This is a genomic window from Paramesorhizobium endophyticum (assembly GCF_014640615.1).
Lineage (GTDB): Bacteria > Pseudomonadota > Alphaproteobacteria > Rhizobiales > Rhizobiaceae > Paramesorhizobium > Paramesorhizobium endophyticum.
Window position 1 is genome coordinate 55,073 of record NZ_BMHH01000002.1, and the last position, 338,526, is coordinate 393,598.

Below are 338,526 nucleotides of genomic sequence, written 5' to 3' on the forward strand. Positions count from 1 at the left end.
AATTTTGCCTGCCCTCGCGTTTCTTTCGGATGGCGCTGAAAAAACGGATGGAATTGCGCCATGCGACCCGGCAGGATGAACGAGCCGGTCATTGCCCGGCGCGCATTATGCCTCGTCTCGCGCGCACTAAGCGGCGCGAAACTGGGCAAAAGATAGGCAATATGCAAAACGAATAGTCATGGAGTGCCCCGATGCACGCGCTTTTGACCCCGCAGGAAATGGCAGAGGCCGACCGGCTGACGATGAACGAGGGCCCGCTTGACGGCTACGGCCTGATGAAAAACGCCGGCGCGGCCATTGCAGGTGCCGTGCTGAAGCGGTTTCCGGATGCCGGTCGCATCGCCGTGCTTTGCGGACCGGGAAATAATGGCGGGGATGGTTATGTGGCGGCCCGGCTGTTGCGGGAGGCCGGGCTCTCCGTTCGCTGCTACCGAAGCGCGGCGCCGCGCGAGGGCAGCGACGCATTCCTCGCCGCGCGCGATTATTTGGGGCCGGTGCATCCTCTAGAGGATTTCGCTGTGGGCAATTGCGATCTCGTCATCGACGCGCTCTATGGCGCCGGGCTGTCACGTCCGGTGGAAGGGATAGAGCGGTCGATCATCGAGGCTGTGAACGATGCCCGCCTGCCGGTGGTGGCGGTGGATCTGCCGAGCGGCGTTTCCGGGGAGGGCGGGGCGATATTGGGCGCGGGCTTCAATGCCATGCTCACGGTCACCTTCTTCCGCAAGAAGCCCGGCCACCTGCTGCTGCCGGGGCGCGAGCGCTGTGGCGAGGTGTTGGTCGCCGATATCGGCATCAAGGATAGCGTGCTTGAGAAAATCGCGCCGCGCTGCTTTGAGAACACGCCCGATCTCTGGCGCGGGGATTTTCCGAAATTGGCCGACGCCACGCACAAATACCGGCGCGGGCATGTGGCCGTGTTTTCAGGCGGCCTTACGGCAACAGGCGCGGCGCGGCTTTCGGCGCGGGCAGCGGCGCGCATTGGGGCAGGGGCGGTCACGCTTCTCTCTCCGCCGGATGCGCTCATCGTCAACGCCGCGCACCTGACCAGCATCATGCTGCGCAAGATGGAAGGCGATCCGGCTGACCTCTCCTTCATCCGCGAGCGCAAGGTTGCCGCCGCCGTGCTGGGACCCGGTTTCGGCGACATGGCGCACATTCGCACCCTAGCGCCAAGCCTGCTTGACAAGCGCCAGACGGGCGATGGCTTCCGCGGACTGGTGCTGGATGCCGATGGGTTGACCGCATTCGAGGGCGATCCCGATCTTCTGTTCCACGCTTCAGCCGCAACGGATGCCAATGCGCTGGTGCTGACGCCGCATGAAGGCGAGTTCCGCCGCCTGTTACCCGACATCGCCGATGACACGGCATTCTCGAAACTGGAAAAGGCGAGGGCGGCGGCAAAACGCGCCAATGCGGTGGTAATCTACAAAGGCCCCGACACCGTCATCGCCTCACCCGATGGCCGCGCGGCGATCAACATCAACGGCACGCCGCTGCTGGCGACGGCAGGATCGGGCGACGTGCTGGCAGGCATGATTGCCGGCCTCGTCGCGCAAGCCATGCCAGCCTTTGAGGCCGCCACCGCCGCCGTCTGGCTCCACTCCGCCTCGGCCAGACGCTTCGGCCCGGGGCTGATCGCGGAGGATTTGCCGGAGATGTTGGTGGGGGTGTTGGGGACGTTGAAGGTGATGTGAATAACGGCAGAAAGCTCTATGAGATAGCGCTGTTCCGCAGAACTGGATAGGCTCGCGCCTCCTTCCCCCTTGCGGGGAAGGTGCCCGCGTCAGCGGGCGGATGGGGGTGGTGACGTTTGCGCTTGCTTCGAAGACCGTGGCGCAAACGTCACCACCCCCACCCGACCCTTCGGGCCACCCTCCCCGCAAGGGGGAGGGAAGGTGCGAACCCGCCAGCGGCTTCGCTAAAATTCGTATTTCCGTATAAAAACAATCACTTACTTAAATTCACTGAATCAATCCGCCAACAACCTTCATTGTAACCTCATCCAGCCTTCTCAACCCGCTCCATGAACGCCCGCGCCGCATTGGGCGCCCGTATCTTCCCCTCATGGATGAAATACACGAACACATCGCGCGGCTCGGCGGGCGCTTTGCTCTGCGGATCGGCACAGGCCAAATCATCCGGCGCGCCGCCCTTCGCCCAGAGTTCCGCGCGCTCCATCCAGCGGTCGAGCGCGGAGGGCGAATAGGCGGTGGGGATATTGTCGTCGCCCTTTTGCAGCCGGGCATAGACGAAATCGGCGGTGACGTCGGCGATTTCAGGATAGTCGAAATGCTCCGCGCAGGTGACCGCCACATTATATTTGCGGGCGAGCGCGACGAACTCCGGCACGGCGAAAGAGGGATGGCGCACCTCCACCGTATGGCGCAGCTTCAGCCCGTCCTGCTTTTCCGGCAACAACTTCAGGAACGCCTCGAAATCTGCCTCATCGAACTTTTTCGTCGGCGCGAATTGCCAGAGGATCGGCCCGAGATGCGGCCCAAGCTCGGTAACGCCCTGGGTCAGGAAGCGCTCCACCGACTCCCCGGCTTCCGCCAGCACGCGCCGGTTGGTGACGAAGCGATTGCCCTTGAGCGAAAAGACGAATCCATCAGGAACCTCGCTCGCCCATTTGGCGAAGGTCTCCGGTTTCTGCGAACCGTAATAGGTGCCGTTGATCTCGATGGTGGCGAGCTGCCGGCTGGCATATTCCAGTTGCTTTTTCTTGGGCAGATCGTCCGGATAGAACGTCCCCTCCCATGGCTCGAAGGTCCACCCGCCAATGCCTGCCCTGATCGTGCCTTTGGTTGCCATGGCCTTTGCTCCTGTTCAGAGGATTCTAAGAAATGCCGACGGGACAGAACCCCCCTCTGTCCTGCCGGACATCTCCCCCACAAGGGGGGAGATTGGCCTTCATTCGATGACGACGCTTTATTCTGCAACATCAGCGATTGGCGAAAGCGGACCTCTCAGCCGATCTCCCCCCTTGTGGGGGAGATGCCCGGCAGGGCAGAGGGGGGTGCTGCGCAGCACGATCCACTACTCCGCCGCTTCCGCCTTGCGCTTCGGTCGCCGTTCCAGCAACTCCTTCAGGAAGTGCCCGGTATAGGACCGCGGCTCCTTCACGATGTCCTCCGGCCTGCCGACGGCCACGATCTCGCCGCCGCCGTCACCACCCTCGGGACCGAGGTCGATCACCCAGTCGGCGGTCTTGATGACTTCGAGATTATGCTCGATCACCACCACCGTGTTGCCCTGGTTGACCAGCTCGTGCAGCATTTCCAGGAGCTTCGCCACGTCGTGGAAGTGCAGGCCGGTGGTTGGCTCGTCGAGGATATAGAGCGTACGGCCGGTCGAGCGCTTCGACAATTCCTTGGCGAGCTTGACGCGCTGCGCCTCGCCGCCCGAAAGTGTCGTCGCCTGCTGGCCGACCTTGATATAGCCGAGGCCGACATCAAGCAGCGCCTGCAGCTTGTCGCGTACGGCGGGCACGGCGGAGAAGAACTCGACGCCTTCCTCCACCGTCATGTCGAGCACATCGGCGATCGACTTGCTCTTGAAGGTCACTTCCAGCGTCTCGCGATTGTAGCGCTTGCCATGGCAGACATCGCAGGTGACATAGACATCGGGCAGGAAGTGCATCTCGATCTTGATGACGCCGTCGCCCTGGCAGGCCTCGCAGCGCCCGCCCTTGACGTTGAAGGAGAAGCGGCCCGGCTGATAGCCGCGCGCCTTCGCCTCCGGCAGCCCGGCGAACCAGTCGCGGATCGGCGTGAACGCGCCGGTGTAGGTGGCGGGGTTGGAGCGCGGAGTGCGTCCGATGGGCGACTGGTCGATATCGATCACCTTGTCGAGATGCTCGAACCCGTCTATGCGGTCATGCTCCGCCGGGTGCTCGCGCGATCCCATGATACGCCGCGACGCTGCCTTGTACAGCGTCTCGATGAGGAAGGTAGACTTGCCGCCGCCCGAGACGCCCGACACTGCGGTGAAGGTGCCAAGCGGGATTTCGGCGGAAACGTTCTTCAGATTGTTGCCGCGGGCACCGATCACCTTGATGCGCTTCGTCTTGGAGATGGGCCGCCGCTCGCCCGGCACCGCCACTTCGCGCGCGCCGGAGAGATATTGCCCGGTCAGCGATTTCGGGCTCGCCATAATCTCCTCGGGCGTGCCTTGCGCGATGATCTGGCCGCCATGGACGCCCGCCGCCGGGCCGATATCGACCACATAATCGGCAGTCAGGATCGCGTCTTCATCATGCTCGACCACGATAACCGTATTGCCCAAGTCGCGCAAATGCCGGAGCGTGTCGAGGAGCCGCGCATTGTCACGCTGGTGCAGGCCGATGGAGGGCTCATCCAAGACATAGAGCACGCCTGTCAGCCCCGAGCCGATCTGCGACGCCAGCCGGATGCGCTGGCTCTCTCCGCCTGAAAGCGTGCCGGAATTGCGCGACAGCGTCAGATAATCGAGGCCGACATCGTTGAGAAAACGCAGCCGCTCCCGGATTTCCTTGAGAATGCGCGCCGCGATCTCCCGCTGCTTCTCATTGAAGGTCCCGTCGATATCGCGGAACCAGGCATCCGCCTTGCGGATCGACATTTCCGTGATCCCGCCGATATGGAGCTTGCCGATCTTCACCGCCAGCGCCTCCGGCTTGAGCCGGTAGCCATTGCAGGCGGGGCAGGGGCTGGAGGCCATGTAACGCTCGATCTCCTCGCGCGACCAGGCCGAATCCGTCTCCTTCCAGCGCCGCTCCAGATTGGGGATCACGCCTTCGAAAGTCTTGGTGGTCTGGTAGGACCTGAGCCCGTCATCATATTGAAAGGTGATCTCGCGGCCCTTGGTGCCGTAGAGGATCGCCTGCTGCGCCTCTTCCGGAAGATCGCGCCAGCGCGCGCCAAGCTTGAAGCCATAGGCTTTGCCGAGCGCCTCCAGCGTCTGGTTGTAATAGGGGGACGAGGACTTCGCCCATGGCGCAATCGCGCCGTTCTTCAGCACTGCGTTTTCGTCGGGCACGATCAGGTTCGGGTCGATGGCCTGCTGCGAGCCGAGCCCGTCGCAGGTCGGGCAGGCGCCGAACGGATTGTTGAACGAGAACAGCCGCGGCTCGATCTCGGGAATGGTGAAGCCGGACACGGGGCAGGCGAATTTCTCCGAGAAGAGAATGCGCTCATGCGTCTCGTTGGCCGATTTATTGGCAGAGCCGCCTTCGGATGTCTCTTCCGGGGGGAGGGGCTTGTCGGCGAATTCCGCAATCGCCAGCCCGTCCGCCAGCCTCAGGCAGGTCTCGAGACTGTCGGCGAGGCGCGAGGCGAGATCATCGCGCACCACCACGCGGTCCACCACCACATCGATGTCGTGCTTGTATTTTTTGTCAAGCGCCGGCACGTCGGCAATCTCATAGAAAGTGCCGTCCACCTTGACGCGCTGGAAGCCCTTCTTCTGCAGCTCCGCCAGCTCTTTTTTATATTCACCCTTGCGCCCGCGCACCATTGGCGCGGTGATGTAGAGCCGCGTGCCCTCCGGCAGTGCCATGACGCGGTCCACCATCTGGCTCACCGTCTGGCTCTCGATCGGCAGGCCCGTGGCCGGTGAATAGGGCACGCCGACGCGCGCGAAGAGCAGGCGCATATAATCGTAGATTTCGGTGACGGTGCCGACCGTGGAGCGCGGGTTGCGGCTCGTCGTCTTCTGCTCGATGGAGATGGCGGGAGAAAGCCCGTCGATCTGGTCGACATCGGGCTTCTGCATCATTTCGAGGAACTGGCGCGCATAGGCCGAAAGGCTCTCGACATAGCGCCGCTGTCCCTCGGCATAAATCGTGTCGAAGGCGAGCGACGACTTGCCGGAGCCGGAAAGGCCGGTCATCACGATGAGCTTGTCGCGAGGCAGGTCGAGATCGACATTTTTCAGATTATGCTCGCGCGCACCGCGTATGGAGATGAATTTCTGATCGCTCATTCGCGCCCCTGCCAATCCTGTCATTCGCGAAATTCAGTGGATGCCGGAATGTTCCTTATCACCGGAACAAATATCGAACAACCGTCACCTGACATAAGCCACGCAAAATGTGATGACAAGATCGTTGACGAAAGCTCCTGACAGGCACACTATCCAATGGTGATCGAAGGCAGGCAATGATGGCCGGATGGACGAGCCGCCATCGCGAAATTCCACCTTCGGTCGGGAAGGGAATTGACAGGAGGAAGAGGCATGAGTCCACCTGATAGTTCATCCAAGGCTTGAGCCGCCCATAGGCGACGCGTTCAAGCCGGCTACTGAAAAATTCGGACATTTGATAAAGGAAACGGACGTTTCCTTGAGAGTTTGCTGGTGAATCACTACCGGCAAAAAGGGTGATCCCCAATCCGGCCCCGCGCGCGAACGGACAGAAGCGGCGGGGCCAATTTTGTAAATGAACGCAAATTGGTCGATGGTGGGAGGCGGGTTTGGATCGCCATTTTCACCGATGACCCTTGCATTTTTCGCCGAAATTACCTAGAACAAATATAGAACAATAACTCTGTGGATAGTCACGGGCGAATTGCCATACGGATGCGCGCCCTGCGCCTCGCTCCTGTATGGTGCGGGGAAACACAAAAGTTGGAGTGGGTTTTATGGCAGGTAGCGTCAACAAGGTCATCCTCGTCGGTAATCTCGGAGCGGATCCGGAAATCCGGCGCCTGAATTCCGGTGATATGGTCGCCAATCTGCGCATCGCGACGTCGGAGACCTGGCGCGACAAGCAGTCGGGCGAGCGCAAGGAAAAGACCGAGTGGCACAGCGTCGTCATCTTCAATGACAATCTCGCCAAGGTGGCCGAGCAATATCTGAAGAAGGGCGCGAAGGTCTATATCGAGGGCTCGCTTCAGACCCGCAAATGGCAGGACCAGAACGGCAACGACCGCTACTCGACGGAAGTGGTGCTGCAGAAATTCCGCGGCGAGCTGCAGATGCTCGACACCCGCGGGGAGGGTGGCTCCGCCGGCGGCGGACGCTTCGAAGGCGGCAGCCGCGGCGGCCAGATGAACGATTATTCCGACCAGGGCGGCTCGGATTTCGGCCGCTCCAGCCCGTCGCAGGGCGGCGGTGGCGGCGGCTTCTCGCGCGATCTGGATGATGAAATTCCGTTCTGAGTCGCCGTCTATGGTCGCGTGGATTGCCTTTCGAAATGAGAAGACCCGTGGTCTAGAAGGCATGTCCATTTTTTCGATTGTTGCCTGGAGCAACTAAAAGGGGGCGGCTTGATCGCCCCTCGCATCATGGTGCCGCTGGAGTAGCAATGAATATGGTATCTTAGGCTGCTCTTTTTTCGTGTACTTCAAGATCAATCACTCGTCCGAGCGCTGCGAAAGCGGCTTCAAGCTGTTCGAGCCTGGATTTGTGATCGAGCCTGAACAATCTATCGACAGATTCTCTTTTCCATTCGAGCCGTCGCGCCAGTTCAGCGCGCGTTATTCCCGCAGCTCGAAGCGCCCAGTAAAGATTAACCTTGAGCGCTGTGAGCAATGGCAGGGCAATCCATTCTCCCTCCGCTTCTTCGGGCACGGGTATATCTTCACCATCGTCGATCATGCTTGCGAGCGCCGTTTCGATGGCGTCAACGGCGTGTGCGCGGGCCTGCTCGATGGTTTCACCAAAAGTTGCGACGATGGGTAGCTGGGGGCAGAGCACAAGGAATGTGCCGTTATCGTCGGGCGTGAGTTCAATTCGATAGCCTAGCATCATTTTAGTCCTAACTGCTTTTTGATCGCATTGACCAAGCCGGTGCCGAGTTCCTTGCCGCCGCCGTGCATCGGCAATTCCGATTTTTTATCCTTGTAGCGGACGATCAAATGGCCAGACCCGCCCTTCTTGGCCTCGAAGGTGCAGCCCTGGGCGGCGAGCCATTTCTTGAACTCTTTGCTGTTCATAAAAATAGTATATTCCACATAAATGTTGAAGTCCACATTTATGTGGAATCCAAGCTAAGTCAGGCACTACGGGCTCACCCCACCACCAGCGCCTTCACGCCATCCGCGACGAACTGCACCGCCAGCGCGGCGAGGATGACGCCGAGGAGCCTTGTCAGGATCGATCGGCCGGTTTCTCCGAGGAAACGGTCGATCCGCTCGCCGAGCAGAAGCACCAGATAGGTGAGCACGATACAGGCGAGGAGGATCAGCACCAGGATCAGCCGCGAGCCCGTATCGTGAAACGAGCCGCCGAGCAGGATGGTCGCCGAAATCGCGCCGGGGCCGGCTATGAGCGGGATCGCCAGCGGGAAGGCCGCGATGTTGCGGATGTGATCCTTGGTGATTGCCACCTCAGCGCTCTTTTCCTTCCGCTCCTGGCGCCGCTCGAAGATCATGTCGAAGGCGATCCAGAAAAGGAGCAAGCCGCCCGCGACGCGGAACGCGCCGATGGTGATGCCAAACACGCCCAATATCTGCGCCCCGGCGACGGCGAAGAGCGCCAGCACGCAGAATGCGATGATGCTCGCCCGCAGCGCCACCTGTCCGCGCGCCTTGCGGTCCATGCCCGTGGTCAGCGCCAGGAACAGCGGCGCCAGCCCCGGAGGGTCGATGGTGACCAGCAGCGTGACGAAGGCGCTCAGGATTGTGTCATAGACCATCGGATGCTTTCCGCTGAAAAATGGAGCAGGGCAGTATGAGAATAGGCGGGCGGGATAATATGTCCGCGTAAAACATATTCCCTTGCGCCCCAAGACAAGCCCGATCATGGCCCGATTGTGGCAGGTGATTCTCACACCTTCGTATATCCGTTTCTATCGCATTGAAATATAAGGCCAATTATCCCCCGTGAAAAGGCCTGTTTATTGGTGTTTCCGGGCGATTTCCGCTATAAGGGCTGGATCGATTCTCGCATGAAAGACCTTTGAACAGTGTCAGATCAAACTCCGCCGCCTGGTCCGCAAGATCCCAACGGCATTGAGCCGATTTCCATTGTCGAGGAGATGCAGACCTCCTACCTCGCTTACGCGATGAGCGTGATCGTGAGCCGCGCTCTGCCCGATGCGCGCGACGGGCTGAAGCCTGTCCATCGGCGCATTCTCTACGCCATGAACGAGATGGGGCTGGACTGGAACCGCCCCTACCGCAAGTCCGCCGGTGTGGTCGGCGAGGTGATGGGTAAATACCATCCCCATGGCGACGCCTCGATCTACGACGCGCTGGTGCGCATGGCGCAGGATTTCTCTCTGCGCGATCCGCTGATCGACGGGCAGGGCAATTTCGGCTCCGTCGATGGCGATCCCCCGGCGGCTATGCGTTATACCGAATGCCGCCTCGAGAAGCTTACCGAGACGCTGCTTGCCGATATCGACAAGGAAACGGTCGATTTCCAGGATAATTATGACGGCCGCGAGCACGAGCCGACCGTTCTTCCGGCGCGCTTCCCCAATCTGCTGGTCAACGGCTCGGGCGGCATCGCCGTCGGCATGGCGACGAACATTCCGCCGCACAATCTCACCGAGATCATCAATGGCTGCATCGCGCTCATCGATAATCCGGAGATCGACCTGCCGGAGCTGATGGAGATCATTCCGGGGCCGGATTTCCCCACCGGCGGCATCATCCTGGGCCGCGCGGGCATCCATTCGGCCTACAGCACCGGGCGCGGCTCCGTCATCATGCGCGGGCGCGTGCATGTCGAGCCCATGCGCGGCGACCGCGAGGCCATCGTCATCACCGAGATTCCCTATCAGGTGAACAAGGCGACGATGATCGAGAAGATGGCCGAGCTGGTGCGTGACAAGCGCATCGAGGGCATTTCCGATCTGCGCGACGAATCCGACCGCGAGGGCTATCGCGTCGTGATCGAGCTGAAGCGCGACGCCGTGGCCGATGTCGTGCTGAACCAGCTTTACCGCTATACGCCGCTGCAAAGCTCGTTCGGCGTCAACATGGTGGCGCTCAATGGCGGCAAGCCGGAGCAGATGACGCTGCTCGACCTGCTGCGCGCCTTCGTCTCCTTCCGCGAGGAAGTGGTCAGCCGCCGCACCAAATATCTTCTGCGCAAGGCGCGCGACCGGGCGCATGTCTTGGTCGGTCTCGCCATCGCCGTCGCCAATATCGATGAGGTCATCAATCTGATCCGCCGCGCGCCCGATCCTTCGACCGCGCGCGAGCAGTTGATGGAGCGCCGCTGGCCGGCCATGGATGTGGCGCCGCTGATCGCGCTCATCGACGATCCACGCCACAAGCTGAACGATGACGACACCTATTTCCTCTCCGAGGAGCAGGCGCGCGCCATTCTCGAGCTGCGGCTGGCGCGCCTGACCGGGCTGGGCCGTGATGAAATCGCCGATGAACTCAACACCATCGGCGAGGAAATCCGCGATTACCTGGATATCCTCGGGTCCCGCATTCGCATCATGAATATCGTCAAGGACGAGCTTGTCGCGCTTCGCGACGAGTTCGGCACGCCGCGCCGCACCGAACTGGGCGAGGGCGGCCCCGAGATGGACGATGAGGATCTGATCGCCCGCGAGGACATGGTCGTCACCGTCAGCCATGCCGGCTATATCAAGCGCGTACCGCTCGCCACCTATCGCGCGCAGCGCCGCGGCGGCAAGGGCCGCTCGGGCATGGCGACGCGGGAGGAGGATTTCGTCACCCGCCTGTTCGTGGCGAGCACCCACACGCCGGTGCTGTTCTTCTCCTCGCGGGGCATTGTCTATAAGGAAAAGGTCTGGCGCCTGCCCATCGGCACGCCGCAATCGCGCGGCAAGGCGCTCATCAACATGCTGCCGCTGGAGCAGGGCGAGCGCATCACCACCATCATGCCGCTGCCCGAGGATGAGGATAGCTGGGCGAACCTCGACGTCATGTTCGCGACGACGCGCGGCACGGTGCGGCGCAACAAGCTCTCCGACTTCGTTCAGGTCAACCGCAACGGCAAGATCGCGATGAAGCTGGAGGAGGAGGGCGACGAAATCCTCTCCGTCGATACCTGCACCGAGTTCGACGATGTGCTACTGACGGCGGCGGGCGGCCAGTGCATCCGCTTCCCTGTCACCGATGTGCGCGTCTTCGCGGGCCGCAATTCCATCGGCGTGCGCGGCATCAACCTGGCCGAAGGCGACAAGGTTATCTCCATGGCCATCCTCCACCATGTCGATGCGACGCCGGCCGAGCGCTCCGCCTATCTCAAGCGCTCGATCGCCGAGCGCCGGGCGCTGGGTGCGGAGGACGCGGAAGATATCGTGGTGGTGGGCGAGGATGTCGGCACCGATGCCGAGCTTTCCGAAGAGCGCTATCAGGAACTGAAAGCGCGTGAGGAAACCGTCCTGACCATCAGCGAATATGGCTATGGCAAGCGCTCGTCATCCTATGAGTTCCGCATCTCGGGTCGCGGCGGCAAGGGCATCCGCGCCACCGATACTTCGAAGACGGACGAAATCGGCAAGCTCGTCGCGCTCTTTCCCGTCGAGGCGAAGGACCAGATACTTCTGGTGTCGAACGGCGGCACCCTGATCCGCGTCCCCGTGGACGGCATCCGCCTCGCCGGCCGCTCCACCAAGGGCGTCACCATCTTCAAGCCCGCCGATGGCGACCGGGTGGTCTCCGTCGAGCGCATCTCGGAATCCGAAGGCGACGATGTCGAGGAGATCGAGAGCGAGACCGGCGAAGACGGCGGAGAGGCTTAGAGTGGTTCATGTTTTGATGGAATCGCGTGAATTCCGTTTTGGGACCGTTGTTGTGATGGAGACGTAAAGGAATGGATCCCAGTGACAAGCACTGGGATGACGGGTTGCTTTGCTGTTGGCAAGCCAAACCTTCGGCTTTCCCGCTTGGCAGAAGCATATCCGGTAGCGGAAAAACATCTCCCACTCGTCATCCCAGTGCTTGTCACTGGGATCCATTCCTCTACGGTGGCGTGGCCGCAACGTCAAAAGGATGAGCCAACCGTTTCGATCCAAGGTAAAAGGCTTCAAGAATCAAGAAAGGCGACGCTTGGGGGAAGCGCCGCCTTTCTCGTTTTGGCTGGAGGGCCAGGTAAACTTGTTATTTGCGCCCGCGAGGCAGGCGGCGCATGGTGCTGATGTCGAAGACCGGCTCTGCGATGCGCGAGCGCGCGGCGTTTTCCTCGAGCAGCAGGATGATTGCCGCAACGGTCATCGAGATCATCATGGACAGCGAGAGCAGAAATATCAGCATCGGACTTTCCTTTCGCAACCACTACGCTTTAACACGAAAAAAGTTGCATAATCGTTGTCCCATATTGTCAAATGCATCTGAATTGCGCGTGAAACTCCTGTTCATCTTGAATTCATAATTTGTTGAGGCCCGTTTCTTTTTGTATGGGAGGCGTGGATCGAAACATTGAAACCCGTTTCCAAACGCGTTACGCCAGTCTCATGACCATCGCCATCTATGCCGGATCGTTCGATCCCGTGACCAACGGCCATCTGGATGTCCTCAAGGGTGCGCTGCGCCTTGCGGATGAGATTGTCATGGCCATTGGCATCCATCCGGGCAAGAAGCCGCTCTTTTCCTTCGATGAGCGCGAGAAGCTGATCGGCGAGGCGGCGAGGGCTCTTCTTGGATCGGACGCTAAGCGAATTCGCGTGGTTTCGTTCGATGGGCTTGTTATCGATGCCGCCAAAAAACATGGCGCGGCGCTGATGGTTCGCGGTCTGCGCGACGGCACGGATTTCGACTATGAAATGCAGATGGCCGGCATGAACGGCGCGATGGCGCCAGATATCCAGACCGTCTTCCTCCCGGCAAGCCCGGGATCGCGCGCCATCACCGGCACTCTCGTGCGCCAGATCGCCTCGATGGGCGGCAATGTCGGGCCATTTGTCCCCAAAGCCGCGGAGCGGGCGCTCAAATCCAAATTCCAATCCTGAATGGAGAAGACTTCCATGAAACTGTTCCGTTTGAGCATGGCTGCTATCGCCATGGTCGCGTTCACGCTGGTGGCGTCCCTGTCCGCCCGTGCCGCCGACCCGGAAAACACGCTGGTCCTCACCCTGAAATATGGAGATGTGGCGATCGCGCTGCGCCCGGACCTCGCGCCCAAGCATGTCGCGCAGATCAAGAAACTGGTGCGCGAAGGCGCCTATGATCACGTCGCCTTCCACCGCGTCATCCCCGGCTTCATGGCGCAGACCGGCGACGTGGAATTCGGCAATACCCAGAAGGGCTTCGATGCCGCGCACGTCGGCACCGGCGGCTCCAAGCTGCCTGATCTGCCGGCCGAGTTCTCGAAGGAGCCCTTCGTGCGCGGCACGGTCGGCATGGCTCGCTCGGCCAACCCGAATTCCGCTAACTCGCAATTCTTCATCATGTTCGGTGACGGCTCCTTCCTCAACGGCCAGTACACCGTCATCGGCAATGTCGTCAGCGGCATGGACGCCGTCGACAAGATCAAGAAGGGTGACGAAGCCAATAATGGCGCGGTCAAGGACCCTGATGAGATCATCAAGGCCGTCATTCAGGCGGATGTGAAGAAGTAAAAAAGCGTCAGCGCCGAAGCGGAAGCTCTGGCGTTGTATCACGCGGCCACCTAAATGCGTTTGCGAGCCAGGCCTGGTGCCTGGCTCGCACAATGCGATTAACACCAAGAGCCGATTTCCAACTGACCAAAGGAGACTGAAATGGCTTACAAAGATTCCGAGAATACGCTCGTCCTGGAAACCACCAAGGGCAATGTCGTCATCGAGCTTTATCCCGATCTGGCGCCCGGCCATGTCGAGCGCATCAAGGAACTGGCGCGCGAAGGCGCCTATGACGGCGTAGTCTTCCACCGCGTCATCGACGGCTTCATGGCGCAGACCGGCGACGTGCGCTTCGGCAAGACCGGCGGCGCGAACTTCAATCCGGCCCGCGCCGGTATGGGCGGCTCCGACAAGCCGGACCTGAAGGCGGAATTCACCAACGTCAACCACAAGCGCGGCACCTGCTCCATGGCCCGCAGCCAGAGCCCGAACTCGGCCAACTCGCAGTTCTTCATCTGCTTTACGGATGCACCGTGGCTCGATCGTCAGTATTCGGTCTGGGGCCAGGTGATCGAAGGCATGGACAATGTCGACAAGATCAAGAAGGGCGAGCCGGTGAGCGAGCCGGACTCGATCGTGACGGCGCGGATCGCGGCTGATATAGCAGCTTAAATGAAAAGGCTGGCGGGACAGCGCCCCCCTCTGTCCCGCCAACATTTCCAACTGAGCAAGCCATGCGCGTAGACCTGTTCGATTTCAATCTGCCGGAAGAGCGGATCGCGCTTCGCCCGACGGAGCCGCGTGATTCCGCGCGCCTTCTGCATGTCAGGCCTGGCGAACTCCTCGCGGATTTGCACGTTCATGACCTGCCCGACCTGCTCCAGCCCGGCGATGCGCTGGTATTCAATGATACAAAGGTCATTCCAGCCCAGCTCGAAGGCATCCGCGAGCGCGAAGGCACGGTGGCGCAGATCAGCGCTACCTTGCATATGCGCGTCGGGCCGGATCGCTGGAAGGCGTTCCTGCGCCCCGGCAAGCGTGTGAAGGAAGGCGAGCGGATACGCTTCGGCCATGGCGGGGCGAGTTGCTATCTCGGTACGCTCGATGCGATCGTCGCGGAAAAAGGCGAGGCGGGCGAGGCGCTGCTGGTCTTCGACCTGAGCGGCGCTATGCTGGACGAGGCGATTGCCACGGTGGGGCACATCCCGCTGCCGCCTTATATCGCCTCCAAGCGCCCTGAGGACCAGCGCGACCGCACGGATTACCAGACCGTCTATGCGCGGGAAGAAGGAGCGGTCGCCGCACCGACCGCCGGGCTGCATTTCACGCCGCAACTGCTCGAAAGGCTGAGGGAGCGCGGTGTCGAGGAACATTTCGTCACGCTCCATGTCGGAGCGGGGACGTTCCTGCCGGTGAAGGCCGACGATACCGACGACCACAAGATGCATTCCGAAATCGGCCATGTCTCCGAGGCCACCGCCGATGCGCTCAATCGCGTGCGAACCAATGGCGGGCGAATCGTCTGTGTCGGCACTACTTCGCTCAGACTTCTCGAAAGCGCTGCGGACGAGAATGGCGCTATGCGGCCATGGTCGGGCGCGACGGATATTTTCATCACCCCCGGCTACCGCTTCCGCGCGGTCGATGGTCTGATGACGAACTTCCACCTGCCGCGCTCGACGCTGTTCATGCTCGTCTCGGCTTTTTCCGGACTTGAGACGATGCGCGCGGCTTATGAGCACGCGATCCGGGAAAACTATCGCTTCTATTCCTATGGCGACGCAAGTCTTTTGATGCGCAGCATTTAATGCAACGTCAGGTGATTTCACCTGACTGCAAAATGCTGTATGGCCTGCGTCATCATGATGACCAAAGACTTCCAGTTCAAGCTTCTTGCCACCGATGGCGCGGCGCGGCGCGGTGAAATCACCATGCCGCGCGGCACCGTCCGCACCCCTGCCTTCATGCCTGTCGGCACCGGCGGCACCGTCAAGGCCATGTATATGGACCAGGTGCGCGACCTCGGCGCTGACATCATCCTTGGCAACACCTATCATCTGATGCTGCGCCCCGGCGCGGAGCGTGTCGCGCGCCTTGGCGGTCTGCACGAGTTCGCCCGCTGGCCCGGGCCGATCCTGACCGATTCCGGCGGCTTTCAGGTCATGTCGCTGGCGCAGTTGCGCAAGCTGAACGAACATGGAGTCACCTTCCAGTCGCATATCGATGGCCGCGCCTACGAGATGACGCCCGAGCGCTCCATCGAAATTCAGGGCCTGCTCGATTCGGATATCCAGATGCAGCTCGACGAATGCGTCGCGCTGCCGGCATCCGAAAAGGACATCGAGCGGGCGATGGAGCTTTCGCTGCGCTGGGCGGAGCGCTGCAAGACGGCCTTCGGCGAGCAGCCGGGCAAGGCAATGTTCGGCATCGTGCAGGGCGGCGACAATGCGCGCTTGCGCGAGCGTTCGGCGACTGCGTTGAAGGCGATGGATTTGAAGGGCTATTCGGTCGGCGGTCTTGCGGTGGGCGAGCCGCAGGCAGTGATGCTCGACATGCTGGATGTTGTCTGCCCGATCCTGCCTTCGGAAAAGCCGCGCTATCTCATGGGCGTCGGCACGCCGGACGACATATTGAAATCGGTCGCGCGCGGTATCGACATGTTCGACTGCGTCATGCCGACCCGCGCCGGCCGCCACGGTCTAGCCTTCACGCGCTACGGCAAGATCAACTTACGCAATGCCCGTCATGCGGAGGATCATCGTCCGCTGGACGAGCAATCCGATTGCCCCGCCACGCGCGACTATAGCCGCGCCTACCTGCACCATCTCATCAAGTCGAACGAGTTCCTGGGCGCCATGCTGCTCACCTGGAACAATCTCGCCTATTACCAGAAGCTGATGCAAGGCTGCCGAGACGCCATCGAGGCGGGACGTTACGCGGATTATGTTGCGGAAACCCAGGCGGGATGGGAGCGGGGAGATATCGCGGCGCTGTAGGCGTCCGTGCCCCCGTGCCCTGATAATCGGTCCTCTGGCCTAAGCCTTCTCACGCCCCAACAACCCCGTCAGCCGCTCAATTACCAGCTCCCGCTCCGCATCGGTCAGGATATCGCAGTCGAAAAGCTGCATGGAGCGCATGCCTTCGACGGCAAGGAAGGTAATGAGGGCCACGGCCAGGTCGCTCGAACGCGACTGCATCCGGTCGAGCAATTGCCTGTTGTAGCGGCGGATGGGGTGAATGAAATCCGGATTCTCTGCCAGCGCCGCCAGAACGCCCGAGGGCGGCGGCTCCTTGTGGCATTGTTCTATGCGGAAGACTTCGAGATAGGCTTCCGCGACGCCATTGGGCGCATTTTGCCGCTTTTCGTCCTCGGCGTTGAGCGCCGCCTCGTGCTCTCTCAGATGCTCCTCGACCACCGCCTCAAGCAGTTTTGCCTTGGTCGGAAAATGATAGAGGAGGCCACCCTTGGAAAGACCCGCGCGGGCGGCGGCGGCATCAAGCGAGAGATGCGCTGGCCCCACTTCCTTGGCCAGGGCCGTGGCAGCCTGCAGGATTCTCTCGCGCGCCGACAATTTTTTACCGTACATCTAGAACTTTCAGCGTACACATCCGGTTGACAATACCGTCCAGACGGTACAGTAATCCGCGCTTGGAATTCAACTTAAAACGATTGCCCTCGCCATGACGTGATTGGCGTGCAGGCATTCCGAAGTCATGCCCGCTCTGGAGCCTCCCACCGATGCGTCGCCTTCTTCCCTTTTTGCTTCTCCTGCTCGTCCTGGCCGTTTGCGGCGGGCTTGTCTGGTTCAACCTGATCTTCAAGCCTGAGATGGTCGCGAGCTATTTCGCGAACATGAAGCAGCCGCCGCAGACGGTTTCCACCATCACGGTCAAGCCGGAGAAATGGGACCCTTATATCGAGGCGATCGGCACTGTGAACGCTTCCGAGGGCGTGAACCTGACCGTTCAGGTCGCCGGGATCATCAAGCAGATCAATTTCAAGGCCAATCAGCGCGTCAAGCAGGGCGATCTTCTCGTCCAGCTCGATGACAGCATCGAGCAGGCCGATATGGCTTCGGCGCAGGCCGACGCCGCCTTGAAGGATATCAACCTGCGGCGCGCCCAGACGCTGGCTTCTCAGCGTGTCGGCTCCGTCTCGGATGTCGATACCGCGCGGGCTCAGGCCGAGTCGGCGCAGGCGACCGTGGCGAAGCTCCAGGCGACGGTCGACCAGAAGCGTCTGGTTGCGCCGTTCTCCGGCACGATCGGCATTCCGCAGATTGATGTCGGCCAGTATCTGCAGCCAGGGACCACGGTTGCCACGCTGCAGAACCTCGACACGATGCGGGTGGATTTCACCGTTCCCGAACAGTCGCTCGGACAGCTGAAGATCGGCCAGTCGGTCAGCGTCAACCTTTCCGACGACAACAAGGCCATCAGCGGCAAGATCACCGGCATCGACCCGCGCATCGATCCCTCGACCCGCCTCGTTTCCGTGCGCGCCCAGGTGGAAAACTCCGGACGCAAGCTGACGCCCGGTCAATTCGTGCATGTCCAGGTGAAGCTGCCGGAAGAGAACAACATCATCGCCCTGCCGCAGACGGCGGTGACGACCAGCCTCTACGGCGATTACGTCTTCGCCGTGCGCGAGGCTGAGGCCAAGGACGGAAAGCCGGCGGAAAAGGGAGCGGACGGCAAGCCGGCCCAGGTGCTGGCGCAGGTCTTCGTCAAGCTCGGGCGCCAGTCCCATGGCCGGGTGGAAGTCACGAGCGGCCTGAAGGACGGCGACATCATCGTCGACGCCGGCCAGAACCGCCTGAGCGCGGGCCAGCATGTGGTCATCGACAACACCGTCAATCCCTCTGACGCGCTGAAACAGCAATAGGGCGACGCCATGAGCTTTTCGGACATATTCATTCGCCGTCCCGTGCTTGCCACGGTCGTCGCCCTGATGATCATTCTTCTGGGCGCGCTGGGCATCTCCAACCTCTCGGTTCGCGAATACCCGAAGGTGGATGAGACGGTTATCACCATCACCACGTCCTATCCGGGCGCCAATGCGGACCTGATCCAGGGCTTCATCTCCTCGCCCATCGCGCAGGCCGTGGCGACAACCGAGAACATCGACTATGTGACGTCCTCGAGCGCGGCTTCGACGAGCACCGTCAGCGTGCATATGCGCCTTGGCGCCAATCCTGACGCGGCGCTGACCGAGGTTATCTCCAAGGTCAACCAGGTGCGCGGAGAACTGCCGGAGGAAGCCAAGGATCCCGTCATCCTCAAGGGGACGGGCCAGAGCTTCGCGACCATGTATCTGGCCGCGCAGAACCCCAACATGACCAACGAGCAGATCACCGAATATCTCGACCGGGTGATCAAGCCGCGCCTTTCCACGGTTCCCGGCGTGGCCGAGGCGCAGATCCTCGGCGGGCAGACCTATTCGATGCGCGTCTGGCTCGACCCCATCCAGCTCGCCGCCCGCAATATCACCGCGGCCGAAGTGCTGGGCGCGATCAACGCCTCGAACTTCCTGTCGGCTCCCGGCAAGACCAAGAACCAGTTCGTCAGCACCTCGATCCTGCTGAAGTCCACGCTGCAGACGCCGGAAGCGTTCGGCAACATGGTGGTCAAGTCCGATGGCGACAGCATCGTGCGGCTGCGCGATGTCGCCAAGGTCGAGCTTGCGGCGGAGAGCACCGACACCATCGTCCGGTTCAACGGCAAGGACGGCACCTTCCTCGGCATCATGCCGACCCCCGGCGCCAACCCCATCGACGTGGCATCCGCGGTCCGCAAGGAATTGCCCAACATCCAGGCGTCGCTGCCTGAGGGCATGTCGCTCGTCATCGTCTATGACGCGACCGAACAGATCAGCTCGTCGATCCACGAGGTGTTCACCACCATCGGCGAAGCTGTCGCCATCGTCGTCATCGTCATCATCCTGTTCCTGGGCTCGTTCCGCTCGGTCATCATTCCGATCGTGACGATCCCGATCTCGCTCATCGGCGTGTGCTTCTTCCTCTACGTGCTGGGCTATTCGATCAACCTGCTCTCGCTTCTTGCGATGGTGCTGGCCATCGGCCTCGTCGTCGACGACGCCATCGTGGTGCTGGAGAATATCCACCGGCACATTGAAGAGGGCCTCAAGCCCATCGACGCGGCGTTGAAGGGCATGCGGGAAATCACCGGGCCGATCATCGCCATGACGATCACGCTCGCGGCCGTGTTCGCGCCGCTTGGCTTCACCGGCGGCCTGACGGGCTCGCTCTTCCGTGAGTTCGCCTTCACGCTCGCCGGCGCGGTCATCATCTCCGGTATCGCCGCGTTGACGATCTCGCCGATGATGTGCGCGCGCATGCTGTCGCATGGCAACGCCTCGCGCTTCCAGCAGTTCATCGACGGTACCTTCGGGCGCTTCGAGAATTGGTATGCCCGCCGGGTTGAGGGTTCGCTGAACTATCGCCCCATCACGCTGCTGATGGTTCTCGCGCTGGTGGGGGTGACGGGCCTCCTGTTCATGCACACCAGCACGGAGCTTGCGCCGGAAGAGGATTCGGGCGCGCTCTTCGCGCAGATCCAGGGTCCGAAATACGCGACCTCGCAATATATGAAGCTCTATTCCGACCAGATGGACAATATCACCAAGGATATTCCGGAGCTTCGGGCGCGCTTCCAGATCGTTGGCATGGATGGCGGCACCAATTCCGGTATCGCGCTCTGGGCGTTCAAGGATTGGTCGCAGCGCACCAAGTCGCAGAAGCAATTGCAGGAGGAAATCACCCAGCGCCTCTCGAAGCTGGCGGGCGTGCAGGCTTTCGCCTTCGCGCTGCCTTCGCTGCCGGGCGCCGGCGGCGGCCTGCCCATCTCCGTCGTCATCCAGTCCACCGGCCCCGCCGACCAGGTCTATGAGATGGCGGAGAAGATCAAGAACGAGGCGCAGGCTTCCGGCCAGTTCATCATCGTGCAGAACTCGCTGTCCTATGACTCGCCGCAGACGACGGTCACTATCGACCGCGACCGCGCGGCGGCGCTGGGCGTCAAGGTCAGCGACATCGGCCAGACGCTGGGTCTGCTGACCGGCGGCGCGTCGGTCGCCAAGTTCGACCGAGACTCCAACAGCTATGACATCATCACGCAGGTGCCGGACTCGTACCGCGCCAATCCGGACAGCCTGGGGGCATTTTATGTGCGCAGCGCCTCGGGCGGGATGATTCCGCTGAACTCGGTGATCAAGATTTCCGAGACTGCGGCGCCGGCGGCGATCGAGCAGTTCAACCAATTGAACTCCGCCACGATCTCCGCCCTGCCGATGCCGAGCGTGACGTCGGGGCAGGGGCTGCAGACAATTGTCGACATAGCCCGGAAGAACCTGCCGGAAGGCTACTTCATCGACTATTCCGGCCAGTCGCGGCTTGAGGCCACGCAGGGCAATACGATCCTCATCGCCTTCATCCTGGCTGTCGTGGTCATTTATCTGGTGCTGGCGGCACAGTTCGAGAGCTTCCGCGATCCCTTCATCATCATGATGTCGGTGCCGCTGTCGATCTTCGGCGCCATCGTTCCGCTGAACTTGGGGCTCGGTACGCTCAACATTTATACGCAGGTGGGGCTCATCACGCTCGTAGGCCTGATCACCAAGCACGGTATCCTCATGGTCGAGTTTGCCAACCAGCAGCGAGAGTTGCACGGCATGACACGGCGTGAGGCGATTGTCGAAGCTGCCAAGACCCGTCTGCGCCCGATCCTGATGACCACGGCGGCGATGGCCCTCGGCGTCGTGCCGTTGATCATCGCTACCGGCGCGGGCGCCGCGGCGCGCTACTCCATGGGCCTCGTGATCTTCACCGGCATCCTGGTTGGAACGATCTTCACCCTCTTCGTGGTGCCGATGTTCTACACCTATATCTCCAAGAAGGAGGGGCTGGCCGAGGAAATGGGCGAGCCGGAGCCTGCGCATCACTGAGCATGATCCCGAAAAGTCGCAGACTTCCAGGTAAGATCATGCGGCTCTAGGACGACAGTTCACCGAAACTTGCATTTACGAAAATGGGCGACGCCGGTTATCTCTGATAACCGGCGTTTTCTTTTGAGCATGATCTCGAAAAGTTGCAGACTTTTTGGATAAGATCATGCGGCTTGGAGATTATTTTTTCTAAATGCATGGGAGTTTTTCCCGTGTGAGGGGATATCATGAGCAGCATACCGTTATCGGTTCTCGATCTGTCGCCCGTTCCAGAGGGAGGCGATGTGGGGGAATCCCTGCGCAATTCGCTCGATCTGGCCCGTAATGCCGAACGTTTTGGCTATCGGCGCATCTGGTTCGCCGAGCATCACGGCATGCCGGGCATCGCCAGCGCGGCGACTTCGGTGGTAATAGGCTATGTGGCAGGAGGCACCTCGACCATCCGCGTCGGCGCGGGCGGCATCATGCTGCCCAATCACGCGCCGCTGTTGATTGCCGAACAGTTCGGCACGCTCGCCGCGCTTTATCCGGGCCGAATCGATCTCGGTCTCGGGCGTGCGCCGGGCACCGACCAGTTGACGGCAAGGGCGTTGCGCCGCAATTTGAGCGGCGATGCGGACTCTTTTCCGCAGGATGTTCAGGAGCTCCTGTTTTATTTCGATCCGGCTGAAGAAGGCCAGCGCATACGCGCCGTGCCGGGCGAGGGGCTGGAGGTCCCGGTCTGGATTCTGGGATCGAGCCTTTTCGGCGCTCAACTCGCCGCGATACTTGGCCTGCCTTACGCCTTCGCCTCGCACTTTGCGCCCGCCGAGATGGAGCACGCGATAGAGCTCTACCGCGCCCAGTTCCGGCCGTCGCGATATCTCGACAAGCCCTATCTGATGCTGGGCGTGAACGTCTTCGCCGCTGAAACGGATGCCGAGGCGAAGCTGCTCTTCAGCTCGCTGCAGCAGGCCTTTGTGAACCTGCGCATGGGCCGCCCCGGACTGCTTCCTGCGCCTGTCGAGAACTACGAGGAGGGGTTGGACCAGACGGCGCGCGCGTTGCTTCGCCATGCGCTGTCCTGCTCTTTCGTCGGCGCGCCGCAAACCGTCAAGCAGGACCTCGACGCTTTCATCGCTCGCACCCGTCCCGATGAACTTATGGTCACGGCGCAGATTTTCGACCACGCCGCTCGCATCCGTTCGTTCGAGATATTGGCGGATGTGATGGGTTTGTGACAGGAGCCGGCCTTACCACGCAGAAATCGCTCCCGATTTTCGTGTGGCACGGCGCAGAATGCTGTTGACCCGCGCGGCTCACGCCCTTATGTTCCGCGCGACTTCCCGGGGACACCCCGTCCTCTAGGGAGCGCGTAGCTCAGCCGGTAGAGCAACTGACTTTTAATCAGTAGGTCCAGGGTTCGAATCCCTGCGCGCTCACCAAAAACACCAAGAAAATCAATCATTTAGAAATCTCCACCTACTGATTGTTTTGAGGGTTTGCGGTTTGGGCACTGTATGGGTACCGGTTTACTTGGGTACGCAATCTGGCAGTGAGTCGAGGTCGCATATACCGAGTTCTGCGGGGTCGAGTTCACGCTCGTCGTCGTCCTCGCTGTCATCCTCGAAATCAGGGTCGCCGTCGATTTGGTCGAGAAGGGCGATAGCCTCCTCAATCCAGCGTTCAAGCATGAGGCGGCGAAGACGATAAACAGCGCGGGTCATTCATCACCACCTTTCCGGCGTGGCAGTGTCCAGATGGATAGCAATGTCAGACCGCGAGCGATGCGAAGGAGAAGGAAGGCAAGGAATATGCGGATGGTAGTCATGACCGCACCTCATCCGGTATGCCCTTGATGAAGATAAATCCGAGGTCGTGATTGATAAGCAGATCGAACCGCATGCCGTGGATTTCCTGCATGAGCGCTGCAAGGCGGTCGGCAACAATCTGGACTTCCGCCGCCTTGATCTGCGCGTTCAGAAGGGTTTCCGAGAATGGAGAGGTTGCCAGCATCATTCGGCCCTCCCTGCTTCCTCGAGCACCGTATCGCGCTCCTGCATCAAGTTCAGGAGTTTCTCCGCTTGATCGGCATATTCCGGCCACTCCCGTTCAAACAGTTCGAATGCCGCGAACTTCTGCCCTTCGTCCAACTTAGACAGCGCCGCCAAGATTTTGATGTTAAGCACATCGTCAGCGGAAAGAGCCATTATGCGTCCTCCGCCGGTTCAAGCCGATCCAGCTTGGCGATGAACTGCCACTTCTCAGCTTCGGTCAGCGTCCGCCATTTGGCGAGGAATTTCGCAATGCGCTGCGTTTCGGTCAGAGACTTCATCACGCTTCCCTCCCCGGAAAGGTGGAGTTCGACAGAAGCGGGACGCCCAATTCAAGGGCGAGGCTCTCCGCGCGAACCCAACCGACAGGCTTGCATTTGGTAGTGTCGCGAATTGTCCACGTGTCGTCACCGTTCAGCGTCTCTATGGCGTAGAGCATCCAGCCGCCCTCTTGCGGGTAAGCTGATAACTGGACGGCGACAGGGCCGCGCGGGCTTCTGAACTGGATTACCTCGCTCATTGCCCGTCCTCCCCATCGCCATCAGACAATGCCGCCGCGCGGCGGGGCAGCAAGTGCGGAAACCGCTCTGCGAGAAGGTTAAGAGCTTCTTCCTTCTCCTCTGGGGTATAACCGGCCCAGATGGTCAGAATTTCAACTTCTGTATCGGAAAGGGCGCGACCGAATTCAGCTGTCATCCTGCCTATCAGAGCGGCGGAATTCTCCGTGCTCCTGGTGTCTTTGGGCAAGCCTTCGGCGGCTGCCGGAATGAGTGTGTTCGGCATTTCGTGGCTCCAATTGGTATAGTAACTATGTTATTTGGTTTGTTAACCATAAACGCAGTGCGCGATTGCCGTCAACACTAATTTGTGTATGATACCAAAATTAATGGAAATGGAGCACAAATGCCTATCACTGGTAATCAGATAAGAGCCGCTCGTTCTTTGGCTGGCATGGAGCAAATAGCTCTTGCTGAGAAGGCAGGCGTGAGCGCGAACACGATCCGAAACATGGAGGCCGCGGGGGCTGACCGAGTTCGTGTTCGCACCGATACGCTGGACGCTGTCACTGACGCCTTAAAGGCGGCTGGCGTCATTTTTCTTGATGAAGGGGAGAATTCAGTCGGCGGTCCCGGTGTCCGTCTTAAAGCGTCTGAAACGTCTTAATCAGACGCTTGACTCCATCCCGTCCCCTTGCCAATTTGCGCGGAACAGGGGGGCTTCATGAAACGCAGTATTTTAATCGCGGCGGCGCTCTCTGCAATGCCGGCCCTTGCTGCGCCCGGCGATACCCAGGCGGACAAGGACGCGGCTTGCAAATCGTGGGGTGATTTGGCCGCCGTCATCATGAAGCTCCGCCAGACTGAAGCTCCGATGAGTGAAGCCATCAAGGGAACGGGCGACGATAGCAGCCGCCGCCTTATCATTGAGGCTTACAAAGAGCCTGCCTATTTATCCGAGGACGGCCAAGCGCGGGCAGTCGATAGGTTCCGAAACGAGATTGAGTTGGCGTGCTTCCAATCGCAATGAGCGACAAATTCCCGACGCCGCCACGATAAATCGCCACGGTCAACGCAGAAGGCGTTCTCACTGGAAATATTTCCAGTGAGGCGGAAGGGAAACTAGACAAATTTGTCCAGTTTCGTTCCCAAGCTTCGTAACTACCGAAATCCCGGTAGTTTGCCTCTCCAACTCGGCGGCGAGGCAACAGGCCCAACTGACCCGATAACATCGTGTCTGTTCCATATCCCGAGGTGTCGCAGTTTTGCGTCAAGTTGACGCAAAACCCCGTTACGGGAAATTCCCGCAGCGGATCAAGCCTTTGAAATCCTTGATGGCTCCAATTGGAGCCATGTCCCAGGTGGTGCCTTCGGAAACTATGCAAATCTGCATAGTTTCGCCCTCAAGTAAAACCGCGGTGATTGTAACCCCTTGTTATTATTAGGCTTGGATCGTATTTCGGCCTGTTTTTCCTGCGATTTCTCAGAGTTTCCAGCTCGATAATCGCGCGTTTATTTCCGAGGGAGACAAGATCTACCCGAAGGAAATTCAAGTGGCAAACTCTGCCACTCCAACTTTCGCGGAACGCAGAACCTCGCCCAAAGTGAAGTCGAAAAGTCTCTGAACCGCATTCAAACTGCACATGAAAACGGTTCAAACGGTGACCGACCGCCGCTAAAAGCTCAGCAAAATCAACAAATCCAGAAACCAAACGGTATTGGGAGATGAGGTCGCAATGGCCAGCGTCGGCAAGCCGGTAAATGTTCCCGATGGGAACAATAAGAAGGCGACCTGTGGGACACATTATAAAAACTCAACGCGGCGTAAGTCGCCAAGTTGGCGACACACAAGAGCGCGTGGCCGTGCAGTGGACAAGTTGTCCTTTGCATAACCTGCCCGGCAGTCAGGTTATAGGGGTTTGCGCCCGACAAGTTGGCGGACGCACCTACGCCGCTATCTCCGTCGTCACCCGTAGGCCCTGCTCCCGGAATATGAAATCGAGAACGGGCGGCGAGAGGCGCTTGGGGTATACGCCTTTCTTTGCCTTCCGAACGGTCGTAGAACAAGTGTGGCTGCAAAAATTCGTATGGTGCCTTTTGGACATGAATCGATCCCCGCACCATTGGCATGTTCGCTCAAACGATAAAACATGGCGATGTGCGAGGGCGCAGCGGGCGCTACAGAACTTACCCTGATCGGGGCGTCTGCCCTTGTGCGCCATGAATGATATTCCACAGTGGAGGCATGGCAGTTCCTCCAAGGCTCGATCTCGGTGCTTCTTGTAGCATGAGGGTGAGCAAAATTTCTCATCGCCTTTGTGGGGCTTGAACCGGACGCCACATTCTCGGCATGAGATAGCTGGATGTTTTGCGCGCCTGATTGTCTTCCACGCCGCATGGAAAGCTTCGGAAGCGTCACGAACGGTTTCCGCGTCCCGCCGGGTAATAAAGGCTTTCGCGCATTCCTCGGAGCAAAAGCGGGAGCTTCTCATGCCGCTGCCAAATTCGGTATCGACCGCACCGCCGCACCATTTGCAATTCTCTGCCGGCGTCGTGTAGTCTGGCTGTCCTTGCTCCCAAGTGGGACGGCTGTATCCAAGCTTCATTATCGCTGAGGATACCAGATTGGCAGCTTCGCGGTTGGCTCGATCCCATGAATAGCCTTTGAGGCACAAGGCTGAACGGATACCGGAAAGCACCGGGCCTTCCTTTTCAAACTGGCTGAACCGCCAGTCGGAAAGAAGGTCCATGATTTTGTTGATGATGTGCTTTCGCTGATCGCCCTTATAAACGGGGTCGTGAGCTTGCGGCTTGGTCTTGCCTGGGCCGCGTCGATAGGCGTCATATCCTCCCCAGTAGCTCATCCGAACACCGCATCGAATAACTCGGTGGTGAGTTCGCCAGTGGGCTGTGGAACGGCGCTATCGGATTTTCCGACATTGGCCTGCCGCGCATAGAAATGCTCAATATAGGCCGCGTCCATGGCGCGGATGATGGCGACGTGGTGCGGCTGGATGCTCCAGCGGTTAATATGGGAATATCCCATAATTTCCGTGTAGCTGATCGGGTTCGGCCCATTCATGTGCCATGTGCGCGTGGCGCTCAGGTCCATGAACCATTCCCAGAAGAGTGCGCCGCCGGGCGATATTATGACGGGCCTGTTCGATGCCAGCGTTTGCTCGAGCGCGGCAACCATTGTCTTTTCGAGACGGTCTATGGCGCTCATCAGATCACCCCCCAGGTCTTCGCCTTCTGGCTGTCCCGCTTAAGGCGCATAGGTCCTGTCTTGTCATACGCCTTGACGGCTTTGCCCGCCGCGCGCGTGCCTTCGCGCTGAGCGATATTCGTCACGAATGCCTCAAAGGTTCCATCGTTGTTGAAGTTGACCTCAACGCCCACATCGACTGCCTGCTTACCGGTCCCGCTTCCGCCCTGTCCCAGCATATGGTTCGGCGTGACCTGTGAACCTCGCGGGAGATTGACGAGCTCGGGCCCTTGCTCTCCAACAATGGCAGCCCCACCAGGAGCGAATGTCGTGCCTCTGGCGTATAGACCAAGGCCGCCGCCGCCGAACCCCGCCGCAAGCTGACCGCTGTTGGCAAAGGGCGAGGAACCACCGCCGAATATGCCGCTGAACATGCTTCCGAACCCGCCGCCGCCGAAAAGGGCGTCAAGGCCGCTGTTGATGAGCCGGTCAGCAAGCCGCCCGAGTGCATCGGCTAATACGTCGCTCGCCTTCGCACCGTTTAGCAGCCCCGAAACCAGCGTACCGGCAAATTCGCGGCCCGCATCGTTCAGTTCCTCAAGCTGCTCCTGCGTTTTCTCGTAGGCCTCGTTCTGCCGGTAGGTGCTTTCGACAAGCGCCTCTATCTTGTCCCGCTCATCTTGCGTGGCAGCAGCTCCAGCATTGCGAAGGGCGGTCAACTTTTCCTTCTCGACCGCACTCTTGCCAACAAGCGAGGCTTCGAACTCCAGTTCCGCGATTAGGTCTTTGACGGCCTTTCGCTCGCGCTCCGCCTCACGGGCAGCCTTCTCGCGCTCACGATCCGCTGACGTGCGGCCCCCGCCCCCCTTGCCGGTGCTGGGCGGCACGTAAGGCGTGACAGGCGGCTTGTCCGGGATAGGAGGAGTGTCAATCATCGCCTTGTCCCGGCGAGCCAGTTCCTCCTTAATTTTCGCAATCTCGGCATTGTTCTTTTCGATGGTTTTGCGGGCGGGTGCGTCGAACCAGCCGCCAAGCTTTCCCGCCGCCGCATCGTTTTCCCGCTGCAACAGGTTCATCTGCGATTTGAGATGTTCCGTGTTCCGGTTTTCGAACTTCTGAAAAATTGAGATGAACTGAGCCAGCGCTTCATAAGCCTCAACAATGGCACCCTTCAGCGCAGAACCAACCGTTGTTGATACCTGGTTGAACTTCTTATCAATCTCGGCTGCTTTAACGATAAATTTCTCATCGAATACCGCGCCCATCTTGTCGGCTTCGTTTATGGTGTCGGTGATCCCCTCGCGGCCCTGCTCGATGAGGCGGACGAACTGTTCGCCGCCCTGGCCTCCTAGAAGCTCATCGAATATCCGCACCCCGGCCGCGGTATCCTTGAGCCGCTTCGTCCGGTCGATAAGCTCCAGCATCAGGGCAGACGGGTCTTTGATCCGCTCCTTCACTTCCGCTGGCGACATACCAAGGCGCTGGAAGCTCTCTGCGGCGCTGCCCTTGCCGGTCTGGATATATTCGTCGGCGCGAAGGTTCAGTTCCTTGAAGCCGTCAATCAACGCGTCGATGCCGATTTTGTTCTGATCCGCGACGTAGCGCCAGCGCTGGAAATCCTCGACATTGATCCCAGCGGTTTTCGCCTCGCGGCCAAGTTCCGCAAAGGATGCGGTCATATCCTTGACCGCCCCGGCGATGCCCATCACGCCGCCCGCAGCAATGCCACCGATGATCCCGCCGGCAAACGCCTTGCCGAAATTCCCCACCTTGGTGCCGACCGTCGCAAGAGACTGATTGATCCGGTTGGTAGACAGCGCCGCGTCCCGCTCCATGTCTCGAAGCGCGGAACGACTGTTCTTCTTCATCCCGGCATAGGCGGCATTGGCAACGCCCTGCGCCTTCTTCATCCCCTTTTCGAGTTCGCTGATACGGGCCTCGATAGAGACCATGAGAACTTCTTCGTTTGCCATCAGGCCACGCTCCATTCGTCTATGTCGCCGGTGAAAGTGTCGTAGGAGGAAACCCCGCTATCGCCTGTTGCGGCGCGGCCCACGGCCATGGCGCAAGCCACGGCTCCGTCAATGCGGTCCCGGCTCTTGCCCTTGTGGAATGACCTGTTCCCGGCCTTGTCCGTCTCGACGGCGATATTGTCGAAGTGCCAGCGAAGGATAGGATGGCCCCCATGGGTGAAGCGACCGCCGATAATGGCGCGCTCCAGTTCCTTGACGGCTGGTGCCATCGTTACCCACCCCTGCCGCATTTCGACGGCGGGGAGGCCGTCTTCCAAGAGGTTGTTCAGCATGTTCCGGGCGAGGTGAGGGTCGAAGGCGATTTCGCGGACATTGTAGGTCGCGCATATTTCCCGGATCGTGTCTTCCACGATGCGGAAATCCACCACGTTCCCCGGCGTGGGGATGATCAAGCCGTCCTCGGCCCATTGCGGATAGGGAACTCCGTCCTTGTCGGCCCGGCGGCGAAGACTGTCTTCCGGGCAGAAGAACCATGGATGGACGCTATAGCCGCTCTCAGGATCGCCCCACGCGGCCACGACGGCGGTTAGGTCGGAATTGCTGGAAAGGTCCACGCCAAGCCAGCACGGCGTTTGCTCGGCCTCGAAGTGGGAAATTCCCACTTCGGCCCGGCCTTGATCGTAGATCGACATATCCACGAACGGCGATGCCGAATGGTCGAGCCACACATTGAGATTGTATTGCAGGAAGCTATCTCGGTCGGACGGCGAATTGATCGCTTTTCGCGCCTTGTCGCGGTAGCTCTCAAGGTCGGGATAACCGTGCTTCATGCCTGGATTGATGGCGAACCATAGGGCTTCGTCCTTCCAGTCGTCATCCTTCTCGGCCATGAAGATGACTGGGAGCGTTGCAGGATCGTCGATTTCGCCCTTCTGCACCTTGATTGCGTATTCGACGGTTTTCCATGCAAGGTTTTCTTGCCCGCGCCCTGATGTGGTGGCGACGATCAGGAGTGTGCCGGGAACCTTCACCAGCGCGCTGTCGAGGGCTTCCCATTGCTTTTGTCCGGCGCGGCCCTCCCAGGCGTGAACCTCATCGGCAATCACCACGTTCGGCGTCTTGCCGTGCTGCACCTTGCCATCGGAAGCCACGGCGATATAGCGCGAGCGCTCCTTCCGGAAGCTGATGGTCGAGGTGTATTCTCGGACGCTCAAATGCTTCGACATGCGCGGATCGCTCTGCACGATCATCGCGGCTTCGTTGAAAAGCTCCAGCGCCTGGACATGGGCAGATGCCGCCGACACTGTAAGGCCGCCGGGCAGGCGCTCAGGCCCCATGAGGTGCAGAAGCGTGATTGCCGCGCATAGGCTTGTCTTTCGGTTTCCACGCGGCAGCAACAGCACGACGCGGCGCACTACCCGCGAGCCGTCAGGATGGCGCGGGCCATAGATGCGGCGGATCACCTTCTCCTGCCAATCGTCAAGCTGGAAAGGATGGCCAGGAGCCGGGTTCTTTGGATGCTTCAGCCTGCGCAGCCATTGAACGGCGCGCTCCCCGTGGCCGTGCGGATCGTCGATTTCTTCGGGCCGGTCAATCCAGGAGGGAGTCATCATCTTCGTCACCTCGGATCGATGGGCGGGAACGGGATACGGGCGTCAGGCCAAGTTCGGCAGCCAGCAGGCGGGCGGATTGCATGGCCTTGTCCTGAACGCGGAACAGCTTCACCATGAGTTCGGGGTCGTCACAGCCCTGCATTTGGGCCTCGACCTCGCGGACGCGGCCAATGGAAATGCAATAGTTCTCCAGCGAGCCAAGGTCGCCACGGGTCAGAATGCGGCGCTCGACAAGTTCGGGCATGACGCGCCGCCATTCGGCCTTGGCGTCCTTGGAGAGCCAGGAGGGTGCCGCCGGGACGCGCTTGAGGCCGGAATTATCCACGACAAGGTGAGGCTTCGTTCCCTTCATGCCTGCCTCACACAGCGGATTTCCAGCCCCACGCGACGGCCGATTTCTTTCAGTTCCTTGACATTGAACGGCTCGCCCTGGAACACCACACGGTGGGATGTAGCCACGCCATCGATGTAGTGAGTACGGAAAATGATGATGGTCTCGTCCAGTGCGCCATAGGCCCGGATGAATTCTTCCGTGGACGCCTGCACGATCTGGGCTCGCAAGTCCGCGAACTTCGACCAGACGAAGGTAACGCCGCCATGGCCGTCGATGACTTCCTTGCCCTCCTCGATGGTAATCAGGCGGTCCAGCTTGCCGGCTCTCATGCTACCTCCTGAACGATGATCCTCACGGTCACGACGCCGTGGCTTGTTTCGCCGTCTGGATCGCGCAGAATGCGGGTGCTGGTGACGTGGTTGTCCACACAATGGAAGCGGCTGTCAGCCGTATCCAAACGCCACCTCAGCGCCGCTCGGACTGCCCCGGCGATGGCCTTACAGCCCACCGTGCTAGGCTCGCGCTTCCACACATGCAGATCGAACCAGATATGGTTCAGCGTCCGGGCGATGCTGTCGCCCTGATCGACGGTTTGCGCCTCGCCTATGAGAATGCACGGATCGACAATCGGCCTCTGGTTCTTGTCTAGGATATGCGAGGCTGGGACCAGCGCGGTCACAATGGGCTCAGAAATGAGCCGGTCGCGGATGGCCTTCTGGGCTGCGAGGTCAGCGCTCATTTGCCCCAATCCTTTTTCACGGCGCGGGTGATGGCGCTCTTGATGGCGCGCTCGGCCTTCGGGCGGCGCTCGCGGAAGGTCGGCCAAAAGAACGGCTGGGCCGGACCTATGCCGGATGGTTCGCCCGTAGTCTTAACCGTCCGCTCTTTCGTGCCGTATTCGACCAGATGAGCATAGCGCACGTCCTTGTTGCCAGCCGTTATCGCCGCTGTGGTTTCAGGGATGACCATTTCGCCGCCTGGCTGCGAATAGGGAGGCGTGTTGGAATTGGGCGGCGTAACAACGATGCTGTCACGAAGCGCCCCGCTATCGACGGGGACTTTCTTCTTCATCTGCTTCGCCATCAGTTCAGCCTGGCGCACCACTGCTTTCACTGCGGCCTCCTTCACCCGTCCGGGGATAGCCGAAAGCCGGTTAGTAAGCCGCTGCAAACCGCCATCGTCAGCCATCAGAAGCTCCAATCTCGGTATTCGTTGACGATCTGGCGCACGCCGAACGGCACCTCCTGAGCGTTCACGCCGACGATGGACGCTTCCCGGTTCTCATACCAATGCGCGGCAAGCTGATAGATGGCCTCGATGAGCGACGGCGGAACGGGCTGTTGCTCGGGAGCGCCGTAGGTTTCATCGATCCGAAACCCAAGCAGGCGCTCGACGTGATCCAGCGCGGCGGCAAGTTTCCGCTCAAGCAGTGCGTCGTCATTCACGCCCATGTCGGGGGTGAAATTCAGTTGCGCCTTCAGCCCTTCAAGCGTTATGGTGTCGACCATTCCTTGAAAACTCCAATTTCCGCAAATCTTGCGCTGTTGCCCCCCCGCCGGTCCCCTGTGAGGCTGGAAAGTCTGAACCCGCCCCCGGTCATGCCGTCCTCACGATGTTGGATTGCATCAGGAGGCCGAACGACCAGCACACCACGCTATTGGCCTCATCCATCACTTGGCTTGCCGATACGATATGGGCGATGAACTGCCGCTCTGATCCATCAGCAAGCGTGAGCATGAAGGCATAGGGATCAACGGCGCTCTCTGCGGTGAGCATGACTGCCTGTCCCGTATCCTGGCTATCCTGCGCCACCACCACCTCCATGGTGTAGGCAGGGCGAACCGCTTTCTCATGGTTCGGGATAGGTGGATTGTCCGGGTCGGTCGTATTGGGCAGTGTGGTATCGATGGTCTGCCATTCGCCACTGGTGCGGCCAAGGCTGGATAGGCCATTGACCTGCACCCATGCCTCGCCCGCGAAGGCAGACGCATCGACCTGCTGGGCTAACCAGCCTGACCGAACCGCCCCTATGAACAGGGTCGTGCCTGACGTGGCGAAGAACATGGTTTACGATCCCGCCACGACTGGGTTCTGTCTGACGATGTTGCTGTTGATGCCAAGCGTAGCATTCAGCTTCGCCACGTTGTTGGCTGTGTCGAGATGCTCGGCAGCGCTCATCACCTTGGCGATGAAGTAGCGTTCCGATGGTGATCCCCCAACAGGAGCATCATTGAAGACGACACGGAACGCATAATCGTGAATGGTCCTCTCCGCTGCGATGAGCGCAATCTGGCCATCGTCGGCGTAGTCGATGCCAAGCACCATCTCTAGGTTTCCAGCGTTTCGTGTTCCCTTTAACTTCTGGGTTCGGTTGCGGCCTATGTCGTCAAAGGTGATCTCGGTTGCAGTGTCGCCAAAGGTGCCGACGCTCTCAAGATTGTTGATCTGGGTCCATGTCTGGCCTGCGAAGTCTTCGGCAACGAAATCGGTGGGCTTGGCCTCAAGCACCTCACCGATGTAGACCTTCGCGCCAGCGGTTGCGAAAATGGGCATGGGTTAACTCTTTCTCAGATTGCGCCGCTCTTCCGATTGCTTGGCGCTGGAATGACAAGGCGTGCATAGGGGCTGCCAGTTGGCGCGGTTCCAGAACAGCGCCTGGTTCCCCTTATGCGGCTGGATATGATCGACCAGCGTGGCCGGAGCGCCGCAACGGCGGCATGATGGATAGGTGGCGAGGAAAGCTTTGCTCTCCCGCTCCCATTCGGCGGTGTAGCCACGCTGGCGGGCTGTCGGTCGCTTCTTGTCGAAGCGGGCTTTGCGCTCCCTCTCGCGCGCGGCGATATAGGCGCACTGCTCACCCGTCAGATGAGCCTTGCCGCAATATCCGCAGACTGAGGGAGCGCGAACCGGCATTACGAACCGGCTCCCGCCGACTTGAGGAGAACCGTGGCCTCGGGCAACACCACGCCACCCCCAACACGGCGGCGGGCCCGGATTTTAACGATGCCGTTATCGGCACCGGTAAACGGGTCAATCATGATCTCCGTCGCGATGCGGTCTACAATTTGGTAGGTCTTGGCGATGTCACCGAATACCGCCTGAACGCCTGTCGTGGATGGACCTCCCGCCACGTCCAGTTCGTCCGCATCATAGACAGGCCGTCCCAAAAGGGTCGCCGGCTGACCATTGGCGAGGCTGTCGCTCCAGATGGTGCCGCGAGACGTGGAAGCGTCGGCAGCCTTGCGGATCGCGCCTTGAGTGCGGCGGTTGAGCATCCATGCGCCGTTGCGGGCGTATGCGGCGGGAAGCCTATAAAAGAGGTCGATAATGTCCTCTATCAGATTGCCCCCGGCGGCAATGCCGTCGAAGGCGTCAACATCGTCCAGCAGGCCAACGGGCTTCCCATTGCCGTCCCCAGTAAGAAATGCCGTGGCCTCGCCGCCTGCGAACTGCGTGGATATTTGCGCCGAAAGATAGCTGTTCAGGTCAATGAAGCTGTCATCAAGCAGTTGCTGGCTGACGGGAACAACAACGGAATATTCGTGGACGCCAATCTTCTGCTGCTCGAAGGTCGGCTCGCTCGAAGGCCGCGAGCCTGTCTCCGTAACCCAGTTTCCCTGGAGGCGAGTACCAAGTTTCGGCAGCCAGATTTCAGTGGTGCCAATCGCGACACTCGATGCAAGCTGGCGCATCGGGTTGATTTCAACGAGCTTTTCAATGATCTGCGTCGAAATCGTCGGCGCGGTGACATAACCACCAGCCGAACCAGCGCCAAGATTGAGGGTTTTCCTGTCCTCGTTGTCGAGGGCGTGAACGCCTCCACGCAGATATGTGCGGAGCGCCTTCTCCTCGGCTTTGGCGTCGGCAGTCTCATCGTCGGCCTTACCGCTCGGGCGATTGAGCTTCGCCTCGATGCCGTCGATACGGTCGCCAAGCTTGGCGAGCGTTGTCACCGAATTCTCTAGGTTGCTCATTTTGGTTGTGATGACCGCAAGCGCGGCTTCGTGCTCTTCGGGCATGTTGCCCTCCTTTCCGGCCTGCGCGGCCTTTGCGGACGTAATCCGCGCGCCGGGATGGCACGGGACCGCCACAATCGAGATTTCCATCAAATCGACTTCGGAGATGGTGCGACCGCCGCCCCTACGTGCTACGGCCTTCCGAGTGGCGAAACCGATGCTTAGGCCGGTGACTGCCTTCTCGCGGACCATGGCCCGGACCTCCGCCGCCCGCGCTACATCGTTGACGAGAAGACGGCCCCGGACCTCCAAGCCCTTGGCGGTTTCGGTGATGCTGTCCCACACCCCAACGGTTTCGCGCTGATCGTGTCCGAACAGCATGGGTATGGGAGCGGACGCACTCTTGAAAGCATGGGGTAGGATTTCGTCGCCTACCATGTCGGGCGAGCCGAACGGCCAAGCGATGCCGGTGACCTCTCCCGCGTCCGATACGGTGAAGGAAGATTTGAATTCAAGCCGGTCCATCACTCAGCCCCCAGAAACGCCGCGGTGACTTGGGAAGTCATCACAATGCCGCCTTGGATTGCCGCCGCGGCCATGAGAAGCATGACAAGCAAGCCGAACGCGCCAATGAGAAATTGCTTGAAGCTCATTGCGCGCTCCCCGAACGGAAGGCGCTGCGGTCGGCGGCAAAGGCGTCCACCTGGGCCTGTATCCACGTCCCGGCGGACAGGACGCGCACCACGTTGCGGTGATTGAACGGAACTGGCTGGCCGTTTTCCAATATCTCCCAGCGCTGCACGAGGCGGGCGAGGCAGCCGATCCGGGCGCGCTCACGGTCTCCCGCTGAAACCGTGCCGTCCGAGCGGGTGCGATCGATAAGCTCCTCGCTCATGGCAATGCGCGCGTCGTGCGCCGTCTTGCTGTCCGGCCCGACGATCCATAATTTGATGCCGGTCGGCTTGCCCGTCACGGGATCGACAAGCTCAAGCTCTCGGCCACGGTCCTGGTCGGCAATGTTGGAGAGGATGTCACTCAGATCCATTATCGTGCTCCGTTGTGCTCCCCAATTTTGGGGGCCGCAAATCATCTGGGTTTTTTCCGGTTTCGGAATTTTCCTCGGCGCTGGGGGAGCCCGGCTGACTCGCCCCGGTATTCGGGTTGGCGAAGGTGTCACCCTCCGCGTAGGGCGGCAGGCCCTCCCACTCGCGGGCTTCGTTCGGATTGATCACGCGCGCGGAAATCAGCGAGGAATACGCGGTGGCACGCTGCGCAAGGTCGGCGCGGGTCAGGTCGTCCCTGTCGAACTCGACCTTCCAGTTCTTCCGCTCTTCCTTGCTGAACAAGGCGCGGTTGAGCGCCGCCTCAAGTGCGCGTATCCACGGTTCAAGGGTGTAGGAAAGAAATTCCTTCGCCTTCTGCTCGCTGTTCGACCAGGTGGCGCGGGTCAGGTCGCCAATCATCGGCGCGGGGATATTGAAGGCTCGCGCTATCTCTTCGATCTGGAAACGACGAAGCTCCAGAAACTGGGCGTCGGTCGATGTGAGGGTGATGGGCGACCAGTCCGTCTCATCGTACAAAACTGCCGTGCCGCCGCTCTTTCCGCCGCCTTCGTGAGCTTTCTTCCATCCGGCAATCATCCTTTTGACGCCTTCATCCCCCAGCGGCTTCTTCGTCTTCAGGATGCCGGACGGCCTCGCGCCATTGGCGAACAGATTGACGGCGTAGCTCTCCATGACATGGGCGGCGGTGATGGCCTGCCGGGCGAGCGTGAGCGGGCTGCGGCTGAATGCCCCGCGAAGGTGGATCACATCATCGGATTTGATCACCCGGCTATTGAGCCGGTATGTCGGCTCGCCCGTTCCCTGCGGGCTATACTGAACGCCGATATTGCCGGGATCGTAATGGATGATCTCGAACGGCCTGCCGCCGACGCGATTTACCCAGGCGAAGCCGCCAGCGTCATGGCACAGCGCTTCCGCCACCAGATCGCGGATGAGATCGAAGCCGGAAAGCCAGTCATTTGCTTGCCCGGAGAGAAGCGCATAGGCCGGATGGCTTGTGTCGGCTTCTTCCTTGCCGTCCGCGCCGACATGCACCACCTTGATTTCCAGCGTGGCGACCGCCTCAGAGATGACGCGGATGGCGGCGCTGACAGCGGGAACGGTCAGAGCGGTGGCGGCGGAAACGAGTGGGATACCGGCAATCGATCCGGTGAATAGCTCGCTCAACCAGTCCTCCGGAACGGCGGTCCCGGATTTCTTTTCAACTGGTGTAGAACGTGAAAAGGGCCATAGCTTCATGACCTCGAAGATGAGCGGGAATGGTGCTAAAATCCATTCCCTGAAATGCAGTTATTCTTTTTAAAATCAATTAGTTGTTCTATTTGGTCCGTGGCCGCGCGAGCCACACGACGATTTCGGTTTTCGTAGCATAGAGCCGCCCGCCGCGTCTACGGGCCGGGAATGTCGGGTCGCTCTTTTCGAGCTTGCACACGAAGCTGCTGGACGTTCCCATGAAGCGACCGATGGCCGATGGCCCCCACAGGCTTTCACGCGCAAGGGAACTTCCTGCATTGCAGGGTGTCGTTATCTGGTCGAACTTTGCCGGGGTGAGTTCCGTCAACGCGATGCCCCCGCTTTGATGAGATGGCTTTCCTTGATGGCTTTGACCGCCTCGACGGGCGAAAGGCCGAATTGCTTCCTGAGATATGGGATAACAGGGCGAGGTTTAGCGGTATCCGGCGTCGTCGCCAGCCAGATTGCCGCCTGGTTCACTGGCTCAGTCATGGCGTCCCTCCGCGATTTTCCGGGGAAGTATCCCCCGGGTAAAAGGCAACAAAAACAACATAAAACTTCAACGGATGTTCAACGGACGTTCAACCATATTGCTGCCGGTGAGATTTGGCCTGCGTTACCGGTAACGGGGGTAACGTTACCGGTAACGTCACGCGTGACGAGCGTGACTGTCACGTGACAGGCCGTGACGTCACGTGAATTTCCTGCACCTAGGCGGCTCAATCTCATGCTGCGCCTCCCGTTCCGTATCCGCTGTAGCTGAGGCGGATCATTTCGTGCTGCACAGCCTCCCAGAACGCGCCCAATTGCTCATCCTGCTCTTTTTCGGGGATGCCAGCCCGTTCCAGGCTGCGGATCACGCTGTCCGTGACTTGGCTGCGGTAATGAACGGCGGCGCGCTCGGTGGGCTTGTCCAGCATCTTTGCTGCCACCTCACGAATGCGACCGACACGCTTCACCATCGGGAAAACAATGACCTGTCGGGGAGGCTGCCACGAGAACAGCGGGAGGTTATCGGTCGGCATGGCTGCTGCTCCGCTTACTGCTGCGCGCTGTAGGGGTATGGTAGAATAAGGATGTCACGAAAACCGTGACGAACTTATTTGATGAATGGGCGATTTCGTCACGGTTTTTAGGACAGCGCGTCACGGTTTTCATGACAGGGCCTCCATATTCGTCACGGTTTTTAGGACAGGGACGTCACGGAAAGCGTGACGGGGTTTCGTTTTTTGGCCGTTGCTCCCGCGTGGGTTGTTAGAGGGTGCCATCTGCACGGGGAAGTCATTTCCGGGACGCCAATCCCGGTATAGCTTTCGACCGTCGCGCTCGGCACCTGGCATTTTCAATTCCGTGATTTCGTAGGCCGGGGCTTTTGCTGCGCCCTCTACCCCGAGGTGGGCGTGTTCGGTTTGGACGATAAATCCCTTGCGCTGAAGTTCGCGGAATGCCTCCGCAGCGGTGTCGGGGCGCACCCCTAACTTCGCCGCCGCCTGCCGAACACTCAGTCTGATCTTGCCATTATTGTTGGCGTCGGCCCCGCGCCATTCCAGCTTAAGCCACGGATAAAGAGCCTGCGCGGTTGAGGTGAGTGCGCGCCACGCCGGTTCCTCCATGGTGTTGCGGATAAGCTTCGTCCAATGCTCGTTGCCGGAAGCGCCGGGCGAACGGCCTTTGCTATCTCTCTTCGCCATCGTCAGTGAACTCCCGCCTGGTCCCGCAGTGAAATGCGGCCCTCGATCCAAGCTTGAACTTCGTCGGCAATGAAGGCTTTCCGAATGCCGTCATCGCTAAGGGAGATTGGCTTTGGAAATTCGCCCTTCTTGACCTTGAGCCATAGGGTGCTGCGGGAAAGCGAGGTGAGGGAACACACATCGCGGATACTGATTAACTGCTTAAACGAACTCAGAGATTTCGACATAGCTTCTCCGTTCAAGGGCGATCTATTAACTGGCGTTAATATAGCCCAAGTTGATTCGCACGATAAGGTTCCACCCTGTCTAAAAGGGTATTTTAGCGCATATTCTGTGGATAAGTTTCGGTTCCGTTCGGCTAATGTTCCAGTATGTTCCGGGTTAGATAGTCGGCCCAGTTATCCAGCGCTTTGCGCTTCTCCGGCTCATAGGTTGCGCGGTTATAGACGCCTGCCACACCAGCCTTAAAGCCGCTGATATGGTTCAAGCAGGCCTCAATGACGTGGGGGAGAGTGCCGATATCGGCCATGCCGGTGGCGACCGTCCGGCGAATGTCGTGGGGGGTCCATCGCTCCTTCGTGACCTGGAGCTTAAGCCGTACGGCCTTCGCCACGGCGTTGCTTTCGATGGGGTCTTCCACGCGGCTGAACAGGGGAGGGTTGTCGGCCTCAGGGTCGGTTGCGGCTATTGCTTCCTCCAAGATCGCTATCGCCGGCTTCGACAATGGGACCACATGCGTAAGCCCGTTCTTCACGCGATTGGCGGGGATCGTCCATGTGGCATTCTCAAGGTCTATCTCGCCCCGCAGAATGCCGCAGACCTCACCGGATCGCTGCCCGGTCATGAACAGGAGCTTGATTATTCTGACCGTATGCGGGCTTAGAGCGGCGTCAGGCAGCGCGGCCCATATTTCTTTGATCTCGGCTATGGAGAGCACCCGGTCGCGGCGGACGGGCTTTGCGCGGGGCTTAATACCCGACGCGGGCGAGGCTTCGAGATAATCGTTATCGACCGCCCAATTGAACATCTTGCGTATGACAGCGAGGAGGTTGTTGGACTGAGCGCCTTTTCCTTCCTCGGCCTTCGCTTCGATGATATCAAGCAAATCACGCTTCTTGACCGCCAGCGCCTTCATGCGTCCGATTTCCGGGTAGACCTCGGATTTCAGTAGTTGCTCATCCTGCTTCCAGGTCTTCTTGTTCCGCTTGGCGTGTTTTTCGAGGTAGAGTTCGCCCACCTCCTGGACCGTCATAGCGTCCCGGCGGGCGCGTTTGTCTGATGCCGGGTCTTTCCCCTCTGAAACGCCGCCCATGGCTTTCAGGGCCTTCGAGCGAGCCGTTTCCAGATCGATGGCAGGATATCGGCCCAGCTTCACCCGCTGCTTCGTGCCGTCGCTCTCACGGGTATAGAGAAGGTTCCATGTCTTGGTGCCGCTGGGTGAAATTCGAAGCGATAGCCCCTGAACCAGCGTGTCGTGATAGTCGGTGCGAACGTCGATTTTGATGCTGTCGATGAACCGAGTTGTGAGCCGTACCTTCGCCATGTTGGACCTACTGATGAAAACCTGTTGATTTTCATTTGGGTACCGTATGGGTACGTAAATGTCAAAACTCGCTGAAACGCCTCTGGACAATATGAAACCATTTTTACCAATGATTTCAGCTATTTCCGTTGTTCGATTTTGTTTATTGTGTTCTAAATTGTTCGGCTGATACGCGCTTTAATCAGTAGGTCCAGGGTTCGAATCCCTGCGCGCTCACCAACAGTCAAATCAATTCTTTATCCAAATGGTTCCGTAACTTCGAGCGTTGCGGTAGGTCCTTGGCATCCTGCGAGCATCGTCTCATCGCCTTGCCGTTGAAAATTCAACTTGCCGGTTCGATATCATTCTGATTGGATTCAGATGGAATTGGAGGTCTCAACATGCACAAGAGATATCTTGTCACTGCACAATGGGACGAAGATGCGGGCGTTTGGGTCGCCCATAGCGATGATATTCCCGGTCTGGTAACTGAGTCTTCTGACCTCGATACGCTAATGAAGCGCATTGTTGCGGTTGCGCCGGAGCTTCTGAGAGATAATGCCCACTTGCTGGATGATCAAGCTCATCCCGGTGAATTGCTGGATGTGTGCATTATATCGCAATTCCGTATGGCCGATACTCACGCAAACTGATGGTGAAGGGCTTTTATTCGCAAATAATCGAGGCCCTCAAGGCCAATGGTTGCACTTTCGTCCGCTATGGCAAGGGCGATCATGAGATATGGCATAGCCCGATAAGCAACCGAAATTTCACGGTCGATAAGGGATCGTTATCCGGCCACACCGCCAACGCCATTATGAAACAGGCAGGGATCGAAAAGAAGTTTTAGGGCGGCAATTTTTGCCGACGGAAGGCTATCTCAATCCGTCTTCACGCCATCTCCCGCCTGCCCACCGGCCCGCTCCTGCAATTCCTTCAGCAGCGCCTCGGCAATCGGCTCATAATTATCGTCGAAATGGTGGCCGCCGGGCTGTTTCATTTTCTCCATGGCGGAGAGCGTGGGCTCGGTGCAGACGGTGTCGTCCTCCTCCTCGCCATAGACGCAGATGACCTTGTCCAGCGGCAGGGTCGCGATGGCCGGAGCGGTCTTGTGCGTACCTTCCATTCCGAGCCAGCCCTCGATGGTGACCTGGAAGGTGGTGGTCGTCGAAGCGCCCAGCAGGGCGATCATCCGGGTCCGGTTCTGGAGCGCCGGATCGAGATATTGCCAGGCGAAGGGAAAAGTGTCCGCGCCGAAGGAATAGCCGAAGATGGCAATGGGCAGTTTGCCGGAAGGATCCGCTTTGCGGAGAATGGCATCGGTGTCCTCGGCGATTTCCTGCGGCGTGCGCTCCGTCCAGAAATAGCGCAGCGAATCGACCCCCACCACATGGACGCCGTGATTGCTGAGCCAGTCGCCGATGGATTTGTCGATATCGCGCCAGCCGCCATCGCCGGAGAAGAACACGGCGACGTAATCCGCCTTGCCCTTGGCCGGAATATCGACAATGGGCAGCGCCTCATTGGCTGCGTCCTTGGTCGCCATCGCCGCCGCCGCATCTGCCGCCATGCTGAGCCGTACCGTCGGGTTCTCTGCCTTTTGCAGAACGGCAATGTGCCGCTTCTTTGCCTCCGCCGGGTCGTTCACCGGGCCTGACTGGCTCACAAGCGTCACCGGTGTCGGCAATATGGCGTCAAGCGCGTATGTATAGCCGCCGCTGGGCGCAGCCGTCGCCTTCGCCCCCTCGCAGGAGGGGAGGCGGGTCTTCAGCGCATCCGCCGGGTCGAGTCCAACAGCGCCCGCCAGTGTTGCATCAGGCGCATCGGCGGCGGCGGCATAGGCGAGCGTCGCACCTTGCCCGATGCCCGCGACGACCGGATGGAAATAGACGTCGAGATCCAACGCCCGCAGCGCCTCCTTGGCGATGCCTTCGAAATCCGAATCGAGATAGATGCACTCGCCGTCATCCTTGTCGAGCTCGGCGCGCCATGTGTCGAGATCGACCGGCAGCACGATGAGGTTGCGGGCGAGCAGCGCATCGGCAAAGGCACGATCCCTGGCATTCATCCCGCCCGCATCGGAAACGAGGACGGCAAGGCCGATGGGATCGTCAGGAGGCATCATGACCGGAATATCCTTGAGCCGCTCGGCGCTCACATGGGTGGCGATATCCTCCGCGCCGGTGAGCCTGGCCCAATAGTGCGGAAGTTTGCCGGTATATCCGAGATAGCCGGCAGTTGCGGCAACCAGCACCAGCGCGGCCATCGCGGCGGCAAGGAGGGAGTGTTTCCTCATTTGCGGATGAACTCCAGCGGGTTCCCATTGATGAGCGTCGTCACATCCACCAGCACGCGGGGCGTATCGAGGCCGCCCGGGCAGACGAGATAATGCGGCGACCAGACGGGATCGAACTTTTCCTTGAAAGCTTTCAGCCCGTCGAAATGATAGAGATCCGCGCCGCGCCGGTAGAGGAAGGAGCCGAAGCGGTTCCACCGCGAGGCAAGCGGGCTGCCGGAAAGGCCGGAGAGGGGAGCCGCGCCGAGATTGAACCAGCGATAGCCTTCCGCCTTGGCCTGCATCAGCAGCTTGGCGAACAATGCGTCCATCATGATCTTCGATATGTTGGGCAGATAGCGCATCATATCAACAGTGTATTCGTTCTTGTCCGCGCTGCGCCAGATATTGGCGAAGGCGACGATGGCGCTGTCCTTCTTCATGACCGCCACATCGAAGCGCGACAGGAACTCCGGATTGAAGAAACCCAGCGAAAAGCGCTTCTCGCTGCCTGCTTTGTGGGCAAGCCACGCGTCGGAAACGCGCCGTAATTCCGGCATCAGCGCCGGAACCTCCGCCGCCGGGATGACTTCGAGTACGAGGCCATCCCGCGTCGCCTTGCGGTCGGCATAGCGGAAGGGCTGGCGCGACGGGCCTTCCAGCGAAAAATCACGCAAATCGACGCGTGCGACTTCGCCGAGCTTCAACGCGACAAGCCCCATGTCGAGAAAGAGCGGCAGGCTTTGCGGCCCGACGCCGTAGAAAACGGTGCGCAGCGCCATCCGGTCCGCCAGCGCGTGGAAGGACCAGGCGAGCTCTTCGGCAATTTGCTTGTCACCAACCGGCTCGCCGAGCGCTATAAGGCTGCCGCCGGACTGCGCATACATGACGAAGCCGCGATTTTCCGCATCCATCAGGAATTGCTTGTCGCCGAGCAGCGCCAGCGCCGCCTCCGCATTGGGCGACGTCGTAACGAGCGTTGGCACGGCCTCGGGGATGGCGAAATCCGCCTTCGACCGCCGCACGCCGCGGCGGTTGACGGCGGTGTTGAGGCAGACGACGAAAACCACCGCGAGCACGAGCACGGTCGCCCGCAGGAAGCGCGGCGCACTGCCGTTCCAGGCAAAATCCCACCATAGGCTGTTGGAATATTCGACATGCCGGTAGACGAAGAAGCCGAGCCATGTGGCGACCAGCACCGTGGTGCCGACGCTGGCGATCCAGTTCCAGGTGAGTTCGAACGGCCCGGTGATCGGACGGCGGTAGAAGGAATCGCGGAACACCCAGAGGATTCCTGCAAAGGCGCAGAGAATGAGCGCTTCCTCCCAGTCGAGGCCTTTGACCAGCGAAAAAACCGCACCCGCAAGGAAGAGGACCATGGTTGTGACCCAGGCGCGCGCCAGCCGCCGCGCCAGCCCGCGCGCGACGATGAGCAGGGCCACGCCGACAAAGCTCGCCGCCAGATGCGACATCTCGACGAAGAACAGGGGCAGGATGTCCGACAGGATTTCCAGCCGGTAATGCATCGCCGGGATGACGCCCGAGACAAGCAGGACGATACCGCCAAGGAACGTCACGCTGGCGGCTAGGCCCGGAATGATCGGCTCGATGATGCGCGCGGCGAACCGCGCCCGCTTGGTCAGTTGCTGGCGGCGGCGGAGGGCCTCCCAGATGAGAAGGCCGGCGACGGCTGTAAGCAGCGGCACGACGGTATAGATCAGCCGGTATACGACGAGGGCGGCGATGGCTTGCGGGTTTGCGCCAAGGCCGAGGCCGGCGATGATGGTCGCCTCGAAGGCGCCAAGGCCGCCCGGCGCGTGGCTGGCGACGCCGATGATAACTGCGATGACGTAGACAAGCGCGAAGATGGCGAAGCTGGGAACCACCCCCTCCGGCATCAATACGTAAAGCGTGGCCGCTGCCGCCGTGACATCGACGAGGCCGGCGGCGACCTGGATGAGCGCGCCGCGCGAGGTGGGAAGCTTCAGCGTAAACTGGCCGATCTGCAGCGAGCGGTCGCCCTTCGACAGCCAGTAGATGAGCCAGCCGATACCGCCCAGCAGAAGCACACCGGCGAGAATATCGATGCGCGGATCGATGGCCGAAAGCCATGGGATATCCGCCGGGTCGATCAGCATGGCCGCGCCGATGAGAATGATGAAGGCAAACCAGATGGCGAACCATGAGGTGCCGACGATCCGCCCTATATCGAAAAGGCTTATGCCCTCCGCCGCATAGATCCGGTAGCGCAGCGCGCCGCCCGTCAGCAACGAGAAGCCGAGCGCGTTGGAAATCGCATAGCCCGCCGCGCCCGCTATGCCGGAAAGCCAATGCGGTATGCGCCCCGGCGCGATGGTATCGACCGCCACCACATCATAGAGCGCCACCGCCATATAGCTGAGGCAAGTGAAAAACAGTGCGAGCCCGATGGCGTGGAGCGATGTGTTTTCGATCGCCGCCAGCGTCTGCGCCTTCGATGTATGCCGCAGCATGTCTTCAAGCACGAAGAGCGCCAGAAGCGCGATGGCGATGCCCGCAATAGGCAAGGCGATGGGCTGGAATCGCTTGAGCTTGCGCCAAAAGCTTAAGCCAGGGGTGGATGACTGCGAGCCATCGGTTGGGTTCATCGGCGCTACCTTAGAGCATGATCCCTAAAAAATGCAACTTTCCGGATAGGCCATGCGGCTGACAGGAATTCGGGGCAAAGCTGATCCTCCGCTCGCTTGGTCTCGATTCTAGGCAAACTTGTGGTGAAAATGGGCGGACCAAAAATTCTCCGCGTCCCTTCGACCTGCGTCAACGATAGCACGGATTTTACTTGGGATTGCTGCAGGGTGAGATTAAGGCTTTAACGTTGCCACGGGAACGTTGGCTGTGACCATCCCTTCACCCCCGCCCTTCGAGGCTCGCTTCGCGAGCACCTCAGGATGAGGGTGAAGGGGCGTCGGCGCTTCCTATAGGGTACGGACGGCGGCGCTTCAGTAGCCCTCATGGTGAGGTGCGAATGGAGCGCAGCGGAATGAGCCTCGAACCACGAGGGCGCTTGGCGCTGATTTCGCCGAAACGTAAAATGCTGTAGCAAATGACGAAACCGGAAAGCACTGAGGGGAAAACATGGCGCTCGACGTCTCCTATGTAACGGCGGTTGGTGCGGGTGCGCTGTCGTTCCTGTCGCCCTGCGTGCTGCCGCTCGTCCCGCCCTATCTGTGCTATATGGCGGGCGTTTCCGTCGAGGATTTCCGGGCCGATGGGGCTGCTGCTGCCGATGCCTCGCGGAGATGGGCACTGTTCGCCGCATCCTTCGCCTTTGTGCTGGGCTTCACCACGGTGTTTGTTGCGCTGGGTGCAGGGGCTTCGTCGATCGGCGCATTTCTGCGGGCATGGCAGCAGGAGATCGCCATTATCGCCGGCCTTGCCATCATCGTGATGGGCCTCAACTTCCTCGGTCTCTTCCGCCTGTCGATCCTCTCCCGCGAGGCCCGCTTCCAGGCGCGGAGCGCTCCGGCCAACCCGGTCGGCGCCTATGTGATGGGCCTCGCCTTCGCCTTCGGCTGGACGCCCTGCATCGGCCCAGCGCTGGGGCTGATCTTGAAGCTGGCGGAAGCAAGAGATACGGTTGGCGAGGGTGCGGCGCTTCTGGCCATATATTCGCTGGGGCTGGGTATCCCCTTCATCGTTGCTGCGTTGTTTTCCGGCGCGTTCATGCGCTTTTTGACAAAATTTCGGGTACATCTCGGCAAGGTCGAAAAGATCATGGGCGTTCTATTGATCGTCTCAGGCGTGCTTTTCCTGACCGGGGGGATGCAGTCCTTCGCCTTCTGGCTCATGGAAACATTTCCTGCGCTAGGCCAACTCGGGTAAGCCTATTTATAGGCTTTGCCGATTAGGGTAGGGGCCTTATAAAGCCACCGCTCTGTTCCCTCATCAGGTACTTATCCCATGACCAGCCGAACCTGTCTTTCGATCATCCTTGCCGCCGGCGAAGGGACGCGGATGAAATCCGATCTGCCCAAGGTACTGCACAAGGTTGCCGGTCTGCCGCTCGTCTGCCATGTGGCCAAGGCGATCAAAGGTGCGGGCGGCAGCGACATTGCGCTCGTGGTCGGACGCGGCGCGGATGAGGTGAGGGCGGCGGTGGAGCAGGTTTCGCCTAACGTCTCGGCCTATGAGCAGAAGGAGCGTCTCGGCACCGCCCATGCGGTGTTGGCGGCGCGCGAGGCCATCGCGCGGGGCTATGACGATCTTCTCATCGTCTTCGGCGACACGCCGCTTATAGAGGATCGCGCCTTGCTCGAAGCCCGCGAAAAGCTGGCTGAAGGCTTCGATATCGTGGTGATGGGCTTCCGCCCGGCGAACCCCTCGGGCTATGGCCGGCTGATCGAAGAGAACGGCAATCTGGTTGCGATACGCGAGGAAAAGGACGCAACCGATTCTGAGAAAAGCATAAATTTCTGCAATGGGGGGTTGATGGCCCTGCGCGGGGAACATGCGCTCGCGCTGCTCGACCAGGTGCGCAACGACAATGCCAAGGGCGAGTTCTATCTCACTGATATCGTTGAAATTGCGCATCATGGCGGACTGCGGGTGACGGCCATCGAAGTGCCGGTGGACAATGTCATCGGCATCAACACGCGCGTCGAACTCGCCGAAGCCGAAGCCATCTGGCAGGCCCGCCGCCGCCGCGCGATCATGCTTTCGGGCGTCACGCTGATTGCGCCGGAAACCGTGTTCTTCGCCCATGATACAGTCATCGAGGCGGATGTGATCATCGAGCCAAACGTCTTTTTCGGCCCCGGTGTGCATGTTGCCTCCGGCGCGATGATCCATGCCTTCAGTCATCTGGAAGGCGCGCATGTCGGCGCAAACGGTGAAATCGGCCCCTTCGCGCGGCTGCGCCCAGGCGCAAACCTCAGCGAAAATGCGAAGGTCGGCAATTTCTGCGAGGTGAAGAACGCGGATGTCGGCAAGGGCGCTAAGATCAACCATCTCTCCTATATCGGAGATGCCTCGGTCGGCGCAGGGGCCAATATCGGAGCGGGGACGATCACCTGCAATTATGACGGCTACAACAAATGGCGCACCGAGATCGGCGAGGGAACGTTCATCGGCTCCAACAGCTCGCTGGTCGCGCCGGTTTCTGTTGGCCACAATGCCTATGTCGCCTCCGGCAGCGTCATCACCGAAAACGTACCCGCCGATGCGCTCGCCTTCGGGCGGGCAAGGCAGGAGGTCAAGGAAGGCCGCGCCACCGCCCTGCGCGAGAAATACGCGTCCATCAAGGCGGCGAAGAAGGCCGGAAAATAGTCGTTAAAATATGAAACCCATTGTGACTATCCGTGCGGATAGCCACGCTTTAAGCAGGTTTCGAAATCTGGAATTTTAAGCGGAAGGAAACGCTTGCATGTGTGGCATTATCGGGATCGTCGGCGAGAAACCTGCGGCACCGCGTCTGGTCGATGCGTTGAAGCGGCTCGAATATCGCGGCTATGATTCGGCTGGCGTCGCCACGCTGGAAGGCGGCGCGCTCGACCGCCGCCGCGCCGAGGGCAAGCTCGTCAATCTGGAAAAGCGCCTTGCCGACGATCCGCTTGACGGCACCATCGGCATCGGCCACACCCGCTGGGCGACTCACGGCGCGCCCACCGAGCGCAACGCCCATCCCCACACCACCCCGAAGCTCGCCATCGTCCACAACGGCATTATCGAGAATTTCGCCGAATTGCGCGCCGATCTCGAAGCCGATGGTTATGAGTTCCAGACCGACACCGACACCGAGGCCGTGGCGCATCTGGTGACGCGCGAGCTCGACCGCGGCAAGACGCCGGTAGACGCCGTGCGCGAGAGCCTGCCGAAGCTCAAGGGCGCTTTCTCGCTGGCCTTCCTCTTTGTGGGCGAGAACGATCTCCTGATCGGCGCGCGTCGCGGCTCCCCGCTCGCGGTCGGCTACGGCGAAGGCGAAATGTTCTTCGGCTCCGACGCCATCGCGCTGGCTCCCTTCACCGACACGGTCAGCTATCTGGAAGAGGGTGACTGGGCGGTCCTGACGCGTAACAGCGCCGTCATCTATGACGAAACCGGCAAGGAAGTGTCCCGCCCGGTCAGGAAAACTGCGGGCAGCGCCTTTCTCGTCAGCAAGGGCAACCACCGCCATTTCATGGAAAAGGAAATCCACGAGCAGCCGGAAGTCATCTCCCATACGCTCGCCCATTATCTCGATTTCACCAATGGCCGGGTGCGGCTGGAGAATATTCCGGTCGATTTCTCGAAGATCAACCGGCTGGCGATTTCCGCTTGCGGCACTGCCTTCTATGCCGCGTCCATCGGCAAATACTGGTTCGAGCAGATCGCGCGCATGCCTGTTGATATCGATATCGCCTCCGAGTTCCGTTACCGCGAAATGCCGCTGTCGAAGGACACGCTGGCGCTCTTCGTCTCGCAGTCGGGCGAAACCGCCGACACGCTGGCGAGCTTGCGCTATTGCAGGGCTGAGGGCCTCAAGATCGCATCCATCGTCAATGTGAAGGAATCGACGATTGCACGGGAATCGGACGTCACCTTCCCGACCCTGGCCGGCCCGGAAGTGGGGGTTGCCTCCACGAAAGCCTTCACCTGCCAGCTTTCCGTCCTCGCCGCGCTCGCCATCGCAGCGGGCAGGGCGCGCGGAACGATCGACGAGCAGGAAGAGGCGCGATTTGTCCGCTATCTGTCGGAAGTGCCGCGTTTCGCAAACGATGTTCTAAAGCTCTCGCCGCAAGTCGAGGCGGTCTGCCGCGAGCTGATGCTGGTCAAGCACGCGCTTTATTTGGGACGCGGCACGAGCTTCCCCCTCGCGATGGAAGGCGCGCTGAAGCTGAAGGAGATCTCCTACATCCACGCCGAAGGCTACGCGGCGGGTGAGCTCAAGCACGGCCCCATCGCTCTCATCGACGACACCATGCCCGTCATCGTCATCGCGCCGCATGACAAGCTCTATGAAAAGACCGTTTCCAACATGCAGGAAGTGGCGGCGCGCGGCGGTCGGATCATCCTGATTACCAATGCCAAGGGCGCCGCAGAAACGGGCATAAAGACACTCGACACCATCATCCTGCCCGACATGCCGGACCTGATCGCGCCGCTGATCTACGCCCTGCCGGTGCAGATGCTCGCCTACCACACTGCCGTCTTCATGGGCACGGATGTGGACCAGCCGCGCAATCTGGCGAAGTCGGTGACGGTGGAGTAAGGGCATTGAGAAGGAGTGGTAATTCCTGTGTCTCGATGATAGGCTTTATCCTCTGGAAATAGGTGCTCCCATGCGTACAACCCTTGCATTGGACGACGCCTTGGTTGCCAAGGCACAAGCCATAACCGGCCTGGAAGAAAAATCGGCGCTTGTTGAAGAAGCGCTGAAGGCATTGATCGAGCGGGAAAGCGCGCGGCAGCTCGCCAGGCTTGGGGGCACCGAGCCGGATATGGCCGTTCCGCCGCGCCGTCGCTTTACGCCTCAATAGTTCGCCATGCTTCTGGTGGACACGTCGGTCTGGATAGATCATTTCCGCAAGGAAGATGCTGGCCTGCTTCGTCATTTGACGAATTGGAACGTATGCGCGCATCCCTTTGTCATCGGCGAATTGGCTTTGGGACACTTGCGCCAGCGCACAGTAATCCTTGATCGTCTTCGTGGTCTGCCCAAGATTGCGGCGGCCCCCGATGAAAAAGTTTCGCAAATGATTGAGGATCAATCCCTTCAAGGGCTTGGCATAGGTTATGTGGATGCCCATTTGCTGACCGCCGCGAAGCTATCGCCGGGCACGCTGATCTGGACACGCGACAAGCGGTTGGCAGCGGTCGCTTCGAAATTGCAACTGAACGCTAACCCGCCATAGCGCCTTCACCCCGCCCGTAGCAACCGAACCGCCTCATCGCGCCCGAACAGATAGAGCAGCAGCCGTAGCGCCGCGCCGCGTTCGCTTGCCAAGTCGGGATCACGTTCCAGAATAAGCCGGGCGTCCTTGCGGGCGATTTCCAATAGGTCGCCATGCACTTCGATGGAGGCGAGGCGGAAGCCGGGGGTGCCTGATTGCCGCGTGCCCAGCAGTTCGCCTTCGCCGCGCAGCTTCAAATCTTCTTCCGCGATGCGAAAGCCGTCTTCCGTCTCACGCATGACCTGAAGCCTCGCGCGGGAAACTTCCCCGAGCGGGCCTTTATAAAGCAGCAGGCAGGTGGAAGGCTTGTCGCCGCGCCCCACGCGCCCGCGCAATTGGTGCAATTGCGCGAGGCCGAAGCGCTCGGCGTGTTCTATGACGATGACGGTGGCATCAGGCACATCCACGCCCACCTCGATGACGGTGGTGGCGATGAGAATGCGCGTTTCGCCCTGCTTGAAGGCGCGCATCGCCTCGTCCTTTTCTGCGCCGCTCATCCGTCCATGGATGAGGCCGATCCGATTGCCGAAAATGGGTTGCAGCGACTGGAAGCGTTCTTCGGCGGAGGTGAGTTCGACAACCTCCGATTCCTCCACCAGCGGGCAGATCCAGTAAATCTTTTGCCCATCCGCGATGGCCGCGCGCATCCGCTCGACCAACTCGTCCATCCGCTCCATGGGTATGGTGGCGGTGGTGATGGGACGCCGCCCGGCCGGCTTTTCGGTGAGCTTGGAGACATCCATGTCGCCGAACGCCGTCAACACCAGCGTGCGCGGAATAGGCGTGGCCGTCATGACAAGCATGTCCGGCGCAGTACCCTTCGCCGTCAATTGCAGGCGCTGGTGAACCCCGAATCGGTGCTGCTCATCGATGATGGTCAGCACCAGGTCGTGATACTCGACCTTCTCCTGAAAAAGCGCGTGCGTGCCGATGATGATGTCGATCTCGCCGCTTTTGAGGTTATCGAGAATATGCTGGCGCTCGCGCCCTTTCTCGCGGCCCGTCAGCAATGCGGCCCTCAGCCCCGCCCTTTCCGCAATAGGTGCGATGGTGGCGTAGTGCTGCCGCGCCAGCACCTCCGTCGGGGCCATCAGCGCCGATTGGCCGCCAGCTTCCGCTGCATGGGCCATGGCGAGGAGGCCCACTACAGTCTTGCCCGATCCGACATCGCCCTGCAGCAGGCGCAGCATCCGTTCGGGTTTCTTGAGATCGGCAATGATATCCTCGACGGCCTTCTTCTGGCTGCTGGTCAGCGAATAGGGCAGGGCCTCCAGCACTTGCTCCACCAGTTTCCCATCCCCGCTGAGCGTCCTGCCGGAGAGTTTTCGCGTTTTCAGCCGCACCAGCGCCAGCGCAAGCTGCCCGGCGAGAAATTCGTCATAGGCAAGCCGCCGACGCGCCGGGCTTGTCTGATCGATATCGGCGGGATCTTCCGGCTGATGCAGGATGTTGAGTGCCTCGACATGGCCGGGAAGCTGCTCGCGCACAAGTAGGGCCGGGTCGATCCATTCGGGGAAGGGCGGAACGCGCGTCAACGCCTCCCTGATGGCGCGCGTCAGCGTCTTGGGGGATAGCCCTGCGGTCAGCGGATAGACCGGCTCGACCAACGGCAGCGCCGCTGCATCCGCAACGCTGGCGATATGGTCCGGATGCACCATCGAGGCGCGGCCATTGAACCATTCCATCCGGCCCGAGACGATGATCGTCTCGCCCACCGGCATGGTCTTCTCCAGCCATGGCATTTGCGCATGAAAAAAGACGAGCCCGATTTCGCCCGTCTCGTCATGACAGAAGACGCGATGCGGAACATTGTTCCGCCCCTTTGGCGCAGGCTGGTGGCGGTCGACCCGCACCTCCAGCGTCACGATCGCTCCCTCTTGCGCGAACGCAATGCCGGGCCGGTTGCGACGGTCGATGATGCTGTGCGGCGGCAGGAAGAGAAGCTGGCCGATGCGCGGCTCGGTGCTCAGCCCCTCCGTTCCCAAAAGCTTCGCCAAAAGCGCGGTCACTTTCGGCCCGACGCCGGAAAGCGATTGGACGGAGGCAAAGAGCGGATCGAGCAGAGACGGGCGCATAAGTTGACCTTTACCGCGTTCGTTATGCCTTGCAAGGCTGACAGAACCGTCATCCCGCGCTATATGCACGGCAACCCCTTTCCCGCTTATGATTTTGAGCGGCAATCAAGAGAGACAAGACTATGACGGGCAGCACGTTGCAAAGCGCTGATCTCGACCCACGGCGGCGCAAGCTTCTATTCCGCTCCTGGCATCGGGGCATGCGCGAGACGGATCTGATCCTGGGCCAATATGCCGATGCGCATATCGCGGGAATGTCCGACCCAACGCTCGATGAATATGAGCGGCTGCTGGAAGTGCTCGACCGCGACATCCTGAAATGGGTGACGGGCGAGGACGCGACGCCGCCTGAATACGACACGCCGCTTTTCCGCGACATCATCGCCTTCCGTCAAAGAATGCAGTTTTAAGACTGAGAATCATGCCTGTTTTCTCGAAACTCGGACTGAAACTCGGCTCTGCGCGCCATATCGTCATCGATGGCGTGGCGGATGGGTATGAAGCATTCGCCCTTGCGCGCATCGTCGAGGAATTGGGTGAGGGCGGCCCGGTCCTCTTCATCGTGCGCGATAGTCAGCGCGCCGCAGACATTGAGCAGGTGCTCGGCTTCGTCAGGCCTGAGCTTCCGGTGCTGAACTTCCCCGCCTGGGATTGCCTGCCCTATGACCGCGTTTCGCCGGGGGCCGATGCGGCCGCCCGCCGCCTGACCGCCATGGCCGGCATGGCGGCGCTGGTGGCGAAGAAGCACCCGGGCGTGATTCTCGCCACCGCCAATGCCGCCTTGCAGAAGCTGCCGCCGCGCGAGGCCATTGCGGAGCAGGTCTTCGTCGCACGCCCCGGCAACCGCGTCGATATGAACGAGCTGGCGCAGCGGCTGGAGCGCAACGGCTTCGAGCGCGTCTCTACCGTGCGCGATGTCGGCGAGTTTGCTGTGCGCGGCGGTATTCTCGATCTCTATGCGCCGGGCGCGGAGGAACCGCTCCGCCTCGATTTCTTCGGCGACACGCTGGAAACGATTCGCGCCTTCGACCCCGCCTCGCAGCGCACCACCGGCACCCGCACGGAATTCTCGCTCCAGCCGATGAGCGAGGTGACGCTGTTGCCCGATGCGATCAGCCGCTTCCGTACCAACTATATCCAGTCCTTCGGCGCGCCCTCGCGCGACGACGCGCTCTATCAGGCAATCACCGAAGGCCGCCGCTTCGCCGGTATGGAGCATTGGCTGCCGCTCTTTTATGATAAGCTCGAAACGGTCTTCGACCATGCAGGCAACATGCCTGTTGTCTTCGACCATCTGGCCCATGAGGCGATGGCTGAGCGGCACAAGATGGTGCTTGACCATTACGAGGCGCGTAAGCGGCAGGCGGAAGGCAAGGAGCCGGGCGACGCCGTGCCCTATAAGCCGGTTGCACCGTCGACGCTGTATCTCTCGCCCGAGGCGGTGGAGCGTGCCGCTGCAGGCGCCGGTGTCCGCATCGATCTGACGCCCTTCGAGCAGCCCGATATGCCGGGGCGGCTTCTCATCCACGCCAACGCTCATAAGGGCCGCAATTTCGCCGAGGAGCGCGCCCAGCAGGACGTCAACCTCTTCGAGCGCGTGGTGGATTATCTTGGCAAGCTGCGTGCGGACGGCAAAAAAGTCCTGCTCGCCGCCTGGAGCGAGGGCTCGCTTGACCGCCTGATGCAGGTGCTGGCCGAGCATGGGCTCGAAAAGATCGAGACGGTGCAGAACCTCTCCACCGTCAAGGCGCTGTCGCGCGACAAGATCACCGCCACGGTGCTCTTCATCGAAAGCGGCTTCGACGCGGGCGACCTCGTGGTGGTCGCCGAGCAGGACATTCTGGGCGACCGACTTGTGCGCCACTCCAAGCGCCGCAAGCGCGACCGCGATTTCATCAGCGAGGCCGGGTCGTTGGCGGCGGGCGATATCGTCGTGCATGTCGATCATGGCATCGGCCGTTTCGTCGGGCTCAAGACCATCACAGCGGCGGGTGCGCCGCATGATTGTCTGGAAATCCACTATGCAGGCGATGACCGCCTGTTCCTGCCGGTGGAGAATATCGAGCTTCTGTCCCGCTATGGCTCGGAAGGCTCGGACGCCGTACTGGACAAGCTTGGCGGCGGTGCATGGCAGGCGCGCAAGGCCAAGCTCAAGAAGCAGCTTCTGGCCATTGCCGGTCATCTCATTCGTATTGCGGCCGAGCGGCAGATGCGCGGCGCGCCGGTGTTGACCCCGCCCGATGGCGTCTATGGCGAGTTCGCCGCGCGCTTCCCCTATGACGAGACCGACGACCAGCTTTCAGCCATCGAAGCGGTGTTCGACGATCTAGCAGAGGGCAAGCCGATGGACCGCTTGATCTGCGGCGATGTCGGCTTCGGCAAGACGGAAGTGGCGCTGCGCGCGGCTTTCGTCGCGGCGCTGAACGGCTATCAGGTGGCGGTGGTGGTGCCGACCACCCTCTTGTCGCGCCAGCATTTCAAGACCTTTTCCAACCGCTTCCATGGGTTGCCCATCAATGTCGCCCATGCCTCGCGCCTCGTGAACGCCAAGGAACTTGCCCAGACCAAGAAGGACGTGGCCGAAGGCAAGGTCGATATCGTCGTCGGCACCCATGCGCTGCTGGGGCAGGGGATCAAGTTCAACAATCTGGGTCTGCTTATCATCGATGAGGAGCAGCATTTCGGCGTCAAGCACAAGGAGCGGCTGAAAGAGCTGAAGTCGGATATCCATGTGCTGACGCTTTCGGCGACTCCCATTCCGCGCACCCTGCAACTGGCGCTGACCGGCGTGCGCGAGCTTTCGCTCATCACCACCCCGCCGGTGGACCGCATGGCGGTGCGCACCTTCGTCTCGCCCTTCGACCCGCTGGTTATTCGCGAAACGCTGCTGCGCGAGCGCTATCGCGGCGGGCATAGCTTCTATGTCGTCCCGCGCATCGCCGATCTGGCGGAAGTGAAGGAATTCCTCGACAGTCATGTGCCGGAGCTGAAGGTCGCCGTTGCCCATGGCCAGATGCCGCCGGGTGAACTCGACGACATCATGAATGCCTTCTACGACGGCCAGTACGACGTGCTGCTCTCGACGACAATCGTCGAATCCGGCCTCGATATCCCCACGGCCAACACGCTCATCATCCACCGCGCCGATATGTTCGGCCTGTCGCAGCTATACCAGCTGCGTGGACGCGTGGGACGTTCGAAGGTGCGCGCCTTCGCGCTCTTCACCCTGCCCCCGAACAAGATGCTGACGCCCAATGCCGAGCGCCGCCTGAAAGTGCTGCAATCGCTCGACACGCTGGGCGCGGGCTTCCAGCTTGCCAGCCATGACATGGACATTCGCGGCGCGGGCAATCTTCTGGGCGAAGAACAATCCGGCCACATCAAGGAAGTCGGCTTCGAGCTTTACCAGCAGATGCTGGAAGAGGCCGTGGCTGAATTGAAAGGCACTGGCGAAGTGGAAGACGCGCACTGGTCGCCACAGATTTCCATTGGTACGGCGGTGATGATCCCCGAATCCTACGTGCCGGATCTGCAATTGCGGCTTGGCCTCTACCGCCGCCTCGCTGATCTGGAGCAGCCGCAGGAGATTGACGGCTTCGGCGCGGAACTCATCGACCGCTTCGGCCCGCTGCCGGAGGAAGTGCAGCATCTGCTCAAGATCGTCTTCATCAAGGCGCTCTGCCGCAAGGCCAATGTCGAGAAGCTCGACGCCGGGCCGAAGGGCGCAGTCATCCAGTTCCGCAACAAGACCTTCCCGAACCCGGCGGCGCTGGTGAAAATGATCGGCGAGCAGGGCTCCATGGCGAAGATCCGTCCGGATCAGGGCATTGTCTTCATCCGCGACTGGCCGACGCCGGAGAAGCGGTTGAACGGAGCGGCAGTGATCATGACACAACTGGCGAAGATTGCGGTGGGATGAAGGGGAATTTGACTGCACCCGATATTGAAGCGTCCGGCAGAATTTTACCCGCAGTGATTGATAAATTTAATTTATCAATGTTGACGTGTATGTATCATTTAGCTATTCTAATGATGCAAATGATCCATCGTGAAATGTATTTTTTAATTTGGAGTGGGAGTATGTTGAAAGAATATGCATCTGCCCGCTGGGCAAGCTGCCTAGCTTGTATTGGAGTCCTTTTCGTTGCGGCGGACGGACCAGTAGCGGACGCTGCCGACCTGACAGTTACACAGACTCAGGCACATAGCATCACAGCGTCCCGGTCTCGCGTAATTTGGGGGCAACCCGTAATATTGACCGCCAATCTTCACAAAAGCGAGGTAAGAGGTTCTGATGTTGGATTCTATGTTGGGTGCAGCCCCGGCGAGCGTTATCTTGGTTTAGGACAATTTGTGAATGATGGCGTGCAAATCAATATCCATGCAAATCAATTGAGTCTCGGCTCGAACACAATAGGAGTCGAATATTATACTAAAGATGGGGATTTCACATACTTTTGCACCGAAAATGTAGTCACAGTTCTTCCTGTAACTCAATAACTGGCCCAACTGTGCAAAGGGGAGATGAGATCTCCCCCTAACGATCCTCCGCCAACCCCGGCTCAAAACCATCCGCAGCCTGCGCGATGGCATCGGCCAGCACTTCCGCCGTCTGTGCGCCCATCACGGCATATTTCTGGTCGATGATGAAGCAGGGCACGCCGCGCACGCCGATGCGGTGGGCGGTTTCGATTTCTTGTTTCACGCTTTCGCGGTCTGCGTCGGTGGCAAGCAGGCTCGCTACGATCTGGCCGTCCATGCCGCAGGCCGAAGCTGCATCCACCAGCACCTCATGGTCGCCGATATTGAGGCCTTGCTCGAAATAGAACGAGAAGAGCTTGCCGACCACCTGATCCTGTGTGTCCGGGCCGGCCTGCGAGGCCCACTGGATGACGCGGTGCGCGTCAAGCGTGTTCGGCATGACCTCGATGGCGTCGAAATCGAATTCGATGCCGTCTTCCTCGCCAAGCTTGATCAGCTGGTCGTGGATTTCGTCGATGCGCGACTGGCTTGTGAACTTGTCCTTCATATAGGCCTTGCGGTCCTTGCCGGCGGGCGGAATGCTCGGGTCGAGCTGGAAAGGCCGCCAGCGCACGGCCACGTCCACATCCGGCAGAAGCTCCAGCGCCCGCTCCAGCCGCTTGCGGCCCAGATAACACCAGGGGCATACCACGTCGGACACGACATCGATGGTGATCTGCCTGTTCATTATGCCGGTCTCCGATGTTGTTGCTGATTCCGGCTTTTCCGGAACGGTTTATGTGGGATCATGCCACCATGTCGACAACTGGAACCCATACAGGGAAGTCCTTTCCGGATGCTTTATCCGCTGCCAGTGCGCGACCCATTGCGCGGGCGGATGATAGAGCGGCACATAATAATAGCCCGAGATCAGCACCCGATCGAGCGCGCGAACAGCGCTGACGAAATCTTCCTCTCCGCGCGCCGCAAGCAGCGCCGTAATCATCGCGTCCACGGCGGGGTCGGCGACGCCGGCATAGTTGAAGCTGCCTTGCGCGTCGCGCGAAATCGAGCCCCAGCGTCCCCACTGCTCCTCGCCCGGTGACAGCGTTCCGCTGAGCGCGCCCAGAATCATGTCGTAATCGAAGGTCTGCAGTCGCTGCTGATATTGTGCGTCGTCCACCGTGCGCACATTGACCGTGATGCCGAGACGCCGGAGCGTGCGCGCATAGGCGAGGCTGATCTTTTCCTCGTCCGGCCCGCGCGTCATGATCTCGAAGGTGAAAGGCTGGCCGGAAGGGTCGAATGCCTGCTCGTCGTGGAAAGTATATCCAGCCTGAAGCAGAAGATCATAGGCCCGCTTCGCCGCGGCGCGGTCGCGTCCGCTGCCGTCAGTTACAGGTGCGCGCCATGTCCCGGCCATCACATCGGGTTCCACGGCGTTGGGGAAGGGGGCGAAAAGCGCCTTTTCCCGCGCATCCGCCGGGCGCCCGACCGAGGAGAGCATTGAGCCGTCCCAATACCCTTCGGTACGCTCATAGAGCCCGGCATAGAGCGCACGGTTCGCCCATTCGAAATCGAAGAGGTCCGTCAGAGCCTTCCGCACCCGCTTGTCGGCGAATTTCTCCCGGCGGGTGTTGAAGACGAAGCCCAGCATGTTGTTGGGCGTGCCCTTCTTGAAGTTGTCCTTGACGACAAGTCCCTGGGTGACCGCCGGAAAATTATATTCCGTGCTCCAGCGGGTGGGGTTGCCCTCGACGAGCACATCGACGATGCCCTTCTTGAACGCCTCGAACTGCGCGGTATCGTTGCGGAAATATTCGATGATGATCTGGTCGTAATTGTTGAAACCGCGCCGGGAGGGCACGTCCTTCCCCCAATAGTCGGGGTTACGCTTGTAGACGATGCGCGTGCCCGGCTGCACCTGGTCTATGATATAGGGGCCGCTCCCGACCGGCGGTTTCAGCGAGGCGTTGCCGAAGGTGTTCGGGTCGATGGCGTGTTTCGGCAGTACCGGCATGGCGTTGGCGATGAGCATTGGCAACTCGCGATCCGCCTTGTCGTTGAAGGTGAAGCGGACGCTTCGCTCGCCGGTTTTCTCTATGCTGGCAATCCTGTTCACACGGCTCGAGAAGGGCGGACGCCCCTTCTCCCCAAGCATTTTGTAGGTGAAGATGACGTCGTCCACCGTTATCGGCTGGCCATCCGACCATTTTGCCTTCGGGTTCAGCGTAAACTCGATCCACTTGCGGTCATCGGGCATCTCCACCTTTTCGGCGATCATCCCGTATAGGGAGAACGGTTCGTCGCCGGAGCGCTGCATCAATGGCTCGAAGACCAGATTGCCGAATTCCGCGTCGAGGAAGAGCCCGCGCGCCGTCGTGCGCATGCTTTGCAACACGAAGGGGTTGAGGCTGTCGAACGTGCCGATGACCCCATAATGGATGCTGCCACCCTTCGGGGCGTTGGGGTCGGCATAGGGAAAGTGCGTGTAATCGGGCGGAAGATCAGGCTCGCCATGCATGGCGAGGCCGTAGGTCGGCTCCGCTTGAGCCGGATGGGGGTGGGAGAGGCCCAGACCCACGACGGCCAGGAGGATGGTTATAATGTATTTGCCGAGCATTCCGATTCCGATCGACCGAGCTTAACGCTGATTCGCAGTCAAAGGTTTCATGTTGGTTAAATGCACCAATTGGTGGGTTTTTGTGAACGTGTGGCTTTTCGGCGCTGGATTTGACATGGCAAGCAGTGTAACACGCCTCTCGAACATGAGGTCACCACGCTGTTGCCGTATTCGCACATCACTGACAAGTCGGACGTGACCGCCAAATGGATCAGACCGCTAAAAGGAACCTGTTGACTATGTCCATGACGAAGACTTTCGCTGCCGCCTCCGCTGTTGCTGGCGCGTTCGCTTTGTTTGCAACCGCGACCTTCCCGGCTTTTGCGCAGCAGCCTCCGCAGGGCTGGTTCAAGGTCTGCTCCAAGCAAGAAGATAATGATATCTGCAACACGCAGAATATCGTCACCGCTGATTCCGGCCAGCTGCTGACCGCCGTTAATCTCATCGAGATCAAGGGAAAGATCAACCGCAAGATCTTCCAGGTATCGGTTCCCACCGGCCGCCTGATCCAGGCGGGCGTCGGCATGCAGATCGACACGAACAAGCCGCAGAAGGTCGAATACGGCATCTGCTTCCCCGACCGCTGTATCGCCGAGGTCGTGCTGTCGGACGACCTGCTGAAGGCGCTCCAGAAGGGCAGCAAGATGACGCTGACCTCGGTGAACTTCCAGAACAAGCCGAACCCGATCAACGTTTCGCTTTCCGGCTTCTCGCAGGCGCTGACCGGCCCCGGCCTCCAGCAGCCCGAGCTGGAAGCGCGCCAGAAGGAACTGCAGGAAGCAGTCCAGAAGCGCCAGAAGGAATTCGAGGCCAAGATGAAGGCCGAACAGGAAAAGGCCAAGGCCGGCAAATAATCCGCCATCAGCCTTTTGGAATGAAAAAGGACGCCTTCGGGCGTCCTTTTTGTTATGGTTGCCTTGGCGGAATGGCTCTCTTCAGGACACCTCCCAAGGAAACAACTGTGCGCCCTTCACCCCCGTGGTTCGAGGCGAATTCCGCTGCGCTCCATTCGCACCTCACCATGAGGGTGAAGGACTGCAACGCTGCAATAGCCCTCCTCCTGAGTGCGTAGCGAAGCGGAGCCTCGAAGGGCGAGGGCGCTCTTGGCGATTCCGTCAGAACATGGTCCGCACTAATTCGCGTGCTGCACCTTCACCTTGTAAATCCCATCCTCCACGCGGTCGAAGATGTCGGCTATCTGCGGATGGCGCAGCGGCTCCCCGCTTAAATCGGGCACAAGGTTCTGCTCCGAGACATAGGCGATATATTCGCTCTCCGCGTTCTCGGCGAGCAGGTGATAGAACGGCTGGTCGCGGCGCGGACGCACGGCCTCGGGGATGGACTGATACCATTCTTCCGTATTCGCGAATTCCAGATCGACGTCGAAGACGACACCCCGGAACGGGAAAAGCCGATGCTTGACAACCTGTCCGATCTGGAACTTCGCGTGTTTTATCTGAGTTATGCCCATCGTCCTTGTCGCATCATTGCATTCTCTGATGCCTATTTGGCGCTGCCGGGCCGGAATTTCCAGTCACTAACCGGGGAGAATAGATTGGCGAAGCCGCTGCCGGGCTTGAGCCCCTCCCGCATGAAGAAGCCGCGCAGCGGGGCGAAGGAGCGAAGAAGCTCGAGCCCGACGCCGCGCGCCAGCTGCGCAGGGAGGAGCCCGGAGAGGAGCGAGCGGTTGAGCGCATCGACCGAGCCCGTGCGCGCCAGCACATCGGGCCTCCGCATCCGGTCATAGGCGCGAGTGACGCGGTCGGATCCCACATCGGCAGGATCCGCTTTCAGCGCCTTCACCAGCGTCTCGACATCGCGGACGCCGAGATTGAGGCCCTGCGCGCCGATGGGCGGGAAGACGTGCGCGGCTTCCCCGGCAAGCACCGTGCGGTTGCGGGCGAAGGAAGTGGGCACCAGCCCGGAGAGTGGCCATGCCTGTTGCTTCGTCTCGGTAGTGACCTTGCCGAGCATCGAATACATCCGGGTCTCTACCTCCGCCGCAAGCGCCTCCGCGTCCAGGTCTATCAGCCGGCCCGCGAGGGCGGGATTGGCAACCCAGACGAGGCTGGAGCGGCGGCCCGGGAGGGGAACCTGCGTGAACGGGCCGTCCTCGGTGTGGAATTCGGTCGAGATATTCTCATGATCGAGCGCATGGGCAAAGGAGAGCACCACCGCCGTCTGCGGATAGTTCCAGCGCTTCACACCGATTCCCGCCGCTTCCCGCGCAGGGGAGCCGCGCCCGTCGCAGGCAACGAGCAGCCGCGCCGCGACCTCGCCTTCATCGGTTGTGACCGCGACATGATCCGCCATATGCCGGTAGCCGGTGACTGGCGCGAGGATGCGGGTGATCCGCCGGTCGCCGTCCACAGCGTCGAAAAGCACCTTGTTCAAGGCCGTGTTCGGCATGTTGTAGCCGAAGGCCGATTCGCCGATTTCCCCGGCCCGGAAAGTGACGGCAGGGCTGCGGACGAGGCGGCGCGTGGCGTCGATGATGCGCATGGTCGCGAGCGGTGCGGCCTGCGGCTCTACGGCCTCCCACACGCAGAGTTCACTCAGAAAGCCGATGGCCGGCATCATCAGTGCGGTGGTGCGCTGGTCGTTTTCGCTTGGGGAAGGGCCGATCAGCGCGACCTCATGGCCTTGGCCCGCCAGAGCGAGCGCCGCGATCATGCCCGCCGGGCCGCTGCCCGCAATAGCGATCTGCTTCTCGATTGTAACGGCCATGGCTTATTCCCTTTCGAAACGGCATCCACCTTCATGATCATCTAGGACTGAGACGAAGGAAAGGCACGGGAAAAATCGTCACAAGCGCGGGTCTCGCGCGTTTTCCCTTGCTCTTTAAGCTTAATTTGCGAAAAGGTCTCCCCATCGAGCGACCAACAAAAAAGACTGGCAAGGCGCGTGAAAGAAAAATTGTCCGAGACATTTAAGCCCAAGCGGGTGACCATGCCGCAGGTCCGGGCTTTTTCTGTGCACCTGCTGACGGCGTCCGGCTCCTTCTTGGCTTTTCTTTCCCTCGTTGCCGCTAGCGAGGAGCGTTGGACGGCCATGTTCTGGTGGCTGGGGCTCGCCCTGCTCGTCGATGGCATCGATGGGCCAATCGCCCGCAAGCTGGACGTGAAATATGTCCTGCCCACCTGGTCCGGCGAACTCCTCGACAATATCATCGATTATGTCACTTATGTGCTGATCCCCGCCTTCGCGCTTTACCAAAGCGGCTTCATGGGCGAGGGGCTGTCCTTCCTCTCCGGCGCGATCATCGTCATTTCGAGCGCGATTTATTATGCCGACACGAGCATGAAGACGAAGGAGAATTTCTTCAAGGGCTTCCCCGTAGTGTGGAACATGGTGGTCTTCACGCTGTTCATCGTCAAGCCGGGAGAATGGATTGCATTTGCCACAGTCGTCGTCTCGGCGATCCTGTCGTTCGTGCCGATCCACTTTCTGCATCCCGTGCGGGTCGTCCGCCTGCGCCCGCTCAACCTCACCGTCTTTCTCGTCTGGTGCGCGCTGGGCGCGGTGGCGATCTGCTATGCGCTTGAGGCTCCGCTCTGGGTGCGCATTGGTATTTCCATCACGGGCCTCTATCTTTATTGCATCGGCGCCGTGATGCAGTTCTTCCCTCGGTTGGGGGCTTCACGCGTTTAACCAAAACGGAGTGTAGCGATGACCCATGCCATCCGTGTTCATAAGCTCGGCGGACCGGACGTGCTCGCCTACGAAACGGTGAAGGTAGGCGAGCCTGGATCGGGCGAGGCCAAAATCCGGCAGGAAGCCATCGGCCTCAATTTCATTGACGTTTACTTCCGCACGGGCCTCTATAAAGCTCCCGCGCTCCCCTTTACGCCCGGCAATGAAGGTGCAGGAATCGTCGTTTCCGTCGGCCCCGGCGTCACAAACGTTAAGCCCGGAGACCGCGTCGCCTATGTCGCGACGCTCGGCGCTTATGCCGGGGAGCGCATTGTCCCCGCTGACCGGCTGGTGATCGTTCCAGACGGTATCGATCTCAAGACTGCCGCATCGGTGATGCTGAAAGGCATGACCGCGCAATATCTCCTGCGCCGTACCTTTCCGGCGAAAAAGGGCGATACGATCCTGTTTCATGCCGCAGCGGGCGGCGTCGGGCTTATTGCCGGGCAATGGGCGAAGCATCTGGGTGCGACTGTCATCGGCACCGCAAGTTCCCCCGAAAAGATCGAACTCGCAAAGGCCCATGGCTACGATCATGTTATCAATTACCGCACCGATAATTTCGTCGAGCGCGTCAAGGAACTGACCGGCGGGCAGGGGGTGGATGTGGTTTATGACTCGGTCGGAAACGACACATTCCCGGCCTCGCTCGACGTACTGAAGCCTTTCGGCATGTTCGTAAGCTTCGGCCAGTCCTCCGGCTCTATCCCGCCCTTTGACATCGCCATCCTTCAGCAGAAGGGTTCGCTCTTCGCCACCCGCCCATCGCTCAATCAGTACACCGCCAAACGGCAAGACCTCGAAGCAGCGGCGAAGGATCTCTTCTCTGTCATCGAAAGCGGCGCCGTCTCGGTTAAGATTAACCAGACCTATCCGCTTCAAAATGCAGCCCAGGCGCACGACGATCTTGAGGGGCGAAAGACGACGGGCACAACAGTGCTTATTCCCTAGGCTCCGCCTCTTCTCGAACATTGATGTGCAAAAAATGCTCGCGCTGTCCGTTCCGGTGCGCTGCGCATTGGCATCCGGGTCACCGGCACCTATCTTTACCGGCACCTATCTTTATTGCATCGTCGGCGTGAGGGGCTTCACGCGTTAACCGGAACGGAGTGCAGCAATGACCCATGCCATCCGCGTTCATAAGCTCGGCGGACCCGAGGTGCTTACTTACGAAAAGGTTGAACTCGGCGAACCCGGCCCGGGAGAAGCCAAAATCCGGCAGGAAGCCATCGGTCTCAATTTCCTCGATACCTTGTTCCGCACAGGCACAGGTGTATACAAGGCATCCTCGATGCCCTTCACGCCGGGCAATGAAGGCGCGGGGGTAGTCCTCTCCATCGGGCCGGGCGTGACGAACGTCAAACCCGGCGACCGCGTCGCCTATGTCGTGACGCTGGGCGCTTATGCGGAGGAGCGCATCGTCCGCGCCGACCGGCTTGTACTCGTCCCTGATGGTATCGATCTCAAAACCGCCGCCTCGGTGATGCTGAAAGGCATGACGGTGCAATATCTTCTGCGGCGCACCTTTCCGGTTAAAAAAGGCGACACGATTCTGTTCCACGCCGCAGCGGGCGGCGTCGGCCTCATCGCCGGGCAATGGGCAAAACATCTTGGCGCGACTGTCATCGGCACAGCCAGCTCGCCCGAAAAGATAGAACTCGCCAAGGCCAACGGCTACGATCACGTCATCAACTACCGCACCGAGAATTTCGTCGAGCGTGTGAAGGCGTTGACCGGCGGGCAGGGGGTCGAGGTGGTTTATGACTCGGTTGGCAAGGATACCTTCCCCGGCTCGCTCGATGTCCTGAAGCCGCTCGGCATGTTCGTGAGCTTCGGTCTCTCCTCCGGCCCCATTCCTCCTTTTGATATTTCCCTCCTCCAGCAGAAGGGATCGCTCTTCGCCACGCGGCCAACGCTCAATACCTACATCGCCAGCCAAGAAGATCTCCAGGCCACGGCGAAGGATTTGTTCTCGATCATCGAAAGCGGTGTGGTGTCGGTGCACATCAACCAGACCTATCCGCTGAAAGATGCCGCGCAGGCGCATAGCGATCTTGAAAGCCGCAAGACGACCGGCACGACGGTGCTTATTCCCTAGGCTAACGCTTTTGGTGCATCATCGATGTGCAAAACTTCACTGGTGCGCCTTTTTTGCACTTCCCAATATTAGGGGTGCTGTCATAAGAACGCCCTGAGCAGGGCCCGGCCGTCCGGCCAGGCTCTCATTAGCTTTTGGGGGACTTGTGTCAGCTGTATCCGCCAACCCGCCGCTTCTGGACGTGCGCCGGATCACCAAGGTTTTTGGCAATCTGGTGGCGTGCGACGCGGTTGACCTCGTCATCGAGCCGGGGGAAATCCACGCGCTGCTGGGCGAGAACGGCGCGGGCAAGTCCACCCTCGTGAAGATGCTGTTCGGCTCGCTCCAGCCCGCTTCGGGCGAAATCCTTTGGAAGGGCCGCCCCGTCACCATTTCCAGCCCCGCAATGGCGCGAAGGCTGGGCATTGGCATGGTGTTCCAGCATTTCTCGCTGTTCGACTCCCTGACATCGGCCGAGAACATTGCGCTGTCGCTCGATAAGACCACGCCGCTCAAGACGACCGCCGCCAAGGCGCGCGAAATCGGCGAGGCTTACGGCCTGCCGCTCGATCCCGATAGCGTGGTCGGCGACCTCTCCGTGGGCGAGCGCCAGCGCATCGAGATCATCCGCTGCCTGCTCCAGGAACCGGATTTGATCATTCTCGACGAGCCAACATCGGTCCTGACGCCGCAGGAGGCCGACCGCCTGTTCGAGACGCTGGAGCGGCTGCGCGCCGAGGGCAAGTCGATCCTTTATATCAGCCACCGGCTCGAGGAGGTGAAGCGCCTCTGCGACCGCGCCACGGTCCTGCGCCACGGCAAGGTGGTTGGCCATTGCGACCCGAGGCAGCAGACCGCCGCATCGCTCGCCCGCATGATGGTGGGGAGCGATATCAAGACGGTGGTTCGACAGGCTCACCATGAGGGTGACGCAAAACCGCTTCTGCAAATCGTCGGCCTGAGCCAGCCGCCGCGCGGGCCGTTCTCCACCCCGCTTCACGATATGAACCTCTCGGTTCACGCGGGTGAGATCGTAGGCATTGCCGGCGTGGCGGGCAATGGGCAGGGCGAGTTCTTCGAGGCGGTGTCCGGCGAGGCGTTGCAGGCAAATGCCGGAATGGTGCTTATCGATGGGAATCCCGCCGGGCGCGCGGATATTATGAAGCGCAGACGCCTCGGCGCGGCCTTCGTGCCGGAGGAGCGGCTGGGCCATGGGGCGGTGCCCGATTTGCCGTTGACCGACAATCTCCTCCTTTCGCGCCACGCCACCGACGGCAAGACCTTTCTCAAGGGCGGTCCGCTGAAAATCCTGCGCCATCGCGGCCTCCAATCCGCCGTGAACGCAATCGTCAAGGCGATGGATGTGCGCAAGAGCGGCGAAAACCCCGATGCCGCCGCGCTTTCAGGCGGAAATCTGCAGAAATTCATCATCGGGCGTGAGTTGGCCCGCAAGCCCTCCGTGCTCGTCGTAAATCAGCCCACTTGGGGCGTTGACGCGGGTGCGGCGGCGCATATCCGTCAGGCGCTGGTCGATCTTGCCAGGGGCGGCTCCGCTGTCGTCGTCATCAGCCAGGACCTGGATGAGCTTCTCGAAATCTGCGATCGCATCGCTGTGATGAACCATGGCAGGCTGTCCGAGGCGCTTCCGACAAGCGAAGTGACGCTCGAAAAGATCGGCCTGATGATGGGCGGGGCCGATGCAGAGCGCAAGATGACGGGCAAGGCCGCATGATGCGCATCGAACTTACCCGCCGCCCGCAGCATTCGGTTCTGTTCAGCGCGCTTTCGCCGTTGATCGCGCTGACTCTGACGCTCATTGCCGGAGCCATTTTCTTCGCGCTCATGGGCAAAGAGCCGCTCCACGCTCTCTATGTCTATTTCGTCGAGCCGCTGACCGAGACCTGGTCGCTGCATGAGCTTCTCGTCAAGGCCGCGCCGCTGATCCTGATCGCGGCCGGCCTTTCGCTTTGCTACCGCGCCAATGTCTGGAACATCGGCGCGGAAGGCCAGTTCATCGCCGGGGCCATTGCCGGGTCGGTGCTGCCGGTGATGTTCCCGGATTTCCAGTCCTGGGTCGTGTTGCCGATAATGCTGCTCATGGGAATGGCAGGCGGCGCGGCCTATGCCTCCATCCCCGCCTTCCTCAAGGTGCGCTTCAACACCAATGAGATCCTGACCAGCCTGATGCTGGTTTATATCGCGCAATATTTCCTCGACTGGATCGTGCGCGGCCCGTGGCGCAATCCGGAAGGCTATAATTTCCCCGAGACGCGGCAGTTCAACGCCTCCGCCGTCCTGCCGGAAGTATGGTCCGCATCCGGCCGCGCCCATTGGGGCATCGTGCTGGCGCTGGTGGCGGCCATCGTCCTCTGGTTCGTGCTGGCGCGCACCATGAAGGGCTTCGAGGTGCGGGTGCTGGGCGGCAGCCCGCGGGCAGGGCGTTTCGCCGGGTTCAGCGCCGGGAAGATGACCTTCTTCGTCTTCCTCGTCTCGGGCGCGTGTGCTGGTCTGGCGGGCATTGCCGAAGTCTCCGGCGCCATCGGCCAGCTTCGTCCCAGCATTTCGCCGGGCTACGGCTTCACCGCCATCATCGTGGCGTTTCTGGGACGGCTCAATCCGCTCGGCATCGTCGCTGCCGGGTTCGTCCTGGCTTTGTCCTATCTGGGCGGCGAGGCGGCACAGGTCGCCATCGGCATTTCGGAAAAATCCGCCCGCATCTTTCAGGGCATGATCCTGTTCTTCGTGCTGGCAAGCGACACGCTCATTCATTACCGCATCCGGCTCGTCTCGTCGAAGCCGGTGAAAAAGGAGGGCTGACGATGGAAATGACCGAGGCCATCCTCCTGACCGTCGCCACCGCCGCCACACCGCTGCTCATCGCCGCCATCGGCGAGCTGGTGGTGGAGCGCTCCGGCGTCCTCAATCTCGGCGTCGAAGGCATGATGATCATGGGCGCGGTCACGGCCTTTGCCGTCGCGCAGATGACCGGATCGGCTTGGCTCGGCATGTTCGCCGCCATCCTCGCGGGCGCGGCCTTCTCGGCGCTGTTCGGCTTCCTCACCCTGACGCTGGTGACCAATCAGGTGGCGAGCGGCCTCGCGCTTACCATTCTCGGCCTCGGCGTCTCCGCCATGATCGGCGAGAGCTTCGTCGGCCTGCCCGGCGTGCGCATGGAAGCGATCCACATTCCTTACCTCAGCGAACTGCCGCTTATCGGTAAATTCCTCTTCGGGCAGGACCCGATTTTCTATCTCTCGATCCTGCTCGTCATCGGCGTCCACTGGTTCCTGTTCCGCAGCCGCGCTGGGCTGACGCTGCGCGCCATCGGCGACAATCACAAATCGGCCCATGCGCTCGGTGTCCATGTGGTGCGCACGCGCTATCTCGCCGTGCTCTTCGGCGGCGCCTGCGCCGGGCTCGCGGGCGCGCAGCTCTCGCTCGTCTATGTGCCGCAGTGGGTGGAGAACATGACCGCCGGTCGGGGCTGGATCGCGCTGGCGCTCGTCGTCTTCGCCTCCTGGCGGCCATGGCGCGTGCTGGCGGGCGCCTATCTCTTCGGCGCGGTGACCATCGGGCAGTTGCACACGCAGGCGCTGGGCTTCGGCCTGCCGTCGCAGTTCCTGTCCGCCTTGCCCTATCTGGCGACGATCCTCGTTCTCGTCCTCATCTCGCGGAACCGTCGTGCGACCATGATCAATACCCCGGCTTCGCTTGGGAAACCCTTCGTGCCGGACCGGTAACAAGACACACTAAAAAACAGGAGAGCAGTCAACATGAGGAAAATGCTTCTGGCGCTTGCCGCTGCGGCGAGTGTCGCATTTGTGGGCGCAGCGAATGCGCAGGACAAGCTGAAGGTCGGCTTTATCTATATCGGACCGCCCGGCGATTTCGGCTGGACCTATCAGCACGATCAGGGCCGCAAGGCGCTGGAAGCCGCGCTGGGCGACAAGATCGAGACCACCTATTTGGAAAACGTACCCGAGGGTTCGGATGCCGAACGCTCCATCGAGCGTCTGGCGCGCTCGGGCGCGAAGCTGATCTTTACGACCTCCTTCGGCTATATGGACGCCACGATCAAGGTCGCCAAGAAATTCCCGGACGTGAAGTTCGAGCACGCGACCGGCTACAAGACCGCCGATAATGTCGCTGTCTACAATTCGCGCTTCTATGAAGGCCGCTATGTGCAGGGCCAGATCGCCGCGAAAATGTCGAAGGCGGGCGTCGCCGGCTACATCGCCTCGGTTCCGGTGCCCGAAGTGGTGCAGGGCATCAATTCCTTCATGCTGGGCGCGCAGTCGGTTAACCCGAACTTCAAGGTCAAGGTCATCTGGGTCAATTCCTGGTTCGATCCGGGCAAGGAAGCCGACGCCGCAAAGGCGCTGATCGACCAGGGCGTCGACATCATCACCCAGCACACCGATTCCACCGCAGCCATGCAGGTGGCGGCGGAGCGCGGCATCAAGGCCTTCGGCCAGGCATCCGACATGATCAAATTCGGGCCGCAGACGCAGCTGACCTCCATCGTCGACAATTGGGCGCCCTACTATATCGAGCGCACTAAGGCGGTGCTCGACGGCACGTGGAAATCCCAGAACATCTTCCACGGCATGCATGACGGCTTCGTCGTGATGGCGCCCTACACCAACATGCCCGACGACGTGAAGAAGATGGCCGAGGAAACGCAAGCCAAGATCACCTCCGGCGAGCTGAAACCCTTCACCGGCCCGATCAAAAAGCAGGACGGCTCGGTCTGGCTGAAAGAAGGCGAAACCGCTGACGACGCCACCATCCTCGGCATGAACTTCTACGTCGCCGGCATCGACGACAAACTGCCGCAGTAAGACGATTTGAGACGCAGGATTCAGGAGCGCCGGGAAACCGGCGCTCTTTTTTATGGCGGAAGGGAGCAAGGTTTGATCGTCTCTCAGGTTTCGCCAGCGCGCTCAAGAACGGCGTGGGCGATATTGTTCGCAAGGAAATAGCCCGCCTCGCGCCACTGATCGAGTATTGGTGCGATGGCTGGAATGAGGCCTCGCTGTTTGGCCGCGAGCAGCAGTCCGGCGCTGCCAATGACCGTCAGCCCCTGACGCCGTGCCGTCTGCCGGCCGAGGCGTTCATCCATAAGGACTGGGCATTGCAGTGCGACCGCCATATGAATTGCCGCGATTTCACCCGCGTCGAGAACAGCCAGATTAACACCAGGGATGCCTGGCACGACGATGTCGGCTCGCACATGAATTTGCCCGGTTTCGGCAGCTATGCGAATGACACGCGCTCCAGGCATGGCGACGTCGGCAACACACTCTGCATATACAGTCTCCGGCACAATGACTTCGTCGATCATGCCGGTCAGCAATGGGATAAGATTGCTCTTTGCGAATATGATGAGCGGCGAAGCGTCGGAGGCGACCAGCTTCACGAATGTGTTCCGAGCGCGGCCAGTTCCTCCTCGAGTTCCTCCGCCGGATAATCGATTGCAGGGACGCCCATCGCGCCGAGTTGCGCTATAAATGCTTCGACGGACAGATCCGCAAGCTTTGCGGCCTTGCCAAGGCCGATGGCTTTGTCCGCGAAGAGCCGCACGGCCATCGCAACTGCCACCCCTTCTTTCAAAAGATGCTCATCCAGGGGCACCGCGACGAAAAGCGGGCGACCGTGCTTGGCGATGAGAGATAAATGACCGGCCTCCGCCTGCCGTACCAGATCGCCTGTCCTTTCGCGAAGGTCACGAACTGAAAATGTCTCCATGGCAGGTCTCCAATTGTGCCGCAATTTGATAGCACAATTTTGCCAAGCAAGCCATATTAAAACTCCACCACCCCCGACAGCGCCTCCTCCAGCATCCGCTCATAGCGTTTGCGCGGCACTTCGATCGCGCCGAAGCGTTCCAGGTGCTGGGTGGTGAATTGGGTGTCGAGCAGGGTGAAGCCTCGGGCGTTGAGGTGCTCGATGAGATGGACGAGGCAGACCTTGGAGGCGTCGGTTTCGCGCGAGAACATGCTTTCGCCGAAGAAGGCCTTGCCCAGCGTCACGCCATAGAGCCCGCCGACGAGCTGCCCCTCGCGCCAGGCCTCGACGGTGTGGCAATGGCCGCGCTTGAAGAGGGCGGTATAGACCTCGCGGATCGGCTGGTTGATCCAGGTGCGGGCGCGCTTGCCCGTGCCGGAGGCGCAGCCGTCGATAACGCCTTCGAAATCCGTGTCAAGCCGGATCTCGAAGCGCCCTTGACGGATAACCTTCTGCAGGCTCTTCGGAACGTGGAAATTGTCGAGGGGAATGATGCCGCGCTTTTGCGGCCGGACCCAGAACACCTCCGGGTCGTCGGCGTCCTCCGCCATGGGGAAGACGCCCGAGGCATAGGCGCGCAGAAGGAGGTCAGGCGAAATACGATGATCGTTCGCCTGCCTCCCCACTGCCATGCCGGTTACTCGCCCTTGGGCTCAGTGGACTGGCGGGCGAGATACTTCTCCAGCCAGTGGATGTCGTAATCGCCATTGGCGATGTCAGGATTGCTGATCAGATCCTGGAATAGCGGCAACGTCGTCTTGATGCCGTCAACCACGAACTCGTCGAGCGCCCGGCGCAGCCGCATCATGCATTCCACGCGATTGCGCCCATGCACGATCAGCTTGCCGATCAGGCTGTCGTAATAGGGCGGGATCTTGTAGCCGCTATAGACGCCCGAATCCACGCGAATGCCAAGACCACCGGGCGTATGGAAATGGGTGATGATGCCGGGCGAGGGGGTGAAGGTGCGCGGGTCCTCGGCATTGATGCGGCACTCGATGGCGTGGCCCTGGAAGCGGATATCTTCCTGGTGGACCGACAAGCCGCCGCCGGAGGCGACGCGGATCTGCTCATGCACCAGGTCGATGCCGGTGATCGCCTCGGTGACGGGATGCTCCACCTGCAGCCGGGTGTTCATTTCGATGAAATAGAACTCGCCATTTTCGTAGAGAAACTCGATCGTGCCCGCGCCGCGATATCTAAGCTTCTTCATCGCGTCGGCGCAGATCTCGCCGATCTTCATGCGCTGCTCGGCATTGAGGGCAGGGGAGTTCGCCTCTTCCCAGACCTTCTGATGGCGGCGCTGCAGCGAGCAATCACGCTCGCCCAGATGCACCGCATTGCCTTCGCCATCACCGAACACCTGGATTTCGATGTGGCGCGGCTTTTCCAGATATTTTTCCATATAGACGGCATCATTGCCGAAAGCCGCCGCCGCTTCGGTGCGGGCCGTGGTCCAGGCTTCGATGAGGTCCGCCTCGGTCTTGGCGACCTTCATGCCGCGTCCGCCACCGCCGGCCGTCGCCTTGATCAGCACCGGATATCCAATGGCCGCCGCGGTCTTCAGCGCGTCCGCCTCGGTCTTGATCTCGCCATCCGAGCCCGGAACGACGGGAATGCCGAGTTCCTGCGCGGTGGTCTTGGCGGTGATCTTGTCGCCCATCAGGCGGATGTGCTCCGCCGTCGGGCCGATGAAGGTGATGCCGTGCGCCTCAAGGATCTCGGCGAACTTGGCGTTCTCCGACAGGAAGCCGTAGCCCGGATGGACGGCATCCGCGCCTGTTATTTCGCAGGCGGCAACGATCTGGTGGATGTTCAGATAGCTTTCGCGCGAGGGCGGGGGGCCAATGCATACGCTTTCGTCGGCAAGGCGGACATGCATGGCGTCGGCGTCGGCGGTGGAGTGCACAGCCACCGTGCTGATGCCGAGCTCCTTGCACGCCCTGAGCACCCGAAGTGCGATTTCGCCGCGATTGGCGATGAGGATTTTCTGAAACATCGTGTCTCGCCCGTCCTTATTCGACAACGATCAGCGGCTCGCCATATTCGACGGGCTGGGCATCATCGACAAGGATGGCCGTCACGGTTCCCGCGCGGGGCGAAGGGATCTGGTTCATCGTCTTCATCGCCTCGATGATCATCAGGGTCTGGCCTTCCTTGACCTTCTGGCCAACCTCGATGAAGGGCTTCGCGCCGGGGGCCGGGGCGAGATAGACCGTGCCGACCATGGGCGAGGGAACGGCGTTCTTCGATACGTCGGCGGGCTTCGGCGCTTCCACGGTGGCGACCGGCGCGGCAGCGGGGGCCGGCGCATAGACTGGCGCTTGCTGCGGCACGGTCGCATTGATCGTCACCTGCCGCGAAACGCGGATGCGCAGGTCGCCTTGCTCGATTTCGATGTCGGTCAGGTCCGTCTGGTTCAGGATCTCCGCGAGATCGCGGATGATCTCCTTGTCGATGCCTGCGCTTCTGTTTGCCATTGCCTGGCCCTTTCCCACTATTCCCGTTCTTCTTTTACCGCGTGATCTTACCCGAAAGGCCTGCAACTTTTGCTACGCTGACCGTCGGTTCGGGATCATGCTTTGTTTTCGGCAGCGAATGCCGCCAGCGCGCGCAAGCCCATCACATAGCCATCCGCGCCGAAGCCGCAAAGGACGCCTTTTGCGACCGGCGAGACGAATGAATGGTGCCGGAAGGCTTCCCGCGCATGGATGTTTGATAGATGCACCTCGACGACCGTAACCTTCGCCGCGCGGATCGCATCCTGCAGCGCAATCGATGTGTGCGTATAGGCAGCCGGATTGATTAGCACCGACGCGCCTTTTTCCCCGGCTTCCTGGATCCAGTCGACGAGGTCGCCCTCATGGTTCGACTGGCGGAACTCGATCTCGACGCCAAGGGCCTTCGCCTCGCGCCTGCAGGCAGCCTCAATGTCGGCGAGCGTCGCGGCGCCATAGATTCCCGGCTCACGCTTTCCCAGCATGTTGAGATTGGGACCGTTGAGAACAAGAATTGTCTGGGCCATATCCGGTTACTGCTACTGACCTTTGGAACTGCCGGTACTTCAAGACATCGGTATTTCAAGACGACAACGCGGATGCGCATCCCATATAGAAGGGATGCGCGCAAGGTAAAAGCCTGAAAATGGCGGAAAACGATAGGTTCCTCGTGTTTTCTCCACCAATTTTTCAGCTTGCAGGGCTGTCCTAGCCATTGCCCTTGCGTTCTTCCGCGATCTTCTGGGCAAGGCCTTCAAGGCCGATGGCGCCCGGAACGACTTCATTGCCGATGATATAGGACGGCGTACCGGTGATGTTGAGCGCATTGGCGAGCTGGTAATTGGTCTGGAAGACTTCCGTGATCTCGGGCGACTTCATCTTCTCGCGCAGCTTTGCTTCATCCGCGCCCAGCTTCACCGCCAGGGCGATCGTGGAATCCTCCGTGGCGCGGCCCTGGTTGCCCAGAAGCGCGCGGTGGAACTCCAGATATTTCTCCGGCATCAGCGCCTTGAACGCCTGCGCCACGATATGCGCCTTCACCGAATCCGGCCCGAGGATCGGAAATTCCTTCATCACGAAGCGTATGTTCGGGTCGCTCTTGATCAGCGCGTCCATGTCGGGAAGGGCGTGCTTGCAATAGCCGCAATTGTAATCGAAGAACTCGACCACCGTGATGTCGCCCTTGGGATTACCGAATACCGCGTCGCCGGAAGCTTTGAACAGCTTGTCCGCATTGGCGGCGATCACCTCGCGCTGGCCGTCGCGCGCCGCAGCCGCCTGCTTGGCCTCGAGCGCGCTCTGTACTTCGAGCATCACTTCCGGGTTCTTGATGAGATATTCCCGCACGATCTGCTCCACTGCCGCGCGATCAAGCGGAGCAGCTTCCGTCGAAGCGGCGACAGCCTCCGGCGCGAGGCGCACATGCCCCGCCTGCACGGCCACGAACAGGGCGGCGAGCCCGGCAAGGCCGCTGGCGAGAGTGATGGTGATTGCTTTTTTCATGCGCTTCGTCCCGATTCCCGGATTTGAATTCTGACACTATCTGTATTGAGCAAAGAAATGCCGCGCCAGTCCCGCTGGTTACGAGCGTTTCTTTTTGCTGCTTTTGCTGTTGATGATATCCTGCGCCCGCACCCAGTCCGGCGAACCGCGCTTCAGCTTCTGTTGCGCCCGTAGCGCAAAGATTTTCGCTTCCTGGATGTTGCCGGAATAATAGTGCATGTCGGCGGTGGCGAGTTCCGCCTGGCCGATATCACCCATCTGCCCATAGGCCTGCGCAAGATATTGATAGCCCTGCGCGAATTCCGGATCGCGCGCAATCCCGGCCTTGAGCTCACGCACTGCCGTGGGCATTTCGCTCTTCGATCCCGTGAGCATGAGAGCGCGGCCGTGATTCATGCGGATCAGGCTTGATTTGCGCGGATCGAGCGCGGCGGCGCGCTGGAAAGCCTTGGCCGCGCCCGCGGCATCGTTGGCTTTCAGCAGGATTTCGCCGCGTATCTCGTGGAAATAGGGGTTCTTCGGCTGCTCCTTGATGAGCGCGTCGATCTTGGGCAACGCGCCCCTGGGGGAACTGTTCAGATAGGTGGAGATGGCATCGGCATAGCGCACGGCGAGGCCGCGCGGGTCCTTGCGCGACAGGCCCGAAATGGCTCGTGGGTTGGAGGTGTAGGCCGCGATTTTCGCCCGCATCATATCGTGCCGCTGCTGCAGTGATTCCGGGTCTTTTTTGTCGAAGTTGGGGCTTGCGCGGGCGAGCGTCTCCAGATTGGCGATGCGCTCGCGCGGCAATGGATGGCTGATGCGGTAGGGATCGACCCGCGCGCCGGTCAGCGCCAGCGCATTGGCGAAGCGCTCGAATGTGGTGAGCATCCCCTTTGCGGACTGGCCGGTCTTGTCGAGATAGGTGATGGCGGAGCGGTCGGCGGTCATCTCCTCCGTGCGCTGGTAGCTGAGCAGATTGCGCATCGCCATCTCCGTGCCGCCCAGCGCAAGCCCGCCGCCGGCCCCGGCGACCGAACTGTTGCCCGCCGCAGCGCCTGCCGCCGTCGCGCCCATGCCGAGCAGCATGCCGATGACGGCCATGGTTTGCGCCCGCTCCAACTGCTCGCGCAGGCGCTGCTGGTGCGCGCCCGCGAGGTGGCCGGATTCATGGGCGATGACGCCAATCACCTCATTGGGCGTTTCGGCTTGCAGCAATGTGCCGGTGTTGATGAAGATGCGCCGCCCATCGACAAAGGCGTTGAAGCTGTTGTTGTTGACGAGGATGATGCGAATGCCGCGGCTGTTGAGCCCTGCTGCCTTGAGGATCGGCGCCGCATAATCGGAAACCAGCGCCTCGATCTCCGCGTCGCGCACGATAGGCACCGGGCGGGATTGCGCAAATGCCTCGCCCAGCGGCAGAAAGCCGACCGCCGCGCCGGTCAGGGCGGCAGCGACTTTTCGCGGCAACGTCACGATCGGGGAAAAGGGGCGGGGAAGAAATGCGGCAAGGCCCATGGGATTTCCGGTCACTGGAGCTTTCGTGATCAGCCATCTTATAACGCGAATGTTGTGTAGCCTATAGCAATCAGGCAATTGTGCGGCAGGGATTCCCCAGGCCAAAAAGTGTAATCAGGAGGATGAGTTGACCGTTTTCTCGCGCCGTGGCGATGTGGAGCCGTTTCATGCGATGGATGTGCTGGCGGAGGCGAATCGCCGGCGCGCGGCGGGGCATCCGGTCATCTCCATGGCGGTGGGGCAGCCCGCCGATCGGCGCCCCGAGCCGTCCGAGCGGCTGCCGAGCGCGCCCTGCGGGATGGCCGCATCGGGTATACGGACGCGCTGGGGCTCATTGCCTTGCGCGAGGCCATCGCCGCCCACTACCGCGACCATTACGGGGTCAATGTCGAGCCGGAGCGCATCGCCGTCACGACAGGCTCGTCGGCGGCATTCAACCTGGCTTTCCTGAGCTTCTTCGATGCCGGCGACCGTGTGGCGATCACTCGTCCGGGCTATCCGGCCTATCGTAATATCCTGCGCGCGCTTGGGCTGGAAGTCGTGGAGATCCCCGGTGATCTGACGGGCGAGGCCTTGCGTGCGGCGCATGCGGAAAAGCCGCTGAACGGCGTGCTCTTCGCCAGCCCTGCCAATCCCACGGGCGCGATCATCGCCGCCAATGATCTGCGTGATATCATCGAGACGGCGAGGGAGCTTGGGATCCGGGTCATCTCGGACGAGATTTACCATCGTCTTTCCTATGAAGGGGGGGATGTAACCGCGCTCTCGCTTGGCGATGACGTCACGGTCATCAATTCCTTCTCCAAATATTATTGTATGACTGGATGGCGCATCGGCTGGATGGTTTTGCCCCGGGATGCGGTGCGTCCTGTCGAAAGGCTGGCGCAGAGCCTTTATATCTCGGCCCCAGAACTGTCCCAGATTGCGGCGATCGAGGCCTTCGGTGCGACTGAGGAGCTGGAGGCGGTCAAATCCCGCTACCGGCTCAATCGGGAAATATTGCTGCGCGGCCTGCCTGAGATCGGCTTTCACCTTGCCGCCCCCATGGACGGCGCGTTTTACGCCTATTGCGATGTCTCGCGCTTCACCAATGACAGCATGGACTTCGCCCGCCGCATGATTGCGGAAGCCAATGTTGCGGCAACGCCCGGCCATGATTTCGACCCTGTCGAGGGCCACCGCACCATGCGATTCTCCTATGCCGGCGCGCGGGAGGATATGGAAGAGGCGGTCAAAAGGCTGGCGAACTGGCTGGCATAAGGCAATGCGGGACAGCGGAGGGAACGATTTGGGCGGATGGCCGTTGTTGGGGTTCAAATCCGTGAGGGCGTTTCTATCCCGGAAGGAGAATTCCCATGGCCCGGTGCGATCAATGCGGCAATGATTACGACAAGCCCTTTCAGGTCAATATGGGTGAGACGACCTACACATTCGACAGTTTCGAATGCGCGATCCAGAAACTCGCGCCTGTTTGCCTCAATTGCCATGTCCGCATCGTCGGACATGGCGTGGAACAGGACGACGTCATTTACTGCTGCGTCCATTGCGCAGAAAAGAAAGGCGCGGATGCGCTTGTCGATCGCGCATCCTGAGCCATTCAGGCTGTTCGGTCGTACAACCGGCGAAGCTCGCTCTTTGCTTCCTCAAGCACCGTTTCACGCTCCGCCGGCAGATTCCTGCCGGCGCGGTTAATGTAGAAGTCCAGCATCGACATGGCAGAGCGGTAGGGATCGGCGTCGCCCTTTTCCTCCGCCGAGCGCTGAAGCATGGCCGCGATTTCCTGGGCATCGCCCCGCGCAAAAACGCCCGTTTTCAAATCGAGGGGATTGTCATGCTCGGTCACGTCTTTCGACCATTTGTTCATATTCTGGACCATTGCCTTGTCCTTTCGTCGGAATGGCCAACCGCGATGACACGGCTGCGTCATACCTAACGCGCAATAAAGGCGTTTCGATCCAATGCTCCCGATTATGTGTTCCGGCGCGGAGCCGGCCTTCGCGCGGCCATCAATGAAGGGTTTGCGAATGCTGCCCGCCGCGTTGGGAAATGCCCTTCAACGCTTCGCCCGTCTCCTTCGGCTCACCCTTCTCCTTGGCCAGGTCGCCAAGGGAAACAATGCCGACGAGGCGTTTTTCCCGATTTAGAACTGGCAATCGGCGGACCTGCAAATGGCTCATATTCTCGAGAACATGGCCGACATCTTCATCTTCGAAGCAATATTTGACGTCCGCGCTCATGACGTCACGGACCTTGGTGTCCGGGCCTTTGCCCGCCGCCACGCCCCTGATCGCGATATCGCGGTCGGTAATCATCCCGACCAACCGGTCGTTTTCACCCACGGGCATCGCTCCGGCATCGAGCTTTTCCATTATCTGCGCGACTTCGCGGATCGGCTGGTCCGGACTTACGATCCTGACCTCTTTTGTCATGCAGTTTCCGACTTTCATGGCAATCTCTCCTTAAGCTGTGGATACCCCGCCGCCGGATCGATATTGGTCGGGAACGAGTAGCTGCCGGTGATGTTCCCCCCGCATGGGAATTGTGAACCGCCAAAGAAAAAACCGGCGTTTCCGCCGGTTTTTTTGAAGTTTCTGAAGCTCTCTCAGAAGAACCCCTTCTTCTGCCACCAACCGGCGCGTTTCGGCTTCGAATCCTCATCGGAAGCGCTGGATGTCACGACCGGCTCGCTTGCCGGAGGCGGGGCGATCGGCGGAACCACCGGGGCAGGGGCCTCCTGCGGCGCAGACTCGCTCTTTTCTTCGACGGCAGGTGTCTCCGCCGCAGGTTCGCTCTGCGCGCCTCCATCGGCGGCCTCGGCAGCTTCCGTCACGGGTGCGGCCTTCTTCCGGCTTTTGCGGGCAGGCTTGGCAGGCTTCTCCTCCACCGGTGCGGCATCGAGATCCTGGGCAGCCGTCACCACTGCTTCCTCAACCGGCTTCGCCTTGGCCGAACGGCGGCGTGCAGGCTTCTTGGGCTGCTCGGTGCCCTCGACGCTGGCTGCGGCCTCGGCATCTTCCACGGGAACCGATACGGTTTCGGCCTCGACCGGCGCGACAACGACCGGCGCTTCCTCCACGGGAGCCTCGACCTTCGCTGCTTCCACGGCGGCGGCGATGGACGCGGCGCGCGCCGCTTCCAGTGCGGCGACGTCTCCCACCGGTTCGGCGGGCGATACCGGCGCCGATTTCACGCTGCCAATCGCCTCTTCGCCTTCGCGACGGTTCCGGCGTCCGCCACGGCGTCCACGGCGGCGCTTCTTGCCGCGCGCGTCGTCCGAGGCGTCGGCGGAAGCCGGAGCGTCCTCGCCATCCTCATCTTCGTCCTCATCACCCGGCTCGCCCGCGCCGGACTGGGCGTCGGCGGCGCCATTCTCCTGGCCGTCGCGGTCCCGTCCGCCACGGCGGCGGCGACGGCGGCGGCGCTTGCGGCCGTTTTCATCGGCGCGATCATCCCGGGCGGCTACAGACTCGCCAGCCTCTTCTTCTTCCTCCTCCTCGACAAGGATTTCCGGCTCATCGACCTCATCCTCGACAGGCTCGGGATAGGAAGCAGCCATCGGCGCCGGAGAAACGGGGCCAAGCGCCGGGGTGCCCCGGTCGATGACGAGATGCTGCTGCGAGCCGAGGCTGTCATCCGCCTCGATATCGATGGTCAGGCCGAAGCGGGCTTCGAGATCGGCCAGGTTCCTGCGCTTGTGGTTGAGCACATAAAGCGCGGTAGAAACCGGCGTGCGCACGATGATGTTGTGCGTCGAGTGACGCAGCAGATATTCCTCGATCGAGCGCATCACATGCAGCCCCACCGAAGAGGCGGAACGGATGAAGCCCGTTCCCGCGCAGTGAGCGCAGACCTGCATGGTACTTTCCAGCACGGAGGCGCGGATACGCTGGCGCGACATTTCCAGAAGGCCGAAATGCGAGATGCGGCCGACCTGGATGCGCGCGCGGTCATCCTTGAGGCAATCCTTCAGCCGCTTTTCCACGGCCCGGTTGTTGCGCTTCTCTTCCATGTCGATGAAATCGATGACGACGAGGCCCGCAAGGTCGCGTAGGCGCAATTGCCGCGCCACTTCCTCCGCCGCTTCCAGATTGGTCTGGAGCGCGGTGTCCTCGATGGAATGCTCGCGCGTGGAGCGCCCGGAATTGACGTCGATGGAGACGAGCGCTTCCGTCTGGTTGATGATGAGATAGCCGCCGGATTTCAGCGTCACCTGCGGCTGCAGCATCCGGTCGAGTTGCGCCTCGATGCCGTTGCGGGCGAAGATCGGCACCGGATCGCGATAGGGCTGCACCACCTTGGCGTGGCTCGGCATCAGCATCCGCATGAAATCCTTGGCCTCGCGATAGCCTTCTTCGCCGGCCACGAGGATTTCGCTGATATCCTTGTTGTAGAGATCGCGGATCGAGCGCTTGATCAGGCTGCCTTCCTCATAGACGAGGCTAGGGGCCGTCGATTGCAGCGTCAGGGCGCGGACATTTTCCCACAGCCGCATCAGATATTCATAGTCGCGCTTGACCTCCGCCTTGGTGCGGTTTGCCCCGGCGGTACGCAGGATCACGCCCATGCCTTTCGGGACTTCCAGCTCGGTGACGATTTCCTTCAGCCGCTTGCGGTCCGGCAGGCTGGTGATCTTGCGCGAAATGCCGCCGCCGCGTGCCGTGTTCGGCATCAGCACAGAGTAGCGCCCGGCGAGCGACAGATAGGTCGTCAGCGCCGCGCCCTTGTTGCCGCGCTCTTCCTTGACCACCTGCACCAGCAGGATCTGGCGGCGCTTGATCACTTCCTGGATTTTGTACTGGCGGCGCTGGAAGCGCTGGTGCGTCGGCACTTCCTCCATCGCATCCTCTGCGCCGACCGACTCCACCACGTCGTTCTCGTCGTGGTCTTCGTCGGAGGCTTCCTTGCGGCGACGCCTGGACGAGGGGCGCTTTTCGTCCTCACCCGACGAACCGAAGGCGTCGGCTTCGTCCTCGTCGCCGTCCTGCGAAAGCGCCTCGGAAATCACGTCGCCTTCGACTGCGGCGGCGATGGTGGTGTTGCCCGCTTCGTCGCTCCCGTCATCCGTCGACGTCTCGCTCTCAGCCGCTTCGTCCTCGTCAGCTTCGGCCTTTACGGCTGCATCTTCGGGGCGGCGGCGCTTGTCCCTGCGCTTGCGGCGGGACTTGTCCTCGCGCCCGCCATTGCCTTCGTCATCCTCATCTTCCTCGCTGGCGGCTTTTGCCTCCGCTTCGAGAAGGGCCTGACGGTCGGCGACGGGGATCTGGTAATAATCCGGATGGATTTCGCTGAAGGCGAGGAAGCCGTGGCGGTTGCCGCCATATTCGACGAAAGCGGCCTGGAGCGAGGGCTCCACGCGTGTCACCCGCGCCAGGTAGATATTACCCTTGAGCTGCTTCTTGTGCTCGGATTCGAAGTCGAATTCTTCAATCCGGTTGCCGCGAACCACGACAACGCGGGTCTCCTCCTGGTGGGAGGCGTCTATTAGCATCTTGTTCGACATTATTGTTTTTCCTACCGGCGCGCATGCGCGGAACGAGCGAGACGAGCAACGCCTGGTAGGCGTTCGTCCTCCTGTTCACGCGCGTGCCGGATAATCTTGGGTTCGCTGGGGCAGATTGAGCGGCCCGCACACGCAACTGCCTTGCGGCGATCACGGTATTCAGGCTGGCACTGGTCAATTCCATATGACCCATTATCTGTTCCGAACGAAACGACCTCATACATGGCCCGGAATGCCGGACCGACCTTTTATGCTCGCTTGGAGCCGGTAAAGCCGCCGGGAGACGCGCTTCACCTCTTTGTTTAAGCGGAAAGGACACACTCCCGTCGCTTCCCGCAAATTCCGTGCCGGTTACCCAGCGTTTGCCCCGCCTTTGCCGTTCCCCGCAATCCCGCCACAACCTGGCGCTATCGCAACATTGCCGGAATTGATTCCGACGGCAAATTTGTAACCCGACTTGCTTTTATGACCTCATATGGTCGATGACAAGACCGAATGTCAGGGGCAAGGCTTCGTTAACCATAACGAATTACTCCTCGTTTACGAATAGACATGATGACGAAGGGGCCCATGCCGCCATTGTTCTTGAAATGGGAGAAGAGCGATATTTTCCGTCACTTCGCGAAAGTGCCCGGAACCGTCCTCCTGTTTCTTCTCGCCCTGATGGGTGCGGCCAAGGCCGATGGCGCGCTCGCCGCGCTCACATTCCGGGCCGCCGGCGACGAACTGCGCACCCGCGTCGTGGTGATGTTCGACCGCGAGCCGGCGGTGTCCACGCTTCTTCTCGCGCATCCGCACCGGCTGGTGATCGACCTGCCCAAGGCGAATTTCGGCTTCGACCAGAAATCGCTGGAACCGCGCGGCCTCATCACCCATGTGCGCTACGGTCTGGTCGGCACTGACCGTTCGCGGATGATTCTCACCCTCAAGGGCCCTTTCAAGGTGGAGGGCGTGCGCGTCGTGAAAAACGAGAACGCACCGGGCTACCGCCTGATGGCCGATATCGTGGCTACGTCTGACCGCGAATTCGCGCAGGCGCTCGAAACGCAGAATGCGAGCACCGGCGCGATGCGCGCGGCCCGCAAGGGCGACCGCATCGGCACGACTCCCGACCCCGTGCCGCCGCATGTCTTCACCGTCATGATCGATCCCGGCCATGGCGGTATCGACGCGGGCGCGGAAAGCCTGCACGGCGTGAAGGAAAAGGACGTGACGCTCGCATTCGCGCGGGAGTTCCGCGATCTTCTCGCAAAGAGTGGCGATATGCGAGTGCTGATGACGCGCGAAGACGACACATTCCTGCGCCTTTCCGAGCGGGTGCGCATCGCCCGCCAGCATGAGGCCGATCTCTTCATTTCCATCCATGCCGATACGATCAACCAGCACGATATAAGGGGCGCGACGGTCTACACCCTCTCGGACAAGGCGTCCGACGCCATGGCGCGCGCCATGGCGGAACGCGAAAACAAATCGGACGCCGCCGCCGGCGTGACCCATGAGGAGCCGCCCGAAGTCTCCGATATTCTGGCGGATCTTATGCGCCGGGAAACCCATGCCTTTTCATGGAGTTTCGCGGGCAAGGTGGTCAATGCTCTCCAGAACCAGACCCATCTCATCAATAATCCGCACCGTGCCGCCGGTTTCCAGGTGCTGCGCGCGCCTGACGTGCCGTCCGTGCTGGTGGAAATCGGCTATCTCTCAAATGCCGAGGATGAAAAGCTGATGACCGACCCGGCCTGGCGCACCCGTGTGGCGACCGGGCTGGCGGAAGCGGTCAAGGCATTTGCCGCATTGAAGAACGGTCAGGCGGTCACCAGGAGTGGGGAGTGAGGTTCCCTTGCAACAGGTTTCCAGCATTTCGCATGGCGAATCTAAAGCGCGCGTGGTTAAGTTCTGAATTACGGCAACGCGTCCTTGTCTTTGTCGCATTTGACGGCCAGTACCCTTGAGCTTGCGTATGAGGCGTTTTCGTGAGGTGGCCTGCGCCCCTGGCGGTCACAGGTAATTCTGAGGGCAGGAATCCGGATACATATGGTAAGACTCATCGGATATTTCTTCGGGATAGGCGCGGTGGCCTTCCTGCTGGTGGCAGGCGGCGTCGCCCTCTATGTCGGCAATGTGAGCAAGGACCTGCCGAACTATGAGGTGCTCGCGCAGTATGAGCCCCCGGTGACGACCCGAATCCACGCCGTCGACGGCAGCCTGATGGCCGAGTTTGCCCGCGAACGGCGTCTCTATTTGCCGATTCAGGTCATCCCCGACCGCGTCAAGGCGGCGTTCATTTCTGCCGAGGACAAGAATTTCTACCAGCATCCGGGTGTCGATGTCAGCGGCATCGCCCGCGCGGTGGTGGCCAATATCAAGAATGTCGGCTCCGGCCGCCGTCCGGTCGGCGCATCCACCATCACGCAACAGGTGGCGAAGAACTTCCTGCTCACCTCCAAGCAGACCTATGACCGCAAGATCAAGGAAGCGATCCTGGCGCTGCGCATCGAGCAGGCCTATTCGAAGGACCGCATTCTCGAACTTTACCTCAACGAGATTTTCTTCGGCCTCGGCTCCTATGGCGTCGCCGGCGCGGCGCTCACCTATTTCGACAAGTCGGTCAACGACCTCTCCATCGCCGAGGCGGCCTATCTCGCCGCTCTGCCCAAGGGGCCGGCGAACTATCATCCCTTTCGCCAGGCCGAGCGCGCCATCGAACGCCGCAACTGGGTCATCGACCGCATGGTGGAGAACGGCTATGTGACGCCGGAGGAAGGCACCGCGGCCAAGGCGGAACCTCTGGGCGTCAAGCCGCGCACCAATGGCGCCAATCTCTTCGCGTCCGAATATTTCACCGAGGAAGTGCGCCGTCAGATCATCAACAAATATGGCGTGAACGCGCTCTATGAGGGTGGCCTGTCGGTACGTACCACGCTCGATCCGAAAACGCAGGTGATGGCGCGCGCCGCGCTCCATCGGGCGCTCATCAAATATGACGAGGGCAGGGGCTATCGCGGCCCGTTCAAGCACATCGACCTCGGGTCCGACTGGGGCGTTCCGCTGGGCGAGATCGAGGCGTTCGCCGACGTTCCCGAATGGCAGCTCGCCGTCGTTCTCGACGTGAGCAAGGAAGGCGCGGAAATCGGCATCCAGCCGCCGCGCGACATTTCCGGCGCCCGCACCAAGGACCGCAAGACCGGCTTCATCGCCGCCGCCGACATGAAATGGGCCTATCGCCGTATCGTCAATGGCGAGCGCACCTCGGTGAAGTCGCCCGAGGGCGTGCTGAAGCCGGGCGATGTCGTGTTCGTCGAGAAGAAGGCCGGCAGCGAGAACGATTACATGCTGCGCCAGCCGCCGAAGATACAGGGCGCGATGGTGGCGATGGACCCGCATACGGGCCGTGTGCTGGCGCTGATCGGCGGCTTCTCCTATTCCGAATCCGAGTTCAACCGCGCCACGCAGGCGATGCGCCAGCCCGGCTCGTCCTTCAAGCCCTTCGTCTATGCCGCCGCGCTGGACAATGGCTACACCCCTGCCTCCGTGGTGCTTGACGCGCCGATCGAGGTGGATCAGGGCGGCGAGCTCGGCATCTGGGCGCCCAAGAACTATTCGGGCAAGTTCGCCGGCCCCTCGACGCTGCGCTACGGCATCGAGCAGTCGCGTAACCTGATGACCGTGCGCCTTGCCAAGGACATGGGCATGAATCTCGTCGCCGAATATGCCGAACGCTTCGGCATCTACGACAAGATGCTGCCTGTGCTCGCCATGTCGCTGGGCGCGGGTGAGACGACAGTGCTGCGCATGGTCACCGCCTATTCGATCATCGCCAATGGCGGGCGCAGCATCGTGCCTTCCATGATCGACCGCATCCAGGACCGCTACGGCAAGACGATCTTCAAGCACGACCAGCGCAAATGCGACGGCTGCACCGCTACCGCTTGGGTCAACCAACCGGAGCCTGAACTGATCGATGAGCGCGACCAGGTGCTCGATCCGATGACCGCCTACCAGATCACCTCCATGATGGAGGGCGTGGTTCAGCGCGGCACGGCGACGATTCTCGCCAGCCTCGACCGTCCGCTCGCCGGCAAGACCGGCACCACCAATGACGAAAAAGATGCATGGTTCGTCGGTTACACCCCCGATCTCGTCGTCGGCGTTTATCTGGGCTACGACACGCCGACGCCGCTCGGCCATGGCGCGACCGGCAGCGGCCTTGCCGCGCCCGTCTTCAAGGATTTCATGGAGCAGGCGCTCGCCGGCAAGCCGAAGGTGGATTTCCGCGTCCCCGAGGGCATGAAGCTGATCGCCATCAACCGCCGCAGCGGCATGGAAGCCGCCCCCGGCGCAACCGGTCCTGATATCATCATGGAGGCTTTCAAGCCGGGAACCGGTCCCGCCAATGTCTACTCGGTCATCGGCATGGATAGTTTCCAGGAGGGCACACCGGTCGTGCCGCAATCGCCGCAGGCCAACCGCGCGATTACTTCCGGCTCGGGCGGTCTCTACTGACAAGGCAGGCAGAAGCCTTTACACGCGGCGGAGCTATCACTATGTTCCGCCGCGATTTCAATCTGCTAATAAACAACAAGGAACTGATACGCGAATGCGAGCCGAAATCGAGTCGTTGGTCGACGAAATCCAGCAGGGCGTAGGCCTGCTGAGGAGGCATCTTTGACTGGGATCAGTCACTGAAAAGGCTGGAATATCTCAATCACAAGGCCGAGGATCCGACGCTTTGGAACGATGCGCAGGAAGCCCAGAAGCTGATGCGCGAGCGCCAGCAGCTTGAGGATGCCATAGCCGAAATCCGCCGCCTCAATCAATCATTGCAGGACAGCATCGAACTCATCGCCATGGGCGAGGAGGAGGGCGACAAGTCGATCGTCGCGGAGGCGGAAGAAATCATCCGCCAGTTGAAGCGCGACATTGACAAGCGCCAGATCGAGACGCTGCTCTCGGGCGAGGCCGACGGCAACGACACCTATCTTGAAGTGCACGCCGGGGCCGGCGGCACGGAGAGCCAGGACTGGGCCTCGATGCTCCTGCGCATGTATACGCGCTGGGCCGAGCGCAGCGGCAACAAAGTTGAAGTGCTGGAAGTGCATGACGGGGAAGAGGCGGGCATCAAGTCCGCCACCATCCTCGTCAAGGGGCACAATGGCTATGGCATGCTCAAGACCGAATCGGGCGTCCACCGGCTGGTGCGCATCTCGCCCTATGATTCGAACGCGCGGCGACATACCTCCTTTGCCAGCGTCTGGGTCTATCCTGTGGTCGATGACTCGATCAATATCGAAGTCAATGAAAGCGACTGCCGCATCGATACCTATCGCTCGTCGGGCGCGGGCGGCCAGCACGTCAACACGACCGACTCGGCCGTGCGCATCACGCACTTGCCCACCGGCATCGCGGTTGCCTGCCAGCAGGAGCGCTCCCAGCACAAGAACCGCGCCAAGGCGTGGGAAATGCTGCGCGCGCGCCTCTATGAGCTGGAATTGAAGAAGCGCGAAGAGGCGGCGAATGCCGAAGCGGCCTCGAAGACCGATATCGGCTGGGGCCATCAGATCCGCTCCTATGTGCTTCAGCCCTATCAGTTGGTGAAGGACCTGCGCACAGGCGTTGAAAGCACCAGCCCGCAGGACGTGCTCGACGGCGCGCTCGACCCCTTCATGGAAGCCGCGCTTGCCCACCGCATAAAGGGCGGCACCAGCGAACCGGTCGAGGATATTGCGTGATTATAGGAGAGCCCGGCGATTTGTTTGCCGGGCTCTCAATTCAGGGATTTGATCTTTTCGATCAGTCGCACGCCCGGCAATCCTTTGAAGTGGGCATCGCAGGTGATGAGATCGGCACCGTAGACGCGGGCCGTAGCAAATATAATGGCATCAGCCGTTGCCAACCCATGTGTTCTGCAAGCTTCGGCTGCTGCTAACGCAATTTCAGTGTCGAGTGGCGCTATAAGGCGCACTTGGGTGGAAGCGATGATAGCGTCCGCCTTATCTTCGCCGAGTGCTCGTGCGGCCCATTTTGCTAGTTCCAATTGCACGATCGTCGGAACGAGCCATTCGATTCGTTCCGGAAGCTGCTGCGCGATTAACTTTCCCGTAGGAGAGTCTATTAGCCACTCGATCCATGCCGACGTGTCGACAAGCCGCATTAGTAGCGATCCGACCGGTCGCGATATTCAGTTGGCGAAGCGCCTTTCGCAATACCGGCAAGCTCCTCGTCCGTAGGGACCGGCATTAGAAGGACCCCCGCTCCCTTGGGAATAAACGCAAAGATCTGACCTGCCTCCCAATGCTGGGCGTCACGGATCGCCTTGGGAATGGATATCTGAAATTTTGAAGAAAGGGTCGCCGTCTTGCTCATGATCGTACTCTATCCCCATCGATAAGCGTAACGTAAGACAATATTTTGGTTGGTTCAAGCATCAGGCGTTATAATAACTGCTCGATCTGCCGTCCTGTCTTCAGAAAATTCGCCGGGTTGATCGCCGTGCCGTTGCGGCGGATTTCATAGTGCAGATGGGTGCCGGTCGAGCGTCCGGTATTGCCGGCTTCGCCGATCAAGGCACCGAAGGGTACCCGCTGGTTCTCTTGCACCAGCACGCGGCTCAAATGCGCATAGCGGCTGGAAAAGCCGTTGCCATGGTCGATCTCCACCATATTGCCGTAACCGCCGTTACGCCCGGCCTTGGTGACGATGCCGGCGGCTGTCGCCTTCACCTGCTGTCCGCTTTGCGCGCGAAAATCGATGCCGGCGTGGAAGGCGGGTGTTCCGATGAGAGGATCGCGCCGGACGCCGAAGAGGCTCGTCACCGGCATGCCGGGCGCGGGATTGGCGAGAGGCAGGGTGCGGACAGTCTTCTTCAGCCGGTCGAGCCGGTCGAGCGCGGTATCGAGGTCTTGTAGCTGAAGGTCGAAATTCGCGACGCTTTCCGCCGGGGATTCGAGTGCGATGAGCGGGCCGCCCATGCCGTTCTTCTCATCCTGGCCTTCGATCTTCAGTCCGGCGGCGTTGAGGGTCTCGGCGATATTATCGGCGGTCTCGAAGGCGCTCTCGGTCAGGTTGCGCACCTTGTAAATCTGTTCCGTTTCGATCTGCCGGAGCGAGCGGTTGACGGTCCGCAGGATTTCCTCGGCCTTCTCGGCCGTCGACTCCCCCGCGAGGCCCTCCGAAGGGCGCAGCATGTCGCTCTTTTGGGGTCCTCCTTCCTTGGGAACCGGGCCGGTGATGATGGGGTCGATGCCCAGGAACACCGCATCGGCGGGATCATTATTCTCCGGCAGAAGCTGCGTGTGCTGTTCCGGCGCCGTCTCGGGCTTTTCCGGCAGGGCGACATCGCTTGCGCGCTTCAGTAGCGGAGCGAGCCTTCCATCGCGGAGGCTCAAGGTCTTCTGCCGCTCGATCAACTCGGCGACCTTTTCCTCCATCATCCTCTGGTCGAGCAATTGCCGGCTGGTGACCCGGTCCACCTGCACGCGCAGTGCAGATATCCGGTCCTCATAAAGTTGCTGCATGCGTGCGTGGCGGGCGATGTTCGCGCCGATGAGATCGTCCCGCATGACCAAGTAGAAGGTCGCCAGCAGATAACCGATCGCGACGAGCGCGCACACAGAGCCGCCCGCAAGCAGCATCCAAGGGCGGATGGAGAAATGGCTGATGCTCTGCCCACGCGCTATGATGATCGTGTGCGGCTCTTTTCGCTTTCCGAAAATGGGGAGGCGCTGATCGGTCACGGGCTCGGCCCTGCTTTTCATTGAGAAGGAACGAGCCCATTACACTTCATTATGGTTAATGAAGGCTTAGCCAACATTCGATGCGAGGGCTTCCGCCGCTTTCAGCACTTCGGCCGCATGGCCGGGCACCTTCACCTTGCGCCACACCTTCCTGATCTTGCCATCGGGCCCGATCAGGAAGGTGGTGCGCTCGACGCCCATATATTTGCGTCCATACATGCTCTTTTCCACCCACACCCCGTAGGTTTCGAGGACATTCTTGTCCTCGTCGGAAACGAGCTCGACATCAAGCTCGTGCTTCGTCTTGAATTTGTCGTGCTTCTTCACGCTATCCGGCGACATGCCGATGACGCGCACGCCGATCTTGTCGAAATCGCCTTTTAGGCGGGAGAATTCTATGGCTTCCTGCGTGCAGCCGCTGGTATCGTCCTTGGGATAAAAATAAAGGACGACCGGCTTGCCCCGCAGCGTGGAGAGCGTGATGGATTCGCCGCCATCGCGAGGGAGGGAAAAATCGGGCGCGATGTCGCCAATGTCGGGGGCAGCCATATCAATGCCTTTCTTTGTGTGGATGTGCTGAGCCAGATGGATTCGGCGTTGCGGCGCCGGTGGCCTATCTTCCAGAGAAGAGCAATATAAGATCCTTGCGGGAATCGTCTATGGGCATTCCAGGGCGAAGGTGACTCTAACCATCAGCGTGGGAACTTGACTGCGAAGCCCGAAAAAATCCGCTTTCGAAAGCGCGAGATAAAGGACCTGCATCTTTATCCTTCGGCCTGCGAGCAGGGGGCGCCACCAGTGCCCGGGGCTCGCAAGCGGCGCTCGCTCGTCTGGCTCGCCTGCCGCGCTGTGCTTTCGGTGCTGTTTCTTTTCTGTGTCGTCGCGGTGGCGGGCTTCTTCCTGCTGCGATCAGGGGTGAGCAACGACACGCTGACGCGCGAAGCCCGTGCGGCGCTCCAGTCGGTGGCGGGCAGCGAGGCGGCCACGTCGCTCGCCAGCGCCAGCATCTCGATCGACCGGAAATACCATCTCGCGCTGGAAGCCAATGACGTCGCCGTCTCGAACCCCGCAGACGGCGTTTCCGTGGAGGGCATCCGCTCGGTGCGGCTGGGGCTCGCGCCGCTTGCGCTTTTGGCGGGAAAGCTGCGTATCGCCCAGGTCGAGGTGGAAGGTGCCGATATAAGGGTGCCGGATAGCGGGCAGGGGGGAGGCATTCTCGCCGCACTGCCGCGCGATTCCCATGGGCTCATCGATTTCGACGCGGTTTCGCGTGCGCTGTTCGAGGAAATCGCGCTGCGCGTGAAATTGCTGGACCAGCGCTCGACGCGGTCGATCCTCATTCTCAATACAGCCGTCCATTTCCGCCTGCTTGGCGAGGAAAAGACGCTGCAGATCGAAAAAGCCAGCCTCACGGAAAAGAACGGTGTGGTTGCGCTGGACGGCACCTTCATCTGGGATGGCAAGACGATCACGTTGGCGGGCGGCGTCGGGCATGACGGGCAGGGCGCCATCACCGCTTTCCATATGAATATCAATGATATAGCGGTAAATCTGGATTCTCCTCCAGAAGTTGCGGAAGCGGTTGCCGGCGGTGCGCCAAACCCGGCGCATTTCCGCTTTCAGGGTGAGGCGGACCTGGAGTTGCGCGGCAATGCCGCTGCCGGCGGCAAGCCCATGGAACTCGACGGACAGTTGAAGATCACCGGCGGCAGCATGGATCTGGGCCGCGAGAGCGGCATTCCCGTCGCCGCCGCCTTGAATTTCCGGCAGATGGGCGGCAGCGGAACGGTCGAACTGACGCCCTCAAGTCTGGCGCTGGGTGGGCTGGACATGCAGTTCAGCGGCATTGTCGGTCCCGAGCAGGCGGGTGAGGCTGGCGCACCGCAAGAGTCTGCCTATCGCTTCAAGATCGCCACCAGTTCCGCGGTTTCCGCACCTCGCGATTCGTCCGAGCAACCGCTGCCCTTCACCCTGCGCATTGCAGGCCGTTATCTCAATGACCGCAGCCAGCTCGATTTCGATCAATTGAGCATCAAGCCTGCGACTGGCGGCGAACTCTACGGCCAGGGCCGCATGACCTTCGGCAAAGGGACGCCGGAGATGATTTTCCTGCTGCGCATTCCGGAAATGCCTGTCGCGGCGGCCAAGCAACTCTGGCCCATCGATGTGGCGGATGGCGCGCGCCGCTGGGTGCTCGATAATCTCTATGGCGGCAAGCTGGCGAACAGCCAGATCGATATTGCCTTCCCCGCCGGACGCTTCAACGGTCCGGGCAAGCCCGCGCCTTTGACCAAGGACGAGATAAAGGCCGATTTCTTCGTTTCCGACACGCGGTTCGACGTGGTGGGCGACCTGCCGCCGGTACGCGACGCCACCGGCGCGGTCACGATTCGCGGGTCGCACACCACCATCAGTCTGGAGAAGGGCACCGCCTATACGCCCAGCAACCGCCAGGTGGACGTTTCCAAGGGGACGCTGGTGATTCCCTGGGGTCCGCAGCGGCCCGTTCTGGCCGATCTCGACCTCACGGTAAGCGGCAGTGCCGCGGCGGTCGCCGAAATCACCGGCTACAAGCCCATCGACGCGCTGAAACATGCGCCTTTCAAACCGGAGGACGTGTCCGGCGATGTCTCGTCGCGCATTTTCGTGACCTTTCCGGTAACGCGGGATGCGCCCGAGGGCAGCCTCAAATGGAATGCCGATATCGATTTCTCGAATCTGGATATTCTGAAGCCGGTCGGCGGCCAGCATGTGACGGATGCGAAAGGCACGCTCAAGATCACGCAGGCCGCCGCACAGATCGAGGCAAACGCGAAGCTCAACGGCATCCCAGCGACCGTAGACATGGTCGAGCCCATCGAGGATTCGACCGTCAAGCGCCAGCAGACGGTCAAGCTCGTGATGGATGACAAGGTGCGGGCTAAGGAGCTGCCGGGTCTCGGAGGTATCCTGAAAGGCCCGATGGAAGTCGACCTGTCGGCGGCGACAGGCAATGAACGCCCTGTCAGCATCGACCTGACGAAGACGGAAATCAACATCCCCTGGATTGGCTGGAAGAAGGGCGCAGGCGTGCCCGCCAAGGCGACGATGACGCTCGTCGGCAACGGGCTCGATGACAAGGATGTGCAGATCAAGAACCTCGTGCTTTCGGGCGATGCATTCCGCCTCGAAGGCGATCTCTCGCTCGCCAATGGCGCCCTGCGCGCCGCGAACTTCAAGCAGATCCGCTTAAACCGCACCGACGACATGGCGGTGAGGATCAGCCGGATCGATGGCGGCTACCGCGCCGATGTCACGGGACAATCCTTCGATGCGCGGGCACTGCTGAAGCAAATTACGTCGGGCGGAAGCGACGGAGAGCAGGAGGTCGGCGGAAGCAGCAGCAAGACGCGCCTTGTCGTGAATGCGCAGCTGGATCAGGTCACCGGCTTCAATTCCGAGTCGCTGCACAATGTGGCAGTGTCCTATGAAGGCGTCGGCCCGGCGGTATCCGGCCTGTCGATCAACGCGAAGACCGCCTCGGGCAAGGCCTTTACTGCCACCAACAATGTGCAGAACGGCGCAAAATCCGTCTCGCTGCAATCATCGGATGCGGGCGCGGTGCTGCGCTTCTTCGATTATTACGACAAGATGCAGGGCGGCACGATCAATATCAACCTGACGGCCCAGGGGGGCGGTCCGTTGAAGGGGCAGGTAGACGCCAGGAATTTCACCATTGTCGACGAGCCGCGTCTTTCAAAGATCGTCTCCACCCCGCCGCAGAGTGGAGGCGCCAGCCTAAGCGAGGCGGTGAAGCGGGATATTGATGTCAGCCGGGTTTATTTCGACCGTGGATATTCGCAGATAGAGAAGGGAGCGGGCTATGTCACGCTGCAGCGCGGTATTGTGCGCGGGCCGCTGATCGGGACAACGTTTCAGGGGATTCTCTACGATCGCAAGGGCAATATGTCGATAACCGGCACCTTCATGCCCGCCTATGGGCTGAACCGCCTTTTCGGCGAACTGCCGATTTTAGGCGCTCTTTTGGGCAATGGCCGCGACCGGGGCCTCATCGGCATCACCTACAAGCTCTCCGGCAACGCCAAGCAGCCTCAGATTATCGTCAATCCGATTTCAGTGATGGCGCCGGGGATATTCCGGTCGATATTTGAGTTTCAGTGATTGGTTGGCTGAACGGAGAGGTTTGCGGGACAGCGCCCCCCTCTGCCCTGCCGGGCATCTCCCCCGCAAGGGGGGAGATTATGCCTTCATCGGCGCTGGTATCAATGCATACGTGGAAAGTGCGCGGCATTACGCCGTATCAGCCATTCTCCCCCCTTGCGGGGGAGATGTCCGGCAGGACAGAGGGGGGCGCTGTCCCGCCAGCGGCGCTTGTAAGGGTGCTTAAACCGCCCGCACCAGAATATGCTTCTTGCGCCCCAGCGACAGCTTGATCACGCCATCGGCGGTGAGCTGATCGCTTCCCACCGTCGCGCGTTCGTCCTTCACTGGCTCGTCATTGACGCGCACCGCGCCGCCCTGGATGTAGCGGCGGGCTTCGCCGTTGGAGCCGGCAAGACCGGCGGTGACCAGCAGCGCCTGCACGCCGATGCCGGCGTGGAGCGTGTCGCGCGCGATTTCCACGGACGGGAGATTTTCTGCAAGCGCGCCTTCCTCGAAGGTCTTGCGCGCCGTCTCTGCCGCTTCCTCCGCCGCCTGGCGTCCGTGGAGCATCGCGGTCACTTCCGTGGCGAGGATCTTCTTCGTCTCGTTGATCTCCGAGCCGCCAAGGCTTGCCAGCCGCGCGATCTCGTCGAGGGGCACGGTGGTGTAAAGCTTCAGGAAGCGCTCGACATCCGCATCCTCGGTGTTGCGCCAGTACTGCCAGAAATCATAGGGGCTGAGCAGATCGGCATTGAGCCACACCGCGCCTGACAGCGACTTGCCCATCTTGGCGCCTGAGGCCGTGGTCAGCAGCGGCGAGGTCAGCGCATAGAATTGGGTGTCCAGCATGCGATGACCAAGATCGACGCCGTTGATGATATTGCCCCACTGGTCCGAGCCGCCCATCTGCAATTTCGCGCCATGGCGCTTGTTGAGCTCCACGAAATCATAGGCTTGCAGGATCATGTAGTTGAATTCGAGGAAAGACAGCGACTGCTCGCGATCGAGCCGGAGCTTGACCGAATCGAAGGACAGCATCCGGTTGACCGAGAAATGCCGGCCGACATCGCGCAGGAATTCCAGGTAGTTGAGGTCGCGCAGCCAGTCGGCGTTGTCGACCATGACCGCATCGGTCTTGCCTTCGCCGAAGGTCAGGTAATTGCTGAAGACCTTTTTGATGCCCTGGATGTTGGCGGCGATGGTGTCCACCGTCATCAGCTTGCGGGCCTCGTCCTTGAAGGAGGGATCGCCGACCATGCCGGTGCCGCCGCCCATCAGCGCGATGGGCTTGTGGCCGGTCTGCTGCATCCAGTGCAGCATCATGATCTGGATGAGACCGCCCGCATGCAGGCTCGGCGCTGTGGGATCGAAGCCGATATACCCCGCCACGATCTCCTTCTGGAACAGCGTGTCGAGCCCGGTTTCATCGGATATCTGATGGATGAAACCGCGCTCGGAAAGCGTGCGAAGAAAATCGGATTTGAAGCCGGACATCGTCCCTTTTCCTGTTGTTTAGAGTACTGGCAATTCCCGCCGTCATCCTCGGGCTAGTCCCGAGGATCTACAGCGTATAATCTGTCAGTACGGTAACCGCTATTCTTTTTCTCGTCGCAGATCCTCGGGACAAGCCCGAGGATGACGACTGAGAGCTTACCTCAGCCGCTTCTGCTTCGATTCCACCAGCTCGCCGTTGAGGCGCCGGTCGAGATAGTCGGCGCATTCGCCGATCAGCTCTTCCACCTTGCCGGAGAAGAAGTGGTTTGCGCCGGAAAGGGTCTTCTGCGTGATGGTGATGCCTTTCTGGGTCTTGAGCTTGTCCACCAGCCCTTGCACATCTTTCGGGGGCGCCACCTTGTCCTGGTCGCCATGAATGATGAGTCCGGAGGAAGGGCAGGGCGCGAGGAAGGAGAAATCATAGGTATTGGGCTGCGGCGCGACCGAAATGAAGCCCTCGATCTCCGGACGGCGCATCAAGAGCTGCATGCCGATCCACGAGCCGAAGGAATAGCCGGCGACCCAGCAGGTCTTGGAATCGGGGTGAAGCGACTGCACCCAGTCGAGCGCGCCCGCAGCATCCGACAATTCGCCCGAGCCATGGTCGAATTCGCCCTGGCTGCGGCCGATGCCGCGGAAATTGAAGCGCAGGGTGGTGAAGCCGCGCTGCTGGAACATGTAGAACAGGTCGTACACGATCTTGTTGTTCATCGTGCCGCCGAACTGCGGATGTGGGTGGAGGATCATCGCGATCGGCGCGTTCTTTTCCTTCGACGGCTGATAGCGGCCCTCGAGGCGTCCGGCTGGTCCATTGAAAATGACTTCAGGCATGTGTACTCCACTCGTTGCCGGGGCTGGCTGAACAAGTCTGCCATTTCGGCGATGCTGCCTTGACGGACCGGCGCATCGCTCATAAAAGTAGACTTTAGAACTCTTCAAAACTGGACATCATCCAGCAGGAGCGGTTTAATAGGCTGTTCCGGGGCCAAATTTCAAGAAAATTGCGCTATTACCAGCGTATAGACGGAAACAAGGAAGAAAGAGCGCGGGATATGAGCGCCAGCCGCATCTATCTTGACTACAACGCCAGCGCGCCGCTTATGGCGGAAGCGCGGGAGGCGGTTGTGGCTGCGCTCGATTTCCCGGGCAATCCGTCCTCCGTTCACCGGGAGGGCAGGGCCGCCCGGGCGCTGGTGGAAGCCGCCCGCCGCGATGTCGCCGCGCTCGTCAACGCCAGGTCCGACCATGTGGTCTTCACTTCAGGCGCGACCGAGGCCGCATCGACGCTACTCACCCCGCATTATATGATGGGCCGTGCCGCCTTACGCCTTTCGCGCCTTTATGTCGGCGCGACGGAACACCCTTGCGTGCTCGCGGGCGGGCAGTTTGCGCCGGAGCAGGTCGAGATTGTTCCTGTCCACGCCGATGGGCTTATCGACGTGGCCTCGCTCAAGGCGCTGCTGGCCGCGCACGACAAGTCAGAAGGCCTGCCGCTTGTCGCCGTGCAGGCGGCGAACAACGAGACGGGCGTGATCCAGCCGACCGCCGAGATTGCTGATATCGTCAAGGAAGCGGGCGGCCTTTTAGTGGTGGACGCCGTACAGGTGGCCGGGCGAATTCCGCTCGATATAACAAATGCTTGCGGCGATTATCTGATTCTATCTTCGCACAAGATCGGCGGCCCGAAGGGCGTCGGCGCCATCGTCGCGCTTTCCGATTTGATCATGCCGCGCGCGCTCGTCCGGGGCGGCGGGCAGGAGAAGGGGCATCGCGCTGGCACCGAATCGCTCCCCCTCATCGCCGGTTTCGGCGTGGCGGCGAAAGTTGCGCGTATGCGCCTCGATAGTACTGGCTGGTCCACCGATATAAGGGATATGATCGAGGCGGGCATTCGCCGCATCGCCCCTGATGCGATCATCCATGGTGCGGATGTGGCGCGACTGCCCAACACCACCTTCTTCTCGCTTCCGGGCATGAAGGCGGAAACGGCGCAGATCGCCTTCGACTTGGCTGGTGTCGCTCTTTCCGCCGGTTCCGCCTGCTCGTCGGGCAAGGTGGGGCCAAGCCATGTGCTGACCGCCATGGGATATGATGAAAACATTGGCGCGCTCAGGATTTCCACCTCCCCGGACACGGATGCGAGCGTGGCCGATCACTTCCGCGACCTCCTTGCGGCTATCGTGGAGCGGAAAAAGCAGCGGGAGGTTGCTTGAATTTCCGGCATCGCCGGTTTTAAACGCGCGCAAGCGCTATTACATAGAGGCAGTAACAACTGCCTTGACGTTTTGAACTGTCGGGCCTTGACCCCGACCTGGATGGAGAACGCCAATGCCTGCCGTGCAGGAAACGATTGAGCAGGTCCGCAATATCGATGTGGACCAGTATAAATACGGTTTTGAAACGCATATCGAGACCGACAAGGCCCCGAAGGGCCTCAACGAAGACATCATCCGCTTCATCTCGGCGAAGAAGAGCGAGCCGGAATGGATGCTGGAATGGCGGCTGGAGGCGTTCCGCCGCTGGCTGACCATGGAAGAGCCCAACTGGGCGCGTGTGGAATATCCCAAGATCGACTTCCAGGATCTCTATTATTACGCCGCGCCGAAGAACCAGACCGGCCCGAAATCGCTTGACGAGGTCGATCCGGAACTGCTTCGGACCTATGAGAAGCTCGGCATTCCGCTGAAGGAACAGGAGATTCTCGCCGGCGTCCGCAAGATGGGCGAGCCAAGCCCCTCGGGCGAAGAGGAGCCTTCGGACAATGTCTATAGCTCGGGCCGCGTCGCCGTCGATGCGGTGTTCGACAGCGTGTCCGTGGTCACCACCTTCAAGAAGGAACTGGCCAAGGCGGGCGTGATCTTCTGCTCGATTTCGGAAGCCATCCGCGAGCATCCGGAACTGGTGAAGAAATATCTGGGCTCGGTGGTCCCTACCTCGGACAATTTCTACGCCACCCTCAATTCGGCGGTCTTCACCGACGGCTCGTTCGTTTACGTGCCGAAGGGCGTACGCTGCCCGATGGAGCTTTCCACCTATTTCCGCATCAATGAGAAGAACACCGGCCAGTTCGAGCGCACGCTGATCATTGCCGAGGAGGGAGCCTACGTCTCCTATCTCGAAGGCTGCACCGCGCCGCAGCGCGACGAAAACCAGCTGCACGCTGCGGTGGTCGAACTCGTCGCGCTCGATGACGCCGAGATCAAATATTCGACGGTCCAGAACTGGTATCCCGGCGACAAGGACGGCAAGGGCGGCATCTACAACTTCGTGACCAAGCGCGGCGATTGCCGTGGCAAGAACTCGAAGATTTCGTGGACACAGGTCGAGACTGGTTCCGCCATCACCTGGAAATACCCGTCCTGCATCCTGCGCGGCGACAATTCGCGCGGCGAGTTCTATTCGATCGCCGTCTCGAACGGCCACCAGCAGATCGACTCTGGCACCAAGATGATCCATCTGGGCAAGAACACGTCGAGCCGCATCATCTCCAAGGGTATCTCGGCGGGCAATTCGAACAACACCTATCGCGGGCAGGTTTCGGTTCACCGCAAGGCCGCCAATGCGCGCAATTTCACCAATTGCGACTCGCTGCTGATCGGCAATGACTGCGGCGCGCATACCGTGCCCTATATCGAGGCGAAGAACTCGACAGCCCAGATCGAGCACGAGGCGACCACCTCCAAAATCTCGGACGACGCGAAGTTCTACGTCATGCAGCGCGGCATTCCCGAGGAGGAAGCCATTGCGCTCATCGTCAACGGCTTCGTCAAGGAAGTCATCCAGGAACTGCCGATGGAATTCGCCGTCGAGGCCCAGAAGCTGATCAACATCAGCCTTGAGGGGAGTGTTGGATGACGGACTATTGGTTCAGACCCAAGCGCTTCGGCTACGGCGCTACCCCGACCAACTGGAAAGGCTGGGCTTTCATCGGCGCTTTCGTGGCGGTGAATGTGCTCGCAATCGCGGCGCTGATCGCCTTGGAAGGACCAGTATGGCTTGTGGTGCCCATTACGTTGGCACTCACCGCGGCAATTATCCCGTTCACCAAGGCCAAGACGGACGGCGAATGGCGCTGGCGCTGGAACTGAGTTGAACGAACCCTTTTAGATCGGATTTTAAAAAATGCTTGAAATCAAGAACCTGCACGCCCGTATCGCCGAAGACGGCACCGAGATCATCCGTGGATTGAACCTCACCGTGAAGGATGGCGAGGTCGCCGCTATCATGGGGCCGAACGGCTCGGGCAAGTCCACGCTCTCCTACATCCTCGCCGGGCGCGAGGACTACGAAGTGACCGAAGGCGATATTCTCTATAATGGCGAGTCGATCCTCGACCTCGATCCGGCGGAGCGCGCGGCGAAGGGTATTTTCCTCGCCTTCCAGTATCCGATGGAGATACCGGGCGTCGCCACGATGGAATTCCTGAAAGTCGCCATGAACTCGCAGCGCAAGGCGCGCGGCGAGGAAGAGCTGAAAATCCCGGAATTCATGAAGCGCGTGAAGGAAGCAGCCAACCTGCTGTCGATGGACCCGGCGATGCTGAAGCGCCCGCTCAATGTCGGCTTTTCAGGCGGCGAGAAGAAGCGCGCCGAAATCCTGCAGATGAAGCTGCTGGAGCCGAGCCTCTGCGTGCTGGATGAGACCGATTCCGGCCTCGATATCGATGCGCTGAAGATCGTCTCGGAAGGTGTCAACGCGCTGCGCTCTCCCGACCGCTCAATCATCGTCATCACCCACTATCAGCGCCTGCTCGACTATATCGTGCCCGATAGCGTGCACGTGCTCTACAAGGGCCGGGTGATCAAGTCGGGCGACAAGATGCTGGCGCGGCAGCTTGAAGAAAACGGTTATGCCGACGTTATCGGCGAAGCGGCTTGAGGTGGAGGCATGACCATTCATACTCCACAGACAAGGACTCCGGCGGAGACGGCATTGATCGATGCGTTCAGCGAGCGCGTCGGGGAACTGCCCGGCAATGCAGATGTAGCCGTCGCCCGCGACACGGCGCTCGAAGCCCTGAAGATCAAGGGCCTGCCGTCGCGCCGCGTCGAAAGCTGGCACTATACCGACCTGCGCACGCTTCTGCGCTCCGTCGCGCCCTTCGATCCTGCCGCAGGCTCGCAAGCCATCGCGCCGCTGATCGCGCGCTCGACGGTCGCCGCCGTCTCCAATGGCGTGGCGCTGACGGCGGGCGAGGCTGAAGGCGTCACTTTCGAGCGCTTGAGCGAGAAGCTGGCGGACGGCACCTTCGCTCCCGCCCTCGATACACGCGGGCCGGATGACGCGATCGGCGAGATCAATGCCGCCTATGTCACCGATGGCTGGCATGTCGAGATTGCCGAGGGCGCGGAGATCGAAGCACCGATCGAATTGCAGAACGTCCAGAAGTCGGGGCAGGGCCATGTGCGCTTCCCCGTCCGCGTCGGCAGACAGGCCAAGGCAACCATCATCGAGCGTCAGTTCGGCGGCGATGGCGAGTCTTTCTCCTCCTCCATCAGCAATCTGACGGTTGGCGACGGCGCTGAGGTGACGTGGGTTCTCCTGCGCCAGCGTGGCGACAAATCCACCGATTTCGGGCAGTTCAACGCCTGGCTCGGCAAGGACGCCAAGCTGACCCTCTATATCGTCAATGCCGGCGGCAAGCTGGTGCGGCAGGAGGTGCATCTGCTCGTCAAGGGCGAAGGCTCGGATTTCCAGCTGCGCGGCATCAATCTGCTGGGCGGCGAGAGCCATACCGATGTCACCATGACGGTCGGCCATCTGGTGGAAAACACCACTTCCACCGAGATCGTGCGCAATGTCGTCACCGGCCGCGCGCGCGGTGTCTTCCAGGGCATGATCCGCGTTGCCAGGATCGCGCAGAAGACCGACGCGCGCATGGCCTGCAACTCGCTGCTGCTTTCCGACGACGCCGAGTTCGACGCCAAGCCGGAACTCGAAATCTTCGCCGACGACGTCGCCTGCGGCCATGGCGCGACGGTGGCGCAGATCGACCCGGCCCATCTCTTCTACTTGATGGCGCGCGGCATCCCCGAAAAGACGGCGCGCGGGCTTCTGGTGAAGGCGTTCGTCGCCGAGATCATCGAGGAACTCGACGACGAGCCGCTGGTCGAGGCGCTGGAGAACATACTGGAAGAGTGGCTCGCCGCGCACGGGTGATTGCACGGCCCCTTACCCTCCCCCTTGCGGGGAGGGTGGCCCGAAGGGCCGGGTGGGGGTGGTGACGTTTGCGTCTTTGCAGAAGAACGTGGCGCAAACGTCACCACCCCCATCCGCCCGCTAACGCGGGCACCTTCCCCGCAAGGGGGAAGGAGGGCGGCAGTGCTGGCATTGGTTGGGAAACATGGACCAGAAAACACATACGGCTCCGGCCTTCGACGTCGAAGCGATCCGCCGCGACTTCCCGATTCTGTCGCGGGAAGTGCATGGCAAGCCGCTCGTCTATCTCGACAATGGCGCGTCGGCGCAGAAGCCGCAGGCGGTCATCGACACCATCACGCATGCCTATCTGAACGAATACGCCAACGTCCATCGCGGCCTGCATTTCCTTTCGAATGCCGCAACCGACGCCTACGAAAAGGCCCGCGAGACCGTCCGCCGCTTCATCAACGCTGGTTCCGTGGACGAAATCGTCTTCACCAAATCTGCGACGGAGGCCATCAACACGGTCGCCTATGGCTATGGCATGCCCAATATCGGCGAGGGCGACGAGATCGTGCTCTCCGTCATGGAGCACCATTCCAACATCGTGCCCTGGCATTTCATCCGCGAGCGGCAGGGGGCGAAGCTCGTCTTCGTGCCTGTTGACGATGAAGGCGTGTTCCACATCGAGGAATTCGAGAAGCGGCTGACCGAGCGCACCAAGCTCGTCGCCATCACCCATATGTCGAATGTGCTGGGCACGGTGGCGCCTATCAAGCGAATCGTCGAGATCGCCCATGCGCGCGGCATTCCGGTGATGGTCGATGGCAGCCAGGGCGCGGTGCATCTGCCGGTGGATGTCCAGGAACTGGGCTGCGACTGGTATGTCTTCACCGGCCACAAGGTCTATGGTCCCTCGGGCATTGGCGTTCTCTATGGCCGGGCCGAGATGCTGGAGAAGATGCGCCCGTTCCAGGGCGGCGGCGAGATGATCGAGGAGGTGACGGAGGAAAACGTCACCTACAATCACCCGCCGCACCGCTTCGAGGCGGGCACGCCGCCCATCGTGCAGGCCATCGGCCTCGGCGCGGCGCTGGAATATATGGAACGGGTCGGGCGGCAGGCGATGTTCGCCCATGAAGAGGCCTTGCGCGATTACGCCCATGAACAGCTCGGCCAGATCAACTCGCTACGCATCTTCGGCAACGCGCCGGACAAGGGCGCCATCGTCTCCTTCACGCTCGAAGGCATCCATGCCCATGACGTGTCGATGGTGATCGACCGGGCAGGGGTCGCCGTACGCGCCGGTACGCATTGCGCCCAGCCGCTGCTAAAACGGTTCGGCGTCACCTCGACATGCCGCGCCTCCTTCGCCATGTATAATACCAGGGCCGAGATCGACGTGCTGGCGGAAGCGCTGGAAAAGGCCAGGAAATTTTTCGGATGACCATGATGGACAACAAGCCTGAGACGACAGAGCCTGAAACCCTCCCGGATGCGGCAGGCGCCGCGGACACGGTTTTCTCCGCCTCCGCGATCCCGCAAGACGAGTTGGCGCGGATGACCGACGACATCATCGCCGCACTGAAGACAGTCTACGATCCGGAAATCCCCGCCGACATCTATGAACTCGGCCTCATCTACAAAATCGACATCGAGGACGACCGCACGGTCAAGATCGACATGACCCTGACCGCCCCCGGCTGTCCCGTCGCCGGCGAGATGCCTGGCTGGGTGCAGAATGCGGTCGGCACCGTTGAGGGCGTGTCGCATGTGGAGGTCAACATGACCTTCGACCCGCCCTGGACCCCGGACCGCATGTCCGAAGAGGCGCAGGTCGCGGTGGGGTGGTATTGAGAGTAGTGAGTAGGGAATAGTGAGGTAGTGAGATAGAAAGGGTTCTCCTCACTATCTCACTGTTCACTATCTCACTACTCACTAACATGGTGAACCGTCCGTAAACTTTTTCCCGCTACACCTGTTCGCGGGGTAGTTGGGTTGCGGGCGGGTGTAATGATTATCCGGCATTTTCTGAAGTGGATGGGCGAGGCGTCCGTGGCGCAGCGCCGCGCGGCGGCAAGCGCATTGGCGCGGGCCTATCTCCAGTCCACCCTTCCATCCGGTGAGAGGCAGGCGGCGGAAGCAGCATTGACGTTGCTCCTCGACGACCCCTCGCCAAAGGTGCGCGCCGCGCTGGCCGAAGCACTTTCCCTGAGCCGTGACGCGCCATTGCCAATCGTGTTGGCGCTCGCGAATGAGCAGGTGGAAATCTCCGGTTTTATCCTCGCGCGCTCGCCGCTTCTGCGCGACATCGACCTCATCGACCGCGTAGCGATGGGAGACGAACCGGCGCAGCGCCTCATCGCCATGCGTCCTGAAGTGTCCTTCGCTCTGTCAGCAGCGATAGCCGAAGTCGCAGCGCCCGCAGCCTGCGTCGATCTCCTGCGCAACAGCACCGCCCAGATTGCGCCTTCGACCTTCCGCCGCATGGCGGCGCGGCTGGGAAGCCACGCCGATGTCCGCGAAGCCCTGCGGGAGCGCGCGGAACTGCCCGCCGATTCCCGCCATCTGCTGGCGGTGCGCATCGGCGAGGCGTTGGCGGACATGCCTCTGGTCACCGCGACGATGGGCAAGGGCAGGGCGGAGCGGGTCGCGCGTGAAGCCTGCGCAAAAGTCTCGCTGGATATTGCCGGCCAATGTCCCCATGCGGACCATGCAGAATTAGTCGAGCATCTGCAGGCGAGGGGCATTCTCACCACTGCCTTCATCGTCCGCACCGTCGCTCATGGCAAAATCGATTTCTTCGGTGCGGTCCTCGTCTCCCTGTCCGGCCAGCCGGGCCACCGCGTCGGCGCGATCCTGGGCCAAGGCCGCGATGCCGCGCTTGCTGCGCTGTTCCGCAGCGCGGGCCTGGCGGAAGGAACCCACCGCCCGCTCATCTCCGCTCTTCATGCGTGGCGAAAAGTGGCGGACGGAAAGCTCATCGCCGGCCCGCGGGAAATCTCACAGATCATGCTCTCCGCCGCTCACAAGGACGACGAGCCCCGCTTCAGCGCCGCAAACAGCGATCTGGAAGCCCTGCTGCGCAGCATCCATCTCGACGCCATCAGAGAAACCGCCCGCAATCAGGCCCTGGCGCTGGCGGCGGCTTAAAACAGGCACTTCTTCAGAAAATGAACCACCGTGTCGTTGCGGCGAATAGTGAGGCGCGGGAGGCCGAAGGGATCATCATCCGGCTTCGCCTTGCGCCTTTCCGTTGTCAGCGCGTGGGTAAACCCGGCTTCCCGCACCGCCTCGCGCAATTGCGCATTCTCGTCGCCATAAGGGTAGGCGAAAGAGGTGATGGGCTCCCCCAGAATATCCTGCAATGCCTCGCGCGAGCCTGATATCTGCCGCTTCGCTTCGTCAAACGGAACGTCCCGGAGATGCACATGGTCGAGCGTATGCGCGCCGACCTCATGCCCGAGCGCCGCCCATTCGCGCAATTGCGCCGCCGACATGCAAGGGGCCGGTGCGACGCCTATGGGGATGTCCCATTCGTTGCGCCCGCCGATCTGGTTCGAAACGAAGAAATTCGTGGCGGTGAAGCCCAGTTCCTGCAGTACCGGCAGGGCGTTCTCATAGACATTGCGGAAGCCGTCGTCGAAAGTGATGACCGCGACCTTGCCGCGCTCGTGTCCCTCGATATAGGGCAGGGCATCGCGCAGCGACAGACCCTTGTAGCCCAGCCGCTTCAGCCATCGCATCTGGCGGCGGAAGCGGTCGGGATGCACGGTCATGCTGCGAAAGGGCGCCTTCCGCTTAAGGGGAATGTCGATCTGGTGATAGAGCAGGATGGGGACGCTCATGACCGCTCCTGCCTATGGGAGAGCGATTTTATACGCATTCGGTAGATGGGACGAAAAATCTCGCGCGAGAGCCGGTGCGTGAGGGAGCGCTTCTGCTTGATCGTACTGCCGCCGATATGGGCCGAAACCTCTTCCACGCCGCCGGGATGGACCGAGAGCGGCTTTATCCCCGTTGCCCATGTCATCTGCATCATTGTATCCACCGGGCGATCGAACTGCTCGGTAAAGGCCAGCAATCGACTTGCGGCATCGCGGCCGATCAATTGCGCTACCATGCCAAGGCCCACCGGCACCGGCTGGATGATGCGCGCATTTTCCGTGCGAAAAAGCTCTGCGCCGCTTTCCTTGCCGGGGCGGAAGGGGAGGCGGATGAAGCGGTCGGGTGCAAGAAAGTCGCGCGCGGCGGCGAAGGCGGCGGGGAAATCTCCGTTCAGCGCCACATCGTCCTCCAGCACCAAGCCCCCGGCGAGCCCCTGATCGACAATCGCCTGCCATGCCTTGCGATGCGACAGGAAACAGGCGATCTCGTTGACGCTGAGTCGGAAGGGATAATGCGGCTTGTGCATATGGCGGCGATAGAAGCGGTCGATCTGCGTTTGTGGCAGCGCGCGCCCATCCACCGCATCGATAATCTCAGCAGGCACGGGCAGTTCGCGAACGAGCGTTTCCACCTGCGCGCGGCGGTCCGTGGCGCGGGGGAGGTGGATAATGAAGGCTTTGATGGCGTTCGTCTGCATATTTGCGCCGTATAGCTGTCAGGGCGCACGGATAAGGCGCCGGGCAAGCGAGCCAAGGCTGACGCCGATAAACCCGCCCGCCGCCTTGACGACGAAATCGGTAGCCTCGCCATGCCGGCCCGGCGCAATGCGTTGCAGAATTTCGAACAGCGCCGCCGATCCCACAACTAGAACTAGGACCGAAAGCCAATGCTTCGGATAGGCGAGGGCAAAGAGCGCGCCGACGATGAAGAAAGCGAAGAAACGTTCCAGATCGACCGGCTCACCGGTCACGGGGCGCAAGCGGATCGGCCCCACCGTCACGACCAGTATGGCAATCAGCACAAGCCAGGCGAGGCAGCGCAAATAGAAGTTCATGCCGTTTCACTCTTCGGTCGCGTCGACATTGGGATCGCCGCAAGGAACATACAGTATATAGGTCAAAGCGCCCTTCAGCGAATTGCCGAACGCGAGCTTCTCCTCGGCGATCGCATCGACTCCCATGCACCAGCGGACCATGCGCGGCGAATGCCCGAACTCGGTGCCCAGATAATCGGAAGCATAGGCCATTCCTTCCTCGCAGGTCTCTGTCTTGCAGAACCCGCCTTCCTTGGCAAGCGCATGCAACGCCTTTTGCCCCTTCGCCATCGTCCACTGGCCGAGGGCAAGGAAGAAGGCGAGGACGGCAAATGCTGCGGCAAGGGCGATTTTCTTCTGGCGGCTCATGGCCGGGATCATTGCGTTTGCGCTCCCTATAACGCAAGCTATCCAGCAAAAATTATCGTGAAAGCGTTTTCAATTTCGGGAGCATGCAAATGAGGCCTTGCCTTGAAGTGTAGCGCTTGGTGTTATATATGAGGCTAGGCAGTGATAAGAATTTTCAAGAACGCCTGGTTTGAGCGCTTCGCGCGAAAGCAGCGCATCGCGGACACTGCCTTGAGGGACGCGGTGCGGCGCGCCGAACGCGGCCTGATCGACGCCGATCTTGGCGGTGGTGTTATCAAGCAGCGGGTTGCGCGGGACGGGCAGGGGAAATCGGGCGGATACCGCACGATCATTCTCTACAGGCAGGCACACCGGGCATTTTTCGTATTCGGCTTCGCAAAGAGCGGTCAGGATAATATTATCAGGGAAGAGGAAGTCTTGTTCAAGAAGATGGCAAAGGAGGTCCTCGCCTTATCCGATGAACAGATAGCGACATTGATCGAGAAGGAACGTTTCTCGGAGGTTTCAGATGGCGAAGAATTATAAAAGCGAGGCGATGGCGGCGATCCATGAAACCATGGAGGGGCTGTACGAGAGCGGCGCGATCGACAAGCAGACGATGCGTGATTTCGACGAAGCCTGCCTTACCACGTTGCAGCCTCTCGCACCGGAAGAAATCCGCGCGATTCGTGAACGCGAGCATCTCTCGCAGCCCGTATTTGCCCGCTATCTGAACGTTAGCAAGGGCCTCGTATCGGATTGGGAGCGCGGCGTAAAAAAGCCGGGCGGCCCCGCATTGAAGCTTTTGACAGTCATTCAGAAAAAAGGCGTCCGTGCTATTGCCTAATTTCCGGCGATAAAGCAGGTGGTGCGTTGCGCCGCGCACCATAGAGGTCGGTTCGGTAAGGGTGCCAATTGCCTTGTACCCGGTCGACGCGGCTGCCCATTCTGAACGGAAATCCGATGGTCGATATCGAGACAAAAGACAGGCATGAGGCGGCGCAGAGCCATGAGACCGACATCTATGGCGATGATGGCGCGGTGCGCTCTTCCTTTCTCGCCCGTGTCGGCGCGGCCATTGCCGACCGGGACGTGCTGTTCCTGCGTTCGGATGTCGGCACGCTTCACGCCTCCGAGCTCGGCCATGTGCTGCAGGCCTTGCAGCCGGAGCAGCGTCAGGCGCTGGTCCAGCTTCTGGGCGACGAATTCAATTTCGAGGCGCTCACCGAAGTGGACGAGGCGGTTCGTCTCGAAATCGTCGATGCGCTGCCCAATGAGCAAATCGCCGAGGGCGTGCAGGAACTCGATTCCGACGACGCGGTCTATATTCTCGAAGACCTCGACGCGGAAGACCAGGAAGACATCCTCGCCAAGCTGCCTTTCATCGAGCGCGTAAAACTCCGCCGCTCGCTCGAATATCCCGAGGAAAGCGCCGGCCGGCGCATGCAGACGGAATTCGTCGCCGTGCCGCCCTTCTGGACCATCGGTCAGACCATCGACTACATGCGCGAGGACAACGACCTGCCGGACCGTTTCTCGCAGGTCTTCGTCATCGACCCGACCTTCCGCCTGCTGGGCGCTATCGATCTCGACCGCATCCTGCGCTCAGGCCGCGCCACCAAGGTCGAGGACGTCATGCAGGAGACGCGCCACGCCATTCCGGCGACGATGGACCAGGAAGAGGCCGCGCAGATATTCGAGCAGTACGACCTTCTCTCCGCCGCCGTGGTGGACGAGAACGAGCGTCTGGTCGGCGTCCTCACCATCGACGACGTGGTCGATGTCATCAAGGCCGAGGCGGAAGAGGACATTCTGCGCCTTGGCGGCGTCGGCGATGAAGAGTTGTCGGACAAGGTGTTCCACATTTCCCGCTCGCGCGTGCCCTGGCTGCTCGTCAATCTCCTGACCGCCTTCCTTTCCGCCTCCGTCATCGGCCTGTTCGAGGCGACCATTCAGGAAATGGTGGCGCTCGCCGTCCTGATGCCCATCGTCGCGTCGATGGGCGGCAACGCGGCGACGCAGACCATGACGGTGACCGTGCGCGCCATCGCGACGCGCGACATCGACATCTACAATGCCAGTCGCATCATCCGTCGCGAGGCGGTCATAGGCATTCTGAACGGCGTCATCTTCGCGGTTCTGATCGGCCTCGTCGCGGGTGGATGGTTCCACAGCCTGCAATTAGGCGGGATCATCGCGGCCGCCATGGTCATCAACATGCTAGCCGCGGCCCTCGGCGGCATCCTTATCCCGCTGCTCCTTCACCGAGTGGGCGCGGACCCGGCCATCGCCTCCTCGGTTTTCGTGACGATGGTGACCGACGTGACCGGATTCTTCGCCTTTCTCGGTCTCGCCAGCTGGTGGTTCGGTCTGTATCCCTAGAGAACGCCTCCGTGAAATGAGGGCTTTCGATAAGATTTACAGCTTGCCGCAACGATAAAGATGTTCTTGGCCCTTTACCGCCCCCGCTGGAACAGAGCCCCATAAATATGTGTAATCCTCGACCGGAAGAGCCATATGGCGACGATGGCGAGGGCGGAGACGAGGCTGAGTGTAACCTGGGAGCGGGTGCTTGGCTCCCACAGCATCATCACGATCACCGATACCATTCCGGCTATGGTGGCGAGCGTCAGCCAGGGGTAGAGCCACATTTTCACCCGCAGCCGTTTCGGCGGCGTGCGCCGGCGCAGCACCAGTTGCGAGACGGCGATGAACAGGTAGACGAAGAGAATGATCGCGCCGGATGAATTGAGCAGGAACAGGAATACCCTCTCGGGCGAAAGCCATGCGGCTATGACGCAGAGATAGCCGACCCCGGTCGAGGCGAGGATCGCGCCCATCGGGACGCCGTTGGCCGTGGTTTTGGCGAGCCCGGCGGGCGCTTCGCCGCGCCTGGCAAGCACGAACAGCATGCGCGAGGCGGTGTAGAGGCCGGAATTGAGGCAGGAGAGGACGGCGGTCAGCACCACCACATTCATCACATCTCCGGCGCCGGGAATGCCCATCTTGTCGAGTGCGTCGACGAAGGGGGACGTGTTGGGCGGGAGGCTGTTCCAGGGCAGGATCGTCGTGAGCAGCAATATGCAGCCCACATAGAAGACGAGGATGCGAAGGATCACGGAGCGGGTGGCCTTGAGCACCGCCTGCTCGGGGTCCTTGGCTTCCGCCGCGGCGACCGTGGCGATCTCCGCTCCCACCATCGAAAACACGACCACCGCGATGCCGGTAAAGACCGCGCTCACCCCATGCGGCAGGAAGCCCTCGGCGGGGTGAAGGTTCGAGAAGTCCGCGGATTTTCCGGGCCAGAGCCCGGACACATAGGCCGTGCCCAGCGCGAGGAACGCGATGATGGCCGCGACCTTGATGCTGGCGAACCAATATTCGAACTCGCCATAGGAGCGGACCGAATAAAGGTTGGTGGCGGTCATCAGCACGATGAGGCCGAGCGAGGCCGCCCAGAGCGGCAGGTCGGGCAGCCATTTCTGCAGGATGCCGGCACCCGCCACAGCCTCAGCGCCGACGACGATCACCCAGAAATACCAGTAGAGCCATGCGACGGTGAAGCCCGCCCAGTCGCCCAGCGCCAGCCGGGCATACTGGGAAAAGGAGCCTTGCACGGAATTGGCGATCGCCATCTCCCCCAGCATTCGCATGACCATGATGATCATGAGCCCTGTGAGCGCATAGGAGAGGAAGGCGGCGGGGCCGACGCTTCCGATGACCGCGCCGGAGCCGACGAAGAGGCCGGCGCCGATCACGCCTCCCATGGCGATCATCGTGATATGCCGCGGTTTTAACCCCCGCTGGAGCCCTTTTTGTTGCTCGGTGCGTTCGTTTTTCGGCTCTGATGATGTCTTCTTCATGGCTTTTCCGGAGTGCTCCGTGACGCAAGCATGGCAGTTTGCGACCGGAAATATGTCCAAGCATTAAATGCGGATGCGTTTCTTTGGTTGCAGGCTTCGTTTCGGGGTGATTAGATCCGCTGCATCGTCTTATGGTTTACGATTTGATAATTCTGTGAGTTGGCTTCCCCGGATGTCTCTCGGGGATTCTCAAACCCGGTTTCGTCCGGTACCTTAAGTCCATGGATTCGCCTGCAGGCGGCAGGACCAAATCAGCACAAGGCGGAATATGGCACAGACATCGAGCGCGGCGCGTGAGCCCTCCATGGAAGAGATTCTGGCTTCCATTCGTCGGATCATTGAGGACAGTGATGTGGTGCGGCAGAGCGTGCCGCCCAAGCCGGAGCGTCCCACTGTGGCGCCCGTGCGCGGTGAGATCGCCGAATTCCGCCGTGACCCCGAACCGGTGCTGCGGCCCGTCCAGGCCGCGCCGCGTCCTGTAGAGGCGGAGGAGAAGCGCGAGGACCGGCGCACGCAGGAGACGGATGAAGCGATGAACGCCCTTGCCGCCCGCATCGGCCTGCGCGGCACGCTGGACGCGCGCGGCGCCTCCATAGCGCCAGCGCCGGTGCAGCCATCTTACCCGATGGTGGACGAGGAGGAGGAACCCGTTCTCGACCCCGTCAATGACGACCGCCCCGTAAAAGCGGCGATACCTGAAGCGCCGATGGCCTTGAAGCCCGCGCCCGCCGTCGCGCCGCCAAAGCGTGTGGAGCCGGTGGAGCAGAAGCGCGTGGAGCCGATGGAGCCCCGCCCCACGATCACGAAAGCGCCTGAACCTGTCCAGCTGGCGCAGCCCGCGCCGGAACCTGCCGAGCCCGCTTTCGAGGAAGCGCCTGCACCCTATGTCGCAAGCGAGGCGTCTTCGATCATCTCGCCGACAACGGGACGGCAGGTAGCCGCCGCCTTCGAGGATCTCACCACTGCAATGCGCGTCGAGCAGCGCCGCTCCTTCGACGAGATGGCGGAGAAGATGCTGCGCCCCATGCTGCAGGAATGGCTCGACAACAACCTGCCTTCACTGGTCGAGCGCCTGGTGCGCGAGGAGATCGAGCGGGTGGTCCGCGGCATGCGGGGGTAACTATTTCTGGACCCCTTCACCCTCGTGGTTCGAGGCTCCGGTCACCCTTCCACTTTTCAACCGTTCGCCAAGCTTACACTTCCCGAGCCGTGGAAGGGTGACCTCGCACCTCACCATGAGGGTGAAGGGGCGTCGGCGCTTCAGTAGCCCTCACCCTGAGGTGCGAGCCTGACCTTACCGTGAGCTTGTCGAACGGTTGGTCAGGGGAGCCTCGAAGGACGAGGGCGCTTGGCACGACGGATTTATCTTTCTGATGTCTTTCCCCTTTCATAATCCCTCCAAAAGTGATTTTAGAACCTACACGTGAACCCCATTCCCGCTTGAATTAGCCCCGACGGACATTTTCCATGCTTGAGAAGACATACGACGCCACGGCCATCGAGCCGAAGATCGCCGAACTCTGGGAGAAGGTGGGGGCCTTCAAGGCCGGGGCGGGCGCGAAGCCGGGCGCGGATCCGTTTTCCATCGTCATCCCGCCGCCCAATGTCACCGGCTCGCTGCATATGGGCCATGCGCTCAATAACACGATTCAGGACATTCTCGTCCGCTTCGAGCGCATGCGGGGCAAGAATGTCGTCTGGCAGCCGGGCATGGACCATGCCGGCATCGCCACGCAAATGGTGGTCGAGCGCCAGCTGATGGAGCGGCAGGAGCCGAACCGGCATGTGATGGGCCGCGAGAAATTCATCGAGCGTATCTGGCAATGGAAAGCCGAATCCGGCGGCATGATCGCCAACCAGCTGCGCCGCCTGGGCGCGTCCTGCGACTGGTCGCGCGAGCGCTTCACCATGGATGAGGGCCTGTCCAAGGCGGTGCTCGAAGTCTTCGTCGCGCTTTACAAGCAGGGCCTGATCTACAAGGACAAGCGCCTTGTGAACTGGGATCCGAAGCTGCTGACGGCGATCTCCGATATCGAGGTGGAGTCGCGCGAAGTGAAAGGCCATCTCTGGCACTTCCGCTATCCCCTGGAGAACGTGCCGTTCGATCCTGAGAATCCGCACACCTATATCGTCGTCGCCACCACGCGTCCCGAGACGATGCTCGGCGACACGGGCGTTGCGGTCAACGGGCAAGACCCGCGCTATCACGCGCTCATCGGCAACAATGTCGTGCTCCCGCTGGTCGGCAGGCTTATCCCCATCGTTGCCGATGACTATGCCGATCCGGAAGCGGGGTCCGGCGCGGTCAAGATAACGCCGGCCCATGATTTCAACGATTTTGAGGTGGGCAAGCGCAACGGCCTTCGTCAGATCAACGTCTTCACCGTCGAAGCGGCGATTACGCTCAAGAACAACAATGATTTCCTCGAAGGGCTGGAGGCATCGAGCCATCTCGACAAGCTGATCCATGATCTCGACGGACTCGACCGTTTCGCTGCGCGCAAGCGCATCGTCGAGATGATGGAGGAGGGCGGCTACCTCGAGAAGATCGAGGACCACACCCATGCGGTGCCCCATGGCGATCGCGGCGGCGTGCCGATCGAGCCGTTCCTGACCGACCAGTGGTATGTTAACGCGGCGGAGTTGGCGAAGCCCGCGATTGCATCGGTGCGCGAGGGGCGGACGAAGATCATCCCCGCCAATTGGGAAAAGACCTATTTCGACTGGATGGAGAATATCCAGCCCTGGTGCGTCTCGCGCCAGCTCTGGTGGGGCCATCAGATCCCTGCCTGGTACGGGCCGGACGGCACCTATTTCGTCGAGCGAACCGAGGGCGAGGCGAAGGCGGCGGCGCGCGCGCATTATGGCGAGGACGTTGCCCTGACGCGCGATTCCGATGTGCTCGACACTTGGTTCTCTTCCGCGCTCTGGCCGTTCTCGACCTTCGGCTGGCCGGAAAAGACGCCGGAGCTTGCCGCCTATTACCCGACGAGCGTTCTCGTCACCGGCTTCGACATCATCTTCTTCTGGGTTGCCCGGATGATGATGATGGGGCTCCATTTCATGGAGGAGGAGCCGTTCCATACGATCTATCTCCACGCGCTGGTGCGCGACAAGAACGGCGCCAAGATGTCGAAGTCGAAGGGCAATGTCCTCGACCCGCTCGACCTCATCGGTGAATATGGCGCGGATGCGCTGCGCTTCACGCTCGCCATCATGGCGGCGCAGGGGCGTGACGTGAAGCTCGATCCGGCGCGCATCGCCGGCTATCGCAATTTCGGCACCAAGCTCTGGAACGCCACCCGCTTTGCCGAGATGAACGGCGTAGCGCGTGACGAGAGCTTCGACCCGGCTGAGGCCAAGCTCGCCGTCAATCGCTGGATTCTCACCGAGCTGACGCGGGCCGCTCGCGCCGTGACCGAAGGCATCGCGGCCTACAAATTCAACGAGGCGGCAGGCGCGGCCTATAGATTCGTCTGGAACCAGTTCTGCGACTGGTATCTGGAACTGCTGAAGCCGATCTTCATGGGCGAGGACGAGGCGGCCAAGAAGGAAGCGCAAGCCTGCGCCGCCTACTGCCTCGATGAGATTTACAAGCTGCTCCACCCCTTCATGCCATTCATGACGGAGGAGCTTTGGGCGCATACGGCGGGCGAGGGCAAGACGCGCCCGACCTTGCTTGCGCATGCCGAGTGGCCCGTGCTCGACTTCGAGGACGATACGGCGGCGGCGGACCTCAACTGGCTGATCGAGCTTGTCTCCGGCATCCGCTCGGTGCGGGCGGAGATGAACGTTCCGCCTTCCGCGCTCGCCCCGCTCGTCGTGCTCGGCGCGAACGACCTGACCCGCGATCGGCTCGAGCGTCACGACGCGGCGATCAAGCGGCTGGCGCGCGTGGAATCGATTGGCTTTGCCAACGACGCGCCGAAGGCTTCGGCACAGATTGTCATCGGCGAGGCGACAGCCTGCCTGCCGCTCGGCAGCCTCATCGACCTCAATGCGGAAGGCGCGCGCCTCGCCAAGGAAGAAGGCAAGATCGCCGCCGAAATCGAGCGCATCGAGAAGAAGCTCTCCAACGAGAAATTCGTCGCCAATGCGAAGGAAGAAGTCGTCGAGGCCGAGCGTGAAAAGCTTGCCGAACTGCGCGAAGCGGCGAAGAAGATCGCCACCGCGCGCCAGCGGATCGGCGGCTAGCGCATTTCACATCTAGACGGAAAGAACTTTGCGCCCTTCACCTCGTGGTTCGAGGCTCATTCTGCTGCGCTCCATTTACACCTCACCATGAGGTGAAGGGTTGCAACGCCGTAGTAGCCCTCATCCTGAGGTGCGTAGTGAAGCGCAGCGGAACGAAGCCTCGAAGGGCGAGGGCGCTTGGCGTTTCCATCAAACAAGACTCGTTCACCCCGCAAGAAGGGGATGAATAGAACGCTTTGATTCGACCCCATCATCGCGGCTCGGCACCTCCGGAAATCGGGTGTCGGGCCGCCGCTTTTTGCCATGATTTGAACAATATGCGGTCATTGTTGCTGCTTGGCAACAGAGGTGCTGGATCAGCCAAAAATCCCTAAAAACCGGTTATTTATCGCGTATTTAAACGCAGAATCTCTTTATTAGCGGCACGTCGAAGCGGAAAATGCAGGCTTTTTACGAAGGTGCATTGTTCGCGGGAAGACAGGGTGTTTCGCGGCCTCTTGCCGGGCATCACTTTCATGTTACGTTTTCGTCAAAATTGATTGCGGTCAATGATCCGGGGAGGGACATTCATGAGCAGGGGTAGCACAAAGATCATCAGCGCGGTGCTGATCGCGGCAGGCACGGCCGCCACGGCGCATGCGGGCGGCATGGAACGCAGCTCACAGGATTTCGACATCCTGTTCGAGCCGGGTACGCGCATCGAGTCCGGCGTGACTTATGTGAAGCCGGAGCGGAAGCTGAAGAATATTCGTGGTTCGGCAGTAGGCGCGGCGACCCGCGGCATCAATCCGACGACTGGCCGACCTTATGAGACAAGCACCGGCGAATCCCGGGGCTATGCGGTGCCGAAATTCTCAGCCAAGGTCGATCTGACGGATGATCTCGCCTGCGCCGCGCAATATCGTGAGCCGATCGGCATCCACTCCGATGTCGGCACGGACACGGTGGAGATGTACACGGCCATCGAGCAGGAAATCACCTCGCGCGATTACGGCCTCAACTGCTCCTACCGCTTCGCTGCGGGCGAGAAGGGTTTTATCCGTATCCTCGGCGGCGTTTCCTATCAGGAAATCGAGGGCTACCAGTCTCGCTATCTGCCGGCCGGTTTCCCAACGCCCTTCGGTGCGTCGCTGCCGTTCCGTACCGGCTATCTCAATGTTGAAGACAAGAGCTGGGGCTGGCGTCTCGGCGCGGCCTACGAGATCCCGGAATATGCGCTTCGCGCTTCGCTGGTCTACCAGTCGAAGGTGAAATACGATATGGAAGGCACGGTCACCGGCCTGTTCCCCATCACGATCCCTGTCGTGGGCGAGGCGGAAGTGCCTGATTCAGTCGAGTTCAAGTTCCAGACTGGCATCGCGCCGAACTGGCTGGCGTTTGGCTCGGTCAAGTGGACCCACTGGTCGAATCAGGATGTCATCAATTTCGTGAACACGAGCGGAAGCCTTCCGGGTCCCTTCGCTGCAATCCCCGCAGGCGCGCGGATCACCGGCCTGGACCTTTACTACCGCGATGGCTGGACTGTTACCGGCGGTGTCGGGCACAAGCTCAACGACCAATGGTCAGTGGCGTCGAGCCTCACTTGGGATCGCGGCACGTCAACGGGCCTGCAATCGCAGACGGATACTTGGACCCTCGGCCTCGGCACGACCTATTCGCCGAACGAGCGGTTCGAGGTTCGCCTCGCTGGTGCTGTCGGCTTGCTCACATCCGGCACCAAGGACAACACCTACATCGATGGTGTACGCAACCTCACGGGTTCCATCGCCGATTTCGACGATGATTTCGTCGGCGCGCTTTCGGTTTCAGCGAAGCTGAAGTTCTGAGCCGATGTTTTAGCGTAAACTATTGAGAAAGCCCGGTTTTCGCCGGGCTTTCTTTTAATGAAAGTCAAGGAAAAATGGTGTCCGAGGGGCTAAACGACATGTTCTTCCAGTTCATCGCGCGTAGTGGCCACGCCGGCCTCTCTCCCAATTTCGTGTCGATTCAGCAACAGTCGCTTCACCATGAAAGTGCATGACCCGGGCGGCTTGGCCCTTCGCCAATTTCCCGCCACAAACCCGGAGCACCCGGAAAGGGCGAGACATGTTGTCCGCTTATGTTCAAGAGAAATGCATTGATGCGCGCCGTTAAGCACTTCACATATCCGGTGTTCGGAATTGCACTGACACTCGCCGTCTCCTGCGGATATGCTCGCGCTTTCGATGTCACCGATAGCCAGCCGGAAAAGAGCAGCAATCCCTTCGAATTGTTCAAGTTCGGCTTCTCGGCCTACAAGAGCGGCCATAAGGACGAGGCGCTGAAGGCGCTGCGCTATGCCGCCGATATGGGTCACCAGGGTGCCAAATGGAAGCTCGCCCGCATGTATGCCGAAGGCGACGGCGTCAAGGAAAACGATTACGAGGCCTACCAGATCTTCGAAAAGATCGTGCGCGACGGGGCCGAGCCCGGCTCGCAGAATGAGCCTTACGTCGCCGACGCGCTGGTCGCTCTGGCCGGTTATGTGCGGCGCGGCATCCCGGATTCGCCCGTGGAGGCCAATCCGAGCATTGCCCGCGAGCTCTACATCCAGGCTGCTTCCAATTTCGGCGACCCGGCTGCGCAGTACGAACTGGGCCGGATGCTGCTGAAGGGCGAGGGCGGCGCGCGCAATCCCGTGCAGGCCGCCCGCTGGTTCCGCCTCGCAGCGCAGAAGGGCAATGTGAAAGCCCAGGCCATGCTCGGCAACATGCTGTTCCAGGCAGGCAAGACCGTGCGCGGCCTCGCCATGCTCACCGCCGCCTTCGAGCGTTGCAAGTCCAAGGATTGCGACTGGATCCGCAACATGCAGGAGCAGGCCTTCTCCGTCGCCGGCGAGGCCGACCGCCGCACCGCGATTTCGCTCGCGGGGGATATTGTGAAGACTGGAGACTTTTGAGGGAGGGGAGTGAATTTGGGAGTATGGCCGATAACCTACTCGCCCCACCCCTTATTCCTTTTCTGGCGCGATGCTTCAAAGTCCACTATATTGAGGGGACTTTGAGAGAGGTTCGCCATGTTGCACTTATCCGAAGAAACAGAACGCCTTGCCCGTCTTGTCTCCGTCCTTAGTGGGCGCGAGCCGGAGGATTTGATCCGCTCTGCGTTGGAACGGGAGGCGGAAGCGTTGGGAATTTCTGAAGAGGCCACGCTCCAACGCCGTCGCCCGACGGTGGCAGCAGAGATTCTCGAATTCGGTAAGAGGGCCGCTAAACGGCCAATTCTTGATCCCCGTAGCCCCAAGGAAATCTCCGACGATCTGAACGAGCTATAATCGTCATCGATTCATCGGCTGTCGTAGCAATTTTCGAGAACGAACCCGAAGAGGTGGTCTTCTCGGAGGTAATTGCCTCCACGAGTGGATTGGTCATGTCGGCTGTCAATGTTCATGAGACTGCAACGGTTCTGCGTGCCCGGCGTGGCCGGGAACATGAAGAGGATTTCTGGCGGTTCCTTAAGGTGAGCACTATCAAGGTTGCCGCGTTTAAGGAGAAACAGGCGCGCCTGGCGGGAGAAGCCTTCAACCGCTACGGCAAGGGTATCCATTCGAAAGCCCGGCTCAATCTTTGTGACTGCGCGGCCTATGCGCTCGCCAAGAGCCTGTCGGTCCCGCTTCTATTCAACGGCGACGATTTCATCCACGCGGATGTAGAACGCTGGCGCTGATCTACCCGAATTACACTTTCAGTTTCACCACGACCGGCACATGGTCGGAAGGCTTGTCCCAGGCGCGGACGTGCTTTTCGATATCGGCGTAGACGAGGCGGTCGGCGGCTTCCGGCGAGAGCAGGAGGTGGTCGATGCGGATGCCATTGTCCCTGCGCCACGCACCCGCCTGATAATCCCAGAACGTATAGAGGTCTGCCGCGTCGCTGGTAAGCCGTACCGCATCGGCGAGGCCGAGATTTTCCAGCCTCCGAAAGGCCTTCCGCGTCTCAGGCAGGAACAGAGCATCGTTCAACCATTGTTCGGGATGCTTCGCGTCCTCCGCCTGCGGGATCACATTGTAATCGCCCGCCAGCACCAGCGGCTCCGCAAGCTTGAGACGGCTTTCCGCCCAGCGCTCGAGCCTCTTCATCCAGCCAAGCTTGTAGGTGTATTTTTCCGTATGCGCAGGATTGCCATTGGGCAAATAAAGCGAGGCAACGCGGAGGACGCCGCCGCCCTCGCGCGAGAACACCGCCTCGATAAAGCGCGCCTGCTCGTCGGTGTCATCGCCCGGAAGGCCGCGCACTACCTCATCCGGCGATTTCTTCGAGAGAATGGCAACGCCGTTGAAACCCTTTTGGCCGTGGGTCTCGACATGGTAGCCAAGCGCCTCGATCTCCAGCCGCGGAAATTGCTCGTCGACGGATTTGATTTCCTGCAGGCAGGCAATGTCCGGCGCCGACTCCTTCAGCCAGCGCAGGAGGTTGTCGATGCGCGCCTTGACGCCGTTGATGTTCCAGGTGGCTATCTTCATGGTTTCAGGCTTAAGCCGCCAGGCGATTCCGGACAAGAGCTCCTCGACGTTTTCCCGGCCTCTGTGAGCCGGGAAAACCATGAGCGGCATTCAAAACATAAGCGAGCGGTGGGCAGCGGTTCCGGCCATCGCGCCGTCACCGACGGCGAGGGAGACATTGCCCGCGCCGCGCGCGGCGTCGCCGCAGGCAAAGACGCCAGGAACGGAGGTTTCCTTCATGCCGTCAGTGTGGATGAAGGGGCCGAGCGGGCCTTCCTCCATCGCGCAGCCCAGCTGTTCGGCCAGCGGGCTCGAGGGCCGGGTAGCGGGGGCGGTGAAGACACCGGCGAGGGGGATGATACGGCCATCGGCGAGGTTGAGGTCCGCATGCCCGGTGATTTCGGTGACGGGTGTCGGCTCGACACTTGCGCCGCGGCTTGCCATTTGCGCCAGCTGTTCGGCGTCGGGCGAGAAGACATTGTTGGTGAAGAAGGTCGTCTTGCCCCAGTCCGGCAGCATCAGCGCCTGATGGATCGACGCCGGCCCCACGGCGAGCACGCCGATATCTCCCTCATTCAACTCATAGCCGTGGCAATAGGGGCAGTGGAAGACACTCTTTCCCCAGCGCTCCCGAAGGCCGGGGAGGGCGGGCAGTACATCTTCGACGCCGACCGCGAGGACCAGCTTTTTCGTGTCATAGGCCTGCCCGGCCTCGGTCGTTACGCGAAAACCCACTTTGGCGCGGTCGGCGCTCGAAACCTTGCCCTCTACCCATTCGAGGGTGCGATAAGCGAGGAGCTGCTGTTTTGCCTCTTCCGCGATGGCGCCCGGTGCGTGGCCGTCGCGGCCAAGGAAGCCGTGCGAACTTGAAGCGAAGCGGTTGCGGCGCACGCCTGCGTCGATCACCATGATCCGTCGCCGCGCCCGCGCCAATTGCAGCGCTGCCGCCATGCCGGCATAGCTGCCGCCGATAATGATCACGTCATACTGCATTCCGGTTTCCTTTTTTGGCAGCATGATCTCATCCAAAAAGTCTGCAACTTTTTGGGATCATGCTCTGTTCTGTTTGTGTGCGGCGAGGCGCTTGGTGAAGTCCTCGGCCAGTTCCGCCAGCGTGAGGCGGCTGAACCGCTCCATCAGCAAGGCTTCGATATGGTTGAATGTGTCGTCCAGCGCGGCATTCACCGCCTGTTCGACGAGGCATTGCGGGTTTTCATGGCGGTTGCCGATGGCGAAGACCGCCGGTTCCCCCAGCGCCAGGTGAATATCGCGCAGCGTCACGCTTTCGAGGTCTCGTGCGAGCGTCCAGCCGCCATTGTGCCCCTTTTCGGAGCGCACCAGCCCCGCCTCGCGCAGGCCCGCCATGGTGCGGCGGACGACCACGGGATTGGTGCGCATGCATTGCGCCAGCACCTCCGACGTCATGGGGCCATCATGGGCGGCCATGTGGAGGAGGGCGTGGAGGACGGAGGAAAGGCGGCTGTCGTGTTTCATGTAACTTTATATATTACATGAAATTGGATCACGCAAGCCGCCCGATAAGAAGTTGCAAACCTATTTCAGGGATGCTTGAATCCTCGCTGGGTGAAGACGGCCACGCCGTGCTATAGTCTTCGCCCCAGAGCATGATCCCGAAAAGTTGCAGACTTTTCGGATAAGATTATGCGGTAAAAACAGATGAATCGTGCGCAGCGGGCGTATGATGACCCGAAGATCAAACGGATGATCTTCAAGCAAAGGAGAGACATTCATGAAGAAGACATGGACAAAGCCGACCATGTGCCAGGTCGCCGCCGGAATGGAAATGTCCCGTTATCTTTCCGCCGAACTGAAGGCAAAGAAGTAATCCTTTTTCCGCCCCGCGTGGAATCCCGCGCGGGGCGGTCGTTTATCTGGAATATGCCCCAGAGGCGGTAAGGGCGCGGAATGCTTTTGAAGATCATCGGTTCCGCGGCGGGCGGCGGTTTCCCTCAATGGAACTGCAATTACGCCCTGAGCCGCGCGGCGCGAGCAGGGGAGCCGGGCTTCCAGCCGCGCACGCAGTCGAGCCTTGCCGTCAGCGCCGACGGAACGGACTGGGTGCTGTTCAACGCCTCCCCCGATATCCGCCAGCAGATCGCCGCGACGCCGCAATTGCAGCCGCCAGCCGATGGTCCGCTGCGGGCGACGCCGATCCGCGCGGTGGTGCTGACCAATGCCGATGTCGACCACATCGCCGGGCTGTTGAGCCTGCGCGAGCGCCAGCCCTTCGCCATTTACGCGACCGACCGGGTGCTGCAGGTGCTCGAAACCAATTCGATCTTCAACGTGCTCGACCGGGCGATTGTCCCGCGGCGCAGGCTCGTCCTGAATGAGCGCACGGAGATACTGGGCGCCGAGGAAAAGCCGACTGGCATTACCGTGGAAGCCTTCGCCGTGCCGGGGAAGGTGGCGCTGTTTCTGGAGGATGAGGCGCAAGAGGGATTTGGGACGGAGGAAGGCGATACGGTTGGCGTGCAGATTGAGGCGGTGGCGGAATGCCCCTCATCCCCCTGCCGGGACCTTCTCCCCGTGAAGAACGGGGAGAAGGAGGAGGCGGCAACGTCTGCGCCCCCCTCGCCCCGCTTGCGGGGAGAGGGTAAGGGCGAGGGGCAAATTCTCTACATCCCCGGCTGCGCGCGTATCGACGAACCCTTGAAAACCCGTATTGCAGAGGCCTCATGCCTTCTTTTCGACGGCACCGTCTATCATGATGACGAGATGATCCGCGCCGGCGTCGGCTCCAAGACCGGGGCGCGCATGGGGCATTTGCACATTGCGGGCGAGGTGGGATCGATGAGCCAGCTTGCGGATGTGCCTGCAGCGCGGCGCATCTATGTGCATATCAACAACAGCAATCCCATTCTCGACGAGAACTCTGCCGAACATGCGGCAGTGCGTGCGGCAGGATGGGAAGTGGCCTATGACGGAATGGAGATCGCGCTTTGACGGATTTTGCCAATGCCGCGAAGGACGGCCTGACACCCTCCCAGCTTGAAGAAATGCTGCGGGCGGTGGGCGCGGCGCGCTATCACAATCTGCACCCCTTCCACCATCAGATGGTGAGCGGCGCGCTGACCAAGGGGCAAATGCAGGCCTGGGCGCTTAACCGCTATTGCTACCAGGCCGTCATTCCTCGCAAGGATGCGGCGATCCTGACGAAGGCGGAGGACCCCGCCTTCCGCGCCGAATGGCGCAAGCGCATCGAGGATCACGATGGTAACGACGGCTGGAGCGGCGGCATCGCCCGCTGGCTGAAGCTTGCGACGGGCTTGGGGCTCGACGCGGATATGGTCAAGAGCGAAAGGCTGGCCCTGCCCGCGACGCGCTTCGCGGTCGGGGCCTATTTGAATTTTTGCAGGGAGCGCAGCCTGCTGGAAGCGGTAGCATCCTCGCTCACGGAACTGTTCTCACCGGTCATCATCAGCGAGCGGGTTCCGGCGATGCTGGCGAAATATGATTATGTCACCGAGGATATCATGGCTTACTTCAAGCCGCGACCGGTCCAGGCTTCGCGCGACGCGGATTTCGCGCTCGCCTATGTCATGCAGCACGCCACCACGCCGGAAAAGCAGCAGGCGGTCATCGACGCGCTCGTCTTCAAATGCGATATTCTCTGGGCGATGCTCGACGCGCTCGATTATGCCTTTGGCAAAGGCCATGTGCCGCCCGGTGCGTTCAGGCCAGAGGAGATCTAGCGCTTATGTCTATGGTAGAATGTGCCCCTCACCCTAACCCTCTCCCCGTGAAGAACGGGGAGAGGGGGGCATCGACGTTGCCGCCTTTTCCTTCTCCCCGTCCTTCACGGGGAGAAGGTGCCGGCAGGCGGATGAGGGGCAGATGACGCAAACCGCCCGCGCCATCGTCTCGATGCAATCGCGCCCGAAACTGAAGCGCCATGCGCGGCTGCAATATGATCCGGTGCGCGGGGCCTGGGCGCTGCTCTCGCCCGAGCGCATCTTCTGGCCGAACGAGGTGAGCCTCGATATTCTGCGGCTGTGCGATGGCTCGCGCGATGTGAGCGGGATGATCGCGGTTCTTGCCGAACAGTATGGCGCGGACGAAGCTGACATCGCTGATGACGTCACGGCCTTCCTGCAGGAATGGTCGGACAAGCTTTTGGTGACATTATGAGCGATGCCATCCTGCCCCCCATTGCCATGCTGGCGGAGTTGACGCATCGCTGCCCGCTGCAATGCGCCTATTGCTCCAATCCGGTGGCGCTTCTGAAGGCCAACCGGGAAATGCCTCGAGAGCAATGGCTGGCGCTGTTCGAGGAGGCGGCGGATCTGGGCGTGCTGCAGGTGCATCTCTCGGGCGGCGAGCCGACATTGCGTAGCGACCTCCCCGAACTCATCGCCTGCCTGGCGCGGCGCGGGGTCTATACGAATCTCATCACCGCGGGGGTCGGCATTGCGGAAGGGCGGATCGAGGCTTTTGCGGAAGCGGGGCTCGACCATGTGCAATTGAGCTTCCAGGGCGCGCATCCGGAGACCACCGCGAAGATCGGCAACCACGCGGACGCGCATCGGAAAAAGATCGAGACGGCGCGGCGGGTGCGGCAAGCAGCCCTGCCGCTGACGATCAACGCGCCGATCCATCGCCACAACATCCACGAGGTGCCCGATTTCATCGAGATGGCGCTTGAACTGGGCGCGGAGAGGCTGGAAATCGCCAATGTGCAATATGCGGGCTGGGCGCTGCTCAACCGCGACCAGCTGATGCCCGACCGGGAAGCTGTGGAGCGTGAGGTGCGGATTGTCGAGGAGGCGCAGGCGCGACTCACCGGCATCATGACCATCGATTTCGTCGCGCCGGATTATTTCGCGCTGTATCCCAAGCCCTGCATGGGCGGCTGGGCGCGGGATGCCTTCGTGGTGACGCCCGATGGCACCGTGCTGCCCTGCCACGCGGCGCAGACCATCAAGACGCTGTCCTTCGAGCGGTTCGGCGAGCGCAGCCTGACCGAGATCTGGCTCGATTCCCCTGCCTTCAACACCTTCCGCGGCACGGGCTGGATGGCCGAGCCATGCCGCACCTGCGACCGGCGCGAACTCGACTGGGGCGGCTGCCGCTGCCAGGCAATGGCGATTGCCGGGGACGCCGCCGCCACCGACCCCGCCTGTATCCGCTCGCCCCTGCATGAGCGAATGGGGGCGCTGATCGCCGAAGCGGCGCGGGCGGACGGTGGGTTCCAGTATCGGCGGATCGGCAAGGTCGCTGAGCCCACCTGAACGCCTCACCCGAACCATTTGTCGTAAACCGCCTTGTAGGCGCCGCTTCCCTTCGATTGATGCAGCCATTGATCGACGAAGGCTTTCAGATAGGGATCGCGCTGCATCCAATAGGCTTTTTCGGCGAAATTGAACGGCTTGTCGGGATGCACCGCGCATAGCACCCCCGGGTGCAGCTTCTGCTGATAGACCGTTTCCGGCGCGTCGGTAATCATCACATCCGCCTTGCCGGCCGCGATCTCATCGAAAATTCGGGTGTTGTCGTCAAAGACGGTTATCTTCGCTCGTTTCAGGTGGGTTCGTGCAAATTTTTCATTGGTGCCACCAGGATTTACGATCACGGTCACATCCGGCTTATCGATTTCGGCCACTGTCTGGAACTTGTCCTTGTCCGCGCAACGCGCGATCGGCGTCTTGCCCGCCTCCATATAGGGCGTCGAGAATAGGCCCATCTTCTGCCGGTCGAGCGTGATGGCGACGCCGCCCATTGCGATATCGAATTTATGCGCCTCGAAATCACGCGTGAGCTTCGGCCATGACGTCGGCACGATCTCAAGCTTCACCCCCAACGCATCCGCAAGGCGCTTGGCCTGATCGATGTCGAAGCCGGAGAACTTGCCCGATTCCGGATCCCGGTAGGTGAACGGCTTGTAATCACCGGTCGAGCCGACCCTCAAAACACCAGCCTTGATGATTGCGTCAAGTCCAGTCGCGGGCTGTGTATCGCGGGCGAAGGAGGGGAGGGTGCTAAAGAGCAGGAATAGGAAAACAACGAGGGTGCGCAAGGGTTAAATCCTCTTGTTTCAACATTATTATATATTTCCATTGCGCGGTTGACTTCAATAAATTCACGAACAAGTTATTCTTGGTTTTAAATATATTACTATTTACTCCATGTGGTGCATGCCATCGCGCCGGACGCGGCACCACTCCGACGGTAGCGATCTATCTGGCTTCTTGATTATCATTCGCCGTCATGCTCTTGCGTGGTTCACAAATTTCCATTTAGCCGCATGATCCCGTTCGAAAGCCTGCAATTTTCGGAATCGTGCTGCCAGAGGGCTGCTTTATGACGAAGATGCTGGTGAGCGTGCGGAACCGCGAAGAAGCCCAAACCGCGTTGAAGAGCGGGGCGGACATCGTTGACCTCGCGAGCGGCAAGGCGGGAGGCCTTCCCGTTGATACAGTCACGGAAGTGGCCAAACTCGCTGCGGACGGCGGTGGGGTGAGCGCGGCCTGTTACGATCCCGACATGGAGCCGCACACAATCCTGCACGAGGCGGAGAAAATAGCGGCGGCAGGGGCGGATTATATCAGGATCGGACTGTTCCCATCCGAGCGGCTTCCCGGCTGCGTCACTGCGCTGAGCAAGCTTGCCGGAACTGCGAAGCTGATCGGCGTGCTCTATGCCGGGCAGGACTATCCCGACGAACTGCCGGCATCCCTCGCCAGAGCCGGCTTCCACGGCATCATGCTGGACACGGCAGAAACCGGCGAGCGGCTGCTCGACCGGTCAAGCCTTGACCTGATCGGCGCTATCATCGCCACTGCCCATGAGCACTCGCTTATTGCCGGAGTTGCGGGGGGACTGGAAGCACCTGATATCCCGCGGCTTCTCGTCCATCGCCCGGATTTCCTGGGGTTCCACGGTCTTGATGCGGACGAATTGACGACCATCCGGGCGCTTATCCCGGAGATGGAGATACGCGCTATGGAACCTCATTTCTCCAAGCCGGAACAGGGAGATCTCGGGACCTATAAGATTTTTGTCCGCGATTTCGCGCTGCCGGTCCATATCGGCGCTTACAGCTTCGAGCATGGAAAGCCTCAGCAAGTACGCTTCGACGTGACGGCTGAAGTGCGCCGCGTGGTGCGCATACCGGTTGAAATGCGCCACGTCGTCTCCTACGATCTAATAATGGACGGCATCAGGAGCATCGTCGCGCGCGGGCACGTTGAGCTTTCCGAAACGCTGGCCGAGGAAATCGCGAGCCTCGTCCTGGCTCACCCCCGCGTCATCCATGTGGTGGTCAGGGTCGAGAAGCTCGAACTCGGGCCGGGCGGCGTCGGTGTCGAGATCGAGCGTTCGCGGCGGGTCTAGAGCATGATCCCAAAAAGTTGCAGACTTTTTGGGATCATGCTGAAAAAACAAATGGTTAGAGCGCGATGTCCGATTCCACTTAATTTCATCTCGCTCTAACGCAAGCAGCGGCTATGCGCGGCTTTATACGTGCCGCGTAATCCCCCCATCCACGCGGATGTTCTGCCCCGTGATATAGCTCGCGTCGTCCGACAGCAGGAACGCCGCCGTCGCTGCGATTTCCTCCACGGTGCCGATGCGCTTCATCGGCACGGCGGCCAATGTTTCCGGCGTCTGGTCATAGCTGTCGATATAGCCGGGCAGGAGGGCGTTCATGCGGATATTGTCGGCGGCGTAGCGGTCGGCATAGAGCTTGGTGTATGCCCCGACTGCGGCGCGATAGGCGCAGGAGACCGGGAATTTCAGCGTCGGCTCGAAGGCGGCGAAGGTGGTGATGTTCACCCATGCGCCCTTGCCCTGCTGGAGCATGAAGGGCGTCACCAGCCGCGCCATGCGCACCACATTCAGCACCATCATCTCATTGCCGAGCGCCCAGCCATCGTCGGTGATATCGAGAAGGTCGCCCTTCGGCGGATGGCCGGTATGGTTGACCACGGCATCGATGCGGCCATAGCGGCTTGCTGCTGCGTCGACCAGCGCTTCGAGATCGGCAAGCTTTTCGGCCACACCCTTGATGCCCACGCCGCCCAGTTCTTCCGCCAGCTCGACGGCGCTGCCCGAGGGCGACATGAGAGCCAGCCTGTAACCGCGTTCGTGGAGTTTCCGCGCAATCGCCGCGCCCATGCCGCGACCGCCGCCCGTTATCACCGCCACTGGCTTTTCATTCGTTGCCATTCGCTTTCTCCTCGATTTGACCTTGCCGCCGCAACTTGACTATGAAGGCAATATCGTTAACCAAGTTCCACCTTCTCGCCGCAATCGCCTCTATGATCGCGGCACCGCATACAAATCCGGGGACGATTCTGTCATGATCAAGAAGCTTACCATTACCGCCGTCGCGGTGACGACCTTACTCGCCGGCTGCACGACCGATCCCTATACGGGCGAGCAGAAGATGTCGAAGACAGCGGGCGGCGCGGCGCTGGGCGCGGCTGTTGGCGCGCTGGGCGGCCTCGCGGTCGGCGGATCGAGCCGCGCGCAGCGCAATGCCGTGCTGATCGGCGCGGGCATCGGTGCGCTGACCGGCGGCGCCATCGGCAATTACATGGACCGGCAGGAAGCCGAACTCAGGGCCCAGCTTCAGGGCACGGGCGTTTCGGTCACCCGCAATGGCGACAGCATCATCCTCAACATGCCGTCGAACATAACCTTTGACACGGACCGGGACCAGGTGAAGAGCCAGTTCTACCCGACGCTCAATTCCGTCGCCATCGTGCTGCGCAAGTTCAATCAGTCGCTGGTCGATATCTACGGCCATACCGATTCGACCGGCAGCCCGTCCTACAATCAGCAGCTCTCGCAGCGCCGCGCACAATCCGTGGCAAGCTATCTGGGCGCGCAAGGCATTGACCAGCGCCGCTTCGCCGTTACCGGCTTCGGCGATACGCGTCCCATCGCCTCCAACGCCTCGGAATCGGGTCGCGCGCAGAACCGCCGCGTCGAAATCCAGATATCACCGCTTGCCGAAGGCGGGCAGGGCGGCGGCGGTGGCTACGGCCAGGGTGGCGGCTACGGCGCGCCGGGCGGTGGCTACGGCGGGTATTGATCCGTACCGCTTGCATCAACTTCATCAAAGCGCGGTCCTTCGGGGCCGCGTTTTTGTTTGCGACGAATCGTCAAATCGGAGCGGAGCGGATCAAAATCGTTCCGGGTCCAAATTTTTATTAACAGGGCCGGCTACATATAAGAAAGAACGTATATGGAACATTTTTATAATAAATTGAATTCTCAATGGCTTGCCCTGCTTGCCAAGCGGGAACAAAACGAATACAAATAGTTTACCAAGAACGGGCTGTCCGGGCTTCATCCACCACAGGGGGCTAGTGTAACATGTCTCAGAATTCATTGCGGCTTGTTGAGGAAAAATCAGTGGACAAGACTAAAGCTCTGGACGCGGCGCTGTCTCAGATCGAGCGGGCGTTCGGCAAGGGATCGATCATGCGGCTCGGCAGCAACGAGCAGGCGGTCGAGATCGAGACGATATCGACCGGATCGCTTTCTCTGGATATCGCGCTCGGCGTCGGCGGACTGCCCAAGGGACGTATCGTCGAAATCTATGGTCCGGAAAGCTCGGGCAAGACGACGCTGGCGCTGCACACCATCGCCGAAGCCCAGAAGAAGGGCGGCATCTGCGCCTTCGTCGACGCGGAGCACGCGCTCGATCCCGTCTATGCCCGCAAGCTCGGCGTCGATCTGGAAAATCTGCTGATTTCGCAGCCCGACACGGGCGAGCAGGCGCTGGAGATCACCGATACGCTGGTGCGTTCGGGCGCCATCGACGTGCTGGTGGTCGACTCCGTCGCTGCCTTGACGCCGCGCGCGGAAATCGAGGGCGAAATGGGCGATTCCCTGCCGGGCATGCAGGCTCGCCTGATGAGCCAGGCGCTGCGCAAGCTTACCGCCTCCATTTCCCGCTCCAAATGCATGGTCATCTTCATCAACCAGATCCGCATGAAGATCGGTGTCATGTTCGGCTCGCCCGAGACGACGACGGGCGGCAACGCCTTGAAATTCTATGCGTCGGTTCGTCTCGATATCCGCCGCATCGGCGCTCTCAAGGAGCGGGATGAGGTGGTCGGCAACCAGACCCGCGTGAAAGTGGTGAAAAACAAGCTGGCGCCTCCCTTCAAGCAGGTGGAATTCGATATTCTCTACGGCGCGGGCGTTTCCAAGGTGGGCGAACTGGTCGATCTGGGCGTCAAGGCCGGTGTGGTCGAGAAATCCGGCGCGTGGTTCTCCTATAATTCGCAGCGCCTGGGGCAGGGGCGTGAGAACGCCAAGGTGTTCCTCAGGGACAATCCCGAAGTGGCGCGCGAGATCGAACTGACCCTCCGCCAGAATGCCGGTCTCATCGCCGAGCAGCTTCTCGAAAACGGCCCCGGCGACGGGGATGGTGACGCCGACGCCGGGGATATGTGAGCCCTCTAATAGGCTTTGTTTCTCTGACAGCCCGCCTCTCTCATGAATGAGGGGGGCGGGCTTCTGTTTATCGTGGGGTATTCCGGGCGCATTTACCTCGCTGTCTTTCCCTTTTCGGATTGTCTGGACACGATCCGGCAGCATCGCTAAAAGCGCCGGAAGGAGCATTTCAAGAAGGCGAAGCCTGTCGTGCAAGAGCACAGGTCAAAGCCCCCAAAGGTTGGAACATGAGCGGCGTCAACGAGATACGGTCGACATTCCTCGAATATTTCAAGAAGAACGGGCATGAGATCGTGCCGTCGAGTCCGCTCGTGCCGCGCAACGATCCGACATTGATGTTCACCAATGCCGGCATGGTGCAGTTCAAGAACGTCTTCACGGGCCTCGAGCAGCGCCCTTACAGCCGGGCCACGACCTCGCAGAAATGCGTGCGCGCCGGCGGCAAGCACAACGACCTCGACAATGTCGGCTACACCGCGCGTCACCACACCTTCTTCGAGATGCTCGGCAATTTCTCCTTCGGCGACTATTTCAAGGAGGAGGCGATCGGCCTCGCCTGGAATCTGATCACCAAGGAATTCGGCCTGCCGAAGGACAAGCTCCTCGTCACCGTCTACCACACCGACGATGACGCGGCGAATTACTGGAAGAAGATTGCGGGCCTGTCCGACGACCGCATCATCCGCATTGCCACCAGTGATAATTTCTGGGCGATGGGCGATACCGGCCCCTGCGGCCCGTGCTCGGAGATCTTTTTCGACCATGGCGACCATATCTGGGGCGGCCCTCCGGGAAGCGCGGAAGAGGATGGCGACCGGTTCATCGAAATCTGGAACCTGGTCTTCATGCAGTTCGAGCAGCTGACGAAGGAGGAGCGCGTGGCGCTGCCGCGTCCGTCGATCGACACCGGCATGGGCCTCGAGCGCGTCGCCGCGGTGCTGCAGGGCGTGCATGACAATTACGACATCGACCTCTTCAAGGCGCTGATCCGCGCATCGGAAGAGGCGACTGGCGTGAAGGCCGAAGGCAGCGCCCGCGCCAGCCATCGTGTCATCGCCGATCATCTGCGCGCGTCGAGCTTCCTCATCGCCGATGGCGTGCTGCCGTCGAATGAGGGGCGCGGCTATGTGCTGCGCCGTATCATGCGCCGCGCGATGCGCCATGCGGAGCTTCTGGGCGCGCGCGATCCCTTGATGTGGCGTCTTCTCCCCACGCTCGTCCGCGAGATGGGGCAGGCTTATCCGGAATTGGTCCGCGCCGAGGCGCTTATCTCCGAAACGCTGAAGCTCGAGGAAACCCGCTTCCGCAAGACGCTGGAGCGTGGGCTCGGCCTGCTCGGTGAGGCGACCGAGAGTTTGAGCGAAGGTGCGCAGCTCGACGGCGACACCGCCTTCAAGCTCTACGACACCTACGGCTTCCCGCTCGATCTGACGCAGGATGCGCTGCGCCAGCGTGGCATCGGCGTCGATGTCGAAGGCTTCAACGTGGCCATGGAGCGCCAGAAGGCCGAGGCGCGCGCCAACTGGACCGGCTCCGGCGATGCGGCGACGGAAACCGTGTGGTTCTCCGTGCGAGACAAGGCAGGCGCGACGGAATTCCTCGGTTATGAGACCGAAAAGGCCGAGGGCGTCATCACGGCGCTCGTCAAGGACGGCGCGGTTATCGACAGCGCCGGGGAGGGCGAGACGGTTGCCGTTATCGTCAACCAGACGCCGTTTTATGGCGAATCCGGTGGCCAGGTCGGCGACACCGGCACGATTTCGGGCGAAGGCTTTACCATCGAAATCACCGACACGCAGAAGAAGGGCGACGGCGTCTTTGTCCATCTGGGTCGCGTGACGAAGGGCACCGCTGCGACCGGCGCGGCGGTGGAACTCGCCGTCGATTCGGCGCGCCGCACCCGCATTCGCTCCAACCATTCGGCGACCCATCTCCTGCATGAGGCGCTGCGCGGCACGCTCGGCACCCATGTGGCGCAGAAGGGCTCGCTCGTCGCGCCCGAGCGGCTGCGCTTCGACTTCTCGCATCCCAAGCCGATCAGCCCTGAGGAATTGAAGCGGATCGAGGATATCGCCAATACCATCGTGCTGCAGAATTCGCCCGTGACCACGCGGCTGATGGCGGTCGATGACGCGATTGCCGAGGGCGCAATGGCTCTCTTCGGCGAAAAATACGGCGATGAAGTCCGTGTCGTGTCGATGGGCTTGTCGGAGGACGGCCCGAAGGCGGGCAAGGCCTGGTCGACCGAGCTCTGCGGCGGCACCCATGTGCGCCGCACCGGCGATATCGGCCTGATCCGGATCGTGTCCGAAGGCGCGGTCGCGGCAGGCGTGCGCCGCATAGAGGCGCTGACCGGCGAGGGGGCCCGCCGCTATCTCGAGGAGCAGGACGAGCGGGTAAAGGCTCTTGCTTCCGCGCTGAAGACGACCCCCGCCGAAACCCTTGACCGCGTCAACGTTTTGATCGAGGAGCGCCGCAAGCTTGAGCGGGAACTCACCGAAGCCCGCAAGAAGCTCGCGCTTGGCGGTGCGTCTTCCACCGGCGGCAATGGCGCGGAAACCGTCAACGGCGTCAATTTCCTCGGCAAGGTGGTGACCGGCGTTTCGCCGCGCGACCTGAAGCCGCTTGCGGATGAAGGCAAGAAGCAGATCGGCTCCGGCGTGGTTCTGTTCATCGGCGTCGGCGAGGATGGCAAGGCGAGCGCCGTGGCAGGCGTGACGGAAGATATGGTCGGCCGCTTCAGCGCCGTCGACCTCGTCCGCGCCGCCTCCGCCGCTCTCGGTGGTGCGGGCGGCGGAGGCCGTCCCGACATGGCCCAGGCGGGCGGCCCGGACGGCGCAAAGGCAGATGCCGCCGTCGAGGCGGTGAGGGCTGTGCTGGCGGGATAGAGGGAAGGTTGGGGGACGGGCTGTTTCTGGCGCGGTTTTCAGTTGGATGACACCGTCGGTTCTGCCCGGCGCTTCTCCCGCATGGGGATCGCGAATACTGGCCGAGGCGAATTCTAAAGCGCGTTGCGTTTAATCGCACCGTGCAACGCGCTTTACGCTTTTGTTTTTTAAGCATGTCTTTGCCCAAAACCGGTTCTCACTTTTGGGATATATGCTTTATCGCAGTGATTTCGTCTTAGTCCGGCTGCGCAGCACGGAACCGTGAGGCTTTGGGATTTCTCTCAGCGATCGGCATTCCCGAGCATACGTTATGTAAATGCGCGCGCGGGGAGGTCTGCTATCGCCTCTGTAGGGCCGCGGAAAGAACCCGCCGCTTGATGATTCTATATAACTCCCATCCAGCGAGGGTTGCCGCTTCAGGAAGTGACGGCGGCTGACGCATCGGTCGACCCGAACTCCCTCCCAAGATAGGGATTGCGCCTACAGCCCAGTGCAACAGCCGATATTAACCCGCGGGAAATATTAAAGCGCTTCGCACTCTGTCAATCCTGGAAGGCGCTTGCACCTTCTCTCGCCTGGAGTTAAGCACATTTTTGGATGCAAACCTGAGGTAGTGATAAATTTTGGCCCTAGCAGGAGCGAGATGCTTCCAGATAAGCCAACATAGGCCTTCCAAAAAGGAGTTGGAGGAAGGCTTAATTGCTGAAATCATTGAACAATGTCATCTTTGAAAGAAAGTGGCTCCCCGAGACAGACGAATCCGCGAATTACGAATACGATATTCCCCTCCATTCTACGCCACAACCCGCCGTCAAGATGCGCAAGCGCGATCGGGCGGAGAAGATTAGGCTGGCCGGTGAGCCTAAAGCATGTCTCCCAAAAGTGGGAACCGGTTTTGGGGTAAAGACATGCGCAAAAACAAAAACTTAAAGCGTGTTCCATGAATGCGATAAAATGCAACACTTAAGCCCACGTTAAGAGCGCGCGCGATAGCCCTTTGCCTAGGAAAAGGGAGAGGTCCGGACAAAGGATCTTACCGATATCGGGGTGCACCGGTGCTACCTTACCCGGATGGTTGACGAGGGCCTGCTCGTGAAAGTGGGCTACGGTCGGTATCGCGCGGCGGTACATAAAGCGGCTTAAGGGGCCGTCAGCGCATCTGCCGCGAGACGGAGTTCGCTATGGCCATCAGATGCTTCAATGCTGGGTTGGAGTTGGTCGGGGACCATACGGTGCTGACCGGGAGGTCGCCCTCGGGGCAGACATTTGTTTGAACACGACCCCAGGCCACTCGATGTCAAGGGTCGATTCGCTTGAGAGGGTCAAGCCGTAGCCCATCGCTACGAGGCTCATTAAACTGTCTCGGCCGACATCGTGAATGTCGATTGTACGGCTGGTCTGCCGGTGACGCGCTCCACGTCGCTGGTCACGACTTCGGCCCAGCCCTCGCGGACGGGGTAGTGAATGATCGAGCAGCGCATGAATGCGCGATAGCTGTAGCGGCCATAATCTTGACCAGCGCTTCTACATCGGCATTCAGACGCCGCTCGTTGGTATCATCCTTTGGTGGACGAGACTGGTCGAGCGGCGTCGCGACCCAGCATACGGCTGGCCCGTCGCTCCGAATATCTGCCGCGCACCAAGGGCCTGCTTAATTGACTAACGGAGACGGGAGTAACGCGGACGCCAGCCACGTTGCATGAATGGGTGAAGAAGACCGAGGTCGACACCGGCAAACGAGCAGGTTTGCCGAGTGATGTGGCCGAGAAGATGAAGGCTCTTGAGCGGGAGCACCGTGAGCTTCGTCAGGCCAACGAGATTCTGCGCAAGGCGTCCGCCTATTTCGCGATGGCGGAGCTCGACCGCCCCTTCAAACGATGATCTCGTTCATCGACGAACACCGAGGCGTGTTCGGGGTCGAGCCGATCTGCAGGCTGCTGCCGATTGCCCCATCCACCTATTACGCGAATGCCGCCGAACGTGAGAACGTGAGCCGCCTGTCGGTCCGCGCCCGCAGCGATATCGCCTTGAAGATCGAGATACGTCGTGTCTTTGAACAGAACTTCCGAGTCTATGGCGTTCGCAAGGGCTGGCGGCAATTAAAGCGGGAAGGCTTCGACGTCGCCCGCTGCACTGTTGCCCGGCTGATGAGGTCGATGAGCCTGCAGGGTATCATTCGCGGAAAGCCGATCCGCACCACGATCAGCGACAAGGGAGCGCCATGCCCGCTCGACCGGGTGAACCGCCAGTTCAAAGCCCCGGCACCCAACAGGCTGTGGGTTTCGGATATCTTCTACAGTGCGCCTCGTCCCGGATGGTCCGGGGTGCATATGACTGGAATGCGTTGAGAAAGGAGGATTTGAGGAATGCCCTGCTCCCTGCTGTGAGGGGGGCAAGAGCCCAAGCGGCGGTGACCTGTCGTCAACTGGCAGGGTGACGTAGCCCGCAGGTAAAGGGAATTGAGGCGAAGCCGTTACGCCGAGATGGTTCCCGAGGCTGTAGCACTGGAAGGTTGAGGAACACGAAGGTTAATCCGCATCCGAGGGCGGAAATGTCGCCTTCGCTTACACGGCTTAACAGGCGGAATGCTGATGAGGTCGCCGGAGACGTATGTCGGCGGCATCCGAATGTGGGCGGACATGTAGGTCGCCTGCAGGGAGCCATGGGGAGAACACAGCCAGACCATGGCAGCGGCATCGACTTGCGGGACGCAAGGGACAAGGACTGCGACCGGCAGCCTCACCAATACGCTGACGTCCAGTATATAACGAGGGAAGGCATGATGGAATGCCAACGAAGTATTGCTTTGCAAGGGAGTTGACTCTGATGTCCATCATGCTGGCGGAGTTCCCGTAGTAGTCCCCGCGAGACCTACATCGGGAAGCACCGCTTCAACGTGTCTAGCTGGCGGAAGGGCGTAGAGAAGCCGGCGGACGAAGTCGTCGAGGTCGAGGTCGAGCCGATCATTACCGTAGAAGAGTTCGAAGAGGTCCAAGCGATCATGCGCTCGCGCAGCCCGCAACTCCGGGCGCCCCGTTTCGTAAGCGGCCCGACCTTGCTCGGCGGCGTGGCGTTCTGCGCCGATTGCTGTGGCGCTATGACGCTTCGAACGTCCGGAAAGGGAACTGAATACCGCTACTACACCTGCTGCACGGCTGCGCGGCAGGGCCCGAAGGGCTGCAAGGGCCGATCCATCCCGATGGACGAGCTGAACGACCTGGTCGTCAACAGCGTCGTTGATCGGCTCCTCAGCCCGCATTTCCTCGAAGAGGCGCTCAGCGCGCTTCTGAAACGCCGGGATGAGGCGGCGGAACGCGAGACGGGAAGGATCGTCGCGCTCAAGCGGAACGCCTTGGACGCAGAAAAGAAGCTGACGCGTCTCTACGAGGCCATCGAGGCGGGCTTGGCCGATCTGACGGATTCGAACCTCAAGGGGCGCATCGCGGAACTTAAGAGGATTCGGGATTCGGCCCAGGCGGATGTGGAGCGGGCAGAAGGTCGGCGAGGGGAGAGAATCGAAATTACCCCACAGGCCCTTCGGACGTTCGCTGCCGCAGCAAAGGACCGGATGCGGGGCGAAGATGGTTCTTTCCGGCGGAACTACATCCAGCAGCTTATGCAGCGAGCCGAGGTGGGAACCGACGAAATTCGGATAGTGGGATCGAGGGTCCGGCTCCTCCAAACGCCCGTAGCGTCTGGAAGAAAGCCTGGAGTGGAAACTGCGGCGCACGGCGTTCGCAGTTTCGATCTGAAATGGCTCCCCGGGCCGGATTCGAACCAGCGACCAACCGGTTAACAGCCGGTTGCTCTACCGCTGAGCTACCGGGGAACGGGCGCTCATTCATCAGCGATGACGGGCCTATAGCAAAAGCATTTCGTATTTGCCAAGGGGCCTTCTGCGTTTTTTTCATCTTTTTAGCCGAAACATAACAATTATATAGGTTCGAGGGACCTTGAGACCGGAACAAAGAGGAACGAATGGACCAGCCGCACCCTCCCAATCGCCCCGGAAGCGCCCTAAATGCGCTGGGATGGCGTATTCCGATTCCCCGATCGCGTCTTGCGCGGCGGATTCTGGGCGGGCTGCTCGTTTGCGGCGGCCTGCTTGGCTTTCTTCCCGTGCTCGGCTTCTGGATGATTCCCCTGGGGCTCCTGGTGCTGTCACATGATTCTGCAGTCATCCGCCGCTGGCGACGTAAGCTCGAGGTGCGCTACGGGCGGAAATGGCGAAAGAAATGAAATTTTTGCTTTGCCCGCAGCATCTTGGCTGGATCATGCTTGACGGGCCGAAAGTCATCACCTATTGAGCCTCACAACGCTTGTGCGGAAGGCCTCGTGGCGGAGTGGTTACGCAGAGGACTGCAAATCCTTGCACCCCGGTTCGATTCCGGGCGAGGCCTCCAACTTAGCGTTCGCGGGTGTCCATATTATCCAGCGCGCCCTGATCCCGCGTTATTCGCGCGTGAAAAGGAAAGCCTTCGGACGATGACCGCCAATTTCCAAGATCTGCGCACCAAAATGGTCGACAACCAGATCCGCACCACGGATGTGACGGATGTCGCGGTTCTCGACGCCTTCCTGAGCGTGCCGCGCGAGAAATTCGTGCCGGCTGCCTGGCGTGACCTCGCTTACATCGATGAGGACGTCTTGCTGAAGTCTGCGACAGCCGCCGGAGAGCCCGCGCGCTATCTCATGGAGCCTTCGCCCTTCGCCAAGCTCGTGCAGCTTGCCTCCATCAATCCCCGGGAGCGCGTTCTGGCGATCGGAACCGGAACCGGATACTCGGCAGCCATCCTGTCTCAACTTGCAGAGGCGGTCGTCGGTCTGGAAAGCGATTCCGATCTGGCTGCCGAAGCCACGGCGAAAGTGGCCGAACTCGGGTTTAACAATGTCGTGATCGCAAACGCGCCGCTGCCGGAAGGCGACGCCGCCCGCGCGCCTTATGACGTCATACTTCTTGAGGGAGCCGTGGATTTCGTTCCCGATGCGCTCTTCGCCCAACTGGCCAATGGCGGACGTCTCATTGCCGTCGAAGGGCACGGAAACGCTGGAGTCGCAAGGCTTTACGTCAAGGATGACGGCATCGTCTCCGGGCGCGCGGTTTTCAACCTGGCGGTCAAGCCGCTTCCCGGTTTCGCCCGCACGCCGGAATTCCAATTCTGATATTTCGCATATGGTAACATATCTGCAACGCCGCTTAAATTGTTCGGGGGGTGGATTGGCAAAAGGGAATTTTACCGGTTATTAAGGCTTGCCCGAACCGCCCGGTTCGGTTGGCGGATTCGACATGATTCATATGAGGTTCACTGTGTTCAAAGTACGCAAGGGATGGTTGGCTGCGGTATTACTTTCGGGCACGGTTCTGACGAGCAACGCAGCCTTGGCCGAAACGCTCACGGGCGCGTTGGCCAAAGCCTACCAGTTCAATTCATCGCTCAATTCGACGCGCGCCGGCCTCCGCGCGACCGATGAGGATGTGGCGATCGCCAAGTCCGGCTATCGCCCGACCATTCAGGGCACGGGGCAATTCGCCCGCAGCCGCAACGGGCAGACCAATGCCAATGCGACGGTGGGCAGCGTCGGCATTGAGCTGAACCAGACGCTGTTCGATGGGTTTCAGACCAAGAATAACGTTGCCGCGGCGGAAACGAATGTCTTCGCCCAGCGCGAGAACCTCCGCAACACGGAATTGAACACACTGTTCGATGCGGTTGAGGCCTATATGAACCTTTATCAGGCCCGCCAGATCGCCGTTTTGCGCGAGCGCAATCTCGCGGCGTTGAATGAGCAGGTGCGCGCCGCCAGGGCCCGTCTCGATGTCGGCGAGAACACCCGCACTGATGTGGCGCAGGCGGAAGCCTCCCGCGCCACGGCGATCGCGGATCTCAACCAGGCGCGCGCCGACGTCAAAACGGCCGAAGCGACCTATCGCCAGATCGTCGGCGCCGATCCCGGCACGCTGAAGGCTGCGCCCGTTGCGCCGAAACTGCCGCGCTCGGTAAGCCAGGCCTTCCAGATTGCCGCTGCGTCCCACCCGGCGATACTCGCCACGAAATATGCCGTCGATTCCGCTGGCTATAATGTGAAGGCGAAGGAGGGGGCGCTGCTGCCGACCCTCGGCCTCAATGCCGAGGCCAGCAAATCCGAGACATTCGCTGGTGAGGAAAGCTTCGGCGATGGCAATTCGGCCTCCATTGGTGTGCAGGTGACCATTCCGATCTATTCGGGCGGACGGACCTCCGCCCAGGTCCGCCAATCCAAGGAAGTATTGGGTCAACGCCGCATTGAGGTCGATGTGACGCGAGACCAGGTGCGCCAGGCGGTTGCCTCGGCCTGGTCGCAGTATGAGGGTGCCCGTGCGTCCGTTGCCGCCCAGCGCGAGGCGGTCGACGCGGCCAAGCTGGCCCTGCAGGGCGTCGTCGAAGAGCGCAATGTCGGCCAGCGCACGACGCTCGACGTGTTGAATGCGCAGAACGAAGTGGTGACGGCGCAGATCGCGCTCGCCCAGTCGGAGCGCGACATGGTGGTAGCGAGTTACGCGATTCTGCAGGCGGTCGGTCGTCTGACGGTTGGCCAGATGGGCCTGAAGGTCGCCGAGCACAGGCCGGAAGAGCATTACGAGGCCGTGAAGGACAAGTGGATCGGCCTGCGCACGCCTGACGGTCGGTAAGAGCAGGGCATTTCCCTTTTGCTACGAGAGCGGCGCCGCTGGGCGCCGTTTTTTGTTGGGTCAGTGCTCGTGAAGTTGCGCGTCCCCGCAAAATCCCGCACGGCAACATAGAGGATACCGGCTGTGTATCCGGTAAATCGGTGTAAGGAATCTCCGGTGGTTTGGAGGTCCGATGAGCAGAGTTGCGGCTCGCTTTTGGCGTATTTCACAATTATGCGGAATCGACTGTGCACCCTGCACCCTCTTGGCTATCGCGCCCTTCGACAGGCTTGGGGTCGCGCCTCACACCACGAGGCGTGAAGGGTTGCAACGGTCGCAGAGCCCTCATCCTTGGGTGCGTAGTGGAGCGAAGCCCCGAAGTGAGGCCGCTTTTGGCACTCCATCAAAACAAAAAGCTCTCCAAGCCTTGTCCGATCCGAGCGGCGCAACATAAGCATCCATCCGTCTATCCTGTTTGGCTTGGCTAAAGGTTACCTTTATAACTTTCTCGTGGGCATGGCGGCTCATAACACAGAAGTCAAACGCTGGCTCCCCGGCAAGTCGGGAAGATCACTCTGCGCGGTTTCCGCAAGGACCCGTGCTCGCAACAGGCAGCATATCCGGACTGATTTCGACCGGCCGCGCGGTTCAGATTCTGTGCAAACAAAAAGCCGTACAGGTCCGAGGCACCCGCACGGCTTTAATGTCTAGACATCACGGTTATCTAGGTAGAGGAGGACAAACTATGCTGCCCTCCTCAACAAACCGCCTCAACTTGATCAGCTGCAGCCGCTTGTGGCGCCGCAGGTGTCGCATTTGAGGCAGGTGCCGTTGCGGACCATGGTGAAGTTCTGGCACTCCGAGCAACTGTCGCCGGTATAGCCCTGCATGATCGACTTGATGCGCCGGTCGGCCTCGACCTTCTTGGCCGAAGTCTGCGCTTCCGTCTTGGCGCTTGCGGCTTCGGCGGCAGCCTGGTCGGAGAAGAGCTCCGTTGCGTCCGCTTCCTCGGCGAAGCCCTGGGTGGCATTCTCTGCCGATTCCTCATAGTCGCGCTTGAAGGCGGTGGCGCCGTCGGTGACGAGGCCGAGGGCAGGGCGGGCAGCGGTGACTGACGCCTTGGTGGGGGATTTCAATTCCGTCACATTGGAGGCTTTGGCGGGCGTGCTCTTTCCAGCCGGGGCCGCTGCCAATCCCTTGGGTTCACCGACCAGCGCGGGCTTGTAGCCACGGGTCCAGCCAGTGGAGAGGAGATTGGTCTTGCCTTCCTGGATGCCCTTGCCGACCGCCGTATTGGAGAAATCGGTGGTGTCGACATGGGCGAGGTCGTGACGGCCGAGATAGGAGACGGCCAGTTCGCGGAACACATAGTCGAGGATCGACGTCGCGTTCTTGATCGCGTCATTGCCGATGACGATGCCCGCCGGCTCGAATTTGGTGAAGGTGAAGGCCTCCACATATTCCTCCAGCGGCACGCCATATTGCAGGCCGAGCGAGATGGCGATGGCAAAATTGTTCATCATCGCGCGGAAGGCGGCGCCTTCCTTGTGCATGTCGATGAAGATTTCGCCGAGGCGCCCGTCGCCGAACTCGCCGGTACGCAAATAGACCTTGTGGCCGCCGACCACCGCCTTCTGGGTATAGCCCTGGCGGCGATTGGGGAGCTTCTCGCGCTCGCGCACTATCTTCTCGACGATCCGCTCGACGATCTTTTCGGTGACCTGCACGGCGCGGGCCGCGGCGGGAGCCTCGATCAGCGCCTCGACCGCATCGTCCTCGTCTTCCTCATCGTCGGCGATGAGGGCGCTGTTCAGCGGCTGCGACAGCTTCGAGCCGTCGCGATAGAGCGCGTTGGCCTTGAGTGCCAGCTTCCAGGACAGCATATAGGCGTTCTTGCAATCCTCGACGGTCGCCTCGTTCGGCATGTTGATCGTCTTGGAGATCGCGCCGGAGATGAAAGGCTGCGCCGCAGCCATCATGCGGATGTGGCTTTCAACCGAGAGATAGCGCTTGCCGATCTTGCCGCACGGATTGGCGCAATCGAACACCGGATAGTGCTCTTCCTTCAGGAACGGTGCGCCCTCCAGCGTCATCGCGCCGCAGACATGGATGTTCGCGGCCTCGATGTCCTTCTTGGAGAAGCCGAGGGCGGGGAGAAGCTCGAAGGAGAAATCGTCGAGCTGTTCCTGCGTGAAGCCGAACTGCTCCTTCAGCCAGTCGGCGCCGAGCGTCCACTGGTTGAAGACGAACTTGATGTCGAAGGCTGATTTCAGCGCGCCGTTCAGCGCCTCGATCTTCTCATCGGTGAAACCCTTGGCCTTGAGCGTGCCGGGATTGATGGCCGGGGCCTGGTTCAAATTGCCATGGCCGACCGCATAGGCCTCGATCTCGGCGATCTGGCTTTCGGTGTAGCCGAGGGTACGCAGCGCTTCCGGCACGGCGCGGTTGATGATCTTGAAATAGCCGCCGCCGGCGAGCTTCTTGAACTTCACCAGCGCGAAATCGGGTTCGATGCCTGTCGTGTCGCAATCCATGACGAGGCCGATGGTGCCGGTCGGCGCGATGACCGAAACCTGCGCATTGCGATAGCCGTGCTTCTCACCCAGCGTGAGCGCCTTGTCCCAGGCGGCGCGGGCGTGCTCGATCAGCTTCTGGTCCGGGCATTCCGTGGCCTTGAGCGGCACGGGGTTGACGGAGAGGCCTTCATAGCCTTGGCTTTCGCCATGGGCGGCGCGGCGGTGGTTGCGGATGACGCGCAGCATGTTGGCGGCGTTCGGCTCGTAGCCGGGGAAGGTGCCGAGTTCGCCTGCCATTTCGGCTGACGTCGCATAGGAAACGCCGGTCATGACAGCGGTGAGCGCGCCGCCGATGGCGCGGCCTTCATCCGAATCGTAGGGAATGCCCGAAATCATGAGCAGACCGCCAATATTGGCATAGCCGAGACCCAGCGTGCGATATTCATAGGAGAGGCGGGCGATTTCCTTCGACGGGAATTGCGCCATCATCACGGAGATTTCGAGCACGATCGTCCAGAGCCGCACGGTGTGCTCATAGGCTTCGATGTCGAAGGTGCCGTCCGCCTTGCGATAGGTCAGAAGATTGATGGAGGCGAGATTGCAGGCCGTGTCGTCGAGGAACATATATTCCGAGCACGGGTTCGACGCGCGGATGGGGCCGGCGGCGGGGCAGGTGTGCCAGTCGTTCATCGTGGTGTTGAAGTGCAGGCCGGGATCGGCGGACGCCCAGGCGGCATAGCCGATCTTCTCCCAGAGGTCGCGGGCTTTCAGCGTCTTCAGCACCTTGCCGTCCTTGCGGGCGGTGAGATTCCACGTGCCGTCATTCTCCACGGCGCGCAGGAACTCGTCTTTCAGCGAGACGGAGTTGTTGGAGTTCTGGCCGGAGACGGTGAGATAGGCTTCCGAATCCCAATCCGTGTCATAGGTGCGGAACTGGATGTCGGTATAGCCCTGCTTTGCGAACTGGATGACGCGCTTGATGTAGTTTTCCGGAACCTGGTTCCGTTTTGCGGCTTTGATCTCTCGCTTGAGCGCAGGGTTCCTGGTCGGCTCATAGCAATCGCCCCAAGACTCTTCAGAGCCGGCCTCGCAATTGACGCAGGCCTTCATGATGGCGGTCAGGTGCTGCTTGACGATCTTGGAGCCGGTGACGAGGGCGGCGACCTTCTGCTCCTCCTTCACCTTCCAGTCGATATATTCCTCGATATCGGGATGGTCGATATCGACAACCACCATTTTGGCGGCGCGGCGCGTGGTGCCGCCCGACTTGATGGCGCCCGCCGCGCGGTCGCCGATCTTGAGGAAGGACATGAGGCCCGACGACTTGCCGCCGCCCGAGAGCTTTTCGCCTTCGCCGCGCAAATGCGAGAAATTGGAGCCGGTGCCGGAGCCATATTTGAAGAGGCGCGCCTCGCGCACCCAGAGGTCCATGATGCCGCCTTCATTGACGAGGTCGTCCTGGACGGACTGGATGAAGCAGGCATGCGGCTGCGGATGCTCGTAAGCGGATTTGGACTTGGTCAGCTTGCCGGTCTGCCAGTCGACATAATAATGGCCCTGGCCGGGGCCGTCGATGCCATAGGCCCAATGCAGGCCGGTGTTAAACCATTGCGGCGAGTTGGGCGCGACGCGCTGGGTGGCGAGCATATAGGCAAGCTCGTCGCGGAAGGCGAGGGCGTCGGCTTCCGAATCGAAATAGCCGCCCTTCCAGCCCCAATAGGTCCAGGTGCCGGCGAGGCGATCGAAGACCTGCCGCGCGTCCATTTCCGAGCCGTAGCGCTCATCCTCGGGGAGGGCGGCGAGCGCCTCTTCATCGGCCACGGAGCGCCAGAGCCAGGAAGGAATGGCGTTCTCTTCAACCTTCTTGAGGCGCGCGGGGACGCCGGCCTTGCGGAAATATTTCTGCGCCAGCACGTCGGTCGCGACCTGGCTGAACTGGGCGGGCACGTCGATGCCTTCCAGGCGGAACACAACGGAACCGTCGGGATTCCTGATCTCACTCGTAGCCTTGCGGAAAGGGATATCCGCATAGGCCGACTGGTTTTCCTTCGTAAAACGCCGTTCGATCTTCATTGGTCCGATCCATCCTCGTATATATGGCGACTGGCCCGCGTCATTTCACCTGACGCCCGGGACAGCAGCCGCGCGCCGCCGCATTCCGGCCTTGCGTTGCCGCAAAACCAAGCCCCCTTACCGCAAGCCTCAGCCGGCCCTTCCGGGCTTGCTAAACGACTTGCCGCATGATCCCGTTCGAAAAGTCCGCGACTTTCCGGGTCATGCTCTATTTGTCCGCCACCTGATTGTTTTTTGATCCCGCAACCGGGGAGTAATTACTTTATCTGGTGCCTATTGTGAATGCAAACACTAAATCTTGTGTTAACGCACCATCTCCCACCTCTTTAACGGCGGCCTTGGGAAGCCGCCAACCCGCCAGAAACCCGACATGAGAACCCGAACGCAAAATGCGGGAATTTCCACGCATCTTCCGTCGAAAAAGGCTCTGATGTCGGTGAAAAGCCGGCCTTCCACACGCACGGCCACGCCACAACGCAACGCTTGAAAGGCATAAAATGTGACTCGACCCTGTGCGTCAAGGGCTGGTCTGTTTCAAATTTATGAACGCAATATCTTGTGTGTCGCGCGTGTGGATAATGGGGAGAAGGGATGGAAAAAGGGCCTTGTGGCTTGCCTGAAGCGCGAAGGCAACGCGGGGGAAAAGCCCGTTGGTTATTGATTTAGGTTAAACACAGAGTAGGGGGGACGGCCCCATTTTTTGTCCGCCGTCATTCTCGGGCTTGTCCCGAGAATCTGCCATAGGAAAACGGATATGCGATCACTGTCCCGACACAGTAGACCACGGTAGATTCTCGGGACGAGCCCGAGAATGACGCCGAGAGAAACCGTTTCAAGTTCGTTTCTGGCGAACTGCCAGCGAACAGGAAGCGTGCTATTCTGCCGCCATCTGGCTAGACATGCCAAAGCCGCGCAGGATGGTCTTCAGCTCCGGCTCGTCGACGCGTGCCGCCGCCTCCTCGGGGCTCATCCATTCAGCCCGCCGCTCGCCGTATTCGGGATAATCCTGTTCCTGATGCGAGAAGTGGACAGGGAATACATCGACTATAAAGGCGCTATCGGTGTCGTGGGGGATGTCGCTCTTTTCATAGGGGTAACTGCCCACGGTCCGGGTGGCGACGGTGCCGCGTACGCCGGCCTCTTCATAAGCCTCGCGCAATGCGGCCTGCGGCAGCGTCTTGCCCACTTGTGGCCAGCCCTTCGGGATGATCCAGCGGCCCGTGCCCCGGCTGGTGATCAGCAGAACTTCTAGCCGCCCGCTATTGTCACGCCAGACGAGCGCCCCCACTTGCAGCCAGCGGCCGGTAGGCGTTCTCATCCGTTTGTCCGTCGCGACGGTGGTGGCAAGGTCGAAGTGCATGGGAAGTGTCTTTCCATTCATCTCCCCAAGATGGGTCGATTCGCTACGATAGCAACGTGCGAAATGAAAAAACTGCTAAGATTTCGTCGAAAACCCGCTTGTTTGCGGCAAAATACGCAAATTATCCCCGGTGCGACTTGGCGATTGGCTCCTGATAGGTGAATCCCATGTCCCATGGGAAGTAAATCCAAGTATCCTGCGAGACTTCAGTAACGAAAGTGTCGATAAGCGGCCGGCCCAGCGGCTTGGCGTAGACTGTGGCGAAATGCGCCTTCGGCATCATCTCGCGCACCATGGCGGCCGTTTTGCCGGTGTCGGTAAGATCGTCCACTACGAGCACACCTTCGCCGCCATTTTCGAGCAAATTTCCGCCGATGCCCTTCAGAATCTGGAGCTTACCCTGCTCGGAATAGTCGTGGTAGGAGGCGATGCAGACGGTTTCGATGAGACGGATGCCGAGTTCACGGCAAATGATGGCCGCAGGCACCAGCCCGCCGCGAGTGATCGCGACCATGGCGCGCCATTCGCGCTGGATGCCAGAAATGCGCCAAGCGAGCGCGCGCGCGTCGCGGTGAAACTGATCCCAGGAAACGGGAAAGGCTTTTTCGGGCAGGGACATCGGCGCGCACTCCAATTCAGCCGCATGGTCGGGTTGAGAGCGTCCGCATTCTCCCGGCCATGCTTTTTAAGGATGCGCTGCTGTTAAGCGGAAAAAGCCACTCGTTGCAAGCGTCCGCTGCCCGAAACGCCGGGATGTCAACGGGAAACCAGCGTCATCATCGGCATGTCGCTGAGGATGGACCGGGTCACGCCGCCGAAGACGAGCTCCCGCAACCGCGAATGGCTGTAGGCCCCCATGACGAGAAGGTCGATGCCGCTGCCCATCACATATTGCCGGATGGTTTCCTGCACCGATAATCCTTGCGAGCTCAATTGCTTGACCTCCACCTTCGCGCCGTGACGGTCGAGCGCCTCGGCAAGGGCGGTTCCGGCCACCGCATTGATCTTCTGGCTGGAGGCTTCCGGCGGATCGACCCAGATGATCTCGACCGACTTGACGGCGACGAGCAGGGGCAGGGCGTCGAATGCGGCGCGGGCCGCCTCGCGCTTGCCGTTGAAGGCGACGGCGATACGGGAAATCTCCGATGGCGCCGAAAAGGCATAGGGAACGAGAAGCACAGGCCGTCCGCTGTCAAAAACCAGCGTTTCGCTGGTATCATTCGATAGCTCCGGATCGTTGGGGTCAGGCTGACCGGCGATGATAAGGTCGGCGCGGAATGCGCTTTGCAGAATGCCATCCGAACCGTCGCTGCTATTGGCATGGACGATGCGGAATTCATGCGGCAGGTCGTACTGGCGCATTTCGACATCGAACAATTCCTGAAGCTTTTCAGCGTTTTCCTTATGGCGCGCCTCGTGGACCTCGAACATCGTTGCATCGACGAAGCCATTCGGGTCAGCGTAGACGACTGGGGAGGGGATGGCATAGATGCCAATAATATGCGCGCGGTCACTTTTTGCCGCCACAAGGGCTGCCGCGGCGACGATCCGCTTCATCTCGGCGGCGTTGCGCACATAGGCGATAAGCGTCCGGTATCCCATAACGAGCCTCCTTCCGGTCTCCTGCTGCGCATTATGCTGCGTAGACGGGTCCGTCTGGCTGCAAAATGCTTATGGTCCGTTCCGTATAACGCGCAGAAGCCTGCTGCGTTGCACCCAGTCTAGCCCACACCTCGCTTCGTCAGCCTTGAGCCAGCGCAAAGCTGGCGCGTCAGGCGGCCTGCTGGGCTTTCAGCTGTTCGACCATGGCCTCCACGGCGGCAACCGCTGCGGCAAGCTTTTGCTCGTCGCGTGAGCGCACCACCAGTTCGGTAGAGAACCGGCCTTCCTCATAGCGCGGATAAGATCCGATGACCGTATCGGGATGGGCGTGCTGAATGGCGCGCAGCGGCTCGCCGATGACGCCCTCGCCAAAGGGGCATGCGACCGCCCGCGAGATGAGCTTGCTGCCGGTGCGAAGCGTGGGCACCACATTATCAAGCATGGCCTGGAAAATGGAAGGGACGCCGGCCATCACATAGACATTGCCGATGGTGAAACCCGGCGCAACCGAAATGGAATTATCGATATGCTGTGCGCCGCGCGGCATCCGGGCCATGCGCATGCGCGATTCGGTGAACTCGATGTTGCGCGCGGCGTAATGGGCGCCGAGAATCTGCATCGCCATTTGGTCATGCTCGCAGGGAACTCCGAAGGCCTTCGCCACCGCATCGGCCGTGATGTCGTCATGAGTCGGGCCTATGCCGCCGGAGGTGAAGACGTAGTCATAGGTGTTGCGCAGCGCGTTCAGCGCGTCGACAATGCTATCCTCCTCGTCGGGGACGATGCGAACCTCCTTCAGATCGATGCCGATGGTGGTCATGATATCGGCGAGATGGCCGATATTCTTGTCCTTGGTGCGGCCCGACAGAAGCTCGTCGCCTATGGCGAGCATGGCCGCGGTTATCGGCTTTTCCTGATGTCCATCCGACATGGTCTCATTCTCCGTTATCTTTGAAATATGTAAGCCGAAAATGCACCGGTGAACAGTCCGTCACCGATTGAGGCGGTTCCATTCTTTTCCAATTGCGGCACATAAAGAGGGGCCGCGACGGGCCGGCGATTTCGACCGATACGGAGATTTGAGATGGCGAAGATACTCGTGCTTTATTACTCGTCCTGGGGGCATATGGAAGCGATGGCCAAGGCCGCCGCGGAAGGCGCGCGCGAGGCCGGCGCGGACGTGACGATCAAGCGCGTGCCGGAACTTGTGCCGGAAGAGGTGGCGAAAAAGGCTCACTACAAGCTCGACCAGGAAGCGCCTGTGGCCGACCCGCTGGAGCTTGCCGATTATGACGGCATCATTTTTGGCCTTTCGACGCGCTATGGCATGATGCCGGCGCAGATGAAGAATTTCCTCGACCAGACCGGTCCGCTCTGGGTCGAAGGCAAGCTGATCGACAAGACGGCGAGCGTGATGGCTTCGAGCGCGACGCAGCATGGCGGCGCAGAACTGGCGCTCGCTTCGGCTCAAATGTCACTGCAGCACCACGGCATGATCATCGTGCCGCTTTCCTATGCCTATCAGGAGCAGATGGGCAATGATGTGGTGCGGGGCGGCTCGCCCTATGGCATGACCACGACCACCAATGGCGACGGCTCGCGCTTGCCCTCCGAGCAGGAACTGGCGGGCGCGAAATTCCAGGGCAAGCGCTTTGCCGGGATCACCGCAAGGCTGCACGGGTGATAGCACCACTGCGCGCGTCGTTGTGAACACGGCGCGCGCAGCCTGGCCTACTTTCCGATGATGTTTGCCGCCGGGTTAGCGTGCGTATGTTCGAGACTCGCCGCGGGTGCCTGCGGATCGACGTAATAGAGGTTCAGAAACAGGAAGAAACCGACGCCGGCGACAAACAGCAGGATAATTGCAATAATGAAGATACGCATCGCTTGGCCTTTCTGCGCCAGCGCGGGGTAGCGGTGCGGCGGAGGCGGTTGGGAACGAGGGATGAAAACGCTTGTTCCAGCCGTTTGTTCCGCATCGCTTGGATCGCAACCGCACTGCCAGGCCCGCAATGGCCGATAAAAGCGTTGCTATGAACCGAACTGCTCGATCACTTCAGCAAGATCGACATGGCCTTTGCAGGATCCGTTGCCCGGCTGCATCTCTCCATTCTCCTGCGTGAGCGCATGGATGACGGCGGGGTCGGCCTCGATCCGCGCCCGCAGCGCGTGGAGCTTCGGCCAGCGTTGCTGGTCGGCGACTTCGTGGAAATCCAGCCAGCGCGCGACGCCAATGAGGATACCGTCTGCAAGCGTGGGACGATCCGCGACGATGAATTTCGTATCGCCGATCATTTCCTCCAGCCGGTCGTGGCGCTCGATCACCCGCTCGCAGCCCCACTCGCGCAGCATCGCCTGCATGGCGGGGTTGGGCGGGGTCATTTCCAGCGCAAACCAGAGCGGGTAGAACGCGCCCGTGAAGCCGGTGTTGATGAAAGCCATCAACTGATGCATCCGGTCCGCCTCGCGCGATAGCGGGTCGAAGCTGATCCGCCGCTCCGTATCACGCGCTTCAAGCCAGGCGGCTATTGCCATGGTCTCGGTCACGACATCGCCCTTGTCGGTAATGAGGGCGGGCGTTTCGACGCGCGGATTGATCCGCCTGTAGGATGGCTCGCGCATCTCGCCGAGCATATCGACCCGGCAGAGCCGGTAAGGCTGCCCCAGCCATTCCATTGCTGCGACAAGTCCCATGGAGCTTCCCGCCGGGAAGCCATATATAAGGATAGGGTCCATTGATTTGGTTCTCCGTGAGTTTTGAACATCACGCTGCGCAGCGGGGCGGACATTAGCGGCCCGGACGCCCAAGTAAATTACGCACCTTTTTGTTACCATGGAGCGGCTTATGAAAGACCTCGTCTCCCGTTGCCCGATCGAGGAAGTGATGCAGATACTGAACGGCCGCTGGCCGACGCTGCTGATCTATTATCTGCAGGAGGGGCCGAAGCGTTTCAGCGATCTGCGGAGGGATAATCCGACGATTTCGCACAAGATGCTGACGCTCGAACTGCGCAAGCTGGAGGAGGCGGGCATTGTCCGGCGCGCCGAGTTCGATGGCTATCCGCTGCGTGTGGAATATGATCTGACGCCCGCCGGAGAAAGGCTGGTGCCGTTGCTCAACGCTCTGGGCGACTGGTGGGAGGAGACCGATGGCGAGGAGCGGCAAGCAACCTTTACCACGCACGAGCGTGACGCCAACACAGAACACGCCGCGTCGATCGCGGGCGAGTAATCGCGCTCCCGATTGACAGTGCGGCGGCCTTTTTCGCGCTGAGAAAACGCGACAGAGTGTCAAACGCAACCCGCCGGCCTCGCGCTTCGGCTTCTCGACGGAGCATTCGATCTTCATGGCCCCGCGCCAGCCGGGTTGGATCAGGGATGAGCAAGGGCGCAAGAGCTGGCCGGTGGACAATACAAGATGGAAGGACCTCGCCGGACGAACTGGCTGGCGGATGGCGTGCTGAAATATCCATCGCACGGTCGGCACGACGTTGAATCGGCTCATCCGCAACGGTTTCACCATCGGGCATGTTGAGGAGTTCGGCCCGAGTGAAGCCCAGATCGCCGCGCAGCCGGAACTCGCAGAAGAGCGGGAGCAGCCCATGTTCCTGCTCGTTGCGGCGGAACGGGCCTGAAGCAGGCCTTAATCTGAAGCAGAAGGGGAAATGAGCCGTTTCGCATAACAGAGAAGGGTGGTCACGCTCATCCGACGACACGCCAAAACCTGCGGAACCGCCAACTACCCGTTGCGTTCACCTCTGACCAAGACGGAGAGAAATCATGGGAAAAAAACGCAAAGCGATTCCGAAGCGGATAGGTGGGTTTAAAGTGCCGAAGGCCCTGCGGCGTTCGAAAATGCTGCGCGCCCTGCTTGGCACTTCAACGGGCCGCAACCTGCTGGCCAGTGCCCTGACTGCGGGTGCCGCTGCCGCTGCCGCCGCCCTTGTGGAGGAACGGCATGAAATTGCCAAGGCCGGCAAAAAGGGACTGAAAAAGAGCGGCAAGTCGATGGCCATTGCTACGAAGGCCATACAGAGCGCAGCGGATGCTGCTATCGAGGTAATAGGCAACACCGCTCACTCGCTGCTGCCCGAGGAGGCGTCCAAAGAAAAAAAGCTCGACGCCGGCGGGGCCGTGATAAGGCATTAAGCCTTGAGCGCACGGATTCTTTGCCGGAAACGAGGAGCGGTCTTCCCGATCTCCTGGAGAAAAGCCTCGTCAGCGATACAGGCAATTCAGCCTTCGCCCGCATGAAGGCGGCGGGCAAGTTACGCGCCATCGGAGTGCTTGTGCGGAAGCATCCGAGGGCCGTGTTCGATGCGCTCTCGGCAGGTATCTGGCAAGCCGGCCGTGTCGGGGTGGACGAATTGCTCTCCGCCGTGGTTTCCAACCGTCGCCAGACAGAGCGCCAGCCGGATCCGATAGATGGTGCGGACGGCGGGGGTCGAACCCGCACGGGCAAGCCCGAGGGATTTTAAGTCCCTTGCGTCTACCAGTTTCGCCACGTCCGCGTATCTTTTCAATCAAGCACTTAAGCGAGACAGTCAAGAGATTGTTTTGCAGCTTCACCTTGCATTCTACAAAGCGTTCTTAATCTCCAGAGCCCACTGGGGAGAGTTCAATCCTCCACGAAAATCTCCTCGCGCTTGCGGTTGATGCTGGGCAGGAGCACGACGATCAGAACGATAAGCGCCAGCAGGAGCAGGCCTGCGCTGATGGGCCTCGTGATGAAGATCGTGGGGTCACCGCGCGAGATGATCATGGCGCGGCGCAAATGCTCCTCGATCAGCGGCCCCAGCACGAAGCCGAGCAGCAGCGGGGCCGGCTCGCAATGTAGCTTCACAAGGACGTAGCCGATGAGTCCGAAGAAGGCGACCGTATAGAGGTCGAACACGTTGGAATTGACGCTGTAGACCCCGATGGACGAGAAGGCGAGGATGATCGGGAACAGCACGTAATAGGGGATCGTCAGCAGCTTCACCCAGAGGCCGATGAGCGGCAGGTTCAATACGATCAGCATCAGATTGCCGATCCACATCGAGGCGATGATGCCCCAGAACAGCGCGGGTTGCTCGGTTGCCACGTTGGGGCCGGGTACGATGCCCTGGATGATCATCGCCCCGATCATGAGGGCCATGACGGGATTTGCGGGAATGCCCAGGGTCAGCATGGGGATAAAGGAGGTCTGCGCACCCGCATTGTTGGCCGATTCCGGCCCCGCGACCCCCTCGATCGCCCCCTTGCCGAAGGTTTGGGGGGTCTTCGAGACGCGCTTTTCCACCGTATAGGAGGCGAAGGAAGCGAGGATCGCGCCGCCGCCGGGGAGAATGCCGAGGGCTGAGCCAAGCACCGTGCCGCGCAGGATCGGCGCGAACATGCGCTTGAAATCCTCCTTGGTCGGCATCAGGCCGGTGACTCTCTTGACCATCACCGAGCGCTCATGCTCGTTTTCGAGATTGCGCAGGATTTCGGCGACGCCGAAGACGCCCACCGCCACGGCGACGAAATTGAGGCCGTCGGAGAGGTCGCGCATGCCGAGGATGAAGCGGGGCGTGCCGGTATAAATGTCGGTGCCGACGAGGCCGAGCAGGAGGCCCAGCACGACCATGGCCAGCGCCTTGATGACAGAGCCATGGGCGAGCGCGATGGACATGATGAGGCCGACGACCATTAACGAGAAATATTCCGCCGAGCCGAATTCGAGCGCGACAGCGGTCAGTGGCGGGGCGAAGATGGCGACGAGGAAGGTCGAGACGGTGCCGGCGAAGAAGGAGCCGATGGCGGCGGTGGCGAGCGCTACCCCGGCCCGTCCGTTGCGGGCCATCTGATAGCCGTCGATAGCGGTGACGGCGGAGGAGGATTCGCCCGGCATGTTGATGAGGATCGCCGTGGTCGAGCCGCCATATTGCGCGCCGTAATAGATGCCCGCCAGCATGATGAGCGCCGATACCGGCTCCAGCTGGAAGGTGATCGGCAGCAGCATGGCGATGGTCGCCGTCGCCCCGATGCCTGGAAGCACGCCGATGAGCGTACCGAGCAGTACGCCGATCAGGCAGAAGAGCAGGTTCCACGGCGTGGCGGCGGTGGCGAAGCCGAGGGCGAGGTTGTGGAAGAGTTCCATGCGTATTTAACCACTGATCCACGGGCCGAAACGGCGGAAGGGCAGGCCCAGCGCATAGCTGAACACGATGACGGAAAAGAGCGTTAGGCCTGCAACGAGAATGAGGGCGAAGCCCGGCTTCATCCGGCTGGAGGCGAAGGCGGCGATGAGCCCGGTCAGGAACACGGCGGGCACGAAGCCAAGGCCACGGATCGTCAAGCCGAAAATGATGGGAGCGGGGAGGATGAACAGCATCCCGCGCCAGGCGATAGGCCCGATGGGCTCGGCCTTATATCGCGTCGCCTGCACGAGGATGACGAGGCCAAGGACGATCAGCAGCCCCGACAGGACCAGCGGGAAATAGCCCGGGCCCATCCGGAACGCTGTTCCGAGTTCCAGCCCCAGCGCCTGCATGGCAAAAAAGGCGCCCAGCGCGATGAAGATCGCGGCGCACAGACCGTCACGGGCGTTGATGGCGATCGGTTTCATACTTGGCCTCATTAGCTCGACACTTCCCTCCCCCTTGCGGGGAGGGTGGCCCGAAGGGTCGGGTGGGGGTGGTGACGTTTACACCATGGTCTCCAGCAGAGGCGCAAACGTCACCACCCCCATCCGCCCGCTGACGCGGGCACCTTCCCCACAAGGGGGAAGGAGGGCGTTGGTGCTAATCCGCGTACTGCCCCGCGCCGTCGATCACCGGCTTCCACCGAGCGACTTCGGTTTCCAGCTTGGCTTTCAGCCCCTCCGGCGTCGCCTCCGCTTCTGTGGCGGGGAGGGTGCCGAGTTCGGCGAAGCGGGCGACGACGTTCTGGTCCTTCAGCGCCTTCTGCAGCGAGACGGAAAGCTTCTTCGTCACGTCATCAGGGGTGCCCTTCGGCGCGTAGATGCCGTGCCAGATGCCGACCGTGAAATCGGGAAGGCCGGCTTCCGACGCGGGCGGCAGATCGGGCAGCACGTCGAGCTTCTTAGGCGAAGTGACGGCATAGGCCTTGATGGTGCCGGCCTGGATCTGCTTCGTCGTGTTGGTGGTCTGGTCGCACATCATGTCGACCTGCCCGCCGAGAAGGTCCGTCATCGCCGGGCCGGTGCCCTTGTAGGGAACGGTGACGAGCTGCGTCTTGATCGCGTTCATGAACATCATGCCGCACAGATGCGAGGCCGCGCCGATACCGGCATTGGCGAGCGTCACCTTGTCGGCGTTGGCCTTCACATAGTCGATGAGGCCCTTCAAATCCTTTGGCTCGAAATCCTTCTTCGCGACGATGGTCATCGGCACGTCGGTGACAAGGCCGACATAATCGAAGGCGTTGAGCGTGTCATAGGGCAGCTTGCGATAGAGTGTGGCGCTGGTCGCCATGCCGATGTGGTGAAGCAGCAGGGTGTAGCCGTCGGGGTCGGCCTTGGCCACGCGCGCCGCACCGAGCGTACCGCCCGCGCCGCCGACATTCTCCACGATGATCTGCCGGCCGAGATCCTTCGACATGGCCTCGGCGACAAGCCGCGTCACAGTGTCCGTGGGGCCGCCCGCCGAGAACGGCACCACCATGGTGATGTTGCGCTGCGGATAATCCTGCGCGCCCGCTGCCGATGCGGCGACGGTGAAAGCCGCGGCTGCCGCCACGGCTGTGAATAGATTCTTCATGCTGTCCTCCCCAGATAAGCCTGGGCCTTGGCGATTCTCCTCCCGCCAAAAGCTCAGGCACATGGGTTGATATCGAACGGGAGAGGGCGGCAAGTGTCAAGGGGAAACGCCACCGGCATTTTCTTTCTTTCCACCATAGTATAAGCCCGATCCTTTATTATTCGTCGGATTTGGCGAAGTTCCGCACCATAGGAGGCACCCTTGCCCGCAGCCAGCAAAACGTCCGCCGCGACGACGAGACAGCAGCCGAAACCATGGGTCGAGGCGGCGCCGCTGCTTGTTGACGTGGCGATGGGGCGCAAGCATGCCGATCTCGTTGTGCGCAACGGGCGCCTGGTCAGTGTCTACTCGGGCGAGATCGTCGCCGGCATCGACATTGCCATCGCCGCGGGGCGCTTCGCCTATGTCGGCCATGACGCGGCGCATTGCATCGGCCCGACGACCAAGGTGGTGGATGCCGAGGGGCGCTATCTCGTGCCGGGGCTTTGCGATGCGCATATGCATGTGGAAAGCGGAATGGTGACGGTGACCGAATTCACCCGCGCCGTCATCCCGCACGGCACTACTTCCATGTTCATCGATCCGCATGAGATCGCCAATGTGCTGGGGCTTGAGGGCGTGCGGCTGATGCATGACGAGGCGCTGGCCATGCCGATCAACGTCAAGGTGCAGATGCCGAGCTGCGTTCCCTCCGCGCCGGGGCTGGAAAATGCCGGGGCGTCCATCGGGGCGGCGGAAGTCGCGGAGGCGATGACATGGCCCAACATCATTGGGCTCGGCGAGGTGATGAATTTCCCCGGCGTTGCGGGAAATGACCCGACCATGCGCGGCGTGATCGATGCGACCGCCAGCGCGGGCAAGACCGTGGGCGGGCACTATGCCTCGCCGGAGCTTGGCCGCGCCTTCCATGGCTATGTCGCCGGCGGGCCGGAGGACGATCACGAAGGCACGCGGGTGGAGGACGCCATTGCGCGCGTCCGGCAGGGCATGCGGGCGATGCTGCGGCTCGGCTCGGCCTGGTATGACGTGGCGAGCCAGATCAAGGCGATTACGGAGCAGGGGCTCGATCCGCGCAATTTCATCCTGTGCACCGACGACAGCCATTCCGGCACGCTGGTTAATGAGGGGCATATGGACCGGGTGGTGCGCCACGCGATCCGGCAAGGGATGAAGCCAGTGACGGCGATCCAGATGGCGACACTCAACACCGCCCAGCATTTCCGCATGGAGCGGGAGATCGGATCGATCACGCCGGGACGGCTGGCGGATTTCCTCATCGTCTCCGATTTGCCGGCGCTCACCATCGAGCGGGTCTATGGGCGCGGCGTGCTGCTGGCTGAGAAGGGCAAGCTTCTGGCGAATATTCCGGCCTATGACTATCCGGCAAAGGCCAAGAACACGGTGAAGCTCGGGCGCAAGCTTTCTGCGGAGGATTTCGATATCGCCGCGCCCAAGCCAGGCAAAACAGTCACGGCGCGCGTTATAGGCGTCATCGAGAATCAAGCGCCGACGCGGGCGCTCGAGGCGGAGCTTCCCGTCATGGACGGGATCGTGCAGATGGACCGGCGCAACGATGTCTGCCAGATCGCGCTGGTCGAGCGGCATCGGGGAACGGGCGCGGTCGTCAACGGCTTCGTTTCGGGCTTCGGCTATACGCTCGACTGCGCTCTCGCCTCGACCGTGGCGCATGACAGCCATCACATGATCGTCGTCGGCACCAACAAGGACGACATGGCCAAGGCCGCCAACCGGCTGGGTGAGGTGGGCGGCGGGGTCGTGCTCTTCTCCAAGGGCCGCGAATTGGCGCTGGTGGAGATGCCGATCGCGGGCTTGATGTCGGATGAGCGGGCCGAGAAGGTGGCCGCCAAGGCCGACAAGCTCGTCAACGCCATGCGGGCGATGGGCTGCACGCTCAACAACGCCTATATGCAGCATTCGCTGCTGGCGCTGGTGGTGATACCGGAATTGCGCATATCGGATATCGGCCTTATCGATGTCCGCACCTTCGAGAAAGTAGACCTCTTCCCATGACCGGTTTCACCAAAAGCGTAGAGCGCGCCACGGCGAAAATGCGCGCGCTGTTCCCCGAGACGCCGCTGCAAATCAACGATTACCTCTCCCGCAAATATGGCGCGGAAATCTGGCTGAAGCGCGAGGATCTCTCGCCCGTGCGCTCCTACAAGATCCGCGGCGCGTTCAATTTCATTTCCGCCGCGATCGAGGATTGCCCTGACGACACGGTCTTCGTTTGCGCCTCCGCCGGTAATCATGCGCAGGGCTTCGCCTTCGTCTGCCGCCATTTCGGACGGCGCGGCGTGGTGTTCATGCCGGTGACGACACCGCAGCAGAAGATCGACAAGACGCGCGCCTTCGGCGGCGATTTCATCGAAATCCGGCTGTTCGGCGATATTTTCGATGCCTGCTATGTCGCCGCGCAGGCCCATGTCGCCGAAACCGGCGCAATGATGGTGCCGCCATTCGATCATGCCGAAATCATCGAGGGGCAGGCGACGGTGGCGCATGAGATTCGCAATCAATTGCCCGATGGCAAGGAGCCGGATTTGATGATCCTGCCGGTGGGCGGCGGCGGGCTTTCGGCGGGCGTCACGCGCTATCTTGACGATCTCGGCTGGAAGACGCGCTTCCGCTTCGTGGAGCCGAAGGGCGCGCCGAGCCTCAGGCAAAGTCTGGAAGCCGGCAAGCGCGTGAAGCTTGCCCGCGTCGATAATTTTGTCGATGGCGCGGCGGTGGCCGAAATCGGCAAGGAAAATTTCAGGCTTCTCAAAGGGTTCGATCCGGAATCTGTGATTTTGATTCCGGAAAACCGCCTCTGCGGCACCATTGTCGAGATGCTGAATATCGAGGGCGTGGTGCTGGAGCCGGCGGGCGCGCTCGCCATCGACGCGCTCAAGGATTTCAAAAAGAGCGAGCTCAAGGGCAAGCGCATCGTCCTGGTGGTTTCGGGCGGCAATTTCGATTTCGAGCGCCTGCCTGACGTAAAGGAGAGGGCGCTGCGCCACGAGGGGCTGAAGAAATATTTCATCTTCCGCTTTCCCCAGCGGCCCGGCGCGCTGCGCTCCTTCCTCGACCTCCTGGGCCCCGACGACGACATCGCCCGCTTCGAGTACTTAAAGAAATCGGCGCGCAATTTCGGTTCGGTGCTCATTGGCATCGAAACGAAGGACCCTAATAATTTCAGCATTCTCAACCAGCGCTTCGAGGAGGCCGGCTGGTCCTATCAGGACGTGACGGAGGACGAAGTGCTGGCGGATTTCATTATTTGAGTAAGATAGTGAGTAGTGGGGTAGAACCTCTCTATCTCACTACTCACTATTCCCTACTCACTATTATTCATTTGCATTTCCCGTCGAATACCTCCATATGACGAAGTAGGCGCTTGGGCCGGATCATCCGGCTTTCCCATAGCATGGACTTGGTTGCGTCGAAAAAGGTTCTGGAGCGTGCGGCTCTGGACACGGCAGCGCAAGTCGCGTGCGGGCATTATGCTCCAGCGCTTCGTCGTTTACCGAAAAGAAAAATAGCCTGCAGGTTGCGCCTGTTGGCTGGAATTTTGCGGGACCGGAAGCCGGTGCCCGCTCGAAAGAGATTGAGTTTGGAAAACACTATCGAAAATAGCGGCTTTGCCGCATTGGGCATCACGGGCGTCCTGCTGAAGGCTGTCGAGAGCGCCGGCATGAGCGCGCCGAAGCCGATTCAGGAACAGTCGATCCCGGCGCAGATTGAAGGCCGCGACATTCTCGGCATTGCGCAGACCGGTTCCGGCAAGACGGCGGCATTCAGCCTGCCGATCCTCGTCAAGATCATCGGCTTGGGCGACAAGCGCAAAGGCAAGACCGCGCGCGCGCTGATCCTCGCCCCGACGCGCGAACTGGCCGTGCAGATCGAAGAGACGATCCGCACGCTGTCGAAGGGCTCGCATGTCTCCACGGCGCTTATACTCGGCGGCGTGTCGCGCCTTTCGCAGATCAGGCGGATGCAACCGGGCGTCGATGTGCTCATCGCCACGCCGGGCCGGTTGACCGATCTGGTGCGCGAGAATGCCGTCGACCTCTCCGAAACGCGCTGGCTGGTGCTCGACGAGGCCGACCGGATGCTGGACATGGGCTTCATCAATGATGTGAAGCGCATCGCCAAGGCAACGCATAAGGACCGCCAGACGGCGCTGTTCTCGGCCACCATGCCGCAGGAAATCGCGTCGCTCGCAGCGAGCCTGCTGCGGGAACCGGTTCGCGTCGAGGTTGCGCCGCAGGGCACGACCGCGTCAGAAATCACGCAGGTTCTGCATCCCGTGCAGACCAAGGACAAGAAGCGCGTGCTTTCGGGCATGCTGACGGACCAGTCCATGGCCTCGGTCATCGTCTTCACCCGCACCAAGCATGGTGCGGATGCGGTGACCCGTAATCTGGAGCGCGACGGCTATGATGTTGCCGCCATCCATGGCAACAAGTCGCAGAATGCGCGCCAGCGTGCCCTCAACGGCTTCAAGGATGGCTCCGTGCGCATTCTCGTCGCCACCGATATCGCCGCGCGCGGCATCGATGTTGTCGGCATCAGCCATGTGGTCAATTACGACCTGCCGGACGAGCCGGAAAGCTATGTGCACCGCATCGGCCGCACAGGCCGCAACGGTGCTTCCGGAGCTGCGATTACGCTTTATGATCCGGGTGCCGAACATGCCAAGCTGAAGGCGGTGGAGCGGGTGATCCGCATGAAGCTGCCGGTCAAGGACGCGCCGGCTCCGGTCGGCCCGCTGCCGGTGAAGCCGAGGGCGGAAAAGCCGGAAGCCGCCACCGAGCGTCCCGCCGGAAACCGCAACAAGCCGAAAGGCGGCCAGCGCTCCGGCCAGCGCAACCATGCCAGCCCCCAGGGCGAGCGCCGCGAGGCGATCTGGTCCAATGACGGTTCTGCGCGTGACGGTGCCGAGCGCGATGGGCAGAAAAAGAAGCCCTTCCGCCGCAGAAAGCGCCCGGCTGGGGCGAGAGCGGCTTAAGCCGCCTTCTCGATTTCACGCTTGGCGGCCCGGACCAGGAAACCGGACCGGGTCAGCCCATGCTTGTTGGCGTAGTCATCGATCTGCTGAAGTATATCTTCATTCAGCGTGATGTTGACGCGCACCGCCTTGGGCGCTCCGACCTTGAGCGGCACAAGGAATGCCACGGCCTCCCTATTGTCGGGATCGGCCATGATGGCTTCCAGGCTGGAGGGCTCGGGGATGGTTTCGCCATCCTCGGTCATTCCCTCGACATGGAAAGCCAGGGCTTCCTCTGCATTTGCCCGCGCTTCGTCCAAATCCCTGCCGGCCGTTACGAGGCCGGGAAAATCCGGGAAGTGGACGCCGTAATCGCTGCTGGGTTCTTTGTGAATCAATCCGACATAGTTTCGCATGGTCGTCTACCTTAATTTCAGCCCGGATTGCTTTTCGATGCTCTTGCGGGTGCCGATGGGGACATCCCGTTCCGGGTGAGGGACAGTTACGCGGCCCGGCTTTACAGGATGCTTGAACTGAACGTGGCTCCCCTTTTGAGCGACGATCCGCCATCCGTCCCGTTCCAGCGATCTGATAATCTCCGCGCTTTTCATGTGTGTATTAATACACATTATTGCGCAGCATATCAATTACTGGGGGGCAAGATTTTCAGTGAAGCCAGTGCAGGATCACGGCATCGAGGCTGTATGGCCCGGAACCGCCCGTGACGATGACGATCAGCATGATGGCGTATAGGGTCTCGGGCAGATAAAGCCAGTCATCGAGTCGGTCGGCTTCGTCGATGGGCTTGTAGATTTCGACCCGCTGCCTGCCTGTCAGTGCGACGGCGACGAGGATGACGACGAGCAGGCCGAGCGCGGCGAGCGGGGTCAAGAAACCGATTGCAACAGCCATGCCGGCCATGAATTCAACGAGCGGCACCCACCATTGGTTAAAGCCTATCCAGGGAATGCCGCATCGCTTCAATTCCTCGACAAAGGTGATATGCCGCTGTGGATTGAAGAGCTTGTGATAGCCGCAGAACGCGAAAAACAGGCCGGTGGCGACGCGATTGAGAGTAAGCGCGATGTCGGCTCCGCCGAGGCCTTTGAATAATATATCCGCCACTATATTGTCTATGGACATTCTGGCGTTTCCGAATAGGCGTCATATTTCCGGATTTATCTATGAATGCGCTATATATGGAATTTATATTGCGATCGTTTGGGTTATTATTTCACAGTGCTCCACGATTGCGTGATCGTTCCGGGCGTTTCGCCTCACCGGCGCTTCGTGGAAAAACTTGCCTGTGTTCCCTCGCAATTTGAGTATCAGGTGCTTGATTGACATCCATCCAGCCAATAGTTTCGCGGCCAACGATAATGGTGCGAGGCATTTGCGATGCTGGATACGGTGATCGACGCGATCGGGAACACGCCGCTGATAAGGCTAAAAAAGGCTTCCGAAATCACCGGCTGTGAGATCTGGGGCAAGGCGGAGTTCCTGAACCCCGGCCAGTCGGTCAAGGATCGCGCGGCGCTCTATATCATCCGCGACGCGGAGCGTAAGGGCTTGCTGAAACCCGGCGGCGTCATCGTCGAGGGGACGGCGGGCAATACCGGCATCGGCCTTACCATGGTGGCGAAGGCGCTCGGCTACCGCACGGTCATCGTTATTCCCGAGACGCAGGCGCAGGAGAAGAAGGACGCGCTGCGGCTGCTGGGCGCCGAGCTTATCGAAGTGCCGGCGGTCCCTTACAAGAATCCCAACAATTATGTGCGCTTGTCGGGCCGTCTCGCCGAGCAACTGGCGAAGACCGAGCCGAACGGCGCGATCTGGGCCAACCAGTTCGACAATCAGGTGAACCGTCAGGCGCATATCGAGACGACCGCCGAGGAAATCTGGCGCGATACTGATGGCAAGGTGGATGGTTTCATTTGCGCGGTCGGCTCCGGCGGCACGCTCGCGGGCGTCGGCCTTGGGCTGAAGGCGAAGAACCCCGGCATCAAGATCGGGCTTGCGGACCCGCATGGCGCGGCGCTCTATTCCTGGTACACGGATGGCGAGCTGAAGGCAGAGGGCAGTTCGACCACCGAGGGAATCGGGCAGGGGCGCATCACCGCCAATCTCGACGGTTTCACGCCGGATTTCGCCTATCGCATCGGGGATGCCGAGGCGCTGGAGATTATCTTCGATCTTGTGCAGGAGGAGGGCCTGTGCCTGGGCGGCTCGTCCGGCATCAACATCGCCGGGGCGATCCGGCTTGCGCGCGATCTGGGGCCGAGCCACACCATCGTCACCGTGCTCTGCGACTATGGCAACCGCTACCAGTCGAAAATGTTCAATCCAGATTTCCTGCGTTCCAAGGACCTGCCCGTTCCGGTATGGCTTGAAAGGAAGGCCGACATTTCCATTCCCTATGAGGCTGTGTGACCCGATGGCTTATGAGACGAAAGCGCTGTTCCGTGACGATGCCTATCTGGCGAAGGCCGAAGGAACCGTCATCGGTGTCAATGAGCGCGGCGGCATCCTCCTCGACGCCACGAACTTCTATGCCACATCGGGTGGCCAGCCTGGCGACACCGGCCATTTCGAGCGCGCCGATGGCTCGCGCATTGACATTGCCGCGACTGTAACGGGCGAGACCAAGAGCGAGATCATCCATATTCCCGCCGAGGGGCAGGCGCTGCCGGCGGCGGGCGAGAAGCTGATCCTCCATATCGACTGGCCGCGCCGCTACCGCCTGATGCGAATGCATACGGCCTGCCATCTGCTTTCCGTGATCTGCCCGTTTCCGATTACCGGCGCCGCCGTGGGCGAGGAGGAAAGCCGGGTCGATTTCGACCTGCCCGACCCGTCCTATACGCGCGAGAACGTGACGGAGCGGCTTATGGAAATGGTGCGCGCCAATGCGCCGATTTCTACTCGCTGGATCAGCGATGATGAGCTGGCTGCCAATCCGGGGCTGGTGAAGTCGAAAAATGTCCGTCCGCCCATGGGCAGCGGCCGGATACGGCTCGTTCTTATCGGTGAGGATGGAACAATCGATTCGCAGCCCTGCGGCGGCACCCATGTGGTGGCGACGGAGGAAGTCGGCGAAATCCATATCGGCAAGATCGAGAAGAAAGGCCGGGAAAACCGCCGCTTCCGCATCCGGTTCGGGGCGCTGGTTTAGCCGCATTGAAATGGTCAGCAAGGAGAATGAGATGAGCAACAAAAGCCCCTTCGTCGTTTCAGCCGATTGGCTGGAAGAGCATCTGAGCGAGCCCGGCCTCTCCATTCTCGATGCCTCCTGGTATCTGCCGGGGCAGAACCGGGATCCGCGCGCCGAATATGACGCGGCGCATATTTCCGGCGCAATTTTCTATGATCAGGACAAGATTGCCGATCATTCCTCGGGCCTGCCGCATACCATTCCCTCGGCAGAGGACTTCGTCCGTGAAGCAAGCGCCATGGGGCTGACGGTGGACGATACGATCGTCGTTTATGACGGGCCGGGCATGTATACCGCGCCGCGCGTCTGGTTTCTGCTCCGGATCATGGGAGCGAAGAAGGTCTTCGTGCTCGATGGCGGCTTCGACCGCTGGAAGCGGGAAGGGCGGCCCGTCACGGCTGACGTGACGAAGATCGCGCCCTCGACCTTCAGCGCCAGCCTCGATCTGTCGCGCGTGGCGAGCTTTGAGAAGATGCTGCAGATCGTCGAGGACGGCTCGGTGCAGATCGCCGATGCGCGCGCGCCGGGCCGGTTCAGCGGCGAGGAGGCGGAGCCCCGCGCGGGCATGCGGTCCGGCCATATGCCGGGCGCGCGCAATGTGCCGGTCGCGAGCCTGTCCAAGGATGGCGAGCTGAAGAATCTGGACGAGTTGAAGGAGATATTCGACGAAGCCGGTGTGGATCTCGCAAAGCCTGTCGTGACGAGTTGCGGCTCGGGCGTGACGGCGGCGGTGATTACTCTGGCGCTGGAATCGCTCGGTCACAAGGGCAATTTCCTTTATGACGGCTCGTGGAGCGAGTGGGGCGGTCGGCCCGACACGCCAATCGAGACGGGCAAGGCGGCTTAGGGATGGCCGAGGAGCAGAAAAAGCTGGTCGCGCGGATCACGCATCTGGAAATGACCGAGCGCAGCACGCCCACCGTGCCGCCTCCCTCCGGTATGAAGCTCGCGATCATGCGGGCTTCCAATATCCCCGTGCATTATTACCGCTATCTCTATGAGCAGGTTGGAAAGCCGCATCACTGGATGATGCGCCGCAAACAGAGCGATGCGGAGCTTTCCGAGGCGATCAATGCCAGGGCCGCCGAAATCCACGTGCTCCATGTGGATGGCTGCCCGGCTGGCTTTGCCGAGTTCGATCTGGCGCGGTTGCCGGATGAAGCGGAAATCCTCTATTTCGGCCTCGTTCCCGACTATCAGGGACGAGGTCTCGGAAGCTTCTTCCTCGCCGAAATGATCGCCGCGGCCTGGTGGCATGGGCCGAAGAAGGTGACGATCCACACCAATTCCCTCGACAGCCCTCGCGCGCTCCAACTCTACCAAAGAATGGGCTTCGTGCCCGTCGGCTGGTCGGAGGAGGAAGTGGAGGCTTGGGAATAGGGGTCAGGCCGACGCGTCCCGCTCGCCTTCCCCCGCCTGCCGGGGAAGCAGGTGGTAGGCGGGGTTCTCCTCGCCATCGTCGTAAACGACACAATTGCGCCCCCGCTTCTTGGCGCGGTAGAGGCATTTATCCGCCCGGCTCAAGACCTGCGAATTCGACTCATGCTTGGGCGCCATGGCGCAGCCGATGCTGATCGTCAGCGGATGGATCTGGTTTGACGCCGTATAAAGCGGCGTGTTCTCGACCTCGGCGCGCACCCGCTCCGCCAGGCGCAAGGCGGTTTCCCGCGAAGCGCCGGGCAGGTAGATGCAGAATTCCTCTCCGCCGATCCGGCCCACGATATCGCCCTTGCGGGTGGCGTTCTGCAAGGCGAATGCGATGATCTTCAAGGCCCGGTCGCCCACGGCATGGCCATAGGTATCGTTGATCGCCTTGAAATGGTCGGCGTCGATGGCCAACGCCGCGCCGGTTTCCACGCGCGCGCGGCTGATCTTCATGGCCTCGAAGAAGGAGCCGCGATTGAGCAGCCCCGTCATGTCGTCGATCCGCGATTTTGCCTGCAATTGCTGATGCGCCAGCTTCAATTCATGCAGCGCCACCTTCAGCTTGTGATTCTGAACATAGGTGTAGAGCGCATTGGGAAAGGCGGTCACGGCGGGGAGGGCCGCTGTCATGACGAGCGGAAAAAGCGTTATCTCGCCTCCGGCCCACCACAGGACGGCGACGCAAACCAGCTCACAAAAGACAATGACGGCCAAAGTCGTCACAAACGCCTTCAGCAAAGCGGATTTCATGCTTTTCCGTCCCCCAGAGATACATCCGCCGCTCATATAGGGAAGCGCTGGTGAACCCTCCATGAACGGGGAATAAACGGTTTGTTCAGGTAAAATTCCAAAGGCGGCCATGGCTCGCAAAAAGCGGAACCAAATGCACCGGGCGACGTTCCCTTCACGTCAATCAATCCGGACGGCGGGCTTCTTTTTAACGGCAAGGAGGAATTTGGTCATGGGCTTCTTTTCGAAGGATATCCATTCCATGGACGATCTTTTCGTCCACACCATGCGCGACATGTATTACGCCGAGCAGCAGATTGCCAAGGCGCTTCCCCAGATGATGGAAAAGACGCAGAATGCCGAGCTCCGGATGGGCTTTGAAAAGCACCTGAACGAAACGAAGAACCAGATCAAGCGTCTGGAGGAGGCGTTCGAGCTTTATGGAGTGGAAGCGAAGGGCGTCAATTGTCCGGCGATAGACGGCATCATCGAGGAAACCAACGAGATTGCCGGCGAGGTGGACGATCCGACTGTGATGGACGCGGCGCTGATCGCGGCGGCGCAGGCCGTCGAGCACTATGAAATCACCCGTTATGGCACGCTGATCGCCTGGGCCAAGGAACTGGGCCGCGGGGATTGCGCGGCGCTCTTCGAGCAAAACTTGAAGGAAGAAAAGGCGACCGACCAGAAGCTGACCGCGCTCGCTGAAAGCAACATCAATCGCAAGGCGGCTTGATGGGCAAGCGCGGACCTATAACAGGGTCGCGAACGTCTAAATCGTCATAAGTGGGGCAGGGAGCGAGAGCTTCCTGTCCTTTTTGCGTATAATTCCGGCTTTATCGACTTAACTTCCCGTGGCCTCGCTTTCCTTCGTGCACATATCGGCAATGCCGCGAACCTCCGGGCTTTCCGTTGACATCCGGTTCTCGAACAGTTCGTCGAATAACTTGGCCTGATCCAGCTTCGCGGTAACGCAGGCGCAGAAGCGGTGGCAGAGTTGCCCGTTATTGGTCATCTGGCAGCTTTGCTCGCAGGTTTGCACGAACCGCGCGTGCTGGTCGGCCATCGATGGGGGGAGTAGCTGGGCGATGAGGAAGACGCAGGCGATGAGTATTGGTTGGTGCGTGAGGTAGAAGGCGAGGCTGTGCCCGCCGATGAAGGTGAGCGGGCGGTCGAGAAGAGGGAAGCCGGTGCCGTTCTGCAGGATCGGCATCAACTGGAAGCGCTGGAAGATCCGCGCCAGCGCCATGCCTCCCAACACCGCGCCAAACCATGGAAACAGCGGCACATAATCATTGGAGCGCGGGAATATGGTCGAGAGCCCGACCCACCAGAGGGCAGGGTGGTCGAAAAGGGACGATTGATAATAGAAGGGCAGGGCGACGAATACCGCCGCGCAAAGGACGATGACCGGGATCGGCAGCCACAGAAATAGCAGCCCCAGCAGGCTCGCCAGCGCGATCTGGTGCAGGATGCCGAAGAAGATGAAGCTGCCGGGAATCATATACCAGGTGACGAGCGTGATGGCGAACGCCGCGCCTGCGATCTGCGCAAGCCGGATGCCGAAAGACCTCCAGCGTATCCCCTTGCCATGCGCCAGCACGAGGCTGAAGCCGACAAGGATGAGGAAGCTAGACGCGATCATGCGCGCGAAGAGTTTCCAGCCGCCATGCCCCGTGGTTCCGGGGTCGAGATAGCCGAAGAACTCGAAATCCCACCCCGTATGGTAGATCGCCATCGCGAGCAGGGCGATGCCGCGCGTGATATCGATCCGGGCAAGGCGCGGTTTCGTTGCTGGGCGGGAGTCGGCGGCGGTCTGTTCAAGCTGCATGGAGAATTCCGCGGAAGGGGCCGAAAAGCGGGTTGCGTGTTCACTGAAAACGCCTGAATGTCCTCTTTACTTCAAGGCCGCGCGGCGGTCAAAAACCGCTTTGTCAGAGAGGAGAGGGCATCAGTGTTTTTCGCTGTGTCGAAGATATTCTGGCTCTTCGCCCAGCCGGTAACCTTGCTTCTTGTGGGACTGCTGGTGTCTATACTGGCGATCGCTCTCGGCTATCGACGCCTCGCGCTCGCATTCTCGGGTATTACGGCGATCTTCCTCCTTCTTGCAGGGTTCACGACCTTGGGCAGTATCATGCTCCAACCGCTTGAAGACAGGTTCCCGCCGCGCCCCGCGCTGCCGGAACGGATCGACGGCGTCGTCGTGCTTGGCGGCTATATGGAGGGTGAGGTCAACGCATCCCGCGGCGGCCATGAGGTAAACAGGGCGGCCGACCGCGTCATCGAGACGATGCGCCTGGCGCGGCTTTATCCGGAAGCGCGCATCGTCGTGTCCGGCGGCGAGGGGACATTTTTTGACGCCTCCGTAGCTGACGCCATCAGCACTCGGGCGCTTTTCAGCGATTTCGGACTGACCGGAGACAGGTTCTTCTTTGAGGAGCAATCGCGCAATACCCTTGAAAATGCCGTCTACTCCCGCGATGTGGTCAAGCCGAAACCGGGCGAAACCTGGCTACTCGTCACCTCCGCATTTCACATGCCGCGCTCCGTCGGATGCTTCCGGCAGGCCGGCTTTCCCGTGATCGCATGGCCGGTCGATTATTCGACCCGCACCGATACGCGCTTCACCTTCGATCTGCAGAATCCCTCGCGAAATCTGACGCGCGTAGCCGTCGCAATGCGGGAATGGCTGGGCCTTGCGGCATATTGGCTCAGTGGCAAGATTGGTGAAGTGCTCCCTGCACCCGGCGGAGCTTCTGTCGTAGGCTGATAAGCGAAGGTCGGCATTGGACTTCGCATTTTCCCCGGTGTGGTCCATCTTCTCCTGAACTGATATAGTGGACCGGCATGTTTCTTTCGGTATTTGATCTCTACAAGATTGGGATAGGCCCATCGAGTTCCCACACGATGGGGCCGATGACGGCGGCGAATGTCTTTCTTTTTGAATTGAAGGACGGCCACTGGCCGCGTCCGGCAGGCGTGAAAGTTACCCGGCTTAAGGCACGGTTGCATGGCTCGCTGGCCTTCACCGGCGTCGGCCATGCAACGGACCGGGCGGTTATCCTGGGCCTTTGCGGCTATCTTCCCGGCCGGATCAACCCGGATGATATGGCCGGAATCATCGATCAGGTGCGGGCGGAAAAGCGCATCCAGCCGGACGGGCATCCCGCCTATTGCTTCGATCCGGACAGCGACCTCATCATGGACCGCAAGGTGGCGCTTCCCGGCCATACCAACGGCCTTGCCTTCGAGGCTTACGATGCCGATGACCGTCTGCTGCTCCGCCGGGTTTATTATTCCATCGGCGGCGGCTTCGTGGTCACCGAGGAGGAGCTGGCAAAGCAGAAAAACGGCGGCGCAGTTCTCCAAGCCACCGACGTGCCTTATCCCTTCGCCAATGCTGCCGAGATGCTGGCGATGGCGCGGGAGAGCGGCCTTTCCATTGCCGAAATGAAGCGAGCCAATGAGGAAACGCGGATGAGCCGCGCCGCGCTCGACGAGGGGCTCGACCGCATCTGGGATGCAATGCGCGCCTGCATCGAGCGTGGGCTGCGCCAGGAAGGTATCATGCCCGGCGGTCTCAAGGTGCGCCGCCGTGCGCGACAGTTGCATGACCGGCTGGAGGAGGAATGGCGCCAGAACCGGCGAAACCCGCTGCTCGCCAATGACTGGCTCTCGGTCTATGCCATGGCGGTCAATGAGGAGAATGCGGCGGGCGGTCGTGTCGTCACCGCGCCGACCAATGGCGCGGCGGGCGTCGTGCCTGCGGTGCTGCGCTATTATGTCCGTTTCCATGACGATGCGGACCAGAAGGGCATCCGAGATTTCCTGCTGACTTCGGCGGCCATCGGCGGCGTGATCAAGCACAATGCTTCGATCTCGGGCGCGGAGGTGGGGTGCCAGGGAGAGGTGGGCTCCGCTTCGGCAATGGCGGCGGCGGGGCTTGCCGCCGTACTGGGCGGTACGCCTGAGCAGATCGAGAACGCAGCGGAGATCGCGCTGGAGCATCATCTAGGCATGACCTGCGATCCCGTCGGCGGGCTGGTGCAGGTGCCCTGCATCGAGCGCAATGCGCTTGGCGCGGTGAAGGCCGTCACGGCGGCATCGCTGGCGATCAAGGGCGACGGCACCCATTTCGTGCCGCTCGACGCCTGCATCGAAACCATGCGCCAGACCGGCATCGACATGAACGAGCGCTACAAGGAAACGAGCCAAGGCGGCCTGGCGGTCAATGTGGTGGAGTGCTGAGAAAAGGGCAGATACTGAGAAAAGGGCAGATATATTGTTCATTCGAGCATACTCCCCTATTCCCTTATTCCCATACTCCCTTTATTGCCCGTGCCATGCCACTTCACATCGTAAAGCTCTGCGTCGGATGCGACAGCATTGAGGATCTTGCCGCGTGGATCGATTTCCGCCTGGAAGAGAAGCGCGCCGCCGGCGAATTGCCGGAACAGTTCCACACCACCCGGATGGTGCCCAAGCGCATTGACGAGCTTCTCGACGGCGGTTCGCTCTATTGGGTGATTAAAGGCAACATCCAGTGCCGCCAACGGCTCACCGATATCCGACCCTTCACGGACACGGACGGTATCCAGCGCTGCCATCTGGTGCTGGAGCCTAGGCTTGTTCTCACCGAATGGCAGCCGCGCCGGGCATTTCAGGGATGGCGGTATCTCAAGGAAAACGAAATTCCCGCCGATGTTACAAACGGCGTGAAGGGCCGCGTCGCTTTGCCGGTGGAATTGCGCCAGGAACTGGCGGCGCTGGGATTACTGTAGAAGATAAGAGGGGGTCGCCCAACTCAATGAAAACGAAGCCGGATCGCCTTCATCCCGCGCGGGTCGGATGTGTGCAAATGGACCGGTGCGAAGGGCAGGGAGGCCCGGCGCGAGCGTGCCGCGTGGCAGATGAGCAGCGCCACGAGATCGCGCGTGGTCAGCGTCGATCCGCCCCGTTTCAAATCGGCCAGGCGAACGGCGGCCTGATGCAGCGCCTGCATGTTGAGCAGGGACGTCGCCTCCACCTTTGAATGCGCACTCTGGATTCCAGTGATCTTCTGCTTTTTCGGCATGGAAAAACCCTCTACTGAGAACTATTGCGGGTTTTGGTAAACAATGACTGGACGACGGGGCGCCCAATCAAGATTTTTACTGGGCGATCGCGTAGCAGCTGAAATCTTTCCGCTTCAGGACGGCGCAGGCTTTCGAGGCTGCGGTCTGGGTTTCGAAGCCGACGAAACGGGCGCGGTAGAAGGTTTTCGATTTCTGCTCGAAGGTTTCCGTGCGGGCCGTCACGGCGGCGAGCGTCGATCCGGCTTCAGCAGCGGCCTTGGCGAGCATCGCCTGCGCCTGTTCCGAGCTCGGCAGCGAGCCGATCTGGATTGCCCATCCGCCGGCGGCGCGGGCAGAGGCGGTGGTGACCGGGTCGACATGCGCCGGCACGGCTTGAGGCTTGGCGATGGAGGCCACCGCAACGGCTGCGGCAGGCCGCGGCGTGGGGGCTGCGAGCGCCGTGACCACTTCGTCATCCGCATCGCCCTGGCCGTACGCTTCTTCTGTTTCGACGCGCGCTACCGGAACCGGCGCTTCTTCCGCCTCAGGCAGGCTCACAGGCGTGACGGGCGCAACCTCCATCGGCGTTTCCTGCCGCGCGGCCAGCAGCGGCTCGCCGCCACGGCGCGATGCCTGCGGCACATATTTCGCGAGGAGAGCGGTCATATGCGCGTCGCGGGCGCCGCCGCTTTTGCCGCCCATCACCACCGCGACAACCTTGCGCCCGTCGACCTTGACTGAAGACACGAGATTATAGCCGGAATCGCGCGTATAGCCGGTCTTGATGCCGTCCACGCCCTCGACCTTGCCGAGCAGGCGATTGTGGCCCCGGATGGTGCGGCCCTTGTAAACGAAGCTTCGTGCGGAGAAATAAGCGAACTCGCGCGGGAAATGCTCGCGTAGTGCGATGCCGAGAATGGCCATGTCGCGCGCGGTGGAGCGCTGCGCCCGGTCGGGCAGACCGGAAGCATTGCGGAACTGGGTGTCTCTCATGCCGAGCCGGCGGGCCTTGGCGGTCATCATCTGCGCGAATCGCGCTTCCGAGCCGCCGAGATATTCGCCGATCACGGCGGCGGCGTCGTTGGCGGAACGAGTGATGAGACCGAGTATGGCGTCTTCCGCGCGGATCGTCTGGCCGGGTTTGAGGCCCAACTTCGTCGGCGGGCGCGCCGCGGCATAGGCGGAAACGGGCATCTGCGTGTTCTTGTTGACGCGCCCGGCCTGCATCGCCTCGAACAGCATGTAGAGCGTCATCATCTTGGTCAGCGAAGCGGGGTAGCGCGCGGCATCCGCATTGGCGGAAAAAAGCGTTTTTCCCGTATTCGCATCGACGACGATCGCGGCGTATTTGCCGGAATCGGCCTGGGCGGGAGGGACGCTTGCCGTGGAGCAACCGGTAATGACTGTGAACGCCAGGATGGCCTGCGCCGCTTTCGTGAAAACGGAGGCGGCTTGACGGAACGCTGTACGCACGATGACTACCTGCCTGGTATGCTTGTGGTTGGGTGCGCGCTACGAACGCGCCACATGATTTTCCCGACCCTATCGGCCATAGCGTTACCAATCCGTTTATGGTAACCGCCCTGTTCATTTTTTCGTGGGGATTTCATAAAAAATTTATTAAGATTTTCGCTCAGCGCCTTTGGATGGCGTTGCCGGGGTCTTGGAAATCCGTGAGGCGGGACCCCATATAGAATCTGGAAATCTTCCCCCATTTCTTGCAACTGTTTCTTTCGTTTTCCGTGTTATGATTTGAATTCGGAAGTGAAGTTGCAACTGCCAAACGAGGGCTTAAAATCAGCGTGCCGCACCCTACATTATGGAGCAGCGCTTGAGCACAGGTCCTGACCCTAGGTGTTTTAAAGACAATGATCCGTTTCGAATTGATCATGCAGAGCGATGAAGGCGGGAGCGGCAGCACTGTTGGCCGTGGCACCGCCGTCATCACGCGTACGAAGCCGAAAGCCAAGAAGCCGAGCCTTTATCGGGTTCTCCTGATCAATGACGATTATACGCCCATGGAATTCGTGATCCATGTGCTGGAGCGCTTCTTCCAGAAGAACAGGGACGATGCCACCCGCATCATGCTCCATGTTCACAATCATGGCGTTGGCGAATGCGGGGTCTTTACTTACGAGGTCGCGGAGACCAAGGTAACGCAGGTTATGGATTTCGCCCGCCAACACGAGCATCCGCTGCAATGCGTGATGGAGAAAAAGTGAGGTCGCATGCCATCATTCTCCCCAAGCCTTGAAAGGGCGCTCCACCAGGCCCTGACAATCGCTAACGAACGGCATCATGAATATGCGACGCTGGAGCATCTTCTGCTGGCCCTGATCGACGATCAGGACGCCGGTGCGGTGATGCGAGCCTGCAATGTCGACATGGAGCATCTGCGGCGTACGGTCACCGAATATGTCGACCGCGAGCTCGACAATCTCGTGACGGGTTATGACGAGGATTCGAAGCCCACGGCGGCGTTCCAGCGTGTCATCCAGCGGGCGGTTATTCACGTTCAATCCTCGAACCGCGAGGAAGTGACGGGCGCGAACGTACTAGTCGCCATCTTTGCCGAGCGCGAGAGCCATGCCGCCTATTTCCTGCAGGAACAGCAGATGACCCGCTACGACGCGGTCAACTACATCTCGCATGGCATTTCCAAGCGTCCCGGCGCTGCGGAAACCCGTGGCCCGCGCGGCGCGGAGGCCAATGGCGAGGAGCATCCGACGCAGGAGCAGGACGACAATTCCAAGAAGAAGCAGGACGCGCTGACCGCCTATTGCGTCAATCTGAACGAAAAGGCGAAGGCAGGGCGTATCGACCCGCTGATCGGGCGGGATTCCGAAATCAACCGCACCATCCAGGTTCTGTGCCGCCGCTCCAAGAACAACCCGCTCTATGTGGGCGATCCCGGTGTCGGCAAGACGGCGATAGCCGAGGGCCTCGCCAAGCGCATCGTCGAGGGTGACGTCCCCAACGTGCTTCTCAACGCTGTCATCTTCGCGCTCGACATGGGCACGTTGCTGGCCGGCACCCGCTATCGCGGCGATTTCGAGGAGCGTTTGAAGCAGGTGGTGAAGGAGCTGGAGGATTACCCCGGCGCAGTCCTGTTCATCGATGAGATTCACACCGTCATCGGCGCGGGCGCGACCTCGGGCGGGGCGATGGATGCATCCAACCTTCTGAAGCCGGCGCTCTCCTCCGGCGCGATCCGCTGCATCGGATCGACCACCTACAAGGAGTTCCGCCAGTTCTTCGAGAAGGATCGGGCGCTGGTGCGCCGCTTCCAGAAGATCGACGTCAACGAGCCGTCGATCCCCGACGCGATCGAGATCATGAAGGGCCTCAAGCCCTATTTCGAGGACTTCCACAAGGTGAAATACACCGTGGAGGCGATCAAGTCGGCGGTGGAGCTTTCGGCCCGCTATATCAACGACCGCAAGCTGCCGGACAAGGCGATCGATGTGATCGACGAGACGGGCGCGAGCCAGATGCTACTGCCGGAGTCGAAGCGCAAGAAGACCATCGGCGTCAAGGAGATCGAGGCGACCGTCGCCACCATGGCGCGCATCCCGCCGAAATCCGTCTCCAAGGATGACGAGGAGGTGCTCTCCAACCTCGAGGCCGAGCTGAAGCGCGTCGTCTATGGGCAGGATCTTGCCATCGAGGCGCTCTCTGCGGCGATCAAGCTCGCCCGCGCCGGGCTGCGCGAGCCGGACAAGCCCATCGGCAGCTATCTGTTCTCCGGCCCCACCGGCGTAGGCAAGACGGAAGTCGCCAAGCAACTTGCAAGTTCGCTCGGCGTGGAACTGCTACGCTTCGACATGTCGGAATATATGGAGCGCCATACCGTCTCGCGGCTCATCGGCGCGCCTCCGGGCTATGTCGGCTTCGACCAGGGCGGCTTGTTGACCGATGGCGTGGACCAGCATCCGCATTGCGTGCTGCTGCTCGACGAGATCGAGAAGGCGCATCCGGACCTGTTCAACATACTGTTGCAGGTGATGGACCATGGCAAGCTGACCGATCATAATGGCAAGCAGATCGATTTCCGCAATGTCATCCTGATCATGACGACCAATGCGGGCGCGGCGGATATGGCGAAGGCAGCCATTGGCTTCGGCTCGTCGCGGCGCGATGGCGACGACATGGAAGCGATCAACCGGCTGTTCACGCCGGAATTCCGCAACCGTCTCGATGCCATCATTCCGTTCGGTCCGCTGCCCGTTCCGGTCATTCATCAGGTGGTCCAGAAATTCGTTCTGCAGCTCGAGGCGCAGCTTGCCGACCGCGGCGTGACCTTCCAGCTGACCGACGAAGCCATCGCCTGGCTTGCCGACAAGGGATATGACGAGCGCATGGGCGCACGGCCTCTGGCTCGCGTCATCCAGGAGCACATCAAGAAGCCACTGGCGGATGAGGTGCTGTTCGGCAAGCTCAAGAATGGCGGCACGGTCCGCGTTACCGTCGGCGAAAAGGACGGCGTGTCCACGCTGCTCCTCGAAAGCATAGCGGACGAAGTGCCGGTCAAGCCGAAGAAGGATATTCCCGCAGAGAAGAAGCCTGCGGCGAAGAAGCGGACAGCGGCGAAAAAGGCCGAGCCTGAAAAGGTGGTCGCTGCGGACAAACCCGCGCCACGCGCCAAGGCTTCGGTGCCGAAGGTGCCGCGGAAGTAAGCTGGGTTGTATTGAGACATGAAAAAGCCGCCCTTCGGGGGCGGCTTTTTTGTGGCCTTAGAGCGGTTCATGATTTGAGGAAGCGCCAAGCGCCCTCGTGGTTCGAGGCTCCCCTTCGCTCGTTCGCACGCTCACAGCTTCGGGTCGCACCTCACCATGAGGGCTACTGGAGCGCCGTCACCCCTTTCACCGCTTTCCGAGGTGCCCACGCCCTTCACCCTCATCCTGAGGTGCTCGTGGAGCGCAGCGGAACGAGCCTCGAAGGGCGAGGGTGAAGGGATCGCCCTTGGCGCTGTTCTCCTGCAAACGACCCGTCACCCCCGCTTCACGCTCGCCAGCCCAACCGCAGCCGCAAAATAGAACGAGCCTGTCAACCGGTTCCGCACCAGCCCGCGCGATGCCAGCAGGCCGCGCAGGCGGTCGGCGAGGAGCGCCCAGCAGGAATCGAAGGTGAGGGCGACGGTGAGGAACGACACCGACAGGAGGATAAGCTGCGGCACGATCGGCGCATCCGGAGAGACGAACTGCGGAAAGAACGCGCCGTAGAACAAGAGGGTCTTCGGGTTCGCCGACGACACCAGGAAGCCGCGCCAGAAGATCGAGCGCACTGAGCGCGGCTCCGGCTTGATCTGGGTGAGATCTATGCCCGGTGCGCGCCACGCCTGGAAACCGAGATAGACGAGATAGGCGACGCCGATCCAGCGCACCCATTCGAACAGCTCGCCCGCCAGCGCGAGCAGTCCGGTCATGCCAAGAACAGTGAGAGCGAGCTGTGGAACCATGGCAGCGGTGGTGCCCAGAACGGTGATCAGGCCGAACTTGCGCCCATAGGCGACGGAGTTTGCCGTGATCAGCGCGACATTCGGCCCCGGCATGAGAGCGAGCGCCACGGTGGCAGCCAGAAAGCCCAGATATAGTTCAGTCGACACGATTTCCTCCGTTCCATTCACGAAATCCAAGTGGTGCAAAGCGCCCTCGTCCTTCGAGGCTCCCCTTCGACAAGTTTGGGGTGAGGGCCGCGGGAGCGTCGAGGATTGCCCCTCACCCTTACCCTCTCCCCGTGAATTACGGGGAGAGGGGGACATGAATGTTTTCGCCTTATCTTTCTGCCAGGTGCAGGGGACAGGAAAAGGCGGTAACGCAAATGCCCCCTCGCCCCGCGTGCGGGGAGAGGGTAAGGGTGAGGGGCATTCCACTGTGCGTTTTTAGAGCACACAGTTGGTTCCGTGTGGAGATTGCTGTAGCACGGAAAGACGCAAGCATAAACCAGCAAAGCCCAGTCCCGATACACTTGCCGATGACGGCGGGGTAGTCTACTTGGCGGCTCATGCACGACCATCTTTCCGAGTCCGTTCCAGATTTCGCTACCCGCTTCAGCTGGTTCCTGCGCGGCGCGTCACGGATCGCCAGCGTCCCCGCCGTGCTGCTGATGAGTTCTTTCGTCGGCTTTGCCGGGCTCGCCATCGAAAGCGGCATGACGATGGCGCAGACCGTGTTCATGACGCTGGTCATCTGGGCGCTCCCGGGAAAGGTGGTGCTGATCGGCGCGGTGGCATCGGGAGCGACATTACCGGCGGCGGCGCTTGCCGTGGCGCTCTCTTCGGTGCGGCTGATGCCGATGGTCGTGTCGCTGCTACCGGAATTGCAGGGGCCGCGCACCCGGCGCATCACGCTGCTGTTCCTGTCCCATTTCGTCGCGGTCACCGCATGGGTGATGGCAATGGAAGAGCTGCGCAAGATCCCGCGCGACCTGCGCACCAGCTATTTCGCCGGCATCGGCATGGTGCTTGTCGGCACCAACGCGCTGATCGTCGCCATCGTCTACATGCTTTCGGCGAGCTTCCCGCCCATCGTCTTCGCGGCCTTGTTCATGCTGACGCCGATGTATTTCCTGACCTCGCTCTGGCGCTCGACGCGCGAAAAGGCGGGTAATGTGGCGATGGTCGCTGGACTTGTCCTGTTCCCGATCTTCCACGGCATCGCGCCCGGCTATGACCTGCTGCTGACCGGCATTGTGGGTGGCATCGCGGCCTTCATGTTCCACCGTATCCAACACAGCCGCATGGAGGCGAAATGACCTGGGAAAGCTTTCCAGACTGGTGGTGGCCGTTCGTCTTCATCCTGCTTGCGGGATGGCTCGCAACCGATATCTGGCGTTTTCTCGGCGTGTTCGTAGGCGGCCGCATCCGCGAGGACAGCCAGGCGCTCGTGCTGGTGCGCTGCATCGCCACGGCGCTGGTCGCCGCCGTCATCGCCCAGCTTATCCTTTACCCGACCGGGGAACTCGCAAGCTCCCCGCTATGGCTGCGCGTCGGCGCGGCGGCAGTCGGCTTCGCCCTCTATCTCGCCACCGGCAAGCGCGTTTTGGTCGGCGTCGCGGTGGCGGAGATTTTGCTCGTTATAGGGTTGTTGGTTTTATAGCCGCTTCCTCCGTCATCCTCGGGCTTGTCCCGAGGATCTGCCATAAAGAAAAAGATAGGCAATCACGGTCCGGGCAGGATTCGGTGTTAAGCCACGAAAGATCCTCGGGACAAGCCCGAGGATGACGAAAGCGTTATAGCACTGCCTTGATTTTCTCCGCATTGCGCGCGAGCACGTCCGGGTCTTCCATGTTTCCGCTATGGGGCTTCAACGCCAGCCCGTCGAAGCGCGGGATGACGTGGAAGTGCAGGTGAAACACGGACTGGCCGCCCGCCGGCTCGTTGAACTGCATGATCGTCACGCCATCGGCGGCGAATGCCTTTTTAACCGCGACGGCGATTTTCTGTACGGCGGCGAGCAGGGGTCCAAGGGTGTGCGGCGCGGCGTCGAGCAGATTGCGCGAGGCCGCTTTCGGCACCACCAGCGTATGACCTTCTCCCTGCGGCATCACATCCATGAAGGCGACGACATGCTCGTCTTCATAGACGCGATTGGACGGGATTTCTCCACGCAGGATGCGCGCGAAGACGTTGTTGTCGTCATAGGTCTCACTCATTCATAGCTCCTCTTGATTCTTCTTGAACGGCGTGTGCTCGCGCAGGGCTTCGTTCAGTTGTTCGATTTCACGGCGCTCGCGGCTCAGATAATCCTCGACCGCACGGCGGAAACCCTCATGCGCGATGTAATGGGCCGAATGGGTCGTGACGGGCACATAGCCGCGCGCCAGCTTGTGCTCGCCCTGCGCGCCGGCCTCCACCACCTTGATGCCCTTTGCGATGGCGAAGTCGATGGCTTGGTGGTAGCAGACCTCGAAATGCAGGAAGGGATGATCCTCGACGCAACCCCAATGCCGCCCGAAAAGACGGTCCTCGCCGATGAAGTTGATGGCCCCGGCGATATAGCGCCCATCGCGCTTCGCCATGACGAGGAGGATGTCATCGGCCATCCGCTCGCCGATCAGCGCGTAGAATTCGCGGTTGAGATAGGGGCGGCCCCATTTGCGGCTGCCGGTGTCCATATAGAAGGTAAAAAACTGGTCCCACACGGCTTCGGTCAGGTCGCTTCCCGTCAGCCAGTCTATGGTGATGCCGGGGCTCAGCGCCTCGCGCCGTTCGCGTTTCAGCGCCTTGCGCTTGCGTGAGGCGAGCGTTTCGAGAAAATCCTCATAGTCCGAATAGCCTTCGTTGATGAAATGGAACTGCTGGTCGGTGCGGTGCAGGAAACCTGCTTCAGTCAGCGTGGGCAGCTCGTTTTCGAGCAGGAAGGTGACGTGAGCCGAGGACACGCCGTGCTCGACGGTCAGCTGGCGAATCCCGGCGGCGAGAGCCAGCCGTACGGCTTGCGGCTCGAACGCTGCATTAACGAGAAGGCGCGGGCCGGTGGCGGGCGTGAACGGCACTGCGATCTGATATTTCGGATAATATTCGCCGCCCGCGCGCTCGAAGGCGTCGGCCCAGCCATGGTCGAAGACATATTCGCCCTGGCTGTGGCCCTTGAGATAGCAGGGAACCGCGCCCAGAAGCCGGCCTTCATCATCCTGCAGCCGCAAATGCCGGGGCAGCCAGCCGGTGGCGGGCGCGACGCAACCGGAATCTTCCATGGCACTCAGAAAATCATATGAAATGAAGGGGTTATAGCCTTTTTCTTCCCTGGAGGTTCCGGAAAGGCTATCCCATTCCTCGCGCGTAAAGGCGGAAAGACCGTCGCAAACGGCTAAGGTAAAACCGCGCTCGTTTTGCTCCCGTCCGTTCAATTGCCGTACCTCGGTGAGTAGTGAGATAGTGATCAGTGAGATAGTGAATAAGGCAAAATCCTATACTACTCACTATCTCACTATTCCCTACTCACTCTTTTGGATCAAACCCCTCGAACGTAATCTGATCCGCGAACAGATAGCTCTGGGCCTTTTGCGCCTGGTTTCGGACGGTCCAGGTGATGACCGGCATGTTCAGCTTTTCCCGAACGAAGATGACGAACGGGTTGGGCAGATGGTGAACATTATAGGAAACGAAGGCGAGTTCATGCGCCAGCATGGAGAAATGCGCCTCGATATCCTTCGTTTTCACCCTCTCTGCTGTCAGCCCGCCCGGGATGCCCGGCGCATCGGCCGGGAAGCGCCGCACGAGATGATGGTCGAAGGACATGATGGCGGCGTGGCCCTGATAGCCGTCCAGCTCCCGCGCCACCGCCGCGACGAGCCCGTCATCCCGCCCGGCAATGCCCTTGAGCTCGATAATGACAGGCACGCGGCCCGCGATCAGCGCCAGCGCTTCACTCAAGGTGGGCACACGGTCTTCCGTCCCGCCGATGGCGAGCGCACAGGCATCCGCGCCGGTCAGCTCATGGATATGGCCGCCCCGTCCCGTCAGCCGCTTCAAATCTTCGTCGTGAAAGACCACAGGAACGCCGTCCGCGGAGAGATGCACGTCACACTCGATGGCGAAACCTGCCTTTGCCGCGCGGTCAAAGGCCGGGAGCGTGTTCTCCCAGCATTTGTCGTTGAGATCATGCAGGCCGCGATGGGCGATGGGGCGCTTCGTCAGCCAGTCGAGATTGGCCATGATCAGGCGACCTCGATGATTGCTTCGACCTCGACCGGCGCGTTGAAGGGCAGGGAGGCCATGCCCACAGCGGAGCGCGCATGACGCCCGGCATCGCCAAGGACGGCAACGAAGAGATCGGACGCGCCATTGGCGACGAGGTGCTGCTCGACGAAATCCGGCGTCGAGGCGACGAAGATGGTGATCTTGACGATGCGCTTGATGCGGGCGAGGTCGCCCAGCGCCGCCTTGGCCTGCGCCAGCACGTTGATCGCCGCCGCGCGCGCCGCTTCCTGCCCTTGCGTCACCGTCAGTTCGCCGCCCAGCAACCCCTCATGTACGAGCTTGCCATTGATGAGTGGCAATTGCCCTGACGTGAAGAGAAGCGTGCCGGACTGGGAATAAGGCACGTAATTGGCGACCGGGGCCACTGCTTCGGGGATGATGATGCCGAGGCTCGCAAGCCGTGTTTCGATGGTTTCGCTCATTGAAATGCTCCTTTCCGGCATAGGGCCAGAATCGATGGAAGTTGGGGGAGGTTGCGATTTTTGCCTCGCTTCCGCCACGAGTTTTTTTATGATGCGGCGACAAAGAAACGGAGAATCTTTAATGCGTTCGAAAAGTGTTCTGGCCGCCGCCAGCCTGGCTGGTTTTGCGTTTGCTCCGTTTCAGGCGGCCGCCGCGAGCCCTGTCGCGCTTGTTCCTCACCGTGCTGTTTATGATCTCCAGCTGGACAAGGCTGACGACAAGTCGGGCATTGCCGGGCTGACCGGTCGCATGGTCTATGAGTTCAACGGCTCGGCCTGCGAGGGTTATACCACCAATTTCCGTTTTGTGACCCGCATCGACATGGACGAGGCGCCGCCGCGCCTGACCGACCAGCAGACGACGACCTATGAGTCGGGCGACGGCAAGCAGTTCAACTTCGTCAACAAGACATTTATCGACAAGGAATTGAGCAAGGAAGTCCGCGGCGAGGCCAAGCTGACGCCTGATACAACCGAGGTTTCGCTGACCAAGCCGGAATCGAAGAAAGTCATGCTGGAGCGTTCGCAATTCCCGACGCATCACATGGAAGAGTTGATTTCCAAGGCCGAGGCGGGCGAAGCGTTCTACCAGGCCACTATGTTCGACGGCTCGGAGGATGCGGACCGGGTGTCGGATACGACCGTCGTGGTGGGCAAGCCGGAAAACGCCATCGACGCCGACGAGGCCAAGGCGATGGGCAAACTCGCCAGTGAAAAGGTCTGGCCGGTCAATATCGCCTATTTCGACGACAAGGAAAACCAGGAAGGCCTGCCGGTCTATCGCATCGATTTCAAGCTTTACCGCAACGGCATCACCCGCGACCTGAAGATGGATTACGGTGATTTCTCCATCAAGGGAACGCTTGTGGACCTGAAGCTGTTCGACCAGCCGAGAAACGCGAATGATTGCAAGAAGTAAGTCGGCATCTTCATACCCCTTGCCTGCGGCGAGGTGAGGGGATGTTCTAATATCGAAAATATTGTTTATACCTCACCAGAATTTTACTGGCTGATATCATTGGCATAATGGAATAATACCATAGATAAAGTGTGCTTCGCTTTCTTTGATCCTCCTACTCGAAGGAGATAGTTCATGAATGTATCAGCGAAAGGCACGGCAGAGGGTGTGTCAGGCACCGGTAATGGCCGTATCCATCACGCCATTTATATCACACTCAAGGATAAAAGCCCTGCCGCAGTCCAGAAGCAGCTGGAGCTTGGGGAGAAATTTCTCTCCAATCATCCAGGCGAGCTTTCCTTCTTCCCCACGGTGCTGGCGCACAATCTGACGCGCCACAAGCAGGTGGCCTATCTCTTCAACGAAGACGATTTCGACGTGGCCTTCATCATGGTCTTTGCCGATCGCCAGTCGCATGACGCCTATCAGGTGTCCGACGCGCATGTGAACCACTTCATCCCGCAGAGTAATCCGAACTGGGTGAAGATCCGCGTGTTCGATTCGGTGGAGGTGTGAGGTCAAGGGGAATAGGGCAGTCAGGCAGTATGTTCGGCGCTTGCCTTCACTGGCTTGCGGCGTCATATCCTCCCTTACTCCCCGCTATTGCATTTCTCCTCCTTTTCCGATAACAGCCGCAGCATTCCACACACGGGGTTGGGCCTGATGCCGGGAGAAATCCGGTGCGGGCCTCCGGTGGCGAGCAATCGCCTCTTCCCGTGGAGGTTCAACCGGAAAAGGAAAAGACAATGGCATTGCCTGATTTCAGCATGCGCCAGCTACTCGAGGCTGGTGTTCACTTCGGCCACCAGACCCATCGCTGGAACCCGAAGATGGCACCTTACATTTATGGCGACCGCAATAACATTCACATCATTGATCTGGCCCAGACCGTTCCGCTGCTGCATCAGGCGCTGAAGGTGGTTTCGGATACCGTTGCTCGTGGCGGCCGCGTGCTCTTCGTCGGCACCAAGCGCCAGGCTTCGGAGATCATCGCCGATGCGGCGCAGCGTTCGGCTCAGTACTACGTCAACGCCCGCTGGCTCGGCGGCATGCTGACGAACTGGAAGACCATTTCCAATTCGATCCAGCGCCTGCGTAAGCTCGATGAAATCCTCGCCGGCGAGGCCCAGGGTTTCACCAAGAAGGAGCGCCTGAACCTCGATCGCGAGCGCGAGAAGCTGCATCGCGCGCTGGGCGGCATCCGTGACATGGGCTCGACCCCGGACCTGATGTTCATCATCGACACCAACAAGGAATCGATTGCCATTCAGGAAGCCAAGCGTCTCGGCATCCCGGTCGTTGCCATCATCGACTCCAATTGCGATCCCGATCAGATCGACTATCCGATCCCGGGCAATGACGATGCTTCGCGCGCGATCTCGCTCTATTGCGACCTGATCGCCCGTGCCGCTCTCGACGGCATTGCCCGTCAGCAGGGCGCGTTCGGCATGGATATCGGCGCTCAGGCCGAAACGCCGATCGAGCCCGCGCTGGAGACCCCCACGGAAGACGGTCAGGCTTCGGCCTGAGCATCACGTCGAAAAGTTGCAGGACTTTTCGTATAAGGTCATGCGACTAAGGGTGGCTTCATACACCCGTCATCGCGGGTAAATAGTTTTTAAATAGCTTCGGTGCTTCGTGCACCGGCAATGTGGGCATACCGGCGACGGTATGCCTTCGCTTTCATGAGAGGCGATAATGAGCGTTTCAGCATCCCAGGTAAAAGAACTTCGTGAACTCTCCGGCGCAGGCATGATGGACTGCAAGACCGCGCTGGCCGAGACCAATGGCGACATGGAAGCCGCCATGGACTGGCTGCGCAAGAAGGGCATCGCCAAGGCGGACAAGAAGGCGGGCCGCACTGCTGCCGAAGGTCTGATCGGCGTTGCCTCGTCCGGCGCCAAGGCCGTCGTCGTCGAGGTGAATTCCGAGACCGACTTCGTGGCCCGCAACGACGCCTTCCAGGATCTCGTCCGGAACGTCGCAGCGGTGGCGCTGACGACCGACGGCACGACGGATGCGGTTGCCGCCGCCACCTATCCCGGCACGTCCAAGACGGTTGCCGACGCGGTGAAGGATGCCGTCGCCACCATCGGCGAGAACATCAATTTCCGCCGCTCGGCCGCGCTCGGCGTCGCGCAGGGCGCGGTCGCGACCTATGTGCATAACGGCGTCTCCGACGGTCTCGGCAAGATGGGCGTCCTCGTCGCCATCGAGACATCAGGCAATGCCGAAGCGGCGCAGGCTTTCGGCCGTCAGGTCGCGATGCATGTCGCGGCGACGAACCCGCTCGCCCTGACGCCGGCTGAGCTCGACGCGGCTGTCGTGGAGCGCGAAAGGGCGATCTTCTCCGATCAGGCCCGCCAGTCCGGCAAGCCGGAGAACATTATCGAGAAGATGGTCGAAGGTCGTATTCGCAAGTTCTACGAGGAAGTTGTGCTTCTTTCCCAGGCTTTCGTTCTCAATCCGGACCTGACCGTCGAAGCCGCGCTCAAGGAAGCGGAAAAGACCATCGGCGCTCCGGCCAAGATCACCGGCTTCGTGCGCTTTGCCCTGGGCGAAGGCATCGAGAAGGAAGAGAGCGACTTTGCGGCGGAAGTCGCCGCTGCGGTCAAGAAGTAATAGTTTATTAGTCGCATGATCTTATCCAAAAAGTCTGCAACTTTTTGGGATCATGCTTTTAAATTCCCGTGAGTTCGGAGGGCATCGCGTGACATCGCGGTGCCCTTCGTGTATCCGGAACCCAATTCAAGAAATCAAGCCCACGGGAAAAGAGGGGATATCATGTCAGGCGCACCCATCTATAAACGTGTCCTGTTGAAGGCCTCGGGCGAGGCGCTGATGGGAAATCAGGGCTTCGGGATCGATGTTTCGGTCGCCGACCGCATCGCCGCCGATATTGCCGAGGCGAGGGCGCTTGGCGTGGAGGTCGGCGTTGTCATCGGCGGCGGCAATATTTTCCGCGGGCTGGCGGTTGCCTCCAAGGGCGGGGATCGCGTCACCGGCGACCATATGGGCATGCTTGCCACCGTCATCAATTCGCTGGCGCTGCGCACGTCGCTTTCTAAAATCGGCGTCGATAGCGTCGTGCTTTCGGCCATCGCCATGCCCGAAATCTGCGAGAGCTTCTCCCAGCGTCAGGCAACCGCCTATATGGATCAGGGCAAGGTCGTGATCTTCGCCGGCGGCACGGGCAATCCCTTCTTCACGACCGATTCTGCTGCGGCGCTTCGCGCAGCCGAAATCGGCGCGGACGCGCTTTTCAAGGGGACGCAGGTGGACGGGATTTATTCCGCCGACCCCAAGCACCATCCCGATGCCGAGCGTTATGAGCGGCTGACGCATAAACAGGTGCTCGACCGGGGGCTGGCGGTGATGGATACTGCCGCGGTTGCCCTTGCGCGGGAGAACAACATTCCGATAATTGTCTATTCCATTCACGAAGAGGGCGGTTTCGCCAAGATTCTACTTGGCAATGGACATTGCACCGTAGTTTCCGATTAAGAGCGCATTGAAGGGAGAAAAAGAACAAATGAGCGACGCTCTGGACCTCAATGACATCAAGCGCCGTATGGAAGGCGCCATTCAGGCTTTCAAGCACGATCTCGGTGGCTTGCGCACGGGCCGTGCTTCCGCCAGCCTGCTGGAGCCGATCACGATAACCGCCTATGGCTCGGAGATGCCGATAAACCAGGTGGCCAATATCTCGGTGCCTGAGCCGCGCATGCTTTCCGTGTCTGTCTGGGATAAGTCGATGGTCGGCGCGGTCGAGCGCGCGATCCGCGATTCCGGCCTTGGCCTCAATCCGATCACCGATGGCACGACGCTGCGCATTCCGCTGCCGGAACTCAACGAGCAGCGCCGCAAGGAACTGGTCAAGATCGCCCATCAATATGCCGAGCAGGCCCGCGTCGCCGCTCGCCATGTGCGCCGCGACGGCATGGACCAGCTGAAAAAGCTGGAGAAGGACGGCGATATCAGTCAGGATGACAGCCGCGTGCTCTCCGAAAAGGTACAGAAGCTGACCGACGATACCATTTCGGAGCTGGACAAGATGCTGGCTACCAAGGAAGCGGAGATCATGCAGGTCTGATCCTGCCTGTTCCGGGCTTCTGAATTTCGAACGGGGGAGCGATGCCCATATCCAATCCGCGCCATATCGCCATCATCATGGATGGCAATGGTCGCTGGGCGAAGGCAAGGGGACTGCCGCGCACCGCCGGACACAAGGCGGGCATGGAAGCCTTGCGCGAGATCGTCAACAAGGCCGGCGAGATCGAGCTGGGCTGGCTGACGCTCTTTGCCTTCTCCTCGGAGAATTGGTCGCGCCCGCAGAGCGAGGTCAGCGAGCTGATGGGGCTGCTGAAGTTCTTCATCCGCCGCGACCTTGCCGATCTGCACCGCAAGAATGTACGTGTGCGGATCATCGGCGAGCGCGAGGGGCTGGCGGCGGATATTCTCGGCCTGCTCGAGGAAGCCGAAGCGCTGACGCTGGGCAATACCGGCCTCAACCTCGTCATCGCCTTCAACTACGGCGCGCGCGATGAAATCGCGCGGGCGACGCGGGCGCTGGCGGAGGATGTCGCGGCGGGCAGGCTCGCCCCATCGGCAATCACGCCGGAAGCGATTGCCGCCAGGCTCGATACGGCGGATATCCCTGATCCGGATCTCATCATCCGCACCAGCGGCGAGATGAGGCTTTCCAATTTCCTGCTCTGGCAGGCCGCCTATTCGGAATTCCTGTTCGTGCCGTGTTTCTGGCCGGATTTCAAGCCCGCCAATCTGGTCGACGCCATCGAGACGTTCCAGGCGCGGGAACGCCGCTTCGGCGGCATCGAGCCGCGGGTTCCCGCGCAGGATATCGCGCTCTAAGCTGCCTGCGGCTCAGCGGAAAAGGTCTTCCATGTCCAATCTTCAGACCCGCATCGTGACGGCGATCATCCTGGGTGTTGTCACGCTTCTCATTACCTGGGTCGGCGGGACATGGTTCACGCTGCTCGCCATCGCCATCGGTGCGGCGGTCTATCACGAATGGGTATCCCTGACGGCGGTGTGCCAGACGGTGCTTTCCCGCGTGTTCGGATGGATATGGCTGGCGCTCATCGCCGCATTCCTCCTCTGGGACGGGCGCGCATTGCCCGCGATCGGCCTTCTTCTGCTCGGCGCGGTGCTGATGGCGATTCTTGCCTGGAAGAGCGGGAAGGCGTGGGCTCCAACGGGCCTGCTTTATGCTGGTCTTCCCGCGATCTCACTATCCCTCTTGCGCGGCGATGAGCCCTTCGGATTCGGCGCGATCGTTTTCCTCTTCGCCGTGGTATGGGCGACCGATATCGCCGCCTATTTCACCGGACGCGCCATAGGGGGGCCGAAGCTCGCGCCGCGATTCTCGCCCAACAAGACCTGGTCCGGCGCGATCGGTGGCGCGGTGGCGGGCGTTGCGGCGGGCGTCCTCGCCGTCATGGTGATGATGCCGCCGGAGGGCTTTCTCGTGCCTTTGCTGGCGCTCGCGCTCTCTGTGGTCTCACAAATGGGCGATCTTGCCGAATCTTGGGTCAAACGCGTATTCGGTTTCAAGGATTCGGGTCGGCTTCTGCCGGGCCATGGCGGATTCATGGATCGCGTCGACGGGCTTGTCGCGGCTGCCGTGCTCCTGTACCTCATTGGGGCGATTTTCGCCGAGCCGGATGTGCCATCCGCCATCTTCTTCGGAATGTAGGCTGCGGCAGCACAAATAGTTATAATGGCGGCCCGGACATGCGGGATGCCTCGCCAGGAGAATAAATTGGGAGATTTGGTTTCATATCTTTTCGGCAGCGACAGCCTGCTTATCGGAACGCTGGTTCCGTTTCTTTGTGTGCTGACGGTCGTCGTCTTCGTCCATGAGATGGGGCACTATCTCGTCGGGCGGTGGTGCGGCATCGGCGTCAAGGCGTTTTCGGTGGGATTCGGCCCAGAACTGATTGGTTTCACTGACCGAAAGGGCACGCGCTGGAAACTTTCGGCGATTCCGCTCGGCGGCTATGTCAAATTCGTCGGTGACGAGAGTGTTGCCAGTTCGCCATCGGAAGCGGCGGAGCAGGGGCTGAGCGAGGCCGAAAGGGCCGTGGCCTTTCACACACAGCCCGCATGGAAGCGCGCGGCGACCGTCTTCGCCGGCCCAGCCTTCAATATTCTCCTGACGATCGTGATTCTGTCCGTGTTCCTGGGCCTTTACGGGCGCGTGGTGGCCGACCCCATGGTGGCCGAGGTGCGCCCCGGCAGCCCGGCGGCGGTAGCCGGTTTCGAGCCAGGCGACCGATTCTTGACGGTCGATGGCGAGAAGGTCGACACATTCTCCGATGTGCAGCGCTACGTCTCGATCCGCGCGGGCGACCCGATTCGCTTCACCGTGGAGCGGGGCGGCAAGGAAATACCCCTCACCGCCACCCCGGAAATGCTCGAGCAGACCGACCCACTCGGCAACAAGGTGAAGGTCGGCGTCATCGGCGTCGTCAATAATGAGGCGCTCGGCAAGTTCCGGGTGATCGAGTACGGCCCGGTCGAATCGGTCAAGCAGGCGGTGCTGGAAACCGGCTTCATCATCGGGCGGACGGGTGAATTCTTCACGCGATTCTTCGCGGGCCGCGAGGACAAGTGCCAGTTGGGTGGCCCCGTGAAAATCGCCACAATGGCGGGCGAGGCGGCGAGTCGCGGCTTTTCCTGGCTGGTGCAGCTGACGGCCATGCTGTCGATCGGCATCGGCCTGCTTAACCTTTTTCCGCTTCCGCCTCTTGATGGCGGCCATCTGGTCTTTTATGCCGCTGAAGCGGTGCTGCGTCGGCCCGTGCCTGTCGCTGTGCAGGAAATCTTCTTCAGGGTGGGATTCCTCACCGTGATGGGTTTCATGGCATTTGTTCTGTTCAACGACATTTTCGTCTGTTGAGGCAAAGGCCCAATAAGGGTAAAAGGAGAGGGGGAAATTTCAGGAAAACGGTAAGGAATGTTTACTAAATTGGTTCACGGCGTGGCGCGGATGTCACGCATTGGGGCCAAGTAAACGGAAATTGACCGTGACGCTTGCTTGTATGAAAAAACCAGTTATTACGGTGGTTTGAGTTAAGCGCTTTTTTCTGGGATATCGCCCCGGGGACAACGAGAAACAAAGGTTCAGAAGGCCAATGACGGCAAGTTCGAAATTCTTTGGCGCCGCCTCCGCGATCGCCATGCAAGTGGCTCTTGCGGCCTCGGGTTCAACCGCTGTTTCCCTGATTGCGTTCGATGCCGCCGAGGCGGCGGTCGTCAGCCGAATCGAGGTTCGCGGCAACAAGCGCGTCGATGCGGCGACGATCCGTGACAATATCGGTATTCAGCCGGGCAAGTCCTTCTCGACCAATGATATAGACGAGGCGATCAAGCGCCTCTTCGCCATGGGCCTGTTCTCTGACGTGCAGATCAAGCAAGTCGGCAGCGCGCTGGTCGTCAGTGTCAGCGAGTACTCCGTCGTCAATAATGTCCTGTTCCAGGGTAACAAGAAGATCAAGGATCCGCAGCTCGCTGCCGCCGTGCAGCTGAAGGCGCGCGAGCCATTCGATCCCGCCAAGATGGAAGCGGACCGGCAGGGGATTCTTGATGCCTACCGTCGCATCGGTCGTAGTGATGCGACGGTCAATGCTCGCACCATCGATCTGGGTGAGGGGCGCGTCAATGTGGTCTATGAGATCAACGAGGGTGATCGCACCAAGATCGCGGCCATCAATTTCGTCGGCAACGAGGCGTTTGGTTCTCGCCGCCTGCGCGATGTCATTTCCACCAAGCGCACCAATCCACTGTCTTGGCTGACGCGCGGCGACGTGTATGACGAAGACAAGCTGCGCGCTGACGAAGAAGCGCTGCGCCGCTTCTATTACAATCGCGGCTATGCCGATTTCCGTGTCGTTTCGTCGAATGCGGTTCTCGACCCCGCGACGAACGAGTACACGGTCACTGTCACGGTCGATGAAGGTCAGAAATACACCTTCGGCGATGTGCAGGTGGAGAGCTCCATTCCGGGTATCGACATCCAGACGCTGCGTGGCGATATCAAGACTCAGCCAGGCGATGTTTACAGCGCCAAGAACATCGAGACTTCGGTTATCGATATCACTGAGGCTGTGGCCGGTAGGGGTTATCCCTTTGCCAAGGTCGAGCCGCGTGGCGATCGTGATTTCCAGAATCATACGATCTCGGTGGTCTATAGCATCGAGGAAGGCGTGCGTGCCTATGTCGAGCGGATCGAGATTCGCGGCAATGAGAAGACGCGCGACTACGTCATCCGTCGTGAATTCGATCTGAGCGAGGGTGATGCGTTCAACCAGGTCATGATCCAGCGCGCCAAGCGTCGCCTGGATGCGCTCGACTTCTTCCAGTCGGTCAACATCTCGACCGTGCCCGGCTCCGCGCCGGATCAGGTCGTGCTGGTGGTCGATGTGGTCGAGAAGCCTACGGGCGAGTTCTCGGTCGGTGGCGGCTATACCACCGGCGGCGAGACCCCAGGTGTGTCGGTCGAAGCGTCGATCACGGAGCGCAACTTCCTCGGTCGCGGTCAGTATGTCCGCATCGGCGCGGGCGGCGGTCAGGATGATGCTCGTAACTACTCCTTCTCCTTCACCGAGCCTTATTTCCTCGGACAGCGTATCTCTGCGGGCTTCGATGTCTTCCGCAAGACATACTCGCTGAAGGATCGCTACGATGTCGAGCAGACGGGCGGTACGATCCGTTTCGGCCTGCCGATCACCGACAATTTCTCCGCCGGCGTTGCCTACAACTATGTGCAGGAGAAGTATGAGCTCGACGATTACGTTTTGGGTACGGATGGCAAGCCGGACTATAACAAAGTTGCTCCTGCCATTGTCGAGGCGGCGGAAGAGAGCCCGTGGATCAAGTCGTCGATCAGCTATTCGCTGACCTATAATTCCATCGACGATGTCAAGAATCCGCATGACGGCATCTTTGCCCGCTTCAATCAGGAATATGCGGGTCTGGGTGGCGATGCGAAATATCTGAAGTCCACGGTCAAGGCCAGCTACTACAAGACGCTGTCGCAAGAGGCCGATATTGTCGGTCTGTTGAGCGCCGGTGGCGGCTATATTCATGCCTTCGATGATGACGGCGCGCGCATATTCGATATGTTCAAGAACAATTCGGATATCATCCGCGGCTTCAAATATAACGGCATCGGCGCGTTCCAGCGTTCCGGCAATGGCGAGCGTTACTATCTCGGCGGCACGACCTATATGAACGCCACCGCGGAAGTGCAGTTCCCGATGCCGGTCGTTCCGGAGAGCCTCGGTATTCGTGGTGCGGTCTTCGCCGATGCGGCGACCCTCTACGGCACCGAGTATGAGCCGGGTCCGGGGCAGAACGCGGTTGAAGGCGATGGCAGTGCGCTGCGCGCCTCGGCGGGTATCAGCTTGATGTGGGCGTCGCCCTTCGGTCCGTTGCGCTTCGACTATGCGTGGCCGATCAAGAAGGAAGACACCGACAAGGTGCAGAACTTCAATTTCGGCATTTCGAGCAAGTTCTGATAGATTTGCCTTTCTCCCGGGGCTAATAGTCCCGGGAGAGAAAGTGTGTTGATGGCAGATCCTGTTTTCTTTACGCCGTCGCGTCAGTTGACAATCGGCGACATCGCCGAGTTTACCGGTGCGAGGCTGCTTGATGCGGCGCTTGGCAGCCGTGTTGTCGCGCGCCTTGCATCGCTTGGCGATTCCGATGTCGATGCGCTCGTTTTTCTTGAGGGCAAGAAGAATACGGGAAACCTCGCGAGCCTCAAGGCGGCGGGCGTGCTTTGCACCGACGAACTGCAGCACCATATACCTTCGGGCATCGCTGTTCTTCTGACACGGACTCCACACCGGGATTTTTCCTCGGTGGGGCGGATGCTGTTTCCGTCTTCCGCGCGCCCGGAGCCGTGGATCGGCGAAACCGGCATCTCGAAGAACGCGAGCATTCATCCGAGCGCCGAGATTGAGCCGGGGGCCACCGTCGAGGCAGGCGCTGTTGTTGGAAAAGGCGTGGCGATCGGGGCAGGGACTATCATTTCCGCCACCGCCGTTATCGGCGCGAATTGCCAGATCGGGCGCGACAGTTACATCGGCCCCGGCGTTTCCGTGCAATATGCTTATATCGGCAATCGCGTCCAGCTTCATCCTGGCGTCCGCATCGGGCAGGATGGCTTTGGCTATGTGCCCGGTCCGCGCGGCGTGGAGAAGGTGCCTCAACTCGGTCGCGTCATTATCCAGGATGATGTCGAGATCGGCGCGAACACCACGATCGATCGCGGCGCGCTTGCCGATACCGTGATCGGCGAGGGCACCAAGATCGATAATCTCGTGCAGATCGCGCATAATGTGCGCATCGGGCGTCATTGTCTCATCGCGGCCCATACCGGCATTTCCGGCAGCGTCAGCATCGGCGACATGACCATGCTCGGCGGCCGCGTTGGGATTGCCGACCATCTCAAAATTGGCTCGCGCGTGCAGATCGCGGCGGCCAGCGGGGTGATGAACGATATTCCGGATGGCGAGAAATGGGGCGGAATGCCTGCGCGCCCATTCAAGCAATGGTTCCGGGAAGTCGCAGCGCTCCGCAGTATAGGACAGCCAAAGAAGGAGAGATCTTCGGATGAATGAGACCGGGCGCGCCAGTTTGAATGCAGCCGATATCCAGAAGCTGCTGGTGACCTTGCCGCATCGTTATCCGTTCCTGCTGATCGATCGCATCGTCGATATCGACGGCGACCAGTCGGCGACGGGCATCAAGAATGTCACGATCAACGAGCCGCATTTCACCGGCCATTTCCCTGGTAACCCCATCATGCCCGGCGTGTTGATCATCGAGGCCATGGCTCAGACCGCCGGCGCGATTTCCATCATGCAGCGCGGCGCGGACAAGCCGGGTGTGGTCTATTTCCTCACCATCGACAATGCGAAATTCCGCCGTCCGGTCGTTCCCGGCGACCGGATGCTGATTCATGTCAAGAAATTGAAGCAGCGCGCCAATATATCACGATTTGCATGCACCGCGGAGGTGGACGGCACCCTCGTGGCCGAGGCCGAAGTGGCCGCAATGATCGGCGTGGCCGAAGAAAAGTAGTCATCCCATTATGAAAGAAACTTTCATTCACCCGACGGCCCTGATCGAAAAAGGCGTGGAGCTCGGCCTGGGCGTCACCGTCGGGCCGTTCTGCCATGTCCAGGCGGGCGCGGTCATCGGCGACAATACGGAATTGATGAGCCATGTGGTGGTGACCGACGCCACGACGCTGGGCGCGGGGTCGAAGGTCTATCCCCACGCTATCCTTGGCTGCGATCCGCAGAACGGCAAGCACAAGGGCGGCCCGACCACGCTCACCATCGGGCGCAATTGCACGATCCGCGAGGGCGTCACCATGCATCGCGGCTCCGATTCGAGCCGTGGCTATACCTCGGTCGGCGATAATTGCTCGTTTCTGGCCTATGCACATGTCGCCCATGATTGCGATGTCGGCAATCACGTTACCTTTTCCAACAATGTGATGATCGGTGGTCATTGCGTCATCGGCGACAATGTCATCATCGGCGGGGGCGGAGCGGTTCATCAGTTCTGCCGCGTCGGCCATCATGCCTTCGTCGGCGGTCTAGCGGCGCTCGTTACCGATCTCATCCCCTATGGCATGGCGATCGGTGTTCATGCGCATCTGGGTGGGCTCAACATTATCGGCATGAAGCGTTCCGGCTTACCGCGCGCGGAAATCCACAATCTCCGCCGTGCGTCGCGCATGTTGTTCGACCGTTCGAAGCCGCTTCGCGAGCGCGCCAATGATGTTCTGGCTGTCATGCCAGATTCGCCGGCTGTCGCCGATCTGATTTCCTTCATCACGGTCGATACCAAGCGCGCCTATTGCACGCCGCCCATCGGTGCCGCTTTCGGCGGCCATCGCGACGAGGATTGAATTGACGTCCGGCGCTGACAAAGTAGGGCGCACCGCCATCATCGCCGGCAGCGGCGTGTTGCCGGTGCGGGTCGCGGAAGATCTTGAGAAGCAGGGCCGTCCGCCGCTTCTCATCCCGCTCAAGGGTGACGCCGACCCCTCGCTTTACCGCTATGAGCACACGGAAATCTCCATGGTGGAATTCCGCAAGCTGATCCGCGCGCTGAAGGCCGGCGGAGTGCGCAATGTGATACTGGCGGGTGGTGTCAGCAGCCGTCCGCACTTCTCCGATCTGCGGATCGACGGGCCGACGCTTGCCGCCATCCCCCGCATCCTCGGCGCGCTCGGCAAGGGCGACGATGCGCTGCTGCGCGCCTTTATTGGGCTGGTCGAATCCTACGGCTTCAAGGTCGTCGGCGCGCATGAGATCGTGCCCGATTTGCTGGCGCCTGCGGCCAGGTCACTGACCGGCAAAAAGCCCGGCAAGGACGACTGGCGCAATATCGAACTGGCCCGGGAAGCCGCGCGCATGATCGGCGCACTCGATGTAGGGCAGGGCGCTGTTGCTGTGGGCGGACGTGTCGTGGCGCTTGAGGGGGCCGAAGGCACCGACGCCATGCTGGAGCGCATCGCCCAGATGAGAGCGGCGCGGCGGATTCCGCAAAAGGGCGGCGCGCTTGTCAAATGCGCCAAGCCGACGCAAGATGAGCGCGCCGACCTGCCGACCATCGGGCTTTCGACGATCGAGAACGCCGCCCAAGCAGGGCTCTCCGGCATCGCGATCGAGGCCGGGAAGACCTTCATCCTCGGCGTCGGCGAGACGGTGGCGGCAGCCAATGCGAAGGGACTTTTCATAGAAACGTTCGATTCCAAACCGGGTTAGGTGGAAAAACCGATGGGCCGCAAGCTGCCGCTGAAGATCGCAATCGTCGCCGGGGAGGAATCGGGGGATATTGTCGGCGCCGATCTGATCGACGCGCTGCGCGGACGCACGGACCGTCTCGTCAATCTCGTCGGTGTCGGAGGCAGCCATTTGCAGGCGCGCGGCCTCAAAAGCCTGTTCGACCCGGCTGAAATTTCTATCATGGGCTTGAGTGCCGTTCTCAAGAATTTGCCCAGATTGCTCTGGCGCATCCGGCAGACCGCAAATGCTGTCATCGCAGCCAAGCCCGATTGTCTTGTTGTCATCGACAGCCCGGATTTCACGCACCGGGTCGCGAAGAAGGTCCGGGCGGCGGATCCCTCCATTCCCATCATCAAATATGTCGCACCCACTGTCTGGGCATGGCGGCCGCAGCGGGCGAGAGCCATGCGCGCCTATGTTGACCATGTGCTGACGATCCTGCCCTTCGAGGTCGGGGTATTGCAACTTCTCGGAGGACCGGCAGCGACTTATGCGGGGCATCGCCTGGCCAGCTACCAGCCGATCCTCGACGTACGGGCCGCACGGGCGCGCCGGGAGAAATCCCTGTCGAAGGATGGAGAGCGGACGTTGCTTGTGCTGCCCGGCTCGCGGCGCTCAGAGATCAAGGCATTGATGGAACCGTTCGGCGAGGCGGTGGCGGAGCTGGCGAAGCGGGTCGAGACGCTGCACGTCATCCTGCCTACACTGCCGCATATCGAGCCGATGGTGCGCGCGCTCTCCGCCGATTGGCCGGTGAAGCCTCTGATCGTGGTGGCCGAGGAGGACAAATGGAAGGCATTCGAGCAAGCGGATTCCGCGCTCGCCGCCTCCGGTACTGTGTCGCTCGAACTGGCGCTGGCGCAGGTGCCGACCGTGCTCGCCTATAAGACGGACTGGTTCGCCAAGAAATTTTTGATGCCGCGCATTACGATATGGAGCGCGGCGCTGCCCAACATCATCGCGGATAAAGTGATCATCCCGGAGCATTTCAACGAATTCATCCGCCCCGGCCACCTGGCGCGCCAACTCGACCGGCTGATGCAGCCCGGACCCGCGCGCGAAGCGCAGATATCAGGCTTCCAGCATATCGCGGAATTGATGGAAACGGAGAAACCGGCAGGCGAAATCGCCGCACAGACGGTGTTGGATGTGGTTGAGAAGGCGGGGAAGTAACTACATTGAAACGGAGAAGGTGACTGGACCACGTGCGTCTATCTGCCCGCGTTTTTATTATTGCCCTTTTTGCGCGTTATACTGCGCCTGCTTCCATGCTAAGAAATCATTATAATCAAATTTCGTCGCCGGTCCGGATTCCTCGCCTTCCTTGAGCGCGGCTTCGAGCGCTTTCAGCTTTGCCTCCTGCTCTTCAAGGAGGCGCAGCCCGGCGCGAACGACATCGCTGGCAGAGCCATAGTTTCCGGTCGCACCTGCTCGTCTATAAACTCGGCGAAATGGTCGCCGAGGGAAATAGTGGTGTTTCGCGCCATTCCAGTATCTCCTTTTCCGCAATTATATCCATATCCTGCATGCCATCAATAGATGGGAAAGCCGGCGCCAAAACAAAAGAGGCCCCGGACGAACCGGAGCCTCCCATTTATGCTCATCAGAATATCAGCTTATTTGCGCTTGGCCAAAGGCACGAAGTCGCGTGCAGGCTCGCCGGTGTAGAGCTGGCGCGGACGGCCGATCTTCTGCTGCGGGTCCTCGATCATTTCCTTCCACTGCGCGATCCAGCCGGCGGTGCGCGCGACGGCGAAGAGCACGGTGAACATTTCGGTCGGGAAGCCCAGCGCCTTCAACGTGATGCCGGAATAGAAGTCGACATTCGGATAGAGCTTCTTCTCGATGAAATATTCGTCGGTGAGGGCGATCTTCTCCAGCTCCATGGCGATATCGAGCAGCGGATCGTCCTTGATGCCGAGCTCGCCCAGCACCTCATGCGCCGTCTTCTGCATGATCTTGGCGCGCGGGTCGTAGTTCTTGTAGACGCGGTGGCCGAAGCCCATCAGGCGGAACGGATCGTTCTTGTCCTTGGCCTTGGCGATATATTCCGGAATACGGTCCACCGTGCCGATTTCGGCCAGCATGTTGAGCGCCGCCTCATTGGCGCCGCCATGGGCCGGGCCCCAGAGGCAGGCAACGCCCGCCGCGATGCAGGCGAAAGGATTGGCGCCGGAGGAGCCGGCGAGACGCACCGTCGAGGTGGAGGCGTTCTGCTCGTGGTCGGCATGCAGGATGAAGATGCGGTCCATGGCGCGGGCCAGCACCGGATTGACCTTGTACTCCTCGCAGGGCACAGCGAAGCACATGCGCAGGAAGTTCGAGGCGAGGTCCAGATCGTTCTTCGGATAAACGAAGGGCTGGCCTATATGGTATTTATAGGCCATCGCGGCCAGTGTCGGCATCTTGGCGATCAGCCGGACGGAGGCGACCATGCGCTGATGCGGATCGGTGATATCGGTCGAGTCGTGATAGAAGGCAGACATCGCCCCGACCGAGCCGACCATGACGGCCATGGGATGCGCGTCGCGGCGGAAGCCGGTGAAGAAGCGGGTCATCTGCTCATGCACCATGGTGTGGTGCGTGATGCGATAGTCAAAATCCGCTTTCTGCGCCTTGGTCGGCAGTTCGCCGTAGAGGAGGAGATAGCAGGTCTCCAGGAAGTCGCCATGCTCGGCCAGTTGCTCGATCGGGTAGCCGCGATAAAGCAGCACGCCCTCATCGCCGTCGATATAGGTGATCTTCGACTCGCACGAGGCGGTGGAGGTGAAGCCGGGGTCGTAAGTGAAGGCGTTGGCGTTCTTGTAGAGCGGGGTGATATCGACGACATCCGGTCCAACAGAACCCTTGCGGACTGGCAGCTCGAAGGTTTTGCCGTCAAGGGTGATGCTCGCTGTATTGTTAGACATATTCGTTCCTTTCAAATCCTTCGAACCCAAGATTTCGCCCGTCAAACTATCCCAAAGTTGCGATGTTGCAACGCGGAAATTCGCTCAAAAGGCCGGCCTCTGTAACGAGACCGTGATATCTCAAAAACGACACCGATCTAATCGATCTGATCGCCGATTCTGGCCAGGGACTCTTCCCTGCCGAGCACCGCCAGAACATCGAATACGCCCGGCGATGTTGCGCGGCCGGTGAGTGCAGCGCGCAAGGGTTGTGCGATCTTGCCCAGCTTCAAGCCCGTTGATTCTGCGTGGGCGCGGATGGCGGCGTCGAGGCTTTCGACCGTCCATTCAGAAGCCTGTTGAAGCGCGGGCAGGGCCCCCCTAAGAATGGCGCGGCCCTCCTCGTTGAGAAGCGAGGCGGCCTTTTCGTCGAGCGCCAGAGGACGCGCGGCGAAAATGAACTTAGCGCCATCGGCGAGTTCTACAAGGGTTTTTGCGCGATCTTTGAGGCCAGGCATGGCGGAAAGCAGCTGGCCGCGCCTGATATCATCAAGTTGGACAAGCAATTCGGGCCCACCCTCGATTTCAGGCAGCACGGCGATGAGCGCATCGAAAAGCGCCTTGTCGTCGCTCGCGCGCATATAATGGCCGTTGATCGCCTCCAGCTTCTGGAAGTCGAAGCGCGCCGCGCCCTTGTTGATGTCCTTCACGTCGAACCATTCGATCATCTGTTCGGTCGACATGATCTCGTCGTCGCCATGGCTCCAGCCGAGGCGGACGAGATAATTGCGCAACGCTGCCGGCATATAGCCCATGGCGCGATAGGCCTCGACGCCGAGCGCGCCATGGCGCTTGGAAAGCTTTGCGCCGTCAGGTCCGTGGATGAGCGGGATATGCGACATGGACGGCACCGGCCAGCCCATGGCGTTATAGATGATTGTCTGGCGCGCGGCATTGGTCAGGTGGTCGTCGCCGCGGATGATGTGGGTGACGCCCATGTCATGATCGTCAACCACGACGGCATGCATGTAAGTGGGCGTGCCGTCGGAGCGCAGGATGATAAAATCATCGAGATCCTTGTTGGGGAAGCGGACTTCGCCCTGCACCTCGTCATACACCACGGTCTCGCCCGTCTGCGGCGCCTTGATGCGGATGACCGGCTTTACGCCGACGGGCGCTTCGGAAGGATCGCGGTCGCGCCAGCGCCCGTCATAGCGGGGAGGGCGTCCTTCCGCGCGGGCCTGTTCGCGCATATCTTCGAGTTCTTGTGGCGTGGCGTAGCAATAATAAGCCTTGCCCTTGGCGACGAGATCTTCGGCGACTTCCCGGTGGCGCGGCGCGCGCTCGAACTGCGAGATGGCGTCGCCGTCCCAGTCGAGACCGAGCCAGCGCAGACCGTCGAGAATGGCCGTAACGGCAGCCTCTGACGAGCGCTCGCGGTCGGTATCCTCGATGCGCAGCAGCATCTTGCCGCCGGTGTGCTTTGCATAAAGCCAGTTGAACAGCGCCGTGCGCGCGCCGCCGATATGCAGGAAGCCGGTGGGCGAGGGCGCAAAGCGGGTAATCACGGGTGAGGACATGATAACTCCGGTGGGTGTGGGGCATCCGTTCACCGAAAGCCCCACTCGATTTCGGTTGGCGTTCATGTAGCATAGGTGGCTGGCGGTGCAAGTGTAGCGTATGGGCGCCGGGCGGGGATGATGAGAGGCGGGAGCGACACGGAGGAGGTCGACGAGCGGGCGCTGGTAAAGCCGCCGGCCTATTTCCTGCTGCCTGCGGTTACGCCGCGCGAACCCGACCCCGCCGAAAGTCCCGCCAGGCTACCCCTGGTCACGCTGCCGTCACGCGCGACCGTTCTTTCGCGTATCCGGGTATTCAGGGCCTCCTTTATCGCCCTGTTCGGCGAGGAGGACGAGCTTGGCACACGCTTCCTCTTCCTGCCCGTCTTCGCGGGCATGGGCGTCATCTTTTACTTCTCGCTCGCCTTCGAGCCTCGATGGCAGGCGTTGCTCTCGGGGCTCGCCGTCCTCGTCTCGTTGCGCATTCTCGCGCGGCAGCGGCAGGTCATGGCCTATGCGCTCACCTTCGCCATCGCCGTCGTCGCCGGCATGGTGGCGGCGAAGACGGAAACGATGCTGCGCGCGACGCCGATGCTGGGTGCTGACGTCACCACGCGGGTGACGGGGCGCATCGCCGCCATGGAACAGAACATCGATGGCACCTGGCGCGTGACGCTGGACGTGCTTGCCACCGCGCGGCCGAAGCTTCGCTATGCGCCCGAGCGCATCCGCGTTACCGCCCGCGATTTGCCGGCCATGGCCGATATCGGCTCCGGCCTTTCCGGCTTCGTGCGTCTGAGGGCACAGTCGGGGCCCGTGCGGCCCGGAAATTATGATTTCGCCTTCCACGCCTATTTCAACGGCATCGGCGCGAACGGCTTTTTTCTGGGTACGCCGAAGAGCGTGGCGGTTCCCGCACCAACCGGGTATGGCGACCGGCTGTCGCTGTGGGTTTCGGCTCTGCGACAGGGAATCGGAACCAGTATCGTGACAAATCTCGAGGGCGAGGAAGGTGCCATCGCCGCGGCGCTGATATCCGGCCAACGCGACGGCATCAGCGAGGAGACGAACGAAGCGCTGCGTCTGTCCGGCCTTGCGCACATCATCTCGATTTCGGGCCTGCACATGGCGCTGGCGGGAGGCCTCGTCATGTTGGTGGTGCGGGCCGTGGCCGCGCTCTTTCCCGGCCTTGCCATGCGCCACCCTGTGAAGAAATATGCGGCGGGCGCTGCACTGGCGGCTTCGGCCTTCTACCTTATGCTCTCGGGCGCGGATGTGGCGGCGCAGCGCAGCTTCATCATGCTGGCGGTGATGCTCGTCGCCGTGATGATGGACCGCGCCGCCATCACCATGCGCAATCTGGCGATTGCCGCGCTCATCACCATCGTCTTTGTGCCGCATGAACTGCTGGGGCCGAGCTTCCAGATGTCGTTCTCCGCCACCGCCGCGCTCATCGCGGCCTTTGCCTGGTGGACCGACCGGAGGCGGAACCGGGACGAGGACGCGCCTCGCTCCTCCTTCGCCGCGCGCGGCTTCCTTCATAAGATGATCACCTCGGTTGGCGCGACCGCCGCGACATCTGCGATTGCGGGAACGGCGAGCGGCATTTTCGCGCTCTATCATTTCAACAACACCGCGCCGCTGGGCCTGCTCGGCAATGTGCTGGCGCTGCCGGTCATATCGGTGACGGTCATGCCTTTCGCGGTGCTGAGCCTGCTGGCCATGCCGTTTGACCTTGAATGGCTGCCCTTGCAGGTGATGGGCGCAGGCATCGAGGTGGTCAAATGGATCGCGCATCAGGTGGCCGCGATCTCTCCCCATGCCAATCCGGGTATCATGCCGGTTTCGACACTGCTTTTGTGGTCGGGCGGCCTGGTGCTGGTGATGTTCCTGAGAACCCATTTGCGTGCCGTCTCGCTCGTCATCTTTGCGGCTGGGCTTGTCTTTTATGTCAGGGAAACAGGTCCGGATCTGATCCTCTCGGACAATGGCCGGCTCGTCGCGCTGCGTACATCGGACGGAACGCTCGCGATCAACCGCAAGCAGCCATCGAAATTCCTGATCGAAAATTGGAGCAAGGCTTACGACGCCACCGGAATCGTCAAGCCAGCGACAAATGCGGGGGAATTCTCGCCGGATAGCTTCCTTTGCGAGGATGGCGTCTGCGTAGCCGAGATGCGCAACGGGCAGACGCTCGCCTATACTGATACGCTGCAGGGAAGAAGCATAGCCTGCGCCATCGGCGACATGGTCATTCTCGCCGTTGCAGGCAAGAACCTTTCCTGCAACGGCGAAGGGAAGACCGTCATCACCCTCAGGGATCTCGCCATCAAGGGAACGCTCGAAGCGAGGCTATCGGACCCGACAAGAAGCGAGACTCAACTCCTCTACGCCATCGGGCCGCCGGAACGCCCATGGAACCTGCACCGGCTCTATTCCCGTGCCGCGCGCGGCCTGCCCGAGAAGACATTGAACCGCGAACGAACCGGGCGAAAGTCATCGGGGCGAACGGACACGCTCGCGCCCGGCACCGATCAATAGCGCCGGATGAGCCCGACCAGCTTGCCCTGCACACGCACCCTGTCCGGTCCGAAGATACGCGTTTCATAGGCGGGGTTCGCCGCTTCGAGCGCGATGGATGCTCCCTTGCGGCGGAAGCGCTTCAGCGTGGCTTCTTCGTCATCGACAAGCGCCACGACGATCTCACCGGGATTGGCCGTTTCGCCGCGCCGGATGACGACCGTATCGCCATCGAATATGCCGGCATCGATCATCGAATCGCCCTTCACCTCCAGGGCGTAATGATCGCCGGGGCCGATCATCTCGGGTGGCAGGCTGATGACATGAGTCTGGTTCTGGATGGCGGCGATGGGAACGCCCGCAGCAATGCGCCCCATGACAGGCACCTGCACGGCGGAAGAAGGTGCGGCCTCTTCCTCCGCCCGCGAGGCGATACGGGGGCGGGCAGGAGCTTGTGCTGCCGGGTTGCGTCCAAGGCTTCCCTCGATGACGCTCGGCGCAAACTTCTTCTGCGCATTGAGGCCCGGCGCGATCGAATCGGGGAGCCGCACCACTTCCAGCGCGCGGGCGCGATTGGGCAGGCGGCGGATGAAACCGCGCTCCTCCAGCGCCGTGATAAGCCGATGAATGCCTGATTTCGACGCAAGATCAAGCGCCTGCTTCATCTCGTCGAAGGAGGGGGGGATTCCGGTTTCCTTCAACCGCTCGTGGATGAAAAGCAGAAGTTCATGTTGCTTGCGCGTCAGCATCGAGTGGTTCCTTCAAGGGAATCGGAACAAAAACAAACCCAGAACAAACACTATCTGTTCCAGTCTTGTTCCGCAAGCGTTTTAAACTGGTTAAGTTTGGGGGAGCAGTGGAGGCGCGAAAATTATTTGGGAATTTAGAAGGCGAAATTTACGCAATTAAGTGGGAATATGAGCGGTTAAGTGGTTGAAAAGACTGCGTAATTTTTTTGAACCCGCGAGATTGTCGATTTTCGGAAAAACCGCATTCCCATTTAATTGTGAACTCATTGATTTCATTGAGGTTTTTTGGAACCTTGGGGAGAAGTGCAGTTCCATAATCTGCGGGTTGGGGACCCTATTGGGGACCTTCGCTGTCGTGAAGAAAAACGTCAAATGAATGGGTGGCGTCCTCTAGCTCACCACTCTCTATCTTCTTCAGGATCGCGTCAGCTATTGCGACACGATCAAATAAGCCATTCTCCTCCCCAACGAAGCCTGCCTCACGTATGAGACGTTCCAATTGGTACTCAAAGTTCAAGAAGGCTTGTGCCCAATCATTGTATCGGCGAGGGTCCTTCGAGGGATCAAAGCGGTCTTTATGTATGTCATAGAGAGCTAAAAAAACGTGCAGGATGACCTGCTTTTCCCGTTGGGTAGCTACATAATTGATTTCATTATTAAATGCGGCCTCTGGACCGTATTTATCTATCAACTCGTATTGCAAACGCCAAGGAACAGTTTCACGCCTACGCCACGAAGAAATCGTTTGTTTTGCAACGCCTAACGCGCTCGCCAGAGCGGTATCGGTTTCCGTTCTGGTAAGCCGCTTCAGGGTGGAAATATATACGTCAATTCGTTTTGTCATTTGTTGCGTGTTGACAAGTACGCAAAATGAAGTCATGACTTCAATATGAGTACAAAGCCAAGCACCCTCCGTTCTTTGGACGCCGGCCCCGAATTGCTCCAAGCGATTCGAGGTGGGCTCATAATTCAAGGTACTTCTCTCTCACGATGGTGCCGTGAAAACAATGTTGACCGCGTCTGGGCATCGGACGCTATTCGAGGGAAGCGTAACGGCCCAAAAGCGGTCGCTCTCCGTAACAGACTGGTTGCCATAGCGGAGCAACCATGATGAAGAATTCGTCTTGGATATCAACGGTAGAATTTGCGGAACTTGCCGGAATCCATAGGCGTGTAGCAAATCGTATTTGCCGCCAGATTTCCGAAGAGAAAACCCAGGTCTGGCGCGGCGCTTCCCTCGAAGTCCGCACCATCGACGGGCAGGGCGGCAAGTCGGGCATTCAGTATCAGGTGAAGGTTTCCAGCCTTCCGATGCTCCTTCAGGACCGTTTAAATGCCCTTCAAAGCTCCCCTGAAGACGTTTTAAGCATCCGTTTCGGCGAGCAGGCGCAGCGGGAGCGCAACTGGAAATACGACGTCATCCGGCCAATTCTGGAGCATCCAAAGCACTCTGCCGGGCGGGAGGCCGAAATCAACCGGCTGAAAAATACCCAGAAACTGGACTGGAACGGTAAACACAGGCTCCTGACCAAAAGTACGCTCTATCGCTGGGTTCAGGAGTTTGAGGCGAGCGGCGGCTCCGTTCATGTCCTCGCGAGGGGAGTGCGTGTGGACAAAGGCAAGCGCCGTGTCTGGGTCAGCAAGCAGTTTACCGACCATGTTCCGCTGGACATGGAGATGAAGAAGACGATCCACGCCGACCTCAAAACCTATGTGCAGGGCCTTCTCGCGGGCGGTGCGCAATTCAAGCAGACCTTGGTGCTGGCGGCGGAAAAGCTCAAGGAAATCTGCAAGGCCTACGGTGCCGTGATCGGTGATCCGGCCTTGATCGGGACGGTTTTTCGTGTTCCGCACGCCTTCGTGCAGGAGGAAATGCACTTCAAGGCGGTCTACCGGCACAACCGGGACCGCAAGGCCAGCGAGGACAAAGCGCCGCGCATTCGCCGCACCACGAAGAACCTCGCCCCGATGGAAATCGTCGTCATGGACGTTCATCACATCAACGTGCTGATGACGCGGGAGGACGGTTCTACGGCGACACCTAAACTGTTGGCTTTCCATGATATTGCGACCAATAGGGTCTATTGGGAAATTGTCTTCTTCGAGGAGCGCGGCGGGGTTCGCAACGCGGATGTCATCCACGCCTTCGTCAACATGTGCCAGGACCCGGCGTTCGGCGTTCCGCAGTTTCTCTATGTCGATAACGGTTCGGAATACGGCTTCGCCGACGATCTGGAAGACGCCTTGAAGCTCGGCTGCAAGGTCTCGGCCTTCAATGGCGAGGAAGATCGCAATCGTGTCATCCGGGCACGGGCTTATAATGCGGCGGCGAAGCATGTGGAGGGCTGGTTCCGGCAGATGAACCAGCAATATTTCCGGCACATTCAAGGCTGGATCGACGATGATCGCATGAACCCGAAGCGTCCAGCCATGGGCAAGCTGCCAGCGCCGTTCAACCACGGGTTCGACGCCTTTTGCGATACGGTACGGGCCTATGTGCGCGCCTATGAGCACATGCCGCAGAAGGGCGCGTTGAAAGGAAAATCGCCCGCCATGGCCTTCAAGGCGCATGTGGAGGCGGGCTGGAAGGCGACGGTTCTGGACCCCGAAAGCCTGCTGACGGTTTTCACCCGGCCCGAAACCCGCGTGGTGGAAAAGCATTCCATTCGCGTCAAGGGCGGCGAGCCTTGGGTTTGCGATGGCTTGCTGGAATATCACGGGCGCAAGGTCATCGTGCATATCCCGAAATATCACGGTTTCTCGGCGTTGTTGGTGACGGACGAGGCGGGCAACCACATCGGCATTGCCACGCGGGATGAAGCCTATGATGTGCTGGACGCGCGCGGGGCCAAGGAAAGCGCCCGCCGCAAGTCGCTTCGCAACAAGAGCCTGACCAAGCTGGCTAAATCGGTTCCGCATATCGATGCCGGTGCGGAACTTGTCGCCTTTGGCGAGAAGCAGTTGCCCGTGGTGCCGAACGAACCGGACGGCGTGATTTCAGTGACGGGGCCAGCGTCGGATGGGCGGGCGCTTTTGCCGGTTTCGGCCATCAAGAATTCCCGCCAGGAGCGCGACGAAGAACTCCGCCGTCGCAATGCCGAAGTCTCCCGGATAGCGGAACAATTTTTTGGAGGACGCAAAGCATCATGAGCAGTCTGCCTTCGCATATACCGGAAACGTTGATCGAAACGGATACGGTAGGCCTTGTTCGCAATACCGTCCGCATGGCGCGCGATCTTGGCGTGACCATGCATATCGTGGGCCGTCCGGGCACCGGCAAGACATCCGCGCTCTGGCACATCGCGCAGGAGTTCAACGGAACTTACGTTGAAATCGACGGCGCTCATAAAAAGATTAAAGGAATGCTGGAACTGCTTCTGCAGAGCAAGCGGCTCTGGGACCGGGAACAGCATACAACCCAACTGGCGGACGCGGTTCAGCGAGCTTTTCAACCACGGCATACCATTGTCGAAGGTGCTGGTTGGGAATATGTGCCCCAGCTTTTGATCGTTGATGAAGTCCAGACGCTTGAAGCGACAGCCGTTCGGGAACTGGTGCGCATACAGGAGCGCTGCCAGCTTGCTCTTGTGATTGCCGGAAACGAAGAACGGCTTGCGGGAACGAACAAGGAAATCGACACGCTGGAACAGAACGAGAGACGCATTGCTGCCCGCTGCGTGTTGCCGGGGCCGTCGAAGCGGGACTGCGAATTGATCGGCGCCAGCTTCAATGTCGAGGGAAAGGACGCCTATGCCTTCGTTGTCGAATACGGCCTGGCAACGAATTTCGGCGACCTGAACTATCTTCTGACCTTTGCCGAAAGGCTTACCGGCGGTGTGGTCGGCATCCGGCTGAACCATTTGCTGGATGCTCATCGCTTGATCGGGAAAAATTTGAAATTCAACAAGGAGTTAGGACGCCGAAAAGGCGCTGCCTAACCTCACGACAAGTTCACATACCCCGAAATCCAAGGCTCCGCGTCGTTGTCGCGGTGTGGGCGGAGCTTTGTCTGAAATACCCGGCGTATCTGCATTGCGTTGCGCCGGTTCAACAATCACCAGTGAGGAAAGTGGGAAAATGTCAGTTACCAGAACGGAAAGTTATAGTGGGTTCGGAGAACTCATGGATACGATGGATTCCGCAGTCTCCATGATAAAAGCCTTCGGAAGAATGCTCGAATACACGCTGCGGACGGGCGATGACGTGAGCGACATCAGCTATGGCGTCGAGAGAATCCTTGATCAGCAGTGCGAAGATTTGGGCTTTCTCCGCGACGCCATCAGCGGCCAGTACGAGCGGTTGAAGGAAAGCAAGCTTGAAATCAGGGATATTGCGCTCACGGCAAAGTGGGCTGCCGTCAGTCCTGAAATCGCAAGACGTGTTATCAGCATTGCAACCGGCATCGGGCTGGAAGAGCGCGATGGCAATAACCCGAGTGAAACGGTCGAGATTGGATATCGGAGTTCCATTCTCAACGCCATGCAGAATGTAGCGAATGTCAAAGCAATCGCTACGGAAACAGGCGTAGGGGAGGATAAAGTGGAGGCCATTCTGAATAAGGCGCTGGTTCTCCGCCCTGGCGAGGAGAGGTTTCTGAGCGAGCCGGAGCCTCCCATAGCAGAGACGCGGGAGCATTCCTTCAACGAGGCATTCGGCCATCAGGTCGCCATGGCGAATATGGGAGCCTGACATGGCGGGTCGTGCAAAATCATCTGGCATTTCGAAAAAGCAGATTGCGCTGCTGCACGTCGCCAAGCGCGACTTGTGTCTAACCGAAGACGATTACCGGGCGATTCTCGCCCGGTACGGCAATTGCGAAAGCAGCGCCGATCTCGACGCCACAGGCTTCGATTATGTCATGCGGTATTTCACAGCGCTCGGGTTCCGCTCCACCTGGACGAAGCGGACCTATGGAAACCGTCCGAACATGGCGTCTCCGGCGCAGGTCGATTTGATCCGCTCCCTGTGGCGGCAGTTTACCGGTAGCGACGATCCCGAAGACCGGGAACTCAACCGCTGGCTCAATCGCTTTCATCATGTGTCAGCCTTGCGCTTCGTGGACACAGCCAAGGCGAAGAAGATCATCCCGGCGCTGAAAGCAATGGTCGCCCGCAAACAGGATCAAATTTGAAGGCGGTTTGAAGGGCTTGGGCGCGTTTCTCGTGCTCGCGGCCTTTCTGTGTACGGTAGCGCTGCCTCTCGCGTGTCAGCGGCAATTTTAAAGGATTTGCCGGTAGCGGCGTTTCAGGGTAATAAAGAACTCGCGTCGAGCCATCACGTTACGCCTGTCTTGAACAGCGAGGATGATCTACGGCCCCCCCGGCGCTTTTTTCTTTGCAGAATTCTGCGGTTTGCCAAAATAGGCGTTTCCGTGTAGCTTTAAGTTGCGCTGAGCAGGAAGCGAGCCCCCAGCGGGCTTTGGGATTGGCATTTCCGGCCCCCCGGCGCATTCTCCTCTCAAATTCAGCCACACCCCTGCCAAGGCAGGCATGATCATGGATGCCGTGGCGGGCATAATAATCCGGTAAATCTCGCGAGAGGCCGGATATGAGTTGCTTTTCCCCTTTTCTCCCTTTGCAGGTGCGCCGATGACGGGGCAGCCGGGTGCTTCCGCCGATATCGTCGCCATGAGCGCCGCCGCGCTTCCCGTGGCGGATGCCGCTGTTCCGGAGTGGCTGCATGTTCTCCCGCTGGGCGAGTTTTCCGGCGTGGACGGGCGCGGCCCCTATCGCAACGACGATCCCGGCGCGCTGATATCGCGGTTTCATGAGGAAGGCCGCAAGCTTGCCGTCGATGAAAACCATTCGACGGACCTTGCCGCCAAGAAAGGGTTTTCCGCCCCGGCGCGCGGCTGGATCGTGGAATTGCAGAAACGCGATGACGGTATCTGGGGCCGCGTCGAATGGACGCCGGAAGGCCGTGCGCTGATGCAGAGCAAGGCTTACGGCTATGTCTCGCCGGTTTTCATTTCGGCCGCCAAGGCCCCTCTCGTCGTTCGCAAGCTCTTGCGCGTAGCGCTGACGAACGATCCCAACCTCACGTCACTCAAGGCGCTGCATTCGGCGCGGAAAGGGCCAGACATGGACCATGAGCAATTGCTTTCAGCGCTTCGCACGGCTTTGGACCTTGGGGCCGAAGCCGATGGCGCGGCCATTCTCGACGCGGTGAACAAGCTTTCCCAAAGCCGCCATAGCGCCGATCCCGCCCAGTTCGTGCCGATTGCGATGTTTCAGGCGACGGTGGCCGAACTCAACAAGCTGCGCTCGGGCATTTCGCAGGAAAACGCGGAACGCATTGCTGACGCGGCCATCCGGAACGGCAAGCTCCTGCCGTTCATGCGCGACTGGGCGGTCAATCTTTGTCAGGCGAACAAGGCGGCATTCGACGATTTCCTTGAAGGCGCAGGAAAGCCGGTGGGCGAGTTCATCACCTCGCTGCAAACCAAGTACGACTTCAAGCACTCCCAGCTCAACGGCAAAACCGGCGACGCGCAATTGGGTGAGGTGCATCGCAATCTCGGGCACAGCGCCGAAGACGTGAAAACCTATGGCGGAAAGGCTGACAAATGATCATCGACGCAAGCTCGCTACGCGACCTCTTCACCGGTTTCAGCACCTCCTTCAACAAGGGTATCGGCGCGGCCCCGAGCCGCTGGGACAAGGTAGCCATGAAGGTTCCGTCCTCGGCGGCGGGCAACAATTATTCCTGGCTGACCGATTTCCCCGGCATTCGCGAATGGGTTGGCGACCGCATCGTGCATTCCCTTTCCGCCGCCCGCTATGTGGTGGAAAACAAGGAATTCGAACTGACGGTCGGCGTCCGGCGCAAGGATATCGAGGACGATCAATACGGTATCTACGGCAAGCGGTTCGAAGGTATCGGCTATGAAACCGCGATGCACCCCGACGATCTCGTGTTCTCGCTTCTCGGGCAGGGCACGGTAACGAGGTGCTTCGATGGGCAGTATTTCTTCGATCCCGATCATCCGAATTATGATGAACAGGGCAAGGAAATCTCCGCGTCCAACTTCACCGCAGGCGATGGGCCGGCGTGGTATCTGGTCGATGGCAGCAAGCCCTTGATGCCGATGATCTATCAGGAGCGCCAGCCATTCGTTTTCGAGCAGATCACCAACAACGAGGACAGCTATGTTTTCATGAAGGGCGAGTATCTCTACGGTACGCGGGGCCGCTCCAATGCGGGTTTTGGTCTGTGGCAGCTTGCCTATTGCAGCAGGGCTGAACTTACCTCGGCCAATTTCGTCGCCGCCAAGGTCGCGATGGCTTCCTATCGCCGTTCGAGCGGCAAGACGCTCGGCATCGCACCGACGCACATGGTCGTACCGCCTGTGCTGGAAGAGAAGGCGCGCCAGCTCCTTAATGCCACGCTCATCAATGGCGGCGAAAGCAATGTCTGGGCGGGTTCCGTCGAACTCATCGTCACCCCGTATTTGTGAGGTGCAACGCATGAAGGATGCAGCCAGCGGTATGGAAGCGCAATTACGGGAACTCCTGGGCGACGAGGATTTTCTGAAACTGGTCGAGAATTACGGCGGCATACGCCTGTTTGTTCCGTCGTTCGGTGCCAACGAGATGACCAATGTCGAGAGGGTGCTTGGGGCGGATGCGGCTCGAAAGCTGGCGGAACTTTGGGGCGGGGATTACTTGGTCCCGCCTCTCGCGAGAACCTTCCGGGCAATCCGCTATCAGCGAGACGGCCTGTCCAATGCGAAGATCGCCCAGAGGCTTGGCATTACGGAAAGCGGCGTGGTGCGGATATTCAGTCGGGAAAATGCCGCGAGGCGCGTGAGGCGCGAGAAACTCCGGGGCGGTCTGGATACAGCGGGGTCGACACGCTCCGGCTCTACGATAGCCTAAATCTCTGGCATGGCGCGACGCGCGGGATTATTGCCAAATGATCTTGCGCGCGTTGCCATCTGATTTTGCACCGATTGCGCATGAAGGCTGAAAGGGCACGGTATGGACCGTTTGGAAAAATGCCACCAGTGCGGCAAGCTCGCTCTTGAAGGCGAGATGATCACGATCACTGTTTCCGAGTACGAATCGCTGAAGAGCGCCGCCGCCTCAACGAATAGGAGGAAAGCCATCGCAGGCTATCGGGCGGCTTCCAGTTCGAAGATTGGCCGCACTCCGGAACTGGCGGAATTCATTATCGAGTGCGCGGCCACGATGACAGTTGCTGAAATTGCGATGGCTTGCCGCGAGAAATTCGGGGACAAAACCCCGTCATGGTCCTCGATCTATCGCTTCGTGGCCGCGATGAAGAGGCACCGCCAGATTTGAAGCGACACCTACTATCAGTGATTTGTCGGCTACGTCCTGCCACGATTAAATAAAACCGCAGCTTCCTGAACGTTCCCGCAAATTCCCACATGTTCGGGATTAATTAGAGGATATCCACTGCATGACCTTGTCCGAAAGTCTGCAACTTACTGCGCAGACCTTCGGCTCGGGCTCATGCCCGCTAAATATCCAGCTCTTCCACGAAAGCCGCGCGTTCTTGGATGAAGCGGAAGCGGGCGTCGGGGCGGGTGCCCATCAGATCGTCCACGATGGTCCGCGTTTCCGCCGCCGCGTCCCCGGCGATCTCGACGCGCAGCAGCGTGCGCTTCTTCGGGTCCATGGTGGTTTCCTTCAATTGCTCGGCGCGCATTTCGCCAAGGCCCTTGAAGCGGCCGATTTCGATCTTGCCCTTGCCGGTGAACTCGGTCTTGAGCAACTCTTCCTTGTGCGCGTCGTCACGGGCATAAGCGGTCTTGCCGCCCTGGCTGATGCGGTAGAGCGGCGGCACGGCGAGATAAAGATGCCCGCCATGGATCAGTTCCGGCATTTCCTGGTAGAAGAAGGTGATGAGCAGCGATGCGATATGCGCGCCGTCCACATCAGCGTCGGTCATGATGATGATGCGCTCGTAGCGCAGGTCCTCCTCGCGGTATTTCGAGCGCGTGCCACAGCCGAGCGCCTGGATGAGGTCGGCGATCTGCTGGTTGGCGGAGAGCTTGTCGCGTCCGGCACTCGCGACGTTCAAGATCTTGCCGCGCAGGGGCAAAATGGCCTGCGTCGCGCGATCGCGCGCCTGCTTGGCGGATCCACCAGCCGAATCGCCCTCGACGATGAAGATTTCCGCGCCCGCCGCCGCGTTCTGCGTACAGTCGGCGAGCTTGCCAGGCAGGCGCAGCTTGCGCGTGGCGCTCTTGCGTACTGTCTCCTTTTCCTGCCGCCGGCGCACGCGCTCCTCGGCGCGCTCGACCACCCAGTCGAGAAGCTTGGAGGCCTCCTGCGGCGAGGCGGCGAGCCAATGGTCGAACGGGTCGCGGATGGCGTTCTCGACGATGCGCTGCGCCTCGGTCGTCGCCAGGCGGTCCTTGGTCTGGCCGACGAATTCCGGCTCGCGGATGAAGACGGAGAGCATGGCCGCCCCTGAAATCATCACGTCGTCGGTGGTAATGATCGAGGCACGCTTGTTGTTGGTCAGCTCCGCATAGGCTTTGAGGCCGCGCGTGATGGCAAGCCGGAAGCCCGCCTCATGCGTGCCGCCTTCCGCTGTCGGAATCGTGTTGCAGTAGGAATTCACGAAGCCGTCGCCGCCATGCCAGGTGATGGCCCATTCCACCGCGCCATGGCCGCCCTGTTTCTCGGTCTTTCCGGCGAAGATTTCGCGCGTGACCTGGTATTCCCCATCGAGCGAGGCGGCGAGATAGTCCTTGAGGCCGCCGGGGAAGTGGAAGACGGCCTTTTCCGGCGTATCCTTCTTGGGACCGAGCAGCGAGGGATCGCAGCTCCAGCGGATTTCGACACCGCCGAAGAGATAGGCCTTCGAGCGGGCCATGCGATAGAGCCGCGCCGGGTCGAACTTGACTTGTTTGCCGAAAATATCCGGATCCGGGTGGAAGCGCACCCGCGTGCCGCGCCGGTTGTGCACCTCGCCCAGTTCCTCGATGTCGCCTTGCGGGATGCCGCGCGAGAAACGCTGGCGGTAGAGCCTGCGCCCGCGCGCCACTTCCACCTCGAGAAAATCCGAGAGCGCATTGACCACCGAGACGCCCACGCCGTGCAGGCCGCCGGAAGTCTCATAGGCCTTGCCGTCGAACTTGCCGCCGGCGTGGAGCTTGGTCATGATGACTTCGAGCGTCGACTTGCCCGGCACCTGCGGATGGTTCTCGACCGGAATGCCGCGCCCATTGTCGGTGACCGTCAGGAAGCCCTCGGCATCGAGATTGACGTCGATGAAATCCGCATGGCCTGCCACCGCCTCGTCCATGGAGTTGTCGATGACTTCGGCGAAGAGATGGTGCAGCGCCTTTTCATCCGTGCCGCCGATATACATGCCGGGACGCAGTCGAACGGGCTCAAGGCCCTCGAGCACGCGGATGGCCGAGGCGTTGTACTCGTCACTATCGCCGCGTGGGGGCGTGCTGCGGGCCGCAGGCGCCTTCAGCGGAACGGCCACCGCCGGGGCCGCCGTCGGGCTGGCCGCTGCCTGGCGTTCACGCGCATTGCTGACAACCTGTGAGAATAGATCGTTACTGTCGTCCATGTGGTGCGACCGGCCCCGTTTCAGTCATTGGTTTGCGCAAGTCCGGACGGAAAACCGCTTCACACTTTTCCTCGACTTGCACAGTCAAACTCGAATCATCCAGATAGTGCCATGCTTCGCCGCCAAAGGCGACAAAGGTTCGCCATACGTTCCTGGCTTCCGCCCAGGATATCCGGGATTATTGCCGCTCTATTGCGGCAGTATGGGAGGAAAAGTCAAATTTGCCGCGCGGGCCGGGCGGGGAAGGGGCATGGCGAAGGCTTCCGCAATGGCGTATGGATGGGCCTTCATCCCCGTTTGCGCTGAGGCCCCCATGCAGGAAAAGACGGAAAATCCAGCCATGCAGCCCCATGTCAAGGGCATGATCGTCATGGCGAGTGCGATGCTGTTCCTGCCGCTGCTCGACGCGATCGGTAAATGGCTCTCCACCATGGACAGCGTGCCGCCGGCGACCGTTTCCTTTTCGCGCTTTGTTATTCAGGCGCTGCTGACGGTCGCGATCCTCCTGGCGATGGGCGGCTGGCGCGGGCTGGCGACGCACAATCTCAGCGGCAATCTCATCCGCGGCGCGCTGATGGGTATCGGCAGCCTCTGCTTCTTCACGGCGGTCAAATATATGCCGCTCGCCGACGCCATCGCCATCTTCTTCGTCGAGCCGCTGCTGCTGACGCTTTCCTCGGCGGTGGTGCTGAAGGAACAGGTGGGCTGGCGGCGCCTGACTGCCGTTGCCGTGGGCTTCATCGGCACGCTGATCGTGGTGCAGCCGAGCTTCGAGCTCTTCGGCTGGGTGTCGCTGCTGCCACTCGGCACGGCGACGTGCTTTGCGACCTATCTCACCATGAACCGCAAATATGGCGTCGCCGACAGCCCGATGGTGATGCAGTTCTATGCGGGGGTCGGCGGCGTACTGTTCACTGCGCCGGTGATTCTCGTCGGCGAACTCGCCGGCCATCCGGATATGGGCTTCGGCCTCGCCACGCTGCCGCTCTCCTGGGGGCTGCTGGCGGCAATGGGCGCGATCGCAACCATCGGTCATCTGCTGGTGGTGCAGGCCTTCCGCCTCGCGCCCGCCTCGATGCTTGCGCCGTTCCAATATCTTGAGATCGTCATGGCGGTGCTGGTCGGGCTTTTCGTCTTCGGCGAGTTCCCGACGCCATCGAAATGGCTGGGCATCCTCATCATCGCGGGCTCGGGCATCTATGTCTTCATGCGCGAGCGCCGCGTGAAGGAAGGGGCAGGGGAGGCCGCTATCGCCTGATCAGCGCTTGATCGCCCCGAACACGCTTTCGAACCCCCGCGCAAGCGCCACGTCCACATCGTCCATCGTCACCGGCAGGCCGAGATCGACGAGGCTGGTGACGCCGTGCTCGATGACGCCGCAGGGCACGATGCCGCCGAAATTGGCAAGCTCCGGCTCCACATTGATGGCGATGCCGTGGAAGCTCACCCAGCGGCGCAGGCGGATGCCGATGGCCGCGATCTTGTCTTCCGCCAGAGACCCGTCGGCAACGCGCGGCTTTTCCGGCCGCGTCACCCACACGCCGACGCGATCCTCCCGCCGCTCGCCCTTGACGTTGAATTCCGCCAGCGTGCGGATGATCCATTCCTCAAGCGCGGTGATGAAGGCGCGCACATCCTCGCGGCGGCGCTTTAAATCCAGCATGACATAGGCCACGCGCTGGCCCGGGCCGTGATAGGTATATTCCCCGCCGCGCCCAGTCTCGAAGACGGGAAACCGGTTGGGCACGAGCAAGTCGCTTGGCCGGGCGCTCGTACCGGCGGTGTAGAGCGGCGGGTGCTCGACGAGCCAGATGAGATCCGATGCGGTCCCCTCGCGAATAGCAGCCACCCGCGCGTCCATGAAGGCGAGGGCGGCAGGATAATCAGTAAGCCCCTCCGCCACGAGCCACTCGACCGGCGGCGAGCCGTCCGCGGGGAAAAAATTTGCGGGGAGGGAGGAACGCTCCTTGCGTTCACGAGCGGGTGGGGTTGGCTGGAGTTCGGCAATGGAGGCATTTGTCGTCATGGTCTTCCATATGGACCGTTTGTCGTCGAACTTCCAGCCCTCGGTGCTCCCGGTTTGCTGCAGTCTAGCCTTCCGGATGATGGTACGGCCTGTTTCGGGCGGCAAAATCTATCCCGCGACATGCAAAACGGCGCGCTTGACAGTTAGCGCATAGATTGCATATGTTATGACATGCACATTATTAATGTTTTATCGAAATATCTTAATATCGGAGAGTTATAATGTCCGTAAAATTAAATCCAATTGGTGCGGCTACCATATCTAATTCAAGCCAAGATTATAAGCCTTACTTCGTAAATCTTCATAGGAAAAATAAGACATTTTATATATTGAGCGGTGTTTTGGATGGATTCGCCCTGCAGCGAAAAGGGACGGCCGTTACATCGGTAACTTATGCTAATGGAAAAGTAGAAGCGTCATCACCAATATCGCTATCTGAAACTCACGCAATGGTAGCGATACATGAAATAAAGCAGCTTATGTATGGTGGCCCATTTTCTGCTTTCGTTCCGCCCGCTGATTTCAGCATAAAAGTTTATGATATGCGAAATAACTTTAAACAGATCGACACAATACACCTCCCAAGGCCAAGTGGCGTAGAATATAATCTTCAAGTTGTATCACTGCAGTGCTACTGGAACTTCCTTGTCGTTGGAGTTGATCCGTTCGGTGGAACCAGCGAGGATATGAAGAGTATAATATATATAATTAACTTAAATGACTATTCAGAAATTAATTATTATTATGATGACGATGTAAATGGGGATGGAATTAGAAATTTCAGTATTTTTATGGATAAGTTATACTGGGTGACGTTTAATTCATCGCTTTTGTCTTGGTATGACCTTAAAAAGAAAGTTGGCGACGGCATGTTTATCGCCTCCTGGCAGGAGCAGGCATATCCCGATGGTTCTGCCGTCGATAGAACAGGCGGCCGGATATTCATACCAAACTCTAAGTATAAAATGGAGGTGTATGACATAACGGTCACTCCGCCACTTTGGAAAAGCGAATTTCCGATACCGGTCTCGGTTTCCTCCATAGATATAGATCCATTTCGCAGGCTCATCTACCTGTGTGGCTACGATGGCCATTTGGTTGTGGTGGATTCAAAGGCGGAGAGTGTTTTGCAGCCTATATATCGACCGACTCCGACTGCGCTGCTTTCGGTGGCTGTTCACGAATATGATCATGTCGTATGCACCGTCAGCCCAGACGATAAGCAGGCATTCCTGTACCAGCAAGTAGATGTCGCATAAACGCGGCGTAGCGTAGGCAGCTGGAAAGCGCTCTTCGCGTGAGATATGGCGCGCATTCTGACAATCAGTATGCGGCCTCTGTTGCCCGGCTGTCAGGCAACCAAGCTGTGGCAAGTGCATGGCCATTTAGCGCCGGTATTCACAGGCGACCATTTTCATGCGGATCCAATGGGGTGCGAAGAACCAACGTGTTCCACGCATGCCCAAGCCTTGGGACACCTGTTCATGTAATTTATTGGAATCTATAAGAAACATTGCTTGGAAAGCTTCTAGATGGTGCGGTCGAGAAGACTCGAACTTCCACGGGTTGCCCCACAGCGACCTCAACGCTGCGCGTCTACCAATTCCGCCACGACCGCTCCGTGGTAGGGCCGAACTCATCGGCTCGCGGCATGTAGCAAATCGGGGTGGGGGCCGCAAGCCCAATATCGGATCATTTTGATCTTTTTTCACAAGGGCTAAAAAACAGCCGGCAAAACGGCTTCGGGAGGCCATGTTATCCACAGCGCTCAGACCAAAACCTTCTGCAAACGCTTGATATCGTTGAGATGCTTGATCGTTTCCTCGTAGCCGATGGCGATGGCTTCGTCGGCGCGGTGGAATTCCGTCAGGCCAATATGCCCCACCGTCGGGAGGAGCGAGATATCCGCGGGATCGCCGGCCATGCGGGCGCGGGAAATGCGGTCCTGTATGATGTTGAAGGCTTCCATCATCACGCCTGTTATGCCCATGCGCGTCTCCGCTGCTGTCGCGCGGCGGCCCGTGGTTTCGGCTGACAGCATCTGTTCCTGCTGCTGGTTGATGTGCTTCACCACTGCGGCCCGGCCGAACTGATCGTAATGCAGGTTGACGGCCAGCACGAGTGGCTGCTCGTTCGCGCGGCACACGGAAACAGGGACGGGGTTGACCAGCGCGCCGTCCACCAGCAACCGGCTGCCCAGGCGCACCGGCTCGAAAATGCCGGGGAGGGCATAGGAGGCGCGCATCGCCATTACGAGCGAGCCATTCGCCAGCCAGATCTCATGGCCCGTGCGCAGTTCGGTGCAGACGGCGGTGAAAGGCTTCGGCAGATCGGCGAAGGTGACATTGTCCAGATGTTCGCGCAGGCGGCTGTCCAGCTTCATGCCGCCGAACAGGCCGCTGCCGCGCAGCGTTATGTCGAGGAGATTGAACATGCGCCGCCGCGTCAGGCTGCGGGCGAATTCTTCCAGCTCATTGAGCTTTCCAGCGAGATAGCAGCCTCCGACAAGCGCGCCGATGGAGGTGCCGGCGATCATGGATATCTCGACGCCGGCTTCGTCGAGGGCGCGAAGCACGCCGATATGCGTCCATCCGCGCGCGGCGCCTCCGCCGAGGGCCAGCGCAATCGGGGTCTTCCGCTCCTCCTGGAGCATGGAGGCGGGCGCATCCGGCAGGCCGGAAGCGTTCTTCACCTCACCATTTTCCGCGTTGCCATTCGCCTGACGGTTCTTCCGCGAAACCCACTCGAGCACGCCACATACTCCTCAATGAAACCGGCTGGATTTTATAAGGAATAAGGTATCGAATGACTAAATGCTGCAGAAAAATGGCTGTCCACCCGGGCAACACGGGGTTTTGATGGAGTGACGCATGCTGCGCGGGTGCAGAATGGCGAGTAAACCGATCCGCACGATGAGTTTGTCGAACCAATTCCTGAAAGGCTACAATAATCTGCTGTTTGTTGATGGGTGAAAGCAGCCGAAAAACTATCATTGTCCATTCGATCGAGGAAGGCATGGTCTTTTTACAGGTAGCGCTGAACGGCGACCGGCAACATGAGGGAGCTCCTCGGTGTCCCGACGCGATCAGCGATGACGCGGCGGCATCAGCGAGCGCCGGCGCGCACTCTGTTCACGTTCATGCTTACGACGACGCTGGAAATGAGACGCTCAACGCAATCGCCTGTAGCGCCGTCATCCGCGCCATCCGCTCGCGATGCCCCAGTGTGCCGATTTCGCTCACGACGTCTGCATCGATTATTCCTGATCCCATGCAGCGTTTGCGGACAGTGCAGTCATGGACCGATTTCCCCGACCTCGTGACTGCCAATCAAGGAGAGGAAGGGATTGTCGATCTGTGCCAATGGCTCATCTCGCACGGTGTCGGCATCGAAGCGGGCCTGCTTTCACCCGCCGATGCCCACGCCTTCGTTGCGTCGCCGCTTCGCGATCGATGCCGGCGTGTGCTGATCGAGCCTCTCGATCCAGACCCCATGATCGCCTTACGGGACGCTGAAGAAATGGAAGCAATCCTGTCGGCCGCCGACGTCGACCTTCCACAAGTTCATCATGGCTACGAAGGCGCGTGCTGGGCGGTGAACAAGCGAGCGCTCATGCGAGGGCATGGTATCCGAACCGGGATGGAAGATGTCACGGTTCTGCCGAACGGCAGCGCGGCGAAGAGCAATGTTGAATTGGTTGAAGCTGCACGATTGTTGATCGAGAGCACCAGTCGCCACGACTGATCGACCGCTTCGTGCCCGCAGTTTGACAAGCTCACAATGAGGGTGTGGTCTCCAACCGTAGCGTTATTCTTTTTCTTTCACTAACGTCGCCTGTCCGTCTCCCATGGAAACCACCCGGTAAAAGCATGAGCGGCGGCCCGTGTGGCAGGTGGGGCCGTCACCCGCGACCCGGACCTTGAGCCAGAGCGCGTCCTGGTCGCAGTCGGTGCGCATTTCCACGATCGTCTGGAGATTTCCCGACGTTTCGCCCTTCTTCCAGAGCTGGCCGCGCGAGCGAGACCAGTAATGCGCGATGCCGGTCTCCAGCGTCAGGCGCAGCGCCTCCGCGTTCATATGCGCGACCATGAGCAGGGTGCCGTCCCGTGCGTCGGTGACGACGGCGGTGATAAGCCCGGCGGCATCGAAACGGGGCGCGAAATCGGCCCCTTCCTCGTTTTCATGCTTGTCGGCGGCGGGTTCGCAAAAGAGGGAAGCCGTCATCCTTATGCCCGCACCATCATCATGAACCGGGCCTGCGCGTCGGCATTGTCGCGATAAGCGCCGCGGAAGGTGGTGGTGATGGTGGTCGAGCCCTGCTTGCGCACGCCGCGCATCGACATGCACAGATGCTCGGCCTCGATCATGACGGCCACGCCGCGCGGGCGCAGGATCGTATCCATCGCATCGGCGATCTGCGCGGTAATGCTCTCCTGCGTCTGCAGACGGCGGGCGAAGACATCGACGAGACGGCCGATCTTGGAGAGGCCGACCACCCGGTCGTCAGGCAGATAGGCGACATGCGCCTTGCCGATGACGGGGACCATGTGATGCTCGCAGTGCGAGTAGAAAGGAATATCCTTTACAAGCACCGGATCGGTATATCCGGAAACCTCCTCGAAAGTGGTGCCGAGCACGTCCTCGGGCGATTCGCCATAGCCGGAGAAAAGCTCCTTGTAGGAGTTCACGACGCGCTTGGGCGTGTCGAGCAGCCCTTCGCGATCAGGATTGTCGCCGGCCCACAAAAGCAGGGTCCGGACGGCGGCTTCGGCTTCCTCGCGGCTGGGGCGCGTCAAGGGCTTTTCCCCCTGGCGCGCAGCGTTTTCGCGGAGGTTCAAGATAGCGTCCATCAGTATCTCCCGTAGTCTCCTTCGCGGAGGAGACGAGTTAAACGGACAATACAACGATGCGCTTTAAACGAGCGGGACGGTGTATTGATGCGAACGGGCCGTGTAGGGCATCCGTCCTGGTTCCAGCGCCGGTAACGGAGAGTCACCCTTGGCGCTTGCGGAACGTATATTATATAGATCGGAAATCGTATAATCAAAGAGCGTCGCTGCGACATGTTTAACGGAGTTTTGAACGCGATTGCGCGGATTTGCGGGAAAGGGCTCCTGGCATGATCGATGAAATCTACAATGCGCGCATCCTGGAATTCGCGGGGAATATCTCGCTTCTGGGGCGCCTCGATGCGCCCGATGCCTCCGCCACGGCTCATTCCAAGCTGTGCGGGTCGACGGTGACGGTGGACCTGACGATGCGGGATGGTGTCGTCACCGGCTTCGCGCATGATGTGAAGGCCTGCGCGCTGGGGCAGGCCTCTTCCTCCATCATGGCGCGCCATGTGATTGGCGCGACGGCGGAAGAGTTGAAGGCGCTACGCGAGACGATGCTGAAAATGCTCAAGGAGAATGGCGCACCGCCAGAGGGCCGATTTGCCGATTGCCGGTTTCTCGAGCCGATTCGCGATTACAAAGCGCGGCATGCCTCCACCATGCTCACCTTCGATGCAGTCGCCGCGTGCATCGCGCAGATCGAAGCGAAGGGCGAGGCGGCCTGAATCTCATGTGCCAATCGCACGGCGCTGCCCACAAAAAGCGCTATAGCCGCAATTTCGATGGCACATGGCGCAAGACGCCGGATCGATTGTTCGGCGTCGCCTTGGTGCGGCTTTACCAACTGACACTATCGGGCTTTATCGGCAATTCCTGCCGGCATCTGCCGACCTGCTCGGAATATGCCTATGAGGCGATTGCCCGCCATGGGTTGTGGGCCGGCGGGTGGATGGGGCTGTTCCGCGTCGTGCGCTGCGGCCCCGGCGGCACGCATGGGCTCGACCCGGTGCCGGAAAAGCTGGGAAGCCATTTTGCCTGGTATATGCCTTGGCGTTATTGGCGCTGTTCGGCCTCCCCGAAGTGAGCCTCAGCGCTTTTTACGGGTCGCTAAAATTCTTTTAACTATATCAACGTTTGATGGACTTCGGAATTGAAGGCAGCACTGTGGCCTTTTTCGAGCCGCAATTAGCCTGCATTCCTCCCGCCGCATTCACGTTCCCGCGAGCCATCATGTTGAAATTTTCGTCCCGCGTATCGCGCATTGCCGCATCTGTTGCCCTTGGTGCCAGCCTTCTTTGTACCACTGCCGCAATGGCAAACACCTCCTGGGTGGTATTCGACGCCGATAACGGGCGGATTCTCGGCCAGGACGATGCGAATGTGCAGCGGGCGCCTGCCTCGCTGGCGAAGATGATGACGCTCTATCTCGCCTTCGAAGCCCTGAAGACCGGACGGCTCAAATGGGACGACGAGATGCCGGTTTCGAAAAATGCGGCCGCCAAGGTCCGCATGAAGCTGTACCTGAAGCCCGGCAGCACGATCACCGTTCGTGACGCCATCAGCGGCATGATCGTCATCTCCGCCAATGACGCCGCCACGGTGCTGGGCGAATATATCGCAGGATCGGAAGCAGCCTTCGGCCGCCTGATGACGGCGCGTGCCCGCCAGCTCGGCATGAAGAGCACGTTCTTCGTCAATCCCTCGGGGCTGACGGCGAAGATGACGCAGCTCACCACCGCCCGCGACATGGCGGTGCTGGGCATGTCATTGCGCCGCGATTTTCCGGAGCAATATGCGTTGTTCTCGCAGCGCTCGTTCACCTACAATGGGCGGGTGTTCAACGGCCACAACAATCTGATGTACCGCTATCAGGGTGTCGACGGCATCAAGACCGGCTATACGGACGTGTCAGGTTATAACCTCGTTTCGTCCGCAATCATCAACGACAAACATCTTGTCGGCGTGGTGCTCGGCGCCGGATCGGCGCGGCAGCGGGACGATCAGATGGCAAAGCTGTTGACGCGTTATGGCGGGGAGGACGAGGGCGCTCCGCAGCAGATCATGGCTGCCGCAAAACCTCGCTCCGCCGCCAAGGAGAATGCGGTGGCCGAGCCGAAGGCCGATCTCGTCGCCAGCCTGATCGATGATTCCCGCGTGGAGCAGGGAGACGGCGGCGCTTTGGCTTCGGCTTGGGCGATCCAGCTTGGCGCACCGCCGACGCTTGAAGGCGCGCAGAAGCTTCAGGCAAAGCTGCAACCTGCCGTGGACAAGGTTGCGGCGGGACTGAAGCCGGTCATCTCAACCGCCGAAAAGCGCCGCAAAGTCTATCAGGTGCGCTTCGCCGGGTTCAAGGATTCGGCTGCGGCTGAAAAGGCCTGCAAGCAGTTGAAGCGCCAGAAAATCGATTGTTTGCCGATTCAGAATTAGCGGTTGGAATAGTCTCGGTAACCCAGCGTGGCACTGCCGCCTGCCGTCATTCTCGGGCTTGTCCCGAGAATCTACCGAGACCTGACCTATCTGGACGGTTAGGCGCTTATCTGTTTCCGTATGGCAGATTCTCGGGACAAGCCCGAGAATGACGGGCGTAGCGGTGGCCGCCTCGCCTTTACTGGCCAGATAAAAGGCGTTAGAAGCCAAGCTTCATTTTATACGTTGAACGGCAACCACCCGCATTCGTTGGCGGGACTGGATAGGATAATTCCGATGAGCAACCTCGTTTCCCTCGAATTTCCCGATGGCTCGAAGCGCGAATACGACGCCGCGATGACCGGCGCGCAGCTGGCAGAATCCATCTCCAAATCGCTCGCCAAGAAGGCCGTGGCCTATGCGCTCGACGGCACGGTGCGCGATCTCTCCGACCCGCTGGCAGCCTCCGGCAAGGTGGAAATCATCACCCGCGACGACCCGCGCGCGCTGGAACTCATCCGCCACGACGCGGCCCATGTGCTGGCCGAAGCGGTGCAGGAACTCTGGCCGGGAACGCAGGTGACCATCGGTCCCGTCATCGAGAACGGCTTCTATTACGACTTCGCCAAGAACGAGCCGTTCACGCCCGACGATCTTCCCGTCATCGAGAAGAAGATGCGCGAGATCATCGCGCGCAACAAGCCGTTCACCAAGGAAGTCTGGTCGCGCGAAAAGGCCAAGCAGGTCTTCGCCGACAAGGGCGAGAGCTACAAGGTCGAACTGGTCGATGCCATTCCGGAAGGGCAGGACCTCAAGATCTATCATCAGGGCGACTGGTTCGACCTCTGCCGCGGACCGCATATGGCTTCGACCGGGCAGATCGGCAATTCGTTCAAGCTGATGAAGGTGGCGGGCGCCTATTGGCGCGGCGATTCCAACAATCCGATGCTGTCGCGCATCTATGGCACTGCCTTTGCCAATGACAATGATCTCAACGCCTATCTGCATATGCTGGAGGAGGCGGAAAAGCGCGATCATCGCCGTCTGGGCCGTGAGATGGACCTGTTCCACTTCCAGGAGGAAGGGCCGGGCGTCGTGTTCTGGCACTCCAAGGGCTGGCGCATGTTCCAGAACCTGGTCTCCTATATGCGCCGCCGCCTCGACGGCACCTATGAGGAAGTGAACGCCCCGCAGGTGCTCGACTCATCGCTATGGCAAATTTCGGGTCACTGGGGCTGGTACAAGGAGAATATGTTCAAGGTCGAGTGCGCCGACGATGAGGCGGAAGACCAGCGCGTCTTCGCCCTGAAGCCGATGAACTGCCCCGGCCATGTGCAGATTTTCAAGCACGGCCTCAAATCCTACCGCGATCTGCCGATTCGCCTTGCGGAATTCGGCGTCGTACACCGCTACGAGCCCTCGGGCGCGCTGCACGGGCTGCTGCGCGTACGCGGCTTCACGCAGGATGATGCCCACATCTTCTGCACCGAGGAGCAGCTCGCTCAAGAATGCCTCGACATCAACGACCTGATCCTCTCGACCTATGCGGATTTCGGCTTCAAGGAAGTGGTGGTAAAGCTCTCGACCCGTCCGGAAAAGCGCGTCGGCTCCGACGAGCTCTGGGACCGCGCCGAGCGCATCATGATGGACGTCCTTGATCTCATCGAGGAGCAGTCGGGCGGACGCATCAAGACCGGAATCCTGCCGGGCGAGGGCGCGTTCTACGGGCCGAAATTCGAATATACGCTGCGCGACGCCATCGGCCGCGAATGGCAATGCGGCACGACGCAGGTCGATTTCAACCTGCCGGAACGGTTCGGCGCGTTCTATATCGACAAGGATTCGGAGAAGAAGCAGCCGGTCATGGTCCATCGAGCCATCTGCGGCTCGATGGAGCGCTTCCTCGGCATCCTCATCGAGAATTATGCCGGCCACTTCCCGCTCTGGCTCGCCCCGCTGCAAATCGTCGTCGCCACCATCACCTCCGACGCCGATGACTACGCGAAGGATGTGGTGCGCCGCCTGAAAGCCGCCGGGCTCGTCGCCGAGGCCGATCTTCGCAACGAGAAGATCAACTATAAGGTCCGCGAACACTCGCTGGCCAAGGTGCCGGTCATCCTTGTCTGCGGCAAGCGCGAGGCGGAGGAAAAGACTGTCAACATGCGCCGGCTGGGTTCGCAGAACCAGGAATCGCTGACCCTGGATGCCGCGATTGCGCAGCTTGCCGATGAGGCAACGCCGCCGGATGTGAGGCGGGCGAGGGAAGCAAGCTGAAACTCATCTTGGCGGGACAGTGTTCGCTGTCCCGCCGAGTGGCCTACGAATCTTCCCATGGATTCAGGATCGTTACATCCATTCCACTGAAATCCCTGACATTCCGCGTGACGATAGTCATACGTCGCACATAGGCGGTTGCGGCGATATAAGCGTCATTGATCGTTTTAGGGTTGGGAATATGCCATTCAGCCGCCTGTATTGCTGCTGCCTCATCCAAGGCCAAGATGCGCCCGGAAAAAGCTGGCATGACAGACTCCTCAAGCCAGCCACGCAGGATTTTTCCCGCTGCTCTATCCAAGCGCTCGATTTTGCGAACGCCCATTTCCAACTCATGCAAGACTATGACGGAAAGGAATAACTCCGCGGGGTTGACTGCTTCGTTCCAAGCGACAAGGCTCGGATGAGCCTTACCACTCTGAATCTTGCGCAATTCAGACACGACATTGGTGTCGAGCAAGAACATCAGGATAGATCAACCGGCTTTGCCAATTCAGAGCGGTCCGGCAGGGGTAATTCGATATCTTCTGCTCCGGGGTACGCAAGCAGCTCCCCAATTGTTTTCTTTTTAGTCGTGAGGCGCTTATATTCCTCAAACGACATAAGGACATGCGCGGGCTTGCCTCGGTCCGTAATGATGACAGGGCCGTCCTTGGCGGCACGTTTGGCGCGGCCAAGGTCCTGATTTAACTCGCGGCCTGAAAGCATGGTAACGGGCATGCGGCACCTCCAATAATGTAGTTACGTTACCACAAGATATAAGGCGACGCAATTTTATTGCTACATACTTTCCCCAAGCCGTCCCGCCAGGTCCTGAATAAACTGCCACGCGACGCGCCCGGAGCGGTTGCCGCGGGTGGTGGCCCATTCCAGCGCTTCGGCGCGCAGTTTTTCCGCATCATGGTCGAGGCCGTAATGCTTGGCATATCCATCGACCATCGCCAGATAATCGTCCTGGCTGCATTTGTGGAAGCCGAGCCAGAGGCCGAAGCGGTCGGAGAGGGAGACCTTTTCCTCCACTGCCTCGGACGGGTTGATCGCCGTGGAGCGCTCATTGTCGATCATGTCGCGCGGCAGGAGATGGCGGCGGTTCGAGGTGGCGTAGAAGATGACGTTCTCAGGTCGGCCCTCGACACCTCCCTCCAGCGCCGCCTTCAGCGATTTGTAGGAGGTGTCGTCATGGTCGAAGGAGAGGTCGTCGCAGAACAGAATGACGCGGAACGGCGCTGTCTTGATGGAACTCATCAGCAGGGGCAGGGTGTTGATGTCCTCGCGGTGGATTTCGATGAGCTTCAGCGCCGGCTGATCCGGATCTTCCAAATTCACCGCCGCCTGCGCCGCCTTCACCAGCGACGACTTGCCCATTCCGCGTGCGCCCCAGAGCAGCACATTGTTGGCCGGCAAGCCGCGCGCAAAGCGGCGGGTGTTGTCGAGGAGGATGTCGCGCACATTGTCCACGCCCTGGATGAGCGAAATATCGACGCGGTTGACGCGCGTGACGGGATCGAGCGCAAGCCGCTCCGGGTTCCAGACGAAGCAATCGGCTGCGTCGAGATCGGCGGGTTTCATGGAGGGCGGCGCGATGCGCTCCAGCACCGCGATCAATTGGTCGAGCTTTTGCGACAGCATATCCTCGGTCGTCATTTTGATGTCCATGTCGTGTTGGCTTTATAACCGTACCGTACCGTACGGTACGTCACTATGGTCAAGCGAAGGAAGGGATGCAAGGAATAAAACGCTGCGTTTACCTATGCGAAAAGTGTCTGACGGGGCTTTGTCCGGTTGCTTTTGCGGCGATAACCATTGTATGCGCTCAAGCTGAACAGGTTTCACGAGGAGTTTCCGCATGTTCGTTACAGAGGCTTTCGCCCAGACCCCCGGCGGTTCACCATTCGGCCCGGATATGCTGATGAGCATCCTGCCCTTTATCCTCATTTTCGTAATCATGTATTTCCTCATCATCCGGCCGCAGCGCACGCAGATGAAGAAGCGCGAGGAGATGCTGAAGGCGGTGCGCCGCGGCGACACCGTCATCGCGGGCGCGCTTGTCGCCAAGGTGACGAAGGTCATCGACGACAATGAGGTCGAGGCCGAGATCGCCGAAGGCGTGAAGGTGCGCGTGCTGCGCGCGCTGATCAGCGATGTGCGGGCCAAGGGCGAGCCCGTCGCCGACAACAAGAAATAAGTGCATGATCCCAAAAAGTTGCAGACTTTTTGGACAAGATCATGCGGCTAAAGAAGGTTCGCGCGGCCATGGCGAAGGGTATTGAAATCCGCAATGCGCATTTCCCCGGCCGCGCGCCCATCGACGCCTATGGCAATGGCGGCTTCCGCTTTGCCGACATGTCGCATAAGGGCTCGATCCTTTGCCTGCCGTCGGGCATTCACGGCTGGGTGCCGAAGACGCCGCCGCTCTTGACGATCGCCGACCTCGCCAGAGTCATCGAGGAGGCGGACGATATCGAAATCCTGTTGCTGGGGATGGGAACCGACCTCATCCCGCTGCCGCAAGATTTGCGCGCCGCCTTACGCGAGCACCACATTTCCGCCGATCCCATGAGCACCGGCGCGGCCGTGCGCACCTATAATGTGCTGCTGGCGGAAGACAGGGCGGTGGCGGCGGCGCTCATCGCCGTCGATTAATTCGATGGACGCCAACGAAACCCATTGCCTGAATTTCCTGCGCGAGGCTGACCGCGACCGCTATCTCTCGGTGCTCTATGCGCCGGAGGAGAAGCGCGGGGCGCTTGCCGCGCTTTATGCCTTTAACGCCGAAATCGCGCGCATCCGAGATCTCGTGCACGATCCGCTGCCGGGCGAAGTGCGACTGCAATGGTGGCGCGATCTCGTCAACGGCACCGAGCATGGCGCGGCTGCGGCCAACCCCATCGCCGCGGCGATTTTGCAGGCGATCGAGCGCTATAGCCTGCCGCGCGCAGCCTTCGACAATTATTGCGAAGCGCGGATATTCGACCTCTATGACGACCCGATGCCAAGCCGCAACGATCTGGAAGGCTATTGCGGCGAAACCGCATCGGCGCTGATCCAGCTTGCAAGCTTCATCCTTGACGGCGAGGCCGCCCCGCGTTTTGCCGAACTCGCCGGCCATGCGGGCGTGGCGCAAGGCGTGACCGGCCTCATTCGGCTATTGCCGCTGCATCGCCGCAGGGGGCAGGTGTTCGTTCCGGCGGATATTCTACAGGCGGTGGGCGTAACTCGCGAGGAACTGCTTGCGGGCACCGATAAGGCCGCGCTTGACCGCGTCGTCATGGCGATGGTGGCGCTGGCACGGGAACATCTCGCCGCATTCGAAAAGGGCAGGGGGCAACTCCCCGCCGCGATCAAGCCAGCTTTCCTGCCCGTCGCGCTCGCGCCTGCCTATCTCAAGGCGATCACCCGCAAGGGCGGCGATGCGACGCGGGAGGTGGCGGAGATATCGCCGCTGCGCCGCCAGTGGATCATGTTCCGGGCGGCGGCGGGCTAAATCATCGAAAGCTACTTCATTCAATAGATCATGGAGGGAGATCGCAGGTGTCGACGTCGGAGGAATTGAACAGCGATAACGCCGGCTGGCGATACATCATCGGCGAAATGTTTGGCGGCCTCCAGGCGGCACTTCTGCGTTTTCCAGTTCCGGCCCTGTTCCTGGTGGTCGGGACGGTACAAGCCGCATTGATGATCGCTGAATTTGGCTTCCTTGACTTCGGCACAACGCCGGGACGGTTGTTGCTGGGGGTGGAAGGCGGCGCACTCTCCGCGCTGGCCGCATGTCTGTTCGGTGAATCGCGTCAGTTTTCGGCTGTCTTGAGGTCCGCCTTGGCGCTCCTTGCCGGGTTCGCAATCGCAGCCCTGCTTGCCTTCCCCCACACATTCCTTTCGACTGAGATGGCGCTGTTTTGGGGCGTTGGTGGTTCCGTTCTTATAGCCCCGTTCATCCGGCGTGGTACAAGCGGAGCTTTCTGCTTGTTTTCCGCCCGTGTCGCTCTTGCGGCGCTGCTGGGCGTTCTCCTGCTGCTTCTCTTCGCGGGCGGCATTTCCGCCATTCTGGGGAGCGTCGGTTTGTTGTTCGGAATAAAACTGCCTGGCGACCTCTATCGTTACGTCTGGGCATTGACCGGACTCCTCGTAGCGCCTCTCTTCACCATGGGGCAGTTCCCCAGGCGTTTCGACGATGAGCCGAGCAAGGTGGCACTGGGTTTCATGGATCTCGGCATGCGGACCCTGGGAGACTTGGTCATCGCACCGCTGCTTGCGGTCTATGCGCTTATCATTCATCTTTATGCCCTGAAGATCCTCGTCACCGGTGAAATGCCGAAGGGACAGATTGGCTTCCTCGTGCTGGTCTACGGCGTCTGCATCTTCGTCGCGCTTCTTGTCGTCAGTCCTTTTTGCGATCGCGCCCGCGCTCCGACGCGCCTCCTGCTGCGGTTCTGGCCCTTCTTTTTGCCGGTGCCGCTGGCATTGCTGTTCTATGCGCTGGTTCTACGGATTGCCGACTACGGCGTCACGCCGGCCCGCTATCTGCTGGGCCTTTCCGGTCTGGTGATTGCCCTGATCCTGCTCATCCAGTTGTCGCCGCGCCTGCGTGGCGATAGCCGCGTGATTGCTGGGCTGCCGGTTCTGGCGCTCATCCTTGGCAGCTTCGGACCGCAGGGCGCGCTCGGCGTGTCGCTGGCCAGCCAGACGGACCGTTTTCTGGCAATCGTGAAAAACCCGCCAGTGGACGAAAAGCGGTTCGAGGAAGCAATGTCGGCGCTGTTCTTCCTCGACAAACACAAAGCGCTTGAGCGGGTGGCGAAGGAGGGCGCCGACGCCTCTTCCGATGCGGCCAAGACCGCCGCGGCCTGGGGGCTTGTCCCCAAGCAGGATGATGACGAGCCTGGCCATTTCGGGTTCAGTTCCGGTGACGGCGCATTCGCCTTTGCAACGAGCGGCTTCGATACCGTCGTGCAGAATGTGCGGTTGCCGTACCCAGACCGCCCGGTTTCCGTCAGTCTGCCAGCAGGCCGGAGCCTTGTCTTTTCGCTGGAGCCCCATGCGTTGATCGTGGCGCTTGGAGACCAGAGCACCCGCTTTCCCATAACGCCAGCGGATATCGACGCCATGGCGGGAATCAAGGACGGTGACAAGCCTACGCCAATCCATCTTGAAGGTAGAGGCAAGCAACTTGTGTTCTTGCCATCATTTTTCCGTGGCTTTACGGGCGAGACCGGGCAACTGCAAAGTTTGGGAGGCACGGTTCTGCTCCGCGCCGAGGATTGGAGATAGCGCCCGTCTACTCCGCCGCGACAAGCGGCGGCAACCCCAGCCATGCCCGGCAGTCGGCCAATGCGCGAGCGCTTATCGCGCGTTTCCTGGCGTTGGTCTTTTCCTTGCCGCGCAGGCGCTTGCCTTCGGCCTTTGGCGTCTCGATCGGCGGGAACAGGCCGAAATTGACGTTCATCGGCTGGAAAGAGCGCTTGCCCGGCTCGTCGTCCGAAACGATATGGCCGCCGGTGATGTGATTAAGCAGCGCGCCGAAGGCGGTGGTGACAGGGGGCAGTGACGGCTCGGACCCTAGCTGCTCGGCGGCGGCGAAGCGTCCGGCGAGAAGACCGATGGCGGCCGATTCCACATAGCCTTCGCAGCCGGTGATTTGGCCCGCGAAACGCACGTCGGGACGCGACTTCAGCCGTAGCGCGTGGTCGAGCAGGACGGGGGAGTTGAGGTAGGTATTGCGGTGGAGGCCGCCGAGCCGGGCGAATTCGGCATGCTCCAAACCGGGAATAAGCCGGAATATCGCCACCTGTTCGCCATATTTCAGCTTGGTCTGGAAGCCAACCATGTTGTAAAGTGTGCCCAATGCATTGTCCTGGCGCAGCTGCACCACGGCATAGGGCTTGACCGTTGGATTGTGCGCGTTGGTCAAACCCATCGGCTTCATCGGCCCATGGCGCAGCGTCTCTGGTCCGCGCTCGGCCATCACTTCGATCGGGAGGCAGCCGTCGAAATAGGGCGTGCCTTCCCATTCACGGAATTCGGTCTTTTCACCCGCGATCAGCGCTTGCACGAAGGTCTCGTACTGTTCTTTCGTCATCGGGCAGTTGATGTAGTCCTTGCCCGTGCCGCCCGGTCCCACCTTGTCATAGCGCGACTGGAACCAGCAGACATTCATGTCGATGCTGTCGAAATGGACGATGGGCGCGATGGCGTCGAAGAAGGCGAGGGCGTCGGCGCCGGTTTCCGCCCGGATCGATTCTGCGAGCGCAGGGGCGGTCAACGGGCCAGTGGCGATGATCGTCCGTCCCCATTCGATTGGGGGAAGACCGGCGATTTCCTCGCGCTGGATCGTGATGAGAGGATGGGATTCGAGCTTTGCTGTAACGCCCTGCGAAAAGCCTTCGCGGTCCACGGCGAGCGCGCCGCCTGCCGGCACCTGATGCGCGTCGGCGCTCGCCATGATCAGCGATCCCGCCAGCCGCATTTCCGCATGGAGCACGCCGACGGCGTTGGTCTCGGCATCGTCGGAGCGGAAGGAGTTGGAGCAGACCAGTTCCGCCAGCCCGTCCGTCTTGTGCGCGTCGGTTCCGCGCACGGGGCGCATCTCGTGCAGGATGACAGGAGTGCCCGCTTGCGCAAGCTGCCACGCGGCTTCCGAACCGGCAAGGCCGCCGCCGACGACATGAACGGGCTGTTTCGAATTGGACATGCTGGGGACTCTCTTCCCGTTTTATATTGCCGCCTACATGGCGCAGCAACGCACAAAAAACAACACCCGCCGCGGGAGGAGGAGCGGCGGGTGTCGTTTGGGAAAGGCTGGCCGGGAGGAGGAGAGCCAGCCTTCGATCGCTGGAGCCTGGGAGGAGGAGGGCTCTTCGCGATATTCCTGAAACTTTTTAGCGGACGTTCGACTGGCGAGCGACGTGCGGGATATCCGCGCGGGAGATGCCGAGGTCGGAAAGTTCGCGGTTCGAAAGGCGGCTAAGTTCACCGATGGTTTCGCGGTAACGGCGCCAGTTGTTGTAGGAGCGGATCAGGTTCATTTTCGGGCCTCTTGGGTGGTTCGTCGCTGTTTGTTGACCCTGATATAGACGAGAACCCCGGCCAGTTGCAGATGCAAGATTGCATGGCTGACTTGCGCATGTTGCAATGCAACATTAATCGATTTTAATGCCCGTGTCGCACGAATGACAAAATCGCGAAAACACGTGGATTTTAGCCCTTGCCGCTCATGCGTTAGTATAAGGCACTTGTGGCGACGCGAATCGGAGTTGAGCGTGGCATTTCCATTGTTTCTGCCCAGACAGATTGCCCGCTGGCAGGAAAAGGGCCTTATCGACGAAAAGACCGCCGCGGCGCTGCTCGCCGATGTCGAGAGCCAGCGCGGGCGTGGGTTTGGCCTCGGCAATACGCTGGCGGTGCTGGGCGCGCTGCTTCTCGGTGCGGCTATCATCACGCTCATAGCAGCAAATTGGGAGGCGATGCCGCGCCTGTTGCGGGTCGCGCTGATCTTCGTCGCCATATGGGCGGGATATCTGGGCGGCGCCTGGCGGCAGGCCAAGGGTGACAAAATGTTCGCCCCGGCGCTTTATGTCTTCGGCGCGCTGGCATTCGGCGCGGGCGTGGCGCTGGTCGGGCAGATGTATCACCTTGCGGGCGATACGCCCTCGGCGGCGCTGATCTGGACCGGCGGGGTGATGGTATCGGCCTTGCTGCTGCGGTCCCGGGCGCTGGCGATAACAGGCATGGCGGTCGCCATTTTCTATCTCTTCTCCTTTCTGGATAACGGCTTCGTCCCTGACAGAAATTATACGTGGATCGCGCCGCTCCTGGCGGTCTGCGGGCTCGCGCTCGCCTGGTACACGAAGAGCCGCGCCACGGCGCATCTCGTGGCGCTGTTCCTCATCGCCTATTTCGTCATTGCCTATGGCAATCTCGATTCGCACACGCCCATTTGGCTCGCCGTTGTGATCGGCCTTTGCCTGTTCCTGATCGACGGGCTTCGTCCGGATATTTCTGCGCGCCTTGGCGGTGTCGGTCCGGCGCTTGGCGCTTATGGCCTTGCCGGTGCGCTGCTGGCGCTGGAAATGGTGCAGTTCGAGGATTTCGCCAGAAATACCGGTGGACGCGTCACCTTCGGCATCGTCATTCTTGCGATTGCCATCGGCGCCCTCATGCTGTCGGGGCGCCGCAACGCGCTGGTGCGCTGGGTTGCCTATGTCGCGTTCTCGCTGGAGGTGCTCTACCTTGCCTTCATGACCGTCGGCACCCTGGTCGGCACATCGGGCTTCTTCCTTACGGCCGGCATCTTGCTGCTGCTCCTCGCCGTATTCGTGGCGCGGATGGAGCGTCGTCTTCATAAGCCTGCTCTAAAATTGGGCGTATCGCCATGAAAAATAACCGTCATTGGCTGTTCGGCATGGCGGCGCTGGCCGCGCTCTTCCAGTCCGGCATTCTCTATGCGGCGATAGAAAGCCGCGCCGCGATCCTGCGCGATGGCAGGGAAATCGTGCTTCGCACCGAGCCTGTAGACCCGCGTGACCTGATGCGCGGCGAATATGTGCGTCTCGGCTTTGGCATTTCCTCTATCCAGCGCTCGCAAATCAGCGGGACGCCCGACAGCGACAGCCACGCCACCATTTATGTGGCTGTAAAGCTGGGCGCGAACGGCAATTGGCAATTCTCCCGCGCCTCGTTCCAGCCGATTGGTGATCTTGCGCCGGACGAGGTGATGCTCAAGGGGCGCACCCGCTATGCACCGCCCGCACAAGCCGACGCGCTTGTCACCGTCGATTACGGGATCGAGCGCTATTATCTTCCTGAGGGCGAGGGCAGGCGGATAGAAGACGCGCAGCGGGACCAGAATATCGAGGCGGTCGTCGCGGTTTCCGCGGCGGGGGAGGCACAGATAAAGGCGTTGAAAGAGAACGGAAAAGCCCTTTACGAAGAGCCGCTTTACTGATTGTCTTTAAGGATTGCCGGATAAGCTCATTATCTGCCGGAAACCAAGGCATTTTTCCTTTGAACGGTCGAAATTGGGTGATATAGAGACCCGCGCTTTCGGGGCTGTTCGGCCTTGTCTAGCGGTGCGATCTTATACGGGATCATGCTCTAGAAGCGGATGTGGCGAAATTGGTAGACGCACCAGATTTAGGTTCTGGCGGGAGACCGTGGGGGTTCGAGTCCCTCCATCCGCACCAGCGAAAGGCCACGAAGAAACAGTTTCTCTCCCGCCCATCCTGGCAGAATGGCCGGTATCGGCAGGATAAGTACAACGAAGTGAAGGTTTTGACATGCAGGTTACCGAAACGCTCAATGAAGGGCTGAAGCGCGAGATCAAAGTCGTGGTTCCGGCCGGAGATCTCGAGGCGAAGCTTTCCGAGCGCCTCGAAAATGCCAAGGGACGCGTGCGCATCAACGGCTTCCGCCCGGGCAAGGTGCCGGCGGCGCACCTGCGCAAGGTCTATGGCAAATCCTTCATGGCCGAAGTGGTCAACGAGATTCTGAGCGAGACCCCGCGCTCGATTCTCTCCGACCGCAACGAAAAATCGGCGACCCAGCCCGAAGTCGTCATGACCGAGGACGAGAAGGAAGCCGAGAAGGTCCTCGACGGCAAGGCCGATTTCGTTTTCTCGCTGAATTACGAAGTGCTGCCGCAGATCGAGCTCAAGGACTTCTCCGGCATCTCCGTCACGCGCGAAGTCGTCGATGTGACCGATGAAGAGATCGACGAGCAGGTCAAGCGCATCGCCGCCTCCACCGTCTCCTTCGAGACGAAGGAAGGCAAGGCCGAGGATGGCGACCGCGTCACCATGGATTATCTGGGCAAGCTCGACGACGAGCCTTTCGACGGCGGCGCCGATACGGACGCGCAGCTGGTGCTTGGCTCGGGCCAGTTCATCCCCGGATTCGAGGAACAGCTCATCGGCGTCAAGGCTGGCGACGAGAAGCAGATCAAGGTGACCTTTCCCGAAAATTACGGCGCCGCGCATCTGGCCAGCAAGGAAGCCACCTTCGACATCACCGTCAAGGAAGTGGCGAAGCCCGGCGAACTGGAGCTCAATGACGAGACCGCCAAGAAGCTCGGCATCGAGACGATGGAGCGTCTGCGCCAGGTCATCCGCGAGCAGATCGAAGGCCAGTACGGTTCCTTCACCCGCCAGAAGGTGAAGCGCCAGATCCTCGATGCGCTGGACGGCCAGTACCAGTTCGAAGCGCCGCAGAAGCTTGTCGATGCGGAGTTCAACAACATCTGGGCGCAGATCAATAATGATCTGCAGGAAGCCGGCCGTACCTTCGAGGATGAAGAGACGACCGAGGAAGCCGCTCGCGAGGAATATCGCAAGCTGGCCGAGCGCCGCGTGCGCCTTGGCCTCGTGCTCTCCGAGATCGGCGAAAAGGCCGGCTTGGAAGTCACCGAGGACGAGCTGCAGCGCGCCCTGTTCGATCAGGTCCGCCGCTATCCGGGGCAGGAGAAGGAAATCTACGAATTCTTCCGCCGCACCCCCGATGCCGTAGCCAATCTGCGCGCGCCGATCTTCGAGGAAAAGGTCGTCGACCATCTCCTCACGACCATCCAGGTGACCGACAAGAAGGTGACCAAGGAAGAGCTGATGGCTGATGACGAGGCCGAGGGCACGGATGCCAAGCCCGCCAAGAAGGCCGCGCCGAAGAAGAAGGCTGCCGCCAAGAAGAAGGCGGATGAGGATAAGTCTGAAGAGGCTTGATCCTGGGTTTTTGATGAATGATTGCGAAAGGGCCGTGCGAGAGCGCGGCCTTTTTGTTTCCATAATAGGAAATGACGGCGGGACAGCAACCCCCCTCTGCCCTACCGGACATCTCCCCCACAAGGGGGGAGATTGGCCTTCATGGATGAGCGGTGCCAATTGTCAACGTTGCCAAAATCGGGCTGGAGCGTGGTGCCAGCCGATCTCCCCCCTTGTGGGGGAGATGCCCGGCAGGGGAGAGGGGGGTGTCTGGCGCCTCCCTTAAACAGAAATTGCTCTAAACCGGTCCATCGCTACGACAACACTTGCCACAATCAGTGCTTTGCACTAGCGAATAGGGACTTGGAATCCATGAGTGTGACGAAGCAGCATGACCCTTATCGATACGCGTACGCCTGAACCCAAACGTCTCATTTCCGGTGCGACCGGTGAGTGGGAGGTGATCGTCGGCATGGAGGTCCATGCGCAGGTAACGTCGAACTCGAAATTGTTCTCCGGCGCCTCGACCTCCTTCGGCTCGGAGCCCAATTCCAATGTGTCGCTGGTCGATGCGGCGATGCCCGGCATGCTGCCCGTCATCAACATGGAATGCGTCCGGCAGGCCGTGCGCACCGGCCTTGGGCTCAAGGCGCAGATCAATCTGAAGTCGGTTTTCGACCGCAAGAACTATTTTTACCCGGACCTGCCGCAGGGCTACCAGATTTCGCAGTTCAAGCAGCCGATCGTCGGCGAGGGCGTCGTCACGGTGTCGGTCGGGCCGGATTCCAAGGGCCAGTTCGAGGATATCGAAGTCGGCATCGAGCGGCTGCATCTGGAGCAGGATGCGGGCAAGTCGATGCATGACCAGCATCCCACCATGTCCTATGTGGATCTGAATCGCTCGGGTGTGGCGCTGATGGAGATCGTCTCCAAGCCCGACATCCGCTCGTCGGAAGAGGCGAGGGCCTATCTGACCAAGCTGCGCACCATCCTGCGCTATCTCGGCACCTGCGACGGCAATATGGACGAGGGCTCGATGCGCGCCGACGTCAATGTCTCCGTGCGCCGCCCCGGCGAGCCGTTCGGCACGCGCTGCGAGATCAAGAACGTCAACTCCATCCGCTTCGTCGGGCAGGCCATCGAATATGAAGCGCGCCGGCAGATCGCCATTTTGGAAGATGGCGGCGCGATCGATCAGGAAACGCGCCTGTTCGATCCGGTGAAGGGCGAGACGCGCTCCATGCGCTCCAAGGAAGAGGCACATGATTACCGCTACTTCCCCGATCCCGATTTGCTGCCGCTCGAGTTCGACCAGGCTTTTGTCGATAACCTCGCTGCCGAACTGCCGGAACTGCCTGACGACAAGAAGGCCAGGCTGATCCGGGAACAGGGGCTTTCGGCCTATGACGCGTCGATCCTCGTCACCGAGAAGGCCATTGCCGATTATTACGAGGCGGTCGCCAAGGGGCGGGACGGCAAGGCGGCTGCAAACTGGGTGATTAACGATCTCCTCGGTGCGCTCAACAAGGCGGGCAAGGATATCGAGGAATCGCCGGTATCGCCGGATCAGCTCGGCGCCATCATCGACCTCATCAAGGAAGGCACGATTTCCGGTAAGATCGCCAAGGATCTGTTCGAGATCGTCTGGAACGAGGGCGGCGACCCGAAGGCGTTGGTCGAAGCGCGCGGCATGAAGCAGGTCACCGATACCGGCGCTATCGAAAAGGCCGTGGATGAGGTGATTGCGGCCAATCCCGACAAGGTGGAGCAGGCCAAGGCCAAGCCGACGCTTGCGGGCTGGTTCGTCGGACAGGTGATGAAGGCAACCGGCGGCAAGGCCAATCCGCAAGCGGTCAACGACCTCGTAAAGGCCAAGCTGGGTATCGAATAAGGCGCTGATTGAGATGTGGCTAAGGACCGCGACGAAGGACGACATTCCCGCCGTTCGGGAACTTCTGGTCGAGACATGGCATGCGACCTTCGATGACGTCTTCGGCGTCGAGACGGTCAATGCGATCACGAATAAGTGGCATTCGGATGAGGCGCTGAGGAAGCAACTCTCCAAGCCCTATTCGGAATTCATCCTCGCCGATGATGGGTCCGATCTCTACGGCATGGCCTTCGCCAGCCAAGGCGATCAGACCTTCGCCAGCCTGCACCAGCTTTATGTGCGTCCCGATCGCCAGCGGCAGGGGGTTGGCGGCCTTCTGCTGGTCGAGATCGAGAGCGCGTTCCCGAATGTTCGCAAGCTTCGGCTCGAGGTGATCGAGAAGAATACGAACGCGCTGCGCTTCTACGAGGCGAAGGGCTATACCCGCACCGGCAGCGTCGTTGAGAATTGGGGCGAGCCGAACTCCGGAATCACGGTACTGACCATGGAAAAGGCGCTCGCCGACTGGTCACTTTAATTTTCCGCGCTCAGAGTGAAATTAATTTCACCTTGCCTTGGCCATACGATGAGGCCATAAGCGGGGTAGTTCTTTCATCGATCTCTCTGGTTACTGAGAGACAATGGACTTAGGAATGCCATGAAGACCCTTCTGCTTCAGACTTTCACGTGGTGGAACAGCACGACCATCGGCACGCGCCTTCACACATGGCGCAAGGGCCAGCGCGTCGGCGAGGACGAGTTCGGCAATGTCTATTACCAGGGCGGAACCGACTCGGAAGGCCGTACGCGCCGCTGGGTGATCTACAAGGGTTATACCGAGGCCTCCTCAATTCCCGCTGGCTGGCATGGCTGGATTCACCATCGCGTCGATACACCGCCGTCTGAGGAGAATTACAAGCCTTGGGACTGGCAGAAGCCATTCGAGCCCAATCTAACCGGTACGCCCTATGCCTACCGCCCCAAGGGCTCCATCGCCAGCCTGGGCGAGCGTCCGCGCGTGACCGGCGATTACGATGCCTGGACGCCCGGCAGCTGATTTCACGGGAATAATTGGCCGGCGGCCTTGAACAACCACATTCCCCTTGTATGAATGGAAACCGGGGATTGGGAGTTGCTCATATTGTTCATGCGGAAACCGAATTGACAATGCACCGCCATACGACGCGACGTTTCCCTCGGGTTTTCGCAAGGCCGGCCGGAAAACCGTTTTACGCCCTTTCTGGATTTGCCTTGGCCCGCTCCGCAATGGCGCTCAGCATTCTGGCCGCAGCCGCTATTCCTGCGGCCGCCGAGCGCATTGCCAATCCCATCGCCGAGTTCTCCGGCCTTGATAAAATCACCGGGCGCATCACTACTTTCGACGTTTATATGAATGAGACGGTGCAGTTCGGCGCGCTGCAGGTGACGCCGCGCGTCTGCTATTCGCGCACGGATAACGAAGCGCCGAAGACCGACAGCTTCATCGAAGTTGACGAAATCACGCTTAACCGGAAAATCCAGCGCATCTTCTCAGGTTGGGTGTTCAAGGATAGCCCAGGCCTCAACGCCGTCGAGCACCCCGTCTACGATATCTGGCTGAAAGACTGCAAACAGCAGTCGGCAGTTCCCGCGCCGGAGGGGGAATAACCAGGCCCATGTTTTGAGCGGATCGACTGGATGTCATGTAGGTTCACTGCTTCACGCCAGCGTCGCCTCAACGATATCAATTTCATTTGAAATAGAATTCTTAGCGAGTCAATTTCGTGAATCGCCACGGCGTTGCAATCTACCATCAGTTGTGATATTCACTGTCATTATCTTGAGTTGTGCGATAAGGAATTGCAGTATCCATTTTCCCGATTGCTAAAATAGGAAATTTTTAATGACCGCTTACAACCTCTATTGGACCGCAGCATTCACAAATTCCCTGCAGACCAGAGGGTGGTCGCCGCCAAAACCGCTTTTGAACCTTCAGAGCACGACGCCGCCGGCCCTGGCTGCTTTCAACGGCTACGATAATGGCAAGTTGTGGTGCGTCTACATGGACCCTACGACCAATTCTCTCCGGTATGTCTATTTTAACACCGACTGGAAGAACTCCGGACCGATCATCAACGATGCGACGACCGATAGGGTAGGGCTCGCTGTATTTGAGAATAACCTATACTGTGCTTATCGACGCCCTGACAATACCCTGTATACGGTCATGTCCACCGACGGTAATGGCTGGGGGCAAAGCGCGCATGTCGCAAACGCTAGTGGTAATTTGAGTCCGGCTTTCGGTCCGGGTGTGGCCGCACTCGACAACAATAGTCCAAGTACGCTGTGTTGTGCTTACTCGGTAGGAGGGACGACGGGCACATCGATCGCGTCGAACGACGGTGTGCATTGGTCTGGCCCGTATAGCGGATTCGGGGGCGCGCCCTTTTCACCAGGATTGGCTGCATTCAAGGAACAGTTTTGGTTGGTGAATGGCGATATGACATCCGCCGGAAGCGGCGATGGGCTATCCTGGCCGAATGGAATTGCGATAAACTATGCTTCCACCGATGTCTCACCGACACTCGCCTATTCGCCCAGTCTGGACGCGTTGATTTGCGTTTATGGCAGCCAAGGCTCGTACTTTTTTTATTCGATCAACACCACGGGCGATCCGAACAAATGGTCGTCTCCAACAGTTATTCTCGGCCCATCGCGGGCGCCGGGCACGTCCGTGGGGGTCGCCGAGGTGGATGGCGTTATTTACATCGCCTACTGCAACTCCAACTGAGGGTGCGCGAACGGCTATCCATGCATTGATTGATATATTTTGCTCAAGGGAGATTTTTTAATGACCATTACAACCTCTACTGGACCGCTGCGTTCACCGATTCCCTGGATACCAGAGGGTGGAGTCCGCCAATACCACTTTTGAACCTCCAGAGCACGACGCCGCCGGCCCTGGCTGCTTTCAACGGTTACGATAATGGCAAGCTGTGGTGTGTCTACATGGATCCTGCGACCAATTCCCTTCGGTATGCGTACTTTAATTCCGACTGGCAGAAATCGGGACCGGTTACGAACGACGCCTCCACCGACAGGGTAGGGCTTGCTGCGTTTAAGAATGACCTTTATTGCGTTTATCAACGCGCAGATCAGACTTTGTATGCAATCACATCCACCGACGGTAGTACCTGGGGGCAAGCGACACCTATCTCGAATGTCAGCGACTTTACTTATGGAGCGGTTAACGGTCCGGGCTTGGCTGTACTTCGCAACAGCAATACGGATAAGTTGTGTTGTTCTTACGCGGCAGGGGGGTATGCAGTGTCTCTCGTGTCGAATGATGGTGCAAAATGGTCTGGCCCCTCTAGTTTCGGAAGCTCAGATTCTTCATCGACGTTAGCTGTATTTAACGAAAAATTTTGGTCCGTTAATCTCTGGGAGGCTGCTGGTTCTTATAATATCACAAATATTATAAGCAGCGACGGTCTGAATTGGCCAAATTACATCAACAATGACTATATAAACTTCGCATCGACCGATAGCGGATCGGCTTTAGTCTATTCGCCCGTCCTGGATGCGCTGATTTGCGTTTTTGGCGGCGAAGGCTCGCATCTTTTTTACTCGATAAACACCACGAACGATCCGACCAAATGGACATCTCCCACAATTATAAATGGCCCCCAGCGCGCGCCAGGAACTTCCGTTGGGGTCGCCGAGGTGGATGGCGTCATTTATGTCGCTTATTGTAATGCCGCCTGAGGACGCGCGAACGGCTGCGGGTCCACGTCATAATGGAACCGTTCAATTAAACATTCCTGTCACACCGCCATCCCATGCAGATCATAAGCGTCGCTCGCCTCGATTTTCACCGTCACGATATCACCCACCCGTAGCGGCCGGCGCGACTGGATATGCACCGCGCCGTCGATTTCGGGCGCGTCGTAGCGGGTGCGGCCCTTGGCGACAGTGCCGTTCGCCTCGTCGATGATGACGGACAGGCGCTTGCCGACCTTTTTCTTCAAAAGATTGGCGGAAATCTGCTGCTGCTTGGCCATGAACCGATGCCAGCGCGCTTCCTTCACCTCTTCCGGCACCATGTCGAGGCCGAGATCATTCGCCTTCGCGCCCTTCACCGGCTCATATTTGAAGCAGCCGGCGCGGTCGATCTTGGCTTCGTCCAGCCAGTCGAGCAGCATTTCGAAATCCTCCTCCGTCTCGCCGGGAAAGCCGACGATGAAGGTGGAGCGGACGGCGAGGTCCGGGCAGGTCTCGCGCCATTGCTGGATGCGGCGCGAGGTCTTTTCCTGATGCGCCGGACGGCGCATGGATTTCAGCACCGAAGGGGAGGCGTGCTGGAAGGGAATGTCGAGATAGGGCAGGATCTTGCCTTCCGCCATCAGCGGAATGACTTCATCCACATGCGGGTAGGGGTAGACATAATGCATGCGCACCCATGCGCCCATTTCGCCCAGTTCCCGCGCCAGATCGATGAACTTGGCGCGCACCTGCCGGTCCTGCCAGACGCTTTCCTGATATTTGATATCGACGCCATAGGCGCTGGTATCCTGCGAGATGACGAGAATTTCCTTGACGCCCGCCTTCACCAGCCGCTCGGCCTCGCGCAGTACGTCCGCGGCGGGGCGGGAAACCAGATCGCCGCGCAGCGCCGGAATGATGCAGAAGGAGCAGCGATTGGAGCAGCCTTCGGAGATTTTCAAATAAGCGTAATGGCGCGGCGTCAGCTTGACGCCCTGCGGCGGCACCAGATCGACGAATGGATCATTCGTGGGCGGGGCGGCCTCATGCACCGCAGCCATGACGCTCTCATAGGCCTGCGGCCCGGTGATGGCGAGCACATTGGGGTGCTTCTGCCGGATCACTTCGGGCTCTGCGCCGAGACAGCCAGTGACGATGACCTTGCCGTTCTCATTGAGCGCCTGCCCGATGGCCTGGAGCGACTCGTCGCGCGCCGAATCGAGAAAGCCGCATGTGTTGACGATCACCAGATCCGCGCCATCGTGCTTGCGCGAAATCTCATAGCCTTCCGAGCGGAGGCTGGTGATGATGCGTTCGGAATCGACCAGTGCTTTCGGGCAGCCGAGAGAGACGAAGCTGACGCGCGGAGCGTTCATGAACGGGATCCTGATTTCTGAAAACGGCGCGCATTAGCATAAACAGGGCTGTTTCGTAAATGCCTGGGGGCTGCAACAGTTAGAGAGGAGGAGGAATATAGGAGCCGTTGGCGCGGAGCGCCAACATTTGCTTCTAAAGCCTACTCCTCATTCCCACCGAACCCATGCATGTAATTGGCCCATTGCAGCCCGATGGTGGCGCCCTTGAGCGGTTGCAGCAGCAGCAGCGACAGCAGCACCGTCAGCGGTCCCCAGATCGCCATATGCCCCCACAGCGGCAGGGTGAATGCGGTCTCGACGCCCATGAAACCCGCGACCACCAGATGGCCGACGACGAAGATCGTCAGATAAGCGGGAAGGTCGTCGGCGCGCTGGTGGTGATATTCCTCGCCGCAAGCCGCGCAGGCATCCACCGGCTTGACGAAGGCGCGGAACAGCTTGCCTTCGCCGCAATGCGGGCAACGTCCGCAAAAGCCGCGCCACATGGCCTGCATGAGCGGGCGAGGCGTGCGGGCAATAGCCTGAGCGCCGCCGAATATCTGCGGATTATCGATTGACTGGGTCATGAGCGTCCTCTCCGCTTGGGCTTTTTATTGCATGATCTTATCCGAAAAGTCTGCAACTTTTCGGGATCATGCCCGGCGAATACCTGACGGTTTTCCCCGGCGGCCACGCATGGCGCGGCTCGATTTATGGTGCGAGCGCATCGAGGCGGGCATGGGGTGCGGCTCGGAAACCATTTCGAACCGGAGCGCGCCCGCGATGGGAAGCGCCTCGACCAGCCTGATATCGACGATGTCTCCGAGGCGAAACCCCTTGCCGCTGCGTTCACCGACAATGGCGTGGTTCGCCTCATCGTAAAGATAGTACTCATGCCCCAGCGTTGAAATGGGGATGAAGCCATCTGCGCCATATGTCGCAAGCTGGACGAAGAGCCCGGCCTTGGTGACGCCGGAAATCCGGCCCTGAAATTCGTTGCCGACCTGTCCGGCCAGATGATGCGCAATCAGCCGGTCGATAGTGTCGCGCTCCGCGGCCATGGCGCGGCGCTCGGTGGCGGAAATGAGCGCTGCAATCTCGTCGAGATGCGCTTCCTCGTCCGTGGTCAGGCCGCCGGGGCCGAGGTCGAGCGCCCGGATCAGCGCACGGTGGACGATGAGGTCCGCATAGCGGCGAATCGGCGAGGTGAAATGCGCATAGCGCATGAGGTTCAAGCCGAAATGGCCGATATTGTCAGGGTTATACTCGGCTTGCGACTGAGAGCGCAGCACCACCTGATTGACCAGCTCTTCATTCGCGCTGCCCTCGACGCGCTTCAGAATCTGGTTGAACTGGCCGGGCTTCAATTGCGCGCCCTTGGCAAGGCTCATGTCGAGCGTGCGCAGGAACTCGCGCAAACTTTCCTGCTTGGCCATCGAGGGCGCGTCGTGGATGCGGTAGATCAGCTTCTGCCGCTGCTTTTCCAGCGTTTCGGCTGCGGCGACATTGGCCTGGATCATGAACTCTTCGATGAGCTTGTGCGCATCGAGCCGGGGCGGGATGATGACCTTGTCCACCTTGCCCTCGGGGGTCAGGAGGATTTTCTTCTCCGGCAGGTCGAGCTCCAGCGGCTCGCGCGCATCGCGCCCGCGTTTGAGGGCCGCATAGGCGTCCCAGAGCGGCTTCAGCACCGTATCCGATATCGGGCCGGTCTTCTCATCCGGCGCGCCGTCCATGGCCGCCTGTGCCTGTGTGTAGGCTAGGCGGGCGGCGGAGCGCATCATGATCCGGTGGAAGCCATGCGAACGCTTGCGGCCATCGGCGGTGAAGACCATGCGGACAGCGAGGGCAGGGCGGTCCACGCCCTCTTTCAGCGAGCAGAGATCGTTGGAGATCCGCTCCGGCAGCATCGGCACCACCCGGTCGGGGAAATAGACCGAATTGCCGCGCTTCAGCGCCTCGCGATCGAGCGCCGAACCCGGCTGCACATAGGCCGCGACATCGGCAATCGCCACCGTGACGACATGGCCGCCGGGATTGGCGGGGTCGGGGTCCGGCTCGGCGAACACCGCGTCGTCATGATCCTTGGCATCGGCGGGATCGATGGTGACGAGGGGCAAGGCGCGCCAGTCCTCGCGATAATCCATCGTCGCAGGTCTGGCCTCCTCCGCCTCCTTGAGCACCGCTTGCGGAAACACATGCGGTATCTCATGGGCGTGGATGGCGATCATCGACAGCGCCTTTTCGCTATCGACCGAGCCGACAACTGCACGCACCTGGGCCGAGGGCGAGCCGTACCGTCCGGTACGGCTGATATCCACCTCGACCAGGTCGCCGGGTTTTGCGCCGTTCAGCCCATTGGCGTCGACGATCAATTCCGGCTGGCGGCGGTCCACCGGCTCGAGACGCCATTCGCCGTCGCGAATCTGGCGTAGCACGCCCAGCGCGGCGGCGCGGCGATGCTCAAGCCGCTTGATGATGCGGGCGGTGTAGGCGGGGCCCGTCCGCTCGGTGGTCGGAAATGTCTTGGCCAGAACGCGGTCGCCCACGCCGGGAGCAGGGCCCTTGTCGCCCCGCGAAAGCCGGATCAGCACTTGCGGCGCGGTGTCTTCCGGGCCTGTCCACTCCGCCGGCCTGGCGATCAGGCCGCCATCCTTGTCGCGCGCCGTAATGTCGAGCACGGCGACATGCGGCAAGGCGCCCTTGGCCGTCAGACGCTTGGCGCGCTTCTCGATGAGCCCTTCGTCGGCGAGGTCGCGCAGCAGGTCCTTGAGGTAAACCCGCGCATCGCCTTTCAGGTTGAAGGCCTTGGCGATATCGCGCTTGCCCGCCTTGTCAGGGTTTTCATTGATGAAGGTCAGGATGTCCTCGCGCGTGGGAAGATGCGCGGGGTTTGCTGCCCGCTCCGGTTTTGAAGGTTTTGAAATCCGCCGCGCCAAGTCGCCTACAACCTTTCCTTCTTTATATGGAGTGCCAGTGACACCCCCCTGTGTCCTGCCGGACATCTCCCCCACAAGGGGGGAGATTGGATGTGGGTTCCGCTTTCGCCGATAGTCAGCGTTACAGGTTCAGGAGCCGTCCCAAATGAAGGCCATTCTCCCCCCTTGTGGGGGAGATGCCCGGCAGGGCAGAGGGGGGTGATTGGCTGGACGGGGCGCTGATTCATTAAAAGAGGGTCGTTCTTACTCGGCTTTTGCTGTTTTCTTCGCTGTCTTCGGGGCAGTGGCCTTGCGGGCAGGGGCCTTTGCCGCCGTCTTGGCCTTGGGCGCGGCTTTGGCCCGGGCTGGCTTCTTGGCCGAAGCGCCGCCCTTCTCCGCAATCAGCACCAACGCTTCTTCCAGCGTTACGGTTGCAGGGTCCTTGCCCTTCGGCAGGGTGGCATTGACCTTGCCCCAGTTGACATAAGGCCCGTAGCGTCCGTCGCGGACGGTGATCGCCCCGCCATCGGGGTGGTCGCCCAGCGTCGCCAGCGCGGCAGGCGTGGAGCGGCCGCGTCCTCCGCCTTTCGCCTGCTTGTCGGCGAGCACGGTGACGGCGCGGTTGATGCCGATGGAGAACACTTCCTCGATGTTCTCGACGTTAGCGTAAGTGCCGTCATGCGTCACGTAAGGCCCATAGCGCCCGATGCCGGCGGAGATCATCTTGCCGGTTTCGGGATGCTGGCCGATGTCGCGCGGCAGCGACAGCAGCGCCACGGCCTTCTCATGGTCTATCGTGTCCATGGTCCAGCCTTTCGGCAGGCTAGCGCGCTTGGCGTCCTTGCCTTCGCCGCGCTGGAGGTAGGGACCGAACCGGCCAGTGCGGGCGGTGATCTCCTCGCCCGTAGAAGGGTCGTTCCCCAGCGATTTCGGCTCGTCGCCGCCCATGGCCCCGGCGTCGCCATTGGCCTCGCCGCCGAGCTGGCGGGTGAATTTGCACTCCGGATAGTTCGAGCAGCCGACAAAGGCGCCGAACTTGCCGAGCTTCAGGGACAAGGTGCCCGTGCCGCAAGTGGGGCAGCTGCGCGGATTGCCGCCATCCTCGCGCGCGGGGAAGACGAGGGGGCTGAGTTCCTCGTTCAGCGCATCCAGCACCTCGGTGACGCGCAATTCCTTGGTGTTGCCGACGGCGGCGGAAAAATTCGTCCAGAAATCGCGCAGCACGTCCTTCCAGCGGAGCTTTCCGTCGGAGATGAGGTCGAGCTTTTCCTCCAGGTCCGCCGTGAAATCATATTCCACATAGCGCTCGAAGAAGCTTTCGAGGAAGGCCGTTACCAGCCGGCCCTTGGCTTCCGGAATGAGCTTGCGCTTGTCGATGGTCACATATTCGCGGTCGCGCAGGGTGCTGATCGTCGCCGCATAGGTGGAGGGCCGGCCGATGCCGATCTCTTCCATCTTTTTAACGAGGGTCGCCTCGGAATAGCGCGGCGGCGGCTCGGTCGAATGCTGCGTGGCGTTGATGGTCTCGCGCGCCAGCGCTTCGTCCGCGCGGATCTCCGGCAGGCGGCCGCCGTCCTCGTCGTCTTCCTCTTCCTCGCGATGCTCGGTATAGGCGGCGATGAAGCCGTCGAAGCGGATGACGGAGCCGGTGGCGCGAAGCTGCGCCATCTCGCCGCCATTCGCCGCCTCGATCTCCACCGTCGTGCGCTCGATATCGGCGGACTGCATCTGGCTGGCGATGGCGCGCTTCCAGATCAGCTCATAGAGCTTCGCCTGGTCGTCGTCGAGATAGCGGCGCATCTCCTTCGGATGGCGGGCGAAGTCGGTCGGGCGGATCGCTTCGTGCGCTTCCTGCGCGTTCTTGGCCTTGGTCGAATAATAGCGCGGCTTCTCCGGCACATATTTTTCGCCGAAGCCGCTGCCTATGGCGCGCCGCGCTGCCTGGATGGCGTCCGGGTCCATCTGCACGCCGTCTGTACGCATATAGGTGATGAGACCGGCCGTCTCACCGCCGATATCGATGCCCTCATAGAGCCGCTGGGCGATCTTCATCGTGCGGTCGGAGGAGAAGCCGAGCTTGGCGGAAGCCGCCTGCTGCAGTGTCGATGTGGTGAAGGGAGGGCCGGGATTGCGCTTCGTCGGCTTCGCCTCGACGGACAAGGCCCGGAATGTCGCGCCGTTCAGCATCGCCTTGATGGCATTGGCCTGTTCGGCATTCTTGATATCGAGCTTGCCGAGCTTCTTGCCGTTGAAGACGGTGAGGCGCGCCTCGAACGAATCATCGCGCGGCGTCTTCAGGATTGCGGCGATGTTCCAGTATTCCTCGCGGATGAAGCACTCGATCTCCTCCTCGCGCTCGCAGATGATGCGCAGCGCCACCGACTGGACCCGGCCCGCCGAACGCGCGCCGGGCAGCTTGCGCCAGAGCACGGGCGAAAGGTTGAAGCCGACGAGATAATCGAGGGCGCGGCGGGCGAGATAGGCATCCACCAACGGCATGTCTATCTCGCGGGGGCTGGCCATCGCGTCGAGCACGGATTTCTTGGTGATGGCGTTGAAGGCCACGCGCTTGACCGATTTCGAGCCAAGTGCCTTCTTCTGCCGCAGCACCTCGAGGATATGCCAGGAAATTGCTTCTCCCTCGCGATCCGGGTCAGTTGCGAGAATCAGGCCGTCGCTCTCCTTCACCGCCTTGGCGATATCGTTCAAGCGCTTGGCGGCGGGGCCGTCAACCTCCCAGGACATGGCGAAGTCTTCGTCCGGGCGCACGGAGCCATCCTTGGCAGGCAGGTCGCGGACATGGCCGAACGAGGCCAGGACCGTATAGCCGGAACCCAGATATTTATTGATTGTTTTGGCCTTGGCAGGCGATTCCACGACGACGACGTTCATAAATTGTCTCTAAACTGGCCCCGCCTCTACACAAATTCGCCGGGCGAGGTAAAATTCGCTTTCCCAAATGAACAGCCCCATCCGTTTGGTCAAGGGCTGGGTGATAATTTTCCATCGATTGCAATCACTGGTTGCTTCATATTATTTTAAAATCGGCGATAGTATTAACATGAAATGATCTATTGATAAACCATACGCATTCGACCCGATTATTAGCATATCGAAATCCATCCTTTGTCGATCAAAAATTTTCAGGTCCATCATGAACAACCAAACTGTAGCACGTACTGAAACCCTTTCTTATATCCACCAGCTGCTCGAAGAACTGCACGGAATGGCGCACAACGCCAATTTCCCGATGCTGGCCTATTTTATCGGCATGGCTGTCATCGAGAGCGAGGAGGCTCTGTGGCGCGAGCAGCAGGAGTCAGGCGGGGAGGAGAGAGACTGACCCGCCGGAATGACGGCTGAGGCGTCCTGCCAGATCGAGTTCGAGCAGGACGAGGAACACCTGTGACGGATGCAGGCGGGTGTGGCGGATCAGATCGTCCACATCCGTCGGCGTCGGACTCAGGGCCTCGATCAGGCGCTCCCGCTCGTCGTCGGTGAGAAGCGGCAAGGGCCCGTTCGGCGCCTCATCGAGCCGTTCGCCTGGGTCGCGCAGCGGCAATTCGCCCTGTACCGGCTCCTTGCCGATGAGCGGCGTCAGCGCGTCGATAACATCATTGGCATCGGTCACGAGAATGGCTCCGTTCTTGATCAGCTTGTTCGTGCCCGCCGAGCGCGGGTCGAGCGGCGAGCCGGGGACGGCGAAGAGCAGCCGCCCCATTTCACCCGCCAGCCGGGCGCTGATGAGCGAGCCGGAGCGGTCGGCGGCTTCGATGACGACGAGGCCCAGCGAAATGCCGGCGATGATGCGGTTGCGTCGGGGAAAGTCGCGGGCACGCGGCTCCCATCCCATGGGCATTTCGGTGACGAGCGCGCCGTTCCCGGCAGGAATGGTCTTGTAGAGATGCATGTTCTCGGGCGGGTAGGGCTTGTCGAGCCCGCCCGCGAGCACGGCGATGGTGCCGGTTTCGAGGCTCGCTTCATGGGCGGCGGCATCGATGCCGCGCGCCAGACCCGACACGATGGCGAAACCCACCGCGCCCAGTTCCTGCACCAGCCGCTGGGTGAACCGGTTGCCCGCGAGCGAGGAGTTGCGCGCGCCGACGATCGCGACAGGTGGTGCGCCGAATACGCGCGTATCGCCCTTGACGATTAGCATAGGCGGAGAGGCCTCGTAATGGCGCAGATAGGGCGGATATTCCGGCTCGCCCATGCCGATGAGCTGCGCGCCCATGCGTTCGATCTGCTCCAGTTCCCGCTCGGCTTCCTCCATGGTCACGACGCGAATGGGCTTCTTGCCGCCGCCGCGATACATGAGCTCGGGCAGCATCTCCAGCGCATCGCTGGCGGAGCCGAAATGGGAGATGAGATCGCGGAAAGTAACGGGGCCGACATTTTCGCTGCGGATCAGGCGCAGCCAGTTGAGCCGCTGCCGGCGGGAGAGGCGAATGCCGTGAGCAGGATGCGAATGAGTCGAAGCGGGCATCCTGCTCGAGATCCTTATTTACCGGCATGATCTCGCCCGAAAAGTCTGCAACTTTTTGCTGTCGCTGACCTTCGGTTCGGGATGATGCTTCGATGAATTTGCCTGACGGGTCATCTCTTGGCCCCGATCTTTCCCTCGGTGCCGTTGAGTAGGCGGGAGATATTGGCCCGGTGCTTGATGAAGATGATGACGCTCATGAGCGCGAGGAGCAGCGCGGTATCACGCAGGCCCATGAAATAGAGCGTAATGGGCACAACCACCGCAGCCACGAGGGCGGAGAGCGAAGAATAACGGGTGAGAAAAGCCACGATAAGCCAGACCGCAGCAAAGATCAGCGCGCCCTTCCAGGTAAGGCCGATCAGCACGCCCAGATAGGTTGCAACGCCTTTGCCGCCCTTGAAGCCCAGCCACACTGGGAAAATATGGCCGAGAAACGCGCCGAAACCGGCTGCAAGCGCCGCTTCCAGCCCCCAGTGCCACGCGATCAGCACAGCGACCGTGCCTTTCAGCGCGTCGAGGATGAGAGTCGCAGCGGCAAGCTTCCTGTTGCCCGTCCGTAGCACATTCGTTGCGCCGATATTGCCCGAGCCGATGGAGCGCACATCGCCCAGCCCGGCAAGCCGGGTCAGAATCAGGCCGAAGGGAATCGACCCAAGCAGATAGCCGAAGAGGAGGGCTGCCAGCAGAACAAGAAGATCTGCCTGAATCATGATCGAATCGGGCATACGCCGTTCTCCGGGCTGTGGAAGCGAAATGTTGGGGGCATCGGCGGGACAATACCCCCCTTTGTCCCGCCGGACATCTCCCCCTTCTCCCTCGTCATCCTCGGGCTTGACCCGAGGATCCACGCCACGGAGGCGGAGATGGTATTGTCATTCACAACAGGATCAGAAACTGCCGAACGAGATACTGTTCTTGCTTTCTGGAACGCGTCGTAAGGGTGGAAAAGCCCATGCCCCCTGGCCGTGGATCCTCGGGTCAAGCCCGAGGAGGACGGCGGGAGGGGAAGATGTCCGGCAGGCCAGAGGGGGGCGCCTAGAACCAGCGTTTCCATTTCAACGTCAGCCGCTTTAAAGGTTGAACACCATTTTCCCCGCGACCATAGCCTGCAAAACGCGCCCTTGGAAGCGTGCGCCCTCGAAACAGCTGTTCTTGGAGCGTGAAAGCAGGTCTTTTTCCTGCACAATCCACGGCTCATCGAGATCGACAACGGCCAGATCCGCCGGCGCGCCGGGCTTCAGCGTTCCCGCATCGAGGCCGAATATCCGCGCCGGAGCGGTGGAGAGCACCTCGATGATTCGAATGAGCGGCAGGCTGCCGTCATGATAGAGCCGCAGCGCCGCCGCCAGCAGCGTTTCAAGCCCGATGGCCCCCGCCGCCGCGTCGGCGAAGGGCAGGCGCTTCGTGTCCACGTCCTGCGGATTATGCGCGGAAGCGACGAGATCGATCACGCCCGCGCGCACCGCCTCCACCATGGCCAGCCGGTCTTCTTCCGTCCGCAAGGGCGGCGAAAGCCGGTAGAAGGTGCGGAATTCGCCGACATCATTCTCGTTGAGCGAGAGATGGTTGATGGAAATGCCCGCCGTCACCGTCAGGCCCTGATCCTTGGCGCGCAGCACCGCCTCCGCCGACATGGCCGTGGAAATCTGCGCGGCGTGGTATTTGCTGCGTGTCAGCGCGGCCAGCCGCAAATCGCGCTCGAGCGGGATGACTTCCGCCTCGCGCGGAATGCCGGGCAGCCCAAGCCAACTGGCGAACAGCCCCTCATTCATCACGCCGTTGGAGAGGTAAGGGTCGTGGGTCTCGTGAGCCACAACCATGCCGAAGTCGCGCGCGTAGGTCATGGCGCGGCGCATCAGCAGCGTATTGGCGATGCTTTTGCGGCCCTCGGTGATCGCGACCGCGCCCGCCTGCCTGAGAAGGCCGAACTCGGTCATCTCTTCGCCGTGAAGGCCCTTGGTGATCGCCGCAGCCGGATGGACATTGACGATGGCCGTATCGCGGGCGGTGCGCTTGACGAATTCGACCAGCGCGACCGAATCGATCACCGGATCGGTGTCCGGCATCATGATGATCGACGTGACGCCGCCCGCCGCCGCCGCCCGGCTCGCCGAGGCGATGGTTTCGCGGTGTTCCGCGCCCGGTTCGCCGATGAAGACGCGCGCATCCACCAGACCGGGGATAATCGTCTTGCCGGTGGCGTCGATCCGTTCCGCCCCTTCAGGCGCGCCCTGGCCGCGTGCATCCGCTCCTGCGGCGAGGATGACGCCATCCTTGACGATGACGGTGCCGATCTCATCGAGCCCGCGCGAGGGATCGACGATGCGGGCATTTTCGAAAACGGTCGCGTTCATGCCCGGCTCCCCGTCTCATCATCGTTGCGGCGCGGGTCGAGCAACGCCTCCATGACAGCCATGCGGACGGCCACGCCCATCTCGACCTGCCGCTGGATCACGCTTTGCGGGCCGTCGGCAATGTCGGACGCGATCTCGACCCCGCGATTCATCGGGCCGGGATGCATGACGAGCGCATCGGGCTTCGCATGTTTCAATTTCTCGCTGTCGAGGCCGTAATAATGGAAATATTCGCGCACCGAAGGCACGAAGGAACCGGCCATGCGCTCGCGCTGGAGCCGCAACATCATGACGACGTCGGCGTCCTTCAACCCGTCTTCCATGGAGTTGAACACCTCGACGCCCATCTGCGCGATGCCCGAGGGGAGCAGGGTGGAAGGCGCCACGACGCGCAGGCGCGCGCCCAAAGCATGGAGCGCCAGGATATTGGACCTAGCCACGCGCGAGTGCAGCACGTCGCCGCAGATGGCGATGGTAAGCCCCGCGATGCGGCCCTTGGCGCGGCGGATGGTGAGCGCATCGAGCAGCGCCTGCGTCGGATGTTCGTGCGCGCCGTCGCCGGCATTGACCACCGAGCAGCCGACCTTCTGCGCCAGCAGCGCCGCCGCGCCCGCCGAGGCATGGCGGATGACGAGGATGTCCGGTCGCATGGCGTTGAGCGTCATCGCCGTGTCGATGAGCGTTTCGCCCTTCTTCACCGAGGAATTGCCCACGGACATATTCATAACATCCGCGCCCAGCCGCTTTCCGGCCAGCTCGAAGGACGATTGCGTCCGCGTCGACGATTCGAAGAAGAGATTGATCTGGGTCCGCCCGCGAAGCACGGCCTTTTTCTTCTCCGGCTGGCGGGAAATCGCCACGGCCTCGTCGGCCCGGTCGAGAAGGCAGGTAATATCCTGCGGCGAAAGGCCCTTGATGCCAAGCAGGTGGCGGTGAGGGTAGAGGGGAAGAGCTGGGTTCGATATCATGTTAAAACACCCCTATAGAGCGGTTCTCGCCGCGATGGAATAGGAAGAACCGCTCCATAGCTTTTTTCCGCCGCATTTATGCTCCGCAGCGGTTCCAGCCGCCGGAAGGACCGATGCGAACAGCTCGCAAGCAATGTATATAGGTGAATGAAAAATTTAGGGTATCTCGCTACGAGATCATATATTCTTTGCCTGCCGGCCCCGTTTTGGACAGGGGGCCGCCAAATTGATAATGGGAACTGCCGTTGAAAACGCACGAGGTCACCAACCAGACGCCGCCGATGACCGGCACCAACGCCTATCTTGGCGACCCGTTGCTCATGCACATCACGTCCAGCTTCCCGAAGGCGCTGCATAGCGATCTGGAGCAGTCGGGCCGCTTCGTCCTGTCGGCGGAGGCGCAGGACTTGGCGCGGCTCGCCAATACCGAACTGCCCAAGCTGAAGACCCATGACCGGCAGGGCAGGCGTCTCGATCAGGTCGATTACCACCCCGCCTACCACGCGCTGATGCGCCGTTCGATCGCACAAGGGCTTCATTCTTCCATATGGGAAGACGGGCAGGGCGAGGCGAGCCGCCGCCATCAGGTGCGCGCGGCGCGATTCTATCTGACAGCGCAGCTTGAAACCGGCCATCTCTGCCCCGTCACCATGACCAACGCCTCGCTCGCCGCCATCATGGCTAGCCCGAACCTCTACAAGGAATGGGCGCCGCTCATCCTTACCCGCAAATATGACCCAAGCCAGCGCGTCCCCGCCAAGAAGACCGGGCTGACGCTCGGCATGGGCATGACCGAGAAGCAGGGCGGCACGGATGTGCGCGCCAATACCACCAAGGCCGACCGGGCAGGCAACGGCTTCTACCGCATCACCGGACATAAATGGTTCCTCTCTGCGCCGATGTCGGATGCCTTTTTGGTGCTGGGGCAGGCGGCGGAAGGGCTCTCCTGCTTCCTCGTGCCGCGCATGCTGCCCGACGGCACCAGCAACGGGCTTCGCTTCCAGCGCTTGAAAGACAAGCTCGGCAATCGCTCCAATGCGTCCTCAGAAGTGGAATTCGAGGAAACGCTGGGCCAGATGGTCGGCAAGCCGGGCGACGGCGTCAAGACGATCATCGACATGGTGACGCTGACACGGCTCGACTGCGCCATCGCTTCCGCCGGGCTGATGCGGGCGGGGCTGGCGGAAGCCGTGCACCACGCGCGCCATCGCCACGTCTTCGGCACGCCGCTCATCGATCAGCCCCTGATGCAGCGGGTGCTGGCCGATATGGCGCTCGACGTGGCGGGTGCGACCGCCCTGTCGCTCCGTCTCGCCCGCGCCTTCGACATGGCGGCTATCGACCGCACCGAGGCGGCCTTCGCCCGCGTCATGACGCCGGTGGTCAAATATTGGGTAGCGAAGATCGCCCCGGCGCTGCTCTATGAGGCAATGGAGTCCCTGGGCGGCAATGGCTATATCGAGGAGGGTAATCTCGCCCGCTATTACCGGGAAGCGCCTGTTAACGCCATCTGGGAGGGCTCGGGCAATGTCATGGCGCTCGACGTGCGCCGCGTGCTGCTGCGCGCACCGAAGCTGTTTGACGACGTGCTCGCCTGGATCGCCCGGCAACTGGGCCGCAGCGGGCAGGGCACCAGCGATGTCCTGCGCGCCGCCATGAGCGTGACGACCTCGGACGAAGGCGCCACTCGCCTGCTGACGGAGCAGCTCGCGCTCGCCGCCGCCGGAGCCGAACTACGCCATCTCGGAATGGAGGAAATCGCCGACGCCTTCGTGGAAACCCGCCTGGCCGGGCAATGGCGCACCACCTACGGCATGCTTGACGCCCGCCACAACGCCAAGGCTATCCTCGATGGGCTTTATCCGACGGTGTAGGCGGCTTGACGCCTTAGCCCAGCAAGCCGGTCCAGCGCTCCCTGCAGAATAAAGGCGGCGGCGGCGGAGTCGATCCGTTCGGCGCGTTTCTTGCGCGAGACGTCCATGCCGATCAGCGCCCGCTCCGCCGCGACCGTGGAGAGGCGTTCATCCCAATAGACGAAGGGCAGTTCCGTCAGCCTCTCCATGTTGCGGACGAAGGCGCGGGTGGACTGGACGCGCGGGCCCTCGCTGCCGTCCATGTTGACGGGGAGCCCGATGATGACGGCGCCGGCGTTTTCGGCTTTCAGCGCCGCCAGCAGCGCCTCCGCGTCGATGGTGAATTTCACCCGCCGGATTACGGGCCGCGGATTGGAAAAGGAAAGGCCCCGGTCGGAAACGGCAAGGCCGATGGTCTTCGTGCCGAGATCCAGTCCGGCAACGGTCTGGCCCGGCTCGAGGGCCTTTTCAACAGATTCGATAGCCAGAACCGTCACGATCCCACCTTTCCGTTTTGTAATCGTCACACCCTTGGAGCATTTTGCCGACATACTTATCTTATTGAAATCTCTAACCCAAGGGAGAAACCCCATGAAAATCAAATGGCTTGGCCACTCGGCATTCCGTGTCGAAGTCCCCGGCGCCACGATCCTGATCGATCCTTTCATCACCGGCAATCCGGGCGCGAAGGGCATCGATCTCAAGGAGGAGGCCAGGGGCGTGACGCATATCGCGCTGACCCATGGCCATGGCGACCATATCGGCGATACCGTCGATCTCGCCAAGGAAACGGACGCGACCGTCATCGCCAATGCCGATCTCGCCAGTTGGCTGGCGCGTCAGGGCGTCGAGAAGGTCGATCCCGGCAATACCGGCGGCACGATCTCGCATAACGGCTTTTCGCTGACCTTCGTCAACGCGCTTCATTCCTCCGCCTTCATTACCGAGGACGGTGTGTCGCATTCGCTCGGCAATGCAAACGGACTCGTGTTCCATTTCGAAAACGAGCCGACGCTCTACCACATGGGCGACACCGATATTTTCTCCGACATGAAGCTTATCAACGAGCTTCATCGCCCGCAGATCGGCCTGGTCCCCATCGGCGACCGCTTCACGATGGGCGGCGCCGTGGCCGCGCTCGCCTGCCAGCGTTATTTCGACTTTTCCACCGTCCTGCCCTGCCATTACGGCTCCTTCCCGATCATCGACGCGACAGCGGATAAATTCGTCACCGCCATGGAAGGGGTGAGCACGAAGGTGGAAGTGCCGAAGGCAGGCGATACGCTGTCGTTTTGAGCTATCTTTGATAGAATGCGCCAAGCGCCCTCGTGGTTCGAGGCTCGTTCCCCCTTCGACAAGCTCAGGGTGCACGAGCACCTCACCATGAGGGCTACGGGAGCGCCGGCGCCCCTTCACCCTCATGGTGAGGTGCGAATGGAGCGCAGCGGAATTCGCCTCGAACCACGAGGGTGAAGGGCTCAGGGAGACTTCTATGGTCCAACAAAATATCGTTCTTACCGAATGGGAAAAGACAGAGCTCCGCGAACTGCGTAAACGGTTGATGATGGGATTCGAGCAGGCGCGGCGCGGCGAATTGGCCGAAGGCAGCGGCGAGGATGCGTTTCGCCGCGCATTTGCGGCGGGTCGTGAACCCAAACAGCCATAAGCATTATTGCGCTTGGAGCGCCTGCCCGATATAGCCGGGAGCGAGAAATATCTTGGCTAGCAGGTGGTATCAGGGATGTCAGTCGATCTTTCAACGGTGAAGCGCGTGGCGCATCTGGCGCGTATCGCCGTCAGCGACGAGGACGCAGAGCGCATGACCGGCGAGCTCAATGCCATATTGGGCTTTGTCGAGCAGCTTGACGAGGTGGATGTGAGCGGTGTCGAGCCGATGACATCGGTCACGCCCATGGCCTTGCGCGCCCGCGAGGATATCGTCACGGATGGCAGCAAGGCTGATGATATCGTCGCCAATGCCCCCGTCACGGAAGAGAACTTCTTCCTCGTGCCGAAGGTGGTGGAGTAGGCAGCCATGACCGGCGCGACGACGATTGCCATCGCGATAGAAACGCCGCTGCAGGACGATGTGCGCATGCTCATCGAACAGCTCAACGCGCATCTCCTGCCGCTTTCTCCCGAAGAGTTCCAGTTCAAGATGACCGTGGAGCAAATGGCGGGACCCGATACGACAGTGTTCGTCGCCCGGGACGATAGCGGCCGGGCCATCGGCTGCGGCGCGCTCAAGGTCCATGGAGACGCGATCGGTGAGGTCAAGCGCATGTACACGCTGCCGGAAGTGCGCGGTCTCCGGGTCGGTTCGGCACTGCTCGACGCGATTACGCGGCTTGCGCAGGAGAAGGGCATTTCGCATCTCGTGCTTGAAACGGGAAACGGTCCCGGCTTCGAGGGCGCCTGGCGGCTTTACGAGCGCTCCGGCTTCACGCGTTGCGGCGTCGTGCTCGATTATCCGGACTCCGAATATAGTGCATTTTTCGAAAAGCGCCTTGTCTCGCAGGCGCAGTGACAGGATTTGACGATGACCGATCTGACCGCACTCACCATTGCCGAGGCGCGTGACAAGCTGAAGGCGAAAGAGTTCACCGCAACGGAACTGACCGAGGCCTATCTCGGGGCTATCGAGGCGGCGAATGACAAGATCAACGCCTATGTCGCGGTGACGCCGGAGAAGGCGCGTGAGATGGCGAAAGCCTCCGACATGCGGCTGGCAAAGGGCGAGGCGGGGCCGCTCGAAGGCATTCCGCTCGGCATCAAGGACCTCTTCGCCACCGAAGACGTGCATACGCAGGCATGCTCGCACATTCTCGACGGTTTCAAGCCGCGCTACGAATCGACCGTCACCGCCAATCTCTGGGCCGATGGCGCTATCATGCTGGGCAAGCTCAATATGGACGAGTTCGCCATGGGCTCCTCCAACGAGACGTCCTATTACGGCCCGGTCAAAAACCCTTGGCGAGCAAAGGGCTCAAATGCGGATCTCGTGCCGGGCGGCTCGTCCGGCGGCTCGGCCGTTGCGGTCGCCGCGTGGCTATGCGCCGGCGCGACGGCCACGGACACGGGCGGCTCGATTCGCCAGCCCGCGGCGTTCACCGGCACGGTCGGCATCAAGCCCACCTATGGCCGCGTCTCGCGCTGGGGCACGGTCGCCTTCGCCTCGTCGCTCGACCAGGCCGGGCCGATCGCCCGCGACGTGCGCGACAGCGCCATTCTTCTGAAATCCATGGCCTCGGCCGATCTGAAGGACACCACTTCGGTGGATCTGCCCGTGCCGGATTACGAGGCGGCCATCGGCCGGTCGGTCAAGGGCATGAAGATCGGCATACCGCGCGAATACCGCGTAGACGGCATGCCGGAAGAGATCGAGAAGCTCTGGCAGCAGGGCATCGCCTGGCTGAAGGAAGCCGGTGCGGAGATCGTCGATATCTCGCTGCCGCACACCAAATATGCGCTCCCGGCCTATTACATCGTCGCGCCCGCCGAGGCGTCGTCCAACCTCGCGCGCTATGACGGCGTGCGTTACGGTTTGCGCGTGCCGGGCAAGGACATCACCGACATGTATGAGCAGACCCGCGCCGCCGGTTTCGGCCGCGAGGTCAAGCGCCGCATCATGATCGGCACCTATGTGCTCTCCGCCGGCTATTACGACGCCTATTACCTGAAGGCGCAGAAAGTGCGCACGCTGATCAAGAAGGATTTCGAGGACGTGTTCCATGCCGGCGTCGACGCGATTCTGACGCCTGCCACGCCTTCCGCCGCCTTCGGCCTTGCCGACGAGGCCCTCGCGGCGGACCCGGTGAAGATGTATCTCAACGATATCTTCACCGTCACCGTCAACATGGCCGGCCTGCCGGGCATCGCGGTTCCGGCGGGACTGAGCGCGCAAGGCCTGCCGCTCGGGCTGCAACTGATTGGCCGGCCTTTCGACGAGGAAACGCTGTTCCAGGCGGCGCATGTCATCGAGCAGGCGGCGGGCCGCTTCACCGCGCCGCGCTGGTGGTAAGACGTTATGGAAATCCGGCGGGCGGTTGCCGGCGATAGGGCCGCAATCGCCGCCGTCGGACGCCGCGCCTGGGTTTCTTCCTTCACACAGTTCGAGCCAGAAGCCAGCGAGCCGGGCGTCTGCGCGCGGGTGGAAAAGGTGTTTCGCGCCTTTGCCGATGAATTCTATCCGCGCATCCTGATCGCCGAAACGGCGGGCATCGTGCTGGGCTGGGGCGCGCGGGATCTGGATGCCGATTATATCTCGGACCTATGGATCGACCCTTCCTTTCACCGGCGCGGCATCGGTCTCGCTCTGATGGACGCGATGCTGGCCGAGATCGTGCTCGCCGGCTACACGAGGGCGTGCATCGATACGCACGCCCGCAATCTCCCCGCCATCCGTCTTTATGAGCGCTGCGGCTTCGAGGTCGTCTGGCGCGGGCAGGGCTGGTCCGACAGCCTTGGCAGGAACATCGAAAAGGTGCGGATGGAGATGGTTCTGGGTGCGGAGCGAGACAAATATTGATCCTGAATAAGGATTGTTTCGCGCTGTCTTTGTTCTATTCTACTTATGGTCCCGGCCGCATGGTCTTCCGGCAATTATGCGGAACCCGCGCCGGGGCAAGCAGAAGGGGAAGAGAACATGTGGATTGAACTGACAGACGTCAACGGCGAGCGCTTCGCGGTCAATTTCGACCATGTCGTGTCCTACAACGCCTATGGCCACGGCGCACATCTGGTGACCACCACGCCGGATTTGACCTTCTTCGTGAAGGAAAACATCGACACCTTGCAAAGGGCGATCGGAATCAAGCCGGCGCGGGTCACCCAAGCGGTGAAATGAGGGGGTAGTGAATGGCGAAAATGTGAATAGTGAATGGAATTTGCACCCCATTCACTATTCTACTATTCACCATTCACCCGCGTTTACCAGCTTCCCGTATTCGGCATGGATGCCCAGGGCTCCTGCGGGGCGAGGCGCTCGCCTTTCTGGAGCAGCTCGATGGAAATGCCGTCCGGCGAGCGGACGAAGGCCATGTGCCCGTCGCGCGGCGGGCGGTTGATCGTCACGCCTTTGTCCATCAGCCGCTGGCAGGTGGCGTAGATGTCGTCGACTTCATAGGCGAGGTGGCCGAAATTGCGCCCGCCGGTATATTCTTCCGGATCCCAATTATAGGTCAGCTCCAGTTCCGGCGCCCGCTCGGCGACGGAGCGCTCCTTATCCTGGGGCGCAGCGAGGAAGATCAGCGTGAAACGGCCCTTCTCGTTTTCGACGCGGCGGATTTCCTCGAGACCGAACTTGTTGACGTAGAAATCCAGCGATTCCTGGATATCGCGGATTCGGACCATGGTGTGCAGATAGCGCATGTCGGCTCCTCTTGTCTGTGGGTGGTCTTTTTGATTAGGGCGGGGGTGGCTGAATCGCAACCCGTTACAGCTTGGTATATCGCATTCGCGCCTGTCGCGGATGAAACAATGGGAAGAATAAAGTCTGTGGTATCCGGTTAATAATCGGAAGTAGGGCCTTGCTCCGCCGCGCCGGTGAAGTGTTATTCTCAAGTTGAGAATCAATGTAAATTTCACCAAGATTGAAAGGAGGGGACTGGCGCTATGGCGGACAAATCCATGTCGAAGGACCAGTTCCTTGGCAGCGTATCTTCCGAGGAGATCGTTGATCTTCTTGAGGTGTCGGGCTCGATCAAATGGTTCGACGTCGCCAAGGGCTACGGCTTCATTGTGCCCGACCGGCCCGGTCTTTCCGATATCCTGCTGCACGTCACGTCGCTGCGCCGGGACGGCTTCCAGACGGCGCTCGAGGGCGCGCGCGTGGTCTGCGAGGTCAAGTATGGCGATCGCGGGCTGCAATGCTTCCGCGTTGTCTCGATGGACAATTCCACCGCAGTCCATCCGGCGCAACTGCCGCCGCAGCGAACCCATGTGACCGTGGTGCCGTCGAGCGGGCTTGAGCGCGTCATCGTCAAATGGTTCAACCGCACCAAAGGCTTCGGCTTCCTGACGCGCGGCGAGGGTACGGAAGACATTTTCATCCACATGGAAACGCTGCGCCGCTTCGGCCTGACCGAATTGCGCCCCGGCCAGGTGGTGCTTATCCGCTACGGCACGGGCGAAAAGGGCCTGATGGCGGCCGAAGTGCATCCGGATATCGGCACGCAGTTTCCCGTGTCGCATTAACGTATTTGCTGGACAGACATTGGCCGGGCAGCCCTCCCCTTTGTCTGCCGGACATCTCCCCCTCAAGGGGGGAGATTCGCCTTCATAGACGCTTTGCACCGATCTCAAACGTCGCAGGATAAGGCCAGCTAGCCGTGTCAGCCAATCTCCCCCCTTGAGGGGGAGATGCCCGGCAGGGTAGAGGGGGTGTCTCGCGGCGCCATCAAAATGGAATGGTGCCGAAGGGTGGTCTATCGAAAGATTGCACAGCCGTCATTGACGCGCGCCGGGCGATGGGCGAAAGCTGCGCACATCCCAACCGTCCAACGGACCAGTCCCATGCAGCGCCTCGCCGCGATCCTCCTTCTGTTTCTCTTCGTTCTCCCCGCACATGCCCAACGGATCGAGCCGATGCGGCTGGCGGTCGATGCTCATCCGCTGGTTTTCGAGACAGCGAAGGGCAAGAAATCCCTCGAGGTGGAAATCGCCGACACCGATCCCGAGCGGATGCGCGGGCTGATGTACCGGACCGATCTTCCGGAAAACCGCGCCATGCTGTTCGTCTTCAATGAGACGCAGCCGGTGATGATGTGGATGAAGAACACGCCGTTGCCGCTCGACATGGTGTTCCTTACCAAGGACGGCTCCGTCGCCACGATTCGCGAGAACACCGAGCCGTTCTCCGAGGCGATCATCTCCTCAATCGTGCCGGTTGCCTTTGTCGTCGAATTGCGCGCCGGCACCGCCAAGCGGCTCGGGCTTGCCATTGGCGAGCATGTGCGCCATCCCGCCATTTGCGGACAGTGCGGCGAGTAGAAAGGATTGCCATGACTTCCCCTGATATCTTCGCTTTCGAGCATGATGGACGACGTCTTGCGTTTCGCGAGGCGGGCGAGGGCGAGCCCATCCTGTTGATCCATGGCTTCGCCTCATCTGCTCATGTCAATTGGGTCGGACCGGGCTGGTTCCAGACGCTGACGGAAGCGGGATACCGGGTTATCGCCATCGACAATCGCGGCCATGGCGAATCGGACAAGAGCCACGAGCCCTCCGACTACACGCCAAGCCTGATGGCCGGGGATGCGGCGGCGCTGCTCGATCATCTTGGCATCGGGACCGCGCATGTCATGGGCTATTCCATGGGCGCGCGCATCGCGGCCTTCATGGCGCTGGAGCATCCTTCCCGAGTCCACGATGTGATTTTCGGCGGCCTCGGCATCGGCATGGTCACCGGAGCGGGCAATTGGGAGCCGATCCACGAGGCGCTTCTGGCCGACGATCCCGCGACGATCACCCATCCGCGCGGGCTGATGTTCCGCAAATTCGCCGACCAGACGAAGAGCGACCGCATTGCGCTTGCCGCCTGCGTGCTGACTTCGAAAGTGGAGCTAAGTGCGGAGGCCGTCGGACGCATCGCCCAGCCTGCGCTGGTGGCGGTGGGCACCAAGGACGATATCGGCGGCAATCCGCATGAACTGGCGGTTCTGCTGCCTAACGGCCAGGCGCTGGACATACCGGACCGGGACCATATGCTTGCCGTGGGCGACCGGGTATTCAAGCGTGCGGTTCTGGAATTTTTGCAGGAAAACCCCATTTGAGGCCCTATGCTGACCGTTAAAGGCTGCGTTCAGCCGAATTGATGTGTCAAGCAAAGCAATTTGCTCTATCTTGTGGCGGATGGGTAAGACAATCTGCCAGGATTGGGAGTTTTGAGAATGCACCATACCGCCAAGCTGGTGAAATCCATCGAACAGGTGGATCCGATCTGGGCTTCCATCCGCGCCGAGGCTGAGGAAGCCGCGCTGCGCGATCCGCTCCTGACCGCTTTTCTCCAGTCTACGGTGCTGAACCAGCAGAGCCTTGAGGAGGCGGTGAGCCATCGCATCGCCGAAAGGCTGGGCCATGCGGACCTCGACGCCGGTATCCTGCGCCAGACCTTTGCCGAGATGGAACGCGCGCTCCCCGAATGGTCGGGCATCCTGCGCGTCGACATCCAGGCCTTCTATGACCGTGATCCCGCCTGCCATCGCTTCGTTGATCCGGTGCTCTATCTCAAGGGCTTCCATGCCATCCAGACGCACCGGCTCGCCCATTGGCTCTGGAAGGAAGGGCGCAAGGACTTCGCCTATTACCTGCAAAGCCGCTCCTCTTCGGTGTTCCAGACCGATATTCACCCGGCGGCTCGGCTCGGCACCGGCATTTTCCTCGACCACGCCACCGGGCTCGTTGTCGGCGAGACGGCGGTCATCGAGGACAATGTTTCCATCCTGCATGGCGTGACGCTCGGCGGCACCGGCAAGGCCGGCGGCGACCGTCATCCGAAGATCAGGGAGGGCGTGCTGCTTGGGGCAGGGGCCAAGATTCTCGGCAATATCGAAGTCGGGCCGTGCTCCAAGGTGGCCGCGGGCTCGGTGGTGGTCAAGCCCGTGCCAAGCAATGTGACGGTGGCGGGCGTTCCCGCGCGCATCCTAGGCGAAAGCGGCTGCGCGGAACCCGCCCGCGCGATGGACCAGCTGATCGATTGAGCGATTGATTTTTAGCCGCATGATCTTGTCCAAAAAGTCTGCAACTTTTTGGGATCATGCTCAAATCCGGTGACAATCGCCATCCGGGCTTTACAGGGCGGGACGCCGCATGTCACAACCCGCCTCCAACAAGAAATCAGGAGAATCCGTTTGAAACCCGAAGAACTGCGAAAACTCGACGCCTATTTCAAACGTGTCTTCAAGAATCCCGGACTGGAAGTGAAGGCTCGCCCGAGGAAGAACGATTCCTGTGAGCTTTATCTTGACGATGAATTCCTTGGCCTCATCTACAAGGATGAGGAGGATGGCGAGCTTTCCTATAATTTCTCGATGGCTATTCTTGACGTCGATCTCTAGGGCGGGGGCATGATCTTGCCGGTCATCGGGCCAGGATCATGATTTACCCGCAGCGGTTGGGGCATCGGCGAGATGGCCCGCCGCAAATGTTTTGACGGCCTCGTCAAGCGCGCGCCAGTTGCTCAGGAGATCGCGCGGGAAGCGGTAGAGAAGCTGCAGGTCCTTGCCGAAATGAATGTCCCGCTCGCAAGGCGCAGCCATCCCTTTCGCCGCATTCTCATTGAGGCAGCGCGCGACGAACGCGGGTGGGCCGTTCTCTGCCGAAGAAACCACCAATTCCTCATCCGTATAGCCGCTGTCGGCGCGAAGCGTATGAATGGCCAGCCCGGTGGGGCCGGCTTTTCCCGGTTGTTCGATCAAGGTGGAATAGATCGGCTGATAGCGGCCCGACATGTCGCGCGACATGGTGCGGCTTTCTATCGAGAGGAACAGCAATTGCCGTTTCGCGGTGGCGAAATTGAAGTCATTGCGCGTTTCGGCACTGTATCCCGCCATCTCAGGCCATTTCAGATAAAGATCGACGCGATTTGCGATACCGTCGCGCCGTTGCGCTGGAAAGCGGATCATGTTCGAGGGGAGACGCAAGACGTCGTTCCCTATGACGATCTCGCGCATGGTCGCGTCGTCCGTATGCCCGCCCATGGCGATGATGGGACCCAGATATCGCCCGCCGAAATTGATCAGCGCGGAAAGCACGGCAAGGCCGACGAAAACATAAAAAATGCGCGTGAACAGGCGGCTTTCCGTCGCGACAAGTCCTGTCTCTTCCGCGCTTTGCATCGGGTCCGCCCTGACCGCCTGATCGAGTTCGCGTCTAATATTAGGCTTTATGGTTAATACCCCGTGAAACTTGCGGTACGGCCATGGCTCGGTCATCATGGCGGCAACACCGAAGGGGAGAAACCCATGCCCATTTATGCGCTCGACGGCCATCAGCCGGAATTCGAGGACCGTGAAACGAACTGGATCGCACCCGACGCTACACTTATCGGCAAGGTGCGGATAGGGCAGGGCGTGGGCTTATGGTTCGGCGTCGTATTGCGGGGCGACAATGAATTCATCACCCTTGGGCGCGACACCAATGTGCAGGAGCATGTGGTTGTTCACACCGACATGGGCTATCCGCTCACTATCGGCGAAGGCTGCACCATCGGCCACCGCGCCATGCTGCATGGCTGTACGGTGGGCGACAATAGCCTCATCGGCATCGGTGCAATCGTGCTGAATGGCGCGAAAATCGGCAAAAACTCGCTTGTTGGTGCGGGCGCGCTCGTCACCGAAGGCAAGGAGTTCCCCGACAATTCGCTGATCATCGGCCAGCCCGCGCGGGTCGCTCGCACGCTTGATGAAACGGTAATCGAACAGTTGAAGCTCTCCGCGTGGCACTATGTGGAGAATGGGCGGCGGTTTATGCGCGGTTTGGAAATCGTGAGCGAATAGTCGCTCTTACAGCTTCGCCTTCTCAAACACGCCCACCACCCAATCCAGAAACACCCTGACGCGCGGCGATAATTGGCGGTTCTGCGGATAAAAGGCTGCGAGCGGAAGGAGCGGGGGCGGATAATCGGGAAGTACCTCGACCAGGATCCCCCGCTCGATATCCTCGCGGAAACGGTAGCGCGGCGCCTGGATGATGCCATAGCCCATCCGCGCCAGATGGTGGTTGGTTTCGGCTTCGTTGGCGGTCAGGCGGCAGGGAAGCGTTATCTCACGCACGCCTTCGGCGGTTTCGAATTCCAGCGGCATTACCCGGCCCGTTCGCGAGGAGACGAAGCCGACCATCTGGTGGCCTTCGAGATCGTCCGGCGTAGCCGGAACGCCGTTCCGCTTCAAATATTCCGGGCTGGCGCAAGTCATTTCGGGGATTGAGGGGAGCTTGCGCATGATCATACCGCTATCGTCAGGCTCGCCCGCGCGGATGACACAATCCACACCCTCGCGTACCATATCGACCAGCCGGTCGCCCTGGCCGATATGCAACACGATCTGCGGGAAGGCATCGAGGAATTCCGGCAGGCGCGGCAGCAGGAATGAGCGGGTCAGCACGCCATGCGCGTCGATGCGAAGCACCCCCGCCGGAACGCCGCCGCGCAGCGCGTTTTCCGCTTCGTCAATATCGGCGAGGATCGACAGGCAGCGCTGGTAATAGGCTTCGCCATCGGGTGTCGGCGCGACATGGCGCGTGGTGCGCTCCAGCAGGCGGCTGCCCAGATCGCTCTCCAGCCGCCGCATCGCCTCGGTCGCCGTCGAACGCGGAAGGCCGAGGTCTGCCGCCGCCGCCGTGAAGCTTCGGCGGTCGATAACCCGGACGAAAAGGCGCATTGCATCGAGACGATCCATGATTGTTCGGACTAGCCGAATTTTCTTGCCCGCGAAAGGGTGATTATCCCGCCGCCTTCACCCTCTATCTACAGGTCAACCCATGGTTCCAGCCGCATTGATGCGACTGGAAAATGCTCAAGGAGGTTGACATGAAACTGGAAAACAAGACCGCAATCGTCACGGGCGCAAGCAAGGGCATCGGCGCGGCCATCGCCCTTAAGCTGGCGGCGGACGGCGCGGCGGTGGTGGTGAATTACGCGCGTGGCGAGTCCGCGGCCCGTAGCGTGGTCGAGGAAATCGAGAAGGCCGGCGGCAAGGCCATCGCGGTGCAGGGCGATGTGGGCGATCCATCCGCCGTGCCGGCATTGTTCGATGCCGCGGAAGCCGCGTTCGGCCCGGTTGATGTTATCGTCAACAATGCCGGCATGATGCGGCTCTCCCCGCTGGCAAACGCTACGAATGCGGATTTCAACGATCACATCGCCGTCAATCTGGGCGGGGTGTTCTACGGAATGCGGGAAGCCGCGAAGCGTCTGCGCGACGGCGGGCGCATCATCAGCCTCTCCACCAGCGTCATCGGCGCCTATCCGCCGGGATACGGCCTTTATGCCGCAACGAAAGCCGCCGTCGAGGCCATGACGCATATTCTCTCGAAGGAACTCGGATCGCGCGGGATCACGGTCAATGTCATCGCGCCGGGCCCGGTCGAGACCGAACTGTTCATGCACGGCAAAACCGAAGAACTGGTGGCCAATATTGCCCGGTCGATCCCGCTCGGCCGCCTTGGCCAGCCCGACGATATCGCCGACGCCGTCGCTTTCCTCGCAGGTCCCGATGGCCGCTGGGTTAATGGCCAGACCATCCGCGTCAATGGCGGCATGGTCTGATCCGGATCTCAACAAAGGAGTACAGAAATGCCTTTCGTCAATTACAAAGTGCCACAGGCCGCGCTTTCCAAGGCGCAGAAGGAAGAACTGATCCACAAGACGACTGAACTGGTCGTCGGCTTCTTTAGCGAAGCAGCCCGTCCGCATACCATGGTTCTGATCGAAGAAGTGCCCGATGGCGGCTATGGCCGCGCGGACGAAGTGTTCGTCATCCCCGATGAATACAGGGCGAAGGATTGATTTAAGCGAATTCCGCGAGGGTGGCAGCGATCCGGCGCCGCGAAAGCATCGCCTTTTCACGGCTGCCCTCGAATATTTGATTGGTTCGTCTGAAAAAGCATAAAACGCTGGTGGAACTCTTTATATAATCACTCGTTATGAACTGTTCGAACGTGGCCTGCTCGAGGGGTGGCACCAGCCGATGTCAAATGTTGAAAGTTTTCCAACTGCCTTACCAGGTTTGTCGGAATATGAAGCGCTGCTGGCGGCTGCGCCGAGTGTCCTGGATGCGGTGCCCGGCGCGGTCTATATCTGCGATCATGAGGGCTGGGTCGTTCGATACAACGCGGAGGCCGCCGAAGCTTGGGGCAGGGCGCCCGCACCGGATGGCCCTCGAGACCTGTTTTGCGGTTCGCACCGGCTTTTCCTCCCAGACGGCACATTGCTTCTTCATGAGGAGTGCCCCATGGCGGATGCAGTCCGTGCCGGCACTGTGACCCGCAACGCAGAGGTCATGATAGAAAGGCCGGATGGCTCTCGCATCTGGGCGCTCGTGAATATTCGGCCCCTCAGGGGGCCGCGTGGCGAGATACAGGGCGCAATCAACTGCTTTCAGGATATTTCCGCACGCAAGAGAATCGAGGACGAACTTCACCGCAGCGCCGAAGATCTCGAGGATTTTTTCGAGAACGCCGCGATAGGGCTTCACATCGTCAGCAGAGACGGGATCATCCAGCGCGCCAACAAGGCGGAACTGGACCTTCTGGGATACTTGGCTGAGGAATATGTGGGCCGGCCGATTGCGGAGTTTCATGCGGACGCGGAGGTGATTGGCGACATTCTGAAACGGCTCACCAGCGGACAGGATCTCGTTCGCTACCCAGCCCGGTTGCGTGCGAAGGACGGAACCATCAAACACGTCCTGATCACCTCGAACGGGCGTTTCGAGGGCAACAGGTTCAAGAACACCCGGTGTTTCACAACCGATGTCACCGCTATTTACGAGGCGGAGAGCGCGCGGCACGAGAGCGACGAGCGGCTGGCCGCGACCTATGAAGCCGCGACGGTCGGAATTACCGAAGTTGGGGCCGATGGGAATATCCTGCGTGCGAATGACGCGATCTGCCAGATATTGGGACGCACGCGGGAAGAGCTGCTGACGATGAACTTCCTGGACTATACCGGTCAGGAGGATCAGGAGCAGGACGCCGTTTGTTACGCGAAACAGGTCGCAGGTGAGATCAACGGATATTCGATCCGCAAACGCGCAATCAGGCCGGACGGCAAGTATATCTACCTTGACGTCCATAGCTCGTCCGTGCGCGATCGCGAGGGTAACTTCCGGTATGGGGTCCGTGTCATTCAGGACGTGACCGAGGCGAAGATCAACGAGGACCGGCTGCGTGCAAGCGAACAGCAAATGCGTGATTTGCTGGAAGCATTGCCCGCCGCTGTATATACGACGGATGCGGACGGGGTCATTACCTTCTATAATAAGGCTGCCGTGGAGATGGCAGGCCGGACGCCGCAGCCGGGTGAAAAATGGTGCGTGACCTGGCGCCTGTATAACATCGACGGGACGCCGCTTCCCCATGAGGAATGCCCGATGGCGGTTGCGTTGAAGGAGGGGCGGCGGATCCGCGGGGTCGAGGCAATCGCCGAACGGCCCGATGGAACGCGCATCCCCTTTATTCCCTATCCCACTCCGCTGCGCGATGCCGATGGCAAGCTTATCGGAGCGATCAACATGTTGGTCGATATCTCAGAGCGGAAAAAGGCGGAAGAATATGCCCAGCTTCTCGCTTTGATCGTGGAATTTTCGGACGATGCGATTTTAAGCAAGGATATACAAGGCATCATCCAGAGCTGGAACAAGGGAGCGGAACAGCTCTACGGTTATGAAGCGAGCGAAGCGATTGGCCAACCCATCACCATGTTGCTGGCGCCGGATCGTCCCGATGAAGAGACCATCATCCTCGATAAAATCCGGCGTGGCGAGCATGTCAGCCACTACGAGACCGTGCGCATGCGAAAGGATGGAACGCTTGTCGATGTATCTCTGACCGTGTCCCCGCTGAAAAACGCATGGGGCCATATCGTCGGAGCCTCCGGCATATCGCGCGATATCACCGAACGGCGCCGTCAGGAAGAACGTCGCCAGCTGCTTATCAACGAACTGAACCACAGGGTGAAGAACACGCTGGCCACTGTCCAGTCGCTTGCCGCGCAAACATTCCGCGGCGACAACCGCAGTTCCGCCTACCATCGTTTCGAAAGCAGGCTCATCGCGCTTTCCCGCGCCCATGACGTTCTCACCCGCGAACACTGGGGAGACGTGGAGCTTCGCGAACTGGTGGAAGAGGCGGTCACGCCAATGTGCGCAGACCCTTTAAGCCGCATCAGCATGTCAGGTCCGCAGGTCCGCTTGCGCCCGAAGATAGCTCTTTCCCTGTCGCTAGCTTTCCATGAACTGGCCACGAATGCAGCGAAATATGGGGCGCTTTGCAACGATGCCGGGCGCGTTAATATCCGCTGGGAAATTCCGAGCTTGCATGGTGAGCCGCGCTTGCAACTTCATTGGTCGGAAGAGGGGGGGCCTCCCGTGAAAGAACCGCAGGAAAAAGGGTTTGGGACGCGCCTTCTTGAGCAGGCGCTGGTGCGTGAACTGGGCGCCCAGGTCGAGTTGTCCTTCTTGACCAGCGGCGTTGTGTGCGACATTCAAATAGCGATTAAGTGAGAGGATAATTTTGGACGGATCACATCCCGAATTTAAACCACTTCGAGTCCTTATTGTGGAGGATGAAGCTCTTGTCAGTATGTTGATTGAGGACAATCTCTTGGATATGGGCCATGAGGTGGCTGCGATGGCTTCGCGCCTCACGCCCGCGCTCGACTTGGCTCGGACTGGTTCGTTCGACGTGGCTATCCTCGACGTTAATCTGGATGGGGAGCCCAGCTACCCCATCGCCGATGTGCTTAGGGAGCGTGGCATCCCGATGATTTTCGCATCCGGCTACGGCCCTAGTGGTCTGGATCCCAACTATGCCGGGACGCCAATCCTGACAAAACCGTTCATCGCCGCCGATTTAGAAAAAGCTCTGTTAAACGTTACAGGCCGCGTATAGCGTGACCGAATTGCCGGTGCCGGCACATGGCAATAAAACCATTTTGCTTGGAATAAAGGCTATTTGCCGGGAAACGCGGGCCAGAAACGTAGGAGCCGACCCCTGGGGAGGGGCCGGCTCCTGAACCCGGTCATTGGGGACGGGTGGGGGACACGACCGGGTTGCCGCATAAGGCTTGCGCCTTATTCCTGATAGGTCCGGATGAATGCGAAGCGCTTTTCTCCGGAACCTGAGTAACTACTGAATGCTGCCGACCAGAACCTGACGGTCGTCGTCGATCGAAACCCACACGCCCGTGTGGCGGGTCGATTGACGCTTGAGATATTGGTATTCCGTCTGGTTCCAGACCAGGACGCGCGGCTCCAGATTATCCAGGATGAAATCGCCCCGATCGGTCCGCATGGTGAGCACAGCGTGGCCGTCGCCATTCGTCTGCCGCACGACGGTGATCAGCAAATCGCTGATGGGAACGCCGGCTTCAGCCAGGAGCTTGCGCTTCAACAGGGCGTAATCCTCGCAATCGCCATATTGCGTGGGGTAGGACCAGACTTCCGGCTTGCCCCACATTTCCATGTCCGTGCGCGCCTCGATGCTGGTGTTGACCTGGTTGTTGATTTCGATGACCTTGCCCCACAGCTCCTTGGTCAGCGTGACGGGCTTGTCCGCCTTGCTGACGATGCTGCACTCATCGGTATAACGCTGACAGAATTCATAATGCCCGATCGGCTGCGTCGTACGCTCGCCAACGTTCATCCAGGGTGAAACAGTCTGTGCCGCCTGGGCAGCCCCCATGCCGATCAAAAGAAAAACCCCCGCCAGTGCTGCTCTGAATGCCATGTGCGTCATCTCCAATTGACGCCACAATGACATGCATAGTTTTAGGTCACGCGAATATTGATAGCAAAATACAAATAAAAAGCAGAGAAAACAAGTATAAAATTCGCTTCAAATTTTAAATTTTCAAGTAAAACTCAATTAAGTAATTTGAATGGCCGGTTATGAAGTGGCGCGCGAAGTCACCCACTTCAGATTAATATGTTTTAACAGTGCGGCGGGTTGAGCGTCGAGGCATGGATTCCTGTGACAAGCACAGGAATAAAGGGGGAGAGGATTTTTTACTGAGTACCGTTTGCGAAGCGCAGACGTGGTAATAAGCCGAAACAGCCAACCTGCCGTCATTCCTGTGCTTGTCACAGGAATCCATGCCTCAACCGTTCCACCACCACAACGAGGAAATAGTTCCAGGCGATTCCATCAAGATGTGCAGATAGGGAAGCTGGCTGCTACGGCGTTTCGCATTGTTCCGGCACGCTCTCCTCGAGCGATTTTTCCGATGGGGTGAGGGAGCCGGTCATGATGCTCATCGGCTGGTAGGGCGGCATCGCCTGGTTGGCGGGGCTCGCGAGCCGCAGCGTGTAGCAGCCGGTGAAGACCTGCTCCTTGCCTTCAGTCGAAACGGATTTGACCGCCAGCGGCAGGCTCCAATAGATCGACCCGGCGGCGCCATCCGCTTGCGCGTTGCCGAGCGCGATGGTCACGGACTTCGTGTTCGCATAGCCCTTGGCATAGGTGGCGAAATCAGGCTCGCGCCCTTCCTCGGAGTAATAGCTGTAGGCGCGGGCATATTCCTTGCGGTTGACCGCGTTGTAATAGGAACGGATCAGCGCCTCCGGCGAACTGCGATCGTCCATGTATCCGGCGAGCGGGCCGGTATCTTCCTCCTGCGCCTGACCGGGCAGGGCGGTGAGCAGAAACGCCGCGCAACAGGCAAGCGATATGACGGTATTGTGTGATGCCATTTCAGCCCTCCCAAGACAGGCATGGTTGGTCTATTGCCATGATGGTGGTACAACACTATCTATAATTCAAGGCGAAGCGGTGATCTTTTATCGGGGATCATGCGCGCAGCATTTTAAGAAGTGAGACAGATATGGGCCGTTTTGCAGTCATGACCATTTCCGATGCTGCTGCCGCACGTGTGTGCGAGATCGTCGAGGGCCGCGATGGCGCCCAAGGGATTCGCGTCGGCGTTAAGAAGGGCGGCTGCGCGGGCATGGAATATACGATCGACCTGGTGACCGAGCCCAATCCCAAGGATGATCTGGTCGAGAAGGATGGCGCGCGGGTTTTCATCGCACCGGAGGCCGTGCTTTTCCTGCTGGGAACGCAGATGGATTTCGAAACCACGACGCTTCGCACGGGCTTCACCTTCCACAATCCGAACCAGACCTCTGCCTGCGGCTGCGGCGAATCGGTGGAACTGAAGCCTGCCTCGCCGGAACGGCTGGAACAGGCACGCAGCGCGGCTTGACGAAATTTACCGGAAGCCCGCGCTTCGATGGATGACGACGATATCCATGATCTCTTCGCCTCGCTTGGACCCATCCGGATCAAGCGGCTCTTCGGCGGCAAGGGCATCTATCGCGACGGACTGATCATCGCCATCGAATATAATGGCGAAATCCTTCTCAAGGCAGATGAAGTCTCGGCTCATCTCTTCGAGGAGGCGGGATGTGCGCAATGGACCTATATCGGCAAGAACCGGTCCAAGCCTGTCGCCATGCCCTATTGGAGCCTTCCGGGCGACGCGCTCGACGATCCCGACATCATGAAGGAGTGGGCCCGCCGCGCTTATGAGGCGGCGGTGAGGAAGGGGAAGTAAGGCGAGGGGGCTTAGAGCCGTTCATGTTTTGATGGAATCGCCTGAATTCCGATTGGCACCGTTGCTTAGCGGAACTGTTGAAGCATGGATCCTGTGACAAGCACAGGAATGACGGGATGGAGATTTTTCCGTGCTATCAAGGACCGCTCTTGCAAGCGGAGAGGTCGGAGAATGACCGCCAACAGCAAGGCAGTCGTCATTCCTGTGCTTGTCACAGGAATCCATGCCTCAACAGCTGTTCTGCCTCATCGAGGAAGAATGTGCGACCGTTTCCATCAAAAAGTGAAATGCTCCAGCCACCGCAAAGGAAAAGCCAATTACCGTTCTGAAAGCCAAGGCAGGCCCGTCGTAGATTCTTGGGTCAAGCCCAAGAATGAACGGGACGCTTAGATCTTCGCGTCGATCAGCATGAACGCAGGAATGTCGTCGCCGAAGCCGAGTGGTGCGGGTTCGTCGTCCTGGTCGCGATAGTTGCGCCTGCGGCGGTCCTGCTCGAATTGCGGCCTGCCGCGACGCTCCTCATTGTTGCGCTTGATCGCTTCGCGGTGGGGCTTTTCCGTGCGGATCGGGGCAGGAGCCTCGATGTCGGAGAAATCAGGAATTTCCACGTCGGGCTGAGGGCTTTCCGCCTCAACCTTGGGACGGCTTTTTTCCCTGCCCTTGCGCTCGCCTGGCTTGCCGCGTGCATTGCGGCCACGGCGCGGGGCTTCGTCGGATTCCGTTGCGGGCGGCAGCGTCGAAAGATCGCCGTCGTGCCATTCGATGTCTGCGCCGATCATTTTCTCGATTGCCGCCAGATATTTGGTGTCGGTAGGGGTGACGAGGGTGAAAGCCTTGCCGGAGCGTCCGGCGCGGCCCGTGCGGCCGATACGATGCACATAGTCTTCCGCATGGATCGGCACGTCGAAATTGAAGACATGGCTCACATCAGGGATGTCGAGACCGCGCGCCGCGACGTCGGAGGCGACCAGCAGCTTCAGCTTGCCCTCGCGGAAATTGGCCAGCATCGTCATGCGTGCGCGCTGGTCCATGTCGCCATGCAAAGCGCCGGCGTCGAATTCGTGCCTGACCAGAGAGCGGAAGAGGTCCGCCACATCTTTCTTGCGGTTACAGAAGATGATGGCGTTCTTCAGTTCCGCCTCTTCGGCGCGGATAAGATCGCGCAGAACGGCGCGTTTTTCGTAATCCTTCTTGGGCGACTTGACCAGGCGCTGCGTCACCGTGATGGCGGTCGAAGAGGCCTTCGCCACCTCGACGCGGGCGGGGGAGTGCAGGAACTGCTCCGTCAGTTTGGTGATTTCCGGCGGCATGGTGGCCGAGAAAAACAGGGTCTGGCGGGTGAAGGGGATAAGCTTGCAGATGCGCTCGATATCGGGAATGAAGCCCATGTCGAGCATACGGTCCGCTTCATCGATGACGAGGATTTCCACACCGGTCAGCAGCAGCTTGCCGCGCTCGAAATGATCGAGCATGCGGCCGGGCGTGGCGATCAGCACATCCGCGCCGCGTTCCAGCTTGCGCAACTGTTCGTCAAAGGAGACGCCGCCGATCAGAAGCGACACGTTGAGGCGGTGATTGACGCCATATTTGGCGAAGTTCTCTTCGACCTGCGCGGCAAGCTCGCGCGTCGGCTCGAGGATGAGAGTGCGCGGCATTCGCGCGCGAGCCCGGCCCTGTTCCAGCAGCGTCAGCATCGGCAGGACGAAGGAAGCGGTCTTGCCGGTTCCCGTCTGGGCAATACCCAGAACATCCTTGCGTTCAAGCGCGTAGGGAATGGCTCCGGCCTGAATGGGGGTCGGTGTGGTGTAGCCCGCGGCTTCGACAGCGGCGAGCACTTTCGCAGACAGGCCCAAATCGGCAAAGGTGGTCAATGGAAGCGTAGCTCTCTCATTTTGAAGTTCATCGCGCTATCCGGTCAGAACCCACGACTGATAAGTAAGTGTTTACTTACTGGGAACGCGTTACGTCGCACCTGCGCAAAAGTCAACCGAAATGGCTCAATTCATAAGCTTTCACTGTATCTTTGTGTTCAATAAAGAAACTGCTCGGTTAAAATCCGCTCGTTCCAGGAATGGTTCTCGTCGAACAGGATGGTGGCCGTCTTGTCCCGGGCCTCCTGAATGGTGACCGAGATGACGGACTTTACCTCCGTATGGTCAGCCACGGCATTGACCGGCCGTTTTTCCTCTTCGAGAATATCGAAGCGCACCGTCACATCTTTCGGCAGCAACGCGCCGCGCCAGCGGCGAGGGCGGAAGGGACTCACCGGGGTGAGGGCGAGCAGCGGCGAATCAAGCGGAAGGATCGGCCCCTGCGCCGAAAGATTATAGGCGGTGGAGCCTGAAGGCGTCGCCACCAGCACGCCGTCGCAGATCAGTTCCTCAAGCCGCGTCTTGTCGTCGATGCTGACCTTGATCTTCGCCGCCTGATAGGACTGCCGCAGCAGCGACACCTCGTTGATTGCCAGCGCGGTGACGATTTCTCCGCTTTTTGTCTCCGCTCGCATGGTCAGCGGCCTTATGGTCTCGGCATGGGCTGCCTCGATGCGCTCGCGCAGTCCATCTTCGTGATAGGCGTTCATGAGAAAGCCGACGGAGCCGCGATTCATCCCGTAGATCGGCTTTTGCAGATCCATGAAATCATGCAGCGTCTGGAGCATGAGGCCGTCGCCGCCCAGTGCCACGATCACATCGGCATTTTCTGGCTTTTCCTGGCCGTAGAGCACCGCCAACCGCTTGGCGGCCTCGACCGATTCTCGCGAGTCCGAGGAAATGAACGAAAAGGCGTTGATTTTCCGGTTCATGGTTTCCCCGTCGGGTTGGCGGATCGTATCGTGGGAATAGTGTAGGGGAATTCGGCGCGGAGTGGAATGGTGCCCCCGGACGGACTCGAACCGCCGACCCCCTGATTACAAATCAGGTGCTCTACCAACTGAGCTACAAGGGCGCTGATACCGAGTTAGCATAATCGAGCGAAGTGTAAAATGGAAATTCTCGGGTAAGACGCATGATGCGGTCTGCCGGACGGCATTCAATCGCGGAACCAAGATAGGGCTGCCCCGTTCTGATGTACCGGGGGTGCAAAGGAACGAACAGGAGAGGTAGCCATGAAAATCTCAGTTGCACTATCCGCCGCATTGCTCGGCGCCGGCATGATCGCGGGGGCCGGCTCGGCTTCCGCCCAGGATGCCATCATCACCGAAGTGCCGCCGCCGGTGCGCGAATATGTCATCGCCCATCCCGTCGAGCCCGTCGTCATCGAAGAGCAGATAAGCCCAGGCTATGTCATCCCCGAGACGGTCGAAGTTCGACCAGTCCCCGACTCGCCGGGATATGGCTATATCTATGTGAACGGCGAGCCGGTCATCGTCCAGTTGGAAAGCCGCAGGGTCGTTTATCTCCAGGACTGACCGCCTGAATATCATCCTCCCAAATGCAGCCGTACCTGCTTCAATGAGGCGGTGCGGCTGCGTTGGCACGTTGCGCTTTCCGGCGAACGGAGCCAAGGGCGCCGACAAGTACGATGGCGAGGGTGACGATGACGATCTGGTAGATTGCGGGCATCATGGGGCTGCCGGTCTTCGCTATAAGCCATGTTACCGTTGCAGGGGCGAGGCCGCCGAAAAGCAGCACTGATAAATTGTAGGACAGCCCGACGCCGGTGGAGCGGACGCTTACCGGAAAGAGTGCCGCCAGAAGGCCGGGATGGCATCCGATGATCGCCCCCAGAAGCACGCTCGCGATGAATTCGGCGATGAGGAGATGCCACAGATCCGGCGAGGCGACGATGAAGGAATAAAGCGGCCAGGCGAGCAGCGCATAAAGGCCCGCGCCCCAGAAGAAAACCTTGAAAGCACCGATCCGGTCGCCGAGCCAGCCGGCCAGCGGATAGACGCAAATGCCGACGATGCCGGAGAGGGAAAGCGCCACGAAAGCGTCCGTCCGGGTGAGATGCAGTTCGCGCACCGCATAGACGCTGAGATAGCTGTGCCAGAGATAGCTGACGGAGGTGCCCGCGGCGACGAGGCCCATGCCGCAGAGGATGGCGGGCATTTGCTCGGGCAGGTGCTGGAGGGAGGCTTTATGCTTTTGCTTGCGCTGCGCCGTAAATTCAGGCGTCTCGGCAATACGCCAGCGCAGGTAAAGCCCGACCGGGCCGATAATCGCACCCGCATAAAAGGGGATTCTCCATCCCCATTCCGTGAGTTGATCGGGAGCGAGGCTTCTTTCCAGCCCGAAGGCGAAGACCGAGGCGGCGAGGATTCCCACTCCTTGGGCGCACATTTGCAGGCTGCCATAGAACATGCGCCGTCCCGGCGGGGCATGTTCCACCAGGAAAACGGCCGAGCCGGCAAATTCCCCTCCCACCGAAAGGCCCTGCAGGATGCGGGCGACAACGACGAGAAGCGGCGCGGCAACCCCGATGCTTTCATAGGAAGGGGTGAGCGCGAGGATGAGGCTGCCCACGGCCATGATCACCATCATCGCGGAGAGGGAAGCCTTGCGCCCGGCGCGGTCGGCATAGAGGCCGAAAACAATGCCGCCCAGCGGCCGCACGACAAATCCCACCGCGAAGACGAGAAAGGCCAGGATCAGCGAAGTGCTGGGCGCCGTTTCAGGGAAGAAAACGCTTGCGATCAACTGGGCGAACAGGCCGTAGCTCAGGAAATCGAACCATTCGAGCCCGTTTCCCAGGACGGAGGCTATCACCGTCCGAGTCGCCGGCAGCTGCGTCACGGCGCTCGCTGCCCTCTCACCCGTCCCCGGTGTTTGCGCCCCCCGACCAAAATCGTCAGGCATAACGAGCCATTATCACAACTATTGCGGGGAGTTGCAACCCCGAAACAGTTCCCGGCTATCTGACGAAGCTGACCGGGAGCCCCGAAACCGGGTGGGGAATCACATCCATGGGAATGCCGTAGATGCGCTGGAGCTCTTCGGGAACCATGATCTCCTGCGGCTTTCCGCGCGCGATGAGCTTGCCGGAATGAAGCGCCACCAGCTCGTCGCAGAAGCGCGCGGCCATGTTGATATCATGCAGCACGACTACCACGCCGATGCCCTTCGCCTTGCTCAGGCGATGCACGAGCGAGAGCACTTCCATCTGGTGCGCCACATCGAGCGCCGAAATCGGCTCGTCGAGAAGCAGGCATTGCGCATCCTGCGCCACCAGCATGGCGAGCCAGACACGCTGGCGCTCGCCGCCGGAGAGCGTATCCACCAGCCGGTCGGCGAAGGGCGCGATATCGGTAAGCTCGATCGCCTCGTCCACCTTCTCGCGGTCGATCTTGCTGAAACGCCCGAGCGCGCCATGCCAGGGATAGCGGCCAAGCGCCACCAGTTCCTTCACCAGCATTCCCGAGGCGGGCGGCGTCTGCTGCGGCAGATAGGCCACCTTGCGCGCAAACGATCTGTCGCCCCATGCCGCCAGCGCCGTTCCCTCGAAGCGCACTTCGCCGCCGGTCGGCTCCTGCTGGCGGGCGAGAAGCTTGATGAGAGTGGATTTCCCCGAGCCGTTATGGCCGATGAGCCCAATGACGCGCCGCGCCGGCAGTGTGAGGGTCAGCGGATGGAGAAGCTGCCGTTCCGGAACGGAGAAGGACACCGCATCCAGATCATAGAGCACATCCGAAGCGATGCCCGCCGATTGCCGGGCCATTTCCGTCGTGGATCGGGGATTGAGAAAGCTCATGCTCGGCTCGTTTGCTGGTGAATTGTTAAGGATAGGGCAGGGGTTCGTTAACACATCCGGGAACTTCATGTTAAGATGATTTGTTGGAGGATATCAGGAGGGGCAGGCGGATAGAGGGAGAACCTGATGGTAATCCGGCTGGCTTGCATATGCCTGTTGTTTGCAGCTTTTGCCCTGGGTTTCGCCGCGGTAGTGAGCCGCGACAGCGAGAAATTCATTTCGCTCACTTCCGTCAATCGCTGCGTGTTCGGGGCTGCGTGCAGTCCGCCGGATTAGTCGGGCTTTTTCCCTTGGCTTATTCATGAAAACGTCGCGGCACAGCGCCTCTCTCTGTCCCGCGACGTTTTTTGTTTAGCGCTTTCAAAGCACTCCTCACCCCAGGTCGATCTCATCCGGGTCTTTCGGCAGCGCTTTGATCTCTTCCGCGGCCTTTTGCAAGATTGCAGCGATCCGGGCTTGTGTCTCCGCGCTCGCGTCGAGCCGTCCGGCTAGCGCCGCCTTGAGGGCGCGGCGGCCTTCATTCACTTCCGGAGCAACATCGGGAATGTTGCGATCCCGCTCGCGTCCCCCTTCATCGCCTTCGAACCATTGCCGGGCACGGGCCATGCGCTCGCCGATCAGGCGGATGCGCTCGAGCGCCGCGTCCACGATCTTGCGGTTCTCCTTGAGATGAAGACGGCCTTCCTCGGTGATCGAATAAACCTTCTTGTTGCCATCGGGATTGGCGACGGCATGGCCGGTCTCTTCCAGATAGGTGAGGGTCGGATAGATCACGCCTGGGCTCGGGCTGTAGCAGCCGCTCGAATGCTCTTCGAGCGCCTTGATGACCTCATAGCCATGGCGCGGCGCCTTTTCGATTAGGGCCAGCACGACGAGGCGCAATTCGCCATCCCCGACGAAACGCCCGAAGCCGCCGCCAAAGCCGCGTTCGAAAGCGCCTGAAAAATGCTTGGCGAAACGCCGGGCAGCAAAAAAGCGCGGGTCGCGATGGAAATCATGAGCATGATGCATGAGAAACCTCCATGAGTTATAGCTACAGATATATCTTATGACTCTTCGTGATTGTCCGGTCAAGATATATCTTACGTGCTATCGGGGAGGGGTGAGTAGAGGAACAGCCGCTAGAGCCATTCATATTTTGATGGAATCAGCGCCAAGCGCCCTCGTGGTTCGAGGCGAATTCCGCTGCGCTCCATTCGCACCTCACCATGAGGGCTACTGAAGCGCCGCTTTCTTCATCTCTAACTAAAGGCTGTTGGAAGCGCCGACGCCCCTTCACCCTCATCCTGAGGTGCTCGCGTAGCGAGCCTCGAAGGGCGAGGGTGAAGGGGATCACCGTAGCAACGGTTTCCATCCAATCGTGAAACGCTTAAAAGGGATTGCAAAGGGAAAGTGGGACAGCCACCCTTATTCCCTTATTCCCTTATTCCCTTATTCCCTTATTCCCTTACCGCTTGCGGCTCACAGCAAATCCAGCCCCTTGAAGCTCGCGTGGCCGTTCTTGCCGATGATGATATGGTCATGAACCGTGATGTTGAGCGCCTTGGCGATGTCGACGATGGTCTTGGTCATGGCGATATCGGCGCGGGAGGGGGTAGGGTCGCCGGAGGGGTGATTGTGGATCAACACAGACAAAGAAATAATTCTTTCTTTATCAGTAGGTTATGCGAGGTCACGAATGGAGTGGGGTATGGGTTTGGTGTCTGGAACAAATGACGTTCTGTGACCATCACGCCGTATTCCGCCTGATCCTTCCTGCTTCCAGAAACGCATGCAGGATCACGAGTTCCAGTGGCAACCACGGTTACGGGAGAATGCAGATCGCGAAAGTGCCTCTCTGGAAGCACTGTTCGGGCCCGTTCGCTGCAACACGCTTTGCCAGCGCCGGGTATAGAACCGCTTTGCCGATATGGATGAACGGTGGGATGAACCTCTTAGATCGCCAATTGCGCAGCGTGCCCTCGCTGATCTGATTGCGATAGCGTTCAATGACTTCATCCAGCGTCAGGTAAACAGCAACAGACATAAATTCTCCCAGGCTTCCGTGATAGTGCAACAGGTTGTTGCACTATGGCGGGCAATCATACGAGGCGATGCCTTTAGAGGATTCTGCGGGCGCGTGGGGCTCGGCCCGCGCTCGCATTGGCCCTCCGAGGAGGCAGACAGGGAGAGCATCGAAGGAAACGCTGTGGCACGGGTTTTTACGCGCGAAGAATTTTACGAACTCGTCTGGTCCAAGCCGTTGACGCATTTGGCAAAGGAGTTCGCGATCTCCGATGTCGCGCTTCACCCCCGTCATTGAGCGGACGCTCGCCGCGCTCAGAAAGGCGAAGCCATCCGATATCGGTATCGTCGCTGCTGACAGGCCTGGGCTCATCAAGTGCGAGGTGGCGTCATCATCGATCGACCGTCTTGCCGTCGCCTTACCGCGGATTGTCCGGGCAGCATCACTCCAGGGCTTCGATCTCGTCGCAGGCGAGGGCTTCGCGAAATTCAAATCCGAAACTGAGACCGTCGGCTTCGCGATCACAGAATCGATCAGGCGGGAGAAGCACGTACTAACCGATGCTGAGTTGGCGAAGGAGGAGGCTTGGAAACGAAAGAGGGATCGCGCAGCGAGGCGAAACTCCTGGGACGATGTTTTCTTCGGCATGCCTCGTTTTCCGGAATGGGACCACCATCCGACCGGCCAACTCTCCTTTGAATTCGAGCAGGTGTATGTTTTTCGGGGCTCTGCGCCGCGCCGGAGCTTCCGCGACGCCAAGGTCCAGCGACTGGAGAATATGGCTAGTGATATCGCTGTTGGCCTTGCGGTGCTTGCTGCAGCGAAAACTGAAGATCGGCTCAGGCGAGAAGCAGAGCAGCGAAGGATCGAGGAAGAGCGTCGTCGCCGCGAATTGGCAGCGCGTATCAAACATGTTGAGGACCGCCGTACCGCCGGACTGGCGGCGGTTCTCTCCGAACTCGATGAACTGGATCGGCTTCGTCGTCTCCTCGCCATGCTCGTCAACGAGGTTCCTGCCGAGCCGAGCCCCAGATTGTCGGCCTTTCTGGCTTGGACCAGAGAGCACTTGGCGCAGCGCGAGGCTCGCCAGTCCCCACAGGCCATCGAGGATCGCTTCGAGGCGGAGCGCCTATTTGGTGACGATGACGATCACGGCTTCGCGCCCTCGCGGTGGTAGGCTGGCGAGATTGAGGAAGTCTGGATACGTTATTGAAGTGCTCTCGGCGCTTTTGCGCAAGAGGAAAGAATGAGGGCTACGCAGCCATAGCAACAGATTTTATTGTAATCCACTGGGTTCCCTAATGGTAGGGTCTTCCCATCGATGAGGGTGCATTCAATAACCCAAATTTACAGCAGGGCTTCCGTTTAACGTAAATGACGATTGGCTAATAATAACAAACTGGGTGTCTGCCGCCAGGCCTGCTATAGGCGCTCCTACCGCCGCATCGTCGGCCATTGCGAAATCGCAGGTGCCGACATAAGGCGATCTCGCCGGTTGGCCAGCGGTGCGGGCCGGGATCGCTCTTGGTCCTGTCCGTGGGGGCGGAGATTTCGGCGCTGTCTTTTGTTGGGGGGGGGGCGGAGTCTCCGACAGAAACGCCTCGAAAACCCAACCTATGCGGTTTTGATAGGATACACCGAATCAGCCTGTGCGGTGGTTTAGCACCTGAACGGTCTGGCCAGCATCGATCTTTCTAAGGATCGAAGAGGATGTTGTTGGTTCTGAGCGCATATTGACTCGTTTTGACACAAATAGGTGCTTGCCGAGGTGCGGGTGCTGATTGACCACGGGAGGTCGCGCATCGAACTGCCTTGGCGATGGGGCACGCATGAAGGTTACCGTAGCGGCTGTTGGCGACGGTTGCGGTGCGGGCGCTGATGTCGATGGCCCCGCTGCCACTTTGGCATGCTCAGGTGGAGGCAAGATGCTGGGCTCGTCGTCACCAAAGATTTCGCCAGTGAGCCCAAGCGCCAGGGCTCCGATGATTAAGTTCTTCGATTTTCCCACGGTTTGCTCCCCCAAGCGAGTTGTAGTGAACCAAAACTGGGTTGCGGAGTCGAGGGTGTGATAGGGGGGCTCAGGCTATCCATCCAACCACGTCTGCACCAACATGAGGAGCGAGATCAAAAGCAGCGCGGCGGAGATAATCGCCTCAATGTGATACCAAATTTCCATTTAAGCGCTTCCGGCGGTCTCGTCATCTTCATCAAGTGTGTGGACGGGCAAATAAGCATTCCTCTCCAGCCATTCCCGTACGACCTGCTGAATGAATTCGGAGCGTCCGAGTTTGAGTTCCCCAGTGACATGGCTGAGCATATCCTCGACCGCCGGTTCGAACACCACGCCGGACGTATTGTCTAAGCGGAGCGCCGCGCGTCGGAGGAGAGTCCGAAGTTCGACTGGAGAGGCGTCGGCGCGATCCGCTGTCTCGCGGAGTTGACTAACAAAACGGCTGTTCGACATGTGCCCGCCTCAATCTGGTAATTCGCAAACCATAATTGGATTTTGGCAGTCGGCAACCGTTTTTAACTATATAGGTTGTTACTGTTCGCTTCGCTTTTTATTTAAGACTTAATCAGTTAATATACTGAAAAATAAAGTTAATTTTATCTAAAAAAATAGAACATTGCTTAATCTGAATTCTGAAACCTTTAATGAGTTCGTCGAAAACTTTCTGTTTTTATGGGGGAAGTAATGAGTGTGCCGAGTGTGGAAGATAAAATATTATACATCGCTGAAATGCTACGGGAATTGCATAGAATGGCGGCAGGGGAAAAGCTTGAAATGCTCTGCTATTTTATCGGAATGGTGATAATTGAGGCTGAGGAGACATATTATAAGGGTAGGATACACCAAGGATAGATGCTAAGATATCCGCAAATGGCGCCTAAGTGGGCGCCATTTTTACGCAATTTCTGCCGGACCCGATAGAGATATAGACATTCGCCATTGTTTAAGCAGGGTAGGGGATGAATAAATACGCTCCCAGTATTTATTCCGTTGATTACTATATTTTGGACGAGCCAATTAACGCACGGCACTGCACTCTGTTTTTTTCGTCCCATACATCGAGTTCGTTGATAGGATAGAGTACCGTCTTCCCAACCTTGACGAACGAAGGGCCAACGCGCATCGCCCTCCAATTCCGAAGCGTTCCCACCGAGATTCCACCACGATAACGCTCAGTCACTTCCTCTGGGGTTAGAAATTTATTTTCCGTCATATCGCCTCCGATTACCATAAAAGATGAACCAAATGGGCATTCTATTACCGTTGCTAGCGCGAGATCCGCTCCGCATGTGTAGCCGATCACTGTCGTGCCGTTACTGGTGAGATTGCTCACGCTGTTGCACGTATAATGATCAAGTGCCGCATACGACGGAAGATCTTACCAAGAAGCATCGGGTAAATGGATATTGGATGCGGCACATAGGCGGAGTAAGCGGATCGGGCTCGTATCGCTCGATTATTTAAATGAGAATCGACGGAGCAGATCGTCGACGCCGTGGTCGACACGCCCATTAAACCAAGAATCAGCTAAGTCACAGGCGCAGCGCCGTGCGACGTAAAAACACCTGCAAATCCGTGCGCGGCGACTCGTTGATACGATCTGCGATTTCTCGCAGTTGATCAGCAAAGCGAGCATTCGGTATCGCGCATTCCTCCAGTTTACGTGCAGCTCATAGCTGATTTCGCTCATTCGCAGTTCGCTTACAACAGTCTTCATCTTTCTTTTTAATAAAGTTTTCATCGGTAAATGCACCCATAAGTAGCTATACTATTAAATTGAAAAGCTTTGCCTATTGCTTGTTTCATCCAATGAATCCTTAAATGCGGATGTCGTTATCTTTCGTTTATTTAACAGGGGGGCGAAAATGGCTGAGGAGCCGAGCAGGAAAGATAAGTTGGTGTTCATAGCGGGCGAGCTTCGAGAGTTATTACAAATCGCGCGTAGCGAGAACCTCACAATGCTCGTCTATTTCATAGATATGGCCCGCATTGAGGCTGAGAATAACCTCAACGATGTGTGACGAGTGCGCCAGGCACTCATAAGAGTCGCATACTACATAAGAGTCGCATACTACATACATTGGATACATTGGCGGCCCTTCGGGTCGCCTTTTCTTATAGCTAGAAGGCCCATCTGCGCGTTAACTAATGTTACGCATAATTTCATTTCCCATTTGACACCTATAGGTGTCCTGTGTTGAGTCCCTCGACTTTAGCGCACAATTCGGAGGGCGAAATGGCAAAAGACGAGAATTTTTATTCGTTAGAGTTGGCCAAAGAGGCCAGAGAACTGGTTAGGGCGTTTTTGCAAATAGGAGACCCCGAAAAACGCAGGAAGGCTAAGGCTTACGTAGTGGCGCTGGCTGACCCCGAGGCCTCAAAGGCCGCCTAACACACCGCCCCTCCCGTGCGTCGATCGTGAAAAGCGAGCGGGACGGTGCTTCACGGTTAAGTGCCTAGGGGCATTCGTTCGCAAAGCGTTTCACCGCGACGGGCGGAGCAACTACGTCATCGGCCATGGTCAGCATGCGCAGTTTCGGTCCATCGGCACGGAAATCCGGTTCAGGCAGGCTCACGCCGATGTGGCTTTTAAAGAAAGCCTGGCTGGTGCACTATTTGCGCCATTGCCAGTAAACGCCCGTCGGCAAGCCTTCGCCCAGGAGCAATCTTCGTCCGGGAGGATAGCCGGCGAGAGCGGTTCCGATGGGGCCGACCAGAAACCAGTACGCGAGGGCTTTCGGTCGATAGCTCCAAAACTACATATAGACCATTCGGTCTAGTTGCAGTAAAGAAAGATCATGACAATTCCCGCCCGTGACCGCCGAAATGCTGGCCGTCTCCGGGTTGCCGAAAGGCTCGCTCTATCATTATTTTCCCGGCGGCAAATCTGAGCTGGCCAAGGCGGCGACGCTCTGGGCAGGGGCAGCGCTGGAAGAGGTGGTAAACGACGCCTTCGCGGATGCCGCCGATTTTCGCAAGGGGGCGATCCGTACCTGCCGGGCGATCATCGGGCTGGCCGTTCAGCCAGACAGGGTGCTTGCCTGTCCAGTGATGAGCGTGCTGCAGGCAGTGTCCGATGAACCGGACTTGCGCCGGGTTGCGCAGCCCGTGATTTCCCGCCGGAGCGCCTGCCTTGCGGGCCATGCGGATCGGCTGGGTGTCAACGATCCGCACGGCGCCGGCGAGCATCTACTCATGCTGTTGCAGGGTGCCTGGATTTTGGCGCTTGCGGAACAGGACGGCTCGCCGCTTGAGCGGCTTGCGAAGCGTTTGGCGGCAGGCGAGGGGCCCTGGTTGTTTCCATAGAGCGGGCGCAACGCCCTTGTCATGATAATGCGCCACGCCCGTTTCCTCTGACATCGCGAGCGCTTCGAACCACCCCATTGAAACTTGATCCTCCAACGGTTCGCGATCTATGAAAGGACCGATGGAGCCAACGACCTTCTCCGGTTGGAGCCGAAGCGACGAGTTGGCGTTCTTGAAGGCGTTTGGAGGGATCAGTATCTCCCGGCCTCGGTTCCGTTCGCTCCTGCGGATTAAGGAGCATGCTAGCGCACGGGCAGAAGTTTCGCAGAGGAAATATGCCATTTCTCGGCGTCAGCGGGCGCGCCGACTCCTGGCGCAATGCGATGCAGCCTGTAATAGCCCCGGAAATGCTGGCGGCGTCCGTTCGTCAGCGTGGCATGGACATCGACGGGCACGTCGATCCACTGCTGGCTCATGCCGGCATCGCCATTGGTTGGTGAACCCGTGACCACGCGCGACCGCGCAGTGGAGAGAAAGCCGTCGCGAAAGGCGGCGAAGCTTTTGCCGCTCGCCTGGCCCTGCCGGTCCCACAGCCGATAGGCGCTTTGGTAATCTCCCTTGTCGATGGCGGCATAGTAGGCTTCGATGACGCGTCGGGGATCGTCGTCGGCAGTAGCCGCGGAGGGCGCCAGCAGGACGAGGGCGGCGAAGAACAGGGCACGCAGCATTATGATCTCCTTCAACGGGAGGCGAGGGCCAAGCTACCCTTCACGGGCGGCCTGCTTTGGACATGTCGTTATATTACGCTTTGTTTCGGAGAGAGGCGAAGGATAAGCGCCCGGCGCAATATATCTTAACAAAAGGACACGCCCCGCTGGGGGTGCAAAATCGCACGATGAGGGCTGCGGTAGACGATTTGCAAGCAGGCGGTGCCCCAATGATGGACGAATCCGAAATCAAAGCCGAGCTTTTTTCATATAGGCAATCGATCGACAATCTTGACGCGGCCCTGACCCATATTCTGGCCGAGCGCTTCCGCTGCACCGGCGAAGTCGGCCGGTTGAAGGCTCGACACCGGCTGCCGCCAGTCGATCCGGCGCGGGAGGAGCTTCAGGTCACCCGGCTGAGGTATCTGGCCGAGCAAGCCCGGCTCGACCCGGATTTCGCGGAGAGACTGCTCAACTTCATCATCGAGGAAGTCATCCGGCATCACGAGCAGATAGCAGCCGATGAAACAGCGGCACAACGGGTATCAAAATGAAACGGAAGATGATGTTCGCAAAAGCCGCAAGGCTGCTTGCCTATTTTGGCGCGCTCGCATTGTGCGCGTCCATCCCGTCGATGGCGCAGGATAAGGCGCCGTCTGATGGCGTGCTGCCAGCGGGTCCTGTGGCGGGCGACATGGACTTGTCTCCCTTCTATCGATGGGCCATGCCTTTGCCCGGCGAGCCCGGGACGTTGCTGCGCGAGGAAACGCTGGCAAGCCAGCCGGGCATGGGCGTGGCAGGAGAAACCTTGCGCATTCTCTATGTATCAAGTGATGCGCGCTGGCATTCCGGGAACATTCCCGTCAGCGGCATGCGCCTGTAATATTCTGTACCGTTGTCCTGCGAATCGCCAAAATGGAGAGCATGAAAGAGCTCGGCCGGATTGGCGTAAAGTCTCTGATTTATTTTGAGGTGGCGTCCACAATTGCTCTGCTCGTCGGCCTGGCGGTCGTCAACATCATTCGCCCGGGCGACGGTATGAATGTCGATGTGAGCGCTTTGGATACCAATACGGTCAGCCAATACACCCAAATGGCGGAAAAGCGGGATGGACTGATAGGTTTCGTCGTTCATACTGTCCCTGAGAGCGTGGTCGATGCTTTCGCGCGAGGCGATATTCTCCAACTCCTTTTCTTCGGCGTGCTCTTCGGGATAGCGTTATCGCAGATCGGACCAAGGGCGCGACCGGCAGTCGCATTCATGGAAAGCTTCCTGACGGCGGTATTCCGGGTGGTTTCCATCATTATGCGGGTAGCTCCCGTGGGAGCGTTCGGGGCAATGGCATTTACGGTCGGCACCTACGGAATGGAAAGCTTGGTGTCGCTCGGCAAGGTTCTTGCCTGTGTCTATATCACATGCATTTTGTTCGTGGTCCTAGTGTTCGGGCTCGCGGCGCGGCTGTCGGGGTTCGGGCTTTGGAAGTTCCTGAATTTCATCCGTGATGAGATATTCACGGTCGCCGGGACATGTTCGTCGGAATCGGTGCTGCCGCAAATGATGCGGAAACTGGAAGCGGCGGGCGTACCCAGAGCCGTTGTAGGTCTCGTGGTGCCGGGAGGCTTAAGCTTCAACGCCGATGGTAGCGCCATCTACTTTACAATAGCGGCGCTATTCATCGCTCAAGCGACCGACACGCCACTAACGTTATTGCAGCAGATGACCATTCTTGGTGTTCTGATGTTGACTTCCAAAGGCTCCGCAGGTGTGGCCGGTGCTGGCTTTGTGACATTGGCCGCCACCTTGGCAGCAATGCACAGCATTCCTGTTGGAGGGCTCGTGCTGTTGCTCGGCGTCGACCGCTTTATGGCGGAGGCGCGGTCTGTCACCAATACGATTGGCAATGCTATCGGCGCGGTCGTGGTGGCGGCCTGGGATGGTTGTCTGGACAGGGAAAAGCTAACGCTAGCTCTCGACGGTCACGCGGTGCTAAGTGATGACCAGGAAACGGTCGAAAATGAGCAGGGCTTGGTCGGGGCGGCGGCATTCTAGAAGCCTGCCGCCCGGCCAAGGCATATCTGAAGAATGCTCATCAGCGGAAGGGAGATGGGCTTTCGTCTGGTGTCCTCGAGCAGCCGCGTGTGTAATTGCACGCCGATGGGCGCTATGAAACTGCCATGCTCGGCCTCGGTCTGTGAAGTCAGTCGACGAGATCACCAAGGGCGCAAAATTGCCTTCTTGACAGACCCGGACCGGTTATTGGCGTAATCTACATTACTTCACGGCAGGCGCGTCTCGCGCCTGCCGCCGCAATGGTTCTGGACATCATCATGCGGCAAAAGCCGATCACTCACTTCAGTGACGGAGCCTTCCGCAGAATCGCTGAATGAGCGTGGCTACTTCCCGGGGAGATTCGAGCATCGACAGATGCCCGGTTCCGGCCAACACATGCATTGCCGCGCCGGGCAGGCGGGACAATAGCTCGGCTCTCAACACATCCGGTGTATCGACCTTGTCCAACTCACCGGCGATTACAACCGTGGGGACGTCGATCTTACCAACCTGCTCGGTGATATCCTCCTGGCTTGTATCGCGCGGCCAGGCGAGCTTTGCGGCCGGCGCACCTTTCAGGCTGTCCGCGATGACCTGCTCGCGAATCTCGCTGGAAAGCGGCTTCGCGGTAAGCACATTATCGATAGTCGCCTCGACTGTTGCCCGGCTCTCATAAGCGCCGGCCATCGCCTCGCGCGCCTCTGCGGGGAGGGCCATTGGAGTGGGCGGAGACGGAGCTACGAGCACGAGGCCAGCCAAGCCAGCGGGCCGGCGCGACGCCATCAACTGGGCGACCTTGCCGCCCATGGAGTGGCCGACCAGGACGTAGCGGCGCAGATCGAGTGCGGCGATTACGCCTTCGACGTCGGAAGCCATATCCGCCAGCGCGTAGCCAGCGCTGGGTGCTTCGGATTGTCCCCAACCGCGGTGGTCGATGGCGATGGTGTGGAAGCTCGGCGCGAGCTCGGCGGTGACATACTTCCACGTGCGGGATGAGCCGCCCCAATAGTGCAAGAAGACCAAGGCTAATTCTCCCTTGCCCTGCTCCTCGACGTGTAGGGAAATTCCATTCGATGCGATGTTCATTTGCTTGCCTCACATTTCAGCCGGCCTTTTGAAGCCGGTGAAAGGAAATTTACGCCTGATCATTTCACGATAGAATTGCCCAATATCTATCATCATATGATACCAAGACTATCGAATGAGGTGATGGATGGATCGGTTGACAAGCATGGCCGTGTTCGTTGCGGCGGTAGAGGAGGGGAGCCTCGTCGGCGCCGCACGGCGCTTCGGACTGTCATCGTCAATGGCGGGGAAACATGTTTCGGCTCTCGAGGAAGCGTTGCAGGCGCGGCTGCTCCAGCGAAGCACCCGAATGCTGAAGCTGACCGAGGTGGGAAACGCCTACTACACACGCTGCAAGCAGATCCTCGAGGCTGTGGAAGATGCAAATGCCCAGGTGCGGGAGGCACAGGCGAATGTGCGGGGTCTCTTGCGGATTACCGCTCCAACGACATTCGGCGCCATGCATCTCGGTCCTGTGATAGCAGGGTTTCTTGAAGCGTATCCTGAGGTTTCGATCGAGACCTTGCTGAGCGATCACTATATTGATCTGCTGGCAGAGGGCATTGATATGGCGATCCGCATCGGTCGGCTACAGGATTCCGATCTCGTCGCCAAGCGTCTCGCTCCGTGCCGAATGGTTTATTGTGCGGCACCTTCGTTCCTGGAACGGCATGGCGAGCCGAAAACGGTGGAGGATCTGCGCCGAGCGCCGAGACTGGCCTTTACAGACGCGGTCTCTCCCGGTGACTGGACTTTGACCGATCCAGACGGACAAACGCATATAATCGATGGCCCCGTCCGGCTTGCATCCAACAATATGCAGATGTTGCTGTCCGCAGCCTTGGCAGGCACCGGCGTCGCTTACGGCCCGAGCTTCGTGTTTGGACCGTCCATTGCGAGCGGCGCGCTTCTCCCGCTATTAAAGGATCATAAGACGTCGGATTTGGCGATCCACGCGGTCTATCCGACGAAGCGGCACGCCTCTGTGAAGCTCCGACGCTTTATTGAGCATCTGGGTGTGCAACTCGGCGGCACCCCGTCCTGGGACGTTGCGCTGAAACCTCGGGGATAAGGGCGTTACCGAAAATCAAGTTTCGGAATTCAGCACGCGGGCGGCCAACGCGCCAAGCGCATGTTGGAGCGTGGCCCGCCGCCCGGATCCGCCTATGCCGGGCTGGAAAAGAACCGGTTCATGCCGGGAACGTCTGAGAGGAACGTTTCGACCTCGACGATGCGGCCGTCGCGGAGCCGGCATACCGTCGCAAGATGCTCGTCCAGCACAATCCCTTTGCGCTCGGCCGTGTTATGGAGGCTAAGCGCCATATTATCGCGGCTCAACAACACGTGCTTGAGCTCAAAGCTCAGGCCATAGCCCGCGATCTGCCGAGCGCGGGCGACCACGGCGTCGACACCGGTCGCCACGCCGGAGATTTCATTGTCTCCCGGTAGCGTCCAAATTGCATCTTCATGGAAAAGCTGACGCATGGCCTCCCAATCACGCGATACAAGGGCGCGGTGGAATGCGTGTGCAAGCTCTTCGGCTGTCATGGTGTTCATTGTTGGATCCTCTGATGGAAATGATGCGAGACAATCTACCGCCGCAGATCAAATTCCGATATACGGATGAAGAGGATAGCTGATATCTGGATTTCAAATGATTGATGAAACGCTCCTTCGGCTCTTGCCATCGCTCGTCGCGATTATCGAAGAGAGCAGCGTATCTGCCGCCGCCCGGCGGATGGCAATAAGTCAGCCCCGCATGTCAGCGCGCCTTGCCGAACTGCGGACGCTCTTCGGTGACCCTCTGCTCGTGCCCTCAGGCAAAGGGCGAGGCCTCATTCCCACCGATCATGGAACACGAATTGCCGGCTATGCCTCGCAATTCCTGGCGGATCTGGAGAGCCGCCTTGCTGACGAAACGTTCGATCCGAAAACAGCCGCGCGCACGTTTCACATCATGGCCAACGACAATGCGACGACTATAATCGGCGTGCCATTGATCGAGGCTATCCAGCGAGCCGAGGCTGCGCGCATGCGGATAGCGTTTCATCAGTTTGATCCCCACAAGCTGGAGGACCTCGAAACCGGAAAGCTGGATCTGGCGGTCGGCGCCCCGTCCCAGTTTGCAAAGCACGGCACCCTGATGAGCAAAAAGGTGGTACGAGATCACCTGGTGACGATTGGAAAGGCGGCGAGCCAGCATGGAGCGATGGATCTGGATCGTTTCTGCTCCAACGCGCATGTGATCGTGTCCGGCGACGGTGGAGGCTTTGAGGGCATTGTCGATAAAGAATTGTCGAAGATCGGCCGAACCCGGCATGTCGCCGTCTCGGTGCAAAGCTACCTCGCTGCCATTGAAACGGTACGGAAAACCGAGCTTCTGGCGACAATGCCGCATTCCCTGACATCACGCCGAAGTGCGGACTTGGCGATCTTCGAGCCGCCGATCGCGCTTCCGGAGATATCTCTATCCGTTGCATGGCACCCGCGCGCCAACGACGCCGGCAATCGCTGGCTTCGTGAACTGTTGTGGGCCATTGCCAGGCAGACCTAAACGCAGATCAGCATTCGGCGGGCCCGATGGGACAATAGAATAGCGGCGGTCCCGCGCTTGCGCGGCGAAGACCTCAGCGCGACAGGCGCGGCGGGGTTTTTTACTTGCGTCACGATGGAGAGCCACCATTGGCATCCGCTCCCTCTAAGCCGCGAAGGAAGGCGGCCACTCCCTCCTTGAATCGCTTCTCAAAGTCGCTTTTGATAATGGCCCCTGCGCACCGCCGTAGCGCGGGGAAGCGGGTGCCGATGGCCGCGATGAGCTGCTTCTCGCCGCCACTGTGGTCCTCGTCCGATCTCCAACGGTCACGAAACGCCTGTTCTTCGATCGTGGATCCAAGGACGAAATAAACGAGATTGAACATCGCATCCGTCGCCGCTTGCTCGTCGAGTTGCTTCTTCAGCAGCGCTTCCAGCGCGATGTCGGCGAGCTTGAGCACATTCGCGCCGACGGCATAGGTGCCGGCATAGACCTTGGCGCCGTCCCGGTGGGCGAGCAACGCGTTTCGCATGGCACGCGCCAGCGACGATAACACCGCGTCAGGATTCTGACCGGTATCCGTTGCAGCGACAGCGGGAGCGATAATCGCGTCTGCAATCTGGTCCAGCAAATCCTGCTTGGACGGAAAGTGCCAATAGAGCGTGGGGGCCTGCACATTGAGCGCTTTGGCAAGCGCTCGCATTGTCAGGCCTTCGACACCTACTTCGTCCAGCAGTGTCAGTGCGGTCGCGACCACCGTCTCTTTTTGCAGCGCCATGGTTGACTCCCTAACATCGTTAGAGCAATCTAACAGTGTTAGAGGTGGAGAGCAATATGGTAGATGTAGTCGTTGTCGGTGCCGGCCCTGTAGGCTTGTGGACAGCGTGCGAGTTGAGGCTCGCCGGGCTGGAGGTCGCGCTTCTCGAGCGCCGTACTGCCCGCACGGAGCAGTCCCGCGCCCTTACTATCCATGGCCGAACCATCGAACTGTTTGCGATGCGAGGGGTGGCGGAGCGCTTCCTGGTCGAAGGCAAGCCCATCGCGACGGGTCATTTTGCGAGCCTAGACACGCGCTTGGACTTCTCCGGATTCGAGACGCGATTCCCCTTCACTTTGTTTCTTCCACAGAGCCGGACGGAGGCGCTTCTCGAAGCGCATGCTGCAGATCTCGGCGTGGAGATCCATCGCGGCCATCATGTAGAAAGCATCGCCGGGGACAGCGAGCGCGGCTATACGGTGACAGGCACGGCCGCCCATGGCGCATTCCGCTTCGACTGCCGCGCCGTTGTCGGCGCTGATGGGCGTCGGAGCGTCGTACGTGCGGCGGCCAACATCGCGTTTGAAGGCAGTGATACCTCCCACAGCGTAATGATGGGTGACGTCCGCATAGATGCAATGGAGGGGCCACCCGTGCGTGCCTTCTGCAATGAACGCGGCGGCGGCATGCTCGCGCCCGTAGACGCCACCGGGCGGGTAAGGATCATTCTCATCGACCCGGAGCGCTCTCACGTCGACACGCGCGAACCTCTGTCGCTGGAGGAACTCTCCGCGTCAGCCCGCCGCGTTCTTGGCGAGGATCTCGGCATGCGCGATCCTTCCTGGCTCACGCGTTTCGGCGATGAAACACGCCTGGCTGCCGCCTACCGCCGCGGTAATCTCTTCGTCGCAGGGGATGCGGCGCATATCCACGCGCCCGCCGGCGGCCAGGGCATGAATGTCGGGCTGCAGGATGCGATGAACCTCGGTTGGAAGCTGGCGGCAGTCATCAAGGGCGAGGCGCCTGACGCGCTGCTCGATAGTTATGAGACAGAAAGACGGCCAGTGGGGGTTCAACTCGCCCGCAACACGCTGGCGCAGATCGCAATGATGACCAGCTTCGATCCAGCCCACCTCGCGCTGCGCGCATTGATGTCGGATCTCCTGAAGGTCGGCGAGCTTAACCGGCGCCTCGCTGGCGAGTTGTCGGGATTCGACATCACATATGCGCACGATGCACTGCCCGGCGTCGACGATCCCGCAGCGGGCCGCCGGTCGCCCGACAGCCGCCTTGTGGTGGAAGATGGCACGCAGGCGACTGTTCACTGCCTTCTCAACGAGGGCAAATGGCTCTCGCTAAGTTTTGCGGACGGCAAATCGGCCGAAGCGCCGGCGTGGTTGCCAGAAACGGCGGTGAGGCGGCTTCGCTGCCAGGCTTCCGAAGGGCCACTGCGTGAAACGACGGCCATGCTCGTTCGGCCGGATGGCTATATCGCCGGCTTCACATGAACGTTGGGCTCGTTGGTTTACATGGACGGAAATCGTTGGGTAGAGGCACTGGTCTGTAGCAGAAGGCGGCTTCACACCGCGGCGGGCTGCGGCAAGAGATGGCGCCTCTCCCTGGGAGCCGTCAAGATGGAGCTGCTGGATCAGATCAGCGAGAAGGACGTGCAGCAGGCGAACCAGGATAACGTAGGTCGGGTTGGGGCGCCAGCCGACACGTTCACCAGATGATCGCCTTTGCAATCAACGAACCCGAGGTTGTCGCGGTGAATGAAATCCGACGGCCCGGAACTCTAACTCTGGTGTGCGATCCCGCCTGCCCGTCGTCCTTCGATTTGACCAAAGACAGCACCTGCACCGCGCGGCGGAACTGATGGCGGAGCGCGACCGCCATGCGGTCGATGACAGAGACAGGCAGGCGGCACTTGCTCATGCAGAACAGCGCGGGCTGTCCTTGTCCGCGAGCGGGTCGATGCGCAGGCGCATATCACGGACCCCTCCAGCGAGGGCGTACGAATTCTGGATCAGCCTGCGTCGCTGCCCTTTTCGATCAACGCGGTTACCGTTGCGGGGGCGGCACATGCCCTTGCGCGTGCGGCACTTCATCGATTTCCTCGCTGCGATTTGCGTCGCGGAGTCGGAATTAAGGACAGGCGACGGCTAGACGAAGCCGCGGCGCGGTTCGTCGGCTGCCAGTTCCCGCATCACTTCGATTACGGCGGTTCTGGCAGGATTGCTGGATTGGGTTTGCCAGACCGCGACGATATCAAATCTTGGTTCAGTGCCGCGCAACGGTTCGAAACGCAGTGGACGGAAGACAACATTGTCGAAACTTGCATTGGCGATCCCGGCAGGAACAATTGCCAGGCCCAGCCCCGCCGATACCAGTGATACAATCGGCTGGGACTGGACAAATTCCTGAACGAAGCGCGGGCGTATGCCCGCTTCCCTGAAAAGGCCATTCAGAAGTGCGCGCGAGTAAGGGGATTCGGGCGAGAACATGATGAACGGTTCGTTGTCGAAAAGCTTCAGGTCGATCCGCCGCCGCTGCGCCAGTTTATGCGTTATCGGAATGGCGGCGACCAGCGGTTCGCGCAACACGCTCATCTTTTCGAAGGCCTCGACCCCTTCTACTGGCCGCATGAGGCCGATATCCAGGCGATCGAGCGATAGAAACTGGAGTTGCGCCAGCGACATCGCTTCCTGAAAGCGCACTGTCAGCCAGGGTAAACGGTCATTGAACGCCTTCGCCAGACGCGGCAGGAATGCGTATGCCGCCGCGCCGACGAAGCCGATCGAGACGAATCCTGCCGGTTGCCGTGAAGCGGTGATCGCGGCCGTGTCGGGCATACCGATCATATGCCAATCCGGTTTACCGTGACTGCGGGCGGAAGAAAGCGAAGGCGATAATCACTGGTCATCGAGGAAATCGTATCGGTAGAGACTGCCTTCGGCAGCCGGACTCCTAGATCTGCGATCTATGGACATTATCACCTGACATAATGGCGGGCAGGGTTTGCCAAGCTTAGAGATCAGGCGGCTCATCTGGTCAAGAAGAGCCACCAGCCGACTCGAAATCGAACATCCTCTGCGTGACGAGAGCCGCCGCGCCGCGCGCCCATGAATTGTCTTCCCAATCGGGAAGAATCGGCGGCGGGGCTCTGAACGTCCTGCTCGCCAGAGCCTCCCGCAACGGCGTCAGGAAATGTTCGCCGAGGGATACGGCTTCTCCACCGGCCACGATCACTTCCGGGTCTGCCACATTGACAAGGTTGGCGAGGGCCGTTCCGATGCTGCGCCCGGAATCCGTGACGATTTTCACAGCTGCCGGATCCCCCGCCATAAGTGCCTGTCGCAATTCGGGAGCGCCGAGATCGGCGGCGTCCCCATTTATCTCGCGCCAGCGGCGCAGCATGGAAGCCTCGGAATGGTAGGCCATCAGGCAGCCCCGCTTGCCGCATTCGCAGAGCCGGCCGTTTTCCTCATAAAGCACATGCCCGAACTTGCCGGCTGCACCATTGGCGCCGCGGTAGAGCTTGCCTTCGACGATGAGCGCGCAGCTTATTCCGACACCGACCGCAAGCACCGCCATATTGCGATGCTGCCGCCCCAGCCCGAACAATTGCTGCGCAATCGCATAGGCGTTCGTGTCGTCTTCCAGCCAGACCGGAACATTGACCTGTTTGGCGAGCAATGATGCCAGGGGAACGTGGTCCCAATTGAAGCGATGGCTGCGGACACACATCGTCTGTTGATGATTGATGACACCCGGCATGGAAATGCCGATACCTGCGAGCCTGGCATCCGGGCGGCCCGCAAGCCCGACGAGCCGGGGCACAGTAGCCGCGAGAAGATCAACGACATCATCCGGCGCACGGCTCGGCAGGGGGACGCGCAGGGCCGCCCGGGGAGTCGTTGCAAGATCGGTTGCAACGCATTCAACCGTGTCGGCCATCAGCTTGAAGCCGATCGCCAGCCCATGGCCGTAATTGATCTCGATCGGAATCGGGCGTCGGCCGGTGAAGCTGGAAACGGCCTCTCCCTCCGCAAGGAGCCCCTCTTCCATGAGGTCACTGACAACGGATGTGACGGCGGCGGGACTGAGCTGAGTAACAGTCGCCAGTTCGGCGCGGCTCTTGGGCCCTTCCTGCCGAAGCAGGTTCAGGATCAAGCGACGGTTCAAGGCTCTGGCTGTCGTCTGGTCGCCTTTGAGCTTCACGATGATTTCCTTTATTTAGTAAATAAACTATTGCACCTCTGTTTGATATATGCCTAAATCTCCTCCATCGATCAACTCGGAAGGAGAGGATCGGTCGAATGAGATGCTTGGCGTCGCCGTTGTGGAGGACGGTCGCCGATGCATGTTGATCATTGCAACTTGGGAGGAGTTCAATGGCATTTACCAAGCGTTTTTTATCACCCACGCGCCGCAGCTTCCTGAAGGGTGCCGGCATAGCATCGGCGGCCGCCATCACGAGCGGATTGCCGATACCTGCAATTGGGCAGGTACAGGAAATCAACGTGATTTCGGCCGAAAACAACGCCAAGGCTCTCGAGGCGCTGAAGAAGATAGCCGACGACTTCAGCAGGCAGGCGGGCACGAAGGTGGTCATCAACAATATGGATCATGAGGCCCACAAGACGGCGATCCGGAATTATCTCGTGGCCGGCGCGCCTGATGTCTGCTTTTGGTTTTCAGGCAACCGCATGCGGACATTCGTGAAGCGTGGCCTGTTCGACGATATTTCGGACCTGTTCGAAAAGGAAAAATACAGGGACGTGCTGGGCGCGAGCATGGGCGCGGTCACGGTGGATGGCAAGCAATATGGCCTGCCCACGGGAGGAACGCTATGGGGCATGTTCTACCGGAAGGATGTCTTCGAGCAGAACGGGCTGATGGTGCCGGGAACAGCCGAGGAATTTTCGGCCTACAGCAGTAAAGCCAAGGCCGCGGGACTGACGCCGGTCGCCATCGGCACGAAGGAACTCTGGCCCGCGGCCGGCTGGTTCGATCAGATGAATCTCCGCATCAACGGCCTTGAAAAGCATATGGCATTGATGGATGGCCAGATGAGCTATCTCGATCCCACGCTGACGCCGGTCTTCGATCAGTGGGAAGCCATGATTAAGCAGGATGTTTTCACGCCGAACCATACATCCTTCGGCTGGCAGGAGGCGGCTGCCCTGCTTGCGCAGAAGAAGGCTGGGATGATGAATCTCGGCGCGTTCCTGCGGGCCGCCTTCGGCGAGGCGGACCTGCCTCAACTGGCCTTTGCGCCGTTCCCGATCCTCGACGCCAATGTCCCCCGCTTCGAGGAATTCTCGCTGAACTCGATCCATATTCCGGCAAAGGGCAAGAACAAGCAGGGCGCCCGCGAGTTTCTCGCTTATTTCTACAGGCCGGAAAATCTGGCGGCTTATCTCGAACCGGGCGGCAACGTGCCGCCGCGCAACGACCTTCCGCCAAGCAAGGATCCGCTGGTCAACGCTGCCGTCGAATCCCTGAAAGAGGTCAAGGGGACCTCCCAATACTATGATCGCGACAGCGATCCGGACATGGCGCAGGCCGGCCTCGTCGGTTTTCAGGAGTTCATGGCGAAGCCGGATCGCCGCCAAGCGATCCTTGAGCGCCTCGAAGCCACCCGCAAGCGCATTTACAAGATCTAACTTTCCTCCCGGTGACTGGAAGCGGAGCGATGTTCCGCTCCTTCCCTCAAGAGGTCCAGGACAATGTTGATGATATGGCGCCGCCAGCGTTGGTGGCTTACCCCGGTTTTGCTCATCGCTCCGGCCATCCTCCTATTTTTCACTGTCATTCTTTTGTCGGCGGTCCGAAGCCTCTGGATCAGCCTGCATGAGTGGGACGGTTTTGGACCGATGACTTGGATCGGGTTCGGCAATTACATCGAGCTTTACAACGACCCGCAGTTCTACACCTCGCTGAAGAACAATTTGATCTGGCTCATCATGTTCATGGCCGCGCCGCCGCTGGGACTGGCGATAGCGCTGCTGGTAAACCAGAAGATCCGGGGCATGCGATTCCTGAAGTCGTTGTTCTTCATTCCGCTCGTCCTTGCCTCGGTGACGGTCGGCGTCGTCTTCACCTGGGTATATACGCCGGAATTCGGGCTTCTTGCGCTGATCTTCAAGGCGTTTGGAGCCATGGCGCCCGCCGTGCTTTCCGACGAGCATTTCGTGACCTTCGCCATTGTGATCGCTGCGCTCTGGCCGCAAATCACGTTCTGCATGGTGCTCTATCTCGCCGGTCTCAACAACTTGAGCGAAGAGCTCATTGGCGCCGGGCGCGTCGATGGCGCAAAAGGCTGGAACATGCTCCGGCACATCGTACTGCCGCAATTGACGCAGGTCACCTTCATCGCAATCGCCGTGACCGTCGTCGGCGCGCTCCGCTCATTCGACATGGTGTCGGTGATGACACGCGGCGGACCGTTCGGCTCTTCCTCTGTTCTCGCCTACCAGATGTTCGAACAGTCGATCTTCTCCTACCGGCTCGGTTATGGCGCGGCAATCGCATCGGTCCTGTTCGTGATCATGGCCTTATTCATCGTCTGGTATCTGTCGCGGATCATCCGCACGGAAGAAAGGGGCGGCTGATGTATCCTCGTCCAATTCCGCAGACGGCAGTCTGGCATCGGCGCTTTTATTTTCTGGGCGTTCTGGCGGTCCTTCTCCTGTGGCTTTGCCCGCTCTTCGCCATCATTCTCACCTCGTTCCGCTCCACCACGGATGTGATGAGCGGCAACCTCTGGGGCTGGCCGTCAGAGTTCGGTCTTCTCGATAATTATGCCGCCGTCTTCGCCCAGACGCCCATGGCGCGCTATTTCCTCAACAGCCTGACGATCACCATCCCGTCGGTGACCGGCGTCCTGATCCTGAGCACGCTTTCCGGCTTCGTGCTTTCCAGATATCGGTTTCCCGGCAATATGCTGATCTTCGCCCTGTTCGTCGGGGGCAATTTCCTTCCTCACCAGATCATGATGATCCCCGTGCGTGACTTGATGGTGCGACTCGATCTGATCGACACCACGCTGGCGCTGATCATCTTCCATGTCGCGTTCCAGACCGGCTTCGCGACGCTGTTCATGCGCAATTTCATCGCGGCGCTGCCCGACGAACTGTTCCAGGCGGCGAGGGCTGAGGGCGCGACACCTTTCCAGACCCTCATTCATGTCGTGGTGCCCCTGGTACGGCCCGCTCTGGCGGCACTCGCGATCCTGCTCTTCACCTTCATCTGGAACGACTATTTCTGGGCTGTGGTCCTGACCGTGAGCGACTCCGTCAAGCCGGTCACCGCAGGGCTTGCCAATCTTCGCGGTGAATGGGTCTCGGCGTGGAACCTGATTTCGGCCGGAACGATCATTGTCGCCGTCCCGCCGGTGGTGATGTTCTTCCTGATGCAGCGGCATTTCATCGCCGGGCTGACGATGGGAGCGGTCAAGGGATGAGCGCAGCCGGAAAATCCAATACCGAATTTTCGCAACGCAGAGGGTCAGAAAGCATGACCAGTCTAGAACTGCAGCAGATAAACAAGAGTTACGGCACCTACCACGCATTGCGTGGAATCGATCTCTCCGTCGAGCAGGGCGAGTTCATCGTCATGGTCGGTCCGTCCGGTTGCGGCAAATCTACCCTGCTCAAGACGATCGCCGGCCTCGAGGGAATCACCTCGGGCAAGATTCTAATCAACGGGCGCGATGTCAGCCGGGAGGAACCTGGGGACCGGGGCATTGCCATGGTTTTTCAGTCCTATGCTCTCTATCCGCACATGACGGTTGCCGAAAACATGGGCTTCGGGCTGCGGATGGCCAAGCGGCCGAAGGCAGAAATAGATGCAGCCGTCGCGCGGGCCGCCAGGATTTTGCGGATTACCGACCAGCTCGAGAAAAGACCAAAGCAATTGTCCGGCGGGCAGCGCCAGCGCGTTGCGATCGGACGGGCGATCACGCGCTCGCCGGATGTTTTCCTATTCGATGAACCGCTCTCCAATCTCGATGCCGCGCTTCGCACGCAAATGCGGGTCGAACTCTCCAGTCTGCACACGGAACTCGGCGCGACCATGGTCTATGTGACCCACGATCAGGTGGAAGCCATGACGATGGCGAGCCGCATCGTGGTGTTGAACCAGGGCGTCATTGAGCAAGTCGGCTCGCCGCTGGAGCTTTACCGTAACCCCGGCAATCTTTTCGTTGCCGGCTTCCTCGGTGCCCCCAGAATGAACTTCCTGTCCGTCACGGTCGACGACGTCGCCGGTCGTGAGGTCATGGTTTCCGCGCCGGGACTGGCGGCTGTGAAGGTCGAGCTTTCAACTCCATCGGTCTTGCACAAGGGAGCGAGCCTTACCCTTGGCATTCGTCCGGAAAACATTTCGGTGGCCGAAGCCGGCGCGGAAGGCGGCGTACTCAACGGTACGGTTCGTCTGGTCGAGCATCTCGGCCGCGAAACGATCCTCTATGTCGACGCCGGCGAGCTTAGGACCGTCGCATCGGAGAGCGGAACCGGAAACATCACAGTTCAACTCGGCTACGTCGCGCCGTTCAGGGCCGGCCAGCCAGTGACACTGAAGCTCGACGCCGCCGAGCTTTATCTCTTCGCCCCCGATGGCGGGCGCACGCTTAACGCCCGCAAGACGATCATCGACAAATAGCAAGCAGGAACGACACCGTGTGTGAAAACAAATTCGCGACAATCTCCGCCTGGAATCCGGTCAAGACCAGCCGCTTTCTCGTCGGCGTTCCGCATTATCCCGAGCATGTCGACGAAAGCTACTGGGAGCGCGATGCCGAGCGTATGGCGAAAGCCGGGTTCAACGTCGTCCGGATGGCGGAATTTGCCTGGCATATTCTCGAGCCGGAATTGGGGAGCTTCGATTTCGACCTGTTCGACAGGGCGATCGCCATGCTTGGGCGATATGGCATCGACACCATCCTGTGCACGCCCACGGCAACGCCGCCGCGCTGGCTGACCGTCGCACATCCCGAGATTCTGCGAGTGGATGGCAAGGGCCGGCCCATGAGCCACGGGTCCCGCCAGCACTGCGATACGGCAAGCCCGGTGTTCCGTGAGCATAGCCGCCACATCACCAAGGCCATGGCGGAGCATTATCGCGACAATCCCCATGTCGTCGGCTGGCAGACCGACAATGAGCTCAACACCAGCATGCCGGAGAGCTATTCAAAGGCGACGCTCAATGAGTTTCAGGCCTTCCTTGCCGAAAAATACGGCACGATCGACAAGCTCAATCATGCGTGGGGAGGAGACTTCTGGGCAACGGCCTACCAGAATTTCGAGCAGGTGGTGCTGCCGATCGAATTCGGCCCGACTTTTCCAAGTCCGGGGCATGTTCAGGACTATCATCGCTTCCTGGCCTTCGCGACGGCCCGTTTTCAGCATGATCAGATCGAGATACTGCGCGCCGTCAAACCGTCATGGTTCGTCTTCCACAATCTGGGCGGCCTGCGGGATATCGATTTCCGCGGACAGTTCACGAGCGATCTCGATTTTGTCGGCTACGACATCTATCCGATGCTCTATGACGAGTTCCAGCGCATCGGCAACCATGCCAAGGTCCAGGCGCTGCATCTCGACATCTGCCGAGGGTTCTCCGGCAATTACATCGTGCCCGAGCAGCAGTCGGGCTTCGGCAGCCAGCCAGGCTTCTGCACGCTGACGCCAGAGCCTGGCGAAATGCGGCGGATGGCAATGTCGTCCGTCGCGCGCGGCGCCGATGGGCTCATGTTCTTCCGCTGGCGTCCGGCCCATTTCGGCGCTGAGATCTACTGGATGGGCATCATCGATCATGACGATATCCCGCGCCATCGCTACGAAGAGGCGAGGCAGTTCGCAACGCAGATGACGGCGCTGCAGGACAAGATCCTCGGCACCTATGTGCGCATGGATGTGGGTATCGCCGGGTCGGATTTCGACAATCAGGAAGCCCACAAGACCTATCCGATCGGCCTGCCGAGCCCCCAGGACGATGCGGTTCTGCTGCATCAATATTGCTACGACCGCGGCATTGCCTGCGGCTTCATCCATCCGGAAGACGATCTTTCGAAGCTGAAGCTGTTCTATGTCCCGCATTGGGTGATGTGGAAGGATAGCTGGACGGAACGCCTGAGAGCATTCGCGGAAGAGGGCGGGACGGTGGTGATCGGTGCTCGCACCGGAACCCGCGACGAGAACAACCACGTCATCAGGGAGACGCCGCCGGGAGCGTCGCTGTCGAAGCTGATGGGCGTGCGCGTCGAGGATTTCGGGCGGCTGGCGGCACCCGGCGCCAAAGGGCTGTTCGAGGTCATGGAGCGGTCCGGAGGCCTTGTGGTTCCGCCGAACAGGCCGGCGGAATCCCATCGCCGCGAGCGCCGCTTCAAATTCGGCAATCGCGAACTGACGGCGGGATATTTCTATGAAAACTTGGGCGTAGATAGCGATGTGGAGGTGATTGCCGTCTGGTCTAACCGTTATGCCGAGGGCATTCCTATGGCGTCCTGCAAAAAAGTCGGAAAGGGGAGGGTTGTCTATCTCGGCACCTATCTGACCCCCGAACTGACGGAGGTGCTGTCGGAGGGCCTGTTCGCGGAGGCGGGCGTCGAACCACTTCTTCCCGACCTCCCGAAAGGTGTCGAGGTGACGATGCGCATGAATGATGATCGCCGCCTCCTCTTCATCCAGAACTGCACCGAACAGCCAGTGCGAATCGAGCATGTCCCGGCCGGCATTGATCTTCTGGATAGCGGCAAGGCGGTGGATGGACCGCTCGCACTCGAAGGCTACGGCTGCGCCGTCGTCCACCTCTCTTGAAACAACCCGCTGCCGGCTTGAGAAATCAGGAAAACGACATGACGAACACGGATAAAATTCGCTGGGGCATTCTTGGCCCTGGCCGTATCGCCGGCGACTTCTTCGCTGGCGCCGCCCAGTCAAAAACGGGGCGCGTGGAGGCGATCGCAACCCGCGATCCGCGGAAACCAGGACTTGCCGAGCGTTTTCCGGGCACGCGAATTCTTCGTCGCTATGATGCGCTGCTGGCGGACAAGGACATCGACGCGATCTATATTTCAACGCCGCATCCAACCCATGCCGAATGGGCGATCAAGGCCGCGAGGGCCGGCAAGCATGTGCTCTGTGAAAAGCCGATTGGCCTTTCCGCGGCTGAGGCAGAGGCCATGCAGACCGCCGCGCGTGTAGCCGGAACCTTTCTCGGCGAAGCCTACATGTATCGGCTACATCCTCTGACGTTGAAACTGATCGAGCTTCTCAACGCGAAGGCCATAGGCGAGGTTCGCATGATCAAGTTGAGCTTTGGCTTTGCCAAACCCTTCGAACAGGATCACAGGCTCTTTGCGAATGATCTTGCCGGCGGCGGTATCCTGGACGTAGGCGGATATCCGGTTTCGATGGCGCGATTGATCGCCGGCATCGACTATCCGAACGGCATCCTCGAGCCGGACCAGGTGTTCGGCGTGGGATATCTCGGCTCGACGAATGTCGATGAATGGAGCGCTGCCATTCTTCGCTTTCCAAATGGTATTATCGCTGAAGTAGCCTGTTCGGTATCACTGGCGCAGGACAATGTTTTGCGCATCTTCGGAACGGCCGGGTCGATCGAAGTCGATCATTTCTGGTTTGCCGGCGGAAAGCAGGGCGGCAGGGCAATCATTAGACTGTTTGATTCAAGCGGGACGCAAAGGGATATTCCGGTCGAAGAGCCGCGGCATATCTACAGCTTCGAAGTGGACGCAGCGGGGGAAGCAATAAGGGCGGGGCAGCTGGAATTCAGCTATCCAGGTATGACGGCAGCCGACACGCTCGGCAATCTCAAGGTTCTGGACAAATGGCGTGCCGCCATCGGACTGGAATATGCCCTCGAAACCCCGGCGATTCGCACGAGGACGCTTACCGGCGAAAAGCTTCAGCGCAAGGAACAAGTCACCCCCAGAGGGCATATTCCCGGATTAGAAAAAGAAATGTCCATGCTGGCGCTCGGCCTGATGGAATTCTCGACCTTTCCAGCGGCGTCGATCGTTCTTGACGCGTTCTTCGAGGCCGGCGGCAATCTCATCGACTCCGCCTTCCATTATGGGGGAGGTATGCAGGATCGTCTCATCGGCGATTGGATGCGCAGCCGCGGCGTGAGGAACGATGTGGTGGTGGTCGAGAAGGGCGCGCATTCCCCGCTCTGCTATCCTGATGTCATCGCCAAACAGCTCGCCGTCAGCCTCGAGCGGATGCAGACCGATTATGTCGATGTTTATTTCATGCACCGCGACAATCCCGACATCCCGGTCGATGAGTTCGTCGACGCGATGGATGCAGAGGTCAAGGCAGGGCGCATTCGTGGCCCGATCGGTGGATCGAACTGGACCCGCGAGCGCATGGATCAGGCAATCGATTATGCGACACGCACCGGCAAGACAAAGCCCAGTGTCCTCTCCAACAATTTTTCGCTGGCGGAAATGGTGGATCCGGTCTGGCCCGGTTGCATTGCATCCTCCGACGTTGCCTGGAAAAACTGGCTGAAACTGCGGAAGGTCGTTAACTTTGCCTGGTCCAGTCAGGCGCGGGGTTTCTTCACCGATAGGGTCGGCCCGCAGAAGCGATCGGATGCTGAGCTGGTCCGGGCATGGTATTCCGACCTGAATTTCCAACGCAAGGCGCGCGCGGAAGAGCTTGGCCGGCGCCTTGGAAAGGATCCGATCCAGATCGCGCTTGCGTATGTAATGAACCAGCCATGGCCGGTAATCCCACTCATCGGTCCGGCGAGCCTCTCGGAGCTTCGCCACAGTATTGCGGCATCGATGATTCAACTGTCAGAGCAGGAGGTGTGTTGGCTGGAAGATGGCCAACTGTAATGAATGCAATCGCCACCTCTTGGCCTGCCCTGCAGACACATAACCGCTCGGTTTGTTCCGACTGGCGGAAATTCGAAGACTATGGCTGGCTCGGCGATGGTCTCTTGGTGGCGATCAAATGGCCCGTAAGGGACGGGCAGCGGAGGCTAGCGATGACGGGATTGGGATCGTTATCGCTGGGAGAATGCCCCTGCAAGGTCTGACTGGCCCCAAATCCGCCAACAATGCCGGCGCCCGACGATGGCGGCGTTCCACGCCACCTCGATTTCCCGCGCCCGGCGGCGGAAAAGTTCGCCCGCGTCGGTCAGGCGAACCCCACCGGGCAGCCTCGGCAAGTGGATTCGCTGAGAGAGCGTCCAAATCTTTGATCAGGACGCTCTCTGAAAATTCAGCAGGTCAGAACGAATAGCCGATCGAAAGTTTTCCGCCGATGCTCTTGCTGTCGCGACCGTCGCCGATCGCGCCGTTGATCCCGGCCTTTACCGTCAGCGCATCGTGCTGCAGCGCCACGTCGAAGCCGAGCCGACCGATATTGCGGCTGTTGAAGGCCGATTCCTGGCTGATCGCAAAGCCCTGCAGAGAGGCGGTGCTGACGGTCTCGGGCGTCGAGGCGAGATGCTCGAAGGTCAGGCGCGCGGTGGTGGCAAGCGCCCACTCGCCGATTTTGCGCTGATCGAGGCCGAGTTCGACACCGGCCTTGAGGCGGACCGCGGTTTCCTCGAACGCGTCGACGGCGAGCGCCAGTTCGCTGCCCTTTTCCTGGAAGGCGTCAAGCTTGACATGGGCGACATCAACCCCGGCAAACGGCGTGATCGCCCATTCGCCTGAGCGGAAGATGTGGCCGATTTCGGCGTTGACCCCCAAGACGGAGCCGTCCGTGCTGCCATCGGCAGTGCCGAGGCCGCCGCCGAGCGTTCGCGAGCTGTCATAGTTCATGATGCTGGCATTGATCCCTCCCGCCACATAGAATCCGGAATCGAGCGACGAGAAGCCGTAGCGTCCGCCGATGGTGGCGAGGAAGCCGTCGAGATCCACCTTGCCGCCCGCCGCCGAGATCGATGCGCCGCCATAGCCGAGCGCGCCATAGACGAGGGCACGCTCGTCGATACGGTAGGTCGCGCCGAAGAGCGGCATGACGCTGCGCTGCGAGCTCTTCGCCCCGCCTGAATCGCCGTCGGTCGAGAAGCTTTCGCCCAGCGTCGTCTGCCAGAAAGCTGCGTGGCCGATGTCGAGATCTTTGCCCCGCGCATAGGGCTGGATCGTTTCGCCAAGCTGCGAGGACAGGCGCGTCAACCAGCTGCCGGCATCGGCATGGACCTGCCCGCCGACTTGCATCTGGACGCCGCCCAGCGTGCCGGCGTCGATGGCCGACTGGAGATAGTAGTTGTAGGCCGTGTAATCGCCCGAGAGCTCGGAGTTCTGCAGCGCCTTCAGCAGCGCCGCGCCTGCGGCGGCGTTACCGGTTATTTGATCCTCCTCCGGCAGCGACTGGTAATAGACCATCTTGCCGCGCAGAACGTAAATGTCGGCCTGCGTCAGCCCAAGCCCTTCTTTCAGGTAATTGTCCATCGAGCCGTAGCTCGCCGCGACCTGGTCGAGACTTGCCTGCAGAAAGCTTGCCTGCACGCCCATGAGCGGCGCATAGATCGCGCGGGCATATTCGCCCGCCGCGCCCCCGCCGGCCTGCGCCGCGATGGCGTCGAGCGAGGCTTCGATGCGCGCCGCCGAATAGGTATTCGAGGCAAGGTAATCCTTCATGATTTGTTCTTGCGGCACGCCAGCGATGCTGTGCAGGATGGCCGAGATCCAGCCGGTGCGGTCCTTACCTGCAGTGCAATGATAGAGCGCTGCGGAGTCCGCATGGGCGAGTTCGAGAAGAACCTCACGGATGACGCTGCGCGTGCGTTCATTGGTAACGAAACTACGGTTGCCTTCTTCCATCAAGGCAATAGCGTCAGCCGGGCTGTTGAACACCGGCGTCGGCACATCATCCGAGCCGGAAACATTGTTGTTGAAATAGGTGACGCCGGGCCACAGGCGATCCGGATACTTGGCGATTTCGCCCGGCGTGCGCAAATCGATGACGGTCGAGATGTTCTGCCCCTGAATCGTCGCGTAATCGGTATCGTTGAGTGTCAGTGCGTTGGAGCGGAAGAACACGCCGGTGCGCATCACGCCATCATGAGCCGTGGTGTAGGCATAGCCGGTGCCGCCCATCGACGCCGGCAGACCGGCGAGATCGCGGAAATTATCGACCGAAGACAGGATCGGCGTATTGATCGCCTCCTGCGCCCATGCCGGTACCGCCAGCAGCGCCGGAAGGGCCGCTGCGCAAATTGTTACTCTCTTCATCGTCTGTCCCCACAAATTGAAATATTGCAGGCGGAGAACCGTCTCCGCATGGGGTGGCTGCTAGACGCCGTACGTAACACTGGCGTGACAATTTGCACTGAGTGCGAAAATATGCTGAGCGTGCGGTATATCTACGTCCCGGCGAGTATTGGCCATGCCTTCCAGGCCGCGCAAATTCATGCGAGAAGCTTGCATGCTTGACGATCTGCCCATCAAAGAAGGCCTGCGCGCGCGAAAACGGAGAGAAACCTTCCGGCGCATCGCCGATGCCGGTCTCGACCTGTTTCTCGCCAAGAGTTACCAAGCCACGACGCTCGACGAGATCGCGCTGGCGGCCGGCATCTCGCGCCGGACGTTCTTTTATTATTTTAGGAGCAAGGATGACATTCTGCTCGCCCATATGAACGGCTATGTGAATGCGCTGAGGGAACTGGTCCTGGAACATTCCGCAGCTGGTGCGCCATTCGATATTGCCTGCGCCGCGCTCAAGGCGCTTGCCGCTAGCTCCGAGCCCTCCCGAGCTATCGCCATCGCGCGGGTAATGAACGAAAGCGAAGCGCTACGCGCGCGGGCAGCGTTCAGCTACCAGCAGTTCGAACTGGCTCTCTATGAAGGCTTATGCGCTGTGTGTCCTGATGAAGACCGAAGCGACGGCCTGCGGCTCGTCGCCATGACAGCGAGTGGGGTGATGCGCCTTGCCGCCGATGCGTGGCGCCAGGATGACGGCAAGGAGTCGCTGGCAAAATATATCGAGAATGGGTTTTCATCGTTGAAAGCTGAGCTCGACGCTCATTTGATTGCTGGTCGCGCAGCGCGGCAAGGGTCGCAAGCTATATAATACGCCCCCAGAACCAATCGGCGAATGGTTCACAGTGCTGCGGGACCTTGTATGGCCGCCAAGCTGCCTTTACTTGCGCGGTCAAGGCCGGTGGCGCGGAGTGGACGCAAAGGCCGGGATTTCCATGTTGACCGTGAGGCCACCCTCGTTGGGCGCTTCGGCCCAAATCCGCCCTCCATGCAGTTCGAGAGAGTGGCGGGCGATGGCAAGGCCGAGGCCGTGGCCACCGATAAGGGGAGGGTCATTCAGGCGGACGAATGGGTCGAAGATTTCGGTGAGATATCCGGGCGGCACACCGGGGCCACAGTCTTTTACGCTCACCTTCAAAAGGTGTTCTCCTTCAAGAGAAGCATATACGCGAACCATGGTGCCCTCGGCGGTATATTTCAGGGCATTGCGGATTACGTTTTCGAATGCGCGATAAAGCAGTTCGCCATCGACCTCGGCGATGAACTCCTTTTGCCCGTCCAGGCGAACTTCGACATTCCTTCGCTGTCCTTCGAAGGATGCATCCTCGACGATGGCGTCGAGCAGCTCGATCACGTCGATCCGCTGCCGTTCGACCGGAATATGCGATCCGGAACCAAGACGGGCCAGAGTCAGGATCTGTTCGACCAGCGTGTTGAGCCGCTCGATCTCGCGATTCATCCGCAGGAGCATCGTATCGACTTTCTCGGGTTTTTGCCGGAGTACGCCCAACTCGACCTGAAGACGGGAAAGCGGAGACCGCAGCTCATGGGAAATATCGTGATAGAGCCTCTGCCGGGTCGCCTGCAGGGCTTCAAGCTTCGCCGCCGTGACGTCGAAATCATGGGCAAGGTCGGAAACCTCGTCCCGCTGTTTGGTGAACCGGCTCCCGATCCGCGTCGTGAAATCCCCGCCTGCCAGCCTGTGAAGACCGTTCTTCAACGTGACGATTGGGTGGGTCAAATATTTCGCAAGCCAGAACGACGCCAGCAGACTTGCCACAAGGCAGGTAAGGAAGGGAAAAAAGATGTATTTGAATATCCGATAGAAACTATCCGATTGCCGCACCGTAATTTTATAGCATCCGCCTTCTCCCGTGACGAAGCGGGTCGTTTGGCTGTCCTTCGTCCCGCCCGTCTCGCAATGCGCGCTTCCTGCCGGGATCTCTGCTATCTCCGGGTGGGATGAAGAAATGTCTTCCAACGCAGCGGCGACCGTACGGGCGGCATCCAGATGATCCGTTTCAACGAGGGTTGCGATCAAGTCGAGCGCCAGGGCCGATGTGGTCGGATATTTTTCCTCGGCCGGCAGCGTAGCTCCAGAGAACCTTGTCAGGAGGAGAATGAGGCCGATCGTTCCGGCGATGCACAGCCATATCATAATGAAAAGTCTGCGGAACAGGCCGTTCATGAGGGATCCTGAACCAGCTGATATCCTTGCGCACGGACCGTCCTGATCCAGGGCTGGCCGTCAGGACGCAAGCCGAGCTTCTGCCTGATGCTGCTGATGTGGACGTCGATCCGCCGGTCGAACGGAGCAAGCGTGCTGCCGAAGGCGCGTTTGGAAAGATCGCTCTTGGCAACGAGCTGGCCTGCTTCGCGAACCAGAACCTCGAGAAGGTTGAACTCTGTTCCGGTCAGCTCGAGCGGACGGCCATCGCATATCACGGTTCGGGAACCGGGATATACCTCCAGCGCGCCGGCCCGAAGCACGCCAGGAGCGCCGCCGCGCTCGGATTTCTTCAGGCGCCGGAGGATCGCCCGCAGCCGCGCCACGATTTCATCTGGAAAGCAGGGTTTGGGGACATAGTCATCCGCTCCGAGATTGAGCCCGGTAATCCGGTCGACGTTTTCCCCGCGGGCCGAGAGCATCAGGACCGGAATATCGCTGGAGGCACGGATTCTCTGGAGCACGTCGATCCCATTGATCCGCGGCATCATGACGTCGAGGACGATGATATCGTAACGTCCAGAAAGGGCTTCCTCGATACCATGGCGCGGATCGTTCGCTGCCCGGCCGACAAAACCTTCCTCACTCAAATATTCGATGAGAAGCGAGGTCAGTTCCTCGTCGTCATCGATCAACAGAACCTTCGTCATTACAGTTCACTGGCTATTTCAAGGTCTCATGCACTCCCAAGTCTCATGCCACGAACAGGGCTGGACAACCGAGCACTTTTGCAAAACTTTACGCCAGCTTAACGGCACTTAACGCTGGGGGTGATAGAACTTGTCACGCTTACCCCTCGCATCCCCGCGATGCAAACAAAAGCGCGTGTTTGCTGCCTTTCGATAATGCAGCTCTGTCAGAACAAAAACTCTTGGGATGTCTCATGGAGAGCCAAACGGACTCGCTGCATACGCAGGAATCTATCGGCCGTCACGCATCCGCCCGCAGCATGAAACCGGCAGATCGGCTTGGCCTTGCGATAGCGCTGAGCCGGTTTCAGCATAAGCGGCGACAGGTCGCTTTCCTCATGATCCTGCTGGCAATCGGATTTCTCTTTTTCCTTGAAGCTCGCTCCAGTGAATTCATTGCCGGCGTCGTCGAAACATTCGGGATCGGCCTGATGGCGATGGCCGTCATCGGCCGCCTCTGGTCGACGCTTTATATCGGCGGCCGGAAAAATGGAGAACTGGTCGCTGCCGGCCCATACTCCATCACGCGCAATCCGCTCTATCTGTTTTCCGCGATAGGCGCCGCGGGAGCGGGCGCGCAGACCGGAAGCATTGTCGTAACGCTGGCATTCGCCGTCGCCACCTGGGGCATCTTTGCGATCGTAATCCGCCGTGAGGAGAAATATCTGCGCCAGGCGTTTGACGAGTATTACGCTGATTATTGCATGCGTGTGCCGCGCTTCCTGCCCCGGTGGTCCGCCTTCACCGACGCCGATTGGGTGATGGCAAGCCCCAAACGGCTCTACGCAACCTTTTTTGACAGCCTGGTCTTTTTCACGGCGGTGCCTTTGTCCGAAGGCATCGAGTGGCTTCAGGAATACGGCGTGGTTCCGGTGGTACTGCGGCTTCCCTGATGGGGCGGCAAATTTGCATAACTTTACACTGGGTTAACGGCACTTAACGGTGGAAACGATAAAATTCGCCCCATCCAACCTGGGAGTAACATGCGGTGCGGCCAAAATTTCCGGCAAGTTTTTTGATCCCGCTTTCGTTCGATCCATTGACAGTGCGCCGCATTTTCGAGGGGGTATTCATGCGTTGCGTATGCTCGGTGGTCCTCCTCTCCATCTGTCTTGCCGGCTGCGCGAAGGTTCCCCTGGAATCAGGCGCATCGCTGTCTTCCTACGCCAATCTCACTCCCGAAAAGAGCCTCTTGGCCAAGGCCGCGATCAAGGTAGACCGTGATGCTCTTTTGAGAGCGCGCACGGTTCGGATTGTCCCGACGGGATTTACACCCACGGCGGGAGCGATGGTCGAGGATCAGAAAGATCTCCGCCTCGTGGCCAACGCGATCGATCGTTCGCTATGCGTGGCCCTCAGCGATCGCCTGCAGGTGGTGGGCAATGGCCAAGCCGCCGATTTGACTGTTCGCGCCAATGTAACTGCTTTGGTGCCGACGAATGCTGCCGTTTCCGCCCTATCCACCGCCACCTCGCTCGGGACGTCAGCAGTCCTTCCCGTCTCTGCGCCCCGGTTGCCGTTCGGGTTGGGTGGTCTCGGCGTCGAGGCGGAAGCGATAGGCGCCGATGGCCAGCAGAAAGCCGCCATGGTCTGGGCGAGGGGAGCCAATTCGATCACCGAAAAGCCGCGAATGTCCAAGGTCGGCGACGCCTATAGCCTCGCTTCCAAATTCGGCAATGACTTTGCCGCGATGATCGTGAAAGGCAAATCCCCCTTTGGAGGCATGCCGGAGATTCCGTCGCTCCAGAAGGTACGCTCAAATCTCGGAGGAAAGGCCAAATATGCCGCCTGTGAAACCTTCGGCAGAGCGCCAGGGGTCGCGGGTCTGGTTACAGGCCAGCTCGGTCTGCCTCCCGGGTGGTCCGACAAGGGGGACGCTACGGCGGGCAAGTAAATGCTGAGCGTGCTTATTCACCTCGATTTCTCTCGATGAAAACCAAAGGAAATGCAATGACAGGCTTGCAACAGGCCCTCCGTTGGCTTGCCCTCGCTTGTGTCGGGCTGCCGCTCGCCAGCTGCTCCGATGAAGCAGACAAATCCAGAGCGGGTGCGGCGCCCCAGGCCGAAGTCGCAATCGTTGAGGTGAAGGCAGAGAAGCTGCCTGTCGTGACAGAGTTGCCAGGGCGCGTAGCGCCCATGGTGACCGCCGATGTCCGCCCTCGCATAACAGGGATGGTGCTCAAGCGGGTCTTCGAGCAGGGCTCGACGGTCAAGGAAGGGGATGTCCTCTACGTCATCGACCCGAAGCCATTCGAGGCCAAGGTGGCGGCGGCCAAGGCCGCGCTGGATTCCGCCATCGCCGCCCGGGAACTGGCCCAGGAGCGCGCCGACCGGCAAAGGGAACTGCTCCAGCGCGGCGTCACCAGCAAGGATAATAGCGACACCGCCATCGCGACGCTCGCGCAGAGCAACGCCGACGTTGATCGCACACGGGCCGACCTGACGACCGCCCAGCTCGAATTGCAATATACGCAAATCCGCGCACCGATTTCCGGCAAGATCGGCCGTGCGCTTGTCACAGAGGGTGCGCTTGTCAGCCCCACCTCGGACGTGATGGCGACTATCCAGCAGATCGATCCGGTCTATGTGGATTTCACCCAGCCTGCGGATAGCGTCATCGCGCTCAAGAACGCGCTTGCGCAAGGCAAGCTTCAGGCGGATGAATCGGGAAGCGCCCGCTTGAAGCTCATCTCGGCGGGGGGCAAGCCGTACCCGCACGATGGCAGGCTCCTGTTCTCCGAGGCGTCCGTGAATTCGGCAACGGGCCAGATCATTTTGCGCGGCGAGTTTCCCAATCCCGAGATGAACCTGCTACCCGGCATGTATGTGCGGGGACGACTTGAGCAGGCCGCACTCGACGGCGCGCTTGCCGTCCCCGAGCAGGCGGTTCAGCGCAACACGGCAGGCAACGCCCAGCTCTATATCGTCGCAGATGATGGCAAGGTGCAGCTCCGAACGGTTACGCTCGGCTGGATCGTCGATGGCCGCTGGGTTGTCGTCAAGGGCCTCTATCCGGGTGACAGGGTAGTGGTGGAGGGCTTCCAGCGGATTGCTCCTGGCGCGCCGGTGAAGACCACGCCCTGGACACATCCCTCCCTCGCCAGCACCGACAGTTCAGACAAGGGTTAAGACCGATGGCAGCCTTCTTCATAGACCGCCCGGTATTCGCCTGGGTCATCGCCATCATCATCATGCTGGCGGGGGCGATTTCGCTCACCGTGCTGCCCGTCTCGCAATATCCCAAGGTGGCTCCGCCGCAGGTGAAGATCTCGGCGGTCTATCCCGGGGCTTCCCCGGAAGATACCTATGAGGGCGTCACACGGCTGATCGAAGAGGAACTGAGCGGCGTCCCCGGCATGCTCTATTTCGAGTCGACCTCGGACGCTTCGGGATCCATCGGCATTACGGCCACCTTCGAGCCCGGGACGGATCCGGACGACGCCACCGTCGAGGTGCAGAACCGCGTGCGGCGGGTCGAGGGAAGGCTTCCAGCCTCGATCGTGCAGCAGGGGATCAGCGTCGATGCCGCCAGCAGCGGCACAATTCTTCTCGTTGCGCTGACCTCGAAGAGCGGTGAGACGGATGGCCTTGCGCTCGGCGATTACATGAGCCGGAATGTCGCTAGCGAGCTGCGCCGCATACCCGGCGTGGGCAATGCGCAGCTTTTCGGCAGCGAACGCGCCATGCGGGTCTGGGTCGATCCGGACAAGCTTCTGGGGTTCGGCCTTGCGCCCGCCGATGTGACGGATGCGATCCGCTCCCAGAATGCGCAGGTGGCCGCCGGGCGGCTTGGCGCTGCTCCAGTGGGACCTGAACGTCGGACGACGGGCTCCCTCATTATCAAGGGACAGCTTACCACGCCGGAGGCATTCGGCGATATCGTGCTGCGCGCCGAACCCGACGGTTCCACCGTGCGGCTGCGCGACGTTGCCCGCATCGAAATCGGCGCCGAATCCTATGGCACCTCGACGCGCATCAACGGCAAACCGGCGGCGGGCGCTTCCATCGAGCTTGCGCCGGGCGGTAATGCCCTCGACGTCGCGACTGCCATCCGTGAGCGAATGCGGGAACTGCAAACCTCGTTTCCCCAAGATATCGAATGGTCCATCCCCTATGACACGACACCGTTCGTCGAGATTTCCATCGACAAGGTCCTGCACACGCTGATCGAGGCGATCGTTCTCGTTTTCGCCGTCATGTTCCTGTTCTTGCAGAACATCCGCTACACGATCATTCCAACCTTGGTTGTGCCTATCGCGCTGCTCGGTGCGTGCGGCGTCATGTTCCTGCTCGGCTTTTCCATCAATGTGCTGACTATGTTCGGCATGGTGCTCGCCATCGGCATTCTGGTGGACGACGCCATTGTCGTGGTCGAAAATGTCGAGCGGATCATGATGGAGGAGGGGCTTTCCCCCAAAGAGGCTACCAAGAAGGCGATGAGCCAGATTACCGGCGCGGTCATCGGCATCACGCTGGTGCTCACCTCGGTCTTCGTGCCGATGGCCTTCTTTCCGGGAGCCGTTGGCGTGATCTATCAGCAGTTCTCGCTGACGATGGTCGCCTCCATCCTCTTCTCAGCCTTCCTGGCGCTGTCGCTGACTCCAGCTCTTTGCGCCACGTTCCTGAAGCCTATTCCGAAGGGCCATGCTCATTCCAAAAAAGGGCTCTTCGGATGGTTCAACCGGGCGTTCGATGCCTCGTCGCACGGTTACAGCAACTGGGTTGGCCGGCTGCTGCATAAAAGCGCGCGCATGATGCTCGTCTATCTCGTCGTCGCTGGCGTGACCGGCTACCTGTTCCTGCGCCTGCCGACGGACTTCCTACCGATGGAGGATCAGGGTGCATTGCTCGCCCAGGTGCAGGCGCCAGCGGATGCAACATCCGCGCGAACGCTAGAATCCATCGAGAAGATGGAGGAGACCGTGATGGAGAATCCTGCGGTGACGCGCGTGGTCGCCATTAATGGATTCAGTTTTTCCGGCGCGGGAGAGAACGCGGCGATGGTGTTCATTACGCTGAAGGACTGGAGCGAGCGCACCGCCGAGCAAGGCGCGGCGGCAATTGCCCAGAAGCTCAACGCCCAATTCCAGACGATCAAGGACGCCGTTGCTTTCGCGACTTCGCCGGCTGCAATTCCCGGGCTCGGCAGCACCAACGGCTTCGCCTTCCGTCTGCAGGATCGCGCCAACAAGGGCACAGAAGCGCTCTGGGCCGCGCGCGACCAGTTTCTGGCGGAAGTCCGAAAAAGCCCGGTTCTGACGGGCGTCCGGGAGGAGGGACTCGCCCCGGCAGCGCAGGTGGTGCTGAAGATCGATCGGGAAAAGGCCAATGCCTTCGGCGTTACCTTCGCCCAGATCAACCAGACGATAAGCACCAATCTCGGCTCGTCCTATGTGAACGACTTCCCGAATAACGGGCGAATGCAGCGGGTGACCGTCCAGGCCGACCCAGGCAAGCGCGGCGATATTTTCGACGTGCTGAGCATGAGCGTTCGCAACAGCAATGGCGAGATGGTGCCGCTTTCGGAGTTCGCCAGCTATGAATGGGCCAAAGGGCCGATCCAGCTCGTGGGCTATAATGGTTTCCCCGCCATCCGCATCAGCGGGCAGGCGGCTCCCGGCTATTCGTCCGGCGATGCCATCGCCGAGGTCGAGCGCATCGCCAGCCTGCTGCCGGAAGGGTTCGGCTATGAATGGACCGGCCAGACGCTTCAGGAGATTCAATCAGGCGCGCAGGTGCCGATGCTGCTGGGCCTTTCCTGCCTGCTGGTCTTCCTGTGTCTTGCCGCGCTTTATGAAAGCTGGGCCATTCCGCTGGCCGTCATGCTGGTGATTCCGCTCGGGGTGATCGGCTCGCTTGCGGCGGTGATGCTGCGCGACATGCCGAACGATGTCTATTTCAAGGTGGGGCTCATCACGATCATCGGCCTGGCCGCCAAGAACGCCATTCTGATCATCGAGTTCGCCAAGGATCTCCGGGCAACTGGAAAACCCCTCACTGAGGCGGCAGTGGAGGCGGCGCGTCTTCGCTTCCGGCCAATCCTGATGACCTCGCTGGCCTTCACGCTTGGTGTCGTGCCTCTGGTCATTGCGAGCGGTGCCGGGTCTGCAAGCCAACGCGCCATCGGCACCGGCGTGATGGGCGGCATGATCTCGGCGACGGTGCTCGCCATCTTCTTCGTGCCGGTGTTCTTCGTCTTCGTCATGCGATGGGTGAAGACCAAGCCGGAAACCGGTGCGACAGGGGCCTCGGCAGAACCGCAGCGGGGCTGAGACCGGAACCCTGGATGAAATTCGCAGAAAACCTGATGCTGAAGAAGGAGTACCAACCATGAAAAGGCATCTCACAATATTGGGTGCGGCCGTAGCGCTGGTCGCGGCGTCATCGATGGCGGAGGCCGCGGTCCGTGGCTATGCGACCACGGATGTAAACATGCGTTCCGGTCCGAGCACTGCCTATCCCGCCGTAACCGTGATCCCTGAGGGGGAACCTCTCAGGATCAATGGCTGTCTGCGGGACGTGAACTGGTGCGATGTCTCGTGGGTGGGCGGTCGCGGCTGGGCCTATGGACGGTATGTCCAGGCCGATTACCGCTCCCGCCGCGTTTACGTCGAGCCCGACTATTACCCCCGTCTGGGCATTCCCACTGTCACCTTCGACGTGGACACATACTGGGATCGACACTACCGCGATCGCAATTTCTATCATGAGCGGGATCGCTGGGGGCGTTACGACTGGCGCCACGACCGCCATCTGCCACGAGGCTGACGCGCGATGTAAACGCCCCGGCCGATGGGATTGCCAGGCGGCTCGCCAATCGCGGCGCCCGGCAATCCTCAATTCCTCGATTTTGTTTCGCATTCAACAAAGGAGACTATCAATGCGTAAGTGCATGTTATCCATCGCCATCGTGGCCGCTTCCCTGGCCGCCATGCCCGCCTCTGCACAATCATGGAAGCTTCAGGCATCCGTGCAGCGGCAGATTCAGTCGGACATCAACCAGCTGGAAAATCAGATCAACAAAGCGGAGAGGAGGGGCCAGATTTCCCGGAAAGAAGCCAAGAGCCTGCGCGGCGAAGCCTCAAGCGTGCAGCGGCTCTACAACCGTCTTTCGCGCAACGGGCTGGATCGGGGTGAAGTGGGACAGCTCGAGACACAGGTGAATCGAATCCACCAGCATCTGAAGCTGGAGAAGCGTGACTGGGATGGCCGCCGCGGCTAAGCCGAGGTAGCGTGGCCATGCTGCCGGTTTGCGCTGGCGGCATGGCTTAGGTAACGCCTGGGGACAGAAGGGCCCGTCACCCTCAAGATTTATTGGGCTCACGTTGTCCACCCCTGCCGTTCCGGCCGTCGGCGCTTCGTCGCGTAAACGGCCGTTCCGACAAGCCGTTTTACACTCCTCCGTGTGGGACATCCCTGAATATCTCGACTACGCTCCAAGGTGCGGCGTCACCGAAAAAGCGGGCCAGGTTCTGCGCGGACGCGTCGGCGACTTCGCTGCTGCGCGGGAACAGGTCGCATTCGTAATCTGTGAGCGCAGCTTCGATGTCGCCTGGATGATGAATAAGCGCTTTGGCAAGCTCCGCGCCATCGTACATCGCCAGATTAGCTCCTTCGCCGGCGAAGGGTGACATGAGATGCGCCGCGTCGCCGACCAGAGTGACTCCGGGCACTCGATCCCACCGCAGCCCGACCGGCAGTGCATAGACCGGGCGAAGCGCCGGCTCAGCCTCGCTGTCCGTAATGAATGCGGTGAGGTGGGGCGCCCATCCCTCGAACTGCCTCGAGACATGCTTCAGTCCACATCGCGTGTCGCCAAAGTCTATTGAGCGTATCCATTCCTCGGGTTTGTTCAGCGCGGCATAGCCGCGCGCGGTCCCATCGGCGTAGCGATGGACCATGATGCCCTTGCCTGGAGCGACAGCCATGAGTGTGCCGCTGCCGATCGCGCCGAGGGATGCCTTATGTCGCGCTTCACCGTCGGAAAGCGCGATGTCGATGAAGCAGGTGCCAGTATAGTGAGGCTTTGCATCGGAAAGAATGGGCCGGACCTTCGACCAGGCGCCGTCCGCTCCCACGAGCACATCGGCCGCGACCGTCGCGCCGTCGGAGAAGGTGACCGCGGGCCGACCGCGATCGGTCGCGACCGATGTCACCTTGCGGTCCCATTTGATCGTGCCGACAGGAAGCGACCCGATGAGCATGTCTCGAAGTGCGCCCCTGTCGGCTTCCGGTGTAGTGGTGCGACCGCCGGGGTCGTCGAACAGAATATTGCCGTTCTGATCGACGACCCGTTTGGCATCCTCCCCGGGGCGGATGAGATCCAGGAAAGCGTCGAATAGGCCGGCGGCCTTTAAGGCGCGTTGACCATTATGCTCGTGGATGTCGAGTAGACCTCCCTGCCTCCTCTCATTTGCCGAGACTTCAGCTTCGTAGACGGTGCAGGGGATGCCGTTCACATGCAGGGCGCGAGCCAGCATGAGACCGCCCAACCCCGCGCCGATAATTGCAATATCGTTTTGCATTCTAGCGCTCCAAGTATCACGTCAGCGTCGATCGACGCTGACGTGCTCTCGACCCGATGGTCGTGAGACAGTTGCTTTCGGAGACGCTGGCCGAACCATGCTGACGGTATGGCTGACGTGTATTCGAAAGCCTGACGAGCATACCAATGCTGCTGGCGTTCGTTTTTCGCGACTGGTTTTATCTACATCGGTCCGCCGTGTTGAGCAACCCGTCTTGCTAAGACGCATCATGAGCAAGCTTTACCGTAGGGTCTCTCACCGATAGAGACGGCGACGGTCAACGACAATATCGCCACTTATCCGGCGAGCGGTTCGAGGGCTTGCTGTCGCCTGTGGTTGCCGCGCCTGCGCCATTGAATGCCATGGCAAGGGCGTTGGCATCGCGTCCGGCATCGGATTTGAGCCCTTTGCCTGCGACTGACAACCCCTCCGAGATCAGGCCGGTGATCCGGTGTCTGAATGGCCTGTTTGCCCGGGTCGACGCGGTGCGGGAGCACGAGTGGGATTTTACCGCGTTCGCAGCCCTCCGAGAAAATGCGCTTCGGCAAATCGCCATATGTGTGGACCGAACGTCGCGGCTGATCCGGCAGCTTGACGATTTCACAAATGCCGAGATTGGCGAGGTCATCCAGGACGAGGGCCGCGTCAATGTCGGGAAAGCTCTGGAGACGCTCGCAGAGGATATAAGACAGCACTATCCACAAGCGGTCGTCATCTCGGTCGAGTTCGCCCTTTTTTCCGTTACCCTCCCGGTCACAGCGGATCACTGTTCATGCTTGCAGCGCGGAATCTTTTGGAAAATGCGGTTCTGCACTCTCCACCAGATCGGTCCGTCGCCTGCTGGTTGCGGCGCGAGCCGGGCTTTCTTGCTGTCGTCATCGATGATTGCGGGCCCGACATCCCGGACGATGAGTTGCCAAAGGTGCGCGACCGCTTCTTCAGGGGCGCAACAAGACGGAAATGAGCAGCGGGCTCGGCCTTGCCATCGTCATGATTTTCGGCTCCTCTTTCGTTCAGCGAGCGACGAATTCTTCGGTTCCGATCACCTCGCCATAGAACATAGCGAGCGCCGCCATGACCCGAAGCAACATCGACGCCACGTGATCGACAAATGCCGTGCGCCGGATCGTTCCGTCGGGATAGAAAAGGGCAGTTTAACCGGAGGTGCCGACAACCGTGCCTTGGGCGAGAGCGCACAAAGTTTCCTGACCTTCGGCCACCGCGAATATCTCGCATTGGCAGACCGCCTGCCGTTTGCCGGTGCTTCTGGCGCTCGCCCGCGCAACTAATTCCGTTCCACGTGCAGGCTTGATGTAATTGATCTTGAACTCTGACGTCAGGGCATTGCCGCCCAATGCGAGCCCGCCGGCAAAGGTAATCGCGTTGTCCGCCAGATAGCTGAGAACCCCGCCATGGACGAACCCGTGCTGCTGTTTCAAATTGTCGGAGATTGTAAGGCGCAGTTCGGCGCTTCTCGGCTCGGCTTTTGTCAGCCGTGCGCCTATGAACCGGCTGAATGGCTGGCTATCGAAAACCTGGTGTGCAAACGAAAGAAGATCATCCATGTCATTCCATCCAGTTGTATCAGGCAATCTACGGTCCTTCATGCTCGGTCATAGGTGTCACCGATGATCGATTAAGGGCCTGGTCGACGCTTTGTTGGAAAACTGCGAGAAGACCTTCTTCCAGTCCGAGAGTATGGAATTCATTGCCACCGAACCGGAGCCCCTTCTGCACATCTTCCGCTACGGCAAAATCTTCGAGATCGAAGACCATGTCATTGGTGTACTCGAAACGCTTGGCGAGTGCTGCCTCACCTTTTTCTCCGTTAAACAGTTCCTCTCGGTCGTTAAACAGTTCCTCTCGGTAAAGCATCTCATGGGTCCAGATGGTTCGATCCGGAGCTTCGGGATAAAACTTGTTTATCGACACGTAGTCGGGATGCATTATGAAAAACGTATTGGGAAACAAGGTGTAGTATACTGAGGCGTAATCCAGAATGCGCCATTTTTCCGGCTCGACATTCAAAGCGTCGAGAATGTTGGTCCTGGCGGCGGCGATCCGGATATGCGGTCCGTGCTCGAAATGCGCAAGGACGCCCTTTCGGAATGAAGTGGCAATCGTTGTACGATGCAGGAAAGGAACGTGATAGCCTTCCAGGTAGGTCTTTAGAAGCAGCTTCCAGTTCGCATTCTTAATGATCACGCTCTTGCGATAACTGACAAGCCTATCAATGCCGAAATGATCCATATCGTCCGCAATCGGTCCGAGATAGCTTTTCAGATCGATCATTGTCCCGGGGGTCGGATGAATCCAGATGAGGCCGCCCTGTTCGGCCACAGGGAGTTCCACCAAGCCGAAACGGCGGCGATCAAGATGCGGAAAATTATGCTCCTTTGTTATGGCCCTCAGGGAACCATCGAGATCATAGACCCACCCATGGAAGGGGCAGACAAAAGCCTTGAGCTTCTTATTTTCCGTCGCCCTGGTAATGAGTCTGGCGCCCCGGTGCCGGCAAATATTCAAGAAGGCGCGCAGCTGCCCCTCCTTGTCGCGGATCACGACATAGGGAAAACGGTCCCAATCACTGAGGAGAAAAGATCCAGGCTCACGCACATGACAGGCGTGTCCCGCAACTGTTGGATATTGGCGGAATACGGTCCCCATTTCATGCTCGAACGTTGCGTCGTCTGTATAGTTGCGTACCGGGATCTGGGTGACTTGTCCCAGCATGTCCTGATGACGCTCCTCCTTGCGCAGGCCGAGCAGCAAACGCAGGGTTTCGACTTGTGTCTCGTGTTTCATCCCCGACCTCCCAATCGGCAGATGCGCGAAGGCGCGATCTGTCATAAGAAACATACAAAGAAATGAATCGGAGTTCAATTGTTTATGGCCTACCGACGCACATCAAAGATGCAGCGACGCCTCGACACGACGCGTGATCAGCTTATCGAAGCGGCGCGGCAGCTCGTGGCGCGATCAGGCTATGCAGGCACATCCATTCCAGCGGTTGCAATAGCTGCGGGAATTTCGACGGGCAGCGTCTACCGGCATTTCCCTTCGAAGGCGGCTTTGTTCCTCGAAGTGTTCCAGCAGGCCTCATTGCACGAAATCGAAGCATTCGATCGCGCGGCGCGAATTCCGGGTACGGTTCCTGAGCGCTTGGCCAGCATGGTGGGGACCTTCGCCCGGCGCGCCCTTAAGGGACGCAGGCTCGCTTGGGCATTGCTGGTCGAACCCGTCAGTCCGGAAATCGATGCAGATCGCCGTAGATTCCGCGAGCCATACCGAGCGATTATCGAAGAAGTCATCAACGAAGGCATCGAGGTGGGTGAACTCATGCAGCAAGATGCGCGCGTCACGTCCATATGCATCGTGGGTGCTATCGTCGAAACCCTGCTTGGCCCGTTGAGCGATACGCCACGAGCAGGGGAGGAGGATATTATTGTCAAGAACCTGATAGCGATCTGTGTACGCGCTTCGGGGCCTATCAAACCATGATCCATATTTTCGCCGGTGATGAACGCGCTGGTGATGATCAGGATGAAGCGCAGCCGCGTATCCACAGGATCAGCGCGGCCGCGAAGAGTACCGCCGACAGATTATAGAGCATGGCGCCCGAAAACGCCGCGGCGTAATGATCGGCGCCCGGCGCGCCTCCAGCCGGATGCTCCGCGAGGAGGTTGATGAAGAAGATGCCGACGATGGCGACTCCGAAGGCTCCGCCGACCTGCTGCATCGTGGAGACGATGCCCGCAGCCATTCCCGCATGGCGCTCCTCAACAAAGCCGATGACGAGATTGAGCAGCGGCGTCATTGAGAGGCCTTGTCCGAAGCCAAACAGGACGAGTGCGGGTAGGAGGCGCCACACGTCGTCCGCGCTTGCAAGTTCGCCGACCCGCACGATCAACCACAGAATGCCGGCCGCATAGATCAGGGCGCCTCCGGCAATGGCCCTCTCGCCGAAGCGCGCCACTAACCTCGGCGCAGCCAAGGACGCCGCGACGAAGCCGATGCTGGCCGGCGCAAACAGGCTGCCCGCCTCGAATGGGGTGAGCCCGAGGCCCGACTGAACGAGGAGCGCGAAGCAGAGGAAGAGCGATGTCGCCGTGGAATAGATGGCGAGCACGACGATCACGCCGAGCGCGAAGCCGCGATTTGCGAAGAGCTTGAGATCGATGGCCGGCGCTCTGTTGCGATGAGCAAGATTTCTTTCCCAGGCGAGAAAGGCAGAGAGTGTCAGCGCCGAGAGGGCAAAGCAGAGCCACGTCCACACAGGCCAGCCCATGTTCGGCCCCTCCAGCAGAGGCACGAGCAGGAGCGTGAGGCCGAGCGTCGCAAGGCCGATGCCGATCCAGTCCACGGCAGCCGCGTCTGCCGCGCGCGACCCGGGGATCGCCTTGCCTAAACAGGCCGCAGCGAGGCCAATCGGGAGATTAATGAGAAACACCGCCCGCCAGCCGAGGCCGAAAAGGTCGCTTTCAACGATCAGGCCGCCCAGCACCTGTCCGGCGATGGCGGCGAACCCCAGCGTCATGCCCAGCAGGCCGAAGGCGCGGCGGCGCCCGGCGTCGTCATAGAGGACGCGCAGCAACGCATAGACCTGCGGGAACAGTATCGCGCCCGTCGCTCCCTGCAGGAAGCGCGCGACGATCAGGCTCGTCGCGTCGGGTGCTGCACCGCAGAAGAAGGAGGTTATGGCGAAGCCGATCATGCCGAGGATGAACAGCCGGCGGCGGCCGTACCGGTCGCCGAGACGTCCGCCTGCGATCAGCAGAATGCCGAATGCGAGTTCGTAGCCGGCGATGACAAGACCGATCTCGGCGAAGTCTGCCTTAAGATCGGCTTGCATCGAGGGGATGGCCACATTGACCACGAACAGGTCGAAGACGGTGATGAAGCCGCCGAGCAAGAGGACGGCGAGCGCGAGCGGCGATATGGCGGAATGGCTCGCGGCGGAAGTTGGTGCGGGAAATGTAGCTCTGGTTGTTGAAGTGCAACTGTCGGACATAGCGGCTCTCCTGGTTGAAGCCACCGGATAGGCCGCCTATGATCCTGCTACTATGGAAGAAATTATGCTATTACTATGAGCAATATGGAAAGCCGATATAACCGCACACGCACGGAATTGGCGGATTTTCTGCGTCGGCGGCGCGAAAGCCTATCACCGCTCGATGTCGGCCTCGCGCCGGGAAAAAGACGCCGAACGCCGGGGCTGCGGCGGGAAGAAGTGGCGGCGCTCGCCGGTGTCGGGCTCACCTGGTACACATGGCTGGAACAGGGGCGCGACATCAACGTCTCGGCTTCGTTTCTCGACAATATATCCCGGGTGCTGAAACTCGATGAAACGGAGCGACGGCATCTGTTCCTGCTGGCGCACCACCGTCCTCCCGCCATCAACGGCCGGCCCTGGTGCGCGTTGCCGCCGCTTGTTCGGCGGGTGATCGACGATTTGGCTTTACGGCCCGCTTACGTCATGAACCTGCGCTGGGATGTGATCGGCTGGAACGCGGCCGCTGAGCGGCTGTTCGGGTTCGAGGCGCGCGATCCGGCAGAGCGGAACATGCTTTGGATGCTCTTTGCCGATGATAGGCTATCGAGCCGGATCGTGGAGTGGGACATGCAGGCGCCGCAGATCCTCGCGAGCTTCCGGCGCGACTACGCGCAAGCGCCCGACGACGAAGACATGATTGGGCTGGTTGAAACGCTCGAGCAGTGCTCGCCTGCATTTCGCGATCTCTGGCGCCGGCACGACGTGCATGGCCGCTGCCAGGGGCGCCGCAGCTTCCTTGTCGCGGGAATTGGGGCCGTCGCATTCGAGCATTCGACATTCATCGTCGATGAGGAGAAGCACCTGCGGCTTGTCGTCTATGCGGCTCTCGAAGAGGGCGATACGAGCGGTGCGTTGCGGGGGGCAAACGCTCTTTGATTGAGCAGGCGGCAAAGTGATGAACATTGCATTTTCTTCGCTGGTCCAATTCCTTACGAGCCACATGACTCCCGGTGAAACGGAAGGCGGCAGACCTGTTGAAGAAGATTCTGGACATCCGGCTTCCCTTGCGAGCCAAAATAGGAGAGTCCCACCCTATGTCGCGCGCCAAATCAGATAGGGCATCGCGCTGGCGCCGCAAAGCCAGATCGGCGCGCCGCACAGCGCATCGACGGCGAAGGGGGGAAGCAGCGGACCGTGCCGAGCTGCTGCAATTCGAACAGGCCGAACATGGATGCGGCCAGCATTACGAAAGAACCGCGACCGCTCCGATGGTGCAGTGAGGCTGCAGCACCATCTGAACGGTCAGTATGCGATCGCGCCATCCATGTTCTCATCGCCGGCAAGATCGCATGTCGAGGTGGCAACGATATCGGCGACAATCTTTCCGGAGCCTGCCGCGAAGGTCCAGCCAAGAGGGCCGTGGCCGGAATTCACGAACAGATTATCGAGGCGGGAACGCCCCAGCATCGGGAAGCCCGTCGGGGTGACAGGACGCAGGCCCGTCCAGGGGGAGAATGCGCTGTCCGGATATTGACGCAGCAGCGGCACGAGATTGCGCGCTTGGCTGAGGATTCGCTTCACTGCGTTTCGCGTCGATGGTCAGATCGTAGCCGCAGAACTCAACGCTGCCAGCAATGCGCAGCCGGCGCCCGAGCGGGGTGACGCAAATCTCGTCATGCATATCCACGACGGGAAGCCTCGGCCCGGAATTCGCCGCGCCAATATCGACAGTGAGCGAATAGCCCTTTGCCGGATAAATCGGGCAATGAATGCCACAGTTGTGCAACAGTATTCTTGAGCCGGGGCCGCATGCGACAACAAAAGCGTCCGCCTTTATGGTGTCATCGGCGGTAACGGCGGCGCGGACCTTGCCGCTCTCCACGTCGAGCCGCTCGACGCCGCTCCCATAGCAGAATGTTACGCCCATGAGGGCAAGCCACCCAGCGAGACCTTCGCAGAACAGGAAAGCATCACCGCTTTCATCCTTTGGGAAATAGAGCCCGCCCACGAAAGGCGACCTGTCGTCGTCGAATACCGGCTCCAGATCTGCAAGCCTCTCGCGGTCGAGCCGCTGGACATCGAGGCCGCGTCTCGACATGAAATCCATGATCGGCATGCGAGCGTCGATTTCGGCTTGTTCACGGAAAACCTGCAGCGTCCCGTGGGATTCACGGTCGAAATGCAAGCCGGTCTCCCTTACGAGCAGTTTGAGCTGCTCGAGGCTATAATGACCAAGAATGAAGTTGCGCGCCGTCCAGCGGCGATAACGGGAGGGCCAGGAATCCCAAAGGAACCGCGCGCCCCAACCGATCAGGTGGGGCAGGGCGGAAGGATAAATCTTGAGCGGAGAATCCTTGTGCCATATCCAGGACGAGAGATGCCGGATCGTGCCGGGTGCATTCCACGGGTTGGATTGACTTGGCGTCAACATCCCGCCATTGGCGAAACTGGTCCCTTCGCCCGGTCCCGGCTTCGCATCGATGATGGTTACGGGAATACCAAGCCGCGTAAGCCAGTATGCCGTGGTGAGCCCGGCAAGGCCGGCACCGATAACTGCCACCGATGTTGGGTAGCTTGCCCGCGATACATATGGACGTTTGTTCATCGAGGTTTTCCGGCGCCCCAGCGTTGCGCCGGCTCTCTTGCGCTTTAGCGGGGCAATATTTGAAATGCTGGTCATTTGCGTTCTCCGATGTCCCAATAGAGACCGGCCATCAGTTCGATGGCGGAACGGCTGAGGGAGATGAGCATATGCTCGTTCGGCGCGTGCTCCTGCGAGTTGGGATCGGAATGGGGAATCCAGATGGCCGGTATGCCGAGAACATTCGTGAAGACGGCGTTGCAGATCGAGCCACCCATTTGTGGGACGACAGCAGGACCGGCGCCGCAGGTCAGTTTGAGCGAGTCGATGACGAACCTAACCCACGGGTTATCAGGGTCCGTTCTGGTCGCCTCGTCCGAGCCGGCGAATTGGGGCGGCGGCGTAACGACCTTCACGTCGGAAAGTCCCTTTCCGTCGAGATGCTCCTGCAGAGCTGGCATAATGTTGTCGAGGTTCGTTCCAGCGACGAAGCGCATCTGGCAATTGGCGACCGCTTTCGGCGGCACCACGACCGCCGGATGCTCGGGCGTGCCGGCAAGCATGGCGAGGACCTGGAAGACGTTCGAGGCGTAAACGCGCTCGGTCGGGGTCATTCCTGGCTCTCCCCACCATTTGTCGACCGCCGGATCACTGGGGCCGTCACCATTATGGTCGAGATCGTCGAGAGCCTTCTGCACGGAGGCAGGCATGGGCGGCGCCTTCAGGGAGGGTACGAGCAATTCGCCGGTCGGGCCGACGATGGCCGCAAGGGCGTTCGCAAGAATGAGAGCCGGATTGGCTATCAGGCCGCCCCATTGTCCGGCATGATAGGCCTTGTCGTGCAATTGGCAAACGAGATCGAACATCAACACCCCGCGGCAGCCCAGGATCAACGTCGGGCGGTCGGCATGCACACGGGGAGCATCGGAGCCGATCATCACGCCCGCAGCGAAATCGTCCTTGTGCGCTGCAATCAGTTGGGAGAGGCCCGGGGAGCCGACTTCCTCACCTGTCTCGACCATGAACTTTGCGTTGAAGCCGAGCCTGCCGCCACGTTCCGTATACACGGCGTCGAGTGCTGCCATGTTCAGCGTGTGCTGGCCCTTGTTGTCCGCGCTCCCCCGGCCATAAAGCTTGTCGCCATCGCGCGCGAGGACCCAGGGACCTTTGCCCTTGGTCCACAGATTGTCGAGCCCTGGCTGTACGTCACCATGGCCATAACCTAGCACCGTGGGCCGGTCCGAACCCTCCATGCGGGTGGCGAGCAGCACGGGCGGCTTGCCTTGGATAGGATTGTCGTAGATCCGAGTGGTGAATCCCATCCGCTCGAAAGGCGGCGCGATTTCGTCTTTGAGATAGCGATACATAAACGGCAGGCTGTCCGGGAGACTCTGGCTCACGGTTTTCAGCGCGACGCGGCGCGTGAGATCCGCCTGGAACGTGCCGCTATCAACGTAATCCGTGGCGCGATCGATAGCGCCCTGGCGTCCTCCAGGACTTGTCAGGGAGGTCTTTTCCATCGAGAGATGATTCATGGCAGGCTCCGCTTGGTTGAAGGGTGAATGGCTTCCGAGAGCTTGCGTATGGGATGGATTTTTCCGTCGGCACGCTTAGTCCAGTTGACTGGTTCCATCCGGGCGCTCTCAAGAGCAATGCCGTCGCCAGGAATTCATGTGTGACCGAAACGAAGAATGGCAATGTATCGTAACGCACACGTGATGATAGAATCATATTACTTTTGATCGAGAGAATTTAGATAAATATCGACCGTCTTTTATTCGTCTGTTGGCTGACCGTTTTTCATGAGACTGCTGTTCAATAGGCTAACCGATCTTCGGCTAAGACGCTTGTCCGTGCACCGCTGTCTGCAGCGGCATAACGCTTCGAAGCTGCCGTACGCCGAGAGCGAGCAACTCCGAAAGCTATCTCCCGGCGGCGAAAACTGACGGCAAGGCATGATTTAGAGAAGCCTCAGCGTGTTGAAGTGACTGGTAAGTGCGGCATGGCACCGCACTTTTAGCCTAGGAGGAATGCTTGTCACCCCTAGTGGACGTCAAGGCAGGACGCGGCACCTCTTATGCAGGGAAGGGCTACTTCAGCCGCTTCAGCATTTCGGCAGCGACGGCGGGAGCCGATGCCGGGTTCTGGCCAGTGATAAGCTCGCGGTCGGTGACGACATGCGCCGCCCATGGGCTTTCATTGCCTGTGAAGCGTGCGCCGGCCGTTTCCAGCGCGGTTTGCGGATAGAATTTCATCGCGCCACCATTGAGCAGGCCCTTGGCGATTTCCTCTTCCTGATTGCTGATCACCGTCAGCTTGTAGCCCGCATAGATCCAGTCCCTGCTTTTGGCAGAACCGCTGGTTTCAAGCTCGGTGGTAAAACCTTTTGCGTCGGGAAGCGTAGACAAGAGCGCGATAGGGCCATGGCACACAAGCGCAGTGGTTTTGCCTTTTGCGTGGAAGGCAGCAAGAAGCTTGCCCAATTCTGGGCTTACCAGAAGATCCTGCATGGGCGCGTGGCCACCCGGAACATAGACCGCATCGAACTGGTCATAGCCAATCTCTTCGACTCGGGCGAGACTGATGACCGGAGAGGCACGGCTGGATGTCAGCCTAAGCTTGTCGAGGAGCGCAAGGCTTTCTTGCAACGCCGCCTCATCGCCACCGAAATACATCTTGTCCACCGACGATTTGTCGAGTGCCGGGGCAGTGCCCTTCGGGGTCGCGAAAACGATCTCATGACCGGCCTCGGTCAATGCCTTGACCGGTTGCATCAGTTCATTGAGGTAGAAGCCGGTTGCGAAGGTCTTGCCACCCTTGAGATCGAGATGGGCGGAATCCGACAGGACGACCAGGACATTGGCAGCCTGCGCATCAAGGACGCCGGCTCCAAACACCGAAGCAAGAGCGAGAGTGCGAATAAGTCTCATCATATTTCTCCATTGGGAATTATTATGCCACAGACCTATTGCACGCACTTCTGGAGATAAATAATCAGAATGGGAATTCATTTGTTCGCCAAAGAGCAAAAAACTGTCCGCGGAGGTGACTATGGGGCGCCGGTTCGACCATCTGGGCGATGTGGAGGCATTCGTGACGGTCGCCGACAAGGGCTCGATGACCGGAGGCGCGATTGCGCTTTCCACCACGCCTTCCGTCCTCAGCCGGGCGATTACCCGGCTGGAAAACCGGCTCGGGGTCCAGCTTCTGCGGCGGACGACCCGCCGCCTGAGCTTGACCGAGGTGGGGCGGGCCTATCTTGAACAGGCGCGCGCGGCGTTTTCGCTTCTCGATGATGCCGAACGGGGCATTCAGGACGCCCCGGGACGAACACTCACGGGCGTCATCCGTCTCAGCGTACCGACGACCTACGGCCATTACCGCCTGCCTGCGTTACTGGACGGGTTCACCCACGCCTATCCCAAAGTTCGTATCGAGCTCAGCATTACCAACCGCAATGTCGATCTGGTGGCGGAGGGGTACGATCTGGCTATCCGGCTGGGTCCGTTGCCCGATAGCGGGCTCGTCGCCCGGAAGCTGGAAGATGCCTCGCTCTGTCTCGTAGCTGCGCCACGCTATCTCGCTCGGGCTGGCATTCCGCAGGGGGTCGAGGATCTGGCTGCCCATCGATGCCTGCCCTTCGTCATGCCGAGCACAGGACGTTGCGCGCCATGGCTGTTCCGCGTTGATGGAAACGATGTGGAATGGACGCCGTCCGGCGACATCGAAATTCTCGATGATGTGCTGGGCGTCGTTTCGCTGGCCGAAGGTGGCCTTGGCATCTGCCAGACTTATGATTTTGTCGCGCGCGATTCCATCCGACAGGGACGGCTGGTGGAGTTGCTCCCTCACGCGCGCGGACGTACCCGGTCCTTCTCGCTGCTCTTTGCCCCGCACAGGCGACTTTCCGCCGCCACGCGGGCGCTTATCGATTTCATGGCGAAGGAAAGGTGATCCGCAGCGCGGCTGGCAGACGGCCAGTATTTCGCGTGGCGATAAATTATCGCGCATTTGTTACGAAAAATAAGTTTGTGGCATTGGGCCCCGTTCTTTGTTCATGGGGCTCGAAGGTAGCGCTGCAACACCACGCCTTGCAGCAATGGTTACTGGACGCTTCCTGATATCGTCAGAGACCGGAACCGCCGAATTGCCGCCTGTGATGGCTGGCGTAGCGGACCGGTCAGTGGTTCCATCTTGGCAGTAACATATCCCGCTTTTTTGAGGACCTGTTGAAGGATGAGCATGTCGCATGGACGAGAATTGCTACGGTGCATGCGGGAAGACATATGGTCCTCCTTTATAGGGCTAGGGTTGGTGACCCGGCAATGTGCCTGGAAAGGGCCGCTGAACGATATTAGGTGTACGTCCCTACCTCAGCAATGCGATCATTGTGAGGCGTAATCTGAACGTGCATCGCATACAGAGGCAACCAGCCCAATCGCGCGGCCTTGAGTGGCATTCTCAGCGAAGCGGGAGTATTCTCTCCCAGCGAAGGGGATGCAGATGCCTCCAGCTGCGGCGAAGTTCGTCACCGGCTCCATCATGCGCCATGTGATGGTAATGGCAGGCACGGGCGCCATTGGCCTTGTCGCCATCTTCATCATAGATGCGCTGAATCTTTTCTATATTTCCCTGCTCGGCCAGCAAGAGTTCGCCGCAGCTATCGGCTATGCCGGAACGCTGGTCTTCTTCACCACATCCGTCGCCATCGGTCTGACCATAGCCTCCTCCGCGGTGGTATCGCAGGCATTGGGACGGGGAAATCGCGACGAAGCGGCGGACATGGGAGGAGCGGCGATTATCATCGTTGTGGCATTGACCTTCGGGGCTCACCGCTATCACCTGGCCTTTTCTGCGACAGCTTACCGAGATGCTCGGTGCAACCGGACAAACCCTAGACATCGCCACGTCGTTCTTGCAGATCGTCGTGCCCTCAACCCCTGTTTTGGCAGTCGGCATGTGTTTTTCGGGCATATTGCGGGGCGTCGGCGATGCACGGCGAGCCATGTATGTCACGCTTGCGGGCGGCCTCGTGACCGCCATTCTCGATCCGCTCCTGATTCTGGTGCTTCATCTGGAGGTTACCGGCGCGGCCATTTCCAATGTGGTGTCGCGCTTTGCCCTGCTGGCGGTCGGTTTTCACGGCTCGGTCATGATCCATCGGCTCGTCCGACTTCCCGATCGAAAGCGGTTTCTCACCGCTTTTCGCCCTTTTGCTGCGATCGGCCTGTCGGCGGTTATGACGCAGCTCGCCACGCCTATTGGAAATGCCTTCGTCACCGCCGGAATCGCGCATTTCGGCGACGAAGCGGTCGCGGGATGGGCCATTGTCGGTCGGATGATCCCTGTCGCGTTCGGCTTGCTTTTCGCGCTCTCCGGTGCCGTCGGCCCAATCGTGGGCCAGAATTTTGGCGCAGGCCGTCTCGACCGTGTCCGCCTGGCCATGCGAGACAGCCTTGTGGTCTCGACTATTTATGTGGGGACGGCCTGGCTGTTGCTCGCCCTCTTTCGGAACCAGATTTCGGATATTTTCCACGCGACGGGCGAGGCCCGTCACTTCGTCATCTTCTTCTGTCTAGTCGCTGCGGGCGGCTTTCTGTTCAACGGCCCGCTTTACGTCGCCAACACGGCCTTCAACAATTTGGGGTTCCCGGTTCTTTCCACGATCTTCAACTGGGGCCGTGCGACCATCGGCACACTGCCCTTCATCTGGTACGGTGCCCAATGGTATGGTGCCGAGGGGGTGGTGGCAGGTTGGTCGGCAGGCGGTATCTTCTTTGGCATTGTTGCTGTCATCGCCTGTTTCCGCGTCATCCGGCATCTTTCGAAGAATCCCGTCCGACCTCCCCGTGCCCCCTCAAGCAATACCGCCTTCATCCAATTCCCCTTTCAGCAGCGCCAAGGCCGCGACGACTGGTTAGCTACGAGATTGGAGGCGTAAAGACTCCCGCATTGATTTGAATCAAAAGCAAGCGTCGGTACGGTGAGCCATGGCAGGCGGGATGGTGCGCGTAGTTTTAACGGGCGAAATTTCTTATTTTCGGCCAGAATTAAAAGCGGTATATTACGGAATGGATGCAAAGTGCGCTTCAATTGATGAGTTAGATTACGTCCGAACAGGCTGCTGAAATTCGCGCTGCGTTACCGCAAGGGATCGTGCTGGGGGCGAATTTTGGGCGGATTTCGGTATGATTTGGCCTGATGGCCGAGGTTTTGCCGGTCATCTGGGTTTATTTTCCTCCCTCAAGACACTTTTCTCCCGTCGATCCGAGCAACTTGGGAAGACGGATGATGTTGTAGGCGGCAAGGGCGAAGGTAAAGGCCGCCTTCACCTTGTCCAATCCGCGGACCTTGAGCTGCGTGAACCCGGATAGTCCCCGCAAAAAGTTCCGCCTCCTGTGGCAGATAGGCTATCGTCTGCCTAACGCTGCGGGGGTCATGCTCCGCCATGTCATTTCCGTTGGCGAATATATGGCCACTGTCGGGTGCGTAAAGCCCACTTGCCAGCTTAGCCAGCGTCGATTTTCCGCAGCCGGACTGTCCTATGATGAGTGCCGGACGCCCCGCTTTGAGCATTCGGCTGATGAGGGCGATGAACCGTTCATCATCGATGCGCTTGCGCAGCAAGTTGACGAAGATGTCGTGATCGACATTGTCGAAGAAGCCCGACACGTCGACCTCGACAAGCCATTTGACACCCGACCAGCCGTATTTGATCTGTTCAAGAGCCGAATGGCAGGAATGCCCCTTGCGAAACCCCTGTGAGCGATCCGAGAAGATCGGCTCATATACATATTCGAGCATTATCTTCGCTGCCGCCTGCACGAGCTTGTCGTCCGTCGTGGGAATGCCCAGTGGCCGTTTCCGGCCATCGGGCTTGGGGATATAATGCCTGTGTACAGGAACGAAGCGGTATGAACCGTCCATCACGCTGGCGACGATCCTCTCCATCCTCGCCAGGGAGAAGCTGTCGAGGGTGTTGTCGGGTTCGACGCCGGGCGTCAGCGCGCCATGGTTGGTGGCAATGTCCTCGTAGGCCTGCTCCCAGAGTTTCGGGCAAGCGCGGCGTCGTTCATTCCGTGATCATGCTGCCGGACAACGCGCCCGAGGCATGGAGTGACCACGAACGCTTTGGAACGATGTCGAAGCCTTCGAGGTGCGAAAGGATGCGCAGCTTGCTCGCGAGGTAGAATGTGCCCTGCCGCGCGAGATGACGCAGGCTCATCCTGCAGGCAGGATCCGTCATTCCGGCGGCGCTGATCACCGGCATCCGCTCGGACCTGCCGGGCCATACACCGCTCAAGTGACTGAGAACGTCTACGACAGCCCTACAGGTAGCCTGCTTCTGATCCCTCAGGGTATGCATCACGCAATCAGCTGATTGCTCCTCGCCCACCGCGTGATTGCATCTTGGGGCGTAGGCGCGCGTCCGAAGAAGTGCTCTTGCTTCGAGATGTTCGAGACATAGGCGCCTGTCTTGAAGAACAGGAACATCTGGATCATGTCGTAGCCGAGCTCGGAAAACAGCTTCACCGGACGTGCGAGCAAGCGGAAAACGAGCCAGGGCACGGTCCGCACCTTGAGACGCCTCTTCGTAATTCCGGAAATGAGATCGGCGATCTCTTGCTGGCTTTTTGGCCCTTCGCGCCAGCCGACATCGATCGTTTGATTGTCGATCTCACTGCCCGGGAACGTCGCAGCCTTTGCAAGATACGAGGCCAGATCATCTGTCAAAACGTAGGACCATTTCGTGGTCTTATCGCCGAGGGCCAGGAACCGGCCAGCTTTCACGCCCTTCACTATGAAGTCCGCGCTCTGATCGAGAAACGTGGGCGCGCGGACAAAGATATATGGCACGCCGGACTTCTTGATCAGATCCTCAGCCACCTTCTTGGCGTGGAAATGCGGGACTGCTGACGCAGCCTCGCAGCTGACGATGCTGAGGAAGACAAATCTGCCGACATTGGCTTCTGCTGCCGCTTCGGCGAGGTTCTTGTTGCCCTGAAAGTCCGTGTTGATGCTTCCCTTCATATAGCCGTTCGCCGAACTGACGACGACGTCCACGCCCTGCAGGGCGCGATCTAGTGAAGCCGGGTCCATCATGTCGCCGCGCACCCATTTGACGCCGGTGTTGTCATTCCGGGGGGCGCCCTTACGCGACATCGCCACGACGTCTGCGTTCACATCCTGCGCCAAATTGCGGAGAATCTTGGCCCCGAGGAATCCTGTGGCGCCGACGACCAGAACCTTCTTTCTGGTCGGCGCGCTTGAATTGGTGGCGTCGGCGAGCGCTTTCTTATCTGGAGCCGTCGAAGGATGTAGTGATTGGGTCAATTGAATTCTCCCGTCATGAACTGGTATTGAGTCGAGCGCTCAGGACGGGGTAGTCGATGTAACCCTCTGTCCCGCCGCCATAATAGGTCTTGGGGTCGGCTTCGTTCATTGCGGCATTCGCCTTCAACCGCTCGGCAAAGTCGGGATTGGCCAGGACCAACTGACCATAGGCTTCAAGATCGGCCAGACCTAAAGTCACATCGGCGCCGATCAGGTCGCGCGGACGACCCGGCCGGTTGACGATCAAAGATTGGCGCCAGAGCTTGCGGATATCGGCGAGAAGCGGCTCGTTGCCCAAGTGTATGGTGTGCAGATAGGCGAGCTCGAGCTTGTCGAGTTCGGCGACGAGATGGCGGTAGAGATCCGATCCTTCGGCGCCTTCGTCGATCCCCCATATCGTCGTGCCCGGTGACAGCCGGATCGCTGTGCGGTCCGCGCCGATCTCCTCTGCAATCGCTGAAGCCACTTCGATGGCGAAGCGGGCGCGGTTCTCGATGGAGCCACCATATTCGTCCGTGCGCGAGTTGGCGCTTGGCGCAAAGAACTGCTGAACGAGGTATGCGTTCGCGCCGTGGATCTCGATACCGTCAGCGCCCGCCTCTATCGCCGAGCGCGCTGCATGGCGGAAATCGGAGACGGTTTGGCGGACCTCATCGGTCGTCAGCGCGCGCGGCGTAGGAATGTCCTGCATTCCGGTGGCCGTGAAGATGCCTGTTGCCGGCGCGATCGCTGACGGCGCGACGCCCTGGCGGTGATGCGGCGTGTTATCGGGGTGCGACATCCGCCCAACATGCATGAGCTGGATGAAGATGCGGCCGCCTTCGCCGTGTACTGCTGACGTGATCTTTCGCCAGCCGGCGACGTGGGAGGGTGTGTAGATACCCGGGGTGGCAAGGTAGCCCTGCCCGTCATCCGAGGGCTGTGTGCGCTCGGTGACGATCAGGCCGACGCCGGCGCGTTGGGCATAACATTCTGCGGCCCGGTCGCCCGGCGTGCCGTCGAAGGCGGCGCGGCTGCGGGTCATGGGCGCCATGACCAGCCGATTGTGAAGTGTGTACCGGCCAAGCTGGACCGGTGTGAATAGTGTATTCATCATGTTCTCCATTTAGAGCCCTTATGCACTATTCCAGCAACGGTATAAATCTTATCGATCTGGAAACAGTATTCCATATATGGCGCAATCTAGGCTTCTAATGACGATAGTGCGGCCTCGTGGGGCTAGAACATCGCCCCAGGCAGAGGCGGGGTTTTGGTCAGGGTTAGGCTTCCGTCTGTCCGCGAATTGTCAGCGGAAGGCTGAGCGATCAGGATGAGACAGCTGCTCCACACAGGATCGGCACGATCTCACCGAGCCCGGGCGGGCCCGGTACAGCCTCGGAGGCCGTCTTATTCTGCCTCACCACCCCATCTTGATGGTCGATTAGGACAAGGATCGATTGGTCGGGCTTGATTTCTAAACTCACGATTTGCCTCCTGATCGTTGTTGACACGATCAACCGGCCAGAAGCTCTCATCACCTTGTGAATGGTCAGCTCCATGCTGGCCACTTCGAACAGGTACAGCCGTCCTCTACGCGCGCCAGCCGACAAGAGTGGGCTTGTCGACTAAGTGCTTTTCAGTCGGCATAAGCCGCCAGCTAGTTGGCGGCGCACGCGCGCCGTGACCCGATCAGGGATCAGGCACTGCAGTCGCCCATCGTTCGCGCATATTTACCACCGCCCATGCTTGGGATAAATTCGACGGAATTGATTTCAAAATTCCATCTGTGGAGCAATGCTTGAGCCATCTGAACGACATGGCGCTGTTCGTGGAGGTCGCCAAAGCCAGGAGCTTTCGGAAGGCTGCGGAGGCTCTCGGCATGCCCAACTCCACTCTCTCGCGACGTATTAGCGAGCTGGAAAAGGCGATCAGCCTGAGACTATTGCATCGCACGACGCGCAAGATCGAGCTCACGGAGGCTGGCCAGATCTATTTTGAACGAAGCAAGAGAATCGTCGACGAGGCGCGACTGGCGCACGAGCAACTCGGCGCGATGGTTGAGCAGCCCAGCGGTGTCCTGCGGGTTTCGATACCTGTCGACTTGGCAACGCTTTATCTCACACCGGTCATCATCGATTTCGCGCGACGCTATCCCGAGATCACGTTCGAATTCGACCTGACCCCACGCCGTGTCGATCTGGTGGCCGAGCCGTTTGATGTGGCGATCCGCATCGGCAAATTGCAGGATTCTAGTCTGATCGCTCGCCTGATAGGGGGACATTCGCGCTATCTCTATGCCTCACCTGGATATATCGAGGCGTCAGGCGAGCCCGCTAAACCGGCAGAACTGACGGAGCATGAATGCCTCTGCATGCCACGGACTCCGACTTGGACTTTGCACCGCGAGATGAACAAGGTCGATGTTGGCGTCCACGGCCGCTTTACGCTCAACAGCGTCGGGATGATCCGCACCCTGGCAGTCAATCATCAGGGCATCGGTCTGCTTCCCGAGAGGATCGTCGCCGAAGACCTGGCCACCGGTCGACTCCGGCGTATCCTGCCCGAATGGCAGGGGTCGTCGGTCAGCATTTACGCCGTGACCGAAACTCGCCTCATACCTGCCAAGACCCAGCGGTTTATCGATTTCTTGTCCTCCACGCTGATGGAAGTTTGAAAAGCAAATGGTCATTGGCGATGACCAATATCCTTTGAACAGACGTTACCTCCGGCTGGCTTAAATATTACCGCTCACTGCCCCCGATGACGTAACTTTCGGCGAAGCCGGCGATGAGGTTGGCGCGCATGCCCAATCTTCGGATAAGCCATCGGCCGGCCGGTCCCGGAGGATCATCCGCGCGATACGCGATGGACACGGGCAGTTTGAGATCGCTGACGGCGACGCCCTCGAGCGTACACAACCCGCCTGCATGAGAAAATCAGTAGCGGAAATGCGCACCGGCGGATCGTCTTCAACGACGAGAACAGACGTTTTGATAGAGATGGACAGGATTAGCGCTGGGCGTTTCTAGGTAGCGCAGATTATAGCCCACGATCTGCCAAGGCCCTGGTCCAAGAAAGGCCTCTCGCGGGACCAGTTCGAAAGTGCGCTCAAGGCGTTCGTCGCACGAATTGCTAGCCGCAGCCATCATCTTCGTAAGCGCTTTCCCGCTGCCCTCCTGCCGCGGGAGATGTGAGCGTGCGAAGAAGGCTCCGGTTAG

Annotated in this window: 324 protein-coding genes, 7 tRNA genes, 13 pseudogenes and 1 other annotated feature; of the genes and pseudogenes, 188 read left to right on the plus strand and 156 right to left on the minus strand. The window is 60.3% G+C overall.

What is annotated here, in order from left to right; translation table 11 throughout:
• Window positions 1–191: 191 nt before the first annotated feature.
• Window positions 192–1,697: an NAD(P)H-hydrate dehydratase gene (locus IEX53_RS02730; RefSeq protein ID WP_188821232.1), complete on the plus strand. Its 1,506-nt coding sequence runs from the start codon at window positions 192–194 to the stop codon at window positions 1,695–1,697.
• A 304-nt stretch (window positions 1,698–2,001) separates the two neighbouring features.
• On the opposite strand, the gene IEX53_RS02735 is transcribed toward IEX53_RS02730, so the two are convergent.
• Both IEX53_RS02735 and uvrA read right to left on the minus strand, forming a co-directional pair.
• Window positions 2,002–2,814: a DUF72 domain-containing protein gene (locus IEX53_RS02735; protein ID WP_188821233.1), complete on the minus strand. Its 813-nt coding sequence runs from the start codon at window positions 2,812–2,814 to the stop codon at window positions 2,002–2,004.
• 225 nt (window positions 2,815–3,039) lie between these two features.
• Window positions 3,040–5,964 (minus strand): excinuclease ABC subunit UvrA, encoded by a 2,925-nt coding sequence (uvrA, locus tag IEX53_RS02740; RefSeq protein WP_188821234.1) that lies wholly within the window; start codon window positions 5,962–5,964, stop codon window positions 3,040–3,042.
• Window positions 5,965–6,620: 656 nt separating this feature from the next.
• Here uvrA and IEX53_RS02745 point away from each other — a divergent pair.
• Window positions 6,621–7,139: a single-stranded DNA-binding protein gene (locus IEX53_RS02745; RefSeq protein WP_188821235.1), complete on the plus strand. Its 519-nt coding sequence runs from the start codon at window positions 6,621–6,623 to the stop codon at window positions 7,137–7,139.
• Between the two features lie 160 nt (window positions 7,140–7,299).
• Here IEX53_RS02745 and IEX53_RS02750 read toward each other — a convergent pair whose 3' ends face one another.
• From IEX53_RS02750 to IEX53_RS02760, 3 genes are read right to left on the minus strand one after another with little or no spacing between them, the layout of a single operon-like run.
• A complete protein-coding gene (locus IEX53_RS02750) occupies window positions 7,300–7,731 on the minus strand; it encodes a type II toxin-antitoxin system HicB family antitoxin (RefSeq protein WP_236016004.1) in 432 nt (143 codons plus the stop codon).
• Entirely contained in the window at window positions 7,728–7,952 is a 225-nt protein-coding gene (locus IEX53_RS02755; protein WP_373288530.1) for a type II toxin-antitoxin system HicA family toxin, read from the minus strand. The genes IEX53_RS02750 and IEX53_RS02755 overlap by 4 nt, the downstream gene beginning before the upstream one ends.
• Before the next feature lie 38 nt (window positions 7,953–7,990).
• Complete coding sequence (locus IEX53_RS02760) at window positions 7,991–8,617, minus strand: MarC family protein (protein WP_188821236.1); 627 nt, start codon at window positions 8,615–8,617, stop codon at window positions 7,991–7,993.
• A gap of 270 nt (window positions 8,618–8,887) precedes the next feature.
• Between IEX53_RS02760 and gyrA the strand changes: the two genes are divergently transcribed.
• Window positions 8,888–11,653, plus strand: a complete 2,766-nt coding sequence (gyrA, locus tag IEX53_RS02765; RefSeq protein ID WP_188821237.1) for a DNA gyrase subunit A — start codon at window positions 8,888–8,890, stop codon at window positions 11,651–11,653.
• Between the two features lie 358 nt (window positions 11,654–12,011).
• On the opposite strand, the gene IEX53_RS02770 is transcribed toward gyrA, so the two are convergent.
• Window positions 12,012–12,164 (minus strand): hypothetical protein, encoded by a 153-nt coding sequence (locus IEX53_RS02770; protein ID WP_188821238.1) that lies wholly within the window; start codon window positions 12,162–12,164, stop codon window positions 12,012–12,014.
• A 200-nt stretch (window positions 12,165–12,364) separates the two neighbouring features.
• Here IEX53_RS02770 and coaD point away from each other — a divergent pair, with 200 nt between their 5' ends.
• The 5 genes from coaD (at window position 12,365) to tgt (ending at window position 16,446) form a co-directional block, all read left to right on the plus strand.
• On the plus strand, window positions 12,365–12,859 hold the full coding sequence (coaD, locus tag IEX53_RS02775) for a pantetheine-phosphate adenylyltransferase (protein WP_188821798.1): 495 nt from the start codon (window positions 12,365–12,367) through the stop codon (window positions 12,857–12,859).
• Window positions 12,860–12,874: 15 nt separating this feature from the next.
• Window positions 12,875–13,468: a peptidylprolyl isomerase gene (locus IEX53_RS02780; RefSeq protein WP_188821239.1), complete on the plus strand. Its 594-nt coding sequence runs from the start codon at window positions 12,875–12,877 to the stop codon at window positions 13,466–13,468.
• Between the two features lie 141 nt (window positions 13,469–13,609).
• Window positions 13,610–14,122: a peptidylprolyl isomerase gene (locus tag IEX53_RS02785; protein ID WP_188821241.1), complete on the plus strand. Its 513-nt coding sequence runs from the start codon at window positions 13,610–13,612 to the stop codon at window positions 14,120–14,122.
• 62 nt (window positions 14,123–14,184) lie between these two features.
• Window positions 14,185–15,258: a tRNA preQ1(34) S-adenosylmethionine ribosyltransferase-isomerase QueA gene (gene queA / locus IEX53_RS02790; protein WP_188821243.1), complete on the plus strand. Its 1,074-nt coding sequence runs from the start codon at window positions 14,185–14,187 to the stop codon at window positions 15,256–15,258.
• Between the two features lie 54 nt (window positions 15,259–15,312).
• A complete protein-coding gene (gene tgt / locus IEX53_RS02795) occupies window positions 15,313–16,446 on the plus strand; it encodes a tRNA guanosine(34) transglycosylase Tgt (protein ID WP_188821245.1) in 1,134 nt (377 codons plus the stop codon).
• Between the two features lie 39 nt (window positions 16,447–16,485).
• Here tgt and IEX53_RS02800 read toward each other — a convergent pair whose 3' ends face one another.
• On the minus strand, window positions 16,486–17,037 hold the full coding sequence (locus IEX53_RS02800; RefSeq protein WP_188821247.1) for a TetR/AcrR family transcriptional regulator: 552 nt from the start codon (window positions 17,035–17,037) through the stop codon (window positions 16,486–16,488).
• A 152-nt stretch (window positions 17,038–17,189) separates the two neighbouring features.
• Between IEX53_RS02800 and IEX53_RS02805 the strand changes: the two genes are divergently transcribed.
• The 4 genes from IEX53_RS02805 to IEX53_RS02820 all read left to right on the plus strand — a co-directional run bounded on the left by IEX53_RS02805 (window position 17,190) and on the right by IEX53_RS02820 (window position 22,837).
• Window positions 17,190–18,335, plus strand: coding sequence for an efflux RND transporter periplasmic adaptor subunit (locus IEX53_RS02805; RefSeq protein WP_236016005.1), 1,146 nt, complete (start codon window positions 17,190–17,192; stop codon window positions 18,333–18,335).
• 9 nt (window positions 18,336–18,344) lie between these two features.
• On the plus strand, window positions 18,345–21,413 hold the full coding sequence (locus IEX53_RS02810) for an efflux RND transporter permease subunit (RefSeq protein ID WP_188821249.1): 3,069 nt from the start codon (window positions 18,345–18,347) through the stop codon (window positions 21,411–21,413).
• Window positions 21,414–21,640: 227 nt separating this feature from the next.
• On the plus strand, window positions 21,641–22,633 hold the full coding sequence (locus IEX53_RS02815; RefSeq protein ID WP_188821251.1) for an LLM class flavin-dependent oxidoreductase: 993 nt from the start codon (window positions 21,641–21,643) through the stop codon (window positions 22,631–22,633).
• A gap of 128 nt (window positions 22,634–22,761) precedes the next feature.
• A tRNA-Lys gene (locus IEX53_RS02820) sits at window positions 22,762–22,837 on the plus strand.
• An 87-nt stretch (window positions 22,838–22,924) separates the two neighbouring features.
• Here the strand turns inward: IEX53_RS02820 and IEX53_RS02825 are convergent.
• From IEX53_RS02825 to IEX53_RS02845, 6 genes are all read right to left on the minus strand, one after another.
• A complete protein-coding gene (locus IEX53_RS02825; protein WP_188821859.1) occupies window positions 22,925–23,119 on the minus strand; it encodes a hypothetical protein in 195 nt (64 codons plus the stop codon).
• 100 nt (window positions 23,120–23,219) lie between these two features.
• Entirely contained in the window at window positions 23,220–23,411 is a 192-nt protein-coding gene (locus tag IEX53_RS02830) for a hypothetical protein (RefSeq protein ID WP_188821253.1), read from the minus strand.
• Entirely contained in the window at window positions 23,408–23,602 is a 195-nt protein-coding gene (locus tag IEX53_RS02835; protein ID WP_188821255.1) for a hypothetical protein, read from the minus strand. The genes IEX53_RS02830 and IEX53_RS02835 overlap by 4 nt, the downstream gene beginning before the upstream one ends.
• Window positions 23,602–23,730: a hypothetical protein gene (locus IEX53_RS24145; RefSeq protein WP_268902558.1), complete on the minus strand. Its 129-nt coding sequence runs from the start codon at window positions 23,728–23,730 to the stop codon at window positions 23,602–23,604. Before IEX53_RS24145 ends, IEX53_RS02835 begins: the two co-directional genes overlap by 1 nt.
• Window positions 23,727–23,966 carry a hypothetical protein gene (locus tag IEX53_RS02840; RefSeq protein WP_188821257.1) on the minus strand — a complete coding sequence of 80 codons (240 nt, stop codon included), beginning with the start codon at window positions 23,964–23,966 and terminating at the stop codon, window positions 23,727–23,729. The genes IEX53_RS24145 and IEX53_RS02840 overlap by 4 nt, the downstream gene beginning before the upstream one ends.
• On the minus strand, window positions 23,963–24,229 hold the full coding sequence (locus IEX53_RS02845; RefSeq protein ID WP_188821259.1) for a hypothetical protein: 267 nt from the start codon (window positions 24,227–24,229) through the stop codon (window positions 23,963–23,965). The genes IEX53_RS02840 and IEX53_RS02845 overlap by 4 nt, the downstream gene beginning before the upstream one ends.
• Window positions 24,230–24,349: 120 nt before the next feature.
• Here IEX53_RS02845 and IEX53_RS02850 point away from each other — a divergent pair, with 120 nt between their 5' ends.
• Together IEX53_RS02850 and IEX53_RS02855 are read left to right on the plus strand one after the other, a co-directional pair.
• Window positions 24,350–24,610, plus strand: a complete 261-nt coding sequence (locus IEX53_RS02850; protein ID WP_188821261.1) for a helix-turn-helix domain-containing protein — start codon at window positions 24,350–24,352, stop codon at window positions 24,608–24,610.
• Window positions 24,611–24,667: 57 nt separating this feature from the next.
• Window positions 24,668–24,973, plus strand: coding sequence for a hypothetical protein (locus IEX53_RS02855; RefSeq protein WP_188821263.1), 306 nt, complete (start codon window positions 24,668–24,670; stop codon window positions 24,971–24,973).
• A gap of 1,830 nt (window positions 24,974–26,803) precedes the next feature.
• On the opposite strand, the gene IEX53_RS02860 is transcribed toward IEX53_RS02855, so the two are convergent.
• The 20 genes from IEX53_RS02860 to IEX53_RS02950 form a co-directional block, all read right to left on the minus strand.
• On the minus strand, window positions 26,804–27,169 hold the full coding sequence (locus tag IEX53_RS02860; RefSeq protein WP_188821264.1) for a phage tail assembly chaperone: 366 nt from the start codon (window positions 27,167–27,169) through the stop codon (window positions 26,804–26,806).
• Complete coding sequence (locus IEX53_RS02865) at window positions 27,169–29,121, minus strand: hypothetical protein (protein WP_188821266.1); 1,953 nt, start codon at window positions 29,119–29,121, stop codon at window positions 27,169–27,171. Before IEX53_RS02865 ends, IEX53_RS02860 begins: the two co-directional genes overlap by 1 nt.
• A complete protein-coding gene (locus IEX53_RS02870) occupies window positions 29,121–30,734 on the minus strand; it encodes a terminase large subunit (RefSeq protein ID WP_188821268.1) in 1,614 nt (537 codons plus the stop codon). Before IEX53_RS02870 ends, IEX53_RS02865 begins: the two co-directional genes overlap by 1 nt.
• Window positions 30,712–31,086 (minus strand): phage terminase small subunit P27 family, encoded by a 375-nt coding sequence (locus IEX53_RS02875; RefSeq protein ID WP_188821270.1) that lies wholly within the window; start codon window positions 31,084–31,086, stop codon window positions 30,712–30,714. Before IEX53_RS02875 ends, IEX53_RS02870 begins: the two co-directional genes overlap by 23 nt.
• On the minus strand, window positions 31,083–31,397 hold the full coding sequence (locus IEX53_RS02880) for a phage head closure protein (protein WP_188821272.1): 315 nt from the start codon (window positions 31,395–31,397) through the stop codon (window positions 31,083–31,085). The genes IEX53_RS02875 and IEX53_RS02880 overlap by 4 nt, the downstream gene beginning before the upstream one ends.
• The gene (locus tag IEX53_RS02885) at window positions 31,394–31,807 is read right to left on the minus strand and encodes a DUF3168 domain-containing protein (protein ID WP_188821274.1); all 414 of its coding nucleotides are present in this window, start codon (window positions 31,805–31,807) and stop codon (window positions 31,394–31,396) included. The genes IEX53_RS02880 and IEX53_RS02885 overlap by 4 nt, the downstream gene beginning before the upstream one ends.
• Complete coding sequence (locus IEX53_RS02890; protein WP_188821276.1) at window positions 31,804–32,256, minus strand: HK97-gp10 family putative phage morphogenesis protein; 453 nt, start codon at window positions 32,254–32,256, stop codon at window positions 31,804–31,806. The genes IEX53_RS02885 and IEX53_RS02890 overlap by 4 nt, the downstream gene beginning before the upstream one ends.
• The gene (locus IEX53_RS02895) at window positions 32,256–32,576 is read right to left on the minus strand and encodes a head-tail connector protein (RefSeq protein ID WP_188821278.1); all 321 of its coding nucleotides are present in this window, start codon (window positions 32,574–32,576) and stop codon (window positions 32,256–32,258) included. Before IEX53_RS02895 ends, IEX53_RS02890 begins: the two co-directional genes overlap by 1 nt.
• Before the next feature lie 88 nt (window positions 32,577–32,664).
• Entirely contained in the window at window positions 32,665–33,132 is a 468-nt protein-coding gene (locus tag IEX53_RS02900) for a hypothetical protein (RefSeq protein ID WP_188821280.1), read from the minus strand.
• A gap of 3 nt (window positions 33,133–33,135) precedes the next feature.
• Entirely contained in the window at window positions 33,136–33,621 is a 486-nt protein-coding gene (locus tag IEX53_RS02905; protein ID WP_188821282.1) for a hypothetical protein, read from the minus strand.
• Window positions 33,622–33,624: 3 nt separating this feature from the next.
• Window positions 33,625–33,981 (minus strand): HNH endonuclease signature motif containing protein, encoded by a 357-nt coding sequence (locus IEX53_RS02910; protein ID WP_188821284.1) that lies wholly within the window; start codon window positions 33,979–33,981, stop codon window positions 33,625–33,627.
• Window positions 33,981–35,549: a phage major capsid protein gene (locus IEX53_RS02915; protein ID WP_188821286.1), complete on the minus strand. Its 1,569-nt coding sequence runs from the start codon at window positions 35,547–35,549 to the stop codon at window positions 33,981–33,983. The genes IEX53_RS02910 and IEX53_RS02915 overlap by 1 nt, the downstream gene beginning before the upstream one ends.
• Window positions 35,549–35,677: a hypothetical protein gene (locus IEX53_RS24150; RefSeq protein ID WP_268902560.1), complete on the minus strand. Its 129-nt coding sequence runs from the start codon at window positions 35,675–35,677 to the stop codon at window positions 35,549–35,551. The genes IEX53_RS02915 and IEX53_RS24150 overlap by 1 nt, the downstream gene beginning before the upstream one ends.
• The gene (locus IEX53_RS02920; RefSeq protein ID WP_188821288.1) at window positions 35,674–36,069 is read right to left on the minus strand and encodes a hypothetical protein; all 396 of its coding nucleotides are present in this window, start codon (window positions 36,067–36,069) and stop codon (window positions 35,674–35,676) included. Before IEX53_RS02920 ends, IEX53_RS24150 begins: the two co-directional genes overlap by 4 nt.
• Entirely contained in the window at window positions 36,056–37,255 is a 1,200-nt protein-coding gene (locus IEX53_RS02925; protein ID WP_236016006.1) for a phage portal protein, read from the minus strand. The genes IEX53_RS02920 and IEX53_RS02925 overlap by 14 nt, the downstream gene beginning before the upstream one ends.
• Before the next feature lie 390 nt (window positions 37,256–37,645).
• Window positions 37,646–37,813, minus strand: coding sequence for a hypothetical protein (locus IEX53_RS02930; RefSeq protein ID WP_188821291.1), 168 nt, complete (start codon window positions 37,811–37,813; stop codon window positions 37,646–37,648).
• Between the two features lie 233 nt (window positions 37,814–38,046).
• Entirely contained in the window at window positions 38,047–38,346 is a 300-nt protein-coding gene (locus IEX53_RS02935) for a DUF6074 family protein (RefSeq protein ID WP_188821293.1), read from the minus strand.
• 129 nt (window positions 38,347–38,475) lie between these two features.
• Window positions 38,476–39,012, minus strand: coding sequence for a GntR family transcriptional regulator (locus IEX53_RS02940; RefSeq protein WP_188821295.1), 537 nt, complete (start codon window positions 39,010–39,012; stop codon window positions 38,476–38,478).
• A 2-nt stretch (window positions 39,013–39,014) separates the two neighbouring features.
• The gene (locus IEX53_RS02945) at window positions 39,015–39,239 is read right to left on the minus strand and encodes a helix-turn-helix transcriptional regulator (protein WP_188821297.1); all 225 of its coding nucleotides are present in this window, start codon (window positions 39,237–39,239) and stop codon (window positions 39,015–39,017) included.
• A 131-nt stretch (window positions 39,240–39,370) separates the two neighbouring features.
• A complete protein-coding gene (locus IEX53_RS02950) occupies window positions 39,371–40,555 on the minus strand; it encodes a tyrosine-type recombinase/integrase (protein WP_188821298.1) in 1,185 nt (394 codons plus the stop codon).
• Between the two features lie 380 nt (window positions 40,556–40,935).
• Between IEX53_RS02950 and IEX53_RS02955 the strand changes: the two genes are divergently transcribed.
• Entirely contained in the window at window positions 40,936–41,187 is a 252-nt protein-coding gene (locus IEX53_RS02955; RefSeq protein WP_188821300.1) for a DUF1902 domain-containing protein, read from the plus strand.
• Window positions 41,187–41,384, plus strand: a complete 198-nt coding sequence (locus tag IEX53_RS02960) for a type II toxin-antitoxin system HicA family toxin (protein WP_188821302.1) — start codon at window positions 41,187–41,189, stop codon at window positions 41,382–41,384. Before IEX53_RS02955 ends, IEX53_RS02960 begins: the two co-directional genes overlap by 1 nt.
• A gap of 30 nt (window positions 41,385–41,414) precedes the next feature.
• Here IEX53_RS02960 and IEX53_RS02965 read toward each other — a convergent pair whose 3' ends face one another.
• The gene (locus IEX53_RS02965) at window positions 41,415–42,830 is read right to left on the minus strand and encodes a virulence factor family protein (RefSeq protein ID WP_188821304.1); all 1,416 of its coding nucleotides are present in this window, start codon (window positions 42,828–42,830) and stop codon (window positions 41,415–41,417) included.
• The gene (gene mprF / locus IEX53_RS02970) at window positions 42,827–45,436 is read right to left on the minus strand and encodes a bifunctional lysylphosphatidylglycerol flippase/synthetase MprF (RefSeq protein WP_188821306.1); all 2,610 of its coding nucleotides are present in this window, start codon (window positions 45,434–45,436) and stop codon (window positions 42,827–42,829) included. The genes IEX53_RS02965 and mprF overlap by 4 nt, the downstream gene beginning before the upstream one ends.
• 487 nt (window positions 45,437–45,923) lie before the next feature.
• Here mprF and IEX53_RS02975 point away from each other — a divergent pair, with 487 nt between their 5' ends.
• The 5 genes from IEX53_RS02975 (at window position 45,924) to IEX53_RS02995 (ending at window position 50,677) form a co-directional block, all read left to right on the plus strand.
• A complete protein-coding gene (locus IEX53_RS02975; RefSeq protein WP_188821307.1) occupies window positions 45,924–46,670 on the plus strand; it encodes a cytochrome c biogenesis CcdA family protein in 747 nt (248 codons plus the stop codon).
• 78 nt (window positions 46,671–46,748) lie between these two features.
• A complete protein-coding gene (gene glmU / locus IEX53_RS02980; protein WP_188821309.1) occupies window positions 46,749–48,113 on the plus strand; it encodes a bifunctional UDP-N-acetylglucosamine diphosphorylase/glucosamine-1-phosphate N-acetyltransferase GlmU in 1,365 nt (454 codons plus the stop codon).
• A 97-nt stretch (window positions 48,114–48,210) separates the two neighbouring features.
• Window positions 48,211–50,034, plus strand: coding sequence for a glutamine--fructose-6-phosphate transaminase (isomerizing) (gene glmS / locus IEX53_RS02985; protein WP_188821311.1), 1,824 nt, complete (start codon window positions 48,211–48,213; stop codon window positions 50,032–50,034).
• Window positions 50,035–50,104: 70 nt separating this feature from the next.
• Window positions 50,105–50,302: a type II toxin-antitoxin system VapB family antitoxin gene (locus IEX53_RS02990; protein ID WP_188821313.1), complete on the plus strand. Its 198-nt coding sequence runs from the start codon at window positions 50,105–50,107 to the stop codon at window positions 50,300–50,302.
• 6 nt (window positions 50,303–50,308) lie between these two features.
• A complete protein-coding gene (locus IEX53_RS02995; protein ID WP_188821315.1) occupies window positions 50,309–50,677 on the plus strand; it encodes a type II toxin-antitoxin system VapC family toxin in 369 nt (122 codons plus the stop codon).
• A 5-nt stretch (window positions 50,678–50,682) separates the two neighbouring features.
• Here IEX53_RS02995 and recG read toward each other — a convergent pair whose 3' ends face one another.
• Window positions 50,683–52,791, minus strand: coding sequence for an ATP-dependent DNA helicase RecG (gene recG / locus IEX53_RS03000; protein WP_188821316.1), 2,109 nt, complete (start codon window positions 52,789–52,791; stop codon window positions 50,683–50,685).
• Window positions 52,792–52,913: 122 nt separating this feature from the next.
• On the opposite strand from recG, the gene IEX53_RS03005 reads away from it, so the two are divergent.
• From IEX53_RS03005 to IEX53_RS03015, 3 genes are read left to right on the plus strand one after another with little or no spacing between them, the layout of a single operon-like run.
• Window positions 52,914–53,201, plus strand: coding sequence for an FAD assembly factor SdhE (locus tag IEX53_RS03005; RefSeq protein WP_188821318.1), 288 nt, complete (start codon window positions 52,914–52,916; stop codon window positions 53,199–53,201).
• Window positions 53,202–53,212: 11 nt separating this feature from the next.
• Window positions 53,213–56,710 carry a transcription-repair coupling factor gene (gene mfd / locus IEX53_RS03010; protein ID WP_188821320.1) on the plus strand — a complete coding sequence of 1,166 codons (3,498 nt, stop codon included), beginning with the start codon at window positions 53,213–53,215 and terminating at the stop codon, window positions 56,708–56,710.
• A gap of 8 nt (window positions 56,711–56,718) precedes the next feature.
• Window positions 56,719–57,291: a hypothetical protein gene (locus IEX53_RS03015; protein WP_188821322.1), complete on the plus strand. Its 573-nt coding sequence runs from the start codon at window positions 56,719–56,721 to the stop codon at window positions 57,289–57,291.
• Window positions 57,292–57,328: 37 nt separating this feature from the next.
• Here IEX53_RS03015 and IEX53_RS03020 read toward each other — a convergent pair whose 3' ends face one another.
• Together IEX53_RS03020 and IEX53_RS03025 are read right to left on the minus strand one after the other, a co-directional pair.
• Window positions 57,329–58,000 carry a DsbA family oxidoreductase gene (locus tag IEX53_RS03020; RefSeq protein ID WP_373288535.1) on the minus strand — a complete coding sequence of 224 codons (672 nt, stop codon included), beginning with the start codon at window positions 57,998–58,000 and terminating at the stop codon, window positions 57,329–57,331.
• Window positions 58,001–58,048: 48 nt separating this feature from the next.
• Window positions 58,049–59,776 carry an extracellular solute-binding protein gene (locus IEX53_RS03025; protein WP_236016027.1) on the minus strand — a complete coding sequence of 576 codons (1,728 nt, stop codon included), beginning with the start codon at window positions 59,774–59,776 and terminating at the stop codon, window positions 58,049–58,051.
• Between the two features lie 338 nt (window positions 59,777–60,114).
• Between IEX53_RS03025 and IEX53_RS03030 the strand changes: the two genes are divergently transcribed.
• Entirely contained in the window at window positions 60,115–60,729 is a 615-nt protein-coding gene (locus IEX53_RS03030) for an invasion associated locus B family protein (protein ID WP_188821326.1), read from the plus strand.
• A 278-nt stretch (window positions 60,730–61,007) separates the two neighbouring features.
• Here IEX53_RS03030 and hspQ read toward each other — a convergent pair whose 3' ends face one another.
• Together hspQ and IEX53_RS03040 are read right to left on the minus strand one after the other, a co-directional pair.
• Window positions 61,008–61,346 carry a heat shock protein HspQ gene (gene hspQ / locus IEX53_RS03035; RefSeq protein ID WP_188821328.1) on the minus strand — a complete coding sequence of 113 codons (339 nt, stop codon included), beginning with the start codon at window positions 61,344–61,346 and terminating at the stop codon, window positions 61,008–61,010.
• A gap of 32 nt (window positions 61,347–61,378) precedes the next feature.
• Window positions 61,379–62,602: a UbiH/UbiF family hydroxylase gene (locus IEX53_RS03040; protein WP_188821330.1), complete on the minus strand. Its 1,224-nt coding sequence runs from the start codon at window positions 62,600–62,602 to the stop codon at window positions 61,379–61,381.
• Window positions 62,603–62,767: 165 nt separating this feature from the next.
• Between IEX53_RS03040 and pcsA the strand changes: the two genes are divergently transcribed.
• The 7 genes from pcsA to IEX53_RS03075 all read left to right on the plus strand — a co-directional run bounded on the left by pcsA (window position 62,768) and on the right by IEX53_RS03075 (window position 70,486).
• Window positions 62,768–63,526 carry a phosphatidylcholine synthase gene (pcsA, locus tag IEX53_RS03045; RefSeq protein ID WP_308429128.1) on the plus strand — a complete coding sequence of 253 codons (759 nt, stop codon included), beginning with the start codon at window positions 62,768–62,770 and terminating at the stop codon, window positions 63,524–63,526.
• A gap of 18 nt (window positions 63,527–63,544) precedes the next feature.
• Window positions 63,545–64,519, plus strand: a complete 975-nt coding sequence (locus IEX53_RS03050; RefSeq protein ID WP_188821332.1) for a quinone oxidoreductase family protein — start codon at window positions 63,545–63,547, stop codon at window positions 64,517–64,519.
• A gap of 166 nt (window positions 64,520–64,685) precedes the next feature.
• The gene (locus tag IEX53_RS03055; RefSeq protein ID WP_188821334.1) at window positions 64,686–65,666 is read left to right on the plus strand and encodes a quinone oxidoreductase family protein; all 981 of its coding nucleotides are present in this window, start codon (window positions 64,686–64,688) and stop codon (window positions 65,664–65,666) included.
• 145 nt (window positions 65,667–65,811) lie between these two features.
• Window positions 65,812–67,377 (plus strand): ABC transporter ATP-binding protein, encoded by a 1,566-nt coding sequence (locus IEX53_RS03060; protein ID WP_188821336.1) that lies wholly within the window; start codon window positions 65,812–65,814, stop codon window positions 67,375–67,377.
• Window positions 67,377–68,462 carry an ABC transporter permease gene (locus IEX53_RS03065; protein WP_188821805.1) on the plus strand — a complete coding sequence of 362 codons (1,086 nt, stop codon included), beginning with the start codon at window positions 67,377–67,379 and terminating at the stop codon, window positions 68,460–68,462. Before IEX53_RS03060 ends, IEX53_RS03065 begins: the two co-directional genes overlap by 1 nt.
• Window positions 68,463–68,464: 2 nt before the next feature.
• Entirely contained in the window at window positions 68,465–69,385 is a 921-nt protein-coding gene (locus IEX53_RS03070; RefSeq protein ID WP_188821338.1) for an ABC transporter permease, read from the plus strand.
• A 33-nt stretch (window positions 69,386–69,418) separates the two neighbouring features.
• Window positions 69,419–70,486 carry a BMP family ABC transporter substrate-binding protein gene (locus IEX53_RS03075; RefSeq protein ID WP_188821340.1) on the plus strand — a complete coding sequence of 356 codons (1,068 nt, stop codon included), beginning with the start codon at window positions 69,419–69,421 and terminating at the stop codon, window positions 70,484–70,486.
• Window positions 70,487–70,569: 83 nt separating this feature from the next.
• On the opposite strand, the gene IEX53_RS03080 is transcribed toward IEX53_RS03075, so the two are convergent.
• The 8 genes from IEX53_RS03080 to IEX53_RS03115 all read right to left on the minus strand — a co-directional run bounded on the left by IEX53_RS03080 (window position 70,570) and on the right by IEX53_RS03115 (window position 76,930).
• Window positions 70,570–71,064, minus strand: a complete 495-nt coding sequence (locus tag IEX53_RS03080) for a PIN domain-containing protein (RefSeq protein WP_188821342.1) — start codon at window positions 71,062–71,064, stop codon at window positions 70,570–70,572.
• The gene (locus IEX53_RS03085) at window positions 71,061–71,393 is read right to left on the minus strand and encodes a type II toxin-antitoxin system prevent-host-death family antitoxin (RefSeq protein WP_188821344.1); all 333 of its coding nucleotides are present in this window, start codon (window positions 71,391–71,393) and stop codon (window positions 71,061–71,063) included. The genes IEX53_RS03080 and IEX53_RS03085 overlap by 4 nt, the downstream gene beginning before the upstream one ends.
• 56 nt (window positions 71,394–71,449) lie before the next feature.
• Window positions 71,450–72,064 (minus strand): leucyl/phenylalanyl-tRNA--protein transferase, encoded by a 615-nt coding sequence (aat, locus tag IEX53_RS03090; RefSeq protein WP_188821346.1) that lies wholly within the window; start codon window positions 72,062–72,064, stop codon window positions 71,450–71,452.
• A 5-nt stretch (window positions 72,065–72,069) separates the two neighbouring features.
• A complete protein-coding gene (gene accC / locus IEX53_RS03095) occupies window positions 72,070–73,431 on the minus strand; it encodes an acetyl-CoA carboxylase biotin carboxylase subunit (protein ID WP_188821348.1) in 1,362 nt (453 codons plus the stop codon).
• A gap of 16 nt (window positions 73,432–73,447) precedes the next feature.
• Window positions 73,448–73,912, minus strand: coding sequence for an acetyl-CoA carboxylase biotin carboxyl carrier protein (gene accB, locus IEX53_RS03100; protein WP_188821350.1), 465 nt, complete (start codon window positions 73,910–73,912; stop codon window positions 73,448–73,450).
• Between the two features lie 95 nt (window positions 73,913–74,007).
• The gene (aroQ, locus tag IEX53_RS03105) at window positions 74,008–74,457 is read right to left on the minus strand and encodes a type II 3-dehydroquinate dehydratase (protein ID WP_188821353.1); all 450 of its coding nucleotides are present in this window, start codon (window positions 74,455–74,457) and stop codon (window positions 74,008–74,010) included.
• Between the two features lie 181 nt (window positions 74,458–74,638).
• The gene (locus IEX53_RS03110; protein ID WP_188821355.1) at window positions 74,639–75,433 is read right to left on the minus strand and encodes a DsbA family protein; all 795 of its coding nucleotides are present in this window, start codon (window positions 75,431–75,433) and stop codon (window positions 74,639–74,641) included.
• A 78-nt stretch (window positions 75,434–75,511) separates the two neighbouring features.
• Entirely contained in the window at window positions 75,512–76,930 is a 1,419-nt protein-coding gene (locus IEX53_RS03115; RefSeq protein WP_188821807.1) for a M48 family metalloprotease, read from the minus strand.
• A gap of 172 nt (window positions 76,931–77,102) precedes the next feature.
• Between IEX53_RS03115 and IEX53_RS03120 the strand changes: the two are divergent.
• Both IEX53_RS03120 and IEX53_RS03125 read left to right on the plus strand, forming a co-directional pair.
• A pseudogene (locus IEX53_RS03120) lies at window positions 77,103–78,190 on the plus strand (pyridoxal phosphate-dependent aminotransferase).
• A 95-nt stretch (window positions 78,191–78,285) separates the two neighbouring features.
• Complete coding sequence (locus tag IEX53_RS03125) at window positions 78,286–78,522, plus strand: metallothionein (RefSeq protein ID WP_188821357.1); 237 nt, start codon at window positions 78,286–78,288, stop codon at window positions 78,520–78,522.
• 5 nt (window positions 78,523–78,527) lie between these two features.
• Here IEX53_RS03125 and IEX53_RS03130 read toward each other — a convergent pair whose 3' ends face one another.
• The 3 genes from IEX53_RS03130 to IEX53_RS03140 all read right to left on the minus strand — a co-directional run bounded on the left by IEX53_RS03130 (window position 78,528) and on the right by IEX53_RS03140 (window position 82,430).
• Window positions 78,528–78,806 (minus strand): DUF3175 domain-containing protein, encoded by a 279-nt coding sequence (locus tag IEX53_RS03130; RefSeq protein WP_188821359.1) that lies wholly within the window; start codon window positions 78,804–78,806, stop codon window positions 78,528–78,530.
• Window positions 78,807–78,936: 130 nt separating this feature from the next.
• Entirely contained in the window at window positions 78,937–79,377 is a 441-nt protein-coding gene (locus IEX53_RS03135) for a CBS domain-containing protein (RefSeq protein WP_188821361.1), read from the minus strand.
• A 155-nt stretch (window positions 79,378–79,532) separates the two neighbouring features.
• On the minus strand, window positions 79,533–82,430 hold the full coding sequence (locus IEX53_RS03140) for an Rne/Rng family ribonuclease (protein WP_188821363.1): 2,898 nt from the start codon (window positions 82,428–82,430) through the stop codon (window positions 79,533–79,535).
• 663 nt (window positions 82,431–83,093) lie between these two features.
• Between IEX53_RS03140 and IEX53_RS03145 the strand changes: the two genes are divergently transcribed.
• From IEX53_RS03145 to prfB, 3 genes are all read left to right on the plus strand, one after another.
• Window positions 83,094–84,260: an N-acetylmuramoyl-L-alanine amidase gene (locus tag IEX53_RS03145; RefSeq protein WP_236016030.1), complete on the plus strand. Its 1,167-nt coding sequence runs from the start codon at window positions 83,094–83,096 to the stop codon at window positions 84,258–84,260.
• A gap of 201 nt (window positions 84,261–84,461) precedes the next feature.
• Window positions 84,462–86,930, plus strand: a complete 2,469-nt coding sequence (locus IEX53_RS03150; RefSeq protein ID WP_188821365.1) for a penicillin-binding protein 1A — start codon at window positions 84,462–84,464, stop codon at window positions 86,928–86,930.
• Between the two features lie 94 nt (window positions 86,931–87,024).
• Window positions 87,025–88,156, plus strand: a protein-coding gene (gene prfB, locus IEX53_RS03155; RefSeq protein WP_188821367.1) for a peptide chain release factor 2 whose coding sequence is annotated in 2 segments (ribosomal slippage) — window positions 87,025–87,093 and window positions 87,095–88,156 — 1,131 coding nt in all. Because the reading frame shifts where the segments join, the coding sequence is not laid out codon by codon here.
• Between the two features lie 35 nt (window positions 88,157–88,191).
• On the opposite strand, the gene IEX53_RS03160 is transcribed toward prfB, so the two are convergent.
• The 4 genes from IEX53_RS03160 to bcp form a co-directional block, all read right to left on the minus strand.
• Window positions 88,192–88,578, minus strand: a complete 387-nt coding sequence (locus IEX53_RS03160) for a type II toxin-antitoxin system VapC family toxin (RefSeq protein WP_188821368.1) — start codon at window positions 88,576–88,578, stop codon at window positions 88,192–88,194.
• Window positions 88,578–88,790, minus strand: coding sequence for an AbrB/MazE/SpoVT family DNA-binding domain-containing protein (locus IEX53_RS03165; protein ID WP_188821370.1), 213 nt, complete (start codon window positions 88,788–88,790; stop codon window positions 88,578–88,580). The genes IEX53_RS03160 and IEX53_RS03165 overlap by 1 nt, the downstream gene beginning before the upstream one ends.
• Before the next feature lie 68 nt (window positions 88,791–88,858).
• A complete protein-coding gene (locus IEX53_RS03170) occupies window positions 88,859–90,181 on the minus strand; it encodes a M23 family metallopeptidase (RefSeq protein WP_188821372.1) in 1,323 nt (440 codons plus the stop codon).
• 45 nt (window positions 90,182–90,226) lie between these two features.
• Window positions 90,227–90,709: a thioredoxin-dependent thiol peroxidase gene (gene bcp / locus IEX53_RS03175; RefSeq protein WP_188821374.1), complete on the minus strand. Its 483-nt coding sequence runs from the start codon at window positions 90,707–90,709 to the stop codon at window positions 90,227–90,229.
• A 207-nt stretch (window positions 90,710–90,916) separates the two neighbouring features.
• Between bcp and IEX53_RS03180 the strand changes: the two genes are divergently transcribed.
• On the plus strand, window positions 90,917–94,321 hold the full coding sequence (locus IEX53_RS03180) for a YhdP family protein (protein WP_373288552.1): 3,405 nt from the start codon (window positions 90,917–90,919) through the stop codon (window positions 94,319–94,321).
• A gap of 222 nt (window positions 94,322–94,543) precedes the next feature.
• Here the strand turns inward: IEX53_RS03180 and tyrS are convergent, their stop codons facing one another.
• Window positions 94,544–95,797 (minus strand): tyrosine--tRNA ligase, encoded by a 1,254-nt coding sequence (tyrS, locus tag IEX53_RS03185; RefSeq protein WP_188821378.1) that lies wholly within the window; start codon window positions 95,795–95,797, stop codon window positions 94,544–94,546.
• A gap of 156 nt (window positions 95,798–95,953) precedes the next feature.
• Entirely contained in the window at window positions 95,954–96,628 is a 675-nt protein-coding gene (locus tag IEX53_RS03190) for an alpha/beta hydrolase (protein ID WP_188821380.1), read from the minus strand.
• Window positions 96,629–96,849: 221 nt separating this feature from the next.
• On the opposite strand from IEX53_RS03190, the gene IEX53_RS03195 reads away from it, so the two are divergent.
• The 8 genes from IEX53_RS03195 to IEX53_RS03230 all read left to right on the plus strand — a co-directional run bounded on the left by IEX53_RS03195 (window position 96,850) and on the right by IEX53_RS03230 (window position 105,091).
• The gene (locus tag IEX53_RS03195; protein WP_188821382.1) at window positions 96,850–98,010 is read left to right on the plus strand and encodes a cysteine desulfurase family protein; all 1,161 of its coding nucleotides are present in this window, start codon (window positions 96,850–96,852) and stop codon (window positions 98,008–98,010) included.
• Window positions 98,011–98,125: 115 nt separating this feature from the next.
• The gene (gene sufB, locus IEX53_RS03200; protein ID WP_188821384.1) at window positions 98,126–99,652 is read left to right on the plus strand and encodes a Fe-S cluster assembly protein SufB; all 1,527 of its coding nucleotides are present in this window, start codon (window positions 98,126–98,128) and stop codon (window positions 99,650–99,652) included.
• Entirely contained in the window at window positions 99,649–99,885 is a 237-nt protein-coding gene (locus IEX53_RS03205; protein ID WP_188821386.1) for a hypothetical protein, read from the plus strand. The genes sufB and IEX53_RS03205 overlap by 4 nt, the downstream gene beginning before the upstream one ends.
• Before the next feature lie 34 nt (window positions 99,886–99,919).
• Complete coding sequence (gene sufC, locus IEX53_RS03210) at window positions 99,920–100,675, plus strand: Fe-S cluster assembly ATPase SufC (protein WP_188821387.1); 756 nt, start codon at window positions 99,920–99,922, stop codon at window positions 100,673–100,675.
• A 9-nt stretch (window positions 100,676–100,684) separates the two neighbouring features.
• Window positions 100,685–101,956, plus strand: a complete 1,272-nt coding sequence (gene sufD, locus IEX53_RS03215; protein WP_188821389.1) for a Fe-S cluster assembly protein SufD — start codon at window positions 100,685–100,687, stop codon at window positions 101,954–101,956.
• 184 nt (window positions 101,957–102,140) lie between these two features.
• Window positions 102,141–103,385 (plus strand): cysteine desulfurase, encoded by a 1,245-nt coding sequence (locus IEX53_RS03220; protein ID WP_188821391.1) that lies wholly within the window; start codon window positions 102,141–102,143, stop codon window positions 103,383–103,385.
• The gene (locus tag IEX53_RS03225; protein ID WP_188821393.1) at window positions 103,382–103,795 is read left to right on the plus strand and encodes an SUF system Fe-S cluster assembly protein; all 414 of its coding nucleotides are present in this window, start codon (window positions 103,382–103,384) and stop codon (window positions 103,793–103,795) included. The genes IEX53_RS03220 and IEX53_RS03225 overlap by 4 nt, the downstream gene beginning before the upstream one ends.
• Window positions 103,796–103,951: 156 nt before the next feature.
• A complete protein-coding gene (locus IEX53_RS03230; protein WP_188821395.1) occupies window positions 103,952–105,091 on the plus strand; it encodes a DUF2336 domain-containing protein in 1,140 nt (379 codons plus the stop codon).
• On the opposite strand, the gene IEX53_RS03235 is transcribed toward IEX53_RS03230, so the two are convergent.
• From IEX53_RS03235 to IEX53_RS03250, 4 genes are read right to left on the minus strand one after another with little or no spacing between them, the layout of a single operon-like run.
• A complete protein-coding gene (locus tag IEX53_RS03235; RefSeq protein WP_188821397.1) occupies window positions 105,088–105,786 on the minus strand; it encodes a polysaccharide deacetylase family protein in 699 nt (232 codons plus the stop codon). The genes IEX53_RS03230 and IEX53_RS03235 overlap by 4 nt on opposite strands.
• Window positions 105,783–106,523, minus strand: a complete 741-nt coding sequence (locus IEX53_RS03240) for a glycosyltransferase family 25 protein (protein ID WP_188821399.1) — start codon at window positions 106,521–106,523, stop codon at window positions 105,783–105,785. The genes IEX53_RS03235 and IEX53_RS03240 overlap by 4 nt, the downstream gene beginning before the upstream one ends.
• Before the next feature lie 18 nt (window positions 106,524–106,541).
• Window positions 106,542–106,880 (minus strand): VanZ family protein, encoded by a 339-nt coding sequence (locus tag IEX53_RS03245; protein WP_188821401.1) that lies wholly within the window; start codon window positions 106,878–106,880, stop codon window positions 106,542–106,544.
• Window positions 106,881–106,886: 6 nt separating this feature from the next.
• Complete coding sequence (locus tag IEX53_RS03250; RefSeq protein WP_188821403.1) at window positions 106,887–107,228, minus strand: hypothetical protein; 342 nt, start codon at window positions 107,226–107,228, stop codon at window positions 106,887–106,889.
• A 144-nt stretch (window positions 107,229–107,372) separates the two neighbouring features.
• Between IEX53_RS03250 and IEX53_RS03255 the strand changes: the two genes are divergently transcribed.
• The 3 genes from IEX53_RS03255 (at window position 107,373) to mgtE (ending at window position 109,589) form a co-directional block, all read left to right on the plus strand.
• The gene (locus IEX53_RS03255) at window positions 107,373–107,753 is read left to right on the plus strand and encodes a type II toxin-antitoxin system RelE/ParE family toxin (protein WP_188821810.1); all 381 of its coding nucleotides are present in this window, start codon (window positions 107,373–107,375) and stop codon (window positions 107,751–107,753) included.
• On the plus strand, window positions 107,737–108,054 hold the full coding sequence (locus IEX53_RS03260) for a helix-turn-helix domain-containing protein (protein ID WP_188821405.1): 318 nt from the start codon (window positions 107,737–107,739) through the stop codon (window positions 108,052–108,054). The genes IEX53_RS03255 and IEX53_RS03260 overlap by 17 nt, the downstream gene beginning before the upstream one ends.
• 116 nt (window positions 108,055–108,170) lie before the next feature.
• On the plus strand, window positions 108,171–109,589 hold the full coding sequence (gene mgtE, locus IEX53_RS03265; RefSeq protein WP_188821407.1) for a magnesium transporter: 1,419 nt from the start codon (window positions 108,171–108,173) through the stop codon (window positions 109,587–109,589).
• Between the two features lie 74 nt (window positions 109,590–109,663).
• On the opposite strand, the gene IEX53_RS03270 is transcribed toward mgtE, so the two are convergent.
• Window positions 109,664–111,070 (minus strand): amino acid permease, encoded by a 1,407-nt coding sequence (locus IEX53_RS03270; protein ID WP_188821409.1) that lies wholly within the window; start codon window positions 111,068–111,070, stop codon window positions 109,664–109,666.
• Between the two features lie 268 nt (window positions 111,071–111,338).
• On the opposite strand from IEX53_RS03270, the gene IEX53_RS03275 reads away from it, so the two are divergent.
• From IEX53_RS03275 to IEX53_RS03295, 5 genes are all read left to right on the plus strand, one after another.
• Window positions 111,339–112,190, plus strand: a complete 852-nt coding sequence (locus IEX53_RS03275; protein WP_188821411.1) for a PopZ family protein — start codon at window positions 111,339–111,341, stop codon at window positions 112,188–112,190.
• A gap of 347 nt (window positions 112,191–112,537) precedes the next feature.
• Window positions 112,538–115,264 (plus strand): valine--tRNA ligase, encoded by a 2,727-nt coding sequence (locus IEX53_RS03280; protein WP_188821419.1) that lies wholly within the window; start codon window positions 112,538–112,540, stop codon window positions 115,262–115,264.
• A 569-nt stretch (window positions 115,265–115,833) separates the two neighbouring features.
• Window positions 115,834–117,090 carry an OmpP1/FadL family transporter gene (locus IEX53_RS03285; protein ID WP_236016008.1) on the plus strand — a complete coding sequence of 419 codons (1,257 nt, stop codon included), beginning with the start codon at window positions 115,834–115,836 and terminating at the stop codon, window positions 117,088–117,090.
• Between the two features lie 293 nt (window positions 117,091–117,383).
• Window positions 117,384–118,181 (plus strand): tetratricopeptide repeat protein, encoded by a 798-nt coding sequence (locus IEX53_RS03290; protein WP_188821812.1) that lies wholly within the window; start codon window positions 117,384–117,386, stop codon window positions 118,179–118,181.
• Between the two features lie 380 nt (window positions 118,182–118,561).
• Entirely contained in the window at window positions 118,562–118,948 is a 387-nt protein-coding gene (locus IEX53_RS03295) for a type II toxin-antitoxin system VapC family toxin (protein ID WP_268902569.1), read from the plus strand.
• Window positions 118,949–118,958: 10 nt separating this feature from the next.
• Here the strand turns inward: IEX53_RS03295 and xth are convergent, their stop codons facing one another.
• The 3 genes from xth to IEX53_RS03310 form a co-directional block, all read right to left on the minus strand.
• Window positions 118,959–119,744 (minus strand): exodeoxyribonuclease III, encoded by a 786-nt coding sequence (xth, locus tag IEX53_RS03300; RefSeq protein ID WP_188821423.1) that lies wholly within the window; start codon window positions 119,742–119,744, stop codon window positions 118,959–118,961.
• Window positions 119,745–119,834: 90 nt separating this feature from the next.
• Window positions 119,835–120,716: an NAD(P)/FAD-dependent oxidoreductase gene (locus IEX53_RS03305; RefSeq protein WP_188821816.1), complete on the minus strand. Its 882-nt coding sequence runs from the start codon at window positions 120,714–120,716 to the stop codon at window positions 119,835–119,837.
• A 57-nt stretch (window positions 120,717–120,773) separates the two neighbouring features.
• Window positions 120,774–121,217 (minus strand): Rrf2 family transcriptional regulator, encoded by a 444-nt coding sequence (locus tag IEX53_RS03310; protein WP_188821425.1) that lies wholly within the window; start codon window positions 121,215–121,217, stop codon window positions 120,774–120,776.
• A gap of 256 nt (window positions 121,218–121,473) precedes the next feature.
• Between IEX53_RS03310 and IEX53_RS24455 the strand changes: the two genes are divergently transcribed.
• The 5 genes from IEX53_RS24455 (at window position 121,474) to pqqE (ending at window position 124,975) form a co-directional block, all read left to right on the plus strand.
• On the plus strand, window positions 121,474–121,569 hold the full coding sequence (locus IEX53_RS24455) for a pyrroloquinoline quinone precursor peptide PqqA (RefSeq protein ID WP_505814773.1): 96 nt from the start codon (window positions 121,474–121,476) through the stop codon (window positions 121,567–121,569).
• 80 nt (window positions 121,570–121,649) lie between these two features.
• On the plus strand, window positions 121,650–122,690 hold the full coding sequence (locus IEX53_RS03315; RefSeq protein ID WP_188821427.1) for a pyrroloquinoline quinone biosynthesis protein PqqB: 1,041 nt from the start codon (window positions 121,650–121,652) through the stop codon (window positions 122,688–122,690).
• Window positions 122,687–123,439, plus strand: a complete 753-nt coding sequence (pqqC, locus tag IEX53_RS03320) for a pyrroloquinoline-quinone synthase PqqC (RefSeq protein WP_188821429.1) — start codon at window positions 122,687–122,689, stop codon at window positions 123,437–123,439. Before IEX53_RS03315 ends, pqqC begins: the two co-directional genes overlap by 4 nt.
• A gap of 142 nt (window positions 123,440–123,581) precedes the next feature.
• Window positions 123,582–123,875, plus strand: a complete 294-nt coding sequence (gene pqqD / locus IEX53_RS03325; protein WP_188821431.1) for a pyrroloquinoline quinone biosynthesis peptide chaperone PqqD — start codon at window positions 123,582–123,584, stop codon at window positions 123,873–123,875.
• Window positions 123,872–124,975 (plus strand): pyrroloquinoline quinone biosynthesis protein PqqE, encoded by a 1,104-nt coding sequence (gene pqqE / locus IEX53_RS03330; RefSeq protein WP_188821433.1) that lies wholly within the window; start codon window positions 123,872–123,874, stop codon window positions 124,973–124,975. The genes pqqD and pqqE overlap by 4 nt, the downstream gene beginning before the upstream one ends.
• Window positions 124,976–124,980: 5 nt before the next feature.
• On the opposite strand, the gene IEX53_RS03335 is transcribed toward pqqE, so the two are convergent.
• Window positions 124,981–125,733, minus strand: coding sequence for a transporter substrate-binding domain-containing protein (locus tag IEX53_RS03335; RefSeq protein WP_236016032.1), 753 nt, complete (start codon window positions 125,731–125,733; stop codon window positions 124,981–124,983).
• 311 nt (window positions 125,734–126,044) lie between these two features.
• On the opposite strand from IEX53_RS03335, the gene IEX53_RS03340 reads away from it, so the two are divergent.
• Window positions 126,045–127,076: a (5-formylfuran-3-yl)methyl phosphate synthase gene (locus tag IEX53_RS03340; protein WP_188821437.1), complete on the plus strand. Its 1,032-nt coding sequence runs from the start codon at window positions 126,045–126,047 to the stop codon at window positions 127,074–127,076.
• A gap of 123 nt (window positions 127,077–127,199) precedes the next feature.
• Here IEX53_RS03340 and IEX53_RS03345 read toward each other — a convergent pair whose 3' ends face one another.
• Window positions 127,200–127,910, minus strand: a complete 711-nt coding sequence (locus tag IEX53_RS03345; RefSeq protein WP_188821438.1) for an SDR family oxidoreductase — start codon at window positions 127,908–127,910, stop codon at window positions 127,200–127,202.
• Window positions 127,911–128,043: 133 nt separating this feature from the next.
• On the opposite strand from IEX53_RS03345, the pseudogene IEX53_RS03350 reads away from it, so the two are divergent.
• From IEX53_RS03350 to IEX53_RS24320, 6 genes and pseudogenes are all read left to right on the plus strand, one after another.
• Window positions 128,044–128,697: pseudogene (locus IEX53_RS03350) on the plus strand (YiaD family glycine zipper/OmpA-like lipoprotein); the annotation flags it as partial.
• A gap of 368 nt (window positions 128,698–129,065) precedes the next feature.
• On the plus strand, window positions 129,066–130,154 hold the full coding sequence (recA, locus tag IEX53_RS03355) for a recombinase RecA (protein WP_188821442.1): 1,089 nt from the start codon (window positions 129,066–129,068) through the stop codon (window positions 130,152–130,154).
• Between the two features lie 227 nt (window positions 130,155–130,381).
• Window positions 130,382–133,042 (plus strand): alanine--tRNA ligase, encoded by a 2,661-nt coding sequence (gene alaS / locus IEX53_RS03360; protein ID WP_188821444.1) that lies wholly within the window; start codon window positions 130,382–130,384, stop codon window positions 133,040–133,042.
• A gap of 1,047 nt (window positions 133,043–134,089) precedes the next feature.
• A complete protein-coding gene (locus IEX53_RS24315; RefSeq protein WP_373288540.1) occupies window positions 134,090–134,185 on the plus strand; it encodes a hypothetical protein in 96 nt (31 codons plus the stop codon).
• A 549-nt stretch (window positions 134,186–134,734) separates the two neighbouring features.
• Window positions 134,735–135,360: pseudogene (locus IEX53_RS03370) on the plus strand (IS3 family transposase); the annotation flags it as partial.
• Window positions 134,878–134,994 (plus strand) — a sequence feature (AL1L pseudoknot). It overlaps the preceding pseudogene by 117 nt.
• A 578-nt stretch (window positions 135,361–135,938) precedes the next feature.
• Window positions 135,939–136,838: a recombinase zinc ribbon domain-containing protein gene (locus tag IEX53_RS24320; protein ID WP_373288553.1), complete on the plus strand. Its 900-nt coding sequence runs from the start codon at window positions 135,939–135,941 to the stop codon at window positions 136,836–136,838.
• On the opposite strand, the gene IEX53_RS03380 is transcribed toward IEX53_RS24320, so the two are convergent.
• A tRNA-Asn gene (locus tag IEX53_RS03380) sits at window positions 136,797–136,871 on the minus strand. The genes IEX53_RS24320 and IEX53_RS03380 overlap by 42 nt on opposite strands.
• 149 nt (window positions 136,872–137,020) lie before the next feature.
• On the opposite strand from IEX53_RS03380, the gene IEX53_RS03385 reads away from it, so the two are divergent.
• The 4 genes from IEX53_RS03385 to IEX53_RS03400 all read left to right on the plus strand — a co-directional run bounded on the left by IEX53_RS03385 (window position 137,021) and on the right by IEX53_RS03400 (window position 139,712).
• On the plus strand, window positions 137,021–137,281 hold the full coding sequence (locus IEX53_RS03385) for a hypothetical protein (RefSeq protein WP_188821446.1): 261 nt from the start codon (window positions 137,021–137,023) through the stop codon (window positions 137,279–137,281).
• Window positions 137,282–137,371: 90 nt separating this feature from the next.
• A tRNA-Cys gene (locus IEX53_RS03390) sits at window positions 137,372–137,445 on the plus strand.
• Window positions 137,446–137,527: 82 nt separating this feature from the next.
• Window positions 137,528–138,205 (plus strand): protein-L-isoaspartate O-methyltransferase family protein, encoded by a 678-nt coding sequence (locus IEX53_RS03395; RefSeq protein ID WP_188821448.1) that lies wholly within the window; start codon window positions 137,528–137,530, stop codon window positions 138,203–138,205.
• A 133-nt stretch (window positions 138,206–138,338) separates the two neighbouring features.
• Window positions 138,339–139,712, plus strand: a complete 1,374-nt coding sequence (locus tag IEX53_RS03400; protein WP_188821820.1) for a TolC family outer membrane protein — start codon at window positions 138,339–138,341, stop codon at window positions 139,710–139,712.
• A 758-nt stretch (window positions 139,713–140,470) separates the two neighbouring features.
• Here IEX53_RS03400 and IEX53_RS03405 read toward each other — a convergent pair.
• From IEX53_RS03405 to IEX53_RS03425, 5 genes are all read right to left on the minus strand, one after another.
• Window positions 140,471–144,280, minus strand: coding sequence for a vitamin B12-dependent ribonucleotide reductase (locus IEX53_RS03405; RefSeq protein ID WP_188821450.1), 3,810 nt, complete (start codon window positions 144,278–144,280; stop codon window positions 140,471–140,473).
• 874 nt (window positions 144,281–145,154) lie between these two features.
• Entirely contained in the window at window positions 145,155–145,640 is a 486-nt protein-coding gene (locus IEX53_RS03410; RefSeq protein ID WP_188821452.1) for an NUDIX hydrolase, read from the minus strand.
• Window positions 145,641–145,761: 121 nt separating this feature from the next.
• Window positions 145,762–146,259 carry a xanthine phosphoribosyltransferase gene (gpt, locus tag IEX53_RS03415; protein ID WP_188821454.1) on the minus strand — a complete coding sequence of 166 codons (498 nt, stop codon included), beginning with the start codon at window positions 146,257–146,259 and terminating at the stop codon, window positions 145,762–145,764.
• 137 nt (window positions 146,260–146,396) lie between these two features.
• The gene (locus IEX53_RS03420) at window positions 146,397–147,242 is read right to left on the minus strand and encodes a universal stress protein (RefSeq protein ID WP_188821456.1); all 846 of its coding nucleotides are present in this window, start codon (window positions 147,240–147,242) and stop codon (window positions 146,397–146,399) included.
• Window positions 147,243–147,411: 169 nt separating this feature from the next.
• Window positions 147,412–148,173 (minus strand): competence/damage-inducible protein A, encoded by a 762-nt coding sequence (locus IEX53_RS03425; protein WP_236016011.1) that lies wholly within the window; start codon window positions 148,171–148,173, stop codon window positions 147,412–147,414.
• A 153-nt stretch (window positions 148,174–148,326) separates the two neighbouring features.
• Between IEX53_RS03425 and wrbA the strand changes: the two genes are divergently transcribed.
• A complete protein-coding gene (wrbA, locus tag IEX53_RS03430) occupies window positions 148,327–148,926 on the plus strand; it encodes an NAD(P)H:quinone oxidoreductase (protein ID WP_188821458.1) in 600 nt (199 codons plus the stop codon).
• A 47-nt stretch (window positions 148,927–148,973) separates the two neighbouring features.
• Here the strand turns inward: wrbA and IEX53_RS03435 are convergent, their stop codons facing one another.
• Window positions 148,974–149,126 (minus strand): hypothetical protein, encoded by a 153-nt coding sequence (locus IEX53_RS03435; RefSeq protein ID WP_188821460.1) that lies wholly within the window; start codon window positions 149,124–149,126, stop codon window positions 148,974–148,976.
• A gap of 147 nt (window positions 149,127–149,273) precedes the next feature.
• The gene (locus IEX53_RS03440) at window positions 149,274–149,978 is read right to left on the minus strand and encodes a glutathione S-transferase family protein (protein WP_188821462.1); all 705 of its coding nucleotides are present in this window, start codon (window positions 149,976–149,978) and stop codon (window positions 149,274–149,276) included.
• Window positions 149,979–150,087: 109 nt separating this feature from the next.
• On the opposite strand from IEX53_RS03440, the gene IEX53_RS03445 reads away from it, so the two are divergent.
• The 3 genes from IEX53_RS03445 (at window position 150,088) to IEX53_RS03455 (ending at window position 151,391) form a co-directional block, all read left to right on the plus strand.
• Complete coding sequence (locus IEX53_RS03445; protein ID WP_236016012.1) at window positions 150,088–150,474, plus strand: winged helix-turn-helix transcriptional regulator; 387 nt, start codon at window positions 150,088–150,090, stop codon at window positions 150,472–150,474.
• Between the two features lie 259 nt (window positions 150,475–150,733).
• The gene (locus IEX53_RS24325; protein ID WP_210311617.1) at window positions 150,734–150,877 is read left to right on the plus strand and encodes a hypothetical protein; all 144 of its coding nucleotides are present in this window, start codon (window positions 150,734–150,736) and stop codon (window positions 150,875–150,877) included.
• Between the two features lie 145 nt (window positions 150,878–151,022).
• On the plus strand, window positions 151,023–151,391 hold the full coding sequence (locus tag IEX53_RS03455; RefSeq protein WP_188821464.1) for a hypothetical protein: 369 nt from the start codon (window positions 151,023–151,025) through the stop codon (window positions 151,389–151,391).
• A gap of 277 nt (window positions 151,392–151,668) precedes the next feature.
• On the opposite strand, the gene IEX53_RS03460 is transcribed toward IEX53_RS03455, so the two are convergent.
• From IEX53_RS03460 to IEX53_RS03475, 4 genes are all read right to left on the minus strand, one after another.
• A tRNA-Leu gene (locus tag IEX53_RS03460) sits at window positions 151,669–151,753 on the minus strand.
• A gap of 107 nt (window positions 151,754–151,860) precedes the next feature.
• Window positions 151,861–153,363 (minus strand): tripartite tricarboxylate transporter permease, encoded by a 1,503-nt coding sequence (locus tag IEX53_RS03465; protein ID WP_188821466.1) that lies wholly within the window; start codon window positions 153,361–153,363, stop codon window positions 151,861–151,863.
• A 6-nt stretch (window positions 153,364–153,369) separates the two neighbouring features.
• Window positions 153,370–153,831: a tripartite tricarboxylate transporter TctB family protein gene (locus tag IEX53_RS03470; protein WP_188821468.1), complete on the minus strand. Its 462-nt coding sequence runs from the start codon at window positions 153,829–153,831 to the stop codon at window positions 153,370–153,372.
• A gap of 175 nt (window positions 153,832–154,006) precedes the next feature.
• Complete coding sequence (locus tag IEX53_RS03475) at window positions 154,007–154,984, minus strand: tripartite tricarboxylate transporter substrate-binding protein (protein ID WP_188821471.1); 978 nt, start codon at window positions 154,982–154,984, stop codon at window positions 154,007–154,009.
• 291 nt (window positions 154,985–155,275) lie between these two features.
• On the opposite strand from IEX53_RS03475, the gene ade reads away from it, so the two are divergent.
• The 3 genes from ade (at window position 155,276) to IEX53_RS03490 (ending at window position 159,995) form a co-directional block, all read left to right on the plus strand.
• Window positions 155,276–157,015 (plus strand): adenine deaminase, encoded by a 1,740-nt coding sequence (gene ade / locus IEX53_RS03480; protein WP_236016033.1) that lies wholly within the window; start codon window positions 155,276–155,278, stop codon window positions 157,013–157,015.
• Window positions 157,012–158,268 carry a threonine ammonia-lyase IlvA gene (gene ilvA, locus IEX53_RS03485; protein WP_188821475.1) on the plus strand — a complete coding sequence of 419 codons (1,257 nt, stop codon included), beginning with the start codon at window positions 157,012–157,014 and terminating at the stop codon, window positions 158,266–158,268. Before ade ends, ilvA begins: the two co-directional genes overlap by 4 nt.
• A gap of 113 nt (window positions 158,269–158,381) precedes the next feature.
• Window positions 158,382–159,995: a DEAD/DEAH box helicase gene (locus IEX53_RS03490; RefSeq protein WP_188821477.1), complete on the plus strand. Its 1,614-nt coding sequence runs from the start codon at window positions 158,382–158,384 to the stop codon at window positions 159,993–159,995.
• On the opposite strand, the gene IEX53_RS03495 is transcribed toward IEX53_RS03490, so the two are convergent.
• From IEX53_RS03495 to IEX53_RS03505, 3 genes are read right to left on the minus strand one after another with little or no spacing between them, the layout of a single operon-like run.
• Window positions 159,992–160,390 (minus strand): type II toxin-antitoxin system HicB family antitoxin, encoded by a 399-nt coding sequence (locus IEX53_RS03495; protein WP_188821479.1) that lies wholly within the window; start codon window positions 160,388–160,390, stop codon window positions 159,992–159,994. The genes IEX53_RS03490 and IEX53_RS03495 overlap by 4 nt on opposite strands.
• A 6-nt stretch (window positions 160,391–160,396) precedes the next feature.
• Window positions 160,397–160,585, minus strand: coding sequence for a type II toxin-antitoxin system HicA family toxin (locus IEX53_RS03500; RefSeq protein WP_188821481.1), 189 nt, complete (start codon window positions 160,583–160,585; stop codon window positions 160,397–160,399).
• A 55-nt stretch (window positions 160,586–160,640) separates the two neighbouring features.
• Window positions 160,641–161,117 (minus strand): DoxX family protein, encoded by a 477-nt coding sequence (locus IEX53_RS03505; protein ID WP_188821482.1) that lies wholly within the window; start codon window positions 161,115–161,117, stop codon window positions 160,641–160,643.
• 255 nt (window positions 161,118–161,372) lie between these two features.
• On the opposite strand from IEX53_RS03505, the gene IEX53_RS03510 reads away from it, so the two are divergent.
• From IEX53_RS03510 to IEX53_RS03525, 4 genes are read left to right on the plus strand one after another with little or no spacing between them, the layout of a single operon-like run.
• Window positions 161,373–162,404: a cysteine synthase A gene (locus IEX53_RS03510; protein WP_188821485.1), complete on the plus strand. Its 1,032-nt coding sequence runs from the start codon at window positions 161,373–161,375 to the stop codon at window positions 162,402–162,404.
• A gap of 4 nt (window positions 162,405–162,408) precedes the next feature.
• Window positions 162,409–163,146, plus strand: coding sequence for an alanyl-tRNA editing protein (locus IEX53_RS03515; RefSeq protein WP_188821487.1), 738 nt, complete (start codon window positions 162,409–162,411; stop codon window positions 163,144–163,146).
• Window positions 163,147–163,177: 31 nt separating this feature from the next.
• The gene (gene sseA / locus IEX53_RS03520) at window positions 163,178–164,032 is read left to right on the plus strand and encodes a 3-mercaptopyruvate sulfurtransferase (RefSeq protein WP_188821489.1); all 855 of its coding nucleotides are present in this window, start codon (window positions 163,178–163,180) and stop codon (window positions 164,030–164,032) included.
• Between the two features lie 2 nt (window positions 164,033–164,034).
• Window positions 164,035–164,565 (plus strand): GNAT family N-acetyltransferase, encoded by a 531-nt coding sequence (locus IEX53_RS03525; RefSeq protein ID WP_188821491.1) that lies wholly within the window; start codon window positions 164,035–164,037, stop codon window positions 164,563–164,565.
• A gap of 3 nt (window positions 164,566–164,568) precedes the next feature.
• Here IEX53_RS03525 and IEX53_RS03530 read toward each other — a convergent pair whose 3' ends face one another.
• The gene (locus tag IEX53_RS03530) at window positions 164,569–165,360 is read right to left on the minus strand and encodes a GGDEF domain-containing protein (RefSeq protein ID WP_188821493.1); all 792 of its coding nucleotides are present in this window, start codon (window positions 165,358–165,360) and stop codon (window positions 164,569–164,571) included.
• A gap of 211 nt (window positions 165,361–165,571) precedes the next feature.
• Between IEX53_RS03530 and IEX53_RS03535 the strand changes: the two genes are divergently transcribed.
• Window positions 165,572–166,075: a YciE/YciF ferroxidase family protein gene (locus tag IEX53_RS03535; protein WP_188821495.1), complete on the plus strand. Its 504-nt coding sequence runs from the start codon at window positions 165,572–165,574 to the stop codon at window positions 166,073–166,075.
• Window positions 166,076–166,183: 108 nt separating this feature from the next.
• On the opposite strand, the gene IEX53_RS03540 is transcribed toward IEX53_RS03535, so the two are convergent.
• A complete protein-coding gene (locus IEX53_RS03540; protein WP_188821497.1) occupies window positions 166,184–167,170 on the minus strand; it encodes a heparan-alpha-glucosaminide N-acetyltransferase in 987 nt (328 codons plus the stop codon).
• Window positions 167,171–167,293: 123 nt separating this feature from the next.
• On the opposite strand from IEX53_RS03540, the gene IEX53_RS03545 reads away from it, so the two are divergent.
• From IEX53_RS03545 to IEX53_RS03555, 3 genes are all read left to right on the plus strand, one after another.
• Complete coding sequence (locus IEX53_RS03545) at window positions 167,294–168,109, plus strand: YdcF family protein (RefSeq protein ID WP_188821498.1); 816 nt, start codon at window positions 167,294–167,296, stop codon at window positions 168,107–168,109.
• A gap of 77 nt (window positions 168,110–168,186) precedes the next feature.
• Complete coding sequence (locus tag IEX53_RS03550) at window positions 168,187–169,587, plus strand: L-serine ammonia-lyase (protein WP_188821500.1); 1,401 nt, start codon at window positions 168,187–168,189, stop codon at window positions 169,585–169,587.
• A 95-nt stretch (window positions 169,588–169,682) separates the two neighbouring features.
• Window positions 169,683–170,120 carry a DUF1489 family protein gene (locus IEX53_RS03555; protein WP_188821502.1) on the plus strand — a complete coding sequence of 146 codons (438 nt, stop codon included), beginning with the start codon at window positions 169,683–169,685 and terminating at the stop codon, window positions 170,118–170,120.
• 23 nt (window positions 170,121–170,143) lie between these two features.
• Here IEX53_RS03555 and IEX53_RS03560 read toward each other — a convergent pair whose 3' ends face one another.
• Both IEX53_RS03560 and IEX53_RS03565 read right to left on the minus strand, forming a co-directional pair.
• Complete coding sequence (locus IEX53_RS03560; protein WP_188821504.1) at window positions 170,144–170,413, minus strand: hypothetical protein; 270 nt, start codon at window positions 170,411–170,413, stop codon at window positions 170,144–170,146.
• A 76-nt stretch (window positions 170,414–170,489) separates the two neighbouring features.
• Window positions 170,490–171,866 (minus strand): D-alanyl-D-alanine carboxypeptidase, encoded by a 1,377-nt coding sequence (locus tag IEX53_RS03565; protein WP_188821506.1) that lies wholly within the window; start codon window positions 171,864–171,866, stop codon window positions 170,490–170,492.
• A gap of 395 nt (window positions 171,867–172,261) precedes the next feature.
• Between IEX53_RS03565 and clpS the strand changes: the two genes are divergently transcribed.
• Window positions 172,262–172,615 (plus strand): ATP-dependent Clp protease adapter ClpS, encoded by a 354-nt coding sequence (gene clpS, locus IEX53_RS03570; RefSeq protein WP_188821507.1) that lies wholly within the window; start codon window positions 172,262–172,264, stop codon window positions 172,613–172,615.
• Window positions 172,616–172,621: 6 nt separating this feature from the next.
• On the plus strand, window positions 172,622–175,069 hold the full coding sequence (clpA, locus tag IEX53_RS03575) for an ATP-dependent Clp protease ATP-binding subunit ClpA (protein ID WP_188821509.1): 2,448 nt from the start codon (window positions 172,622–172,624) through the stop codon (window positions 175,067–175,069).
• 314 nt (window positions 175,070–175,383) lie between these two features.
• Here the strand turns inward: clpA and IEX53_RS03580 are convergent, their stop codons facing one another.
• A complete protein-coding gene (locus IEX53_RS03580) occupies window positions 175,384–175,998 on the minus strand; it encodes a LysE family translocator (RefSeq protein ID WP_188821511.1) in 615 nt (204 codons plus the stop codon).
• Between the two features lie 398 nt (window positions 175,999–176,396).
• On the opposite strand from IEX53_RS03580, the gene IEX53_RS03585 reads away from it, so the two are divergent.
• Together IEX53_RS03585 and IEX53_RS03590 are read left to right on the plus strand one after the other, a co-directional pair.
• Entirely contained in the window at window positions 176,397–177,146 is a 750-nt protein-coding gene (locus IEX53_RS03585; RefSeq protein WP_236016013.1) for an AzlC family ABC transporter permease, read from the plus strand.
• Window positions 177,143–177,490 carry an AzlD domain-containing protein gene (locus IEX53_RS03590; protein ID WP_188821513.1) on the plus strand — a complete coding sequence of 116 codons (348 nt, stop codon included), beginning with the start codon at window positions 177,143–177,145 and terminating at the stop codon, window positions 177,488–177,490. Before IEX53_RS03585 ends, IEX53_RS03590 begins: the two co-directional genes overlap by 4 nt.
• Window positions 177,491–177,623: 133 nt before the next feature.
• Here the strand turns inward: IEX53_RS03590 and IEX53_RS03595 are convergent, their stop codons facing one another.
• The 4 genes from IEX53_RS03595 to IEX53_RS03610 form a co-directional block, all read right to left on the minus strand.
• Window positions 177,624–178,046, minus strand: coding sequence for an HIT family protein (locus tag IEX53_RS03595; protein ID WP_188821515.1), 423 nt, complete (start codon window positions 178,044–178,046; stop codon window positions 177,624–177,626).
• Window positions 178,047–179,243 (minus strand): GNAT family N-acetyltransferase, encoded by a 1,197-nt coding sequence (locus tag IEX53_RS03600; protein WP_188821516.1) that lies wholly within the window; start codon window positions 179,241–179,243, stop codon window positions 178,047–178,049. It lies immediately after the preceding gene.
• Window positions 179,244–179,334: 91 nt separating this feature from the next.
• Entirely contained in the window at window positions 179,335–180,051 is a 717-nt protein-coding gene (locus IEX53_RS03605; protein WP_188821518.1) for a glycerophosphodiester phosphodiesterase, read from the minus strand.
• Between the two features lie 2 nt (window positions 180,052–180,053).
• On the minus strand, window positions 180,054–180,518 hold the full coding sequence (locus IEX53_RS03610) for a RidA family protein (RefSeq protein ID WP_188821520.1): 465 nt from the start codon (window positions 180,516–180,518) through the stop codon (window positions 180,054–180,056).
• Between the two features lie 121 nt (window positions 180,519–180,639).
• On the opposite strand from IEX53_RS03610, the gene IEX53_RS03615 reads away from it, so the two are divergent.
• The 15 genes from IEX53_RS03615 (at window position 180,640) to lpxB (ending at window position 195,521) form a co-directional block, all read left to right on the plus strand.
• Window positions 180,640–181,476, plus strand: a complete 837-nt coding sequence (locus IEX53_RS03615) for a cell envelope integrity EipB family protein (RefSeq protein WP_188821522.1) — start codon at window positions 180,640–180,642, stop codon at window positions 181,474–181,476.
• 174 nt (window positions 181,477–181,650) lie between these two features.
• Entirely contained in the window at window positions 181,651–182,031 is a 381-nt protein-coding gene (locus IEX53_RS03620; RefSeq protein WP_188821524.1) for an antibiotic biosynthesis monooxygenase family protein, read from the plus strand.
• Between the two features lie 230 nt (window positions 182,032–182,261).
• On the plus strand, window positions 182,262–183,044 hold the full coding sequence (gene rpsB / locus IEX53_RS03625; RefSeq protein ID WP_188821526.1) for a 30S ribosomal protein S2: 783 nt from the start codon (window positions 182,262–182,264) through the stop codon (window positions 183,042–183,044).
• Window positions 183,045–183,213: 169 nt separating this feature from the next.
• On the plus strand, window positions 183,214–184,137 hold the full coding sequence (gene tsf, locus IEX53_RS03630) for a translation elongation factor Ts (RefSeq protein ID WP_188821528.1): 924 nt from the start codon (window positions 183,214–183,216) through the stop codon (window positions 184,135–184,137).
• A gap of 162 nt (window positions 184,138–184,299) precedes the next feature.
• Window positions 184,300–185,019, plus strand: a complete 720-nt coding sequence (pyrH, locus tag IEX53_RS03635; protein WP_188821530.1) for a UMP kinase — start codon at window positions 184,300–184,302, stop codon at window positions 185,017–185,019.
• 28 nt (window positions 185,020–185,047) lie between these two features.
• Window positions 185,048–185,608, plus strand: a complete 561-nt coding sequence (gene frr / locus IEX53_RS03640; RefSeq protein ID WP_188821532.1) for a ribosome recycling factor — start codon at window positions 185,048–185,050, stop codon at window positions 185,606–185,608.
• Between the two features lie 41 nt (window positions 185,609–185,649).
• Entirely contained in the window at window positions 185,650–186,387 is a 738-nt protein-coding gene (locus tag IEX53_RS03645; protein WP_188821533.1) for an isoprenyl transferase, read from the plus strand.
• 31 nt (window positions 186,388–186,418) lie between these two features.
• On the plus strand, window positions 186,419–187,231 hold the full coding sequence (locus IEX53_RS03650; protein ID WP_188821535.1) for a phosphatidate cytidylyltransferase: 813 nt from the start codon (window positions 186,419–186,421) through the stop codon (window positions 187,229–187,231).
• 66 nt (window positions 187,232–187,297) lie between these two features.
• Window positions 187,298–188,437 carry a M50 family metallopeptidase gene (locus IEX53_RS03655; RefSeq protein WP_188821537.1) on the plus strand — a complete coding sequence of 380 codons (1,140 nt, stop codon included), beginning with the start codon at window positions 187,298–187,300 and terminating at the stop codon, window positions 188,435–188,437.
• Between the two features lie 235 nt (window positions 188,438–188,672).
• A complete protein-coding gene (gene bamA, locus IEX53_RS03660; protein ID WP_188821539.1) occupies window positions 188,673–191,057 on the plus strand; it encodes an outer membrane protein assembly factor BamA in 2,385 nt (794 codons plus the stop codon).
• Between the two features lie 51 nt (window positions 191,058–191,108).
• Window positions 191,109–192,164, plus strand: coding sequence for a UDP-3-O-(3-hydroxymyristoyl)glucosamine N-acyltransferase (gene lpxD, locus IEX53_RS03665; protein ID WP_188821541.1), 1,056 nt, complete (start codon window positions 191,109–191,111; stop codon window positions 192,162–192,164).
• A complete protein-coding gene (gene fabZ, locus IEX53_RS03670) occupies window positions 192,157–192,627 on the plus strand; it encodes a 3-hydroxyacyl-ACP dehydratase FabZ (protein WP_188821543.1) in 471 nt (156 codons plus the stop codon). The genes lpxD and fabZ overlap by 8 nt, the downstream gene beginning before the upstream one ends.
• Before the next feature lie 10 nt (window positions 192,628–192,637).
• Complete coding sequence (gene lpxA / locus IEX53_RS03675; protein WP_188821545.1) at window positions 192,638–193,465, plus strand: acyl-ACP--UDP-N-acetylglucosamine O-acyltransferase; 828 nt, start codon at window positions 192,638–192,640, stop codon at window positions 193,463–193,465.
• On the plus strand, window positions 193,449–194,327 hold the full coding sequence (locus tag IEX53_RS03680; RefSeq protein WP_188821827.1) for an LpxI family protein: 879 nt from the start codon (window positions 193,449–193,451) through the stop codon (window positions 194,325–194,327). The genes lpxA and IEX53_RS03680 overlap by 17 nt, the downstream gene beginning before the upstream one ends.
• A gap of 12 nt (window positions 194,328–194,339) precedes the next feature.
• Window positions 194,340–195,521, plus strand: a complete 1,182-nt coding sequence (gene lpxB, locus IEX53_RS03685) for a lipid-A-disaccharide synthase (protein WP_188821547.1) — start codon at window positions 194,340–194,342, stop codon at window positions 195,519–195,521.
• 57 nt (window positions 195,522–195,578) lie between these two features.
• On the opposite strand, the pseudogene IEX53_RS03690 reads toward lpxB, so the two are convergent.
• The 3 genes and pseudogenes from IEX53_RS03690 to gltX form a co-directional block, all read right to left on the minus strand.
• Window positions 195,579–195,835: pseudogene (locus tag IEX53_RS03690) on the minus strand (type II toxin-antitoxin system ParD family antitoxin).
• A gap of 129 nt (window positions 195,836–195,964) precedes the next feature.
• Window positions 195,965–197,257: a citrate synthase gene (gltA, locus tag IEX53_RS03695; protein ID WP_188821548.1), complete on the minus strand. Its 1,293-nt coding sequence runs from the start codon at window positions 197,255–197,257 to the stop codon at window positions 195,965–195,967.
• 137 nt (window positions 197,258–197,394) lie between these two features.
• A complete protein-coding gene (gene gltX, locus IEX53_RS03700; protein ID WP_188821551.1) occupies window positions 197,395–198,816 on the minus strand; it encodes a glutamate--tRNA ligase in 1,422 nt (473 codons plus the stop codon).
• Window positions 198,817–198,933: 117 nt separating this feature from the next.
• Here gltX and IEX53_RS03705 point away from each other — a divergent pair, with 117 nt between their 5' ends.
• Window positions 198,934–201,336 carry a ComEC/Rec2 family competence protein gene (locus IEX53_RS03705; protein WP_188821553.1) on the plus strand — a complete coding sequence of 801 codons (2,403 nt, stop codon included), beginning with the start codon at window positions 198,934–198,936 and terminating at the stop codon, window positions 201,334–201,336.
• Here the strand turns inward: IEX53_RS03705 and lexA are convergent.
• Window positions 201,330–202,064, minus strand: coding sequence for a transcriptional repressor LexA (lexA, locus tag IEX53_RS03710; RefSeq protein ID WP_188821555.1), 735 nt, complete (start codon window positions 202,062–202,064; stop codon window positions 201,330–201,332). The genes IEX53_RS03705 and lexA overlap by 7 nt on opposite strands.
• Before the next feature lie 334 nt (window positions 202,065–202,398).
• Window positions 202,399–203,037 carry a helix-turn-helix domain-containing protein gene (locus IEX53_RS03715; protein WP_188821557.1) on the minus strand — a complete coding sequence of 213 codons (639 nt, stop codon included), beginning with the start codon at window positions 203,035–203,037 and terminating at the stop codon, window positions 202,399–202,401.
• A 134-nt stretch (window positions 203,038–203,171) separates the two neighbouring features.
• Between IEX53_RS03715 and IEX53_RS03720 the strand changes: the two genes are divergently transcribed.
• From IEX53_RS03720 to IEX53_RS03755, 8 genes are all read left to right on the plus strand, one after another.
• The gene (locus IEX53_RS03720) at window positions 203,172–205,214 is read left to right on the plus strand and encodes a hypothetical protein (protein WP_188821559.1); all 2,043 of its coding nucleotides are present in this window, start codon (window positions 203,172–203,174) and stop codon (window positions 205,212–205,214) included.
• A 74-nt stretch (window positions 205,215–205,288) separates the two neighbouring features.
• Entirely contained in the window at window positions 205,289–206,002 is a 714-nt protein-coding gene (locus IEX53_RS03725) for an AAA family ATPase (protein WP_188821561.1), read from the plus strand.
• Between the two features lie 184 nt (window positions 206,003–206,186).
• Window positions 206,187–206,753 carry a hypothetical protein gene (locus IEX53_RS03730; RefSeq protein ID WP_188821563.1) on the plus strand — a complete coding sequence of 189 codons (567 nt, stop codon included), beginning with the start codon at window positions 206,187–206,189 and terminating at the stop codon, window positions 206,751–206,753.
• 1 nt (window position 206,754) lies between these two features.
• On the plus strand, window positions 206,755–207,195 hold the full coding sequence (locus tag IEX53_RS03735) for a regulatory protein GemA (protein WP_188821565.1): 441 nt from the start codon (window positions 206,755–206,757) through the stop codon (window positions 207,193–207,195).
• A gap of 457 nt (window positions 207,196–207,652) precedes the next feature.
• On the plus strand, window positions 207,653–208,633 hold the full coding sequence (locus tag IEX53_RS03740; RefSeq protein ID WP_188821567.1) for a phage protease: 981 nt from the start codon (window positions 207,653–207,655) through the stop codon (window positions 208,631–208,633).
• Window positions 208,630–209,520 (plus strand): Mu-like prophage major head subunit gpT family protein, encoded by an 891-nt coding sequence (locus IEX53_RS03745; protein ID WP_188821569.1) that lies wholly within the window; start codon window positions 208,630–208,632, stop codon window positions 209,518–209,520. Before IEX53_RS03740 ends, IEX53_RS03745 begins: the two co-directional genes overlap by 4 nt.
• A 10-nt stretch (window positions 209,521–209,530) precedes the next feature.
• Entirely contained in the window at window positions 209,531–209,941 is a 411-nt protein-coding gene (locus IEX53_RS03750; protein ID WP_188821571.1) for a hypothetical protein, read from the plus strand.
• Window positions 209,942–210,043: 102 nt separating this feature from the next.
• Window positions 210,044–210,367 (plus strand): hypothetical protein, encoded by a 324-nt coding sequence (locus tag IEX53_RS03755; RefSeq protein ID WP_188821573.1) that lies wholly within the window; start codon window positions 210,044–210,046, stop codon window positions 210,365–210,367.
• A gap of 181 nt (window positions 210,368–210,548) precedes the next feature.
• On the opposite strand, the gene parE is transcribed toward IEX53_RS03755, so the two are convergent.
• Window positions 210,549–212,621: a DNA topoisomerase IV subunit B gene (gene parE / locus IEX53_RS03760; protein ID WP_188821575.1), complete on the minus strand. Its 2,073-nt coding sequence runs from the start codon at window positions 212,619–212,621 to the stop codon at window positions 210,549–210,551.
• Window positions 212,622–212,934: 313 nt separating this feature from the next.
• On the opposite strand from parE, the gene IEX53_RS03765 reads away from it, so the two are divergent.
• A complete protein-coding gene (locus IEX53_RS03765; RefSeq protein ID WP_373288555.1) occupies window positions 212,935–213,879 on the plus strand; it encodes a DMT family transporter in 945 nt (314 codons plus the stop codon).
• On the opposite strand, the gene lipB is transcribed toward IEX53_RS03765, so the two are convergent.
• Window positions 213,880–214,629, minus strand: a complete 750-nt coding sequence (gene lipB, locus IEX53_RS03770) for a lipoyl(octanoyl) transferase LipB (RefSeq protein ID WP_373288556.1) — start codon at window positions 214,627–214,629, stop codon at window positions 213,880–213,882.
• Window positions 214,630–214,868: 239 nt separating this feature from the next.
• On the opposite strand from lipB, the gene IEX53_RS03775 reads away from it, so the two are divergent.
• On the plus strand, window positions 214,869–215,906 hold the full coding sequence (locus IEX53_RS03775) for a YncE family protein (protein WP_188821579.1): 1,038 nt from the start codon (window positions 214,869–214,871) through the stop codon (window positions 215,904–215,906).
• A gap of 274 nt (window positions 215,907–216,180) precedes the next feature.
• On the opposite strand, the gene IEX53_RS03780 is transcribed toward IEX53_RS03775, so the two are convergent.
• Both IEX53_RS03780 and IEX53_RS03785 read right to left on the minus strand, forming a co-directional pair.
• Window positions 216,181–216,265: transfer RNA gene (locus IEX53_RS03780), tRNA-Leu, on the minus strand.
• 150 nt (window positions 216,266–216,415) lie between these two features.
• Complete coding sequence (locus IEX53_RS03785) at window positions 216,416–217,399, minus strand: patatin family protein (RefSeq protein ID WP_188821581.1); 984 nt, start codon at window positions 217,397–217,399, stop codon at window positions 216,416–216,418.
• A gap of 212 nt (window positions 217,400–217,611) precedes the next feature.
• Between IEX53_RS03785 and IEX53_RS03790 the strand changes: the two genes are divergently transcribed.
• The gene (locus tag IEX53_RS03790; protein WP_236016014.1) at window positions 217,612–218,391 is read left to right on the plus strand and encodes a 3-keto-5-aminohexanoate cleavage protein; all 780 of its coding nucleotides are present in this window, start codon (window positions 217,612–217,614) and stop codon (window positions 218,389–218,391) included.
• Between the two features lie 63 nt (window positions 218,392–218,454).
• On the opposite strand, the gene hisI is transcribed toward IEX53_RS03790, so the two are convergent.
• Entirely contained in the window at window positions 218,455–218,871 is a 417-nt protein-coding gene (hisI, locus tag IEX53_RS03795; protein WP_188821583.1) for a phosphoribosyl-AMP cyclohydrolase, read from the minus strand.
• Between the two features lie 2 nt (window positions 218,872–218,873).
• Window positions 218,874–219,497, minus strand: a complete 624-nt coding sequence (gene folE, locus IEX53_RS03800) for a GTP cyclohydrolase I FolE (RefSeq protein WP_188821586.1) — start codon at window positions 219,495–219,497, stop codon at window positions 218,874–218,876.
• 269 nt (window positions 219,498–219,766) lie between these two features.
• Between folE and IEX53_RS03805 the strand changes: the two genes are divergently transcribed.
• From IEX53_RS03805 to thrS, 4 genes are all read left to right on the plus strand, one after another.
• Window positions 219,767–220,207 carry an iron-sulfur cluster assembly scaffold protein gene (locus IEX53_RS03805; protein WP_188821587.1) on the plus strand — a complete coding sequence of 147 codons (441 nt, stop codon included), beginning with the start codon at window positions 219,767–219,769 and terminating at the stop codon, window positions 220,205–220,207.
• Window positions 220,208–220,212: 5 nt separating this feature from the next.
• The gene (yidD, locus tag IEX53_RS03810; RefSeq protein ID WP_188821590.1) at window positions 220,213–220,566 is read left to right on the plus strand and encodes a membrane protein insertion efficiency factor YidD; all 354 of its coding nucleotides are present in this window, start codon (window positions 220,213–220,215) and stop codon (window positions 220,564–220,566) included.
• Between the two features lie 146 nt (window positions 220,567–220,712).
• Window positions 220,713–221,909, plus strand: coding sequence for a D-alanyl-D-alanine carboxypeptidase (locus IEX53_RS03815; RefSeq protein ID WP_188821592.1), 1,197 nt, complete (start codon window positions 220,713–220,715; stop codon window positions 221,907–221,909).
• 276 nt (window positions 221,910–222,185) lie between these two features.
• On the plus strand, window positions 222,186–224,162 hold the full coding sequence (gene thrS / locus IEX53_RS03820) for a threonine--tRNA ligase (protein ID WP_188821594.1): 1,977 nt from the start codon (window positions 222,186–222,188) through the stop codon (window positions 224,160–224,162).
• A gap of 43 nt (window positions 224,163–224,205) precedes the next feature.
• Here thrS and IEX53_RS03825 read toward each other — a convergent pair whose 3' ends face one another.
• The 3 genes from IEX53_RS03825 to IEX53_RS03835 are packed head-to-tail and all read right to left on the minus strand — an operon-like array spanning window position 224,206 to window position 225,806.
• Window positions 224,206–224,628, minus strand: a complete 423-nt coding sequence (locus IEX53_RS03825) for a type II toxin-antitoxin system VapC family toxin (RefSeq protein ID WP_188821596.1) — start codon at window positions 224,626–224,628, stop codon at window positions 224,206–224,208.
• A complete protein-coding gene (locus IEX53_RS03830; RefSeq protein ID WP_188821598.1) occupies window positions 224,628–224,882 on the minus strand; it encodes a type II toxin-antitoxin system Phd/YefM family antitoxin in 255 nt (84 codons plus the stop codon). Before IEX53_RS03830 ends, IEX53_RS03825 begins: the two co-directional genes overlap by 1 nt.
• A gap of 60 nt (window positions 224,883–224,942) precedes the next feature.
• On the minus strand, window positions 224,943–225,806 hold the full coding sequence (locus IEX53_RS03835) for an ATP-binding protein (protein WP_188821600.1): 864 nt from the start codon (window positions 225,804–225,806) through the stop codon (window positions 224,943–224,945).
• Window positions 225,807–226,008: 202 nt separating this feature from the next.
• Between IEX53_RS03835 and yajC the strand changes: the two genes are divergently transcribed.
• The 4 genes from yajC to IEX53_RS03855 all read left to right on the plus strand — a co-directional run bounded on the left by yajC (window position 226,009) and on the right by IEX53_RS03855 (window position 229,430).
• Window positions 226,009–226,347 (plus strand): preprotein translocase subunit YajC, encoded by a 339-nt coding sequence (gene yajC / locus IEX53_RS03840; RefSeq protein ID WP_188821602.1) that lies wholly within the window; start codon window positions 226,009–226,011, stop codon window positions 226,345–226,347.
• 68 nt (window positions 226,348–226,415) lie between these two features.
• Window positions 226,416–226,805, plus strand: coding sequence for an Mth938-like domain-containing protein (locus tag IEX53_RS03845; protein ID WP_188821846.1), 390 nt, complete (start codon window positions 226,416–226,418; stop codon window positions 226,803–226,805).
• Window positions 226,806–226,809: 4 nt separating this feature from the next.
• Window positions 226,810–227,646: a phytoene/squalene synthase family protein gene (locus IEX53_RS03850; protein ID WP_188821604.1), complete on the plus strand. Its 837-nt coding sequence runs from the start codon at window positions 226,810–226,812 to the stop codon at window positions 227,644–227,646.
• Between the two features lie 47 nt (window positions 227,647–227,693).
• Window positions 227,694–229,430 (plus strand): DUF4153 domain-containing protein, encoded by a 1,737-nt coding sequence (locus IEX53_RS03855; protein ID WP_188821607.1) that lies wholly within the window; start codon window positions 227,694–227,696, stop codon window positions 229,428–229,430.
• A 7-nt stretch (window positions 229,431–229,437) separates the two neighbouring features.
• Here IEX53_RS03855 and trmFO read toward each other — a convergent pair whose 3' ends face one another.
• Together trmFO and IEX53_RS03865 are read right to left on the minus strand one after the other, a co-directional pair.
• Window positions 229,438–230,850 (minus strand): methylenetetrahydrofolate--tRNA-(uracil(54)-C(5))-methyltransferase (FADH(2)-oxidizing) TrmFO, encoded by a 1,413-nt coding sequence (gene trmFO, locus IEX53_RS03860; protein WP_188821609.1) that lies wholly within the window; start codon window positions 230,848–230,850, stop codon window positions 229,438–229,440.
• 187 nt (window positions 230,851–231,037) lie between these two features.
• Window positions 231,038–231,184 carry a DUF1127 domain-containing protein gene (locus tag IEX53_RS03865; protein ID WP_188821611.1) on the minus strand — a complete coding sequence of 49 codons (147 nt, stop codon included), beginning with the start codon at window positions 231,182–231,184 and terminating at the stop codon, window positions 231,038–231,040.
• 234 nt (window positions 231,185–231,418) lie between these two features.
• Between IEX53_RS03865 and IEX53_RS03870 the strand changes: the two genes are divergently transcribed.
• The 10 genes from IEX53_RS03870 to IEX53_RS03915 all read left to right on the plus strand — a co-directional run bounded on the left by IEX53_RS03870 (window position 231,419) and on the right by IEX53_RS03915 (window position 240,461).
• Window positions 231,419–232,534: a DUF2157 domain-containing protein gene (locus tag IEX53_RS03870; protein ID WP_188821613.1), complete on the plus strand. Its 1,116-nt coding sequence runs from the start codon at window positions 231,419–231,421 to the stop codon at window positions 232,532–232,534.
• The gene (locus IEX53_RS03875; protein ID WP_188821614.1) at window positions 232,531–233,103 is read left to right on the plus strand and encodes a GDYXXLXY domain-containing protein; all 573 of its coding nucleotides are present in this window, start codon (window positions 232,531–232,533) and stop codon (window positions 233,101–233,103) included. The genes IEX53_RS03870 and IEX53_RS03875 overlap by 4 nt, the downstream gene beginning before the upstream one ends.
• A gap of 155 nt (window positions 233,104–233,258) precedes the next feature.
• Window positions 233,259–233,341 (plus strand) — tRNA-Leu (locus IEX53_RS03880).
• A gap of 93 nt (window positions 233,342–233,434) precedes the next feature.
• Window positions 233,435–234,868, plus strand: coding sequence for a trigger factor (tig, locus tag IEX53_RS03885; RefSeq protein ID WP_188821616.1), 1,434 nt, complete (start codon window positions 233,435–233,437; stop codon window positions 234,866–234,868).
• A 370-nt stretch (window positions 234,869–235,238) separates the two neighbouring features.
• Complete coding sequence (gatB, locus tag IEX53_RS03890) at window positions 235,239–236,738, plus strand: Asp-tRNA(Asn)/Glu-tRNA(Gln) amidotransferase subunit GatB (RefSeq protein ID WP_188821618.1); 1,500 nt, start codon at window positions 235,239–235,241, stop codon at window positions 236,736–236,738.
• 13 nt (window positions 236,739–236,751) lie between these two features.
• Complete coding sequence (locus IEX53_RS03895; protein WP_188821620.1) at window positions 236,752–237,255, plus strand: GNAT family N-acetyltransferase; 504 nt, start codon at window positions 236,752–236,754, stop codon at window positions 237,253–237,255.
• A 120-nt stretch (window positions 237,256–237,375) separates the two neighbouring features.
• Window positions 237,376–237,774, plus strand: coding sequence for an NADH:ubiquinone oxidoreductase subunit NDUFA12 (locus tag IEX53_RS03900; RefSeq protein WP_188821622.1), 399 nt, complete (start codon window positions 237,376–237,378; stop codon window positions 237,772–237,774).
• 194 nt (window positions 237,775–237,968) lie between these two features.
• Window positions 237,969–238,364, plus strand: coding sequence for a DUF2155 domain-containing protein (locus IEX53_RS03905; RefSeq protein ID WP_373288548.1), 396 nt, complete (start codon window positions 237,969–237,971; stop codon window positions 238,362–238,364).
• A 235-nt stretch (window positions 238,365–238,599) separates the two neighbouring features.
• Complete coding sequence (locus IEX53_RS03910) at window positions 238,600–239,487, plus strand: hypothetical protein (RefSeq protein WP_188821624.1); 888 nt, start codon at window positions 238,600–238,602, stop codon at window positions 239,485–239,487.
• A 218-nt stretch (window positions 239,488–239,705) separates the two neighbouring features.
• Window positions 239,706–240,461, plus strand: a complete 756-nt coding sequence (locus IEX53_RS03915) for a hypothetical protein (protein ID WP_188821626.1) — start codon at window positions 239,706–239,708, stop codon at window positions 240,459–240,461.
• Between the two features lie 59 nt (window positions 240,462–240,520).
• On the opposite strand, the gene rimO is transcribed toward IEX53_RS03915, so the two are convergent.
• From rimO to topA, 4 genes are all read right to left on the minus strand, one after another.
• The gene (gene rimO, locus IEX53_RS03920) at window positions 240,521–241,834 is read right to left on the minus strand and encodes a 30S ribosomal protein S12 methylthiotransferase RimO (RefSeq protein WP_188821627.1); all 1,314 of its coding nucleotides are present in this window, start codon (window positions 241,832–241,834) and stop codon (window positions 240,521–240,523) included.
• 140 nt (window positions 241,835–241,974) lie between these two features.
• Window positions 241,975–242,400 (minus strand): DUF983 domain-containing protein, encoded by a 426-nt coding sequence (locus tag IEX53_RS03925; protein ID WP_188821629.1) that lies wholly within the window; start codon window positions 242,398–242,400, stop codon window positions 241,975–241,977.
• A gap of 66 nt (window positions 242,401–242,466) precedes the next feature.
• Window positions 242,467–244,752: a ribonuclease R gene (rnr, locus tag IEX53_RS03930; RefSeq protein WP_236016015.1), complete on the minus strand. Its 2,286-nt coding sequence runs from the start codon at window positions 244,750–244,752 to the stop codon at window positions 242,467–242,469.
• Window positions 244,753–244,995: 243 nt separating this feature from the next.
• Window positions 244,996–247,623, minus strand: a complete 2,628-nt coding sequence (topA, locus tag IEX53_RS03935; protein ID WP_188821633.1) for a type I DNA topoisomerase — start codon at window positions 247,621–247,623, stop codon at window positions 244,996–244,998.
• A gap of 262 nt (window positions 247,624–247,885) precedes the next feature.
• Here topA and IEX53_RS03940 point away from each other — a divergent pair, with 262 nt between their 5' ends.
• Window positions 247,886–248,074 carry a hypothetical protein gene (locus IEX53_RS03940; protein WP_188821635.1) on the plus strand — a complete coding sequence of 63 codons (189 nt, stop codon included), beginning with the start codon at window positions 247,886–247,888 and terminating at the stop codon, window positions 248,072–248,074.
• On the opposite strand, the gene dprA is transcribed toward IEX53_RS03940, so the two are convergent.
• The 4 genes from dprA to IEX53_RS03960 form a co-directional block, all read right to left on the minus strand.
• On the minus strand, window positions 248,051–249,217 hold the full coding sequence (gene dprA / locus IEX53_RS03945) for a DNA-processing protein DprA (protein WP_188821636.1): 1,167 nt from the start codon (window positions 249,215–249,217) through the stop codon (window positions 248,051–248,053). The genes IEX53_RS03940 and dprA overlap by 24 nt on opposite strands.
• A 110-nt stretch (window positions 249,218–249,327) precedes the next feature.
• Window positions 249,328–249,942 carry a glycerol-3-phosphate 1-O-acyltransferase PlsY gene (plsY, locus tag IEX53_RS03950; RefSeq protein WP_188821638.1) on the minus strand — a complete coding sequence of 205 codons (615 nt, stop codon included), beginning with the start codon at window positions 249,940–249,942 and terminating at the stop codon, window positions 249,328–249,330.
• Window positions 249,943–250,287: 345 nt separating this feature from the next.
• Window positions 250,288–251,571 carry a dihydroorotase gene (locus tag IEX53_RS03955; protein ID WP_188821641.1) on the minus strand — a complete coding sequence of 428 codons (1,284 nt, stop codon included), beginning with the start codon at window positions 251,569–251,571 and terminating at the stop codon, window positions 250,288–250,290.
• Entirely contained in the window at window positions 251,568–252,539 is a 972-nt protein-coding gene (locus IEX53_RS03960) for an aspartate carbamoyltransferase catalytic subunit (RefSeq protein ID WP_188821642.1), read from the minus strand. Before IEX53_RS03960 ends, IEX53_RS03955 begins: the two co-directional genes overlap by 4 nt.
• 245 nt (window positions 252,540–252,784) lie before the next feature.
• On the opposite strand from IEX53_RS03960, the gene IEX53_RS03965 reads away from it, so the two are divergent.
• A complete protein-coding gene (locus IEX53_RS03965) occupies window positions 252,785–254,413 on the plus strand; it encodes an acyl-CoA dehydrogenase family protein (RefSeq protein WP_188821644.1) in 1,629 nt (542 codons plus the stop codon).
• Here the strand turns inward: IEX53_RS03965 and ruvX are convergent.
• The gene (ruvX, locus tag IEX53_RS03970) at window positions 254,398–254,889 is read right to left on the minus strand and encodes a Holliday junction resolvase RuvX (RefSeq protein ID WP_236016016.1); all 492 of its coding nucleotides are present in this window, start codon (window positions 254,887–254,889) and stop codon (window positions 254,398–254,400) included. The genes IEX53_RS03965 and ruvX overlap by 16 nt on opposite strands.
• Before the next feature lie 94 nt (window positions 254,890–254,983).
• Between ruvX and IEX53_RS03975 the strand changes: the two genes are divergently transcribed.
• From IEX53_RS03975 to IEX53_RS04005, 7 genes are all read left to right on the plus strand, one after another.
• Window positions 254,984–255,688 (plus strand): metal-dependent hydrolase, encoded by a 705-nt coding sequence (locus IEX53_RS03975; RefSeq protein WP_188821648.1) that lies wholly within the window; start codon window positions 254,984–254,986, stop codon window positions 255,686–255,688.
• 196 nt (window positions 255,689–255,884) lie between these two features.
• Window positions 255,885–256,058: a hypothetical protein gene (locus tag IEX53_RS03980; RefSeq protein WP_188821650.1), complete on the plus strand. Its 174-nt coding sequence runs from the start codon at window positions 255,885–255,887 to the stop codon at window positions 256,056–256,058.
• 75 nt (window positions 256,059–256,133) lie between these two features.
• Window positions 256,134–256,421 (plus strand): Asp-tRNA(Asn)/Glu-tRNA(Gln) amidotransferase subunit GatC, encoded by a 288-nt coding sequence (gene gatC, locus IEX53_RS03985; RefSeq protein ID WP_188821652.1) that lies wholly within the window; start codon window positions 256,134–256,136, stop codon window positions 256,419–256,421.
• A gap of 6 nt (window positions 256,422–256,427) precedes the next feature.
• On the plus strand, window positions 256,428–256,919 hold the full coding sequence (locus IEX53_RS03990) for a GNAT family N-acetyltransferase (RefSeq protein WP_188821655.1): 492 nt from the start codon (window positions 256,428–256,430) through the stop codon (window positions 256,917–256,919).
• Between the two features lie 12 nt (window positions 256,920–256,931).
• Window positions 256,932–258,413, plus strand: a complete 1,482-nt coding sequence (gatA, locus tag IEX53_RS03995) for an Asp-tRNA(Asn)/Glu-tRNA(Gln) amidotransferase subunit GatA (RefSeq protein WP_188821657.1) — start codon at window positions 256,932–256,934, stop codon at window positions 258,411–258,413.
• Between the two features lie 6 nt (window positions 258,414–258,419).
• Window positions 258,420–258,920 carry a GNAT family N-acetyltransferase gene (locus IEX53_RS04000; RefSeq protein ID WP_188821659.1) on the plus strand — a complete coding sequence of 167 codons (501 nt, stop codon included), beginning with the start codon at window positions 258,420–258,422 and terminating at the stop codon, window positions 258,918–258,920.
• 117 nt (window positions 258,921–259,037) lie between these two features.
• On the plus strand, window positions 259,038–259,238 hold the full coding sequence (locus IEX53_RS04005) for a hypothetical protein (protein ID WP_188821661.1): 201 nt from the start codon (window positions 259,038–259,040) through the stop codon (window positions 259,236–259,238).
• 83 nt (window positions 259,239–259,321) lie between these two features.
• Here IEX53_RS04005 and IEX53_RS04010 read toward each other — a convergent pair whose 3' ends face one another.
• A complete protein-coding gene (locus IEX53_RS04010; RefSeq protein ID WP_188821663.1) occupies window positions 259,322–259,762 on the minus strand; it encodes a VOC family protein in 441 nt (146 codons plus the stop codon).
• 243 nt (window positions 259,763–260,005) lie between these two features.
• Here IEX53_RS04010 and IEX53_RS04015 point away from each other — a divergent pair, with 243 nt between their 5' ends.
• From IEX53_RS04015 to IEX53_RS04035, 5 genes are all read left to right on the plus strand, one after another.
• Window positions 260,006–260,587, plus strand: coding sequence for a cold-shock protein (locus IEX53_RS04015; protein ID WP_188821664.1), 582 nt, complete (start codon window positions 260,006–260,008; stop codon window positions 260,585–260,587).
• 318 nt (window positions 260,588–260,905) lie between these two features.
• Window positions 260,906–261,382 carry a DUF192 domain-containing protein gene (locus IEX53_RS04020; RefSeq protein WP_188821666.1) on the plus strand — a complete coding sequence of 159 codons (477 nt, stop codon included), beginning with the start codon at window positions 260,906–260,908 and terminating at the stop codon, window positions 261,380–261,382.
• An 11-nt stretch (window positions 261,383–261,393) separates the two neighbouring features.
• A complete protein-coding gene (locus IEX53_RS04025) occupies window positions 261,394–262,164 on the plus strand; it encodes an alpha/beta fold hydrolase (protein ID WP_188821668.1) in 771 nt (256 codons plus the stop codon).
• 117 nt (window positions 262,165–262,281) lie between these two features.
• Complete coding sequence (gene cysE, locus IEX53_RS04030) at window positions 262,282–263,091, plus strand: serine O-acetyltransferase (protein WP_373288549.1); 810 nt, start codon at window positions 262,282–262,284, stop codon at window positions 263,089–263,091.
• Window positions 263,092–263,241: 150 nt separating this feature from the next.
• Entirely contained in the window at window positions 263,242–263,448 is a 207-nt protein-coding gene (locus tag IEX53_RS04035; RefSeq protein WP_188821671.1) for a DUF3126 family protein, read from the plus strand.
• Window positions 263,449–263,484: 36 nt separating this feature from the next.
• Here IEX53_RS04035 and IEX53_RS04040 read toward each other — a convergent pair whose 3' ends face one another.
• Window positions 263,485–264,228: a hypothetical protein gene (locus IEX53_RS04040; RefSeq protein WP_188821673.1), complete on the minus strand. Its 744-nt coding sequence runs from the start codon at window positions 264,226–264,228 to the stop codon at window positions 263,485–263,487.
• A gap of 126 nt (window positions 264,229–264,354) precedes the next feature.
• On the opposite strand from IEX53_RS04040, the gene IEX53_RS04045 reads away from it, so the two are divergent.
• On the plus strand, window positions 264,355–264,888 hold the full coding sequence (locus IEX53_RS04045) for a gamma carbonic anhydrase family protein (RefSeq protein WP_188821674.1): 534 nt from the start codon (window positions 264,355–264,357) through the stop codon (window positions 264,886–264,888).
• Window positions 264,889–264,894: 6 nt separating this feature from the next.
• Here IEX53_RS04045 and IEX53_RS04050 read toward each other — a convergent pair whose 3' ends face one another.
• Window positions 264,895–265,788 carry a LysR family transcriptional regulator gene (locus IEX53_RS04050; RefSeq protein WP_188821676.1) on the minus strand — a complete coding sequence of 298 codons (894 nt, stop codon included), beginning with the start codon at window positions 265,786–265,788 and terminating at the stop codon, window positions 264,895–264,897.
• Window positions 265,789–265,919: 131 nt separating this feature from the next.
• Here IEX53_RS04050 and IEX53_RS04055 point away from each other — a divergent pair, with 131 nt between their 5' ends.
• The 4 genes from IEX53_RS04055 (at window position 265,920) to IEX53_RS04070 (ending at window position 270,001) form a co-directional block, all read left to right on the plus strand.
• Window positions 265,920–266,657, plus strand: a complete 738-nt coding sequence (locus IEX53_RS04055; protein WP_188821677.1) for an SDR family oxidoreductase — start codon at window positions 265,920–265,922, stop codon at window positions 266,655–266,657.
• Window positions 266,658–266,684: 27 nt separating this feature from the next.
• Complete coding sequence (locus IEX53_RS04060; protein WP_188821679.1) at window positions 266,685–266,897, plus strand: tautomerase family protein; 213 nt, start codon at window positions 266,685–266,687, stop codon at window positions 266,895–266,897.
• A 181-nt stretch (window positions 266,898–267,078) separates the two neighbouring features.
• Entirely contained in the window at window positions 267,079–269,613 is a 2,535-nt protein-coding gene (locus IEX53_RS04065) for a PAS domain S-box protein (RefSeq protein WP_188821681.1), read from the plus strand.
• Between the two features lie 10 nt (window positions 269,614–269,623).
• Window positions 269,624–270,001, plus strand: a complete 378-nt coding sequence (locus IEX53_RS04070) for a response regulator (RefSeq protein ID WP_268902567.1) — start codon at window positions 269,624–269,626, stop codon at window positions 269,999–270,001.
• A gap of 237 nt (window positions 270,002–270,238) precedes the next feature.
• Here IEX53_RS04070 and IEX53_RS04075 read toward each other — a convergent pair whose 3' ends face one another.
• A complete protein-coding gene (locus IEX53_RS04075; RefSeq protein ID WP_188821684.1) occupies window positions 270,239–270,838 on the minus strand; it encodes a transglutaminase-like cysteine peptidase in 600 nt (199 codons plus the stop codon).
• 446 nt (window positions 270,839–271,284) lie between these two features.
• Window positions 271,285–271,737, minus strand: a pseudogene (locus tag IEX53_RS04080) (Cif family virulence factor); the annotation flags it as partial.
• Window positions 271,738–271,931: 194 nt separating this feature from the next.
• Here IEX53_RS04080 and sufA point away from each other — a divergent pair.
• Both sufA and IEX53_RS04090 read left to right on the plus strand, forming a co-directional pair.
• Window positions 271,932–272,312 carry a Fe-S cluster assembly scaffold SufA gene (gene sufA, locus IEX53_RS04085; RefSeq protein ID WP_188821688.1) on the plus strand — a complete coding sequence of 127 codons (381 nt, stop codon included), beginning with the start codon at window positions 271,932–271,934 and terminating at the stop codon, window positions 272,310–272,312.
• A 27-nt stretch (window positions 272,313–272,339) separates the two neighbouring features.
• Window positions 272,340–272,663 (plus strand): TfoX/Sxy family protein, encoded by a 324-nt coding sequence (locus IEX53_RS04090; protein WP_188821690.1) that lies wholly within the window; start codon window positions 272,340–272,342, stop codon window positions 272,661–272,663.
• A 386-nt stretch (window positions 272,664–273,049) separates the two neighbouring features.
• On the opposite strand, the gene IEX53_RS04095 is transcribed toward IEX53_RS04090, so the two are convergent.
• The 3 genes from IEX53_RS04095 to IEX53_RS04105 form a co-directional block, all read right to left on the minus strand.
• Window positions 273,050–274,534 carry a DEAD/DEAH box helicase gene (locus IEX53_RS04095; RefSeq protein ID WP_188821692.1) on the minus strand — a complete coding sequence of 495 codons (1,485 nt, stop codon included), beginning with the start codon at window positions 274,532–274,534 and terminating at the stop codon, window positions 273,050–273,052.
• Window positions 274,535–274,692: 158 nt separating this feature from the next.
• The gene (locus IEX53_RS04100; RefSeq protein WP_188821693.1) at window positions 274,693–275,466 is read right to left on the minus strand and encodes an NAD kinase; all 774 of its coding nucleotides are present in this window, start codon (window positions 275,464–275,466) and stop codon (window positions 274,693–274,695) included.
• A 67-nt stretch (window positions 275,467–275,533) separates the two neighbouring features.
• A tRNA-Thr gene (locus IEX53_RS04105) sits at window positions 275,534–275,609 on the minus strand.
• Between the two features lie 160 nt (window positions 275,610–275,769).
• Between IEX53_RS04105 and IEX53_RS04110 the strand changes: the two genes are divergently transcribed.
• Window positions 275,770–276,072, plus strand: a complete 303-nt coding sequence (locus IEX53_RS04110; RefSeq protein ID WP_188821695.1) for a DUF1236 domain-containing protein — start codon at window positions 275,770–275,772, stop codon at window positions 276,070–276,072.
• A 40-nt stretch (window positions 276,073–276,112) separates the two neighbouring features.
• Here IEX53_RS04110 and IEX53_RS04115 read toward each other — a convergent pair whose 3' ends face one another.
• From IEX53_RS04115 to IEX53_RS23755, 5 genes and pseudogenes are all read right to left on the minus strand, one after another.
• Window positions 276,113–277,372: an MFS transporter gene (locus IEX53_RS04115; RefSeq protein ID WP_188821697.1), complete on the minus strand. Its 1,260-nt coding sequence runs from the start codon at window positions 277,370–277,372 to the stop codon at window positions 276,113–276,115.
• Window positions 277,373–277,517: 145 nt separating this feature from the next.
• Entirely contained in the window at window positions 277,518–278,321 is an 804-nt protein-coding gene (locus IEX53_RS04120; protein WP_188821850.1) for an ATP-binding cassette domain-containing protein, read from the minus strand.
• Between the two features lie 405 nt (window positions 278,322–278,726).
• Entirely contained in the window at window positions 278,727–279,365 is a 639-nt protein-coding gene (locus IEX53_RS04125) for a PadR family transcriptional regulator (RefSeq protein ID WP_188821699.1), read from the minus strand.
• A 450-nt stretch (window positions 279,366–279,815) separates the two neighbouring features.
• A pseudogene (locus IEX53_RS04130) lies at window positions 279,816–279,983 on the minus strand (JAB domain-containing protein); the annotation flags it as partial.
• A 175-nt stretch (window positions 279,984–280,158) separates the two neighbouring features.
• Window positions 280,159–280,380 (minus strand): DNA-binding protein, encoded by a 222-nt coding sequence (locus IEX53_RS23755; RefSeq protein ID WP_236016017.1) that lies wholly within the window; start codon window positions 280,378–280,380, stop codon window positions 280,159–280,161.
• 250 nt (window positions 280,381–280,630) lie between these two features.
• On the opposite strand from IEX53_RS23755, the gene IEX53_RS04140 reads away from it, so the two are divergent.
• Window positions 280,631–281,536: a hypothetical protein gene (locus IEX53_RS04140; protein WP_210311618.1), complete on the plus strand. Its 906-nt coding sequence runs from the start codon at window positions 280,631–280,633 to the stop codon at window positions 281,534–281,536.
• Between the two features lie 465 nt (window positions 281,537–282,001).
• Here IEX53_RS04140 and IEX53_RS24330 read toward each other — a convergent pair whose 3' ends face one another.
• The 3 genes from IEX53_RS24330 to IEX53_RS23760 all read right to left on the minus strand — a co-directional run bounded on the left by IEX53_RS24330 (window position 282,002) and on the right by IEX53_RS23760 (window position 283,583).
• On the minus strand, window positions 282,002–282,190 hold the full coding sequence (locus IEX53_RS24330; protein ID WP_373288557.1) for an SH3 domain-containing protein: 189 nt from the start codon (window positions 282,188–282,190) through the stop codon (window positions 282,002–282,004).
• A gap of 345 nt (window positions 282,191–282,535) precedes the next feature.
• Window positions 282,536–282,823: a hypothetical protein gene (locus tag IEX53_RS04145; RefSeq protein ID WP_188821701.1), complete on the minus strand. Its 288-nt coding sequence runs from the start codon at window positions 282,821–282,823 to the stop codon at window positions 282,536–282,538.
• A gap of 544 nt (window positions 282,824–283,367) precedes the next feature.
• Window positions 283,368–283,583 carry a helix-turn-helix transcriptional regulator gene (locus IEX53_RS23760; protein WP_236016037.1) on the minus strand — a complete coding sequence of 72 codons (216 nt, stop codon included), beginning with the start codon at window positions 283,581–283,583 and terminating at the stop codon, window positions 283,368–283,370.
• 652 nt (window positions 283,584–284,235) lie between these two features.
• Between IEX53_RS23760 and IEX53_RS04150 the strand changes: the two genes are divergently transcribed.
• The 3 genes from IEX53_RS04150 (at window position 284,236) to IEX53_RS04160 (ending at window position 285,676) form a co-directional block, all read left to right on the plus strand.
• A complete protein-coding gene (locus IEX53_RS04150; protein ID WP_188821703.1) occupies window positions 284,236–284,391 on the plus strand; it encodes a hypothetical protein in 156 nt (51 codons plus the stop codon).
• A gap of 215 nt (window positions 284,392–284,606) precedes the next feature.
• On the plus strand, window positions 284,607–284,762 hold the full coding sequence (locus IEX53_RS04155) for a hypothetical protein (RefSeq protein ID WP_188821704.1): 156 nt from the start codon (window positions 284,607–284,609) through the stop codon (window positions 284,760–284,762).
• Window positions 284,763–285,184: 422 nt separating this feature from the next.
• Entirely contained in the window at window positions 285,185–285,676 is a 492-nt protein-coding gene (locus IEX53_RS04160) for a TetR/AcrR family transcriptional regulator (RefSeq protein WP_188821706.1), read from the plus strand.
• Between the two features lie 242 nt (window positions 285,677–285,918).
• On the opposite strand, the gene IEX53_RS04165 is transcribed toward IEX53_RS04160, so the two are convergent.
• The gene (locus tag IEX53_RS04165) at window positions 285,919–286,344 is read right to left on the minus strand and encodes a hypothetical protein (RefSeq protein ID WP_188821708.1); all 426 of its coding nucleotides are present in this window, start codon (window positions 286,342–286,344) and stop codon (window positions 285,919–285,921) included.
• A gap of 212 nt (window positions 286,345–286,556) precedes the next feature.
• Between IEX53_RS04165 and IEX53_RS04170 the strand changes: the two genes are divergently transcribed.
• The 3 genes from IEX53_RS04170 to IEX53_RS04180 are packed head-to-tail and all read left to right on the plus strand — an operon-like array spanning window position 286,557 to window position 288,372.
• The gene (locus IEX53_RS04170) at window positions 286,557–286,877 is read left to right on the plus strand and encodes a chorismate mutase (RefSeq protein WP_188821852.1); all 321 of its coding nucleotides are present in this window, start codon (window positions 286,557–286,559) and stop codon (window positions 286,875–286,877) included.
• An 8-nt stretch (window positions 286,878–286,885) separates the two neighbouring features.
• Window positions 286,886–287,206, plus strand: a complete 321-nt coding sequence (locus IEX53_RS04175; protein WP_188821710.1) for a hypothetical protein — start codon at window positions 286,886–286,888, stop codon at window positions 287,204–287,206.
• A 41-nt stretch (window positions 287,207–287,247) separates the two neighbouring features.
• Entirely contained in the window at window positions 287,248–288,372 is a 1,125-nt protein-coding gene (locus IEX53_RS04180) for a cation:dicarboxylate symporter family transporter (protein ID WP_236016018.1), read from the plus strand.
• Window positions 288,373–288,675: 303 nt separating this feature from the next.
• Here the strand turns inward: IEX53_RS04180 and IEX53_RS04185 are convergent, their stop codons facing one another.
• Window positions 288,676–289,395, minus strand: coding sequence for an alpha/beta fold hydrolase (locus IEX53_RS04185; RefSeq protein WP_236016019.1), 720 nt, complete (start codon window positions 289,393–289,395; stop codon window positions 288,676–288,678).
• A 190-nt stretch (window positions 289,396–289,585) separates the two neighbouring features.
• Between IEX53_RS04185 and IEX53_RS04190 the strand changes: the two genes are divergently transcribed.
• On the plus strand, window positions 289,586–290,509 hold the full coding sequence (locus IEX53_RS04190) for a LysR family transcriptional regulator (RefSeq protein WP_188821716.1): 924 nt from the start codon (window positions 289,586–289,588) through the stop codon (window positions 290,507–290,509).
• Window positions 290,510–290,601: 92 nt separating this feature from the next.
• On the opposite strand, the gene IEX53_RS04195 is transcribed toward IEX53_RS04190, so the two are convergent.
• The gene (locus tag IEX53_RS04195) at window positions 290,602–290,994 is read right to left on the minus strand and encodes a nuclear transport factor 2 family protein (RefSeq protein ID WP_188821717.1); all 393 of its coding nucleotides are present in this window, start codon (window positions 290,992–290,994) and stop codon (window positions 290,602–290,604) included.
• A gap of 97 nt (window positions 290,995–291,091) precedes the next feature.
• On the opposite strand from IEX53_RS04195, the gene IEX53_RS04200 reads away from it, so the two are divergent.
• Window positions 291,092–291,991: a LysR family transcriptional regulator gene (locus IEX53_RS04200; protein WP_188821719.1), complete on the plus strand. Its 900-nt coding sequence runs from the start codon at window positions 291,092–291,094 to the stop codon at window positions 291,989–291,991.
• Between the two features lie 109 nt (window positions 291,992–292,100).
• Here the strand turns inward: IEX53_RS04200 and IEX53_RS04205 are convergent, their stop codons facing one another.
• Window positions 292,101–292,748, minus strand: a complete 648-nt coding sequence (locus IEX53_RS04205) for a TetR/AcrR family transcriptional regulator C-terminal domain-containing protein (protein ID WP_188821722.1) — start codon at window positions 292,746–292,748, stop codon at window positions 292,101–292,103.
• Window positions 292,749–292,804: 56 nt separating this feature from the next.
• Here IEX53_RS04205 and IEX53_RS04210 point away from each other — a divergent pair, with 56 nt between their 5' ends.
• Window positions 292,805–294,235, plus strand: a complete 1,431-nt coding sequence (locus IEX53_RS04210) for an FAD-dependent oxidoreductase (protein WP_188821724.1) — start codon at window positions 292,805–292,807, stop codon at window positions 294,233–294,235.
• A gap of 214 nt (window positions 294,236–294,449) precedes the next feature.
• Here the strand turns inward: IEX53_RS04210 and IEX53_RS04215 are convergent, their stop codons facing one another.
• The 3 genes from IEX53_RS04215 to IEX53_RS04225 form a co-directional block, all read right to left on the minus strand.
• Window positions 294,450–294,662, minus strand: coding sequence for a hypothetical protein (locus tag IEX53_RS04215; protein ID WP_188821726.1), 213 nt, complete (start codon window positions 294,660–294,662; stop codon window positions 294,450–294,452).
• A gap of 227 nt (window positions 294,663–294,889) precedes the next feature.
• The gene (locus IEX53_RS04220; protein WP_188821728.1) at window positions 294,890–295,588 is read right to left on the minus strand and encodes a LysR family substrate-binding domain-containing protein; all 699 of its coding nucleotides are present in this window, start codon (window positions 295,586–295,588) and stop codon (window positions 294,890–294,892) included.
• Window positions 295,589–295,778: 190 nt separating this feature from the next.
• Window positions 295,779–296,948, minus strand: coding sequence for an ROK family protein (locus IEX53_RS04225; RefSeq protein WP_188821730.1), 1,170 nt, complete (start codon window positions 296,946–296,948; stop codon window positions 295,779–295,781).
• A 173-nt stretch (window positions 296,949–297,121) separates the two neighbouring features.
• Between IEX53_RS04225 and IEX53_RS04230 the strand changes: the two genes are divergently transcribed.
• The 6 genes from IEX53_RS04230 to IEX53_RS04255 all read left to right on the plus strand — a co-directional run bounded on the left by IEX53_RS04230 (window position 297,122) and on the right by IEX53_RS04255 (window position 305,601).
• Window positions 297,122–298,396, plus strand: coding sequence for an ABC transporter substrate-binding protein (locus IEX53_RS04230; RefSeq protein WP_188821731.1), 1,275 nt, complete (start codon window positions 297,122–297,124; stop codon window positions 298,394–298,396).
• 63 nt (window positions 298,397–298,459) lie between these two features.
• Window positions 298,460–299,344: a carbohydrate ABC transporter permease gene (locus tag IEX53_RS04235; protein WP_188821733.1), complete on the plus strand. Its 885-nt coding sequence runs from the start codon at window positions 298,460–298,462 to the stop codon at window positions 299,342–299,344.
• Entirely contained in the window at window positions 299,344–300,195 is an 852-nt protein-coding gene (locus IEX53_RS04240; RefSeq protein WP_188821735.1) for a carbohydrate ABC transporter permease, read from the plus strand. The genes IEX53_RS04235 and IEX53_RS04240 overlap by 1 nt, the downstream gene beginning before the upstream one ends.
• A 53-nt stretch (window positions 300,196–300,248) precedes the next feature.
• Window positions 300,249–301,394, plus strand: coding sequence for an ABC transporter ATP-binding protein (locus tag IEX53_RS04245; RefSeq protein WP_188821737.1), 1,146 nt, complete (start codon window positions 300,249–300,251; stop codon window positions 301,392–301,394).
• 17 nt (window positions 301,395–301,411) lie between these two features.
• Window positions 301,412–303,550: a beta-galactosidase gene (locus IEX53_RS04250; protein WP_188821739.1), complete on the plus strand. Its 2,139-nt coding sequence runs from the start codon at window positions 301,412–301,414 to the stop codon at window positions 303,548–303,550.
• Window positions 303,551–303,588: 38 nt separating this feature from the next.
• Window positions 303,589–305,601 carry an aldo/keto reductase gene (locus tag IEX53_RS04255; RefSeq protein WP_188821741.1) on the plus strand — a complete coding sequence of 671 codons (2,013 nt, stop codon included), beginning with the start codon at window positions 303,589–303,591 and terminating at the stop codon, window positions 305,599–305,601.
• Window positions 305,602–305,997: 396 nt separating this feature from the next.
• Here the strand turns inward: IEX53_RS04255 and IEX53_RS04260 are convergent, their stop codons facing one another.
• A complete protein-coding gene (locus IEX53_RS04260) occupies window positions 305,998–307,953 on the minus strand; it encodes a tyrosine-protein phosphatase (RefSeq protein WP_188821743.1) in 1,956 nt (651 codons plus the stop codon).
• 193 nt (window positions 307,954–308,146) lie between these two features.
• Between IEX53_RS04260 and IEX53_RS04265 the strand changes: the two genes are divergently transcribed.
• Window positions 308,147–308,791, plus strand: coding sequence for a TetR/AcrR family transcriptional regulator (locus IEX53_RS04265; RefSeq protein WP_188821745.1), 645 nt, complete (start codon window positions 308,147–308,149; stop codon window positions 308,789–308,791).
• 81 nt (window positions 308,792–308,872) lie between these two features.
• Here the strand turns inward: IEX53_RS04265 and IEX53_RS04270 are convergent, their stop codons facing one another.
• Together IEX53_RS04270 and IEX53_RS04275 are read right to left on the minus strand one after the other, a co-directional pair.
• Window positions 308,873–310,168 (minus strand): sensor histidine kinase, encoded by a 1,296-nt coding sequence (locus IEX53_RS04270; protein ID WP_188821747.1) that lies wholly within the window; start codon window positions 310,166–310,168, stop codon window positions 308,873–308,875.
• Window positions 310,165–310,857: a response regulator transcription factor gene (locus IEX53_RS04275; protein WP_188821749.1), complete on the minus strand. Its 693-nt coding sequence runs from the start codon at window positions 310,855–310,857 to the stop codon at window positions 310,165–310,167. Before IEX53_RS04275 ends, IEX53_RS04270 begins: the two co-directional genes overlap by 4 nt.
• A gap of 233 nt (window positions 310,858–311,090) precedes the next feature.
• On the opposite strand from IEX53_RS04275, the gene IEX53_RS04280 reads away from it, so the two are divergent.
• From IEX53_RS04280 to IEX53_RS04305, 6 genes and pseudogenes are all read left to right on the plus strand, one after another.
• Window positions 311,091–311,789: a methyltransferase family protein gene (locus tag IEX53_RS04280; RefSeq protein WP_236016020.1), complete on the plus strand. Its 699-nt coding sequence runs from the start codon at window positions 311,091–311,093 to the stop codon at window positions 311,787–311,789.
• Window positions 311,790–311,968: 179 nt separating this feature from the next.
• Window positions 311,969–312,790 (plus strand): DUF3313 domain-containing protein, encoded by an 822-nt coding sequence (locus IEX53_RS04285; RefSeq protein ID WP_188821751.1) that lies wholly within the window; start codon window positions 311,969–311,971, stop codon window positions 312,788–312,790.
• Between the two features lie 56 nt (window positions 312,791–312,846).
• A complete protein-coding gene (locus IEX53_RS04290) occupies window positions 312,847–314,025 on the plus strand; it encodes an efflux RND transporter periplasmic adaptor subunit (protein ID WP_188821753.1) in 1,179 nt (392 codons plus the stop codon).
• Between the two features lie 5 nt (window positions 314,026–314,030).
• Window positions 314,031–317,168 (plus strand): multidrug efflux RND transporter permease subunit, encoded by a 3,138-nt coding sequence (locus IEX53_RS04295; protein WP_188821755.1) that lies wholly within the window; start codon window positions 314,031–314,033, stop codon window positions 317,166–317,168.
• A 58-nt stretch (window positions 317,169–317,226) separates the two neighbouring features.
• Window positions 317,227–317,625, plus strand: a pseudogene (locus IEX53_RS04300) (SH3 domain-containing protein); the annotation flags it as partial.
• Window positions 317,626–317,788: 163 nt separating this feature from the next.
• Window positions 317,789–318,118, plus strand: coding sequence for a hypothetical protein (locus tag IEX53_RS04305; protein WP_188821759.1), 330 nt, complete (start codon window positions 317,789–317,791; stop codon window positions 318,116–318,118).
• A gap of 169 nt (window positions 318,119–318,287) precedes the next feature.
• Here the strand turns inward: IEX53_RS04305 and IEX53_RS04310 are convergent, their stop codons facing one another.
• Entirely contained in the window at window positions 318,288–319,421 is a 1,134-nt protein-coding gene (locus IEX53_RS04310) for an FAD-dependent oxidoreductase (RefSeq protein ID WP_188821761.1), read from the minus strand.
• 362 nt (window positions 319,422–319,783) lie between these two features.
• On the opposite strand from IEX53_RS04310, the pseudogene IEX53_RS24460 reads away from it, so the two are divergent.
• Together IEX53_RS24460 and IEX53_RS24335 are read left to right on the plus strand one after the other, a co-directional pair.
• Window positions 319,784–319,840, plus strand: a pseudogene (locus IEX53_RS24460) (hypothetical protein); the annotation flags it as partial.
• A gap of 353 nt (window positions 319,841–320,193) precedes the next feature.
• The gene (locus IEX53_RS24335; RefSeq protein ID WP_373288550.1) at window positions 320,194–320,385 is read left to right on the plus strand and encodes an ATP-binding protein; all 192 of its coding nucleotides are present in this window, start codon (window positions 320,194–320,196) and stop codon (window positions 320,383–320,385) included.
• A 190-nt stretch (window positions 320,386–320,575) separates the two neighbouring features.
• Here IEX53_RS24335 and IEX53_RS04315 read toward each other — a convergent pair whose 3' ends face one another.
• The gene (locus tag IEX53_RS04315; protein ID WP_188821763.1) at window positions 320,576–320,986 is read right to left on the minus strand and encodes a PaaI family thioesterase; all 411 of its coding nucleotides are present in this window, start codon (window positions 320,984–320,986) and stop codon (window positions 320,576–320,578) included.
• A gap of 28 nt (window positions 320,987–321,014) precedes the next feature.
• Window positions 321,015–322,226 (minus strand): aromatic ring-hydroxylating oxygenase subunit alpha, encoded by a 1,212-nt coding sequence (locus tag IEX53_RS04320; RefSeq protein WP_188821765.1) that lies wholly within the window; start codon window positions 322,224–322,226, stop codon window positions 321,015–321,017.
• An 84-nt stretch (window positions 322,227–322,310) separates the two neighbouring features.
• Between IEX53_RS04320 and IEX53_RS04325 the strand changes: the two genes are divergently transcribed.
• Entirely contained in the window at window positions 322,311–322,922 is a 612-nt protein-coding gene (locus IEX53_RS04325) for a TetR/AcrR family transcriptional regulator (protein WP_188821767.1), read from the plus strand.
• A gap of 37 nt (window positions 322,923–322,959) precedes the next feature.
• On the opposite strand, the gene IEX53_RS04330 is transcribed toward IEX53_RS04325, so the two are convergent.
• A complete protein-coding gene (locus IEX53_RS04330; protein WP_188821769.1) occupies window positions 322,960–324,432 on the minus strand; it encodes an MFS transporter in 1,473 nt (490 codons plus the stop codon).
• A gap of 75 nt (window positions 324,433–324,507) precedes the next feature.
• On the opposite strand from IEX53_RS04330, the gene IEX53_RS04335 reads away from it, so the two are divergent.
• Window positions 324,508–325,350 carry a helix-turn-helix transcriptional regulator gene (locus IEX53_RS04335; protein ID WP_188821771.1) on the plus strand — a complete coding sequence of 281 codons (843 nt, stop codon included), beginning with the start codon at window positions 324,508–324,510 and terminating at the stop codon, window positions 325,348–325,350.
• Window positions 325,351–325,716: 366 nt separating this feature from the next.
• On the opposite strand, the gene IEX53_RS04340 is transcribed toward IEX53_RS04335, so the two are convergent.
• The 4 genes from IEX53_RS04340 to IEX53_RS04355 all read right to left on the minus strand — a co-directional run bounded on the left by IEX53_RS04340 (window position 325,717) and on the right by IEX53_RS04355 (window position 329,925).
• Window positions 325,717–325,962, minus strand: a complete 246-nt coding sequence (locus IEX53_RS04340) for an FAD-dependent oxidoreductase (protein ID WP_236016021.1) — start codon at window positions 325,960–325,962, stop codon at window positions 325,717–325,719.
• Window positions 325,856–327,019 carry an FAD-dependent oxidoreductase gene (locus IEX53_RS04345; RefSeq protein ID WP_188821775.1) on the minus strand — a complete coding sequence of 388 codons (1,164 nt, stop codon included), beginning with the start codon at window positions 327,017–327,019 and terminating at the stop codon, window positions 325,856–325,858. Before IEX53_RS04345 ends, IEX53_RS04340 begins: the two co-directional genes overlap by 107 nt.
• A 71-nt stretch (window positions 327,020–327,090) precedes the next feature.
• Window positions 327,091–328,530 carry a M20/M25/M40 family metallo-hydrolase gene (locus tag IEX53_RS04350; protein WP_236016022.1) on the minus strand — a complete coding sequence of 480 codons (1,440 nt, stop codon included), beginning with the start codon at window positions 328,528–328,530 and terminating at the stop codon, window positions 327,091–327,093.
• A 555-nt stretch (window positions 328,531–329,085) separates the two neighbouring features.
• A complete protein-coding gene (locus IEX53_RS04355; RefSeq protein ID WP_188821857.1) occupies window positions 329,086–329,925 on the minus strand; it encodes a type 1 glutamine amidotransferase domain-containing protein in 840 nt (279 codons plus the stop codon).
• 121 nt (window positions 329,926–330,046) lie between these two features.
• On the opposite strand from IEX53_RS04355, the gene IEX53_RS04360 reads away from it, so the two are divergent.
• Entirely contained in the window at window positions 330,047–330,949 is a 903-nt protein-coding gene (locus tag IEX53_RS04360; protein ID WP_188821777.1) for a LysR family transcriptional regulator, read from the plus strand.
• A 507-nt stretch (window positions 330,950–331,456) separates the two neighbouring features.
• On the opposite strand, the gene IEX53_RS23765 is transcribed toward IEX53_RS04360, so the two are convergent.
• Window positions 331,457–331,954 (minus strand): hypothetical protein, encoded by a 498-nt coding sequence (locus IEX53_RS23765; RefSeq protein ID WP_236016038.1) that lies wholly within the window; start codon window positions 331,952–331,954, stop codon window positions 331,457–331,459.
• Here IEX53_RS23765 and IEX53_RS04365 point away from each other — a divergent pair.
• On the plus strand, window positions 331,866–332,936 hold the full coding sequence (locus IEX53_RS04365; protein ID WP_236016023.1) for an MATE family efflux transporter: 1,071 nt from the start codon (window positions 331,866–331,868) through the stop codon (window positions 332,934–332,936). The genes IEX53_RS23765 and IEX53_RS04365 overlap by 89 nt on opposite strands.
• Window positions 332,937–333,225: 289 nt before the next feature.
• Here the strand turns inward: IEX53_RS04365 and IEX53_RS23770 are convergent.
• Window positions 333,226–333,366 (minus strand): annotated as a pseudogene (locus IEX53_RS23770) (IS5/IS1182 family transposase); the annotation flags it as partial.
• Between the two features lie 13 nt (window positions 333,367–333,379).
• A pseudogene (locus IEX53_RS04370) lies at window positions 333,380–333,946 on the minus strand (ATP-binding cassette domain-containing protein); the annotation flags it as partial.
• 101 nt (window positions 333,947–334,047) lie between these two features.
• Here IEX53_RS04370 and IEX53_RS23775 point away from each other — a divergent pair.
• Window positions 334,048–334,217 (plus strand): annotated as a pseudogene (locus IEX53_RS23775) (MobA/MobL family protein); the annotation flags it as partial.
• A gap of 1 nt (window position 334,218) precedes the next feature.
• Window positions 334,219–334,355: pseudogene (locus IEX53_RS23780) on the plus strand (TrbI/VirB10 family protein); the annotation flags it as partial.
• 5 nt (window positions 334,356–334,360) lie between these two features.
• Here IEX53_RS23780 and IEX53_RS04380 read toward each other — a convergent pair.
• Both IEX53_RS04380 and IEX53_RS04385 read right to left on the minus strand, forming a co-directional pair.
• Entirely contained in the window at window positions 334,361–335,191 is an 831-nt protein-coding gene (locus IEX53_RS04380; protein ID WP_236016024.1) for an SDR family oxidoreductase, read from the minus strand.
• Between the two features lie 151 nt (window positions 335,192–335,342).
• Window positions 335,343–336,434: an alkene reductase gene (locus IEX53_RS04385; RefSeq protein ID WP_188821783.1), complete on the minus strand. Its 1,092-nt coding sequence runs from the start codon at window positions 336,432–336,434 to the stop codon at window positions 335,343–335,345.
• Window positions 336,435–337,106: 672 nt separating this feature from the next.
• On the opposite strand from IEX53_RS04385, the gene IEX53_RS04390 reads away from it, so the two are divergent.
• A complete protein-coding gene (locus tag IEX53_RS04390) occupies window positions 337,107–337,982 on the plus strand; it encodes a LysR family transcriptional regulator (RefSeq protein WP_188821785.1) in 876 nt (291 codons plus the stop codon).
• Window positions 337,983–338,277: 295 nt separating this feature from the next.
• Here IEX53_RS04390 and IEX53_RS23665 read toward each other — a convergent pair.
• Window positions 338,278–338,526: pseudogene (locus tag IEX53_RS23665) on the minus strand (hypothetical protein); the annotation flags it as partial.

Bases quoted from the DNA above. Each gene is read 5' to 3' on its own strand.
- IEX53_RS02730 (WP_188821232.1), top strand. From the start codon at position 192: ATGCACGCGCTTTTGACCCCGCAGGAAATGGCAGAGGCCGACCGGCTG.
- IEX53_RS02735 (WP_188821233.1), bottom strand. From the start codon at position 2,814: ATGGCAACCAAAGGCACGATCAGGGCAGGCATTGGCGGGTGGACCTTC.
- uvrA (WP_188821234.1), bottom strand. From the start codon at position 5,964: ATGAGCGATCAGAAATTCATCTCCATACGCGGTGCGCGCGAGCATAAT.
- IEX53_RS02745 (WP_188821235.1), top strand. From the start codon at position 6,621: ATGGCAGGTAGCGTCAACAAGGTCATCCTCGTCGGTAATCTCGGAGCG.
- IEX53_RS02750 (WP_236016004.1), bottom strand. From the start codon at position 7,731: ATGATGCTAGGCTATCGAATTGAACTCACGCCCGACGATAACGGCACA.
- IEX53_RS02760 (WP_188821236.1), bottom strand. From the start codon at position 8,617: ATGGTCTATGACACAATCCTGAGCGCCTTCGTCACGCTGCTGGTCACC.
- IEX53_RS02770 (WP_188821238.1), bottom strand. From the start codon at position 12,164: ATGCTGATATTTCTGCTCTCGCTGTCCATGATGATCTCGATGACCGTT.
- coaD (WP_188821798.1), top strand. From the start codon at position 12,365: ATGACCATCGCCATCTATGCCGGATCGTTCGATCCCGTGACCAACGGC.
- IEX53_RS02780 (WP_188821239.1), top strand. From the start codon at position 12,875: ATGAAACTGTTCCGTTTGAGCATGGCTGCTATCGCCATGGTCGCGTTC.
- IEX53_RS02785 (WP_188821241.1), top strand. From the start codon at position 13,610: ATGGCTTACAAAGATTCCGAGAATACGCTCGTCCTGGAAACCACCAAG.
- queA (WP_188821243.1), top strand. From the start codon at position 14,185: ATGCGCGTAGACCTGTTCGATTTCAATCTGCCGGAAGAGCGGATCGCG.
- tgt (WP_188821245.1), top strand. From the start codon at position 15,313: ATGATGACCAAAGACTTCCAGTTCAAGCTTCTTGCCACCGATGGCGCG.
- IEX53_RS02800 (WP_188821247.1), bottom strand. From the start codon at position 17,037: ATGTACGGTAAAAAATTGTCGGCGCGCGAGAGAATCCTGCAGGCTGCC.
- IEX53_RS02805 (WP_236016005.1), top strand. From the start codon at position 17,190: ATGCGTCGCCTTCTTCCCTTTTTGCTTCTCCTGCTCGTCCTGGCCGTT.
- IEX53_RS02810 (WP_188821249.1), top strand. From the start codon at position 18,345: ATGAGCTTTTCGGACATATTCATTCGCCGTCCCGTGCTTGCCACGGTC.
- IEX53_RS02815 (WP_188821251.1), top strand. From the start codon at position 21,641: ATGAGCAGCATACCGTTATCGGTTCTCGATCTGTCGCCCGTTCCAGAG.
- IEX53_RS02825 (WP_188821859.1), bottom strand. From the start codon at position 23,119: ATGACCCGCGCTGTTTATCGTCTTCGCCGCCTCATGCTTGAACGCTGG.
- IEX53_RS02830 (WP_188821253.1), bottom strand. From the start codon at position 23,411: ATGATGCTGGCAACCTCTCCATTCTCGGAAACCCTTCTGAACGCGCAG.
- IEX53_RS02835 (WP_188821255.1), bottom strand. From the start codon at position 23,602: ATGGCTCTTTCCGCTGACGATGTGCTTAACATCAAAATCTTGGCGGCG.
- IEX53_RS02840 (WP_188821257.1), bottom strand. From the start codon at position 23,966: ATGAGCGAGGTAATCCAGTTCAGAAGCCCGCGCGGCCCTGTCGCCGTC.
- IEX53_RS02845 (WP_188821259.1), bottom strand. From the start codon at position 24,229: ATGCCGAACACACTCATTCCGGCAGCCGCCGAAGGCTTGCCCAAAGAC.
- IEX53_RS02850 (WP_188821261.1), top strand. From the start codon at position 24,350: ATGCCTATCACTGGTAATCAGATAAGAGCCGCTCGTTCTTTGGCTGGC.
- IEX53_RS02855 (WP_188821263.1), top strand. From the start codon at position 24,668: ATGAAACGCAGTATTTTAATCGCGGCGGCGCTCTCTGCAATGCCGGCC.
- IEX53_RS02860 (WP_188821264.1), bottom strand. From the start codon at position 27,169: ATGAGCGCCATAGACCGTCTCGAAAAGACAATGGTTGCCGCGCTCGAG.
- IEX53_RS02865 (WP_188821266.1), bottom strand. From the start codon at position 29,121: ATGGCAAACGAAGAAGTTCTCATGGTCTCTATCGAGGCCCGTATCAGC.
- IEX53_RS02870 (WP_188821268.1), bottom strand. From the start codon at position 30,734: ATGATGACTCCCTCCTGGATTGACCGGCCCGAAGAAATCGACGATCCG.
- IEX53_RS02875 (WP_188821270.1), bottom strand. From the start codon at position 31,086: ATGAAGGGAACGAAGCCTCACCTTGTCGTGGATAATTCCGGCCTCAAG.
- IEX53_RS02880 (WP_188821272.1), bottom strand. From the start codon at position 31,397: ATGAGAGCCGGCAAGCTGGACCGCCTGATTACCATCGAGGAGGGCAAG.
- IEX53_RS02885 (WP_188821274.1), bottom strand. From the start codon at position 31,807: ATGAGCGCTGACCTCGCAGCCCAGAAGGCCATCCGCGACCGGCTCATT.
- IEX53_RS02890 (WP_188821276.1), bottom strand. From the start codon at position 32,256: ATGGCTGACGATGGCGGTTTGCAGCGGCTTACTAACCGGCTTTCGGCT.
- IEX53_RS02895 (WP_188821278.1), bottom strand. From the start codon at position 32,576: ATGGTCGACACCATAACGCTTGAAGGGCTGAAGGCGCAACTGAATTTC.
- IEX53_RS02900 (WP_188821280.1), bottom strand. From the start codon at position 33,132: ATGTTCTTCGCCACGTCAGGCACGACCCTGTTCATAGGGGCGGTTCGG.
- IEX53_RS02905 (WP_188821282.1), bottom strand. From the start codon at position 33,621: ATGCCCATTTTCGCAACCGCTGGCGCGAAGGTCTACATCGGTGAGGTG.
- IEX53_RS02910 (WP_188821284.1), bottom strand. From the start codon at position 33,981: ATGCCGGTTCGCGCTCCCTCAGTCTGCGGATATTGCGGCAAGGCTCAT.
- IEX53_RS02915 (WP_188821286.1), bottom strand. From the start codon at position 35,549: ATGGACCGGCTTGAATTCAAATCTTCCTTCACCGTATCGGACGCGGGA.
- IEX53_RS24150 (WP_268902560.1), bottom strand. From the start codon at position 35,677: ATGAGCTTCAAGCAATTTCTCATTGGCGCGTTCGGCTTGCTTGTCATG.
- IEX53_RS02920 (WP_188821288.1), bottom strand. From the start codon at position 36,069: ATGGATCTGAGTGACATCCTCTCCAACATTGCCGACCAGGACCGTGGC.
- IEX53_RS02930 (WP_188821291.1), bottom strand. From the start codon at position 37,813: ATGACTGAGCCAGTGAACCAGGCGGCAATCTGGCTGGCGACGACGCCG.
- IEX53_RS02935 (WP_188821293.1), bottom strand. From the start codon at position 38,346: ATGCCGACCGATAACCTCCCGCTGTTCTCGTGGCAGCCTCCCCGACAG.
- IEX53_RS02940 (WP_188821295.1), bottom strand. From the start codon at position 39,012: ATGGCGAAGAGAGATAGCAAAGGCCGTTCGCCCGGCGCTTCCGGCAAC.
- IEX53_RS02945 (WP_188821297.1), bottom strand. From the start codon at position 39,239: ATGTCGAAATCTCTGAGTTCGTTTAAGCAGTTAATCAGTATCCGCGAT.
- IEX53_RS02950 (WP_188821298.1), bottom strand. From the start codon at position 40,555: ATGGCGAAGGTACGGCTCACAACTCGGTTCATCGACAGCATCAAAATC.
- IEX53_RS02955 (WP_188821300.1), top strand. From the start codon at position 40,936: ATGCACAAGAGATATCTTGTCACTGCACAATGGGACGAAGATGCGGGC.
- IEX53_RS02960 (WP_188821302.1), top strand. From the start codon at position 41,187: ATGGTGAAGGGCTTTTATTCGCAAATAATCGAGGCCCTCAAGGCCAAT.
- IEX53_RS02965 (WP_188821304.1), bottom strand. From the start codon at position 42,830: ATGAGGAAACACTCCCTCCTTGCCGCCGCGATGGCCGCGCTGGTGCTG.
- mprF (WP_188821306.1), bottom strand. From the start codon at position 45,436: ATGAACCCAACCGATGGCTCGCAGTCATCCACCCCTGGCTTAAGCTTT.
- IEX53_RS02975 (WP_188821307.1), top strand. From the start codon at position 45,924: ATGGCGCTCGACGTCTCCTATGTAACGGCGGTTGGTGCGGGTGCGCTG.
- glmU (WP_188821309.1), top strand. From the start codon at position 46,749: ATGACCAGCCGAACCTGTCTTTCGATCATCCTTGCCGCCGGCGAAGGG.
- glmS (WP_188821311.1), top strand. From the start codon at position 48,211: ATGTGTGGCATTATCGGGATCGTCGGCGAGAAACCTGCGGCACCGCGT.
- IEX53_RS02990 (WP_188821313.1), top strand. From the start codon at position 50,105: ATGCGTACAACCCTTGCATTGGACGACGCCTTGGTTGCCAAGGCACAA.
- IEX53_RS02995 (WP_188821315.1), top strand. From the start codon at position 50,309: ATGCTTCTGGTGGACACGTCGGTCTGGATAGATCATTTCCGCAAGGAA.
- recG (WP_188821316.1), bottom strand. From the start codon at position 52,791: ATGCGCCCGTCTCTGCTCGATCCGCTCTTTGCCTCCGTCCAATCGCTT.
- IEX53_RS03005 (WP_188821318.1), top strand. From the start codon at position 52,914: ATGACGGGCAGCACGTTGCAAAGCGCTGATCTCGACCCACGGCGGCGC.
- mfd (WP_188821320.1), top strand. From the start codon at position 53,213: ATGCCTGTTTTCTCGAAACTCGGACTGAAACTCGGCTCTGCGCGCCAT.
- IEX53_RS03020 (WP_373288535.1), bottom strand. From the start codon at position 58,000: ATGAACAGGCAGATCACCATCGATGTCGTGTCCGACGTGGTATGCCCC.
- IEX53_RS03025 (WP_236016027.1), bottom strand. From the start codon at position 59,776: ATGCATGGCGAGCCTGATCTTCCGCCCGATTACACGCACTTTCCCTAT.
- IEX53_RS03030 (WP_188821326.1), top strand. From the start codon at position 60,115: ATGTCCATGACGAAGACTTTCGCTGCCGCCTCCGCTGTTGCTGGCGCG.
- hspQ (WP_188821328.1), bottom strand. From the start codon at position 61,346: ATGGGCATAACTCAGATAAAACACGCGAAGTTCCAGATCGGACAGGTT.
- IEX53_RS03040 (WP_188821330.1), bottom strand. From the start codon at position 62,602: ATGGCCGTTACAATCGAGAAGCAGATCGCTATTGCGGGCAGCGGCCCG.
- IEX53_RS03050 (WP_188821332.1), top strand. From the start codon at position 63,545: ATGACCCATGCCATCCGTGTTCATAAGCTCGGCGGACCGGACGTGCTC.
- IEX53_RS03055 (WP_188821334.1), top strand. From the start codon at position 64,686: ATGACCCATGCCATCCGCGTTCATAAGCTCGGCGGACCCGAGGTGCTT.
- IEX53_RS03065 (WP_188821805.1), top strand. From the start codon at position 67,377: ATGCGCATCGAACTTACCCGCCGCCCGCAGCATTCGGTTCTGTTCAGC.
- IEX53_RS03070 (WP_188821338.1), top strand. From the start codon at position 68,465: ATGGAAATGACCGAGGCCATCCTCCTGACCGTCGCCACCGCCGCCACA.
- IEX53_RS03075 (WP_188821340.1), top strand. From the start codon at position 69,419: ATGAGGAAAATGCTTCTGGCGCTTGCCGCTGCGGCGAGTGTCGCATTT.
- IEX53_RS03085 (WP_188821344.1), bottom strand. From the start codon at position 71,393: ATGGAGACATTTTCAGTTCGTGACCTTCGCGAAAGGACAGGCGATCTG.
- aat (WP_188821346.1), bottom strand. From the start codon at position 72,064: ATGGCAGTGGGGAGGCAGGCGAACGATCATCGTATTTCGCCTGACCTC.
- accC (WP_188821348.1), bottom strand. From the start codon at position 73,431: ATGTTTCAGAAAATCCTCATCGCCAATCGCGGCGAAATCGCACTTCGG.
- accB (WP_188821350.1), bottom strand. From the start codon at position 73,912: ATGGCAAACAGAAGCGCAGGCATCGACAAGGAGATCATCCGCGATCTC.
- aroQ (WP_188821353.1), bottom strand. From the start codon at position 74,457: ATGGCCCAGACAATTCTTGTTCTCAACGGTCCCAATCTCAACATGCTG.
- IEX53_RS03110 (WP_188821355.1), bottom strand. From the start codon at position 75,433: ATGAAAAAAGCAATCACCATCACTCTCGCCAGCGGCCTTGCCGGGCTC.
- IEX53_RS03115 (WP_188821807.1), bottom strand. From the start codon at position 76,930: ATGGGCCTTGCCGCATTTCTTCCCCGCCCCTTTTCCCCGATCGTGACG.
- IEX53_RS03125 (WP_188821357.1), top strand. From the start codon at position 78,286: ATGGCCCGGTGCGATCAATGCGGCAATGATTACGACAAGCCCTTTCAG.
- IEX53_RS03130 (WP_188821359.1), bottom strand. From the start codon at position 78,806: ATGGTCCAGAATATGAACAAATGGTCGAAAGACGTGACCGAGCATGAC.
- IEX53_RS03135 (WP_188821361.1), bottom strand. From the start codon at position 79,377: ATGAAAGTCGGAAACTGCATGACAAAAGAGGTCAGGATCGTAAGTCCG.
- IEX53_RS03140 (WP_188821363.1), bottom strand. From the start codon at position 82,430: ATGTCGAACAAGATGCTAATAGACGCCTCCCACCAGGAGGAGACCCGC.
- IEX53_RS03145 (WP_236016030.1), top strand. From the start codon at position 83,094: ATGGGTGCGGCCAAGGCCGATGGCGCGCTCGCCGCGCTCACATTCCGG.
- IEX53_RS03150 (WP_188821365.1), top strand. From the start codon at position 84,462: ATGGTAAGACTCATCGGATATTTCTTCGGGATAGGCGCGGTGGCCTTC.
- IEX53_RS03160 (WP_188821368.1), bottom strand. From the start codon at position 88,578: ATGCGGCTTGTCGACACGTCGGCATGGATCGAGTGGCTAATAGACTCT.
- IEX53_RS03165 (WP_188821370.1), bottom strand. From the start codon at position 88,790: ATGAGCAAGACGGCGACCCTTTCTTCAAAATTTCAGATATCCATTCCC.
- IEX53_RS03170 (WP_188821372.1), bottom strand. From the start codon at position 90,181: ATGAAAAGCAGGGCCGAGCCCGTGACCGATCAGCGCCTCCCCATTTTC.
- bcp (WP_188821374.1), bottom strand. From the start codon at position 90,709: ATGGCTGCCCCCGACATTGGCGACATCGCGCCCGATTTTTCCCTCCCT.
- tyrS (WP_188821378.1), bottom strand. From the start codon at position 95,797: ATGTCCGGCTTCAAATCCGATTTTCTTCGCACGCTTTCCGAGCGCGGT.
- IEX53_RS03190 (WP_188821380.1), bottom strand. From the start codon at position 96,628: ATGCCTGAAGTCATTTTCAATGGACCAGCCGGACGCCTCGAGGGCCGC.
- IEX53_RS03195 (WP_188821382.1), top strand. From the start codon at position 96,850: ATGAGCGCCAGCCGCATCTATCTTGACTACAACGCCAGCGCGCCGCTT.
- sufB (WP_188821384.1), top strand. From the start codon at position 98,126: ATGCCTGCCGTGCAGGAAACGATTGAGCAGGTCCGCAATATCGATGTG.
- IEX53_RS03205 (WP_188821386.1), top strand. From the start codon at position 99,649: ATGACGGACTATTGGTTCAGACCCAAGCGCTTCGGCTACGGCGCTACC.
- sufC (WP_188821387.1), top strand. From the start codon at position 99,920: ATGCTTGAAATCAAGAACCTGCACGCCCGTATCGCCGAAGACGGCACC.
- sufD (WP_188821389.1), top strand. From the start codon at position 100,685: ATGACCATTCATACTCCACAGACAAGGACTCCGGCGGAGACGGCATTG.
- IEX53_RS03220 (WP_188821391.1), top strand. From the start codon at position 102,141: ATGGACCAGAAAACACATACGGCTCCGGCCTTCGACGTCGAAGCGATC.
- IEX53_RS03225 (WP_188821393.1), top strand. From the start codon at position 103,382: ATGACCATGATGGACAACAAGCCTGAGACGACAGAGCCTGAAACCCTC.
- IEX53_RS03230 (WP_188821395.1), top strand. From the start codon at position 103,952: ATGATTATCCGGCATTTTCTGAAGTGGATGGGCGAGGCGTCCGTGGCG.
- IEX53_RS03235 (WP_188821397.1), bottom strand. From the start codon at position 105,786: ATGAGCGTCCCCATCCTGCTCTATCACCAGATCGACATTCCCCTTAAG.
- IEX53_RS03240 (WP_188821399.1), bottom strand. From the start codon at position 106,523: ATGCAGACGAACGCCATCAAAGCCTTCATTATCCACCTCCCCCGCGCC.
- IEX53_RS03245 (WP_188821401.1), bottom strand. From the start codon at position 106,880: ATGAACTTCTATTTGCGCTGCCTCGCCTGGCTTGTGCTGATTGCCATA.
- IEX53_RS03250 (WP_188821403.1), bottom strand. From the start codon at position 107,228: ATGAGCCGCCAGAAGAAAATCGCCCTTGCCGCAGCATTTGCCGTCCTC.
- IEX53_RS03260 (WP_188821405.1), top strand. From the start codon at position 107,737: ATGGCGAAGAATTATAAAAGCGAGGCGATGGCGGCGATCCATGAAACC.
- mgtE (WP_188821407.1), top strand. From the start codon at position 108,171: ATGGTCGATATCGAGACAAAAGACAGGCATGAGGCGGCGCAGAGCCAT.
- IEX53_RS03270 (WP_188821409.1), bottom strand. From the start codon at position 111,070: ATGAAGAAGACATCATCAGAGCCGAAAAACGAACGCACCGAGCAACAA.
- IEX53_RS03275 (WP_188821411.1), top strand. From the start codon at position 111,339: ATGGCACAGACATCGAGCGCGGCGCGTGAGCCCTCCATGGAAGAGATT.
- IEX53_RS03280 (WP_188821419.1), top strand. From the start codon at position 112,538: ATGCTTGAGAAGACATACGACGCCACGGCCATCGAGCCGAAGATCGCC.
- IEX53_RS03285 (WP_236016008.1), top strand. From the start codon at position 115,834: ATGAGCAGGGGTAGCACAAAGATCATCAGCGCGGTGCTGATCGCGGCA.
- IEX53_RS03290 (WP_188821812.1), top strand. From the start codon at position 117,384: ATGCGCGCCGTTAAGCACTTCACATATCCGGTGTTCGGAATTGCACTG.
- xth (WP_188821423.1), bottom strand. From the start codon at position 119,744: ATGAAGATAGCCACCTGGAACATCAACGGCGTCAAGGCGCGCATCGAC.
- IEX53_RS03305 (WP_188821816.1), bottom strand. From the start codon at position 120,716: ATGCAGTATGACGTGATCATTATCGGCGGCAGCTATGCCGGCATGGCG.
- IEX53_RS03310 (WP_188821425.1), bottom strand. From the start codon at position 121,217: ATGAAACACGACAGCCGCCTTTCCTCCGTCCTCCACGCCCTCCTCCAC.
- IEX53_RS24455 (WP_505814773.1), top strand. From the start codon at position 121,474: ATGAAGAAGACATGGACAAAGCCGACCATGTGCCAGGTCGCCGCCGGA.
- IEX53_RS03315 (WP_188821427.1), top strand. From the start codon at position 121,650: ATGCTTTTGAAGATCATCGGTTCCGCGGCGGGCGGCGGTTTCCCTCAA.
- pqqD (WP_188821431.1), top strand. From the start codon at position 123,582: ATGACGCAAACCGCCCGCGCCATCGTCTCGATGCAATCGCGCCCGAAA.
- pqqE (WP_188821433.1), top strand. From the start codon at position 123,872: ATGAGCGATGCCATCCTGCCCCCCATTGCCATGCTGGCGGAGTTGACG.
- IEX53_RS03340 (WP_188821437.1), top strand. From the start codon at position 126,045: ATGACGAAGATGCTGGTGAGCGTGCGGAACCGCGAAGAAGCCCAAACC.
- IEX53_RS03345 (WP_188821438.1), bottom strand. From the start codon at position 127,910: ATGGCAACGAATGAAAAGCCAGTGGCGGTGATAACGGGCGGCGGTCGC.
- recA (WP_188821442.1), top strand. From the start codon at position 129,066: ATGTCTCAGAATTCATTGCGGCTTGTTGAGGAAAAATCAGTGGACAAG.
- alaS (WP_188821444.1), top strand. From the start codon at position 130,382: ATGAGCGGCGTCAACGAGATACGGTCGACATTCCTCGAATATTTCAAG.
- IEX53_RS03385 (WP_188821446.1), top strand. From the start codon at position 137,021: ATGGACCAGCCGCACCCTCCCAATCGCCCCGGAAGCGCCCTAAATGCG.
- IEX53_RS03395 (WP_188821448.1), top strand. From the start codon at position 137,528: ATGACCGCCAATTTCCAAGATCTGCGCACCAAAATGGTCGACAACCAG.
- IEX53_RS03400 (WP_188821820.1), top strand. From the start codon at position 138,339: ATGAGGTTCACTGTGTTCAAAGTACGCAAGGGATGGTTGGCTGCGGTA.
- IEX53_RS03405 (WP_188821450.1), bottom strand. From the start codon at position 144,280: ATGAAGATCGAACGGCGTTTTACGAAGGAAAACCAGTCGGCCTATGCG.
- IEX53_RS03410 (WP_188821452.1), bottom strand. From the start codon at position 145,640: ATGCACTTCGACCTTGCCACCACCGTCGCGACGGACAAACGGATGAGA.
- gpt (WP_188821454.1), bottom strand. From the start codon at position 146,259: ATGTCCCTGCCCGAAAAAGCCTTTCCCGTTTCCTGGGATCAGTTTCAC.
- IEX53_RS03420 (WP_188821456.1), bottom strand. From the start codon at position 147,242: ATGGGATACCGGACGCTTATCGCCTATGTGCGCAACGCCGCCGAGATG.
- IEX53_RS03425 (WP_236016011.1), bottom strand. From the start codon at position 148,173: ATGTCGGATGGACATCAGGAAAAGCCGATAACCGCGGCCATGCTCGCC.
- wrbA (WP_188821458.1), top strand. From the start codon at position 148,327: ATGGCGAAGATACTCGTGCTTTATTACTCGTCCTGGGGGCATATGGAA.
- IEX53_RS03435 (WP_188821460.1), bottom strand. From the start codon at position 149,126: ATGCGTATCTTCATTATTGCAATTATCCTGCTGTTTGTCGCCGGCGTC.
- IEX53_RS03440 (WP_188821462.1), bottom strand. From the start codon at position 149,978: ATGGACCCTATCCTTATATATGGCTTCCCGGCGGGAAGCTCCATGGGA.
- IEX53_RS03445 (WP_236016012.1), top strand. From the start codon at position 150,088: ATGAAAGACCTCGTCTCCCGTTGCCCGATCGAGGAAGTGATGCAGATA.
- IEX53_RS03455 (WP_188821464.1), top strand. From the start codon at position 151,023: ATGGGAAAAAAACGCAAAGCGATTCCGAAGCGGATAGGTGGGTTTAAA.
- IEX53_RS03465 (WP_188821466.1), bottom strand. From the start codon at position 153,363: ATGGAACTCTTCCACAACCTCGCCCTCGGCTTCGCCACCGCCGCCACG.
- IEX53_RS03470 (WP_188821468.1), bottom strand. From the start codon at position 153,831: ATGAAACCGATCGCCATCAACGCCCGTGACGGTCTGTGCGCCGCGATC.
- IEX53_RS03475 (WP_188821471.1), bottom strand. From the start codon at position 154,984: ATGAAGAATCTATTCACAGCCGTGGCGGCAGCCGCGGCTTTCACCGTC.
- ade (WP_236016033.1), top strand. From the start codon at position 155,276: ATGGGGCGCAAGCATGCCGATCTCGTTGTGCGCAACGGGCGCCTGGTC.
- ilvA (WP_188821475.1), top strand. From the start codon at position 157,012: ATGACCGGTTTCACCAAAAGCGTAGAGCGCGCCACGGCGAAAATGCGC.
- IEX53_RS03495 (WP_188821479.1), bottom strand. From the start codon at position 160,390: ATGCGAAACTATGTCGGATTGATTCACAAAGAACCCAGCAGCGATTAC.
- IEX53_RS03500 (WP_188821481.1), bottom strand. From the start codon at position 160,585: ATGAAAAGCGCGGAGATTATCAGATCGCTGGAACGGGACGGATGGCGG.
- IEX53_RS03505 (WP_188821482.1), bottom strand. From the start codon at position 161,117: ATGTCCATAGACAATATAGTGGCGGATATATTATTCAAAGGCCTCGGC.
- IEX53_RS03510 (WP_188821485.1), top strand. From the start codon at position 161,373: ATGCTGGATACGGTGATCGACGCGATCGGGAACACGCCGCTGATAAGG.
- IEX53_RS03515 (WP_188821487.1), top strand. From the start codon at position 162,409: ATGGCTTATGAGACGAAAGCGCTGTTCCGTGACGATGCCTATCTGGCG.
- sseA (WP_188821489.1), top strand. From the start codon at position 163,178: ATGAGCAACAAAAGCCCCTTCGTCGTTTCAGCCGATTGGCTGGAAGAG.
- IEX53_RS03525 (WP_188821491.1), top strand. From the start codon at position 164,035: ATGGCCGAGGAGCAGAAAAAGCTGGTCGCGCGGATCACGCATCTGGAA.
- IEX53_RS03530 (WP_188821493.1), bottom strand. From the start codon at position 165,360: ATGAAATCCGCTTTGCTGAAGGCGTTTGTGACGACTTTGGCCGTCATT.
- IEX53_RS03535 (WP_188821495.1), top strand. From the start codon at position 165,572: ATGGGCTTCTTTTCGAAGGATATCCATTCCATGGACGATCTTTTCGTC.
- IEX53_RS03540 (WP_188821497.1), bottom strand. From the start codon at position 167,170: ATGCAGCTTGAACAGACCGCCGCCGACTCCCGCCCAGCAACGAAACCG.
- IEX53_RS03550 (WP_188821500.1), top strand. From the start codon at position 168,187: ATGTTTCTTTCGGTATTTGATCTCTACAAGATTGGGATAGGCCCATCG.
- IEX53_RS03555 (WP_188821502.1), top strand. From the start codon at position 169,683: ATGCCACTTCACATCGTAAAGCTCTGCGTCGGATGCGACAGCATTGAG.
- IEX53_RS03560 (WP_188821504.1), bottom strand. From the start codon at position 170,413: ATGCCGAAAAAGCAGAAGATCACTGGAATCCAGAGTGCGCATTCAAAG.
- clpS (WP_188821507.1), top strand. From the start codon at position 172,262: ATGATCCGTTTCGAATTGATCATGCAGAGCGATGAAGGCGGGAGCGGC.
- clpA (WP_188821509.1), top strand. From the start codon at position 172,622: ATGCCATCATTCTCCCCAAGCCTTGAAAGGGCGCTCCACCAGGCCCTG.
- IEX53_RS03585 (WP_236016013.1), top strand. From the start codon at position 176,397: ATGCACGACCATCTTTCCGAGTCCGTTCCAGATTTCGCTACCCGCTTC.
- IEX53_RS03590 (WP_188821513.1), top strand. From the start codon at position 177,143: ATGACCTGGGAAAGCTTTCCAGACTGGTGGTGGCCGTTCGTCTTCATC.
- IEX53_RS03595 (WP_188821515.1), bottom strand. From the start codon at position 178,046: ATGAGTGAGACCTATGACGACAACAACGTCTTCGCGCGCATCCTGCGT.
- IEX53_RS03605 (WP_188821518.1), bottom strand. From the start codon at position 180,051: ATGGCCAATCTCGACTGGCTGACGAAGCGCCCCATCGCCCATCGCGGC.
- IEX53_RS03610 (WP_188821520.1), bottom strand. From the start codon at position 180,518: ATGAGCGAAACCATCGAAACACGGCTTGCGAGCCTCGGCATCATCATC.
- IEX53_RS03615 (WP_188821522.1), top strand. From the start codon at position 180,640: ATGCGTTCGAAAAGTGTTCTGGCCGCCGCCAGCCTGGCTGGTTTTGCG.
- IEX53_RS03620 (WP_188821524.1), top strand. From the start codon at position 181,651: ATGAATGTATCAGCGAAAGGCACGGCAGAGGGTGTGTCAGGCACCGGT.
- rpsB (WP_188821526.1), top strand. From the start codon at position 182,262: ATGGCATTGCCTGATTTCAGCATGCGCCAGCTACTCGAGGCTGGTGTT.
- tsf (WP_188821528.1), top strand. From the start codon at position 183,214: ATGAGCGTTTCAGCATCCCAGGTAAAAGAACTTCGTGAACTCTCCGGC.
- pyrH (WP_188821530.1), top strand. From the start codon at position 184,300: ATGTCAGGCGCACCCATCTATAAACGTGTCCTGTTGAAGGCCTCGGGC.
- frr (WP_188821532.1), top strand. From the start codon at position 185,048: ATGAGCGACGCTCTGGACCTCAATGACATCAAGCGCCGTATGGAAGGC.
- IEX53_RS03645 (WP_188821533.1), top strand. From the start codon at position 185,650: ATGCCCATATCCAATCCGCGCCATATCGCCATCATCATGGATGGCAAT.
- IEX53_RS03650 (WP_188821535.1), top strand. From the start codon at position 186,419: ATGTCCAATCTTCAGACCCGCATCGTGACGGCGATCATCCTGGGTGTT.
- bamA (WP_188821539.1), top strand. From the start codon at position 188,673: ATGACGGCAAGTTCGAAATTCTTTGGCGCCGCCTCCGCGATCGCCATG.
- lpxD (WP_188821541.1), top strand. From the start codon at position 191,109: ATGGCAGATCCTGTTTTCTTTACGCCGTCGCGTCAGTTGACAATCGGC.
- fabZ (WP_188821543.1), top strand. From the start codon at position 192,157: ATGAATGAGACCGGGCGCGCCAGTTTGAATGCAGCCGATATCCAGAAG.
- lpxA (WP_188821545.1), top strand. From the start codon at position 192,638: ATGAAAGAAACTTTCATTCACCCGACGGCCCTGATCGAAAAAGGCGTG.
- lpxB (WP_188821547.1), top strand. From the start codon at position 194,340: ATGGGCCGCAAGCTGCCGCTGAAGATCGCAATCGTCGCCGGGGAGGAA.
- gltA (WP_188821548.1), bottom strand. From the start codon at position 197,257: ATGTCTAACAATACAGCGAGCATCACCCTTGACGGCAAAACCTTCGAG.
- gltX (WP_188821551.1), bottom strand. From the start codon at position 198,816: ATGTCCTCACCCGTGATTACCCGCTTTGCGCCCTCGCCCACCGGCTTC.
- IEX53_RS03705 (WP_188821553.1), top strand. From the start codon at position 198,934: ATGATGAGAGGCGGGAGCGACACGGAGGAGGTCGACGAGCGGGCGCTG.
- lexA (WP_188821555.1), bottom strand. From the start codon at position 202,064: ATGCTGACGCGCAAGCAACATGAACTTCTGCTTTTCATCCACGAGCGG.
- IEX53_RS03720 (WP_188821559.1), top strand. From the start codon at position 203,172: ATGATGAAGAATTCGTCTTGGATATCAACGGTAGAATTTGCGGAACTT.
- IEX53_RS03725 (WP_188821561.1), top strand. From the start codon at position 205,289: ATGGCGCGCGATCTTGGCGTGACCATGCATATCGTGGGCCGTCCGGGC.
- IEX53_RS03730 (WP_188821563.1), top strand. From the start codon at position 206,187: ATGGATACGATGGATTCCGCAGTCTCCATGATAAAAGCCTTCGGAAGA.
- IEX53_RS03735 (WP_188821565.1), top strand. From the start codon at position 206,755: ATGGCGGGTCGTGCAAAATCATCTGGCATTTCGAAAAAGCAGATTGCG.
- IEX53_RS03740 (WP_188821567.1), top strand. From the start codon at position 207,653: ATGACGGGGCAGCCGGGTGCTTCCGCCGATATCGTCGCCATGAGCGCC.
- IEX53_RS03745 (WP_188821569.1), top strand. From the start codon at position 208,630: ATGATCATCGACGCAAGCTCGCTACGCGACCTCTTCACCGGTTTCAGC.
- IEX53_RS03750 (WP_188821571.1), top strand. From the start codon at position 209,531: ATGAAGGATGCAGCCAGCGGTATGGAAGCGCAATTACGGGAACTCCTG.
- IEX53_RS03755 (WP_188821573.1), top strand. From the start codon at position 210,044: ATGGACCGTTTGGAAAAATGCCACCAGTGCGGCAAGCTCGCTCTTGAA.
- parE (WP_188821575.1), bottom strand. From the start codon at position 212,621: ATGGACGACAGTAACGATCTATTCTCACAGGTTGTCAGCAATGCGCGT.
- IEX53_RS03765 (WP_373288555.1), top strand. From the start codon at position 212,935: ATGCAGGAAAAGACGGAAAATCCAGCCATGCAGCCCCATGTCAAGGGC.
- IEX53_RS03775 (WP_188821579.1), top strand. From the start codon at position 214,869: ATGTCCGTAAAATTAAATCCAATTGGTGCGGCTACCATATCTAATTCA.
- IEX53_RS03790 (WP_236016014.1), top strand. From the start codon at position 217,612: ATGGGTGAAAGCAGCCGAAAAACTATCATTGTCCATTCGATCGAGGAA.
- hisI (WP_188821583.1), bottom strand. From the start codon at position 218,871: ATGACGGCTTCCCTCTTTTGCGAACCCGCCGCCGACAAGCATGAAAAC.
- folE (WP_188821586.1), bottom strand. From the start codon at position 219,497: ATGGACGCTATCTTGAACCTCCGCGAAAACGCTGCGCGCCAGGGGGAA.
- IEX53_RS03805 (WP_188821587.1), top strand. From the start codon at position 219,767: ATGATCGATGAAATCTACAATGCGCGCATCCTGGAATTCGCGGGGAAT.
- yidD (WP_188821590.1), top strand. From the start codon at position 220,213: ATGTGCCAATCGCACGGCGCTGCCCACAAAAAGCGCTATAGCCGCAAT.
- IEX53_RS03815 (WP_188821592.1), top strand. From the start codon at position 220,713: ATGTTGAAATTTTCGTCCCGCGTATCGCGCATTGCCGCATCTGTTGCC.
- thrS (WP_188821594.1), top strand. From the start codon at position 222,186: ATGAGCAACCTCGTTTCCCTCGAATTTCCCGATGGCTCGAAGCGCGAA.
- IEX53_RS03825 (WP_188821596.1), bottom strand. From the start codon at position 224,628: ATGTTCTTGCTCGACACCAATGTCGTGTCTGAATTGCGCAAGATTCAG.
- IEX53_RS03830 (WP_188821598.1), bottom strand. From the start codon at position 224,882: ATGCCCGTTACCATGCTTTCAGGCCGCGAGTTAAATCAGGACCTTGGC.
- IEX53_RS03835 (WP_188821600.1), bottom strand. From the start codon at position 225,806: ATGACGACCGAGGATATGCTGTCGCAAAAGCTCGACCAATTGATCGCG.
- yajC (WP_188821602.1), top strand. From the start codon at position 226,009: ATGTTCGTTACAGAGGCTTTCGCCCAGACCCCCGGCGGTTCACCATTC.
- IEX53_RS03845 (WP_188821846.1), top strand. From the start codon at position 226,416: ATGGCGAAGGGTATTGAAATCCGCAATGCGCATTTCCCCGGCCGCGCG.
- IEX53_RS03850 (WP_188821604.1), top strand. From the start codon at position 226,810: ATGGACGCCAACGAAACCCATTGCCTGAATTTCCTGCGCGAGGCTGAC.
- trmFO (WP_188821609.1), bottom strand. From the start codon at position 230,850: ATGTCCAATTCGAAACAGCCCGTTCATGTCGTCGGCGGCGGCCTTGCC.
- IEX53_RS03865 (WP_188821611.1), bottom strand. From the start codon at position 231,184: ATGAACCTGATCCGCTCCTACAACAACTGGCGCCGTTACCGCGAAACC.
- IEX53_RS03875 (WP_188821614.1), top strand. From the start codon at position 232,531: ATGAAAAATAACCGTCATTGGCTGTTCGGCATGGCGGCGCTGGCCGCG.
- tig (WP_188821616.1), top strand. From the start codon at position 233,435: ATGCAGGTTACCGAAACGCTCAATGAAGGGCTGAAGCGCGAGATCAAA.
- gatB (WP_188821618.1), top strand. From the start codon at position 235,239: ATGACCCTTATCGATACGCGTACGCCTGAACCCAAACGTCTCATTTCC.
- IEX53_RS03895 (WP_188821620.1), top strand. From the start codon at position 236,752: ATGTGGCTAAGGACCGCGACGAAGGACGACATTCCCGCCGTTCGGGAA.
- IEX53_RS03900 (WP_188821622.1), top strand. From the start codon at position 237,376: ATGAAGACCCTTCTGCTTCAGACTTTCACGTGGTGGAACAGCACGACC.
- IEX53_RS03910 (WP_188821624.1), top strand. From the start codon at position 238,600: ATGACCGCTTACAACCTCTATTGGACCGCAGCATTCACAAATTCCCTG.
- IEX53_RS03915 (WP_188821626.1), top strand. From the start codon at position 239,706: ATGGATCCTGCGACCAATTCCCTTCGGTATGCGTACTTTAATTCCGAC.
- rimO (WP_188821627.1), bottom strand. From the start codon at position 241,834: ATGAACGCTCCGCGCGTCAGCTTCGTCTCTCTCGGCTGCCCGAAAGCA.
- IEX53_RS03925 (WP_188821629.1), bottom strand. From the start codon at position 242,400: ATGACCCAGTCAATCGATAATCCGCAGATATTCGGCGGCGCTCAGGCT.
- topA (WP_188821633.1), bottom strand. From the start codon at position 247,623: ATGAACGTCGTCGTCGTGGAATCGCCTGCCAAGGCCAAAACAATCAAT.
- IEX53_RS03940 (WP_188821635.1), top strand. From the start codon at position 247,886: ATGAACAACCAAACTGTAGCACGTACTGAAACCCTTTCTTATATCCAC.
- dprA (WP_188821636.1), bottom strand. From the start codon at position 249,217: ATGCCCGCTTCGACTCATTCGCATCCTGCTCACGGCATTCGCCTCTCC.
- plsY (WP_188821638.1), bottom strand. From the start codon at position 249,942: ATGCCCGATTCGATCATGATTCAGGCAGATCTTCTTGTTCTGCTGGCA.
- IEX53_RS03955 (WP_188821641.1), bottom strand. From the start codon at position 251,571: ATGAACGCGACCGTTTTCGAAAATGCCCGCATCGTCGATCCCTCGCGC.
- IEX53_RS03960 (WP_188821642.1), bottom strand. From the start codon at position 252,539: ATGATATCGAACCCAGCTCTTCCCCTCTACCCTCACCGCCACCTGCTT.
- IEX53_RS03975 (WP_188821648.1), top strand. From the start codon at position 254,984: ATGAAAATCAAATGGCTTGGCCACTCGGCATTCCGTGTCGAAGTCCCC.
- IEX53_RS03980 (WP_188821650.1), top strand. From the start codon at position 255,885: ATGGTCCAACAAAATATCGTTCTTACCGAATGGGAAAAGACAGAGCTC.
- gatC (WP_188821652.1), top strand. From the start codon at position 256,134: ATGTCAGTCGATCTTTCAACGGTGAAGCGCGTGGCGCATCTGGCGCGT.
- IEX53_RS03990 (WP_188821655.1), top strand. From the start codon at position 256,428: ATGACCGGCGCGACGACGATTGCCATCGCGATAGAAACGCCGCTGCAG.
- gatA (WP_188821657.1), top strand. From the start codon at position 256,932: ATGACCGATCTGACCGCACTCACCATTGCCGAGGCGCGTGACAAGCTG.
- IEX53_RS04000 (WP_188821659.1), top strand. From the start codon at position 258,420: ATGGAAATCCGGCGGGCGGTTGCCGGCGATAGGGCCGCAATCGCCGCC.
- IEX53_RS04005 (WP_188821661.1), top strand. From the start codon at position 259,038: ATGTGGATTGAACTGACAGACGTCAACGGCGAGCGCTTCGCGGTCAAT.
- IEX53_RS04010 (WP_188821663.1), bottom strand. From the start codon at position 259,762: ATGCGCTATCTGCACACCATGGTCCGAATCCGCGATATCCAGGAATCG.
- IEX53_RS04015 (WP_188821664.1), top strand. From the start codon at position 260,006: ATGGCGGACAAATCCATGTCGAAGGACCAGTTCCTTGGCAGCGTATCT.
- IEX53_RS04020 (WP_188821666.1), top strand. From the start codon at position 260,906: ATGCAGCGCCTCGCCGCGATCCTCCTTCTGTTTCTCTTCGTTCTCCCC.
- IEX53_RS04025 (WP_188821668.1), top strand. From the start codon at position 261,394: ATGACTTCCCCTGATATCTTCGCTTTCGAGCATGATGGACGACGTCTT.
- cysE (WP_373288549.1), top strand. From the start codon at position 262,282: ATGCACCATACCGCCAAGCTGGTGAAATCCATCGAACAGGTGGATCCG.
- IEX53_RS04040 (WP_188821673.1), bottom strand. From the start codon at position 264,228: ATGCAAAGCGCGGAAGAGACAGGACTTGTCGCGACGGAAAGCCGCCTG.
- IEX53_RS04045 (WP_188821674.1), top strand. From the start codon at position 264,355: ATGCCCATTTATGCGCTCGACGGCCATCAGCCGGAATTCGAGGACCGT.
- IEX53_RS04050 (WP_188821676.1), bottom strand. From the start codon at position 265,788: ATGGATCGTCTCGATGCAATGCGCCTTTTCGTCCGGGTTATCGACCGC.
- IEX53_RS04055 (WP_188821677.1), top strand. From the start codon at position 265,920: ATGAAACTGGAAAACAAGACCGCAATCGTCACGGGCGCAAGCAAGGGC.
- IEX53_RS04060 (WP_188821679.1), top strand. From the start codon at position 266,685: ATGCCTTTCGTCAATTACAAAGTGCCACAGGCCGCGCTTTCCAAGGCG.
- IEX53_RS04065 (WP_188821681.1), top strand. From the start codon at position 267,079: ATGTCAAATGTTGAAAGTTTTCCAACTGCCTTACCAGGTTTGTCGGAA.
- IEX53_RS04075 (WP_188821684.1), bottom strand. From the start codon at position 270,838: ATGGCATTCAGAGCAGCACTGGCGGGGGTTTTTCTTTTGATCGGCATG.
- sufA (WP_188821688.1), top strand. From the start codon at position 271,932: ATGGGCCGTTTTGCAGTCATGACCATTTCCGATGCTGCTGCCGCACGT.
- IEX53_RS04090 (WP_188821690.1), top strand. From the start codon at position 272,340: ATGGATGACGACGATATCCATGATCTCTTCGCCTCGCTTGGACCCATC.
- IEX53_RS04100 (WP_188821693.1), bottom strand. From the start codon at position 275,466: ATGAACCGGAAAATCAACGCCTTTTCGTTCATTTCCTCGGACTCGCGA.
- IEX53_RS04110 (WP_188821695.1), top strand. From the start codon at position 275,770: ATGAAAATCTCAGTTGCACTATCCGCCGCATTGCTCGGCGCCGGCATG.
- IEX53_RS04120 (WP_188821850.1), bottom strand. From the start codon at position 278,321: ATGGCCCGGCAATCGGCGGGCATCGCTTCGGATGTGCTCTATGATCTG.
- IEX53_RS04125 (WP_188821699.1), bottom strand. From the start codon at position 279,365: ATGCATCATGCTCATGATTTCCATCGCGACCCGCGCTTTTTTGCTGCC.
- IEX53_RS23755 (WP_236016017.1), bottom strand. From the start codon at position 280,380: ATGTCTGTTGCTGTTTACCTGACGCTGGATGAAGTCATTGAACGCTAT.
- IEX53_RS04140 (WP_210311618.1), top strand. From the start codon at position 280,631: ATGTCGCGCTTCACCCCCGTCATTGAGCGGACGCTCGCCGCGCTCAGA.
- IEX53_RS24330 (WP_373288557.1), bottom strand. From the start codon at position 282,190: ATGCGTGCCCCATCGCCAAGGCAGTTCGATGCGCGACCTCCCGTGGTC.
- IEX53_RS04145 (WP_188821701.1), bottom strand. From the start codon at position 282,823: ATGTCGAACAGCCGTTTTGTTAGTCAACTCCGCGAGACAGCGGATCGC.
- IEX53_RS23760 (WP_236016037.1), bottom strand. From the start codon at position 283,583: ATGACGGAAAATAAATTTCTAACCCCAGAGGAAGTGACTGAGCGTTAT.
- IEX53_RS04150 (WP_188821703.1), top strand. From the start codon at position 284,236: ATGGCTGAGGAGCCGAGCAGGAAAGATAAGTTGGTGTTCATAGCGGGC.
- IEX53_RS04155 (WP_188821704.1), top strand. From the start codon at position 284,607: ATGGCAAAAGACGAGAATTTTTATTCGTTAGAGTTGGCCAAAGAGGCC.
- IEX53_RS04165 (WP_188821708.1), bottom strand. From the start codon at position 286,344: ATGCTGCGTGCCCTGTTCTTCGCCGCCCTCGTCCTGCTGGCGCCCTCC.
- IEX53_RS04170 (WP_188821852.1), top strand. From the start codon at position 286,557: ATGGACGAATCCGAAATCAAAGCCGAGCTTTTTTCATATAGGCAATCG.
- IEX53_RS04175 (WP_188821710.1), top strand. From the start codon at position 286,886: ATGATGTTCGCAAAAGCCGCAAGGCTGCTTGCCTATTTTGGCGCGCTC.
- IEX53_RS04180 (WP_236016018.1), top strand. From the start codon at position 287,248: ATGAAAGAGCTCGGCCGGATTGGCGTAAAGTCTCTGATTTATTTTGAG.
- IEX53_RS04190 (WP_188821716.1), top strand. From the start codon at position 289,586: ATGGATCGGTTGACAAGCATGGCCGTGTTCGTTGCGGCGGTAGAGGAG.
- IEX53_RS04195 (WP_188821717.1), bottom strand. From the start codon at position 290,994: ATGAACACCATGACAGCCGAAGAGCTTGCACACGCATTCCACCGCGCC.
- IEX53_RS04200 (WP_188821719.1), top strand. From the start codon at position 291,092: ATGATTGATGAAACGCTCCTTCGGCTCTTGCCATCGCTCGTCGCGATT.
- IEX53_RS04205 (WP_188821722.1), bottom strand. From the start codon at position 292,748: ATGGCGCTGCAAAAAGAGACGGTGGTCGCGACCGCACTGACACTGCTG.
- IEX53_RS04210 (WP_188821724.1), top strand. From the start codon at position 292,805: ATGGTAGATGTAGTCGTTGTCGGTGCCGGCCCTGTAGGCTTGTGGACA.
- IEX53_RS04215 (WP_188821726.1), bottom strand. From the start codon at position 294,662: ATGAGCAAGTGCCGCCTGCCTGTCTCTGTCATCGACCGCATGGCGGTC.
- IEX53_RS04220 (WP_188821728.1), bottom strand. From the start codon at position 295,588: ATGATCGGTATGCCCGACACGGCCGCGATCACCGCTTCACGGCAACCG.
- IEX53_RS04230 (WP_188821731.1), top strand. From the start codon at position 297,122: ATGGCATTTACCAAGCGTTTTTTATCACCCACGCGCCGCAGCTTCCTG.
- IEX53_RS04235 (WP_188821733.1), top strand. From the start codon at position 298,460: ATGTTGATGATATGGCGCCGCCAGCGTTGGTGGCTTACCCCGGTTTTG.
- IEX53_RS04240 (WP_188821735.1), top strand. From the start codon at position 299,344: ATGTATCCTCGTCCAATTCCGCAGACGGCAGTCTGGCATCGGCGCTTT.
- IEX53_RS04245 (WP_188821737.1), top strand. From the start codon at position 300,249: ATGACCAGTCTAGAACTGCAGCAGATAAACAAGAGTTACGGCACCTAC.
- IEX53_RS04255 (WP_188821741.1), top strand. From the start codon at position 303,589: ATGACGAACACGGATAAAATTCGCTGGGGCATTCTTGGCCCTGGCCGT.
- IEX53_RS04260 (WP_188821743.1), bottom strand. From the start codon at position 307,953: ATGAAGAGAGTAACAATTTGCGCAGCGGCCCTTCCGGCGCTGCTGGCG.
- IEX53_RS04265 (WP_188821745.1), top strand. From the start codon at position 308,147: ATGCTTGACGATCTGCCCATCAAAGAAGGCCTGCGCGCGCGAAAACGG.
- IEX53_RS04270 (WP_188821747.1), bottom strand. From the start codon at position 310,168: ATGAACGGCCTGTTCCGCAGACTTTTCATTATGATATGGCTGTGCATC.
- IEX53_RS04275 (WP_188821749.1), bottom strand. From the start codon at position 310,857: ATGACGAAGGTTCTGTTGATCGATGACGACGAGGAACTGACCTCGCTT.
- IEX53_RS04280 (WP_236016020.1), top strand. From the start codon at position 311,091: ATGGAGAGCCAAACGGACTCGCTGCATACGCAGGAATCTATCGGCCGT.
- IEX53_RS04285 (WP_188821751.1), top strand. From the start codon at position 311,969: ATGCGTTGCGTATGCTCGGTGGTCCTCCTCTCCATCTGTCTTGCCGGC.
- IEX53_RS04290 (WP_188821753.1), top strand. From the start codon at position 312,847: ATGACAGGCTTGCAACAGGCCCTCCGTTGGCTTGCCCTCGCTTGTGTC.
- IEX53_RS04295 (WP_188821755.1), top strand. From the start codon at position 314,031: ATGGCAGCCTTCTTCATAGACCGCCCGGTATTCGCCTGGGTCATCGCC.
- IEX53_RS04305 (WP_188821759.1), top strand. From the start codon at position 317,789: ATGTTATCCATCGCCATCGTGGCCGCTTCCCTGGCCGCCATGCCCGCC.
- IEX53_RS04310 (WP_188821761.1), bottom strand. From the start codon at position 319,421: ATGCAAAACGATATTGCAATTATCGGCGCGGGGTTGGGCGGTCTCATG.
- IEX53_RS24335 (WP_373288550.1), top strand. From the start codon at position 320,194: ATGCTTGCAGCGCGGAATCTTTTGGAAAATGCGGTTCTGCACTCTCCA.
- IEX53_RS04315 (WP_188821763.1), bottom strand. From the start codon at position 320,986: ATGGATGATCTTCTTTCGTTTGCACACCAGGTTTTCGATAGCCAGCCA.
- IEX53_RS04320 (WP_188821765.1), bottom strand. From the start codon at position 322,226: ATGAAACACGAGACACAAGTCGAAACCCTGCGTTTGCTGCTCGGCCTG.
- IEX53_RS04325 (WP_188821767.1), top strand. From the start codon at position 322,311: ATGGCCTACCGACGCACATCAAAGATGCAGCGACGCCTCGACACGACG.
- IEX53_RS04330 (WP_188821769.1), bottom strand. From the start codon at position 324,432: ATGTCCGACAGTTGCACTTCAACAACCAGAGCTACATTTCCCGCACCA.
- IEX53_RS04335 (WP_188821771.1), top strand. From the start codon at position 324,508: ATGAGCAATATGGAAAGCCGATATAACCGCACACGCACGGAATTGGCG.
- IEX53_RS04345 (WP_188821775.1), bottom strand. From the start codon at position 327,019: ATGAACAAACGTCCATATGTATCGCGGGCAAGCTACCCAACATCGGTG.
- IEX53_RS04350 (WP_236016022.1), bottom strand. From the start codon at position 328,530: ATGAATCATCTCTCGATGGAAAAGACCTCCCTGACAAGTCCTGGAGGA.
- IEX53_RS04355 (WP_188821857.1), bottom strand. From the start codon at position 329,925: ATGAGACTTATTCGCACTCTCGCTCTTGCTTCGGTGTTTGGAGCCGGC.
- IEX53_RS04360 (WP_188821777.1), top strand. From the start codon at position 330,047: ATGGGGCGCCGGTTCGACCATCTGGGCGATGTGGAGGCATTCGTGACG.
- IEX53_RS04365 (WP_236016023.1), top strand. From the start codon at position 331,866: ATGCTCGGTGCAACCGGACAAACCCTAGACATCGCCACGTCGTTCTTG.
- IEX53_RS23765 (WP_236016038.1), bottom strand. From the start codon at position 331,954: ATGCCGACTGCCAAAACAGGGGTTGAGGGCACGACGATCTGCAAGAAC.
- IEX53_RS04385 (WP_188821783.1), bottom strand. From the start codon at position 336,434: ATGGAGAACATGATGAATACACTATTCACACCGGTCCAGCTTGGCCGG.